Origin of the sequence: Xanthomonas sontii, assembly GCF_040529055.1 — a bacterium.
In the GTDB taxonomy this organism is placed as follows: Bacteria; Pseudomonadota; Gammaproteobacteria; order Xanthomonadales; family Xanthomonadaceae; genus Xanthomonas_A; species Xanthomonas_A sontii.
This window is the reverse complement of record NZ_CP132342.1, coordinates 619,647-950,000: the sequence shown is the minus strand read 5'-3', so window position 1 is coordinate 950,000 and position 330,354 is coordinate 619,647. Positions and strand designations below refer to the sequence as shown.

Here is a 330,354-nt window from a genome sequence, read left to right as displayed (position 1 = left end):
GTAGCGGGCCGCGCAGTTTAATGGCCCCGAAAAAAAGGTCAACCGTTTTTTTGCGCGCCCTTGCAGCGCTGCGTGCTGCCGCGCTCTCCTCTCTATTGGTAAGGGCGCGGCACAGCTGATCGCCGGCGTTTGCCCGAGAATGCAGGTTGCGCTCCACCATGGAACTCCGCATGACCGCTGCTGCCCGCGCGCTCTGGCGCGACGCTTCGCTGCCCGCGCTGATCGCCGGCTTCGTCACCGTGCTGGTCGGCTTCACCAGTTCGGCGGCGATCGTGTTCGAGGCCGCGCGCAGCGTCGGCGCCTCGCAGGCACAGATCGCGTCCTGGATGTGGGCGCTGGGGCTGGGCATGGGCCTGACCTGCATCGGGCTGTCGCTGCGCTACCGGATGCCGGTGGTCACCGCCTGGTCCACGCCCGGTGCAGCCTTGCTGATCGGCAGCGGTGGCGGACTGCCGCTGTCCGATGCCATCGGCGCCTTCGTGGTGGTGGCGGTGTTGTCCACGCTGGCCGGCTTCTCCGGCCTGTTCGAACGCCTGCTGCGGCGCATTCCGCTGTCGCTGGCCTCGGCGATGCTGGCCGGCGTGTTGCTGCGCTTCGGCCTGGACGTGTTCGTGGCGATGCAGCACCAGCTGGCCATGGCGCTGGCGATGTTCGCCACCTATCTGCTCGGGCGCCGCACCTTCCCGCGCTATGCGGTGATCGCCACCCTGCTGGTCGGCATCGCCGTGGCCGCGGGCAGCGGCACGCTGCACCTGGAGGCGGCGCGGTTGCGCCTGGCGCAGCCGGTGCTGGTGTGGCCGACGCTGTCGTGGCAGGCGCTGTTCGGGATCGCGCTGCCGCTGTTCGTGGTGACGATGACCTCGCAGAACCTGCCCGGAGTGGCAGCGATCCGCGCGTCCGGCTATGCGGTGCCGATCTCGCCGACCATCGGCTGGATCGGCGTGGTCAATACGCTGCTGGCGCCGTTCGGCGCCTACGGACTGAACCTGGCGGCGATCACCGCGGCGATCTGCATGGGCCGCGAGGCGCAGGAGGATCCGCAGCGGCGCTACATGGCCGCGGTGTTCGCCGGGGTCTTCTATCTGCTGATCGGCGTGTTCGGCGCCACGGTGGCCGCGCTGTTCGCGGCCTTTCCCAGGGAATTGGTGATGGCGATCGCCGGCATCGCGCTGTTCGGCACCATCGGCAACAGCCTGGCCTCGGCGCTGCGCGAGGAACGCGAGCGCGAGCCGGCGCTGATCGCGTTCCTGGTCACCGCGTCGGGACTGTCGCTGTTCGGTATCGGCGCGGCGCTGTGGGGCCTGCTGGCCGGTGCGGCGACGCTGGCGCTGTGGCGGCGCAGCCGCTGAGGCCGCGCCGCCGCACCGGACTCAGCGTGGGTCGCGCAACTGCAGCAGCCAGTGGCTGGGCACGCCGGAGTGATCGGGCAGCGGTTCGAAATCGAACTGGCGGTGCACGGCCGTGCTGCCGTCCACGCGCAGCGGCAGGGTGACGTAGGCGGCTCGGCCCTGCCGCAGCAGCGTGTCGATGCGCTGGGTCTCCGCCAGCACCGCCTCGCTGGCGTACAGGCGCTCCAGGTCGCAGCCGATCAATTCTGCGACCTCGCGCTCGTACAGGGCGGCGAAGGCCTCGTTGACGAAGGCCAGGCGGCTGCGCCGCGCACCCTCGCCGCGCTCGACGATCGCCACCGGTTCGCGCAGCCGCGACAGCGAGGCCTCCAACAGGGCGAAATCCTGCTGGAAGCGCTTGCGTTCCATCAGCTCGATCAGCACCCGCAGACTGCGCGCCGATTCCAGGCTGATCGGCGACCAGGGCCGTGCGCGGCCACGCACGGTCTCCTGCCACAGGTCGAAGCTCTTGCGCGGCGACAGCCGCGAGCCGGCGATGTCCTGCAGCTTGGCCAACTGCGGATTGCCCGCCCAGTTGACCGTGCGCACCTGTTCGCGACGGGTCCACAGCAGCGCGCTGCGCGCCTGCGGCATCAGCGGCACGAAGATGAAGCCGGCCGCCAGCGGCGCCAGATCGGCCAGCGCCGGGAAGGTCTCGCCGATCTGGTCCGAGTGCAGGGCGCCGACCGCGTCGTGGCGCAGCGCTTCGTGATGGGTGGACTCGATCTGCTCGCGGATCCGCGCCAGGTCCTCGGTGGCCGGCAGCATGCCGTGGCGGGTGACGTGGTCGCCATGGAACACCGCCACGCCGTCGGCATCGACCACGTCGAGCAGGTCCGAGGCCATCTCGTCGAGCATGGACGCGGTCAGCATCTCGGCGTCGTTGAAGTTGGTGATCAGCTTCTCGCGCACGGTCAGCAGCACCGACTCGGTGCGCGCGCGCGCCACCGCGGTGATCGCGCCGATGCGCCCGGCCAATGCACGGCTCAATGCATCGGCGACGTCGCGCATCTCGTGGTTGCAGAAATACGGGCGGTAGTGATGGCAGGCGATCAGCCCCCACAGCGCGTCGTTGACCACGATCGAGGCCACCAGGGTGGCGGTGACGCCCATGTTGGCCAGGTACTCCAGGTGCACCGGCGAGACGCTGCGCAGGCTGACGTCGCTCAGGTCCACCGGCGCGCGCAGGCGCGGATGCAGGGTGGGCTGGATCGGCGACGGCACGTAGCCGACGTTGGCGATCTGGCGCACGCGGTTGCGCAGGTACAGCGCGCGGGCCTGCGCCGGAATGTCGCTGGCCGGATAGTGCAGGCCGAGATACGGCTCCAGTTCCGCCGCGCGCGCCTCGGCGACCACGTCGCCGTTCCAGTCGTCGTCGAAGCGGTAGATCATCACCCGGTCGTAGCCGATCAGGCTGCGCAGGCTCTTGGCGGCGCGCTGGCAGGCCTCCTCGATGCTGTGGTCGGCCTCCAGCCGGCGCAGCACCGGCAGCGCTTCGCGCAGGGTGGCGTCGGCCAGCGGCGCGTCGCGTGGCTCCAGTTCCAGCAGCCACTGCTCCGGATACAGATGCCAGGCGCCGACCCAGCGCTGCGTGGCGGCCGCGTCCTTGAACCCCACTTCGACATAGGCCAGGTCGCTGCGCTCGGCCGCGTCTGGCAGCAGCCGCGTGCGCGGATCCTCCAGCACGAGCAGGGCGTCGTAGCGCTGTCCGAGCAATTCGTCCAGCGGCCGGCCGAACAGGTCGGCGGCACTGGCGCTGGCCTGGACGACGCGCCCGTCCTGCGGCTCGATCACCAGCAGCACGCCGTGCGGCTGCACCGAGCCAGGGATATGGATCGGCTCGCGTGCGCATGCGTCCATGTCCAGGGGCACGACGATGTCGCTCATGCGGCGATCTCCAGGGCGAAGTGGGTGTGGAAGTGCGCGAACATGGCGCGGGCGCCGTCGACCGCGGCCTGCTGCAGCGGCGCGGTCGGCAAGGCCCGCTCCAGGCGCTGCTGGAAGTGTCGCCAGGCGGCCGGGTCGGCATGGCCGAGTTCGAAATAGGACAACGCCGGCGCGGCGCCGGCCAGGGTCTGGCGCAGGTGCCGGGCGATCACCCGCCCGCCCAGGCGCGAGCCCTCGACCACGTAGAGCATGCCCCAACGGGTCCCGGCCTCGGCGGCCGGCGGCAGCGGTTGCGGCGCTGGCGGCGCTGCCCGCAGCGCGTGCAGATCCTGCGCCAGCAGCGGGGTGCGCGGCTGGTACCGCCAGTGCGCGTCGCCGCAGTCGCGCAGCCAGGCCGCTTCGCGCTGTTCCCAGCCGGCCAGCACCGCGTGATGGCGACGCAGCACCTGCACGTAGTCGGCCAGCGACAGCGCCGGGTCCATCAGCGCGCGCATCGCCGGCAGGTCTTCCACCGCCTGGTGCTGCTGCGCAGTGGCCTCGCGCAGCAAGCGCGCAGCGGTCAGCGGCAGGGCGGTTCCGTCGGGAGGAGACATCATGCAGGCGACTGGTACAGCAGCCGGCCGGCCGCGACGAAAGAGAGGACACAGCGTAACAATCGCGACCGCGCGGTGCCAGGCGAGGCCGTGCGGGAGGCGACGGCGTCCATCCCGCAAACTGAGCCGTTCATGCCGGACGCGCCGCCGGACCTGCGCCTCAGCCGCCGGCCGCCGCGGCCTCCGGCACCCGCGCGCGGCGCCAAGCCACGATCCAGCCGCCGCCCAGCAACAGCGCCGCCAGCAGCCACGGCACGCCGGGGAAGTGCAGCAAGGCATGCGGGCCGATGAAGGCGGCGAACACCCATGCGTACAAGAGCGGCCCGATCACCCCGGCCAGGCTGACCAGGCTCATCAGTGCGCCCTGGATGCGGCCCTGCGCGTCGGCGCCGACGTGGCGGGTGACGATCGCCTGCGCCGCCGGCCCGGCCACCGCCCATAGCGCGCTGATCGGCACACCGAGCAGGAACAGCGCGCCGCTGCCGGCCACGCTGTAGATGGCGAAGCCGATCACGCCGCAGCCCAGGCCGAACAACAGCGCGCCGCGCTCGCCGAAGCGGCGCACCACCCGCGCCACCAGCACGGCGTTGACCACGATGCTGCACACGCCGACCAGGGCCAGCACCCAGCTGACCTGTTTCGGTCCCCAACCGAAACGGTAGTCGGCGAACAGGACGAAGATGCTCGGGTAGACGTAGTGCGCCAGGTTGGCCAGGAAGATCACCGCGGCCAGCGCGAACACCTGCGGATAGCGCTGCAGCAGGCGCAGCGCGCCGAACGGATTGGCATGCGCCCAGTCCACGCGCGCGGTGCGCCGTTCCGGCGCCAGCGATTCGGGCAGCACCCACAGGCCGTAGAGGAAGTTGAGCAGAGCCAGCCCGGCGGCGAACCAGAACGGCGCGCGCAGGTGCAGGCTGCCGAGCCAGCCGCCCAGCAGCGGACCGACCACGAAACCGACGCCGAACGCGGCGCCGATGATGCCGTAGGCCTGGGCGCGCTTGTCGGCCGGGGTGATGTCGGCGATGTAGGCGTTGGCCGAGGTGAAGCTGGCCGAGAACACGCCGGAGACCATGCGTGCCAGCAGCAGCACCGGCAGGCTCTGCGCCAGCGCCATCACCATGAAGTCCACGCCCAGCCCCAGGCACGAGGCCAGGATCACCGGGCGCCGGCCGTAGCGGTCGGACAATGCGCCCTGCAGCGGCGAGCTGACGAATTGCAGGGCGGCGAACAGGAAGCCGAACCAGCCGACCCAGCGGGCCGCGGCAGCGAAGTCCCCGCCGGTGAAGCCGCGCACCAGCGTGGGCAGCACCGGAATGATGACGCCGAAGGACAGCACGTCGATCAGCAGGGTGACGAAGATGAAGGCGACCGCGGCGCGGCGTGAGCGGACAGCGGGAGTCGGAGCGTGCACGGCAGGCCTCCTGGCGGACGCGGCAGTGTAATCGGCGTACCTGGCCATCGGCGCACCCGTGGGTGTGGGAGGTGGCCGATTGGAACGAGCGGCGTGCCTGCGACACCGTGGTGGCTCGGCTGGCCGTCGCGGGAGCGCTTGCACCGCGACCGGTGGGGTCATGGCGTCGGAACTGAAGTCCCTCCCGCAGCAGTTTCCAGGCTGGCTGATTGCGACTCGAAGCCCAAGCCCCCTTCCTGCACCAGCGGCGCAGCCAGGCCGCTTGTCGTAGGGGCGGTTTCAACCGCGACCTGAGGGACCGAGGCGTCGGGACTGAAGTCCCTCCCACAGAAGTTTCCGGGCTGGCTGATTGCGACTCGAAGCCCAAGCCCCCTTCCTGCACCAGCGGCGCAGCCAGGCTGCTTGTCGCAGGAGCGGTCTCAACCGCGACCTGAAGGACCGAGGCGTCGGGACTGAAGTCCCTCCCACAACAGGGTCGAGGCTTGGCGGATTGTGCCGGAACCGACGTCCTCTACACCGAGCGACTCCCCTCTCCCGTCGGGAGAGGGGTCGGGGGTGAGGGTCCGGCGGAGGCAGCGGCGCCACTCATGCCACCAAGGCGCGGCGGCGCAGCAGTTAACGCCGGACCGTCACCAATGCCGACTGGCGGGCCGCAGCAGGTGGTGCCGCCGTCCGGCCGCGGTCACTCGGCCGGGGTCACAACGCCGCGACAGAGATCGTCTGCTGCAGCACGTGCTGGGCGCCCGGGGCCAGTTCGATCACCTCGGGTCCGGCGTTGGCCGCTTCCAGGCACACGAACTGGCGCCAGTGCGGTCCGACGTCGGCCATCTTCTGTGCGCCGGCCTCGCCCGGGTTCCAGGCCACCAGCGTGCGGCTGCCGGTGGTGACGATCTCGATGCGGCGCTGCAGGCCCGGGTCCAGCAGGGTGTAGCGGCCGCCGGCGCCGGTGTAGATGCGGTCGCTGCGGCCGGGGTCGCGCGGATCCTGCAGGCTCCAGTCGCCGTGCTGGCGATGCGGTGTGGCGTAGTTCTCGAACTTGTCCAGGTAGTCCAGGCCGTCCAGGCCCTGCACCCGCACCTGGGTGGCGTCGGCGACACGGAAGTAGTTGTGCAGGGCCTGGGTGAAGCGGGCGGGCGCGGTGCCGACGTTGTCGGTGACCAGGCGCTGCTCCAGGGTGGCGCCAATGCGCAACTGCATGCGCAGGCGCAGCGGCAGGTCGTCGAAGTCGGGCGGCGCCAGGGTCAGCACCAGCGTGCCGTCGGCCTCGCGCCGCGCGTCCTTCAGTTGCCAGGGTACGGTGCGCACGAAGCCGTGCGCGGGCACGGCGTCGCTCTGGCCCTGGCGGCCGAAGTACGGCCAGCACACCGGGGTGCCGCCGCGGATCGGGGTCGGCGTGGGCTGCGCGCTCGGCGACAGCCACAGCGCGTCGGTGCCGCCCTTGGGCACGAACGACAGCACCTGGCCGCCGAACAGGCTGATCGCGGCGGTGGACTGCGGGGTCTCCACCAGCAGCGAGGGATAGCCGTGGAAATCGCCTGTGCTCAGGCCGGGGACGTCGGACATGGGGTGGATGCTCCGTGGCGCGGGGGAGTGGGCGAAGGCTGGGTAAGCGGCCGGCAGCCGGAATGCGGTGGGCGGGGTGCCGCCGAACTGCGTCTTTGTAGGTGTAGGTGTAGGTGCTGGCGACGATGCCGGTGCAGGCGATTGCGGCGGCGTGGCCGGTGTCGGCGCGGGTGCCGCAGGCGCGCCGCCGGCCTCGCGGCGCAGCGCATCGAGGATGCGTTGCCCGGCGCGACCGTCCGCCGGCTGCAGGCCCAGGCGTTGCTGCTCGGCCTGGATCGCGCGGCGGGTGGCGGTGCCGATGGCGCCGTCGGCCTGGCCGATGGCGTGGCCGCGCGCCAGCAGCAGGGTCTGCAGTTCGCGCCGTTCGGGGCGGCCCAGGCCCGGATCGTCGGTCGGCCAGGCCGCGACCAGCCCGGGCTTGCCGCGCAGCCGGTCGGACAGCAGCGCGATCGCCAGCGCATAGCTTTCGGCGGCGTTGTAGGCGTAGATCGCGTCGTAGTTGCGGAACACCAGGAACGCCGGGCCATGCACGCCGGCCGGGATCAGCACCGCTGCCGGCGTCTGCGCGGCCAACGCCGGCAGCGCGCCGCCGTCGGCGGCGGTGAGGCCACGCGCGCGCCAGTCCGACAGCGGCCGGCGCTGGGTGCGCCCGGCCAGCGCCGGGTCGAAGCCCGCCGGCAGCTTCACCTCCAGCCCCCACGGCTGGCCGCTCTGCCAGCCGGCGAGCTTGAGATAGTTGGCGGTGGAGGCCAGCGCATCGGGAATGCTGGCGACCAGGTCGCGGCGGCCGTCGCCATCACCGTCCACGGCGACGCGGGCGTAGGTGCTGGGCATGAACTGGGTATGGCCGAAGGCGCCGGCCCAGGACCCGGTCAGGCCCTCGGGGCGCAGGTCGCCGGCCTGCAGCAGCTTCAGCAGCGCGAACAGCTCGCTGCGGAAGAACGGCTGGCGGCGGCCTTCGCAGGACAGGGTCAGCAGCGACACCAGCAGCGGGCGCTTGCCGGAGATGCGGCCGTAGTCGCTCTCCACGCCCCACACCGCGACCACCGTCTCCGGGTCGACACCGTACTGCTGCGCCACCTGCGCGAGCAGGTCGCGATGCGCGGCGAGCATGGCGCGACCATCGTCGATGCGCTGGCTGTCGACCAGGCCGGCCAGGTAGTCCCAGATCGGCGTGGTGAACTCGGGCTGGGCGTCGAGCAGCGGCAGCACGCTCGGGTCCGGCTGCAGACCGGCGGTGAAGCGGTCGAAGGACGCCTCGGCGACGCCCGCCTTCGCCGCAGCCGTGCGCAGGCCGGCCACGCAGCTGGCGAAGGCCGGATCGGGCGTGGACGGCGCCGCCGCGGGTGGGGTCTGCGCGAGCGCGCACGGGGCCGCCAGCAGCAGGATCCAGGCCAAACGCATCATCGCAACATCCTCGCCGACGGCAGGGCCGACATCATAAACAACCGCCGCGTGTGCGCTCCGCTCACGCGACGCGGGCGGCAGGCACGCGACCGGCAGCGCGTTCCGAGCGTGGCCTGGTTGGCGGATCGCGCGGCACGATGTCGCGGCCGCGACACGCATGGCGTTCCGGCCGCTGCGGCATTCCGTCGGAGCGCCAGAGGGCCAACGCTTGCCCCGCCAACGAACGGCGGTGTGCGGGCGTGCGCCCCGCCGGCGCGACGCGCGACGCTCAGTCCAGCGCGTCGAGGTAGTACCAGCGCCCGTCCTCGCGCACGAAGCGGCTGTGCTCGGTCATGCGCACGGCGCTGCCGCCGCCGATGCGATAGCGCGCCAGGAAGGCGACCTCGGCGCTGTCGGCGCCGGTCTGCAGCACCCGCTGCACGGTGAGGCCGAGCCACGCCGTGCGTGGATCGATCTCCACCTGCGGCGGACAGGTCGACGGATGCCAGCTCGCGCGCAGGTAATCGGCGTCCTGGCGCACGTAGGCGCTGTAGCGCGAGCGCATCAAGGATTCGGCATCCGGCGCAGGGGTGCCGGCGTGGTACGGCCCGCAGCACTGCGCGTAGTCGCGCGGACGGCCGCAGGGGCAGGGATCGGCAAGGCGCGGGGCGGACGGAGACATGTGCCGATTGTGCCGGCTGCGGCGACACGGCGCACGCCGCGCACGCGTCGCGGCCGGTGGCGGCTATGCTTGCGGCCCCTTGCGCGGAGCGCCGGCGTGCTCGAGTCGATCCCCACCGAACTGCCCTGGCTGCTGTGCATCGCCTTCGTCGCCGGGCTGGTGGACGCGGCGGTGGGCGGCGGCGGCCTGATCCAGTTGCCCGGACTGTTCGCGACCTTGCCGCAACAGGCGCCCGCCGTGATCCTGGGCACCAACAAGTTCAGTTCCATGGCCGGCACCGGCACCGCCGCCTGGCGCTATGCGCGCCACGTGCGCCTGCCGTGGCGGCCGGTGCTCTATGCGACCGCCGCCGCGTTCGTGTTCGCCTTCCTCGGCGCCACGGCGGTGAGCCTGCTGCCGAAACAGGCGGTGCGCCCGCTGATCCTGGTGCTGCTGATCGCGATGCTGGGCTATACGCTGATCAAGAAGGACTTCGGCGCGTTGCACCGCCCGCGCCACATCGGCCGCCGCGAATTGGCGATCGCGCTGGCGATCGGCGCGGCGATCGGGTTCTACGACGGCTTCTTCGGGCCGGGCACCGGCAGCTTCCTGATCTTCCTGTTCATCCGCTTCTTCGGTCTGGATTTCCTGCGCGCCTCGGCCGCGTCGAAGGTTGTGAACCTGGCCACCAACCTGGCCGCGCTGTGCTTCTTCGTGCCCAGCGGCAAGATCCTGCTGGCCGCGGCGGTGCCGATGGCCGTGGCCAACGTGGCCGGCGCGGTGACCGGCACGCGGCTGGCGCTGCGCGGCGGCACGCCGTTGATCCGGCAGTTGTTCCTGGTGCTGGTGGTGGTGCTGATCGGCAAGATGGGCTGGGATCTGCTGCACTGAGCGTAGTGCGCGGCACCGTGTGGTTGCCGCGTGCCATCCCTCCCAACGATGGTGCAGCGCGCGGCCGATCGGCACGCGCGACCGCAAGTGCCGCTCAGTGGCCGCGGCGCTTGCCGCTCGCAGGCGGCGTCTTGACTGCTGCCGCCTTGGCCGGCTTCGCAGGTTTGCTGCCTGTGCCTGCTTTCACCGGCTTCGCCGACGCCGACCGCGCGGCTGGCCGCGTTGCCGCGGACGCAGCTGCCGCAGCCGCGGTGGACGTGCGTGGCGCCTTCGCCGAGGTGGCCTTGGCCGAGGACGGCGCGGCACGCGTGCCGGCGCGTTTGCCCGGCGCCGCTGGCGACGCCTTGCGCGGGGTCGACTTGGCGCCATTGCCGCGGCCATCGTGCGCCTTGGCGGAGGCACGCGCCGGCATGGCAACGGTGTCTGCCACAGTCGCTGCGCCGGGCTCGGCGATGGTGGCCGCTGCGTCCGCGGCCGGCGGCGGCAGATCGGCGCCAGCCTGATCCATCGCCGCGCGGGATTCCACCGCAGGCGTCGTCGCCTCGTTGCGGCTGCGCTCGGGCAGCTTCAACCGGTGCGCCTGCTCGTCGTATTCGATCAGCAGCACGCCGGAGTTGTGGCGGCCGCTGATCTCGACGAAGCAGGCGCCGCCGATGAACGGCTCCAGCGTCATCACCGACTTCAGCGGCGTGGCCACCACCATCTGGAAACCGAAGTTCTCGAAGATGTTCATCGCCAGCGCGGTGAACTCGTTGTCGGCCTTGTCGAAGGCCTCGTCCAGCACCACCGCGGCGTAGCGCGGCAGTTCGCCGTCCTCGCCGCCGAGCTGGTAGCGCAGCGCCGCGGCCAGGCAGGTGGTGGCCAGCTTCTGCCGCTGGCCGCCGGACTTGCCGGCGCCGCTGCGGTAGATCTCCACCTGCGCACGGCTGTCCGCATCCAGTTCCACGCCGACGAACTCCACATGCTGGCGCACGTCCAGCACCTGCTCGCGCCAGCGCCGCAGCTCCGGCTCCTGCGCACCGAGCCGCTGCACCAGCCCGCGCAGCATGGCGAATTGCGCCTCGGCCAGGGCACGATCCTCGGTCTGCTGATGGCCGAGCACGGCGCGCAACTGCTGCTGGAACTCCTGCACCTCGAGCAGGCGCCGGTCACTGACTTCGATGGTCAGCAGGGTGCCGCGGTTGAACGGCACCTGCTCCAGGCTGGCGTTGACCTCGTCCATGCGCTGCTTGATCGCCTTGTGCGCTTCGGCGGTGTAGCGCTGCAGGGCCAGCAGGTTGTTCTTGCTCTGGGTCTGCAGCAAGTCGAAGAAGCGCCCTTCGTGGCGCGGCAGGCCGTCGCTCTCCAGGCGCTGCAGGCGCGCCAGGAAATCGTCGGCGCTGGCCAGGCTGACGGTGAAGTCGCCGCTGTCCTCCGGCCACTGCTGGCAGTAGCGGCGGAAGCAGTCCAGCACCTGCTGGCTCAGCCGCGCGTCCTGCGCCTGGCTCTGCGCCAGCTGTTCGCCGAGCCCGCGCTCGACGCTGCGCAGATGCGCTTCCAGGTTGTCCAGGCTCAGCGGCGGCAGCGCGGCCAGGCGCGCGTCCAGCCCTGCGACCTGCGCCGGGCCGATCACCGCGGTGGCCACGCGCGCGGCGCAGGTCTCGCGCTGCGCTTCCAGGCGCGCGCGCTCGCGGCTCACCTGCGCGCGCTCCAGGCGCACGTCCTCGTAGGTACGACGCGCTTGGTCGCGGCGCGCGCGGACGGTGGCGATCTGCTCGCCCAGCGCGCGCAGCGCGGTGTCGCCCTCGCGCAGTTGCAGCAGTTGCTCGGCGATGTCGCTCAGGCGCTGCAGCTTGGGCGCCACGTCGATCTCGTCCCACTCGCGCTCGGCCAGGGTGTGCGCGGCCAGTTGCCGGCCCTGGTCCTGTTCGCGCTGCTTGCGCAGGGCGGCGACGTCGGCGTCGCAGGCGGCGATGCGCTGCGCCAGGGTCTGCCCCTCGCGCTCGAAGACCTTGAGCTTGTCGCGGTTGTCGTAGCCGAGCAGCCAGCGCTTGCGGTCGCCGACCGCGTGGCGGTCGTCCTTCTCGTAGCGATCGCCCGGATGCTTGACCTGGCCCTCGCGGGTGATCGCGCGCTCTGCATCGCGCAATTGCGCCACGGTATCGACGCAGGTGTAGTCGAAACGCCGCGCCAGTTCCTGGCGCAGCCACGGCGCATAGGCATGGTCGCGCAGTTCCAGCTTGCGCAGCAGCGACTTCGCATCGGGCTCGCGCTGCTGCAGCGGCGCGTTGTGGCGCACGCGGAAGTACACCAGGCGGGTGCCGAGCTGGGTCTTGTTGACCCAGTCGGCGACGCTGGCGTAGTGGCGTTCGTCGACCAGCAGCGACTGCGCGAAGCCGTGCAGCACGCGCTCGATCGCGCCGCGCCAGGCAGCCTGGTCGGCCTCCACCTGCACCAGCTCGCCGACGAACGGCAGGGCGGCTTCGGACAGGCCGGTCTCGGCGCACAGCCGCGCACGCAGCGCCTGCATCGGCGCGGGAATGCTGGAAGGCGCCTTCAGCAGCGCCTCGATCTCGGTGCGGATGACCGCGAAACGGCGTTCGTCCTCGCGGCGCTCGGCCATGCGCTCGGCGATCGCCTCGTCCAGGCTGCTGGCCTCGCCGGCGACGCCGTCGCGCAACGCGCGCGCCTGCGCCACCTGCTCGGCGAAACCGCTGGCGCTGCTGGCCAGGCCCATGCCGAGCTGGCGGCAGGCCTGTTCGACCTGGCTGCGGCGGCGCATGCGCTCGTCGCGCTCGCGTTCGACGCGGCCGCGTTCGCGCTCCAGCGCCTCGACCTGCTCGCCGCCCTGCGCGCGCTGCTGCGTCTCCAGCTCGGCCAGGGTCTGTTCGTGGTTGTCCAGCGCTTCGCGGCGCTGCCCTTCCTCGCCGGCCAGGCCGCGGTCCTGCGTGTCCAGTTCCTGCAGGCGCGCGTCCAGCAGGGCCAGGCGGCGCTGCTCGCGGTAGCCGTCGATGCCCAGTTGCAGTTCGCGCAGCTCGCCGACGCTGTGGCGCAACGCCAGCAGTTCGGCGTGGTAGTCGCGCGCCGGGGTCAGGGTTTCCACCTGGCGCCGCGCGGTCACCACCGCGTGGTGCGCGCCGTCGAGTTCGGCGAAGTCCTCGACCAGACGGTCGGCGGCCTCGAAGGTGCGCGGCTCGTCGAGCATGAAGCTGCGCAGGAAGGCGTTGAGGTCGCCCAGGTTCTTCGCCGACTGGGTCTTGTGCAGCAGCCGCAGCGCCATCTCGTTGCCGATGCCGAGCAGGTGGCGGAAGCGCTCGGCGTAGCCGGCGAAGCTGTCGAAGTGGTGCACGTCCTCGCCCAGGCGCAGCTTGAGCCGGCGCAGGTCCAGGTCGAAGCCGTCCAGCTCGGCGGCCACGTCGAAGCCGCGCGGCACCACCATGTAGTGCTTGCGCACGTCGGCCGCGGCGGTGCCGCTGCCGGCGATCCAGAACAGCCGCACCAGGCTCACCGCCTGACCCTGCGCGTTGCGGTACTCCAGCGCCAGCGCAGACCAGGTCGCGCCCTTGCGCAGGTACTGGGTGGCGATCTCGCCGGAGGCGCTGTCCTGCTGGTCGGCCCAGGCGCCGCGCACGTAGGACACCAGGCTGCGGTCGCGACCGCTGCGCTCGGCCTCGCGCGCGGCGGCGTTGAAATCGACGATGCTCGGCGGGGTCAGCAGCGCCGACATCGCATCGAGCAGGGTCGACTTGCCCGAACCGGAGCGACCGACGAACAGGAAGCCCTTCTCGGCGATCGGCACGTCGGTCAGGCCGTTGAAGGTGCCCCAGTTGTGCACCTGCAGGCGGCGCATGCGGTACTGCTGCGCGCGCTGCTCGGCCAGGGTCTCGGCGAACAGGGACGGGGCGACGGGGACGGTGGACGATTCGGACAGGGACGTCATCGGGAACTCATCGGAAAACGGGGACGGCCGCCACGGCGGCCGGCGCTCGGGGCAAGACCGGCGCTAGGCGTGCGCGACGTACGGGCGCAGGCCGGTCACGGCGCCGCCTCGGCCACGCCGTCGCGCAGGCCGCGATAGGCCGCCGACAGCGCCTGCACGTCCTCGGCCGAGAACAGCAGCTTCAGCGCGGGCGAGACTTCGTAGCGATCCTCGCTGCCGCGCAGCTTGGACAGCAGGTGGTTGTCGCGCATCTTGGCGATCGCCGCCAGCACGCGCCGGGCGAAGCCGGCGCGGTCGGTGGACACGTTCTTCTCGTACACCGACAGCACTTCCAGCAGCTGCGCCTCATCGACCACCGCGCGCTCGCCACGGGTGTCGGCCTCGGCCAGTTGCTGGCGCAGGAACAGCAGCAGCACCGACTCGATGAAGGTCAGCGGCGCGGTGCGCAGCAACGCCGGGGTCTCCAGCTCGCCGGTATCGGCCTGGCGCGCGAACGCCACACCGCCATCGCGGTCCAGCACCAGTTCCAGGAACAGCTCGCTCAGCACGCGGCGGACCGCGGCCTCGTGGCGCAGCAATGCCTGCCACAGCGGGCCGTGCCGGTAGGCATCGACGCTGGGGCCGGACAGCAACTGGCACAGCGCGCGCCGCGCCTCCAGCGGCAGGCTGCCGCTGTCGCCGGCGAACAGCGCGGTGCCGCCATCGGCCGCCGCGGACGTGGCGGCGGCCGCGGCGATATCGCCGGCATCGGCGTCGTGGCCATGGAATTCGTCAGACCAGTTCATTGCGTTTTTCCTTGGTGAACCACACCAGCGGGATGCGCGCGCGCCGGACCTGGCCGTCGCCGCCTTCCCATTGCACCGCTTCCCATTCGCCGTCGACCACCACGCCATGGCGGGTGCCCAGCGCCAGGTAGCCGATCACGCTGCCCAGGCCCTGCGCCGCCGGGCGCTGCCGCAGCGCCTCGCCGATGCTCAGTTGCGGCTGCCGGCCGAGCAGGTCGTGCAGGTCGTTGCGCAGGCCGCGCAGGTCGATCTCCGACTGCGCCACCAGGTCGCCGACGCTGTCCAGCGAGATCGTCGCCGCCTCGGCCACCTGCACCCGCCCGTCCACCAGCTGGCTGCGCGGGTCGTGCAGGCGCCACTGCGACGGCGAGCGCAGCCGCGCGCTGCTCAGCGGCAGCACGTAGCCGGTGGCCGCGGTGGCATGCAGCTGGTCGCGCAACTGCAGCGCCTCGCCCTGCGCCTGCTTCAGCAACTGGTTGAGCCGGCGCTGTTCCAGGTAGCCGCGGCTCTGCACGAAGCCACGCAGGCTGCGCGCGAAATGCTGCATCACCTCGTGCACCTGACCGCCGCGTTCGAGCAGGGTGCCGGTGAGCCCGCGCAGGAAGGCGCGTTCGTGGCGGTCCAGACGGCGGGCGAAGCCGCGCGCCAGCAGCGCCTCCAGCGCCGCGTCCAGCTGCACGCTCTGCTCGGCGTCGTTGAGCAGGCTCCAGAACGCCTGGAAACTGCGCCCGGCCTCGCTCTCGCCGATCACGTCGATGCCGGCGAACAGCTTCTCCAGCACGTCGCCGCGCGCGCCCTCGTCGTCGATGATGCGCTCGCGGAACTCGCGGTTGAGCCGCTCGAAATCGTCGCGGACCCGGCGGAAATCCTCGGTCAGGTCGTCGGACAGGCGGATGATGTCGCGGGTACGTTCGAGCGCGCGCTTGCCGTCCAGCGCGGCCAGCTTGCCGGCGGCCACGCGCTCGATCTCCGCGTCCAGGCGCTCGCGCTCGGCGCGCAGCGCGGCCAGGCGCGCGTCCGGATCGGTCTCGGTCTGCCCGGCCAGTTGCACCAGCTGCTGGATCACCAGCGACAGCCGGCTCTCGGTGGCCACGCTGGTGCTGTCGCGCACGCCGGCGATGAAGCGGATGGCCTGCGCCGCCTGCCGCGACAGTTCGTATTCTTCCTGCGCGTCGCCTTCGGGCAGGCGCCGCTCCAGCCAGCCCTGCGCCAGCCAGTGCGCCACGTAGGCCTGCGCGGTGCGCGGCAGTTCGCGCGACAGCTCGTCGTCCTTCAGCGCATCGAGCTGGCGCTGCAGGCGCTCGTGCAGCACATCGGCCGGCAACCGCCGCTGGGCGTCGCCAAGCAGGGTCTGCAGCAGGCCGATCAGCTCGGGGGCATGGTCGGCGGCAAGCAGTTTCCACAACGGCTGTTCGCGCAACTGGCGATAGCCGGCGATCCGGACATGCGGCTTCATGCAGGAACCGACCGCCACCGCATCCGCAGACTCAGCGCACGCGCTCGATGAAGCGCAGGAACTCGGCGCGGGTGCGCGCGTCCTCGCGGAAGGTGCCGAGCATCTTCGAGGTGACCATGCTGACGCCGCGCTTGTGGATGCCGCGGGTGGTCATGCACTCGTGCGCGCCTTCCACCACCACGCCCACGCCCAGCGGCTGCAGCACGTCCTGGATGCACTGGGCGATCTGCGCGGTCATCTTTTCCTGCACCTGGAAGCGCCGCGCATAGGCCTCGACCACGCGCGCCAGCTTGCTGATGCCCACCACCTTGCCGCGCGGCAGGTAGCCGACGTGGACCTTGCCGATGATCGGCGCCATGTGGTGTTCGCAGTGGCTTTCGTACTCGATGTCGCGCAGCACGATCAGCTCGTCGTAGCCGGCCACTTCCTCGAAGGTGCGCAGCAGGTATTCGCGCGGGTCGGCGCGGTAGCCGCTGAACCAGTCGCCATAGGCCTCGGCCACGCGCCGCGGGGTGTCCAGCAGGCCCTCGCGGGTCGGGTCTTCGCCGGCCCAGCGCAGCAGGGTGCGCACTGCGTCTTCGGCCTGCGCCTGGGTCACCGGGGGAGTGGAGCTGTTGTCGGAATCGGCCATGGGGGGAACGCCCGTAAGGGGGCTGCATGGTACCCGAGTCGCCTGGCAGCCGCCGCATGCGCGGCCTCCGCGCGGCGGGGCGACCCGGCCGATACCGGGTGCGCCGTTCAGCGTCCATCTGCTCCGCGCCCGGGCGGCACGCACATCGCCCGGGCCAGCGCCGCGCCGGTCAGCGCCGGCGCGCGTGCATCTCGCCCTCGTGGTCGAGCCAGTTGGACCCCTTGTTGGTCAGGAAGAACATGTACACCACCAGCGACACCGCGATCACCGCCGTGGCGTACCAGACGAAGGTGGTGACGTGGCCGGTCTTCAGCGAGGCCTGGTACAGCAACGGCGCGGTGCCGCCGAAGGCCGAATTGGCCAGCGCATAGCCCAGGCCCACGCCCAGCGCGCGGATGTGGGTGGGGAACAGCTCGGCCTTCACCACCGCGTTGATCGAGGTGTAGCCGGTGAGGATGACGAAGCCCGCGGTGAGGATCGCGAACGCGCTCAGCCAGTCGCTCTGCCTGGGCAGCTCCAGCACCAGGAACCAGGTGTAGAGCACGCCGCCGATGCCGAAGAACACCAGCAGGGTCTTGCGCCCGATGATGTCCGACAGCCAGCCGCCCGCCGGCTGCATCAGCATCAGCACGATCAGCGCGGCCAGGTTGATGATGGTGCCGGCCATGACGTCGTCGCCGGCGAAGGCGGTCTGGATCATCTTCGGCCCGGTCACCGAGTAGGTGTAGAACGCCACGGTGCCGCCGGCGGTGATCAGGAAGCACAGCAGCAGCGGGCGCCATTGGTGCACGAACAGCTCGCGCAGCGAGCCGGAGGACCTGTCCTTGCCCTGCTTGGCCGCGGCGATGGACTCGGAGGTCAGCGACTCGTCCATCGTGCGCCGCAGCCAGAACACCACCAGCGCGCCGATGCCGCCCAGGCCGAAGGCCACGCGCCAGCCCCATTCGGAAATCTGGCCCTTGTCGAAGAAGTGCAGCATCCCGAACAGCACCGCCTGCGCCAGCACGTGGCCGCCGACCAGGGTGACGTAGTGGAAGGAGGACAGGAAGCCGCGCCGCCCCGGGATCGCCGCCTCCGACATGTAAGTGGCGCTGGTGCCGTACTCGCCGCCGGTGGCGAAACCCTGCAGCAGGCGCGCCAGCAGCAGCACCACCGCCGCAGCGCCGCCGATGCTGGCCACGGTGGGCGTCACCGCGATCAGGAACGAACAGGCCGCCATCACCGACACCGACACCGTCAACGCCAGGCGGCGGCCGTAGCGGTCGGCGAAACGGCCGAAGTACCAGGCGCCGATCGGACGCATCAGGAAGGTCACCGCGAAGATCGCCCACACATACAGGGTGGCGTTCTTGTCCTCCTTGGAGAAGAACTGCGATTCGAAGTAGGTGGCGAACACCGAGTAGACGTAGACGTCGTACCACTCCACCAGGTTGCCGGCCGAGCCCTTGAGCGTGTTGGACACCGAGCGGCGCAGGCTGCCCGGTGCGGCGGCGGCGGACGAAGAGGTGGATGCACTCATGCGGTGGGCCTCATGGATGGACGTCACGGAGTATAGGCAGGCGCTTGCGAGGATCCTGTCGCGACGGCGGCCACGCCAGGCGTGCGCGCCATGACCTCATTGCGCCTGCGGCGCGGCGAAGGCCTTGCTGTACATGCCCGAGCGATCGAAGCAGCAGACCCGGCGCTTGCCCGCGGCGAGCATGTCGCAAGTGCTGGCGATGCGCTTGACCCGCGTCTGCGCCTGCTTGCCCGCGCCGATCCAGAAGATCCAGTCGCGCCGCGCCACCGTGGTCAGCGTGTCCCAGGCCGCACGCGCAGGCGGATGCGCGACCAGCGCGCGCGCCAGGTCGTCGGGCAGCACGGGTTCCGGTTCCACCGCCGCCGGCGCGATCTCCAGGGTCATCGTGGTGCCGACCTCGACCGCCGCGGCCGCCAGCATCGCCTCCTCGACCTGCAGCCAGTGGCCGCCTTGCCCATCGGGTTGCAGCGTGGCCTGAAACGGATGCCCGGCGAACCGGCCCTCCACGCTGGCCAGGCCACGCGTGGGCAGCGCGGCGCTGGCCGCCGCAGGCAGCAGCAGGAAACACCAGGACGCGTCCGGCGGCGTGGCTGGACGCAGCAGTGTCGCCTGGAAGCGGATCGGGTCGGCGGCGCCGGTCATGCCCGGACCTTAGCACCGGCCGCGCGCGGTGCCATGCTGCACCTGCGCGCGGCGGCGGCGCGACGCGCTCCTGGTCTTGTCGCTCGCCAGGCACTGCGCCCTGCCTGACCTACCCGGCGGCCACCGCCGCGGCAGACCGGCACAACGTCACGTTCCCGATACGGCACAGGGGACGCCCTCGCCCCTTCCCTTCAGTTCGACAGGCCATCGCCGCTATCCATGCGCCGGCCCGGGGGACCCGCGCCATGCGCGCGTCACGCGGGCGCAGGCAACCTGCCTGCCCGTCCGCCGTCACCCACCGTCGATCCCTCTTCCTTCCCCCCATTCCCCCGATCCCATGCACGCCCTTTCCAATCTGCGCATCGGCCAGCGCCTCGCGCTCGGCTTCCTCACGATCATCGTGCTGATGGTCCTGCTCACCGTGGTCGGCATCCAGCGCGTGCACAGCATCGACCAGCGACTCACCGCGATCAACGAAGTCAACAGCGTCAAGCAGCGCTACGCGATCAACTTCCGCGGCAGCGTGCACGACCGCGCCATCGCCCTGCGCGACGTGGTGCTGCTGGACGATCCGGCCGGCCGGCAGGCGACCGAGCAGACCATCGACAAGCTGGCCGGCGACTACGCGCGCGCCGCACAGCCGCTCGATGCCCTGCTCGCCGTCTCCAGCGACGCCCAGGAGAAAACCATCCTGCAGCGCATCCAGGGCATCGAAGCGCGCACCATGCCGCTGATCGCGCAGGTGCGGCAGCTGCGCGATGCCGGCGACACCGTGCAGGCGCAGGCGCTGCTGCTGCAGCAAGCGCGCCCGGCCTTCGTCGACTGGCTGGCCAGCATCAACGCCTTCATCGACCTGCAGGAAGCCAAGAACCGCCAGGCCGCCAAGGAAGCGATGGCCACTGCGCGCGGCTTCGCCCTGCTGATGGTCGGCTGCACCGTGCTGGCGCTGCTGCTGGGCACGCTGATCGCGCTGTTGCTCACCCGCCGCGTGGTGCGGCCGCTGCGGCAGGCGCTGGGCCTGGCCGAGCGCATCGGCGCCGGCGACCTGAGCAGCCCGGACACCGTCACCACCCACGACGAGGCCGGGCAGTTGCTGCGCGCCATGCAGCAGATGCAGCGGCGCCTGCACGAGGTGATTTCCGCACAGCGCGAGATGGCTGCGCGCCACGATGCCGGCGCCATCAGCTACCGCATGGATGCGCAGCGCTTCCCCGGCGAGTACGGGCGCATGGTCGCCGACACCAATGCCCTGGTGGATGCGCACGTGCAGACCCAGTTGCGCATGACCGAGGTGATGGGCCGCTACGCCATCGGCGACCTCAGCCAGGACATCGCCCAGTACCCCGGCGAGAAGGCCGCGATCACCGCTGCGATGCAGCAGGTCAAGCAGAACCTGCACGCGATCAACCTGCAGATCCACACCCTGGCCGAAGCCGCCTGCGCCGGCAACTTCGCCCACCGCGGTCAGCCGGAGCAGTTCGAGCACGCCTTCCGCACCATGGTCGAGAACCTCGACACCATGATGGCCACCGCCGACGCCAACCTGGCCAAGTTCTCCGATCTGCTGCGCTGCATCGCCGACGGCGACCTCACCGTGCGCATGCGCGGCAACTTCCATGGCGTGTTCGCCGCCATGCGCGACGATGCCAACAGCACCGTGCACCGCCTCACCGATATCGTCGCGCACATCCAGCGCACCACCAACAGCATCGGCTTCGCCGCCGAGGACATCGCCAGCGGCAACCAGGAACTGGCCAAGCGCAGCGAGCAGCAGGCGGCCAGCCTCGAAGAGACCGCCGCTTCGATGGAGGAACTGACCTCCACGGTGAAGCAGAACGCCGAGCACGCCCAGCGCGCCAACCAGCTGGCGCTGGGCGCGGCCGGCGTGGCCAGCGAAGGGCGCGACGTGGTCGGCCAGGTGGTGGCGACCATGGACGGCATCCAGGCCGCCTCCAAGCGCATCGCCGACATCATCGCGGTGATCGACGGCATCGCCTTCCAGACCAACATCCTCGCCCTCAACGCCGCGGTGGAAGCCGCACGCGCCGGCGAACAGGGCAAGGGTTTCGCGGTGGTGGCCGCGGAGGTCGGCACGCTCGCGCACCGCTCGGCCGGCGCGGCCAAGGAGATCAAGACCCTGATCGACGACTCGGTGCAGCGCGTCGCCCACGGCGCCACGCTGGTGCACCAGGCCGGCGCCACCATGGACCAGGTGGTGGCCAGCGTGCAGCACGTCACCGACCTGATGGGCCAGATCTCCGCCGCCTCGCACGAGCAGGCCAACGGCATCGCCCAGGTCAACCAGACCATCGCGCGCATGGACGAAACCACCCAGCAGAACGTGGCGCTGGTGGAAGAAGCCAGCACCGCCGCGCGCTCGCTGGAGGAGCAGTCGGCGCAGCTCACCCAGGCGGTGGAAGTGTTCAAGGTCGGCGCCCACGTCTGATCCACGGGCACGGCGGCGGCCGTGCCGCTTCGGTTCGTCCCGCCGGCCGGCGGCGGTGGTCGGCCGGCAGCCCAGCGCGTGAACGCCAGGTGTCGGCCGGTGCCGGCCATCGCATCGGCTGCCATGGCCGTTGCCGGCGCAAGCGGTACGATGGCGGCCTCCCACGTTCGCCCCCTCCCCGGAACCGCATGAAGGCTGGCCTCCCCGACGCCGCCGCGACGGCATGAGCCGCGTGTCGCACCGCGCGCCCGTCGCCGCCGAGACCCGCAGCGAACGCTGGCAGCGCTGGATCGCCTGGCTGCTCAGCGCGCTGCTGCACGTGCTGATGGCGCTCGCCCTGCTGTATGCGGCCAAGCCCACCATGTCCACGCCGCAGGGCGCGGCCGGCGGCAGCCGGATCCGCGTGGACTTCCTCGGCGACAGCGACAAGCCGGTGAAGCCGCTGCCGCCCAAGCCCAGCCCGCCGCCGGCGTCCGCCGCGCCCAAGCGCACGCGTGCCACCACCACCGTGCAATCCACCCTGGTCGCCCAGTCCGACGACCCGGTGCCGCCGCCCGATCGCACCGATACGCCGAAAGCGGCGGACACGCCCGCGCCCGCCCCGGCGCCGCAGCCGCGTCCGGCACCGCCGGCGCCCACCCCGCCCGCGGACGCCCCGGCGCCGAGCCCGGCGCAGACCGCCGACAGCAATCCGCCGCCGCCGACCGAGCGCCGTCCGCAGACCTGGACCGGGCGCCCGCCCGGCGCGCTCGATACCGACACCGCCCCGGACAACAGCGGCCTGGCCGCCGGCCCCGGCAGCCGTGGCAACCGCCACGACATGGACGCGGCCCAGCCCAGCCTGGAGGTCGGCGGCTACCTGGTCTATTACGACCTGGGCAGCGAGAGCCAGCTGCGCACCTGGCAGCAGCAGGGCATGAAAGAGATGTTCATCCTGCTGCCCGGCACCGAGTACCGCATGGTCTGCCCGCTGGAAATCGCCCTGACCCGCGGCTCCGGCAAGTGCCGCGCGTTGCCGCCGGACTCGCCGGAACTGAAGAGCATCGGCGACGCCCGCCAGGTCATCACCATGCTGCAGGTCTACCACCAGGGCGAACTGGTCTGGCGCGGGCCGGGGCCGTATCGCTGAGTTGCTGTGAGCGGGCGATCGGTGCGTCCACCCTCGCTGCGGTCGGGACTGAAGTCCCTCCCACAGGGAGCGGCCGGCCTTGCGGTGGTCAGCATTCGTTGGAGACGCAGGCTTCATCCCTGCGGAGCGGCTTCAGCCGCGACGAGTGAAGCCATCGGCACATGCGGGGTTCCATTGCGATCGGACTGAATCCCTTGCCACGCGATTGCACGCTTTCCGCGCTGGCGGCACGCTGGACAACACAGCGAGCGGCGCCGCTACGGTCGGAGCGGTTCCATCCGCGACCCTGCGGCGACGCGGAGCGCACGCGGCGCAGCGCCCGACGCCCGAAGCGGTTGCCCAGCCAGCGCCCTCACGCCCGCTTTGCATTCGCCGCCGGCACCGTTGCTAGAGTCGGCCCGCGCCGCCGCGGCCGCCTGTCCCCCACTTTGCAGGTCCCGCAAAACCCGGCGTCTTTCCTCCATTGAAGGAGTCTCGACATGCCCTGGAAATTCCCCCTCGCAACACTCGCCCTCGCCGCCGTCGCCCTGCCCGCGCTGGCCCAGTCCGACCGGCAGGTGGTCGAGGACATGCTGACCCGCTCGGCCAACGTCTGCCCGGGCCATAGCACCGACCGCACCTCGCCGGCGGTGAAGGCCGTGCCGGTGGGCGCGCTGCGGGTGATGCTCGACCGCGGCCTGGTGATGTGCCCCGATCGGCGCCTGGACGCCACCGCCCCGGCCGTGTTCTACGGCAGGCTCGGCGTGTTCGCCTGGAACCCCGAGGTTCCCGCCGGCGCGAGCGTGATCGTCAAGCAGATCGATGCGATGACCCGCAAGGACGAATACCCGTCCGACACCCTGGTGTGGGACGCCAAGGGCACGCCGCTGAAACAGCAGACCGTCCCCGCGTTCGAACCCAAGCCCGGCGCCACCGTGCTGTACCAGGTGCGCTGACCCCGTTCCGCTGGCCCGCGCGCGGGCCAGCAACGTCGATCGCAGCCGGCGGCCCGCAAGGTCCGCCGGCTTTTTTATGCCGCGGTGCGAGTTCCATCCCGACGGCGCACGGCGATAGACAAGACACGCCGTGACGCGCACGACGTCGATGATGTCCTGCTTCTGTCCTTGCGCCGCCCACGCGTTTCGTGGCGGCGGACAATATCCGGATCATCTGGCGCGATTATCTATCGCCAACCTCCGATTATCTTGAAATCAAGATTATTGACTTCTGAAAAGTCCGCTTCAGAAACGTAGACAAATTCCCATGACGTGCACGCAGCCAGCCGAAACAGCGGAATTCGGCTGGATTCGCGCGAAACCATGCGGATCTTTCATCCTTTCCTCGTCGCCACTGTGGCGCAGCGCACGCCGCAGCATCGATGGATCTCGGCATTTTCCAACGCGATGTGTCGTGAAATTCCGTCAGGTGCGATGCGAATCAATACCGCAGCTAAATATTATCTCGTCGTGTCGCAAAAATAATGCGGACGACATAGTAGCGTTTGCGCCCTCCCCCACCCCCCGGGCGACCGGGATTCGACACGAGGATGTTTCCATGGCCACACAGCGGAATCGGCTGGCGCTGCGCGCACTTTCCCTCATCGGCATCGCGGGCGCGTTGTTGCCCATCGCCGCCACGGCGGCACCGGCGCGCGGCACCGTGCTCAAGAGCAATGTCCTGACCAGCTACACCCGTCAGGCGATCGCCACGCTGCTGGCCAACGACCAATCCCCCGACCAGGCCAAGTGCGACGTACGCGTGGCCGAGTTCACCTACGCCACCATCGGCGTCGATGGCGAACCCACCACGGCGTCGGCCGCGCTGCTGGTGCCGGGCGGCAGCCAGTGCCCCGGTCCGTTCCCCCTGGTGAGCTACAGCCAGGGCACCGAGTCGCAACGCCGCGCCGAGCAGGCCAAGGAGATCCGCGACGCCAAGGGCGACGACACCATGGTCACCCACCTCGCCACCCAGGGCTATGTGGTGGTGAGCAGCGACTACCTCGGCATCGGCCAGTCCACCTACGCGTTCCACCCCTACCTGCACGCCGCGTCCGAGGCCAGTTCCACCATCGATGCGATGCGCGCCGCGCGCCAGGTGCTGCAACGGCTCAACACCCCGCTGTCGGGCAAGGTCATGCTGACCGGGTTCTCGCAGGGCGGGCATGCCGCCATGGCCACCCAGCGCGAGATCGAAGCGCACCTGTCCAACGAGTTCAACCTGGTCGCCAGCGCGCCGATCTCCGGCCCGTACGCACTCAGCCAGACCTTCCGCGACAGCTGGAGCGGCCGCAACGCCGTGGGCGAGAACACCTTCGGCATCGTCCTGGCCAGCTACGCCATCGTCGGCATGCAGCACACCTACAAGAACCTCTATCTCGACCCGTCGCAGGTGTTCCAGGATCCGTGGGCGAAGAAAGTGGAGAAGCTGTTCCCCGGCAACCAGAGCCTGACCGACCTAGTGCTCGGCGACACCCTGCCGGGCGTGGACAAGATCCGCCAGTACTTCCAGCCCGGCTTCTACAAGGACTTCGCCAGCAACGCCAACGACCCGTTCCTGCGCGACCTGGAGCGCAACGACCTGCTCGACTGGGCGCCGCGCACCCCGACCCTGCTGTGCGGCTCGGACAACGACGCCACCGTGCCGCTGAAGAACGCCACCACCGCCATCGCCGCGTTCAAGGCACGCGGCAGCAAGCAGGCGACCGTGCTCGACCTGGGCACCGGCAAGCCCAGCGACAACAGCGCGCTGGAACACCTGTTCACCGAAGACGCCTGCACCATCGCCGTACGCCAGCAACTGTTCGACACGCTCCGCTGAGGTCGCGGCGGGCGACAACGCAGGCGCACTCCTCCCCCGGCGCCTGCGATCGTCCGTCCCGCTGGCTGCCACGCCTGGGCGCAGGCGTGGCAGTGTTTTCTGTGCGATGAGAGTGGTGCGTGATACGGGCGCCGATGCTGGGCCGACGATGACCGCGCATTGTGCGCAGCTGCGCGACAGCGCGAGCGTTGGCAAATCTGACTCAGGACTGGAATGACGGCAGATCGGCGTGGCGATACCGGCAGTGGCAATCACCGGCTGGCATACGATCCCAATACGCCCGGCCATCACCCCGCGCCGAGGCCGGCACCGCACAGCAGCATCGCCGATTGCTTGCGCCGGCCCCGCGCATCGGCGATCACGCGCCCGACGCCATACACCGACAACGGCACCACCCAACTCGCCCACAGCAGCAGCGCGATCAAGCCCGGCGACGGCGTCAGGCCAAGGCCGATCGCCGACGGCAACGCCACCCGGAACACCACCGGTGCCAGCGTCGCCAGATAGGCCCGCACCATCCAGCGCTGGTGCCGCAGCACCTGCCCGCGCCGGATCGCCACCAGTCCGACCGACCCGGTCACCAACCACGCCAACGCCGTGGCCGCGAACGCCACCCGGATCGACGGCGGCGCCGGCGAGGTCGCGATCAGCCCGACTGCCCCGACCATCGCCACCACCATCCCGGCGAAATACACCCGCCCCACCCAACGATGCAGCCGCGGCCAACGCCGCCACCGCTGCGTCGCGAACTGCAGCGCCCCCAGCAACAGGCCAACCGCCCCGCCACCGAGATGGCACCACAACCAGCCGCGGCGGGCCAGGAACATCGCATAGGCCGGCGATTGCAGCGACGCGTACTTCAGATAGACCGAATGGACGAACTCCACGGCGAGCAGGGCCAGGGCGAGCCAGAGCAGCCACCAGGCCATGCGTACGATTGGCGTGGTGCGTGGTGGCGCCAGTTGGCGGCGCGTCGACTCGCTGCTCATTTCCTGCCCCACAGTGCGCCGGACCGTCGGCAGCGCGACGCTAGCATGGACGTCTCGGCGCCACGGAAGGCGGCGACGGGCGGCGGACAGGCGCGTCCGAGAACGCTGCCGCACACGTCGCTTCGCCGATCGGCACAGGCGATCCGGCTACCGATCGCGACGCCACCACCGAGCCTTTAATGCTACGCGTGTCTCGCTTTGTAGACGACACAGTTAACAGTACAGACATCTGCCGCACACAGGTCTATGGTCGATCCGGGGACGGGGGTCGCATGGGCCGCAGACAGGGGAAAACCGGATTCGACGCGCTGGCGGCGTTGCCGTGGCCAGTGGGAATCATGGCCGGCATCGCCGGCTTCCTCGCCGTGCGCGACGGCATCCCCTGGTGGTTCTCCCGCCACGACGGCGCGCTGTCGCAGGCCATCGCCCAGCAAGCGCAAGGCGCATTCGCTCCGATGGCGTGGATCCTGCTGCTGCTCTGCTGGCTGGCGGCGCTCGCCTCGTTCCTCAAAGCGCGGCATCGCCGCCGCCTGCTGGACACCCGCACCACCCTTGAAAGCCTGGCCGCCGGCGGCTGGCGCCAGTTCGAACTCCTGGTCGGCGAAGCCTTCCGCCGCCAGGGCTACGCGGTAGAAGAAACCGGCCTCGGCGGCGCAGACGGCGGCATCGACCCGGTCCTGCGCAAGGATGGCCGCCGCACGCTGGCGCAATGCAAGCAACGGAAGCGGCAGCAGGTCGGCGTCAGCGTCGTGCGCGAGATGTATGGGTTGCTGGCGCATCACCAGGCCGATGCGGTGAAGATCGTTTGTGTTGGCAGCTATACGGACGATGCGGAACGGTTTGCGCGGGGCAAGCCGATCGAGCTAATCAGTGGCCAGTTATTGCTAGCGATGATCCAGTCGGCGCGACGCGGCGGCGCGACCGAATCCTTTTCCAAGCCGCCCATCGAACCGGCGCTTGTCCTGGTGATCGACGCAAACGCAAATGCATGCCGGCATTGTGGAAGCATGCTGGTGCAGCGGACCAACAGGCGCACGGGCGAATCCCTCCTTGGCTGTAGTCAGTTCCCACGGTGCCGAGGAACTTCATAAGCGTTTTTTCCGATACTCGTCAGTGGCAGGTCGGCGCCAGCGTCCTGCAAGCGATAGGCCTGATAAACGCAGCGCAATACTTCCTTAGGCAAAGATCTATATCGAAAAGCTACACGCCATGAGTAAAGACGAAATTCAACAGCTACACGAAAAAGTCGTCGATCGCCTCGATGCAGCCAATATTAAGTATATTGACTCTTGCGACTTTGACGACATGCTATCTGTAGACCTAACCGTGCAGTTTCCCTGTGGCCGCGCTACACGGAACATATTTATCTGGGACGAAGATGACCTTGAGGATTTTGATAAACTTAAGTTCGAGAGCTTCACTTTACTTGGATCGTTCGCAGCAATAGCCGATCGGAAATCTGGTCAAATTGAAGCAATCCTGACGGCGCCAGGGCAGTCAAAGCCGGTATTTAGAAAGGGCGCGCTATTGAAAGCACTTGGCTTGTCGGAATCAAATGGAAAGCTAAGTTCGCGTATTCTCATTGGTGATGAACTTGAATTGCCCTCAGTTTCTTTTGGTCCAACAACAAAAACTGCAAAACTACTATCGCAGTCGACCGACAACCTTGGTGCTAGCCTTTTTATAAAAACACCAGGACAGATCACTCACGATTCAGCGTTGGATTTACTTGAACGACTATCAAACTCCGTGTTTTTTGGGATTGATGTGGGAACCGGGGCGCACTTCGCGCTTCTTCGTCATGCACCTTCGCGCAGGCGATCCCGCACCAATCAACAAGATGCCCCAATCGAGTATCCAAAACACGAATACGACAAAGCGCCAATGGCACTGTATTGGTACGCTCGCTCTGCAGAGGGCATGCCGCTGCTTCAGTTCCTTGCCTACTATCAAGTCATTGAATACTACTACCCGGTTTACTACAACGCGGATATGAGCCGCAGAATTCGATCGATCCTCAAGCACCCCTCGTTTCGGGTAGACCGTGATGTGGATCTATCAAGAGTAATCGCGGCATTCCGTGGATCACGGCAAGGCCCCGCCTCGGAGCGTGATCAGCTCCGCGCGACTTTAAAGGAATGCCTGTCGCGTGAGGATATCAAAGCCTTCTTGGGTGATGACAAGGAACGAGCAGCACACTTCCTGACTAAGTCCAAGGGCGTCACGGGCTGCCTAATCAACCCAGACAATCGACAAAACGATCTGGCTTACCAAGTAGCTGAACGAATATACGACATACGCTGCAAAATTGTACATACGAAAGGCGATTCGGATGACGGCGATATCGAGTTACTTCTTCCTTATTCGCCCGAGGCTGACCGCATGCACTTCGAAATCGATCTTGCGCGATTCATTGCCCACCACGTACTCATCGCATCGTCTCGACGCCTTGAAATCGCAACCTAATCCTTTCAAGGATTGGGTTGCCAAAATCTTCACTCTTGGGTCGCTCCGTTGAACTTGGGTAGATGTACGGGGCCAGAGTGAATTTACTTCCATAAACCGGTTGGATCATTAGATCTTCTCACAAACTTAGGTACTAGCGAGAGGTAAGTTATGCCCAATGAATTTATCCTTTCAAGGAATGCTCGATTCTATACAGCCGACCAAGTTTCTGAGCAGGATATAGCCGAAATAATTGAGGCGGCGACCAAGAATGCCGTAGAGGTTCTTGACCAGCACAGTGTTTTCCGGCAAGAAGTGGCCGCTTTAAATTTTCGCTATTCGACAGCGCTTTTCTTGGTGGAGCGAGACTTGCATTTTCATTCAGACCCGTTGCTCAAAGACAGAGTTTATGGATATATAGTCATCATCGAAATCGACAACCACCTCGTTATAACGAAGAAGAATTGCTCAGATCTTAACGATCAGTTAGATGATAAATTTGAGAAAATCAGTTACGAAGCCTTAGCAGCAGCAGTGGACACGGATACTGCGGAATTTAGAAAAATAAATGCTCGGAACATGACAGTATCCGAGCGAGCGGTCCGTAACAAATCATACGAAGCAATGAATCTAAATGGTGTCATGTCACTGCACGCTGCAGGCCGATCAATTCCATCTTACTTGCGCGTTCAAGACGGTTCCAGCACCAAATCGGTTACCCTGACTGCTGGCAGACTGGTGGAAATATCAGATCGACAGAGCATTGAGGCCGTCGCAGCTTGGGCTCGATCAGAACTTAAGCGAATGACTAGTACACATAAAAATGATGGCTTCCTAAAGAACTTTGCTCGATCGGTGGATCTGGCCGAGCTAGAAACAAACCCCAATCCGGTAATTCCAAGATCACTTCTCATTGAAACATCCATTCTAACTGAGAAGATCGAATCTGGCAGTATTAAAATTTTCTTTGAAACAAGGGCAGGAACGGCTTTTGAAATCAGAGGCAAAGCCAGGGTGTCCTTGCTAGATGTGATCGGGAAAGTTTACGAATTCGATGACAACGGCGCTGTAATAGGCCACGAAGATAGCGCTTGGCTTAAGGGGAAACCTGGCAGGAAAAGCCTAACTTTTCATTCAAAGGTTTTACAGCGGATAAAAGTTTCTATTGAAGGTGTAGAGACGATGACGCTCCTTAAATTCATACATAAGAACGGCGCGTATTCCATATGTTTTGACGATACGAGATATATGTACTTCGCCAAGAGATGTTTTATAGATGTTTCTGGATCGTCTGAAATCGATGCGTTGCTAGCGCTTTTCTTGGCTGTTCCAGCCCTTAAGTCTGCAACATCAGAAAAGGGCAAATTTCTGCCCACACAGGTCGACTTTGACATAGACACCGTATTTTCTGTCGTGGAGCAGATTCACTGCAATGATGACTTTCTATTTTGTGATGACCTTGGCGATGAATGGGCCGATCATATTTCTTTTAGCAGCAAGGAAAACTGCGTTTTTTTTGTACACTCGAAGCATGGCGAGCCAAGCTCTTCAGCGAGTTCTTTACAGGTAGTTGTAGGCCAGGCAATGAAGAATCTTGGCAATATGTATTTTTCCATCGATCAAATAGTAGCCAAATACGAAAAATCCATCCGTGGCAAAAAGATGACTGGCTCAAATATCGATAGAGTGCGGAAGAGAAATGGTCAGTTTCCCTCATTTCTCAGAAAGTTAGTAGGAAATTATAAATATGAAAGGGTATGCGTTTTGGCATGCTCTTTTGTATCCAAGTCGCAAATGAGCAAGGAATTCAAAAAAATAAAGAGTAATCAAGCCGTGGCAGGAAACATCACGCAGTTCTTCTGGATAGTCTCTTCCTTCGCTCATGCCTGCAAAGAAGCTGGTGTTACACCAAGAATCTACTGCCAACCTTAGTAGCTATGCAGGAAGCGGTTCAGAATGCACATGCACAGACGTCCCGTTACTTTCCAAAACCGAGGGTCAGAGCACGCTTCTCTCCGGTTGTCATTGACGATGCGCGAGAAGTGCTGCAGGGCCGGGATCACGGCCGCACGCAATTCGGCGAGCAGGTCACCGAAGGCCGCAGCGGCATCGGCGTCCAGCAGGAGCGCTTATATCGCGTCGAGGCTCGCGAGGAAGCTCGCCGTCAGTTCGACGCGATGCAATGGTCAACCCCGCTTCTTGACCGCGCGCTTGCCTGGGCTCACCCCGTCAGGTGTCTTGATCGCCGCGCGCCGCTGCTGCAGTTGGCCGATGGCGGCATCGGCATCGACCGTACGGCCGGCGGCGATGTCGGCCAAGCCGCGCTTCGCATCGTCGAGCACCAGGTGGATGCGCTCGCGCTCGAGCCGGTGGTAGTAGTCCAGCCGGTCGGCGTCGATCAGCGCGACGTAGCTCTCGCCGTTCTTGGTGATGATCTTCTCGGCGCCGGCCTTCGCCTGGTCGGCCAGCTCGGAGAGATTGGCGCGCGCCAGGGTGACAGACTCCACGTTGGTGACGGAAAGACCCGTTGGTACCAGCCGCCTGATCCGCTCCGGAAAGTCACCAAGCAAGCGACGCACCTCTTCCAGTTCGTAGTCCGCCTGCAGACTCAGCCAATAGCGTTCGGTCGTGCCCAACGCCGCAGCCAGGCGCACGGCGGTGTCGGCGGTGATGCCTCGCTTGCCCAGCACGATTTCGTTGATCCGGCGCGGCGGCACGCCGGTGACGCGGGCAAGTGCGTTCTGACTGATGCCCAGCGGGACGAGGAACTCGTCGCGCAGCACGTCGCCCGGATGGATGTTGGGCAAGGAGGCCATGACGGGATGCATGAATTGGTGGGTCGGCGATGGCGACCTCATCCAGCGACCATAACGGCACCCGTCATACGACGCAATCCGTTACGGCGCTGCGCAAGGCCCCTCTGCTCAAGTGTTGGAAGCACGCCAATAACGCGACGCGGCGGCGGATTGGGGCGAGCCTGCGCACGATGGGGAACTCCTCCCCATTCTTGACCTCCCATACATCCAACCCATCGCATCCTCGCCCCGATTCCAACACCGGAGGCGGGGACATGACGAAGTGGATGGGAGCGGCGCTGGCCGCGGCGATGCTGGTGACCGGCTGCGCACGGGTGGAGGGCGAGAAGTTCGTCGGCCACTGGGTCAACGTGGAGTCGAAGGACGACACGATCGACATCGAGCGCAACGGGGAGTCGTTCATGGTGCGCAACACCACCCCGCGCTTCTTCACCCGCAAGCCCAAGACCGAGAGCTACCCGGCCATCTACAAGGACGGCGTGCTGCAGGTGACCAACGATGGCGAGACGGTGAACTTCGCCATCGACGAGGCCGATGGGCACCTCAACACCGGCAGCGACGAGTACCAGCGGGTTCCGGCCAAGTGACGATGCTGGGCGTGTGCGCTCTGACCTGAGTGCATGCGCCGCCTCCCGCTCAGGATGGTGCGGCGACATTGCGGCCTCAAGAGCCCGTCAGCGCCTGAACAAGCTCCTCGGATAGAAATTAATTTGCATTTCAGGAAGCGAAATGTAATTTAATTTTCCATGGCCAAGCGAACTCCTCCGACGATGCCGCGAGCCCAGCGCCAGATCCGGGGCCTGGGCGAGCGCCTGCGTGCGGCGCGCATGCGTCGGCAGATGACCCAGGCCGAGTTGGCGGAGCGGGTCGGCGTCAGCGTGCCGACCGTGGGCAAGCTGGAGCGCGGCGATCCAGCGACCAGTCTTGCGACCGTGCTGCGGGTGCTGACCGCGTTGGGCCTGGACAAGGACATCGAGTTGCTGGCCCGCGACGACGACGTGGGTCGTCAGCTGCAGGACAGCCAGTTGCGCCGTCCGGGCGCCCGACGCGGGAGTGCGCCATGAACGGAGCCGACGACGCGGTGCAGGACCTCGCCCAGGCCGAGGTCTGGCTGGACGACGCCGACCTTGGCGATCCCGCGCTGGTCGGGCACCTCATCCGCCGGCCCAGCCGGACCGGCGATACCCTGCATTTTCAGTACGCGGACAGCTGGTTGAACCACGCCGCGCCAAACCACGCCTTTGCACTTGACCCGCAATTACCGTTGCATCGCGGCGCACTGATCGCGCGCGTCGGTGCCAGCGCGCTGACGGGCGCCTTCCTCGATTGCTCGCCTGACCGCTGGGGCAAGCGTCTGATGGATCGGCGTGAGGTCATCGACGCCCGCGAACAGCATCGCAGGGTACGTGCCCTGCGTCCCTGGGATTACCTGCTTGGGGTCAACGACGCGTCCCGCATGGGCGCATTGCGTCTGCGCACTTCCAGGGGCCGCTATCTGGACGACCATGTCCTGACTGCGCCGCCCATGACCGAATTGCGGACACTGGAAGCCATCGCGGTGCGCGTGGAGCGCGGCGACACCGACGACAGCGGCCATGACGTCACCTGGATCAGGCAACTGGTCGCGCCAGGTGCGTCGCTGGGTGGCGCCAGGCCCAAGGCCAGCGTGCGCGACACCGACGGGACGCTGTGGCTGGCCAAGTTCCCCTCCAGCGACGATCGCCACGACGTGGGCCTGTGGGAATACGTGACCTATCGGCTATCGCTGACGGCGGGCATCGCCATGCCCGCGGCGCGCGCGCTGCCGCTGTCGGATCTGGGTACCACCTTTGCGGTGCAACGTTTCGACAGGAACGGCGCGCACCGCCGCGCCTACGCCTCGGCCTTCACGCTGCTCGACGTGGACGACAGCGAGCACAGCAGTTATGCCGAGATCGCGCACGCCATCGAGAACCACGGGGCGGTGGCGGCGATCGCCGACGATCTGCGCCAGTTGTTCCGCCGGGTCGTGTTCAACGTGCTGATCGGCAATCGCGACGACCATCTGCGCAATCACGGGTTCCTGCGCACCGCCGACGGTTGGCGGCTGTCCCCCGCCTTCGACGTGAACCCCAACCCGGACAAGGACGCGCACGTGCTGGGCGTCGGCCTGGACGATCCCACGCCGGATACGCGGCTGCTGCTCGATACGTGCGCGTACTACCGCCTGAGCAAAGTGCAGGCCGGCGAGATCATCGAACAGGTGCGAACCGCCGTGCGCGGCTGGCCGTCGGAAGCCCGGCGCTGCGGCGCGCGCCATGCCGAAATCGCCGCGATGGGCGCCTTCATCGACCCGGAGCGGTGAGATGCCACGCAAGCAGTTGTACTCAACCTCGGTAGGAGTTCGCCGGCAGACTATTCGCCACGGGGTCGTTTGGGCCGCACCGGCTTGCGCCGTTCGCCTTCCAGCGCCTTGAGCTTGCGTGCGGCTTCTTCGAAATCGCGCTCGGCGGGCGATGGCTCAGCCAGTGACCGCTGCTTGTAACGAGCGAACTCGGCCTTGGAAAATTCCAATGCCTGTTCGCGGCCGATGCGGCCGGCATGGGTCAGTAGGTCGCGGTCGCTCAGGCGCAGGAAGTCGTCCAGCTTGGCGATCCATGCGGCCATGGTCATCGGCCTGCGGTTCATGGCCTGCAACTCGGCGAACTCCAGATAGGCGGTGACGATGCGGTTCAGCGCCTCCAGCTCCTCCGCGTTCAAGTAGCTCTTGGCGACGACCGCATCGGACGCGCGCGGCGCGGCGCCCACCCAGTTGGTCATGCCGCTGTGCGGCTTGCTGGCGTCGGCGCGCTCCATGAGCAGTTCGGCGGCGGTGTGGCCATGGGCCGCCCAGTGCATCTTGTTCTGCACGGTGGCGAAGAAACGCTGGCTGGCCTCGGCCGACGGGTCGTAATCCACGCTGGTGGCGTAGATGTCCAGCACCTTGCGCCAGAACAGCTTCTCCGACGAGCGGATGTCGCGGATGCGGCCCAGCAGTTCTTCGAAATAGCCATCGTCCGGCCCGCGCTTGAGCCGTTCGTCGTCCAGCGCAAAGCCCTTGACCAGGTACTCGGACAGCCGCGCCGTCGCCCACTGGCGGAACTGGGTGCCGCGCGCGGAGCGGACCCGGTAGCCGACGGCGAGGATGGCGTCGAGGTTGTAGTGATCGATGTTGCGGCGCACCTGGCGCTCGCCTTCGGCTTGAACTATTCGGAATCTCCGAATAGTTCGTTCATGTTCAAGTTCACCCTCGGAAAAAATGCTGCCGAGATGTTCATTGATCGTTGGGACAGAGACTTGAAACAGTTCTGCGATCTGCCGCTGCGTCAACCACACCGACTCGCCTTCCAGCCGCACCTGGATGCGCGTCTGCGCATCCTCGCTGCGATACAGGATCAATTCCGAGGTGGGGGCGTCCTTGTCGTCGTTACGCATGCCAGCTCCTGACGCGGCTCGTCAAAACAGCGCGCCCTGGATCGGCGTGCTGGGTAGTTCGGGAAGGATATCGGCTGCAGGCGGTGGTGGCTGCCGCTCCGCCCCACCCAACCGCCACGCCAACCCCGAGATCCGCGCCGCGTGCCGGGCCAGGGCGGCGCGCAGCACCGGTTCGCTGGCGGCGATATGCAGCGCGCGGCGGGCGCGGGTGATACCGGTGTAGACCAGTTCGCGGCTGAGCACGCGGGCGTCGCGGGCCGGCAACTGCAGCCAGACTTCCTCGAATTCGCTGCCCTGGGCCTTGTGCACGGTCATGGCGAAGGCGCTTTCGTGCGCGGGCAGTGCGGCCGGGTGGAAGCCGCGGACTTGGCCGTCGCCGGCGCCGTCGAACCAGGCGACCAGGGTGCCCTGGGCATCCTTCAGGCAGATGCCGACGTCGCCGTTGAACAGGCCGTGGCGGTAGCTGTTCTCGGTGATCAGCAGCAGGCGCCCGTGGAACCAGGGCGCGGCGGCGCCGAGGCGGCGTGCGCCGCTGGCGGTCTCGGCAAGCAGTTGTTCGATGCGCGCGTTGAGTCCGCGCGCGCCCTGCGGGCCGGCGCGCACGGCGGTGAGCAGGCGCAGGCGCGCGGCGGCGCGCAGGGCTTGCGCCGGATCGTCGGTGTCGCCGAGGGCACGCCAGTGCGCGAGCAGGGCGTCGCCGCCGGCGGCGAGCGGGTCGTCGACGCCATCGTGGAAGCGCACGCCGGCGAGTTGGCCGTCGCGCAGCAGGCGCAGGGCGCCGTCGGCGTCGCCGCTACGCACCGCGTCGGCCAGCGGCACTAGGGCGAAGTCCTGGGCCTGGCGGTAGCCGCGCAGCAGGTGCACGCGGTGCCCGGCCAGGCCGCCCTGGTCGTGCGCGACCGCGCTGTGGCCGAGCAGTGGCTGCAGCGCCTGCGCATCGTCGGGCTGCAGCGCGTCGCCGGGGCCGGCGGCCTGCAGGATCGCGGCGAGTACATCGCCGGCCTCGACCGAGGGCAATTGGTCGGCGTCGCCGAGCAGGATCAGTTGCGCGCCGTCGGCCACGGCATCGACCAGCTTGCACATCAGCGGCAGGTCGACCATGGAGGCTTCGTCGATCACGATCAGGTCGAACGGCAGCGGGTTGTCGGCGTCGTGGCGGAAGCGCGGCAGGTCGGGGATGACGCCGAGCAGGCGATGCAGGGTGCTGGCGCCGGCCGGCAGCGCTTCGGCCAGGGCCGGGTCGACGCCGTCGGCGAGGGCGCGCGCCACCGCGGCGCGCAGGCTTTCGGCCATGCGTTCGGCGGCGCGGCCGGTGGGCGCGGCCAGGGCGATGCGCGGCGGCGGCAGGCCGGCGGCGCGGGCCTGGGCGATGCGCAGCAGCAACAGGCGGGCGATGGTGGTGGTCTTGCCGGTGCCGGGGCCGCCGGTGACCAGCAGCAGGGCGCGGCGCAGGGCGAGGGCGGCGGCTTGGGCTTGGCGGTCGGATGGGTAGGCGGCGGCCGTACCCTCACCCGCCCTGCGGGCACCCTCTCCCGGGGGGAGAGGGAAGAGCTGGGCGAACAAGGGTGCGAGCGCGGCGAGGTCGTTGTGCGGCAGCGGCTGTGCGGCGAGGCGGCGCAGGCCCAGGGCCAGGCGTCGTTCGTATTCGCGGTAGCGGCGCAGGTAGAGCAGGCCGTGTTCGAGTACGAGTGGGCAGTCGGGGCTGGCCGGGTCTTCGGCAGCGGGCTGTGCGACCCAGCGTGAGGCGGCCAGGGCTCGGGTCCAGTCGTCTGCGGTGGGCAGCGTGGGAGCGGCGCCGTCGCGGCTGTCGAGCAGGAGGCTGGCGCGTGCCGGGTCGAGGCCGGCGTGGCCGCTGGCCACTGCCAGCGAGGCCAGGGCGGCGCCGGCCAGGACCAGGTCGGGGGTGTTCGGGTCGAGGCGGGACAGGCTGTGCGCGAAGGCGTGGTCCAGCGTGCGCAGGGTGCCGGTGCGGTAGAGGGTGGCGAGGAGGTTGGGTTGGCTCACGGGGTGGGGGCTCCGTGAGTGGACGTACCCTCACCCCAACCCCTCTCCCGGGGGGAGAGGGGCTTGAGCGTGCGCAGGGTGCCGCTGCGGTAGAGGGTGGCGAGGAGGTTGGGTTGGCTCACGGGGTGGGGCCTCCGTGAGTGGACGTACCCTCACCCCAACCCCTCTCCCGGGGGGAGAGGGGCTTGAGCGTGCGCAGGGTGCCGGTGCGGCGGAGGGTGGCGAGGAGGTTGGATTGGCTCACGGGGTGGCTCCGTGGGCGGACGTACCCTCACCCCAACCCCTCTCCCGAGGGGAGAGGGGCTCAAGCGGGGCGCCGGCGAAGAGGGTGTCGACGCCATCGATCAGGTCTGGGTCGAAGCGCCAGGCGTGCACGCCTGGCGACGGGTCGCGGGCGGCGTCCAGGCCGCGGCAGAACAGGTAGCGCACGCCGCCGAAGTCGCGGGCGTAGTCGTAGGCACCGCCCAGGCGGAAGCGCAGCCAGCGGTGCAGCGCCACGGTGTAGATCAGCGCCTGCAAGGTGTATTCGCTGTGCGCCATCGCCCGCGCCAGGGCGTCGGGGTCGTAGGCCGGCAGGCGGTTGGACTTGTAGTCGAGCACGTACCAGCGGCCGTCGTGCTGGTAGGTGAGGTCGATCAGGCCGGTCATCAGCCCCTCCAGGCGCTGCCGCGCGCCGAACGCCTGGCGCTCGCCGGCCACGCCGTAGCGGTGCAGCAGCGCCAGCAATGCGTCAACGCGCGTCGGGCGCATGGCGAAGTGGAATTCCATTTCGTTGCGCCGCTGCTCCTCCGGCACCGCAGCCAGGCAGGTATCTTCGGGTAACGCCACGGTGAGGGTGTTGCCGACGAGGGCGGTGAGCATGGCGGTGCCGTCTTCCAGTTCGTCCTCGGCATAGCCGCCGCGTTGCAGCGCTTCGACGATGGCGGTGGCCTGCCCCGCTGGCGCCGGCTGGCCCGGGTGCCAGTCGCGCCAGGCGGCGAAGTCGCAGCGCTCGAACACGTCGTGCATGGCCACGCCGAAGCGGTTGCCGACGAAGCGGCGGTCGACCATGTCCACCTCCACCGCGGCGCTGACCGGCTCGCTGGCGGCGGGTTCGTCGCTGCCGCCGCTGCTGGGCACGGTGCCGCTGGCCATCGGGTCGCTGCCGGCATCGGCATTGGCGAGCTGGGTGAAGCTGTACACCCACCACTCCGGCAGCACGCGCCGCTGCGGCACGCGCGCCGGCGGCACCGGCGGCGCCGGCTCGGGCGGCAGGCGCGGCAACTGCGGCGGCGGCGGGGTGCTGTCGATGGCGATGGCGCCGGGAGCAGCGGCGGCCTGCAAGGCATCGAGATCGCGCAGCATCGGTGCCAACGCGGTGCGCTCGTGCTGCGGAAAGGCGCCGGTGGCGATCCACAGTGCGTGTTCGGCGCGGGTCAGGCCGACGTAGAGCAGGCGCGCGTCCTCGGCGCGCTGTTCCTGTTTCCACGCGGCTTCGGCGGTGTCCCAGGCCGGGTCGGATTCGCCGCCGCTGCGGCCGGTGTTCCACTGCAACTGCCGCCCACCCTGCGGCGCCGGCACCACGCAGTGGCGCCCGGGGCTGCGCTCGCTGCGGCCGATGCCGGCGTACGGCAGGAACACCAGCGGATACTCCAGGCCCTTGCTCTTGTGCAGGGTCACGATCTGCACGCGGCGCGCATCCGATTCCAGCCGCAGTTGCTGCGCCTCGTCGCTGTCGTCGGCATTGGCGATGCGCCGCGCCAGCCAGTCGACCAGGCCATGTGGACCGAGTGCGCGGGTGTCGGCTTCCTGCAACAGTTCGGCGAGCTGCAGATAGTTGGTGAGGCGGCGTTCGCCGTCGACCAATGCCAGCAGGCGCTGCCCGTGTGCGGCGCCGAGGTCGCCGATCAGGGCCAGCGGTCCGCCGCGCTGCCAGCGCTCGCGCCAGTCCAGCGCCTGTTGCTGCCAGCGGCGTTGGCGCTCGCCGTCGTGGTCGAGCGCGGCAATCGCTGCGGCGTCCTCGCCGATCAGCACGGTGGCCAGTGCCGCGCGCAAACGACCGTCGTCGCCGGGATCGAGCAGCGCCTGCAGCAGGGCCAACAGCTCCAGCGCTTCGTCGGTGGCGAACAGGCTGCGGCGACCGGCGGCGACCGCGGGAATGCCGGCGGCGGCAAGCGCCTGCTGGATGCGCGTGGCCTCGCCGTGGCTGCGCACCAGCACGGCGATGTCGCCGGCCTGCACGGGGCGGCCGAGCAAGCTCGCGCGGCCGTCGCGCGCATCGGCCAGCCAGCCGCGGATCGCCGCGACGCAGGCGGCGGTGCACAACTCGCGGGCGCGACCGGCGCTCCACGGCTTGGGCTTGCCCGGCGCCTTGGCGGTGGCCGGTGGCGGCGGCGGTTCCGGTGCGCGCCACACGGTCAGCGCCGGGGCCGGCACGCCGCCGCGTTGCAGGTCGGCATCGACGCGCTTGCTGCCCGGCTGCACCGGGTGGAAGGCGATGCCGTCGGTGAGGAAGGCCTCGGCATAGCCGGCCTGCGCGTACAGCGCGTCGATCGCCGCCAGCAGCGCCGGGCGCGAGCGGAAGTTGTGCGCCAGCGGCGGCGCGCGTTCGGCATCCGCGGCGGCGGCCAGGTAGGTGCGCACGTCGCCGCCGCGGAAGCCGTAGATGGCCTGCTTCGGGTCACCGATCAGGGCGAGCAGCGGCGGCGTGTCGTCCTGCGTGGGCAGCGATGCGATCGTCCCATCGTCTTGCGCCGCAGAGGGATCGGCCGTCGCCGGGGCGAACACCTTGCGGAAGATCGTCCACTGGCGGTCGTCGGTGTCCTGGAATTCGTCGACCAGGGCGACCGCGTACTGCGCGCGCAGCCGCTGCGCCAAGGCGGCGCCGTGCGGGCCTTCCAGCGCGCGCGCCACGCCCTCGACCAGGTCGTCGTAGGTCTGCACGCGGCGCTGCCGCTTGAGATAGGCCAGGCGCTCCGCCGCGTCGGCGCGCAACGCGTGCAGCAGGCAGATGCGGCGTTGCGTTCGCCACTGCGCCAGCTGCGCCAATGCGGCCAGGTAACCGTCGATGGCGTGGCCCAGCGGCGAGGCCGGGGTGCGTTCGGCGTGCTTCTTGTTGGTGCCGGCAGCCAGTTCGGCGGCGGTGAGCTTGACCAGCTTCGGATGCGGCGGCGCGTCCGCGGTCGGTGCCGCGGCGAAGGCGTCCAGCCAGTGCCACAGCGCGGTCAGCCAGTCGGGCTTGTAGCTGACCTTGCTCAGCACGCCGGCATCCATCGCCGCGGCGATCGCCTCGAAACAGGCGGTGCCGTGCGTGCGGAACGCCTCGGCCAGCGCCACGCCGGCGCGCTGCGCGGCCTGCTGCAACACAGCGCCGTCCTCGGCGGAAAAGACCGGCGCGGCCGGCAACAGCGTCGGATGCCGCACCAGTTCGCGCAGATCGATGGCCATGCCGTCCGGCCCGCCCGGCCACAGCGCCACCAGGTCCTCGGCCATCGCCGGATTGGCGGCGCGTTGCCGCCACAGGTCGGCGGCGACGTCGCGCAGCAGTTCGCGGTCGTCGGTGAGCAGTTGCGGCGCGGCGAAGGCCTGGCCGCTTTCCAGCGCGTGCTCGCGCAGCACGCGCGCGCAGAAGCCGTGGATGGTGAAGATGGCGGCGAGGTCGATGTCCTCGGCCGCCTGCTGCAGGCGGCGGCGCAGGGCCGCTGGGGTTTCGGTGCTGGCGGCCAGGTGCGCGGTGAGGATTGCGCGGGTGAGGGCGACGTCGGGCGGGTCTTGTTGCGGGGTTGGGCGCGATGGGTCGTTCGCGGCTAATCCCGAAAAGGGGACAAGAGCCGCTCCTACGAGGTCCGGGGCGGAGTCCGGTACCAGACTGGCCGCCAGCGCCAGGCGCTCGCGGATGCGCCGGCGCAGTTCCTGGGTGGCGGCCTCGGTGAAGGTGACGGCGAGGAGTTGGCCCAGACGCAGGCCGCGTTCGACCACCAGGCGGGTGAATAAGGTGGCCAGGGTGAAGGTCTTGCCGGTGCCGGCGCTGGCCTCGATCAGGCGCACGCCGTGCAGCGGCAGTTGCAGGTAGGGGTCGCGGTCGGGTGCGGCGCTCATTCGGCGTCCTCCTGCGTGCCGCGCCAGCGCTGCCAGCTTTCGCTCAGCCGTTCGGGATCGAGCGCAGGGCCGGCGTCGCCCTGTTCGAGTAGGCCGAACACGCGTTGGCTGGTGGCGGCGAAGTCGGCGAAACGCTGCGCATCGGCGAACGGGTCGCGGCCGCGGCCGACCAGGCGCAGTTCCGGGCTGTCCGCCTCGCTCCAGCCGAAGCTGGCCTGCCATTGCGCGGCGGCGTCCTTGATCGCCTTGTCGAGATCGCCGGTGCGCGCGGCCTGGTAGTACTTCCAGCTGCTGTACGGCGCGAACGCCAGCGGCGCCTGGCGGCCGTGGCGATACAGCTGCAGCAGCTCGGCCAGCGCCTGCTGCGCCTGCGCGGCGGGCAGCGGCTCGCGGTCCATCGGATGCGGACCGAGGCTGTCGTCGTGGTCGAAGAAACGCACGTAGGGCGCGCGTTCGCCGGCGGCGCGCAGCAGCAGCCATTCCAGCCCGTGGCGGATCGCGCTGCGCCCGCTCAAGGCGCCCACCTGCACGCGTGCCACACCGGGCGCGTACCAACCCGGCAGGCGGCCATGCAGCGCGGTGCCGTCGAGGTCCACCTGCAGCCGCGGCGCCAGCGGCGCGGCGTCACCACCGCGCCACTGCCGGAACGCCTCGGCATACGGGCGCAACTGGCGCACGCGCTCGTCGAGCTGGCGCCGGCCCAGCGGCCCCGACGGCAGCAGCGCGCGGGCGCGCAGGCGTTCGTACAGGGCGTCGGTGTCCTCGCGCAGCACCGCCTCGAACACCTGCTGCTGCAGGCCGTACTGATCGAGCCCGCGACTGGGTGCCAGCAGCGGTTCCAGGTCGCTGTCGGCCTGCGCCGGATCGGGCAGGCGCAGGCCCAGGCGCTGACGCAGGAACTGCCCGGCCGGATCGACCAGCAGCCGGCGCAGGTCGTCGATGGACAGCTGCGAAGGCAGCGCGTCGTCGGTCGCGGCCGGCAGATCGTCGATCCACGGCGCCAGCGGCTGGCGCTGGCCGACCAGGCTGTCCACCGCCGGCCGCCATTGCCGGCGGTAGCTGAAACGGCGCGGGTCGGCATCCTCGGCACCGGTGGCGCCGAACGCGGCAGCGGCGAACGGCTGCAGCGGATGCCGCACCACCAGCGCCGCGGCCGCGGCCGGATCGGCGTGGTACTGGGCGGCACAGGCCAGCAGTTCGCCGACCAGCGGCGAGGGTTCGCGCACGCTGCCGTCGCGTGCATCGGCGCCCAGGTAGCTCAGGTAGAACACCTCCTGCGCCGAGGCAAACAGCTGCAGGAACAGGAAGCGGTCGTCCTCGCGCGTCGAACGGTCGCCGTGGCGGCGGCGCGTGGTGCCCAGTTCGGCGGTGAGGCGGTTGAGCCCGGCGGCCGGATCGCGGCGCGGGAAATCGCCGTCGTTCATGCCCAGCAGGCAGATGACCCGGAACGGCAGCAGTCGCATCGGCACCATGCGGCCGAAGCTGATGCCGCCGGTGAGCAGCGGCGCGCGCGTGTCCGATTCGCCCAGCACCGCGGCGAAGTGCGCGCGGACCACCTCGGCCGGCACCGCGTCGGTGTAGTCGGCGCGGGCGGCGTCGCGCGCGAACTGGTCGATCAGCGCGCGCAGCCGCTCCAGCGCGCGCTGCTGGCGCGGCGCCGACGGGCTCTGCGGCAGCAGCGCCTCGAGCAGGCCCAGCAGCACTTCGCGCCACTGCCCAGGCGGCATCGGCTCGGCCAGCGCGGCCTGGTGGCGGTCGAGCACGCGCAGCAGGCGCAGCAGCGTGTCCAGCGCGGCCAGGGCGCTGCCTTCCAGCTGCGGCCACGGCGCCACGCCGTCGATGTCGTCCTCGGCGCCGCTGGCGTGGCCGAGCAGCAGCCGGTCCAGGGCGAAGCGCCAGGTGTAGGCGTCGTCGGCCGGCGCCTGGTGACGCTGCCGGTGCGCCGCGTCCAGGCCCCAGCGCGCGCCGGCAGCGTGCAGCCAACTACGCAGACGCTCCAGTCCGGCCTCGTCCAGGCCGGCGGCCTCGGCGATCGGCGCGCTGGCGATCAGGTCCAGGATCTCGTGCAGGCCGAAGCGCGCGATCGGCAGCCCGAGCAGCGCCAGGAACACCTCGGCCAATGGCTCGCTGGCCAACGGGCTGGCGTCGGCCAGCGCATAGGGCAAGGCGTCGTCGCCGGCGTGGCCGCCGAATACCGCATCCAGGTACGGCACGTAGGGGTCGATGTCCGGCGACAGCACCGCGATCTCGCGCGGCTGCAGCGGCGGCTCGAAACGCGGGTCGTCCAGCAGCGCGCGCAACTGATCGTGCAGCACCTGCAATTCGCGCAGGCGGGTGTGGCAGGCGTGCACCTGCAGGCTGGGATCGTGCGGATCCACCGCGGCCAGCGGCGCCGGCCGCGCCGGCGCGCGGCGATGGAACAGATCGCTCTGCATGCGCCGCAACAGACTGTCGCCGAGGCCGCCCTCGGCCAGCGCGCGCCGGCCCGACTCCAGCGGATCGGCGTAGACCGCGATCTCGGCCAGCGGATGCACCACCTCGTAGTCGCCGATCAGCGCCATGAAGTCGCGCCCGGCCGCGCCCCAGGCCTGCAGCAGCGGGTTCTCCTGCACGTGGTCGGCGAACAGGTCCACCGCCCCACCCTCGCGGCGGCGCTGCCACAGCGTCTGCAGATCGCCCCAGTAGCCCTGCGCGGGGGTCGGCAGGTAGAAGTGCAGCGTGCCGGCGCGCGCCTGCGTGGCCAGCACGCGCAGCACGTCGGGGGAGATGTTGAGCACGGCGAAGGCGAACAGGCGCCGCGGCAGGCCCTGCGGCAGCGGCCCGTCGGGGCGCGCGTAGCGGTCCAGGTATTGGCCGATGCGGCGTGCGCGGTAGGCGCGGCCCGTGGCGATACGCCGCCACAGCCGCGCCTGCGGATCGTCCGGGTCGGCGCCGCCTTCCCAGCGCAGCAGCCAGTCGCGGCGCCAGGCCTGGTACTTCTCGAACACGTTGCTCAGCTCGCCGGCCAGGCTCCACGGCTTGAGCGCATCGCCGTCGGCCAGATAGCCGGCCAGCGGCGCCAGCGCCGCATCGCTGCCCAGGTCGCCCTGCAGCGCCGCGTACAGGCGCCAATGCATGGTCGCCATGTCCAGGTCGTCGGCCGCCGCGCCGAGATTGCGCTCCAGCGCGCGCGCGACGAACTCGCCGGGGGTGAGGAATTCCAGGTTCGCCGCCACTCCGTGCACCGCGGCCAGGGTCGACTGCAGCCAGCGCCGCATCGCCACCTGCGGGATCAGCACCACCTCCGGCGCCAGCAAAGGCTGCCCCGGCGGCGGCCGGCGCAGTTCTTCGGCGAGCAGGGCGGCCAGGGTATCCAGCGCGTTGGACGGATACAGCCGGAAATCGGGCGCGGACGGGGCAGGCATGTGCCGGGCATTGTGCCGGATGCGGGCAGGCGGCGCTTTTGGGCACAGCCATGTGCACCCAAACATCGCGGGTCGCTTCGCGCCGGACCCTCACCCCAACCCCTCTCCCGATGGGAGAGGGGCTAGCTGTGTAAACCCACCACGTTGTTCAGTGGAATTCGGGAGATGGGCGGTTTGTAGCCGAGGCTGGCGTGTGGTCGATGCCAGTTGTAATGATGCAGCCAGCCCGAGAAGGCGTTGGCGCGTTGCGTGGAGTCGATATAGGAGCGCGCATAAGCCCATTCTCGCAGGCTGGTCTGCACCAGCCGCTCGGCCTTGCCATTGGTGCGTGGCGTGTAGGGTCGGGTTCGCAGATGGCGCAGGCCGAGCCGTCGGACAAGGCGTCGAAAGCGGCGTGATTTGTAGCAGGCGCCGTTGTCGGTCAACACGCGCTCCAAGCGCACGCCCAGGCTGCGGTAGTAGCGAACCGCCTGCATCAGGGCCCTGCAGGCACTGAAACCGCGCTCATCGGGCTCGATGGTGCCGAAGGCCACGCGCGAGTGATCGTCGATGGCTAGGTGGACGTACTCCCAGCCAATGCCACGGGAGGTGACCGTCCGATCATCGGTCACGCGGTGGCCGGGCTGGCGGAAACGGGCCAGCTTCTTGATGTCCAGATGCAGCAGTTGGCCGGGTTGGGCGTATTCATAGCGATTGTCCGGCAGCGCCGGTTCCAGCTCGGCCAGCCGGTGCAGGCCGGCGCGGCGCAGCAACCGGGCGATGGTGCTCGGCGCCACAGGCAGCTGCTCGGCGATCTGCCGATACGTGTGGCGTGAACGGCGCAGCGCGATGACCTGATCCACCACGCCCCGAGGCGTGGCATGGGGGCAGTCGTGAGGCCGGGAGGTGCGGTCGCTCAGCCCTTGCGCCCCCTCTTCCTTGAAGCGCTTGAGCCATTTGTAGGCCGTTCGGACGCTCACACCGGCCGCATGCGCCGCTTCTTCCACGCGCAGCCCATGAACAAGGATGCGATCCACCAGCAGGGCTCGACCGCGAGGGCTCAAACGGGCATGTTTATGCAGGTTCATCCGGGGCTCCTGGGGCTGGGTTGGCTTGGTAACCCCCATCTTCCAGAGATGCCCCGGATGAACAACCTACTGAGAGATCACAGCTAGCCGCTCCCTTCTCCCGCCGGGAGAAGGCGGCCCGAAGGGCCGGATGAGGGTACGGGCGCAGCCTCGTGCACCCACACATCGCGAGTCGCTGCGCGTCGGACCCTCACCCCACCCCCTCTCCGGGGGGAGAGGGGCTCAAAGTGTCAGTACTTCTTCTCGACGTTGAACATCCAGGTCTGGTCGCTGCCGCTGTCGCCGTCGGTCACGCCGCGGTACTCCACGCGCGTGGACAGGCCCTGGTCGGTGCTGAACACCACGCCCACGCCCAGCATCAGCCGGTTGCGGTCGTACACGCTCTGCCCGGTGCGGTACAGGGTGCCGCCGACGATGTCGGCATAGCCCAGCGTGGCGTCGCCGCGGCCCTGGAAGTCGTGCTGGTACTCGAGCCGGAACTGCGGCGTCAGCCGTCCCCAGGTCATCTGCCGGCGCCATTCCAGGCGCAGGCCGAGGTTGCCGGTGGTGGTGGCCACGTCCATGTCCTCGTAGCGCAGCGCATACGGCGCCATCGCCGCTTCGCTGTAGGCGTCCAGCGTGGCGCGCGCGGCATCCACCCGCGCATACGGGGTGATCTGCCAATCGCCGCGCTGCAGGTCGGCACCGGCCGACAGCGACGCGATCCACTGGTGGCCGCTGCGGTCGCCTTCGGCCAGGGCGCCGTTGTCGGTGACGTAGCGGCGCAGGTCGTAGGACAGCAGTTGGTAGCCGACCAGGGTGTCGAAGAACAGCGTCTGGCCCGGGTGATAGCTGGCATACAGCGCCAGCGTGTACGCGGTCGACTTGCTGCGGCTGCCGTCGCGGCCGACATCGCTGTCGTCGCGGCCGAAGCCCACGCCCACACCCAATGCGAAGGACGAGGAGACGCGGTAATCGGCGCCCAGGCTCAGGCCATCGGTCTGGAAATCCACGCCGGCACGCTGCGACTGCCTGTCCAGGCTGCCGGAGCGGATCGCACCACCCACCCACAGGCCCAGATCGCCTGCCGCAGTGGCATCGCGTGGTGCCGCCGACGCGTTGTCGGCGCCGCCGTCCATGGCGCCGTCGCGCAGGTCGCGGTTGGCCGGGTCGCACGCTTGCGCGTCCAGGTTGCGATCGCTCTGCAGCGTGCGGTCGCGCTGGCGGCACTGCGAGCTGGCCTGGAAGCTCACGCCGTTGTCGAAGCCGCGCGCACCCCGGTGGGTCGCCTCCAGGCGGCGCTGGAAGTTGTCGATCTGCGCCTTGGCGAAGCGCCGGGTCGACTCGGCCTGCGCGTCGATCAGGCCGCGCACCTGCGCATCCTGGGTCGGATCCGGGCGCGGCGCGATCATGAACACGATATCCGCCTCGGCCGAGGTCGCATACGCATTGGACAGGGTGAAGCGCACCGTGGCGTTGCCGGAGAAGGCCGGATTCGGCACGAAGGTCAGCATGAAGCCCGGGCCGTCGTCCGCGGCCGCGGTCGGCACCCCGGCGGCCTTGGCGGCCGCGCGGGTGATCGTCGCGGTACCGGCGTTGGCCGGCAGCACCGCGACCACGGCGGCCGCCACGAACGGGCCACCGGTGGCGTCGCGGGTGACGTCCAGGGTCTGCGCCTGCCCGGTCACCGCCGGCACCGTCACCGACACCGCGATGGGGCGGGCGTTGACGGTGATGGTGACCACGGCCGGGGCCGAACTGCCGCCGGCGCCGATGGCGGTGTAGTGCACGCTGTCCACGCCCACGTAGCCCGGCGCCGGCGTGTACACCAGGCGCACGCCATCGACGGTCGCAGTGCCGTGGCTGGGCGCGGTGGCGATGGCGATGCTGTCGATGCTGCCGGTGTCGTTGCCGGTGACCGCCAGGGTCAGCGCGGTATCCACGAGGGTGGCGCCGGTGTCGTTCGCCGCCACCGGTGCCGGCACCGCCGAGGCGATGGTCAGGGTGTAGGCCTGCGTGGCCGAGAAGCCGTTGGCGTCGCTCACCTTGATGCTGAAGGCGAAGCTGCCGGCCGCGCTCGGCGTGCCGGACAGCACGCCCGCCGTGGTCAGGCTCAGCCCGGTCGGCAGCGCGCCGCTGACCACGCTGTAGCTGTACGGTGCGGTGCCGCCGCTGGTGCTCAGGGTCTGGTTGTACGCCGTGCCCGCGGTGCCGGCAGGCAAGGTCGGCTGCCCCGGGGTCAGGGTCGGCGCGGCGATGCTCAGCGTGTAGCTGCGGCTGGCCTGGCCGGGGACACCGGCGGTGCTGTCGGTGACGGTGGCGGTGAAGACGAAACTGCCCGCCTGGGTCGGGGTACCGGACAGCACGCCGGCCGCGCTCAGGCTCAGCCCGGCCGGCAACGCGCCGGTGGCGAGGCTGTAGCTGTAGGGCGCGGTCCCGCCGGTGGCGCTGAGCGCCTGGCTGTAGGCGCTGCCCGCGGTGCCGGCCGGCAGCGCCGGCGGCGACAGCGTCAGCGTCGGCGACGCCACCGTCAGGGTGAACGCCTGCGCCGCAGTGAAGGCGTTGGCGTCGGTAACGCCCACGGTGAACGCGAAGTTGCCGGCCGTGGTCGGCGTACCGGACAGCACGCCGCCCGCACTCAGGCTCATCCCGCTCGGCAAGGTGCCGGCATTGAGCACATAGCTGTACGGCGCGGTGCCGCCGCTGGTGCTCAGCGCCTGGCTGTAGCTGGCGTTGATCGCCGCCGCCGGCAACGTCGGCGGGGTGATGGCCAGGGTCGGCGAGGCGATGGACAGGGTGTAGGCGTGCGAGCCACCGAAACTGCCGGCATCGGTGACGCCGACGACGAAGGTGAAACTGCCGGCCACGGTCGGGGTGCCGGATAGGACACCGGCGCTGCTCAGGCTCAGGCCCGCAGGCAGGGCACCGGAGCTGAGCGCGTAGGTGTAGGGCGCCGTCCCACCGCTGGTGCTCAACGTCTGGCTGTAGGCCGTGCCCGCGGTCCCGGACGGCAGGGTGGACGGGGCGACGGTCAAGGTCGGCGCCACGATCGCCAGCGTATAGCTGCGCGACGCCTGGCCCGGCGTTCCGGAGGTGCTGTCGGTCGCGACCAGGGTGAAGCTGAAATTGCCGGTCACGGTGGGCGTGCCGCTGAGCGCACCGGTCGCACTGTTGACGGTCACGCCTGCCGGCAAGGCGCCGGCCGTGACCGCATAGGTGTACGGCGCGATGCCGCCGCTGGCCTGGGTGATCGCCGCGCTGTAGGCCTGGCCGGCGGTGCCGTTGGGCAGGGTCGTCGCCGGCAGCGTCACGGTTGGCGCAGCCACCGTCAACGTATAGGCACGGCTACCGCTGATGGGCGACGCGCCGCTGTCGGTCGCGGACACGGTGAAATTGAAGCTGCCGGTGCCGCTGGGCGTGCCGGACAGCACGCCGGCGGAACTCAGCAGCATCCCCACCGGCAACGTGCCGGTGGTGATCGCGAAGCCATACGGCGCGGTCCCGCCACTGGCGCTCAGGGTCTGGCTGTAGCTGGTGCCGGCGGTGGCCGCCGGCAGCGACGTCGGCGAGATCGTCACCACCGCATCGTCATTGAGGATCGTGCCGGTGGCGGTGGCACGCGCGATGGTGGCGTTGCTGGCGCCGGAGAGATTCACGGTGAAGGTTTCGTCCGGCTCGACGGTGGTATCGCCGTTGATGGTCACCGCCACGTTCTGCGTGGTGATGCCGGGCAAGAAGGTCAGGGTGCCGGAGTGGGCGACATAGTCGCTGCCGGCATTGGCGCTGCCGTCGGTGGTCGCGTAGTTGACCGTGACGGTCTGGCCGCTGGCGGCGCTGAGGGTGACGGGGAATGTGGCCGTGGTGGTGCCGCTGTTGCCTTCAGTGACGCTGACATCGCCGATCGAGAGTGACGGCTGCGCGTCGTCGTTGTTGATCGTGCCCACTCCCTGCCCACCGGTGATCGTGGCGCCATTTGGATTGGTGACGTTGACGTAGAAGGTTTCGTTGGGTTCGTTGAGCGTATCGCCGATTACCTGCACGGTGAAGGTGGCGCTGCTGCTGCCGGCCGGAATGGTCAGCCCGTTCACGCTGGAGGAGATGTAGTCGGTGCCCGCGGTCGCGGTGCCGTTGGCGGTGGCGATGTCGAAGCTGACCCCGCCGCTGCCGGCCGGCTGGCTGAGCGAGACGGTGAAGGTGAACGCGGTGGTGCCGGAATTGCCTTCGTTTTGCGACACGTTATTGATCGACAGGGTCGGCAGATCGTCGTTGAGGATGGTGCCGGTGGCGCTGGACGGCGAGCCGACGGTGTAACCGCTGCCCGCATTGAGGCTGATCACCACGGTCTCGTCCGGTTCCACCGTGGTGTCGGGGGTGGGATCGACGGTGATGGTGCCGCTGGTCTGCCCGGCCGCAATCACCAGCGGCGAGTTGACCGCTGCGTAGTCGGTACCGGACGTCGCGGTGCCGCCCACGCTGAAGCCGATCGAGAGCGCCGACGGCGACGCCTGGCTCAGGGTGACGGTGTAGACGAGGTTGGCGCTGCCATCTTCGGCGACGCTGGCCGGCGACACCGCGATGCTTGCCGAGGGATAGTCGTCGTTGACGATGGTGGCGGTGGCGCTGGAGGGGTTGCCGATCGAGTAACCGGTACCGTTGGCCACCTGGAAGATCACCGTCTCGTCCGGCTCCACCGTGGTGTCGGCGACTGGGGTGACGCTGAAACTGGCGGACGTCGCGTTGGCCGGCACCACGACGCTGGTGACCGCGCCGGTGTAGTCGGTCCCGCTGGTCGCCGTGCCGCTGCGGGTCAGGTTCACCGTGGTCGCCGAACTGTTGGTCGAGCTCAACGTCACCGTGTAGACGAAGGGCGTGCCGCTGTCCTCGTTGGCGCTGGACGGGGAAACCGTGATGCTGGCGCTGCGCGAGGGCGTGATGGTGATATTGACGGTAATGGTGTCGCCAGCGCCGTCTTCTAGCGGAAATGTGTCGCTCGTGGCACTGTCGCCATTGTGCGTGTAGGTGATGATCTGCGTTCCCTGCGCCCCGCTCGGACTGGGAACGACCAACGTGCCGTGGGGAGGCTGCACCCCGTTCCAGCCGACGCCGATGTCGTCAACACCGGTGCCGTCGCAGGTGGTGACGTCGATCTGCACCGAGCCACCCTGGGCGACGGTGGCGTTCAACGTCGGACAATACTGGGAAGACGCTGCCGCGGCCAACCCGGAGTGCAACGTCGTCATCAACAACACGACCAGCAACATCAAACAGCGCAATGCGATGCGCGCGCCACGGCGCAAACCGGTGCAATTCGTAGACATATTTCGATTCCCCAAAACGCGCCACCCCATGGGCGCTGGCAGCCATCCTGGTGCCTCGGACTTCGCGTAACATTGGCCCAGCAAGCATCGGGCATGCGCGTCGCGCGGCCATTGGAACAACAAATCCAACGCCGCGTAAAGCAACAAATGCGTCACGTCTGTCTGGTTCAGCAAAATCGTCGCTTGCAAGTCGCCGAAGTCGTGATTAAGTAGTCTGGCGCCAGACACGAGGTCTGGCGTCATCCACTCCGGGGGGAGATCCGCATGAGCGAGTTCTTCATCGGTCAGATCATGCTGACCGGTTTCGCGTTTGCGCCAAAATATTTTGCGCAGTGCAACGGGCAATTGCTGCCGATCAATCAGAACCAGGCCCTGTTCAGTCTGCTCAGCACCCGCTTCGGCGGCGACGGCAAGACCACGTTCGGCTTGCCGGACATGCGCGGGCGCACGCCGGTAGGCTATGGGCCATCGGCCGACCCGGCGTGGCAGCCGCCTGCGTTGCCGATGGGCCAGGCGGCGGGTGGGGAGACAGTGACGCTGGTGACCGACCAATTGCCGGCCCATCTCCACTTGATGGAATGCGCCAGCGCCGCAGGCAACAGCCGCAACCCGACCGGACGCCTATTCGCGAACAATGGCGCAACTATTGGAGCGGCGACATCGCTGTACGCTGCGCCTGGAAGCATGGTTCCGCTATCGCAAGCCACGGTAAGCACACAGGGTGGCGGCCAGGCGCATCCGAACGTGCAGCCGTACACCACGCTCAATTTCTGCGTCGCGCTGTCCGGCATCTTCCCTTCGCGCAGCTAGGCGCATCCGCATCCGGGCACGCCGCGCACAGTCGTGCGCGTGGCGCCTCATCGACCAGGAAGCATCTCATGGGTACTCCCTTCATCGGCGAAATCCGCATGTTCGGCTTCGGCCGTACGCCCCAGGGCTGGCAGGCGTGCGACGGCTCGCTGCTGCAGATCTCCGAATACGAACCGTTGTACGTCCTGCTCGGCACTGCCTACGGTGGCAACGGCACCAGCACCTTCGCGGTGCCGGATCTGCGCGGTCGGCTGCCGATCCACCAGGGCCAGGGGCCGGGCCTGAGCAACTACGTGCTCGCTCAGCAGGCCGGCACCGAGACGGTGACGTTGACAGACCTGCAAATGCCTGCACATACGCACGTCGCCCAGGCCACCACCGCAGCGGCGACAGCGACGGCGCCCTCAGGCCTGTTGCCAGGCGCGGTGACCGGCGACGTTTTCTATCTCACAAGCACCACTGGCGCAACTGCGCAAGCGATGTCCGGGCAAAGCACTTCGTTCGCCGGCGGCAACCAACCGCATGACAACACCATGCCGACGCTGACGGTGCAGTACTGCATCGCCACCACCGGCATCTTCCCGCAACAGGCCTGACCTCTGCGCCGCGCCGACAAGGCTGCGGCACGCATCCGCTCATCGGAGGAATCCGCTCATGACCGAACCCTATATCGGCGAAATCCAGCTGTTCGGCTTCGACTACAACCCGTACGGCTGGGCGTTGTGCAACGGCGCCACCCTGCCGATCACGCAGAACACCGTACTGTATTCCCTGCTCGGCGTGGCCTACGGCGGCAATGGCACCACCACGTTCCAACTGCCGAATTTCGTCACGCGCGCCGGTTGCCAGCAGGGCGCGGGGCCGGGCCTGACGCCGCACACGCTGGGCAGCAACTTCGGCTCGGCATCGGTCAGCCTGCAGAGCACGCAGATTCCCATGCACCAGCATGGCGTCAACTCATTTTCGTTGTCGGACCAAACAAAGAAGAGTGGCACGCCCGTCAGTGGCGCCGCGCTGTCTTCCCCCGGTAGCAGCAACGCGCGTCCATACAACGCGGTCGCGCCGAACACGCAGTTCTCCCCGACCATGTTGATGCCCACCGGCATCGGCCAGGCGCACGAGAACCGGCAGCCGTATCTGGCGGTGAACTTCTGCATCGCCTTGCAGGGCAACTATCCGGTCTTCAACTGAGGCAGGCGTGATGTCGATCGCCGCCTCGCCCGGCTTTCCGCAACGGGACGCCGGGTGGGCTGCGCCCGCTGCGCTGCAGGCACGCGGCATCGGCGTGCGGCCGGCGCGTTCGGCAGACCTGGACTGGCTGCGCGACCTATACGCCAGTACGCGCCGCGACGAACTGGCCACGGTGCCGTGGCCGGAACAAACCAAGCGCGCCTTTCTCGACCAGCAGTTCGCCTTGCAGCATGCGCACTATCTGCAGCACTTTCCCGGCGCGGACTTCCTGATCGTGGAAGACGCGCACGCGCGGCTGGGCAGGCTGTATCTGGACCGCAGCACGGATCCGCACGTCCTGGTCGATATCAGCCTGCTGCCGGACTGCCGCAGCCACGGCATCGGCGGCGCGCTGATCGCGCAGGCACAGGCGCTCGCGCATGCGGATGGGCGCGCACTGACGCTGCACGTGCTGCATGCCAATCCCGCAGCGCAGCGGCTCTACGCGCGGCTGGGCTTCGTTGCCGGCGAGGCCGGCCAGACCCATCTGGCCATGCGCTGGGATGGCGCTGGCACGAAGCCGGACGCGCGCGTCAGTTGAACACCGCCTGATACAGGAAGCCGTCGCGTTCGCGCGCCACCGGCACCAGGAAGATGCCGATCTCGCCCAGGCGCGGATGGCGCATCTGGTAGGTCTGCTGCGGAAACAGAAACGCCGAGCCGTTGCGGAACAGCAGCGAGAACGGGGCGCGCCGCGCCGCGGGCGGCGTCGGCAGCGGCCGCGCTTCGACCAGCACGAATGCGACCTCGCCTTCGTTCAACTGCGCCGAGAACGTCTCGTTCACGCTTCCAGCGAAGTGTTCCAAGCTCAACAGCTCCATCCTTGACTCCAGGTGTGGTTCGGCACGGGCGCCCTGCCGGCATCGTCGCGTGCCGTCGCGACGCGCACAAGCGCTGTGCGGGCATTTGTCCACACCGCCTTTTGTCCACCCCTCAAGTGCAGCTGCGAGGCGCTGGCGCGGTGGCGGCCATCCCGAGCCGATGCGGCGTCGCCGGCGACCAATGCGCGGCCGTATGACACGCTGTTGCATGAACGGGGCGAAGCGGGCGCGCACACCGGCCCGCGCGGTGCCACAATACTGCACGGGCCAGTTCGGTTAAGTTCAGCCGAACGGATCGATCCTATGTTGTATTTTCGTTAAAGGTCGCGATGGCGTCTTCCGAATCCAATCTGGTGCAGTTGTCGGGCGTGCGCATCGACCGCGGCGGCCGGGCGATCCTGCGCGACGTCTCGCTGAGCGTGCCGCGCGGCAGCATCACCGCGGTGCTCGGCCCCTCCGGCAGCGGCAAGTCCACGCTGCTGGCGGCGCTGACCGGCGAACTGGAGCCGGCCGCGGGGACGCTGCAGGTGTTCGGCAAGCCATTGCCGCGCGGCAGCCGCGCGCTGCGCGAGACCCGCAAGAGCATCGGCGTGCTGCTGCAGGGCAACGGCCTGCTGACCGACCTGAGCGTGGCCGAGAACGTGGCGCTGCCATTGCGCGCCCATACCCGCCTGCCCGAGCCGGTGCTGCAGCGGCTGGTCGCATTGAAGCTGCACGCGGTGGGCCTGCTGGCCGCTGCCGACGCCTGGCCGCGCGAGCTGTCCGGCGGCATGGCGCGGCGCGTGGCGCTGGCGCGGGCACTGGCCCTGGACCCGCCGCTGATGATCTACGACGAACCCCTGACCGGCCTGGACCCGATCGCCTCCGGCGTGATCATGAGCCTGATCCAGCGCCTCAACCACACCCTGGGCCTGACCAGCATCATCGTCAGCCACCACGTCCACGAGACCCTGCCGATCTGCGACCAGGCCGTGGCCATCGCCAACGGCGGCGTGGTCTTCGCCGGCACCCCGCAGGCCTTGCAGGCCAGCACCGATCCGCTGCTGCAGCAGTTCCTGCACGGCCGTCCCGACGGCCCGATCCCATTCGATGCGCCGCAGCGCGCGCGGAGCGCCGCCTGATGGCCATCGTTGCCCCGATCCGTTCCCTGGGCCGCGCCGGGCTGTTCTTCCTGACCGTGCTGCGCGGCTCGCTGCCGACTCGGGACCTGCTGGCCGAGCTGATCCGCGAGATCTACAAGGTCGGCGCGCGTTCGCTGCCGATCATCGCCGTGGGCGGCGCCTTCGTCGGCCTGGTGCTGACCCTGCAGGGCTACCGCACGCTGCAGACCTACGGGGCCTCCGATGCGTTGTCCACGCTGCTCGGCCTGTCGCTGTACCGCGAGCTGGCGCCGGTGCTGACCGCGCTGCTGTTCATCGGCCGCGCCGGCAGTTCCATCGCCGCCGAGCTCGGCCTGATGCGTGCGACCGACCAGATCAAGGCGCTGGAGCTGATGGCGATCGACCCGGTGGCCAAGGCGGTGGCGCCGCGCTTCTGGGCGGCGGTGCTGACCGTGCCGCTGCTGACCGGCATCTTCTGCTCGCTGGCGATCAGCGCGAGCTATTTCGAGGCGGTGGCGGCGCTCGGCCTGGACCGCGGCACGTTCTGGTCGGCGCTGTCGAGCAGCGTGGATTTCTGGGACGACTTCGGCGTGGCGATGCTGAAGTCGGCGGTGTTCGGCGGTACGGCGGCGCTGGTGGCGGCCTATGTCGGCTTCCATGCCGAGCCGACCATCGAGGGCACTTCGGTGGCCACCACCCGCGCCGTGGTCAACGCCTCGCTGCTGGTACTGATGTTCAACTTCGTCATGTCGGCGCTGCTGTTCCGCTGAGCGGCGCCAACGCGGGGCCGGCCGGCGACGGCAGGCTCCGCGGCAACATCCCGGTCGCGGCACTGGCGCCGCGGCCACGCTGAATCAACAAGGTAGACACGTTATGGCTCTCCGTGGTCCCCGTCTCGAGTTCGCCGTCGGCGCCTTCCTGCTGCTGGGCCTGGCCTCGCTGCTGGTGCTGGCGCTGGCTTCCACCAACCGCCAGTGGGGCTTCGGCGGCCACCGCTACGACCTGGTCGCGCGCTTCTCGCAGATCGGCCAGCTGCGTGCGCAGGCGCCGGTGAAGATCGGCGGCGTCATCATCGGCCAGGTCGCCAAGATCGACCTGGACCCGACCAAGTTCGACTCGGTGGTGACCCTGTCCATCGACGACAAGTACAAGGACCTGCCGGCCGACACTTCGGCGGCGATCCTGACCAGTGGCCTGCTGGGCGAGAGCTATGTCGGCCTGCAGCCCGGCGGCGACCCCGACACGCTCAAGCCCGGCCAGGAAATCGCCTTCACCCAGCCGGCGGTGGACCTGATCCAGCTGGTCGGCAAGTACATGTTCGGCGGCGGCAGCGCCGGCGGCGACAAGAACGCAACACCCGCTGCCGCACCCTCTGCCGACCCCACCACGCCCGCAACGGAACCCAAGCCATGACGATCAAACTGCTTTCCGCCGCTCTCGCCGCCGCGCTGGCCGTGGCCGCGCCTTCCGCCGCCCTGGCCCAGGCCGCCGCGCCGGCCGCCGCCGCCACCCAGGCCGGTTCGGCCAGCAAGGTGGTGCTGGAGAACAGCACGCGCATCCTGACCACGCTGGAACAGCGCCGCAGCGAGTTCAAGAGCAACCCGACCGCGCTGCGCCAGTTCATCGACAGCGAGATGAACAAGTCCTTCGACCGCGACTACGCCGCCCGCCTGGTGCTGGGCGTGCACGGCCGCGGCGCCTCCGACGCCGACGTCAAGCTGTTCGGCGACGCGATGGCCGACAACCTGATGCAGCGCTACGGCACCTCGCTGCTGACCTTCGAAGGCAAGCCGCAGGTGCGGGTGAAGTCGGAAACCCCGCTGCCCGGCGGCCGCGGCGTCAAGGTCTCCACCGAGCTGCTGCGCAGCGGCGGCGACCCGGTGCCGGTGGACTACCTGCTGCGCAACACCGGCGCGGGCTGGAAGATCTTCGACGTGATGGTCGAGGGCGTGTCCTACGTGCAGACCTTCCGCAACCAGTTCGACACCCCGCTGCGCAACAAGTCGATCCCCGAGGTTGCGGCCGAGCTGCGCAACGGCACGCTGCAGGCGGCACCGGCGGGCAACAGTGGCAAGTGATGCGCCGCAGCTGCGCCGCGACGGCGACACGCTCGCGCTGAGCGGCGTGCTCGACCGTGCGGCGGCCACCGCGCTGTGGCCGGCAGCGCTGCGCGCGCTGCCGGGCGCACGCGCGCTGGACCTGCAGGCCGTCTCGCGGGTGGACAGCGCCGGCCTGGCGCTGCTCGCCGAACTTGCCGCGCGCCTGCGTGCCCAGGGCCAGGCCGAGGTCGCCATCCATGGCGCCCCGGCCGGCCTGACCGACCTGAGCGCCGCCTACCGGCTGGCCTCGACCCTGGACTTCCACTCTCCCCCTGCGGCGAGCTGACACATGAACGTGCTGCGTATCCTTACCTCCCTGACCCTGGCCGCCGCCCTGGGCGCCTGCGCTGGCGCGCCCAAGCGCACGCCGCCACCGCCGCCGCCGCCGGTGGCACAGACCGCGCCGGCCGCCGGCGACAGCGCCGCGGCTCCCGATGCGCACGCCGCGCTGGCGACCGCGAACAGCGCCACCGGCATGGACACCGGCGCCGCGCCGGCACCGGCAAGCGCGCCTGCGGCGATGCCGCCGGCGAGTGCTGCCCCGAGCGCCGGGGCGGCCAACGGCACGCCGACCTCGGCCGAGGACGACTACGCCGCGCTGTACGGTGGCGACCCGTACAACCCGGTCGCCGATCCGACCCTGCCGGAGGGCGTGCCTGCACCGCAGAGCTACGATCCGTGGGAGAAGTTCAACCGCAAGGTGCATGCCTTCAACAACGTGGTCGACCGCGGCGTGGCGCGGCCGCTGGCACGCGCCTACGTCAACGTGGTGCCGCGGCCGGTGCGGTTGGGCGTGACCAACTTCTTCGACAACCTCAGTTCGCCGCTGACCATGGTCAACCAGCTGCTGCAGGGCCGTCCGCTGCAGGCGGGGCAGACCCTGAGCCGGTTCCTGATCAACAGCACGCTGGGCATCGGCGGCATCTTCGACCCGGCCACCGACGCCAACCTGCCGCGACGCAGCGAGGACTTCGGCCAGACCCTGGGTGTGTGGGGCTGGCGCCGCTCGCGTTACCTGGAACTGCCGTTGTTCGGCCCGCGCACGGTGCGCGATGCGTTCGGCCTGGTCGGCGACGCGCCGCTGTCGCCACTGCAGCAGATCGAGGAAGACCGGGTGCGCATCGGTCTGCAGGGCCTGCAGTTGGTCGACACGCGCGCGCAGTTGCTGTCGCTGGACAGTCTGCGCGACCAGGCGCCGGACGAGTACCAGCTGACCCGCGATGCGTGGCTGCAGCGCCGCAACTATCAGATCGAGAGCGACATGCGCGGGCACAAGCGTCAGGACGACGATCTGCCGGCCTATCTGCGCGAGGAAGAAACCAATCCGACGGTGCCGGTGGATGCGATGCCGGTCCCGGAGTGGCGCGGCGGTCGCTGAGTCGCCTGCACTTAGGCAGCACAGAAAACCCCGGCTTCGGCCGGGTTTTTTGTGCCTGAACTTTTTTGCCATCGCGCACAGTAGTAGCAGCGCAGAGTGGAATGGCTGTTGGGTTGCAGCGGGTGATGCCGTATCCGCAGCGGACGTCGACGTGCCGTCGCTTCGCTCTTGCTCTTGCTCTTGCTCTTGCTCTTGCTTTGGCTGTTGCTGTTGCTGTTGCTTTGGCTGTTGCTGTTGCTTTGGCTGTTGATGTACCGGGGTCCCCTCGGCGCGGCAGCCACGGCGGGGAAAAACCCGAAGGGCGGCGCACAGGGACGTGCGCCGTTCGCGGCAGGGGCAGGATGCCCCTTCCGCGAATCCCCGTCGTGGCTGCGAACCTGGAGCGCGAAGCGCGGAGGGCGCGCTGCGGGGTGTGCTTTCTTTTGGTTACTTTTCTTTGCACAAGCAAAGAAAAGTGACTCGCCGCAAGGCGAAAGCCTTTGCTGTTGCTTTCAAGCTTCCAAACGAAGCAACCACATCAACGACAACAGCAGAAGCAAAGCTTTCGCCCTTGCGGGCGAGTTACTTTTCTTTGCTCGCGCAAAGAAAAGGTAACCAAAAGAAAGCGCGCCCTGCCTCGCGCCCTCCGCGCTGCGCGCTCCGGGTCCGCGTCCAGCCCGGGGATCCGCGGAAGGGGCTTGGCTGCTTCGCAGCCAAGTCCGGGGCAGTCGCCTCACGGCGCCAGCCCGCCCGCCGGGGCGAAGCAGTGCTTCGCCTTTTTCCGGCGAGCCCTGCCCTGCCGCGGACGGCGTACATCCATGTACGCCGCCCTTCGGGTGTTTCCCCGCGATGGCCGCCGCTTCGGAAGGGAACCCGGTAAATCAAAAGCCAGGGCAACAGCCAAAGCCAAAGCCAAGCAACAGCTAATGCCAAGCAACAGCCAAAGCAACAGCAACAGCAACGGCAACGGCAACGGCAACGGCAACGGTTTCGATGCTGCACGCCTTGCGTAGGAGCGGTTCAGCCGCAACAAGCGACGCCGGACAACGAGGACATCGATCACCTCTCCGGCTCGTTCACCAACTACCTAGACGCCGCAACACACCTTCAGCTCGTCCAAGCACAGCCAGATGGCGCAGCGCGCCGTTACGCCAGCGCCGCGTCGATCGCCGCGCGCAGGCGCGGATCCTCGGCGGTAACGTCCGGAGCGAAGCGCGCGCGGACCTGGCCGTCCCGGCCGACCAGGAACTTCTCGAAATTCCACAGCACGCCCGGCGCCGGATTCGGCTCGATGCCGTAGCCGGCAAGCTTCTCGCGCATCGGGCCCTCGCCCTCGGTCTGCGGCTGCGCGGCGATCAGCGCGCGGTACAGCGGATGGGTGTCCTCGCCGGTGACCGCGATCTTGGCGAACATCGGGAAGGTCACGTCGTAGGTGAGCTGGCAGAACTGCTGGATCTCCGCCTCGCTGCCCGGCTCCTGGCCCTTGAAGTCGTTGGCCGGGAAACCGAGCACTTCCAGGCCGGCGGCCTGCTTCTCGCGGTACAGCGCTTCCAGGCCCGCGTACTGCGCGGTGAGGCCGCACTTGGAGGCGACGTTGACGATCAGCAACACCTTGCCCTCGAACGCGGCGAGGGTGGCCGGCTGGCCATCGATGCGGGTCAGCGGAATGGCGGTCAGCGACTCGGACATGGGGCATTACCTCGATCGAAAGGGAGCGCCAGCATAGTCGCTGCCGGCGCAGCATGCGCAGTGCCGTGACCGCGTGACTCAGCGCACCGACAGCTAGCCTGTGCAGGCTCGTAACACCCGCTTTTGCTGCGGATCATGTGATCCCACAGGAGCGGCTTCAGCCGCGACGGCCGTGTCCACAACACCTGCTCGCGACTGCCGCAGAAGGAACAAGAGCCGCCGCTACACATGTGCCTCTCGTCGTGATCGGCAGCGCGCGTATCGGCCAGCGGGCGAGCAGGCGAGCGGCCTGGAGACGACAGCGCATCCGCGATGTCGAATCGCATCGACACTGCAGGCAAGACCAGGACACCCGCATGCTGCGCCATCTGTACAGCGCACGCGTACGAAGCGGCCGCGCTGGCCCGTTCAGGTCGCGTCGCTGCATCCAACATGGCGCGTGCTGGTCGCACGCCATCTCGCGTCGACGTAACCGCCACAGCGCCCTGCCATCCCAACTCGCCGCACCGCCGCCGCGGGCACCGCAAGCCCTCACTCCCGGTCGTCGCCTGCCGCCTCGTCCGCTTCGGCATCCTCCAGCGGCAGCGATAGTTCCAGCAGCGGCGCGGCCTGCGCGTCGGCCAGAGTCTCGACACCGCGCAGGCGGCGTTCGATGGTGCGGGTCTTGCGGCTGGCCTCGCCCAGGCTCTTGCCGACGGTGCTGATCTGCTTCTCGGCCTTTTCCAGGATGCCGGCGAACTTGCCGAACTCGCTCTTCACCGCCGCCAGCACACCCCACACCTCGCTGGAGCGTTTCTCGATGGCCAGGGTACGGAAGCCCATCTGCAGGCTGTTGAGCAGGGCGGTGATCGTGGTCGGCCCGGCGACGACGATGCGGTGCTCGCGCTGCAGCAGGTCGGCCAGGCCGGGGCGGCGCAGGGTCTCGGCGTACAGGCCCTCGGTGGGCAGGAACATCACCGCGAAGTCGGTGGTGTGCGGCGGGGCGATGTACTTGTCGCCGATCGACTTGGCTTGCACCCGGATCGCGCGCTCCAGCTGCGCGCCGGTCGCCTGCACCAGCTCCGGATCGCCCTGCTCCTGCGCGTCGAGCAGGCGCTCGTAGTCTTCGCGCGGGAACTTGGCGTCGATCGGCAGCCACACTGGCGTGTCCTCGTGGCCGCGGCCGGGCAGGCGCACCGCGAAATCGACCATCTCGTTGCGCTCCGGGCGCACCCGCACGCCGCGCGCGTACTGCTCTTGGGTCAGGGTCTGCTCGAGGATGTTCTCCAGCTGCACCTCGCCCCAGCCGCCGCGGTTCTTGACGTTGCTCAGCACGCGCTTGAGGTCGCCGACGCCGGTGGCCAGCTGCTGCATCTCGCCCAGGCCGCGCTGGACCTGCTCGAGCCGCTCGGAGACCAGCTTGAACGAGGCATCCAGGCGCGTGTTGAGGGTGGTCTGCAGCTTCTCGTCGACGGTGCCGCGCATCTGCTCGAGCTTGGCCGCGTTGTCGGCCTGCAGTTCCTTCAGCCGCTCCTCCAGGGTGCCGCGCATCTCGCCCATCCGCTGCTCGTTGCGCTGGACCAGATCGCCCAGGCGCTGGCCGAGCGTGTCGGCGAAGCGCTGCTGCGCGTCCGCGCCTTCCTGGCGGCCCTTGCGCGCGTCCTCGAGCAAGGCCTCGCGCAACGCGCCCAACTGCGCGTCGATGCGCGCGATCAGCTCGGCCTGCTGCTGGCCGAACTGGGCCATGCGCGCGTCCTGCTGCTGGCCGAAGGCGTCGAGCTGGCCGCGGATTTCGACCAGGCGCTGGCTCAGCAGCTCGGCCATGCGCTGTTGCGCGGCGCCGGCCTCGGCCCTGCCGCGCCGCGCGTCCTCGGTCAGCGCCTCGCGCAGCAGGTCCAGGCGCTGGTCGGTGCGGGTGGACAGATCCGCCAGGTGGCGGGCGAAGCCTTCGCTGCGTGCGTCCTGCTGCCGCGCCAGGCTGTCGAGCTGCTCACGCAGTTCGCCGCGACCGCTGCGTTGCTCCTCGCGCAGGGCCGCCTCCAGCGCGGCGTGGTTGCCCCGCCGCAGCAACACGGCCAGCAACAGGGCGATGACGGCACACAACAGGCCGGCGAGGATCAGGAAATGGGCATCGTTCTGCATGCGGCCAGTGTAGCCGGCCGCGTCTCAATCGCTGCGCCACGCGCCGGCAGGCGGACCAGACCGGATATACCTTGGTATCGCCGTCATGGCCTCATGCAGGCTGGTGCACGCCTGGGCCGCATGCCAAGCTTTGCGCCACCCGCTCCTGGCCCGGCCAGTGGGCGGTACCGCGGCATCCGACCGCGCCAGACCATCGCGCTCCGCGCGATCCGTTCCCCTGATACCGGAGGCGAGCATGGACCCCGATCCGCATCGACGCGGCATCAGCGCCGCATTCCCCCGCCGTTCCCCTCGCCTGGTCGCTGCCCGGCGCTGAGCCGGAAGACGCACGCCGCGCACACGCTGCGACGTCCTCCGGCCACGCGCCGCAAGGAGGTCGTCATGTTCCTGTTCTCGCTGTTCTCCCGCCGGTTCCGCCTGCAGCGCGGCCTGCAGCGCGCACTGCGCGCCGCGGTCGCCATGCGCCGTACCGAGGCGCTGCGCCATCTGCTCGCCGCCCACGGCGCCCGCGCCTTCGCCCTGGCCCTGTCCGCGCAGTCGCCGCGGGTGATGGCCGATGCGCTGTCGCTGCTGTCCGTCGCCGACCGCATCCGGGTCCGCGCGCGCTTGCCGCATGCGGCGCAGCGGCGCCTGCACGACGCCGGGGCGAACGCCCCGGCCGCGCACTGGCTGCATGCCGCGCTGGCGTGGTGGCCCGGGGTGCGCTGAGCCGCATCTGTCCGTCGCCACGATGCGCGCTGCCATCTCGCCGCGGCATCATCGGCCCCCGTCCCCGCCCACTACCTTCCCCGGAGCCGCCATGCTCGCTCCCCTCACCTACCGGAACGCGCCCTGATGGAAGCACTGCGTCTGTTCAATCTCGGCTCGCTGCTCGACACCCTGGTGAGCCTCACCGCCGCCTTCGTGCTCGGCGCGATCATCGGCTTCGAACGCCAGGTGCGCCAGCGCACCGCCGGGCTGCGCACCAACACCCTGGTCGCGGTCGGCGCGGCGATCTTCGTCTCGCTCGGCGACCGCCTGTTCGAGATCCACGGCGGCACCCAGGGCGCGGTGCAGGTGGTGGCCTACGTGGTCTCGGGCATCGGCTTCCTCGGCGCCGGCGCGATCATGAAGGAAGGCGCCAACGTCACCGGGCTCAACACCGCGGCGACGTTGTGGGGGTCGGGCGCGGTCGGCGCCTGCGCCGGTGCCGGGCTGGTCGCCGAGGCGGTGCTGGCGGCCATGTTCGTGCTGCTCAGCAATACCCTGCTGCGGCCGATGGTGAACCGGATCAACCGGCATCCGCTGAAGGAGTCCTCGCTGGAAGCCACCTACATGTTCTATGCGATCTGCGCGCGCGAGGTGCACGGCGAGGTGCGCGAGCGGCTGATCGAACTGCTGGAGGAGGCGCACTACCCGGCGCGCGAGGTCGAGCAGCATCCGTTCGGGCAGAAGGACGTGGAGATCGCCGCCACCCTGTATGCCACCGCGGTGCGTGCCGAGGAACTGGATGCGGTGGTGCAGCGCCTGGAGGGCGAACCGGGTGTACAACAGGCGTTCTGGAACGCCGGCGCCGAAGCCTGAGCCAGCCATGCCCATCCCCGTCACCCCCACGCCACACCGCCGATGATCGCTTGGTTCAAGCCGCTGCCGCCGCACCGCCGCCTGCTCGGCCTCGCCGCGCTGGGCCTGGCGCTGGGTGCGATCTTCGTCGCCGACACGGTCACCGACTATGCGGTGGCGGCGGCGCTGTTCTACACCGTGGCGATCCTCGGCGCGGTGCGCTTGCTGGCGCCGGCCGGGCTGGGCGTGCTGGCGGGCATCTGCGTGGTGCTGGTCGTGCTCAGCTTCCATCTCACCCACGCCGGCGCCTACCACGTCGGCGTGATCAACTCGGCGATCAGCATCGTGGTGGTGGCGGTCACCGCCTCCATCGCGGTGCGCATGGAGCGCGCCAAGGCCGCCGCGCACGCGGCGCAGGCGCAGTTGCTGCGGCTGGCGCGGGTGCGCAGCCTGGGCAGCCTGACCGCGTCGATCGCGCACGAGGTCAACCAGCCGCTGGCGGCCATCGTCACCAGCGGCAACGCCTGCCAGCGCTGGCTCGACCAGCAGCCGCCGAACCTGGACAAGGCGCGCGCGGCGCTGGCGCGCATCCTCGCCGACGCCGAGCGTGCCGGCGAGGTGATCGCGCGGGTGCGCAGCCTGACCCGGGGCGAGGCGCCGCAGCAGCGCGCCTTCGACCTCAACGCCGCGGTGGCCGAGGTACTGGCGCTGTCGCAGGGCGAACTGGAACGCAGCGCGGTCAGCGTGCACACCGAACTGTCGGCGCTGCTGCCGCCGGTGTCGGCCGACCCGGTGCAGATCCAGCAGGTGATCGGCAACCTGCTGCTCAACGCGATCGAGGCGATGGCCGCCACGCCGCCGGCGCAGCGTGCGCTGCGCATCGTCACCGAGCGCGAGGACGCGCGTTCGGTGCGGCTGAGCGTGGCCGACAGCGGCGAAGGCCTGTCCGCGCAGGCACAGGCGCATCTGTTCGATGCGTTCTGGACCACCAAGCAGGGCGGCATCGGCATCGGCCTGAGCATCAGCCGCAGCATCGTCGAGGCCGGCGGCGGGCGCATCTGGGCCGAACCCGGGCGGCCGCGCGGCGCGGTGTTCTGCGTGTGCCTGCCCACCGCCGGTGGAGCCACGCCATGAATGACGCGACCGTACGCCCGGTGGTGTACCTGATCGACGACGACGCCTCGATCCGCGCCGCGCTGGAAGACCTGTTCGCCTCGGTGGACCTTCAGGTGCACGCCTTCGCCTCGACCCGCGACTTCCTGGCGCATCCGCGCGCCGACGCGCCGAGCTGCCTGGTGCTGGACATCCGCATGCCCGGGCAGAGCGGCATGGATTTCCACCGCAACATGCACGAGGCCGGGCTGGCGCTGCCGACCATCTTCATCACCGGCCACGGCGACATCCCTATGAGCGTGGAAGCGATGAAGAACGGCGCGATCGAGTTCCTGACCAAGCCGTTCCGCGACCAGGACCTGCTCGACGCGATCGGCCAGGGCATCGCCCGCGACCGCGCGCGCCGCGCCGCCGATGCGGCGCAGGCGGAACTGCAGGCGCGCTGGGCGCGGCTCAGCGCCGGCGAACGCGAGGTGGTGGAGCTGGTGGTGCAGGGCCTGTTGAACAAGCAGGTGGCGGCGCGGCTGCAGCTCAGCGAGATCACGGTGAAGGTGCGCCGCGGCAATGCGATGCGCAAGCTGGAGGTCGGTTCGCTGGCCGAGCTGGTGCGGCTGGCGGAGCGGCTGGGGCGGTAGGTCGGTTGCGAGAACCCACGATTGCCGGGCGCGGCGGAACAGGTCCTGACGCACCGGTATTCCGTAGAAGCGGCTTCAGCCGCGACGGGCTTTCCCGATGACGTCCGTCGCGGCTGACGCCGCTGCTACGAGACAGAGAGCGAGCGGTCTCCGCTCGATAAGGCCGGACTTGCGCTTCGCATCGACCTCCACAAGCGCCGTGCCATACCGCGCCGCAGGCATAGCTTTGCTGCACCGCATTCGGCGACACTGCCGGGCTTGTCACTTCCGCACCCCGAGGCCCGCATGTCGTTCCTGTTCCGGCGCAAGTCGCTCGACCTGGTCACCGTCCACGAGGCCGGCCGCCGGCTGGTGCCCTCGCTGAGCTGGCCGCATCTGGTGGCGCTGGGCATCGGCGCGATCGTCGGCACCGGCATCTACACCTTGATCGGCGTCGGCGCGCAGCTGGCCGGGCCGGCGGTGCTGGTGTCGTTCGCGGTGGCCGGGGCGATCTGCGCCTGCGCCGCGCTGGCCTATGCGGAGATGGCGACGATGATGCCGGCCGCCGGCAGCGCCTACACCTACAGTTACGTCGCGCTGGGCGAAGCGATCGCCTGGGTGGTGGGCTGGAGCCTGATCCTGGAGTACTCGCTGGTGGTCAGCACGGTGGCGGTGGGCTGGTCCGGCTACTTCGTCGGCTTCCTGCACTGGGCCAGTGCGCAGACCGGCATGGACCTGAACCTGCCGGCGGCGCTGACCGCGGGGCCGCATGCCGGCGGCATCGTCAACCTGCCGGCGGTGCTGATCACCTTCGCCGTGGCCGGCCTGCTGATGGCCGGCACCAAGGAGAGCGCCACGCTCAACGCGGTGCTGGTGGTGCTGAAGCTGATCGCCCTGGGCATCTTCGTGGCGGTGGCGCTGCCGGCGTTCCAGAGCGCCAATCTGCACCCGTTCATGCCCTACGGTTTCCCCAAGACGGTCGGCGCCGACGGCGTCGCGCACGGGGTCATGGCGGCGGCGGCGATCATCTTCTTCGCCTTCTACGGCTTCGATGCGATCTCCACCGCCGCCGAGGAAACCAAGAACCCCAAGCGCGACCTGGCGATCGGCATCGTCGGCTCGATGATCGGCTGCACCCTGATCTACATCCTGGTGGCGCTGGCCGCGGTCGGCGCGATGCGCTACGACGTGTTCGGCGCCAGCGCCGAGCCGCTGGCGCTGATCCTGCGCGAACTCGGCCACGGCAAGGCGGCGGCGGCGATCGGCGTGGTCGCGGTGATCGCGCTGCCCACCGTGCTGCTGGCGTTCCTGTACGGACAGAGCCGGATCTTCTTCGTGATGTCGCGCGACGGCCTGCTGCCGCGCGGGCTGTCCAAGGTCAACGCGCGTACCGGCACGCCAGTGGCGACCACGCTGTTCACCGCGGTGCTGGTGGCGGCGCTGGCCGGCGTGGCGAGGCTGGACGAGATCGCCGCGCTGGCCAATGCCGGCACCCTGGCCGCCTTCATCGCCGTGGCCGCGTGCATGCTGGTCCTGCGCCGCCGCGAACCCGGCCGCGCCCGCACCTTCCGCACGCCACTGGCATGGGTGGTCGGGCCGCTGGCGATCGGTGGCTGCCTGTACCTGTTCTGGAGCCTGCCGCATACCACGCAGATCTGGTTCGGGCTGTGGAACGCGCTGGGCGTGCTCGCCTACCTGCTGTACGGCCGCCGCAACAGCCTGCTGCAGCGCGCGCCGCAGACGCCGCGATGAGCCCGGCGTTCCAGGCAGCGCTGGCACGGCACATCGGCAACGCCTACGCCCGGCAGTTGGCGCTGGCGGACGTGCTGGACGGACGCGACTGGCGCGTGGACCTGGGCGCGGGCCAGGTGTACTTCGGCGAGGACCTGCAGTTCCCGATTCAATTGCTGGGCACCGCCGCAGAAGCCAGCGCCAGCTGGCTGTGGGCCTGGGCCAACACCGCCAGCAACCTGCCACCGGCCCTGCTGGCCGATGCCAATGCGCTACGTGCGCACGGCGAGCGCGAGGGCATCGCCGAACTGGCCGCGCCGTCTTCGGCGCTGGGCGAGGACGGCGGCCACCAGATCGCCCTGCTCGCCGGTGCCCTGCGCGGGCGCTGCTACTACCGCGCGCCGTACGACGGCGGCGCGCTGTTCTTCCTGCTCGAGGACGTACCGGCCGCGGTCTTCGCGCCGTGCGACGACGCCCGCGTGCTGCGCCTGCTCGGCGAATTGCCGATGCAGTTCGAACTCGACCACCGGGCCATGACCGACGGCTTCCTGGCCGATCAGGGCTATGCCCTGCAGCGCGACGCCGCGCAGACCGTGGCGACGCGCGGCAACACCCGCATCGTCCTGGCATTCGATGCGCAGGCGCGGCTGACCGGCATTCAGGGCCAGCTGGCCCCGGCGCAGGCCGCGGCGGTCACGCCGAAGCCGGCACCGGCCTGGCAGTTCTGGAAGCGCAAGCGCTGAGCGCGGGGGCGGCGTGTCGCACCTGCGCGCCGCCGTGCCCGACGCTTACCACCAACGCACGCCTTCGAACGGGTTCCAGCTGACGCTGCCCTTGCGCTGGTCCAGGTAGTAGGCGTAGTTGGCGGCCATGCCGACCAGCAGCGAGTAGGCGATGCCCAGGCCGCGGCCGATCGCCTCGGGGAGGAACGCCGCGACCACAGCCAGCGCCAGCCAGATGCCGATCAGCCCCAGCGCCTTGCGCCACATGCCGAGGATGAAGAAGTAGATGAAGCCGAAGAACAGGGCGAAGAAGTTCATGTTGATCTTCAACCGTTCCATGAACGGCAGTGCCTTGAACGCGGCCTTGTACTCGGGCGTGGACGGGGCACCGTAACGGTCGAAGAAGTCGAAGCGGAACTGCCACTTCGGGCTGAGCGGCGCACGTTGCGGGAGATTGGGGGTTTCCATGGCGTTAGAATCCGTGTTGTAAACGTTTTCAGTCTACCTGAACGGGGCAGCGCGCGCCAAATGGGCGCGGCTCCCGCACCAGTTTGGTGCGGTCCCTGGGGGGTTGGGATTGGGGATTCGGGATTGGTCGCAGCGGGCGCGCGCCGACGTCAGGCCTGGCTTGGGGACAGGCTTCCCTGCCAGCATTGCGGCAGCCGACAGTCGTCGCGTCGGGACTGAAGTCCCTCCCACAGGGCTTGCCTGCGCGTGCACGTGGCGCATCCGCTGGCGACATACGCACGTGTGGGAGCGGCTTCAGCCGCGACACGCGGGGCAGCCTCGCGGGGTCCTGCGGTAACCACCGGTCACCGCGTCGGGACTGAAGTCCCTCCCACAAGGCTTGCCTGCACGTGGCGCATCCGCTGGCGACATACCCACGCGTGGGAGCGGCTTCAGCCGCGACGCACGGGGCAGCCGCCTCGCGGGGTCCTGCGGTAACTACCGGTCATCGCGTCGGGACTGAAGTCCCCCCCACAAGGCTTGCCTGCGCGTGGCGCATCCGCTGGCGACATACCCACATGTGGGAGCGGCTTCAGCCGCGACGCGCGGGGCAGCCGCCTCGCGGGGCCCTGCGGTAACCACCGGTCATCGGGTCCGGACTGAAATCCCTCCCACAAGGCATGCCTGCACGTGGCGCATCCGCTGGCGACATGCCCACATGTGGGAGCGGCTTCAGCCGCGACGCGCGGGGCAACGGCCTCGCGGGGCCCTGCGGCAATCACCAGTCACCGCGTCGGGACTGAAGTCCCTCCCACACGGGATTCCCAACGCCGCGGCTGCAGCGCGCCGCCCAAGCCGAGCGCCGCTATTGCGCCCGGGAGCCGCCGAGGCGCTGGCCCAGGGCGATCGCCGCGGCCACGTTGCGCGCGGCCTGGCGCAGGGCGTCGGCGGCGTCGGCCAGCGCGGCCTCGCGCGTGGACACGCGTTGCACCGCGCCGAACAGCGCGTCGATCCCCTGCGCCTGCAGATCCGCCGCGCCCTCGCCCAGGCCGCCGGCGATGGCCAGCACCGGCACACCGTGGCGTCGGGCGATGCGGGCGAGGCCGACCGGCACCTTGCCCTGCGCGCTCTGCCCGTCCAGGCGGCCTTCGCCGGTGACCAGCAGATCGGCGCCGGCCAGGTGCGCTTCCAGCCCCAGCGCCTGCGCGACGATCTCCACGCCCGGGCGCAGCCGCGCGCCGAGGAAGGCGAGCAGGGCCGCGCCGATGCCGCCGCCCGCGCCGGCGCCGGGCAGTTGCGCCACCGCCACGCCCAAGGTGCGTTCGATCGCCTCGGCGTAGTGCTGCAACCCGGCATCGAGCTGCGCGACCATCGCCGGCGTGGCGCCTTTCTGCGGCCCGAACACCGCCGAGGCGCCGCTCGGCCCGATCAGCGGGTTGTCGACATCGCAGGCGACCTCAATGGTGCAGTCGCGCAGTCGCGGGTCCAGGCCGTCCGGTTCGATGCGCGCCAGCGCGCCCAGCGCCGCGCCGCCGGCGGCCAGGTCGCGGCCGTGCGCGTCCAGCAGGCGCACGCCCAGGGCCTGCGCCATGCCGGCGCCGCCGTCGTTGCTGGCGCTGCCGCCGATGCCGATCAGCAGCCGGCGCGCGCCGGCATCCAGCGCGGCCAGGATCAGTTCGCCGACGCCGCGGGTGCCGGTCAGGCATGGATCGCGCTGTTGCGGCGGCACCAGCATCAGCCCGCTGGCCGCGGCCATCTCGATCAGGGCGGTGCCGCCGTCCTCGCTCAGGCCGAACTGCGCGGCGACCGGCGCGCCCAGCGGCCCGGTCACCGTGCAGGCGACCCGGCGCCCACCGCCAGCGGCGACCAGCGCGTCCACCGTGCCCTCGCCGCCGTCGGCGAACGGCAGCAGCACGTACTGCGCCTCCGGGAACACGCTGCGGAAGCCGGCCGCAATCTGCGCGGCCGCCTCCGCCGCGGACAGGCTTTCCTTGAACGCGTCCGGGGCGATGACGATCTTCATGCAGCGAGTGCGGCGACCGACCACACCCTCGCACCGGGCGAGGCGGGCTGCTTCATGCGTGCGTTCGAGAGAACCATCGGCCGATCTTAGTCGCGGCCGGCGCGATGGCGCACTCCGCACGCTCAGGCGGGCGCCAGGTGCCGCATCACCTGCAGTTCGGCGATGGCCGCGGCATAGGGCGCGAAGCGGGCATCGCCGCTGGCGAAGGCCTCGGCAGCCGCCTGCGCGCTGGCCAGGTCGCGCCAATATGCGATGTCGACGAACTGGTCGTCGCCATCCAGCGGCGCATACGCACGGTAATCGAGCAGGCCGGGAAAATCGGCGAGCACCGCGCGCAGCTGCTGGCGCAGCGCCGGCATGCGCTCGCGCGCAGCGGGCTTGACGGTGAACACGGCCAGTTCGAGGACGCAGTTGGGGTGGGACATGCGGGCATTCCGGAGTGAAGGAGCCGGCAGTCTGCGGCGGCCCTGCTGACACCGGGGTGTCAGTGCCCGCGCTGCGCCCAGGCTGCGCGTTGGTGCTGGAGATACGCGTCCAGCGCCACGTGTGCCGGGACCGGAAGCGGCGCCGCGCAGGCCTGCACCGCCTCGATCCGATCCAGGCGGAAATCGCGATACGCGGCGCGCAACCCGCACCAGCCGCCCAGCGTCCAGTGCTGTCCCCAGTGGAACAGCCCCAGCGGCAGCACCGCGCGCTCGCTGGTTTCGCCCTGCAGGCTGCGATAGCGCAGGCGCACGCTCCGGCGCTGCGCGATGGCGGCGTGCAGCGCCTGCCAGCACGGCAAGGCCACCGGCTCGGCGCGCAACGCACGCGCCACCCGCGGCGTGGGCGCCGGCGCGGGCATGGCGGCCTGCAGCTTGTGCAACAAGGCGCGCGCGGCCGGCTGCAGATGACCGCCGCCGCTGCAGGCGAGCATCTCAACCGCCAGGTGCAAGGCCTCGACCTCCTCGCGCGACAGCGCCAGCGGCGGCAACGCGAACTGCGGATCCAGGCGATAGCCGACGCCCGCCTCGCCGTAGACCGGAATGCCGCCGAGCGAGAGATCGTCGAGGTAGCGGTAGATGCTGCGCACCGACAGGCCCAGCTCGGCGGCGAGCACGGCGGCCGTCACCGGCTGGCGCACCCGGATCAGGTTGACCAGCTGGAACAGACGCTCGGCCTTGCGCATGCGCGGTGCGCTAGTCCAGCACGCGGCAGAACACCGCCTTGAGGTAGCGCGATTCCTGCACGTGGGCCATGAACGGGTGGTCGGCGCCGGCGCCGGCCACCTTCAGGATCTGGATGGTGCGGCCGGAGAAATAAGCGGCGCGGCGCAGCATGTCCAGGAACTCGTGCTCGGCGACCAGGCCGGTGCAGGAGAAGGTGGCGAACAGGCCGCCCGGGGCGACCACGCCCAGCGCCAGCTTGTTCATGTCCAGGTACTTCTTCAGCGCCGGGATCACCTGGTCGCGGTCGCGGGTCATCTTGGCCGGGTCCAGGATCACCACGTCGTACTGGTCGCCGCGGGCGGCGGCATCGCGCAGGTACGGGAAGATGTCGGCCTGCACGAACTTGGGGCGCACGTCGTTGAGGCGGGCGTTGCCCTTGGCGATCTCGATCACGTCCTCGTCGATGTCCACACCGACCACCTCGCTGGCGCCGCGGACCTTGGCGTACACCGCGAAGCCGCCGGTGTTGCAGCACAGGTCGAGCACGCGCTTGCCCTCCACCTGCTGGCTCAGCCACTGGCGGTTCTCGCGCTGGTCGGCGAAGAAGCCGGTCTTGTGCGCGCCGGCCGGATCGGCGCGGAAGCGCACGCCGTACTCGCTGATGATCGCCGGCTCCGGGCGCTCGCCGCTGCTGGACACCGGCCGGTAGTCGAAGCTCTCCTGCTTCTGCACGTGCTCTTCGGCGAAGCTGTAGAAGCGCGCGCCGGGGAACTGCGCGCGCAGCGCGGCGTAGATCCACTCGCGGTGGCGGAACATGCCGGCGCTGAAGAATTCCACCACCAGCAGGTCGCCGTAGCGGTCCACCACCAGGCCGGACAGGCCGTCGCCCTCGGCATGCACCACGCGCCAGGCATCGCTGATCGCGTCCAGCTTGAGCACGTCACGGCGCAGCGACACCGCCTCGGCGATCTTGCGCGCGAACCAGGACTCGTCGACCGCGATGTCGGGGTGGGTCTCGAGGATGCGCACGGCGATGCGCGAGTGGCCGTTGTAGAAGCCGCGGCCGATCCAGTCGCCGTCCACCCCGACCACGTCCACCAGCGCGCCCGGCTTGGGCTTGGCGGCGGGTTTTTCGACCAGTTTCTGGAAGATCCAAGGATGGCTGGAGCGCCAGGCGTTCTTGAGGCGGACTACGGGCAGGGGACTATTCATGAACGCCATTGTAGCCGCCCCGATTGACGGCACCGCCGGCAGCCGCAAGAATGCGCGAAGAAGGGGAGTAGCTCCCGACGTTGTCGCCGTCAATTCGAGCCCGCGGGCTCCGGTGCAACGGCAGCCGGTGCATCGGCTGCGAGCGAGACCTTCGCCGCAGTGGCGAAGGCACCCTCTGGACGACATCCGTCGTCTCCGTCCGGAACGCCTCCGCCACCGCGGCCCCGAGGTTCCCTGTTCACTGACGGAAAATTCCCAATGGAAACGATAGGCAACGTGTGGTTGTGGGGCGGTTTCGCGATCGTGGTGGTCGTGGCGCTGCTGGCGGACCTGGTGCTGATGCGCCACGGCGGTCCGCACAAGGTCACCTTCAAGGAAGCGCTGTGGTGGAGCATCGGCTGGATCGCGCTGGCGCTGGCGTTCAACGCCGGCCTGTGGTGGTACCTGCGCGAGACCATCGACGTGGCCACCGGCAACCGCCTGGGCCTTGAGTTCCTGACCGGCTACCTGGTCGAGAAGTCGCTGGCGGTCGACAACATCTTCGTGTTCCTGATGATCATGAGCTACTTCGCGGTGCCGGAGGAGCAGCGCCAGCGCGTGCTGGTGATCGGCGTGCTCGGCGCGATCGTGCTGCGCGCGGTGATGATCTTCGCCGGCTCGGTGCTGCTGACCAAGTTCCACTGGCTGCTGTACGTGTTCGGCGCGTTCCTGCTGCTGACCGGCATCAAGATGTGGTTCTCGGCGGGCAAGGAGCCGGACCTGGAGGCCAACCCGGTGCTGCGCTTCATGCGCAAGCATCTGCGCCTGACCCCGCAGTACCACGGCAACGCGCTGAGCGTGACCCAGGAAGGCAAGCGCTGGTTCACCCCGCTGTTCGCGGTGCTGATGCTGATCGCGATCACCGACGTGATCTTCGCGGTGGACAGCATCCCGGCGATCTTCGCGATCACCACCGACCCGTTCATCGTGCTGACCTCCAACGTGTTCGCGGTGCTGGGCCTGCGCGCGATGTTCTTCCTGCTGGCGGGCATGGCCGACCGCTTCCACCTGCTGCCCTACGGCCTGGCGATCGTGCTGGTGTTCATCGGCACCAAGATGCTGATCATCGACCTGTACAAGATCCCGGTGCTGGTGTCGCTGCTGGCGGTGGCGGTGGTGATCGGCGCCACCGTGGTGCTGAGCCTGCTGCGCCCGGCCAAGCCGGCGCACTGACCCGGCGCGGGCGCCGCGGCCGCGGATTGTCCCGCGGCCGCGGCCAGTCCCTCCCATCGGCAGCGCCTTGCCTTGGACGCCCGGCGCCGCCATCCAGGGAGCATGGACACCTCTTCGCTCCCCTCGCCCACGCCCGAACCCGATGCGCAGGGCCGCTTCGACCGCGCGCGGATCCTGCGCGCGTTCAATGTCAGCCTGGCCTTCGTGGCGGTGCTGGTGGCGGTATTCGCCAGCCAGGGCCTGTTCGACTGGCGGCCCTGGGCGGTCGCGCCGCACACGGCCGCCGGCCTGCTCGGCGTGCTGACCGCACCGCTGCTGCACGGCTCGCTGGAGCATCTGGGGGCCAATGCCGGCGCCCTGCTGATCCTGGGCACCCTGGCCGGCAGCGTGTATCCGCGCGCCACCCTGGCCGGGCTGCCCTTGCTGTGGCTGGGCTCGGGCCTGGGCGCCTGGTGGCTCGGCGATCCCGGCAGCCATCACCTGGGCGCCAGCGGCGTCGCTCACGGCCTGCTGTTCCTGGTGTTCGTGCTGGCCTTGCTGCGCCGCGACCGCGCCGCGATCGCCGCCAGCATGATCGCCTTCCTGTTCTACGGCGGCATGCTGGTGACGGTGCTGCCGCACGAGGACGGGGTGTCCTGGCAATCGCACCTGGGCGGCGCGGTGGGCGGCGTGGTCGCCGCGCTGCTGCTGCGCCATCGCGATCCGCTGCCACCGCGCAAGCGCTACAGCTGGGAGGACGAGGAGGACACCGACGAGATCCTCGCCGCCGACGACGAACTGGAACCGCCGCCGCCGACCCAGGTGCCGGTGCTGTGGCAGCCACCGCCGGCGCCGCCGCGCGGGGTCGTGCTGCGCTTCCCGCCGCGCGAGGAGCGTGACGGGGGCTGAGGCGGGAACGGTGCTTCCAGAAATACGCAAACCTGCTTCCGTGGGAGCGGCTTCAGCCGCGACGGGCCTTCCCGGTCACGCCCGTCGCGGCTGAAGCCGCTCCTCTCCGCAGTCGCGCGCCGCGGCATGCCGCCTCGGGCGACCCGTCCCTGCATCGCGCCGTACACTGACCGATCCGCCGTCGCTGTCCGAGTCCGCATGCCCGTGTCGCCCGCCTGTCGTGTCCGTTCCGTCGCCGTGGTGCTGGCGCTCGCCCTGGCCGCCTGCAGCGGTCCCGCGCTGCGTGCACCGGCGCCTGCGCCTGCGCCGGCCAAGGCGGTGGGCTATCTGCCGGCCGCGGCGGTGCCGGACAGCCTGCAGCTGCTGCCGGCGCCGCCGGCAGCCGACTCGCCGGGTGAGGCGTTGGACCTGGCGATCAACCGCGAGGCGCTGGCCCTGCGCGGCAGCGCGCGCTGGCAACAGGCCGCGCGCGATGCCGACCTGAGCTTCCCGAACGGCGCCGGCCAGTTCGCCTGCGCGCTGGGCGTGGCGATCGATGCGCAGCACACCCCGCATCTGTACACCTTGCTGGAGCGCAGCCGCATCGACGCCAGTGCCGCCACCAAGGCGGCCAAGCGCCGGTACCAGCGCGCGCGGCCGTTCCTGCGCAACGCGCAGGCGGTGTGCACCCCGGGCGATCTCGACGACCTGCGCCAGAGCGGCTCCTATCCGTCAGGACACAGCGCCATCGGCTGGGCCTGGGCGCTGATCCTGAGCGAGATCGCGCCCGAGCGCGCCACTGCGCTGATCGCGCGTGGTCGCAACTACGGCGAGAGCCGGCTGGTGTGCAACGTGCACTGGCAGAGCGACGTGCTCGCCGGCCGCTTCATGGGCGCGGCCACGGTGGCGCGGCTGCACGACGACCCGACCTTCAACGCCGACCTGGCCGCGGCGCGCGGCGAGATCGCCGCCGCCCGCGCGATCGGGCGGATGCCGGCAGGCGACTGCGCCGCGGAGAACGCGGTTCTGCAGGTGCGCCCGGCCAGCGCGCTGTAAGGCGACCGCCGCGCGCGGCCACACGACGGCCACGCGCACGGCGGCCGACACCTCACGCGTCGAGCGCGTCCTCCACCGCCACGGCCGGCGACGACGCCGCGGTGTCTTCCGCAAGCCGCGACACCTGCGCCGGTCTGGCTGCGGGCGCCGGCGCGGCCAGGCGGAACAGCGCGACCGACTGGCTCAGTTGCCCGGCCTCCTCTTCCATGGCGCGCGCAGAGGCCGTGGCTTCTTCGACCAGCGCCGCGTTCTGCTGGGTGGCCTGGTCCATCTGCGCCACGGTGGTGTTGACCTGTTCGATGCCGGCCGACTGCTCGCGCGAGGCCGCCGAGATCTCGCCCATGATGTCAGTGACGCGCTGCACCGAGGCCACGATCTCCTGCATGGTGGTGCCGGCCTGGCCGACCAGGGCCGAGCCGTCGGCCACGCGCTCCACCGACTCGTCGATCAGCCCCTTGATCTCCTTGGCCGCATTGGCCGAGCGCTGGGCCAGCGTCCGCACCTCGCTGGCGACGACCGCGAAGCCGCGGCCCTGTTCGCCGGCACGCGCGGCTTCCACCGCGGCGTTGAGCGCAAGGATATTGGTCTGGAAGGCGATGCCGTCGATCACGCCGATGATGTCGCCGATGCGCCGCGACGAGGACGCGATGCCCTCCATCGTGCTCACCACCTGGCCGACCACGTTGCCGCCCTGCACGGCGACCGCGGCCGCGCCGGCGGCCAGGCGGTTGGCCTGCTGCGCGTACTCGGCGTTCTGCTTGACCGTGGAGGTCAGTTCTTCCATCGACGCGGCGGTTTCTTCCAGGCTTGCCGCCTGCTGCTCGGTGCGCCGCGACAGGTCGTCGTTGCCGGCGGCGATCTCGGCGGCGGCCGCATCGATCGCGGCCGACGAGTGCTGGATGCGACCGACGATCTCGGTCAGACGCGCGACGGTGGCATTGGCATCGTCGCGCATCCGCGCGAACACGCCTTCGAACTCGCCGTGCATGCGCCCGGTCAGGTCGCCGCTGGCCACCGCCTGCAGCAGCGAGGAAAGCGCGTTGAGATTGCGGTCGGCCGTGCTCATCAGCTGATTGAGGTCGACCAGGATCTGCCGGAAGTCGAAGTCGAAGGCGGCCTCGTCGCTGCGCGCGGTGAAGTCGCCGGCGGCCGCCGCCGCGGCCATCCGCTTGATTTCGCCATTGATCCGCAGCAGGTTGCGGCGCACGTCGTTGAGCGACTGGGTGATGACCGCGCGTTCGCCCGGCAACGCTTCCAGTTCCTGCGACAGGTCGCCGCGCGCATAGCGCTTGATCAGCTCGACCACGCGCAGGGTCACCGCGATGTGCCCCTCGACCAGCGCGTTGCCGGCCTGGACCATGCTGCCGAACTCGCCGGGGAACTCGCTGGCGACGATGCGGTGGCTGGTGACGCCGGCCTCGTGCTGCGCGCCCATCTCGGTCTGTGCCTGGATCACGCGGCGCAACTGGCGCTGCATGCTGTCCATGGCCTGCAGCAACTGGCCGACCTCATCGCCGCTGTCGATGGCGATGGGGTTGTCCAGCTTGCCCTGCGACACCGCATGCGCGGTGCGGATGGCACGCCGCAACGGACGGGTGATGGCGCGCGCGACGATCCAGCCGAAGGCGATGCAGGCCAGCGCGCCGAGCACGCCGACGATCAGGCCGCCGACGCTGGCGGCGATCGAACTGTCCACGGCGTTCTGCACGGTGGCGCGGAAGCGCGCGTCGGCGCTGTGGTGCATCGCGTTGAGATGGGTGCGGTAGCGCTCCAGCGACGGTGCCATCGCCTCCATCTGCGCCGCATCCGGTTCGCGCTGCTGCGCGAAGGCCGCGGCCACCGCCGCCGCATGCGCGTAGTACTCGTCGAACTCCTTGCCCAGCCGCGCCAGTTCCCGGGCATTGCCCGGGTCGGTCTGCTGCAGCTTCTGGTAGGACGCGTGGATCTGCGACGCGATCGGCGCGGTCGCCTTGAGCATGTCCATGTCGCCGGCCGCCGCCGCGCCGTTCAGTCCATTGATGATCTTGTCCAGCGCGGCGACGTTGCGCGTCATGGTGTCCAGCACCGGGAAGTGCACGTCGCGGATCGCCTCCAGATGCCCGTTGTTGCGCTGGAACACCACGGTGCTGAAGCCGATGTAGCCCAGCAGGCACAGGATCGATACCGCCGCCGGCAGCAGGATCTTCCAGAACAACGGCAGGGAAAGCAGACGTCTCATCATGGAGGCTCTCCGGAGGCAATTAGGGCTTGAAGACGACCTTGACGCTCGCATCCTGCGTGCCGGCATCGATGTAGCCGATCGCGCCAGGCGAGGCGGCGACCGCCTTCTTGACCGCATCGTCGCCGGCCACGTGCTTGGGACGCTGCGCCTTGCCGGTGAACATCAGCTGCGACCAGTACGACTTCAGCTGCGCGGCATCGCGGCCGGTGACCTTCTTGTAGAACTCCTCGCGCGCCTTGGCGCCCTCGTCCTGGTCGATCGGCGTGGCCTGCGCGCCGCCCGGCAGGCTGTTGGACTTGGCCAGGAAGATCTGCGACACCTGGTCCTTGCTCAGGCTGTCCACCGGGCTCTTGGACGACATCACCACCACCACCTCGGCCTGCGCGGCGGTGCAGAACAGGGCCAGCGCTGCAGCGCCGGCAATCTTGTAAGCATTCATGGTGTCGTCCTCAGAACACGAAATCGAAGGAGGCCGACAGCAGGTTGTAGCTGCCGCCAGGACGGAAAACCGGCTGGATGTTGCCGAGGCTGCCGTACGAGCCGGCGTTGTTGACGATGTGGCTGGCCTGGAACTTGAAGGCCACGTTCTCGTACACGTCCCAGCGCAGCGAGGCGGTGTAGCTGTGGCGGCCGTTCTCGGCGAGCGCGACGGCGCGGGTCATCAGCCCCAGCGGATCGGCGCCCGGCGCGATCACCGGTGCCTTCTTGTCGACGTTGGCGTAGGTCAGCGACGGGGTCAGCGCGCCGAAGCGCGCACCGGCGCTCACGTAGCCGGAGGTGGTCTTGCCGTTGAGCGAAGGCGAGTAGTCGGCGCGGATGACTTCGGCGCGCGCGAACCACGGACCCGGATCGTAGCTGTAGCCGGCGCTGGCGAAGCTGCCGGCGACGCCGACGGTGTCCAGGCGTTCGGCCAGAGCCGGGTTGATCCGGCGGTACAGACCGAACAGGCGGTCCAGATCGTCAGTGCGGTAGTCGGCATTGCCCTTGATGTAGGCCACGCGGTAGGTGGAAGCGCCCTGGTCCAGCACCAGCGACAGGCCACGCATCGCGTGCACTTCGGCCTTCTTGGAATCGATGCGGCCGTAGAAGCCCTGCACGCTGAGCACGCTCTGGCCGACATTGCGCGTGTACACGCCTTCCACGCCGTCCATCGCCATCAGGTAGTTGTAGACCTCGTAGGGCGGACGCACCCACGGCGTGGCGTAGCCGACACGCTGGTACTCGGACAGCATGTACAGCGGCGCGGTGATCCGGCCGACACGCACCGCGAAGTCCGGCGCGAACTGGTACTTGACGTGGGCCAGGGTGACCTTCGGCGCATACGAGGCGCGCTCGGCGTACTCGCTGGTGACCTGCAGCACGCCGCTGAACTTGTCGGTAAAGGTGGCGTTGACCTGCCCGGCGATGCGCGAGTCCGGACGCGGCGAGGTCCGCTGGCTGGCGCCGGCGCCTTCGGTGGTCTGCAGGTCCGGCGTGAAGTCGGCACGGTCCTCGGTGGAGTGCACCAGGCCCAGGGTGCCGAAGCCGCTGAAGGACAGCTCGGGGCCGTCCTGGGCCTGGACATTGCCGGCAGAGGCGAGTGCCAGCGCACCGCTCAACAGTAAAACCTTGAATTTCATTGAATTTCCCCAGATGCATGGCGGGTTGGCGATGGCCGACGATCCGACCGCATCCCTATCCCCGTGGATGCGACCCGTGACGGCAGTGAGCCGATAAGGCGTTCGCGGCGCGTTCTTGAGCGCTGTCATGGTTTTTACGACGAACGGTTCTCAGAACCCGGGCCGCGGTGTGTCCTGACGGCCGGCCAGCGGTGGCAGCCGCCACCCTGCCGTTGGACAGATGTCGGCCGCCGCGGCAGCCCGCTAGACTCGCCGCCACGACCCGCCAAGGACCTGCACCCATGACCCAGTGGTACTTTCTGACCGGCAGCGAACAGACCCGCTCCGGCCCGTTCGACGATGCCGATGCAGTCACCTTCGCCCGCAACAACCCCACGGCACTGGCCTGGAGCCAGGGCCAGAACGGCTGGCTGCCGGTGGCGCAGATCGCGGCCCTGCAGGGCGGCGCGACGTTCCTGCCGCCGGGCCTGCCGCCGCCGCCGGCCGCAGGCGGCCGTGCCGACGAGATCGACTTCCGCATCGTCGGCCACGAAATGCAGTTCGTGGAGATCGAGCTGGACCCCGGCGAGAGCGCGGTGGCCGAGGCCGGCGCCCTGATGTTCAAGGACGCGGCGGTGCAGATGGACACCGTGTTCGGCGACGGTTCCGGCGGCAACCAGGGCGGGCTGATGGGCAAGCTGCTGTCGGCCGGCAAGCGCCTGGTCACCGGCGAGAGCCTGTTCACCACGGTGTTCACCCACCAGGGCCAGGGCAAGGCCAAGGTCGCCTTCGCCGCGCCCTACCCCGGCACGGTGCTGGCGATGAAGCTGGACCAGCACGGCGGCCGCCTGATCTGCCAGAAGGACAGCTTCCTGGCCGGCGCACGCGGCGTGTCGCTGGGGATCCATTTCCAGCGCAAGATCATGACCGGCCTGTTCGGCGGCGAAGGTTTCATCATGCAGAAGCTGGAGGGCGACGGCTGGGTGTTCGTGCATGCCGGCGGCTGCGTGATCGAGCGCGAGCTGGCCGCCGGCGAGCGGCTGGACGTGGACACCGGCTGCGTGGTCGCCTTCCACGCCTCGGTGGACATGGACGTGCGCCCGGTCAGCGGCATCAAGAGCATGTTCTTCGGCGGCGAAGGCATGTTCCTGGCCACCCTCACCGGACCCGGCAAGGTCTGGCTGCAGTCGCTGCCGTTCTCGCGCTTGGCCGGACGTATGTTCGCCGCCGCGCCGCAGGGCGGCGGGCAGAACCGCGGCGAAGGCTCGGTGCTGGGCGGCTTCGGCCGCATCCTCGACGGCGACAACAACTTCTAAAGCAGCGCATTCGCCCCTCTCCCCCGGGAGAGGGGTTGGGGTGAGGGTACGGCGCGCAGCGTCTCGCAGAATGCGTAGTACAAGCCTCCACACCCTCACCCAAGCACCCGCACACTCCACCCCATGACCTCCAGTCGTGGGCGGTGCAGGAGGATGCGGCTATCCTCGCGCCGGCTCCTCCCTTCTTCTTCCTTCCGCGACGCATCCATGACCGTGTTCCGTTCCCCGCGCCTGCTGCTGTCCCTGTCCCTGTTCGGCCTGCTTGCCGCCTGTGGCGGCGAACCCAAGCCGGCGCCGCCGGCCCCGGTGGTGAGCGGACCGGCACCGCTGCCCACGCCGGCCGCCCAGCCGCTGCGCATCGGCATCGCCCTGGGCGGCGGTGCGGCCAAGGGCTTCGCCCACATCGGCGTGATCAAGATGCTGCAGGCCAATGGCCTGGAGCCGACGGTGGTGTCCGGCACCAGCGCCGGCAGCGTGGTCGGCGCGCTGTACGCCAGCGGCATGGACGCGTTCCAGATGCAGCAGGCGGCGGTGGCGCTGGACGAGAGCAGCATCCGCGACATGCGCCTGTTCTCCGGCGGCCTGGTGCAGGGCCAGGCGCTGCAGGACTACGTCAACGCCCAGCTCAAGGGCAAGCCGATCGAGAAGCTGGCCAAGCCGTTCGCCGCGGTCGCCACCCGGCTGGAAGACGGCGAGCGCACCGTGTTCGTGCGCGGCAATGCCGGCCAGGCGGTGCGCGCGTCCAGCAGCATCCCCGGCGTGTTCGAGCCGGTGACCATCGGCAAGTTCCATTACGTGGACGGCGGCGTGGTCAGCCCGGTGCCGGTGGACGCGGCGCGCCAGCTCGGCGCCGACTTCGTCATCGCCGTGGACATCTCCAGCAAGGCCAGCGGCAAGAACCCGGGCAGCATGCTCGGCACCGTCAACCAGTCGATCGCGATCATGGGCCAGCGCCTGGGCCAGCAGGAACTGGGCCGCGCCGACATCGTGATCCGGCCCAAGGTCAACGACATCGGCGCGGCCGACTTCGCCCAGCGCAACGCCGCGATCCTGGAAGGCGAAAAGGCCGCGCTGGCAGCGATGCCGCAGATCAAGGCCAAGCTGGCGCAACTGCAGCAGCAGCGCGCGGCCGCCGCAGCCGCGGCGGCAAAGGCCGCGCAACCGGCGCCGCCGCCGTGCGAGCCGCAGTCGCGACTGGGCCGCCTGCTGCGCCGCGACGATCCCTGCAAGCCGAAAGACTGAGCATTCGCTCCCCTCTCCCCCGGGAGAGGGGCCGGGGGTGAGGGTAAGCACTCCAGTCACATTTGCAGAACCGCGCGCGCCGCTGTGACGCCTGGCGTGGGACGCACAGCAGGCGCATCCAGCATGCGCACTGCGGACATGACCACAGGTCCCGCAGGCGTCGCGTCACTCAGATCCGCGGCACCGCACTCTGCCGCTGCGCGTCCTGCTGGTGGACATCCTGATGCAGGGCGACCTGCTGCGCCTGGACCAACGCCTGCTGCCGATCGAACTCGGCAAGCCGCTCGAAGGACTGCGCTACCGGCGTGCGGATCGCCTCTTCGGTGGACATGTGCGCGCGCAGGTGCGCCGGATCCTTCGGATCGCCCTGCACGACGAACACCAGTTCGCCCGGCTGCGCCGTGCGCCCGCGCTCGCTCAACAGCACGTGATCCACTCGCTGCAGACCGTTGCGTGCGGCCAGGTCGGTGACGCTGGCCGCCATGCAGGCGCTGTCCGCATCGGGGCTGCGCCCCAACTGCCGATCCAGCGCCTGGGTGCCGGCGGCGCACTGCTGGTACAGCGCATGACGCCGATGGCCTGGCTCGCTGGGATCGGACGTGCGCGCGGCCTGCGCGACCGCCGGTCCCGCCTGGACCGGATCGGCTTCGGCCAGCGTCTGCGGGCTGCGCAGGATCGGCTGGTGGCGGTACGGATCCTCGGGATGGAACTGCTCGCGTAACTGCTGGCGCTCCAGTCGCAGTGCACGCGTATCGTCAAGCTCGCGCAGCTGCTGCGGGTCGCGCACCGGCTGGGCGATGGTCTGCTCGCCGCCATCGACCCAGTTGGTCCATTTGCCGGTCCGCGCATCGCGCTCGTAGTAGACGCTCCGATCGCCGATCCGCTCCGGATCGGCGATCGGCCGCGCTTCGTGCGCGAGCGCCCGCGCAGCGGTCATGCGCCCGATATAGGACATCGCATCCAGCTGCGCGTCGTCGTACTTGCGCACGTCGTTCATGGTGAAACCGGCGCGGCTCAAGCCGAGTGCGGAATTGTCGAGCATCATCGACCAGACCTTCTCCGCTTCGGGCTCGCCACCATGGCGGCGCGCGGCGTCGAGCAGTTCGCGCGGCGTCCAGCCATTGGGGTTGATGTGATGCTTCTGGAAGGTCGCGTCATGGACGGCTTCGACGTCCTTGACTGGAAGATTCAGAGCCTGCGCGGGTTGACCATTGTCGAAGTAGCTTCGCCGACTCTCGAAGTCGCTCTTCATCAAATCAATGCCGAATTTGTTCCACTGCCGTTCGCTCATCGCGACGCCGTCACGACGGGCCTGGCTCTCGGCGAACGCGTTTGCCGTGGCACCTGGTGCGTTATCGTTGCGGACGACACCGAGCGCGAGCAACCCGTAGCCGTCGTTGCCTTGCTTGTTTGCGAGGTAGTTCCAATAAAGCTCTCGATTTCCCTGTTCGGCGTAGTAACCGAGAACTGCGATATCGCCCTTGTCCAGACCACTCATTCCCAGAGCTCCTTTGCCGTTTGCCTACAGAACTACCTGTTCTGCGCCCGATTCCCTTTCACCATGAACTTCTCCAGATAGCTACGCGCTGCATCCTCGATTCTTTTCCAGTCCGGCAATGCAGCGCGCACGTAGCGCACCTCCACGAGCGTACTGACGTCGGGAAGCACCAAGATATGACGGCACTCTGGAAGTTCGGCGTCTTGGCTACGCACCAGCTTTCCTTTCTGGTACTCCACACCGGTTTCCGCCACTACATGCGAGGTGCACTTGATGAAGGTGCGAATTTCGCCATGTGCATCCCGTTCGACGTACCAATCATCGTGCTCCTCCGCGTTGAACACAGGCGCCGACGCCCGGTATCCCTTTGCCTTGTAGTAGGCAAACACTTTCGGAAGATCCGGATAGTAGGGCGTCAGCCCATATACCGGACTTTGCCTGAGACGGCTCTGCAGATGCTCTGCCGGATTCTCCTTGTCCGCGGAATAGCCGGTGTAGCGCCTGCGTAGCGCCTCATGCACGTCCACCCCATCCAAATAGTGGTACCCGATATCGACCGTCCGCGTCGACACATCCAGGCTCAGATGCGCGCGTTCGCCCGGTGCGAACGGCTGCAGCGACGGGTATTCCAGGTACAGGCCGAAACTGTCGTCGAAGTTCGGCCCCATCTGGTCGCCGAAGTAGTTGGCCGGAATGCGTAGCTTGTACGGACCCAGGCATGCCTCCATCAATGGCGGCGGCGTCTTGAACGGATCCTGTGGGCCGAGCTGGCGCTGTCTCACGCAGCCCTGGGCATTGGTGGAGGTAGCCGCCGGCGTGTCGGCAGAGCCGGACTGTGCGCACCCTGCCAGGGGCAGGATGCCGGCAAGCAACAAGCACTGGGCCAAGCGCGTGACGGGTCGCATCTGCATCCTCCGATGATGGCGGCGGCAGTATAGACGCGCAGTGCCGGCCATCGGCACGCATCGCCACGGCGACCACCATCGCAGCAATGCCGGGCTGCGCGACGGGCGTCCTTGCCTGTCATGCGCCGTCGCTCAGTACCGCCAGCGCAGGGTAAAGCTGACGAACCGCGGCTCGCCGTAGTTCTGGTAATCCAGGTTGGCCCAGTACTTCTTGTTCAATGCATTGGTCACCGCCAGGGTCGCGGTCCACTGCGTGCTGAGCTGGTAGTTGGCATTGAAATGCACCAGCGCGTACGGGTCCTGCACCACGGTGACCGGGCGCGTGGCGGCGCTGCCGTCGCCGACCGGGCGCTGGATGTTGTAGCCGCGCACCGCGCTCTGCCAGCTCACGCCGCCGCCCAGGCTCAGGCGCTGCCAGGCGCCGGGCAGGCGCACCTGGGTGGACAGCTGCAGGTAGTCCTCCGGCAGGTTGGCGTAGATCGCGTCGGTGGGCGCGCGGGTGACCTTGGCGTGGGTGTAGCCGGCATTGAGCGTCCAGCCCGGGCGCAGTTCGCCGTTGTATTCCAGTTCCCAGCCGCGGCTCTTGGTGCCGTCGACGCCGATGTAGGCCGAGCTGCCGTCGGGCAGCGAGGCTTCGGGCTGGGTCATGTCGCGCACCGCGTAGTTGTCCTGCCTGGCCTCGAACACCGCCGCGCTGAGCAGCGCGCGGCCGTCGGCCAACTGCGCCTTGATGCCCGCTTCCAGGTTGGAGCCCTGCACCGGCGCCAGCAGGTTGTTGTCCTTGTCCTTGTAGTTCTGCGGATTGAAGATCTCGGTGTAGCTGGCGTAGGTGGAGATGGCCGGGGTGAGGTCGTAGACCAGGCCGACGTAGGGCGTGACCTCGTCGCTGACCCGGTAGCGGCCGCTGGTGCCGGTGTAGCTGCCGTCGGCGGCGAAGGCCTGGGTGCGGGTCTGCCAGGAACTCAGACGTGCGCCGGCAATCAGCGACAGCGGTTCGGCCAGGCGCAGCCGGGTGGAGGCGTACACGCCGCGCTGGGTGGTGCGTGCCTCGCGCCGCGCGCCGGTACGCGCGGTGGTGATCTGGCCCACGTCGCCGTGCCAGTCGTAGACGTTGGGGATGTAGTAGCAGCGTTCGCGGCCGCAGGTGGTCCAGTCGCCCGGATAGCGCAGCGCCAGGGTCGGCGTGTTCGACTGCAGGTCCTGCCAGCTGCCGCCGAGGACCAGGTCGTGGTCGCGGCCGAACAGCGGGAAGCTGCCGGACAGGTACACGTCCAGGCCGTCGCGGGTGTCGGTGGTCTGCCCGGCGGCGGCGCGCAGGTAGATGCCGCTGCCGTCGCGCTTGGGATAGCCGCTGCCGTAGACGCGCAGGTTTTCGACCTCGCCCTCGGTGCGCGCCAGGTTGACCTTCAGCAGCCAGTTGTCGCCGAAGCGCTGTTCCAGGTTGGCGAAGGTGGTGCGGGTGTTGCGCTGCCAGCGCGCCCACTTCGGCGCCAGGTTGGTGGACGTGGGCAGGTCGGCGTACGCGCCGTCGGCGAAGAAGTACGGCACCGTGCCCCAGGTCGAGCCGACCGGGTCGTTGTCCTGGCGCTGGTAGCCGACGGTGACCGTGGTGGTGTCGGTCAGGTCGCCTTCCAGCACCGCCATGCCCGACATCTTCTGCTCGGTGTAGTGGTCGTAGTAGTAGCCGCGGTCCTGCCAGGCGGCGACGAAACGGCTGCGGAAGCGGCCGTCGGCGGTCAGCGGCGCGGTGACGTCGGCCTGGGTGCGGCGGAAGTCCCAGGTGCCGAGCGAGGCCGCGAACGACGCATCGAAGCTCTTGCCGGGGCGCTTGCGCAGCAGGTTGACCGTGGCCGAGGGAATGCCGGCGCCGCTGAGCAGGCCGTTGGCGCCGCGGATCACCTCGACGCGGTCGTAGAAGACCATGTCGTATTCCTGGTTGGTCGAACCGCTGTAGGTGGGCAGGCCGTCGACCTGGAAGTCGGTGATCTGGAAGCCGCGCGCGAAGTACAGCGGGCGCTGGGTGTCGTAGAAGGACACGTTGACGCCGGTGACGTTGCGCATGACGTCGTTGACGCTGAACAGCGATTCCTCTTCCAGCCGCTGCTGGCCCAGCACGCTCACCGACTGCGGCGTCTCCTGCAGCGTCAGCGGCAGGCGGGTGGTGGTGGACGGCTGCGCGCGCGACGGGCTGCCGCTGACCTCGACCTTGTCCAGCGTGGTCGGCTGCACGTCGGCCGCGGCCTCGGCTTCTGCGGCGAGCAGCGGTGCCGAGGCGGCGGAGAGCGCGGACAGCACGGCGAGGGACAGCAGACGGCGTGGAGCGGAGGAAAGCATGAATCGATCTCGCGAAGTTTGGGCACGGGGCGACACGGTCGCGCCGCGGGTGGCAGGAAAAGGACAGGCGCAGCCGCACTCCACGGCGGAAACCGGCGTGGCTGGCCCGGCAGGGCTGGCGGAGGGGCTGTGGCCGTGGATGGCCGTCGCAGAACGCAAATGTAAATCGTTAGCAAAAACTTAACAAGGGCGGCCACGCGCCGACACGCTGCGACACATCCGCAGCGTTCCCGCTAGCCGCGCGGCAACGGCAGGCCGGCGAAGTCCTTGACCGTGCGCAGCACGAAGCTGGAATTGACGTCGGCGACGCCGGCGGCGTTGAGCAACTTGTCCAGCAGAAACGCGGAGAAGTGCGCCAGATCGCGGACGTAGACGTGCAACAGGTAGTCCATGTCGCCGGTCAGCGCATGGCAGGCGACCACCTCGTCCCAGCCTTGCACGCTGTCGGCGAAATGGGCGATGCCGCTCTGGCCGTGCTTCTCCAGCTGCACGCGCACGAAGGCCTGCAGGCCCAGGCCGATCGCCGCCGGCACCAGCCGCGCGGCGTAGCCGGCGACCACGCCCTCGGCCTCCAGCCGCTGCACCCGGCGCAGGCAAGCCGAGGGCGACAGGTTCACCTGCGCGGCCAGTTCGGCATTGCTGGCGCGGCCTTCCCGCTGCAGCAGGGCGAGCAGGCGCAGGTCGGTGCGGTCGAAGGTCGGCGATCCGGTCATTTATTGCTCTGCAACATGGCTTCTACGCAATAATCTTGCGCGCAGCGCGCCGATCCGTGCAACTTCGCAAGCCCATTGCGCGCCCGCGCGCCTACCATCGTGGCTATTCCTTTCCGGAGCGTCGACCATGGACACCGCACCGCGCCGCGTCGAACACCAGCAGACCGACAAGGGCTACGTGCCGGTCTACACCACGGCCGTAGTGACCCAGCCGTGGGACAGCTACAGCGCCGACGACCACGCCACCTGGGGCACGCTGTACACGCGCCAGCGCGAGCTGCTGGTCGGCCGCGCCTGCGCCGAGTTCCTGCAGGCGCAGGACGCGATGGGCATGAGTTCGCAGGCGATCCCGCGCTTCGACGAGCTCAACGCGGTGCTGCAGGCGACCACCGGCTGGACCCTGGTCGGCGTCGAAGGGTTGCTGCCGGAGCTGGACTTCTTCGACCACCTGGCCAACCGCCGCTTCCCGGTGACCTGGTGGATCCGCCGTCCCGAACAGATCGACTACATCGCCGAGCCGGACCTGTTCCACGACCTGTTCGGCCACGTGCCGCTGCTGATGAACCCGCTGTTCGCCGACTACATGCAGGCCTACGGCCGCGGCGGGGTGAAGGCGCACGCGATCGGCCCGGACGCGCTGCAGAACCTGACCCGGCTGTACTGGTACACGGTGGAGTTCGGCCTGATCGACACCCCCGACGGCCTGCGCATCTACGGCGCCGGCATCGTCTCGTCGAAGGGCGAATCGCTCTACTCGCTGGAGTCGGGCGCACCCAACCGCATCGGCTTCGACCTGCAGCGGATCATGCGCACCCGCTACCGCATCGACACCTACCAGAAGACCTACTTCGTCATCGACAGCTTCGAACAGCTGATGCAGGCGACCTCGCCGGATTTCACCCCGATCTATGCGGCACTGGCCGACCAGGCGCATCTGCCGGCTGGCCAGGTGCAGGCGCAGGACCGCGTGTTCCATGCCGGCAGCGGCGAAGGCTGGGCGGACGGCGGCGACGTGTGAATCGCGGCATTACCCGTCTCCGCCAAACCTGACGGAGACGGGGCAGGGCGCCGGGTCAGTCGGTGCCGTACTTCGGGTTGTAGGGCCCGTACAACAAGCCGCCAGGGTGGCCGGCGGACAGCAGACGCTGGCTGGCCACGTTCCCCATCTGATGCCCTTGGTCGGTGACCTGGTTGACGACCTGATTGATCGCAGCCGTCACCAGCATTCCGACCAGGCCGCCCCCGGCGTTGTTCTGATTTTCGCCGCTCGACGCCTGTGCCTGGCCCTGCCACAGCACCGTCCCGGTGCGCAGATCCACCAGCTTGGCGTTGGCCGAGACCACGACCACGCTGTTGATGATCTGGTAGACGGCACCGTACTTTTCCACGGTGATGTACAGCGCGGCGTCGGCGCCGAAGATTTCCCGCAACTTCTCCGGAGACACCGCCTGTGCTTCATCCGCCACGGTGATGCCGTTCTGCTTGAAGGTCTCGTAGACCGGCGCCACCGGCATCACGTAGTAGCCCGCTTCGGCCAGCGGCAACGTGGTGACCGACAGCACGCTCAGGCTGGCGTTGACGTCCGGTGCGTGGCTGACCGGCGGCAAGACCAGGATCGACCGCGGCTTGCTGGCCTTGTACGCGCTGTAATCGCGCGACATCGGCTGCGTCGCGCAGGCGCTCAGCAGCAGACCGAGCACGGCCACGCAGGCCATTCTTGCGACGTTCTTCATTGCGCGCTCCTCGCGTTGCTGGCGTTCTTCAACAACAGATCGATGTAGGTGCCGGACTCGGGATACTGCGTCTTCTCGGCGAGGAGTTCCTGCTGCGCTTTGGCATCGTTGCCGGTTTCGGCGTACAGCATGCCCAGATGCGCCTGCAGTCCCGGCGGCGGCCTGCGGTTGGCGGCCTGCATCACCTGCAGGTCCTTTTCCAGCGCCTGGATCTGCTGTTCCGGGCTACCTCCCTTAAAGTGGCTGTAGACCTGATCCTGGTAGCTGCCCCACTGGTAGAGCGAGGCGCTCTGGTGTGCGCAGCCGACCAGCGCGAGCATGGCGCAGGCGCCAAGCCAGAACCGCGTGCGGACATTGAGGGTATTCATGTGCAAGGGTCCGTTGCGGGTCACTTGACCGGCTTCCAGGCGCCGGAGTCGATCGCGGCGGTGAGATTGTTGACAGCCTCGCGGATCGCCAGATCCAGGACTTTGCCGTTGAGCGTGGAGTCGTAGCTGGAGGTCCCGCCGAAGCCGACGACCTCGCGGTTGGACAAGGTGTACTCGCCGCCGCCCTGCACCGAATACACCACTTCGGATGTCGCGCTATCGACCACGTTCAGGCTGACCTTGGCATAGGCCTGCTGCTGCTTGCCGCGGCCGAGAATGCCGAACAGCTGCGTATCGCCGGTCTCCTTGCGGCCGAACTCGGTCACGTCGCCAGTCACGACGTAGTCGGCGCCCTTGAGTTGCTGCGCCTGGCCCTTGATCTGCGCTTCCTGCTTGATCTCGCCCATGTTGTCGCGATCCAGCACACGGAAACGATTGGTCTGCTGCAGATGGGTGATCAGGATGGTCTTGGCTTGGCTGCCCAGGCGATCCGCACCATCGGAAAACAGGCCGCGCATGAAGGACGAACGGTTGTCGAACTTGCCCACCGCGATCGGCGCGCGTGCGCCGGCGTAAGGCACGCTGGCCGCCGAAACTGTCTGCGGTTTGACGCTCTGATGGGTTTCGGTCGCGCAGGCCGCCAAGCCCAACGCAAGCGTCAACCCCATGGCCCCCTTGATCACACTGTTCTTCATCGATTGCCCCTTGTTGATACAGCTACGAAAAAACGCATCGCCATCGGCTCTGTCCTTGCCCAGCGTCGCCGCATGCGACAGGCATGCACGATCGCGTGCGGACGGCGCGATCCGGGCCATCGGCGAAAGCAGGGAAACAGGCGCTGCAGAAGAGTGATGTCGCTCCATGACCATCCTGCGCAGGGCAGGGAAAGAAAAATCCATGTCGTCCCGCGACGCAGCGGGACCCAGCTAGGTGATGTGTATCGGCGGCGCTAGGTGGAACTTTAGAAATTTTTGCGGAGCCGTCGCAATGCGGGCGTGCACGGGCCGTGTTGCTCGGTCGCCGGACCTGGATGCTGCGCCATCGCGTTGCGGCACACTGCATCGCGCCAGAGATCGGCCAATCCACAGCGGAGAATCGGCAATGCGCCGATCCCGGGCCACCGACGGCGACCCTACGCTGCGCAGCGAGCGAGATCGGTGCGCCACGACGCGGCCACCCCGGATTCCCGGATGCTCCCGCCCAACGCATGTTGGCGGTCCTGTGCGTCGGGAGAATCCTCATGCTCATTTATGTCGGCCTGGACGGCGATCAGGCGGATCAGCGCGGCGCCAAACTGAAAGCCTTGCAATCCCACTTCGGCGAAAACCAATCGCATGCGCTGACCCTGCTCGACGCGGCCTCGCTATCGCCCAGCAACAAGACGCGCGGCAAGCGCTTGGTGATCAATTCGCACGGCAACGTCAACGTCTTCGCCGGGCTTGCACCGGAGGCATTCCTGCAGCAACTGCTGGCCAAGGGACTGGGTAAGGAGTCGTTCGAGGAGATCGTGCTGATGGCCTGCCAGGTCGGCGCGCAGAGCCAAACCAACTCCATCGCCAACAACTTCGCCAAGGACCTGAAGCGCTTGCTGGTCGGCCACGGCATCCTCGCCAAGCTGTACGCGCCGCGCGGCACGCTGACCTACCTCGTGCACACCGAGCAGAAGCTGGGCCAGACGTTCTACGTGGTGGACAGCATGCATATTGCCTGCCCGGAGCGGAACTATCCGCTGGCGGAAGGCCTGCTGCTGGTGCAGTAAGTTCGCATGCCAACGCCCCGCAGATGCGGGGCGTTTGGCGAACACGCTACCGGACACACCCGCCTGGGCGGGCGCGATATCAGGCCGCGGCGGCGTCGGCCTTGCCCAGCACGCCGGCGACGAAGGCGCGCAGGTCGGCGTCCTTGGCGTTGTCGAAGAAGCACTGCTGGAAGCGCGGGCCGCCCACGGCCTGCTTGACCAGTTCCGGATCCAGCGCGCGCAGGCCATCCAGGTAGGACTTGGCCAGGGCCTGCTTGACCTGGGTCAGGATGCCGGCATTGGCCTGCTGCGATTCGCGGCGCTCGGCCGGGTAGCCCATGCCGCGCTCGCCGCTGAAGGCCTTCTCGAAGATGTAGCGCACGTTGATCTCCGCGCCCCAGCCGTAGCCCTTGGCGAAGGCCAGCGCCAGCGCGTTGCCGTTGTTGACCTGGGCGAACAGGTAGGCGTCGGTCGGCTCGATGCAGTAGCCGCAGAACACGCCCGGGTGCGCGTTGAGCGACATCATCGCGCCCTGGCCGGTGCCGCAGCCGGCGACCACGAAGTCCACCGCGCCGGCATTGAGCAGCAGGCCGGCGCAGATGCCGAGGTGGATGTAGGTCAGGCGGTGGTCGGCGTCGCCGTCCATGCCGACGTTGAACACGCTGTGGCCCTGTGCGGCGGCAACGTCGTTGAGCTGCTGCAGGATCACCGGGTTCTTGGCGGCCTGGCTGAACTCGTTCATTAGGGCGATTTTCATGGGGGGTCCTTTGGGGTGGGGGATTGGTTGGTGGGGGCAGGTTGGGCGGAACATGGGTCGGCGGCTGACGTACCCTCATCCGCCCTGACGGGCACCTTCCCCCAAAAAGGGGGCCGAGGTCCCGAAGGGAGAAGGGACGGCAGTTAGCGGGCGAGCCAGCCGCCGTCGACCGGGATCACCGTGCCGTTGACGTAGTCCGAGGCGCTGCTGGCCAGGAACACCGCGGTGCCGCCCAGGTCTTCCGGTACGCCCCAGCGGCCGGCCGGGATGCGGTCCAGGATCGCCTGGTTGCGTGCGGCGTCGGCGCGCAACTGCGCGGTGTTGTCGGTGGCCATGTAGCCGGGGGCGATGGCGTTGATGTTGACGCCCTTGGCGCCCCACTCGTTGGCCAGCAGACGCGTGATGCCGGCGATGCCGGACTTGCTGGCGGTGTACGAGGGCACGCGGATGCCGCCCTGGAACGACAGCATCGAGGCGATGTTGATGATCTTGCCGCTGCCCTGGGCGATGAAGTGGCGGCCGGCGGCCTGGCACATGAAGAACGCGGACTTGATGTTGACGTTCATGACGTCGTCCCAGTCCTGCTCGCTGAAGTCCACCGCATCGGCACGGCGGATCAGCCCGGCGTTGTTGACCAGGATGTCGAGACGGCCGAGCCCGGCCAGGGTCTCGTCGAGGATGCGCTGCACCGGCTCGATGCTGATCAGGTTGGCCTCGATGGCGACGAAGCGCCGGCCCAGCGCGGTGACCTTGGCCTCGGTCTCGGTGGGCGCGGCGATGCCGGCGGCGGCGATGTCGGCGCCGGCCTGCGCCAGCGCCACGGCGATGCCTTGGCCGAGGCCGGTGTTGGCGCCGGTGACCAGGGCGACCTTGCCTTCGAGACTGAACGGGTGGGTCATTGCGTGGACTCCTTGAGGGAATGCGGACGACGGGAATGGGAGCGGCGCGCGCGACGGCGGCCTACTTGAGCTGGCAGATGTCCAGCACGTGCATGTCGGTGTAGTCGAGGTTCTCGCCGCCCATCGCCCAGATGAAGGCGTAGTTGGCGGTGCCGGCGCCCATGTGGATCGACCACGGCGGCGACACCACGGCCTCGTTGTTCTGCACCACGATGTGGCGCTGCGCGTCCGGCTCGCCCATGAAGTGGTAGACGCGGTCGTTGACGCCGAGGTCGAAGTAGAAATAGACCTCGCTGCGGCGGTCGTGCAGGTGCGGCGGCATGGTGTTCCAGACGCTGCCCGGCTTGAGCACGGTCAGGCCCAGCAGCAGCTGCGAGGACTGGCAGGTGGCCGGCACGATGTACTGGTAGATGGTGCGTTCGTTGCTGGTCTCCAGCGCGCCGCGGTCCAGCGCCACCGCCTCGGCGATCGACAGGCGCTTGGTGGCGAAGCGCGCGTGCGCCGGCGTGGAGGCCAGATAGAACTGCGCCGGGTTGGCCGCGTCGTCGGAGGCGAACACCACCTCGGCGCTGCCCATCGCCACGTACAGGCCGTCCTTCGGGCCCAGCGGATACGCGGTGCCGTCGACGGTGACGGTGCCGCTGCCGGCGCCGACATTGATCACGCCCAGCTCGCGCCGCTCCAGGAACGGGTGGCCGGCGGCCGAGGCCGGCTCGGTCTGCGCCGGCAGCGTCAGCGCCCGCGTGCGCGGGGCGGCGCCGCCGAGCACGAAGCGCTCGTAGTGGGTGTACTTCAGGGTCACCGCGTCGTCCACGAACAGGCCATCGAGCAGGTACAGGTCGCGCAGCTGGTCGTTGCTGGCGCCCTTGATCGCGTCGGGATGGGTCGCGTAGTGGGTCTTGCAGTACAGGGACATGGGGCGCTCCAAGGCAGGCGACGGCATGTGTCAGCCCGCCACGGAGGACAGTCTAGCGGGTCTGGTAAACCGGTGTCATTCCGCAGTGCACGAAGGGCCGGGATTGGGGAGTCGGGATTCGGGATAAGAGCGCTGCGGCGCTCGCTGATGGCGTGCTAGCCGGGCGGCAGCGGCTGGCCGACGTCGATGCGGTTGCCGTCGGGGTCGGCGAAGACGAAGCAGCGCAGGCCGAAGTCGGCATCGCGGATCGCCTTGATGATGCGCACGCCCTGCGCCTGCAGGCCGTCGTACAGGGCCGCGGCGTCGTCGACGATCAGGTGGGCGACGTTGCTGGTGCTGCCGCGGTGGTCGGGACGCAGGGTCAGGTGCAATTCGGCGGCGTCCTTCTTCAGGATCACGAAACCGACCGGATTGCCGTTCTGGAACACGCTGCGAAAGCCCAGGCGCTCGGTGTAGAAGGCGACGGCGCGGGCGATCTCGGCGACGGGCACGGTCGGCGCCAGGCGGCCGAAACGGACCGCGACGGGGGCGGGGATGGGGGACGACATGGCGAAGGCTCCTCGCAGGAAGGCCGCGCGGTCCGCCCGGGCGGTGCCGGAACGGAGCGGGCCTTCGATGGGCGGAGCGGTGTCCGCACGGTCGGCGGCAGTGTAGACCGTTTGCGGCGAGTCGGGAGGCGGTGGGGGACACGTGCCCCGGCCGACATGTGGGTGCGACGCATGGATGGCGTTGAAACGCACACGCCCCGCGGTCAGCGGGTGCTTCACTGCTGCCTGGGAACGGCTCCCGGCCTCCTGGAAATCGTTCGCCGCGGCAGTTCGGTTCGTGCGCGTCGCGGCTGAAGCCGCTCCCACAGGAATGCGCCGGGCCTCCCTGTGGGAGGGACTTCAGTCCCGACGACGGAGGCTGTCAGTCGGCTTTCGGCTTCGCTTGTCGCGTCTGCACGACCGTCAACTCCCCACAAAGCGCCTGACACCCGCATTGCAGGTCGCTGACGCCGCATCCCGCAGCGGCGGATGCGCATGCGGCGGAGCCAGGCGAACTGCCGGGGCGCGAATCACGCATCTCGCCGTGTCGCGAGCGCCTGGCAGACCGCAAGCTTTCGTCTGCCACCGCTCGCTGCGGCAGCTCGCCGCGCTGCCGCGCTCAGTCTTCCGGCGGCTGGCAGGAGTCGCGCACGATCAGGTGCGGGCGCACGCTGGCCACCGCAAGCGACGGCGTGCCCTCGGGCTGGATCAGCATGGCCGCGGCGGTGCGGCCGGTGTCGCGGGTATGCCGGCGCACCGAGGTCAGCGAGGGCCACAGCCGCGAAGCCAGCGGGCTGTCGTCGTAGCCGATGATCGACAGCTGGCGCGGGATGTTGATGTTGGCGCGCAGCGCGACCTTGTACACGCCGGCGGCCATCTCGTCGTTGCCGGTGAAGATCGCGCTGGGGCGCTGCTTGCCCAGCAGCAGCTTTTCCGCCGCGGCCACGCCCGATTCGAAGGTGTAGCCGGCTTCGACGATGCGCGCCGGCGGCAGTTCGATGCCGCGCCGGGTCAGCGCGTCGATGAAGCCGGCGGTGCGCTCGTGCGCGGAGCGGTAGGCGCTGGGGCCGGTGATCAGGGCGATGTCGCGGTGGCCCAGCGACAGCAGGTAGTCGGCGGCCTCGGCGGCGCCGTCGCGGTCGTGGGTGACCACCATCTGCGAGGTGTCGTCCAGCGGCAGCGAGGCGATGCGGGTGTAGCGCACGCCGATGCCGGCGAGCATGTCCGCCAGCGCCTGGTCCTCGGAGGCGCGCGGCACCAGGATCACCCCGTGCAGCTTCTGCTGCTGCACGAAGCGGCGCACGCCCTCGATGTAGCCGGGACTGCGGCTGTCGCAAGGATGCACCACCAGCTCGAAGCTGGAGCCGCGCAGTGCGTCCAGCGCGCCGTACTGCATGTCCACGATGTACTGCGCGGTGGGGTTGTCGTAGACCATGCCGATCAGGAACGAGCGACGGAACGCCAGCCCGCGCGCCAGCGGGTCCGGCGCGTAGCCGACCTCGCGCATCAGCGCCTCGACCTTCTCGCGGGTGTCTTTGCGCACCAGCGGCGAGTTGTTGATGATCCGCGACACGGTCTTCTTCGACACCCCGGACAGGCGCGCGATGTCGTTGATCGTCGCGGCCTTGCCGTGGGCGGAAGCGGGAGCATCGACGGAACGGGGCTTGTTCGGCGCCATGGACGGAAAACCGGGCGAAAGAAAGGGGATTCTACTGGGTGTCATGTTCGCTCCAGCGCACGGTCACGGAAGCGGTGTAGGCGCACCGCCCCGGTGACCGGCCGCGGCGCTGCCAAGACAGGCAGCGGCGATCGGCGCGAACGGCCCGCGGTCACCCGCCTGGCGCGAGCCGGCGCCGCCGGGCCGGCTCAGGCGCGCAGCGCGCGCGGCAGCCACAGCGACAGCTCCGGGAAGAACGCCACGATCAGCAGCACGCACAGCGCCGCCAGCCAGAACGGCCAGATGGTGCGCATGCTCTGGGCCACGGTGATCTGCCCGATCGAGGTGCCGATGAACAGCACCGAGCCCACCGGCGGGGTGATCAGGCCGATGCCGCCGGCCAGCACCATCACCAGGCCGAAATGGATCGGGTCGATGCCGTAGGCCTTGGCTACGGGCAGGAAGATCGGCGTGCAGATCAGGATCTTCGGCGCCAGGTCCATGAACATGCCCAGCAGCAGCAGCATCACCACGATCATCAGCAGCACCGTGTGCTGGCTGTGGGCGATGGACTGCAGGAAGTGCACCGCCGCCGCCGGTACCTGCAGGTAGGCCAGCAGCCAGCCGAACACCGCCGCGGTGGCGATCACGAACAGGATCACCCCGGTGGTGCGCGCGGCATGCGTCACCGCACCGAAGAACTCCGCCCAGCGCAGCTGCCGGTACAGCAACGCGGTGACCAGCAGCGCGTACACCACCGCGATCGCCGCGCTCTCCACCGCGGTGAAGATGCCGGCGCGGATGCCGACGAAGATCAGCGCGACCAGGCCCAGGCCCGGCAGCGCGCCGACCAGACGCAGCGCCACCGCGCGCCAGCCCGGGAACGCCTCGGTGCCGTAGCCGCGCGAGCGCGCCACCGCGTAGCCGGTGAGCATCATCGCCGCGGTCATCAACAGCGCCGGGACGATGCCGGCGGCGAACAGGTCGGCGATCGACAGGCCGCCACCGGCCGCGGCCGAGAACAGGATCAGGTTGTGCGAGGGCGGCACCAGCAGCGCCACCAGCGCCGCGGTCATGCTGACGTTGACCGCATAGTCGCGGTCGTAGCCGCGGTTGATCATCTGCGGAATCATGGTGCCGCCGACCGCCGAGACGTCGGCGATGGCCGAGCCGGACACGCCGCCGAAGAACAGCGAGGACAGCACGCTGACCTGGCCCAGGCCGCCACGCATGCGCCCGACCAGCGAGGACGCCAGCGCGATCAGGCGGTCGGAGATGCCGCCGCGCAGCATCAGTTCGCCGGCGAAGATGAACAGCGGGATCGCGATCAGCGACGCCGAGCCGCTGCCGGCGGAGATCTGCTGCACCAGCACCACCGCCGGCAGGTCCAGATACAGCAGCGTGGCCAGCGCGGCCGTGCCCAGCGCGTATGCCACCGGCACGCCGATCAGCAGCAGCACCACGAACAATCCCAACAGGATGGCGATGGCCATGCTCAGTTCCTCCCCATGGTGGTGCCCGGGCGCAGCACCCGCCAGGCCTGGTACAGCGCGAACACGCTCATCAGCGCGCCGCCGATCGACAGCGGCAGGTAGTTGATGCTCTGCGGCATCTGCGCGCCGGCCATCTTGATGTCCAGCCCGTCCAGCAGCAGCACCGCGCCCCACCACGCGATCACCGCACCGATGGCGGCCACCAGCAGCGGGCGCACCAGGTCGATGACGCGGCGCAGGCTGGCGTGCAGCGTCTCGGCCAGCAGGAAGAAGCCGAAGTGGCGGCGTGTGTGCACGCCGGCGGCGGCACCCAGGCTCATCGCCGTGCTCAGCAGCAGCAGCGTCACCGGCTCGGTCCAGCTCGGCGAGTCATTGAGCACGTAGCGGGTGAACACCTGCCAGCCCTGCACCACCACCAGCCCGAGCAGGGCGGCGGCGGCGGTGCCGATGGCGAGGTTGGCGATCCGGTCCAGCAGCCGCTGCAGCGGCGGCACCGGGAGGGCGGGGGCGTGGTCGGTCATCGGCATGGGCTCAGGCGAAATCGCGAATGCGGCGGTAGAGGGCTTCGATCTCCGGCTGCTGCCGGTACTCGGCCAGCAGCGGCGCGGCGGCCTTGCGGAAGGCCGGCATGTCCACCTCGTTGATGGCCACGCCGTAGTCGATCACCTGCTGCCGCGCCTGCGCCTCGGAGGCATCCCACAGCCGGCGCATCACCGTCACCGACTGCCGCGCCGTCTCCAGCACCAGCGCGCGCTGGTCCGGCGTCAGCGTCTCGAAGCTGCGCCGGGACATCACCAGCACGTCCGGCGCGTACGAGTGATCGCTCTGCGACCAGTAGTGGGCGGCCTCGAAGTGGCGGCTGGACTGGAAGCTGCGCATGTTGTTCTCGGCGCCGTCGATCATGTGCGTTTCCATCGCCGAGAAGGTCTCGCCCAGCGACATCGGCGTGGGGTTGGCGCCGAGCATGCGCATCAGCTTGAGGAAGATGTCCGAGTTCGCCACGCGCAGCTTGAGCCCGTGCAGGTCCTTGGGCTGCCGCAGCGGATGCTTGGTGTTGTAGAAGCAGCGCGCGCCGGAGTCGTAGATCGCCAGCCCGACCAGGTCGCGCTGTTCGAAGCTGCGCAGGATGCTGTCGCCGACGTGGCCGTCGATCGCGCGGCGCAGGTGCGCCACCGAGTCGAACACGTACGGCAGGCACAGCGCCTGGGTCAGCGGGAAGGCGTTGTTCAGCGCGCCGGAATACACGCGGGTGATGTCGATGGCGCCGAAGCGCGCCATGTCGATCGCCTCCGCCTCGCGACCGAGCTGGCCGGAGTGATACTCGCGCAGGCGCAGGCGTCCGCCGGTCTTCTGCTCCAGGATCTGCCCGAACCAGCGCACCGCCTCCACGGTGGGGTAGTCGGCCACGTGCACGTCGGTGGCGGTGAGCAGGCGCGTACCGCTACCGCCGGCCTGCGCCAGCGCACCCAGCGGCACGCCGGCCGCGGCCGCCGCGGTCAGGCCCGCGCCCAGGAATCGTCTACGAGTGATCATGCTGCGCCCTCCCGCGCGTCATTGCCGTCGCCAGCCTAGGCCGCGACTGCCTTGCAGTGAAGTTCGCCGTAGCCGTCGAAGCGGATCGTCGCCTGCTGGCCGATGGCGATGTCGTGGATACCGGTGGCGTTGCCGGTGGCGATCAGCTCGCCGCGGCGCAGCGGCCGGCCACGCCTGGCCGAGCGCGCCAGCGCGAACGCGAACGCCGCACGCAGCCCGCCCGGCAACAGCGTGGCGCCGCCGGTGCCCACGCACTGGCCCTCGATCCAGGTCTCGGCGCGCAGCGCGGTCTCGTCCAGCGCGGTCCAGTCCGGCACCTGCGGCCCCAGCAGCAGGCCGTTGTTGTTGCCGAAATCGGAGATCACCACGCGCGGCCCCAGCTGGTTGATCGTGGCCAGCGGGCTGCTCGCCACCTCGACGCCGACGAACAGCGTCGCCGGCACCTGCGCGGCCTGCTGTGGAGTCCAGTGCAACTGGTCGGCCGGCACGTCCGCGTCCAGGCGCAGTACGTACTCGGCCTCGACCGCGCCGAAGCCGCCGTCGAACACCGGGATGTCCGTTGTTCCACCGGTAGCATTCCACAGCGCAGCCGCGAAGATCGGGCCCAGCAGGCGCTCGTCCCCGGAGTGGTCGCGACGCTCGGGTGCGATGTAGCCGACCTTCCAGCCGACCACGCGGTCCGGCCATTGCGCGATCGCCAGGTCCTGCACGCGGTAGGCGGTCTCCAGATCGTCGGGGATGACACCGGGGAAATCGGGCAACGAGCGGCCCTGGCGACGGGCCTGGACGAAGCGGGCCGCGATGTCGGCCAACGCGGGCGGTGGCGTCTGCGACGGGCCGGAAGGAAGGCTCAAGGGCATCTCCGCAAGGAATGTGGGGGATCGGAATTGCTGCGCCGCGCATCGACAGCGCGTTGCGCCGTTGTATATGGTAAACCGGTGTCATTGGCAATGTGCGGTGCGGCAAAAGGCCCGGAATCGGGAATCGGGAATCGGGAATCGGGAATCGGGAATCGGGAATCGGGAATCGGGAAAGGCAAAGGCAAAGGCAACAGCAACAGCAACAGCAACAGCGATACAGCGCCATGCGGTGGCGCAGGCGGCGCGCACACTGGGGCCATCGTGCCCTCGGCCACGCGCCGCAGGTTTCTTCCATCCACGACGAGATCTCGATGATGCCAGCCCGACTCCTCGCCACCCGCCTACGTCCCGCCGAACCACTGTCCCCATCCTGCGGCAGGCACAGCCCCCGCTCCGGCATCGCCCTGCTGGCGGCGCTGTGCCTATCGCTGGGCGCCCTCGGCCCGGCGGCAGCGGCCGAGCGGCCGGCCAGCGAGAGCGCCGCCGAGGCGGCGGCTCGGCTGCCGCTATGGCCCGGTCCGGCGCCGGGGTCGACGGCCGGCTCCGAGCACGCGCGCCTGGTCGAGCGCAGCGACGACCCGGCCCTGCCCGATCGCGCGCTCAGCGGCCGCTATCAGCCGTATCTGGTGGTGTACCGGCCGAAGACGCCGAACGGCAGCGCGCTGCTGGTCGCGCCCGGCGGCGGCTATGCGCGCGTGGTGCTGGACAAGGAAGGCACGGCCTTGGTGCCGATCTTCGCCGAACAAGCCGGCATCACCCTGTTCGTGCTGCGGTATCGGTTGCCTGATGCGGCCGTCGACGGCGCCACGTCGCGCGACCAGCCGCTGGCCGATGCGCAGCGCGCGCTGCGCCTGATCCGCGCGCGTGCCGCCGATTACGGCGTGGATCCGCAGCGCATCGGCGCGATCGGCTTCTCCGCCGGCGGCCACGTCGCCGCCAGCCTCGGCACCCGCTACGACGACGTGGTGTATCCGGCGCGCGACGCGATCGACCGGGTCAGCGCGCGGCCGGATTTCCTATTGCTGCTGTACCCGGTCATCGACATGGGCAGCGGCACCGCGGCGCACACCGGCTCACGGCTGCGGCTGCTGGGCCGCCATCCGGACGCGGCGACCATGGCCGCCTACTCGCTGCAGAACCGGGTGCATGCCGGCATGCCGCCGACCTTCCTGGTGCACGCGCAGGACGATCCGGTAGTGCCGGAAGAGAACAGCCTGCTGTTCTACCAGGCGCTGCGCCAGGCCGGGGTGCCGGCCGAGCTGCACCTGTTCGCCCATGGCGGACATGGCTTCGGCACCCGCGGCATCGCTGGCCTGCCGCTGGCGGCATGGCCGCAGCTGGCGCTGGGCTGGATGCGCAGCGTGCAGGACGATCCCCGCGCCCGCGCGCCGATCCCGCCACCGGCGGGCACGCCGTGAGCCTGCCCATGAACGGTCTCTCCACCACGCGGCGGCGCCCGCCTCGCCCGTCCCACGCACGCGGCCGGACCGCCGGCCGTCGCAAACGCGGCCACGCCGCCACACCTCTCGCGTCCCCGATCGCCTAGCCAGGACACCGTCCACGCATGACCGCCCGCCCTCGCTTGCCTGCCCCGCTCCTCACCGTGCCCGACGCAGCCGCCCCCGACGACCACGGCCGCCGCCGCTTCCTGCGCGACGGTGCGCTCGGCGCGCTGGCCTTGAGCGGCGCGCTGCCCGGTCTGGCGACCGCCTCGGCGCCGACGCCGGCGGCGCCGCTGGCGCGCACCCGCAGCGGCCGCATCCGTGGCGTGCGCGAGCAGGGCGTGTGCGTGTTCAAGGGCATTCCCTACGGCGCCGACACCGCGCCGCGGCGCTTTCAGCCGGCGCTGCAGGAACGGCCCTGGCATGGTGTGCGCGACTGCAGCGCCTATGGTGCGTCGGCGCCGCAGCGCGGGTCCGAGCCAGTCAGCGAGGACTGCCTGTTCCTCAACGTCTGGACCCCGGGCCTGCGCGACGGTGCGAAGCGTCCGATCCTGTTCTACATCCACGGCGGCGCCTACAACAACGGCTCCGGCAGCGACCCGCTGTACGACGGCGTGCGCCTGTGCCAGCGCGGCGACGTGGTGGTGGTCAGCGTCAATCACCGCCTCAATGCGTTCGGCTATCTGTACCTGGCGCCGTTCGGGGGCGACGCCTATGCCGCCTCCGGCAACGTCGGCCAGCTCGACCTGGTGCAGGCGCTGCAGTGGGTGCGCGCGCACGCGGCCGAGTTCGGCGGCGATGCCGGCAACGTCACCGTGTTCGGCCAGTCCGGCGGCGGCGCCAAGATCGCCACGCTGATGGCGATGCCGGCCGCGCAGGGGCTGTTCCACCGCGCCTGGACCATGAGCGGGCAACAGGTCACCGCCGCCGGGCCACGTGCCGCCGGCCAGCGCGCGCAGTTGCTGCTGCAGGCCCTGCAGCTGGAGCCAGCGCAACTGGACGCGCTGCGCACGCTGCCGCTGCAGCGCGTGCTCGAGGCCACGCGCATCCGCGATCCATCGCGCGCGGAGGACACCGCGCTGTACCTGGGCCCGGTGCTGGATGCGCAAGTGCTGCACCGGCATCCGTTCTGGCCGGACGCGCCGCCGCAGTCGGCGCGCATCCCGATGGTGATCGGCAACACCCACGACGAGACCCGCGCCTTCCTCGGCCACGATCCGGCCAACTTCGCGCTGACCTGGGACGCGCTGCCGGCCAAGCTGGCGCAGGAGCAATACGTGGACCTGTCGCCGCAGGTGGTGATCGCCGAGTACCGACGGCTGTATCCGCACTACACACCGAGCGAGGTGTTCTTCGCCGCCACCACCGCCGGCCGCTCCTGGCGCGGCGCGGTCGAGGAAGCCGAGGCGCGCGCGCGGCAGGGCGCGCCGACCTGGGTCTACCAACTGGACTGGGGTTCGCCACTGGACGGCGGCAAGTTCGGCGCCTTCCACACCCTGGACATCCCGCTGGTGTTCGACAACATCCGCCAGCCCGGATCGCGCACCGGCGATGGCGCCGACGCGCAACGCATGGCCGATGCGATGAGCGCGGCGCTGCTGGCCTTCGCCCGCCACGGCGATCCCAACCACGCCGGCCTGCCGCGCTGGGCACCGTATTCGCTGGCCCAGCGCGAAACCCTGCTGTTCGACACCGACAGCCGCCTGGCGCACGACCCGCGCGGCGGCGAGCGCCGGCTCTATGCGCAGGTGCCGTTCGTGCAGCGGGGGACGTTGTGAGGCGGTGCCACGATCGCCGCGCGCGGCGCGCGTGGCCGTGACGAAACACCCGTGTGCGCCTGTCGAAAGCAGAGGCGCGCTTCCCGGGTCGGTGGGTGTGCTGCGTCGGGACTGAAGTTCCTCCCACAGTGGCGGCGGCTGCGGCGGCGTCGGTCGCGAGGGCTGGTGCGCCGGATCACTGCGCTACCAGCCCGTGTCCTCGGCCAGCACCACGCGGTTGCCGACGGCGCGCGCGGCGTCCAGCAGCGCCTCGGCGCGCTGCATCAGCGTGGCTGGCGTGTCCTCCGGCGTGGCCAGCAGCGCACCGACGCTGACCGTCAGCGCCTGCGCGTCCGCCGCATCCTGCGCGATCGCCATCACCTCGACCATGTCGCGCAGCGCCGGCGCCACCTGGCGCAGGTGCGCGCCGCTGGCGTCGTACAGCACCAGCGCGAAGCGGTCGGCGCCGATGCGCATGGCCACATCCAGCGGTCGCAGCAGGCATTGCGTGGCCTCGGCCACCTCCAGCACCGCGCGGTCGGCGGCCCCGGCGCCGCTGCGCTGGTTCAGCGCGGCGAAGCCGTCGAGTTCGACCAGGATCAGCGCCAGCCCGCGCTGCAGGCGCCCGCGCTCGGCCAGCGCCACCGCCAGGTGTTCGTCGAAGCGGCGGCGGTCGCCCAGGCCGGTGAGCGCGTCGCGCAAGGCCTCGTCGTCGCGTACCCGCCGCTGCAGGAAGCCTTCGCGGCGCGAGTGTTCGCGCAGGTAGCCGCCGGCCGCACCGACCGGCACCGCGGTCCACAGCAGCCACTGCAGGCGCAGATAGGCATCGTGCGCCGCGCCCTCCAGCAGCAGATGGCCGGCCACGGCGCTGATCGCGCACAGCAGCAGCGCCACCCCCACGCTCTGCCACAACGCCATGCCCAACGGGAAGAAGCCGGCCACGATCACCAGGGTCATCACCGCCGCCGCATAGCGCAGTTCCTGCGGCGGGTAGCCGATGCTCGACAGCACCAGCCCGGTGCCGCCGACCAGCAGCAACAGCGCGGCACGGCCGGGGCCGTGCGTGTCGGCGCGATGGATCGCCACCGCCACCCACAGCAACGCCAGCAGGGTCGCCACGCGCACCGCCACCGCATAGCCGAGCAGGCCGCCGCCGCGCCAGCCGAAATGCACCGCGTCCCAGCCCAGCAGCAGCAGCGCGATCAACACGCCCAGCGAGGCCGCCACGCGCTGCGCGAAGCCCAGCGTGGCGGCGGTGTAGTGGCGGTACGCCCGTTCCAGCGGAGGATCGAAACGCAGCGCGGCGAATCCCTTGCGCAATTGCGCCGCGTAGGCCTCGCCCGGCGGTGCGTCGTGTGGCTCCTGGTAACGCTCGTGCATGCAGTCCCCTGTCGACGGCAACGCGGCGCGAAGTGCGGATCAGGTCACGTCAGATCGTGTCACCCGATTCGGTTTCGCGCGGACGCTGCGGTGCCCACGTCGAGACCATGAAAAAGCACCGGCGCGTGATTGTCCACTTTTGGGACGATCGGTTGCGTGACAGCAGCGCCCTGCCGCGCCGCCTTGGCACGGCAGGGCGAGCGTCAGCGCGGCGGCGGGAACGCCCACACGCTGTGTGGATCGCCGCCCTGCCCGCGGCGATACGCGGCGCACGCCATCTGCCAGTAGGCCCAGGCCAGCGCCAGCGCGCAGGCGTCGATGGCCAGCAGCGTCCCGCTGCTCCACGGCGCCACCCAGCCGGCGGCGCCGCGCAACCCGGCCAGCGGCACCAGCGCGGTCAGCACCGCACAGGCCAGCAGCAGTTCGTAGGCGCCGCGCGCGGTCGGCCGCAGCAGCGACCAGGCCACGCCGAGCGCGAACACGGCGTAGTACGCCCCGCGCTCCATCCCCGGCGGCAATAGGCGCGCGGCCACGAACAGCGCCGACACCCCGGCCACGCAGCCCAGGCAGACGCCGGCGGTCAGCCGCGCCATGACGTGGGTGCGCAACGGCTGCGCGACCTGGCGGCGCTTCCGCCGCGCTTCCACCCACAGCAGGTTGCCGCTGTAGAACAGGAAGGCGCCGCCGAGCCCGAGCAGGAAGTACAGCCACTGCAGCGGCCAGCGCCCGTAGTCGCCGAAGTGCAGGGTCTGCAGGCCGCGCAGCGCGGCCACGCCCGGCGACATGGTCTGCGGCGACAGCACCCGCAACACCTGGCCGTCGGCCGCGCGCAGCGCCACGCCGCCGAGCGTGTTGAGCCGGCGCTGCTCCTGGTGGCCGTACAGCTCCACCTGCGCGTTGGCGTCGCCGGCATCGTGGAAGGACAGGCTCTCCGGCACGAAGCCGGGATTGGCCGCGCGCGCCCGTGCCACCAGCTCGGCCACCGGCAGCATCGGCGCAGGCACGTGCGCGGGCTGCACGTGCGGCGCCAGTTCGAAGTCCGGCTGCAGCACCTGCATCAGCTTGCCGTCGAACACCAGGTACTGGAACGGCGCCAGCAGCAGCACGCCCAGGGTCAGCACCGCGCCGGACCAGGCGAAGATCACGTGGAACGGCAGCGACAGCATGCCGATGGCGTTGTGCGCGTCCTGCCACAGGCGCTTGACGTTGCGGCCGCGGCGCAGCGCGAACAGGTCCTTGAGCAGCACCGGCGCGTACAGCACCACGCCGCTGACCAGGGCCACTCCGTACAGCAGGCAGACCACGCCGAACAGGTAGGTGCCGAAGGTGCGCGGCAGCCCGGCAGTGAAGTGCAGGTCGTACAGGAACGCGACGAAGCCGCTGCGCTGCGGCAGCTGCACCGGCTGCCCGTCGGCACCGGGCTGGAACTGCACCATGCCGCCGAAGGCCTGCTGCGCGGCCGGCCCGAACGCGAACAACTGCGGCTGCGTGCGGCCCTCGCCGGGCAGCATCAGCGTGTACGACTCGGCCAGCGCCGGATGCCGCGCCAGCACCGCATCGGCCAGCGCCTGCGCGGCCTGCTCCGGCGGCAACGCCGGGGCCTGCACCGCGGCCGGGCGCGGCCACTGCTCCAGGTCGTGGGTGAACACGTTGATGGCCCCGGCGTAGAAGGCGATGAACAAGGCCATGCCGGCGAGCAGGCCCATCCAGCTGTGCGCCGACAGGAACTGGCGCAGGGTCGCGGCCTTCATGCGCTCACCTGCACGAGGTGGGTGGCCTTGAGCAGGTAAAGCGCCACGTAGCACAGTGCGGTCGCAGCGCCCAGCCACAGCCACGCGCGCGCGCCGCTACGGAACACGAAGGCCAGCGACATCGCGCCGACCCACAGCGGGAACACCAGCAACAGCCAGGGCAACGTATGCACCTGCAGGTCGCCCGGCCACAGCAGCACGCACAAGCCGATGACGCCCACCGCCAGCGGCAGGCCCAGCACGATCGCCGCCAGCCACCTAGCCCACATCGCCAGCCCCTTGGTGCAATTGCCGCCACGCATCCAGGTACGGCAGGGCCACCGCCGCCAGCATCGTCGCGCTCAACGCGGCGAAGACGCCGGCCCACACGCCCAGCGCGGCGATCGCCGCGCCCAGTGCCACTGCGCACAGCAGCGTGCCGGCCACGCGCAGCGCGCGCGCGTGCCGGCGCCAGGCTGGGCGCAGCCGCTGGTGCGCGGTGGCCAGGTAGAACGCCAGCGCCGCCAGCGCGGCGGCCAGCAGATAGCCGGCGGTGGCAAAGGCGAGCATCACCAGCGCGCCTCGAAACCGATGCCGACCACGCGCGGCGCGCCCAGGATCGCGACCGGATCGGTGGCCCAACGGTACTGCACGTAGTCGCGGTCGAGCAGGTTGTTGGCGAAGATCCACGCGCTCCAGTCCAGGTTCTCGTAGCCGAACTTGGCGTTGACCACGGTGCGCGAAGCCAGTTGCACAGCGCCGGCGCCGATGTCGGTGTAGACGCGGTCGCGGAAGCTGGCGTTGAGGTTGGCCAGCCAGCCCTCGGCGAAGCGCCAGTTGGCGCCTAGCGCCGCGGTCCAGTGCGGCGCGTAGGCGAATTCACGGCCGGCGTAGTCGATGACCGAGGCGCCGGCGATGGTGGCGAAGCTGTCGTAGCGGGTGCGCGCATAGCCCAGCGAGCCGTACCAGTCGAAGGCTTCGCTGGGGCGGTGGCTGGCCTCCAGCTCGGCGCCGTACAGATGCGCGCGGCCGGCGTTGACGGTGTTGTAGTCGAAGCTGTTGAGGCCGAAGTAGGCGGTGGTCTGCTTGTCCTTCCAGTCGATGTAGTAGGCGTTGGCATTGAGGGTCAGGCGCCGGTCCAGCCACTGCGAGCGCAACGCGGCCTCGTAGTTCCAGGTGTATTCCGGGTCGTAGGGGAAGGCCTGGCTGCGCGCCGAGTTGAAGCTGGAGCCGCCGGAGCGGTAGCCGCGCTGCACCACAAGGCTGGTCGACAGGTCCGGGTTCCAGTCGTAGCGCATGCCGAGCTTGGGCAGCAGCGCATCGAAGTCGCGCGTGTTCCAGGCCACCTCGCCGTTGGCCGAGCGCACGATGCCCGCCACGCCCTGGTTGATCGCGACGATGGCCCGATACAGCGCGGTGCCGCTGGCGGCGAAGGCGGCCGGGTCGGGATAGCGGCCGGCGAAGGCCGCGGTGGTGTCGGAGGCCATGGCGTAGCGCTGGTGGTCGTAGCGCAACCCGCCGAGCAGCGAGAACCCGCTGCCCACCTGCCACTGGCCGTCGGCGAACAGCGCACGGTTGCTGGAGCGGGTCGGGCTGGCGCTGACGTAGTCGACCGGAATCACCGGCAGCGCCTGCGCGTAGCGGGTGGCGATCGCGCTGGCTGTGGCGGCCGGGAAGCCGGCGCTGCGCAGCAGCCCGGCGATGGTGGTGGTCGGCGTGGCGACGTTGTTCAGCAGTTGCGCGTCGTTGTCTTCCACGTGCCGCGCCCAGTACGCGCCGATCAGGCCCTGCACCGCGGTGCCGGCGTAGTGCAGGCGCAATTCCTGCGAGGCGGTGGTGTCGTCGAGCTGGCGCCGCGCGTAGCCGGCATTGTCCGGGCCATGGTCCATGTCCCACAGGCTGGACGAGGTGACCTTGTTCCAGGCGCTGACCGAGGACAGCGACCAGGCGTCGGAGAGCGCGTAGTCGGCCTGCAGGGTGACGATGTCGCTGTCGCTGCGGGTGCGGTCCGGGGTGTTGTTGGTGGTGTAGCGGTGCGCGAAATAGTCGGGCAAATCGGTGCGCACGTAGCTGTACATGTATGGCCCGGTGCGGTGCGAGCGGGTGTAGCCGAGCTGCACCTTCAGCCCGGCGATCGCCGACGGCGTCCACAGCAGCTTGCCGCGGTAGATCGCCGAGACCTGCGCGTCGTCGGCGGCCTGGCGGGTGAGGTTCCAGGTGTAGCCGTCGAAGCTGCGCTGCTCCACCGAGGCGCGGAACGCCAGTTCGTCGGCGACGATCGGGCCGCCGACCGCGCCGGCCAGGCTGCGGTCGGAGGGATCGGAGGCCAGTACCCGCAGCTTGCCCTGCCAGTCCATGGTCGGCTCGGCGGTGCGCAGGACGATCGCGCCGGCCAGGGCGTTCTCGCCCTGCAGGGTGGACTGCGGGCCGCGCAGGATTTCCACCTGCTGCAGGTCCCACAGGCTCAGCGGCGCCCAGCTGATCGCCTTCCACGGCAGGGCGGCGCCGTCCAGGTAGATGGTAGCCAGCGGCGCATCGCTGCCGCCGTCGATGTTGCGGATGCCGCGGATGCTGAAGCCGGCATCGCCGTAGGTCTGGGCCATGTTGGCGGTGCGGTTGAACACCTCGTAGGCGTTCTGCAGGTTCTCCTGCTCGATGCGCGCTTCGGTGGTGACGGCGACCGAGCTGGTGGTGTCCTGCACGCTGCGGCCGCTCTTCTCGCCGGTGACGACGATCTGGTCGAGGGTGGTGGGATCAGGAGGCGGCGCGGCATCGGCGCCGGCAGCGCGCGTTGGCGGCGCCCAGCTCAGCAAGACGGATACCACGCATAAGGACAACACGGACCGCGCGACGCGCATACACCACTTCCCCCGAAAGACTCACGGTTGAAGGCATGGCGGCGGCTGTGCCTGGCTGCCGGACGCGGCAGCGCTGGGCGCGGACTTTAGCAGAGCCGGGGCGGGGCTGCCATGGGATTTGGGATGGGTGGCAGGTTTGCTCAGGGGTCTTGGGAGCGTAGGAGTTGCTTCAGCCGCGACGGGTTTTGCCGGGAACGCCCGTCGCGGCTGAAGCCGCTACTGCAGCTCACTTCATCTGATACATCAGTCAAGAGCAAAGGCTTTCGCCCTTGCGGGCGAGTTACTTTTCTTTGCTTGTGCAAAGAAAAGTAACCAAAAGAAAGCACACCCTGCCTACGCGCCCTCCGCGCTGCGCGCTCCGGGTCCGCGTCCATCACGGGGATCCGCGGAAGGGGCATCCTGCCCCTGCCGCGGACGGCGTACATCCATGTACGCCGCCCTTCGGGTGTTTCCCCCTGATGGCCGCCGCTTCGGAAGGGAACCCGGTAGATCAAAAGCAACAGCCAAAGCCGCAAGCAAAGAGCAAAGAGCAAAGAGCAAAAAGGCTATGGCTACAGTTACCGGCTATTTACTGCTGCGAAAACGCAAACGGGCGGGAGGACTGTCGCCCTCCCGCCCGCTGGTGCCGGCAGGTGCTGCCGGCGTGGTGCTACGACGTGCTGCGATCAGTGCCAGTGCAGGTTGAAGGAGACGCCGACGATGCGCGGTTCGTTGTACACCGCCGCCATGTAGTTCTCGATCACGCCCTTGAGGTTCTTCTCGTTGGTGATGTTGCGGGCGAACGCGGCCACTTCCCATGCGCCGTAGTCGCCGGTGTAGCCCAGCTTGAGGCCGCCCTCGAAGTTGCCGTTGGAGGTGAACTCGGTGGAGTCGTACAGCACGAAGCTGGTGTAGCCCTGCTTGTTCCAGTCGGTGGCGACGAAGAAGGCGCCGCCGTCGTTGACCGGGATGTCGTAGCGCGCGGCCAGGTTGACGTTGTACTTGGGCGCGTTCGGCAGCGGGTTGCCGTCGATCTGGGCGAAGGTGTTGTTGCCGATGCGGATGGTCGGGTCCTTCACCGTGCACACCACCACGCCGTTCAGGCCGCACACCTGCGCATACACGCGCTTGTCCTGGATCTCGCTGTGCAGCAGGCTCAGGCCCGCGGTCAGCGACAGATTGGGGATCGGGCGCCAGTCCAGGTCCGCCTCCATGCCGTAGGCCTTGGCCTTGTCGGCGTTGAACAGCACGCCGTTGCCGTTGGAGTCGTTGCCGTTGAGCTGGATGTCGTCGACGGTGTAGGTGAAGCCGGTGACGTTCAGGCGCAGGCGGTTGTCGAACAGGTTGCTCTTGATGCCGGCTTCCCACGACAGGATGGTTTCCGAGTCGGCGGTGGTGAAGTCGGAGTTGAACACCGCCGAACGGCCCTGGATGGTCGGGCCGCGGAAGCCGCGGGCGACCTTCGCGTACACGTTGACGTTCGGGTTGATCGCGTACATCGCGCTCAGGTCCCAGCTCGGCTGGGTGTCGGCCAGGCGCACGTCGCGGCGGCCCTTGTAGGTGACCACGCCGGCCGCGGTGTCGGCGGTCTTGAGCAGCTTGGTCTCCTTGCTGTCGCGGGTCTGGCGCACGCCGGCGGTCAGGGTCAGTGCGTCGGTGACCTTGTAGGTCAGCTGGCCGAAGCCGGCCCAGGAGGTGTTGCTGTTGTGCAGGCGCACCCAGTTGTTGGGATTGCGCGCGGCGGTCTGCAGGAAGTAGGCGCGCTGGTAGAAGTCGGTGGTGTCCTTGCCGTCGAAGTAGAACGCGCCGGCCTGCCACTGCAGCGGGGCGTCGCCTTCGCTGGCCAGGCGCAGTTCCTGGGTGTACTGGTCCAGGTCGCGCACCTGGCCCATCGACTGGCCGTAGCCGTTGGGCACGCCGTTGACCGGGAAGTTGGCCGCGGCGCCGCCGTCGGTATCGCCGCGGCTGTAGCCGGAGGTGGTCTCGTAGGCGCTGATCGAGGTCAGCGAGACGCCGCCGAAGTCGTAGATCGCCTTCAGCGAGGCGCCGTGGGTCTTGTACGCCTGCGGGTTGTCGTGGGCCTCGTCGTAGGCCACCTGGTCGCGCGGCACGTCGACCTTGTTCGAGCCCTTGTGCAGGGCGCCGCGCAGGAACAGCGTGGAGGTGCCGTCGTAGTCGCGGGTGTGGAACGAGCCGAGCAGCGAGAAGTTCTCGCTCGGCTTCAGCAGCAGCTGCAGGCGCGCGTTGCGGTCGTCGTAGCCGCCCATCGCGTCCTTCTTCGGGGTGACCGTGCCGTCGGCGCTGGGGCCGGTGTAGGTGTTGTCCACCCAGTCGTCGCGGTGCTGATACAGGGTGGACACGCGGAACGACAGCACGTCGTTGATCGGGCCGCCGATGCCGCCGTCGACCGAGACGGTGTTGTAGCTGCCGTAGCTGGCGGTGACGCGGCCGGTGTAGTCGTCGCTGGGCTTGATGCTGTCGAACTTGACGATGCCGGCGGTGGTGTTGCGGCCGAACAGCGAGCCTTGCGGGCCGCGCAGCACTTCCACCTGGTCCACGTCGTAGACTGGGTTGGACTTCAGCACCACGTGCTCCAGCACCACGTCGTCCTGGATGATCGACACCGGCTGCGAGGCCCCGAGGTAGAAGTCGATGTTGCCCAGGCCGCGGATGTAGAAGCGCGGGAAGATACGGCCGGTGGTGGTCTCGGCGTAGAAGCTGGGCACGCGGCCGGACAGCGCCAGCAGCGTGTCGTCGCCGCCGGCGGTGAAGTCGCGCATCGCCTCGCCCTGCACCACGCCCACCGACACCGGCACCTCCTGCAGGTTCTGCTCGCGGTGCTCGGCGGTGACGATGATGGTGTCCAGCGAGGTCGCCGCGTCGCCAGTACCGGCGGCGTTGGCCGGGCGGGTCTCGCTGCCGGCCAGCGACGGCGCGCTGTCCTGCGCGGCGGCGGCGGCGGCGACCGAGGCCAGCACCAGGGCGGCGCAAGCCTGCGCCAGGCGGGTACGGGCCGGCGCGGCGCGCGCGGTCATCGGCCGCGGGGAGAGAGAGGAGAGCAGCATGTCGGATCCTTGTGAGCGCGCAGAATCGAGTCCGTTCGGCTTGCGCAGCAGCCCGCGACGGCATGCGCCATACGGTGGCGCAGCGCGGCACGATATGTCGTCTGTGTTGCACCGCCATTGCAATGACGGCGCGGCGGCCACGGCGCGACGATGCGTGACCGCATACCGTCACGCCACGCCGTCGCAGCGGACATCTACGGACCTCATGCATCGCGACGGCGAACTGCAGCCGGACCTGCAGGCCCGCCGCGACGCCATCGCCCCGCACCGCAGCGCCGAACTGCGCGCCGACCGCCAGGACCTGACGCCACTGGCCAAGCCACAGCAGGGCGTGCACCTGCTGCGCGAGGCGTTTCCCTCGGCGACGCCGATTCCCGGGGTGGTGGACGCGGGCACGGGGGAACGATAGGACCCAGGATGCCACGCGCCAGCGGCGTGATTCAGGCCGAAGCGTCCGGTTCTGCGCGACGGTATGCCACGTGCTGCAGGGGCTGCAGCGGCTCCGGCATCGGCACGGCGACATGCACTTCTTCGAGGTCCCAGCTCGCCGGAAAGTCCGCGATCACCTCGGTGGCGGCGCACGAGCAGCTTTCGCGAGGCGCTTCCATCGGCGGGCCGTCGTATTCGAAGCGCAACCGGACCACGCGGCGCGCCTGGTCGGCCTCGATCGAGGCCTGCCGCAGCTGCGGGTGCACCTCACCGAGCAAGGCGCGCTGCAGGCTCAGCAATAGCGCGGTACGACTGCCGACGTCATCCATCGCGCTTCCCTCGTCTACGCCGGCGACGTCATTGCGTGCAGCGCTGCGCGGCAAAGTCGGCCAGGCGCTGGGTGAGCGTGCCTTCCTGCCACACGATGTCGAGGATCACCCAGCGACCGTCCTGGCGGCCGAGCACCAACGTATCCGTCCACTGCTGGTCATCGATGGCCAGACGGGCGCGCACCTGCGCGGCGGCGCCGGTGACTTGCGCGGTCGTCGAGACCAGCGCCGTCGGTTGGTCCGGCCACAGGAAGAAGGGGCTCTGGTCGAGCATGTGCGGCTTGACGTCTGCAGGCACAAGTTTGGCGCAGGCTGCCTCGTAGGCGCGCTGCGCCTCCAGCGCCGCGAACAGTTCCCGCCCAAGCAGATGCCGCATCTGCGCAACGTCGCCATCGGCGTGCTTGGGCGCGATCGCCCAGGCATAGAACGTCTGGACCGTGCGCGCCGGCGACTCGCCCGCGATGGCGGCGAACGCGCTCAGCCACAGACTTATCGCACACAGAACGCGCATTCCTCTCATGGATCGTTGCCACCTCGGGCCGCCAGGTGCGGCATGGCGATCCTCGACCAGTGGCTGCGCGGCGTCAATGCGAGCGCTGCCTCGTGCGCCAGCGGCCGGCGTGACCGCAGCAACCAGATGCCTAGGTAACAGGAGACATCCGATTTCACCGGAACTGCAACCACGTAGAGCGGCTTCAGCCGCGACAGGCTTTCCCGGGAATGCCCGTTGCGGCTGAAACCGCTCCTACAAGGCCACGACACATGCCGCTACATCGCAGCGAAAGCGCGTCACCAGGGCATCCTTCAGTCGCTGTCCACCCCGAGCACGCTCAAGCGCAGCGGCGGTGCATCCGGCCCGATCGGCGCATGCGCCAGGGTTCCGGTCACCCTCACCACCTGGCCGACACCTTCTTCGCGCAGGTGTGCGGCCTGGTCCGCGGTGACCGCCAGCCGCAGCTGGCGCACCTGCTCGTGCCGCGGCTGGCGCCCATCCGCCGACGCCGCCACGCACAGCGGCTGCGGCAGGATCAGTACCTCTTCCTGGGTCGCTGCCGCAGCGGCAGCGGCGTCCGGATGCGCATGCGTGTGCGGGACAGTAGGCGGGGCGGCGTCGGTGGGCGACGGCGCCAGAATACCGGACAGGGTGACCTGAGTCGGGCCATACGGCAGACAATGCCTGGGCGCCGCCATCAGCTCGGGCGAGGTGCCGATCAGCAGCAACGGGAACAGCGACAGGGTACGGATCGGCATGGTGGCACGCGGATGGAGAGGGACCGCCGAGCATACCCAAGCGCGATGGCGCGTGTGCTGCAGTCCGCGCCATCGCGTCGCGCAGCCCTACCGGCGGTCAGGGTTCGCGTTCCACCACCACGTCGGTGAACCGCGGTTCCGCCGCGATCAGCGCATGCAGCCGCGCAAAGCACGGATCGTCGTCGCGCATCGCATGGCGGCCGAGCAGCCGCTCCCAGAACGAACGCTCCTTCTCGATCTGCAACATCCAGGTATGGTTGCCATCGACCTCTTCCTCGGCGTAGGCGCCGACCAGGTAGGTGCGCCCCTGGCATTCCGCTTCGGAGGCCCAGCCCCAGTCCTCCGGGTCCGGCTCGGACAGGACCATGGCGTCGCCCACACGCACGCGCAGCCAGTCCAGCAGCGAGCTGCCGCGGATCGGATTGATCGGATTCTCCGGCTCGGCGCTCACCTCGAGCAGACGGGAGCGGAAATGGATGACAGGATGCATGCGGCAGCTTGACTCTCGAACGATCGGGGGGGCGGACGCGCGCGTCGGCGCGGCTGCGTCATGGCGCGCAAGCGCGGATGGGCGGTCCCGGAGGGTAACGCACGCGCGGCGGTCCAGGTGGACAGCGGTGCGGCACGTCATGTAGCTCGCGTGGCCTACGCAGGCGCCTGCGGCACGCAGAGACGGCACTCGCAGCAGCCAGCGACCAACGCCGGACACCATGGTGCCGCAACCGGCCAGATCCATTGCAGCATGCCTGCATGACAACTCATCGCATCCGCCGTAGACAGCACGCGCGCCCAGAGACGCCCTGAGACCGATCGCAGCGCCACGCCATCCACAGGGCGGGCGGCGGTTGTCGCGGTTGCACTGAAACGGCCGCGACGCGGCGGCGGCACCGCGTCATGGTGTTGGCTCCGGCTCTGGCTCCAGATCCGGCTCGAACGGACGATCGGGCAGGCGCTGCCCGCACCACGGACAGAACTGCACACAGATCGCGTCATTGAGGTACCAGGTCGGATCCTCGCCACGGAACAACTCGAACCCGATCCGCACCACCCTGTCCGGCTTGGTCACTGCCTCGAACATGCTGAAGCAGCAGTAGCGAGCGACGCGCTCGCGCCACGCCCCGCTCTCGGGAAACTGCGCCTCCAGCCAGAGCGCGCTCCAGGCCTGGCATGCCGTGCATTGCGCCAGATGCGACAGCGCAGCGTAGATCGGTGGATCAGGAAAGTGCTCCTCTTCCACCTCGATCAAGCCTTCGAGCGCCATCACCAGTTCGGGCCTTTGGTGAATCTGATCGCGCAGCGCCGACAGCGTGTGTCGCGTGATGAAGCAGGTGCCGGAATATGGCATCGGTGCAATCCTTTGCAGTCCAAGGCCAGGGAGCGTAGCGCGGTGCAGCCGCTTCGAGGTTAAGCGCCCGCCGCGCTCCACAGCGCATAGCCCAACAGCCCAAAGCCTACCAGGGCAAACCCACCCCAGAAGGCCGCCGTGTCGGCCGAGACCACGCGTGGGGCCAGATACGCGCTGCGCTTGCCGGATTTGCTGCGCCGTTTGCTGCTCCACGGTTCGACACTGTAGTAACCGAACGAGAACATGGGTACCACGAGCATGCCGACGACATAGCACAGACCGTAGAGGACGATCTCGACCAGCGGGCGCAGGACGACCTCAGTCAACAGGCTTGCGGGCATGGTGTCACCTGATCCAGACAGAAATGATGTGCGGCGTTGGCCACGCCCCTGCGCCGAGGCTGCATGCGATGCTCGCCGAGCGGGCACTGGCCGTCAACGGCCGGCGCCCCCGATCACCGGCTGTCGCTCAGCAGCCGCTGCACCAGCTCGAATCCGAGCACCGACATCGACGGATAGCGCGCGTACTCATCCACCGACAGCATCCGCACGAAGCTGTCGCCTTCGTGCAGGGCGCCGGCGATGTGGAAGGTCAGCAACTCCCTGGCGTCTTGGGGCAGCGGCGCGTGGCCGACGATCTGCCATTCGCCGCTCCTGAGTTTCTGGGTGCCGGTGAACAGCAATCGGATGTCCTTGTCGCCATCGCGCACCGGCAGCGGCCGGCTCGGCGACGCGCCAAGCGTCGGTTCCGATGCCTGCTGTTCCAGCACACAGAAGCCGATCACCTTGCGATAGTCGCCCTGTGGCGCCCACAGCACTTGGCAGAGCGCGTACGTTCCCGCATCCGACGGGATCGCGAAGACATCGCCCGCCCGTTACTTCACTGCCATTCCACCACCCTCTGAAATCTGGACCGCGGCAAGGGTATCCCCGCGGCGTGCTTGATGGCAGCCAACTTACAGGTCGAGGTGTTCCTCGGCGTCGATGTCCTCACCTGCCAATTCGCTCGCCACCGGTTCACCCGGCATGCACCACACTATTGCCCCACCTCTGGAGCGACTGTGATGCACAAGACTTGGCTGCTCGCCTTGTTGGCGGTTCCCGCACTGGCCTACGCGGCGCCGGACGAGGACACCGCGATGTGCCGCAACGGCGGCTTCCCCATGAGCACGGCCGGGTTCTCGCTCGCCAAGGTCGCTGTGCCGCGCCTGTACCTGCTCAACGACGACGACGGTTGCCCGGCCAAGGGCGAGGCCGCGTGCCGGCAGCGCGCCTATGTGGTCAAGGACGACACCGTGATCCTGGCGCAGCGCCAGGGCGGCTTCGTCTGCGCGTTCTACCCCAACAAGGTCGGCGGCAGCGCCGGCTGGGTGGCGGCGTCCAGCGTGCAGCCACTGCCGGCGACGACCGCACCGAAGCCGCAGGCCTGGGTCGGCCAGTGGCACGACGGCGACAACGAACTGCAACTGATCGCCAACGGCGACGGCACCATCACCGCCAACGGCGATGCCTACTGGCCCAGCGCCAACCCGACCCCAGATCAAGCGCCTGGTGGGCCGCACCTTGGCGCCGTGACTGCGCGCGGCTTTCCGGAAGGCAATCGGCTGGAACTCAGCCAGGACGACTGCAAGGTCCGCCTGCAGCTGGTCGGCGATCTGCTGGTGGCCTCGGACAACCTGGAGTGCGGTGGCGCCAACGTCAGCTTCAATGGTGTGTACCGGCGCAAGGCGGCGAAGCGCTGAGGCGCGGCCTCTGCGGTGCTGGCGTTGCGTTTGATCCAGGCGGCGATCCAGTGCTGCCTGGGTTGTCGCTTGGAAGATCGCCTCCCGCGGCTTCATTCCAGTTTGCGTCACAACCCCACGCTTTGCGCGACCAGGTCCGCAAAGACCCATACATCCCCCTTGTCGTACGTCTCGGGCGCTTCCGTGCCGCCCAGCGTCGGATACGGCTGCGGAATGTAGATCTGCCCGGGCTTCAACGGGCCAAGACGCGCCGCGATAGCCCGTACATGGTCGCCGCGCAACACATACGCCTCGAAGCCCGGATCGCGCAAGATAGCCGCCTCGAACGCCGCGGTGGAGGCATGCGCGCCATACGACTTGCCGGCAGCCTTGAACGGATGCAGCACCGCGTACTCGTGGCTGGCCGGATCATGCAGAAAGAAGTGGCCGAGACTCGAGTAGCCAACCACGACGGTGTATGCCGGGAACGCGTCCGCCCACGGGCCGAGCATCTCGTGCGATTCCGGCGCGATCAAGTGGTACAGCGGGGCGTTCGTCGTGTCAGCGCGCTCTTTACTCTGGCTCATTGGGGGCCTTGCAGCGATGGCGCGCCAGGATACCAAGCCAGGCGCATCCACCTGCTGTCAGCGTGTTCACCTAGACCTTGGCAGTGGCTCCGTAGCACTTGGCCGATCCATCCAGGAAGAACTGCAAGTCGCGCTCGTCGCACCAGGCTTCCAGCTCGGCCTTGAACACCGGCCACAGGTCGCGCGCCCATGCAGGTGCACTCTGCGCCCAGGCATGCTCGGTGGGCACGTAGACCGTCGGCACGCCCATCGGGAAATCCAGAACGAATTCGCCGCCCGGGCCGGTGCAGACGAGTTCTTCCTTCCAGCGTGGTTGGAATTGGAATGTGGTCATGCGTCCGTTAGCGGCAGATTGATGCGATCTCGCACGAACAAGGCACTGCGCCTATCTTCCGCCATGCTCAAGCAGCAGTTGCAGGATGGCCGGAGAAGCCATGCCGCGTGCAATTCCCGTTGGGGTCACCGACTCTCCTTCCGGAAGATTAGGATCTGCCCCATATTTCAGTAGCAAGCGAACGAGGTCGGCGTTGCCATTCCTCACTGCCAGTGCGAGTGGGGAGCTGAACTCGCCTGGAAGGCGAACGCACTCCGTGATCTGCGCATAGCCACGGCCGTTTGGGTCTGCGCCTCCTTCAAGCAAAATTTCTACCCCTGTCCAATCCTCGAACGCCACGGCCCTATTGAGGAAGTGATACTCGTACGCGGCCTTGCAGCGATCTTTGGCGAAGAGGTCTTTGGCGTCGACGGCGGGTGGCAACACGCTGAGCGCCAACACGGCGAGTAGAGAGACCCTTTTCATGTTGCAAGTTGCCTCTTTTGAGTCGATCCGCGTGAATTGTCGTTGGGTTGGATAAATTCCAGTCTATAGGGAGGAACCACGTGACTCCAATCCATACTCTTCACTACGGCTTCTCCAAACAACCGCCCAGTGCACACAGGCCGCCAACAGGTTCCTGGTTCCGTAGAGGCCCCAGTCCCAGCCTTCAGCTCAGCGGCACAGCGCTGGTTGACGACCAGGGGGTCGCAGATAGCTAACCACGCCCCGCAACTTAGTTTGCCCTTGTACGTCTTGCCACGCACCGTCAAGGTCATGTCCGGCCCTGCTCCCCTTAGCCTGAAGCTCGGTGGAAGCGAGTGATCGCCTGGATTGGCGTAGGTCAGGTCGATCCTGCTAGCGCTGTGATCCAACGCAACGACTTTGTAGGAACCTTGCGGAAGACTGCGTGGCCCATTCTTGTCTTGAATGAGGATCCCACCAATCTTGTCGTAGCCGAGAAATTCCAGATCCGGCACTGGCGCGCCGGGTGGCGCATAGAACTCACACATCGTGCTACTGGCCACGGCCGAGGAAGTGGACAGGAACAGGGCAGTAACGAGGATGAATCGCATACGGGGCTCCTGAAGGCTCGTGGTCGACAAGCAAGAAGCGCCTGGGTATGGGACGGATATGGCATGTTCTTGAGCCAAGCGTGACCACATGATGCCCGCCTTGCGTACCATCGAGATCACACTTATCACAAGGCCAATCCAATACGTCATGGGATCAGCCGCGATCATCGCCATGTGACCGTGGATTGTCGGATCGCTAGTCGACCGAAGGAATGATATGACCGGATGCCACCTTGGCAACCGCGCGATCAAGCGCGACGCGCACATGAAACGCAAGGCAGCGTGCCTCTTTGCAGAATGCGATGATGCGCTCACATAGCGGGGAGAGCGTTCCCTCACCACTACGCCGGTAAGCGTTGTGGACGTGATGCTGGATCTCATTCAGCCACTTCAGCGCCTCCAGCTTGCTCGATTGGTCGAGCTGAGCGTCGCTCCAGATGGCGCGTCCCGCAATGGTGAGCTCGTACCACAAATGGAGACAAAAGTCCTGTTGCTCTCTTTCGGAATAGAACCTGATATTGCTTCGGTCCATGGCAATTCACCCTCGCTGATGGCCTCGGTGGCAGTTCGAGGTCGCCGTCATGCATTCAGTTGATCCTTCAAAGCATCCAGTGACATCACCCTCTGTCTCAGCACATCGAGCCGCATGGACGCGTGTTCCTCGTACATGATTTCCGACCCATCTTCGAGCGACTCGTAGATCGGCAGGAGTTGCGTGACACCTTCGAAGACCCACTGGACAGGCACCCCGTCGGGACCGCCCTTGTAGGGCTCGGTTGTCGTCTCGGCCACGGCAACAACCTTCCTGTAGGCCTCGTCAAAATCGGGCGCGCTGACGATGATCGTGTTCTCCCATACGAGAAATTCCTCTTGCGGATCGTCGTTACCGAGAACATCGAGCTCGACGAAGCGAATCACGTAGCTACCGACATACCAGCCGACGGGAGAAAGGCCTTTTGGGTGGGTGGTCATGAGCGGATATCCATGTTTGAGTGCGTCGCCTTGTTAGCCAGCATTGGCCCAATGTCGGGGCGTACTCCAGCTACAAAGACCATGTCCATGTCTGCTCAAGCGCCGAGCACATCGGGTGAGACTTGCTTGAAGAAGTCGCTGAAGACCTCTCCGTTCATCAGCGTTTCCCGCTTCTCGACGTAACTGAAGACAGGAACAGAAATCTTGGCAGGGTTCGCGTCCAGCCGACCCATCGAGAAGAAAGTCCCGTAGCTGTCGCGGACCATGCACCAACGCAGGGTGGTGCGTTGCTGCAACAACTTGCCAAAGGCGAAACCAAGCCCCTCGACCAACATCGTGTGTTCGGGACGGTCGGTCGCTTCATCCAGCAGCCATGACGTGCGAACCACATCGAGATACTCGGCGTCCGGCAGGTGGCCTTGCGAAAGATCCACGTCTGGCGTGTACCGCAGGTTGAGCATCCGCAGCGAGGGCGCACACTCTGCCTCAAGTGCAGCGACTTCGCAGTCGGACAGAAAATGCTCTATTTCGAAGGTGTACTTACTCATGGGTTTCAAACCGGTGTCCGATCACCTGGGCAAAGCGTGCCGCGATCCTTGCCGAGTGGAGGACCACAGTCAATCCGTCCTTGACTCGCCGCCGCCATCCTGAAAGTTGCTTCCGGATCGGCAACGATGCCAGCCCGGCCAGGAACCGTGCGATCCACATGCGCCGGTCGGCGCACGTCATGGCCTCGTGTAGGTGCCTCGACCTTGGCAAGCGTCTTGTGGAACCCGAGCCCAAACGTCGATCAGGCCCGGTCATATTGCCTCGTTGGCTAGCTGCCTGCCCGGAGAAGATCCGCACGCCACAAACCGAACCGTTGCAGGCCCCAATGTGTTGGAAGGCTGGTCTTGATGAGCTTGAGCCCAGGCGAACAGCCATTCCTGCCGAATTCGGCGTATGGCGGGCAAGAGACGAGTAGGAAGGAAGCGGCCTTTCCCGAGGCAAACGTCACCTCGACCGCGTCGTTTCGGTAGATCCAGTGCCCCTTCAGACTGGAGCGAACGTCAGCCGCCGAGTGATCGGCTTCCCACACGTGGCGCTTGATGCGCGCAGTTCCGGAGCTTTCAAGGATCAGCTCCAGTTCGTACTCCGTCTCTGTTACCGCCACATAGCGACCCGCAGGCTGTGCGGGAGCGACGGTGGGTGCCAACGCTAGTAGCAGAAACCATATATTCATGGAAACGATCCTGGCCGGCAGGCCTCGAGTTCAAGTGACATCAAGAGAGCGTAGCGGCTGTTGCCAGCTATCAGGCACGGCACGGAAAGCGACTGCGTTGGCCACGATTTCGATCAAGCCGCGAACCAGGTAGAGATGACTGACGCCGGGCTGCTCGCCAGTGACGAACTGACTGATGTTGCCGGGTCCGGCGTGCTGCTGCAACGCGTCCAGGTCCGTGATCTGATTGAGGCGCGCCACTCCGCGAAAGCAAAGGATGCCCAATACCCGCTCGCGCGATTGGCTCGATGGATAGTAGGCGAGTCGTATCTCGGCAGCGCGCTCGACCGTGTCGAGGGAAACGCCCAATAGCACCGCGTCGTGAAATTCCAATTGGGACAGATCCATAAGTGCGCCTGATGTGCTAAGTGATGAGTCGACGTCAACAACGGGTTAGACGGGTCAAGCCTGTGGTGTGCCGGCATGCTGCCAGCATAGAAGCCTTCAAACACCAACTGGAATCGGTCGCGCAGATCGTGAACATCTTCGTCGGAGGCGCCCTTGATCGCAAAGAAGTCGATCGGATTGAAGTGGCAACCAAGGAGCATCAGCACGAAGCTGAAGATGCGGAACAGAGGCCATGCCGTCTCGCGCTCAAGCTCGCCATCGGTCGCCAGGTCGTACAGTGCCTTCTCCAGAAGCCAGTACTCGTCCCCGTCCCAGCGCATCTCTTCATGGAGACGACCGACGAACGAGCAGTCGTCGTATGCAGCGTATTGGGCGAAGTTGCGGGCAACAACGTTGGTGGAGTTCAAAGCGATGTCCGCTTGCATTGCGTCGCTCCACTGAGCGCAGTAGGTCCGATTGAGTCAGCGAGGTTTTTTGTCATGCCTGCCTCGCGTGCCAAGCACTAGGGTAATGAGAGAGCCGGTGGTGAAGAACCCTACGCCCAAGAGGAGTGGATCAAGCAGCCTTACGACCACATAGGTGCCGCCGCCGATGAAGTATTGAAGCAGGGAGATGAAGACGCATAGCACCACCAGAACCATCAAGAGGATGCCGACAGCGCCAAACATCACGCCAAGTGTCTTCATCCTCCCAGGCAGGCCACCGGCCATCCGGAGAGCGGAATAGTTCACCGAAGCACATGTGACAAAGACAAGGGCCACAATTCCTAACCGAATCGCTGTACCGTCCATCTGCGGCCCGTTTGTTCCTGGTTCCGCAGAAGCGCGGCGTGGCGCGATCCTCGCCGAGCCAGTGATTGCGGTCAATGGCTACCAATCACTGGAACGGCGGGGTGTCTACGGCGGAGTGTCGGTGCGCGTCGTTGGGTTGACTGAGGTAGACGTCCCGCACGTTCATCTACCCCCTGATCAGTGAGGCCGACACATTAGACTTCTCCAGTTGGGGGACTGCGGCAGGACCAGCGCCGATCTCGTCCTGGCGACGCATTTCCTGCAGGTGATCATCGTGACCAACGGCGACCAGCTGGCCCCGGTAGAGACGCAGTGTGGGCACGAAATCCTTGGCGGCAGTTGGCTCGGTGAGCACTCCGCCGTGCTCATCAAGGCCGGACAGGATCTGCTGCTTGATGTCGTCCTCGACGCCCGGCAGATTTTCAAGCACGCGCTTGAGCGCCTAACCCGACTTTTCGTCCGTGACGAGTTCGGCGCTGCCTGCCGGGTACGTTGCGAGACTTGCGGCTAGCGCCACGCCGAGTAGGTCGTTACGTGGGTGCGTTCGAGCCTTCCCTTCGCGTCCGTTTCCATCTCGATCACGTAGCCCGACTTTCGCAGCAGCGACTCTTCGGTGGCGATGATGCATCGCCGCCGCCGGGGTGCCGTTTCCTGGCAGGCGTCGAAGAAGTAGTCGCTCGAACCTGTCACAGTCGATCCTGCAAGATGGCGGTCGAGGCCACGTTGCAGCTGCTCCGCGTCATAGGTCCGATAGGGACGGTCAGACGGCAAGCCGGACGCGGCATACACCAGCTGCCATGGCGTCTCGCAGGCACACGGCATCGGCGAATAGCCGACGAGCATGAAGCCGGCGACACACGCCACGATGGTCGCGGCTCCCAGGGCCTGGATACGTCGATGCATGCTGTGGGGGTGCCTAGATCGGTCCGCGATGGAGTAGGAGTTGGCTCGCCTCGCCGACCATGATTCAAGACGGGCGAACTAGATGCGTCAATGGTCCAGTTGATCCCGTCAGAGATGTCTCATTGCATCAGCATGTCTTGCCGAGTGTGACCAACAGGTGCGCTGCCCTGTCAGGGGGCGCATCATCCTGCGGTCGCGCAATCGGACTGCTGGTGCCGGCGGCGACGATGGTCTTGATCTGACAGGCGGGAATGCCCTGCTCCAGCAGATAGTCATAGACCAGTTCGGCGCGACGTGCCGACAACATCATGCACGATGCAGGGCTGCACTCAGTTGCGTTCGCCCTCCCCATCAAGTCATAAGCGACGTTCGGATACTCCTTCATGATTGAGACATTCACCTGTAGATTCTCGAGTTGAAGTCCACTCGCGTTATCCATCGAGTCCTCAAGGCTCTCCCCTACAAGCGGATGTCCTTGTTTGAAGTAGACCGGCCGCCAGTCAAGCGACATCGACTGTGCCGGACCTGCCAGCAGTACGGCGGCGAAGAGCGTCAAGATCTTCAGCGCGGTAAAGCGGATTATTTGCATCTGTCATTCCCTGATTGAATCGCTGCGTGAAGCGATCGGCTTCGCGACTCAGCACCTTTGGTACGGCGAGCTAGTCGCCACGCTTCACCCCGAGCGCATGTCGCCGAGTACGGTGCGTTCTCCACGTTTCCTGCGCCTCCATCGATAGACCAGATGGGCCGAACCGTTGAGGAGCACCCAGCACAACGCCGGAAGCCAGGCACTGTCGGCGACACGTAAGGCCGCCTCCATTCCCTGCGATGTGATCGCGTCCGGTCCCAATCCATCCCGCAGGAACCAGTCGACGCAAATTAGACAGAGGAGGGTCATGGTCGACGTAAACAGGAACAGCCACAACGCCAGGCGGGATGGGAAGACGACCACCACGACGAAGGCCGCTCCGGCACACGCAACCAGCGCCAGGAATCCGATCACAAGTGCCTGCACGACATGCATCGCACCGCTCACCACTTCCCAAAGTAGGACGAAATGTCGAAATAGACCTCGCGCTCCTCGCCGGAGGGCAGCACGATCGTGATGAGGTCCATGGCCGACGGCTCGAACAACAGCGACTGCGATTTGATGCGCGCGCCGGGGTAGTGCTGATCGAGCCATGTGCGTTGCGCGGCGATGCCCGCGCCTTCGCTATGCGCCGCAGAAAGATCGACGGGACGGTCCGGCGATGCGCCATCCCCATGTGCGACGGCCGGCCGCGGCGACGGCGCGGAGTGACATGCCACAAGGCCCGCCAGCAGGATCAACGACAGCAGTCCACACTTCATATCACACCCCCTAATGTGATCGACCAGACAGCTGGATCAGAGTAGACCTGTCGGCGCACTGCGCACAATAGCGCGCAGTCTGGCTAGGACTTCGCTTGATGCATCACTCGATCAACTGCGCACCTGGTCTCGCAGCCTTCTCCACCGGACGCCGCTAGTAGCATTGCCACGCAAGCGCCCACTCGTCTTCTTTTCTTGGTGCTGTTCCGCGGCCGAAGTAGCCGACGCCGCCGTCGCCCCACATCCAGTGCCCCTTGTCCGTGGAGTCGATCTGGAAGACGAACTCCGGCGACGCGGGATGGCGCTTGAACGGCGCCCAGAAGATCTCGGCCTGGATCAGCGTCGGCCATCCTCCCAGCTTGAAGCCGTCCAGGTTCCGGAAGAGATCGTGGTAGCGCGCTTCGATGTCTGCCGGCAGATCCATCGGCGCATCCTCCCAGCACGGGTAGTCGTCATGAAAGACATGCGGCCGCATCGGAAATGCGCTGATGGGCGAATCGGTGTGACGTGGCGCCAGCGGGACCAGTCCATCGAGCCGCTTTTAGGCTCGCAGACACCACCCTTCCCCGTTGGGCGTATCGACCGGAAGCGTATCGGGACCGATGAACACCGCAATCAGTGCGATATCCGCGAGGCGGGCCGGCCGCAGCGGCAGTTCGCTGACGTTGATCTGACAGAGCGCATGCATCGGCCGTCCCGCCGTCTCCGGCCATGCCTCGCCCGGCGCGCAGACGTTCACGCGGCCGAACCAACTCGCCAGGGGATCGTCGGGCGGCCGGAGTCCCCCGATCTCCAGGATGACACCCGGGCGGGCGAGTTGAGCTTTGAGGTCGTCAGCTGTCGTCGTCACGTGTGCGTCTTCCGCGCTTCATCCAGGCGGGGCTCGTGTTTACTGGCTTTGCGTTCAATAGAACAGGGATCAGTGGGCATTTCCAAGACAAGTGCGCTCCGATCCCGTTTCCGTGGTGCGTCTGGGTTGAGCGCATTGTCAGGCCGCACACCGTAGGCATGCGTCCCATGCACTTCAATCATCAGACGCGTCATAGATATCCAGGCTGAGCGAGATGCCGCGGCGCGAAAGTGCTCCGAGCACCTCCGAGCACCTCCGGGCAGAACTCCAGTCCATCGTTGGAGGAGCCCATGAACACGCCGCAGAAAAAGTCCATTGCGAAGCGTGACCGAAGCGAGGCCCAAACGGCCGGATCTTCTGTCAGCTTGCCCAGTATCTTGGAGATTTGGGCCGGAATGTCCTCGGGGTAACTGTCTTCAGCCGCCAAGCTCCATCGTCCGATCTTCTCTGCGTAGCGGTTGCCGGTCTTGGCCCCTACACGGATATCACCCTTGGCAAACGCCCTGGTTGGCTCACAGCCCAGCAGGTCCGTGATCTCTGATGGCACGAGGTCATCTCCAAAGATTCGGAAGGAAATGATCGATTGGTCTGCAATTCTCATGGCGCGCCAACATACGAGTTAAGCCGCGCCGCGAGGTGGCGTCAGCTTGAATGAATGACTAGTCGGTAGGGGCCGTGTTCCCCAACACTGCCGCCGAGAGCCGAGCATGCCACAACGTGTGGCCTTGGTGCTTGCTCGATTGCTGGCTGCTACTTCGCTGGAATAGAAGGCAAGGAGCGCGGCTGGGCAATAAGCTGGGAGGCGAAGCGGAGGGCGGTTCGAAGATGGAACCAAGAATGAAACTGGGAAAAAGCCGATCTTTCAGGGGTATCGCACCTGGCGGCGCACTCTTGCTTCTACTTTTGCTCACAGCCGTCGAAGACGGGCTCAACACCAGCCTGTCGCGCCAATAGCAGTTGCTCCGGCGTGGGTCGATATGTGGCGGGCCAAGGTGGCCCAAGCGCGACGGGTGGACAGAACAGTGAGAGCGGAACTCCGGCGCTCACCAAGGCATCCTGAAACAGCTGCGCCCGCTTGAGTGCCAGGGCGCTGCATTGCGCATCCGCACATTCGCTTGGGTCGGCTCTGCCAACAACCTGATACCGAACCTCATCGACACGCAACATGATCTGCGAATCGTGCTCCACGACGCGCCTAAGCCACTCTGCAGAGTCGACAGATGTGGTCAGATCATTGTCAACAGAAGGCTGACCAGATTTGAAGGAAATGCTGAATAGCTCAGGACCAGACGCGCTTAGCGTCAGTGGCAATGCTAGGAACGTGAGCAATACGGGAGCAAAGAAAGTTTTCATGGGCAGTCAAGGCTTGAACCAAGCAGCGGGCCAAGCGCGAAGCGATTGGGACGTCCGCTCGAGCGAATACTTAGGTGGCATCATGCCGGCGGATTAATTGCCGCCATCGCACTTGTGCCACAGTTTTTGCAACAGAGCCCAGGGTCGCCAAGCGTATTGCAGGTAATGCCAGCCACCGGAAGACGGCAACGAACGCAGTGAAACACCGCCTCTGAGACTTGGCCCATACGCGGGACATCCCGAACCCCCAACTCATCGAACTCAACTACCCACCAACGGCGCTTCGGGTCGTACTGCGCCGTTCCATGCCCCTCAAGATCCTCGGACTCATCCGACTCATCGTAGGCTATAAGCGGAAGGCCAGGCGACAGCACAACCCCAGCGTTTGATCTACCGAATGTGTCGAGAACCACAGCGGTACGTTCTGGACTGATGACGCCACGCACCAGACCGTTGAAGTCTGCATAGATCCGAATTCGCGGAGGATTGCCGATTGTCACTAGCACCACAGTTAAACCGCGCCACGATCTGGAGGCGGTTTGAATCAACTGTCAGGGCTCATCCTCCGGCGTCCAGTTTGTCACCGCGATGAACTGCTCCGACTCCGGGAGCTTTTCAAATGCGCTGCCTTCCGGGGCGTCCAGAAACGGAATAATGCTCGGGTCGTAGTTGGCGATCGTGTTGACGTCATAGACGGCATGGTTGGCTGGGTTGTCCATGTACGCATCGTCTTCGGAGCCTGACATGAAGCGCCAACCGCTATCGATGTCGTTGTCCGGCGCTTCGCGGTACATGAAGCGCACGGAATCACCGTCGACGGTGATCCTGTCGGTGGCAATACAGCCGCCGTAGCCTTCGGCCATTGGCTCGATCTGATCTTGCGAGAGTCGGAACTGCTTGGTCATGCGTCCTGACACCTGGATTGGGCGACACCGCGAAGCAGGGCCGGTTGAATGAATAGTTGGACGGTGGTGCCAGAGGTGGTGAAGCATCGACTGCGCTTCACCAGCACTGCCGCATGGGCGCGAGCATGCCATAGATCTCTGTCTTGGATCTTGCTGGCGTCGCTGGTCTCTGGGTGTCACCAAGACCGGTCGTCAGGCCTCAAGCCTCCGGGCTTGGTGTGCCCACTGCTACACGCCGCCGCCCAGAAACGGCAGCACGATGAAACAGGTAATCAGGAGACTACCGACGGCGACGACCGACAGGTAAGGCGCCGAGCGAGCTGAGCGATCCGTGGCCACGGAGTACCACGCTGCCGGAACAGAGATCAGAAGCGCCAGGAACGAGCCAACGCCAAGCACGGCGAAAGCAACAGGCGCCACCGGTACATCGCGCAGCAGAAGGCCTGCCACCGCAGAAGTGACCAGACTTGCTTCAAGAACCAGCAGAGCAAGTACGGAAATCTTCGCCGGCTGCATGGACATGTTCTCGGGGCCTGCCACCTGAATTGAACCGCACCGCGCGGCGGCTTCGGGTTGCATCATCGTTAGGCGTTGGTGCCAAGGAAGGGGTGAAGCATGGACCGCGCTCCCCAGTACTGCTGCCAGTAGCCGAGCATGCCACAGATCGCGATCATGAGGATTTGTCCAAAGTGGACGCCGCACCGCGCGTCCATCACTAGACTAATGCATGAAGTAGGCGGAACCACGACACGCATTCGTCTCGTGTGGATTGTTGTACCCAGCATGTCTACTCCAGAACTGGCGTCAGAGCTAACTTTAAATGGCCTTGCATACAAGAAAAATGCACTCTGACCCCTGTTTCTAAGCGTCCAGCGCGCTGCCATGCAAGGGGGCGCCGCCCACGCTGGCCAGCACTTCAGGCGGCCATATGGGCTTGCTCTTGATGTGGAAACTGGCCCAGCGGATCAGGCCGTAGAGCAGGGTCAGCGGAAAGAGCGGGAGGGCGATGACCTGCCAGAGGATGGCGCCCAGGTCGGAGTGCTTCCAATGCTCCGCACTGCCCGGGCCGATGAAGGGCTGGCCGAGGAAGATGCAGCGCGCCAAGCGCATCTCGAACAAGGCCTCATTGGGTCCGTCGCCTTCCACGAACAGCGGCCCTTCGTGCTCCATGAAGCGGCGGATGTGCTCCCAGGTATCGAGCAGGGGCTGCACCGCGATGGCGCTACTGGTCAGGCCCAGGCCGAACTGGCCGACCACGCGGGTGTCGCCGGGCGCAGCCAGCACGATCATCTGCAGAGCCGCGTTGTCCTGTGCGACGGTGCCGGTGAAGGTCTTGAAGCGGACGACCTGGGCGCGCACGCAGGCCCAGTCATAGCTGAGGATCTCGTGCTGGCCGCCCCCGCCCCAGAGCGGCCACCCGCTGAAGAGACGCGTGTTGTCCTTGAAGACATGGACCTTGCCGGCGTTGCGGTCGAACAGGGTGGGTGCGTAGCGGTAGCCGATGAGGTCGAAGCGGAGCATGAAGTAGACGAACACCGATAGGACTGAAGTGCCGACCAAGGCAGGAGTGAAGGCATTGGCATCACCAAGTGCGCTTGCAAGCATCATGGTCAATGGCAAACCTATAGCGACGGCGCCAAAGCCAAGAAACCCCACAAGCAAAGTCATCATGCTTCCGTACACTAGCCCATGCGGAAACGCCTCGATGACCGCGCCTCCGCTGCTGGGCGATCGGCTGGCCGGTACGCTGTGCGGCGGCAAGAGCACCGCCCCGGCGCCGATGCCCCTGAACACTTCGTTGTCGTGCAGCTTGAAGAACTCGTCGCAGGCCGCCTGGCCGAGCCACTCGAGATCGGCCATGCCCAGTGGCCGGCCAGATGCCGATGGCTTGGGTCCGGAGACAGGGTACTTGTCGTTCTTGGTTCGGGCCATGGCCAGGGTTTATTCACGATGAGCATGTCGAGCCCGCGGCTGACGCACTCGAAGGCAGCGACGCAGCGGTCTATGCTACGCGGTCCGGCACCATATGACGCCAAACAGAACTGGGGGCAGAGCTAACTTTAAATTGCCATGCATACAATAAAATCGCACTCTGACCCCTGTTTAGCACTAAGCCGGGCCGATTGAATGAATAGTTGAACGGTGGTGCCAGGAGGTGATGAAGCATCGACTGCGCTTCCCCAGCACTGCCGCATGGGCGCGAGCATGCCATAGATCTCTGTCTTGGATCTTGCTGGCGTCGCTGGTCTCTGGGTGTCACAAAGATCGGTCGTCAAGGCCCAAGCCTCCGGGCTTGGTGTGCGCACTGCTACACGCCGCCGCCCAGAAACGGCAGCACGATGAAACAGGTAATCAGGAGACTACCGACGGCGACGGCCGACAGGTAAGGCGCCGAGCGAGCTGAGCGATCCGTGGCCACGGAGTACCACGCTGCCGGAACCGAGATCAGAAGCGCCAGGAACGAGCCAACCCCAAGCACGGCGAACGCAACAGGCACCACAGGGACACCGCGTAACAGGAGGGACGCCACCGTTGAAATGACCAGACTTGCTTCAAGAACCAGCAGAGCAAGTATGGAAATCTTCGCCGGCTGCATAGACATGTTCTCGGGGCCTGCCAACTGAATTGAACCGCACCGCGCGGCGGCTTCGGGTTGCATCATCGTTAGGCGTTGGTGACAAGGAGGTCGTGAAGCATGGACCGTGACCCCCAGTACTGCCGCCAAAAGCCGAGCATGCCACAGGCCGCGATCATGAGGAATTGCCCAAGGTGCTGTCGCTGGATGTGTCCGGTCGGACGAGTTCCAAAATATGCGTCCTCGAAAGTCATCGCGTCAGCGCTGCGAATTCTTAGAATCCAACCTTCGAGAGAGGGGCATGTGGCAGTGGGTTGTTCTAACCCGTGAATTTAGCCAACTCGGAAGTGGCCTCGTCTTGAATGAATTGTTAGGGCGCAGTGCCACGGAGCTTCCGGCGCAAAAGTACGCCAGTGATAAGCATGGCGCCCCCTACAAGGAGGAACAGGTAAGGCAAATAGCCTGGCCAGGGTAACTCCATAGGAACCGCCCGAAGGTACAGATGGGGAGACTGCCCATGGTTTGGCAACATCAAGGAGATTGGAAGCTGATGCAGTAGTAGCGGCGTACCGAGCAGCCCAGTCACAGCGACCAGTGCGCCGATCGCTATGACTAGATTTGCGAGGACCCTCTTCATACGGCGTTCGCTCGAGTTAAGCAGGCCAGCGGAGCCAGCTCGGCTTGAATGGATTGTCACGTCCCATTGCCGGCGCTGACGTAGTTGTAAAAGCCGACGGCAACAAGCACTACCGTCAGCGCAATGAGACCGACGCCCTCCATATCTAAGTTCGACCGAAGAAGCTTGCGACGCCAAGACGGGACGAGCAGGCACGGCGACACTACCAGCAGCCCAGCGCCGAGGCTAGCCAAGCCGAGCCCGAGGTTGAACTGCCATGATTCCCAAATCTGGCTAAGCATCTGATGTGGCACCTAGCGCTTGAACTAAGCGGACCCACGCAGCGACTTCGGCGTCGGCTTGAGTGAACTGTTGGGGGCCACTGTTCGGCTCCAGCGACGATGATGCATCAAGGTATTCCTGCGGCGGAGACTCAAGCTGAGGATTGGCAAGCCAGTAAGCTTCTCCGTGGATGCGAAGCATGGCCCAGTGCCACGCGTGCACTCTGCCCGCTCCACTTCGCTTGTCATTTCGTATCCACTCGATTCAAAGCCGACTTCAGTGCAGTCCAGTACCAAACCGAGTTGTCTATTCTCACTGCACATCCCGGGTTCTCAAGTAGTCGAATACTCGTAGTAACTCCTTCTTTATGCAAGATCGCCTTGGCGTCGCTAAGCAAGCGCTTCTCACCTGTGAGCCAACAATTGAACTCGGGGGATACGAGTTGCATTGCTCTCTGGAGCGAGCACTCCAGTTTTTGTCGCAGGCGAATCACGCCCGCCTTGTCGCTTTTGTCGAAGTCCGGACCTAGCACGTAGTGATTGGTACCAGCCCTTGCAGCATCACATTTATCTTGAAGGTACTCATCAACACTCTGACCACTACCGACGATTTCAATCTCGCCCGATGCAGTACTGACAAGATGAGCATTTACGCCAACATAGCATCGCCCTTGAATACCTCGCAGGACAAAATCTTCGCTGTTTGCACGAATGATCCAGTAGTCACCACACTCAGAAAGCGCGCAGAATTGAATAACAAAGCGATCTTTTCCTTCGCGAGAAGCTTCGCAGCAACGAAGGACTAAAGCTTTGGCTTGATCTGCTTCGATCATTAGATCGCCTAACGCCTGAGTTAAGCCGCCTCGCGGAGCGGCATAGGCTTGAACGAACGGTTAGCGGTAATGAAGCATGGTCCGTGCTCCGGAGCATTGCCGCCGAGAGCCGAGCATGCCACAGATCCCGGTTTGGTGCTTGCCAGAGGTGGTGGCCGATGGATGTGTGACCCCGGCCGAAGACAATCAGCGAGGTAGGGCAACGAAGCCGGAAGACGAAGCTGATGGCTATTCGATGGCGCAAGGCGAGAGGACTCCCCAGAGGTAGAATTGCGGTCAGAGCCGACTTTCAAAGGTATCGAACAAGAAAGAGCACTCCGACCCCTGTTGTTGTCAAGAAAATAGCACTCTGACCCCTGTTTCCCCCGGCTACTCCCATCCACGCGGAGTGCAGTTCAAGGTCATCGCCCTGCGTCCTTAGCAGCCCTCTCAACCCATGCACCTAGATTGGTTCTGCCCTCGTCCCGGTTCCAGCGATAATTCGTATAGCCTGGGATTGTCATTCCACACCAATTGGTTGTGTTGCCGCGAAGATCCGCGATCTTGCTTACATCAATGGTGATTATTCCGTTCTTCCGCTCGATGCTCTGTTCAATCTCGTACCGAACCCAACGGCTTTTGTTCGTGTTGGCCCCGACCAACACCACGGTTACTGTTGTTCCAACTAGCTGACCGTCAATCCACGTCTTGATCGCGCCATCCCCGCTGCGCTCTACTGCTTCGAAGTCGGCTTTATCGATGAATCCAGACTTCAAGGCCCCTGTGATCACATTGCTATTTCGCACGTTCATCGCACGCTGAACGTCATCGTACTTGAAGCTAAAGAAAACCTTCCTTGCCATCTTTGTCCCCTAGGTCAGTTTAATCAGTTTAAGAATGTTTTCCCTTGCGTCTTCGAGACTACTTGAAGGCTCACCCAACGCGATGAGCAGCTCCCTTGCCTCTGCAGAAACAAAGATCTCACCCGAATCGATCAGATTAATCGTCTCGGCCCATAGCTCCCGCGCCATCCCTCCCGTAATGCCTACGGGTATGACGAAAACCTTGTTCTCGCGAGCGATATCATATTCAGCGCGCATTCCATCGGAGAGTACATCGTCATCCACACGTTTGTTGCCGAACACAAATATTGCAATACCGGATCTCTTTAGCGTGTCCTGCCGGTAGATCCTCCAGAGTTCAGACAGCGGAACGTCGCCAGCGCGAGACTGTGGGAAGGGGCGCACCAGCAATCGGTCTTCGTCCAAGGCCCTGCCACCCATCGCCGTCGCCTCAACAACACCTGAGATGACGGCACTGCCTATGCCGAGACCGAATCCGGAGAGGACTCGGTACTCCTGCTTGCTTATGCTTTTCGCCAAATCGAAAACAAAGCGCACACCGTCCTTCTCAGTGAACGGCGCATAATCGTGTGCTGCACCAGAGATGAAGATTGACCGACGTCGATGCTTAGTCTCAATGGCACTCAAGATCTCGGTGATCTCGACGAAATCGCTGACGTAAGTGGTCTTGATGCCGAACCGAAGAAGCTCTTGCTCGAATAGATGTTGCTTTCGCTTCCTGTACTCGTAGTCCGCCTCGTGCTCACCCTCATCTCGAGCTACAGCCCGCTGAATGCAGTAGCTTTGGCGTTGGTTTCGCTCGTAGGCGATTCGAACCCGACTCAGAATGTAGTCAAGGTTTGGATCGGTGAAGGAGAAGCCCAGGAACAAAAACGTCTTGCTAACTAGGTCACCCTTAAGGGCATCAATGAATGGCGCCATCTTCAGGTGGTATCGCTCGTAGTCGTCCCTGGTCAGGATCGCTTCGTCAGGGTGCTCAACATCACCGTGCATCTTGTAGACCACTGCGTCTCGCTTAGGGACAGTGATCGGTAGTTGCGAAACACGATATTTCGTGTCAGGTATCTTTCCTACATCCTTCAATGATTGTTCAATGAGACGATCATAGTTCGTAGTCCAGTACGTCGAAATTGGAAGCCTGGCGAGAATTTGATGATTCTCAGTAGGCTTTCCTTCGCGCGCGAACTCATTGACGAGAACTTGATTCAATCTGTTGCGGTTGGCTGCGTTTGAATTGGAGTGATACTGCGCAAGAGCAACCAGATCGATCTCTCGATCCACGTCCAGGTCGATCTCAGCTGCAATGGGGCGTAGTAGTTCTTTCCAGTCTACGAAGCCTGCCGGCCGAGAGAATCCGGCCCCGGCGAAGACTGCAAGATTCCCGGCCTCTAGCTCCGTGGATAATGCTTCAACCAGCTTCTTCTGTTCCTTGTTCATTAGAATCCTAGGCAGATGAGCGGACAGAATCTGGGTGAAGGGATGTCCTTGCCCCTTCACCAGGGGCGGCAGCGCCAACTAGCCCTTCTTGGGCCCGGGTGCCGGGTGCTCCCGATAGAGTTCGTCCAGCGCTTCAAAGCGCTGGAGCGACTTAAGACGAAGGTTCTCCAGGCTCTGGAACGTGAGCTCCGCGAGGTGATCCATTGGCGCTCGGTACTCCACTCGTACGGGCGTCGGCTGAACTGCCTCGGCAAGCACTCGGGCGTCTTCGATACCAAAGCCCTTAGTGACGCGATCACCGTGCCTTCTACGGGCAATCAGCTGCGTGGTGATTAGCTCGTGGTAGATCCATGGCGAAGCAGTGACTGCTTTGTTTGGCTCCTTGGAGTCTCTTACTTGGATGGATCGTGGGGTGTTCAGGAACAGAACGCACTCGCACTGATCGATAGACTCGGCCAACGCCGAGGCGAGCATCATGTGAACGTGGCTCGTCGAGTAGTTGCGCTTGTTGTAGTCGAACGTCTTCGGATCATCATCGGACCGGCAGAAGCGCTGATCGATGGACTCAAGCAAAGTGACAGAGTCATGCCACACCAATGAATCAACGAAAGGGCGTAGTCCGAGATTTGCTAGGTAACCAGCTAGACCAACCGCCATCGCCTCATCATTGTGGGAGTGGGATATGAAGACATCGGCGTTGAGCTTCGAGAACCAATGTTCCCTGATTCCATCACCATCAATCACGGCCTCCTCGACATAGCTATCGAACGCTCGCTCTGATTTCGGCCACCTTCCCTCGATGAATGCCTTTCCATTTTGATGCCAGCTTGCGAAGGGATTTCCCTCGCGGATGTCTAAGCTAAATGCTCGAAACATCTTACCGTCCTTGAACTCTCTAGTCGCGATTGAACGCGCCAGCGCACGTTGGCGCTGGCCACCAGTTTTAATTCCATTGTTCCCTGGAGCAGGCGATGCATATCACCTTGAGTATGTCCACTACACAACTCCCAGGGGGACCGAGTCTAAATCGCAGCGGCGGCCAGCGCTCCCGCCAACTATTTGACTGGCTACGACTCGTTGTTGGAGCAGTAGCCGCCCTAGGGATACCAACGGATCAGGGTGAATTTCAGGGTGACGGACACGGAGAAAATACTTTTAGCTTCAATGACTCTACTCAACTGATCTCTTTTCCGTTAATCTCTTAGCTTAGAAACTAGGTCTTGTGCCGACGGTATTGATTTTTGGTGCTTGGACTACGGTAGCTACCACCCTTATGCGAAGAGCCGTGGCCCGACGTGTAGTGACCGCCGTGACTCGTCGTGTGGTGTGAACCAGATGCGCGCACACGTGCGTCCGCAGATGCGGCAGCCAAGCACATGGCGAACCCAGCCAGCGCCGCGATGATCGAGACTTTGGTAAACATCGATTTCCCCTGAGAAAATGTGGCGTCCTAGCGTTCTCATTACACATGGACGCTCTGCGCCGCGTATCCCCAGGCGCAACCGTCCGATCAGGTCCTATGGAAGTCCGTTCTCCCCCACAGACGATCCTGTTGTAGCACGGCGTCACACTTTTTGGGGAGACAAATTCGTCCGCCGACCCGCAACATCCCAGGCGAAGACGCTTTGCTAGGCAAGGTTGTGTCGTCGAAGGGCGCTCTGATTAATTCAGGGCACATCCACTAGATTGTTCCGTTGGGTCAGTTCCGACACGTCGCCCTCGGTGACGACACGCACCCGCCCTCCCTTGGCGCTCTTTCCACCCGGCACCACCAACCGCACCAGAGCCGTCTTAGGCTCCAGATCCCGCGGCGCCGCCAACGTCGGAAATCCCGCCCGCGCCAATTCCCGACCCCGCGCATCCTCCAGCACCACGAACCCAGCCGGCGCATCCACATGCCCCAGGCTATGCACGGTGACTTCGATGGCATCGGCCGTCACCCGCACATCCCCACGCCCGATCCCCAGATCCGGCCGTAGCTCGACCGGCACCGCGGCCGGCGCGACCAGCTCGAACTCCATCACCACCGTCTGCCCGGCCGGGAACTCCACGTCCACCGCCCCGCTCTTCTCGAACGCGAACTCACGGGTGGCGGCCTTGCCATCGATCTTCCCATCGCCATCGCGATCCACGCCCGCCCGCATCCGCCACTGCCCGGCCGCGACATTCCACCCGGTCATCTGCGCCCGCTGCGTCTTGCCGCTGGTGTTGTAGCCGATGACGGTGAAGCGGTCCTGCCGCGGCTTCGGCAGCAGCAGCGCCACCTGCACCGCGCCTTCGGGATCGGCGAAGCGCCAGCTGACGGTGTGGCCGGGGTAGGTCTGGTTGCGCTTGAGGGCGACGCCGCCGAGGCGGGCGCGCTGCAGGTTCACTGTGGGCGATTCGACGCGGTCGCTCCACCAGTGGCCTTCGGTGTTCATGTAGAAGGTCTGCAGTTTGTCGCGGGTCTCGGCGCGGTACAGGGTTTCCAGCCAACGCGGGTCGCCAGTCTGCTCCCAGGCGACGTGGTGGGCGAAGTCCGGGGCGTCGTCGGCCTCGGCGTCGGCTGCCGCCTTGGCCAGGCTGGCGCCCCAGCTGTCGCGCTTGCCGAGCACGTCGAGGAAGTTCTCGTTGAGCAGGGACAGGCCGCCGGGGCCGGCCTTGGCGACGCGGTAGTCGATGGGCTGGAGGTAGCGCGCATCGCCGGTCCAGCGGTACGCCGCCCAGAAGGTGTGCAGGGTGTCGGGGCCGCCGCTGCCGTCGAACAGGCTGCCGCCGCGGGTCTTGCCGGTGGCCCAGTTGATCTCGTTGGGCAGCGCCCACTGGCCCTTGGCGTCGGTGTAGGCATGGGCCAGGTAGCCGTCGGCCAGGCCGGTGACGATGCGGCGGCTGTTGGGGTCGGCGTTGTAGCCGCCCAGCAGCAGCGCCGGGTGCAGGATCGGGAACGAGTAGGGTTTTTGCCACTGCCAGTTCGGTTCGCGGTAGACCTTGCGCCCGCCGAACCAGTTGCTGGCGAACAGCAGGTGGCCCCGCGGGTTGACCTGGATGATGCGGTCGAACGCCTTCACCGTGCGCATCAGCCGCTCCACCGTCAGCGGGTCGCCCCAGTTGAGGTAGAGCATCTCGCTGTTGATGTTGATGCCGTCCTCGTAGGAATGCAGTTCGTCGGTCTCGATGGTGGAGAGGCCGTCGGTGAACATGCCGTTGCGGTAATTGGCGTCGGACAGGGCGGTGAGCGAGGCGGTGAGCTTGTCCGGATCCACGCCCATCAGGGCGACGCCGGGCCATTGCTGGGTGAGGTCGGAATCGTCGGAGATGCCGCCGCCGAAATCGCCGTAATCCACCTGGCGTTCGTCGATCCACCAGTTGATGTAGCGGCGCGTGGCCTTGAGGTCTTCCAGCTGCCAGAACGCCCAGCCCGGCACGCCCTTGGGCGGCTGCGGCAACTGCACCGGCAGCGGACCCTGGTTGCCGTAGCTGATGTCCGCCCAGTACTGGCGGCCCAGCGCGTTGTCCGGGTCCACCCGCAGCAGGTCGTGGATGTCGGCATCCAGGCGCGCGTACAGGCGCTGGCGCTTGGAGCTGGTGTGCTCCTCGACCAGGAAGCCCCAGTTGTCCTTGACCTGGTTGAAGCGGTCGGCGATGTGCTCGACCTTGGCCTGCTCGCGCGGCTTGAACAGCAGGCGGATCTGCGCGCCGTCCAGCGCGCGCGCGTCGAAGCCGGGCGCGGCCGAGGCGATGCTGAGCATCAGGCTGTCGTCGGTCAGGATGCGGTCGCGCAGGTCCAGCCACAGCGTGCGCGCCTGCCCGGGCGCGACCGAGACCGACACGTCGAGCATGTCGCGGCCGGGCCAGATCGGATCCTTGACGCGGATGTTGAGCGGGATCAGGCCATTGTGCGTGGCCGGCAGTTGCAGCGCCGGCAGGTCGATGGCGATGCCGTCCAGGCCGTCGTGCATGTTCTCCCAGCCGTAGGACCAGCTGCGCATCAGCGGCTGCGCGGCCGGGGCGTCGCCGAGGTTGGACGGGATGAGCACGTGGACGATGGGCAGCGGCGGCACCGCGGTCTTGTCGTCGGCGCGCTTGCGCGACGGCGCCTTGGTCGGCAGCGCGACCACGGTGCTGCGCTCGTCCGGCGGGTAGCGCCCGGCGATGTAGGCGCGCAGCGCGGCGAGGTTGGCGTAGTCCGGGGCGATGTCGCTGCGCACGGTGTAGCGCAGCGTGGCGCTGGGGTTGGCCGGCTCGGCGCCGGCGCCCACGTCGTAGGCCCAGATCTCCTGGATCGGGGTTTCCTGGGCGACGTTGGTGAAACGCAGGTGGCCGCCGCGGCGGCGCTCGAATTGGTCGACGCTGCGCACCGTGCCCTGGGCGCGCGAGAACAGCGGCGCAGGCGTGGCGCCAGCGGCGGCATAGGTGGCCTGGCCGTAGGCGGCGCCGCGCAGTTCGATGCGGTTGAACGGTTCGTCGGGCAGGGCCAGGTCCAGCGCCTTACCGCCTTCGACGTAGACGTTCCAGTCGGGCAATTGGAAGTAGTCGTTGCGGCCGGGCAGGCGCGAGCGGTTGTACACGCCGGGCCAGGTGGTCTCGGCGATGCCGTCGGTCGCCTTCCACATCCATTCCTTGAGGTCCTTGGCGTCGGCGAACTCGACCTTGCGGATGCGCGTGGAAGGAGCATCCAGCACCGGTGGTGCGCGGCCGTGGTCCCAGCCGAAGCGGTGCAGCCAGGCGTTGCGCGCGGCGTTGTCGGGCACGGCCTCGGCGCTGCGCGGTTCCTGTTGCTTGGCGAGGGCAGCGACGCCGGCGGCGTCGAGCATGCGGTCGTAGACGCGGATCTCGTCGAAGTCGCTGCCGCGCAGGAAGTTGTAGCGGCTCTGCACCTGGTGCGGCGCGAGTACGCGTGCGGCCAGGCCGAGCTGGTCGAGCGCGGCGTCGAAGTCGAGCGAGCCGCCGTCGGCGCAGGCCTGCGTGCAGTCCACGCGTGCGGCTTCCTTGCCGTCCACGTACAGGCGCACGCCGCGGGTCTCGTCCCAGGCGAAGGCCAGGTGGGTCCAGGCGCTGGGTGCGGGGAACTTGTCCAGCTTGAAGGAGACGCGGGTGCGGGCCAGGTTGGCGTCGGTCACGAAGGCATCGAAGCCGTGGCCGTTCCAGTCGATGCGCAGCCAGGCCATGTCCCAGCTGGTGTGGTCGGCGTAGCCGACGCGGAAGATCACGAACGGCGCTTCGCCCACCGGGTAGCGCGAGCGCCAGAAGAACGACAGCGTGCCGCGCTGGGTGTAGAGGTTGCCGGGAGCGTTCCAGGACAGCACACCGTCGTCGGCCCATTCGATGGCCTGCCCGGAGACGCCGGTCGGTACCAGGGCGATCTTGTCGCGGAAGTTGGGTTGGGGGTCGCCATGGGCGACGTCGGCGTCCAGGCCTTTGTCGGCGGAGACGCGGAACAGCAGTTCGGGAGTGGCGGCTGCGGCGATCGCTGGCAACGCGAGGGCACAGAGCAGGGCGAGGCGGTGTGAGATGCGACCTGGGCTCTGCGATTTGGCGGCGTATGCAGTAGAGCCTTGCTTTGCCGAAGTGGGTAGGAACAGCGCGTCGCGGCTGAAGCCGCTCCCACATGTGCGGTACTGCACTGTGGGAGCGGCTTCAGCCGCGACGCGCGATGCCGGCACATCCTGTGGCAATCGCGGAGAGCCGGTGGACGCAAGCAGGTGCACCGCCTTGGCCTTCAGGCGACGCCACACCCCAGGACCGATCGCCGACACACCACCGCCGGCGCCCACCGCGCTGCCGCACATTGCCTGTTTCATCTCGCTCCTTTGCGATCGGCGCGCACCGTGGCGGCGCGCGTCGATCTCCCTCCCCGGCCCGCGAGTATGCGGGCAGCGGGGCGTTGCCGATACCGCAGCGCGGCATCGGCGAACGCAGTCTTCAGAACTTGTAACGCACCCCGATCGCGTACTGCCGGCCGGTCTCGCTGTAGGTCAGCGGCAGCTGCGCGCCGGTGGCGCTGGTCTGCACCCACTCGTAGTACGGCACGTTGGTCAGGTTCGACCCTTCCAGGCTGATGTCGATCTTCTCGTCGATCTTGTAGGTCAGCTTGGCGTCCACGACATTGGTGCCGCGCATGCCGTGCATGTCGAAGCCGGTTTCCGTGGCCGGCACCTGGGTCAGGTAGCCGTCGCGGTGGGTCAGCGACACGCGGCCGCTGAAGCGCTCGCCTTCGTAGAACAGCGTGGCGTTGTACGAGTTCTTGGACAGGCCGGTGAGGTCGGTGTTGAACGACAGCGCGCCGGTGCCGGTGACGTACTGGATCTTGGACTGCACGTAGGTGTAGTTCAGCTGGGTGCCGAAGTTGGCCCACTTGCCCGGCAGGAAGCTGAAGGGCTGGATGTAGTTGAACTCCGCGCCCTTCAGCTTGCCGCCCGGGGTGTTGAGCGGCACGCTGAAGACGAAGTCGTCGGTGGCCGCCGCGCCGGTGCCGTCGAGCAGGCTGACCGGCAGGCCGCTGCTGGAGTACGGGGCGATGGTGCGCGCGGTCTGCACGAAGCTGTCGATGTCCTTGTAGAACAGCGCCAGGCCGAGCATCGCGCCTTCCTGCAGGTACCACTCGAAGCCGAGGTCGGCGGTCTTGGCACGGATCGGATCCAGGTTCGGATTGCCGCCGCTGACCGTGCGTGCGCCGCCGGCGACGGCGACGGTCACGCCCGGGGTCAGGCTGCCCAGGCCCGGCCGCGTCATCACCTTGGCGGCGCCGAAGCGGATCAGGAAGTCCGGGGTGATCTCGGCGACCAGGTTCAGCGACGGCAGGGTGTCGTGGTAATCGCGCTCGACCGTGGTGTTGATCAGGTTCGAGCCGACCAGGGCGTAGCCGGTGGACGACTGGTTGGTCTTCACGTAGCGCACGCCGATGTTGCCGGAGAACGGGATCGCGCCGATGTCGAAGGCGAAGTCGCCCATCAACCAGGCGCCGCGGTCCTTCTCTTCCACGCTGCGGGTGTTGACCGCGCGCTCGGTCAGCGTCCAGGTGCCGGTGCCGCTGTAGATGCCCAGCGCATCGGCGATGCCGTTGAGGTCGGGCACCGCCCAGTTCGACGGCGTGCCCTCGATGCCCTTGAGCCCGGCCAGCGTCACCAGGTTGACCGGCACGATGCGGTTGCCGGTGGCGAAGGTCGGCACGCTGGTCTCGGACGCGCGGCGGAACTCCTTGGTATCGAAGCCGTAGTTCTTGGCCAGCACGCCGCCCTTGAGGGTGAAGTTGGTGCCCAGGTTCCACTCGAAGTTCAGTGAGCCGGTGTCGAAGCTGTTGTTGGCCGACTGCGGACGCATGCGCACTTCGGCCAGGGTCCAGCCGTTGGCGGCGGTCGGGTCGATGCCGTAGTTGAACACCGGCGAGGTGTAGCTGTTGCGGTAGTCGTAGCTGTAACCGGCGACGTTGTTCTTGTCCATGATCACCGTGGTCTGGATCGGGTTCCGGTGCTTGGAACTGGAGGTGCCGATCTCGCCGGTGATCTTGAAGGTGTCGCTGAAACGGTGCTCGCCGTTGAGGGTGAGCTGCTTGAAGACCGTGTTCCACTCGTCGTGGCGGTTCTCCGAGCGGATGTCGGTGTTGTCGAAGCGACCGTACAGCAGCGCACCGGAGGCCGGGTCGACGTAGCCGTCGCGCACGATCATGTCCGGCTTGCCGTTCTGCGAACGGCCGCGGCTGAAGCTGATCGCCTCGATGTAGTGCTCGTCGCGCTTGGCATCGATCTTCGAGTACAGGCCGTCCAGCGAGAACTCGGTGCTGTCGTTGGGCTTCCACTGCAGCGAGCCGGTCACGCCCAGGCGGTTCTGCTCGTGCTCCATCTGCGTGTAGCGCGGGATGCGCGGGCTGAACACATTGGCGCTGTTGGCTGCGGCGAACGGCGAGGTGGGGCTGTAGCCGTTGTTGCTCGGGCCGTTGGCCCAGCGCGTGGTGCCGCTGCCTTCCTCGAGCACCTGGCGCTCGGAGTAGGCCACCGACATCAGCGCGCCGAAGGTGCCGTCGGCCCAGGTGTTGGCGACCAGCGCGGCGATGCGCGGATCGGCCTTCTGCGACATGCCGTTGTAGGTGGCCTGGCCGTTGGCGGCGAAGGTGAAGCCGTCGTAGTCGAACGGCCGCGCGGTGCGCAGGTCGACCGTGGCGCCCAGCGAGCCTTCCTCGACGTCGGCCGAGGCGGTCTTGCGCACCACCATCTGGGTGAACAGGTCCGAGGCGAACACGTTGAAGTCGAAGCCGCGGCCGCGGTTGGTGCCGCCGCTCTGGTCGCTGGCGCCGACCGTGGTCAGCGCTTCCATGCCATTGATGCGCACGCGGGTGAAGTCCGGGCCGAGGCCGCGCACGGAGATGTTGCGGCCTTCGCCGGCGTCGCGGGTGATGACCACGCCGGGGATGCGCTGCAGCGATTCGGCCAGGTTGGTGTCCGGGAACTTGCCCACATCCTCGGCGACGATGGCGTCGACCATGCCCTTTTCGGCGCGCTTGATGTCCAGCGCCTTCTCCACGCTGGCGCGGTAACCGGTGACGACGACGGTGTCGAGCTCGGTGGTGGCATCGGCCGAGGCCGCGGCGGGCGGCGCGGCCGCCGGCGCTTCCTGTGCCTGCAGGGCACCGGCCTGCAGGGCCAGGCCGATCGACAGCGCGAGCAAGGTAACCGGTGTCTTCCGGCGTTCGGTACGTGATTGCATGTCCTCCCCTCCCAAGGGTTACATGACGGCGTGGAACTGCGGGCGTTGTCGCGAATGACACCGCTGGTCAAAACCAACGTTAACAGTTGCGAAACATCCCGGCATCTTGCAGCGCAACAGAGTGCCCGGCGACCCAAGGGTCTTTGCAGTCAATGAGATAGCGCAGGATCGCAACGTCGGCCAGTGCCGAAGCGCCTGCTGCCGCACAAAAATGACACCGCTAGTCACTTTTTCTGGTCGGCGTTTGCATTTCGCGGCATGCTTGGCGTCCCTTCGGCTGCCGGACCCGCTTGCCATGACCGTTTCCCGCATCGTCTGCTTCGGCGAACTGTTGCTGCGCCTGGGCGCGCCAGGCCACGAACGGCTGCTGCAGACGCCGCGGCTGGCGGTGCAGGTGGGCGGTGCCGAGGCCAACGTGGGCGTGGCGCTGGCGCATTTCGGCCACGCCGTCTCGGTGGTCAGCGTGCTGCCGGACAACCCGCTGGGCCAGGCCGCGGCCGGCGAACTGCGCCGGCATGGCGTGGACACCAGCGGGGTGCGCTTCGTACCCGGGCGCATGGGCCTGTACTTCCTCAGCACCGGCGCCGGGCACCGCCCCAGCGAGGTCACCTACGATCGCGCCGGCTCTGCCTTCGCGCTGGATGCGGGCGACCGGCACGACTGGCCGGCGCTGCTGCGGGGCGCGCAGTGGCTGCACCTGTCCGGGGTGACCCCGGCGCTGGGCGAACGCGGCGCGGCCGCGGCGCTGGCCGCCGCGCAGGCGGCACGCGCGGCCGGGGTGCGGGTGTCGTTCGACAGCAACTACCGCCCCAAGCTATGGGAGGCCTGGAACGGCGATGCGCCGGGCATCCTGCGCCAGCTGCTGGCGCAGGCGGACGTGCTGTTCGCCGACTACCGCGACCTGGAGGTGGTGCTGGGTCAGCGCTACCCGCAGGACAGCGTGCAGGCGCGGGTGGAAGCGGGCGCGCGCGACGCCTTCGCCGCATTCCCGCAGTTGCAGGCGATGGCCTGCACCCAGCGCGTGGCGCACAGCGTGGACCGGCACAGCCTGGGCGCGATGCTGCTGCGCCGCGACGGCAGCGTCGCGCAGGCGCCAGCCGAGGAGCTGAGCGGCATCGTCGACCGCATCGGCGGCGGCGACGCCTTCGCCGCCGGCGTGCTGCACGGGCTGAGCCGTGGCTGGGACGACACCGCCACGATCCGCTTCGGCCTGGCCGCCGGCTGCCTCAAGCACACGCTGCCGGGCGACGTGCTGGCGCTGAGCGAGGCCGAGGTGCAGGCGTGCGTGGGGGCGACGCGGTTCGATGTGAGGCGGTGAAGCCGGGAGTGGGGAATGGGGAGTGGGGAATCGTAAAAGCGCTGGCGCTGCGGGGTTTGCGTGCGGATTGGCGTTGCGGTGTGGCGGGGTTTTAGTCGTGGGGGTGTGCTGGCAATTCCAGCACCGCGGCTTCGGTTTTCGCGGCTGAAGCCCCTCCTACAGCAGATGCCGCGGGGATGGATGAGGTCTTTGTGGGAGGGACTTCAGTCCCGACGCGATTCGGTCGACGTGCCGCCACCGCTGCCTCGCCGTCACCGCAAAAGAAAACGGCCGACATCGCTGCCGGCCGCATGCTCTGTCCGGGATCCGGGATCAACACGACGCCCGAATCCCCACTCCCGAATCCCCGCTCCTCAGAGCTCCACGCAATCGAACTTGACGTCCGGGTCGACCTCGGCGTCGTAGTCCACGTCCTTGCGCTCGAAGCCGAACAGCTTGAGGAACTCGTGCTTGTAGCCGGCGTAGTCGGTGAGCTGGAACAGGTTCTCGGTGGTGACCTGCGGCCACAGCGCCTTGCAGGCGTCCTGTACGTCGTCGCGCAGTTCCCAGTCGTCCAGACGCAGGCGGTTCTCGTCGTCGGTGGCGGCGGGCTGGCCGTCTTCGCGGTACAGGCGTTCGCGGAACAGACGGTCGGCCTGTTCGATGGTGCCTTCGTGCAGGCCCTTTTCCTTCATGATCTTGTAGACCATGGAGATGTACAACGGCATCACCGGGATCGCCGCGCTGGCCTGGGTCACCACCGATTTCAGCACCGCCACGTTGGCCGCGCCACCGTGAGCCTGCAGGCGCGCGTGCAGGCGCTGCGCGGTCTGGTCGAGGTCGACCTTGGCCTTGCCCAGCGCGCCGTGCCAGTAGATCGGCCAGGTGATCTCGGTGCCGATGTAGCTGAAGGCGACAGTGCGCGCGCCCGGGGCGAGCACGCCGGCGGCGTCCAGCGCATCGATCCACAGTTCCCAGTCCTGGCCGCCCATCACGGTGACGGTGTCCTCGATCTCCTGCTCGGTGGCCGGCTCGATCGAGGCCTCGATGATCGCGTCCTTGTTGGTGTCGATGGCGGTGGCGGTGTAGGTCTGGCCGATCGGCTTGAGCGCCGAGCGCTTCACTTCGCCGGTGCCCGGCAGCTTGCGCACCGGCGAGGCCAGCGAATACACCACCAGGTCGACCTGGCCGCCCATGTCCTGCTTGATCAGTTCGATGACCTTGGCGCGCGCCTCGTCGGAGAACGCGTCGCCGTTGATCGACTTGCTGTACAGGCCGGCGGCCTTGGCCTGCGTGTCGAAGGCGGCGGCGTTGTACCAGCCGGCGGTGCCGGCCTTCTTCTCGCTGCCGGGCTTTTCGAAGAACACGCCGAGGGTGGCGGCGCCGAAGCCGAACGCGGCGGTGATGCGCGAGGCCAGGCCGTAGCCGCTGGACGCGCCGATCACCAGCACGTTCTTTGGCCCGTCGTGGCGCACGCCGCGCGCGCGCGTGGCGGCGATCTGCTCGAGCACGTTGCGCTCGCAGCCGAGCGGATGCGTGGTGGTGCAGATGAAACCGCGGACTTTCGGATGGATGATCAACGTGAATTCCTCGTCGGCACAATGCCCGCGGCATCTTAATGTCTGCGGCGGGTGTGCAGAAGTCCCGGTGGCAGCACACGGCGGGGTATGGAGCGTACTGCGGGCGTGCGCGCGCGTTCGGATGGGTCGCGTCGCGACTGAAGTCGCTCCCACAGGGGCGGCGTCGCGGCGGCGGATGTCGTGCTGGCTGGAGGGAAACAGCTGATCGGCGAGCCGCAATCGCGCCATCGGTTGTCGCGGCTGAAGCCGCTCCTGCGGCAGGCCGCGGCACGGCACGGTCGCACCGTTGTGGGAGGGACTTCAGTCCCGACGCGCTGCCGGTGGACGTCGCAGCGCCACCGCTGGTGCACGCATCAGATGATGCGCAGGGTGATCGCCTTGAGCACCGCGCGGGTGCGGTCGCGGGTGCCGAGCTTGTCGAGGATGGTGGAGACGTAGTTCTTCACCGTGCCCTCGGCCAGGAACAGGCTGCGCGCGATCTCCTTGTTGGAGTAGCCGCCGGCGAGCAGGCGCAGGATCGCCACTTCGCGTTCGTTGAAGGTGTCGCGCGGGGCGTCCTCGTCGCGGTAGCGGTAGCGCGCACGCACCGGGTCGGTGCTGACCGGCTGCAGCAGGGTCTCGCCGGCGGCCACGCGCGCGATCGCCTCGCGCAGGTCCTCCGGTGCGGCGTCCTTGAGCAAGAAGCCCTGCGCGCCGGCGGCGGTGGCGCGCAGCAGCAGATCGGATTCGTCGAAGGTGGTGAGCAGCAGCACCGGCGTGCGGTCGCCGCGCGCGCGCAACTGCTGCAGCGCCTGGATGCCATCCATGCCGGGCATGCGGATGTCGCTGAGCACCACGTCCACCGGCGTGGCCGCCACCACGTCGAGCAAGGCCTGGCCGTCGTCGGCCTCGCAGGCGACGACGATGCCCTGGGTCTGCAACAGCGCGCGCAGGCCGGCGCGCACCAGCACCTGGTCGTCGGCCAGGGCGATCCGCAGCGCGCTCACAGCGGCAGCCTCGCGCTCAGCTGCATGCCGCCGAGCGGCGTGCGGCCCAGTTCCAGGCGCCCGTGCAGCGCGGCCAGACGCTCGCGCATGCCGGCGATACCGTTGCCCTCGCGGATGCGCTCGGCGCGGTGGCCATCGTCCTCGATGTCCAGGCACAGCTGCTGCCGATCCTGGCCCAGGCGCACCCGCACATGTGCCGCGTCGGCGTGCCGGGCAGCGTTGGTCAGCGCTTCCTGCACCAGCCGCAGCAGGGTCTCGGCCAGGTGCGGATCGGTGATGCGCAGCGCCGGATCGATCTGCAACTGCAGTTGCGGCCGCGGGAACGGCGCGGCCAGGGCACACAGCGCGGTCTCCAGGTCCACGCCGCGGTCGTCGCGCAGCGACTGCACCACCGCGCGGATGTCGGCCAGCAGTTCGCCGGACAGTCGCTCCACCGTCGCCACCTCCGTGCGTTGCGCCAGCGCCGGATCGGCCAGCAGCAGGCGCAACTGGATGCGCAGGGCGGTGAGCTTGTGTCCGGCCACGTCGTGCAGTTCGCGCGCCAGGCGCAGGCGCTCGGCATCGCGGGTGCTGTCGGCGAGCAGCGCGCGGGTAGCCAGCAGGTCGGCGTTGACCCGCGCCAACGCCTCGCGCGCCAGCTCGGCGGTGCGCGCGTAGTGCGCGCTGAGGCCGGCGAAAGCATGGAAGCCGGCGTAGATCAGCGTGGTCAGCAGCGGATGCCTGATGCCGGCGGCGGACAGCGCCAGGAAGGTGCCCAGGTTGGCCAGCAGCGCCAGCGCCAGCACCGGCCGCGGCGGCCATTGCAGCGCCACCTGCGCGACCACCACCACCAGCAACACCGGCGCGGTGCCGACGTGCGGCTCCAGCCAGACCAGGGCCATCGCCGCGGCTGCCTCGACCCACAGCGCGACATCGCGCCAGCGCCCGGGCAGGTAGTGCGCGCCGAGCAGCGGCAGCAGGAACAGCGCCGCCGCAGTCCAGCGCCAGGCCACCAGCGCATGCGGCGCGAACTGGAACGACCACAGCACGGTGGCCACGGTCAGCAACCCGGCCAGGCGCTTGGGTTCGATCAGATCGCGCAGGAATCGAGTCATGCGACGGATGCTGACCGCGGGCCGACGCCGCGGCAATGGGGCGGGCGCAGAAAGTGACTTCCGGCAGGCGGACGGCATGACCAGCGGCCACTGCCGCGCCACCCCGATGGCGCCACACTGCGTCCATGCCCTGCCGGGTGCCGGACGATCGGCACGCAGGATGGGCCCGGTTCATCCACCCTGCCACGCAATGCGTGGTGCACGCCGCCACGAGGAACACCGTCATGCTCCTGACCCTGCGCCATCCGGATCTGCTGTTCATGCTGCTCGGCCTGGGCTGGGGCGCGTACGAGATGCTGCTCAGCCGCCGCCGTCGCGCCGCCGACGGCGGTGCGCGCGACCAGGGCACGCTGCGCCTGCTGTGGCGCGTGCTGTACGGCGCGGTGGCGCTGGGCGTGCTGCTGTCGCTGCTCGGCGTGTGGCGCTATGCGCCGCACCTGCGCGAACCGCTGCGCTGGTTGGCCTGCGCGCTGCTGGCCGGCGGGCTGGCGCTGCGGCTGTGGTCGATCCGGGTGCTGGCGCGCTGGTTCACCGTCGACGTGACCATCCAGGAAGGCCACCGCCTGGTCCGCCACGGGCCGTACCGCTATCTGCGGCATCCCTCGTACACCGGCGCGTTGCTGGCGTTCTACGGGCTGGCGCTGGGCATGGGCAACGTGCTGTCGCTGCTGGCGATCGTGCTGCCGGTGACCTGGGCGTTCCTGCGCCGCATCCGGGTCGAGGAAGCGATGCTGACCCAGGCCTTCCCCGAGGAGTATCCCGACTACGCCGCGCGCAGCTGGCGGCTGCTGCCGTGGGTGTGGTGAGGCCGCGCCGATGGGCACTGTCGACCTGCTGCTGGCCGCCCTGCACCACCTGGCGATGCTGCTGCTGATCGCCGCACTGGTGGCGGAATGGATCCTGCTGCGTGCGCCGCTGGACCACCGCCAACTGGCGCGGCTGGTCCGCGTCGACGCGCTGTACGGGCTGGCCGCGCTGCTGATCCTGGCGATCGGTGCCCTGCGCGTGCGCTACGGGCTCAAAGGCGCGGACTACTACCTGCACAACCCCTGGTTCTGGGCCAAGCTCGGCGCCTTCGCGACGATCGGCCTGCTCTCGCTGGTGCCGACGCTGCGCCTGCTGCGCTGGCGCCGGCAGGCGCGGCTGCAGCCGACGTGGGCGCCGGACACGGCACAGGTGCGCACGCTGCAGCGGTTGATCGGGGTGGAACTGGGCCTGTTGGCGGTGCTGGTGGTACTGGCTGCGGCGATGGCACGTTACGGTATACTCTGATTGGTATTACCAATTTTGGTGGCGCGCATCGCTGCAACCATTGACGTGGTGCGATACCAGGCGCCTAATGGCCACACCATTCGCGCTCCGCCAGTTTATTGGTATGACCACTAGTCTTAAAACTGCCGCCACCGCTGCAGCCGGCCAGTCCCCTGCCCGGCTCAGCGACCGGGTCGCCGCGCAGTTGCGCACGCTGATCGCGCAACGCGGCCTGGCGGTCGACGCGCGCCTGCCCGCCGAGCGGACCCTGGCCGCGGAACTGGGCGTCTCGCGCCCGGTGCTGCGCGAGGCCATCGCGCAACTCGCCAGCCAGGGGCTGCTGCGGGCCCGGGTGGGCGGCGGCACCTACGTGCAACGGCCACCGACCCCGGAGGACCAGGTGGTGGCGCCGCTGCAGCCGTTCCTGCCGTTGCTGCATGCCGACCCGGAGTACCGCTTCGACGTGCTGGAAGCGCGCCATGCGCTGGAAGGCGCCACCGCCTGGCATGCGGCGCTGCGCGCCACCGACGACGACCGCGCGCGCATCGAGGCGGCCTACGAGGCGCTGCTGCAGACCCATGCGCAGGCCGATGCGGCGGCGCAGGCGCACGCCGACGCCGATTTCCACCTGGCCATCGCCGAGGCCACCCACAACCGCGTGCTGCTGCAGGTGATGCGCGGGCTGTTCGACCTGCTGCAGGCCAACATCTCGCAGAGCCGGCAACAGCTGTTCGAATCGCCGCGCATCTTCTCCGCCCTGCTCGCCCAGCACCGCGCCCTGCGCGACGCGATCCTGGCCGGCGACCCCGAACGCGCCCGCGCCGCCGCGCACGCCCACCTGGAATTCGTGCACAGCGCGCTGCGCACCCTCGACGAGGACGATGCGCGCCGCGCCCGTGCCTCGCGCCTCCCCTCCTCTCCCTGACCGCCCTGCCCCCATGATCATTTCCGCCTCCACCGACTACCGTGCCGCCGCGCAGCGCCAGCTGCCGCCGTTCCTGTTCCACTACATCGACGGCGGCGCCTATGCCGAGCACACCCTGCGCCGCAACGTGTCCGACCTGAGCGACATCGCCCTGCGCCAGCGCGTGCTGCGCGACATGTCGGCGCTGGACCTGCACACCGAGCTGTTCGGCGAACGCCTGGCCTTGCCGGTGGCGCTGGGGCCGGTGGGCCTGACCGGCATGTACGCGCGCCGCGGCGAGGTGCAGGCGGCCAGGGCGGCGGCGGCCAAGGGCGTGCCGTTCACCCTGTCCACGGTGTCGGTGTGCCCGATCGAGGAAGTGGCGCCGGCGATCGACCGGCCGATGTGGTTCCAGCTGTACGTGCTCAAGGACCGCGGCTTCATGCGCAACGCGCTGGAGCGGGCAAAGGCCGCGGGCGTCACCACCCTGGTGTTCACCGTGGACATGCCGGTGCCGGGCGCGCGCTACCGCGACGCGCATTCGGGCATGAGCGGCCCCAACGCGCCGCTGCGGCGCATGCTGCAGGCCGTCACCCATCCGCGCTGGGCCTGGGACGTGGGCCTGCGTGGGCGCCCGCACGACCTGGGTAACATCTCCACGTACCGCGGCCATCCCACCGGGCTGGCCGACTACATCGGCTGGCTCGGCGCCAACTTCGATCCGTCGATTTCGTGGAAGGACCTGGAGTGGATCCGCGAGTTCTGGACCGGGCCGATGGTGATCAAGGGCATCCTCGATCCGGACGATGCGCGCGATGCGGTGCGGTTCGGCGCCGACGGCATCGTCGTTTCCAACCATGGCGGGCGCCAGCTCGACGGCGTGCTGTCCAGCGCGCGGGCGTTGCCGGCGATCGCCGATGCGGTGAAGGGCGAGCTGAAGATCCTGGCCGACTCCGGCGTGCGCAACGGCCTGGACGTGGTGCGCATGCTGGCGCTGGGCGCCGACACCGTGCTGCTCGGCCGCGCCTTCGTCTACGCGCTGGCCGCCGCCGGCCAGGCCGGCGTGGAGCATCTGCTGAGCCTGATCGAGAAGGAGATGCAGGTGGCGATGACCCTGACCGGCGCCAAATCGATCGCGGCGATTTCGCGCGAGTCGCTGGCACAGGTGATGCGCGAGGGGATGGTCTCGGCGTAAAGCGGTTGCGGCAGCCCTGGCACCGCCGCGACCGACCTGCCCTAGCCGGCCTTGCGTCGTGCCGGGGCCTTGCGCGCAGCCGGCTTGGCCTTCTTGGCCGCCGCCGGTTTGGCGCGCGTCGCCTTCTTGGCCTTGCCGGCCGCGCTCTTGGCCGGCTTGTCGCTCTTCTTCGCCGCGGTCTTGCGTACCGGCACGCGCTCGTCCTGTCTGGCCGGCGTGCGCTTCTTGGCCTCCAGGCTCTTCTGCAGCAGCGACATGAAGTCGACCACGTTGGTGGTGGCGTCCTCGCGCTGCGGCGCCTCGGCATCCTCGTCGACCTGGGTGGTGCCCTCCTGCGCCTTGATCCGCTTCTGGATCACCGCATGCAGCCGCTCGCGGAATTCGTCGTGGTAGGCGTCGGGGTCCCAGCGCCCGGACATCGAGTCGATCAGTTGCGCCGCCATCTCGGTTTCCTTGGCGCTGATCCGGTAGTCGGCGGCCTTGCCGCTGGGCAGGGTGTAGTCGTCCAGGTCGACCAGTTCCTGCGGGTAGCGCAGCAGGATCAGCACCAGCGCATCCTGCAGCGGCATCACCGCCGACAGATACTCGCGGGTGCGGATCACCACCCGCGCGATGCCGACCTTACCGGTGTTGCGCAGGGTCTCGCGCAGCAACACGTAGCCCTTCTCGGCCTTTTTGCCCGGCACCAGCACGTAGGGTTTCTCGAAATAGCGCAGGTCGATCTCGGCGGCGTCGACGAAGGCCTCCACTTCCACCGTCTCGTGGCTTTCCGGTGCGGCCGAGGCGATGTCCTGCTGCTCGACCACCACGTAGTTGCCCTTGCTGTACTCGTAGGCCTTGACGATGTCCTTCCACGGCACTTCCTCGCCGGTGTCGGCGTTGACCCGCTCGAAGCGGATCGGGCGCTTGTCGCGCGCATCGAGCATGCGGAAGTGCAGGTCGATCCGACGTTCGCCGGACATCAGCGACACCGGCACGTTGAGCAGGCCGAAGGACAGCGTGCCGGTCCAGATCGGGCGCGGCATCAGTGCGGCTCCACGCCGGCGGCCTGCGCCGGCAGATGATCCAGCGCCTGCCAGGCATCCTCGATCACCTGCCGCGCCTGGGTCCAGTCCAGCCGCGAGTCGCCACGCATCAGATCCCAGTGCGCGGCCAGTTCGTCTTCGGTCTCGGCACCCGCTCCGCGCGGCCAGCCGCGGGCATGGGTCTGCAGGGCGAAGGCATAGGCCGGGCACAGGTCGCGCCACGGCGTGCGGTGGCGGGCGCGGCGCTGGCGGTAGTCGGCCAGGCTGTAGCGGCGGTAGTCCGGTGCGTCGTGCGGGCGCGGTGCCGCACCACGGCGGCGCGGCGGCGAAGCGCTCGGCAAGGGATCCAGATGGGCGTTGAACAGCAGCGGGTCGGGGCGGTCGCTGGGGCGCATGGCAGGGCTCCGGGCGGCAACGGCGGCGGGGGGACGCGCAGCAGTAGCGCTGCGGCCGTTAGCGACCCGTGACCGATCCGTGGAGGATGCGCGATTCGCAATGGCTTCACCGCGCCGGCGGTGAACTGGACCTCCGCCATTCCCTGGAGGAACCGGACATGTCCACGCCTACCGATCCGTTGCGTCAGGCCGCGCCCATTCCCGGCGAACAGCGCGGCAAGCGCCAGACGCAGGACCGCGAAGACCGCGGCGCCGGCGACCGCCCCGAGACCATCGTCGAACACGAACCGCGCACCGGCGAGAACCGCCCTGCCCCGCAGGACACGCCGGCGCACTCCACGCCGGACACCGCGCACGGACGGCATGCCGACGCCAACCAGGACGAAGCCCTGGAAGAGACCTTCCCCGCCAGCGATCCGGTGTCGCCGTTCGTGCCGGCGAAGGCGCCGAAGGCGTCGTAGCGCATCGAAGTCTGGCGTCCTACCAGCATCGGTGTGGGAGTGACTTCAGGGCACCTCAAAAATCTCGACTGCAACATCAGCCGCGATGAGCGACATCATCGGCGCGTCCGACTGCACTGCAGTCGGGACTGAAGTCCCTCCCACAAGGAGGGGCGGAGGGCAGCGCTTCCATCGACACGATCGGAAACACGGTGCAGAGAAACGCGCTTCACCGCGTGCCTTCCGCCACTACACCTTCCCCGCCGCCTCCAGCGCGGCGTACTCGCTGTCGCTGAACAGCCGCGAGCGCACCAGGAAGCGCACGCCCTCGCCGTTCTCCAGGGAAAACATGCCGCCACGCCCGGGCACGACGTCGATGATCAGCTGGGTGTGCTTCCAGTAGGCGAACTGCGACGGGCTGATGTAGAACGGCGCCTGCCCGATCTCGCCCAGCAGCACGTCGCGGTCGCCGACGATGAAGTCGTCCTGCGGGTAGCACATCGGCGAGGAACCATCGCAGCAGCCGCCCGACTGATGGAACAGCAGCGCGCCGTGCCGCGCCCGCAGCTTGGCGATCAGCTGCAGGGCCGGCAGCGTCGCCAGCACCTGCGGCGGCAGCGCGTCAGCGGGCGCGGACGCGTCCATCAGGCGGCCATGTCCAGCACGATGCGGCCTTCGATCTTGCCGGCGTGCATGCGCGCGAACACGTCGTTGACGTTGTCCAGGGTGTCGGTGGCCACGGTCGCGGCGACCTTGCCCTGCTCGGCGAATTCCAGCGATTCCTGCAGGTCCAGGCGCGTGCCGACGATCGAGCCGCGCACGGTCACGCCGTTGAGCACCATGCCGAAGATGTCCAGCGGGAACTGGCCCGGCGGCAACCCGTTGAGCGAGACGGTGCCGCCGCGGCGGACCATGCCGATGGCCTGCTCGAACGCCTTCGGCGACACCGCGGTGACCAGCGCACCGTGCGCGCCACCGATTTCCTTCTTTAGGTACGCCACCGGATCGGTGGTGCGCGCGTTCACCGTCACCGTCGCGCCCAGGCGCGTGGCCAGCGCCAGCTTGGCGTCGTCCACGTCGACCGCGGCCACGTTCAGGCCCATCGCCTTGGCGTACTGCACGGCCATGTGGCCGAGACCGCCGATGCCGGAGATCACCACCCAGTTGCCGGGCTTGGTGTCGGTGACCTTCAGGCCCTTGTACACGGTGACGCCGGCGCACAGGATCGGCGCGACCTCGACGAAGCCGATGTTCTTCGGCAGGTGGCCGACGTAGTTGGCATTGGCCAGGGCATATTCGGCGAAGCCGCCGTTGACCGAGTAGCCGGTGTTCTGCTGCGCCTCGCACAGGGTTTCCCAGCCTCCCAGGCAATGCTCGCAATGGCCGCAGGCCGAGTACAGCCACGGAATGCCGACGCGATCGCCTTCCCTGACGTGGTCCACGCCGGCGCCGACTGCCACCACATGGCCCACGCCCTCGTGGCCGGGGATGAACGGCGGGTTCGGCTTCACCGGCCAGTCGCCCTCGGCCGCATGCAGGTCGGTATGGCACACGCCGCAGGCTTCGATCTTGACCAGGATGTCGCCGGCCTGCGGCCGCGGCACTGTCACTTCCTCGATCACCAATGGCTTGCCGAACTCACGCACCACGGCGGCTTTCATCGTCTTGTCCATCGCAACGCTCCTGAGAAAAACGGGTCCTGTCACCATCGCGCGACCGGCGACGGAGTGCCTTGATCCAGATCAGTTCGCAGGCGGACGACGGCACGCCGGCAGCGTGCCGCCGCCCTGCCCGGCGGGTCAGAAGAAGCCCAACGCCTTCGGCGAGTAGCTGACCAGCAGGTTCTTGGTCTGCTGGTAGTGGTCGAGCATCATCTTGTGGTTCTCGCGGCCGATGCCCGACTGCTTGTAGCCGCCGAACGCGGCATGCGCCGGATAGGCGTGGTAGCAGTTGGTCCACACCCGCCCGGCCTGGATCGCGCGGCCCATGCGGTACAGCCGCGCGGCATCGCGGCTCCACACGCCGGCACCCAGGCCATACAGCGTGTCGTTGGCGATCGCCAGCGCGTCCGCCTCGTCCTTGAAGGTGGTCACCGACACCACCGGGCCGAAGATCTCCTCCTGGAACACGCGCATCTTGTTATGCCCCTTGAACACCGTCGGCTTGACGTAGAAGCCGCCGGCCAGCTCGCCATCCAGCGCGTTGCGTTCGCCGCCGATCAGCACCTCGGCGCCTTCCTGCTTGCCGATGTCGATGTAGGACAGGATCTTCTCCAACTGCTCGCTGGAGGCCTGCGCGCCGACCATGGTATTGGGATCGAGCGGATTGCCCTGCTTGATCGCCGCCACCCGCTTGAGCACCTTCTCCATGAAGCGCTCGTAGATCGATTCCTGGATCAGCGCGCGCGACGGGCAGGTGCACACCTCGCCCTGATTGAAGGCGAACAGCACGAAGCCTTCCACCGCCTTGTCGAGGAAGTCGTCGTCCTCGGCCATCACGTCGGCGAAGAAGATGTTGGGCGACTTGCCGCCCAGCTCCAGCGTCACCGGGATCAGGTTTTGGCTGGCGTACTGCATGATCAGCCGGCCGGTGGTGGTCTCGCCGGTGAAGGCGATCTTGGCGATGCGCGGGTTGCTGGCCAGCGGCTTGCCCGCTTCCAGGCCGAAGCCGTTGACCACGTTGAGCACGCCCGGCGGCAGCAGATCGCCGATCACCTCCATCAGCACCAGGATCGAGGCCGGGGTCTGCTCGGCCGGCTTCATCACCACGCAGTTGCCCGCGGCCAGCGCCGGCGCCAGCTTCCAGCACGCCATCAACAGCGGGAAGTTCCACGGGATGATCTGGCCGACCACGCCGAGCGGTTCGTGGAAGTGGTAGGCGATGGTGTCGTGATCGATCTCGGAGATGCCGCCTTCCTGGGCGCGCACCGCGCCGGCGAAGTAGCGGAAGTGGTCCACGCACAGCGGCACGTCGGCGTTGAGCGTCTCGCGCACCGGCTTGCCGTTGTCCCAGGTCTCGGCATAGGCCAGCAGTTCCAGGTTCTGCTCGATACGGTCGGCGATCTTCAGCAGCACGTTGCTGCGCTCGGTGCTGGAGCTCTTGCCCCAGGCGTCCTTGGCGGCGTGCGCGGCGTCCAGCGCCGCCTCGATGTCCTCGGCGTTGGAGCGCGCCACCGAAGTGAACACCTTGCCGGTGATCGGCGTGCTGTTGTCGAAGTACTGCCCGCTCTTCGGCTCCACCCACTTGCCGCCGATGAAGTTGCCGTAGCGCGACTTGAAGATGGACTGTGGATCGGTGGCATGCGGCTTGGCGGTGCTGACGGCGTTCATGATGTTCTCCTTCGGCGGTCGGAAAGGACGGGCGGGGCCGTCCGGTAGCGGCATGTGCGCAAGTCCGATGCCAGGTTTTGCGTGCTGCGCCGCGTCACGCGGTCGCACCGCGACACACCGACGCACCCCCTGCGGTTTTGCTGCGTCGCGTCACGTCTGTCGATTGCGCTGCGTCGGCGGATGTGCTGTTTATCGGAACACCCGTATCACCAGGTGTCGCAATCTGCGACAGCGGAGCCGGACATGGCGCAGCACCCCTCGCAACACCAACTCGGCCAGGCCCGGCGGGCCTTCTTCGAACGCGGCGGCGCGCCGGTCGGGCAGGTGCCCGACACCATCCTGCAGTCGTGGCAGCGCTGCCAGCGCCTGGGCCTGGCCGCGGACGCGAAGCCCGCGATCGAACCACTGGAAGCCTCGCGCCTGCGCGCCCTGCGCGAGGCGCACGAGCGGCTGTGGCGGCTGGCACGCGCCGAACTGGAAGGCCTGGCCGGCGACGCCGCGGCCACCGGCAGCATCGTGCTGCTCACCGACGAGGCCGGCTGGATCCTCGACGCCGAAGGCAGCCCGCGCTTCCTCGACAAGGCGGGCAGGGTGGCGCTGATGCCCGGCGCATGCTGGAGCGAACCCCAGGTCGGCACCAACGCCATCGGCACCGCCATCGTCGAAAGCCGTTCGGTGGAAGTGCGTGGCGGCGAGCACTATTTCGCCCCGCACCAGATCCTCAGTTGCGCGGCGGTGCCGATCTTCGATCCGTACGGCACCCTGGCCGGCGTGCTCGACATCTCCGGCGACGCCAGCGTGCAGCACATGCATGCGCTGGCACTGGCGCGGATGGCGGTGGCCAACATCGAGCACCGCTACTTCGACGACGGCATCCCCGGCTGCGAACTGCTGCGCGTGCACCACGACCCGGCGCTGCTCGGCACGGCGCGCGAAGCGCTGCTGGCGTTCCGCAACGGCCGCCTGGTGGCGGCCAACCAGGCCGGGTTGCGGCTGTTCGGGCTGGAGCGCCACGAACTCGGCCGCGCGCCCTACGAAGCGCTGTTCGAAGAGCCGCTGTCGCGGCTGCGCCAGCAGGGCAGCGTGTTCGACCTGCAGGGGCGGGCGCTGCACGGACGCATCGACAGCCCGGCCGACGACCGTCCGCGGCGACGCCCGCAGCAGGCGCCGATCACCGTGACCGCGTCGTCGCGGCCTTCGGCGGCGGCGGCGTCCGACGCGCCGCTGTTCGACGCGGCGCAGGAACTGGCGCTGGAACGCGCGCGGCGCGTGCTCGATGCGCAACTGCCGGTGCTGGTGCAGGGCGAGACCGGCACCGGCAAGGAAGTGTTCGCGCGCGAATTGCATCGGCGCAGCGCCCGCGCCGGGCGCCCGTTCGTGGCGGTCAACTGCGCGGCGCTGCCGGAAGGGCTGATCGAAGCGGAACTGTTCGGCTACGAGGATGGCGCCTTCACCGGCGCGCGCAAGCACGGCAACCCGGGCCTGCTGCGCCAGGCCGACGGCGGCGTGCTGTTCTTGGACGAGATCGGCGACATGCCGCTGGCCTTGCAGCCGCGGCTGCTGCGCGTGCTGCAGGAACGCGAGTTGCTGCCGCTGGGCGGCGGCAAGCCGGTGAAGCTGGATTTCGCGCTGGTCTGCGCCACCCACCGCGACCTGGACGCGGCGATGGCCGAGCAGCGCTTCCGGCCCGATCTGTACTACCGCATCGCCCACCACTGCGTGCAGATTCCGGCACTGCGTGCGCATCCGGACCGACGCGCGCTCGTCGCCGAGCTGTGGACACGGCTTGGCCAGGGCAGGCGCCTGACCGAGGCGGCCCTGGCGACGCTGAGCGCCTACGCGTGGCCGGGCAATCTGCGCCAGCTGGTGGCGTGCCTGCGCACCCTGGTGGCGTTGAGCGAAGCGGATGCGCTGGTCGATGCCGATGCATTGCCGGCCTATCTGCCCGGCGTGCGCGCGGGAGAGCAGGGCAGCAACGGCGGCACCGCGATGCCGTTGCCCGATGCCGACCTCGACAGTCTCGCGCTCGGCGCCATGCGCCAGGCCCTGGATGCCTGCAACGGCAACGTCTCGCAGGCCGCACGCCGGCTCGGCATCAGCCGCAGCACGCTGTACCGACGGCTGCAGTTGGGGACGCACTGAGGCGGCATATCGCCGGCTGCGCCTTGCGCGGTCGTCGACGTCGCACGTCTCGTAGGAGCGGCTGCAGCCGCGACACGGCGTTATCGGTCATGTCAGTCGCGGCTGACGCTGCTCCTACAGCGCAGCGCGGTTTCCACCGAACCGCAGCAACGCGCGTGGCTGGAGCGCCCTTTCGCCGCGACAGCCCTCCCACAGACCCCTCGTCGGTTGGAAACCGCTCTCGCATCCATGACCTCTTTCTGACCGAACACATCGCCCACGACTGCCGCGTCCGAACACGGCGAGCAGCGCGCGGTGCTGCCGGCGATGCTCCAGGCTCCTTCGTAACCATGGAGCTTCACATGCAACGCTTGCACGGCAAGATCGCGCTCATTACCGGCGCCAGTTCCGGCATCGGCCACGCCGCCGCGCACCTGTTCGCGCGGGAAGGCGCCTGCGTAGTACTGGGCGCGCGCCGCGGTGCGCTGCTGCAGACGCTCGCCGCGGAGATCGAGGACGCCGGCGGCCAGGCCGCGTGGCTGGCCGGCGACGTCCGCGAGGAGGCCTATGCGCAGGCGTTGGTGGCGCTGGCGAACACGCGCTTCGGCGGGCTGGACATCGGCTTCAACAACGCCGGCACCCTGGGCACGCTGGTGCCGACCACGCAACTGCAGGCGCAGGCCTGGCGCGACGCGCTCGATACCAATCTCAGCGGCGCATTCTTCGGCGCCAAGCATCAGATTCCGGCGATGCTGGCACGCGGCGGCGGGTCGCTGATCTTCACCTCGACCTTCGTCGGCCACACCGTCGGCTTCCCGTGCACCGCCGCCTATGCCGCCAGCAAGGCCGGCCTGATCGGCCTGACCCAGGCGCTGGCAGCGGAGTTCGGACCGCAGGCGATCCGGGTCAACGCCTTGCTGCCGGGCGGCACGCACACGCCGATGGCGGAGGCGATGAACGGCACGCCGGAAGCGCTGGCGCAGGTCGCGCAGTTGCATGCGCTCAAACGCCTGGCGCAGCCGGACGAACTGGCACGGGCCGCGCTGTTCCTGGCCTCGGACGAAGCCGCGTTCGTGACCGGCAGCGCGATGCTGGTCGACGGCGGGGTATCGATCATGCGCAGTTGACGCGGACGGCGGTCGCGATGTCGCCGCGCACGCTCGCCACCGCGGGCAATGCCCTGCCGCTGCCGACGTCGCGACAGCAGCGGCCGGGCATGCGATCGCTCAGTCGTAGCTGTTGTTCATGCACGGTGAGCTGACCGGCGTCAGCACACTGAAGCTGCTGGCGTACAGCGCGATGATGCAGGTCCCCGGCGCATCGCTCTGCACGTAGTTGCATTGCTTGCTGTTGCGGCTACGCGAGCTGCCGTCGCTCATCTGGAACGACAGGTTCCAGTAGTCGTTGGAGCCGGTCTGCGCCCGCAGCGGCACGGAGGCGATCGTGCCGCCCGGCGGCAGCGACGCCGAAGCGGCCGGATCCATGTAGTTGCCGCAGGTGTGCTTGACGCTGACGTTGTTGATCGTCTGGCCGGTGCAATTGACCACCGTGAAGGTGCCTTGGTACGGCGTGGCGCTGACGCCTTCGGCCAACGCGGGTTTGCTCTTGGTGCCGGCGTTGTCGCGGCTGTCGTCGGATGTGCTCATGGTGCGTCTCCTGGAGAGGCGTGGCGGTATGCGGGGGTGGCATTACGCTAGCGCCGCCGCGAAGAACGCCGCCAGCGTCCGCCGCCGGTTCGCGTAGACAGGTGCAGTGCGTTTGGTAGACGACTTGCAGGCGCGGCGCAGCGCGTAGACGCGCGGCACCTGGCGTTCGCTCATGCCAGGCGCGGCATCGCCTCCGCTGATTCATACGCGGCTGCCAGACGCCTTCTTCCGCAGTGCCGCTATCGCGTTCGCCTCGCGCTGCATCTGCGCCTCGCACTTGCTGTCGTTCGACAGGTGCAGATGCTGATGAACGCATCGACCGTCATCGGCGAACAGCTGCGGCAGGCCATCGCCGAGTGGTCGCCAGAACCAAGCAGGTGCGCAGCCGCCTCGCCACGCAGCCGCGAGCGAAAGCCTAGCCAGACCGGCAGGCGTTCGCGGCTAGTTGTGTAAACCCACCACGTTGTTCAGTGGAATTCGGGAGATGGGCGGTTTGTAGCCGAGGCTGGCGTGTGGTCGATGCCAGTTGTAATGATGCAGCCAGCCCGAGAAGGCGTTGGCGCGTTGCGTGGAGTCGATATAGGAGCGCGCATAAGCCCATTCTCGCAGGCTGGTCTGCACCAGCCGCTCGGCCTTGCCATTGGTGCGTGGCGTGTAGGGTCGGGTTCGCAGATGGCGCAGGCCGAGCCGTCGGACAAGGCGTCGAAAGCGGCGTGATTTGTAGCAGGCGCCGTTGTCGGTCAACACGCGCTCCAAGCGCACGCCCAGGCTGCGGTAGTAGCGAACCGCCTGCATCAGGGCCCTGCAGGCACTGAAACCGCGCTCATCGGGCTCGATGGTGCCGAAGGCCACGCGCGAGTGATCGTCGATGGCTAGGTGGACGTACTCCCAGCCAATGCCACGGGAGGTGACCGTCCGATCATCGGTCACGCGGTGGCCGGGCTGGCGGAAACGGGCCAGCTTCTTGATGTCCAGATGCAGCAGTTGGCCGGGTTGGGCGTATTCATAGCGATTGTCCGGCAGCGCCGGTTCCAGCTCGGCCAGCCGGTGCAGGCCGGCGCGGCGCAGCAACCGGGCGATGGTGCTCGGCGCCACAGGCAGCTGCTCGGCGATCTGCCGATACGTGTGGCGTGAACGGCGCAGCGCGATGACCTGATCCACCACGCCCCGAGGCGTGGCATGGGGGCAGTCGTGAGGCCGGGAGGTGCGGTCGCTCAGCCCTTGCGCCCCCTCTTCCTTGAAGCGCTTGAGCCATTTGTAGGCCGTTCGGACGCTCACACCGGCCGCATGCGCCGCTTCTTCCACGCGCAGCCCATGAACAAGGATGCGATCCACCAGCAGGGCTCGACCGCGAGGGCTCAAACGGGCATGTTTATGCAGGTTCATCCGGGGCTCCTGGGGCTGGGTTGGCTTGGTAACCCCCATCTTCCAGAGATGCCCCGGATGAACAACCTACTGAGAGATCACAGCTAGTGCGGCAAGTCCCACTGCAAGCCGACCGTGTAGCTGCGGTCGGGGCCCGGCTCGTAGTAACGCCCGTTGCCGTCGTTGACGATGACCGAGCCGATGTAGCGGCGATCGAACGCGTTGTCGATGCGCGCGAAGGTGCGCAGGGTGCCGTGCGCGGTGGTCCAGCGCCGCGCCGCTTCCAGGTTGAGCAGGGCGTAGCCGGGCGCGGCCTCGCTGGCCAGGTCGTTGACCACGGTGTCGCCGGCGGCCACGCCCTCCACCGCGAATTGCCAGGCGCGCGGCTGCCACTGCCAGCGCGCGAACAGTTGCTGCTGCGGCACGCCGGGCAGGCGCGTGCCGGCGGCCACCACCGCCGTCGGCGTCGCGCAGCCGCTGCTGGCGCAGGTCAGGTAGGCCTGGCGCACCGTCGCCTGCAGCCAGGTGTAGGCCACCTGCAGTTGCGCGCTGGCGCCCAGCGGCAGGGTCAGGCTGGTCTCGGCGCCCTGGCGGCGGGTGCGGCCGATGTTGCGGTAGGTGCTGCGGCCGTTGGTGTTGCTGGCCACCGCCAGCTCGTCCTCGGTGGTGGCGCGGAACAGCGCCGCGTCCCAACGGGCGCCGGCGGCGTTGCGCCACTTCGCGCCCAGTTCCAGGTTCTGGCTGCGCGCGGCGTCCAGGTCCAGCGCCAGGCCGGCGCCGCCGTCGCGGCGGTAGCCCAGCTCGTTGAAGGTCGGGGTCTCGAACCCGCGCCCGGCCGAGGCGTAGAGCCGCAGGTCGTCGGTGACGCGGAACACCAGCCCGGCCACCGGCGTGGTCGCGGCATAGTCGGTGCGGCCGCTGTCGTCGGGATTGCGGCCGACGATGTAGGCGTCGTTCGAGCGGAAACGCACCTGGCTGTGGCGCAGCCCGGCCAGCAGCGACCAGCGCTCGGCGAACTGCCACCAGGCCTGGGCGAACTGGTCCACGTTCTCCACCCGGTCCTGCTGGTCGCGGCGCAGCCGGCCCTTCACCCCGAGCGTGCTGCCGACGAAGTTCTCGTAGCCGGTGCGGTGCTGTTGCTGGCGGTCGGCATTGGTGCCGACGGTGAACTGGAACGGGCGGCCGCCCAGTTCGCCCTGCCAGGCCCAGCGCGCGTCGAGGCCGCCATAGTCGCCGTCCAGGTCGATCACACCGCCGGCATTGAGCGGGTTGCTCTGCGCGCCCACCGGGACCGAGAGGTATTGGGTGACGTCGCGGCGCCCGGCGTAGCCCATCAGCCGCCAGGTCTGCTGGTCCACCTGCTGGGTGAAGATCGCGCCGGCCTGCACCTGGCGGGTGGACTTGCGGGTGTCGAACTGGCCGGCGGCGGCGGTGGCCTGGCGCGGGTCGGCGGCGACCTGAGCGCGGCTCAGGCCCAGCGGATCCTGCGCATCGGGCGCCTCCAGCGCGTTGAGCAGCAGGTCCAGGCGCCGCCCGGGCGCCAGGTCGATGCCGATCTTGGCGTTGAAGGTGGTGCGCTGGGCGTGGCTGTGGTCGCGGTAACCGTCGGTGCTGAAATGGGTGGCCGCCAGGTTGTAGTGGACGTCCCCCTGCTGCCCCAGCGCCTGCGCGCTGAGGGCGGCGGTGCCGTGGCTGCCGATCGCACTGCGCAGCCGCCACGGATCGTCCGGCTGGCCGTCGGCGCTCCACAGCTGCACCACGCCGCCGGAAGAGTTGCCGTACAGCGCCGAGAACGGCCCGCGCAGCACCTCGACGCGCTCGCTGCCGAACAGGTTGAAGTTGGATAGCTGGCCCTGGCCGTCCGGCATCGTCGCCGGGATGCCGTCCAGCAGCAGGCGAACGCCGCGTACGCCGAACGCCGAGCGCGCGCCGAAGCCGCGGATCGACAGCTGGGTGTCCTGCGCATAGTTCTGGCGATCGCGCGCGAGCAGGCCGGGCACCCCGACCAGCGCCTCGGACGCCTGTATGCCGAGGCGGTCGCTGTCGCCCAGGCCGGTCGTGGTCAGCGACGCCGGCAGGTCGAAATCGGCCACGCCGCCGACGCGGGCGGCCTGGACCTGGAGCACTGGCAAGGTGGTGGCCGGATCCTCGCCGGGAGCGGCGTGGACCAGGGGCGACAGCGCCAGGGCGCAGGCCCCGCAGAGCAGGGCGGAGGGCAGGGAAGATGACATGGCCCATCATCGCCCAACTGCCGCCCGGCCGCACCCGGCCAAGCGCGGCAGCGTTTGTTAGGATGAGGTGTTTGACCGCGCCGGCTCCGGTCCTTCCGGCCCCCACCTCCGCCACCGAACGAGTACCGCCGTGTCCTTCTTTGCAAACGTGGAACAGGTCCCAGGCGACCCGATCCTGGGCCTGACCGAGGCCTACAACGCCGACTCCCGCCCGACCAAGGTCAACCTGGGCGTGGGCATCTACTACGACGAAAACGGCCGCATCCCGCTGCTGCGCGCGGTGCAGCAGATCGAGCAGCAGCTGGCGCAGGACGCCAGGCCGCGCGGCTACCTGCCGATCGACGGCCTGCCCGCCTACGACCTGGCCACGCAGAAACTGCTGTTCGGCGCCGAGTCGCCGCTGCTGGCCGCCGGCCGCGTCGCCACCTCGCAGACCGTCGGCGGCAGCGGTGCGCTGCGCGTGGGCGCGGACCTGCTGAAGAAGCTGCTGTCCACCTCGACCATCGCCATCAGCAACCCGAGCTGGGAGAACCACCGCGCCGTGTTCGGTGCCGCCGGCTTCGACGTGGTCGAGTACACCTATTTCGATCCGGCCAGCCACGGCCTGAATTTCGACGGCATGCTCGCCGACCTGCGCCAGCTCGCCCCCGGCAGCGTGGTGCTGCTGCACGCGTGCTGCCACAACCCGACCGGCGCCGACCTGAGCCAGGCGCAGTGGCGCACCGTGGCCGAGCTGCTGAAGGAACGCAACCTGTTCCCGTTCGTGGACATCGCCTACCAGGGCTTCGACAAGGGCATCGACGCCGACGCCTACGCGGTGCGCCTGCTGGCCGAGGTCGGCATCGACAACTACGTGGTCGCCAGTTCCTACTCCAAGTCGTTCTCGCTGTACGGCGAGCGCGTCGGCGCGCTGTCGGTGGTCTCGGCGAATGCTGCCGAGAGCAAGGCGGTGCAGTCGCAGGTCAAGCGCATCATCCGCACCATCTACTCCAGCCCGTCCACGCACGGCGCCGCGCTGGTCGCCGGGGTGCTCAACAGCCCGGAACTGCGCGCGATGTGGGAGCAGGAACTGACCGAGATGCGCGAGCGCATCCACGCCCTGCGCGCCGGCATGGTGCAGAAGCTGGCCGCCCTCGGCGCGCCGGAGTTCGGCTTCATCCAGCAGCAGGCCGGCATGTTCTCCTACTCGGGCCTGAGCAAGGCGCAGGTGGACCGGCTGCGCGAGGAGTTCGGCATCTACGCGGTCGGCACCGGCCGCATCTGCGTGGCCGCGCTGAGCCAGAAGAACCTGGACTACGTGACCCAGGCCGTGGCGACCGTGCACAAGGGCTGAGCCCTGCGGTCCCGCACCGAGCCGGAAGCGCCTGCGCTTCCGGCTTTTTTGTGCCTGCATGGGGGCCGTGTCGGCCCGCGCCGGCATGGTCGCGGAACACCGTTGATCGAAATCTGCGGCGCAACCCGCGACAATGGCGGCCCCCTTCTCACGCAAGGCCGTCCTGCCCATGTCGCGAACGTCGCTGACCCGCTTCCTGATCGAAGAACAGCATGCCGGGCGTATCGGCCCGGAGCTGCGCCAGCTCATCACGATCGTGTCCCGCGCCTGCAAGCGCATCTCCATCGCGGTCAGCAAGGGCGCCCTCGGCGGCGTGCTCGGCGATGCCGGCACCGGCAACGTGCAGGGCGAAGCGCAGAAGAAGCTGGACGTGCTCAGCAACGACATCCTGCTCGAAGCCAACGCCTGGGGCGGCCACCTCGCCGCCTGCGCCTCCGAAGAGATGGACCACTGCCAGCCGGTGCCCGACAAATACCCCAGCGGCGATTTCCTGCTGCTGTTCGATCCGCTGGACGGCAGCTCCAATATCGACGTCAACGTCTCGGTCGGCACCATCTTCTCGGTGCTGCGCGCGCCCCCAGGCACCGACAAGCCCGGCGACGAGCACTTCCTGCAGCCGGGCACCGCGCAGGTCGCCGCCGGCTACTGCATCTACGGCCCCAGCACGATGCTGGTGCTGACCCTGGGCCACGGCACCCACGCCTTCACCCTGGAGCGCGAGGAAGGCAGCTTCCTGCTGACCCAGGCCGACATGCGCATCCCCGAGGACACCGCCGAGTTCGCGATCAACATGTCCAACCAGCGCCATTGGGAAGCGCCGATGCAGCAGTACGTGGCCGACCTGCTGGCCGGCAGCGAGGGCGTGCGCGGCAAGAACTTCAACATGCGCTGGATCGCCAGCATGGTCGCCGACGTGCACCGCATCCTCACCCGCGGCGGCATCTTCATCTATCCCTGGGACAAGAAGGACCCGGGCAAGGCCGGCAAGCTGCGGCTGATGTACGAAGCCAACCCGATGGGCATGCTGGTGGAGCAGGCCGGCGGCGCCGCCAGCACCGGCCGCGCACGCATCCTCGGCCTGCAACCGGAGCAACTGCACCAGCGCGTGCCGGTGTTCCTGGGCTCGAAGAACGAAGTGGCCGAGGCGGTGCGGTATCACCTGGAGCACGACGCGGCAAATGGCTGAGCGGCGCCGCGGTCGGTGGCGCGGGCAGGACGTTGCCCCGTCTTCGCTCTCATCCGGCCGCTGTCTGCCGCGCAAGGCATCGCATAGGCGTTTTGCCTGATGCGAGGTGACGCCGTGGTACTTCAGGCGAGGAGCGAGCGGATCGGCGGCGTCGATGCCAATCGATTCCTCCAGATCTGTGAGACGCTGGGCTAGCCAGTCGCTGCGTGCACGCTGCCACGCAGCGCACATTGCAGCCACTCAGGTGTCAGGAGACCTAACATGCTCAAACGATGGCTTGCCGCCCTGCTAGCACTATTTGCCGCCGCTTCCCCGGCGGCAGCCGACTCGTGGCGGGAGGGAGGCCTCTACGCGACCAGTCGGCAGGAGGGTGGCTACGTATTGCTCAAGATCCTCAAGCTGGACGCGGATGGCGTACATGTGCGCGTCTACAGCAACGTCTACCCAGTGCCGCCCAAAGCGGTCGACACGTCCACCCTATATCTCGCTGGGGACAATCGACACGATGATGAACCCTTGGGCATGGGCCACCTCCCGATCTCCAGAGCCTCTTTCGCTGGCTGGGATCTTCATTTTGTCCAGCAGTCCTCGGTAACCGAGGAAGAACTCGAGGGTTACCGAATCTGGCAGGAAGCGCAGGGCGGCTATTTCTAGCACGGCCGCATGCGCTCCGCGTTGCGCCGGCAGTGGCGAACGACTCGGATGGAAATCGAACGGATCAGGCCGGCGGACACTGCACGATGGCTCGACTGCGGTAGGGTAGCGGCGTCCGGCGACAGCAGAGCGCGTTGATCGCCGGCGTTCGTTGCGTGCACCTGGTCGTCCCGGGCGGGAGGAACCCCATGAACCAGACCCTCGTCGTGTTGTTCTTCTTCGCCACCGCACCGGTCGCGCTGATGCCCACCGTCATCGCGCTGTTCACCCGCCACCGCTGGCGGCGGCGGATCGTGCTGGTCAACCTGGCGCTGTGGACGCTGCTGTTCTTCGCCGCCCGCAGCTTCACCCTGTACAACTCCAGCCGCTTCGAGCTGCCGACCCTGCTGGCGCTGGCGGTGTGGCTGGCGCTGCTGGGCATCGCGATCCGCGGCACGCCCGGGTCATCCAAGCGCTCCTAGCCACCGACAACGCCCGCACGCCTGTTCGGTGCGCGATGGGCGATCGCGGCGGCAGACCGCGCTCGGTGCACGTTTGCGGTGCCGCAGCGCTCACGACCCTTGCACGCCATCGCGACGTCAGGCCCATCGCGCCCGATCCACAGTGGCGTTTTACTGACGGAGTCGGACCATGTCCCTGCGCGCCTTCGGCCTGAACTGCTCGCTCAAGCGCGGCACTGCGCCCTCGTCCACCCAACGCCTGCTGGATCAGATCCTGCAGGCACTGGCCGCGCATGGCGTGCAGGGCGATTCGGCGCGTGTGGCCGACTTCGACGTGCGCCCCGGCGTACGTGCCGACGAAGGCGACGGCGATGCCTGGCCGCAGCTGCGCCAGCGCGTGCTGGACGCAGACATCGTCGTGCTGGCCACGCCGATCTGGGTCGGTCATCCCTCGAGCCTGGCGCAGCGCGTGCTGGAGCGCATGGATGCGTTCCTCGGCGAAATCGGCGACGACGGCGTCTATCCGACCTTCAACCGCGTGGCCATGGTCGCGGTGGTGGGCAACGAGGATGGCGCGCACAAGGTCAGTGCCGATCTCTACCAAGGGCTCACCGACTTCGGTTTCAGCGTCGCCGCCGGCAGCCCGCCGTACTGGGTCGGCGAGGCGATGGGCAGCACCGACTACCAGGACCTGAAGCAGACGCCGAAGGTGCTGGCCGACACCATCAAGACCGCCGCCAGCAACGCCGCGCACCTGGCGCGCCTGCTCAAGGCCAATCCGTACCCGCCGCCGCTGGCCTGAGCGTTCCGCCGCGTCCGAGCGCCAGTGGCACGGAGCCGCTGCGCTGCGGCTGCAACCCTGCGAAATCGCTGGTAAGGTCGCGCGATGTCCGACCTGCATCCCGATTTCATCGAAGTGTTCGATGGCGCCATGTCCCGCGAGGACTGCGCCGCCATCCTGCGCCGCCTGCGCGGCAGCACCCAGTTGCGGCCCGGCGAGGTCGGCAGCGGCGTGTTCCCCGAGCTCAAGCGCAGCCGCGACCTGCGCATCAGCGGCCTGGAACCGTGGCGCGACGTAGAACAGCGGCTGCAGCAGGCCGTGTTCGGCGGGCTACTCGGCTACCTGCGCAAGTACCCGCAGACCCTGATCTCGCCGCTGATGCTGCAGGTGCCCGGCGCCGACGGCCAGCCGCACCGGCTCGGCGCCGACGACTTCGCCCTGCTCGACGACGCCGCGCTGTCCAACCTGGCGCGCACCTGCCTGCGCCCGGGCGCGATCAACCTGCAGTGGTACGAAGCGGGCGAGGGCGGCTACCCGTACTGGCACTGCGAACTGTACCCGCGCGATCCGAGTGCCGAGACCCTGCACCGGCACCTGCTGTGGACCCTGTACCTCAACGACGATTTCGACGAGGGCGAGACCGAGTTCCTGTTCCAGCAGCGCAAGATCGTCCCGCGCGCCGGCAGCCTGCTGATCGCCCCGACCGCCTTCACCCACACCCACCGCGGCAACCGCCCGCAGCGCGGCGACAAGTTCATCGCGACGAGCTGGATCCTGTTCCAGTCGGCCCAGGCGCTTTACGGCAGGGAATAGGGAATGGGGAATAGGGAATGGGGATTGGTAAAAGCTGCTTTCTTGGTGGCTGAATTGCAGTGGCTGCGTCGGGCCGCCGCGACGCGCCGCTCTTGCTAATCCCCAATCCCGAATTCCGAATCCCTGCCCCATTACGAATCCCCAATCCCCAATCCCCGCTCAAAACAACACGCCCTGCGGCGACGGCGGGCGCGGCGGCAACGGTTTGACGAAGTGGCTGCAGTCCAGGCGGCGGCGCGGGGACTCGGCATAGCCCAGGCGCTTGTGCGCCAGGGCGAAGCGCCGCGCCAGCAGGTCGGCGTAGACCCCTTCGCCGCGCATGCGCTTGCCGAAGGTGCTGTCGTAGTCCTTGCCGCCGCGCAGTTGCTGCACCGTGCTCATCACGTGCGCGGCGCGATCGGGGTGGTGCGCCTGCAGCCAATCGCGGAACAGCGGCGCCACTTCGTGCGGCAGGCGCAGCAGCACGTAGCCGGCGGACTCGGCGCCGGCCTCGCGGGCCGCCTCCAGCACCGCTTCGAGGGCGTGATCGTTGATCCACGGGATCACCGGCGCCACCATCACCCCGACCGGCACGCCGGCCTCATGCAAGCTACGCATCGCCCGCAGCCGCGCGTGCGGCGCCGAGGCGCGCGGCTCCAGCTTGGCCGACAGCCGCGGGTCCAGCGAGGTCACCGAGAAGTGCACGCTGACCAGGTTGTCGCGGGCCAGCGGCGCCAGCAGGTCCAGGTCGCGCTCGACCAGCGCGTTCTTGGTGATCAGCGAGAACGGGTGGCGAGTCTCGGCGAAGACCTCGATCAGGCGCCGGGTCAGCTGTAGCTTGCGCTCGATCGGCTGGTAGGCGTCGGTGTTGATGCCCAGCGCGATCGGGCTGGGCACGTAGCCGGGCTTGGCCAGCTCCCGGCGCAGCAGCTCCGGGGCATTGGTCTTGGCGAACAGCCGCGTCTCGAAGTCCAGCCCCGGCGACAGGTTCAGATAGGCGTGGCTGGGGCGGGCGAAGCAGTAGCTGCAGCCGTGCTCGCAGCCGCGGTACGGGTTCACCGACTGCGCGAACCCCACGTCCGGCGACTGGTTGCGGCTGATGATGCTGCGCGCGGTCTCCTCGCTCACCTGGGTGCGCAGGCGCGGGGCGGCGAATTCCTCGCTGTCGTCGGGGTGCCAGCCGTCGTCCTCGGCCTGGCTGACGGTCCGTTCGAAGCGGCCCGGCAAATGGCTGCCGGCGCCGCGGCCCTTGATGGCGGTGCTCATCGGCATAGGCTACGCGCCGACCGTCTCGGCGGATGCGACGGCACCGACGGCGGCGCTGAATCTTTCAGGCCACGCAGTCAGCGTGGCTCGCCTCCGCCCGTTGCGCACGGCGGCGCAGCAGATCGACGTTCCACGGCGGGCCGGCGGCCTGTCGCTCTTCGGCGATGACGCTGCCATTCGCCGAACCGGGGCCTCGTCGCGGGCGCCCGCGAACGCCGTCGCCTTGGCGTCACTCGGTTGCCGCGAACGCCTGCTGTCATGCACCCGCAGTGCAGCGCAGGGTCGCAGAGCGGATGGCTGCCAGCGCGCCAGACAGCAAACCCACGCGATCCGGGCGGTCGCCGTGGTGCCGGGCCTGCATCGCTTTCGCCGCAACCTCCGCGCCACCCTCTAGAATCCGCCGATGCTCGTGATCGCGACTCTGCAGAACACCTGGGACCGGCTGACCGGCATCCCGCACATCGGCGCCTATCTGACCGTCGCCTACCTGCTGTACATCCTGTGGCTGAGCGGCTGGATCGTGCTGCAGAAGCGCGAGCCGGCGGCCACGCTGAGCTGGGTGCTGTCGCTGGGCGCCCTGCCCTACCTGGGCTTCGTCATCTACTACCTGCTGGGCCCGCAGAAGGTGAAGCGGCAGCGCCTGCGCCGCGGCCGCTCGCGCTCGGGCATGGAGCACTACAGCAGCGTGTGCCCACCCGACGCCGACTGCACCGAGCTGGCCAAGATCGCCCAGGCCACCACCGGCCTGGCGCCGAGTTCGGCCACCGCGGTGCAGTGGCTGGTCGACGGCGCCGCTACCTACGAGGCGATCCTGCGCGACATCGGCGCCGCGCAGCACCATGTGCACCTGGAGTACTACATCTTCAATCCCGACCGCACCGGCACGCGCATCCGCGACGCGCTGGTCGAGCGCGCCCGCGCCGGGGTGCGGGTGCGGCTGCTGCTGGATGCGGTCGGCTCCTCGCAGGTGCGCAAGCGCTTCCTGCGGCCGCTGCTGGAGGCCGGCGCCGAGGTCGCCTGGTTCCATCCCACCCAGTTGCTGCGGCCGTTCAAGTTCAAGCGGCCCTGGGTCAATCTGCGCACCCACCGCAAGATCGTGGTGATCGACGGCCGCATCGCCTTCACTGGGGGCATCAACGTCACCGACGAAGAGAACGAGGCGCTGCGCGCCGACGCCTACCGCGACCTGCACCTGCGCTGCGAGGGCCACGTGGTGCGCAGCCTGCAGCTGGTGTTCGTGGAGGACTGGCTGTACGCCACCCGCCAGGGCCGCGACGCCTTCGACATGGCGCGGATCTGGCCCAGCGACATGCCCAGCCGCGACGCCGGCAGCATCCAGGCACAGGTGCTGGTGTCGGGGCCGGATTCGTCGTGGGAAAGCATCCATCGCCTGCAGGTGGCGGCGATCCATGAGGCGCAGCGGCGGGTGTGGCTGGTCACGCCGTATTTCGTGCCGGGCGAGGCCGCGCGCATGGCGCTGACCTCGGCGGCGCTGGGCGGGCTGGACGTGCGCCTGCTGGTGCCCAAGCGCAGCGACTCGCGGCTGGTGACACTGGCGGCGCGCTCGTACTTCGACGAGCTGCTGCAGGCCGGCGTGCGTATCTACGAGTACGGCCCGCGCATGCTGCATACCAAGGCGCTGATCACCGACGAGGACCTGTGCCTGGTCGGCAGCGCCAACTTCGACAACCGCAGTTTCCGGCTCAATTTCGAGGTCGCCACGCTGTTCCGCGACCGTGGGCTGACCCGGCAGCTGGCCGAGCTGCTGGAAGGCGAGATGGCCGACGCGGTGCGCGTGCGCGACGACCGCAAGCGCTCGCTGTGGCGCTACCGGCTGCCGGAGGCGGTGGCGCGGCTGACCTCGCCGCTGCTGTAAGCGCGGCGCCCCGGCGCCGGGAGCGGCGCGCGCCGGCCGCCACGCCACGTGGAACCGGCACACCCGGCGGCGCTACACTGCGCCATCCTTGGGGAGATCGTCATGTACTGGCTCTTTCTGCCGCTCGCGCTGGGTGCTTTCGTTCTGGCGTTCACGACGCCGCACATGTGGTTGCTGGTGGTGAGCCTGCTGGCCGCGCTGGCCTTTCTGCTGGCCTGGGCGCGCGGCTGGTACGTGGCCAAGATCGGCGACGCCAGCCAGCGCGACGCGATGCCGATGATCGACCCGGCAGAACTGCGCCGCCTGCGCGAGCAGGCCGAGGCGCGCCGCGCCGCGGCCGCCGCCAGCGACGACGCCGCGGCACCGTAAGCGGTTCGCCGGCGATGACCAAGCTGAGCGTCAACGTCAACAAGATCGCGGTGCTGCGCAATTCGCGCGGCGGCGACCTGCCCAGCGTGCTCGACGCCGCGCGTGCCTGCCTGGACGCCGGCGCGCACGGCATCACCGTGCACCCGCGCCCGGACCGGCGCCACATCCATGCCGAGGACGTGCTGGCGCTGGCCGAGCTGACCCGCGAGCGCGGCGTCGAATTCAACATCGAGGGCAACCCGTTCGCGCCGCCGCGTCCCGGCTATCCGGGACTGATCGCGCTGTGCGCGCAGACGCGTCCGGCGCAGGCCACCCTGGTGCCCGACGGCGACGGCCAACTCACCTCCGACCACGGTTTCGACTTCGGCCGCGACAGCGACCGCCTGCGCCCTCTGATCGCTGAACTGAAGGCCCTGGGCTGCCGGGTCAGCCTGTTCGTCGATGCCGACAACCCGGATCTGGCGGTGGCGGCCGAACTGGGCGCCGACCGCATCGAGTTGTACACCGGTCCCTATGCCGCCGCGTGGGAGCAGGGCGACAGCGCCGCGGCCGCGCCGTTCGCTGATGCCGCACGCCGCGCGCAGGCGGCCGGGCTCGGCGTCAACGCGGGCCACGATCTGGCCCAGGCCAATCTCGGCGCGTTCCTGGCGACGGTCCCGGACGTGCTGGAAGTGTCGATCGGCCACGCGCTGATCGGCGAGGCGCTCTACGCCGGGCTCGACGCCACGGTGAAGGCCTATCTGGCGGTGCTGGCCGGGGCACGCTGAGCGAGGCGGCAGCGCGGCCTGGCTCCCTGGAACTTGCGGGCGTCGCGGGCGCAGCGATCGCGTGCAGCAAGGTTGTCGCGATCGGCGCAATCCGATCAACCTGGGCGTTCGCTGCCTCCCGCAAGCGGAAAGGCGCGAGTTCCCGACGCACGCGACGCCACCGGCAATGGTGGCGTCGCACCACAGACCGCCTGTTACTGCACGAAACCGATGCGCTGGACGTCGGCGTTCTTGGCCGCCGCCAGCACCTTGGCCATGGCCTCGTAGTCGGCGTCCGGGCTGGCATTGATGCGCAGTTCGGGCGGATTGCCGGCCGCCTGCGCCATCGCCTCCTGCAGCCGCGGCTGTAGATCGCGCAAGGCCAGCGGCGCGGCATTCCAGAACAACTGGCCACTGGCGTCCAGGCGCAACTGGATCGGGTCCGGTGGCGGCAAGGGCCTGGAAAGTGCCGGCGTCCGCTGCGGCAGGTCCATGGCGATCGTCCGCGTCAGCATCGGCGCGGTGACGATGAAGATGATCAACAGCACCAGCATCACATCGACCAGCGGGGTGACATTGATCTCCGCCAGCGGTCCCCGATTCCCTGCAGCACTGAACGCCATGGCCAGCCTCCTGTGGGTGTTGTGGTGTCGCGCCACCAGCCTACACCCGCGGCGCGGCGGTGTGCGAGGGGCGGCGACAGGCGGGCAGGCTCGGAGTGGTCCCGCATCGGACTGCTCAGGCCGAGAGGCGAGCAGGCGAGCGCGAAGCACGCCCGGCCAGGCGGACGACGCGACGCGCGACACGCAGGACCGCAGGCCGGCATCGTCGCAACGGGCAGGGCAGCCAACCATGCACGCATAAAAAAACGCCACCGTTGCCGGTGGCGTTTGCAGTCGCGTCATGACTGAGGTGTTGCGGTGAAACGGATTACGGTGAAACTTATTGCTGCACGAAGCCGATCTTCTTCATGTCCGAGTTCTTGGCGGCGGCCAGCACCTTGGCCATCACTTCGTACTCGGAATCCGGATTGGCATCGATTCGCAGTTCCGGCTGGTTGGTCGGATCGCGCTGGACTTCGTTTTCCATCATCTGCGGGAGCGCACTCACCGCCACCGGGCTGTTGTTCCAGAACACCTGGTTCGACGCATCGATCCGCAGATCGATCGGCGGCGGCGGATCGCGCAACTGCGGCGGCGGGTTGATGACTCGCTGCGGCAGATCCACGTCGATCGGGTACGTCATGATCGGCGCGGTCACGATGAAGATGATCAACAGCACCAGCATCACGTCGACCAGCGGCGTGACGTTGATGTCGGCCATGGGACCACGGCCGCCTCCTGAGCTGAACGCCATGGCTCAGTTCCCCTTCTCTTTGGTCGCAACGAAGCCGACGTCCAGCATGCCCTGACTCTGCGCGATCTTGGTGATCTCGTTGATCGTGCGCATCTTGGTGGTGCGGTCGCCACGCAGGTTGAGCGGCGGCTGCGGGGTCTGCTGTGCAGCGGTCGAGAAGCGCGATTCCAGGGCTTCCTTGGAAATCGGCTCATCGTTCCAGTACAGCGACCCGTCCTCCTTGACCGCCAGGGTGATCGGATTCGAACGCTTGTCGTCCTTGTCCGGATCCTGCTTCAAGTTGGCTTGGGGCAGTTCCACCTTGACCTTGTGGGACATCAGCGGTGCCGTGATGATGAAGATGATCAGCAGCACCAGCATCACGTCCACGAGGGGCGTGACGTTGATGTCGGCCATGGGGCCGCCGCTGTTACCACTACTGAAAGCCATAACGGGCTCCGTTAACGTTGCGTGGACGACTTAGCCGGGATCAGCGAACGCGCGAACCGGTGGCGAAGAAGTCGTGCAGGTCGTGAGCGAAGGTGTCGAACTTGGCGATCACCGAGCTGTTGACCTTGCTGAAGAAGTTGAAGGCGAACACGGCCGGGATCGCGACGAACAGACCGATCGCGGTCATGATCAGCGCTTCACCGACCGGGCCGGCCACGGCGTCGATCGAGGCGGAGCCGGTGGCACCGATCTTGATCAGCGCACCGTAGATGCCCCACACCGTACCCAGCAGACCGACGAACGGCGCGGTCGCACCGACGGTCGCCAGCAGGGTCATGCCCGACTGCAGCTTGGTGCTTTCGCGGGTCACGGCCTGACGCAGGGCGCGGTCGACGAACTCCGAACGGCTCAGGGTCTCGCCCAGGCCCGTGCCGGTGCCGGCTTCGGCGCGCTGGTGGTGCGCGGCGGCCTGCGCGGCGTCCAGGGCGATCTTCGAGAACGGCTCGGAGGCCGGCTGCTCTTCCATCGCACGGATGGCGTCCTGGGCGTTCGGGGTGTCCCAGAACAGGCTGGTGACGCGGTCGGCCTGGCTCTTCAGACGGGTGGCGCGGAAGATGTTGATGATCGTCCAGTACCAGGACGAGGCGGACATGATGATCAGGGTGATGAGCACCACCCAGGAGACGGCGAAGTCACCCGGCTTGGAGGTCATTTCGGTGATCAGGTGCTCGAAGCCCATCTGCGACAGGGCGTTCGATGCGTTGTTGCCCCCCGCAGCAGCGGCGATGAAAATTTCCTGCAGCATGACGCTTACCTTTGTTGTGTGTGGTGGTGATGAGGGTGGTGCAAAGAGTAGACAGGGTCTGCGGACCGGCGGTGCGCCGGTCCGCGCAACCTTTGTATCAGTTCAGCGCGAAGTTGACCGGGACGCGGACGCGGCCGGCGGTCTTCTGTCCATTGACGACAGCGGCATTGAACCGCCACTTGCGCGCTGCTTCCATGGCGGCGCGGTCCAGGTCGCGGTTGCGGCTGGATTTCTCGACGGCAACGTTCGTGACGTTACCACTGGCATCGACATCGATGATCAGGATCACCTCGCCCTGCGCGCCCGACCGGAATGCAGCCGGCGGGTACTTCGGCGGGTTCATGTTCTTCGACGAGATATCGACGCTAGCGCTGATGTCCGAGGGTGCGGCCGGCGGCGCGGGCGGCGACGGCGGCGTGGCCACGTCGTTCGGGCGCGGCTCCGGCACGTCGATCACCGGGGCTTCCGGCGGCGGCGGCAGCGGGGTCGGCTTCGGCGGCGCGAGGTTCTTCACCGGCGGCGGCGGAGTTTCCGGCGGCTTCGGCGGCGGCGGCGGCGGCGGGGGAGGCGGCGGCGGTGCGTCCACCAGGGTGACCATGATGTTGCGTTCCTTCTCCGCCACCGCCTTGGGCGCAACGGCCGGAATCAGCAGCAACATCAGCGCCGCAAGATGCAGCGCGATTACGAAGGCAATACCGATGATGCGCGGCCAGCTGAGGCCGGAGGCGTCATCTTTGTCGTACTGCCGATGGATGACCAGTTGTTCCGTCATGCGCCAATGACTCAATTAAAGGGGGGCGGATTCCGCGGTGGAGCGGAACCCAAGTTCACGCGGCAATGACACCGCAGGAACCTCCAAGCTTATACCAATCCCTGTTACCTGCACTACTTTCAGCACTGGTCTTCGGGGGCTTTTTTTGCGTGCTACTTCAGGTTGATGATCTTCTTGGCGTCTTCCGGCTTTTTGACGCCCTTGGCCAGTGCCTGCTGCGCGGCCTGCTTGGCCTCGGCAACGCGGCCTTCCGAATGCAGCACCTTGGCCAGGTTGAGATAGGTTTCGCCATCCTTGGACAGCGGCGCCGCCTTCTGCCAGTTCTCGATCGCCTGCGGCAGCTGGTCGGTGTAGTAGTACGACTGCGCCAACGCCAGGTAGGTCTGGTAGTCCGGCTTCAGAATGCCCTTCTGCATGCCTTCGTTGATGACCGCGATGACGTCCTTTTCGTGGCCGTCGGTGTTGGCGTAGATCGAGTACAGCTGCTTGTATTCCTTCTCGTCGGTCAGCTGACCGGCGGCACGCAGCTTGTCCATCACCGCCGCGGCCTTGTCCATCTGGTCGGCCTGCATGTACATGCTGGCCAGGTTGAGCTGGGCCTTCTTGTCGTTGGGCGACTTGGCGGCCAGCGCCTCGGCGGCCTTGACCGCTTCACCGGTCTGGCCGGCTTCGGCGTAGGACGCCATCAGCAGCTGGTTCCAGCTGTCCTTCGGCTCCGGCGACGCGGCGATCGCCTGCTTCAGCGCCGGGATCGCTTCCTGGTAGCGCTGCGCCTGGTACAGCGCCTGGCCCTTGAGGATCAGGTCTTCCGGGCGGGTCGACTTGGTTTCGGCGAGGAACTTGTCGAGGGTGGCCAGGCCTTCGGCGGTCTGCTCGTCCTGCAGCTGCAGCTGCGCCAGCATCAGCATCGACTGGTAGTGGCCGTTGTTGTCCAGGCCGTTGAACTGGATCGCCTGCTTCAGGTACGCCTGCGCGGCCTTGCTGTCGTCGAGGTTGTAGGCGGCCTGGGCGGCCAGCTGCGCGGCGACCGACTTGTCGTACTCGTTGGCGCCGCTGTTGGCCAGGATCTCATCGGCCTGGGCGCGCACCGCCGCGTAGTCCTCGCCCTTGTTGTAGGTGTCGATCAGTTTCTGCAGCTTGCTGCCGAGCTTGGACGACGGCTTGCCGGTCGGCTCCTTGCGCTCGGCATTGGGGAACAGCACCGCCGCCTTCTCGTTCTTCGCATTGCGCGAGGAGCGGTGGTCGGTGCGATCGCTCTGCGCAGCGGCATCGGTCACCACCGCGCCACCGAGGGCGGCGGCGATCACCAGGGACAACAACGCTTGCTTGCGAATGCGGAATTTCATGGGTCACCTCGGTGGAAACCGCCCGGAGCGGCACGGAAGACGGAGCGGCCATTCCTCGGCCGAGCCAGCAAACCTATCAGAAACCTGTACGCCGTGAAAACGTTTTTGGATGCGTTTTCTGTGACAGTGCCGGCGACGGACACGGGGACGACGGACGACTCAGCCGCACTTGGGCGTCCTGCCGGCGCTGCGCGCCTGCGCATACACCGGTTCCAGCGCGGCGACGTCGCGCTGCAGCTCGCCGATGCGGGCACTCGGATCGGGGTGGGTGGACAGCCACTGCGGCGGACGTGCGCCGCCGGCGGCCATCATGTTCTTCCACAGATCCACCGCCTGCGCGGGGTCGAATCCGGCCTGCGCCATCAGGCGCTGGCCGACGACATCCGCTTCGGTTTCCTGCTGGCGCGAACCGGGCAGCAGGAACAGGGTCTGCGCGGTCATGCCGCCGACCTGGCCGACGGTGTCGGCCGCGCCCTGACCGTAGCGGGCACCGGCCAACGCGCCAATCACGCTCAGGCCTGCCTGCGCACCGAGCTGGCGGGTGATGCGTTCTTCGTGATGACGCGAGATGACGTGGCCGATCTCGTGGCCGAGCACGGCGGCGAGCTGGTCCTGGTTCTTGGCCACGCTGAAGATGCCGCTGTTGACCCCGACCTTGCCGCCGGGCAGGGCGAACGCGTTGGGTTCCTTGTCGTTGAACAGCGCGGTTTCCCAGCCGGTGCCGCGCCATTGCTCTGGCAACTGCGCGACCAGGGTGTTGACCACGCAGCGCACGTAGGCGTTGCGCTTGGGATCGGTGTCCAGCTGTTCCTTGGCCTTGGCTTCGGCGAACGCCTGCGCGCCCATCTGGTCGAGTTGTTGTTGCGAGATGCCGCCCACGACCTGGGTGCGCCCGGTTGGCGATGTCGTCGTCGCACACGCTGCCAGCAGCATCGCCAGCGATGCGCCAAGTACCACTTGCTTCATACGGTCCCCCCTCCTAACACGCGTCGCAGTGTGGGGGGCCGCGTCTTAACATTTCGTCAAACAAACCTTCAGGTTGCGCCAAACCAGTAGAGTCCGGCGACCGCGATTGCGTTGTTGAGGCCATGCGCGGCGATCGACGCCCACAAGGTGCCGGTACGCTTGTACAGCCAGGCGAACGCCGCGCCCATGCCGCCGTAGACCAGCCACAGTTGCGCGGTGGCGGCCAGGCTGTTGCCGGTGGTCCCCGGTACTTCGTGCACCAGGGCGAAGGCGGCGCCGCTGAGCAGCATGCCCAACTGCGGCCGGCCTGCGTCCCACAGCCGCCCGAACAGCACGCGGCGGAACAGCAGTTCCTCGTAGGCCGGGGCGATCACGATCGCGAACACGCACAGGAACAGCGGCATCTGCGCCATTGCGTCCTGCATCAACGGCAGGTTGGTCGGCACCGGCTTGATGCCGATCTGCGCCGCCAGCGCGGAGATCGTCGCGCTGCCGACGAACACCCCGACCGCGACCAGTAGCACCCAGCCCCAGGTCGCGGGTGCGCGCGCCGCGTGCCAGGAGGCGCGGCGCTCGGCGGCACTGGCCGGACGCCGCAGGAAGTACAGCAGCAGCGCCGCGGACAGGGTGCTGACCAAAGCGATCAGCAACTGCGCCAGCGCCCCCGGCTGGCCGACCTGCTGCGCGACCAGCGCGGCCAGGCGATCGGCAGGCACGCCCTGCGCCTTCAGTTCCATCGCCAGCTGGAAGCCGCGGATCACGCCCCAGACCAGGCCGCACAGCACGCTCACCGCCAGCAGCACCACCGCCGCCAGCAGCACGTCGAGGAAGAAACCGAGGATCGGCCGGCGCGGGCGGGCCGGCGGCGCGGAAGGCAACGGCAGCGGGGTGGCGGGCAACGGCGGTGCGGTCATCGCGATCCTGTGCGGAAGCGGGCGGAAGGCACAGCGGGACGCCCGCCCTGGCGCACGCCAGGGCGGGGACCGCCAGGGTCAGATATCGAGGTTGGCGACCTTCAGCGCGTTTTCTTCGATGAAGTCGCGGCGCGGTTCGACCACGTCGCCCATCAGCGTGCTGAAGATCTGGTCGGCGGCGACCGCGTCCTCGATGCGCACCTGCAGCAGGCGACGCGTATCCGGGTTCACCGTGGTCTCCCACAGCTGCTCGGCGTTCATTTCGCCCAGGCCCTTGAAGCGCTGGATCTGGCGGCCCTTCTTGGCCTCCTCGAACAGCCAGGCGTAGGCCTGGGCGAAGCTGGTGATGGCCTGGGTCTTGTTGCCGCGCACGATCTGCGCGCCCTCGCGCACCAGCCCATGCAACTCCCGCGCGATCTCGCGCAGCGGCCGCAGCTCGCCGCTCTCGAACACCGCCATCGGCACCACATAGGTGGTCTCCTCGCCCATGTGCCGGCGCTCCACCAGCAGGGTGGCCGGGCGCTGCGCGTTGGACGCCTGGAAACGCAGGCTGTAGCGCGCCGAGCCCAGGCTGCCGCGGTTGAGCACCGCCTGCAGCGCGTCCAGGCTCGGATGCGTCTCGCCCTCGCTCTCGAGCTGGGCCACGTCCAGCGGCGGCAGGTCGATCAGCGCGCTCAGCAGCGCCGGGTCGTAGCGGTGCGCATTGCGCGCCACCGCCTCGTTGGCGCTGGCGAACAGCAGCAGCAGCTTCTCCAGCGCCGCACCGGTGATCGGTGGCTCGTTGCTGGCCGGAACCAGCGCCGCGCCTTCGACCGCGCTGCTGGCCAGGTAGGCGTTGAGCGCGTTGTCGTCCTTCAGGTACAGCTCCTGCTTGCCCTGCTTGAGCCGGTACAGCGGCGGCAGGCCGATGTAGACGTAGCCGCGCTCGATCAACTCCGGCATCTGCCGGTAGAAGAAGGTCAGCAGCAGGGTACGGATGTGCGCGCCGTCGACGTCGGCGTCGGTCATGATGATGATGCGGTGGTAGCGCAGCTTGTCCGGGTTGTACTCGTCGCGGCCGATGCCGGTGCCCAGCGCGGTGATCAGCGTGCCGACCTGGTCGGAGGACAGCATGCGGTCGAAGCGCGCGCGCTCGACGTTGAGGATCTTGCCGCGCAGCGGCAGCACCGCCTGGTTCTTGCGGTTGCGGCCCTGCTTGGCCGAGCCGCCTGCCGAGTCGCCCTCGACGATGAACAGCTCCGACAGCGCCGGATCCTTTTCCTGGCAGTCGGCCAGCTTGCCGGGCAGGCCGGCGATGTCCAGCGCGCCCTTGCGACGGGTGAGGTCTCTTGCCTTGCGCGCGGCCTCACGGGCGCGGGCGGCATCGACGATCTTGCCGGCGATGGCCTTGGCCTCGTTGGGGTTCTCCTGCAGGAACTCCTCCAGGCGCGCGCCGAAGGCGTTTTCCACGGCCGGGCGCACGTCGGAGCTGACCAGCTTCTCCTTGGTCTGGCTGGAGAAGCTCGGGTCGGGCACCTTCACCGACAGCACCGCGATCATGCCTTCGCGCATGTCGTCGCCGGTCAGGTTGATCTTGGCCTGCTTGGCGATGCCGTTCTGCTCGATGTAGGTATTGAGCACGCGGGTCAACGCGCCGCGGAAGCCGGCCAGGTGGGTGCCGCCGTCCTTCTGCGGGATGTTGTTGGTGAAGCAGTACATCGTCTCCTGGTAGGAGTCGGTCCACTGCAGCGCCACGTCCACGGTGATGCCGTTGTGCTCGCCGGTGACCGAGATCACATTCGGGTGCAGCGGGGTCTTCAGCTGCGCGAGGTGCTCGACGAAGCTGCGGATGCCGCCCTCGTAGTGGAAGTCGTCGCGACGCCCCTCGCCGCGCTCGTCGGCGAGCACGATCTTGACCCCGGAATTGAGGAAGGACAGCTCGCGCAGGCGCCGGGCCAGGATGTCGTAGTGGAACTCCACGTTGTTGTGGAAGGCCACCACCGATGGCCAGAAGCGCACGGTGGTGCCGCGCTGGGTGGTCTCGCCAAGCTTGACCAGCGGCGCGACGGCCGCGCCGTTGCTGAATTCCTGCTGGTAGTGCGAGCCGCCCTGGAACACGTCCAGCAGCAGCTTCTCCGACAGCGCGTTGACCACGCTGACGCCCACGCCGTGCAGGCCGCCGGACACCTTGTAGCTGTTGTCGTCGAACTTGCCGCCGGCGTGCAGGACGGTCATCACCACTTCGGCGGCGGAGACCTCGCGGCCGAGCTTGGCGCTCATCTGCGCGTGCTTGCCGACCGGGATGCCGCGGCCGTTGTCCGACACCGAGACCGAACCATCGGCGTGGATCGTCACCGCGACGTGGTCGGCATGCCCGGCCAGGGCTTCGTCGATGGAGTTGTCGACGACCTCGAACACCATGTGATGCAGACCGGTGCCGTCATGGACGTCGCCGATGTACATGCCGGGCCGCTTGCGGACCGCCTCCAGGCCTTCCAGGGCGGTGATGCTGTTGGCGTCGTAGTTGCCGTTGCTGGGCGGGGTGTTCTGTTCGTCGGTCATGCGGGTGCCGTAGGCTCCACGAGGCGGCGAAGACAGGCCGGGGCCGGTTCGCGCCGCTGGATAGGGGATTGGCGGAAATTATAGCAGCCCGGGCCGCCGGACCCGCGGCGGCCTAGGAAACGGCCAGGATCTGGCCATGTTCCACGTGGAACCGGGCGATCGGCAGGCTGACGTCGGCCAGCGCCTGCGGGGTCTCGGTGGCAGTGACGAAGACCTGCGCCGGCCCGCCACGCAGGCGCTCCAGCACCCGGGCCTGGTGGTGGCGGTCCAGCTCCGAGCCCAGATCGTCCAAGGCGATCACCGGCCATTCGCCGCGCTGCTCGGCGTAGTCCTCGGCCTGCGCCAGCAGGCAGGCCAGGGCGGTGAGCTTGGCCTGGCCGCGGGAGAGCGCATCACGGCCGGGAATCTCGGCAAAGCTGAGGCTCCAGTCGGCCCGGTGCGGACCGGCAGAGGTATAGCCGAGCTGACGGTCGCGTTCGCGGTTGAGCAGTAGCGCGTCGGCCAGCGACACCTCCTGGCGGCGCCAGCCGGGCGCGAACTGCAGATGTGAGATACCCAGCGCCGGCGCCAGATCCGGGGCGAGGGCAAGCAGGCGCTGGAGCAACCTGTCCAGGTAGTCCTGGCGGCGCGAGGTCAACGGCTCGCCAGACTCGGAGAGCTCGTGATCCCAGGCATCGAGCGCCGCGCCGCTGCCGCCGCTCTTGAGCAACGCATTGCGCTGCTTGAGCGCGCGAGCATAGCGTCGCCACAGGGACAGGAAGTCAGGTTCCACGTGGAACAAGCCCCAATCGACGAAGCGACGCCGTGGCTCGCCGCCGCCGCTGACCAGCAGGTGGCTGCCCGGCTCGAAGGTCACCACCGCCAGCGCCGCACACAGGGTGCCGAGATGGGCGACGTCCTCGCCGTCGAGGCGGCCACGCCATTCCTGACCGCTGTGGCGCAGTCCGGCGCGGCGCCGGCGTGTCGCGCCGGCTTCAGCCGACTGCTCCTGCCATTCGACGAACACGTCCAGTGCGTCCTGGCCCTGGCTGACCAGCCCATCGCGCACGCGACCACGGAAGCTGCGGCCATACGCCATCAGGTGCATCGCCTCGAGCACCGTGGTCTTGCCGGCGCCGTTGTCGCCGGTGATCAGGTTCAGTCCAGGCGCGGGCGCCAGCTCGAGCGCCGCGAACCGGCGCAGGTGGTGGAAGTCGAGACGGGAGACGTGCATGCGGGGATAGAGGCGAAGGCGCTCGCACCGGGCGCACGCAGATCGGGGCTTGGGGTAGGGCGGCAGCATACCCAAAACGGCTGATGGGCGCTGTCAGGACGGCCGCGCTCGGGAAACTGGCAGCGCTGCCTGCCAGCAACCTCTGCATGATTGGGAGGACGGACTCCCGCGGGACGGTGGAGGCGTGGGTAAGAGGGTCGGCCAGGCGATCACAGGCACGTTGTCTTGCCGCACGGCCTCCTGGCGCTTCGATAATGGTGTGATCCCGCCGAGGTGCCGGAGCCCGTCTCTTTGCAGACACAGTCACGGCCGATGCGTCTTGGCCGGGTAATGCAAGGGTGCAAGCTGCGCGGGCCTCCCGTGGCAACGGATCCCTCTCAGTGCGGGAGCGTTGATCTTGGAGCCCAACAAAAAGAAAACCCGGCACGAAGGCCGGGTCGCTTTCGCACGTGTTCCACGTGGAACACGAACGGGAACCGTCAGAGACGCAGCGGCATCACCACGTGACGCGAGCGGGCGCTGCTGGCTTCCCGGACCAGCGCCGACGAGTTGGCGTCGCGCAGCTGGATCACCACGAACTCCTCGCGCAGCGCGGACAGCGCGTCGAGCAGGTAGTTCACGTTGAAGCCGATCGCCAGGTCGCTGACCTTGGTGTCCGCTTCCACTTCTTCCTGCGCTTCTTCCTGTTCCGGGTTATGCGCGCTGATCTTCAGCTGGCCCGGCGAGACTTCCACGCGCACGCCGCGGTACTTCTCGTTGGACAGGATCGCCGCACGCTGCAGTGCTGCGCGCAGGATCTCGCGATCCAGCTTGACCTCGCGGTCGGCACCGATCGGGATCACCGCTTCGTAATCGGGGAAGCGGCCGTCGATCAGCTTGGAGGTGAAGGTGACATCGTCGCGCTTGACCCGCACGTGCGCACGACCGACTTCCAGCTCGACTTCGCGCTCGCCGCCTTCCAGCAGGCGCTGCAGCTCGGTCACGCCCTTGCGCGGCACGATGATCTGGCGCTTGGCGCCGCCGGCGTTCTCCAGCTCGGTCTCGCACAGCGCCAGGCGATGGCCGTCGGTGGCCACGCAGCGCAGGGTCTGGTCGCGCAGGTCGAACAGCAGGCCGTTGAGGTAGTAGCGCACGTCCTGCTGCGCCATCGCGAACGCGGTGCGCTCGATCAGTTCCTTCAACGCGGCTTCCGGCACCACCACGCGCTCGGTGGCTTCCACTTCGTCGACCGACGGGAAGTCGTTGGCCGGTAGCGTGGCCAGGGTGAAGCGGCTACGCCCGGTCTGTACGGTGATCTTGTCGCCGGACTGCGAGACGGTGACCTTGCTGCCATCGGGCAGGGCGCGCACGATCTCGAACAGCTTGCGCGCCGGGATCGTGGTTTCGCCGTCCTGGGCATCGTCGACCGCAATGCGCGAGACCATTTCCACTTCCAGATCGGTACCGGTCAGCGACAGCTGGCCACCCTGCACCTGCACCAGGAAGTTGGCCAGAACCGGCAAGGTCTGGCGGCGTTCGACCACATTGACGACTTGCGCCAATGGCTTGAGGAAGGCTTCGCGCTGCAGTGTGAAACGCATGTGGTTCCGTGCCCCTATGCTTTAAAAGATGTGGAATAAATCAAAAGCTTGGTGGTGATGGTAGAGCTAAATTCGGTGCAAATGTAGCTCAAACCACTGAAAACAAAAGATTTTTAGCGCCATCAATCCCGTGTACTACTGTCCCGGAACTGGTGGGGAAACCTGTGGATAGTTTTGCCGTCGCCGCCGCGTCGCGCTTTATCCACAGTTTCTCCCGGATTTGTCGCGAAGTCATGCACCGATTTATCCGGCGTCGGCCACCCGGGCCGCCGCACTACTCGCTGAGCTTGCGGATCAGCTTGTCCCAGTCTTCGCGGAGCTTGCCGTCGGTTTCCATCAGGTGCTTGATCTGCCGGCAGGCGTGCAACACGGTGGTGTGGTCGCGCCCGGCGAACGCATCGCCGATCTCCGGCAGGCTGTGTTCGGTCAGTTCCTTGGTCAGCGCCATCGCCACCTGCCGCGGCCGCGCCAGCGAGCGCGTGCGCCGCTTGGACAGCAGATCCTTGATCTGCAGGCCGTAGTAGTCGGCCACGGTCTTCTGGATGTTGGGGATGCCGATCGCCTGCTGCTGCGCACGGAGCAGGTCGCGCAGGGTTTCCTGGGCGAACTCGGTGGTGATCGCGCGGCCGGTGAAGTTGGCGCGCGCCGCCAGCGTGTTGAGCGCGCCTTCCAGGTCGCGCACGTTCGAGCGCATCTTCTTGGCGATCAGGAACGCCACGTCGTCGGGGATCTCCGCGCCGCGCTCGCGCGCCTTGGCCAGCACGATCGCCGCGCGGGTCTCGAAATCGGGTGGATCGATCGCCACCGACAGGCCCCAGGCCAGGCGCGACTTCAGCCGTGGCTCCAGGCCCTCGACCTCGCGCGGGTAGCGGTCGCAGGTCAGGATGATCTGCTGGCGGCCGTCGAACAGCGCGTTGAAGGTGTGGAAGAACTCTTCCTGGGTGCGGTCCTTGCCGGCGAAGAACTGGATGTCGTCGATCAGCAGCGCGTCCACCTGCTGGAACTGGCGCTTGAACTGGTCCATGGTCTTGTCCTGCAGCGCACGGATCATCGCGCTGAAGAACTGTTCCGAGCGCAGGTACATCACCCGCGCGTTCGGATTCTGCTCGCGCATGGCGTTGCCGGCGGCGAACATCAGGTGGGTCTTGCCCAGGCCGGTGCCGCCGTACAGCAGCAGCGGGTTGTGCGCACGGTCGCCGGGCTTCTGCGCGGCCTGCACCGCCGCGGCCAGGCCGAGCTGGTTGCTGCGGCCTTCGACGAAGTTGGCGAAGGTGTAGTGCGAATCGAGGTTGCCGGCGAACGGCTCCAGCAACGGCGGCGCCGGCGTGCGTGCGGCCGCGGTCTCGCTGGGCGGGGCGGCCGCCGGTTCCGGCGCACGCGGGCGCGAGCCGACCTGCAGCAGCACCTCGCCGCTGCCGGCGAAGTAGGTCAGCAGTTCGCGGATGCGCGGCAGGTAGCGCTCGCGCACCTGCTCGACGATGAAGGCGTTCGGGGCGTACAGCACCATGCTGTTGTCATGGCGCTGTTCGGCTTGCAGCGGTTTCAACCAAGTGTGAACGTCCTCGGCTGGAAATTCGGCTTCCAGACGTTCCAGGCAACGGGGCCAAGCATCCATCAGATCTAAATTCGTCGATAGACCGGGCATGAAGGGCGCGCTCGGGCGCGGCGCATTCGGCCGGTGGGAGAGGAAAGCGGATGGATCAGACTACCACCGGCGCGCAGGGTCGGGAATGGTTTTCCCACGGCTATTCACAGATCCATCCACAGGCCTGGCGTGGCCGGCCTGTGCCGTCGTCAATACAGGGAGTTGACCGCGGCGTGAGTGGTCCTATAGAATTTCCGGTTCTTTCCGCCCCATTCAGATCAGAGCGCCCCGATGGCCACCAAGCGCACCTTCCAGCCCAGCAACCTCAAGCGCAAGCGCGACCACGGCTTCCGTGCCCGTATGGCCACCGCCGACGGCCGCAAGATCCTGGCCCGTCGCCGCGCCAAGGGCCGCAAGCGCCTGAGCGCTTGATTGCTTCGCCGCCCCAGGCGGCGCCTGCAATCCGGACCGTGAATCATCCCGACCCGCGTAGGCGATTTCCTCGCTCTGCGCGGGTTCGCACGTCTGCGGAATACCGCGTCGTGTTCGATGCCGCGCGCCGCTGTTCCGAGCCGCTGATGAGCCTGCACTGGCGCAGTGCGCCGCACCCGGCGCGGCTGGGTCTGGCGGTGTCGCGCAAGGTCGACAAGCGCGCGGTCGTGCGCAATCGCATCAAGCGCGTGCTGCGCGACGCCACGCGGCAGTTGTTGCCGTGGCTGAAGCCCGGCGACTACGTGGTGGTGGCGCGCAGCGCCGCCGCCCAGGCCAGCGGCGAGCAGCTGCGCCAGGCCTATCTGCGCCTGCTGCGTCGCGCCGGCGCATTGCCGGCCCCGGCCGCGGACGGCACAATGCCGCCGCCCGATCGTCCTTCTTCCCCCACATCCACGTCAGAACCTGCTTCTGGCTGAGCCGAGCTTGCCTGTCCGATGAACCAGACCCGCCTTTTCCTGATTTTCGCCTGGCTGATGGTCGCGGCGCTGCTGTGGATGGAGTGGAACAAGGAACACGCGCCGAACGCCACCGCGGCGACGGTCGCGGCAGCGACCACGGTGCCGCCGGCGCAGGACGCCGATGCCGGCGCCACGCATGCCCCGGCCGTTCCGCAGGCCACGGTGCCCGGCACCGCGCCGGCCAGCACCACGCCCGAGACCGCCGCGGCCAGCGCCGCGCCGCGGGTCACCGTCACCACCGACGTGCTGCGCCTGACCCTGGACGGTCGCAGCGTGTTCGACGCCGACCTGTTGCTGTTCCCGCAGACCAAGCAGCCGGGCAGCCCGCCGGTGCAGCTGCTGACCGAGGACGCGGCGCATCCGTACACCGCCACCAGCGGCTGGGTCGGCGAGCACAACTCGCCGTCGCCGGGCCCGGGCGGCTTCCGCCCCGAACACCCGGGCCAGGAGTACGTGCTGGCCAAGGGCCAGGACAGCCTGCAGGTGCCGTTCGTGTGGAATGGTCCGGATGGCGTGACCATTCGTCGCGTGTACACCCTGCAGCGCGGCCATTACGCCGTGCAGGTGCGCGACGAGGTCGTCAACCACGGCAGCAAGCCGTGGCAGGGCTACGTGTTCCGCAAGCTGAGCCGGGTGCCGACCATCGTCAGCCGCGGCATGACCAACCCGGATTCCTTCAGCTTCAACGGCGCCACCTGGTTTAGCCCGGCCGACGGCTACCAGCGCCGCGCGTTCAAGGACTATCTGGACGACGGCCCGCTGAACCAGACGGTCAAGGGTGGCTGGATCGCGCTGTTGCAGCACCACTTCTTCACCAGCTGGATTCCGCAGAACGACCAGGATTCCCTGTTCGTGCTGTCCAACGACGGCCCGCGGCATGTGGTCGAAGCGCGCGGCCCCGGTTTCACAGTGGCGCCGGGCGCCAGCGCCAGCACCGAAGCGCGACTGTGGGTGGGCCCGAAGCTGGTCAATCTCATCGCCAAAGAGCAGGTGAAGGGGCTGGATCGCGTGGTCGATTACAGCCGTTACACCTTGCCCGCGCTGCTCGGCCAGGGCCTGTTCTGGATCCTCAGCCACCTGCACAGCCTGCTCGGCAACTGGGGCTGGTCGATCGTCGGCCTGGTGGTGCTGCTGAAGCTGATGCTGTATCCGCTGTCGGCCGCGCAGTACAAGAGCATGGCCAAGATGCGCAAGTTCCAGCCGCGCATCCAGCAGCTCAAGGAGCGCTACGGCGACGACAAGCAGAAGTTCCAGACGGCGATGATGGAGCTGTACAAGAAGGAGAAGATCAACCCGATGGGCGGCTGCCTGCCGGTGCTGATCCAGATGCCGATCTTCTTCGCGCTGTACTGGGTGCTGGTGGAGTCGGTGGAACTGCGCCAGGCGCCGTGGTTCGCCTGGATCCAGGACCTGACCGCGCGCGATCCCTATTTCATCCTGCCGGTGATCAACGTGGCGGTGATGTGGCTGACGCAGAAGCTGACGCCGTCGCCGGGCATGGATCCGGTGCAGGCCAAGATGATGCAGTTCATGCCGCTGGTGTTCGGCGTGATGATGGCCTTCGTGCCGTCCGGTCTGGTGCTGTACTGGGTCACCAACGGTTCGCTGGGCCTGTTGCAGCAGTGGTGGATGACCAAGCGCCACGGCGAACCGGCCACTGCCGGTGGTGGCGGCAGCGGCAAGCCGCCGGCCAAGGCCAAGAAGTAAACCCGACAACGCCCGCCCTCCGGCGGGCGTTGCGCATGCGGCCGGGGAAGGCGCCGGCGTCTGCGCTGTTCCCGTAGCGCCTTGCTCGCGAGTCCGTGGTCATGCGCAAGCGCCATCGTCCGTTGTCGCCGTCCGTCGCCGTGATCGGCCTGCTCGCCTTGGCGCTGGCCGCGTGCCAGCGCACGCCTGCCGACAGCGCGGCGACGCCGTCCAAGCCCGCGACATCGGCGCCGGCGATCGCCATTCCAGGCTCTCCCGCATTGCAGGCCCAGGCGACGACGCTGCTGCAAGGCCTGCAGGCGCAGCTGGCGGCGCAGCGCAAGATCATCGTGTTGCTGGCCGACGAGGCCAAGCAGTCGCCCGCCGACCGACAGACCTCCAGCAGCGTCGGCCAGCAGCTGTTCCACGAGGGCCTGGAGCGCCGCGAGGCGCTGGCCAAGCAGTTCGATGCGCTGCTGGCGCTGCCCGACCCGCAGCGCTTCGCCGCGGTCGGCAGCCTGCTCGACTACGTCGAATCGGCTCCGGACCTGTACGACGCCGACCGCCTGGCATTCCGCGAGATTCTCGCCGACTGGCAGGTGCGCATCGGCAAGGACTCCTCGCTGCCGGCGATCAAGCTGCACCAGCGCATCGGCGAAGACCTGGAAGCGCTCGACGAGATCGAACGCACCTACAACCGCGAGATCACCGCGATCTTCAGCCGCTTCGACCGTACCCGCGCGATCGTGCAGAAGCGCGAGAAGTGGGAGGACTACGTCGCCCACCTGGGCACGCTGTACACGCGCGAGGCGATCCTGCGCGACTACGGCGTGATCACCCCGTACCCGATGTCGATGAAGGACAGCGACCGCGAGGTGTTCGGCCGCGACCTGCCGCCGAAGACCGTGGTGCTGAGTTTCGACGACGGCCCGCATCGCGAGTACACCGACGAGATCGTCGCCATCCTCAAGCGCTACGACGTGCCGGCCACGTTCTTCGAAGTCGGCCGCAACCTGGGCAAGCTGGAGCCGGATGGCAAGGTCGACCTGTCGCCGCTGGCCAGCGTCAGCCGCAGCCTGATGGAGCAGGGCTACACCGTCGGCAACCACAGCCTGACCCACGCGCAACTGTCCAAGGAAACCGGCGCCGCGCTACGCAGCCAGATCCTCGACACCGACCGCATGCTGCGCGCGGTCGACGCCAAGCGTGCGCCGCTGTTCCGCTTCCCATACGGCGCGCGCAACGCCGAGGGCATGCAGATCCTCGGCGAGGCCGGGCTGAAGTCGGTGATGTGGAACGTGGATTCGCTGGACTGGGCCGACCCGGTGCCGGAGTCGATCGTACAGCGCGTGCTCGAGCAGGTCGGCCGCGAGCAACGCGGCATCCTGTTGTTCCACGACATCCACGAACGCACCGTCAAGGCGCTGCCGCAGATCCTGGACCGGCTCAGCGCCGACGGTTACCAGTTCGCCGCCTGGAACGGGCGCGACTTCAGCGTGGCGCGCGCGGCCAGCAATGCCGCCGCACCGCCGGTGACCAGCGGCTACGACAAGTCGTGGGCCATCGTCATCGGCATCGACGACTACGCGCACTGGCCCAAGCTGCAGTACGCGGCCAACGATGCGCAGGCCATCGCGCAGACGCTGACCGGCAGCTTCGGTTTCCCGTCGTCGCAGGTGATCGTGCTGAAGAACCAGGAGGCGACCCGCAACAACATCCTGGCCGCTTTCCACGATCGCCTCGCACACGGCGGCGTCGGCAAGAACGACCGCGTGTTCGTGTTCTTCGCCGGCCACGGTGCGACCCGCAAGCTGGCCTCCGGCCGCGACCTCGGCTACATCGTGCCCGCCGACTCGGATCCGGCGCAGTTCGCCACCGACGCGATTCCGATGACCGAGATCCAGGACATCGCCGAAAGCCTGGAAGCCAAGCACGTGCTGTTCGTGATGGACGCGTGCTACAGCGGCCTGGGCCTGACCCGCGGCGGCGGCACCAGCGCCTACCTGCGCGAGAACGCGCGGCGCATCGCCCGGCAGATGCTCACCGCCGGCGGCGCCGACCAGCAGGTCGCCGACAGCGGCCCCAATGGCCATTCGGTGTTCACCTGGGTGCTGCTGCAGGCGCTGTCGGGCAAGGCCGATCTCAACGGCGACGGCCTGATCACCGGCACCGAGCTGGCCGCCTACGTGGCGCCGGCGGTGTCGAGCATCTCGCAGCAGACGCCCGCGTTCGGCAGCCTGCCCGGTTCGCAGGGCGGTGAGTTCGTGCTGCAGGTACCGGAGGGCGAGGAATTCCTCACCGCCAGCACCCAGCAGCTGTCCTCGGCGGCGATCGCGATGAACGACCGCGTCGATGCGGCGGCGCCGGCATCGACCGCGACCCCGAACGCCGGCGCCAGCAGCGCCGACGCACCGCCCGCTGCGTCCAAGCCGGCGGTGGTGGTCAAGGACCTGCAGGGTGGCGAACGCCCGTTGGCGGTGCCGGCCGCGGCCGGCCCGGTGTCCGACCGCCAGCGTGCGCAGCGCGCCAACGATCGCGGCCTGCAGCTGTACAAGGAGAAGCGCTACGACGAGGCCGAAGCGCAGTTCACCGAGGCGCTGAAGCTGCGCCCGGACTTCGCGCTGGCGGCCAACAACCTGGGCTTCATCTACTATCGTCAGGGCAAGTACGCGCAGGCCGTGCGCTGGCTGGAGAACACGCTGAAGATCGATCCCTCGCGCGCGGTGGCCTACGTCAACCTGGGCGACGCCTACCGCCAGCTCGGCGATGCGGCCAAGGCCAAGCACGCCTTCCAGACCTACCTGGAGCTGCAACCCAACGGAGCGTCGGCCGCCTACGTCCGCGGCCAGCTGCAAACGCTGTGATCCATCGCGCCGCCGAACCTGTCGCCTTCGCCATGCCGTCTTCCGCCACCGAGACCATCGCCGCCATCGCCACCGCTCCCGGCGCCGGTGGCGTCGGCGTGGTCCGCGTGTCCGGTCCGGCGGCGGCGGCCATCGCCGAGGGGCTGGGCCTGGGCACGTTGGTGCCGCGCAGCGCGCGCTACGCGCGTTTTCGCGACGCGCATGGCGAGATCGTGGACGACGGTATCGCGCTCTGGTTTCCGGCACCGCGCAGCTTCACCGGCGAGGACGTGCTGGAACTGCAGGCGCACGGCAGCCCGGTGCTGCTGCGGCACCTGGTGGCACGCTGCTGCGAACTCGGCGCGCGGCCGGCACGCCCGGGCGAGTTCAGCGAGCGCGCCTTCCTCAACCGCAAGCTGGACCTGGCCCAGGCCGAGGCGATCGCCGACCTGATCGCCGCCGGCGACCTGCGCGCGGCACGCGCGGCACGGCGCTCGCTGGACGGGGTGTTTTCGCGTCGCGTCGACGACCTGGCCGAACAGCTGATCCGACTGCGCATCCACATCGAAGCGGCGATCGATTTCGCCGACGAGGCGCTGGACACGCTGGGCGGCGAGCAGGTCCGCGCCGGCCTGGCGCAGGCGCGCACCGACCTGGCGCAGTTGCGTGCCGACGCCGAACGCGGCCGGCGCCTGCGCGATGGCCTGCACGCGGTGCTGGTCGGCCCACCGAATGCCGGCAAGAGTTCGCTGCTCAACGCGCTGGCCGGCAGCGACCGCGCCATCGTCACCGACATCGCCGGCACCACCCGCGACACCTTGCACGAGACCGTGCGCCTGGACGGCGTGGAACTGACCCTGGTCGACACCGCCGGCCTGCGCGAGGGTGGCGATGCGATCGAGCGCGAGGGCATGCGCCGCGCGCGCCAGGAACTGCAGCGCGCCGACCTGGCGCTGATCGTGCTGGATGCGCGCGACGCCGAGGCCGGCCAGGCCGCGATCGCCGATGCCATCGCCGATGTGCCGCAGCGCCTGTGGATCCACAACAAGAGCGACCTGCTCGCCGCCGTGCCCGCGGCCAGCGCCGAGCGCGTCTACGTTTCTGCGGCTACCGGCAGCGGGCTGGAGCAGTTGCACGCGCAGTTGCGCGCGATCGCCGGTGCCGCGGCCGGCGAGGGTAGCGACGGCGAGTTCTCCGCGCGCGCCCGCCACGTCGACGCGCTGCAGCGCGCCGCGACGCATGCCGACGCGGCGGCGGTCGAACTGCAGTACGAACGCCTGGAACTGGCCGCCGAAGAGTTGCGCCTGGCCCATGCCGCGCTCGGCGAGATCGTCGGCACGCTCAGTGCCGACGACCTGCTCGGGCGGATCTTCTCCAGCTTCTGCATCGGGAAGTGAGGTGGCGTACAGGGACATCCACTGATGTCTGCTGATGTAGCGCTAAGCTGCGTAAATAGAGGGATTTTTTTCTACTGAGTGGTTCGGTGATACAGTCAAAGCCATCCATTTTCATGTCCAAGTTTGGTTCCAAGTCGCTGGGTTCTTGCTTCTCCTCCCTCTACTTGACGAGGCAGTCCACCAGGTGGCGATTGGGGAGTCGCCAGCAAAAGAAACAGCAGGAGAACGTGGCCGGCGCGGAAGACGCCACCATGGCCGATTTCGCTGACCGCTTCTTCAAGGCACTCAAACCACTCGCTGCTAGCAGCTGCGTCTGGGTGTAGCCAGACCGTGGCACCCTGGCCAAACCATTCGCCAACAATGCGTAGCCAGGCGCTGAAGGTGCCCTAGCATGGGCAGGAGATTCCCGCCTTCACCATCCATGCCCTGCGGCGCACGCCGTCGGGGTAATGATCAACAACTGGTTGACAACTGCCTTGCATGCTCGAGTTAGCCGTGCTCGTTGCGCAAAGCACGCATGGCCTGCTCTGCGCTCAGGAAGCGGATTGTCAAACGCGATTTAATAGGGCATTTACCCTACTAAGTACCTTTTTAAAGGGTACAATTGCCATATTTTTCCAGCCTGGGCCTGTCGCCCCATGCGCTCGCTTACTGCCGAGTACCTTGCTGCGCTTCGCTTCGACGGCACCCAGGCGACCACACTGCGTGCATTGGGCGAGTATCAGGGCAAACAAAAACTTTACGCTGCCCAATCTCCGGAAGCCCTCAAAGGCCTGCGCCAGATCGCGATGATCGAATTCACCGAATCATCCAACCGATTGGAAGGCGTTGTCGTGGCTCCCTCACGGCTGAGGTCACTGGTCATCCGAAATGCGGCGCCGAAGAGCCGCTTCGAACAGGAGATCGCTGGCTACCGCGATGCCTTGGCGTTGATCCATGAATCGGCCGCGCACATGCCCTTCAACGAAGGTGTGGTGCTGCAATTGCACACCGCGCTGTACCGCTACATGCCGCAGGAGGACGGGCGTTTGACGGCCACCAACAACGACACTATCGAGCGCCACACGGATGGCACGTTGCGGGGGCGCTTCCAGCCGGTCGCTGCGCACTTGGCGCCGATTGCCTTGGCCGACCTGACAGGGCGCTACGCTAACGCATTGGACCAGCACCTGGCCGACCCACTGGTGCTGGTGCCACTGGCAGTGCTCGACTTTCTGTGCATCCATCCTTTCACCCATGGCAATGGCCGCATGTCCCGCCTACTGACCGGGCTACTGCTCTACCACTTCGACTATGCGGTGGGCCGCTACATCAGCTTGGAACGCATCTTCGACGACACCAAGGAACGCTACGAAGAGATGCTGGAAGCCAGCTCGCTGGCTTGGCACCGGGGGCGGCACGACGTCAAACCGTGGCTCGACTACTTTTGGGGGGAATTGCTGCGGGCGTATTGTGAGTTCGAGGAACGCGTCGGCACCATCGACCATGGGCGTGGTAGCAAGGGCGATCGGGTGCGGGCGGAAGTGCTTGGACGCAGCCTGCCGTTCTCGATTTCGGAGATCGACGAGGCTTGCCCGGGCGTAAGCCGGGACATGGTGCGGCTGGTGTTGAGGGTGATGAAATCGGAGGCGTTGATCGAATCGACTGGCAAGGGGCGAGGTGCGAAATGGGCCAAGCGGGTGTAAGGGGAGCACGATGGAACTGATCGACAACATCAGCCGCTTGCTGGGTGATGATCTCAAGCAAGCCATTCGGCCAGGGGCGCGGCTGAAGATCGCGGCCTCGTGCTTTTCAATGTATGCCTACGAGGCCTTGAAGTCCGAACTGGAAAAGATCGATGAACTGAACTTCATCTTCACCTCTCCCACTTTTGTGGCCGACGAAGTCACAGACAAGATCCGCAAGGAACGCCGCGGGTTCCACATCCCCAAGCTGGAGCGGGAGCGCAGCCTGTACGGTAGCGAATTCGAAATCCAGTTGCGCAACCAACTCACCCAAAGGGCGGTTGCCCGGGAATGCGCCGACTGGCTACGACGCAAGGCCAAATTCAGAAGCAATCGCAGCAAAGCTCCCATGCAGCAGTTCGCTTGCGTGCAGTCGGGCAGCGCCGACACGGCCTACACGCCTCTACATGGCTTTACCGCCGTCGACCTGGGCTACCAACAGGGCAATGCCGTGTCCAACCTGGTCAACAAGATGGACGAACCCAACTTCACGGCCACCTACCTGAGCCTGTTCGATCAAATCTGGAACGATCCGGAAAAGCTGGAAGACGTCACTGCGCAAATCTGCGACCACGTCGCCTCGGTCTATCAGGAAAACGCGCCCGAGAGCATCTATTTTCTGGTGCTCTACAACATCTTCAACGAGTTCCTTGATGACGTCGACGAAGACGTTCTGCCTAACGACCGCACCGGCTATCAGGACACGCTGATCTGGAACAAGCTCTTCAACTACCAGAAGGACGCGGCCACCGGCATCATCAACAAGCTGGAAACCTACAGCGGCTGCATCCTTGCCGACAGCGTCGGCCTCGGCAAGACCTTCACCGCGCTCGCTGTAGTCAAGTATTACGAACTGCGCAACAAGTCCGTCCTGGTGTTGTGTCCCAAGAAGCTGGCCGACAATTGGCTCAATTACAACCGCAACCTCAAGACCAACCCTTTCGCCAAGGATCGCTTCGGCTACGACGTTCTGGCCCACACCGACCTGAGCCGTACCAGCGGCGAATCGTTCGGCACGCCGCTCAACCGCATCAACTGGGGCAACTACGATCTCGTCGTCATCGACGAGTCGCACAATTTCCGCAACAACGACGCTTACAAGGACAAGGAAACCCGCTACCAGAAGCTCATGAATAAGGTCATCCGCGAAGGCGTGAAGACCAAGGTATTGATGCTCTCTGCGACGCCGGTCAACAACCGCTTCACGGATCTGAGAAACCAGCTCGCGCTCGCCTACGAAGGCGACTCGGAAAACCTCAACAAGAAGCTGCGCACCAGCAAATCGGTGGAAGAGGTTTTCCGCAACGCGCAGAAAGCGTTCAACGCCTGGTCGAAGCTGCCGCCGGAGCAACGCACGCCACGCGCCATTCTGGATGCGCTGGACTTCGACTTCTTTGAGCTGCTGGACAGCGTCACCATCGCGCGCTCACGCAGGCATATCCAGACTTTCTACGACACCAAGGACATTGGCCATTTCCCCGAGCGCCGAAAGCCCTTGTCGTTCCATTGCGCACTGACAACGCGCGATGACGTGATGGGTTTCAACGAGATTTTCGAGCTGCTGACCAAGCTGCTCCTGGCGGTGTACGGGCCGGCCAAATACATCCTTGCCAGTAAGCGCCAGCAATACATCGAACGCTACAACGCCCAATCCGGCGACGAAAAAGGCAACCTGAGCCTCGAAGGCCGGGAAAGCGGCCTGCAACGCTTGATGACGGTCAACCTGCTCAAGCGGCTGGAAAGCTCCGTCCAATCCTTCAGGCTCACGCTGCAATCCCTGCAAGCCAACCACCAGAACACGTTGGCGCAGATCGCGGCCTTTAGGCAGACCGGTAGCGCTGCCAGCGTGGATGACATGGCCAGCGTGCTGGAAGTCCTTGATGCAGAAGAAGATGACTTGCTCGATGAACTCGAACAAGGCAGCGATACCGGTGGCAAGCTCAAGATCAGCTTGGCAGACATGGACTTGCCCTCGTGGGAACATGACCTGAAAGCCGATCTCGCCCACATCGAAGCCCTGTTGACCTCGATGTCGAGGATCACGCCCGAGGACGATGCCAAGCTCCAGCATCTCAAGGGCCATGTGCTGGGCAAGATCACCAACCCCATGAACCCCGGTAACAAGAAGATCCTGATCTTCACCGCCTTCGCCGATACCGCCGACTACCTGTACGCCAATCTGGCTCCCGCATTGCAGGCCCTGCAACTGCATACCGGCAAGGTGACAGGCAGCGATCGCCCCAAGTCCACCTTGCCCAAAGCGTATGACTTCCAGGAACTGCTGACGCTGTTCTCCCCTCGCTCGAAAGAAAAGGCCGTCGTTTTGCCGAATGAGCCTGCGGAAATCGACGTGCTCATCGGCACGGACTGCATCTCCGAAGGCCAGAACCTTCAGGACTGCGACTACCTCATCAACTACGACATCCACTGGAACCCGGTGCGCATCATCCAGCGCTTCGGGCGCGTGGATCGCATCGGCTCACCCAACACCAGCATCCAGTTGGCGAACTACTGGCCGGACATCTCGCTGGACGAATACATCAACCTCAAGGAGCGCGTCGAAAACCGGATGATGATCGTGGATGTCACCGCCACCGGAGACGACAATGTCATCTCCGCGCAAGCCAACGACATGTCCTACCGCAAGGAACAACTGCGCCGCCTGCAGGAAGAAGTCATCGAACTGGAAGACCTGAAAACCGGTGTCTCCATCACCGATCTTGGCCTCAACGATTTCCGCATGGATTTGCTGAACTACGTGAAGGCCCACGGCGACCTGGGCAAGTCACCTAACGGACTGCACGCCGTCGTCCCCGCGAACCCTGAGCTCGGCCTCGCCCCCGGCGTCATCTTCACGCTACGCAACCGCAACGCAGGCGTGAATCCGCCCGCCCACCTGCCACAGCACAACCGGCTGCACCCTTACTACCTCGTTTACATCAACCGCGAGGGTGAGGTTGTTCACGACTACACCGAGGTCAAGCGCCTGCTCGATCTGGTGCGCCTGTGCTGCAAAGGGCGAGCGGCACCGATTGCTGAAGTCTGCCAACGCTTCAACAGAGCCACCGCCGATGGCCGCAAGATGCAGCCGTATTCCGAGCTGCTGAACAAGGCTATCCGTTCGATGATCGAGGTGAAGGAAGAGAAGGACCTCGACAGCCTGTTCACTGGAGGCAAGACCACGGCGCTCACGCACACCATCAACGGGTTGGACGACTTCGAGCTGATCGCCTTTCTTGTGATACAGGAGGCCGGATGAGTCAGCCTAGCCCCGCGCACCAGCATCAGGCCTTCATCGCTTACCCGGCGCAGGCCGCTTTTGGTCGCGCGCTGCCCAAAAGCAAGGTATACGAGCACAGTGGCGCGACAAACCGCCTCAAAGATTTGTTCGTCAAGCACGTCGAGCAGATCGTCTGGGCATTCAAGCTTGCGCCGGAGACGATTCGCCTGCCTGCGCGGCCCGGCGTGCCAGAAATTCAGGTGTTCAATCTTCAGCTCAAGACGCCGGAACTGCATCGTGACGTGCTGCGTTGCATTGACGAGGCCATTCCGTTCCCCATCGTGTTCGAGCTGGCTTTCGATGGCAGGACGCAGATCATCGCCGCCTACAAACGCCGGAATGACGCCGATGCGAGCCGCTGGGTGGTATCGGACTACTTTGCGTCCGACTGGCTGCCGGTCGGCAGCCAGCGGACCGTCATGCCCGTAGCGCTGCATCTGGGCGGCTTGTACGAACAGTTGCTGCAGCGTCTGATCCCTCTATCCTTGCGCCCGCAGGAAACGCTTGCAGAACTAGTGGCGCGCGTGGAGCAGGTGCAGGCCAAGCAACGTGAAGTGGAAAGAACAGCAGCGAGGCTGGCGAAGGAAAAGCAATTCAACCGCAAGGTGGAGATAAACGTCGAATTACGAAGACTGAAAAATGAAGTTGATCGGCTTATGGTGGATAAAAAAAAGATCACTTGACGTGCCAGCGCCCAGAATTCAAAGGAGGTTTCAATGGATATCAGTTTCTTCCGCGAAAATGTGACAGGCGCCTATCTGGAGGCGGAGGTTAACCCCAGCGCGGTTGATAAATTTGAGGCTGCCTACCAGCAAATCACCGGAATGATCCCCGTTGTTGGCGAGGGATATCAGCATCAGCCAAATAAATGGGGGGCTGAGTGTCGTGTTTATTTCAACTGCGACAGTGATCTCAGTGATGAATTCTCTGTTTTAGAAATTGAAGTGGAAGAAGGTGCGCGTCCCTACAAACAAGAATGGCGATTCCGCGTCAACAATAATGAATTCTTCTGGGCATTGATCCGCGCAGGATACAGGCTTGAAAAAAAATAAAGCCTAATAATATTAGAGAGAAAGTTTTATGGATAATCTGAAAATGCACTCGCCAAACATTGCAGAAGAGAACATTGCCCGCCTCCGGAAGATGTTCCCTCATTGCGTGACAGAAACGCGCGACGATACTGGCAACCTAAGAAAATCCATTGATTTCGATAGGCTACGACAAGAGCTCTCTCCCGTTGTCGTAGACGGAGTGCAAGAGCGATATCATTTGAATTGGCCCGGTAAACGTGAGGCGGTGCTGGTCGCAAATGCACCAATAGCAAAGACGTTACGACCTATCCGAGAGGAAAGTGTAGACTTTGACACGACGAGAAACTTATTTATCGAAGGGGACAATCTTGATGCATTGAAATTACTGCAGGAGACTTACCTGGGTCGGATAAAAATGATCTACATCGATCCACCCTATAACACTGGCAGTGATTTCATTTATGAAGATGATTTCGCCCAGGATGCGGAAAAATACCTGCTCTCATCCAATCAGAAAGATGGTGAGGGTAACAGGCTTGGTGTAAATACTTCAACAAACGGCCGATTTCATTCGGATTGGCTGAGCATGATGCTACCGCGCCTTCGGTTGGCGCGACATCTGCTGCATGATGATGGAGTTATCTTCATTTCCATTGACGACTCAGAGGCGGCGAATCTTAAGCTGCTCTGTGACGAGATTTTTGGCGCTCACAATTTCTACTGTAACTTTGTTTGGAAGCGTCGCAGTGGTGCAATGGATTCAGTGGACAACACAAGCGTGGATCACGAATATGTGCTTTGCTACGGAAAAAACAAGGGAAGACTAGCAGGTATAGAGCGAACCTATGCAGGCTACACGAACCCTGACAATGATCCGCGAGGTCCTTGGAAGGCTGACAACCTCAGTGCGGGAAAAGCAGGGGGGGATGTCTACTACGCTATAAAAGACCCCGCCACTGGAAATGAATTCTTGCCGCCTCAAGGCCGTTATTGGCCCTACAGTCGGAAGACTATGGCAGAGAAAATTTCAGAAGGCAGAGTGATATTTCCTGCCGCCTCATCGGGACGCCCTATGCTGAAGCGATTCCAGAATGAGGCAAAATTTGACACAGTCCCTGTATCGACCTGGATGGTTTCGAGGACGGATGACAAAGTTTCAAACTCGTTGATCGCCCCATCTAACACGCAGGCCACCCGGGAGCTTCAAGGTATATTCGATGCAAAAATTTTCCCGCATCCAAAATCTACACAGCTCATTGAATCCTTAGCATCTCAGTGCCTCTCAGGTGACGACGAGATTGTTCTCGATTTTTTTTCAGGTTCCGGAACGACCGCGCATGCAGTCTTGTCTCGAAATGCGGCTTGCAGTACGAACACGAAATTCATCCTCGTGCAGCTACCTGAGGCATGTCCGCCAGAAAGTGTGGCGGCGAATGCAGGATTTACATCCATTGCAGATATCGCAAGAGAGAGAATTCGGCGGGCAGGAGATCAACTCAGGAATTCTAATGTAAGGATAGATGTCGGCTTTCGGAGCCTCAGAGTCGACACATCTAACATGGCTGATGTCTACTACGCGCCCGATGCGCTGGACAAAGCCAACCTCGACCTGTTCGTGGACAACATCAAGCCCGACCGCACGGCGGAAGACCTGCTGTTTCAGGTCATGCTGGACTGGGGCGTTGACCTCGCCCTGCCCATCGAGCAGAAGGCCATCCAGGGCAAGGATGTGTTCTTCGTGGACGGCAATGCGCTTGCCGCCTGCTTCGATGCGCATGGCGGCGTGGACGAAGCCTTCGTCAAGGAACTGGCCACGCACAGGCCCTTGCGCGTGGTGTTCCGCGACGCGGGGTTCAAGAGCAGCGCCGTCAAGATCAATGTGGAGCAGATCTTCAAGCTCTTGTCGCCCTCCACAGAAGTGAAGAGCATCTGAGGGGGCGCAGATGAGTAAAGATGAATTGATGGCCAGCCCCACCGGCTATGCCGACTGGCTGGCTGAGCTCAAGCAGCGCATCCATGCCGCCCAGCAACGCGCCACGCTTGCGGTCAATCGCGAGCTGGTGTTGCTGTACTGGCATATCGGCCAGGACATTCTGGCGCGCCAGGCCAGCCAGGGGTGGGGCAGCAAGGTGGTGGACAGGCTGGCACGCGATCTGTGCAACGCCTTTCCGGACATGAAAGGCTTCTCCCCGCGCAACCTCAAGTACATGCGGGCCTTTGCCGAGGCGTGGCCCGATGGCGAATTTGTGCAAGCGGCGCTTGCACAATTGCCTTGGTATCATCAGTTGGCGCTGCTGGACAAGCTCCAGACCGCCGAGGAGCGGCAATGGTACGCCGCGCAGGCGCTGGAGAACGGCTGGTCGCGCAACGTGCTGGTGATGCAGATCGAATCCGGCTTGCGCCAGCGTACAGGCGCGGCCATCACCAACTTCGGCCAGCGCCTGCCCAGGCCGCAGTCGGATCTGGCCCGCGAGTCACTGAAAGACCCATACCGCCTGGACTTTCTCGGTCTGGGCAAGGAGGCGCAGGAACGTGCCATCGAGGATGCGCTGGTCAAGCACGTCACCCAGTTCCTGATGGAGCTAGGTGCGGGCTTTGCTTTCGTCGGACAGCAGGTGCATGTGGAAGTGGGCGACAAGGATTTCTACATCGACCTGTTGTTCTACCACCTGAAGTTGCGCTGCTATGTGGTGGTGGAACTGAAAGCCGGCGAGTTCCAGCCCGAATACGCAGGCAAGCTCAATTTCTACCTCAGCGCGGTGGACAGCCAGTTCAGGCACCCCAGCGACAACCCCAGCCTGGGCCTGTTGCTATGCAAGAACCGCGACAAGGTGGTGGCAGAGTACGCCTTGCGCGACATGAACAAGCCCATCGGCGTTGCGGAGTATCAACTGGTGCAGGCTTTGCCCAAGGAACTGCAAACAGACTTGCCTCGTATCGAGGATATCGAGAGTGAACTGCGGGATGCAGATGATGCGCCCGGGGAGGCGCAGGCATGAAGCTGAAATTCAAGACCCAGGCCTACCAGACGGCCGCCGTGCAGGCAGTGGTGGATTGCTTCAAGGGGCAGGCGCCGCATCACGGTGGCATTCGCTATCGCCTTGATCCCGGCACCCGCAAGGCGGCACCGGCCAGCCCCCAGGGCGCGCTGGCGCTGGAGGCCGCGCGGGATGCGGCGGCAGAGCAGGAGGCGGCTTTCCGCAACGCCGACCTCACCCTGTCGGAGCTGGCTCTGCTGGACAACATCCACGCCGTGCAGCGGGGGCAGAACCTGCCGTTGTCGGATGCGCTGGTCAAGACCAAGGTGGCCAATATCAATCTCGACATCGAGATGGAAACCGGCACGGGCAAGACCTACTGCTACATCAAGACCATCTTCGAGCTGAACAAGCTATACGGCTGGAGCAAGTTCATCATCGTCGTGCCCAGCATCGCCATCCGCGAGGGCGTGGCCAAGTCGCTGGACATCACCGCCGAGCACTTTCTGGAGACGTATCACAAGAAGGCGCGCTTCTTCATCTACAACTCCAAGCAACTGCATCACCTGGAGAGCTTCTCGTCGGACGCGGGCATCAACGTGATGGTGATCAACGTGCAGGCTTTCGCCTCGCGCGGGGCGGAAAACCGCCGTATCTACGACGTGCTGGACGATTTCCAGTCGCGCAAGCCCATCGACGTGATCAGCGCCAACCGGCCGATCATGATTCTGGATGAGCCGCAGAAGATGGAAGGTGCAGCCACGCTGAAATCGCTGGAAGAATTCAAGGCGCTAGCGGTGCTGCGCTACTCGGCCACCCACAAGACCACCCACAACAAGATTCATCGGCTGGATGCGCTGGACGCCTACAACCAGAAGCTGGTGAAGAAGATCGCTGTGCGCGGCATCGCGGTGAAGGGGCTGGCAGGCACGGCGGGCTATCTGTACCTGCAATCCATCGAGATTTCCAGCAAGAAGCCGCCCGAGGCGCGCGTCGAGTTCGAGCAGAAGCTGGCGGGCGGCAACATCAAGCGCGTGGTGAGAAAACTCGGCAAGGGCGACAACCTGTTCGAGCTGTCGGGTGGACTGGATCAATACCGCGACCACGTGGTCGCGGACATCAACGCCAACACCGACACCCTGAGCTTTACCAATGGCGTGGAGCTGACGGTCGGCGACGCCACCGGCGACGTAACCGAGGCAGCATTGCGCCGTATCCAGATTCGTGAGGCCATCAAGGCGCACTTCGACAAGGAGCAGGCGCTGTTCCATCAGGATGTGAAGGTGCTGACCCTGTTCTTCATCGACGAGGTGGCCAAGTACCGCGACTACGCGCAGGCGGATGAAAAAGGCGAATACGCCCGCATCTTTGAAGAGGAGTACACGCAGTACCTCAATGAGGTGCTCGACCTGGACGAGACGGCCTACGTCAAATACCTGGAGGGCATTGCAACAGAAAAAACCCACAGCGGCTACTTCTCTATCGACAAGAAGAGCAAGCGGCAGGTGGACTCGGCGGTTGCCGCGCGCGGCGAGAATGCGGGGCTGTCCGATGACGTGGATGCCTACGACCTGATCCTGAAGGATAAAGAGCGCCTGCTTTCGCTCGCCGAGCCGGTGCGTTTCATCTTCTCACACTCGGCCTTGCGCGAAGGCTGGGACAACCCGAACGTGTTCGTCATCTGCACGCTCAAGCACAGCGACAACACCATCTCCCGTCGCCAGGAGGTGGGACGCGGCTTGCGGCTGTCGGTCAACCAGAATGGTGACCGGATGGATCAACCGGCCACGGTGCACGATGTGAACGTGCTGACGGTAGTGGCCAGCGAGAGCTACAAGGATTTCGTGACCGCGCTGCAGAAGGACATCAGCGAGTCGCTGTCGGAACGTCCGCGCGTGGCGGATAAGGCATTCTTTACTGGCAAGATGGTGACCACGGCCACCGGCTCAGTGACTGTCACAGAAGATCAAGCGACCGACATCGAGTTCTACCTGATTCAGAACGGCTATGTCGACAAAAAGCGCAACATCACCGAGAAATACCATCAGGCCAAGAAGAACGGCACGCTGGCTGCGCTGCCGGATGAACTCGCTCCCTTGGGCGACCAAGTGTTCACGCTTGTGGATAGCGTCTTCAGCGAAAGTCAGTTGCCCGACATCAGCGACGACCGCCGCCCGAAGAAGAATCCGCTCAACGCCAACTTCGAAAAGCAGGAGTTCAAGGCGCTGTGGAACCGCATCAACCGAAAGGCGGCCTACAGTGTTGATTTCGACTCGGACGAGCTGGTGCAAAAGGCGGTCAAGGAGCTGGACGCGGCCCTGCGCGTAACCCCGCTGCAATACGCCATCCAGGCTGGCGAACAGATCGACCAGGTGACCCGCGAGGCGCTCCAGCGTGGCGATGGTTTCAAGGTTTCCGAAACAAAGACCGAGTACAACAAACAGTCGATCCATTCAGCGGTCAAGTACGACCTGATCGGCAAGCTGGCCGAAGGCACGCAATTGACCCGCCGGACGGTGGCGGAAATCCTCAAGGGCATCAACGTCGCGGTCTTTGCGCAGTTCAAGAGGAACCCAGAGAGCTTCATCGCCGAGGCCACACGGCTCATCAACGAACAGAAGGCGACGGTCATCATCGAGCATCTGGCCTATGACCCGGTCGAGGACAAGTTCGATCTGGACATCTTCACAGCCGGGCAGACCAAGCAGGACTTCAGCAGGGCCGGGCACAAGCTGCAACGGCACATCTACGACTACGTGCTGACCGACTCGAACATCGAGCGCGACTTCGTGAAAGAACTGGATACGGCCAATGAAGTGGTGGTCTATGCCAAGCTGCCGCGCGGCTTCCTGATTCCCACGCCCGTGGGTGACTACAACCCGGACTGGGCGATCAGCTTCAAGGAAGGTACGGTCAAGCACATCTACTTCGTTGCCGAAACCAAAGGCTCTATGTCATCCATGGAACTGCGCGAAATCGAGAAAACCAAGATCAAATGCGCCCGCAAGTTTTTTGATGAGATAAATCGCCGCTATGCCCCGGAGAACGTCAGATATGACGTGGTGGATAGCTTTGGCAAGCTGATGGAAGTCGTGAAGTAGAGGCCGCTGATCTTCCGAGATAGATAGCCGTGACTTGCAGACGTTCGTGCCCAAGTTCTGTACTGATGATTTTTCGTGCTGCGGTATCCTGGGCTCGGTGTGCGTCGATCAGCGCTCTGACGGGAGGTCCACCTGCTGTTGGTGCGGACACTCCGTCAGTGCCTCATACCGCATCTGCGGCATACCGATGCCGCAGCCCGTGCATGTTGCTCAGACCTGCTGCCTTGCATTGCCCATCGTAAACGGGCCGCTGCTGGATGTAGGTCTTGTTCGCGGGGATCAGCGAGCCCAATCCTGCCAGCCGGTGTACTTCGTCCAGCACCGTCCCCTGCTGCGGTGTCATGATCGGTACCGTGCGGCCACGTCCGCCCTTGACCTATGCGCCTTTGATGGCGATGTGATCGCCACGGTCGACATAGTGCGGTTGAAACTTGATGGGCTCTTCACACCGCTCAGGTCGCCCATTGGCACACCACAATTGGTAACGGGAGAGCGAGAAGCGTCCAGGGATGGCCGTCTGCCGCTACCAAGGAACACGCTTGGTTTCTGGGTCCAAGAATAGGACCAAGCGCATTGAGTGGCTTCCAGAACGCTATTGAAAATCGATGGAATGCAGCAGAAACGCTACTTCGCATCGGCAAAGTAGCGTGTCGCTACGCCCTGCTTACGCCGCCAACGCCGCGCGCTGCTCCTGCAGCCACTGTTCGAACGGCAGCGGCGCCTGCCCGGTCAGCGCCTGGTAGTCGCCGGTGACGGTGGCGACGCGGCCGGCGGCGGTGTTGGTGTCGAACGAAGCATAGATGCGCGCGACCGGTTCGGGCAGGCCTGTGCCGACCATGCCCTGCACCAGGCCTTCGACCGGTACTGGCACCACCTGGATCTGCACGTCCAGCACCTGCGCGACCAGCGCGGCGATCTCGGCGGTGGTGTAGGCGCGCGCGCCGCTGAGGGTGAGCGTGCGCTTGCCGTCGCCGCCGGCCAGGGCGACCGCGGCGGCGCGGGCCAGGTCGTCGCGCGCGATATGGGCGATGCCGCCGTCGCCGGCCGCGCTGTACCACTGGCCCGAGGCCAGCACCGACGGCAGGCTCATGAACAGGTTTTCGAAGTACCAGTGGTTGCGCAGCACGGTCCAGGCGGGCAGGGCGCTGGCGGCCAGGCTGTCTTCGGTACCGGCATGGTCGGTGGCCAGCATCAGCGGCGAGTCGTGCGGTTCCGGGCAGGAGGTGTAGACCAGGTGGCCGACGCCGGCACGCTCGGCGGCGGCGATCGCGGCCTGGTGCTGCTGCAGGCGGTGGCCGGGGCGGTCCAGTGCGTCGGTGCTGATCAGCAGCACGCGGCCGGCGCCACGGAACGCAGTGTCGAGCGAGGTGGCGTCGTCGAAATCGCCGTGGCGCACGTCCACGCCACGCGCGGCCCAGGCGGCCAGGCGGTCGGGTTGGCGGGTCATCGCCACCACCCGCGACGTCGCCACCTTGAGGGTGTCGAGCAGGTGCGCGAGCACGCGCTGGCCGAAGTGGCCGCCGGCGCCGGTGACGAGCAGGGAATCGGAAGATGCGGACATGACAGGTCTCCTGAGGAAGGGCGGCGTCGCAGGACGCCATGGTCTGGAAAAGGAACCTGGTCTATCCTAGAGACCCTGGCCGACCTGTAAAGACGGCACTTTTTCCGCCCCTGATTACCCCGAGGTAACCACCATGGACACCGTCGTACCGCCGGTCGCTGCCTGCGACGCGCTGTTGAGCCAGCAGTTGCAGGACTACCAGCGTGCCGGCATGGCCATCGACCAGTGCCCGGTGCGCGACGTGCTGGCGCAGATCGGCGACAAGTGGAGCACCCTGTTCGTGATGCTGCTGGCCGAACGCCCGCACCGCTTCGGCGAACTGCGCCGCGCGGTGCCGGACATCTCCCAGCGCATGCTGACCCAGACCCTGCGCGACCTGCAGCGCGAAGGGCTGGTCGCCCGCGAGGTGCTGCCGACCGTGCCGCCCGGCGTGGAGTACCGGCTCACCCCACTGGGGCAATCGTTGAGCGTGGTGCTGGCGCCGCTGGTGCGCTGGGCCGCCGACCATCATGCGGAGATCCGCAGCGCACGTGCTGCGTTCGAGGCCGATGCACCGGCGCGGGCGGCGGGCGCCGCGTACGGTTGACGCGTCCCGTACGAGCGGCTTCACCGAGAACGCCCGGTCGCGGCGGAAGCCGCTCCTTACGGACATTCCCGCATTACCCGCCACCCCGACGGCCGCAAACGCCCGAATTCGGCAACCGCGGATCAGCTCTCCGCAACCACCCGCGCGCTGTAGCTGTCGCCGTCGCGCTGCACCCGTACCGGTCCGCCGAACACCGCCGACAACGGCGCATCGGCCAGCAGTTCCTCGCGCGCGCCGTCGGCGTACACCTGGCCCTCGCGCAACAGGATCACCCGTGCGATTTCCGGCACGATCTCTTCGATGTGGTGGGTGACCAGCACCAGGGTGATGCCTTGACGGGCGAGGTCGCGCATCGTCGCCAGCAGGTGCTCGCGCGCGACCAGGTCCAGGCCGGTGCTGGGTTCGTCCAGCAGCAGTGCCTGCGGCCGATTGACCAGGGCGCGCGCGATCAGCACGCGCCGGGTCTCGCCGGCCGACAGCTCGGCATAAGGACGCCGCAGCAACGGCAGCGCGTGCGCGGCCTGCAGCGCCTCGCGCGCGCGGTCGCGCATCGCATCGGTCACTTCGCGGTGCGGCGGCACCACGTAGCTGGCGAAGAACCCGGACAGCACCGCGCTTTCCACGTCCAGCCCGGGCATGTCGGCGAGATTGACGCTGAGGTCGCCGGTGACGATGCCCAACTGGCTGCGCAGCCGATCCACCTGCCAGCGGCTCTGGCCGAGCACCCGCACCGCCGGTTCCTCGCCGGCGCGCGCCAGCGGATACAGCTCGCGGGTGATGAGCTTGATGAACGAGGATTTGCCGCAGCCGTTCGGGCCGAGGATCGCGGTGTGCTGGCCAAGCGCGATGCGCAGGCTCAGCGAATGCAGTACGCGGACCTGGCCGCGGACGACGCTGGCGCGATCGAGTTCGATCAACGGCGTGGCCGCTGGCACGGGGGTTGCTTGGGAAGAGGCGGCTGACATGGAACCGAAACCGTTCTGTGATCGGAAGCGCTTGGCGGCTGAATACCATACGCGAGCGCCGGGTGAAGTTTGCGCCCGCAACCCCCATCATGTCGTCATCCCCTCACGCCGTCTTACGCTCTGGAGCTTCTGGCAATGTTCGACGCGATCCTCGACTTCCTCGGCAACGGCCTGCTCGGCGTCGGCTGGTGGGGCATGCTGGCCGTGCTGCTGCTGTTCACCCAGCTCACCATCTTCGCGGTGACGCTGTACCTGCACCGCAGCCAGGCGCACCGCGGCGTGGACTTCCATCCGCTGCTGTCGCACTTCTTCCGCTTCTGGACCTGGTTCACCACCTCGATGATCACCAAGGAGTGGGTGGCGATCCATCGCAAGCACCACGCCAAGGTGGAGACCGAGGAAGACCCGCACAGCCCGCGGACCAAGGGCATCGCCCGTGTGTTCTGGCGCGGCGTGGAGCTGTACCGCGAAGCGCGCACCCAGCGCGGCGACATCGAGCAGTACGGCAAGGGCGCACCGGACGACTGGATCGAGCGGCACCTGTACACCCCGTACGCGAACCTGGGGCCGGTGGCGCTGTTCGTGGTCAACTTCGCACTGTTCGGCCTGCCCGGCATCGCGCTGTGGGCGCTGCAGATGGCCTGGATCCCGTTCTGGGCCGCCGGCGTGATCAACGGCCTGGGCCACTGGTGGGGCTACCGCAACTTCGAGTCCGCCGACACCTCCACCAATCTGACCCCGTGGGCGCTGTGGATCGGTGGCGAAGAACTGCACAACAACCACCATGCCTTCCCGAGCTCGGCGCGTTTCTCGATGCGCCGTTGGGAACTGGACATCGGCTGGATCGCGATCCGCGCGCTGGCCGCGCTGCGCCTGGCCAAGATCCTGCGCGTGGCGCCGACCCTGGACGTGCGCCCGAACATCGCCGTGCCCGACGCCGACACCCTGCGCGCGCTGCTGTCGCATCGCTTCCAGGCGATGACCGATTACCAGCGCAACGTGTTCACGCCCGCGCTCAAGGAAGAAGCTACTCAGGCCGGCGCCAAGCTGCGCAAGCTGCTGCCGCGGCGCCTGCGCAAGGGCCTGGTCGACGATGGCCGCTGGCTCAAGCCCGACGCGCGCGAACAGCTGCAGCACTGGGTGGCGCAGCGGCCGCGCATGCGCACGCTGGTCGAGCATCGCGCCCGCCTGGCGGCCCTGCTGGAAGCGCGCACCCATGACGCCAGCGAACGCCTCAAGCACCTGCAGGCCTGGTGCCATGACGCCGAAGCCAGCGGCATCGCCGCGCTGCAGGCCTACGCCGCGCGGCTGAAGGGCTACGCCCTGGCATGAGCCGCGGCGCACCGCGTCCCCTGCCGCACGAACGCCGCCTTGTGCGGCGTTCGTCGTTGATGGCCGGGCTGACGCTGGGCATCGCGTGCGTCGCGACCGTGGCCGGCATCGGCGATGTGCAGGCGCAGGCGATCGACAGCACCGCCGGCTACCTGCAGCGCATGGACCGAGACGGCGACGGCCGCGTCAGCCTGGACGAATACCTGGCCTGGATGAGCTACGCCTTCGACGCGCGCGACCGCGACCACGACGGCGTCCTCAGCCCCGCCGAACTGCCCGGCGGTCGTGGCCCGCCGATCACCCGCGCACAGCACCTGGCCACCCTGACCGCCCGCTTTCGCAAGCAGGACACCAACGGCGACGGCTACCTCAGCGCGCGGGAGTTGGCGGCGCCGCCGCAGTAGGGGATAGCTCTGATGGTACGGCTTCTATTGCCGAGCTGGTTGCGCAAACCGATGCATCCCATCGATCTGAGCATCGCCATCGTCGATATGCATACATCTCGATGCAGCCTGCCTGGCGGATAGTGATGCCTGTAGGCACGGCTTAGTCACGGCGCCGGCTTAGGAGATTCTGGTTGCAGGCTCCTTTCCCTGACTAGATAACGGCGCTTTGGACCAGCGCTTTCCTGTTCGAGACCACAGGAAGTAAGTCGCCACAATCTCCAACACCTGCCACCACCAATATGCGCCACCCGTATGCGCATTCATCACAGACACCACAAAATGCAAGAAAATCAGCGCCGGCAGGCACAGGAAGACGGCGATAACAAAGTGGGACCATGTCTGCGCCTTACTGAGCGAAAAGGCAAGATAAAAACATAGCGTTATTCCTGGAAAGAAAATCAGGTAGCGAAAATAGTCTCCAATGGGTGCATTATTAAATAAGTGCCTGTTAGCAAAAAAACTATCTAGGCCGATAACAAAAAAAAGCAAGAAAGAAAGAACCACGGGAATCCACTTTAGGATATTCATTAACTACCATCCTGTCTCGCATTCGTTGTCGCGGGAAGCGCCAAAGGGCGTTTTCCCAATAATTTCTTGTAGGATCCCTTCAGATCCATCACCAACCTGCGGAACATAATTTGGATATACTCCTCTTGGCCACAAGGAGCCCCCATAAAAGAGGGGGCTAATTCCCGCCTCCTGAAAAACTTTATAGTGGTATTCATCGATGAAGTTGCCATACGGCTCTCTTACAACACGGCCTTGCTCGTCACGAATTGAATAACGCCTGTCTTCACGAGCTAAGCCATTTCTAATTTTTGTTAATATAACACTTGCTGAGTCGGATGTCCGATTTGTAGCCCATGCATGAATAATGCCAGCTCTTATTGCCTCGTTAATGACTAGGTTTTCACCCTTGCATGTTCTGGCTGCTCGTTTGTAGTAAAGAGATCCAGTTTGTCTATAAAGAGATTCATAGTAGCTGCATATAGATTTATCGCCTGGCCCATCAAAATCCCACTTCTTAAGACCTTTGGGGTCGTAATTATTTAGTGGATATGAATCCACATAAGAAAAAGTCGAAATGCCACCTTCTAGCCCAATCGGATCACTCTGCACATACCGGCCAGTGCCAGGCTCATAGTCGCGGAAATAATTCTGGTTGAGTCCACTCAACGCATCGTAGCGCTGCCCAGGAAAGCGCATGTCGAACACGAAGGCCGTGCCGTCCTTGTCCGGATCCTGGTCCGGCGCGGTGGTGCCGAAGGCTTCGCCCTTCAGATCCCAGCGCCAGATCGCCACGTCGCGAACCGGATCGATCACCGCGCGCGGCGTGCCCAGGTGGTCCGCCTGCACGTAGCGTAGCGTGGTCTTTGCCAGCACGCCGACCGGCAGATCGTCCAGCCAGATCGCCTGCTGCACGACGGCGCCGTTGTTGTCGTAGTCGCCCAGCCAGTGACCGCTCTCGTCGTAGAGGGTGTAGGTATTGGTCTTGCCCACTCGTCGTACCTGCTCGCCACGGCCGTTGTAGGCGTAGTTCGCCACGGTGGTGCCACTGCGCTTGACCTGTGTCAGCCGGCCGTTGGCGCCGTATACGTACTGCACGGCCGTGCCGCCGATCGCGGTGGTGTTGCCGGCCGCGTCATAGTTGCGTGCGGTACCGGCCACGCTGCTCAAACGGTGGCTGGTGGTCGGATAGCTGTAGGTCTGCGTGGCGGTGTTGACCTTGGCACTCAGGCGGTTGCCGGTGGCATCGTAGGTGTAGCCGTCGATCACCGTATCGGTCGGACCATCCTTGAACGCGGTCAGCCGGCCCAGCGGGTCGTAGTCCAGTTTGATCACCGGCGCGGTATTGCCGGGCGCGGTCAGCGCGCTGAGGTTGCCGACCGGGTCGAAGGCGAAGCCCACCGCCAGGCCATCGCTGCGGGTGTCGTTGACCGCCAACGGGCGATAGTCCTGGTCCAGCACGCGCTGCATCGGACGGCCGTTGCCGTAGGTCCACCCGGCCACCGGGCCGAACGGGTAGTAGGTGGCCTGGTTCAGCAGCACCTGGCGGGTGCCGCCAGGCGGGGTCACGCCGACCTCGGTGGTCTGGCCCTGGGCGTTGCGCACGTAGTCCACCACCGCGCCATCCGGGTAAGTGAGGCGGCTCAGCTGCCCGGCCTTGGTGTAGGCGTAGCGGACCACGAACACCTTGCCGTTGGTGGTCTGCACCTTGCGCACCAGATCGCCGAAGCGGTCGTAACAGTAGTCGGTGCTGCCGCTGCCGTCCTGCATCCGGGTCAGGCGGCTGACGCCATATGTCTCGCCGCTGGCGCAGGTGGTCTGGCTGACGCCGTAGGTGTAGCTGACGTTGAGGCTGGTGGTCGGATAGGTGACCTGGGTCAGCCGGTTCAGCGCGTCATAGCCGTAGCTGGTCTTGATGTTGCGCGCATCGGTCTGGGTGGCGCGGTTGCCTGCGCTGTCGTAGGTGTACGTGGTGCTGCCGGTGTCCGGGCTGGTGAGCTTGTTCAGGTCGCCCAGGCCGTTGTAGGCGTAGGTGGTGTCCAGGCCCTTGGGATCGGTGACCTTGGTCAGGTTGTCCAGGGCGTCGTAGCCGAAGGTGGTCTCGGCGGCGATGCCGCCCACGTCCTGCAGCGTGCGCGCCAGGCGGTTGAGCGGGTCGTAGTCGTTCTGGGTGGCATGACCGAGCGCGTCGGTGACGGTCTTGGTGTTGCCGTTGCCGTCGTAGCCAAAGTCGGTCGGATCGCCCTGCGCGGTGGCCTGCGTCGCGAGTTGGCCAAGCTGGTTGTACACCCGCGAGAGGGTGCGCTTGAGCGTGCCCGAGGCGTCCTTGGTGTCCTCCTTGGACCGGTTGCCGGCATTGTCCAGGGTGTAGTGGATGGTGTTGCCGGCGTTGTCGGCGATATCGGTCAGCCGGTGCGCCGCATCGTAGGTGAAGCGGGTGAACGCGCCATCGGGTTGCGTCACCTGCTTGACCAGACCAGTCGGCCAGTAGTCGATGGCGGTGATGCGATCGTCGCTCTCGCTGCTGTCGTCGGCTCCGCGCACCTTGCTGGCGGTCAGCCAGCCGCGCGGGTGATAGGTGTAGTCGGTGACCACGCCATTGGCGTCCTTCGCCGACAACACGCGCCCGGCGCCGTCATAGGCCAGGTACTCGGTGACCTGACCCAGCGCATTGGTCACCTTCCACAGGTCGCCCTTGCGGTGTGGGCAGGTGGTCGGGGAGGTAGCGCAGGTGCTGTCGTCGGTGGCGTAGTAAGTGAAGCGAGTGATGTCGTTGACGTCGGTACGCGCGCCGTCGACCGACTTGGGCAGGCCCAGGATCGGGCAGGTGCTGTCGGTCGCCGCCACGTCCGCCGCTTCGCAATAGCTGTAGGTAACAGTGCGCTGCTTGCCTGAAGCCGTGTCGCTGCTCGTCATCTGCACCGGCTGCAGGCGATCGTTATAGCTGTAGGACACGGTGCGCCCGCCGGTCTGCACCGACAGCAGGCATTTGCTGCCAGCCGCCGTCCGCGTTGTCGTCGTGCGCTCCTGCGGTTGCCCGACCGCCTCGCGTACGGTGTGGATGTTCACCGCGACACCGTTCTCGGTCGCTTCGGCGTAGCTGTGCTGGGTCTGGATACCACGGCGATCGGTGACGCTGCTCAGCCGGCGGCGGAAGTCGCTGGACTGATCGTTGTAGCTGTACTGCAGCGTGCCGTCGGTCCTGGCGACGGTGGCGACCTTCGGCGAGGCACCACCCGCCTCGGTCATCGTGTAATCGTTGACATCGCCCAGCGCATCGGTGACGCGAGTGCCGGCAGCCGAGTAAGCCAGGGTGATGCCGTCGATACCGGCGGCGTGCTGGCTGGAGATCGCACGGCCAACCTCGTCGTAGGCGAAGGTGCTGAAGCGCTGGCCGTCCTCCGTGGTCACACCGGTCAGATGGCGCGGGAACCGCGTGTCCTCATAGTGGTAGATCCGGCTCTTGCCGTCGGCATAGGTGACGCTCGCCAGGCGCTGCTGGTCGTAGCCGTAGCTGGCCAGCTGCACCCCAGCTGAGACGATGCCGGTGATGAGCGCGTCGTCGTTGTCGTCGGCATACACCAGTTCGATGGAGCGCCCCTGCAGCGACGCGATGCTTTGCAAGCGCCCACGTGTGTTGTAGCCGTACACCCACCCGCTGCCATCCTCGGCCATGCGCGAGACCAGCTTGCCTTTGGCATCGAAGGTGTAGATGGCATCCTGGCGATACAGGATCCATTGGTCGCCGTTGGCGACGATGCGCTCGTCCGAGGCGTTGGCCGCGCGATACTCGGCTCCCATCTTGCGGAACGGAACGGCATAGCCGCTACCCTCGATCAGGCCCAGCGTATCGCCCTGGATGGTCAGGTGCAGACTGTGCGAGAAGGTCCAGCCAGGGCCGAAACCACCGGTATTCAGTGCGATACCCGAGTGGTAGTAGCGTGTCAGGGTGATCCAGCCCAGATCCAGGTCGCGCTCGGCCTGGAATTTCTCGCCGGTCTTGACGTCGCAGGGGTTGCCGACCATGCCGGAGTGGCCGCTGCTGTTCTGACCGCTGCCCTGATCTCCACCACACTGAGGCTGAATTGTCGTAATCGTTGCTGTGATAACTTCGTTAACACACGCATTCTGTTCCGGCTCCCAATGCATGTATGGGTTCGGGCAAGTCGATATTTTATAAAGTTGAAAATTCCCTGAATAAGGCGTGCACGACCCATCGCGACCATCAAACGTTGAGCCAGTGTATTGATAGTCACCCAGCTCTAGGGCCTTGTTTTCTGAGGAGTAAGGATACCAGTCGCTCACTCTAACGAAAATGGACGATGCGCAAGGAGGACTATGACCTTGATTTACCGATGCAACCATCTTTTTTACAAGGTCTTCTTCGGTATCGGCGCTCAGCCCATTGATTCCCCAGAACTGGAGCTTCCGTTCTTTTTTGCCCATCCAGTACGTTATAGAAGTCTCACCCTTTTCAGAAAGGGAGGTCGACTTTATTTCTGTCACGTATTGATACGCATCGGGCGCATCAGATGGTCCTGGGATGGTCCGAATAGCCGCTTCCGCCTGAAATTGTGTGTCGTAGGGTCCATATGAATTTCCCGCTGTATCGCGGACCAGGAACTGCTGCTTTTTCCCTTCGGTCGCGGCGAACACCGAGCCCGCAAACAGGGCGAGCAGCGTCAGAACCATCGCAAAGCGTAGAGCGCCAGAAGAGTTGCGAGTGCCGTGAAGCGTGATCATTGTGCGTCCTTGCAAAAAGTTCATCGACTCAGCCGAGTCAGGATCGGGCGGCTGCGCGTCCAGCCAGATGCCGATTGGCACGCAACAGAGCGAAGCCGGCGGCAGCAAAAGGGACGGCGGAAAATATCTGGGAAGTCCTAGGGAGGGGCACCAAGCATCGGGCAGGTTGTCTCATCCCTGAGCGAAGCAATATAGCGAACGGAAACCACACGTTGCGCATACGACAATCCTTGTCATCAAGGTGCGTGATGCTAGACAAGGGCGAGGCAGCCTGCAACCAGCGCCATCGGGGATCCCACACTTTTCCCAAAGGCGCCCCACACCACCGTCATCTTGCCCACCTTGGGCGGCTCGGCGACATGGCCGACAGGGGATAGACGACCCTGGTGCTACAGTTGGCGATCATCTCGTCCGCCGACTGTCCGCGACTGCGTCCATGCCCGAACTCCCCGAAGTCGAAACCACCCGGCGCGGTCTGGAGCCGCATCTGTCTGGGCGGCGCATCCATGGGGTGATCCTGCGGCGGCCGGATCTGCGCTGGCCGATTCCGCCGGAGGTGGCCGAGCAGTTGCCGGGGCAGCGCATCGACGGCATTCGCCGGCGCGCGAAGTACTTGTTGCTGGATACCGCGGTCGGCAGTGCGCTGCTGCATCTGGGCATGTCCGGCAGCTTGCGCGTGCTGCCGGGCGATACGCCGCCGCGGGCGCACGACCACGTCGACATCAGCCTGGAAGACGGCCGGGTGCTCCGCTTCAACGACCCGCGCCGGTTCGGCTGCCTGCTGTGGCAGGCGCCGGGCGAGACCCATCCGCTGCTCGCCGAGTTGGGGCCGGAGCCGCTGTCGGATGCGTTCGACGGCGATCATCTGTTCCGGCTCAGCCGCGGCCGCACTGCGCCGGTCAAGACCTTCCTGATGGATCAGCGCATCGTGGTCGGGGTGGGCAACATCTACGCGGCCGAGAGCCTGTTCCAGGCGGGCATCAGTCCGCTGCGCGAGGCCGGCGACGTCTCGCGTTCCCGTTACGCACGCCTGGCCGAGGCAGCCAAGGCGATCCTGGGCTATGCGATCCAGCGCGGCGGCACGACCTTGCGCGATTTCATCAGCCCGGATGGGGCGCCGGGCTACTTCGAGCAGGAGCTGTCGGTCTACGGCCGCGAGGGCGAGGCCTGCAAGCGTTGCGGACGCACGCTGCGCCACGCCAGCATCGGCCAACGCGCCAGCGTCTGGTGTGGCCACTGCCAGCGCTGAGCAACGAACGCGATCGCGCTGCAAGCACCGGCGAAGGCGGTCCGGCGTCCGCAGGGACACCGGCAGCACCGCGCTTTTTGCAGCGTCTCGGCATGATGGGCCGTCGCGACCGCGAGCGCGATTCAGCCGCGACGGGCCTTGCCGGTAACGGGTCTGCTCAAGCGCACATGTCGCTGGGCTTCTCGGTGGGCCTTGTCGCGTCGTTAGCGGCTCCAGAAGATGCCTTGCCCACTCGGGCATAGCGACGCCGATGTGGTCGGGTCGGCAACTGTCTCGGCCGGGGCCCGCCCGCCCACCTCCAGCACGTCTGCGTCCGGGGCCCGCACCCACGGGCACCATCCATCACCGCCACCTTCGGCGCCGCTTGTCTATGATGGGCGTCCTTTTCCGTTTCGATCCCGGCCATGCAACGACGCGATTTCCTCAAGAACGCCGCCGCCGCCTTCGCCGCCATGGGCTTGCCGGCGATGCCGATGCTCGGCCAGGCGGCCCCTGCGGTGGGCCTGCGCCGCCTGGGCAAGCCGCAGCCGTTCGACTACGCCTGGCTCAAGGGCCACGCGCGGGCCATGGCGGATGCGCCGTACCAGAGCCACAAGCGGGCGCTGCCGGCGCCGGTGGAGGGCTTGACCTGGGACCAGTACCAGTCGATCCGCTACCGCCAGGACCATGCGTTATGGGCGGCCGAGCAGGGCCCGAAATTCCAGGCCAAGTTCTTCCACCTGGGGCTGTACTTCAAGACCCCGGTGCACATGTTCGACCTGGTCGACGGGCAGGCGCAGGAACTGGCCTACGACAGCGCGGCGTTCGATTACGGCAGCAGCGGGCTGAAGGGCAAGCCGCTGCCGAAGGAACTGGGCTTCGCCGGTTTCCGCCTCAACACCAAGCAGGACACCGAGCGCGACTTCGCCGCCTTCCTCGGCGCCAGCTACTTCCGTGCGGTGGGTAAGGAGGGCCAGTACGGTCAGTCGGCGCGCGGGTTGGCGATCGATACCGGCACCGGCGGCCCGGAGGAATTCCCGGACTTCATCGCCTACTGGCTGGAGCAGCCCAAGGCCGGCTCGGACACGGTGGTGGTGTACGCGCTGCTGGATTCGCCCAGCGTGGCCGGTGCCTACCGCTTCGCGATCACCAATGGCGACGTGCTGCTGATGGACATCGACAGCGCGCTGTATCCGCGCAAGACCATCGAGCGCCTGGGCCTGGGGCCGTGCACCAGCATGTACCAGGTGGGCGAGAACGACCGCCGCATGGATTGGGACTGGCGCCCGGAGATCCACGACACCGACGGCCTGGCGATGTGGACCGGCGGCGGCGAGTGGATCTGGCGGCCGCTGTGCAATCCGCCGCACCTGCGCTTCAACATGTTCGTCGACGAGAACCCGCGCGGTTTCGGCCTGCTGCAGCGCGACCGCAACTTCGATCATTACCAGGACGACGGCGTGTTCTACGAGAAGCGCCCGTGCCTGTGGGTGGAGCCGAAGCAGGGCTGGGGCAAGGGCTCGGTGCAACTGGTGGAGATCCCCACCGTCGACGAGACCTTCGACAACATCGTCGCGTTCTGGAATCCGCAGGACAAGCCGCAGCCCGGACAGGAGCTGCTGTTCGGCTACCGCCTGTACTGGGGCGCACAGGCGCCGGCGTCCTCGCCGCTGGCGCACTGCGTGGCCACCCGCACCGGCCTGGGCGGCGTGGTCGGGCAGAAGCGGCATTACTTCTCGTGGCGCTTCGCGGTGGATTTCGTCGGCGGCGAACTGGCCAAGCTGGGCAAGGAGAAGGACGCCAAGGTCGAGGCGGTGCTGCAGCTCAACCGCGGCCGCACCGAGATCGTCTCGGCGCGGCCGTTGCACGAGATCTCCGGCTACCGCGCGATGTTCGACGTGGTGCCGCCGGACGACGGCACCGAGCAGATCGACATCCGCCTGTACCTGCGCAGCGGCGAGCGCCCGCTCACCGAGACCTGGCTGTACCAGTGGACGCCGCCGCCGGCGGCCGAGCGCAAGTTGTATTGAGCGCAACCGCGCGCGCTGCCTGCCGGGCAGCGTGCGTGTGCTTGGATCGGGCATTGCGCTCGCATTTCAGTCCTGGCGCAGCCGGGTGTGCGAGCTTGGTGCGCATCGCGCGTCGCGGCTGAAGTCGCTCTCACAGGAGCGCACAGGCCCGGCACTGAGCTGCTGTGGGAGGGACTTCAGTCCCGACGCGGGAATGGCGCCGCGTTCAGTGCTTGCCCGGCTCCTGCGGCGGCGTTGGCGGTGCGCCTTCCGTGCTGATGTCCTCGACATCGCCGATGTCGACCCGGCCCGGGGTGCGGCCGTCCCACACCTGATCCTGCAGCTTCCAGTACGCGCTCGGCTCCCAGAACTGCTTGGCGTAGAACACTTCCGGATCGATGCTGCCGCCACGCGGGCCGTTGATCGACAGCGGGCCGGCCGCGCCGGAGTGGCCGAGCAGGCCGCCGGTGCTGCGCATCGCTTCGCGCCGCAGGACCGCTTCCTGGCGCGGCTTGGCGACCTGATCGCCGTAGTCGGCGAGCATCGACTTGTCGAGCTTGGCCGCGCGCTTGCGCTCGTCCGGAGTCAGCTGGTTCCAGTACTCCATCTTGCGTGCGCCGAACTGGTCGTAGCCGCGCTCGGCGGCCAGCGCCATCCACAGGAAGCCCATCGTATGGTCGGCGGCGCCGCCCTGGCCCTCCCAGTACATTTCGCCCAGCCGCGCCTGCGACGGCTTGTCGGCATAGCGTGCGGCCAGTTGGTACTGCTTCCTGGCCTCGGCGTACTCGCCCTTCTTGTCGGCGCGGATGCCGGCGCGGCGATAGAACAGGTCCAGGTGCGCCTCGAGGAAGCCGTCGGTGAGCACCTGCGCCGGGATGTCCTGGAAGGTGTGGTCGCCCGGGGCCGCAGCGGCGGGGCCGGGCAGGGCCAGCAGCAGGGCACAGGCCAGTGCGGTGCCGCTGCCGGCAAAAAATCCTTTGAACGAAAGCATGTTCCTCATCCCATGAGTGAGCGATCGGCGCGATTCTAGGCATGCCGCCTGGGCGCGCTCCATAGACTGATGGCATAGGAACAGACGCGTGTACGGCACACGTCAGCCACGGTTCATCGCATCGTGGCGCGACGCACCAGCGCGGTGCGTCAGGGGTGACATCCGGGTTACAGCGGCAGCGCAATCTGCAGCGGATCGATGCGCCCTTCGCCGCGCATGATCTTCTTGAACTCGGGGCGGCTGACCGAAACGTAGCGTTCGTTGCCGCCGATCTCCACCTGCGGGCCGTCCTGTACCGCGTGGCCGTTCTCGTCGACGCGCACGGTCATCGTCGCCTTGCTGCCGGTGTGGCAGATGGTCTTGATCTCCTGCAGTTCGTCGGCCCATGCCAGCAGGTACTGGCTGCCCTCGAACAGCTCGCCGCGGAAATCGGTGCGCAGGCCGTAGCACAGCACCGGGATGCGCAGCCGGTCGACCACTTCGCTGAGTTGCCAGACCTGGGCGCGGCTGAGGAACTGCGCTTCGTCCACCAGCACGCAATGCAGCGGCCCGTGGCTGGCGATGTCGGCCTCGAGGGTGGCCAGCAGATCGGTCTCGGCGACGAAGGGCATGCCGTCGGCGCGCAGGCCGATGCGCGAGGCGACCACGCCGCTGCCGGCGCGATGGTCCAGCCGCGGCGTCAGGATCGCCGTGCGCATGCCGCGCTCGCGGTAGTTGTGCGCCGACTGCAGCAGCGTGGTGGTCTTGCCGGCGTTCATCGCCGAATAGTAGAAATACAGTTTCGCCATGCCGTCGATTCTAGCGCGGCGGCCGCGCGCCCCGGCCGCCGGGCGGTTCGCGAACCGGTTCAGCGCCGGCGCGGCGGTGGGGCGTCGGCGCCGGCCGGTGCCCGTTACAATGCGCGGCCAAGGGAAGTCTTCATGCACGGTCTCAATCCTCCCCAACGCGCCGCGGTCCTGCATTGCGAGGGTCCGTTGCTGGTGCTGGCCGGCGCCGGCAGCGGCAAGACCCGCGTGATCGTGGAAAAGATCGCGCACCTGATCGCCAGCGGCCGTTACCCGGCCAAGCGCATCGCCGCGATCACCTTCACCAACAAGTCGGCCAAGGAAATGCGCGAGCGCGTGGCCAAGCGCATCCGCAGCGAGGCCGCCGACGGCCTGACCATCTGCACCTTCCACGCCCTGGGGCTGAAGTTCCTGCAGATCGAACACGCGGCGGTGGGCCTGAAGCGCGGCTTCTCGATCTTCGACGCCGACGATGCCGCCGCGCAGATCAAGGATCTGATGCCCGGCGCCAAGCCCGATGCCATCGAGGACGCCAAGAACCTGATTTCGCGCGCCAAGAACGCCGGGCTGTCGCCGGAGCAGGCGATGGCGGCGGCCCGCAGCAACCGCGAGCAGGAGGCGGCCAGCCTGTACGAGCGCTACCAGGCGCGGTTGAGCACTTTCAACGCGGTGGACTTCGACGACCTGATCCGCCTGCCGGTGCAGGTGCTGGAGGAGAACGAGGACATCGTGATGGCCTGGCGCGAGCGCATCGGCTATCTGCTGGTGGACGAGAGCCAGGACACCAACGATGCGCAGTACCGGTTGCTGAAGATGCTGGCCGGCCCGCGCGGCAACTTCACCTGCGTGGGCGACGACGACCAGAGCATCTACGCCTGGCGCGGCGCCAATCCGGAGAACCTGATGCAGATGGGCCGCGACTACCCGGCCCTGCAGATCATCAAGCTGGAGCAGAACTACCGCTGCTCCAACCGCGTGCTGCGCGCGGCCAACGCCCTGATCGCGCACAACCCGCACGAGCATCTGAAGACGCTGTGGAGCGATCAGGCCGATGGCGAGCGCATCCGCGTGTGGGAGTGCCGCGACAGCGAGCACGAGGCGGAGAAGGTGGCCGCCGAGATCGCCTACCTGGGCACCGCCAAGCAGGTGCCGTGGAGCGATTTCTGCATCCTGTTCCGCGGCAATTTCCAGTCGCGGCCGTTGGAAAAGGCGCTGCAGATGGCCAGCGTGCCGTATCACATCACCGGCGGCACCGCGTTCCTGGAGCGGCAGGAGGTCAAGGACGTGCTGTCGTGGCTGCGCCTGCTGGTCAATCCCGACGACGACGCGGCGTTCCTGCGCGCGGTGCAGGCGCCCAAGCGCGAGGTCGGCGCGACCTCGCTGGCCAAGCTGGCAGAACTGGCCTCGGCCAAGCACCTGCCGATGTCGCGCGCGGCCGAGTCGGTGGGCGCGCTGCAGCAGTTGCCGCCGCGCGCAGCCAACGGCCTGAGCGACTTCGTCGATATCCTGCACGAACTGCGCACGGCCTCGACCACGCTGTCCTCGGCCGACGTGGTGCGCCAGCTCGCCGAACAATCCGGGCTGATCCGCGAACTGCGCAGCCAGTGCAAGGACGAAGCGAGTTTCCAGCGCCGCCGCGGCAACCTGGAGGAACTGGCCAAGTGGTTCGAGGGCGGACCGCGCGGCGCCACCGTCGGCGACCTGGCCGCGCAACTGGCGCTGCTGTCGCGCAACGACAAGGACGACGGCGGCAACCAGGTGCGGATGATGACCATGCACGCGTCCAAGGGCCTGGAGTTCCGCTACGTGTTCATCGTGGGCTGCGAGGACGGCGTGCTGCCGCACGAGGTCAGCCTGGAAGAGGGCAACCTGCAGGAGGAGCGGCGTCTGCTGTACGTGGGCATCACCCGCGCCAAGGAGCAGCTGTGGATGAGCTACAGCAAGCTCACCCGCAAGTTCGGCGAGCATATCCGGCTCAAGCCCAGCCGCTTCTTCGACGAGATCCCGGCCGAGGAAATGCAGCGCGACGGCGCCGACCCGGTAGCCGACGCAGCGCGCAAGAAGGAGCGCGCGAATGCGGGGTTGGCGGCGATCCAGGCGTTGTTTGATTAGAAGCCGGGAATAGGGATTTGGGAATGGGGATTCGCAACGGCGGTTTTGCGTCGCGCCGCGGGTGATACGCAGGGATACGCCAGCTGTTCCCTTCTCCCCTCGGGATAAGGTGCCCCGAAGGGGCGGATGAGGGTACGGGCGAAGCCTCGTGTGCCCACACTCCGCGAGTCGCTTCGCGCCGCACCCTCACCCCAACCCCTCTCCCGGAGGGAGAGGGGCTAGTCGGCTGTTCCTTCTCCCTTCGGGACCACGGCCCCCTTTTTGGGGGAAGGTGCTCCGCACGGGCGGATGAGGGTCAGGCGCAGCCTCGTGCACTGACACTCCGCAGGTCGTTTCGCGCCGGACCCTCACCCCAACCCCTCTCCCGACGGGAGAGAGGCTTAGCGCGGGCGCGTGCACACGCTTGTTGTGAAGGACGCAAGCAAATGCGCCTGCAGGGGCTTGCGGACAGCAGTGAGCTTGCACTGTGGGAGGGACTTCAGTCCCGACGCATTGCGCTGCGCCGAAGTCATTGGCGCAGCGCATTGCCGCAGGAGCTCCACCCGCAAAACGAGAACGGGCCGCGCAAGGCGGCCCGTCTCCGGTTCGACGCGTCTGCTGCTTACGCCGACAGGTGTTCGATCGCCGCGACGCTGCCGAGGCGGTCGCCCAGGCGCTTGAGCAGGGCCAGGCGGTTGCGGCGCAGCGCCGGGTCGTCGGCGTTGACCATCACGCCATCGAAGAACGCGTCCACCTGCGGGCGCAGCCGCGCCAGGAAGTTCAGCACGGTCACGTAGTCGTGCTGGCGCAGCGCGCCGTCGGTCTCGGCGATCGCCGCTTCCACCGCCTCGGCCAGCGCGCGCTCGGCCGGCTCGCGCAGCAGGCCCGCGTCGACCTGTGCCGGAATCTCGCCCTCGGCCTTGCGCAGGATGTTGCGGATGCGCTTGTTGGCCGCGGCCAGCGCCTCGGCCTCCGGCAACGCGGCAAAGGTGCCGATCGCGTCGATGCGGCGGTCGAAGTCGTACAGCGAGCGAGGTTGTAGCTCTGCTACCGCATTAAAATGAGACGTAGGAACGCCCTTATCGCCGTAATATCCCTTTAGACGATCAAGGATGAACAGGTATAGGTCAGAGATTGTTTGATGCATTTCTCCGTCTTTGTCGTTGGGCTCAATGCCCGCGACTGCTCGAACGATCTCGTCTTGTAAGGCGATTGAAAATCCTTGTTGATGCAACTCCTGCACAGACGAAGCAAACCTAAGTGCGGCAGGCTTGATGTTTTCTAAGCCAATTGCTGCGTAAGCAGCAACCACCGCACGAATCAATAGCATCACTAGACTGATATCGAACCCACTCTCAATCACCGTCCGCGCCAACCCCAGCGCATTGCGCCGCAGCGCGAACGGATCCTTGTTGCCCGTGGGCTTCAACCCCGCGGCAAACCCGCCGGCCAGCGTATCCAGACGTTCGGCGATCGCCAGCACCTTGCCCAGCGGCGACAGCGCGATGTCGTCGCCGGCGAAGCGCGGCTGGTAGGCCTCGTCGATCGCCAGGGCGATCTCGCTGGGCTCGCCGGCGGCGACGGCGTAGTGGCGGCCGGCGATGCCCTGCAGTTCCGGGAATTCGTTGACCATGCGCGACTGCAGGTCGTTCTTGCTCAGTTCGGCGGCGCGGCGCGCCTGTGCCGGGTCCACGCCGACCTGCGCGGCGATCGCCTCGGCCAGCGCGGCCACGCGCTGCACCTTGTCGGCGATGCTGCCGAGCTTGGCCTGGTAGGTGACGCTGACCAGGCCGGCGCCCATCGCCTCCAGGCCCTGCTTGAGGTCTTCGTCGAAGAAGAACTTGGCGTCGGCGAAGCGCGGGCGGATCACCCGCTCGTAGCCCTTGGCCACTTCGGCCACATCGCGCGAGACGATGTTGGCGATGCCGATGAAATGCTCGGTGAGCTTGCCGCCGGTATCGAGCACCGGGAAGAACTTCTGGTTGCTCTCCATGGTCTCGATCAGCGCTTCCTGCGGCACCGCCAGGAACGCCGGCTCGAACCTGCACAGCACCGCCGATGGCCATTCGACCAGGTTCACCACCTGCTCCAGGTTGTCGGCGGCGATGCGCGCGCTGCCGCCGGCTTCGCGCGCGGCCTGCTCGACCTCGGCGACGATGCGCGCGCGGCGCACGTCCGGGTCCACCAGCACCTGCGCAGCCTGCAGCGCGGCCACGTAGTCGCCCGGCTGCGCCAGCGGCACCGGCGCGTCGTGCAGGAAGCGGTGGCCGCGGCTGTCGCGGCCGGCCTCCACGCCGAACAGCGGCATCGGCACCACCTCGCTGCCGAACAGCAGCACCAGCCACTGCACCGGCCGCGCGAAGCCATAGTCGTGATCGCCCCAGCGCATCGGCTTGGGGATTGGCATCGCCGCGATCGCCTCGCGCAGGATCTCCGGCAGCAGCGTGGCGGTGCGCGCGCCCGGGTTCACCGCACGGTGCACGAAGCGCTCGCCCTTGGCGTCGCTGGTGCGCTCCAGCGCGGTCCAGTCGATCCCGGCCTTGGCGGCGAACCCCTGCAGCGCCTTGGTCGGCTGGCCATCCGCGTCCAGCGCGATGTTGAGGTAGGGGCCGAGCACTTCCGCGCGCTGCTCCGGCTGTTCGACGGCCACGCCCGGCAGCAGCACCGCCAGCCGGCGCGGCGTGGACAGCGGCTTGGCGTCGCCGCGCTCGACCGCGATGCCGCGCTTCTCCAGCCCGGCGATCACGCCGTCGAACAGCGCCTGGGCCAGGCCCGGCAATGCCTTGACCGGCAGTTCCTCGGTGCCCAGTTCGATCAGCAGGGGAAGGTGTTGGCTCATGTGTCGGACCTTGCTAGCGGTTTCTCCCTTCTCCCTGCGGGAGAAGGTGCCCCGAAGGGGCGGATTGAGGGTGCGGCGGAGCGTTGCGGCTTTGGGGGCGGTGAGGTTTATCCGCGAGGACGTACCCTCACCCCAACTCCTCTCTCCCGCGGGGACTTCCTTCGGTCGCCGGGGGGAGAGGGGCTTGCATCACTTCTTGACGCCGGGGAAGCCCAGCTTCTCGCGCTGCGCGTAGTAGGCCTTGGCCACCGCCTGCGCCAGCGCACGCACGCGCAGGATGTAGCGCTGGCGCTCGGTCACCGAGATCGCGCGGCGTGCGTCGAGCAGGTTGAAGGCGTGGCTGGCCTTGGTCACCTGCTCGTAGGCCGGCAGCGGCAGGCCGACCTCGACCAGCGCCTGCGCTTCCTGCTCGCACGCGTCGAAACGGTGGAACAGTTCGGCCACGTTGGCGTGCTCGAAGTTGTACGCGCTCTGCTCAACTTCGTTCTGGTGGTAGACGTCGCCGTAGGTGACCGGCGTGCCATCGGGGCCGTAGGTCCACACCAGGTCGTAGACGTTGTCGCAGTTCTGCAGGTACATGCACAGCCGCTCGAGACCGTAGGTGATCTCGCCCAGCACCGGCTTGCACTCCAGGCCGCCGGCCTGCTGGAAGTAGGTGAACTGGGTGACTTCCATGCCGTTGAGCCACACCTCCCAGCCCAGGCCCCAGGCGCCGAGCGTCGGCGATTCCCAGTTGTCCTCGACGAAGCGCAGGTCGTGCACCAGCGGATCGATGCCCAGTGCCTTGAGCGAATCCAGGTACAGCTGCTGGATGTTGTCCGGGTTCGGCTTCATCGCCACCTGGTACTGGTAGTAGCGCTGCAGGCGGTTCGGGTTCTCGCCGTAGCGGCCGTCGGTGGGGCGCCGGCTCGGCTGCACGTAGGCCGCGTTCCACGGCTCCGGCCCGAGCGCGCGCAGGAACGTGGCCGGATGGAAGGTGCCGGCGCCCACTTCCAGGTCCAACGGTTGGATCAGCACGCAGCCGTGCTGCGCCCAGAACTGGTTGAGGGTCTGGATCAGACCCTGGAACGTGATCGGAACGGACCGGGAAACGGACATCTCGCAGGGGGCCGGTTGAGGGGTGCGCTAGTATAGCGACCGACTCGCGGGGACTTCCGCGTACCGGACCTGGACCATGGATTCGCGCCCTGCCGCGCCGCCCGCGTCGTCGCCCGCCGATCCCACCGTGGCGTTGCCGCCGGGCCGGTTGAGCTTCGAGCGCGTGGCCGCCGCATTGCTCGCCGACGGCCTGGTCGCGCCGGCCGAACGCGGCCGCGTGCAGTTCTCGGCGCAGACCGCGCGCACCGCCAGCGACGTGCATCCGCTGGTGCTGCTGTCCAACCTGAAACTGGCCGCCACCCGCCCGCCCGGCAGCGAACTGAGCCTGGAACGGCTGACCGAGTGGCTGGCGCAGCGCTGCGGCCTGCGTTACCTGCGCATCGATCCGACCCGGGTCGACGTGGCCGCGGTCACCGGCGTGGTCTCGCACGCCTATGCGCGCCGCCACCGGATCCTGCCGCTTGCCCTGCAGCCCGAGCGTCTGCTGGTGGCCACCAGCGAACCGCTGGCGCTGGACTGGCTCGGCGACGTGCAGCACCTGGCGCGGCGCCGCATCGAGGTGGTGGTGGTCAACCCGCTGGACCTGCATCGCTACACGATGGAGTTCTTCGGCGTGACCCGCTCGGTGCGCGGCGCCAAGGACGGGCGCACCGAACAGAGCAGCGGCCTGCCCAGCTTCGAGCAGCTGGTGGAACTGGGCCGCGGCGGCGACGTCAACGCCGACGACCACCACATCGTGCACATCGTCGACTGGCTGCTGCAGTACGCCTACGAGCAGCGCGCCAGCGACATCCACCTGGAGCCGCGGCGCGAGGCCGGGCGCATGCGCTTCCGCATCGACGGCGTGCTGCACAAGGTGCTGGAAGTACCGCCGGCGGTGATGACCGCCATCGTCAGCCGCATCAAGGTGCTCGGGCGCATGGACCTGGCCGAGCGGCGGCGCCCGCAGGACGGGCGCATCAAGACCCGTTCGCCGGGCGGGCGCGAGACCGAGATGCGCCTGTCGACCATGCCCACCGCCTTCGGCGAGAAGTGCGTCATGCGCATCTTCGACCCGGATGCCGCGTTCAAGAGCGTGGACCAGCTCGGCTTCAGCCCGCAGGAAGCGGCCGGCTGGAACGCGCTGGTGGAGCGCCCGCACGGCATCGTGCTGGTCACCGGCCCCACCGGCTCGGGCAAGACCACCACGCTGTACTCCACGCTCAAGCGTCTGGCCACGCCGGACGTGAACGTGTGCAGCGTGGAAGATCCGATCGAGATGATCGCCACCGAGTTCAACCAGATGCAGGTGCAGGCCAACATCGACCTGGACTTCGCCAGCGGCGTGCGCACCCTGCTGCGGCAGGACCCGGACATCATCATGATCGGCGAAATCCGCGACCTGGAAACCGCGCAGATGGCGGTGCAGGCCTCGCTGACCGGCCACCTGGTGCTGTCGACCCTGCACACCAACGATGCGCCCTCGGCGATCACCCGCCTGCTCGACCTGGGCGTGCCGCACTACCTGGTCGCCTCCACCCTCAACGGCGTGCTGGCGCAGCGCCTGGTGCGCACCCTGTGCGGCCACTGCAAGCGCCCGCACACGCTGGAAGCGCACGAATGGGACGCGCTGCGCGAACCGGGCGAGGCCTTGTCCGAGGCGCTGCAAGCCTACGCCCCGGTCGGCTGCCTGGAATGCCGTCGCACCGGCTACCTGGGCCGCGTGGGCCTGTACGAACTGCTGCCGGTGACCCCGCGCCTGCGCACCCTGATCCGCGCCGACATGGACCTGGCCGGCTTCAGCCGCGCCGCCCAGGACGAGGGTGTGCGCACGCTGCGCCGCGCCGGCCTGGAAAAGGTGGCCGCCGGGCTGACCACCATCGAGGAAGTGCTGTCGGTGCTGCCGCCGCGCGAGTGAGCGGGCGGGAGGCGTGGTTGGCGTTGGCCTTTTCGTGCGGCGGCTGGCCCACCGATATCGTTTGCGAGGGCGTCTCACCGCAGGCCGGATGCGTTTCTGCCAATCCCCAATCCCGATGCTCCCATCCGGGCTCCATCATCGCGATGGCTGGCGCACTTGTAGGAGCGGCTTCAGCCGCGACGTGGCGTTCCCGGGAACGCCACGTCGCGGCTGAAGCCGCTCCTACATGGCCACGGCGCGTCCCGCCAAGCCACACGACAGGCCATGATGCGCGCCGCCCACGCGCCGGACGATGATGCCGGACGCAGCGCCGCGATCCGTACCGCGGCTATTTCTTCTTTCCGGCGAGCGGTGTGAGGCCGTTGTCGGCGATCGCCTTGGCGGCAGCCGGGGACGCCAGGTAGTCCAGCAGCGCCTGCGCCGCCTGCGGCTGCGTGCTGGCGACGGCGCCGGAGTACAGCGTCATCTGCTGCGCCTGCTTGGGAATCAGGCCAACGATCGTGATGCCGGGGACCGGCTTGAGTTCGCTCAGTTGCTGGAAACCGAGCTGCGCCTGGCCGCGTGCGACCACCGCGTCGACCAGCTCGGCGGGAATCATCCGCGCCTTGGCGGCGAACCCGGCGCCGAGCCGCATCCGCGGAAACAGCGTGCGCGACAGGTAGACGCCACTGGCGCTGTCGGAGTAGGCCACCGACTGGCTGTCCAGCAGGGTCTTGCGGAAGGCCGCCATCGTGGAGATGTCCGGCGTGGGCGCGCCCTGTTTGACCGCCATGGCGATGTAGGACTCGCCCAGGTCCACGCGGCTGGCGGGCCGCGCCTGGCCGCTGGCCACCAGCGTGTCGAGCGCCGCGCCGACCATCAGCAGCACGTCCGCCGGCTCGTGGCGGGCGAGGCGGTTGGGGATCGCCTGCGGGGTGTCGCCCATCGACGGCGCCGCCTCGATGTGTAGCTTTACCCCGGTGGCCCGTTCGTAGTCGGGCGCCACCGCGCGGATCGCGCCCATGATGCCGCCGGAACTGAGCACCTCCCGCGTCGTGGGCGGGGCCGCGCGGTCCGCACCCGGCGCCGTCGCAGCCGATGCGGACGTGGAGGCGAGCAGCAGCGCGGCCAGGGTCAAGGGAATCAGGGAACGGCGCATGGCGAACCTGCCTGGAGGAAAGCGCGATAGCCTGCGTGATCGGCGCTGAAGAGGGCGGGAAGCCGCTGCCGGTGCATCGGAACCTGGCCGCGTGCCGTGCCAGATCGTCAGCGCGATCCACGCAGGGCAATGCGCGGCACCGCCTCGGTCGCACCATTGCCGCCCGTCGTCGTCGGGCCAGGACCAGGAACGCGCGCCGCCATCGCACGCAGTGCGGCGGTCGCGGTGTTCGCCGTCATCGGATTGTTCTAGAGTGCATTCGAACCCTCCGTCCTGTTTGCCGTGGCGTGTACCGCCACGCACGGCGCACCCTGCCGATCGCCTGCATGTCCACCACCACCGCATCTGCCGCCGCCCGCGTCCGCGAGGCCGTCCGTTCCGCCACCACCGGTCTGATCGAGCGCGATCAACTCGCCGAACTGATGGTGCTGGCGGCGATCGCCGAGGAGCATCTGCTGATCGTCGGTCCGCCCGGCACCGCCAAGAGCGCGGTGGTCCGGCGCGTCGCCACCGCGCTCGGCGGTCGCTACTTCGAGTATCTGCTGGGCCGCTTCACCGAGCCGTCGGAACTGTTCGGCCCGGTCGATCTGCGCAAGTTGCGCGAGGGCGTGGTCGAAACCGACGTCGCCGGGATGCTGCCGGAGGCGGACGTCGCGTTTCTCGACGAGGTATTTCTGGGCTCCACGGCCATCCTCAATACCTTGCTGGGGGTGTTGAACGAACGCCGCTTCCGCCGCGGCCATACCGATCTGGCCTGCCCGCTGCGCATCTGCGTGGGCGCGGCCAATGCGCTGCCGGATGACGAGTCGCTGGCGGCGTTCGCCGATCGCTTCCTGCTGCATGTGTTCGTCGACGCGGTGCCGGACCACCAACTGGAAGCGCTGCTGGCCGGCGGTTGGCAGGTCGAGCGCAGCGCGGTAGTGCCGGCGGCCGATCTGGCCGACTTGGACATTCTTGCCGGTCAGGTCCGGCAGGTGCGGATGGACGACGCACGCTGCCTGCTGGCGCAGGCGATCCGGACCCTGCGCGCCGCCGGCCTGGCGCTATCCGACCGCCGCATCGTCAAGACCCAGCGCCTGGTGGCGGCCGCGGCGGTGCTGGCCGGCCGTAGCGTCGCGGCCGAAGCGGACCTGTGGCCGTTGTTCTATGTGATGCCGACGCGGGAATCGCAGGCCGCCGCGCAGGACGCGCTGCGCGAGACCCTTGCGCTGGCCGCCAATCCGACCCTGCGTGCCGCCGCGGAACAGGCGGCACTGCAGCCGCTGTCCCGGGTAGCGCGGCTGCTGGAAGCCGCCCAGCGTTGTCTGGCCGATGCCGGTGCGGTCGATGCGCCCGGCGCCGAAGCGGTGTTGCGCGAGATCGATGCCAACTTCACCGCTGCCTCCTTGCCGGAACTGCTGGCCGTCGAGCGCGCGCGCCTGATCGAGTGGATCGGCGCCAGCGCATGACCTGGGGGTGGCAGGACGATCCTGCACCGCCGCCGCCGCAGGGCGTGGTCGGCGTGGGCAGGCAGCGCGCGCAGCGCCTGCTGGCGTGTGTCGCGCGCAGCGCGCAGCCCGACGTGCTGATGGTGGCGGCGACCGCCGACCTGGTGGTGGTGACCGGTCCGGAGGCGGCGCTGCCGTGGATCGACGAGGGGCAGTACATCGCGCCGCGTCCGGCCGCGCCGGCGCTGTGGCTGCCGACGACGCAGTGCCCGGACATTCCGCTGGATCTGCTAGCCCAGGCCGTGGCGCGGCGTCATCCGGGGGCGCCCTGGTTGCTGCTGCGCACGCCGTCGGTGCTGGTGCCGCTGCAGCGGCTGCTGCCGGCCGGTGCGGCGGTGCTGGAGCAGATCCGCAGGCGCTGGGCCGTATGAATGCGGCATTTCCGCTGCCGCCGGCGCTGCAGCCATGGCATGCGTGGCTGGCGTGGTTCGATGCGGACATCGCGGCGATGGTCGGCGACTGGCTGCTGCGGCTGGATCCGCTGCTCGGTCGCGGCGCGGCGCGCATGCAGCGCGGTGTCGCCGATCCGGACGGGATCGACGATCTGCGCCGCCGCGGTCCCTACGAACGCCTGGTCCTGAGCGAATGGGCGGTGGCCGACCTGCTGCCCGACGAATTCCTGCGCCGCGCCGCGCACTACGAACACCTGTTCCTGGCGCCCAAGCTCGCCCGCCCACGCAGCGACGCGCTGGTCCTGGCGCTGTTCGACGCTGGCCCGGCGCAACGCGGCGCGCCGCGCCTGCTGCATGTGGCGATGTGGATCCTGTTGGCGCGGCGCGCGCAAGCGGCCGGCGCGCGCTTCGCCTGGGGCGTGCTGCAGCGGCCGGGCGAGGTACATGAGGAGGCGAGCGCGGAGGCCTTGCGCGCGCTGCTGCAGGCGCGGACTCACGCGCTGGCGACGCAGACCGAGCACACCGCCTGGCAGCGCCATCTCGCCGGCCATGGCCAAGCGGCCATCGAGTGCTGGTGGATGACCGCCGGCGACGTCGCGCCCGGCCGCGGCGACCATCAGGTCCGAATCCGGCACGGCTTCGACGATCGGCTGTCGGTGTCGGTCAGGACGCCACGGGCGCATCGCCAACTGACGCTCGGCCTGCCCGACGCAGGCCGCGCCTCGCGGCTGCTGCGCGGCGAGTTCCTGCTGGCGCCGGCGCCGCTGGCCATGCCCGGGGCCGTGGTCGCGACCGAATCCCTGAACGGCCGCTTGTCATTGCGGCAACCGCCGCTGTTCAGTATCGATGGCCGGCATCTGGCGCTGCCGCTGGCCGGGACCCATCAGGCGGTGCTGCTCACGCTCCGCGAGGAGGGCAGGCGCAAGAAGGCCAAGCCGCGCTACAGCGCCTGGCCGGCCAGCGGCGAGTTGCTGTGCGGCGTGATCGCCAACAAGGAGCTGGCTGGCGTGGCCGCCGTGCACGACGGGCTGTACTTCTGGAAGATGCCGTGGTTCCAGCCCGTCGCGCGGCCGCCGGCCGATGCGTTCGCCGCTGCGCCCGGCGCCGCGTCCTGGCTGCACTGCGCCTGGCTGCGAGCGAGCAAATCGCAGACGCAGCGTGTGGTGATCCTGGACGCCGCTGGGCGACTGCTGTCCTGGACCAACGCCAGCACGCGCCCCGGACGCGACATGCCCGCGCATGTCCAGGTGGACGATCGGGTACTGGCGATGCAGCAGATCGACGGGCAGCGTCTGTTGTATGCCCGCTGCGAAGACGACCGCCTACGTGTCAACTACCTGCACCGCGAAGGCAATATCGAACTGCTGACCCAGTTGGCGGTGCCGGCGCGTCCGGTCCGGTTGCTGGTCCGCGGACAGGTGCGGGAAGGCCATTGGCGCGGCGCGTTGTGCCTGGAGTACCCCGGTCAGCACGACGATGGCGGTATCTGCCGCCTGTACCAGGGCGGACCCCAGGACGGCTTTTCCGAGTTGGAACTGCGCCTGCCGGCAGGCGCGAAGCTGCTGGGTCCGGTACAGGATCCGCAGCGTCCAGAGCGCAGCCGGCTGTTGCTGCTGCGCCCCGACCGACGCACCGTGATCGCGATCGGCGAACAGGGCCAGGAGATCGTGTACCAGGCATCGAACGACATCAGCGCCGCCTCGGTGGCGCCGGACGGTAGCGGGGTTGCTCTGGTCGATCTGGCTGGGCAACTGCGTGTTTTGGGCGAGGGCGGAGGCAAAGTACTGCTGCAGGCGCAGGGACAGCGCGGGGACGACCGTGATGACTGAGGCGAAGCAGGCCGCGTCCGCCGCCGCCGCGGTACGCGACCCGATGTGGCGCGGATGGCAGGCGCTGGACGCGCTGTGGTGGCCCGCCGACGTGCTGCCGGCGCCGGTGCGAACGGCACGTATGCTGGCCGCCTGGCACCCTGGTTGCCGGGCCTATCGGTTCGCGGCCGGCGACATGCTGTGCTTCGCCCGCGCGCAGCCGCTGCAGTGCGAAACGATGGGCGAGGTACCCATGCGCCGCCTGCACGGGACGTTGTACTCGGCACCGTTGACGGACGAGGAACGGGCCGCGTTGCCGGCCATGGAAATCGGCCTGGTCGCCGGCGCCGCCGTGGTGGGGCTGCGCTTCGCCCAGGGCGAGGTGCTGGACCTGTCCGAGGCGATCGCGTTGGACGCCTACCGGGTACTTGAGCCCTTCAATTGCCACGTCGCGTCGCCGGTGCTGGACGTGGCGCAGTTGCAGGGAAAGGACGTGCGCAGTGTATTGGGTCGGGCCATCCCTCCACGCAGCGCGGAAGGCGAGGCGTTCCTGCGGGCGATGGCCGGTGCGCGTACGGCAGATGCGCTGCGCGACGGCATCGCGGCGGTGCGCGAAGGCATGCTCGGCGCCGTCGTCGCCTTGTTGGCGCGCTGGCTGCCGGGGTCGGGGATCAGGGTGCCGGCGGCGGCCAGTGGCGGTATTCCCGCACGCCAGCGCGCGCAGCGGCGGCCCAGTGCCTGGCGCGATACCCTCGCACGGCTGGCCGCAATCAGCCGAGTAGGCAAGCTGATCGGGTATCGGCATGGTGCCTACCTGCGCCGGATGATGGCGATGTTCGACCGCGGCGACCTGGACGAAGCCTTGCGCAATGCCCTGCCCGTGGATGCGACTGGGCAGTCGCTGGGGCAGGCGTTCGGTACGCCTGAGCGGCGCGAGAGCCTGCAACTCTCGGGACGGATCGGGCAGGGCGCCAGCCTGGACCTGGGCGAAGATCTGACCACGCACCTGCGGCGCATGTACCGTGAGGCGTTCGCCGCGCTGAACCGCAAGGGCCGGATCGACGAAGCGGTGTTCGTCCTGGCCGAACTGCTCAATGCGCGCCAGGAGGCGTTGGATTACCTGGTCGAGCATGGGCGCCACGCGCAGGCGGCCGAGTTGGCCATGGGTTGGGAGATGCCGCCGGCCCTGATCATCCGGCTGCTGATGCTGGGCGGCGATGTCCGCCGTGCGACCCAGGTTGCCCGGCGCGACCGCGCCTTCGCCGACGCAGTCAGCCAGTTGCAGGGCGCCCATCCGGCGCTGGCGGCGCAGTTGCGGCTGGAATGGGGCCACGCCCTGGTCGAGAGCGGCGACTGGCTGGAAGCGGTCGAGGTGGTCTGGCCGCTGCGCGAGGCACGCGATCTCGCGTTGCAATGGTTGCTGGCCGCAGAACAGGCCGGCGCTGCCTTGTCGGCCCGCGCCCTGGTGCAGCGCGCCAGCCTGTTGCCGGACACGCTGCAGCAGTACGCCGACAAGATCGAGGCGTTGGTCGATCCTGCGGCCGACCCGCAGCCGCGCGCGGCGCTGGCGAATGCCTTGCTGGCGATCGGCGGCAACAGCGCCGCATTGCGGCGTCTGGCCGCCTGCGTGCTCCCCGCCGTCGCCGCCGATTGCAGCGCCGGCCGCAACGGTCTGGGGCGCAGCGATCTGGAGCGCCTGCTGAAAATGGCGGCCGATCCTTGCCTGAAGAGCGACATGCCGCCGTGGCGCGTCGCGCAGGCGGGCCAGCCGACGCCCTTCTGGCGCCTGCGCAGCCCCCTGGCGCTGGCGCTGCCTGCCGCCGGCGTGCAGCGAATCCACGACGCCGCAGTCCTGCCCGACCGGCAGTATCTGGTCGCTCTGGGCGAGGCCGGCGCGGCCGTCCTTGATGCCCATGGACGGGTGGTTCAGCACTATGCGGTGCCGGCGTATCGGTTGGTGCTCGCGGCCAGCGGGCAGGTCGCGTTGGCGCTGGCGCCGCGCGAGCGCGTCTCGCGGATCGCGCGGCTCGACCTGACCACCCGCAGCAGCATCGAACTCGGCGCACTGGCCCTGCAGTTCGCCGCGCCTACCCTCATCGGGACTGGCTGGACCGTGGTGGTGGACGGCCGCATTCTGGTCATCGACGTCGGCAAGGGGCTGATGGAGGTACTGTGGCACGTCGGTGACCTGCCAGGTTCGATCGTCGCCGCCGCCTTTTTCGAGGACTGCGAGGTGTTCCTGGTGCGTACCGCCGAGACCTTGCAGGAGTGGACGTACATGCTGCCGCACAGGCGCCTGCGCGGGCGCGATGACATCGTCCTGCAGCCTGATGTGCCGGTCATGCCACATCGCCTGGGCGGGATGCAGCAACCACGTCTGGAGGTGAACGAGGACGGGGCCAATGCCTTCGTATTCCGCAATGGCAACGCCCGGGGCGTGTGCGTGCTGCCGCCGATGCCATCGGAGACGGTCGATGCGCGCTTCGTCGCGCTCGAACACGGGATGCTGGCTGGCGTTCGTCTGGATCAGGCCAGCCGTTACTTCATTGTTCGCTTCTCCGACGGCGATCGCATTGCCGATCTGGCGTTACCGAGCGGGTTGTCCCTGCAGGCGCGCGAGCAGCCGGGGCACCTGTTGCTGTTCACGGAGGACGGCCGCCTGCTGGATATCGACCTGTCGCTGGCGCTGGCGCATGCGCTGTCGCTGCACTAAACCGGCGGCGTTGCGTCTTGTCTCCGGACAGGCCCACATCGCCTCATGATCGCCAGTTATATGGCTATGCCGCCGTCGCCGCGCGGCCTTGAACAATCCACGGCGACGGCGTCTAGAATCCCACCATGCCGTTCGCTTCTCCCGTCCGTCGCCGTGCTGCGCCCTTCCTGATCCTCGAAACCGGTGAGCCGGTGGCGACGATGCGGCGCTACGGACGCTTCCCGCACTGGATCCGCGTCGCCGCCGGCCTGGCCGAGCGCGAGACGGTGGTGACCAACGTCGCCGCCGGCGAGGCGTTGCCGGCAAGGGGCGACTTTGCCGGGGTGATCGTCACCGGCTCGGCGGCGTTCGTCACCGACCGGGCCGAGTGGAGCGAACGCTCGGCGGCCTGGTTGCGCGAAGCCGCCGAGGACGGCACGCCGCTGCTGGGCATCTGCTACGGCCACCAGTTGCTGGCGCACGCGCTGGGCGGGGAGGTCGCCTACAACCCGGCCGGGCGCGAATCGGGCACGGTGGACATCGAACTGCACCCGCCCGCCGCCGAGGATCCGCTGTTCGCCGGCCTGCCGCCTCGCTTCCCCGCGCATGCCACGCATCTGCAGACGGTGCTGCGCGCGCCGTCCGGCGCCACGGTGCTGGCGCACTCGGCGCAGGACCAGTGCCACGCGTTCCGCTGGGGCGAGGCGACCTGGGGCCTGCAGTTCCATCCGGAGTTCGCCACCCACCACATGCGCGGCTACGTGCAGGCGCGTGCCGACTGTCTACGCAGCGCCGGACGCTGTGCCCGTACCATCGCCCGCGAGGTCAGCGCCGCACCGCTGGCACGCAAACTGTTGCGGCGCTTCGTTCAGCACGCACGCGGGCAGCACAGCAGCGGCCAGGCAAAACCGCGATAATCTGTGCAGTCGCCGCCGCTGTACGGCGTCCCCCACTTCGGATTGGCAATGATCGAGATTCGCAAGCTGCCGGCCTCGGCCGGCGCGGAATGGCTGTTGGCCGGCATGTCCCTGCTGCGGCGGGCGCCGTGGGCGTTGGGCCGGCTCGGACTGATCTGGGGCCTGGCGGCGCTGATCGCCCTGTTCCTGGGCGTGCTCAACCCGACCCTGGGCATGCTGGCGCAACTGCTGATGGGGCTGGCCGGGCCATTGCTGTTCGGCGGGCTGGTGTGGGCCGTGCGCGAGGTCGACCAGGGCCGCAGCGCCGAGCCGGCGCACCTGCTGCAGGGCCTGCACGGCGGTCGCACGCCGAACCTGCTGGTGGCGTTGCTGCCGCAGGTGGTGGTCGGGCTGGCGCTGGCGCTGCTGGCGGTGGTGGTGATCGGTCCGGACGGGTGGATGCAGCTGACCACGGTGATGAACAAGCTCAACGAGCTGGGCCAGTCCGGCGCGCAGCCGGATCCGCTGCAGGTGGAGCAACTGGTCGCGACCCTGCCGGCGTTGCGCATCCTGCTGTGGCTGATGCTGGTGGCGGTCGGGTTCGTGGCGGTGGCGCTGACCCTGTTCCTGTTCGCGCCGCAGGTGATGTTCGACGGCCGCAACGGTATCGCCGCCATCGGGCACGGCCTGCGCGCCTGCCTGCACAACCTGCCGGCGATGCTGGTGTTCTTCGTCCTCGCCTTCCTGGCCATGTTCGCGTTCTATTTCGCGCTGACCGTGGTGATGCTGGTGCTGCAGCTCCTCGTCGGCACCGCCGTGGCCGCGCTGGCCGCGCAGTTGCTGCTGATGGCGCTGCTGATGCCGGTCCTGGCCGGGATCGTGTACGCGGCCTGGAAGCAGATGTTCGTGCACGCCGGGGATGCGGCGCCGGCTGTGCCGCCGCCGCCCTCCAACGTCTTTGTGGCGTAGCGCCGGGATTGGGGAATCGGGAGTCGGGAATCGTAAGAGCCACAGCAACAGCAAAACGGCCCCTCGGGGCCGTTTTGCTGTGTGCGGCAGATTGCCGTCAAGCCGCGTGGTAATGGTGGGTATGCAGCGAACCGCTGTTCCGATTCCCTATTCCCGTGCCTCGATTCCCGGCTTCTTGGTCACCGCCGCTGCAGCGATGATGCCCAGCTCGTACAGCAGGCACATCGGGATCGCCAGCATCAGCTGCGAGACCACGTCCGGCGGGGTCAGCACCGCGGCCAGCACGAAGATGCCGACCACCGCGTAGCCGCGGCCCTCGCGCAGTTGCTGCGGGGTCACCCAGCCGAGCAGGGCCAGGATCACCAGCGCCACCGGCAGTTCGAAGCTGGCGCCGAAGGCGAAGAAGATCGCCAGGACGAAGTCCAGGTAGGCGCCGGCATCGGGGGTGAGCTGGATCACGTCCGGCTTGAACGTGGTCAGGAAGTGGAACACCGCCGGCAGCACCAGGAAGTAGGCGAAGCCGCAGCCGAGGTAGAACAGCAGCACTGCCGAGGCCAGCAGCGGCAGCGCCAGGCGCTTCTCGCGTTGGTACAGGCCGGGGGCGACGAAGGCCCAGGCCTGGTACAGCAGCCAGGGGGCGGACACGAACAGGGCCAGGAAGAACGCCAGCTTCAGCGGCGCGATGACCGCGCCGGCCGGGTGCGTGGCGATCACACTCTGGCCCACCGGCAACTGCGCCAGCATCGGCTCGGCCAGCCAGGAGTACAGGCGCTTGGAGAAGGGCAGCAGCGCCACCACCACCACGCCCAGGCCGATCAGCGCGCGCATCAGCCGCGCGCGCAGTTCGATCAGGTGTTCGATCAGGCTGCTCTCGGCTTCCACGTTCATCGCGGCGCCTCCGGATCAATGGAGGGCGGCTGGCCGGTATGCGCCGTGGCGGTGGACGCCGGATGCGGTGCGGCGGCACCGCGCGCGGCGGCCGGCACCACGGAAGCGGCGGGCACCGTCGCGGCAGAGTGCGTGGGCAGGGGCGTGGCCGTCTCGGGAGTGTGCGCAGTCGGGGCGTCGATTGCGGCCGCTGTCGCTGGCGGCACGGTCGACGGCGCGCTGTCGGCAGGCGGCACCGGTGGGTTCGGATCGATCTCGCGGCGCAGCGCCTCGGTCTGCCGCTGCAGCTCCTCGCTGCCATCGCGAAACTGGGTCTCGGCCTGGCGCAGCGAGCTCTGCACGTCGTGCAGGCTGCGCTTGAGTTCCTCGGCTTCCAGTTCGCGTTCCAGTTCCTGCTTCACCGAGTCCCACTGCGCGCGGGCGCGGCGCACCCACAATCCGGCGAAGCGCGCCGCCTTGGGCAGGCGCTCGGGACCGAGCACCACCAGGGCCACCACCGCGATCACCAGCAGTTCGCTGAATCCGATATCGAACACGCCGGCGGGGTCCCGTCAGTGCGCGTCGCGGTCGCGTTCGGCCTGGGTCTGGCGGGACGGCTCGCTGCTGCTGCGCGTCTCGTCGCCGAGCTGGCCGGCGGGCTTGTCGTCGTCGCGCATGCCTTTCTTGAATTCCTTGACCGCGTTGCCCAGATCCTTGGCGCCGCTCGTCAGCCGCTTGGTGCCGAACACCACCAGCACGATCACCAGCACGACCAGCCAGTGCCAGATGCTAAAACTGCCCATGATCCGCTCGCAGAAAAGTCGTGAGGAACCCGCAGGATAACGCACCGCGCCGCGCCGCGTTACCTTTCCCGGACGTGCAGGCATGCCTGCACGACGGGATGGACAGGTGGCGTTGGGAACCGCGCTCAGCGATCGCCGTCGAGCTTCTCGGTGCGGATCTCGCCGTCGGACACCGGCTGGAAGCCCTGCTGCGCCGGTTGCGCCTGGCCCTGCAGGGGGACGGTGCTGGCAGCGGCGTCGGGCGCGGCGGTCGGTTCCGGCGTGGCCTGCGGCGCCGGCATGGCCGCCGGTGCCGGGGCGGCGCCCGGGCTGCCGTTGCTGTCGGTGCCGCGGCTCTGCCGCGCGGCGTAGGTGGCTTCCTCGAGCTTGTCGCGGAAGGCGACGATGTCGTTGGACGGCCGGTTGGTGGTGCGACCCTCGAAGATCATCCGCGGGGTGGTGTTGCTGCCGTAGGCGTTGAGGTCGGCGGCATCGTCGATCTGCAGCGCGGCGCCATCCAGGGCGACGCCGGCGAACAGGCCGCGCGCGCGCGACCACGACCAGATCTCGGCCTTGAGCTGGCCGTCGGTGGCGGCGGCGGCGTTGCGCCCGACCGGGCCGGCGGCGACGCCGGCATCGGCGCCGAGGGTGAACTTGCCGTTGACGATGTTGTCCAGGCTGCGGTCGTTGCGGAACACCAACACCACGTCGGAGGACTGCACGCCGACCTGGAAGCCGATGCTGCCGCCGGTGAGCTTGACGAACACCGGGTTGGACCAGGTGCCGTCGGGGCGCTTGACCGACATCAGGCCGTGGCCGCGGCGCCCGCCGATCACCAGGCCGGCCTTGAGCGTATCCGGGATCACCACGATGGCGCGGCCCTCGTCAAGCAGCTTGTCGGGGATGGCCTGCTCGGGAATCTTCTGGATGTCGGTCAGCACGCGCAGCGCGTTGCGGGCGCGCTCGTCCTCTTCCGGTCCGGCCACGGCGTGGCCGACGAACAACAGGGTGCTCAACAACAGGGCGAGGCGCGGCAGGAGGGGCATGGCGGGCTCCGAAATAGGTCCGCAGCAAGATACTGCAAGTCCTTGAACTTAGTCACAGGGCAATGAATCGGCAATGAGTGGTGCCGGCACCGCATGCAGGCGCCGTCGATCGCCGCGATCGAACGGATCGACACGCCGCAGCGCGCGCGCTCTGCCACAATGCGCGCATGTCCGACGCACCCGAGACCGCCATCCTGGTGGTGAATCTAGGCACGCCCGAGGCGCCGACCGCGCCTGCGGTCGCCCGTTATCTGGCCGAGTTCCTTGGCGACAAGCGCGTGGTCGCGATCCCGCGCCTGTTCTGGTGGCCGCTGCTGCACTGGGTGATCCTGCCGCGGCGTTCGCCGAAATCGGCGGAGAAGTACGCCCAGGTGTGGCTGGCGGACGGCTCGCCGCTAGCGGTGTACACCCGCCGCCTGGCCGAGGGCATGCAGCGCGAGCTGCCCGGGCACCGCGTGGCCTGGGCGATGCGCTACGGCGCGCCGGCCCTGGCGCCGGCCCTGGACGCGCTGCGCGATGCCGGCGTGCGCCGGATCGTGGTGCTGCCGCTGTACCCGCAGTATTCGACCACCACCACCGCCTCGATCGAGGACGTGGTGCAGGCCTGGCAGGCGCGCCATCCGCAGCTGCCGGTGCACCTGATCGAGGACTACCCGACCGATCCGGCCTGGGTCGCGGCGGTGGCCGACAGCGTGCGTGCGCACTGGGCGCAGCATGGCCGCGGCGAGCGGCTGTTCTTCTCCTTCCACGGCCTGCCGCAGCGCGTGGCCAACAACGGCGATCCCTACCCGCAGCGCTGCGAAGCCAGCGCGCAGGCGATCGCCGCTGCGCTGGGCCTGGAGGCCGGGCAGTGGGAGCTCGGCTACCAGTCGCGCTTCGGCGCCGAGCGCTGGCTGCGCCCGTACGCCGAGCCGCGGCTGTGGGAGCTTGCCGGGCAGGGGGTCAAGCAGGTGGACGTACTCTGTCCCGGCTTCGCCACCGACTGCCTGGAAACCCTGGAAGAAGTGGCGATGGGCTTCGTCGAGACCTGCGCCGAACGCGGCATGCAGGTGCGCTACATCCCCTGTCTCAACGACGCCCCGGCGCACGCGCGTGCCCTGGCGCAGCTGGCGGCCCGCGCGGCATGAGTTTGCGTGCTTTTGCCTGCCCGTCGCGGGTGGGCGCGCTGGCCGGACTGCGCAGCGGCGACCCGGAGGGGCCCAAGGCGCTGGCCTTGCACGGCTGGCTCGACAACGCCGCCAGCTTCGTGCCGCTGAGCCGGCACCTGCCGCAGCTGGACCTGGTGATGCTGGACCTGCCCGGCCATGGCCACAGCAGCGACCTGCCCGATGGTGCCGAATACCTGCTGGCCAGCGCCCTGCACCCGGTGCTGGACGCGGCCGATGCGCTGGGCTGGGAGCGCTTCGTGCTGATCGGCCATTCGATGGGCGCGGCCATCGCCAGCCTGCTGGCCGCCGCGGCGCCGCAGCGTATCGAGAAGTTCGTGGCGATCGAGATGCTGGGCGGCCTGGCCGAGAGCGAGGCGGGCGCGGTGGAACGGTTGCGCAACAGCGTCGCCAGCACGCGCCGCGCCAATGCCACGCCATTGCGCGTGTTTCCCGATCTGGCCGCGCCGGTGCGGGCGCGGATGCTGGCCAACCAGCTCAGCGAGCCGGCCGCGCGGCTGCTGGTGGAACGCGGCGTGCGCGCGGTGGATGGCGGCTACGTGTGGCGCAGCGACCGCCGGCTGACCCTGCCCACCGCGATCCGCCCGACCGAGCCGCAGATGCAGGCGCTGCTGGCCGGCATCGAGTGCCCGACCGCGGTGGTGTTCGCCGATCCGGCGCAGGACATCCTGCCCGAGTCGCTGCGCCTGACGCGCGCGGCGTGCCTGCGCGACGGCCGCGTGCTCACGCTGCCCGGCACCCACCATCTGCACATGGAACAACCGGCGGCGGTGGCCGCGTTGCTGCAGGGCTTCCTCTGACGCAGACGCGGCGCTGACCGCGTCGCCGTGCGTCTGCGCCGCCGCGACCATCGCATCCGGGCATCGCGCACGCACACTGCGACGCAGTGGGCGCCGGTGCTGCGCAGGCCGCCGCAATTGTTCCTTTCGCGGCGTCACAGTTCGACATGTTGTCGCCGTGCCGTCGCGGTTCGGAAAACTTCGGCGTACAGCGTAGCGCGCACCTTTCGCCCTGACGCCGCGCTTCCATGATCCGCCTCCTTCGCCGCTACCGGGTCGGCCCACGCCTGACCTTCGCCTTCGCTGCCCTGCTGTTGATCTGCGGCGCCCTGATCGTGGCCAGCCTCGCGTCGATGGCGCTGGCGCGCCAGCAGCTCGACGACATCGCCCTGGACAAGATGGAGAAGATCCGCCTGTCCAACGCCATGGTCGCGGCGCAGGCGCGGCTGGAGATCGGCCTGCTCAACGACGTCATCCTGACCAACCCCGACGAGAAGCAGGCGGTGGTGCGCGCGATCGGCCAGGCCCAGCGCGACTACGCGCAGGCACGGCGCAAGCTGTTCGCGCTGCGCCTGGACCCGGCCGACCGCACCGGCGCGCAGCTGCGCGCGGCGATCGACAAGGCCTATGTGCAGGTGCAGCCGTTCCAGTCGCAGGTGCTGGCGATGGCCGCCGACAACCAGAACCTGGATGCGCAGACCTTGCACCTGTACACCTTGCAGCCGCTGCTGGCGCAGTGGCAGCAGGCGATCCAGCGCAACGCCGCGCACCTGCGCACGCTCAGCGACGGCTCCTATGCGCAGGCGGTGACCACCATGGCCCGCGCGCGCTGGTTGCTGCTGCTCGGCGGCGGTTTGCTGCTGGCGGTCAGTGCGTGGCTGGGCTGGTGCATCACCCAGAGCCTGGTGCGGCCGCTGCGCGAAGGTACTCGCGTGGCCGCGGCGATCGCCGCCGGCCAACTCGACGCGGTGCTGCCGGCACAGGGCAACGACGAGGCCGCCGAGCTGCTGCGCAGCATGCAGACCATGCAGACCCAACTGCGCGCGGTGCTGGCCGAGCAGCGGCGGATGGCGCAACGGCATGCCGACGGCGCCATCGCCTGCCGCGGCGATGCGGCCGCCTTCCCGGGCGACTACGGCCAATTGCTGCGCGACGCCAATGCGCTGGTCGACCTGCACGTGGGCACCGCGCAGTCGATGGTGGCGCTGATGCGGCGCTACGCCATCGGCGATCTCAGCGAGGACATGCCGCGCCTGCCCGGCGAGCAGGCCGCGATCTCCGAGGCGATGGATGCGATCAAGGCCAACCTCGGCACGCTCAGCCGCGACATCTGGCATCTGGCCGAGGCCGCCGCGGCCGGCGACTTCAGCGCGCGTGCCGATCTCGGCGCGCACCAGCACGATTTCCGCATCATGCTCGAGAGCCTCAACCAATTGATGGCGACGGTGGACGGCAACCTGGGCGAGTTGTCCGGGTTGTTGCGCGCCATCGCCAGCGGCGACCTCGGCGTGCGCATGCACGGCGATTTCCATGGCGTGTTCGCCGACATGCGCGACGACGCCAACGCCAGTGCCGACCAGCTCGCAGCGATCGTGGCCGGCATCCAGCACGCGGCCGCAGCGATCGATGCCGAGGCCGGCGCCATTGCCGGCGGCCACCAGGACCTGTCGCAGCGCAGCGCCGAACAGGCCGGCACGCTGGAGCGCACCGCCCGTGCGGCGGCGCGCCTGACCGACACCGTGCGCCAGAACGCCACCCATGCGCACCATGCCAACCAGCTGGCCGACGCCGCGGCGACCGTGGCCGGCCAGGGCGGTGCTTCGATCGATGCGGCGGTCGGTGCGATGCAGGGCGTGGAAGCGGCCTCGCGCAAGATCGGCGAGATCATCGCGGTGATCGACGGCATCGCCTTCCAGACCAACATCCTGGCGCTCAATGCCGCGGTGGAGGCCGCGCGTGCCGGCGAGCAGGGCCGCGGCTTCGCGGTGGTCGCCAGCGAGGTGCGCGCGCTGGCGCAGCGCTCGGCCGATGCGGCCAAGGAGATCAAGCGCCTGATCGAGGCCTCGGTGGACCAGGTCGCGGTGGCCTCGGCGCAGGTGCACGACGCCGGCCGCACCATGGGGCGCGTGCTGGCCTCGGTGGACGAGGTCAATGCACTCATGGCGGGCATTGCGGCGGCCTCGCAGGAGCAGGCCGCCGGCATCGACGAAGTCGGACAGGCGATGGCGCAGATGGACCGCAGCACCCAGCAGAACCTGGCGTTGGTGGAGCAGGCCACGGCCGCATCGCGCGCCTTGGAGCAGCAGGCCGGCAGTCTGAGCGAGGCGGTGGCGGTGTTCCGGCTGGCCGATGCGGCACCGTCGGTCCCGCTGCCGGAGCAGGCGTTGCCGGTGCTGGCGATCCAGCCTGCGCCAGCCGGCTTCGACTATGCGCGCAGCGCCTGATGCGGAAGCGTTCGCAGGGCGGGGCGCCGCGGGCAGTGCGGTTGACGACCGCGACGGCGTCCATCGCCACGCCGAACGCACCCACGTCGGGGGCATGCGGACAGGCCTGTAGGTGTGTTCCCTACACACCCATCGTGAAGCTTGTGTGTAGAAAAATTTTCGCTTAAGTTGCGCCCACGCCTGCCGTCAACAGGCGTAGACGCGATACGTCCTGTGTACGCGGCTCGATCCCGGCGTCCTGACATGCCGGCGTAGTGCCGCACGGACCGTACCGCCTCGCTGGCGCCGGAGGTCGCGCCTGATTCGCGGTAGGCGGGAGGAGAGGGGGCCTGCCGGGCGCTGCATGGAGTTCTGCTTCCGCAGCGCTGGGCCAACACACCGCGATGCGACCGCATCGGCGTGCCCACCCGCCTGCTCATTCCCCCTTGTTCGCATCCCTGTTTGCGCCATGTCGTGCCGCAGCGCAGCATGCGTGCCCGATTCGCCGCCCGAGCGCAGCCTCGCCGCAGCCGTCGATCGCGCCACGATGTTCGGTGTTCAGCCGCGGTCCGGGCGCACCCGCCGCAGCGTCTTCGAGCGCTTCGACGAACGTGCTCTCGCCCAAGCCGATCTGTCGGATGCAGCCTGTCCTTCAGGAGCGGCTTCCGCCGCGATGCGCTTTGCCGAGCGCGCGCATCGCGGCGAAAGCTGCTTCTACCGAGTGTTTCCCACCGTTCGTGGATGGACCCTTCAGTCGCGATCCGGCCGCAGCAGCCAGCGCAGATGCGCCTTGAGCTGGCGACCGTGCTGGTGGAACCAGGTGCGCTCGGCGCGCCAGTCGGGGAAGCGCGCTTCCACTTCGTGCCAGAACGCCGGCGAATGATTGGCCTGGATCAGGTGGCAGAGTTCGTGCACCAGCACGTACTCGAACGCCGAGGGGCGTCCCAGCACCAGCGCCAGGTCCAGCGCCATGCTGCCGTCGGGCGCCAGCGAGCCCCACTGCGAGGACATGACCTTGTAGCGCACCGCACGCGGGGCGCGCGGCAGCGACGGCAGGTACTGCGGCAGCCAGCGGCCGACGTCGGCGCGGGCCTGGGCTTCGTAGAAATCGCGCAGCGCGCGGCGCAGTGCCGCGTCGCCGCCGCGTGGCGGCAGGTGCAGGTGCGCCACGCCGTCGGCGACCTCGATGCGCGCGTAGCGGGCGTCGTGCCAGGCCACCGGTAGCGACTGCCCGCGCAGCGGCAGTTCGCCGGCCTCGCCCGGGCGCAGCGGCGTCAGCGTCTCGGCGGCGACATAGCGCGAGAGCTGCTGCGCCAGCCACTGGCGGTTCTCCAGCAGGAAGCGCTCGCCGGCGATCAGGCTGGCCCGCAGGGGCAGGGTCAGGCGTGCGCCGCGTTCGTCCACGCTGAGCTTGATGCGCCGCGCGCGCGGGTCGCGCACGCGCAGCACCTCGACCTCGCGCTCGTCCAGGCGGAAGCGGACGAGGTCGCGTTCGACGGCCGCCGGGGGCGGCGCGATCAGGCGACGGAGCAGATCGGGCATGGGCACAGCATACCGCCGGCACGGGTGCGCACGGTGACAGCCGCGTGCACCCGCTTGCGCCGCGGCATCAGTCGGCCTTGCTCAGCTTCAGCGCCGCTTCCAGCAACAGGAACAGGCGCCGCACTTCGGCGCTCATCAGCGCGAAGCGCGCGTCCAGTTCGGCGCGCACGCCGTCCTGGTCGGCATGCTCGAGCTGGTCCACCGCACCGTCGAGGAACTTCAGCTTGCGGATCACCAGATCGTCGCCGAGCACGAAGGACACGTGGTCGTCGAGCACCAGCGCCAGCTTGGTGACCTGCTTGCCGGCTTCCAGGTGCTTGTCGATCTCGTCGCAGCGCAGCTCCTGGTGCTGGCACTTGACCACCGCGCCGCCTTCGATCGGATCCTTCATCTCGCATTCTTCGCCCAGGCTCAGGCCTTCGGGCAGCGGCTCGCCGGCGATCCAGCCGGTCAGGATCGAGCGCGGCGCCACTTCGGCATTCAGCGGCAGCGCCGGGAAGCTGCCGAGCAGGCCGCGGATCTCCGACATCACGTTCTCGCCGGTCTTGCGGCTGGAGGTGTCCACGGCGACGTAGCCGTGCTGCAGGTCGAGCATGGCGTCGGTGCGCGAGGACTTGACGAAGGCGCGCGGCAGCAGCTCATGGATCAGGTCGTCCTTGAGCCGCTTGCGCGCGCGGCCGCCGGGGCGCCGGCCTTCCTTCTCCTCGATCTCGGCGACCTTGCGCGCGAGCAGGTCGTTGACCACCGAGCCGGGCAGGATCTTGTCCTCGCCACCGACGGTCAGCCACAGGAAGTCGGCGATGCGGTGCGACAGCGCTTCCTGCTCGTCGCGGCCGAACGGGGAGATGAAGCCACGCGAACTCATTTCCAGCGGGCCGACCGACTTGAGCTGGGCCTCCGGCAGGAGCGTTTCGACCTCGGAGAAATCGAGCGTGGTGGGAAAGCGGAACAGGGTCAGATTGCGAAAGAACATCGAGCATCCAGCGGAAGGAAACGGAACGGTCCGGCGGCGTGCGCCGGGGAGCGGTGGTCATTGTCGCATCGTGCCCGCCCGGGTACCGCATCGGGCGGTTCAGCGAGGTGGGTCAGCCCGGCGCGTCGTCCGCCCAGGCACCGGCCGGCGCCATGGCGGCGCCGCCGAGCGCGGCGAAGTCGAACAGCGCACGGTCGGCCAGTTGCGCCGGATGCACGTTGCCCAGCGCGCGGGCGATCTGCTCCACCCGCCCCGGATGCTCCCGGTCCCACTGCTGCAGCAGTTGCCCGACCTGGCGGCGCTGCAGGGTTTCCTGGCTGCCGCACAGCGTGCAGGGGATCAGCGGGAAGGCCTGCGTCTGTGCGTAGGCGGCGATATCGTCCTCGCGCACGTAGGCCAGCGGCCGGATCACCACGTGGCGGCCATCGTCGCTGCGCAGCACCGGCGCCATCGCCGCCAGCTTGGCGTGGAAGAACAGGTTCATGAAGAACGTGGCGACGATGTCGTCGCGGTGGTGGCCCAGCGCGATCTTGGTGATGCCGTTCTCCGCCGCGTAGCGGTATAGCGCGCCGCGGCGCAGCCGCGAACACAGCGAACACAGGGTCTTGCCTTCCGGCACCACCCGGGTGACTACCGAATAGGTGTCCTGCTCGATCACATGCCAGGGCACGCCACGCTGGCGCAGGTAGGCCGGCAGCACGTCGGCGGGAAAGCCCGGCTGCTTCTGGTCCAGGTTCACCGCCACCAGCTCGAACGGTACCGGCGCCTTGCGCTGCAACTGCAGCAGGATGTCCAGCAGGGTGTAGCTGTCCTTGCCGCCGGACAGGCACACCATGACCTTGTCGCCGGCGCCGATCATGCCGAAATCGGCGATGGCCTGGCCGACCTGCCGGCACAGGCGCTTGCCCAGCGCCGCGGCGTTGCGGGCGGCAGGCGGTGTGGGATCGGCGAGCGGGTGCAGCGGCGGCAGGGGCAGGGGCAGGGGCGAGGTCATCGGCGGTAGTGTAGTCGGCGCGGCTGGCGCAGCAGCGCGCGATCGGCGTTGCCGGTCATTCCAGTTCCGCCACCTCGACCGTCCCGAACGTGCTGGTCAGGCGGGCGATGACGGTGCCGAGGCAGCGCAGTCCCTCGCTGGTGTTCGCGCAAAAGGACAGGCCGTCTGCGGTGCACCAGAACACTGCGTCCGGCATCGGTCGTGCCAGCGCGGCGGCGCCGGCATCGCGCGCGGCCGCCTCTTCCACGCCCGGCAGCTGGCCGATGGCTTGCCGTGTCTTTGCTGGATCGGCGTCGGCAAACGTCAGGCGATACTCATATCCCATGTGCTGCTCCGATTCGGGGTCTTGGGTCAGCGTACCGCCGCGGAGCCGCGCGCGGCTCGGCGCCTCCGCTACACCGGACGGAAACGCGGCCCGCGGCCCACAAACATCCACACCGACGACAGCGTTATGGCGTCGTCCCCTGGTCCGTCGCAACGGAGATGGATGTGTGCGTCATCAGCGCAAACAGTTCGGCCACCCGCTGCTCGGAGATCCCTTCACGCTGTTCGACTGCGAGCGGGTGCGCGGTCGGCTCCAGTTCGATCCATGGGCGAATGCCGTCGTTGCGCAGATGGACCTGCGTCTTGAGACCGGCGGTCTCCGGATACGGCGACAGGCGTGTGTTCAGCCACCCGAAGAACGGCCCCACATGCGCACGCTGCGGCTGATCGAAACAGTTGACCCACTGCAGGTAGCTGGCTTCGCTGAGCGAGACCCACACGCCCCAGGAAAACGGTTCGGCGTGGCCATGCACGGGGATCTCGATGCAGCCGCGGACGAAGAAGTGAGCCTCATCGATCACACAATCGTCCGAGCCCAGCTCGCAGCGAGTGGCGCGCTGCGCCTCCGGAATCAGCGCATAGCTCAGCGGCGCCGCCACGCTGAAGCCGGGCATGCCTTCGTGGACCTGATCGCAGGCGCTGCAGGTGAAGCGGAACGTCATGGCTGGGGGCGAGACGGCAAGAAGGCTGGCCAGTGTAGCCGCCTGCGGCATCGCCAGCCTCGGCGCGCGGCAGGCATCCGGCGCCCCTGTTTTTGTCGTCATGCCGTGCCGGGACCGGCCCGCTACACTCGCCACCGGTCACCGACGCAAGGTCGCCCCATGTTCAAGAACCTCATCCCCAAGATCTTCTACGCGCGCATGCAGGACGGGCTGGATTTCTTCGTCGGCGGCCTGGGATTCCAGGTGCTGTACCAGGACGCCACGATGGCGGTGATCGCACGCGACGGCGCCAAGGCCTATCTGGTGGAGAACGCCGAGTGGGCGGCGAAGGACCGGCCGGAACTGGGCATCGAAACCGACAGCATCGACACGATCTATGCCGAGTTGTCCGCACGTGCGCCGCAGTGGCTGCATCCGAATTGCCGTACCGTCGCGCTCAAGCCCTGGGGCGCACGCGAGTTCGCGATGCTGGACCCAACCACGGTCTGCGTGGTGTTCCGCGAGTGGCCGGCGCAGCCGTAAGCGACAGCGACCCCTGAGCGAACTGCGGATCGCACATGCGCAAGAAACACGATCTGCCGGAGAAGCCCTGCCTTCACTGCGGCCGGCCGTTCCGCTGGCGTAAGAAGTGGGAGAAGGTCTGGGACGAGGTGAAGTATTGTTCCGACCGCTGCCGTGGCGAACGCAAGCGCGTGCGCGCGCCGGAGGCGCCCTGAGCTGCCGGGCCGTGCGCTGGCCCACCGCATGCCAGCAGGCGTGCCGCCCTGCATGAGTCCGGTGCCCTCCACCGCCCACACCCTGCGCCTGGTGCTCGGCGACCAGCTCGATCCCGAGCACGCCTGGTTCGACGTGCGCGATCCCGGCGTGGTCTATGTGCTGATGGAAGTGCGGCAGGAGACCGACTACGTCCTGCACCATGCGCAGAAGATTCTGGCGGTGTTCGCCGCGATGCGCGATTTCGCCCGCCAGCTGCGGGCGACGGGCCATCGCGTGCGCTACGTGGAGATCGATGACGCCAGCAACCGCCAGTCCATCCCCGCCAATCTCGAGGCGCTGATGGCGCACTACGGTGCGCAGCGCCTGCAGTATCAGGATCCGGACGAATGGCGCCTGGACCAGCAGCTGCGGCAGTGGGGGGCGACGCAGGCCTTCGCCACCGAGGCGGTGGACAGCGCGCACTTCTACACGCGCCGCAACGAAGTGGCGGAGTTTTTCCGAGGGCGTGGGCAGTGGCTGATGGAGCATTTCTACCGGCACATGCGCAAGCGCCACCGGATCCTGCTGGCGGATGACGGCACGCCTGAGGGTGGGCAGTGGAACTACGACCACGACAATCGCCAGCCCTGGCCCGGCGATCCACCGCCGCCGCCCGACGCGCGCCCGACCCACGATCACCGCGCGCTGTGGGCCAGCATCCAGGCCGCCGGCGTCGCCAGCTTCGGCCAACCGCAGGCGGAGGCGGTGCGCTGGCCATTGAACCGGGCCGAGGCGCTGGCCTGCCTCGATCGGTTCATCGTCGACGCCCTGCCGCATTTCGGCCGCTACGAGGATGCGATGAGCACGCGCAGTCCGCGCCTGTTCCATTCGCAGCTTTCCTTCGCCCTCAACACCAAGATGCTGCGGCCGCAGGAAGTGGTGCAGCGCGCGCTGGCGGCCTATGGCGCTGGCGCCGCGCCGCTGGCGGCGGTGGAAGGTTTCGTGCGGCAGATCCTGGGCTGGCGCGAGTACGTGCGCGGCATCTACTGGGCGCACATGCCCGGCTATGAAGCGCGCAACGCGCTCGGCCACGACACGCCGCTGCCGGCCTGGTTCTGGACCGGCGACACGCACATGCGCTGCCTGCAGCACGCCATCGGCCAATCGCTGCAGGATGCGTACGCGCACCATATCCAGCGGCTGATGGTGATCGGCAACTTCGCCCTGCTCGCCGGCCTGAATCCGGCGGCGGTGCATCGCTGGTACCTGGGCGTCTACATCGACGCGTTCGAATGGGTCGAACTGCCCAACACCGTGGGCATGAGCCAGTTCGCCGACGGCGGCCTGCTCGCGACCAAGCCCTACGTCAGCAGCGCGGCCTACATCGACCGCATGAGCGACTACTGCCAGGGCTGCCGCTACGACCGCAAGCAGAAGACCGGCGCGCGTGCCTGTCCGTACAACGCGCTGTACTGGGACTTCTTCGCGCGGCACCAGGACACGCTAGGGCGCAATCGTCGCCTGGACATGGTCTACCGCCAGTTGGGCAAGTTGCCGGCCACGCAACTGCAGGCCTTGCGCGCACAGGCGCAGCAGTTGCGCGAAGGTCTGGACACGCTGTAGCGCGGGCCAGGCGACTCGCGCGCATTCGCAGCGGCTGGACGCTATGCAGGAATGTGTCCTGCGACGCACCCAAAGCGTGCCGCATGCTGCGCATCGACACCCTGTCGCATGCGCGGCGCACGCAATCGCGCGATCTGCTACCTGCGTTCTGGCCGATCGACACGCGCTCAAGCACCCTATGCCGCCGGTCGGCGCAGGCCGCCGGTTGCACTCGAGGTGTCAGCGACGTGGATGACAGTTGGATGACTGTCGCACGTCGTGTTGTTCCCCCGCAACCCTATCGAGCATGATCATGACCACGACGCTCTCCCTCACCACCAGCGCACGCGCGCTGGGTGTCCTCGCTCTCATGACCGCCGCCACGGCGATCGCCGCCGTCCCCGCCGCGCCGCAATGCAGCGTGCCGCAGGCCTGGGTGCTGCCGACCGCGACCACCGTGGTCGGCAACGGCACGCAGGCCAGTTGCACCGCCAGTGCGCTGGCCACCGCTGCGGCGCAAGGCGGCTACATCACCTTCAACTGCGGCAGCAAGCCGACCAGCATCGCCGTCGCGCGTTCGATCGTCATCGCGGCGACGACGCCCACGGTGATCGACGGCCAGGGCAGGATCACCCTGGACGGCCGCCAGTCCGCCCGGATCCTGCTGGTCAATGCCGGCAGCGCGCTGTCGGTGCGCAACCTGAAACTGCAGAACGGCAGCTCCGTGCAGCCGGCATCGAATCAGGCTTACGACCCGGGCACCTGGGGCGGCGGCGCGATCAAGGTCGGCTACCGCGGCAAGCTGGAAGTCATCAACAGCCAGTTCCTGGCCAACCGCAGCAGCATCGGCGGCGGCGCCATCTTCGCCGGCAGCGACGCCGAGGTGACCATCGTCCGCAGCGGCTTCTACAAGAACAGTTCCTGGCTCGGCGGCGCGCTGTACACCCAGCTCAGCCGGCTGACCATCGTCGGTTCGGAATTCGCCAACAACCAGGCGATCAATGCGCCGCAGGGCTTCCCCGATGCCGGCAACTTCGGCGGCGGCGGGGCGATCGACACCGACGGCGCATCGCTGGCCGGCTATCTCAAGGGCGGCGTCGGCAGTGGCGGTACGCTGGCGGTGTGCGGCACCGTGGTCCGCAACAACGTCGCCGCCAACGGCTCCGGCGGTGCCACGTTGTGGGCGTACGCGCCGGACACCATCGATGTGAAGTACTCCACCTTCGCCAACAACGTCGCCACCGGCGGCCCCGGCGGCGGCGCGCGCATCAGCATGGGCTTCACCGACACCTCGCATGCCGGCACCGCCATCACCACGCCGGGCACCATCAACGTCGCCGAGACCAGCTTCCTGTCCAACAAGGCCGAACAGGGCAACGCCGGCGCGCTGTACCTGGATTGCTACGGCGCCTGCGACGTCAGCAACAGCACCTTCTACGGCAACTATGCGAAAGGCGTGGGCGCGGCCATCCAGCATGTCGGCTGGCAGCCGGCCAACGGCGACCAAGGCAGCCCCAGCGTGCGCTTCAACAACGTCACCTTCGCCGAGAACACGCCGTGGGTGACGCTGTTCGGCGACAAGTTCGACCTCCGCAACAGCATCCTGTACTCCAAGACCGAGCGCGTGTTCTGCAACAACCAGAGCAACACCGGCAACAACCTCATCGAGTACTCGGCCAAGGGCGCAGTCTGGCCGAACGCCTGTCTGGCCGCGGGCAACGTGAAAGCGGCCGATCCGCTGCTGTCGGCCCCGGCCAGCAACGGCGGGCCGACGCTCACCCAGCTGCCCGCGGCCAACAGCCCGGCGTTGAATGCAGGCAGTGGCTGCGCCGCCATCGACCAGCGCGGCAATCCTCGCAATACCGCGGTGTGCGACCTGGGCGCGGTGGAGGTCAAGTAAGTCGATCTGCCGTCGTAAGTGCACGGCAATGCGCGGTCGCACCGGCTTGGCCGGTGCGACTACGCGATCTGGCGCCCTTCATCCGGATGAGCAGAGCGTGGAGCATGAGAACACCACAACCAGAACGGCAGCCACGGCGACGAGCCATGGCCTGTAGGCTTGCTTCTGGATCAGGCAACGCGCACCACAATATTCAACAAGCTGACACTTGCGACAATCGGCGCGGTCAAGGCGGACCATTCGCCACGGCGATCGTGGGCCAGGTTGATCAGGCCACCACTCGATGCTAAGTCGTTCGGACGGCTCCCAGCATCCAACTGCTGGAAAAGAGCAACAGCCAGCCGACGACGCTCTTCATCAAATGCTGATCCCCGCACCATCCAGCAGCGGCTGACTCTGGCGAACGTCATCGGAAACGTCTGGATCCCAAGGCCAGACTCCTCCAAGTGTCGGATAGACAATCTGCAGGGCAGCATAGTCGGTACCACCATGAAACCAGGTTGCAGACAGCATGTAGGTCTCGCGATGAACCTCCAGGACTTGGCGGAACTGCACCGGAAACCCTTCGAGAAAGCCCGTATACGGGAGACCCGCTACGAAAAGCTCGCCGTTGCGAGCTCGCTCCATGTAACGGTTGATCAAGGCGCTGCCAAGGTCGGAGCGAACCCCGACGACAATGACCTCTGGGATACCGAGGGTTTTTGCCAAACCGATGGAGTAGGAGAAGGGCTGCTGGATCTGACTCGGATCGAAAACGGAGGTGATGTGACAACCGAATTTCTCGACGTTGTTGAGTATCCGCTGCTCCATTCGATTCATGTCGGTGCTGATATTCGAGAGGAGCGCGCCGAGCGGCACGGGTGTGTTGAAAGATCTCGCGTATCAGTCTAATTCCAAAGCCGATAGGAACAACAGGGTCATAGTGGTCGCGGAGGCCGTGGGTGCTGCTTGCGTAGCAGATGCCAGGCGAACTCGCTAGCGCCGGATCCTCAGCAACGCGACTGGAAGGCCCTGCTACAGTGCGCGCGGCTGCGCCGAAGACCACAGGAGCGACCATGAATGAATCCGACGCCTACGTGTACGACGAGATCCGCAAATGGGTGTGGTCCGGGTTCTACTCCCAGGACGAGATCCAGGAGATGATCGAGGACATCCTCGAAGACGACTGCGACGAGGCCATGCTGCGCGCCTCGGTCGCCAGCCAGTGGCAGGCCAAGCAGCAGGCAGAACAGACCTGGCCGACGCAGACCGATTGCGACCGGCTGGATGCGCTGTTCGAGCAACTGCACGCGTCAAGCATCTGCGCCCTGGCCAATGCCGGCTACACGATGTCCGATGGCCACATCGAAGTGAACCAGGCGGTGGCCGACACGCCGGACAGGCGCTACCACGGTTACTGCTTCTATCACGGCCAGGACATGGAGCGCGCGATCGACGGCGGCGGGCTGATGCTGGCCTTCGGCGATCTTGAAGGACGGGAGGACGCAGACCTGGCGGTCGGCCAGCAGGTCGCCGCGGCGTTGCGTGCGGCGGGCTTCACCGTGCACTGGGACGGCACGCCGCGCAAGCGCATCGACCTGCCCGGCTTCGTCTGGCAGCGTCGCGCCGACTGGGAGTGACGTTCCAGCGCGGCGTGGGCAGCGGCAGGCTGCGAGACGTCGACGCGCTGGCTACAATCGCATGCTCATGCCTGACCGCGCCCCGCTGCGCGCGCGGAAGGCGTTTGACGGAGAGGCGTTTCATGGAGCGGATGCTGTATCGCAATCGCCGCGGGTCGCGGCACGTAGCCGGCACGCGCCTGGCGCCGCGCGCGGCCATGCTGCTGGCCACCGCGCTGCTGGCCGCCTGTGCCGGTGCGCAATCTTCTTCCCCCTCGATCACCCCTGCACACACGGAGCGGACCATGTCGGAGATGACGCCAGAGCACCTGGCACAAGGCGTAGTACGGTTGATCCTCGCGATCGGCGGCAGGCAGGACCTGGTCGCCGCCCAGGTCGCGGCGCAGACCGGTCTGCAGGTCGAGGACGAGGGCGGGCATGCGTTCAGCGCGTCCGGCACGCTCGCCGGCGGTGGCGGCTACACGCTGGAATCGGTCGCCGATGCCGACGCTGCGCCGCCGTCGCGGTTGGATCTGCGTTTCACCCCCGCGCCGGGCGCGGCGCCGTCGCAGTGCACGCAATCGTTGGCCGGGTATCGCCAGGCACTGGTCGCTGCCGGCTTCGTGCCGCGCTGGATTGCGCCGCCGCGCCAGGGCAGCGCCGGCCGCTGGCATTTCGAACGCGGCGCGGTCGCCGTGTACGCCTTCGTCGGCAAGGACGCCGGCGAGCACGACGCGCAGGCGTGCGTGGAGATGCTGCAGATCCTGGTCGACGCGTAAGGAGAGCGGAGATGGCACACGACGACGAACGCCTGAAGGGCATGGTCGACACCTTCGCGCAGGCGCATCCGAAGGAAGGCCAGGCGCTGCGGCAGATGCTGGACAACACGCCGGAACTGCGCACGCGCGTGGAGCAGGCGATCGGGCAACAGCAGCTGTCCGGCTTCGCGCCCAGCCCCGAGGCGGGTACCGGGTCGTACAGCCCGCGCACCGGGCAGATCGAGCTGCCGATGGACGTGCTGGCCACGGCGAAGATGAAAGCGCCGCGCGACGATTCGGCCAACACCGCCCGCATCGTGCTGGGCCACGAGATCGGCCATGCCATCAACAAGGCCGCCATCGACCGCAGCGATGCCGCGTTCGCGGCCAAGGTCGACGGCATCGCCGCCTCGCCCTCGCCGCACGACTACACCGCCACGCTCCAGGCCTACGGGCAGGAGCAACGCACCCGTGAGGCCAAGGACGAGATCGCCGGGGTCAACACGCTGGCCGACTATGTCACCCGCACCAATCCCAAGGCCACGCTCAAGGACCTGTACAACGCCAGTAGCGAGATGGCCAGCTATATCGACAAGCAGGGCGTGGGCAGCAAGGCCACCTACACCGCCAAGGATGGGTTGAGCTTCGGCAAGGACCTGAAGATCGACGCCGACAATCCGCGCAACGTGGAGGCGATGGGCAAGCTGTTCTACGACGCGCGCGGCTATCCGCAGAACTATGGCGAGCGCGCGCTGGCGCAGATCGCCGATGCCGAGGACCGGGCGCAGGCGCAGCATCCCGAGCGCACGCCGCCGGCGGTGCATGCCGACCTGAAGGCGGTCGGCATCGATGCCGCGCAGGTGCCGCGCGATGCGCTGCCGGCGGGATTCCGCGATGGCTCCGCACCGGCGCCGACACCCGAGCCGCCTGCGCCGCGCGCCAGCGAGCCGACCGCCGCGCCGGGTGCCGCCGATCGCGCCCTGCACGAGCGGGTCCGCAGCGGCGTGGCCCAGGCCGAACAGGCGATCGGCAAGGGTTGGGACGACAACAGCGAGCGCATGACCGCCAGCCTGACCTTGCTGGCCAGGCAGAACGGCTTCAGCGAGCGCGACCAGCTGGCAGTGGGCTTCAACCGGCCCACCGCCGCGCACCAGGGCGGCGAACTGGCGTTCGTGTACCGCAACGGCGGCGACGTTTCGCCCGATCCCTACGCCAACCGCGCGCACATGCCCACCAGCGAGGCGATCGCGCGGCCGGCGCAGGAGACCTACCAGCAACTGCAGCAACTGGGAGCGCAGCAGGGGCAGGGGCAGGCGCAGCGCCAGGCACAGGAGCAGGAACAGGCGCTGCAGGCTTCGCAACAGGGCCCGACGCGGACCGATCCGCCGCAGGTGCTGAGCCGCTGAGCACAGTGGCCGGCGGGATGCGCCCAGCGCCCGCTGCCCTTGCGTCGCGCCATGGTCGCGGCAGGCCGCGGTCATGGCATGCGCTTCGCGCCGCCTCCGCCGAGGCGGAAGCGCGGCGCCATGGCGCGTGGAGTCGCGCCGGGATTACGGCTGCCAGACCAGGTTCTGGGTCTTCGGATCGGCGGTGACCTTCTCGACCTTGCCGGCGCCGTCGAAGGACACCTGGAACTCGTTGAAGCTGTCGAGCCAGTAGCGCCATAGCGGCGCGTCCAGGCTCGGGTTCTCGCTGGTGATCGGATAGCCCAGCGCCATCAGCACCTGCTCGCGGGTCATGCCCTTGGTCACGCGGTTGGCGGCGATCGCCTCGCGGATCTTCGGCGGGTAGGCCGCCAGCTTCGCCGTGGGATCCTGCGCGACCACGTAGCGCTGGGCGAAGGCGTCGTTGCCCAGGTCGCGGCTGTAGTCGTTGCCGATCGACTGCTTCTTGCCGTCGATCAACACATTGACCCGGTAGCGGCCGTAACCGGTCACCTGCACCGGCGTGCCGGCCGGGATCACCCGCTTGCCGTCTTCGGCGTAGTTGCTGTCGCTGATCCAGCTGCCGTCGCTGCGCATGTTGCAGCACAGGAAGCCGGAGAACTTGGCATCGGCCGCCGCGGCCAGCTGCGGCAGGGCCGCCGCCAGGGCGAGGGCGAGAACAAACGGGGAACGGAACGAACGCATGGCTGACTCCTTTCGGCGCGGCGATCCTGCCGCGGGTGGCACGAGTGTGGGAGGGCACCGCCTCCGCCGCGGCGCCCGCGCGCATTGTGCCGGCTGTCCTGCGTCCGGCATAGCGGCGCGTTGCACGGTGACGGCGGACCGGTGGCCTGTGTATGCTCGAACCTCGTGGACACCCTGACGCCCGCCGAGATCTCCCTGCGCATCGACGCCCTGCGTCGGGAGCACCGCGCGCTCGACGAACAGTTGCAGCGCATCCCGGCCAATCTGGACGACGAGCTGGAAGCCAAGCGGCTGAAGAAGCGCAAGCTGCAACTGAAGGACTGCATCCTGCGCCTGGAGCATCTGCTGATCCCCGACGAACCGGCGTGAGCGCGGCGACCTTCTTCAGCGTCGGCCATTCCACGCGCAGCCTGGAGACCTTCCTGCAGATCCTGCAGGGCGCCGGCGTCACCCGGCTCGCCGACGTGCGCGCTTTTCCGTATTCGCGGCGGTTCCCGCAGTTCGACGGCAGCGCGCTGGCACCGGCGCTGGCCGCGGCAGGCATCGCCTACCGGCACTTCCGCGCCCTGGGCGGGCGCCGCGGCAGGCAGCCGGGGGTCGATCCGCGGCGCAACGGTCACTGGCGCAGCGTCAGCTTCCACAACTACGCCGACTATGCGTTGGGCAGCGAATTCGCCGAGGCGCTGACCGAGTTGCAGGCCTTCGGCGACGACGGCGCCTGCGCGGTGATGTGCGCCGAGGCCTACTGGCGCCAGTGCCACCGCCAGATCATCTGCGACCATCTGCTGCATCACGGCCACCCGGTGGTGCACCTGATCGACGTCGCCCGCCAGGAGCCGGCCACGCTCAACCCGGCTGCGCGCAGCGACGCGCAGGGGCAGTTGGTCTATCCGCCCGATGCGGCGGCTGCGGGGCCGCGCACCGGAGATCTGTTCGACGCCTGAGCGGTGCTTCCATGGTCGCCGCGTCAGGGTGTCCGCCGCGTCGCCACGCGCCGGGATTCCACTGCGGGTCGCGCCACGCGCAGCGGCGTCAGACTCAGTCCTGCGGAACCGACGGCACCGCGATCGCATTGCTGCGCGGCGTATCGTCGGTGCTGACGAGCGTGGTGGTGCCCTGTTCGCTCGCTCCGTCCTGGTTGGCGGCAAGCAGGCGCAGAGGCTGGCCGCGATAGCGGTACTCCAGCGCCTGCTGCAGCTGGTCCAGCCGCGCCACCCGTGTGCACAGCGCCTCGGCCTTGCGCTCGATGCCCTTGCTGCGCGCATCCAGCCGCGCCTCGAGGGCGGCGTCCATGCGGTCGGCGCGTTCGCCGATGGCCTCCCCACGGCCCGTCATGACCTGCCAGAGCACATGACGGGTGATGCTGCCCACGAAGCTTTCCGCCTGCGTCTCGACATAGTCCTCGAACCGGTCGTCGAACGCCTCCTGGTCCCAGCGCCCCTTGCCGAGGGTGCCGTCGACGTAGGCGTTGGCGTGCGTGCGTAGCCGCTCGATCTTGCGCGCGTTGCCGGCACTGCCGGTCAGCATCTCCACAACAGAACCCAGCACGTCGTAGCTGAGATCGACCACCTCGTGCGAAAGGTCGGCCACCTGCGGCATCAGCGCGCGGGTTTCGCGTTCCATCTCCAGCAGCCGCTGCGCATCGGCGTCGCCGATCTGCTGCACCTGGCGATCCACGCTCAATTCGCCCGCATGGAAGAAGATCTCGCGCGGCCCGTCGCCATCGCTGCGGGTCAGCCAGATGCCGCCAGTGTCGGCGAGCACGTTGAACGGCGTGCTCAGGCCGCACTGGCGCGAGGACACCTGCGGCCGGTGGTCGTGCTTGCCAGCGTCGTCGCCCTGGTCGGCCCACGCGGGCCCGCTGGAGGCGGCAAGCAGCAACAGAGCGAAAAGAGGAGCTGTGCGCATCGCCGGAACCCGCAGCAGGGAGTTTGGAGCATGCTCGGGCCGCACAGGCCCACGGTCGCGTGTCGGAAGTCACTGTGCCGCGACGTCAACCGCCGCGCCGCAGTGATACCAGGGCGTCCTTCTGTTTGGCGCGTCGCCACGCGCCAGGATCTCACCGCATCACGACGGCAAGTGCTGCGACTGCCGCCTCAATCCTGCGGAACCGGCGGCTCCTCCACCTTCGCCGCTTCCGGACTGACCCGCTCGATGGTGTGGCGCAGCTCACGGCCGAGGATGAACTTGGCGTCCTTCGCCCACGCATCCAGCCGTTCGTCGAACACCAGCTTGCTGTTCTCGTCGGGCCACACCAGCTTCAGTTCGCGCAGCTTCTGGATGAAGCCGCGGAACAGGGTCTTGTCGAAGAACTCCGGCGCCGCCGGTGCGTACAGCAGGCTCAGGCGTTGCGCGGCCTGCTGGCACAGGCTCTCCAGTTCGCCGGCGCCGAGCTTGCCCGGGCCGTTCTTCACCAGGACCGAGATGGCGATGTAATAGCGCTCGAACGCCTGTTGCAGCGAGTGGCCGATGGCCCGCAGGCGGAACACCTCGTCGGTCTGGCCGGTGTTGCGCGCCAGCACGCTGCCGTCGTCCTCGGCGAGCTGCAGCAGCAGGCCTTCGCGCACGAACACCTCGATGGTGCGTTCGATGCGCTCGGCGAACTGGTCCTCGCTCCACGGCAGGAACAGCTCCGCCTGCAGGAACGGGTACACGGTGCGGCCCAGCCGCAGCAGGCCGGCGCGGCTCATGCGGCGGTTGTTCTGGAAACAGCACGCCACCCACGAGGAGGCGGTGAACAGGTGCAGCACGTTGTTGCGGAAGTAGCTCAGCAGCACCGCGTTGTCGCCGTTGACGCTGAGCACGTCGCCGAGCGGATGCGGCGTGCGGGTGAGCACGTTGATCTCTTCGGCGTGGGCGATGATGCGCTCGGGCGAATGCGGGGTCACCGTGACCCGGTCCGAGTACGGCAGTTCCGCCAGCAGCTTCTTGCACAGTTCGATCTGCGCGATCAGGTCGGCCTCGCCCATGGCGTGCTTGGGCGTGGACAGCAGCGCCAGCGCCAGCAGGTTGACCGGATTGACGTCGGCGGCGGCGTTGATGTGCACCTGGATCTGCTGCGCCAGCGCATCGACGGTGCCGTTCAACCAGGCCGGTTTCTCGTCCTCGCCCAGCGGCTGGCCGTCCCATTCCGGCGCGCGCTGCGCCAGCACCTGGCTCAACGGAATCGGCTCGCCGAAGTTCACCACCACCTGGCCGTAGTTCTGCTTGAGCACCTTGGGGATGCCCCACAGCAGCGCCCAGATCGATTCCTTCTCCTTGGGCCGGCCGCTGAGTTCGTCGAGGTAGCTGTTGCCTTCCATCAGCTTCTCGTAGCCGACGTAGATCGGCTGGAACAGCACCGGCTTGCGCGGCTGGCGCAGGAACGCGCGCAGGGTCATCGCGATCATGCCGCCCTTGGGCTGCAGCAGGCGGCCGGTGCGCGAGCGCCCGCCTTCGACGAAGTACTCGATCGAGTAGCCGCCGGCGACCAGTTGCGCCACGTACTCGCTGAGCACCGCCGAGTACAGCGCGTTGCCCTTGATCGAGCGGCGGATGAAGAACGCGCCGCCCTTGCGCAGCAGGGTGCCGACCACCGGCAGGTTGAGGTTGATGCCGGCCACGATGTGCGGCGGCACGATGCCGCGTTCGTACAGCAGGTAGGACAGCAGCAGGTAGTCCATGTGGCTGCGGTGGCTGGGCACGTAGATCACTTCGTGCCCGGGCGCGGCGTCCTTGAGCTTGTCCAGGTGGTGGACCAGCACGCCGGCGTAGATGCGGTTCCAGACGTGGGTCAGCAGGAAGCTGGCCGAGCGCACCACCGGGCTGGAATAGTCGGCGGCGATTTCCCAGGCGTAGGCGTGCGCCTTGCGCCAGGCGTCCACCGGTTTGCTGTTGTCGCGCTTGGCCTGCGCGGCGATCGCCTCGCGCACCGGCTCGGCGGCCAGCACCTGGTCCACCAGCAGGCGCCGGGTCGACAGGTCGGGGCCGATCACCGCCTCGCGGATGCGCCGGAAGTGGGTGCGCAGCACGCGCTGCAGCTTGCGCACGGTGCGCTCGGGCGGCAGCCCTTCCTCCACCGTCTGCCGCATCGACACCGGCGGGGCGAAGCGCACGATGGTGCTGCGGCCGTTGAGCAGCACGCCGAGCAGGCGCCGAAAGCTGCCCACCAGTGCCCAGTTTTCCGAGAACAGCACGGCGAACCAGCCGCTCTGCTTGTCCGGGGCGCGGCCGACGAAGATCGACACCGGCACCAGGTGGATGTCCAGGTCCGGGCGCTCGCGGTGCGCCTGCAGCAGCTTGGCCAGCGAATCGGAGTGGGTCTTGGCGCCGCGCTGCTCCGGCAGCAGCGCGTGGTTGCTGCTGCGCCGGGACAGCGCCAGGTAGGCGCGCTTGCGGCCCAGCGGGTCGCCGGGCAGCGGCACCAGCGGCGACGGCAGGCCGGATTCGCGGCAGGCCTTGTCCAGGATCAGCGCGTTGGACAGGCCGTAGTCCTCCAGCACGTACACCACCGGGCGGCCGTCGTTGTACTGGCCCGGCTCGGCCGGTTCGATCTTCAGGCCCAGCCAGGGATCGGCCAGGCGGCCGAGCAGGCGCGCCCACAGCGGCCCCTTGGCCTGGCGCGCGGCGGGTGCGGCCACCGGCAGGGTGGAGGGGGCGGCGGTCGAGGAGGGGGACGCGCCGGGGGCGGCCGGGGAGGCGTCGGCGGGCGCACGTGCCGCGTCGGCCGCGCGTGCGGCCGCGGCGTCGTCGGGGAACGGGAGGGGATTCTGTTCTGGCATCTGGGCCATTATCGCTTAGCCGGCGGGACGGGGTCGGCGGCGGGTGCCGCGGCCGCGGCGGCGGTGCCGGCGCTGGCCGCCAGCAGCGCATCCACCTCGCTGAGGGTGTCGCGCAGGTACCAGTGCCCGTCGCGGCGCACCAGCACCGCCGTGGTGTCGATCTGTTCGCCGTCCAGCGGGTACTGGATGCGCACCACCGCCTGGTCGCCCTGCTGGTTGACCAGGCCGGTGCGCAGCGCGCCGGCGCTGGCATCCAGGTCCAGGCCGTAGTCGGCCAGCACCGCCTTGAGGTCGGCCAGGAACGGGCCCAGCCGGCGCAGGCTCTCGTCCATGCCCAGGGTGCGCAGGTCGGCATCGTTGCGCACGCCGGTGCGGCGCGCGCCCGCGCACAGCCGCGCGATCGCCGCCTGGGCGCGTTTGCGCTCGGACAACGGCGCGCGCGCGGCCCAGCCGCTCAGCGCCTGCACCAGTTGCACGTAGTGGCCGCGCTGTTCGGGCGTGTAGTGGCCCTGGTTGCGCAGGAACTGCACGCCGAACAGGCCCAGCGAGTGTGCCGCCTGCTTCAGGCTCGCCGCCTGGCCGCCGAACTGCGCGTCGAAGGCGCGTTGCAGCTGGCGCTCGGCGTCCGGCGCGGCGAGGGTGTCGAGCACCTCGGGCAGGCGTTCGGCCAGCGGCAGCTCGGTCAGCGGCCAGCGGCTGCGGTCCTCGCTCCAGGCCTGTTGCAGGCGCTGGTACTGGGCCGGCGGCACCGCGGCGCGGGCGTAACCGAGCAGGTCGTTGCGTTGCAGCGCGTGCGCCAGCGTGCGCACCGCGGCGGCCGGCTCGGCGCTGGCGCCGGGCAGTTCGGCGGGCGCGCGCTTGCATCCGCCCACGGCCAGGGCGAGCATCGCCAACAGCAGGACGCACAGCGCGCGCGAGGAGATGACCCGGGTCGGGCAGGACGACATACGATGCGGGCTCGTTCCCCAAAACGTCCCGCATCTTGCTGGGCGCGGGCGATTCCGGCAAGCCGGGCGGGGCGGCGGTGCGGGGACGACCGGCAGGCAGCCAGGGGGCTGGGCTTGTCGCGGCGGGACATTTCATGACCCGGTGTTGGGGTGTCGGGACAGGCATGTCGGCAGATGGCCAGATGTGCCAGTGGATTGCGGATGTTGCAACGCATCATGTAACCGCTTGCAGTTGCTGCTAACGTCCGCCCACCTCGATTGAGGCGGTGCTGGCCGGGGGACCCAGTGCGATATTCGTCAGAGATCATCCGAGTGCTCGGTCACGGTGGCGCGCGCCGCTGCGCCTGGGTGTTGTCCGCAGTCCTGTACGGACTTGCGATGACGGCCCCGGTGCAGGCGCAGGACGGCCGCCTGCCGCCGCGTGCGCAATGGCAGGCGTCCAGTTCCTCCAAGCAGGTCAAGGCGCAGGCGATCGGCTATCTGATCGACGGCGACGCCAGCACCCGCACCGCCGGCGCCTTCAGTCCCGGCCACTGGTTCCAGATCGACCTGGGCCGCGCCGCGCAGGTCGGCGGCGTGCGCCTGCAATGGGACACCTCCAATCCGGAAGGCTTCCTGCTGCAGACCTCGCGCGATGGCCAGCGCTGGGACACGGTGTACACGATGGCCGACTCGCTGGGCGGCACCGAGACCGTGTTCTTCGCGCCGCATCTGGCCCGCTACCTGCGCCTGGCTGCGCCCGCGCGCAGCGCCGACTGGGGCGTGTCGATCTACGAAATGGAGCCGCTGGGTGCCGGCGCCGCGCAATTGCGTGGCGTGTCCGCGGCCGACGCCGCGGCGCTGTGGCAGGGCGGTGCCGCGGTGGCGATGCCAGGCACCGGCGTGCAGGCGCGGCAACTGGATATCGCCTTCCCGCGCGCGTTCGACAGCGCCGGCCTGATCGTCGAGTTCGCCGGTGCGCATGGCGCGGCGCAGCTGCAGGCGCAGGACGCCGCGGGCCGCTGGCGCACGCTGGCCGACGATCCGCAGGCCGGCGACAGCGAGAGCGCCTACCTGGCCGGCACCGCGCCGCTGCCGGTGCGCGCGCTGCGCCTGCGCGTCGACGCCGCGCCCGGGGGCGTCGCGCCGACCCTGGCGCGCCTGCGCCTGCTGGGGCCGAAGGCGGTGATGACGCCGATGAAGCGCTACCAGGTCGCCGCGCAGCGCGGCGCCACCCGCGCGTTGTTCCCGGCCTCGCTGCACATGCAGCAGACCTACTGGACCGCGGTCGGCATCCACGCCGGCCGGCAGAAATCGATCTTCGACGAGTACGGCAACCTGGAGGCATGGAAGGGTGCGCCGCTGGTGCAGCCGCTGTGGCGCGACGCCTCCGGTACCGCCGCCGGCGCCGACGGCCATGCGCTGACCCACGCCTTGCGCGACGGTTGGAAGCCGATGCCGTCGGTGCGCTGGTCGCCGCAGCCGGGGCTGGAACTGCGCAGCGAGACCTTCGCGATCGAACGCGACGGCCAGCCGGTGACGCTGCTGCGCCATCGCCTGCGCAACACCGGCACCACCCCGGTCAGCGGCACCCTGTCGCTGCTGGTGCGGCCGATGCAGATGAATCCGCCGTGGCAGAACGGCGGCCTGTCGCCGATCCACGACGTCGCCGTCGACGGCAACGTCGTGCAGGTCAACGGCCGCGCGCTGCTGACCTCGCTGAGCGCGCCCAGCGGTGGCGGCGCCGAGGCGTTCGGCGCGAACGGCGCCACCGAGATCACCCGCCACGTCGCCGCCGGCACGCTGCCGGCGCAGCGCCAGGCCCGCGACGCCGACGGCCTGGCCGCGGCGATGCTGAACTACACGGTGCGCCTGGCGCCGGGTGAGCAACAGGACGTGGTGCTGGCGTTTCCGCTGGGCACCGCCAGCGCCGACGCCCAGGGTCGCCTGCCGCCGGCGCCGCCGCTGGACCGCGACGCGCTGCTCGCCGCCGGCCGCGGCGACGCGGGCCGCAGCTTCGACGCGCTGGCCGAGCAGGTCTCCGCGGACTGGCAGCAGCGCCTGGGCAACGTCGGCCTGCGCCTGCCCGACGCCAGCCTGGTGGACATGCTGCGCGCGCAGGCCGCGTACATGCTGATCAACCAGACCGGCCCGGCGATGCAGCCGGGGCCGCGCAACTACAACCGCTCCTTCATCCGCGACGGCATGGCCACCTCGGCGATCCTGCTGCGCATGGGCCAGGCGCAGGTCGCGCGCGACTACCTGCAGTGGTACAGCGACCACGCGGTGCACCCGAACGGGCTGGTCTCGCCGATCCTCAACGACGACGGCAGCGTCAACGATGGCTTCGGCTCGTACCTGGAGTACGACAGCCAGGGCGAGTACATCACCCTGGTCGCCGACGTCGCGCGGCTGGACGGCGGCCCGGAAAGCGTGCGCGCCTACCTGCCGAAGGTGAAGCAGGCGATGCAGTTCCTGCAGGAACTGCGCGAGCGCACCCTGGTGCCCGGCTACATGGCCGAGCAGCCGGCGCCGGAACGCTTCCGCGGCATCCTCGCCCCGTCGATCAGCCACGAAGGCTATTCCAGCCCCACCCACAGCTACTGGGACGACTACTGGGCGCTGAAGGGCTGGCACGACGGCGCCTGGCTGGCCGACTCGCTGGGCGATGCCGCCACCGCCGCCTGGGCGCGCGAACAGTACGCGGCGCTGCGCAGCTCGCTGGCCGCTTCCATCCGCGCCACCATGGCGTGGAAGGGCGCGGACTACATTCCCGCTGCGGCCGACCTCGGCGACGGCGATCCGACCAGCGTCTCGATCGCGCTGGATCCCACCGGCCAGCAGGACCTGCTGCCGGAGGCGGCGCTGCGCACCACCTTCGCGCGCTATCTGGAAGACGTGCGCCAGCGCAAGCAACCCAATGCGCTGTGGGCCTACACCCCGTACGAGATGCGCAACGTGCTGACCTACGTGCATCTAGACCAGCCGCAGGTGGCCGACGAACTGCTGCAGGACCTGCTGCGCGACCGCCGCCCGTTCGAATGGCAGGTGCTGGCCGAGGTGGTGCAGTCGCGGCTGCGCTTCCCGCGCTACCTGGGCGACATGCCGCATACCTGGATCGGCGCCGAGTACGCGCGCGCCCTGTTCGGCATGCTCATGCACGAGGGCGACGATGCGCTGGTGCTGCTGCCCGGCGTGCCGCCAGCCTGGCTCGCCGACGATGGCCTGGCCGTGCAGCGCCTGCCCACCGCCTACGGCACGCTCGGCCTGCGTGCGCGCCAGCGCGACGGGCGGCTGCGCGTCGAACTCGACAGCGGCCTGCGCGCCGGCACCGCCGTGCGCGTGGTCTGGCCGACGCGCACGCGGCCGACCCAGGTGCGCGTGGACGGCCGCCGGATCGACCACTACGACGCCGGCGGCGTGACCCTGTCCAAGCCGTTCCGGACCCTGGAGGCACGCTGGTGAGTCCGCCCCCCGTGCCGGCGCCGGATGCGCGCGCCAACATCACCATCAAGGACGTGGCGCGCCTGGCCAACGTCTCGGTGGCCACCGTGTCGCGCACCATGAACGGCCATCAGCACGTGGCCGAGTCGGTGCGCGCGCGCGTGCTGGAAGCCGCGCGCACCCTGCACTACGTGCCGCACCACGCCGCGCGCAGCCTGAGCAGCCGCCGCACCCACACCATCGGCGTGGTGCTGCCGGACCTGCACGGCGAGTTCTTCTCCGAACTGATCCGCGGCATCGACACGGTGGCGCGCGAGCGCGGCCTGCACCTGCTGGTGTCCAGCTACCACGGCGAGCCGGAGCAGCAGCGGCTGGCGGTGCGGCGCATGCCCGGGCGCGTCGACGGACTGCTGATCATGTCGCCGTCCCTGGCCAGCGATGCCGAGGACCCGGCCGACATGCTGCCCGGCGCGCTGCCGGCGGTGCTGATGAACTGCGCCGAGCGCATCGGCGAGGCGCAGGTGCTCAACGTCGACAACTACGGCGGCGCGCGCGCCATGACCCGCCACCTGCTGGACGCGGGCCATCGCCGCATCGCCTTCATCGCCGGGCCGGACGACAACTTCGATGCGCGCGAACGCCTGCGCGGCTACCGCGACGAATTGCGCGCGCGCTGCCCGCAGGTGGCACCGCTGGTGCTGCCCGGCGCCTTCGACGAGGCCTCCGGCTACCGCGCCGGCGAAGCCCTGCTGCAGGGCCAGCGCCCGGACGTGGTGTTCGCCGCCAACGACATGATGGCGCTGGGCTGCCTGTTCGCCTTCACCCATGCCGGGCTGCGCGTGCCCGAGGACATCGCCCTGGCCGGCTTCGACGACGTGCCGATGGCACGCTACGTGCATCCGGCCTTGACGACCATGCGCGTGGACATCGCCGGCTTCGGCGCCCGCGCCATGCAACTGCTGCTCGGTGCGCTGGAGCCGCATGCCGCTCCGGCGGCGTCGGCGGCAGCGGCCAATGCGATCGCTCCGCAACTCATCGTTCGTGCTTCCAGTGCCCAGCGAGGGACCGCCATGGACTGACACCGACGCATGCAGCACCGATGTCGTTTTTTGCACCACCTAGAAGAACACAACAATGATCCCGTTGACCGCCCTGGGAGGGCTTTAGTCATGAAGAAATCGCGTTCCGCCTCCAACCTGCCCGCACGCAGCCTGCTGTGCTGCGCGCTGGCCACCTGCCTGTTCGCCACGATGCCGGCGATGGCCCAGTCCAGCACCGCGACCCTGCGCGGCCAGGTCGCCGCCGCCCAGGCCGGCACCGAGGTCACCGTCACCAACATTGCCACCGGTTCGGTGCGCCGCGCGCCCATCGCCGCCAACGGCAACTACACCGTGGTCGGCCTGCCGCCGGGCACCTACAAGGTCGAGGCCAACGGCGTGACCAAGACGGTGACTCTGCAGGTCGCGTCCTCGTCCACCGTCGATCTCGACGCCGGTACCACCGCCGCTGGCGGCAACGCGACCACCCTGGACACCGTCACCGTCAGCGCGCCGCTGCTGAAGGACGTCAAGACCTCGGAAGTGGGCAACGTGGTGTCGCTGCACCAGATCCAGCAGCTGCCGCAGGCCACCCGCAACTTCCTGGAGTTCGCCGACACCGTGCCGGGCATGGTGTTCCAGATCGACGGCAACGGAAACACCAAGCTGCGCGGCGGTGCGTCCAATGCCAGCGCCGGCAACCTGTACATCGACGGCGTCGGCCAGAAGAGCTACGTCAAGGGCGGCGGCATCGCCGGCCAGAGCGACACCCAGGGCAACCCGTTCCCGCAGCTGGCGATCGGCGAGTACAAGGTCATCACCTCCAACTACAAGGCGGAGTACGGCCAGATCAGCGGCGCGGCGATCACCGCGGCCACCAAGTCCGGCACCAACGAGTTCCACGGCGAAGCCTTCTACCGTTACACCGACCAGGATCTGCGCGACAAGCGTCCCGACGAAGCGAACGGCAAGATCGATTCGCAGACCAAGGAATACGGCTTCGCCCTGGGCGGCCCGATCATCCAGGACCGCATGCACTTCTTCGTCGCCTACGAAGGCAAGGAGAACGTGGTGCCGAAGAGCGTGCAGGCGGACAACACGGCGCAGCCGTACGTGGGCCTGCTGCCGTCCAACCTGTCCAGCCAGTTCGGTGCGGCCAACATGCCGTTCACTGAGGACCTGTACTTCGGCAAGATCGATTTCGAACCGACCGATCGCGATCGCATCGAGCTGAGCGGCCAGTACCGCGACGAGACCCAGACCGGCAACGTCGGCGGCACCAGCACGCCGGAACACGGCACCAACAAGATCAACAAGGACAAGCGCGCCAACATCCGTTGGCAACACAGCGCCGACAACTGGTTCAACGAGCTGATCGTCGGTACCGAGGACTCGGAGAACAACCCGAATCCGAAGAGCATCGGCAACGGCATCGTCTACAAGTATCTGGCGCCCCGCGCCGGCTCCACCGATGTGGACGAATACACCTTCCTGGAAACCGGCTCCGCCGGCGGCCTGAACGTGCAGCGCAAGAGCCAGAAGGGCTGGTTCCTGCAGAACGACCTGACCTTCACCAGTTTCCAGTGGCATGGCGAGCACACCATCAAGATGGGCGTCAGCTACAAGGACATCAAGCTGACCTCGCAGGATGCCGCTGCGCTCAACCCGCAGTTCAGCTATGCGGTCAACAACAACGGCGTCGCCGCCACGCCGTATCGCGTGGACTACGTCGCGCCGTACAACACCCCCGGCCAGAAGGCCACGGTGGAGTCGCCGTCCAAGCAGTACGGCATCTACATCCAGGACGACTGGGCGGCGACCGACAAGCTGATGATCAACGTCGGCGTGCGTTGGGACTACGAGGACAGCCCGGCCTACACCGACTTCGTCACCTCGCAGGCCTTCGTCAACGCGCTGTACTCCAATGATCCGGCCAACCCGGGCCAGCCCTGGGCCAACCGCCTGCTGCCCAGCGGCATCAATGTCGCCGACTACATCAGCACCGGTCGCAACCGCAAGAACTTCAAGGATGGCTGGGCACCGCGCCTGGGCTTCTCCTACGACTTCTTCGGCGACGAGAGCTCGGTGCTGCACGGCGGTGCCGGCCGCTCCTACGATCGCAACCTGTTCGAACAGCTGGCGCTGGAAACCAGCAAGGCCGCGCTGTCGCCGGTCGCGGTGTACTTCCAGAACCCGGCTACCGGCCAGTGCTACCGTGGCGACCGCGTCTGCACCGCGTGGGATCCGCGCTACCTCAATGGCGTGGACCAGTTGAACACCATCCCCGGCGTCAGTGGCAGCGCCGAACTGTTCATGTTCAACAATCACCTGAAGACGCCGTACAGCGACCAGTACAGCATCGGCATCACCAACCAGGTCGGCGACTGGCAGACCGACGTGACCTTCCAGCGCGTGCTCAGCTACGACGGCTTCGCGATGTCGCTGATCAACCGCTACCCGGATGGTTCCTACTTCCAGAACGGCAGCGCCCCGTGGGGCCAGCCGGTGCCGGGCTACCAGAACACGATCCTGGGCATGAATGGCCTGGAGCAGCGCAGCAGCCAGGTGCTGCTGTCGGCCGACAAGCCGTACACCAAGGAATCGGGCTGGGGTCTGACCCTGTCGTACACCCACACCAGCGCGCGTCAGAACCGCAACATCGACGAGCCGTACGCGTTCGACAAGGCGACCATCCACGACTATCCGTTCGTGAAGTCCGATGCCGTGTCGGCGCACCGCTTCGTCGCCTCCGGCTCGATCGACGGCCCGTGGGGCCTGACCTTCGGTGCCAAGGTGGTGCTGGCGACGCCGGAGCCGATCAACACCATCGCCTGCTACGGCCACACCGATGCGGACGGCGCGACCTGCCAGCAGGTGGCGGCGGTGCCGCCGGGCAGCGGCAAGTTCCTGGTCGGCGGCAAGATCTGGGGCTACCGCACGGTCGATTTCCAGGCGACCAAGGACTTCACCGTGTACAACGACTTCAAGTTGACCGCGCGCGTGAACCTGCTCAACGCCTTCAACTTCAAGAACTACGCGTCGTACTCGTACAACGATTTCGGCTCCGATGGCCGTTTCGATCCGAACATCACCATCAACAAGACCGGCGACATCATGTACGTGCCGCGGACGGTGACCTTCGAGATCGGCGCCAAGTTCTGATCCACCGCATGGCCCACGCGCGTGCCCGACCGGCGCGCGTGGGGTTTCAACGGACGGGGCCGCGTGGCCCCGTCCGCGTTTGCGGTCGCCTCTTTCCTCGGTACAGGACCCTGCACGCATGATCGCCGCCCCTCTCCGCAACCTGGTCATCGTCGGCGGCGGCACTGCCGGCTGGATGGCCGCTGCCGCGCTGGCGCGTGTGCTGGGCCCCGACTACCGCATCACCTTGATCGAGTCCGAGCAGATCGGCATCGTCGGCGTCGGCGAGGCCACCGTGCCGCACATCAAGGCCTTCAACAACCTGCTCGGCATCAACGAGGCCGAGTTCGTGCGCCACACCCAGGGCAGCTTCAAGCTCGGCATCGAGTTCGCCGACTGGCAGCGCCCCGGCACGTCCTACGTGCACGGCTTCGGCACCGAGATCGGGCATCCGCTCGGGCTGCTGCCGTTCCAGCAGTACTGGTTCAAGCAGGCGCTGGCCGGCAAGGCCAGGCCGCTGGGCGCCTACACGCTCAACACCGTCGCCGCCAAGCGCGACCGGTTCATGACCTCGGCCACCGACGTGCCGCCGAACTCGCCGCTGGCCAACATCGCCTACGCCTACCATTTCGATGCGGCGTTGTACGCGGGCTTCCTGCGCCGCTACGCCGAACAGCGCGGGGTGAACCGGCGCGAGGGCATCGTCGAGGAGGTGCAGCTGCATCCGGAATCGGGCGACGTGCTTTCGGTGCGGCTTGCATCGGGCGAGGCGATCGCCGGCGACCTGTTCATCGATTGCTCCGGCTTCCGCGGCCTGCTGATCGAGCAGGCGCTGCACACCGGCTACCACGATTTCAGCCACTGGCTGCCGTGCGACCGTGCGCTGGCGGTGCCTTGCGCCAAGGTCGGCCCGCCCACGCCGTACACCCGCGCCACCGCGCGCGCGGCCGGCTGGCAGTGGCGTATCCCGCTGCAGCACCGCACCGGCAACGGCTACGTGTACTGCAGTGCGCACATCAGCGACGACGAGGCCGCGGCCACGCTGCTGGCCAACCTCGACGGCCCGGCCCTGGCCGACCCCCGCCCGCTGCGCTTCGTCACCGGCCGCCGCAAGCAGGTGTGGAACCGCAACGTGATCGCGCTGGGCCTGGCCAGCGGCTTCATGGAGCCGCTGGAATCGACCAGCATCCACCTGGTCCAGTCCGGCATCTCCAAGCTGCTGGAGTTGTTCCCGCGCGAGGGCATCAGCCCGGTGCTGGTGCGGCGCTACAACGAGCGCATCGCCTTCGAGTTCGACCGCATCCGCGACTTCCTGCTGTTGCACTACCACGCCACCGAGCGTGACGACAGCGCGTTCTGGCGGCACTGCCGCAGCATGCCGATCACCCCGGAACTGGAGGAGACGCTGGCGCTGTTCCGCGACAGCGGCCGCTTCTACCGCAACGGCGACGAGATGTTCGCCGAGATCAGCTGGGTGCAGGTGATGGTGGGGCAGGGCATCCTGCCGCGCGCCTACCACCCGCTGGTGGACCAGGTGCCGCAGGCCGACCTGGAGCGCTTCATGGCCAGCGTCGAGCAGACGATCGGCCATTGCGCCGACGCGATGCCGCCGCACCAGGCCTTCATCGACCGCTATTGCGCGGCCAGGCCTGTGTGAGCACGGCCGGCGCCGCGCGGGCACAAAAAAAGAGGCCACGCGCACCAGGCGCGGGCCTCTTCAAATCCGACCGAAGCCGGAGAACGGTATGGCACATCTCCGGCAGAGCCGGACGCTGGGCATGCTACCGGCACGCCGAAGCTAAAGCAATGCTTTAGAAGTTGCTTTCTAAGTCATTGATTTTAAATCAACTGACAGCGCCGCCGGCCAATGTCAGCGCAATCTCCCGCTGGATCGCCTCGGCGGCAGCGCGCGGATCGGCCGCCTGGCGGATCGGCCGGCCGACCACGATCGCATCGGCGCCGTCGGCGAAGGCCTGGGCCACGCCGACGGTGCGCTGCTGGTCGTCGCCGACCGGGCCGCCCGGGCGGATGCCGGGGCAGACGATGGAGAAGCCGGCGCCGGTGGCGCGGCGGATCGGTGCCGCTTCCTGGCCGGAGGCGATCACGCCGTCGATGCCGGCCGCCTGCGCGGCCAGTGCGCGCTCCACCACCACGTCTTCCGGCGCGCGGTCGATGCCCATCGATGCCAGGTCGGCGCGGCCCATCGAGGTCAGCACGGTCACCGCCAGCAGGCGCATGTCGCTGCCGTTGGCCTCGGCCGCGGCCTGCATCATCGGCGGGTGCCAGCCGTGGATGGTGCAGTAGTCCACCGGCCACTGCGACAGCCGCCGGATCACCCCGCCCACCGTGGCCGGGATGTCGAAGAACTTCAGGTCCACGAACACCCGCTTGCCGCGCCCGGCCAGCGTGTCCAGCACGTCGAAGTATTCGCCGGAGGCGAGCAGTTCCATGCCGATCTTGTAGAAGGCCACCGCATCGCCGAGCCGCTCGGTCCACTCCAGCGCCTCGCCGCGCCCGGGCACGTCGAGGGCGAAGATCAGGCGCTCGTGCGGCGCCAGCGCCAGCGGCGCGCGACTCACTGCGCCAGCTCCAGCGCCTGCACCTTGGCCTGGTGGCGGGCGGCACGCGACTGGGTGAAGTCGTTGTTGAACAGCGCCGGCTCCCAGGAGCCGTAGCTGGGGTTGGGCAGCATCCACCAGCGCTCGCCGAACCAGTCGTGGTACTGCTGCAGCAACTGCGCGCGGCCTTCCGGGGTGTTGGCCACCACCTGCGCGAAGTCGCCGAGCTGGTCGCCGAACTGCATCAGCACGCGGTACTGCTGGCCGACCAGCTTGCGCCGGCAGTTCTTCTCCGAGCCGTTCTGCTCGCAATCCTTGACCACCGTGCCCAGGCCCAGCAGCACGCTGTTGTCGGCCACCGGCAGGCCGGCGCTGCGCAGGTTGGCCAGGGTCGCGTCGGTCAGGTGCACGGCGCGGTTGGTCACGTACAGCACGGTGACGCCCTTGGCGGTGGCGGCCTTGGCGAAATCGACCACGCCGGGAATCGGCTTGGCCTTCTTCTCGGCGACCCACTGGTCCCAGGTGACCTCGTCGTATTCCTTGCCGTTGCGGATCAGCCGCGCCTGGTACGGCGAGTTGTCCAGTACGGTTTCATCCACGTCCATCACCACCGCCGGCTTCAATCCGGCGGCGGCGTTGCCGCGCTCCTCCGGGACCAGCGCGTCCCAGTTCGGCTCCTTCAGCGCCGCATCCAGGCGGTCGGCGGCGGCGCGATAGGTCTGCTCGGCCAGGGCCTGGTACTCGGCCGAGCGCTGCATCCACAGCACTGCGTTGAGGTTGTCGTCGGCGGCGCCCGGCGTGGCAGCTGCGGGCGTGGCGGCAGCGGCAGGGGCGGCCGGCTTGGCGGTGGGGTCGGCGACCTGCGCCTGCGGCTTGCAGGCGGACAGGGCGAGCACGGCGCAGGCCAGTGCGGTGCGGGCGATCGGCGTCATCGGGCGTGGGAACCTGGGCAAATGAACCGCGGATTTTAGCCGGTTGCGATGACAGGCGCGGCGCGCAGTGGCGCAGGCGGGCTGCCGCGCTCAGGGCGCGAACGTCAGTCCGTGCAGGTCCGGGGCGAGCACCGCCTCGACGGGGCCGGCATCGTCGTGGCCGGCATAGGCGCTGAAGCGGATGCGCAGGCGGCCATCGCGCACGGCGTAGGGCGTCAGGTCCTCGAGGTCGGGCGCGTCCAGGTCGATGTTGTCCAGGCAACTGGACACCGGTATCCGCGCCAGGATCGAAGGCGCCCCGTGCAGGTCGACCACGGTCAGCGCCATCTCCGCCCCGGCGCCGCAGTAGCCATGTCCGTCCCCGGGCGAGGACCGGCGCACCGACAGGTACAGCAGGTGGTCGCGCGCCAGATACGGCTGCAACCGGGTCGGCAGCAGGCGGATGGCGCGTTCGGCGCCGATCCGCTCCGGTGCGTAGGCGCGCGGAATGGTCTCCAGCACGGCGGGTGTGCGTCCGGGCAGCTGGAGCACCACACGGCCCGCGCGATAGGCCAGATGCAGCAGGCCGCGGCGTGGATCGCAGACGTCGGTATCGGACGGCACGGCCGATGCCGCGCGGCAGTCCGTCGGTGTCGGCGTCGCGGCGCTGGGGGCGGGCACGGCGCCGGGCGCAGCGGGCGAGGCCAGGGCCAGCAGGAGGAGGAGCGGCAGCATGCGAGCCCTTCGAGGTGTGAGCCAAGAGTGTGGCAGCCGCCGTGGATCGCGCGCCAGTTGTGACGTAAGTCCTTTGCGAGGGTGATGAAATTCTCGCAAGCGCCTGTTTTGCAGGGAATTTACCGACAGCGTGTCGGGAGCCTCCCGATGCCGCCGCACTGTGGTTTCCACCACACTTCCAAGTATGGAAAACCGTGCGACGCGGCGCCTGGTGCGCTGCGACGCGATCGCGCCTGCACCGCAGGCAAACGCGGGAAGCGTCACAGGGGACGTCGCAGTGGATCGCCGGAGAAAAGGAGCTTCTCGCATTGTGCTGGCTGCGTGCCTGCTTGCCAGCGTGCCCATGGCGCAGGCGCAGGACCCGCCGAGCACGCTCGATCGCCAGGAACAGTTGCGCCAGGCCGAGCAGGTCCAGCGCCAGCAGGAGCAGGACCGGCAGGCGCCGTTCGTGGGCCCGCGCGAGGCCGAAGCGCCGGCGGACATGCGCAGCACCGTCTTGCCGACCGAAGCGCTGTGCTTCCCGATCCAGCACGTCCGCCTCAGCGGCGGCGGTCCCGACGCAGCCCGCTTTTCCTGGCTGTGGCAGTCGCTGCGTCGCTACGAAGGTCGCTGCATCGGCACGGCCGGCATCGACCTGATCCGCCGCCGCGCGCTGGACCAACTGGTCGCGCGCGGCTTCGTCACCACCCGCCTCGGCGTGCCCGCGCAGGACCTGTCCCGCGGTGAGCTGCGCTTCGAACTGCTGCCCGGGCGCCTGCGCCAGGTGCGGGTGCAGTCGGCGGACGGCCGCGTGTTCTGGCGCGGCGCGCTGCCGCTGCGGCCGGGCGACGTGCTCGACCTGCGCGCGATCGAGCAGGGCGTGGAGCAGTTCAAGCGGGTGCCGTCGCAGGACGCCAAGATCGACATCGCCCCGGGCGAGCAGCCCGGCGAGTCGGACCTGCTGATCACCGTGCAGCGCAGTCGGCGCTGGCGCGCGGTGCTCAATGCCGACGATTCGGGCGTGCAGGCGACCGGGCGCTACCAGGGCGGCGTCGATTTCGCCCTGGATGCACCGCTGGGCATCAACGACCTGCTCTCGATCGGCTACAACCACGACCTGGTGGATGATGGCGCCGCGCGCGGCACCCGCGGCAACAGCCTGTCCTACAGCGTGCCCTGGGGCTGGTGGACCCTCTCGCTGTCGCTGTCGTCCTATCGCTACCACCAACAGGTGGAGGGTTTCCGCCAGAGCTTCCAGTCCAGCGGCAGCTCCGACAGCGCGCAACTGGATCTGCAGCGGGTGATCCACCGCACCGGCACCAGCAAGACCACGCTGGGCATGGTGGTGGCCAAGCGCGCGGCGCGCAGCTACCTGGACGGCGTGGAGATCGGCATCCAGCGCCGCCACACCACCAGTGCCGAGTTCTACCTCAGCCATCGCCATTACCTGGGCAAGCTGCAGCTGGACACGCGCGTTGGGCACCGCCGCGGCACCCCGTGGTTCGACGGGCAATGGACCGGCTACGACCCGGCGGTGGGCTTCCCCGGCTACCGCTACGGCGTCACCACCCTGGATGTCAGCGCCGGCCTGCCGTTCGCGCTGGGCCAGGTGGCGATGAGCTGGGACAGCAGCCTGCATGCGCAGACCTCCCCGCAACTGCTGCTGGGTTCGGAATTCATCACCCTGGGCGGGCGCTACAGCGTGCGCGGCTTCGACGGCGAACGCACCCTCGGCGCCGAGCGCGGCGCGTACTGGCGCAACACCCTCAACCTGCCGGTGCAGCGCCTGGGCATCACCCCGTACCTGGGCGTGGATGCCGGCCGCATCGCGGGGCCCAGCGCCGCCGGCCTGGCCGGGCGCAGCCTGGTCGGCGGCTTCGTCGGCGTGCGTGGCGCGCGCGGCGGACTCAGCTGGGATGGCTTCGCCGGCTGGGACCTGCACGCACCGCGCGACTTCCACAGCGCGCAGCCGGCCTACGGCGTGCGCCTGATCTACCAGTTCTGACACGTCCTGCCGCCGGCCGGCGGCAGGCAACGCGATGGGTTTTGCCGCGGTGTGCGGCACGAGAGAGACGACGATGCACATGGACCGTAACGACGACCGCCGCCACCGCCTGCTCGAGCCGCTCAAGCGCGGCCTCGCCGCGCTGTTGTGCTGCACCGTCACCTGGACCTCGCTGCCGCTGTACGCGCAGGTCGCACCGGTCGCCAATCCGGACGGGCGCCAGCCCGGCCAGCAGGCCGCCGCCAACGGCGTGCCGGTGGTCGACATCGTCGCCCCCAACGCGCGCGGCGTCTCGCACAACCGCTATTCGCGCTTCGACGTCGGCAGCAACGGCCTGATCCTCAACAACAGCGCGCAGATCTCCAAGACCGAACTGGGCGGCTACATCGCCGGCAACGACAACCTGAAGAACAGCGGCGCGGCCACGCTGATCCTCAACGAAGTCACCTCCACCACCAGCCGCCTGCAGGGCTATACCGAGATCGCCGGGGCCAAGGCGCAGCTGGTGATCGCCAATCCCAACGGCATCGTCTGCGACGGCTGCGGCTTCCTCAACACCTCGCGCGTCACCCTGGCCACCGGCACGCCGCTGCTCGGCGCCGATGGCGCCTTGAACGGTTTCTCCATCACCGGCGGCGCGCTGAGCGTCGGCAGCAACGGTCTGGACGCGTACAACGTGGACCGCCTGGATCTGCTGTCGCGGCAGTTGAGCGTGGGCGGTTCGGTGTGGGCCAAGGATCTGCTGGCCAGCGCCGGTGCGCAGCGTATCGGCTACGACGGCATGCTGCTGGAGGTGCTGCCGGGCAGCGACGGCGCACCGCCGGCGATCGGCATCGACGTGGCGTACCTGGGCGGCATGTACGCCGACCGCATCCGCCTGATCGCCACCGAAGCCGGTGTGGGCGTGGTCAGCCGAGGCACCCTGTCCGCGCAGAGCGGCAGCCTGCAGATCGACAGCGCCGGCCAGCTGAGCCTGGCCGGCACCGCGGTGGCCCGCGACGACGTCGACCTGCGCTCGGCCGGCGCGCTGAGCCAGCAAGGCGTGCTCGGCTCGCAGCAGGCCGGCGTGCGCCTGCGCGCCGCGCAACTGGCGCTGAGCGGCGACACCATCGCCCATGGCCTGCTCGATGCCGCGGCCAGCGGCACGCTGGCGCACAGCGGGCGCAGCAGCGCCGGCGCCATCACCCTGTTCGGCTCGGAGCTGGACGCCGGCGGCAGCCTCTACAGCGGCGGCGATCTGGCGCTGAGTGCCAGCGGCGAATTGCGCAGCAGCGGTAGCGCCTACGCCGGTGGCGCGGCGCAGCTGCAGGCCGGCGCGGCCTGGCTGCAGCGCGGCGGCACCGTGCAGAGCGCCGGCAGCCTCGCGGTGCAGGCGGCGCGGATCGATGCCGCCGGCGTGCTCGACGCCGGTGCGGGCCTGCGCCTGCGCAGCGACGCCGACATGCGCCTGTCCGGCCTTGCGCAGTCCTGGCAGGACGCCAGCGTGCAGGCCGGCGGCCGCCTGGACACGCTCGGCCAGCTCAGCGCCGGCGGGCGCCTGGACCTGGGCGCGGCAGCGATCGGCAATGCGGCCGGTGCGGTGGTCTCGGCCGGTGGCGACATCGCGCTGGCGACGCCGGGCGCGCTCGACAACGCCGGCACCCTGTATGCCGGACGCGACCTGCGCATCGACGCGGCCAGCGTCGGCAACTCCGGCGGCAGCTACGCCGGGCGCAACGCCACGCTCGCCAGCACTGCGGCGCTGAACAACAGCGGCAGCCTGGTGGCCGGCGCGGCGCTGCGCGTGGACGCCGCGCAACTGCGCAGCAGCGGCGAACTCGGCAGCCAGGGCGGCGACGTCGCCCTGCGCAGCCGCGGCGACCTGGCCCTGGCCGGGCAGGTGGCGGCAAAGGGCGCGCTGACCGCGCAGGCCGGCGGCGCCTTGCTGCAATCGGGCACCCTGGGCGCGGGCAGCGCGCAACTGCAGGCGGTGGGCGACGCCACGCTGGACGGTGTGGTCCGCACCGATGGCGATCTGCAGTTGAGCGCCGATGGCCAGTTGCGCAGCAGCGCCACCCTGGCGGCCGGCGGCAACGCCACGCTGCACGCGCAGGGCGCGTTGCTGCAAAGCGGGCAGGTGCAGAGCGGCGGCGCACTGGCGCTGGACGGCGCCAGCATCGCCCAGGCCGGCGTGCTGGATGCCGGCACGACCCTGGCGCTGCGCAGCGCCGGCGACCTGTCGCTGGCCGGCACCGTGCAGGCGCGTCGCGATCTCGCGCTGAGCAGCGCCGGGGCGCTGCAGAACCAGGCCCAGGTCGTGGCCGGCGGCGCGCTCAGCGCCAACGCCAGCAGCCTCAGCAACGCCGCTGGCGCCAGCCTGTCGGTGGCCGGCGATGTCAGCCTGAGCAGCGCCAGCGCGCTGTCCAACGACGGTCACGTGTATGCGGGCGGCGCGCTCAATTTGCGCGCGGGCAGCCTCGCGCAGACCGGCTCGGCCAATGCCGGCACGACGCTGACGTTGAGCGTCGATGGTGCCGTTGCCAACCAGGGCGACCTGGTCGGCGGCGGCGACGTGCAGCTCGATGCCGGCAGCCTGGCCAGCAGCGGCCAGCTCGGCAGCCAGCGCGGCCAGGTCGTGCTGAACAGCCGCGGCGACGTGCAGCTCGATGGCGTGGTCGTGGCCGCCGGCGCCTTGAACGCGCAGGCGCTCGGCGATCTGCAGCAGCGCGGCAGCCTGCGGGCGGCCGGCGTACAGCTCGCCGCTGCGGCCGACCTGGGCGTGGCCGGCGCCGTGCAGAGCACCGACACCCTGCAACTGCAGGCGCAACGTGCGCTGCGCGTGGACGGCCAGGCCAGCGCGAGCGGCGCGGTCGGCGTCAACGCCGCCAGCGTCGCGTTGGGGAACAGCGCCATCCTGCAGAGCGCCACCGCGCTGCAGGTGGACACCGCCGCGCTGGACAGCCAGGGCGCGTTGGACGCGGGCACCGATCTGCGCCTGCACAGCACGGGCGATATCCACCTGGCCGGCATCGCCCAGGCCGGGCGCGACGTCGCGGTGCTGGCCGGCGGCACCCTCGACAACCAGGCCAAGGTGTTCGCCGGGCGCGCGCTGCAGCTCACCGCCGCCAGCGCCCGCAACCAGGCGCAAGGCCAGTGGCTCGCGCAGGCGGCGCTCGATGCCAGCGTGCAGGGCAACTTCGACAACGCCGGCCTGGTGCAGGCCGGCCAGGCCGCGAAATTGACCGTCGGCAGCCTGCAACAGAGTGGACGCAGCTATGCCGGCGATACGTTGACCGTGCAGGCGGCCACCGCACTGACCAACAGCGGTGACCTGATCGGCAAGCACGACGTGGAGATCAGCGCCGGCAGCGTGACCAGCAGCGGCCAGCTCGGCAGCCAGGATGGACAGCTCGGCGTCGTCAGCGCCGGCGATCTGCAAGTGACCGGCACCCAGATCGCCGGTACAGCGCTGCGCCTGCAGGCGGCGGGCGATCTGCTGCACGCCGGCACCAGCAAGGCGCAGTCCTTGCAACTGGAAGCGGGGCGCGATCTGAGCATGGCCGGCACGGTGCAAAGTGCGTCGACCTTGCAGGCGCAGGCGCTGCGCGCGCTGCAGCTGGACGGGCAGGCGCTGGCCGGCGGCAGCGTGCAGCTGCGCGGCGCCAGCGTCGGCACCGGCAGCGCCGCGGTGCTGCAGAGCACCGCGGGTATCGCCGTGGAAGGTGGCAGCGTCGACAGCCAGGGCGCGCTCGACGCCGGCACCGACCTGACCCTGCACAGCCAGGACGCGTTGCGCCTGGCCGGCATCGCCCAGGGTGGCAACGACGTGCTGCTGACCGCCGCCGGTGCGTTCGACAACAGCGCCCGCGTGGTGGCCGGGCGCGATCTGCAGGTGCAGGCGGGCAGCGCGGTCAACCGCGCCGCCGGCACGCTGGCCGCTGGCCGCGGGCTGGATCTGCACGTCGATGGATTGCTCGACAACGCCGGCCTGCTGCGCGGCGAGCAGGCGCTGACGCTGCAGGTCGGCAGCCTGCAGCACAGCGGCACGCTCTCCACCGGCCAGGCGCTGACGCTGCGCAGCAGCGGCGCGCTGGACAACCGCGGCAACGTGATCGCCGGCGGCGACCTGCTGGTGGACGTGGGTAGCCTCAGCAACAGCGGCCAGCTCGGCAGCCAGAACGGTCAGGTCACGCTCACCAGCCAGGGCGACCTGCAGCTGGGCGGCAGCGTGATCGCCGCGCAGGCCTTGAACGCCACTGCGCTGGGCGACCTGCGCCTGGACGGCGTGGCCAAGGCGCGCGCGATCGCCCTGAGCGGACGCGATGTCGGCGTCGCCGGTGGGTTGCAGAGCGCCACCGGCGCCACGCTGCAGGCGCAACGCGCGCTGCGCATCGACGGCCAGGCCCTGACCACCGGCGATCTGCAACTGCAAGGCGCCAGCGTCGCCACCGGCAACGCGGCGGTGCTGCAGAGCACGGCCGGCGCCATCACCCTGCAAGGCGGCAGCCTCGACAGCCGCGGCATGCTCGACGCCGCCACCGATCTGGCCCTGCGCAGCGATGGCGCCCTGGCCGTGGCCGGCGTCGCCCAGGCCGGGCGCGACGTCGCGCTCACCGCTGGCACCCAGCTGACCAATGCCGCGCAGGTGCTGGCCGGCCGCGACCTCAGCGTCGCTGCCGCCGGCATCGCCAATGTCCAAGGGGGCAGCCTCGCCGCGAAGGGCACGCTGGCCCTGACCACCGCCGGCACCCTCGTCAACGCCGGCATCTTGCAGTCCGGCCAGGCCATGACCCTGCAGGTCGGTGATCTGCAGCACAGCGGCCAGGCCTACGCCGGCGCCACGCTGAGCCTGCGCGCCAGCGGCGCCATCGACAGCCAGGGCGAGCTGATCGCCAAGCGCGACCTGCAGCTCGACGCCGCGCGCATCGCCACTACCGGCCAGCTCGGCAGCCAGAGCGGCCAGGTGGCGCTGACCAGCCAGGGTGATCTGACATTGGGCGGCACTGTCGCCGCCGCCACCGCACTCAGCGCGCAGGCGCAGGGCGATCTGCTGCAGACCGGCACGCTCAGCGCACAGGCGCTGGACCTGCGCGCCGGGCGCGACATGGCGCTGGGCGGCCAGCTCGCCACCACGCAGGGGCTGCAGGCACAGGCGCAGCGCGACCTGCAGGTGAACGGCAGCGTCAGCGCCGGCCAGGGCGCCACCCTGCAGGCCGGCGGCACCCTGCGCAGCGGCAGCCAGAGCGTGCTGCACAGCGCCGGCGCGCTGCAGTTGAGCGGCGCGGCCATCGACAGCCAGGGTACGGTCGACGCCGGTACCACGCTGGCGATGACCAGCACCGGCGACCTCACCCTCGGTGGCCTGGTGCAGTCCGCTTCGACGCTCGACCTGCGCGCCACCGGCGCGCTTGACAACGCCGCCCAGGTCGTCGCCGGTAGCGACCTGACGCTCACCGCCGCCAGCGCCACCAATAGCAGCAGCGGCCTGCTCGCCGCCCTGGGCAACGCCACATTCACCGTGAGCGGCCTGCTCAGCAACGCCGGCGCGCTGCGTGCGCGCCAGCGCCTGCAGCTGGACGTCGGTTCGCTGCAGCAGACCGGGCGCAGCTACGGCGTGCAGCGCCTGGCGCTGACCGCCAACGGTGCGGTCGACAATCGCGGCGACCTGATCGCCGGCAGCGCCCTGCGCGTGCAGGCGGCCAGCGTCGCCAGCAGCGGCCAGCTCGGCAGCGAAACCGGCGACGTGGCCCTGGTCAGCCAGGGCGACCTGAACCTGGGCGGCACCCTGGCCTCGGCCGGCGGGTTCAGCGCGCAGGCCGGCGGCGCGCTGACCCAGAGCGGCGCCTTGAGCGCGGCGACCACGCTGCAACTGCAGGCGCATGGCGATCTGACCGTGGCCGGTACCCTCAACGCCAACCAGGTCGTGCTCGGCAGCGATGCCGCCGTACTCCAGCGCGGCGTCGTCAGCGGTGCGGACATCGCGCTGCAGGGCCAGCGCATCGACAACGCCGGGCAGACCCTGTCCAGCGGCAACCTGCGCCTGAGCGGCGCCGATGTCGCTATCGGCGGCGTTGCCGCGGCCGGTGTGCGCGCCGATGGCAGCCTCGGCAACAGTGGCGCGCTGACCCTGCATGCCGATGGCACGCTCAGCGCCAGCGGCCGCCTGATCGCCGCCGGCAACCTCGCCGCAGACGCCACGCAACTCGCGCTGGCCGGCAGCACCACCCGCGTCGGCGGCAACGCCACGCTGACCGCCAGCGGCGACGTCGACCATCGCGGCGCCGACCTGCTGGCCGGCGGCCTGCTCACCGTGCGCGCCGGTGGCGCGCTGGACAACAGCGCGCTCAACGGCGTCGGCGGCACGCTGCAGGCGGCGGGCCTGGACCTGGGCGCGGCGACGCTGCGCAACGGCAGCGGCAGCCTGGTGCAGAGCGGCAGCGGCACCACCCGCATCGCCGTCACCGGCGCGTTCGACAACGGCGGCGGCCGCCTGGTCAGCAACGGCAGCGACCTGCAACTGGGCGCGGCGTCGATCAACAACGCGCAAGGGCGCATCGAACACGCCGGCAGCGGCACGCTCACGGTCAGCAGCAGCGGCGCCCTCGGCAATGCCGGCGGTCGCATCCTCACCCAGGGCCAGCTGCAGCTCAGCACCGGTAACACGCTCGACAACCAGGGCGGCGTCATCGCCGCCGCCGGCGATGCCAGCGTCACCGCGGCCGGCCTGGGCAACATCGGCGGCAGCGTGTCCGCACGCGGCTTGAATGTGCAACTGGGCAGCGGTGCGCTCGACAATCGTCTTGGCGTGGTGCAAGCCGCCGGCGGCAGCCTGGTGCTGCGCGCCGACAGCCTCGAAAACCGCGGCGGCACCATGCAGGCGCTGAGCAGCGGCGGTGCGGGTGGCGACCTGCGCGTGGATCTGGCGCATACGTTGAACAACGACGCGGGCGTGATCGGCGCCAGTACCGATCTGACCGTGAACGCGGAGAATGCGAGCAACAGCGGCGGTACGTTGCAGGCCGGACGCGACCTGGCGCTGACCGCGCGCGGCCAGCTCGACAACCACCAGAGCGGCCGCATCGGTGCCGCCCGCGACCTCAGCGTCGCCGTCACCGGCGCGCTGCTCAACAGCGGCGGCCAGCTCGACAGCGGCAACGCCATGACCCTGTCCGGCGGCCGCATCGACAACAGCCAGGGCAGCGTCGTCAACAACGGCGGCGGCCTGACCCGGCTCACCACCGGCGGCGAGTTGCGCAACGTCGGCGGCAGCCTGGGCGGGCGCGGCAGCGTCGTGCTCGACGCCGCCAGCATCGCCAACGGCAGCGGGCAACTGGTGGCCGGCGGCGACCTGGTCGCCAACACCAACGCGCTCGACAACCAGGGCGGCAGCGTCTACGCCGGCGCCAGCATGCTGTTGCAGCGGAGCGGCGCCACGCTCGACAACCGCAACGGCAAGATCAAGGCCGAGCAGGCGGTGCGCCTGAATCTGCAGAGCCTGAGCAACAGCGGCGGGCAGATCGGCGCCGGCAGCAGCGCCGGCGGCGCGGGCGACGTGGTGATCGACACCGTCGGCTTCGACGGCGGCGGCAGCATCCTCGGCCAGAACCTGCTCGACCTGACCATCCGCAGCGATTACACCCATCGCGCCGGTGCCGACATCACCAGCAACGGCGACTTCCGCCTTGCGGTGGGCGGCAACTTCGTCAACGCCTCGGCGCTGCAGGCCGGGCGCAGCCTGGGCATCAATGCCAGCAGCATCAACAACGTGGCCGGCGCCAGCATGCGCTCGGGCAACGTGCAGTTGAACACCGGCGGCAGTGTCAGCAACGCCGGCGACCTCTCCGCCAGCGGCAACCTGCAGGTCACTGCCGGGTCGGTGTCCAACACCGGCAGCCTGGTCGGCGGCAACGTGCTGGTGGACACCGGCACCCTGGTCAACGGCGCCGACCTGGGCGGCGCCACCGACAACGCCGCCTATGGCAGCGCGCTGATCGGCGCCACCAGCGGCATGACCCTGCTGGTGCGCGACCAACTGGTCAACCGCGACGCGAAGATCTTCAGCCTCGGCAACATCGCCATCGGCGCCGCGCGCGACGGCAACGGTACCCTCACCGCGCGCACCGGCACGCTGGACAACGTCTCCGGCAGCATCGAGGCCGATGGCAGCATCCTGATCGCGGCCAATCAGATCAACAACCGGCGGCGCGCCATTACTACGGCAACCTCGGCCATGACGGCGGATGAGCGCGCCGCGGCGAACCAAGCGATGCCGGAGCAGGAGCTGCGCAACGACCCGGAACCTGCCGGCCATCGTGGCCACAATCTCGGGTTGTTCCGGACCTTCGACGCGCAGTCGCGCGAACGCGTGACTGCGGCCAGCGCCGAAGGCCGGATCGTGGCGGGGGGCAACATTGCGCTGTCCGGCAGCGTGACCAACACTGCCTCCGCGATCGCCGCGGGCGGCGGTCTGTGGGTCAATCAGCGCGGCGTGTCCGGTCTGTCCGACGGCATGATCGGCGGCAACGAAAACGTGCTCAACCAGGCGCTGGCGCTGAAGCAGACGGTGAACTACACGGACACCGAGTACACCGACAGCCCCCGTTCCGGCGGCTGCACGCCGCCGCCGGGCAAGATGTACTGCAGCATCGACGACTCCGAATCGCAGTCGGGAACCGGCAGCATTGGCGGCACGCGAGCGTCAGTCGTTGGAACCGGCACACTGCAGAACACGTACATCGCCCTCGCCGCCAACATGACCGGCGGCCAGGGCATCGCGATCAACGGCGCCACCATCAGCAACGGCGCGGTCGGCAGCGACGGCCGCAGCATCAGTGGCGCCGCCTTCAATGCTACCCAGGGTGGCGCGCTGAACCGTCGCGGCACGCAGAGCGCTGGCGGCGCCGGCGGCATCGCCGTGCAGGCGCAGACGGCTGCGACGCCCACCAAGGCCAACGTCGGCAACCATATCGCCACCGCCAGCCTCGGTGCCATCCGCATCGACGACGGCCAGGCCACCCTGGTCGGTGGCAGCAGCGCCACTGCGTCCCAGGTCCAGGCCAGCGGCGTGCAGGCCCAGCTCGGCGGCGCCGGCAGCGGCGGCCGCAGCCAGGTCCAGGCCGGCACGGCGCAGGCGGTGCTGACCGCCGGCAGCGTGCCCGGCCAGTACCAGCAGATCGATCCTGGCACCGGCCAGGTGCCGCAGGTGGTCGGCGGCGTCGGCGCGCCGCTGGGCAACATCGTGCTGCCGATGGGCGGGCTGTACCGCCTGGTCGGCAGCAGCGGCGCCAGCGTCAACACGCTGGGTCGCGCCGCCAACGGCCTGGGCGGGGTGAAGGCCAACACCAGCGCCCCCGGCCGCCGCTACCTGATCGAGACCGATCCGCGCTTCGTCGACTACAACAACTTCATCAGCAGCGATTACCTGCTCGACAAGCTCGGCGTGGATCCGCAGTGGACCCAGACCCGCCTGGGCGATGGTTTCTACGAACAGCGGCTGGTGCTGGACCAGATCACCCAGCTCACCGGCCGCCGCTACCTGGGCAACTACGCCGACGGCGTGGCCCAGTACCGCGCATTGCTCGACGGCGGCGTCGCCGAGGCCGGCACGCTGCACCTGAGCGTGGGCGTGGCGCTGACCGCTGACCAGGTCGCCGCGCTGACCCACGACATCGTGTGGATGGTGGAACAGGAGTACCAGGGCCAGAAGGTGCTGGTGCCGGTGGTATACCTGTCGTCGAAGACCGCGCTGACCCTGCGCAGCGACGGCGTACTGCTGGCCGGCGGCGCAGGCGACGCCGTGCTCAACGCTACGGCCAACCTGAGTAACAGCGGCACCATCAGTGGCGCCAACGTCAGCGCCACCGCCGGTAACCTGCTCAACCAGGGCCGTATCGTGTCCGGCGGTACCGTGGCGTTGCAGGCCAAGCAGGACCTGCTCAACCTCGGCGGCCAGATCGCTGGCCGCGACGTGTGGCTCAGCGCTGGCCGTGACCTGACCAGCAGTACCAGCGGCGATGCCATGAACGGGCGCTCCAGCATCGTGGCGCAGGGCAACCTGCTGCTGCAGGCGGGGCGCGACATCAGCCTCACCGGAACCACACTCCAGACAGGCAACAGCGCCGCGCTGCAGGCCGGGCGTGACCTGATTCTGCAACCCACCGCAAGCACAAGCGAGAGGGGGGAGCTGCACGACGGCGCCGGCACCAGCCTGATGGTCGGCAACAACCTGTCCCTGCAGGCCGGCAACGACCTGCAACTGCACGGCGTGGCGATCGCCGCCGGTGGCGACGCCGCCCTGCAGGCTGGGCACGACCTGTCGCTGACCCCGGTCGCCGATGCCAACGGCAAGGCCACGGTGCGCACCAGCATCGCTACCGGCGGCAGCCTGCAACTGTCCGCCGGCAACGACCTCACCATCCGCCAGGCCCAAGTGAAGGCCGATGGCAACCTGATCGCCGCGGCCGGGCACGATCTCAACGTGACCTCGGTGCTGGGCGACAGCCGCACCGTCACCGACCAGAGCCGCCAGGGCAAGACCAGGGTCGTCACCACCACGACCACCCAGGACCTCGACCAGCAGGCACTCACCGCCGGTGGCAACCTGGTGCTCAGCGCCGGCCACGACGTCAACCTGACCGCCGCCAAGCTCGACGCCGGCAACGGCCTGGCCGTGGTCGCCGGCAACGACCTCAACAGCACCACGCTGACCACGGTCGACAGCAGCACCACCCTGGAGACGCGCAAGCGCTTCAAGCAGACCACCAGCACCCGCGACGAGACCGTCCACGGCAGCGAGTTCACCGCCGGCGGCGACATCGCCCTGCAGTCCGGCCACGACGTGAACCTGACTGCGGCCAACCTGTTCACCGACAAGGGCGCGCTGGCGGTGTCCGCCGGCAACGACGTCAACCTGCTCACCGCACAGGAGCAGCACGACGCCGTGCAGGACATGCAGAAGAAGAAAAAGGGCTTCCTGTCCAGCAAGACCACGACGACACATGACGAGTGGCACGACAGCCTGGCCGTCGGCACCTCGCTGGACGCTGGCAGCGTGCAGATCAAGGCAGGCAACGACATCGCCGTGGTCGGCTCGACCGTGCTGGCCCAGCAGGACGCGCGCCTGGTGGCCGGCAACGATGTGGCCATCGTCTCGGCGCAGGACCAGAGCAGCGAGGCGCACAGCAGCGCCCAGAAGAAGTCTGGCTTCAGCGCCAGCTTCTCCGGCGGCGTGGCCAGCCTCGGCTACGGCAAGTCGCGCAGCAGCAGCGACAGCAGCACCGAGAGCACCACCCAGGTGGCCTCGGCGGTCGGTGCCAAGAACGGCAATCTGCTGATCAGTGCCGGCGATCAACTGACCATCGGCGCCTCCGACGTGGCCGCGGGCAAGGACCTGACCCTGGCGGCCAAGGACATCGCGCTGCTCGCGGCACAGGACACGGTGGACAACCAGTCCAACCAGTCGAGCAAGTCCAGCGGCTTCTCCATCGGGGTGACCTACGACCCGGCCGCGGCGTATCGCAGCGCACGAGATTCGGCGACCAGCAACATGCCCGACAGCGGCTCGACCATGGGCAAGCTCAGCCGGCGCGCCGAGGGCGATACGGCCGGCACCGCGGCCGCGCTGACGCCGGTGGTGATCCAGGCCGGTTCGCACCGCTCCAACGCCAACCAGAACGACAGCACCAGCACCGCGCGGGTGAGCCAGGTCAGCGCCGGCGGCAACCTGACCCTGCTCGCCAGCGACGGCTCGATCACCAGCCAGGGCACGCAACTGTCGGCCGAGGGCAACGCGCTGTTGCTGGCGAGCCAGAACATCGACCTGGGCGTGGCGCATACCACCGAGTCCAGCGGCAACGACAGCCGCGGCAAGGGCTGGAGCTTCAACAATGCGGCGGGCCTGCCGTTCGGCAACTACAACCAGAAAGGCAACGGCAACGGCCAGACCGACACCATCACCGGCACGCAACTGTCGGTGGGCGGCAACGCCAGCCTGAGCACGACCAAGGGCGACATCACCCTGACCGCGAGCAACATCGCGGCAAAGGGCGATGTGACCATGCACGCCGCTGGCGACCTGACCATCCAGAGCGGGCAGGACACCGCCGGCAACGCCAACGTCTCGGACAACAAGGCGATCGGCACGGTAGTCATCTCCGACACCGAGCGCTTCTCCGGCTATCACACCGAGAAGCACCGCGACGACAACGCCACGGTGACGCAGGTGGCCAGCAGCGTCGGCAGCCTGGGCGGCAACGTCAACCTGAGCGCGGGCGGCACCTATACGCAGAGCGCCAGCAACGTGGTCGCGGCCAAGGACGTGGACGTGACTGCCGCGTCGATCCAGTTGCTCACCGCCAACGACAGCCACGCCGCGTCCTCGCAGGACGACACGCTCAAGATCGGTGCGTTCGCGCGGGTGAAATCGCCACTGATCGACCTGATCAACAACGTCGATGCGGCGCGCAACTCCGACGGCAGGCTGTCGGCGATGCAGGGCATGGCGGCGCTGGCCAATGGCTACCAGACGGCCAGTGCGATCAGCGGCGTCGCGCAGAAGGGGGGCAGCGGCGTGCTGGTCCAAGCCGAAGCCGGCGTGGGCTACGCCACCAGCACCGAGGCGTACAAGGCCGGCAGCCAGACCGCGCAAGGGTCGACCATCAGCGGCGGCGGCAACGTCAGCCTGACCAGCACCAAGGGCGACCTGCATGTGGTGCAGGGCAACCTGAAGGCGGGCGACACCCTGCGCCTGGATGCGGCACGCGACCTGGTGCTGGAAGCGGGCAACTCCACGGCCACCGAGCAGAGCAAGGGCAGCAACGCCGGCGTGGAAGTGGGTGTGGGTGTGTCGGTGGGTGCGAAGACAGGCTACTACGCCTACCTGCAAGCCAATTTCGGCAGCCATTCCTCCAACGTCGATGGTGCGACGTGGAAGAATACGGAACTGGCGGCGCAGAACATCGCGTTCACCTCCAAGGGCGATACGACGCTGCGCGGCGCCGTGGCCAAGGCCGACCGCATCGATGTGCAGACCGGCGGCGACCTGACCATCGAGTCGTTGCAGGACACGGCCAACGTCCAGTCCAAGGAAAGTGGCTACGGCGGCCGCATCCAGGTGGCCATCGGCAGCGCCTGGGATCTAAGCGGCTACGCCAGCACGGCCAAGGCCAATGGCAACTCCACCGGCGTGACCGAGCAATCGGGCCTGTTCGCCGGCAAGGGCGGCTACCACGTCGACGCGGGCAACGTGAACCTAGTCGGCGGCGCGATCGCCAGCACCAATGCGGGCAACAGTGAACTGACCGCCACCTCGCTGACCTTCAGCGACCTGCAGAACCGGATGGGCTACTCGGCCAGCTCGGGCAGTGTGAGCGGTGGGTTCGGTAGCAGTGGCGATGGAGGCAAGGATGCCAACGGCAACCCGACGTCCACGCCGAGTGCGGGCGATCAGCTCAAGGACATCAAGAACACCGTTGCCACGGGCAACTACGGATCAGTCAACAATGGCGGGTTGGGTGGCGGCTTGCCGATGTCCGAAAGCGGCAAGGACAGCACGACCACGCGCGCCACGCTGACCGAAGGCAAGCTCGTCATCGGCGGCAAGACCACCACTGCGGCGCAGACCGGCATCAACACCGATGCCAGCAAGGCGAACGAGGCGCTGGCGACGCTGCCGGACGTGCGCAAGGTGCTGGCCGAGCAGCAGGCCATGGGCGCGGCCGCCGGGACGGTGCTGGAGACCAGTCGGCAGGTGGCTGGCGACATCGCGGCCAGTGCAGCGAAGAAGACCGCCGAGGCGCGCGATGCCTACCTGAAAGGCCTCAATAGCGATGAGCAAGAGGCATTCGCAAAGCTGGACCCGACGGCGCAGCAGAACGTGCTGCTTAGTCAGAGCACGGCTTACAGCGACGCTTACGCCAAAGAAAAGCAATGGGGCACGGGTGGCGAATATAACCGTGCCTTGCAAGCAGTGACGACCGCACTGGTTGGTGGCGTGTCAGGCCAGGGCGGCACGCAAGTGGCGAGCAATGCGCTGGCGCCGTACGCGGCGCAACTGATCGGGCAGACCTTCGACACCAACCATGGCAGCGATCCGAACAAGTCGCTGCAGTTGCTGTCGCACGCGCTGCTGGGTGCGGTGTTGGCCGAGGCAAATGGAAGTTCCGCCGTAGGCGGTGCACTTACTGGAGCGGGTGGCGAAGCTGCAGCGCAATACCTGACCAAGACGCTCTATGGCGCCGACACCAAGCCGAGCGATCTATCCGAGCAGGACAAGCAGACGATCCTGGCGTTGTCGCAGGCGGTCGGTGCGTTGGTCGGCGGAATGACCGGGGGAAGCTTGAATGACGTAGCGGTCGGCAGCGCGATCGCGCGCAATTCTGTGGAGAACAACTGGCTAAAGGTAGACGAAAATAAGCTTAAAAAAGAAGTTCAGGCCGAATGTGGTCCGCAGAATCCACTTGCGTGCCAACTGCTTGAAGAAATTGTCAAGTTGGATAAGACCCGAGACGAAGGTTATGCCGCTCAGGTCGCGCTGGTGAACGCCCAGATGGACGCGGAAGGAGGTCAGCACTCGCAGGAGCGATTCGACCAACTAATGGCGAGCTACTGGGCTGCCAACGGCGTGGGCGGTCCAGAGGACGCCATCCCTGATAGCACGGTGTCCCGCACATTCCCGACTAATGGGCAGAAACTCTATAGCGCGCTGGACAATATGCCAGGTGGCATGTATGCCCTTGTCCCTGGGGCAGCGCTCTTGCCGGGTGTCCTAAAAGGGGCCGGTGATACTGTCGCCGGATGGCAGGACGTCTTTAATAGCGGACTCGCCACCAACTATTTCACTGGCGAGTCAGTGTCGGGCACGGCTGCCTTCGATGCACGTTTCATGTCAGTAGTCACTCTTACGGAAATGGCCTTGACATGGGGTGGGAGCACCGCGGCAAGAACGGGACTTAGAGAGGTTGCCGAGGCGGCTGGTAACGCGGGGGAAAGATCTTCTGGCGATAGCCTAGGAACAGCATTAACTCCAATTTTTAGGGATTCGGAAAATGGACTTAATGCGATCAATCCCGTCCAATCAATAAATCGTGGCCGTATTCTAGAGCTTGCCAGAGATCCAGATAAGGCGAAATTGGCATTGCACGAGGGAGAGGCTGCAGTTCAACTTGAGAATACATTTGGCGGCACATTAACCCGAGTAGAGCCAACTCTCGGGGAAAAAAATCCTGACTTTGTTTTTACAAGCGGGCCTTATAGCGGCAAGACGGTTGATTTTATGTGGACGGATTCCAGTAGGTCCGGGAAAATCAATCAATTTTTTGAAAAAAACTATAAGGCAAATTATGAGCAGCTCGTAGACCACTTAGAAAAAGCGGACATCGTGCCTCTTGACTATAGGAATTTAACCCCAAAAAATCAGGAAATAGTCAATGCATGGATAGAAAAATTTAGCCAAAGCCAGAAAGATAGAATTCTTATAATAAGGTAAAGGTGAGAATATGGGAATGTATATATCGATTAACCAAGGCAATGGCTGGGGAACTAGTGGTGGTGTTTTTGACTGTATAGTTGAGTCGACCAGGGAAATGTTCCCAGCCAGTCAATTAGACTGTATGAAAGAAATTTATAATTCCCTTGATGAAGAGGGGCAGAGTTTTATTGTTCTCGGAGACGTTGGGGCAAGTTGCTTTAATGTTTTTTATGCACATTGCAAAAAAGCCATGGAACAATTTCCCGAATCCGAGCGTGGAAGAAGTGTGCCTTTTAGCCATATTCCAGGGATACTCTGGAATTGGTCGGAAGTTCTAAGACTTATGCGTGAAGATCCACGTTATTCGGAAAAATCTTTAGGGAATATTTGAGAAGCCACTGCATCGAAATTTAGAGCCAATGGAAACAGGCGCTTATTAGTAGTTCCAAAATCTCGGATTGTTTAGGCTTCCCTACACAATCCGTGTATTCTTTGTTGTTGAAAAATTTACTTTAATAAATGTTTTAAATTAACTTTATTGATGCACCTTAAATTCAGCAGATCTACCCAGGTGCCGGCCAGGTGCCGCAGGTAGTATCGTTGATATAAGAGTTCCCGCTGGACGTGGGGTTAGAATTGATAGTAATGGAAAACTTATTGGACTGCTGGAGCCTAATGAATGACTATTAGTGTAGAGATCGCTAGTGTTCTGGATCGTGAGAATTTGATCGTAGAACTATGGCGTGACAACTATTTATTGGCAGAAGTTTCCATGTGTTCAATTCGAAAAGAATGTGTGGTGGAAATTTATTCTTCAAAAGAGGATGGGAGGATAACTGTAGATCTTGATATTTTTATTTCAGCGTTAAACAAAGCAAAAATAATTTTAACTGATATTAATGATGGTTCTATCAGATAGAATTTTTTTCCGTGGTTTTATGTGCCTGCCAACCCAACTATGCAGCGGGTGTTCATGGCGCACTCATTGGTGCGCGGTCTTCGTCGAATATCAGTTGTAAGTTTTGTCGAGCTGTTCCGAGTGATGGATCGGTGTTCAGTTCTTCCGCGCTCACACCACCACGCTAGCGCTGACATCACCAGCAACTGCGACTTCCGCCGAGTGTTGGGCGGCACCTTCGTCTCGGCAGCGACAGCCGCAGCAACGGCGGCGTCACCTCCAACGCCACCAAGGGCGCGGCGCTGCCCATCCCGCAGCGCGCAGGCCGCTGGCACCACGGTTGGCAATCGCATCGCCACCCGATGGCAGCAGCGCCACTGCGTCCCAGATCCAGGCCGGCACCGCGCAGGCGGTGCTGACCGCCGGCAGCGTGCCGACTCAGTACCAGCAGATCGATCCGGGCACCGGCCACGTGCCGCAGGTGGTCGGCGGCGTCGGCGCGCCGCTGGGCAACATCGTGCTGCCGATGGGCGGGCTGTACCGCCTGGTCGGCAGCAACGGCGCCAGCGTCAACACGCTGGGTCGTGCCGCCAACGGCCTGGGCGGGGTCAAGGCCAACAACAGCGCGCCCGGCCGTCGCTACCTGATCGAGACCGATCCGCGCTTCGTCGACTACAACAACTTCATCAGCAGCGATTACCTGCTCGACAAGCTCGGCGTGGATCCGCAGTGGACCCAGACCCGCCTGGGCGATGGTTTCTACGAACAGCGGCTGGTGCTGGACCAGATCACCCAGCTCACCGGCCGCCGCTACCTGGGCAACTATGCCGACGGCGTGGCCCAGTACCGCGCATTGCTCGATGGCGGCGTCGCCGAGGCCGGCACCCTGCATCTGAGCGTGGGCGTGGCGCTGACCGCCGACCAGGTCGCCGCGCTGACCCACGACATCGTGTGGATGGTGGAACAGGAGTACCAGGGCCAGAAGGTGCTGGTGCCGGTGGTGTACCTGGCGTCGAAGACCGCGCTGACCCTGCGCAGCGACGGCGCGCTGCTGGCCAGCGACAACGGCGACGTCTCGCTCAACGCCACGGCCGGCCTGAGCAACACCGGCACCATCGGCGGCGCCAATGTCAGCGCCAACGTCGGCAACCTGCTCAACCAGGGCCGCATCGTGTCCAGCGGCACCGTGCAGTTGCAGGCCAATCAGGACCTGCTCAACCTCGGCGGCCAGATCGCTGGCCGCGACGTGCTGCTCAGCGCCGGTCGCGACCTCACCAGCACCACCCGCGACGCCCTCGCCGGCGGCGACCTGCGTTCGGGCATCACTGCCGGCAACAACCTGCTGCTGCAGGCCGGCCGTGACCTCAGCCTCACCGGCACCACCGTGCAGGCCGGCAACAATGCCGCGTTGCAAGCAGGCAACAACCTGCTGCTGCAACCCACAGCGCTGCGTGACGAATCCGGCTTGATGCGCGGTGGCGATACATCCAGCCTGACGGTCGGCGGCAATCTGCAACTGGCCGCCGGCAACGATCTGATCATCCGCCAGGCGCAGGTGAAGGCCGGCGGCGACCTGATGGCCGCAGCTGGACACGACCTCGACGTGACCTCGGTGCTGGGAGACAGCCACACCACCACCGACGAGACTCGCCAAGGCAAGACCAAGGTCGTCACGGCCAGCAACATCCAAGTCATCGACCAGCAAGCTCTCACGGCCGGCGGCAACCTGGTGCTCAGCGCCGGCCACGACGTCAATCTGACCGCGGCCAAGCTCGATGCCGGTAAGGGTTTGGCGGTGGTCGCAGGCAACGACCTCAACAGCACCACCCTGACCACGGTCGATACAAGTACCACCGTAGAAACGCGCAATCGCTTCAAGCAGACCACCCGCACCCGCGACGAGACCGTCCACGGCACCGAGTTCACCGCTGGCGGCGACATCGCCCTGCAGTCCGGCCACGACGTGAACCTGACCGCGGCCAAGGCGTTCACCGAGACCGGTGCGCTGGCCGTGTCCGCCGGCAACGACGTCAACCTGCTCGCCGCGAAGGAACAGCACGACGCCGTGCAGGACATGCAGAAGAAGAAAACCGGCTTCCTGTCCAGCAAGACCACCACCACGCATGACGAGTGGCACGACAGCACCGCGGTGGCAACTACGCTCAGTGGCGACACCGTGCAGATCGCCGCCGGCCACGACCTGCTCTCGCAAGGCGCGCAGGTTGCCGGCACCGGCAATGTGGTCGTTGCTGCGGGCAACGACCTGACGCTGGAGACGGCGCAGAACACGCATAGCGAGGAGCACGAGAAGAAAACGAAGAAGTCCGGCATGTTCGGCAGCGGCGGGATCGGCGTGACATTCGGCACGCAGAAGATCCAGAACAATGCCGACACCTCCGATGTCACGCATGTGGGCAGCACGGTCGGCAGCGTGGCGGGCGACGTCACGCTGGTCGCGGGCAATCGTTACGCGCAGACTGGCAGCGACGTGCTGGCCAATGCCGGCGACATCACGGTGAAGGCAAAGGACATCGCCATCACCGAGGTCCACGACACAACCGATGCCGAGCAGCGCAGCAAGTTCAGCCAAGGCGGCCTGTCGATCACGCTCAGTTCCGCAGCACTGAACCTGGCCCAGTCCGCTTACGACACGGCCAAGGCAGGCTCCAAAGTCAGTGGCGATGCGCGCATGCAGGCGCTGGCGGCGGGGTCCGCGGCCTACAGCGCCTATGGCGCCGCCAGCTCGCTGAGTCAGACCGGAAGCGCACTGGCCAGCGGCAGCGCCGCAAGCGCTGCGCAAGGCGCGAACATCAGCATCGCCGTGACGGTGGGTGGCAGCAAGAGCGAGAGCAAGAGTACGCAGTCGGCCGACCAGGCCAAGGGTTCCAAGCTACAGGCAGGCGGCGACGTCAATCTGATCGCTACTGGCGGCGGCGATGCGAGCAACCTGCTGGTACGCGGCAGCGACGTCACCGCTGGTCACGACCTGCTGCTGGCCGCCGATCACGATGTCACCATCGAGGCGGCGAAGAACACCGCGGAGCAGCACAGCACCAGCAAGAGCAGCAGCGCTGCGGTCGGCGTTGCGATCACCTATGGCACTGATGGGCTCGCGGCGGGCGTGACGTTGAGCGCCAGCGGAGCGCGTGGCAAGGCCAATGGCGAGGATGTCAGCTACACCAACAGCCATGTGGCTGCGGGCAACAACGCCACGATCATCAGCGGCAACGACACCACGCTCAAGGGCGGGCAGGTCTCCGCGGACAAGGTGATCGCCGATGTCGGCGGCAACCTCAACATCGAGAGCCTGCAGGACAGCAGCAGCTACGCCAGCAAGGACAAGTCGATCGGTGGCAACGTCACGTTCGGCATCGGGTTCAGTGCCAGCGCCAGCTACAGCAGCAACAAGGTCAATGGCGACTACGCCAGCGTCACCGAGCAGAGCGGCATCCAGGCCGGCAAGGGCGGGTTCGACATCACCGTGGGCGGCAACACCGACCTGAAGGGCGCGGTGATCGCCAGCAGCCAGGATGCGATCGACCAAGGCAAGAACCGCCTGAGCACCGGCACGCTGACGTACAGCGACATCGCCAACAACAGCAGCTATGACGCCAAGGGCATCAGCCTGTCGGGCGGCTACAGCGTCGGCACCGACGACGATAAGGCCAAGGCCATTGAGAGCCAGACACCTTCCACCACCAACAATGGCAGCAAGTGGTCCTGGCAGAACTACAACACCGGGGCCAACGGCAGTGCGGCCGGCTATGGCCATGAGAGTGGGAACTCGCAATCCACCACGCACAGCGGCATCAGTGGCGGGGCGCTGGTCATCACCGACGAAGCGGGGCAGCAAGCCAAGACCGGCAAGAGCGTGGCCGACACGCTGGCGGGCCTGAAGCGGGATGTCGTCACCGGCGATGGCGCCGATGGCCTGACCAAACAATGGGACGGGCAGAAGCTGCAGGAGCAGGTGGCGGCGCAGGCGCAGATCACGGCGACGTTTGGGCAGCAGGCAGGGCAGTTCGTCGGTGAGTACGCGACTAAGAAAGCCGAGGAGTTGCGCCTTGCTGGTCGAGAGGACGAGGCAGCCAAATGGGATGAGGGCGGAGCCTATCGTGTTGCTGCTCACACAGTTGTGGGATTACTTGGCGGCCAAGCGGAAGGCGCGGTAGGCGCTGCAGGAGCGGCAATTGCAGCGCCGGCACTCAACAAACTGACAGCAGATCTTCCTGACGGCGTTAGAGAAGCCGTCGGCTTGGCAGTTGCTGCCGGTATTGGCTCAGTTGCAGGGGAGGGGGGCGTCGCAGCTGCGATCAATGAGGATGCTAATAATCGTTTGCTGCATCCGGCGGAAGCGAAGACGATCGCGGACTATTCGGAGGCCTTCGCGCGCTACCTGAATGATGGGAAAGATCCTTCGCCGGAGCAGGTCGAGGAAGCGAAACGGCGCTTGACGGAACGTGCGCTGTATCAAATCGACAGCGGCTTTGCCGACAATGCCTCTGCAAAAAGCGACATCCAGGCCGCGAGTTTCATCAATACGCTCTCGAAGCGACTGGGGGCGAATGTCGGGGATGTGGGCGGCGGCGTGCTGTTCGATGCGCGTGGCACTGACGCATTTGAAAATCACATCATCAATAGTGCCTACATCGTAGACAATATTTCTCTCTATAACGGAATTAATACTGAAAATTTAGGAAAGAAATATTTGCCAGGGTATTCAGGTGCGTATTTGGCGTATGCCAATGCTGTGACTGATCGGAGATGGGCGGAAGATGGAACGACGCTTCAGCAGGCTGCACAACTTGTAAATCAAGGAAACTTCTTGAAGCACTTTGCTACCAATGGCGTAGAGGCGCCTATGGTAGGAAGTCTGAATGGAATTTTGTTCAGTAACTTGGAACATGCGGGAAAGCTAGATCCACTAGATGGAAAGAGCGTTCTTGAAAATTGGGTTATTACGCAGACAATTGTTGATGCTCTTGAAGGCCCAGTGGGAGTCGGGGAAGTAGGCGGTCGTGGAAGGTCGAGTAGGGAACCGGAAAGCCCGAAAGATCTTACAGACAGTGCTTTTGTTGGAATTTCGTTAGGTAAGAATGCAGAAAATCCACTAAATGAGCCGCAAATTTTAACAAATCAAAAGATTGGATCTGAATTTGAGCGGCAAATAATTGATGCGTTTAGCCATGTTGATGGGATAAAAAACATGGATACAATTACTGTTACGCTACCAAACGGCAAGCAGGTGACGACAATTCCAGACATGTGGGGGCGGAATGTCGGCGGCAAAATTGAAGTCAAGAATGTAATAAAGCTTGACATGTCTGACCAGTTGCGGGCACAACTACAGCATTCGAAGGTAACTGGTGAGCCAATGAACATTATAGTTAGTGATCGAACAAAAAGAATATCGAAGATTCTTCAAAAGGAAGTAAGGGGTACTGGCGGAGACATCTATGTATATGATCCAAAAACTGGAAATCTGACGAAGTTCTAATCCATACAGCCATGAAGCCATTCATAAGGATTGCAATAAGTACTAAGGCCGACACGACTTCTTGGTCTGTTGGTGACGCGCTTATTAAGTTGTTTACCGAAAACAGTTTAACTTTTCCTGAATTTGTGTCTCATAATCCGGACAAGTTTTCTCAAATTTTTCCTGGGAAAGATAGCTGCAAAGACCTATGGGCAAGCGTCGCTCAAATTCGTGCCAATGGTTCAACGTCGGAATTTCATCAAGACTTCTGTTTGAGGCGGAAAAAGGCCGTTAAGTATCGTAGTTCCCTTAGCCATAGGATGATAAACATTAGATCGCAAGTCGTTCCCGCTAGCTTTGATTTAAGTGCGGATTGGAGCGACAAAATTGAATGGCATTCATTGTTTAGATCGTTATGTAAGGTCTTGAAGCCGCAGCTTGCTATGCTACATTTATTTACGAAATCAGAATTGTGTTTGATCGGCGAAAACCATAACTTCGCCATTGGCTCTTTTGGCGCTGCCCTCGACCCTAAAGTTTATGGTGTAGGTTGGGCAATGTTCTATGGCGATGAATTCCAAAAATTCGATTTGAAATCTATTGACTCCTGGGGTTTTGAGTATGAGAAAATAGGCGATGGATACATGGTTATGGCTACAGAAAAAATAGGAGATATTTTAGATGATTATTATAAATTTGATGCGCGGCGAAACGAATTGAAGAGGCATTTCCCTCCTGGATTTTTTGTGGAGAATTTTTAGTCGATTTATAAAGCAGCATGTTGTCTGCAAGTTTTAATTATTTAAATTAAGCATCTAGAGTCCGTCCTTAGATTCCGAACATGAGGATGGTGAAGGTAACGAAGTGCAGGTCTGCCAGGGTTTACGCTAGATGCCCCGTAGTCAAGGGGACGCCACGCTCCGCGACCAAGCGGAGCAGCAGCTGCATAAAGCTATTCTTGGACTTTGGCAGCGTCACCGGTTTCTGTTTCATGCTTTCCTCCTGCGCAGCTTCGGCCGGGCTTTCGTCCGCGTGGCCTTGATCCACTAAGCCAGTTTCACCGTGCCGCCCTGCAAGCCGGCCACGCCCTGTCGCTGACCCCGGTCACCGATGCCAACGGCAAGGCCACGGTGCGCACCAGCATCGCCACCGGCGGCAGCCTGCAACTGGCCGCCGGCAACGACCTCACCATCCGCCAGGCCCAAGTGAAGGCCGACGGCAACCTGATCGCCGCGGCCGGGCACGATCTCAACGTCACGTCGGTGCTGGGCGACAGCCGCACCGTCACCGACCAGACCCGCCAGGGCAAGACCAGGGTCGTCACCACCACGACCACCCAGGACCTCGACCAGCAGGCACTCACCGCCGGCGGCAACCTGATGCTCAGCGCCGGCCACGACGTCAACCTGACCGCCGCCAAGCTCGACGCCGGCAACGGCCTGGCCGTGGTCGCCGGCAACGACCTCAACAGCACCACGCTGACCACGGTCGACAGCAGCACCACCCTGGAGACGCGCAAGCGCTTCAAGCAGACCACCAGCACCCGCGACGAGACCGTCCACGGCAGCGAGTTCACCGCCGGCGGCGACATCGCCCTGCAGTCCGGCCACGACGTGAACCTGGCCGCGGCCAAGGCGTTTACCGAAGCCGGCGCGCTGGCCGTGTCCGCCGGCAACGACGTCAACCTGCTCGCCGCGCAGGAGCAGCACGACGCCGTGCAGGACATGCAGAAGAAGAAAAAGGGCTTCCTGTCCAGCAAGACCACGACGACGCATGACGAGTGGCACGACAGCCTGGCCGTCGGCACCTCGCTGGACGCTGGCAGCGTGCAGATCAAGGCAGGCAACGACATCGCCGTGGTCGGCTCGACCGTGCTGGCCCAGCAGGACGCGCGTCTGGTGGCCGGCAACGATGTGGCTATCGTCTCGGCGCAGGACCAGAGCAGCGAGGCGCACAGCAGCGCCCAGAAGAAATCCGGCTTCAGCGCCAGCTTCTCCGGCGGCGTGGCCAGCCTCGGCTACGGCAAGTCGCGCAGCAGCAGCGACAGCAGCACCGAGAGCACCACCCAGGTGGCCTCGGCGGTCGGTGCCAAGAACGGCAATCTGCTGATCAGTGCCGGCGATCAACTGACCATCGGTGCCTCCGACGTCGCCGCTGGCAAGGACCTGACCCTGGCGGCCAAGGACATCGCGCTGCTCGCGGCACAGGACACGGTGGACAACCAGTCCAATCAGTCGAGCAAGTCCAGCGGCTTCTCCATCGGCGTGACCTACGACCCGGCCGCGGCGTATCGCAGCGCACGCGATTCGGCGACCAGCAACATGCCCGACAGCGGCTCGACCATGGGCAAGCTCAGCCGGCGCGCCGAGGGCGATACGGCCGGCACCGCGGCCGCGCTCACGCCGGTGGTGATCCAGGCCGGATCGCACAGTTCCACTGCGGGTCAGAACGACAGCACCAGCACCGCGCGGGTGAGCCAGGTCAGCGCCGGCGGCAACCTGACCCTGCTCGCCAGCGACGGCTCGATCACCAGCCAGGGCACGCAACTGTCGGCCGAGGGCAACGCGCTGTTGCTGGCGAGCCAGAACATCGACCTGGGCGTGGCGCATACCACCGAGTCCAGCGGCAACGACAGCCGCGGCAAGGGCTGGAGCTTCAACAATGCGGCGGGCCTGCCGTTCGGCAACTACAACCAGAAGGGCAACGGCAACGGCCAGACCGACACCATCACCGGCACGCAACTGTCGGTGGGCGGCAACGCCAACCTGAGCACGACCCAGGGCGACATCACCCTGACCGCCAGCAACATCGCGGCACAGGGCGATGTGACCATGCACGCCGCCGGCGACCTGACCATCCAGAGCGGGCAGGACACCGCCGGCAACGCCAACGTCTCGGACAACAAGGCGATCGGCACGGTGGTCATCTCCGACACCGAGCGCTTCTCCGGTTATCACACCGAGAAGCACCGCGACGACAACGCCACGGTGACGCAGGTGGCCAGCAGCGTCGGCAGCCTGGGCGGCAACGTCAATCTGAGTGCGGGCGGCACCTACACGCAGAGTGCCAGCAACGTGGTGGCAGCCAAGGACGTGGACATCACCGCGGCCACGATCCAGTTGCTCACGGCCAACGACAGCCACGCGGCCTCCTCGCAGGACGACACACTCAAGATCGGCGCCTTCGCGCGGGTGAAATCGCCGCTGATCGACCTGATCAACAACGTCGATGCGGCGCGCAACTCCGATGGCAGGCTGTCGGCGATGCAGGGCATGGCGGCGCTGGCCAATGGCTACCAGACCGCCAGTGCGATCAGCGGCGTCGCGCAGAAGGGGGGCAGCGGCGTGCTGGTCCAAGCCGAAGCCGGCGTGGGCTACGCCACCAGCACCGAGGCGTACAAGGCCGGCAGCCAGACCGCGCAAGCGTCGACCATCAGCGGCGGCGGCAACGTCAGCCTGACCAGCACCAAGGGCGACCTGCATGTGGTGCAGGGCAACCTGAAGGCGGGCGACACCCTGCGCCTGGATGCGGCACGCGACCTGGTGCTGGAAGCGGGCAACTCCACGGCCACCGAGCAGAGCAAGGGCAGCAACGCCGGCGTGGAAGTGGGTGTGGGTGTGTCGGTGGGTGCGAAGACAGGCTACTACGCCTACCTGCAAGCCAATTTCGGCAGCCATTCCTCCAACGTCGATGGTGCGACGTGGAAGAATACGGAACTGGCGGCGCAGAACATCTCCCTCACCTCGAAGGGCGATACCACGCTGCGCGGTGCGGTGGCCAAGGCCGACCGCATCGACGTGCAGACCGGCGGCGACCTGACCATCGAGTCGCTGCAGGACACCTCGAACATCCAGTCCAAGGAGAGCGGCTATGGCGGCCGCATCCAGGTGTCCTTCGGCACCGCGTGGGATGCCAGCGGCTACGCCAGCACGGCCAAGGCCAATGGCACCTCCACCGGCGTGACCGAACAGTCGGGCCTGTTCGCGGGTAAAGGCGGCTACCACGTCGACGCGGGCAACGTGAACCTGATCGGCGGCGCGATCGCCAGCACCAATGCGGACAACAGCGACCTGACTGCCAACTCGCTGACCTTCAGCGACCTGCAGAACCGGATGGGCTACTCGGCCAGCTCCGGCAGTCTCGCCGGCGGGTTCGGTAGCAGCGGCACGCCGGCCACCGATGCCAATGGCAACCCGGTGGCAGTGAGCGCGGGCGACCAGGCCAAGAACATCGGCAGCAACATCGCCAATGGGAACTATGGCGCAGCCAACAGCGGCGGGCTGGGCGGCGGGCTGCCGATGTCCCAGAGCGGCAACGACAGCACGACCACGCGCGCCACGTTGACCGAAGGCAACATCACGATCGGCGGCAAGCGCACCACGGCAGCGGAGACTGGCATCAACACCGATGCCAGCAAGGCGAACGAGGCACTGGCGACGCTGCCGGATGTGCGCAAGGTGCTGGCCGAGCAGCAGGCCATGGGCGCGGCAGCTGGGACGGTGCTGGAGACCAGCCGCCAGGTAGCGGGCGACATCGCCGCCAATGCGGCGAAGAAGACCGCCGAGGCGCGCGATGCCTACCTGAAAGGGCTGAATGGCGATCAGCAAGCGGCGTTCGCGAAACTGGATCCAACTCAGCAACAGGATCTGTTGCTGAGCCAGAGTGCAGCCTACCGAGATGCCTATACCAGCCAAACCCAATGGGGTACCGGCGGTGAGTACAGCCGTGCGTTGCAGGCGGTGACCACTGCGCTAGTGGGTGGTGTGTCCGGGCAGAGCGGCACACAGGTGGCGAGCAACGCGCTGGCACCGTATGCGGCGCAACTGATCGGGCGGACCTTCGATGGCGACCACGGCAGCGACCCGAACGCGGCCGCGCAACTGCTCTCGCATGCGCTGCTGGGTGCTGTGCTGGCCGAGGCCAATGGCAGTTCGGCCGCAAGCGGTGCACTGGTCGGCGCCGGTGGTGAGCTGGCGGCCCAGTACCTGACAAAGACGCTCTACGGCGCCGACGCCAAGCCCAGCGATCTATCCGAGCAAGACAAGCAGACGATCCTGGCGCTGTCGCAAGCGGTCGGCGCGCTGGTGGGTGGGATCACAGGCGGCAGTCTGACCGACGTCGCCGTCGGCAGTGCGATCGCGCGCAATGCAGTCGAAAACAACCGCATGCTGACGGATACAGAAATCAACCGGATCAAAGAACTAAGCAAGGGCGATGTCCAGCTGCAGGCGGGCCTCACTGCTGCTGCGTGCGCACTAGTGAAATGCTCAGCACAATTTGCGGATGGAACTCCAGAAAAAGCATTCTGGGGTGCACTCGAAGCGAAGGGAGCGGGCGATGAGTACAAGCAGCTAGGCGACTTGCTCGCGGAGCAAATTTACCAAGACTACAGTTCCTATACTGCCGCGAAAACAGGGATTCCATCTGAAAAACAGCTTTTTGATTACGACTTAGGGGATGCCGCAAAGGATGGTGTAATCAAATGGGATAACAGTAATGGGCATCCCTTGGCTCGCTTGGGCGGTGTGCTGCAAGCAGGAACGGGCATGGCAGCCATGTCCGCAGGGGCTGGAGGGTGTGCAGAGACTGGCATTTCCTGTGTGCTGCTACCCTGGGGTGCAGATCAGACTGCCGCCGGCATTAAAACGGCAGCGACGGGGGAGCCGGCATCCACGATAGGTGGCATGCTGCTAAGCAAAACGGGGCTGCCCACGCCTTATGCAGAAGCACTCTATTCTCTGATTGGATTTGTTCCATCCGGTGCTGTTCCCGGTCTGGGCAGGTCAGCCACGACGTTGCCTATCACTACCCTTGAGCCGGTAAATGCCTTGAAACCGGTGGGTGAGGTTACTGAAACGGCGGGTAGCAACGGGGGGAGAACGGTTCTTCGCTTGGGCGACGATATTCCTGCTTCGAACGTCGCAGCTGATGTGCCAAAAGGCAACGCGATTGACACGTCTTCTTTGAATGGCTTATCTGATGTGCCAGTTGTAAGAGTAAATGCTAGAAACGCTATAAAGGGTTCTCCTGAGTATGAGTTGCTTAACAATCCTAGCGCTCGAGCACCAAATACACGATATGAACTTGATAATGGTTCTTCTTTCACAACAAATAGTGCGGGTCAGGTGGAGGAGCTAACGTTCACACCAGTTGACACGAAGGTGCCGCGAGATGCGAGACAAACAGAAGCAGGAAGACAAGGACGCAGTACAGACGTTGGTGGGCATGCTCAAGCATGCAGTCAGGGCGGTACATGCGATGGTTACAATTTGTTTGCTCAGGATAAAAATTTCAACAATTCCGCTTATAAAGTTTTTTATGAGAACGAAATCAAGCGTGCGCTAAATGATCCGACAGCTACCGTTGGCCCGACTACCATAAGATTCAATAGGTCCGTTCCTGATTCGCCAAGGCCGGACACGTTAGTTGTGACGTATACTATCAATGGAAAAACAAGCACTGTGGTTTTTGAAAACGAAGCCAATAAAATTCCTTGGAAGAAGAAATGATCATTGAAGATTTGAATACAATTAAAGAAATTTTCGCACTTCTGGACTCTGGTGTAGTCGATGGGTATGATAGTTTCACTTTTGAGGTTGAAGTGGGAGCTGGTTATATCAACACAGTGTTGACAGTTGAGAAAGATGGAATAACATCTACCAATGTCAAGACGGATATAAACTATGCAATACTGTACGCGCTAGTAAAAAACCTTAGGGAAAACGCTGTGCAACGTGGTGAGGGCTGGACTTCCTTTGTTCTCTCATACAAATTGGGTGGACAAGTAAAAACAAATTTTAAATATAATAAATAATTGCAGCTACACAGGGATGTGAGCCGTTTGCGTCGCCCGCGACACAGTGCTCAACGTCGCGGCCTTAACCTCATTTTCACCTGCACCACCTTGCAGGCCGGCAACAGCGCCGCACTGCTGGCGGGCAACAACCCTACGCTGCAACCGACCGCCCTGCGCAACGAGTTCGGCCTGACCCGCGGCGGCGATGGCACCAGCCTGACCGTCGGCAACAACCTGTCCCTGCAGGCAGGCCACGACCTGTCGCTGACCCCGGTCACCGACGCCAACGACAAGGCCACGGTGCGCACCAGCATCGCCACCGGCGGCAGCCTGCAATTGGCCGCCGGCAACGATCTCACCATCCGCCAGGCGCAGGTCAGCGTTGACGGCAACCTGATCGCCGCGGCCGGGCACGATCTCAATGTCACGTCGGTGCTGCGCGATAGCCGCACCGTCACCGACCAGACCCGCCAGGGCAAGACCAAGGTCGTCATCACCACGACCACCCAGGACATCGACCAGCAAGCACTCACCGCCGGTGGCAACCTGGTGCTCAGCGCCGGCCACGACGTCAACCTGACCGCCGCCAAGCTCGACGCCGGCAACGGCCTGGCCGTGGTCGCCGGCAACGACCTCAACAGCACCACGCTGACCACGGTCGACAGCAGCACCATCCTGGAGACGCGCAAGCGCTTCAAGCAGACCACCAGCACCCGCGACGAGACCGTCCACGGCAGCGAGTTCACCGCTGGCGGCGACATCGCCCTGCAGTCCGGCCACGACGTGAACCTGACCGCGGCCAACCTGTTCACCGACAAGGGCGCGCTGGCGGTGTCCGCCGGCAACGACGTCAACCTGCTCACCGAGCAGGAGCAGCACGACGCCGTGCAGGACATGCAGAAGAAGAAAACCGGCTTCCTGTCCAGCAAGACCACGACGACACATGACGAGTGGCACGACAGCACCGCCGTGGCAACCACGCTCAGTGGCGACACCGTGCAGATCGCGGCCGGCCACGACCTGCACCAGCTTCAGCGCTTCCGATAAATTCAACAGATGGTGTCTCAATCACAGTATTGGAAAAGCAGTTCGGCACAAAATTTGTGTCGGTCCCATCTGCTGAAAGTATCTATCAGAAGATGATTGACATAGGCGCTGGTGCGCGTGGAATTGTATACGGCTCATATGGTCCTGGTCAGCCTGGGCATGTGTTTAATGTTGTAAACCAAAATGGGGCCATTAGATTTTTGGATGGGCAAACAGGGAAGGCGGCTGACCTTGATAAATTCAAGTCGTTTAAATTTTTGAGGACAAATCAATGATAGATTTTGAGGAGGCTTTGAAGGTGGTCGTTGGTCACCTGAGTAAGTCCTCAGCGCAGTTGGTGATAACTCACTCTGAAGAGTTTCCTGAAGGGTGGTTGTTTTGCTTCGATTCTAAAGAATATGTTGAAACGGGTGATTTCTCTTTCCATCTCGTTGGAAATGGTCCTATTTTGATTGATAAGGACACCGGCGAATTGCAAGTTTTTGGTACGGCATTTCCGCCAAAGGAATATGTTGAAGAATACTCTTTGAGGAAGAGAGGCAAGTAGCAAGATAAATAGTCGGTGCAAAAGTATCTGGTGGGGCGGGCGGTTTCAATTTGCAAGCGCAACATGTGGTTTGAAGCGCGGCATCTGCATCTCATGTTCAGAGCGGCGTACAGGCGGTACTGACCGCCGGCAGCGTGCCCGGCCGGTACCAGCAGATCGATCCAGGTACCGGCCAGGTGCCGCAGATTGAAATTAAAAACACAAAAGTAAAGGTGTTCAAGTCATGAATGAGATGAGCACTATCTTGGCAAAAATAGTTATAGACGCTTGTTTGTTTTTTGAGTTTTCGGGTTCAAGTGTTATAGATCGTGACGCTGCAATTAAAATGATGGAGCAAATTGCATCTGAACTACAGGGTCTCTCAGAGAGTCAGAAAGAAAGTGTTTGTGAAATTTTTAACGAAATAGCGAGTAATTACGATGAGGAGTTTTCATCTTTTATATTGAGCTTGCCTGAAAATCTTGGGCTGATAGATTAGCCATGAATATCGCGAAACTTATTTTCCTGATGAATCAGGCACGGTTGAATTATGGCTATATGCCGGTGCAAAAGCTCCATTTGGAGGCAAATTTTTGAAAAATCAGGTCATTCTTAGATGAGTACTCTTCTTTTTGATGTCGCAAAATCTTTTGCGCTAGGTCGAATGGATGCGCGCGTTTTTTCTGAGGCTTATATGGAGATTTGGAAAATAGAGCGCGACAGAGGAGTTTTACGGGAAGATGCGGCTTCGTTAAGTGAGTGTTTGTCTAGTATTTTTTGTTTCGCTGATATGTATAGTGAAGATGCCGACGCAAGGCAATATTTCGAATTGGATGAGGCGGGGTTACTTAGCAAAGTATGCGATGAAATAAATAGGTTTGAAAAAGCCAATGTCTGACCATTTTTAATACTGCCTGATGGTGCAGGCATCAGCCTAACCGTCGACAACACAATAGTCTTTACAGGCCGGCCACGTCCTGTCGCTGACCCCGGTCACCGACGCCAACGACAAGGCCACGGTGCGCACAGCATCGCCACAGGCGGACGGCGACTTGATCGCCGTGGCCGGCTACGACCTTGACGTGACCTCGGTGCTGTACGGCAGCCGCACCGTCACCGACCAGAGCCGTCAGGGCAAGACCAGGGTCGTCACCGCCACGACCACCCAGGACCTCGACCAGCAGGCACTCACCGCCGGCCACGACGTCAACCTGACCGCCGCCAAGCTCGACGCCGGCAACGGCCTGGCCGTGGTCGCCGGCAACGACCTCAACAGCAGCACCCTGACCATGGTCGACAGCAGCACCAACCTGCAGACGCGCAAGCATTTCAATGACACGGCACCAAGATCGGTACGGCAGCAGCCCGCAGAGCCGAAACTCTCAAGCAGTATGCTTCGCCCCTGACCAGTAAGAAGCCAATACCATGACCGACACCGCCGCCGTTCCCGTTCTCTCCGCCATCGAAGCCCGCGCCCTCGGCTGCCTGATCGAGAAAGAGGCGACCACGCCGGATGCGTATCCGCTCACGGTCAATGCGACGGTGGTGGCGGCCAATCAGAAGACCTCGCGCGAGCCGGTGATGTCGTTGAGTCCGGGCGATGTCCAGCATGCGCTGCGGCAACTGGAGGGGCGCGGGTTGGTGCGGCAGCAGTTCTCTTCGCGCGCCGAGCGCTATGAGCATCGGTTGGCGTCGGCGCTGGATCTGACCCAGCAACAGGTGGCCTTGCTCGGCCTGCTGCTGTTGCGCGGCCCGCAGACGGTCAATGAGTTGCTGACGCGCGCCGAGCGCATGGCGCGCTTCGCCGATGCGGACGATGTCCGCCATCAGTTGGAACGGCTGGCGCAGCGTCAGTTGGCGGTGCAGTTGCCGCGTGCCAGCGGGCAGCGCGAGGACCGTTACATGCACTTGCTCGCTGGTCCGGTGGATGCGGAGGCGCTGGCGGCCACGTTCAAGGCGCGGCCGACCGCCTCGGGCAACGATGAGTTGGAAGGGCGGGTGCAGGCGTTGGAGGCCCAGGTGGCGGAGCTGCGCGAGATCGTGGCGCAGTTGCAGGCGCAGCTCGCGCACGAGTGACGCTGCGTGGATGGGCTTCTAAACGAAGCCTCTGGTTAACCAAAGAACGCTCACTTGTAGGAGCGGCGGCAGACCCCCCCAAAAAAAACCGCGGCAAGGCGCGTTACTACAGGTGCCCTAAACATCAAGGCACGCACCAAGCGCAGCGCCCCGGGATCGCAGGATCACCCCATCTCCACCTGCGGAATCACCGCCAGCATGTCGGTGACACCGACATCGGCACCCGCCTGGCTCAGCAGGGTGGTGGCCTGGCCACGATGGTGGGTCTGGTGGTTGAAGAAGTGCAGCAGCAGGTCGCCGAAGCGCCGGCCGTGCGATTCGCCTCGGGTGTTGCGATAGCGCAGCGCCACGTCGAGGTCGTCGGCATGCAGTTGCGACATCCACTCGGCGATCGTCGCATCCAGGGACTCGCGTTGCGTCCGCAGGTCCGCCAGGCAGTCGGCCTGCGGCGCATCCAGGGCGGTGGGGACCGGCGTGGCGGCGATGGCCTGCAGCGCCGGGTGCCGTGCCGGATGCTGGGCGAAGCGCTGCAGCCAGATCGTATCGGCCACCACCAAGTGGTTGAGCGTGCCCAGCAGCGACCCGAAGAAGGCGCCGCGCGGCTCGGTGATCGCGGCGTCCGGCAGGGTCGCGGCCGCGGCGTAGAGACGCTGGTTCATCCATTGGCTGTAGTTGGCGAACAGCCGCAGTGTGTGCAAGGTGTCCATGCTCAGGCGTGCTCCTCGGGTGCATCCAGCTCGCAATGATACAGTTCGACCTCGGTTGCCTCCGGACTCAGGCGCACCCGCCCCTGGGCGACGAAGCCCAGCGCGGCGAGCAGCCGCAGCGAGCGCGCATTGCCCGGAGCCACGATGGCGTAGACGCGCGGCAGCGCGAGCACGGTGCGCGCGTAATCCAGCACCGCGCACGCCGCCTCTCTGGCGTAGCCCTGGCCCGCATAGGGTTGCAGCAGGGCATAGCCCAGATCAGGGGCGGGCAGGGTCGGTCGCAGCACCAGCCCCGCCACACCAAGCCAGGCGCCGTCGTCGCGACGCTCCACCGCATACAGGCCGAAGCCGTGCTCGGCGTAGCTGCGCACCGAGCCATCGGCGAGATAGCGGCTGGCCTGCGTTTCGTCGCGCACGCCGCGGTCGCCGATGTGCGCCAGGAAGCCGGGGTCGTTGAGCAGGGCCAGCATCGGCGCGGCGTCGCGCGCGGGGTCCAGTCGGCGCAGTACGAGGCGCGCGGTGGCGATCACGGTGGACATGCGGCGTTCCTGCGGGTCGGGGCGCCAGCGTGGCGCCGTCGCCACGGCTTGGCAAGGCGCAGGCGCAGCGCGGTTCCCGGCGTAGACGCTCCGAATGCCGTGCGTCCGGAAAGCACGAATGCCCCTGCGCAAATGCCTTACACCCGACATCCCGGTCGCATGTAACAAACGTCTAGTTAACAGCTTCACATGGGGTGCCGGTATTCTGACGCCCATGCGACCCATCCCCCGTCTCGCCACCTTCCTGTCCCTGCTCTCCCTGGCCGGCCTCGCCGAGGCCCGTGGCGTCATCGAAAAGGTGCAGATCCAGGGCCTGAACAAGGACGAGGACGCGGCGATGATCGAGAACATCCAGGTCTCGCTGTCGCTGTACGACGCCATCGGCAAGGACCAGGGCGAGTCGCGCCTGGAGTACCTGCTGAGCCAGGCCGAACGGCAGACCCGGCAGGCGCTGGAGCCGTTCGGCTACTTCACTCCCAAGATCACCGTCGACGCGCCACGCCAGGACGACAAGCTGACCGTGGTGGTGCACGTGGACAAGGGCGAGCCGGTGCGGGTGCGCAATTTCCAGGTGGGCATCACCGGCCCGGCAGAGGACGACCGCTACCTGGGCGAGGACCTGAAGAACTTCCGGCCGCGCAAGGGCGACATCTTCGTCAGCAGCGTCTACGAGACCAGCAAGGTCACCATCACCCGGCGCCTGGCCGAGCGCGGCTACTTCGATGCCGACTTCACCCAGCGCAAGGTCGAGGTGACCCGCGCCGACCACGCCGCCGACATCGACCTGAGCTGGGACAGCGGCCGCCGCTACAACATGGGTCCGATCCGCTTCCACCAGGACTACTTCAACCAGAAGCTGTTCGATCCGCTGGTGTACTGGAAGGAAGGCAGCTACTACCACGAGGGCAAGCTCGACCGCCTGCGCGAGTCGCTGGTCAAACTCGACTACTTCAGCGTCATCGACATCCAGCCCAAGCCGGAAGAGGCCGACGCCAACGGCGACGTGCCGGTGGACGTCAACCTCACCCGCGCCAAGCGCAGCATCTACACCGCCGGCCTCAGCTACGGCAGCGAGAGCGGCGCCGGCGTGCGCCTGGGCGTGGACCGCCGCTACGTCAACGCGCGCGGGCACAAGCTCAGCACGCAGCTGGACTACGCGCAGAAGCGCAAGAGTTTCATCACCAGCTACCGGATCCCGGCGTTCCGCTGGCTCGACGGCTGGTACACCACCTCGCTGCGCGTCTACGACGAGCAGACCGACTACATCGACCTGCGCAACGTCAAGCTCACCGGCAGTCGCAGCGGCCAGATCAACGAGCACTGGACCGCCATCGCCTCGATCAACGCGCTGCGCGAACGCTGGCGCTACGCCACCGACGAGGTCTTCGACGGCGCGCTGTACCAGACCTCGACGCTGTTCTATCCGCAGATCGAGGCCGACTACGTCGGTGTCGACGACAAGGTGTTCCCGCGCAAGGGCTTCAGCGGCAACATCAGCCTGCGCGGCGGCGCCGAGGGTGTGGGCTCGGATGCCAGCTTCGTGCAGGCGCACATGCGGGTGAACTGGTTCCACGGCATCGGCGACAACGACCGCCTGATCCTGCGCGGCGAAGCCGGCAGTACCTGGACCGACGCGCTGGTGGCGATGCCGCCAAGCCTGCGGTTCTTCGCCGGCGGCGACAACAGCATCCGCGGCTATGCGTTCCGAGAAGTCGGCCCGCGCACGCCGCGGCCGGACCGTTTCGCGCTCGGCGCCAAGCACATTCTCACCGGTAGCGCCGAGTACGAGCATTACTTCAAGGGCGGCCCGTGGGGTGGTGCGGTGTTCGTCGACAGCGGCAGCGCCTTCGACGACACGCCGGACTGGCACACCGGCGTCGGCTTCGGCCTGCGCTGGCGCTCGCCGGTCGGCCCGGTGCGGGTGGACATCGCCCATGGCTTGAACGATCCCGACTCGCAGTTCCAGCTCTATCTCAACATCGGAGCCAACCTGTGAGCGCGCCGATCGAGCCGACGTCGCCCACCGCACCGCCGCCGCGGCGCCCGCGCTTCTATCGGCGCAAGCGCTTCTGGTGGGGCTCGGCGCTGACCATTGCCGGCCTGGTGCTGCTGGCGGCGATCGCGCTGTACTGGCTACTGCAGACCGTGGCCGGGCGCGACGTGCTGCTGGCGCAGGTGGTGGCGCGGCTGCCGGCCGGTTCGACGCTCACCTGGGAACGCGCCGAAGGGCCGCTGGCCGGTCCGCTGACCCTGCACAACCTGGACTTCCGCTACAACGAGATCCACTTCACCGCCGAGCGCGCCTATCTGGAGCCGGACATCCGCCCGCTGCTCGGGCGCAAGCTGCAACTGGATGCGCTGGAGCTGACCAACGCCACGCTCAACCTGGCCAAGAGCGACGAACCGTTCGAACTGCCGCGTTGGCCGCAGTCGCTGCCGCAGATCGAGGTGCCGCTGGCGCTGCAGGCCGACCGCATCGCCATCGATGGCCTGCGCATCACCCAGGCGCAGCAGCCGATGATCGACATCCGCACGCTGCGCGGCGGCGTGGAAGTGGCCAACGGCGAGTTCCACGCCACCCAGGTGGTGGTGAACAGCGACCGCGGCGATTTCCGCGTCAATGGCGATTACCTGCCGGGCCAGGACTACAAGGCCGACCTCACCGCCAGCGCGGTGCTGCCGGCCGCGCGCGGGCGCACCCCGGCGCGCCTGGGCCTGGTCGCGCGCGGCGACCTGGACAAGATGGAAGTGGCCATCGCCGGCAACGCACCGGCGCCGCTGCGCGCCACCCTGGTGTTCACCGGCCGCACCGATCCGGTGTGGGAATTCGCCGCCAGCAGCAAGGCACTGGATCCGTCGCTGCTGGTGCCGCCGGCCGACGATGCGCCGGCGTCCGTGCCGCTGGCCTTCGACCTGCGCGCCAAGGGCAAGGGCGGTAACGCCGATCTGCAGGGCGAACTGTCGCGCGACGGGCAGAAAATTGTTCTTGATCCCTCGCACCTGAGCCTGGACAACCAGGTGCTCACCGTCGCGCCGCTGCAGCTGCGCGCCTTCGACGGGCAACTGCGCCTGCGCGGCACCGCCGATCTGCGCGACCCGGACAATGCGCAGCTGCGCTTTGCGGTCAACGCCAGCGGCATGAGCTTCGCCACCGCGCCGGATCCGTCCACCCCGGACGCGCCGGCGGTGCCGATCAAGCTGGTCGAGGCCAACCTGGGCGTGGCCGGCACGCTGAAGCAATGGGCCACCTACGGCGAGGCCACCGTTGCCCGCGGCAAGGACAGCGCCAACCTGCAACTGGACGTGCGCGGCGACGATCGCCAGGCGCAGCTGAAGCAGGTGCGCGCGACCATGCCCAGCGGCACCCTCGACCTGGGCGGCAACGTGGCCTGGGTGCCGGAGTTGAACTGGGACGTGCAAGGCACGCTGGCCGGGTTCGACCCGGGCTATTTCGCACCGGGCTGGGACGGCAAGCTGTCGGGCACCTTCGCCTCGCAGGGCAAGCAGTTGCCGGCGCGACCGGACGGCAGCGCCGCCGGCTATCAGGCCACGCTCGACATCCCGCGCTTGAACGGACGCCTGCGCAGCCGCCCGCTCGACGCCAACGCCAAGCTCGCCCTGCAGGGCAGCCAGGGCGAGGGAAAGCTGCAACTGAGCCTGGGCGACAGCCGCCTGCAGGCGCAGGGCAAGGTCGGCGACCAGCTCGACGTGGACGCGCAACTGCAACCGCTGCAACTGGCCGACTTGCTGCCTGGCGGCGCCGGCAGCCTGCGCGGCAGCGTGCAGGTCAAGGGCCGCCGCGACGCGCCCGATCTCACCGCCGACCTCACCGGCAACGGCCTGAAGTGGGACAGCTACAGTGCCGACAGCCTCAGCCTGCGCGGTCGCCTGCCCTGGCGCGGCAATGGCGGCGAACTGGCCCTGCGCGGCAGTGCGATCAATGCCGGCGTGCTGCTGCAGACGCTGAGCGTGGATGCGCGCGGCGCGGTCGAGAATCTGCAACTCGATGCCAAGACCGAGAACGACATGGGCGCATTGGCCCTGGCCGGGCAGGTGCGCCGCGATGGCGCGCGCTGGCAGGGCGCTTTGAACACGCTGCGTATCGCCCCGGCCAAGGGCGAACCGTGGCAGCTGCGGCAGCCGGCCAATTTCAGCGTCGCCGGCAGCGCCTTCAGCCTGTCCGAGAGCTGCCTGGCTCCGGGCAGCGGCGGCGCACTGTGCGTGTCCGCCGACTGGCCGAAGCAGGGCCTGACCCTGCGTGGCGATGCCTTGCCGCTGGCGCTGGTGCAGCCGTGGCTGCCGCCCAACAGCGGCCGCAAGATGTACCTGCGCGGCGACCTGTCCATCGACGGCAGCTTCAAGCCGGCGGGCAACGCCTGGCAGGGTTCGCTGCGCCTGGCCTCGCGCGAAGGCGGCCTGCGCCTGGGCGACAACGCCCGCGGCGAACTGCTGCGCTACGACCAGTTCAGTTTCGTCACCGATTTCAGCGCCCAGCACATCCATTCCAAGCTCGGCATCGGCTTCCAGGGCGACGGCTTCGTCGACGCCACCGTCGACACCGGCTGGGACGCGTACGCGCCGCTGACCGGCGAGATCTACATGAACATGGCGCGGCTGTACTGGCTGGAGCTGTTCTCGCCGGATCTGGTCCGGCCCAAGGGCCTGATCGAAGGCCACGTCAGCCTGCGCGGCACCCGCTCGCAGCCGGCGATGGGCGGCGACGCCACGCTCAGCAACTTCACCGGCGAACTGCCGGCGCTGGGCCTGACCCTGAGCGAAGGCAAGGGCCGCTTCGACGCGCAGCCGGACGGCTCGGCGCGCATCGTCGCCTCGGTGAAGTCCGGCGAAGGCACGCTGAATGTCGATGGCGGCCTGTCCTGGTACGGCGACCGCACGCCGCTACAGTTGAACATCCGCGGCACCAACGTGCTGGTGTCCAACACCGCCGAACTGCGCGCGGTGGCCAACCCCGACCTGCAGTTCGGCATCGCCAACAAGACCATGATGCTGAGCGGCCAGGTCACCGTGCCCTCGGCCGACATCGACCTGGAGCGGCTGGATCGCGGCACCTCGCTGTCCGAGGACGTGGTGGTGCTGGACCCGGCCGACCCCGAGGCCACGCCGACCTCGCCACTGGAGATGGACCTGCGCGTGACGTTGGGCGACCAGGTCAAGATGGCCGGCTTCGGCCTCAAGGGCGCACTGACCGGTGCCATGCAGGTGCGCTCGCGGCCGGGCCGCGAAACCACCGCCACCGGCGGGCTGGACGTCAGCGGTAAGTACAAGGCGTACGGGCAGGATCTGACCATCACCCGCGGCCAGCTCACCTGGAGCAACAACATCGTCTCCGACCCGCGCATCAACATCCGCGCGCAGCGCCAGGTCGGCGACGTCACCGCCGGCATCGACGTCACCGGCCGCGCCACCGCCCCGCATGCGGACGTGTGGTCGGACCCGTCGATGTCGCAATCGGAGGCGATGTCCTACCTGGTGCTGGGCCGCAGCCTCAGCAACACCAGCAGCGCCGAGGCCGACCAGGTCACTGCCGCGGCCAGCGCCCTGTCGGCCGGCAGCGGCCTGCTCGCCTCGCAACTCGGCGCCAAGCTCGGCTTCGACGACGCCGGCGTCAGCCAGTCGCGCACCCTCGGCGGCTCGGTGGTGGGCTTCGGCAAATACCTCTCGCCGAAACTCTACGTCAGCTACGGCGTGTCGTTGATCGGCAGCGGCTCGGTCCTGACGCTGAAATATCTGCTGGGCCGCGGCTTCGACGCCGAGGTGGAATCGAGCACGGTGGAGAACCGTGGGTCGGTGAATTGGCGGAAGGAGAAGTAGTGCGCGGCCCTGAGACGATGAAACTGCCTTGACAAATTCCGGCGGTACTGTGTAATTGACAGTGCTGCCAGCGTCGCGTTGGCACGTCTACAGGGGCAATCAATGTTCACTCAGCGGCAGGGATGGCGTATCGTCGTCCTATTCGTGTGTCTGTTCGTATCTGGTCTGCAGAACGCTCTGGCGGTTACGCCGGAGGACGAGTTTGATAAGCGGATTAAGACGGCGCAGAAAGTGCAGCCACTTAGTGGCAATCTATTTGGCGAAAATATCAGCCTATATAACGGAACGATTAAATTCCAGCACATAGACGTTGAGCAGGCCGGAGTTGGGCTGCCTATCCAGTTGGTGCGTTCTTTTGCGATCGAGACTCAACAGGAGACAGGTTGGCATGCGTTCGGTGACTGGCGGCTTGAAGTGCCAAGCATCCAGACAATTGCATCCAAAAATCCTGCAACATTTACTGGAGAGCGATGCAGCCAATTTAACAAACCAAATAGTCCTGATTATCCAGTAAATGGAAGACCGCCAACAAGCTTTCTTCCGTATTGGTGGGGGGGCTACAAATTATTAATTCCTGGCATGGATGACCAGGATTTACTAAAGCGTGATCCATCTAACGATCTCTCTCCTCAAATGATCGGCTCTAATGGCGAAAAAACGGACTTTCCTATCGTCACAAAAAAACACTGGAATGTTGCCTGCCTACAAAAAACTTCAAATGGTGAGGAGGGACAGGGATTCTTGGTGGTCTCCCCAGAAGGAACTAAGTACTGGATGGACTGGCTTATTTACCGTGACTGTCTAGACATGGTATTTGGTGAAACGGACGGCATTGTTGTGGGGCGGCGTCTGGCGATAATGATGGTGTCGCGAGTTGAAGATCGCTTTGGAAATAGCCTTTCTTATGAATATAATGCGTCCGGAAATCTAATTAAGATTACGTCCAGTGATGGCAGATCGCTATCGTTGAGTTATGAGAAGTGGCAGTATAAATCTAACTCCGATCCAGAAGAAAGGGTCACCTCTGTGACGCTAGCCGCGTCTGATGCAGAACCTAGAACCTGGAGTTATTCATATAGCAATGTTTCGGGTTCCAATGGTTTGCTGAATGTTGTTACTCTGCCAGACGGCAGTTCTTGGAAAATGGATTTTTCTGAGCTTTATACAAACTTTGTTGTTGGAAAGAGTTTATCGGTAGTTGATTACCATAACTGCATTAGTTCAGTTCGTGAGGGTTCTGGCGGCGTTAATATTAAGATTGGTCATCCATCAGGATTACAAGGAGTTTTTAATATAGCAAGTCGAGTTAGGGGGCGGTCGTATGTGCCTTTTTTTTGCGACATAAGTAGTTCTAGTGGTAGGACCGTTAGAATTCCAAGTCTATATGTTGTTTTTAATGTGCTATCAGAGCGGATATCCGGTGCCGGAATCAGTGAGCGTACTTGGAATTATAGTTACTCAGCCCCTAACAATAGCTGGAATAAAGATTGTGATGCAGGTTGCGCAGCTACCGTATGGACTGATGTGGAAGAGCCGAATGGCGCAGTTACACGATATACCTTTAGTAATCGCTTCGACTTTACGGAAAGCCAACTACTGAAGTCGGAAAAATATTCTGGTTCCGTGGGTTCCACCCTGATGCGCACGGAGAGCTACACTTATGCTACGCCAACCACTGGGCCTTGGCCTAGCGTGGTAGGTGATCCTTTAAGTGAGGGTGTTAATAATGCGCAGGTCAGCTCGCTATTTCCAATATCCAGTAAAGTCATATTTCAAGAAGGCACAGCCTATGAGTATAGCGTAAAAAACTTTGACAAATTTGCCCGAGCTATCTCGGTTACCCGCTCTAATCCTTGGTACAGCAGTAGTGATGCTATTGATTATTACGATAACACTTCGAAGTGGGTGTTGGGCCAAGTTAGTCAGCGGAAAAATTCAAATACTGGACTAGTGGAATCGAGAGTCGAATACGACTCAAATAGTTTATTGCCAGGAAAAATATACGATTTCGGTAAGCTGCAGCAAACTTTGACGTACCATCCTGATGGCACAGTAGCAACCGTAGCCGACGGGAATAATAGAGTTACTGAGTTTAACGATTGGAAGCGTGGTATGCCGCGTTCGATGCGTTTCGCAGACGGTTCTGTGGTCTCCGCTAATGTTAACGATTATGGGTTGATTACCGCTATTACGGATGCCAACGGGTACGCCACCACTTATAGTTATGACAGGATGGGGCGGATGACCGGAATCATTTATCCTGCAAACGATAGTGTCGCCTGGAGTGCCACGACGCGGACATTTGAGCAAGTTAATACCAATGAATATGGCTTGCTAGGCGTGCATTGGAGGCAAATTGAGGCAACAGGAAATGCGCGTAAATTAACCTACTTCGATGCCCTATGGCAGCCAATACTTACCCGGCAGTATGATGTCGGCAATGAGGGCGAGACGCAGCGCTTTCAACGATTTGCCTATGACTATGCTGGCCATCTCATCTTTTCCTCTTATGTTGATAGTAATTACTCTATTAATAGGGGTGCCTGGAATATTTATGACGCATTGGGCCGCAAGACCTCCGTTTCCCAGGACAGTGAGTTGTCAACGTCGACAAAACTGACGACGCTGACAGAATACTTGCCGGGCAACCAAACGCGCGTCACGGATCCGCGGGGCAACCAGACGCTATCCGGCTATCAGGTCTTCGATCGCCCAGGCTACGACGCACCGGTCTGGATACAGCACCCGGAAGGCGCCACCACCGAGATCAACCGCGACATCTTCGGCAAGCCGCTGTCCATCCGCCGCCACGACGCCAACGGCACCGTGTCGGTGACTCGCAGCTACGTCTACGACACCTACCAGCAGCTGTGCAAGACGGTGGAACCGGAAACCGGTGCCACCGCCAACGGCTACGACGCTGCCGGCAATTTGGTGTGGAGTGCGGCGGGCCTGTCGCTGCCCAGCACTACATCGTGCGATGCGGATTCCGCCTTCGCCTCCGGCCGCCGGGTCGATCGCAGCTACGACGTGCGCAACCGGATCAAGGCGCTGAGCTTCCCGGACGGCAACGGCAACCTGGCCTGGAGCTACTGGCCGGATGGGGCGGTCAAGCAGATCACCACCACCAACAACGGCGTCGCCACCTACAACAGCTACGCCTACAACAAGCGCCGCCTGTTGATCGCGGAGAGCCAGGGCCAGGCCGATGGCGAGACCTGGGCGCTGGGCTACGCCTACGATGCCAACGGCCACCTCGCCGCGCATCGCTATCCGTCGGGACAGACGGTGGACTACGCGCCCAATGCCCTGGGTCAACCGACCCAGGCGGGCAGCTATGCCACCGGCGTGAGCTACTACCCGAATGGCGCGATCAAGCAGTTCACCTACGGCAACGGCATCGTCCACACCATGACGCAGAACGCGCGTCAGTTGCCGGATACCAGCCAGGATGCCTACGGCGGCACGGCGTTCCTCAGCGATGGCTACGACTACGACGCCAATGGCAATGTTGCAGGTATCAGCGACGGCGCCACCGGCCGCAACCAGCGCGGCAACCGCACGATGACCTACGACGGCATGGACCGGCTGATCAAGGCCGAGTCGCCGATGTTCGGCACTGCCACCTACAGCTACGACGTCCTCGACAACCTGACCCATGTCGTTGCGCCGGGTCGCGACCACTATTACTGCTACGACGCCAACTGGCAGCTTACCAACGTCAAGACCGGCGGTTGCGGCGGTAGCACGGTCATCGGCATGAGCTACGACCCGCAGGGCAACCTCAGCAACAAGAACGGCCAGGCTTTCGTGTTCGACTACGGCAACCGCCTGCGCCAGGCGACCGGCAAAGAGACCTACCGCTACGACGGCAACGGCCGCCGCACGCTGGCGCTGCAGAGCGCCGGCAATATCGGCTCGCTATACGATCAGTCAGGGGCGTTGCGCTTCCAGAAGAACCAGCGCCAGTCCAAGTCCACCGACTACATCCTGCTGGGCGGCAGCTTGGTTGCCGAAGCAGACTGGCCGTTGGGGCAGATGCTTTCGGTCAAGGACTATGTCAACTGGAACCCGGTCTCCGGCGCGACCCGCTATGTGGTGGAAGAGAGCGTGGACGGCGTCACCTGGACCTCCGTGTACGACGGCAGCCAGGGCAACTGGACCTCGTTGGCCAGGCCGGCAGGGACCTATTCGTACCGGGTGACTGCATGCACGGCGGACGGCAACTGTACCGCGGCCTCGAACGTGACGCATGACCAGCGGCCTGCGGTGGATATCGTGCCGTTGCTGTATCAGCTGCTGTTGAATAGCTAAGGTGCATCTGAACTGCGATGTGCCAGCCATTGTGACCGAAACTGATTGAATGCGAGAAATCTTGTGAAACTACAGGTGCATGGAACTCTTCTGGCATTCTTGGCGCTGACCTTTTGCCAGCAGGCACAAGGAGCCGTACAGGCGATAGCTGCGGGGAAAATCATCTATGTCGAAAATGGCTGGTATGGAGAAGGGCTTGCGCTCCACACCTCCAACGACGGCCCCTCTGGATGTCCAGGGCCGCTCAATAATTTCGCGATAGACAAGAATCATCCGTCATATAAGGAGCTAACCGCGATAGTGCTGGCGGCGTATACCACCAACGCGAATGTGGAGTTCGTAGTTGACTCTGGCTCATGCCCATTCGGGAATAGCACAAAAGTGCTCTCAATAAGGTTGATAAAGTGATATCTGATCGGGTCTGCAGCCGGCGCGGTTGTAGTAGACGTTGGCATCGCCGGTTTGCCTGATCTAGTGGCTCAAAGCGAGCTGCATCGAAAACGCAAATTTATAAAACAACAGAAGTTATTGTTCGGGAGCTACTTTATGCGTTATATCCTAGCTTGGGGACTCGCACTACTCTGGATCTTTCAAAGTGATTCAGCCAATGCTCTGCAGATGATTACAGGCAAGGTGACGCAGATCGAGGCGACCTACATGCCCACACAGATTCCGTTCCTTCTTAGTGAGGGGAACCCAACTTGCCCCGCCGGAAAGCCGGTTTATTGGGCAAAGGATCAGGAGAACAACAAGGCAATCTATGCGATGTTGATGTCGGCATTCGTTAGTGGGAAACGCGTAACCTTTATCATGGACGACAACGATACATCATGTGCCGGAAAGTTCATCTATATGGTCGATTGAATTGGGTAAGGCGCAAGCCAGCCAAGGATTTGGAAAGCACGTCCATTAACGAAATAGAAGAAAGAGTCATGAGAACTACTTGGGTTGCGTTGTTGCTGTTTGTCAGTCTGGGCGGGTCAGCGTCAGCGAACGAATCGATGCAAAACGTCGACGTCGTGCAGGTGGGTACCTATCAGGCCCATGCCGACCATTTTGTCTGGCTGTCAGATACGCCAGCGGAATGCAAGGCCACATCCGGAAACCACGTCCTGCATTTTCAAGAAGACCAACCCGGCGGTAAGGCGCTGCTGGCGGTCTTGATGACGGCATTGGTGAACAAGCGCAAGATCGATGTGCAGACCAATGGCTGCGACATCGTCGAGATCTACTTGAAGTAAGCCTGCTCTGGCGGAGTCTGAATCGAGATTTCGCTGGGACGTTGCACCGTAATGTTGCTAGGGGAAGCGTTGTCGATTCGACACCCGTGAGAAAAGTCGACTCTACATCGCGTATCTATGGTTCCAACTCGCAAGGACGAGTGATGTCAAATTTCCAGGGGATTCGTGTGGCACTGCGCCTGTTGGCTGCAACCGCCCTTTCATTGTTCGTTGCCTTTGGCGCCTCGGCGCAGACGGTCCGCTATATCCATACGGATGGGTTGGGGTCTGTTGTGCTGGTGACCGACAAAGATCGGAACATTGTCGAGCGTAGTGAGTATGAGCCGTATGGAAGTCTCTTGAATCGTCCGACCACGGATGGGCCAGGCTACACTGGGCACATCATGGACGCATCGACTGGATTAGCTTACATGCAACAGCGATACTATGATCCCTCCCTAGGAAGGTTTTTGAGCTCAGATCCCGACTTGGCCTCGAAAACTCCCGGTCAGAATTTCAATCGATATTGGTATGCAAATAGCAATCCATTTAAGTTCACCGATCCGGATGGAAGGCGATCGGAAACTGAAGATCAGCGTGATCTGGACGTTCTAATCACGGGCATTGATTCGAAAAATACTCCAGCAACCATGAGTGATGGCGAGAGACTCGTGGCTGCGGCGTTTGGAGGGGTTGATTTGGTGTATGGATCGAGCGCAATGGTCGATCACGCGGTAGGTGGTTTGGTTAGTGCGGCGAATCCGTTGGATGGCCCTATCTTGGATGTTGCTGCCGGTGCTAGTATTCTAAAGGACGCAGTGCAGACTCTTGATGGTTTGAGGAGCGTTTTGAGTGCGCTCGACGGTAAAGAGCGGCCTACTACTCTAGAGCAAGCTGGTGGGATGTTTGGCGGCGAACAGGGAGCCAAGGCAGGGAAAATACTTAATACAGTTATAACCTTCCATGGAGGTGCGAAAGCCTTTGCTAATCCTGAAGGGACAGTTAGGGATATAGCCGATGTTATGAAGCCAATTTTTGAAAAAAATCCTGATTCCGATAATTAGAAGGGTGCCATGACTAAGTTGCAATGGATCAAAAACATAACTGCCGCAGTTGCATGGGTTCTTCTATTATTTTATTCTATCTATGTCCTTGCTCACAGAATTTATAATAACCTGCCATACTCAATTATAAACTTTATAATACCTGCTGTTATGCTATTCGTCGCGACCAGGGCAGTACTGAGGATAGTGAGGATGAGATCTAAGGTTTGATTTTTGCTCCCTTGGAGAAATTTTGAAAAGAGGATGCTGCGAATCAGCAGATCTCTTACATCTGTTGCCTCACTCAGCACCTCCAAGCTAAGGTCTTGCCCCACTCGCTCCACAGCGAGAACAGGGGTCAGAGTGCACTTTTCTTGCGGGGTAACGCCGTCAGGTTCACTTATTCAATAGCAGGCATCTGTATATAGGGTCGTAAAAAGTGAGCTGACCGTGCGCTCGTTTTTGTTGGGAGCATTCTGGATATTTCTTGGTAAAGATCACATTCATCGACGACTGGATCGGCGTCTTGGTTGCTGCCACCGCATCGGCCGGCTAAGGTCGTGGTTACGTTCTTTGCTTCGACTTCCGCATGCCCGTGCCCAAATCCCTTGCCGCCTCTCTCGCCCTAAGCCTCGCCCTCATCGCCACCGCCCACGCCGACGAAGGCATGTGGATGCCATCGCAGATGCCGGAGTTGGCCAAGCCGCTGCACGAGGCGGGCTTCCAGGGTGATCCGCAGACGCTGGCGGAGGTGACCCAGCCGCCGTTGAGTGCGGTGGTGAAGGTCGGGGGTGGGACCGGGGCGTTCGTGTCCGGGGATGGGTTGCTGTTGACCAATCACCATGTTGCCTATGGGGTGATCCAGTACAACACCTCGGCAAAGGAGAACCTGATCGAGAACGGGTTCATCGCGCGGGACCGCGCCGACGAGCGCGCGGCCAATCCGGATTTCCGGGTGCTGGTGACGGTGGGCTTCGACAAGGTCACCGATCAGGTGCTGGGGCCGGCCAAGGGCAAGACCGGGCGCGCCTACTACGATGCGGTGGATGCGGCGAGCAAGCGCATCGTCGCCGACTGCGAGCGCGAGGCCGGGGTGCGCTGCAGCGTGGCCAACATGTATTACGGCACCGATTTCTACCGGATCCGCCAGCTGGAACTGCGCGACGTGCGCCTGGTCTACGCGCCGCCGCGGGCGATCGGCAACTACGGCGACGAGATCGACAACTTCATGTGGCCGCGGCACAGCGGCGATTTCACCTTGCTGCGCGCCTACGTGGGCAAGGACGGCAAGCCGGCGGACTATAGCGCCGACAACGTGCCCTACCAGCCGCCGGCGCATCTGCAGATCGCCACCGATGGGCCGAAGGCCGGCGACTTCGCGATGCTGGCCGGTTACCCGGGCATCACCTACCGCCATCGCACGGCGGCCGAGTTCGCCGAGCAGGTGGAGGCGACGCTGCCGCAGCGGGTGGCGGTGCTGGACCAGTTGATCGGGGTGATCGAAGCATCGGGCAAGGCCGACGCGGAAGCGCGCACGCGCTACGCGTCGCAGCTGCAGTCGCTGAAGAACAACCGCAAGCGGGCGGCCGGTGAACTGGAAGGGCTGCAGCGCAGCGATGCGGTGCGGCTGCGCGCGGAGGACGAGCGCGGCATGCTCGCGGCCACGCATGGCACCGACGCGCGCGACATCGCGGCGCTGCAGAAGCTGCTCGGCCAGGCCTCGGCGCTGCGCGAGCGCGATCTGCTGCTGGGGTTGATCGCCACGCAGACCCAGGCGCTGCGTTCGGCGCTGACCCTGGAACGGCTGCGGCTGGAAGCGGCCAAGCCGGACGATCGGCGCGAGAGCGGCTACCAGCAGCGCGACCTGGCGCTGATCGAGGGCATGCTCAAGCAGGTGCAGCGGCGCTATTCGCCGACCGTGGAGAAGGCGCTGCTGACCACGCTGCTGACGCGCTACCAGCAGTTGCCGGATGCGCAGCGGGTGCCGGAGTTCGATGCGGCGTTCGGGCGGACCCCGGCGCAATTGCAGGCGGCGCTGGACAAGGCCTATGCCGGCACGGTGCTGGGCACCGAGGCCGAGCGCCTGTCGCGCTTCGCCGCTGCGCGCGAGGGCAAGGCACCCGCGGCCGATCCGTTGCTGGCGCTGGCCGCCACGCTGGTGCCGGCGCAGCTGCGGCTGGACGACGAGCGCAAGGCGCGCGAGGGCGAGCAGTTGCGGTTGCGCCCGGCCTACATGCGTACGCTGTTCGCCTGGCGAAAGCAGCAGGGCCGTGCGGTCTATCCGGACGCCAACAGCACGCTGCGGATCAGCTATGGTCGTGTGGAGCCGCTGGCGCCGCGCGATGCGGTCAGCTTTGCGCCGCTCACCACGGTGGCCGGCATCGTCGAGAAGAACACCGGCAAGGAACCGTTCGATGCGCCCAAGCCGCTGCTGGCGGCGATCGCCAAGGGCGATTTCGGCAGCACCGCCGATCCGCAGTCGAAGACGCAGCCGGTGAACTTCCTGACCAACCTGGACACCACCGGTGGCAACTCCGGCTCGCCGGTGCTCAATGCGCGCGGCGAATTGATCGGGCTGAACTTCGACAGTAACTGGGAAGCGGTCAGCGCCAGCTGGTGGTACGACCCGCGCTACAAGCGCGCGATCCATGTGGACATGCGCTATCTGCGCTGGTTGATGGCCAAGGTGTATCCGGCGCCGCAATTGCTGAAGGAGTTGAACGTTCCGCAGGAGTGAGTGGGGCAGGTTGGAGAGGCGGGCGTCGTTTGGCGTTGCTTCGAGCAGAATAGGGTAGGGCATGTGATGTGCCCTGTGCCCTGATGCGGCTGCGGCATGGCCTGGTCGCCGTTACAGCGACGAACATGCTTTGTACCCGCGCTGATGCCTCGATACAGGACCGCCGCCGTTCACCGTGATGCGCTGCCGCGATCGGGGGACCAGGACAATGATCCTGGTCCTGGAGACTCCATGCGTCGGGACTGAAGTCCCTCCCACAAGCTGCAGCATGCGGTACGGTCGGCGAGATGGCGTGTTCGATTGAGACCGTGGAGATGCGGATGCACCGGTGGTGGCTCACGACGCGACCTCGCTGCAGGGCTTAGACTGACCGCATGGAGTTGCTTGTCGCCAAGCCCTTGCCGCGTGCGTTCTATGCGCGCGATGCCCGCGTGGTGGCGCCGGAGCTGTTGAACAAGCTGCTCATCGCTGCGGACGGTCGTTGCGGTCGCATCGTCGAGGTGGAGGCCTACTGCGGTGCAGAGGATCCGGCGGCGCATTCGTTCCGCGGCATGACGCCGCGCACGCGGGTGATGTTCGGCCCGCCCGGACATCTGTACGTGTACTTCATCTACGGCATGCATTGGGCGCTCAATGCGGTATGCGGTGGCGCGCCGGGGCATGCGGTGCTGATCCGCGCCTTGGCGCCTGTGGCCGGGATCGAGGCGATGCAGTCGGCACGCGGTGCCGCGCGCGCCGCCGATCTCACCCGTGGGCCGGGGCGCCTGGCCAAGGCGCTGGGTGTTACGGGTGCGGATAACGGGCTGGACCTGACCACGCGGCAGTCGCGCCTGTGGCTAGGGCAGGACGGGACGCCGCCGCCTGCCGCGCCAGTCGTCACCGCACGGATCGGCATCAGCAAGGCGATGGACGCGCCGTGGCGCTGGCATGTGCCCGACGAGCCGAACGTGTCGCGCTTTGTGGTGAGTCGGGCGAAGCGCCGCGGGTAGCGTGGCGCTTGTAGGCATCGTCGCACTACACGCTGCAAGAGGGTCGATGCCTTGTCCGCCGTCACGAGTGAAAGGCCGCAATGCGGTGGTGACGGAAGGCGCTTTGGCCCCGAGACGAACGCATTTCCTCAGGGACCTTCGCTTCGTTCGTCGCGGCTGACGCCGTTCCTACGCTGGGCAACCTGCGTCACCAACGCCACAAACGGGCGCATGGCTGAGGGCATGCCGACAAGGCACAGCTAGGCGATCGCGGCGCTCGCATCCAGTTGCGCGATGGCATCGGCCACGACCGTGGCGAACGGTGCGTCCACGTCCACCGAGATCACGTCGGCCTCGTCCAGTGGCAGTTCCAGCGTGTCGAGCTGGCTTTGCAGCAGGGCTGGTGGCATGAAGTGGCCGTGGCGCGCGGCCAGGCGTTCGGCGATGACATGCGCGGCCGCGTGCAGGAACACGAAGCGCATCGGCACGCCGGTGTCCCGTAGCTGCTGCCGGTGCGCCTTGCGCAGGCCGGAGAAGGCCAGCACGACGCTCTGCCCGGCATCGACCGATGCGCGCAGGCGCTGCGCCAGGGCCGCGACCCAGGGCGCGCGCTGCGCGTCGCTGAGCGGGATGCCGTGCGCCATCTGCGCCTTGGCGGCGGCGCTGTGGAAGTCGTCGGCGTCCAGGAAGGTGAGTCCGTAGTGGGCCGCCAGTGCCTGGGCGACACTGGTCTTGCCGCTACCGGACACGCCCATCACGACGATGGCTTCGGCGCGTGGCGGCGGGGATGAGGGGATGTGAGTCACGTGCTGCGGTCCCGTGGGGTCGCCCGCATGATGCCAGCGTGGACGTTGTGTGGACGTCAGCGCTTCTGTACTGGGTCTTGCGCTGTTGTTGAGATGTGCGCCGTGGCAACTGGGTTCTGTGTGGATCCTGGCGTCGGGGCTGAAGCCCCTCCCACAGGGACTCCAGCCGGCACTCCTGGTTCCGCACCCCGTGCTTGGCTCTTCCCGCGAGGTGTTTACATCGTCACGTTCGCCGTCTCGACCAGATCGTCCCACTGCAGTCGCGTGCCGGACGCATCGTCGCTGTGCTGCAAGGTGCGGCGAACGGCGCGACGCATCGCGCGGCTGATCCAGTTGTGCAGGTCGCGGCCGGAGTGGCCTTCGCTGCGCTCGGCGACCCAGGCCGCCGCAGCGTCGGCATCGAGGTCCAGCGGCTTGCCGCGCAGCAGGCGCGTGACGATGGCGACGCGCGCCGCGTGGTCGGGCAGGGCGATGACGATCTGCCGATCCAGCCGCGACAGCAATGCCGGGTCGATCGCGGCGGCATGGTTGCTGGCGGCCAGCAGGAACACCTGGCCCGCGTGGCTGGCGACGCCGTCCAGTTCCTGCAGCAGCTGGCCGACGATCTCGCGGGTGAAGGCGTCGTCGCCGTCGGCACCGCGCGCCGGCGCGACGATGTCCAATTCGTCGACGAACACGATGCACGGCGCCTGCGCCCGCGCGCGCTCGAACGCCGCCTGCACGCGCTGGCCGGACTGACCGAGGTAGCCGGCCTTGAGGTCAGCGCTGCTCAGCGCGATGAAGGCCAGCCCGGACTGGCTGGCGAGGATCCGTGCGACCTGGGTCTTGCCGGTGCCCGGCGGGCCGACCATCAGGATCCCGCGCGGCACCGGCACGCCGAGCGTGGCCAGGGTCTCGGCATTGCGCAACTCCTTGCCCAGGCCGACGAACTCCTCGACCGTGGCCGCCGGCAGCACGATGTCGTCCCAGCCGAGCGTGGCGACGGCAGTGGAACCTTTGCCACGCAGCGCGCGCAGGTGCGCGAGCAGGGTGGCGTTGTCCAGCGTGCCGTCCACGCACTCGGCGGCGACGCGCGCGACCAGCGTGTGCAGGTCGCGACCGGACAGGCCGGTGCTGTCGGCGATCGCCTGCGCGTCCGGCTCCAGCGCGAAACCGGCACCCCGCAGTTCGGCGCCGAGAATGCGCGCGCGCGCCGCGGCATCGGGCAGGCCGACGGCGATGCTGGCGGTGAAGCGCGACAGGATCGCGTCGTCCAGCAGCGCCGGGCGATTGGTCGCGCCGATCACCAGCACCTGGCCGTGCGCGGCATGGAAGCCGTCCCACTCGGCGAGAAAGGTCTGCACCAGTTCGGCGCCGAAGCTGTCGCTGTCGGCGCCGCCGCGGCGCGCGAACACGCTCTCGCATTCGTCGATGAACAGGATCGCCGGCGCGCGCTCGCGGCATCGCTGCCAGATCGCCTGCACCTTGGGGCCGGTGTGGCCGACGTGCGCGGCCTTCAGGTCGGCCACGCCCAGCGCCTCGAAATGGCAGCCGGCATGACGCGCGAGCTTGCGCGCGATCAGGGTCTTGCCGGTGCCCGGCGGCCCGTGCAGGAGCATGCCCTTCGGCGCCGGCTGGCGCCCGGACACGAACAGGTCCACCAGTTTCAGGATCTGGTCGAGTGTGGCGTCGGGCAGGGCGACGTCGGCCCAGTGCCGTTGCACCGCATCCAGGCTCTGCAGCCGCTGCTGCAGCGCGCGTTGCTGGCCGCGCGCGACCTCCCAGGCCTGCACGTGGTCGTGCAGCGCAGCGATC

General features: G+C 67.1%; 263 protein-coding genes and 3 pseudogenes (1 of these 266 cut by a window edge). 123 read left to right on the top strand and 143 right to left on the bottom strand.

Features of this window, described 5'->3' with window-relative positions:
• The first annotated feature begins 170 nt into the window (after positions 1-170).
• Positions 171-1,349: a benzoate/H(+) symporter BenE family transporter gene (locus RAB70_RS04060; protein ID WP_148827718.1), complete on the top strand. Its 1,179-nt coding sequence runs from the start codon at positions 171-173 to the stop codon at positions 1,347-1,349.
• Positions 1,350-1,370: 21 nt separating this feature from the next.
• Here RAB70_RS04060 and bphP read toward each other — a convergent pair whose 3' ends face one another.
• From bphP to RAB70_RS04035, 5 genes are all read right to left on the bottom strand, one after another.
• Entirely contained in the window at positions 1,371-3,275 is a 1,905-nt protein-coding gene (gene bphP, locus RAB70_RS04055; RefSeq protein WP_148827719.1) for a bacteriophytochrome BphP, read from the bottom strand.
• The gene (locus tag RAB70_RS04050) at positions 3,272-3,871 is read right to left on the bottom strand and encodes a biliverdin-producing heme oxygenase (protein ID WP_148827720.1); all 600 of its coding nucleotides are present in this window, start codon (positions 3,869-3,871) and stop codon (positions 3,272-3,274) included. The genes bphP and RAB70_RS04050 overlap by 4 nt, the downstream gene beginning before the upstream one ends.
• A gap of 157 nt (positions 3,872-4,028) precedes the next feature.
• Positions 4,029-5,279 (bottom strand): TCR/Tet family MFS transporter, encoded by a 1,251-nt coding sequence (locus RAB70_RS04045; protein ID WP_148827721.1) that lies wholly within the window; start codon positions 5,277-5,279, stop codon positions 4,029-4,031.
• Between the two features lie 696 nt (positions 5,280-5,975).
• Positions 5,976-8,246, bottom strand: a complete 2,271-nt coding sequence (locus RAB70_RS04040; protein ID WP_148827743.1) for a lytic murein transglycosylase — start codon at positions 8,244-8,246, stop codon at positions 5,976-5,978.
• Between the two features lie 271 nt (positions 8,247-8,517).
• On the bottom strand, positions 8,518-8,910 hold the full coding sequence (locus RAB70_RS04035; protein ID WP_148827722.1) for a YchJ family metal-binding protein: 393 nt from the start codon (positions 8,908-8,910) through the stop codon (positions 8,518-8,520).
• Positions 8,911-9,006: 96 nt separating this feature from the next.
• On the opposite strand from RAB70_RS04035, the gene RAB70_RS04030 reads away from it, so the two are divergent.
• Complete coding sequence (locus RAB70_RS04030) at positions 9,007-9,780, top strand: TSUP family transporter (RefSeq protein WP_148827723.1); 774 nt, start codon at positions 9,007-9,009, stop codon at positions 9,778-9,780.
• A 94-nt stretch (positions 9,781-9,874) separates the two neighbouring features.
• Here the strand turns inward: RAB70_RS04030 and RAB70_RS04025 are convergent, their stop codons facing one another.
• The 6 genes from RAB70_RS04025 to RAB70_RS04000 all read right to left on the bottom strand — a co-directional run bounded on the left by RAB70_RS04025 (position 9,875) and on the right by RAB70_RS04000 (position 18,732).
• Positions 9,875-13,699, bottom strand: coding sequence for an ATP-binding protein (locus tag RAB70_RS04025; RefSeq protein ID WP_148827724.1), 3,825 nt, complete (start codon positions 13,697-13,699; stop codon positions 9,875-9,877).
• Between the two features lie 95 nt (positions 13,700-13,794).
• Entirely contained in the window at positions 13,795-14,484 is a 690-nt protein-coding gene (locus RAB70_RS04020) for a DUF4194 domain-containing protein (RefSeq protein ID WP_148827725.1), read from the bottom strand.
• Positions 14,471-15,940 (bottom strand): DUF3375 domain-containing protein, encoded by a 1,470-nt coding sequence (locus tag RAB70_RS04015; protein ID WP_148827726.1) that lies wholly within the window; start codon positions 15,938-15,940, stop codon positions 14,471-14,473. The genes RAB70_RS04020 and RAB70_RS04015 overlap by 14 nt, the downstream gene beginning before the upstream one ends.
• Before the next feature lie 31 nt (positions 15,941-15,971).
• Positions 15,972-16,571 (bottom strand): GTP cyclohydrolase I FolE, encoded by a 600-nt coding sequence (folE, locus tag RAB70_RS04010; protein WP_017909619.1) that lies wholly within the window; start codon positions 16,569-16,571, stop codon positions 15,972-15,974.
• A gap of 169 nt (positions 16,572-16,740) precedes the next feature.
• The gene (locus tag RAB70_RS04005; protein WP_148827727.1) at positions 16,741-18,090 is read right to left on the bottom strand and encodes an MFS transporter; all 1,350 of its coding nucleotides are present in this window, start codon (positions 18,088-18,090) and stop codon (positions 16,741-16,743) included.
• A 96-nt stretch (positions 18,091-18,186) separates the two neighbouring features.
• The gene (locus RAB70_RS04000) at positions 18,187-18,732 is read right to left on the bottom strand and encodes a YdeI/OmpD-associated family protein (protein ID WP_148827728.1); all 546 of its coding nucleotides are present in this window, start codon (positions 18,730-18,732) and stop codon (positions 18,187-18,189) included.
• Between the two features lie 337 nt (positions 18,733-19,069).
• On the opposite strand from RAB70_RS04000, the gene RAB70_RS03995 reads away from it, so the two are divergent.
• The 5 genes from RAB70_RS03995 to RAB70_RS03975 all read left to right on the top strand — a co-directional run bounded on the left by RAB70_RS03995 (position 19,070) and on the right by RAB70_RS03975 (position 25,103).
• Entirely contained in the window at positions 19,070-21,178 is a 2,109-nt protein-coding gene (locus RAB70_RS03995; RefSeq protein ID WP_148827729.1) for a methyl-accepting chemotaxis protein, read from the top strand.
• A gap of 223 nt (positions 21,179-21,401) precedes the next feature.
• The gene (locus RAB70_RS03990) at positions 21,402-22,307 is read left to right on the top strand and encodes a type II toxin-antitoxin system RelE/ParE family toxin (protein ID WP_148827730.1); all 906 of its coding nucleotides are present in this window, start codon (positions 21,402-21,404) and stop codon (positions 22,305-22,307) included.
• A gap of 479 nt (positions 22,308-22,786) precedes the next feature.
• Entirely contained in the window at positions 22,787-23,242 is a 456-nt protein-coding gene (locus RAB70_RS03985; RefSeq protein ID WP_148827731.1) for a hypothetical protein, read from the top strand.
• 312 nt (positions 23,243-23,554) lie between these two features.
• The gene (locus tag RAB70_RS03980) at positions 23,555-23,767 is read left to right on the top strand and encodes a hypothetical protein (RefSeq protein ID WP_148827732.1); all 213 of its coding nucleotides are present in this window, start codon (positions 23,555-23,557) and stop codon (positions 23,765-23,767) included.
• A 73-nt stretch (positions 23,768-23,840) separates the two neighbouring features.
• Positions 23,841-25,103 (top strand): lipase family protein, encoded by a 1,263-nt coding sequence (locus RAB70_RS03975; protein WP_148827733.1) that lies wholly within the window; start codon positions 23,841-23,843, stop codon positions 25,101-25,103.
• A 287-nt stretch (positions 25,104-25,390) separates the two neighbouring features.
• On the opposite strand, the gene RAB70_RS03970 is transcribed toward RAB70_RS03975, so the two are convergent.
• Positions 25,391-26,032: a DUF2306 domain-containing protein gene (locus tag RAB70_RS03970; protein WP_225851531.1), complete on the bottom strand. Its 642-nt coding sequence runs from the start codon at positions 26,030-26,032 to the stop codon at positions 25,391-25,393.
• Between the two features lie 332 nt (positions 26,033-26,364).
• Between RAB70_RS03970 and RAB70_RS03965 the strand changes: the two genes are divergently transcribed.
• The 3 genes from RAB70_RS03965 (at position 26,365) to RAB70_RS03955 (ending at position 30,469) form a co-directional block, all read left to right on the top strand.
• Entirely contained in the window at positions 26,365-27,183 is an 819-nt protein-coding gene (locus RAB70_RS03965; RefSeq protein ID WP_148827735.1) for a restriction endonuclease, read from the top strand.
• A gap of 118 nt (positions 27,184-27,301) precedes the next feature.
• Positions 27,302-28,558, top strand: a complete 1,257-nt coding sequence (locus RAB70_RS03960) for a hypothetical protein (protein WP_148827736.1) — start codon at positions 27,302-27,304, stop codon at positions 28,556-28,558.
• 150 nt (positions 28,559-28,708) lie between these two features.
• On the top strand, positions 28,709-30,469 hold the full coding sequence (locus RAB70_RS03955; protein WP_148827737.1) for a hypothetical protein: 1,761 nt from the start codon (positions 28,709-28,711) through the stop codon (positions 30,467-30,469).
• A 602-nt stretch (positions 30,470-31,071) separates the two neighbouring features.
• Here RAB70_RS03955 and RAB70_RS03945 read toward each other — a convergent pair.
• Positions 31,072-31,353: pseudogene (locus RAB70_RS03945) on the bottom strand (HigA family addiction module antitoxin); the annotation flags it as partial.
• 254 nt (positions 31,354-31,607) lie between these two features.
• Between RAB70_RS03945 and RAB70_RS03940 the strand changes: the two are divergent.
• The 3 genes from RAB70_RS03940 to RAB70_RS03930 all read left to right on the top strand — a co-directional run bounded on the left by RAB70_RS03940 (position 31,608) and on the right by RAB70_RS03930 (position 33,697).
• Positions 31,608-31,940 carry a hypothetical protein gene (locus tag RAB70_RS03940; RefSeq protein ID WP_010341478.1) on the top strand — a complete coding sequence of 111 codons (333 nt, stop codon included), beginning with the start codon at positions 31,608-31,610 and terminating at the stop codon, positions 31,938-31,940.
• Positions 31,941-32,123: 183 nt separating this feature from the next.
• Positions 32,124-32,417 carry a helix-turn-helix domain-containing protein gene (locus RAB70_RS03935; RefSeq protein ID WP_148827738.1) on the top strand — a complete coding sequence of 98 codons (294 nt, stop codon included), beginning with the start codon at positions 32,124-32,126 and terminating at the stop codon, positions 32,415-32,417.
• Positions 32,414-33,697: a type II toxin-antitoxin system HipA family toxin gene (locus tag RAB70_RS03930; RefSeq protein WP_148827739.1), complete on the top strand. Its 1,284-nt coding sequence runs from the start codon at positions 32,414-32,416 to the stop codon at positions 33,695-33,697. Before RAB70_RS03935 ends, RAB70_RS03930 begins: the two co-directional genes overlap by 4 nt.
• A 50-nt stretch (positions 33,698-33,747) precedes the next feature.
• On the opposite strand, the gene RAB70_RS03925 is transcribed toward RAB70_RS03930, so the two are convergent.
• From RAB70_RS03925 to RAB70_RS03900, 6 genes are all read right to left on the bottom strand, one after another.
• Positions 33,748-34,806 (bottom strand): virulence RhuM family protein, encoded by a 1,059-nt coding sequence (locus tag RAB70_RS03925; RefSeq protein ID WP_225851532.1) that lies wholly within the window; start codon positions 34,804-34,806, stop codon positions 33,748-33,750.
• Between the two features lie 21 nt (positions 34,807-34,827).
• Positions 34,828-36,810: an exodeoxyribonuclease V subunit alpha gene (gene recD / locus RAB70_RS03920; protein ID WP_148827740.1), complete on the bottom strand. Its 1,983-nt coding sequence runs from the start codon at positions 36,808-36,810 to the stop codon at positions 34,828-34,830.
• Between the two features lie 240 nt (positions 36,811-37,050).
• The gene (gene recB, locus RAB70_RS03915) at positions 37,051-40,887 is read right to left on the bottom strand and encodes an exodeoxyribonuclease V subunit beta (RefSeq protein WP_148827741.1); all 3,837 of its coding nucleotides are present in this window, start codon (positions 40,885-40,887) and stop codon (positions 37,051-37,053) included.
• Positions 40,884-44,291, bottom strand: coding sequence for an exodeoxyribonuclease V subunit gamma (gene recC / locus RAB70_RS03910; protein WP_148827742.1), 3,408 nt, complete (start codon positions 44,289-44,291; stop codon positions 40,884-40,886). The genes recB and recC overlap by 4 nt, the downstream gene beginning before the upstream one ends.
• 122 nt (positions 44,292-44,413) lie before the next feature.
• The gene (locus RAB70_RS03905; protein ID WP_265529716.1) at positions 44,414-45,358 is read right to left on the bottom strand and encodes an IS481 family transposase; all 945 of its coding nucleotides are present in this window, start codon (positions 45,356-45,358) and stop codon (positions 44,414-44,416) included.
• A 230-nt stretch (positions 45,359-45,588) separates the two neighbouring features.
• Entirely contained in the window at positions 45,589-50,598 is a 5,010-nt protein-coding gene (locus RAB70_RS03900; RefSeq protein WP_408068853.1) for a putative Ig domain-containing protein, read from the bottom strand.
• Positions 50,599-50,919: 321 nt separating this feature from the next.
• Between RAB70_RS03900 and RAB70_RS03895 the strand changes: the two genes are divergently transcribed.
• The 4 genes from RAB70_RS03895 to RAB70_RS03880 all read left to right on the top strand — a co-directional run bounded on the left by RAB70_RS03895 (position 50,920) and on the right by RAB70_RS03880 (position 53,236).
• Positions 50,920-51,465: a phage tail protein gene (locus tag RAB70_RS03895; RefSeq protein WP_148829785.1), complete on the top strand. Its 546-nt coding sequence runs from the start codon at positions 50,920-50,922 to the stop codon at positions 51,463-51,465.
• A 68-nt stretch (positions 51,466-51,533) separates the two neighbouring features.
• Positions 51,534-52,061 carry a phage tail protein gene (locus RAB70_RS03890; protein WP_148829784.1) on the top strand — a complete coding sequence of 176 codons (528 nt, stop codon included), beginning with the start codon at positions 51,534-51,536 and terminating at the stop codon, positions 52,059-52,061.
• A gap of 58 nt (positions 52,062-52,119) precedes the next feature.
• The gene (locus tag RAB70_RS03885; RefSeq protein ID WP_148829783.1) at positions 52,120-52,656 is read left to right on the top strand and encodes a phage tail protein; all 537 of its coding nucleotides are present in this window, start codon (positions 52,120-52,122) and stop codon (positions 52,654-52,656) included.
• A 10-nt stretch (positions 52,657-52,666) separates the two neighbouring features.
• Positions 52,667-53,236, top strand: coding sequence for a GNAT family N-acetyltransferase (locus tag RAB70_RS03880; RefSeq protein WP_148829782.1), 570 nt, complete (start codon positions 52,667-52,669; stop codon positions 53,234-53,236).
• Here RAB70_RS03880 and RAB70_RS03875 read toward each other — a convergent pair.
• Positions 53,229-53,516 carry a DUF6916 family protein gene (locus RAB70_RS03875; protein WP_017909947.1) on the bottom strand — a complete coding sequence of 96 codons (288 nt, stop codon included), beginning with the start codon at positions 53,514-53,516 and terminating at the stop codon, positions 53,229-53,231. The two genes, RAB70_RS03880 and RAB70_RS03875, sit on opposite strands and share 8 nt — an antisense overlap.
• A gap of 329 nt (positions 53,517-53,845) precedes the next feature.
• Between RAB70_RS03875 and RAB70_RS03870 the strand changes: the two genes are divergently transcribed.
• The 7 genes from RAB70_RS03870 to RAB70_RS03840 all read left to right on the top strand — a co-directional run bounded on the left by RAB70_RS03870 (position 53,846) and on the right by RAB70_RS03840 (position 59,085).
• Positions 53,846-54,637, top strand: coding sequence for an ABC transporter ATP-binding protein (locus RAB70_RS03870; RefSeq protein WP_017909946.1), 792 nt, complete (start codon positions 53,846-53,848; stop codon positions 54,635-54,637).
• Positions 54,637-55,386, top strand: a complete 750-nt coding sequence (locus RAB70_RS03865; RefSeq protein ID WP_017909945.1) for an MlaE family lipid ABC transporter permease subunit — start codon at positions 54,637-54,639, stop codon at positions 55,384-55,386. Before RAB70_RS03870 ends, RAB70_RS03865 begins: the two co-directional genes overlap by 1 nt.
• Positions 55,387-55,489: 103 nt before the next feature.
• On the top strand, positions 55,490-56,029 hold the full coding sequence (mlaD, locus tag RAB70_RS03860; RefSeq protein ID WP_017909944.1) for an outer membrane lipid asymmetry maintenance protein MlaD: 540 nt from the start codon (positions 55,490-55,492) through the stop codon (positions 56,027-56,029).
• Positions 56,026-56,694, top strand: coding sequence for a phospholipid-binding protein MlaC (locus RAB70_RS03855; RefSeq protein WP_017909943.1), 669 nt, complete (start codon positions 56,026-56,028; stop codon positions 56,692-56,694). The genes mlaD and RAB70_RS03855 overlap by 4 nt, the downstream gene beginning before the upstream one ends.
• On the top strand, positions 56,684-57,001 hold the full coding sequence (locus RAB70_RS03850; protein WP_043093981.1) for a lipid asymmetry maintenance protein MlaB: 318 nt from the start codon (positions 56,684-56,686) through the stop codon (positions 56,999-57,001). The genes RAB70_RS03855 and RAB70_RS03850 overlap by 11 nt, the downstream gene beginning before the upstream one ends.
• Positions 57,002-57,004: 3 nt before the next feature.
• Positions 57,005-58,093, top strand: coding sequence for a VacJ family lipoprotein (locus tag RAB70_RS03845; RefSeq protein ID WP_148829781.1), 1,089 nt, complete (start codon positions 57,005-57,007; stop codon positions 58,091-58,093).
• Positions 58,094-58,890: 797 nt separating this feature from the next.
• A complete protein-coding gene (locus RAB70_RS03840) occupies positions 58,891-59,085 on the top strand; it encodes a hypothetical protein (RefSeq protein WP_148827358.1) in 195 nt (64 codons plus the stop codon).
• A 133-nt stretch (positions 59,086-59,218) separates the two neighbouring features.
• Here RAB70_RS03840 and RAB70_RS03835 read toward each other — a convergent pair whose 3' ends face one another.
• Entirely contained in the window at positions 59,219-59,761 is a 543-nt protein-coding gene (locus RAB70_RS03835) for a glutathione peroxidase (protein ID WP_148827361.1), read from the bottom strand.
• Between the two features lie 531 nt (positions 59,762-60,292).
• Entirely contained in the window at positions 60,293-61,882 is a 1,590-nt protein-coding gene (gene rmuC, locus RAB70_RS03830; RefSeq protein WP_148827363.1) for a DNA recombination protein RmuC, read from the bottom strand.
• Between the two features lie 381 nt (positions 61,883-62,263).
• Here rmuC and RAB70_RS03825 point away from each other — a divergent pair, with 381 nt between their 5' ends.
• The 6 genes from RAB70_RS03825 (at position 62,264) to RAB70_RS03800 (ending at position 67,625) form a co-directional block, all read left to right on the top strand.
• A complete protein-coding gene (locus RAB70_RS03825; protein WP_148827365.1) occupies positions 62,264-62,590 on the top strand; it encodes a hypothetical protein in 327 nt (108 codons plus the stop codon).
• Positions 62,591-62,716: 126 nt separating this feature from the next.
• The gene (locus RAB70_RS03820) at positions 62,717-63,445 is read left to right on the top strand and encodes an MgtC/SapB family protein (RefSeq protein ID WP_148827367.1); all 729 of its coding nucleotides are present in this window, start codon (positions 62,717-62,719) and stop codon (positions 63,443-63,445) included.
• A 42-nt stretch (positions 63,446-63,487) separates the two neighbouring features.
• Positions 63,488-64,558: a sensor histidine kinase gene (locus RAB70_RS03815; protein ID WP_148827369.1), complete on the top strand. Its 1,071-nt coding sequence runs from the start codon at positions 63,488-63,490 to the stop codon at positions 64,556-64,558.
• A complete protein-coding gene (locus RAB70_RS03810) occupies positions 64,555-65,172 on the top strand; it encodes a response regulator transcription factor (protein WP_148827371.1) in 618 nt (205 codons plus the stop codon). Before RAB70_RS03815 ends, RAB70_RS03810 begins: the two co-directional genes overlap by 4 nt.
• Before the next feature lie 285 nt (positions 65,173-65,457).
• On the top strand, positions 65,458-66,903 hold the full coding sequence (locus tag RAB70_RS03805; protein WP_148827373.1) for an amino acid permease: 1,446 nt from the start codon (positions 65,458-65,460) through the stop codon (positions 66,901-66,903).
• Positions 66,900-67,625: a DUF6882 domain-containing protein gene (locus RAB70_RS03800; protein ID WP_148827374.1), complete on the top strand. Its 726-nt coding sequence runs from the start codon at positions 66,900-66,902 to the stop codon at positions 67,623-67,625. Before RAB70_RS03805 ends, RAB70_RS03800 begins: the two co-directional genes overlap by 4 nt.
• A 45-nt stretch (positions 67,626-67,670) precedes the next feature.
• Here the strand turns inward: RAB70_RS03800 and RAB70_RS03795 are convergent, their stop codons facing one another.
• The 5 genes from RAB70_RS03795 to RAB70_RS03775 form a co-directional block, all read right to left on the bottom strand.
• Positions 67,671-68,072, bottom strand: a complete 402-nt coding sequence (locus RAB70_RS03795) for a DUF2628 domain-containing protein (RefSeq protein WP_148827376.1) — start codon at positions 68,070-68,072, stop codon at positions 67,671-67,673.
• A gap of 844 nt (positions 68,073-68,916) precedes the next feature.
• Entirely contained in the window at positions 68,917-70,074 is a 1,158-nt protein-coding gene (locus RAB70_RS03790; protein WP_148827378.1) for a glycerate kinase, read from the bottom strand.
• A gap of 122 nt (positions 70,075-70,196) precedes the next feature.
• Positions 70,197-70,499: an antibiotic biosynthesis monooxygenase gene (locus RAB70_RS03785; RefSeq protein ID WP_017917639.1), complete on the bottom strand. Its 303-nt coding sequence runs from the start codon at positions 70,497-70,499 to the stop codon at positions 70,197-70,199.
• Positions 70,500-70,558: 59 nt separating this feature from the next.
• On the bottom strand, positions 70,559-71,242 hold the full coding sequence (locus RAB70_RS03780; protein WP_148827379.1) for a YafY family protein: 684 nt from the start codon (positions 71,240-71,242) through the stop codon (positions 70,559-70,561).
• 10 nt (positions 71,243-71,252) lie between these two features.
• A complete protein-coding gene (locus RAB70_RS03775; RefSeq protein WP_148827381.1) occupies positions 71,253-72,434 on the bottom strand; it encodes a class I SAM-dependent rRNA methyltransferase in 1,182 nt (393 codons plus the stop codon).
• Between the two features lie 258 nt (positions 72,435-72,692).
• Here RAB70_RS03775 and RAB70_RS03770 point away from each other — a divergent pair, with 258 nt between their 5' ends.
• The 3 genes from RAB70_RS03770 (at position 72,693) to RAB70_RS03760 (ending at position 75,569) form a co-directional block, all read left to right on the top strand.
• Positions 72,693-73,646 (top strand): TerC family protein, encoded by a 954-nt coding sequence (locus RAB70_RS03770; RefSeq protein WP_010343036.1) that lies wholly within the window; start codon positions 72,693-72,695, stop codon positions 73,644-73,646.
• A gap of 102 nt (positions 73,647-73,748) precedes the next feature.
• A complete protein-coding gene (locus tag RAB70_RS03765; protein WP_017917642.1) occupies positions 73,749-74,534 on the top strand; it encodes a rhomboid family intramembrane serine protease in 786 nt (261 codons plus the stop codon).
• Positions 74,535-74,732: 198 nt separating this feature from the next.
• Positions 74,733-75,569, top strand: a complete 837-nt coding sequence (locus RAB70_RS03760) for a phosphatase PAP2 family protein (RefSeq protein ID WP_148827384.1) — start codon at positions 74,733-74,735, stop codon at positions 75,567-75,569.
• A gap of 52 nt (positions 75,570-75,621) precedes the next feature.
• Here the strand turns inward: RAB70_RS03760 and RAB70_RS03755 are convergent, their stop codons facing one another.
• The 3 genes from RAB70_RS03755 to RAB70_RS03745 are packed head-to-tail and all read right to left on the bottom strand — an operon-like array spanning position 75,622 to position 79,409.
• Complete coding sequence (locus RAB70_RS03755) at positions 75,622-77,790, bottom strand: methyl-accepting chemotaxis protein (RefSeq protein ID WP_148827386.1); 2,169 nt, start codon at positions 77,788-77,790, stop codon at positions 75,622-75,624.
• Between the two features lie 19 nt (positions 77,791-77,809).
• Positions 77,810-78,229 carry a hypothetical protein gene (locus RAB70_RS03750; protein WP_017917181.1) on the bottom strand — a complete coding sequence of 140 codons (420 nt, stop codon included), beginning with the start codon at positions 78,227-78,229 and terminating at the stop codon, positions 77,810-77,812.
• 10 nt (positions 78,230-78,239) lie between these two features.
• A complete protein-coding gene (locus RAB70_RS03745) occupies positions 78,240-79,409 on the bottom strand; it encodes a hypothetical protein (RefSeq protein WP_148827388.1) in 1,170 nt (389 codons plus the stop codon).
• 281 nt (positions 79,410-79,690) lie between these two features.
• Between RAB70_RS03745 and RAB70_RS03740 the strand changes: the two genes are divergently transcribed.
• Both RAB70_RS03740 and RAB70_RS03735 read left to right on the top strand, forming a co-directional pair.
• A complete protein-coding gene (locus RAB70_RS03740; protein ID WP_017917182.1) occupies positions 79,691-80,704 on the top strand; it encodes a TIGR00266 family protein in 1,014 nt (337 codons plus the stop codon).
• 207 nt (positions 80,705-80,911) lie between these two features.
• Positions 80,912-81,946, top strand: coding sequence for a patatin-like phospholipase family protein (locus RAB70_RS03735; RefSeq protein ID WP_148827390.1), 1,035 nt, complete (start codon positions 80,912-80,914; stop codon positions 81,944-81,946).
• 169 nt (positions 81,947-82,115) lie between these two features.
• On the opposite strand, the gene RAB70_RS03730 is transcribed toward RAB70_RS03735, so the two are convergent.
• The 4 genes from RAB70_RS03730 to RAB70_RS03715 all read right to left on the bottom strand — a co-directional run bounded on the left by RAB70_RS03730 (position 82,116) and on the right by RAB70_RS03715 (position 87,396).
• On the bottom strand, positions 82,116-83,444 hold the full coding sequence (locus tag RAB70_RS03730) for an XVIPCD domain-containing protein (RefSeq protein ID WP_043082768.1): 1,329 nt from the start codon (positions 83,442-83,444) through the stop codon (positions 82,116-82,118).
• A gap of 32 nt (positions 83,445-83,476) precedes the next feature.
• A complete protein-coding gene (locus tag RAB70_RS03725; RefSeq protein ID WP_170268208.1) occupies positions 83,477-84,349 on the bottom strand; it encodes a hypothetical protein in 873 nt (290 codons plus the stop codon).
• A gap of 132 nt (positions 84,350-84,481) precedes the next feature.
• A complete protein-coding gene (locus RAB70_RS03720; protein WP_148827394.1) occupies positions 84,482-86,683 on the bottom strand; it encodes a TonB-dependent siderophore receptor in 2,202 nt (733 codons plus the stop codon).
• A 233-nt stretch (positions 86,684-86,916) separates the two neighbouring features.
• Positions 86,917-87,396: an Lrp/AsnC family transcriptional regulator gene (locus RAB70_RS03715; protein WP_010343045.1), complete on the bottom strand. Its 480-nt coding sequence runs from the start codon at positions 87,394-87,396 to the stop codon at positions 86,917-86,919.
• A 127-nt stretch (positions 87,397-87,523) separates the two neighbouring features.
• Between RAB70_RS03715 and phhA the strand changes: the two genes are divergently transcribed.
• Positions 87,524-88,414 carry a phenylalanine 4-monooxygenase gene (gene phhA / locus RAB70_RS03710; RefSeq protein ID WP_148827396.1) on the top strand — a complete coding sequence of 297 codons (891 nt, stop codon included), beginning with the start codon at positions 87,524-87,526 and terminating at the stop codon, positions 88,412-88,414.
• A 55-nt stretch (positions 88,415-88,469) separates the two neighbouring features.
• Here phhA and RAB70_RS03705 read toward each other — a convergent pair whose 3' ends face one another.
• From RAB70_RS03705 to RAB70_RS03695, 3 genes are read right to left on the bottom strand one after another with little or no spacing between them, the layout of a single operon-like run.
• The gene (locus RAB70_RS03705; protein ID WP_167522045.1) at positions 88,470-89,129 is read right to left on the bottom strand and encodes a DUF799 domain-containing protein; all 660 of its coding nucleotides are present in this window, start codon (positions 89,127-89,129) and stop codon (positions 88,470-88,472) included.
• A complete protein-coding gene (locus RAB70_RS03700; RefSeq protein ID WP_017914534.1) occupies positions 89,126-89,497 on the bottom strand; it encodes a DUF4810 domain-containing protein in 372 nt (123 codons plus the stop codon). The genes RAB70_RS03705 and RAB70_RS03700 overlap by 4 nt, the downstream gene beginning before the upstream one ends.
• A 20-nt stretch (positions 89,498-89,517) precedes the next feature.
• Entirely contained in the window at positions 89,518-90,396 is an 879-nt protein-coding gene (locus RAB70_RS03695; protein ID WP_225851490.1) for a CsgG/HfaB family protein, read from the bottom strand.
• Between the two features lie 131 nt (positions 90,397-90,527).
• On the opposite strand from RAB70_RS03695, the gene RAB70_RS03690 reads away from it, so the two are divergent.
• Positions 90,528-91,256: a hypothetical protein gene (locus RAB70_RS03690; RefSeq protein ID WP_265531065.1), complete on the top strand. Its 729-nt coding sequence runs from the start codon at positions 90,528-90,530 to the stop codon at positions 91,254-91,256.
• Positions 91,257-91,335: 79 nt separating this feature from the next.
• Here the strand turns inward: RAB70_RS03690 and RAB70_RS03685 are convergent, their stop codons facing one another.
• The 9 genes from RAB70_RS03685 to RAB70_RS03645 form a co-directional block, all read right to left on the bottom strand.
• Positions 91,336-91,992 carry an RpiB/LacA/LacB family sugar-phosphate isomerase gene (locus tag RAB70_RS03685; RefSeq protein WP_026144165.1) on the bottom strand — a complete coding sequence of 219 codons (657 nt, stop codon included), beginning with the start codon at positions 91,990-91,992 and terminating at the stop codon, positions 91,336-91,338.
• A 143-nt stretch (positions 91,993-92,135) separates the two neighbouring features.
• Positions 92,136-92,891: a 2-dehydro-3-deoxy-D-gluconate 5-dehydrogenase KduD gene (gene kduD, locus RAB70_RS03680; protein WP_010343054.1), complete on the bottom strand. Its 756-nt coding sequence runs from the start codon at positions 92,889-92,891 to the stop codon at positions 92,136-92,138.
• Positions 92,892-92,952: 61 nt separating this feature from the next.
• On the bottom strand, positions 92,953-93,807 hold the full coding sequence (gene kduI / locus RAB70_RS03675; RefSeq protein WP_148828277.1) for a 5-dehydro-4-deoxy-D-glucuronate isomerase: 855 nt from the start codon (positions 93,805-93,807) through the stop codon (positions 92,953-92,955).
• A 155-nt stretch (positions 93,808-93,962) separates the two neighbouring features.
• Entirely contained in the window at positions 93,963-94,355 is a 393-nt protein-coding gene (locus RAB70_RS03670; RefSeq protein WP_148828276.1) for a VOC family protein, read from the bottom strand.
• 598 nt (positions 94,356-94,953) lie between these two features.
• Entirely contained in the window at positions 94,954-96,012 is a 1,059-nt protein-coding gene (locus tag RAB70_RS03665; protein WP_017907811.1) for a LacI family DNA-binding transcriptional regulator, read from the bottom strand.
• A gap of 188 nt (positions 96,013-96,200) precedes the next feature.
• Positions 96,201-97,484 carry a TRAP transporter large permease gene (locus RAB70_RS03660; RefSeq protein WP_017907812.1) on the bottom strand — a complete coding sequence of 428 codons (1,284 nt, stop codon included), beginning with the start codon at positions 97,482-97,484 and terminating at the stop codon, positions 96,201-96,203.
• Positions 97,485-97,486: 2 nt separating this feature from the next.
• Complete coding sequence (locus RAB70_RS03655) at positions 97,487-98,005, bottom strand: TRAP transporter small permease (protein WP_167522044.1); 519 nt, start codon at positions 98,003-98,005, stop codon at positions 97,487-97,489.
• Between the two features lie 10 nt (positions 98,006-98,015).
• The gene (locus RAB70_RS03650) at positions 98,016-99,017 is read right to left on the bottom strand and encodes a TRAP transporter substrate-binding protein (protein WP_017914540.1); all 1,002 of its coding nucleotides are present in this window, start codon (positions 99,015-99,017) and stop codon (positions 98,016-98,018) included.
• 35 nt (positions 99,018-99,052) lie between these two features.
• Positions 99,053-99,877, bottom strand: coding sequence for a 2-keto-4-pentenoate hydratase (locus RAB70_RS03645; protein WP_170268128.1), 825 nt, complete (start codon positions 99,875-99,877; stop codon positions 99,053-99,055).
• Between the two features lie 314 nt (positions 99,878-100,191).
• On the opposite strand from RAB70_RS03645, the gene RAB70_RS03640 reads away from it, so the two are divergent.
• Together RAB70_RS03640 and RAB70_RS03635 are read left to right on the top strand one after the other, a co-directional pair.
• Entirely contained in the window at positions 100,192-101,295 is a 1,104-nt protein-coding gene (locus tag RAB70_RS03640) for an alpha/beta hydrolase (protein ID WP_225851580.1), read from the top strand.
• Between the two features lie 146 nt (positions 101,296-101,441).
• Positions 101,442-103,097 carry a carboxylesterase/lipase family protein gene (locus RAB70_RS03635; protein ID WP_148828275.1) on the top strand — a complete coding sequence of 552 codons (1,656 nt, stop codon included), beginning with the start codon at positions 101,442-101,444 and terminating at the stop codon, positions 103,095-103,097.
• Positions 103,098-103,280: 183 nt separating this feature from the next.
• Here the strand turns inward: RAB70_RS03635 and RAB70_RS03630 are convergent, their stop codons facing one another.
• The 6 genes from RAB70_RS03630 to RAB70_RS03605 form a co-directional block, all read right to left on the bottom strand.
• Positions 103,281-104,456: a diguanylate cyclase gene (locus RAB70_RS03630; RefSeq protein WP_148828274.1), complete on the bottom strand. Its 1,176-nt coding sequence runs from the start codon at positions 104,454-104,456 to the stop codon at positions 103,281-103,283.
• A 203-nt stretch (positions 104,457-104,659) separates the two neighbouring features.
• The gene (locus RAB70_RS03625; protein WP_148828273.1) at positions 104,660-106,207 is read right to left on the bottom strand and encodes a PepSY domain-containing protein; all 1,548 of its coding nucleotides are present in this window, start codon (positions 106,205-106,207) and stop codon (positions 104,660-104,662) included.
• A complete protein-coding gene (locus tag RAB70_RS03620) occupies positions 106,204-106,476 on the bottom strand; it encodes a hypothetical protein (protein ID WP_017916978.1) in 273 nt (90 codons plus the stop codon). Before RAB70_RS03620 ends, RAB70_RS03625 begins: the two co-directional genes overlap by 4 nt.
• The gene (locus tag RAB70_RS03615) at positions 106,466-106,756 is read right to left on the bottom strand and encodes a hypothetical protein (protein ID WP_148828272.1); all 291 of its coding nucleotides are present in this window, start codon (positions 106,754-106,756) and stop codon (positions 106,466-106,468) included. Before RAB70_RS03615 ends, RAB70_RS03620 begins: the two co-directional genes overlap by 11 nt.
• Complete coding sequence (locus RAB70_RS03610; protein WP_225851579.1) at positions 106,756-109,011, bottom strand: TonB-dependent receptor; 2,256 nt, start codon at positions 109,009-109,011, stop codon at positions 106,756-106,758. The genes RAB70_RS03615 and RAB70_RS03610 overlap by 1 nt, the downstream gene beginning before the upstream one ends.
• Before the next feature lie 698 nt (positions 109,012-109,709).
• A complete protein-coding gene (locus RAB70_RS03605; protein WP_148828270.1) occupies positions 109,710-112,088 on the bottom strand; it encodes a TonB-dependent receptor in 2,379 nt (792 codons plus the stop codon).
• Positions 112,089-112,296: 208 nt separating this feature from the next.
• Here RAB70_RS03605 and RAB70_RS03600 point away from each other — a divergent pair.
• Positions 112,297-112,497 (top strand): annotated as a pseudogene (locus RAB70_RS03600) (DUF1264 domain-containing protein); the annotation flags it as partial.
• 31 nt (positions 112,498-112,528) lie between these two features.
• Here RAB70_RS03600 and RAB70_RS03595 read toward each other — a convergent pair.
• The 7 genes from RAB70_RS03595 to RAB70_RS03565 all read right to left on the bottom strand — a co-directional run bounded on the left by RAB70_RS03595 (position 112,529) and on the right by RAB70_RS03565 (position 116,259).
• A complete protein-coding gene (locus RAB70_RS03595; protein WP_223875635.1) occupies positions 112,529-112,846 on the bottom strand; it encodes a hypothetical protein in 318 nt (105 codons plus the stop codon).
• 28 nt (positions 112,847-112,874) lie between these two features.
• Positions 112,875-113,357, bottom strand: coding sequence for a DUF3828 domain-containing protein (locus RAB70_RS03590; RefSeq protein WP_148828269.1), 483 nt, complete (start codon positions 113,355-113,357; stop codon positions 112,875-112,877).
• A 293-nt stretch (positions 113,358-113,650) separates the two neighbouring features.
• On the bottom strand, positions 113,651-114,097 hold the full coding sequence (locus RAB70_RS03585; RefSeq protein WP_148828268.1) for a hypothetical protein: 447 nt from the start codon (positions 114,095-114,097) through the stop codon (positions 113,651-113,653).
• 97 nt (positions 114,098-114,194) lie between these two features.
• Positions 114,195-114,587: a hypothetical protein gene (locus RAB70_RS03580; protein WP_148828267.1), complete on the bottom strand. Its 393-nt coding sequence runs from the start codon at positions 114,585-114,587 to the stop codon at positions 114,195-114,197.
• A gap of 402 nt (positions 114,588-114,989) precedes the next feature.
• Positions 114,990-115,442 (bottom strand): hypothetical protein, encoded by a 453-nt coding sequence (locus RAB70_RS03575; protein ID WP_148828266.1) that lies wholly within the window; start codon positions 115,440-115,442, stop codon positions 114,990-114,992.
• Positions 115,443-115,501: 59 nt separating this feature from the next.
• A complete protein-coding gene (locus RAB70_RS03570) occupies positions 115,502-115,783 on the bottom strand; it encodes a hypothetical protein (protein WP_148828265.1) in 282 nt (93 codons plus the stop codon).
• Between the two features lie 113 nt (positions 115,784-115,896).
• The gene (locus tag RAB70_RS03565) at positions 115,897-116,259 is read right to left on the bottom strand and encodes a hypothetical protein (RefSeq protein ID WP_223875636.1); all 363 of its coding nucleotides are present in this window, start codon (positions 116,257-116,259) and stop codon (positions 115,897-115,899) included.
• Between the two features lie 246 nt (positions 116,260-116,505).
• Between RAB70_RS03565 and RAB70_RS03560 the strand changes: the two genes are divergently transcribed.
• Positions 116,506-117,183 carry a hypothetical protein gene (locus RAB70_RS03560; protein WP_148828263.1) on the top strand — a complete coding sequence of 226 codons (678 nt, stop codon included), beginning with the start codon at positions 116,506-116,508 and terminating at the stop codon, positions 117,181-117,183.
• A gap of 107 nt (positions 117,184-117,290) precedes the next feature.
• On the opposite strand, the gene RAB70_RS03555 is transcribed toward RAB70_RS03560, so the two are convergent.
• The 29 genes from RAB70_RS03555 to RAB70_RS03420 form a co-directional block, all read right to left on the bottom strand.
• On the bottom strand, positions 117,291-117,749 hold the full coding sequence (locus RAB70_RS03555; RefSeq protein WP_225851578.1) for a T6SS immunity protein Tdi1 domain-containing protein: 459 nt from the start codon (positions 117,747-117,749) through the stop codon (positions 117,291-117,293).
• A gap of 70 nt (positions 117,750-117,819) precedes the next feature.
• A complete protein-coding gene (locus tag RAB70_RS03550) occupies positions 117,820-118,083 on the bottom strand; it encodes a hypothetical protein (RefSeq protein ID WP_148828262.1) in 264 nt (87 codons plus the stop codon).
• A 51-nt stretch (positions 118,084-118,134) separates the two neighbouring features.
• Entirely contained in the window at positions 118,135-118,548 is a 414-nt protein-coding gene (locus RAB70_RS03545) for an ankyrin repeat domain-containing protein (protein ID WP_081616361.1), read from the bottom strand.
• Between the two features lie 786 nt (positions 118,549-119,334).
• Positions 119,335-119,670, bottom strand: a complete 336-nt coding sequence (locus RAB70_RS03540) for a hypothetical protein (protein ID WP_148828261.1) — start codon at positions 119,668-119,670, stop codon at positions 119,335-119,337.
• A gap of 47 nt (positions 119,671-119,717) precedes the next feature.
• Entirely contained in the window at positions 119,718-120,110 is a 393-nt protein-coding gene (locus tag RAB70_RS03535) for a DUF4288 domain-containing protein (RefSeq protein WP_148828260.1), read from the bottom strand.
• A gap of 95 nt (positions 120,111-120,205) precedes the next feature.
• Positions 120,206-120,658, bottom strand: a complete 453-nt coding sequence (locus RAB70_RS03530) for a DUF3806 domain-containing protein (protein ID WP_148828259.1) — start codon at positions 120,656-120,658, stop codon at positions 120,206-120,208.
• A 269-nt stretch (positions 120,659-120,927) separates the two neighbouring features.
• Entirely contained in the window at positions 120,928-121,332 is a 405-nt protein-coding gene (locus RAB70_RS03525) for a hypothetical protein (protein ID WP_148828258.1), read from the bottom strand.
• Between the two features lie 113 nt (positions 121,333-121,445).
• A complete protein-coding gene (locus RAB70_RS03520; RefSeq protein WP_148828257.1) occupies positions 121,446-122,144 on the bottom strand; it encodes an Imm41 family immunity protein in 699 nt (232 codons plus the stop codon).
• Between the two features lie 36 nt (positions 122,145-122,180).
• Positions 122,181-122,450, bottom strand: a complete 270-nt coding sequence (locus tag RAB70_RS03515) for a hypothetical protein (protein ID WP_148828256.1) — start codon at positions 122,448-122,450, stop codon at positions 122,181-122,183.
• A 226-nt stretch (positions 122,451-122,676) separates the two neighbouring features.
• On the bottom strand, positions 122,677-122,940 hold the full coding sequence (locus RAB70_RS03510) for a hypothetical protein (protein ID WP_148828255.1): 264 nt from the start codon (positions 122,938-122,940) through the stop codon (positions 122,677-122,679).
• Between the two features lie 77 nt (positions 122,941-123,017).
• A complete protein-coding gene (locus tag RAB70_RS03505) occupies positions 123,018-123,413 on the bottom strand; it encodes a hypothetical protein (protein WP_148828254.1) in 396 nt (131 codons plus the stop codon).
• Positions 123,414-123,540: 127 nt separating this feature from the next.
• Positions 123,541-124,002 carry an OmpA family protein gene (locus tag RAB70_RS03500; protein WP_148828253.1) on the bottom strand — a complete coding sequence of 154 codons (462 nt, stop codon included), beginning with the start codon at positions 124,000-124,002 and terminating at the stop codon, positions 123,541-123,543.
• 84 nt (positions 124,003-124,086) lie between these two features.
• A complete protein-coding gene (locus RAB70_RS03495) occupies positions 124,087-124,437 on the bottom strand; it encodes a hypothetical protein (protein ID WP_148828252.1) in 351 nt (116 codons plus the stop codon).
• An 8-nt stretch (positions 124,438-124,445) separates the two neighbouring features.
• Positions 124,446-124,742, bottom strand: coding sequence for a hypothetical protein (locus tag RAB70_RS03490; RefSeq protein ID WP_148828251.1), 297 nt, complete (start codon positions 124,740-124,742; stop codon positions 124,446-124,448).
• A 175-nt stretch (positions 124,743-124,917) separates the two neighbouring features.
• The gene (locus RAB70_RS03485) at positions 124,918-125,187 is read right to left on the bottom strand and encodes a DUF1963 domain-containing protein (protein ID WP_225851577.1); all 270 of its coding nucleotides are present in this window, start codon (positions 125,185-125,187) and stop codon (positions 124,918-124,920) included.
• Positions 125,188-125,304: 117 nt separating this feature from the next.
• Positions 125,305-125,613 (bottom strand): DUF1963 domain-containing protein, encoded by a 309-nt coding sequence (locus tag RAB70_RS03480; protein WP_225851576.1) that lies wholly within the window; start codon positions 125,611-125,613, stop codon positions 125,305-125,307.
• A 190-nt stretch (positions 125,614-125,803) separates the two neighbouring features.
• Entirely contained in the window at positions 125,804-126,214 is a 411-nt protein-coding gene (locus tag RAB70_RS03475; protein ID WP_225851575.1) for a DUF4279 domain-containing protein, read from the bottom strand.
• A gap of 1,303 nt (positions 126,215-127,517) precedes the next feature.
• Positions 127,518-127,871, bottom strand: coding sequence for a DUF2185 domain-containing protein (locus RAB70_RS03470; protein WP_148828250.1), 354 nt, complete (start codon positions 127,869-127,871; stop codon positions 127,518-127,520).
• Positions 127,872-128,099: 228 nt separating this feature from the next.
• A complete protein-coding gene (locus tag RAB70_RS03465) occupies positions 128,100-128,453 on the bottom strand; it encodes a hypothetical protein (protein WP_225851574.1) in 354 nt (117 codons plus the stop codon).
• A gap of 279 nt (positions 128,454-128,732) precedes the next feature.
• Positions 128,733-129,731: a DUF6708 domain-containing protein gene (locus RAB70_RS03460; protein ID WP_148828249.1), complete on the bottom strand. Its 999-nt coding sequence runs from the start codon at positions 129,729-129,731 to the stop codon at positions 128,733-128,735.
• A 448-nt stretch (positions 129,732-130,179) separates the two neighbouring features.
• A complete protein-coding gene (locus RAB70_RS03455; protein WP_148828248.1) occupies positions 130,180-130,533 on the bottom strand; it encodes a hypothetical protein in 354 nt (117 codons plus the stop codon).
• Between the two features lie 606 nt (positions 130,534-131,139).
• Complete coding sequence (locus RAB70_RS03450; protein WP_148828247.1) at positions 131,140-131,364, bottom strand: hypothetical protein; 225 nt, start codon at positions 131,362-131,364, stop codon at positions 131,140-131,142.
• A 224-nt stretch (positions 131,365-131,588) separates the two neighbouring features.
• Positions 131,589-132,176: a hypothetical protein gene (locus tag RAB70_RS03445; RefSeq protein WP_148828246.1), complete on the bottom strand. Its 588-nt coding sequence runs from the start codon at positions 132,174-132,176 to the stop codon at positions 131,589-131,591.
• 401 nt (positions 132,177-132,577) lie between these two features.
• Positions 132,578-133,018, bottom strand: coding sequence for a TIR domain-containing protein (locus tag RAB70_RS03440; protein ID WP_148828245.1), 441 nt, complete (start codon positions 133,016-133,018; stop codon positions 132,578-132,580).
• A 9-nt stretch (positions 133,019-133,027) separates the two neighbouring features.
• Complete coding sequence (locus RAB70_RS03435; RefSeq protein WP_148828244.1) at positions 133,028-134,455, bottom strand: SIR2 family protein; 1,428 nt, start codon at positions 134,453-134,455, stop codon at positions 133,028-133,030.
• 78 nt (positions 134,456-134,533) lie between these two features.
• On the bottom strand, positions 134,534-135,331 hold the full coding sequence (locus RAB70_RS03430) for a toll/interleukin-1 receptor domain-containing protein (RefSeq protein WP_148828243.1): 798 nt from the start codon (positions 135,329-135,331) through the stop codon (positions 134,534-134,536).
• A gap of 337 nt (positions 135,332-135,668) precedes the next feature.
• On the bottom strand, positions 135,669-135,878 hold the full coding sequence (locus tag RAB70_RS21315) for a hypothetical protein (protein WP_148828242.1): 210 nt from the start codon (positions 135,876-135,878) through the stop codon (positions 135,669-135,671).
• A 244-nt stretch (positions 135,879-136,122) separates the two neighbouring features.
• Positions 136,123-139,911: a LamG-like jellyroll fold domain-containing protein gene (locus RAB70_RS03425; RefSeq protein ID WP_148828241.1), complete on the bottom strand. Its 3,789-nt coding sequence runs from the start codon at positions 139,909-139,911 to the stop codon at positions 136,123-136,125.
• A gap of 445 nt (positions 139,912-140,356) precedes the next feature.
• The gene (locus RAB70_RS03420; protein WP_170268175.1) at positions 140,357-143,134 is read right to left on the bottom strand and encodes a TonB-dependent receptor; all 2,778 of its coding nucleotides are present in this window, start codon (positions 143,132-143,134) and stop codon (positions 140,357-140,359) included.
• 295 nt (positions 143,135-143,429) lie between these two features.
• Between RAB70_RS03420 and RAB70_RS03415 the strand changes: the two genes are divergently transcribed.
• Entirely contained in the window at positions 143,430-144,452 is a 1,023-nt protein-coding gene (locus RAB70_RS03415; RefSeq protein WP_148828240.1) for a sugar kinase, read from the top strand.
• Positions 144,453-144,805: 353 nt separating this feature from the next.
• Here RAB70_RS03415 and fabV read toward each other — a convergent pair whose 3' ends face one another.
• The 3 genes from fabV to RAB70_RS03400 all read right to left on the bottom strand — a co-directional run bounded on the left by fabV (position 144,806) and on the right by RAB70_RS03400 (position 148,091).
• Positions 144,806-146,011 carry an enoyl-ACP reductase FabV gene (gene fabV, locus RAB70_RS03410; protein ID WP_148828239.1) on the bottom strand — a complete coding sequence of 402 codons (1,206 nt, stop codon included), beginning with the start codon at positions 146,009-146,011 and terminating at the stop codon, positions 144,806-144,808.
• 353 nt (positions 146,012-146,364) lie between these two features.
• Positions 146,365-146,997: a response regulator transcription factor gene (locus RAB70_RS03405; RefSeq protein ID WP_017910062.1), complete on the bottom strand. Its 633-nt coding sequence runs from the start codon at positions 146,995-146,997 to the stop codon at positions 146,365-146,367.
• The gene (locus RAB70_RS03400; RefSeq protein WP_148828238.1) at positions 146,994-148,091 is read right to left on the bottom strand and encodes a sensor histidine kinase; all 1,098 of its coding nucleotides are present in this window, start codon (positions 148,089-148,091) and stop codon (positions 146,994-146,996) included. The genes RAB70_RS03405 and RAB70_RS03400 overlap by 4 nt, the downstream gene beginning before the upstream one ends.
• Before the next feature lie 224 nt (positions 148,092-148,315).
• Between RAB70_RS03400 and RAB70_RS03395 the strand changes: the two genes are divergently transcribed.
• From RAB70_RS03395 to lldD, 4 genes are all read left to right on the top strand, one after another.
• The gene (locus RAB70_RS03395) at positions 148,316-148,897 is read left to right on the top strand and encodes an isoprenylcysteine carboxylmethyltransferase family protein (protein ID WP_148828237.1); all 582 of its coding nucleotides are present in this window, start codon (positions 148,316-148,318) and stop codon (positions 148,895-148,897) included.
• A 10-nt stretch (positions 148,898-148,907) separates the two neighbouring features.
• Entirely contained in the window at positions 148,908-149,363 is a 456-nt protein-coding gene (locus RAB70_RS03390) for a DUF2214 family protein (RefSeq protein ID WP_148828236.1), read from the top strand.
• A 103-nt stretch (positions 149,364-149,466) separates the two neighbouring features.
• Positions 149,467-150,267, top strand: a complete 801-nt coding sequence (lldR, locus tag RAB70_RS03385; RefSeq protein WP_148828235.1) for a transcriptional regulator LldR — start codon at positions 149,467-149,469, stop codon at positions 150,265-150,267.
• A 13-nt stretch (positions 150,268-150,280) separates the two neighbouring features.
• Positions 150,281-151,441, top strand: coding sequence for an FMN-dependent L-lactate dehydrogenase LldD (gene lldD, locus RAB70_RS03380; protein ID WP_148828234.1), 1,161 nt, complete (start codon positions 150,281-150,283; stop codon positions 151,439-151,441).
• A 41-nt stretch (positions 151,442-151,482) separates the two neighbouring features.
• On the opposite strand, the gene RAB70_RS03375 is transcribed toward lldD, so the two are convergent.
• Entirely contained in the window at positions 151,483-152,466 is a 984-nt protein-coding gene (locus RAB70_RS03375) for a Ku protein (protein ID WP_148828233.1), read from the bottom strand.
• Positions 152,466-152,861: a hypothetical protein gene (locus RAB70_RS03370; RefSeq protein ID WP_017911809.1), complete on the bottom strand. Its 396-nt coding sequence runs from the start codon at positions 152,859-152,861 to the stop codon at positions 152,466-152,468. Before RAB70_RS03370 ends, RAB70_RS03375 begins: the two co-directional genes overlap by 1 nt.
• Positions 152,862-153,019: 158 nt before the next feature.
• On the opposite strand from RAB70_RS03370, the gene RAB70_RS03365 reads away from it, so the two are divergent.
• On the top strand, positions 153,020-153,322 hold the full coding sequence (locus tag RAB70_RS03365; RefSeq protein WP_170268176.1) for a hypothetical protein: 303 nt from the start codon (positions 153,020-153,022) through the stop codon (positions 153,320-153,322).
• 228 nt (positions 153,323-153,550) lie between these two features.
• On the opposite strand, the gene RAB70_RS03360 is transcribed toward RAB70_RS03365, so the two are convergent.
• From RAB70_RS03360 to adh, 3 genes are all read right to left on the bottom strand, one after another.
• Positions 153,551-153,946 carry a DUF779 domain-containing protein gene (locus RAB70_RS03360; protein ID WP_017910071.1) on the bottom strand — a complete coding sequence of 132 codons (396 nt, stop codon included), beginning with the start codon at positions 153,944-153,946 and terminating at the stop codon, positions 153,551-153,553.
• On the bottom strand, positions 153,946-154,974 hold the full coding sequence (adhP, locus tag RAB70_RS03355) for an alcohol dehydrogenase AdhP (protein ID WP_148828231.1): 1,029 nt from the start codon (positions 154,972-154,974) through the stop codon (positions 153,946-153,948). The genes RAB70_RS03360 and adhP overlap by 1 nt, the downstream gene beginning before the upstream one ends.
• A 126-nt stretch (positions 154,975-155,100) precedes the next feature.
• Complete coding sequence (adh, locus tag RAB70_RS03350; RefSeq protein WP_148828230.1) at positions 155,101-156,630, bottom strand: aldehyde dehydrogenase; 1,530 nt, start codon at positions 156,628-156,630, stop codon at positions 155,101-155,103.
• 243 nt (positions 156,631-156,873) lie between these two features.
• Between adh and RAB70_RS03345 the strand changes: the two genes are divergently transcribed.
• Both RAB70_RS03345 and RAB70_RS03340 read left to right on the top strand, forming a co-directional pair.
• Positions 156,874-158,772 carry a sigma-54-dependent Fis family transcriptional regulator gene (locus RAB70_RS03345; protein WP_148828229.1) on the top strand — a complete coding sequence of 633 codons (1,899 nt, stop codon included), beginning with the start codon at positions 156,874-156,876 and terminating at the stop codon, positions 158,770-158,772.
• 341 nt (positions 158,773-159,113) lie between these two features.
• Entirely contained in the window at positions 159,114-159,878 is a 765-nt protein-coding gene (locus RAB70_RS03340; protein ID WP_148828228.1) for an SDR family oxidoreductase, read from the top strand.
• 99 nt (positions 159,879-159,977) lie between these two features.
• Here the strand turns inward: RAB70_RS03340 and RAB70_RS03335 are convergent, their stop codons facing one another.
• The 3 genes from RAB70_RS03335 to RAB70_RS03325 form a co-directional block, all read right to left on the bottom strand.
• Positions 159,978-160,397 (bottom strand): hypothetical protein, encoded by a 420-nt coding sequence (locus RAB70_RS03335; protein ID WP_017910076.1) that lies wholly within the window; start codon positions 160,395-160,397, stop codon positions 159,978-159,980.
• A 441-nt stretch (positions 160,398-160,838) separates the two neighbouring features.
• Positions 160,839-161,783 (bottom strand): IS481 family transposase, encoded by a 945-nt coding sequence (locus RAB70_RS03330; protein ID WP_265531044.1) that lies wholly within the window; start codon positions 161,781-161,783, stop codon positions 160,839-160,841.
• A gap of 83 nt (positions 161,784-161,866) precedes the next feature.
• On the bottom strand, positions 161,867-163,993 hold the full coding sequence (locus tag RAB70_RS03325; RefSeq protein ID WP_192578904.1) for a TonB-dependent receptor: 2,127 nt from the start codon (positions 163,991-163,993) through the stop codon (positions 161,867-161,869).
• 130 nt (positions 163,994-164,123) lie between these two features.
• On the opposite strand from RAB70_RS03325, the gene RAB70_RS03320 reads away from it, so the two are divergent.
• From RAB70_RS03320 to RAB70_RS03295, 6 genes are all read left to right on the top strand, one after another.
• Positions 164,124-165,326, top strand: coding sequence for an amino acid aminotransferase (locus RAB70_RS03320; protein WP_026143214.1), 1,203 nt, complete (start codon positions 164,124-164,126; stop codon positions 165,324-165,326).
• 169 nt (positions 165,327-165,495) lie between these two features.
• Complete coding sequence (locus RAB70_RS03315) at positions 165,496-166,512, top strand: class 1 fructose-bisphosphatase (RefSeq protein ID WP_148827833.1); 1,017 nt, start codon at positions 165,496-165,498, stop codon at positions 166,510-166,512.
• A gap of 261 nt (positions 166,513-166,773) precedes the next feature.
• The gene (locus tag RAB70_RS03310) at positions 166,774-167,166 is read left to right on the top strand and encodes a hypothetical protein (RefSeq protein WP_148827834.1); all 393 of its coding nucleotides are present in this window, start codon (positions 166,774-166,776) and stop codon (positions 167,164-167,166) included.
• Positions 167,167-167,354: 188 nt separating this feature from the next.
• Entirely contained in the window at positions 167,355-167,627 is a 273-nt protein-coding gene (locus RAB70_RS03305) for a hypothetical protein (protein WP_017910082.1), read from the top strand.
• 169 nt (positions 167,628-167,796) lie between these two features.
• A complete protein-coding gene (locus RAB70_RS03300; protein ID WP_017910083.1) occupies positions 167,797-168,408 on the top strand; it encodes a flavodoxin family protein in 612 nt (203 codons plus the stop codon).
• 84 nt (positions 168,409-168,492) lie between these two features.
• Positions 168,493-169,200, top strand: a complete 708-nt coding sequence (locus tag RAB70_RS03295; RefSeq protein WP_017911286.1) for a 2OG-Fe(II) oxygenase — start codon at positions 168,493-168,495, stop codon at positions 169,198-169,200.
• Positions 169,201-169,359: 159 nt separating this feature from the next.
• Here the strand turns inward: RAB70_RS03295 and RAB70_RS03290 are convergent, their stop codons facing one another.
• The gene (locus RAB70_RS03290; protein WP_148827835.1) at positions 169,360-170,445 is read right to left on the bottom strand and encodes a PA0069 family radical SAM protein; all 1,086 of its coding nucleotides are present in this window, start codon (positions 170,443-170,445) and stop codon (positions 169,360-169,362) included.
• On the opposite strand from RAB70_RS03290, the gene RAB70_RS03285 reads away from it, so the two are divergent.
• The 4 genes from RAB70_RS03285 to RAB70_RS03270 all read left to right on the top strand — a co-directional run bounded on the left by RAB70_RS03285 (position 170,432) and on the right by RAB70_RS03270 (position 173,457).
• Complete coding sequence (locus RAB70_RS03285; protein WP_148827836.1) at positions 170,432-170,839, top strand: hypothetical protein; 408 nt, start codon at positions 170,432-170,434, stop codon at positions 170,837-170,839. The genes RAB70_RS03290 and RAB70_RS03285 overlap by 14 nt on opposite strands.
• Before the next feature lie 9 nt (positions 170,840-170,848).
• Positions 170,849-172,321 carry a cardiolipin synthase gene (cls, locus tag RAB70_RS03280; RefSeq protein ID WP_148827837.1) on the top strand — a complete coding sequence of 491 codons (1,473 nt, stop codon included), beginning with the start codon at positions 170,849-170,851 and terminating at the stop codon, positions 172,319-172,321.
• Positions 172,322-172,423: 102 nt separating this feature from the next.
• Positions 172,424-172,690, top strand: a complete 267-nt coding sequence (locus RAB70_RS03275) for a hypothetical protein (RefSeq protein WP_010340662.1) — start codon at positions 172,424-172,426, stop codon at positions 172,688-172,690.
• Positions 172,691-172,704: 14 nt separating this feature from the next.
• Positions 172,705-173,457 (top strand): pyridoxine 5'-phosphate synthase, encoded by a 753-nt coding sequence (locus RAB70_RS03270; RefSeq protein ID WP_148827838.1) that lies wholly within the window; start codon positions 172,705-172,707, stop codon positions 173,455-173,457.
• A 194-nt stretch (positions 173,458-173,651) separates the two neighbouring features.
• Here RAB70_RS03270 and RAB70_RS03265 read toward each other — a convergent pair whose 3' ends face one another.
• The 12 genes from RAB70_RS03265 to dnaA form a co-directional block, all read right to left on the bottom strand.
• On the bottom strand, positions 173,652-174,059 hold the full coding sequence (locus RAB70_RS03265; protein ID WP_148827839.1) for a biopolymer transporter ExbD: 408 nt from the start codon (positions 174,057-174,059) through the stop codon (positions 173,652-173,654).
• A 319-nt stretch (positions 174,060-174,378) separates the two neighbouring features.
• Complete coding sequence (locus tag RAB70_RS03260; RefSeq protein ID WP_010340665.1) at positions 174,379-174,792, bottom strand: biopolymer transporter ExbD; 414 nt, start codon at positions 174,790-174,792, stop codon at positions 174,379-174,381.
• A gap of 3 nt (positions 174,793-174,795) precedes the next feature.
• Positions 174,796-175,221 (bottom strand): biopolymer transporter ExbD, encoded by a 426-nt coding sequence (locus tag RAB70_RS03255; RefSeq protein WP_010340666.1) that lies wholly within the window; start codon positions 175,219-175,221, stop codon positions 174,796-174,798.
• Positions 175,222-175,261: 40 nt separating this feature from the next.
• Positions 175,262-176,026: a TonB-system energizer ExbB gene (gene exbB, locus RAB70_RS03250; RefSeq protein WP_010340667.1), complete on the bottom strand. Its 765-nt coding sequence runs from the start codon at positions 176,024-176,026 to the stop codon at positions 175,262-175,264.
• Positions 176,027-176,123: 97 nt separating this feature from the next.
• Positions 176,124-176,798 (bottom strand): energy transducer TonB, encoded by a 675-nt coding sequence (locus tag RAB70_RS03245; RefSeq protein ID WP_242082628.1) that lies wholly within the window; start codon positions 176,796-176,798, stop codon positions 176,124-176,126.
• A gap of 152 nt (positions 176,799-176,950) precedes the next feature.
• Positions 176,951-178,144 carry a lipopolysaccharide assembly protein LapB gene (locus RAB70_RS03240; RefSeq protein ID WP_148827841.1) on the bottom strand — a complete coding sequence of 398 codons (1,194 nt, stop codon included), beginning with the start codon at positions 178,142-178,144 and terminating at the stop codon, positions 176,951-176,953.
• Positions 178,145-178,303: 159 nt separating this feature from the next.
• A complete protein-coding gene (locus RAB70_RS03235) occupies positions 178,304-179,110 on the bottom strand; it encodes a M48 family metallopeptidase (RefSeq protein WP_026143554.1) in 807 nt (268 codons plus the stop codon).
• A 68-nt stretch (positions 179,111-179,178) separates the two neighbouring features.
• The gene (locus RAB70_RS03230; RefSeq protein ID WP_148827842.1) at positions 179,179-180,024 is read right to left on the bottom strand and encodes a CPBP family intramembrane glutamic endopeptidase; all 846 of its coding nucleotides are present in this window, start codon (positions 180,022-180,024) and stop codon (positions 179,179-179,181) included.
• Positions 180,025-180,102: 78 nt separating this feature from the next.
• The gene (gene gyrB, locus RAB70_RS03225; RefSeq protein WP_017915838.1) at positions 180,103-182,565 is read right to left on the bottom strand and encodes a DNA topoisomerase (ATP-hydrolyzing) subunit B; all 2,463 of its coding nucleotides are present in this window, start codon (positions 182,563-182,565) and stop codon (positions 180,103-180,105) included.
• A gap of 112 nt (positions 182,566-182,677) precedes the next feature.
• Positions 182,678-183,778, bottom strand: coding sequence for a DNA replication/repair protein RecF (recF, locus tag RAB70_RS03220; RefSeq protein WP_148827843.1), 1,101 nt, complete (start codon positions 183,776-183,778; stop codon positions 182,678-182,680).
• Between the two features lie 479 nt (positions 183,779-184,257).
• A complete protein-coding gene (dnaN, locus tag RAB70_RS03215; RefSeq protein ID WP_148827844.1) occupies positions 184,258-185,358 on the bottom strand; it encodes a DNA polymerase III subunit beta in 1,101 nt (366 codons plus the stop codon).
• 274 nt (positions 185,359-185,632) lie between these two features.
• On the bottom strand, positions 185,633-186,973 hold the full coding sequence (gene dnaA, locus RAB70_RS03210; protein ID WP_026144198.1) for a chromosomal replication initiator protein DnaA: 1,341 nt from the start codon (positions 186,971-186,973) through the stop codon (positions 185,633-185,635).
• Positions 186,974-187,234: 261 nt separating this feature from the next.
• On the opposite strand from dnaA, the gene rpmH reads away from it, so the two are divergent.
• The 12 genes from rpmH to RAB70_RS03150 all read left to right on the top strand — a co-directional run bounded on the left by rpmH (position 187,235) and on the right by RAB70_RS03150 (position 205,933).
• A complete protein-coding gene (gene rpmH / locus RAB70_RS03205; protein WP_003469983.1) occupies positions 187,235-187,375 on the top strand; it encodes a 50S ribosomal protein L34 in 141 nt (46 codons plus the stop codon).
• A gap of 38 nt (positions 187,376-187,413) precedes the next feature.
• On the top strand, positions 187,414-187,851 hold the full coding sequence (gene rnpA / locus RAB70_RS03200) for a ribonuclease P protein component (protein ID WP_026144197.1): 438 nt from the start codon (positions 187,414-187,416) through the stop codon (positions 187,849-187,851).
• A gap of 18 nt (positions 187,852-187,869) precedes the next feature.
• Positions 187,870-189,600, top strand: coding sequence for a membrane protein insertase YidC (yidC, locus tag RAB70_RS03195; RefSeq protein ID WP_148827845.1), 1,731 nt, complete (start codon positions 187,870-187,872; stop codon positions 189,598-189,600).
• Positions 189,601-189,701: 101 nt separating this feature from the next.
• A complete protein-coding gene (locus RAB70_RS03190) occupies positions 189,702-192,443 on the top strand; it encodes a tetratricopeptide repeat protein (protein WP_148827846.1) in 2,742 nt (913 codons plus the stop codon).
• A 32-nt stretch (positions 192,444-192,475) separates the two neighbouring features.
• On the top strand, positions 192,476-193,819 hold the full coding sequence (gene mnmE / locus RAB70_RS03185; protein WP_148827847.1) for a tRNA uridine-5-carboxymethylaminomethyl(34) synthesis GTPase MnmE: 1,344 nt from the start codon (positions 192,476-192,478) through the stop codon (positions 193,817-193,819).
• Between the two features lie 638 nt (positions 193,820-194,457).
• The gene (locus tag RAB70_RS03180) at positions 194,458-195,504 is read left to right on the top strand and encodes a Fic family protein (RefSeq protein WP_148827848.1); all 1,047 of its coding nucleotides are present in this window, start codon (positions 194,458-194,460) and stop codon (positions 195,502-195,504) included.
• Positions 195,505-195,514: 10 nt separating this feature from the next.
• Positions 195,515-198,802, top strand: a complete 3,288-nt coding sequence (locus RAB70_RS03175; RefSeq protein WP_148827849.1) for a helicase-related protein — start codon at positions 195,515-195,517, stop codon at positions 198,800-198,802.
• Positions 198,799-199,506 carry a DUF4391 domain-containing protein gene (locus RAB70_RS03170; RefSeq protein WP_148827850.1) on the top strand — a complete coding sequence of 236 codons (708 nt, stop codon included), beginning with the start codon at positions 198,799-198,801 and terminating at the stop codon, positions 199,504-199,506. The genes RAB70_RS03175 and RAB70_RS03170 overlap by 4 nt, the downstream gene beginning before the upstream one ends.
• Positions 199,507-199,539: 33 nt before the next feature.
• Entirely contained in the window at positions 199,540-199,875 is a 336-nt protein-coding gene (locus RAB70_RS03165; RefSeq protein WP_148827851.1) for a hypothetical protein, read from the top strand.
• A gap of 28 nt (positions 199,876-199,903) precedes the next feature.
• The gene (locus RAB70_RS03160) at positions 199,904-201,787 is read left to right on the top strand and encodes a site-specific DNA-methyltransferase (protein WP_148827852.1); all 1,884 of its coding nucleotides are present in this window, start codon (positions 199,904-199,906) and stop codon (positions 201,785-201,787) included.
• Between the two features lie 28 nt (positions 201,788-201,815).
• The gene (locus tag RAB70_RS03155; protein ID WP_265531018.1) at positions 201,816-202,853 is read left to right on the top strand and encodes a PDDEXK nuclease domain-containing protein; all 1,038 of its coding nucleotides are present in this window, start codon (positions 201,816-201,818) and stop codon (positions 202,851-202,853) included.
• Positions 202,850-205,933 (top strand): type III restriction-modification system endonuclease, encoded by a 3,084-nt coding sequence (locus tag RAB70_RS03150; RefSeq protein ID WP_148827854.1) that lies wholly within the window; start codon positions 202,850-202,852, stop codon positions 205,931-205,933. Before RAB70_RS03155 ends, RAB70_RS03150 begins: the two co-directional genes overlap by 4 nt.
• A gap of 163 nt (positions 205,934-206,096) precedes the next feature.
• Here the strand turns inward: RAB70_RS03150 and RAB70_RS03145 are convergent, their stop codons facing one another.
• Positions 206,097-206,276 carry a hypothetical protein gene (locus tag RAB70_RS03145; RefSeq protein ID WP_230979381.1) on the bottom strand — a complete coding sequence of 60 codons (180 nt, stop codon included), beginning with the start codon at positions 206,274-206,276 and terminating at the stop codon, positions 206,097-206,099.
• 321 nt (positions 206,277-206,597) lie between these two features.
• A complete protein-coding gene (locus RAB70_RS03140) occupies positions 206,598-207,494 on the bottom strand; it encodes an NAD(P)H-binding protein (protein ID WP_148827855.1) in 897 nt (298 codons plus the stop codon).
• A gap of 133 nt (positions 207,495-207,627) precedes the next feature.
• Here RAB70_RS03140 and RAB70_RS03135 point away from each other — a divergent pair, with 133 nt between their 5' ends.
• Positions 207,628-208,080: a helix-turn-helix domain-containing protein gene (locus tag RAB70_RS03135; RefSeq protein ID WP_148827856.1), complete on the top strand. Its 453-nt coding sequence runs from the start codon at positions 207,628-207,630 to the stop codon at positions 208,078-208,080.
• Positions 208,081-208,202: 122 nt separating this feature from the next.
• On the opposite strand, the gene RAB70_RS03130 is transcribed toward RAB70_RS03135, so the two are convergent.
• On the bottom strand, positions 208,203-209,045 hold the full coding sequence (locus RAB70_RS03130; RefSeq protein ID WP_148827857.1) for an ABC transporter ATP-binding protein: 843 nt from the start codon (positions 209,043-209,045) through the stop codon (positions 208,203-208,205).
• A gap of 135 nt (positions 209,046-209,180) precedes the next feature.
• Here RAB70_RS03130 and RAB70_RS03125 point away from each other — a divergent pair, with 135 nt between their 5' ends.
• Positions 209,181-210,377: an acyl-CoA desaturase gene (locus RAB70_RS03125; RefSeq protein WP_148827858.1), complete on the top strand. Its 1,197-nt coding sequence runs from the start codon at positions 209,181-209,183 to the stop codon at positions 210,375-210,377.
• 59 nt (positions 210,378-210,436) lie between these two features.
• Positions 210,437-210,781: an EF-hand domain-containing protein gene (locus RAB70_RS03120; RefSeq protein WP_017911767.1), complete on the top strand. Its 345-nt coding sequence runs from the start codon at positions 210,437-210,439 to the stop codon at positions 210,779-210,781.
• 159 nt (positions 210,782-210,940) lie between these two features.
• Here the strand turns inward: RAB70_RS03120 and RAB70_RS03115 are convergent, their stop codons facing one another.
• Complete coding sequence (locus tag RAB70_RS03115; RefSeq protein WP_148827859.1) at positions 210,941-211,351, bottom strand: hypothetical protein; 411 nt, start codon at positions 211,349-211,351, stop codon at positions 210,941-210,943.
• Positions 211,352-211,354: 3 nt separating this feature from the next.
• Positions 211,355-215,356 (bottom strand): RHS repeat-associated core domain-containing protein, encoded by a 4,002-nt coding sequence (locus RAB70_RS03110; RefSeq protein WP_265531016.1) that lies wholly within the window; start codon positions 215,354-215,356, stop codon positions 211,355-211,357.
• Positions 215,357-216,509: 1,153 nt separating this feature from the next.
• Between RAB70_RS03110 and mutM the strand changes: the two genes are divergently transcribed.
• Positions 216,510-217,322, top strand: a complete 813-nt coding sequence (gene mutM / locus RAB70_RS03105) for a bifunctional DNA-formamidopyrimidine glycosylase/DNA-(apurinic or apyrimidinic site) lyase (RefSeq protein ID WP_148830090.1) — start codon at positions 216,510-216,512, stop codon at positions 217,320-217,322.
• A 404-nt stretch (positions 217,323-217,726) separates the two neighbouring features.
• Positions 217,727-219,331, top strand: coding sequence for a glucan biosynthesis protein (locus tag RAB70_RS03100; protein ID WP_039726155.1), 1,605 nt, complete (start codon positions 217,727-217,729; stop codon positions 219,329-219,331).
• Between the two features lie 205 nt (positions 219,332-219,536).
• Here RAB70_RS03100 and RAB70_RS03095 read toward each other — a convergent pair whose 3' ends face one another.
• Together RAB70_RS03095 and RAB70_RS03090 are read right to left on the bottom strand one after the other, a co-directional pair.
• A complete protein-coding gene (locus tag RAB70_RS03095) occupies positions 219,537-220,301 on the bottom strand; it encodes a sel1 repeat family protein (protein ID WP_017912190.1) in 765 nt (254 codons plus the stop codon).
• A gap of 167 nt (positions 220,302-220,468) precedes the next feature.
• A complete protein-coding gene (locus tag RAB70_RS03090) occupies positions 220,469-221,089 on the bottom strand; it encodes a thymidine kinase (RefSeq protein ID WP_017912189.1) in 621 nt (206 codons plus the stop codon).
• A gap of 132 nt (positions 221,090-221,221) precedes the next feature.
• Here RAB70_RS03090 and rep point away from each other — a divergent pair, with 132 nt between their 5' ends.
• Positions 221,222-223,198, top strand: a complete 1,977-nt coding sequence (gene rep, locus RAB70_RS03085) for a DNA helicase Rep (RefSeq protein ID WP_026144192.1) — start codon at positions 221,222-221,224, stop codon at positions 223,196-223,198.
• A 601-nt stretch (positions 223,199-223,799) separates the two neighbouring features.
• Here the strand turns inward: rep and glyS are convergent.
• Both glyS and glyQ read right to left on the bottom strand, forming a co-directional pair.
• Complete coding sequence (glyS, locus tag RAB70_RS03080) at positions 223,800-226,016, bottom strand: glycine--tRNA ligase subunit beta (protein ID WP_148828603.1); 2,217 nt, start codon at positions 226,014-226,016, stop codon at positions 223,800-223,802.
• Between the two features lie 189 nt (positions 226,017-226,205).
• Positions 226,206-227,114 (bottom strand): glycine--tRNA ligase subunit alpha, encoded by a 909-nt coding sequence (glyQ, locus tag RAB70_RS03075; RefSeq protein WP_010340858.1) that lies wholly within the window; start codon positions 227,112-227,114, stop codon positions 226,206-226,208.
• A gap of 76 nt (positions 227,115-227,190) precedes the next feature.
• Between glyQ and RAB70_RS03070 the strand changes: the two genes are divergently transcribed.
• Positions 227,191-229,011: a GspE/PulE family protein gene (locus RAB70_RS03070; protein WP_148828604.1), complete on the top strand. Its 1,821-nt coding sequence runs from the start codon at positions 227,191-227,193 to the stop codon at positions 229,009-229,011.
• Between the two features lie 328 nt (positions 229,012-229,339).
• On the opposite strand, the gene RAB70_RS03065 is transcribed toward RAB70_RS03070, so the two are convergent.
• A complete protein-coding gene (locus RAB70_RS03065; RefSeq protein WP_148828605.1) occupies positions 229,340-230,149 on the bottom strand; it encodes a substrate-binding domain-containing protein in 810 nt (269 codons plus the stop codon).
• A gap of 326 nt (positions 230,150-230,475) precedes the next feature.
• Between RAB70_RS03065 and RAB70_RS03060 the strand changes: the two genes are divergently transcribed.
• The 6 genes from RAB70_RS03060 (at position 230,476) to RAB70_RS03035 (ending at position 238,393) form a co-directional block, all read left to right on the top strand.
• On the top strand, positions 230,476-231,597 hold the full coding sequence (locus tag RAB70_RS03060) for an AAA family ATPase (protein ID WP_026143883.1): 1,122 nt from the start codon (positions 230,476-230,478) through the stop codon (positions 231,595-231,597).
• Positions 231,594-232,007, top strand: a complete 414-nt coding sequence (locus tag RAB70_RS03055) for a hypothetical protein (RefSeq protein ID WP_017917094.1) — start codon at positions 231,594-231,596, stop codon at positions 232,005-232,007. Before RAB70_RS03060 ends, RAB70_RS03055 begins: the two co-directional genes overlap by 4 nt.
• Entirely contained in the window at positions 232,004-233,857 is a 1,854-nt protein-coding gene (locus RAB70_RS03050) for a hypothetical protein (protein WP_017917093.1), read from the top strand. Before RAB70_RS03055 ends, RAB70_RS03050 begins: the two co-directional genes overlap by 4 nt.
• Positions 233,850-236,549 (top strand): bpX6 domain-containing protein, encoded by a 2,700-nt coding sequence (locus tag RAB70_RS03045; RefSeq protein ID WP_148828606.1) that lies wholly within the window; start codon positions 233,850-233,852, stop codon positions 236,547-236,549. The genes RAB70_RS03050 and RAB70_RS03045 overlap by 8 nt, the downstream gene beginning before the upstream one ends.
• Positions 236,550-236,674: 125 nt before the next feature.
• Positions 236,675-237,445, top strand: a complete 771-nt coding sequence (locus tag RAB70_RS03040) for a glutamine amidotransferase (protein WP_081613595.1) — start codon at positions 236,675-236,677, stop codon at positions 237,443-237,445.
• A 48-nt stretch (positions 237,446-237,493) separates the two neighbouring features.
• Positions 237,494-238,393, top strand: coding sequence for a BPSS1780 family membrane protein (locus tag RAB70_RS03035; RefSeq protein WP_148828607.1), 900 nt, complete (start codon positions 237,494-237,496; stop codon positions 238,391-238,393).
• A 147-nt stretch (positions 238,394-238,540) separates the two neighbouring features.
• Here RAB70_RS03035 and tatC read toward each other — a convergent pair whose 3' ends face one another.
• The 4 genes from tatC to RAB70_RS03015 all read right to left on the bottom strand — a co-directional run bounded on the left by tatC (position 238,541) and on the right by RAB70_RS03015 (position 241,088).
• Entirely contained in the window at positions 238,541-239,281 is a 741-nt protein-coding gene (tatC, locus tag RAB70_RS03030) for a twin-arginine translocase subunit TatC (protein ID WP_017907961.1), read from the bottom strand.
• Positions 239,278-239,817, bottom strand: coding sequence for a Sec-independent protein translocase protein TatB (gene tatB, locus RAB70_RS03025; protein WP_043093764.1), 540 nt, complete (start codon positions 239,815-239,817; stop codon positions 239,278-239,280). Before tatB ends, tatC begins: the two co-directional genes overlap by 4 nt.
• Before the next feature lie 15 nt (positions 239,818-239,832).
• Positions 239,833-240,063 (bottom strand): Sec-independent protein translocase subunit TatA, encoded by a 231-nt coding sequence (tatA, locus tag RAB70_RS03020; protein ID WP_017907959.1) that lies wholly within the window; start codon positions 240,061-240,063, stop codon positions 239,833-239,835.
• A 125-nt stretch (positions 240,064-240,188) separates the two neighbouring features.
• Positions 240,189-241,088, bottom strand: coding sequence for a YSC84-related protein (locus RAB70_RS03015; protein WP_148828608.1), 900 nt, complete (start codon positions 241,086-241,088; stop codon positions 240,189-240,191).
• A gap of 167 nt (positions 241,089-241,255) precedes the next feature.
• On the opposite strand from RAB70_RS03015, the gene hemH reads away from it, so the two are divergent.
• From hemH to RAB70_RS03000, 3 genes are all read left to right on the top strand, one after another.
• Entirely contained in the window at positions 241,256-242,215 is a 960-nt protein-coding gene (gene hemH, locus RAB70_RS03010; RefSeq protein ID WP_017917087.1) for a ferrochelatase, read from the top strand.
• On the top strand, positions 242,212-243,054 hold the full coding sequence (locus tag RAB70_RS03005) for an alpha/beta fold hydrolase (RefSeq protein ID WP_148828609.1): 843 nt from the start codon (positions 242,212-242,214) through the stop codon (positions 243,052-243,054). Before hemH ends, RAB70_RS03005 begins: the two co-directional genes overlap by 4 nt.
• Positions 243,055-243,281: 227 nt before the next feature.
• The gene (locus tag RAB70_RS03000) at positions 243,282-245,477 is read left to right on the top strand and encodes a methyl-accepting chemotaxis protein (RefSeq protein WP_017907955.1); all 2,196 of its coding nucleotides are present in this window, start codon (positions 243,282-243,284) and stop codon (positions 245,475-245,477) included.
• Between the two features lie 729 nt (positions 245,478-246,206).
• Here RAB70_RS03000 and RAB70_RS02995 read toward each other — a convergent pair.
• The 5 genes from RAB70_RS02995 to RAB70_RS02975 all read right to left on the bottom strand — a co-directional run bounded on the left by RAB70_RS02995 (position 246,207) and on the right by RAB70_RS02975 (position 250,053).
• Positions 246,207-246,998 (bottom strand): M48 family metallopeptidase, encoded by a 792-nt coding sequence (locus tag RAB70_RS02995; protein ID WP_148828610.1) that lies wholly within the window; start codon positions 246,996-246,998, stop codon positions 246,207-246,209.
• A 67-nt stretch (positions 246,999-247,065) separates the two neighbouring features.
• Positions 247,066-247,971, bottom strand: coding sequence for a recombination-associated protein RdgC (locus RAB70_RS02990; protein WP_148828611.1), 906 nt, complete (start codon positions 247,969-247,971; stop codon positions 247,066-247,068).
• A gap of 112 nt (positions 247,972-248,083) precedes the next feature.
• Positions 248,084-248,965, bottom strand: a complete 882-nt coding sequence (gene ttcA, locus RAB70_RS02985; protein ID WP_148828612.1) for a tRNA 2-thiocytidine(32) synthetase TtcA — start codon at positions 248,963-248,965, stop codon at positions 248,084-248,086.
• A gap of 55 nt (positions 248,966-249,020) precedes the next feature.
• Positions 249,021-249,290: a hypothetical protein gene (locus RAB70_RS02980; protein ID WP_225851603.1), complete on the bottom strand. Its 270-nt coding sequence runs from the start codon at positions 249,288-249,290 to the stop codon at positions 249,021-249,023.
• A gap of 124 nt (positions 249,291-249,414) precedes the next feature.
• A complete protein-coding gene (locus RAB70_RS02975) occupies positions 249,415-250,053 on the bottom strand; it encodes a DUF2199 domain-containing protein (RefSeq protein ID WP_225851604.1) in 639 nt (212 codons plus the stop codon).
• Between the two features lie 57 nt (positions 250,054-250,110).
• On the opposite strand from RAB70_RS02975, the gene RAB70_RS02970 reads away from it, so the two are divergent.
• From RAB70_RS02970 to RAB70_RS02955, 4 genes are all read left to right on the top strand, one after another.
• Positions 250,111-250,473 (top strand): hypothetical protein, encoded by a 363-nt coding sequence (locus RAB70_RS02970; RefSeq protein WP_017916661.1) that lies wholly within the window; start codon positions 250,111-250,113, stop codon positions 250,471-250,473.
• 35 nt (positions 250,474-250,508) lie between these two features.
• Positions 250,509-250,667 carry a DUF2256 domain-containing protein gene (locus RAB70_RS02965; protein WP_017907947.1) on the top strand — a complete coding sequence of 53 codons (159 nt, stop codon included), beginning with the start codon at positions 250,509-250,511 and terminating at the stop codon, positions 250,665-250,667.
• Positions 250,668-250,719: 52 nt separating this feature from the next.
• Positions 250,720-252,270: a cryptochrome/photolyase family protein gene (locus RAB70_RS02960; protein WP_148828613.1), complete on the top strand. Its 1,551-nt coding sequence runs from the start codon at positions 250,720-250,722 to the stop codon at positions 252,268-252,270.
• 292 nt (positions 252,271-252,562) lie between these two features.
• Entirely contained in the window at positions 252,563-254,149 is a 1,587-nt protein-coding gene (locus RAB70_RS02955) for a choice-of-anchor Q domain-containing protein (protein ID WP_408068852.1), read from the top strand.
• A gap of 357 nt (positions 254,150-254,506) precedes the next feature.
• Here the strand turns inward: RAB70_RS02955 and RAB70_RS02950 are convergent, their stop codons facing one another.
• Positions 254,507-254,968: a DUF4262 domain-containing protein gene (locus RAB70_RS02950; protein WP_265531002.1), complete on the bottom strand. Its 462-nt coding sequence runs from the start codon at positions 254,966-254,968 to the stop codon at positions 254,507-254,509.
• Between the two features lie 236 nt (positions 254,969-255,204).
• On the opposite strand from RAB70_RS02950, the gene RAB70_RS02945 reads away from it, so the two are divergent.
• The 3 genes from RAB70_RS02945 to RAB70_RS02935 all read left to right on the top strand — a co-directional run bounded on the left by RAB70_RS02945 (position 255,205) and on the right by RAB70_RS02935 (position 257,911).
• Complete coding sequence (locus RAB70_RS02945; RefSeq protein ID WP_148828615.1) at positions 255,205-255,768, top strand: DUF6891 domain-containing protein; 564 nt, start codon at positions 255,205-255,207, stop codon at positions 255,766-255,768.
• Positions 255,769-255,890: 122 nt separating this feature from the next.
• The gene (locus tag RAB70_RS02940) at positions 255,891-256,526 is read left to right on the top strand and encodes a hypothetical protein (protein WP_148828621.1); all 636 of its coding nucleotides are present in this window, start codon (positions 255,891-255,893) and stop codon (positions 256,524-256,526) included.
• Positions 256,527-256,537: 11 nt separating this feature from the next.
• Positions 256,538-257,911: an XVIPCD domain-containing protein gene (locus RAB70_RS02935; RefSeq protein WP_148828616.1), complete on the top strand. Its 1,374-nt coding sequence runs from the start codon at positions 256,538-256,540 to the stop codon at positions 257,909-257,911.
• A gap of 144 nt (positions 257,912-258,055) precedes the next feature.
• Here RAB70_RS02935 and bamE read toward each other — a convergent pair whose 3' ends face one another.
• Entirely contained in the window at positions 258,056-258,634 is a 579-nt protein-coding gene (gene bamE, locus RAB70_RS02930; RefSeq protein ID WP_148828617.1) for an outer membrane protein assembly factor BamE, read from the bottom strand.
• A gap of 165 nt (positions 258,635-258,799) precedes the next feature.
• On the opposite strand from bamE, the gene RAB70_RS02925 reads away from it, so the two are divergent.
• Positions 258,800-259,003: a YdcH family protein gene (locus tag RAB70_RS02925; protein ID WP_017908896.1), complete on the top strand. Its 204-nt coding sequence runs from the start codon at positions 258,800-258,802 to the stop codon at positions 259,001-259,003.
• Positions 259,000-259,578, top strand: coding sequence for a DUF488 family protein (locus tag RAB70_RS02920; protein WP_148828618.1), 579 nt, complete (start codon positions 259,000-259,002; stop codon positions 259,576-259,578). Before RAB70_RS02925 ends, RAB70_RS02920 begins: the two co-directional genes overlap by 4 nt.
• A 94-nt stretch (positions 259,579-259,672) precedes the next feature.
• Here the strand turns inward: RAB70_RS02920 and RAB70_RS02915 are convergent, their stop codons facing one another.
• The 3 genes from RAB70_RS02915 to RAB70_RS02905 all read right to left on the bottom strand — a co-directional run bounded on the left by RAB70_RS02915 (position 259,673) and on the right by RAB70_RS02905 (position 264,341).
• A complete protein-coding gene (locus RAB70_RS02915) occupies positions 259,673-260,515 on the bottom strand; it encodes a DUF2884 family protein (RefSeq protein WP_148828622.1) in 843 nt (280 codons plus the stop codon).
• 215 nt (positions 260,516-260,730) lie between these two features.
• Positions 260,731-263,403 (bottom strand): glycerol-3-phosphate 1-O-acyltransferase PlsB, encoded by a 2,673-nt coding sequence (plsB, locus tag RAB70_RS02910; RefSeq protein ID WP_309252732.1) that lies wholly within the window; start codon positions 263,401-263,403, stop codon positions 260,731-260,733.
• Positions 263,403-264,341, bottom strand: coding sequence for a hypothetical protein (locus tag RAB70_RS02905; RefSeq protein WP_265530997.1), 939 nt, complete (start codon positions 264,339-264,341; stop codon positions 263,403-263,405). Before RAB70_RS02905 ends, plsB begins: the two co-directional genes overlap by 1 nt.
• 378 nt (positions 264,342-264,719) lie before the next feature.
• Here RAB70_RS02905 and RAB70_RS02900 point away from each other — a divergent pair, with 378 nt between their 5' ends.
• From RAB70_RS02900 to RAB70_RS02885, 4 genes are all read left to right on the top strand, one after another.
• Positions 264,720-267,785 carry a discoidin domain-containing protein gene (locus tag RAB70_RS02900; RefSeq protein ID WP_148828879.1) on the top strand — a complete coding sequence of 1,022 codons (3,066 nt, stop codon included), beginning with the start codon at positions 264,720-264,722 and terminating at the stop codon, positions 267,783-267,785.
• 11 nt (positions 267,786-267,796) lie between these two features.
• Positions 267,797-268,843 carry a LacI family DNA-binding transcriptional regulator gene (locus tag RAB70_RS02895; RefSeq protein ID WP_148828882.1) on the top strand — a complete coding sequence of 349 codons (1,047 nt, stop codon included), beginning with the start codon at positions 267,797-267,799 and terminating at the stop codon, positions 268,841-268,843.
• Between the two features lie 90 nt (positions 268,844-268,933).
• Positions 268,934-271,963, top strand: coding sequence for a TonB-dependent receptor domain-containing protein (locus RAB70_RS02890; RefSeq protein ID WP_148828878.1), 3,030 nt, complete (start codon positions 268,934-268,936; stop codon positions 271,961-271,963).
• A 118-nt stretch (positions 271,964-272,081) separates the two neighbouring features.
• Entirely contained in the window at positions 272,082-273,599 is a 1,518-nt protein-coding gene (locus tag RAB70_RS02885) for a tryptophan halogenase family protein (protein WP_148828877.1), read from the top strand.
• A gap of 187 nt (positions 273,600-273,786) precedes the next feature.
• Here RAB70_RS02885 and pyrF read toward each other — a convergent pair whose 3' ends face one another.
• The 3 genes from pyrF to RAB70_RS02870 form a co-directional block, all read right to left on the bottom strand.
• The gene (pyrF, locus tag RAB70_RS02880; RefSeq protein ID WP_148828876.1) at positions 273,787-274,521 is read right to left on the bottom strand and encodes an orotidine-5'-phosphate decarboxylase; all 735 of its coding nucleotides are present in this window, start codon (positions 274,519-274,521) and stop codon (positions 273,787-273,789) included.
• Positions 274,518-275,432, bottom strand: coding sequence for a 5'-nucleotidase, lipoprotein e(P4) family (locus RAB70_RS02875; RefSeq protein ID WP_148828875.1), 915 nt, complete (start codon positions 275,430-275,432; stop codon positions 274,518-274,520). Before RAB70_RS02875 ends, pyrF begins: the two co-directional genes overlap by 4 nt.
• Before the next feature lie 90 nt (positions 275,433-275,522).
• The gene (locus RAB70_RS02870) at positions 275,523-276,146 is read right to left on the bottom strand and encodes a hypothetical protein (protein ID WP_148828874.1); all 624 of its coding nucleotides are present in this window, start codon (positions 276,144-276,146) and stop codon (positions 275,523-275,525) included.
• 343 nt (positions 276,147-276,489) lie between these two features.
• On the opposite strand from RAB70_RS02870, the gene RAB70_RS02865 reads away from it, so the two are divergent.
• From RAB70_RS02865 to RAB70_RS02795, 15 genes and pseudogenes are all read left to right on the top strand, one after another.
• A complete protein-coding gene (locus tag RAB70_RS02865) occupies positions 276,490-278,130 on the top strand; it encodes a ShlB/FhaC/HecB family hemolysin secretion/activation protein (protein ID WP_192578938.1) in 1,641 nt (546 codons plus the stop codon).
• A 79-nt stretch (positions 278,131-278,209) separates the two neighbouring features.
• A complete protein-coding gene (locus RAB70_RS02860; protein ID WP_148828872.1) occupies positions 278,210-293,593 on the top strand; it encodes a hemagglutinin repeat-containing protein in 15,384 nt (5,127 codons plus the stop codon).
• Positions 293,594-293,609: 16 nt separating this feature from the next.
• Positions 293,610-293,966 (top strand): hypothetical protein, encoded by a 357-nt coding sequence (locus tag RAB70_RS02855; RefSeq protein ID WP_148828871.1) that lies wholly within the window; start codon positions 293,610-293,612, stop codon positions 293,964-293,966.
• A 288-nt stretch (positions 293,967-294,254) separates the two neighbouring features.
• Complete coding sequence (locus RAB70_RS02850) at positions 294,255-294,494, top strand: hypothetical protein (RefSeq protein WP_148828870.1); 240 nt, start codon at positions 294,255-294,257, stop codon at positions 294,492-294,494.
• Positions 294,495-294,813: 319 nt separating this feature from the next.
• The gene (locus RAB70_RS02845; RefSeq protein WP_148828869.1) at positions 294,814-299,970 is read left to right on the top strand and encodes a hemagglutinin repeat-containing protein; all 5,157 of its coding nucleotides are present in this window, start codon (positions 294,814-294,816) and stop codon (positions 299,968-299,970) included.
• Positions 299,971-299,981: 11 nt separating this feature from the next.
• Positions 299,982-300,710 (top strand): hypothetical protein, encoded by a 729-nt coding sequence (locus RAB70_RS02840; RefSeq protein WP_148828868.1) that lies wholly within the window; start codon positions 299,982-299,984, stop codon positions 300,708-300,710.
• Between the two features lie 369 nt (positions 300,711-301,079).
• Positions 301,080-306,458: a hemagglutinin repeat-containing protein gene (locus tag RAB70_RS02835; protein ID WP_230979389.1), complete on the top strand. Its 5,379-nt coding sequence runs from the start codon at positions 301,080-301,082 to the stop codon at positions 306,456-306,458.
• Entirely contained in the window at positions 306,455-306,763 is a 309-nt protein-coding gene (locus RAB70_RS02830; RefSeq protein WP_148828866.1) for a hypothetical protein, read from the top strand. The genes RAB70_RS02835 and RAB70_RS02830 overlap by 4 nt, the downstream gene beginning before the upstream one ends.
• 60 nt (positions 306,764-306,823) lie before the next feature.
• A pseudogene (locus RAB70_RS02825) lies at positions 306,824-307,768 on the top strand (hemagglutinin repeat-containing protein); the annotation flags it as partial.
• Positions 307,696-308,067 (top strand): toxin glutamine deamidase domain-containing protein, encoded by a 372-nt coding sequence (locus RAB70_RS02820; protein ID WP_148828865.1) that lies wholly within the window; start codon positions 307,696-307,698, stop codon positions 308,065-308,067. The pseudogene RAB70_RS02825 and the gene RAB70_RS02820, both read left to right, overlap by 73 nt.
• Positions 308,064-308,339 (top strand): YrhB domain-containing protein, encoded by a 276-nt coding sequence (locus RAB70_RS02815; protein ID WP_148828864.1) that lies wholly within the window; start codon positions 308,064-308,066, stop codon positions 308,337-308,339. The genes RAB70_RS02820 and RAB70_RS02815 overlap by 4 nt, the downstream gene beginning before the upstream one ends.
• A gap of 223 nt (positions 308,340-308,562) precedes the next feature.
• On the top strand, positions 308,563-308,817 hold the full coding sequence (locus RAB70_RS02810) for a hypothetical protein (RefSeq protein ID WP_148828863.1): 255 nt from the start codon (positions 308,563-308,565) through the stop codon (positions 308,815-308,817).
• 117 nt (positions 308,818-308,934) lie between these two features.
• Positions 308,935-309,216 (top strand): colicin immunity domain-containing protein, encoded by a 282-nt coding sequence (locus tag RAB70_RS02805; RefSeq protein ID WP_148828862.1) that lies wholly within the window; start codon positions 308,935-308,937, stop codon positions 309,214-309,216.
• A 121-nt stretch (positions 309,217-309,337) separates the two neighbouring features.
• Complete coding sequence (locus tag RAB70_RS02800; RefSeq protein WP_192578937.1) at positions 309,338-309,724, top strand: hypothetical protein; 387 nt, start codon at positions 309,338-309,340, stop codon at positions 309,722-309,724.
• Between the two features lie 19 nt (positions 309,725-309,743).
• On the top strand, positions 309,744-310,394 hold the full coding sequence (locus RAB70_RS02795; RefSeq protein ID WP_148828861.1) for a YceH family protein: 651 nt from the start codon (positions 309,744-309,746) through the stop codon (positions 310,392-310,394).
• 164 nt (positions 310,395-310,558) lie between these two features.
• On the opposite strand, the gene RAB70_RS02790 is transcribed toward RAB70_RS02795, so the two are convergent.
• Positions 310,559-311,101: a DinB family protein gene (locus RAB70_RS02790; RefSeq protein ID WP_017908590.1), complete on the bottom strand. Its 543-nt coding sequence runs from the start codon at positions 311,099-311,101 to the stop codon at positions 310,559-310,561.
• A gap of 2 nt (positions 311,102-311,103) precedes the next feature.
• A complete protein-coding gene (locus RAB70_RS02785; protein WP_148828860.1) occupies positions 311,104-311,640 on the bottom strand; it encodes a GNAT family N-acetyltransferase in 537 nt (178 codons plus the stop codon).
• Positions 311,641-311,854: 214 nt separating this feature from the next.
• On the opposite strand from RAB70_RS02785, the gene RAB70_RS02780 reads away from it, so the two are divergent.
• The 8 genes from RAB70_RS02780 (at position 311,855) to RAB70_RS02745 (ending at position 327,775) form a co-directional block, all read left to right on the top strand.
• Complete coding sequence (locus RAB70_RS02780; RefSeq protein WP_148828859.1) at positions 311,855-313,636, top strand: autotransporter assembly complex family protein; 1,782 nt, start codon at positions 311,855-311,857, stop codon at positions 313,634-313,636.
• A complete protein-coding gene (locus RAB70_RS02775; protein ID WP_148828858.1) occupies positions 313,633-317,472 on the top strand; it encodes a translocation/assembly module TamB domain-containing protein in 3,840 nt (1,279 codons plus the stop codon). Before RAB70_RS02780 ends, RAB70_RS02775 begins: the two co-directional genes overlap by 4 nt.
• Before the next feature lie 102 nt (positions 317,473-317,574).
• On the top strand, positions 317,575-321,786 hold the full coding sequence (locus RAB70_RS02770; protein ID WP_148828857.1) for an RHS repeat domain-containing protein: 4,212 nt from the start codon (positions 317,575-317,577) through the stop codon (positions 321,784-321,786).
• A gap of 546 nt (positions 321,787-322,332) precedes the next feature.
• Positions 322,333-322,650: a hypothetical protein gene (locus RAB70_RS02765; RefSeq protein WP_148828856.1), complete on the top strand. Its 318-nt coding sequence runs from the start codon at positions 322,333-322,335 to the stop codon at positions 322,648-322,650.
• Positions 322,651-322,787: 137 nt separating this feature from the next.
• On the top strand, positions 322,788-323,027 hold the full coding sequence (locus RAB70_RS02760; protein ID WP_148828855.1) for a hypothetical protein: 240 nt from the start codon (positions 322,788-322,790) through the stop codon (positions 323,025-323,027).
• A 143-nt stretch (positions 323,028-323,170) separates the two neighbouring features.
• On the top strand, positions 323,171-324,070 hold the full coding sequence (locus tag RAB70_RS02755; protein WP_148828854.1) for an RHS repeat-associated core domain-containing protein: 900 nt from the start codon (positions 323,171-323,173) through the stop codon (positions 324,068-324,070).
• Positions 324,071-324,638: 568 nt separating this feature from the next.
• Positions 324,639-326,786, top strand: coding sequence for a S46 family peptidase (locus RAB70_RS02750; RefSeq protein WP_148828853.1), 2,148 nt, complete (start codon positions 324,639-324,641; stop codon positions 326,784-326,786).
• Positions 326,787-327,160: 374 nt separating this feature from the next.
• The gene (locus RAB70_RS02745; RefSeq protein ID WP_148828852.1) at positions 327,161-327,775 is read left to right on the top strand and encodes a DNA-3-methyladenine glycosylase; all 615 of its coding nucleotides are present in this window, start codon (positions 327,161-327,163) and stop codon (positions 327,773-327,775) included.
• Positions 327,776-328,014: 239 nt separating this feature from the next.
• Here the strand turns inward: RAB70_RS02745 and RAB70_RS02740 are convergent, their stop codons facing one another.
• Complete coding sequence (locus tag RAB70_RS02740; RefSeq protein ID WP_148828880.1) at positions 328,015-328,509, bottom strand: gluconokinase; 495 nt, start codon at positions 328,507-328,509, stop codon at positions 328,015-328,017.
• Positions 328,510-328,775: 266 nt separating this feature from the next.
• Positions 328,776-330,354, bottom strand: the 3' portion of a protein-coding gene (locus tag RAB70_RS02735; RefSeq protein ID WP_148828851.1) for an AAA family ATPase. 848 nt of this gene lie beyond the right edge of the window; the window shows 1,579 of its 2,427 coding nt (coding positions 849-2,427); its start codon lies off the right edge, out of view; the stop codon is at positions 328,776-328,778.

Coding starts and splice junctions, on each gene's coding strand:
- RAB70_RS02840 (WP_148828868.1), top strand. CDS start 299,982: ATGAAGCCATTCATAAGGATTGCAATAAGTACTAAGGCCGACACGACT.
- RAB70_RS03045 (WP_148828606.1), top strand. CDS start 233,850: ATGACTGAGGCGAAGCAGGCCGCGTCCGCCGCCGCCGCGGTACGCGAC.
- RAB70_RS03975 (WP_148827733.1), top strand. CDS start 23,841: ATGGCCACACAGCGGAATCGGCTGGCGCTGCGCGCACTTTCCCTCATC.
- plsB (WP_309252732.1), bottom strand. CDS start 263,403: ATGGCCCAGATGCCAGAACAGAATCCCCTCCCGTTCCCCGACGACGCC.
- RAB70_RS02785 (WP_148828860.1), bottom strand. CDS start 311,640: ATGTCCACCGTGATCGCCACCGCGCGCCTCGTACTGCGCCGACTGGAC.
- RAB70_RS03670 (WP_148828276.1), bottom strand. CDS start 94,355: ATGTCGTCCCCCATCCCCGCCCCCGTCGCGGTCCGTTTCGGCCGCCTG.
- RAB70_RS03840 (WP_148827358.1), top strand. CDS start 58,891: ATGTACGCCGCCCTTCGGGTGTTTCCCCGCGATGGCCGCCGCTTCGGA.
- RAB70_RS03690 (WP_265531065.1), top strand. CDS start 90,528: ATGCTGCGCCATCGCGTTGCGGCACACTGCATCGCGCCAGAGATCGGC.
- RAB70_RS03930 (WP_148827739.1), top strand. CDS start 32,414: ATGAACGGAGCCGACGACGCGGTGCAGGACCTCGCCCAGGCCGAGGTC.
- RAB70_RS03845 (WP_148829781.1), top strand. CDS start 57,005: ATGAACGTGCTGCGTATCCTTACCTCCCTGACCCTGGCCGCCGCCCTG.
- RAB70_RS02905 (WP_265530997.1), bottom strand. CDS start 264,341: ATGTCGTCCTGCCCGACCCGGGTCATCTCCTCGCGCGCGCTGTGCGTC.
- RAB70_RS03715 (WP_010343045.1), bottom strand. CDS start 87,396: ATGACCGGATCGCCGACCTTCGACCGCACCGACCTGCGCCTGCTCGCC.
- RAB70_RS03465 (WP_225851574.1), bottom strand. CDS start 128,453: ATGATGCAACCCGAAGCCGCCGCGCGGTGCGGTTCAATTCAGGTGGCA.
- RAB70_RS03555 (WP_225851578.1), bottom strand. CDS start 117,749: ATGAGCCAGAGTAAAGAGCGCGCTGACACGACGAACGCCCCGCTGTAC.
- RAB70_RS03495 (WP_148828252.1), bottom strand. CDS start 124,437: ATGCATGTCGTGCAGGCACTTGTGATCGGATTCCTGGCGCTGGTTGCG.
- RAB70_RS02980 (WP_225851603.1), bottom strand. CDS start 249,290: ATGGGATATGAGTATCGCCTGACGTTTGCCGACGCCGATCCAGCAAAG.
- RAB70_RS03780 (WP_148827379.1), bottom strand. CDS start 71,242: ATGCGCAAGGCCGAGCGTCTGTTCCAGCTGGTCAACCTGATCCGGGTG.
- RAB70_RS02790 (WP_017908590.1), bottom strand. CDS start 311,101: ATGGACACCTTGCACACACTGCGGCTGTTCGCCAACTACAGCCAATGG.
- RAB70_RS02810 (WP_148828863.1), top strand. CDS start 308,563: ATGAATGAGATGAGCACTATCTTGGCAAAAATAGTTATAGACGCTTGT.
- RAB70_RS03605 (WP_148828270.1), bottom strand. CDS start 112,088: ATGCTGCTCTCCTCTCTCTCCCCGCGGCCGATGACCGCGCGCGCCGCG.
- RAB70_RS03420 (WP_170268175.1), bottom strand. CDS start 143,134: ATGCAATCACGTACCGAACGCCGGAAGACACCGGTTACCTTGCTCGCG.
- RAB70_RS03805 (WP_148827373.1), top strand. CDS start 65,458: ATGTCGTTCCTGTTCCGGCGCAAGTCGCTCGACCTGGTCACCGTCCAC.
- RAB70_RS03470 (WP_148828250.1), bottom strand. CDS start 127,871: ATGACCAAGCAGTTCCGACTCTCGCAAGATCAGATCGAGCCAATGGCC.
- RAB70_RS03785 (WP_017917639.1), bottom strand. CDS start 70,499: ATGTCCCACCCCAACTGCGTCCTCGAACTGGCCGTGTTCACCGTCAAG.
- RAB70_RS03275 (WP_010340662.1), top strand. CDS start 172,424: ATGTACTGGCTCTTTCTGCCGCTCGCGCTGGGTGCTTTCGTTCTGGCG.
- RAB70_RS03315 (WP_148827833.1), top strand. CDS start 165,496: ATGTCGCGAACGTCGCTGACCCGCTTCCTGATCGAAGAACAGCATGCC.
- RAB70_RS02850 (WP_148828870.1), top strand. CDS start 294,255: ATGACTATTAGTGTAGAGATCGCTAGTGTTCTGGATCGTGAGAATTTG.
- RAB70_RS02900 (WP_148828879.1), top strand. CDS start 264,720: ATGACGGCCCCGGTGCAGGCGCAGGACGGCCGCCTGCCGCCGCGTGCG.
- RAB70_RS03340 (WP_148828228.1), top strand. CDS start 159,114: ATGCAACGCTTGCACGGCAAGATCGCGCTCATTACCGGCGCCAGTTCC.
- RAB70_RS03175 (WP_148827849.1), top strand. CDS start 195,515: ATGGAACTGATCGACAACATCAGCCGCTTGCTGGGTGATGATCTCAAG.
- RAB70_RS03370 (WP_017911809.1), bottom strand. CDS start 152,861: ATGCGCCCCAGCGACCGCCCCGACCCGCTGCTGTTCAACGCCCATCTG.
- cls (WP_148827837.1), top strand. CDS start 170,849: ATGCTCGTGATCGCGACTCTGCAGAACACCTGGGACCGGCTGACCGGC.
- RAB70_RS04060 (WP_148827718.1), top strand. CDS start 171: ATGACCGCTGCTGCCCGCGCGCTCTGGCGCGACGCTTCGCTGCCCGCG.
- RAB70_RS03820 (WP_148827367.1), top strand. CDS start 62,717: ATGGAAGCACTGCGTCTGTTCAATCTCGGCTCGCTGCTCGACACCCTG.
- RAB70_RS03450 (WP_148828247.1), bottom strand. CDS start 131,364: ATGCTTAGCCAGATTTGGGAATCATGGCAGTTCAACCTCGGGCTCGGC.
- glyS (WP_148828603.1), bottom strand. CDS start 226,016: ATGAGCCAACACCTTCCCCTGCTGATCGAACTGGGCACCGAGGAACTG.
- RAB70_RS03365 (WP_170268176.1), top strand. CDS start 153,020: ATGTCCACGCCTACCGATCCGTTGCGTCAGGCCGCGCCCATTCCCGGC.
- RAB70_RS02760 (WP_148828855.1), top strand. CDS start 322,788: ATGCAAAACGTCGACGTCGTGCAGGTGGGTACCTATCAGGCCCATGCC.
- RAB70_RS03040 (WP_081613595.1), top strand. CDS start 236,675: ATGCCGTTCGCTTCTCCCGTCCGTCGCCGTGCTGCGCCCTTCCTGATC.
- RAB70_RS03885 (WP_148829783.1), top strand. CDS start 52,120: ATGACCGAACCCTATATCGGCGAAATCCAGCTGTTCGGCTTCGACTAC.
- RAB70_RS03550 (WP_148828262.1), bottom strand. CDS start 118,083: ATGACCACATTCCAATTCCAACCACGCTGGAAGGAAGAACTCGTCTGC.
- RAB70_RS03310 (WP_148827834.1), top strand. CDS start 166,774: ATGCTCAAACGATGGCTTGCCGCCCTGCTAGCACTATTTGCCGCCGCT.
- RAB70_RS03390 (WP_148828236.1), top strand. CDS start 148,908: ATGGGCACTGTCGACCTGCTGCTGGCCGCCCTGCACCACCTGGCGATG.
- RAB70_RS03585 (WP_148828268.1), bottom strand. CDS start 114,097: ATGCCGATCCGTACCCTGTCGCTGTTCCCGTTGCTGCTGATCGGCACC.
- RAB70_RS02755 (WP_148828854.1), top strand. CDS start 323,171: ATGTCAAATTTCCAGGGGATTCGTGTGGCACTGCGCCTGTTGGCTGCA.
- kduI (WP_148828277.1), bottom strand. CDS start 93,807: ATGTCCCTGTACTGCAAGACCCACTACGCGACCCATCCCGACGCGATC.
- RAB70_RS03150 (WP_148827854.1), top strand. CDS start 202,850: ATGAAGCTGAAATTCAAGACCCAGGCCTACCAGACGGCCGCCGTGCAG.
- RAB70_RS03560 (WP_148828263.1), top strand. CDS start 116,506: ATGCACAAGACTTGGCTGCTCGCCTTGTTGGCGGTTCCCGCACTGGCC.
- RAB70_RS02940 (WP_148828621.1), top strand. CDS start 255,891: ATGGAGCGGATGCTGTATCGCAATCGCCGCGGGTCGCGGCACGTAGCC.
- RAB70_RS03575 (WP_148828266.1), bottom strand. CDS start 115,442: ATGCCATATTCCGGCACCTGCTTCATCACGCGACACACGCTGTCGGCG.
- RAB70_RS03325 (WP_192578904.1), bottom strand. CDS start 163,993: ATGTCATCTTCCCTGCCCTCCGCCCTGCTCTGCGGGGCCTGCGCCCTG.
- RAB70_RS03740 (WP_017917182.1), top strand. CDS start 79,691: ATGACCCAGTGGTACTTTCTGACCGGCAGCGAACAGACCCGCTCCGGC.
- RAB70_RS03745 (WP_148827388.1), bottom strand. CDS start 79,409: ATGAAATTCAAGGTTTTACTGTTGAGCGGTGCGCTGGCACTCGCCTCT.
- RAB70_RS03245 (WP_242082628.1), bottom strand. CDS start 176,798: ATGACGGAACAACTGGTCATCCATCGGCAGTACGACAAAGATGACGCC.
- RAB70_RS03540 (WP_148828261.1), bottom strand. CDS start 119,670: ATGGACCGAAGCAATATCAGGTTCTATTCCGAAAGAGAGCAACAGGAC.
- RAB70_RS03435 (WP_148828244.1), bottom strand. CDS start 134,455: ATGAACAAGGAACAGAAGAAGCTGGTTGAAGCATTATCCACGGAGCTA.
- hemH (WP_017917087.1), top strand. CDS start 241,256: ATGTCCGACGCACCCGAGACCGCCATCCTGGTGGTGAATCTAGGCACG.
- RAB70_RS03145 (WP_230979381.1), bottom strand. CDS start 206,276: ATGACACCGCAGCAGGGGACGGTGCTGGACGAAGTACACCGGCTGGCA.
- RAB70_RS03795 (WP_148827376.1), bottom strand. CDS start 68,072: ATGGAAACCCCCAATCTCCCGCAACGTGCGCCGCTCAGCCCGAAGTGG.
- RAB70_RS03890 (WP_148829784.1), top strand. CDS start 51,534: ATGGGTACTCCCTTCATCGGCGAAATCCGCATGTTCGGCTTCGGCCGT.
- adhP (WP_148828231.1), bottom strand. CDS start 154,974: ATGGACAAGACGATGAAAGCCGCCGTGGTGCGTGAGTTCGGCAAGCCA.
- RAB70_RS02795 (WP_148828861.1), top strand. CDS start 309,744: ATGACCGACACCGCCGCCGTTCCCGTTCTCTCCGCCATCGAAGCCCGC.
- RAB70_RS03855 (WP_017909943.1), top strand. CDS start 56,026: ATGACGATCAAACTGCTTTCCGCCGCTCTCGCCGCCGCGCTGGCCGTG.
- RAB70_RS03705 (WP_167522045.1), bottom strand. CDS start 89,129: ATGAAGAACGTCGCAAGAATGGCCTGCGTGGCCGTGCTCGGTCTGCTG.
- RAB70_RS04000 (WP_148827728.1), bottom strand. CDS start 18,732: ATGACCGGCGCCGCCGACCCGATCCGCTTCCAGGCGACACTGCTGCGT.
- RAB70_RS03800 (WP_148827374.1), top strand. CDS start 66,900: ATGAGCCCGGCGTTCCAGGCAGCGCTGGCACGGCACATCGGCAACGCC.
- RAB70_RS03300 (WP_017910083.1), top strand. CDS start 167,797: ATGTCCCTGCGCGCCTTCGGCCTGAACTGCTCGCTCAAGCGCGGCACT.
- RAB70_RS03345 (WP_148828229.1), top strand. CDS start 156,874: ATGGCGCAGCACCCCTCGCAACACCAACTCGGCCAGGCCCGGCGGGCC.
- bamE (WP_148828617.1), bottom strand. CDS start 258,634: ATGCGTTCGTTCCGTTCCCCGTTTGTTCTCGCCCTCGCCCTGGCGGCG.
- RAB70_RS03255 (WP_010340666.1), bottom strand. CDS start 175,221: ATGGCTTTCAGTAGTGGTAACAGCGGCGGCCCCATGGCCGACATCAAC.
- RAB70_RS03750 (WP_017917181.1), bottom strand. CDS start 78,229: ATGAATGCTTACAAGATTGCCGGCGCTGCAGCGCTGGCCCTGTTCTGC.
- gyrB (WP_017915838.1), bottom strand. CDS start 182,565: ATGACCGACGAACAGAACACCCCGCCCAGCAACGGCAACTACGACGCC.
- RAB70_RS03090 (WP_017912189.1), bottom strand. CDS start 221,089: ATGGCGAAACTGTATTTCTACTATTCGGCGATGAACGCCGGCAAGACC.
- RAB70_RS03940 (WP_010341478.1), top strand. CDS start 31,608: ATGACGAAGTGGATGGGAGCGGCGCTGGCCGCGGCGATGCTGGTGACC.
- RAB70_RS03615 (WP_148828272.1), bottom strand. CDS start 106,756: ATGCTCGCCTTTGCCACCGCCGGCTATCTGCTGGCCGCCGCGCTGGCG.
- rep (WP_026144192.1), top strand. CDS start 221,222: ATGCACGGTCTCAATCCTCCCCAACGCGCCGCGGTCCTGCATTGCGAG.
- RAB70_RS03065 (WP_148828605.1), bottom strand. CDS start 230,149: ATGCGCCGTTCCCTGATTCCCTTGACCCTGGCCGCGCTGCTGCTCGCC.
- RAB70_RS02995 (WP_148828610.1), bottom strand. CDS start 246,998: ATGCCCGATCTGCTCCGTCGCCTGATCGCGCCGCCCCCGGCGGCCGTC.
- RAB70_RS02890 (WP_148828878.1), top strand. CDS start 268,934: ATGAAGAAATCGCGTTCCGCCTCCAACCTGCCCGCACGCAGCCTGCTG.
- RAB70_RS03445 (WP_148828246.1), bottom strand. CDS start 132,176: ATGATCGAAGCAGATCAAGCCAAAGCTTTAGTCCTTCGTTGCTGCGAA.
- RAB70_RS03660 (WP_017907812.1), bottom strand. CDS start 97,484: ATGGCCATCGCCATCCTGTTGGGATTGTTCGTGGTGCTGCTGCTGATC.
- RAB70_RS03825 (WP_148827365.1), top strand. CDS start 62,264: ATGTTCCTGTTCTCGCTGTTCTCCCGCCGGTTCCGCCTGCAGCGCGGC.
- RAB70_RS03530 (WP_148828259.1), bottom strand. CDS start 120,658: ATGAGTAAGTACACCTTCGAAATAGAGCATTTTCTGTCCGACTGCGAA.
- RAB70_RS02750 (WP_148828853.1), top strand. CDS start 324,639: ATGCCCGTGCCCAAATCCCTTGCCGCCTCTCTCGCCCTAAGCCTCGCC.
- RAB70_RS21315 (WP_148828242.1), bottom strand. CDS start 135,878: ATGTTTACCAAAGTCTCGATCATCGCGGCGCTGGCTGGGTTCGCCATG.
- RAB70_RS02855 (WP_148828871.1), top strand. CDS start 293,610: ATGTATATATCGATTAACCAAGGCAATGGCTGGGGAACTAGTGGTGGT.
- RAB70_RS03870 (WP_017909946.1), top strand. CDS start 53,846: ATGGCGTCTTCCGAATCCAATCTGGTGCAGTTGTCGGGCGTGCGCATC.
- RAB70_RS03770 (WP_010343036.1), top strand. CDS start 72,693: ATGGAAACGATAGGCAACGTGTGGTTGTGGGGCGGTTTCGCGATCGTG.
- phhA (WP_148827396.1), top strand. CDS start 87,524: ATGGACACCGCACCGCGCCGCGTCGAACACCAGCAGACCGACAAGGGC.
- RAB70_RS03900 (WP_408068853.1), bottom strand. CDS start 50,598: ATGTTGCTGGTCGTGTTGTTGATGACGACGTTGCACTCCGGGTTGGCC.
- RAB70_RS03000 (WP_017907955.1), top strand. CDS start 243,282: ATGATCCGCCTCCTTCGCCGCTACCGGGTCGGCCCACGCCTGACCTTC.
- RAB70_RS03665 (WP_017907811.1), bottom strand. CDS start 96,012: ATGGCGCCGAACAAGCCCCGTTCCGTCGATGCTCCCGCTTCCGCCCAC.
- RAB70_RS03810 (WP_148827371.1), top strand. CDS start 64,555: ATGAATGACGCGACCGTACGCCCGGTGGTGTACCTGATCGACGACGAC.
- RAB70_RS03240 (WP_148827841.1), bottom strand. CDS start 178,144: ATGAAATTCCGCATTCGCAAGCAAGCGTTGTTGTCCCTGGTGATCGCC.
- RAB70_RS03655 (WP_167522044.1), bottom strand. CDS start 98,005: ATGACCGACCACGCCCCCGCCCTCCCGGTGCCGCCGCTGCAGCGGCTG.
- mutM (WP_148830090.1), top strand. CDS start 216,510: ATGCCCGAACTCCCCGAAGTCGAAACCACCCGGCGCGGTCTGGAGCCG.
- RAB70_RS03505 (WP_148828254.1), bottom strand. CDS start 123,413: ATGCATCGACGTATCCAGGCCCTGGGAGCCGCGACCATCGTGGCGTGT.
- RAB70_RS03685 (WP_026144165.1), bottom strand. CDS start 91,992: ATGAAAATCGCCCTAATGAACGAGTTCAGCCAGGCCGCCAAGAACCCG.
- RAB70_RS02770 (WP_148828857.1), top strand. CDS start 317,575: ATGTTCACTCAGCGGCAGGGATGGCGTATCGTCGTCCTATTCGTGTGT.
- RAB70_RS02935 (WP_148828616.1), top strand. CDS start 256,538: ATGGCACACGACGACGAACGCCTGAAGGGCATGGTCGACACCTTCGCG.
- RAB70_RS03125 (WP_148827858.1), top strand. CDS start 209,181: ATGTTCGACGCGATCCTCGACTTCCTCGGCAACGGCCTGCTCGGCGTC.
- RAB70_RS03015 (WP_148828608.1), bottom strand. CDS start 241,088: ATGCCCCTCCTGCCGCGCCTCGCCCTGTTGTTGAGCACCCTGTTGTTC.
- RAB70_RS02860 (WP_148828872.1), top strand. CDS start 278,210: ATGGACCGTAACGACGACCGCCGCCACCGCCTGCTCGAGCCGCTCAAG.
- dnaN (WP_148827844.1), bottom strand. CDS start 185,358: ATGCGTTTCACACTGCAGCGCGAAGCCTTCCTCAAGCCATTGGCGCAA.
- kduD (WP_010343054.1), bottom strand. CDS start 92,891: ATGACCCACCCGTTCAGTCTCGAAGGCAAGGTCGCCCTGGTCACCGGC.
- RAB70_RS03050 (WP_017917093.1), top strand. CDS start 232,004: ATGAATGCGGCATTTCCGCTGCCGCCGGCGCTGCAGCCATGGCATGCG.
- RAB70_RS03635 (WP_148828275.1), top strand. CDS start 101,442: ATGACCGCCCGCCCTCGCTTGCCTGCCCCGCTCCTCACCGTGCCCGAC.
- adh (WP_148828230.1), bottom strand. CDS start 156,630: ATGAACGCCGTCAGCACCGCCAAGCCGCATGCCACCGATCCACAGTCC.
- RAB70_RS04050 (WP_148827720.1), bottom strand. CDS start 3,871: ATGATGTCTCCTCCCGACGGAACCGCCCTGCCGCTGACCGCTGCGCGC.
- RAB70_RS04025 (WP_148827724.1), bottom strand. CDS start 13,699: ATGACGTCCCTGTCCGAATCGTCCACCGTCCCCGTCGCCCCGTCCCTG.
- RAB70_RS03695 (WP_225851490.1), bottom strand. CDS start 90,396: ATGGATTTTTCTTTCCCTGCCCTGCGCAGGATGGTCATGGAGCGACAT.
- RAB70_RS03460 (WP_148828249.1), bottom strand. CDS start 129,731: ATGGCCGATCTCGAGTGGCTCGGCCAGGCGGCCTGCGACGAGTTCTTC.
- RAB70_RS03625 (WP_148828273.1), bottom strand. CDS start 106,207: ATGAAGGCCGCGACCCTGCGCCAGTTCCTGTCGGCGCACAGCTGGATG.
- RAB70_RS02945 (WP_148828615.1), top strand. CDS start 255,205: ATGAATGAATCCGACGCCTACGTGTACGACGAGATCCGCAAATGGGTG.
- RAB70_RS03360 (WP_017910071.1), bottom strand. CDS start 153,946: ATGGACGCGTCCGCGCCCGCTGACGCGCTGCCGCCGCAGGTGCTGGCG.
- RAB70_RS03305 (WP_017910082.1), top strand. CDS start 167,355: ATGAACCAGACCCTCGTCGTGTTGTTCTTCTTCGCCACCGCACCGGTC.
- RAB70_RS03455 (WP_148828248.1), bottom strand. CDS start 130,533: ATGATGCAACCCGAAGCCGCCGCGCGGTGCGGTTCAATTCAGTTGGCA.
- RAB70_RS03595 (WP_223875635.1), bottom strand. CDS start 112,846: ATGGATGACGTCGGCAGTCGTACCGCGCTATTGCTGAGCCTGCAGCGC.
- lldD (WP_148828234.1), top strand. CDS start 150,281: ATGATCATTTCCGCCTCCACCGACTACCGTGCCGCCGCGCAGCGCCAG.
- RAB70_RS03230 (WP_148827842.1), bottom strand. CDS start 180,024: ATGACCGCACCGCCGTTGCCCGCCACCCCGCTGCCGTTGCCTTCCGCG.
- RAB70_RS03985 (WP_148827731.1), top strand. CDS start 22,787: ATGCCCTGGAAATTCCCCCTCGCAACACTCGCCCTCGCCGCCGTCGCC.
- RAB70_RS03375 (WP_148828233.1), bottom strand. CDS start 152,466: ATGCCGCGCCCGATCTGGACCGGCACGCTGTCCTTCGGCCTGCTCAAC.
- RAB70_RS02970 (WP_017916661.1), top strand. CDS start 250,111: ATGTTCAAGAACCTCATCCCCAAGATCTTCTACGCGCGCATGCAGGAC.
- RAB70_RS03035 (WP_148828607.1), top strand. CDS start 237,494: ATGATCGAGATTCGCAAGCTGCCGGCCTCGGCCGGCGCGGAATGGCTG.
- tatC (WP_017907961.1), bottom strand. CDS start 239,281: ATGAACGTGGAAGCCGAGAGCAGCCTGATCGAACACCTGATCGAACTG.
- glyQ (WP_010340858.1), bottom strand. CDS start 227,114: ATGTCCGTTTCCCGGTCCGTTCCGATCACGTTCCAGGGTCTGATCCAG.
- exbB (WP_010340667.1), bottom strand. CDS start 176,026: ATGCTGCAGGAAATTTTCATCGCCGCTGCTGCGGGGGGCAACAACGCA.
- RAB70_RS03100 (WP_039726155.1), top strand. CDS start 217,727: ATGCAACGACGCGATTTCCTCAAGAACGCCGCCGCCGCCTTCGCCGCC.
- RAB70_RS03055 (WP_017917094.1), top strand. CDS start 231,594: ATGACCTGGGGGTGGCAGGACGATCCTGCACCGCCGCCGCCGCAGGGC.
- RAB70_RS03650 (WP_017914540.1), bottom strand. CDS start 99,017: ATGATCACTCGTAGACGATTCCTGGGCGCGGGCCTGACCGCGGCGGCC.
- RAB70_RS02975 (WP_225851604.1), bottom strand. CDS start 250,053: ATGACGACAAAAACAGGGGCGCCGGATGCCTGCCGCGCGCCGAGGCTG.
- RAB70_RS03815 (WP_148827369.1), top strand. CDS start 63,488: ATGATCGCTTGGTTCAAGCCGCTGCCGCCGCACCGCCGCCTGCTCGGC.
- RAB70_RS03895 (WP_148829785.1), top strand. CDS start 50,920: ATGAGCGAGTTCTTCATCGGTCAGATCATGCTGACCGGTTTCGCGTTT.
- RAB70_RS03875 (WP_017909947.1), bottom strand. CDS start 53,516: ATGGAGCTGTTGAGCTTGGAACACTTCGCTGGAAGCGTGAACGAGACG.
- RAB70_RS02805 (WP_148828862.1), top strand. CDS start 308,935: ATGAGTACTCTTCTTTTTGATGTCGCAAAATCTTTTGCGCTAGGTCGA.
- RAB70_RS04040 (WP_148827743.1), bottom strand. CDS start 8,246: ATGCGTTTGGCCTGGATCCTGCTGCTGGCGGCCCCGTGCGCGCTCGCG.
- RAB70_RS03965 (WP_148827735.1), top strand. CDS start 26,365: ATGGGCCGCAGACAGGGGAAAACCGGATTCGACGCGCTGGCGGCGTTG.
- RAB70_RS03285 (WP_148827836.1), top strand. CDS start 170,432: ATGGCGGTGCTCATCGGCATAGGCTACGCGCCGACCGTCTCGGCGGAT.
- RAB70_RS03835 (WP_148827361.1), bottom strand. CDS start 59,761: ATGTCCGAGTCGCTGACCGCCATTCCGCTGACCCGCATCGATGGCCAG.
- RAB70_RS03725 (WP_170268208.1), bottom strand. CDS start 84,349: ATGCGACCCGTCACGCGCTTGGCCCAGTGCTTGTTGCTTGCCGGCATC.
- RAB70_RS03140 (WP_148827855.1), bottom strand. CDS start 207,494: ATGTCCGCATCTTCCGATTCCCTGCTCGTCACCGGCGCCGGCGGCCAC.
- RAB70_RS03955 (WP_148827737.1), top strand. CDS start 28,709: ATGCCCAATGAATTTATCCTTTCAAGGAATGCTCGATTCTATACAGCC.
- RAB70_RS03580 (WP_148828267.1), bottom strand. CDS start 114,587: ATGCATCCTGTCATCCATTTCCGCTCCCGTCTGCTCGAGGTGAGCGCC.
- RAB70_RS03130 (WP_148827857.1), bottom strand. CDS start 209,045: ATGTCAGCCGCCTCTTCCCAAGCAACCCCCGTGCCAGCGGCCACGCCG.
- RAB70_RS03155 (WP_265531018.1), top strand. CDS start 201,816: ATGGCCAGCCCCACCGGCTATGCCGACTGGCTGGCTGAGCTCAAGCAG.
- RAB70_RS03290 (WP_148827835.1), bottom strand. CDS start 170,445: ATGAGCACCGCCATCAAGGGCCGCGGCGCCGGCAGCCATTTGCCGGGC.
- RAB70_RS03645 (WP_170268128.1), bottom strand. CDS start 99,877: ATGCCCTTGAGCCTTCCTTCCGGCCCGTCGCAGACGCCACCGCCCGCG.
- RAB70_RS03590 (WP_148828269.1), bottom strand. CDS start 113,357: ATGCGCGTTCTGTGTGCGATAAGTCTGTGGCTGAGCGCGTTCGCCGCC.
- recC (WP_148827742.1), bottom strand. CDS start 44,291: ATGCCTGCCCCGTCCGCGCCCGATTTCCGGCTGTATCCGTCCAACGCG.
- RAB70_RS03545 (WP_081616361.1), bottom strand. CDS start 118,548: ATGAAAAGGGTCTCTCTACTCGCCGTGTTGGCGCTCAGCGTGTTGCCA.
- RAB70_RS04035 (WP_148827722.1), bottom strand. CDS start 8,910: ATGTCTCCGTCCGCCCCGCGCCTTGCCGATCCCTGCCCCTGCGGCCGT.
- RAB70_RS03485 (WP_225851577.1), bottom strand. CDS start 125,187: ATGGATCTGCCGGCAGACATCGAAGCGCGCTACCACGATCTCTTCCGG.
- RAB70_RS03735 (WP_148827390.1), top strand. CDS start 80,912: ATGACCGTGTTCCGTTCCCCGCGCCTGCTGCTGTCCCTGTCCCTGTTC.
- RAB70_RS03190 (WP_148827846.1), top strand. CDS start 189,702: ATGCGCAAGCGCCATCGTCCGTTGTCGCCGTCCGTCGCCGTGATCGGC.
- RAB70_RS03970 (WP_225851531.1), bottom strand. CDS start 26,032: ATGGCCTGGTGGCTGCTCTGGCTCGCCCTGGCCCTGCTCGCCGTGGAG.
- RAB70_RS02830 (WP_148828866.1), top strand. CDS start 306,455: ATGATCATTGAAGATTTGAATACAATTAAAGAAATTTTCGCACTTCTG.
- RAB70_RS03295 (WP_017911286.1), top strand. CDS start 168,493: ATGTCCGACCTGCATCCCGATTTCATCGAAGTGTTCGATGGCGCCATG.
- RAB70_RS03765 (WP_017917642.1), top strand. CDS start 73,749: ATGGACACCTCTTCGCTCCCCTCGCCCACGCCCGAACCCGATGCGCAG.
- RAB70_RS03760 (WP_148827384.1), top strand. CDS start 74,733: ATGCCCGTGTCGCCCGCCTGTCGTGTCCGTTCCGTCGCCGTGGTGCTG.
- RAB70_RS02885 (WP_148828877.1), top strand. CDS start 272,082: ATGATCGCCGCCCCTCTCCGCAACCTGGTCATCGTCGGCGGCGGCACT.
- RAB70_RS03070 (WP_148828604.1), top strand. CDS start 227,191: ATGGATTCGCGCCCTGCCGCGCCGCCCGCGTCGTCGCCCGCCGATCCC.
- RAB70_RS03630 (WP_148828274.1), bottom strand. CDS start 104,456: ATGCACGAGCGTTACCAGGAGCCACACGACGCACCGCCGGGCGAGGCC.
- RAB70_RS02865 (WP_192578938.1), top strand. CDS start 276,490: ATGGCGCAGGCGCAGGACCCGCCGAGCACGCTCGATCGCCAGGAACAG.
- rmuC (WP_148827363.1), bottom strand. CDS start 61,882: ATGCAGAACGATGCCCATTTCCTGATCCTCGCCGGCCTGTTGTGTGCC.
- RAB70_RS03430 (WP_148828243.1), bottom strand. CDS start 135,331: ATGTTTCGAGCATTTAGCTTAGACATCCGCGAGGGAAATCCCTTCGCA.
- RAB70_RS03755 (WP_148827386.1), bottom strand. CDS start 77,790: ATGATGAGACGTCTGCTTTCCCTGCCGTTGTTCTGGAAGATCCTGCTG.
- RAB70_RS02990 (WP_148828611.1), bottom strand. CDS start 247,971: ATGTTCTTTCGCAATCTGACCCTGTTCCGCTTTCCCACCACGCTCGAT.
- RAB70_RS03330 (WP_265531044.1), bottom strand. CDS start 161,783: ATGAACCTGCATAAACATGCCCGTTTGAGCCCTCGCGGTCGAGCCCTG.
- RAB70_RS03265 (WP_148827839.1), bottom strand. CDS start 174,059: ATGGCGTTCAGTGCTGCAGGGAATCGGGGACCGCTGGCGGAGATCAAT.
- RAB70_RS02955 (WP_408068852.1), top strand. CDS start 252,563: ATGACCACGACGCTCTCCCTCACCACCAGCGCACGCGCGCTGGGTGTC.
- bphP (WP_148827719.1), bottom strand. CDS start 3,275: ATGAGCGACATCGTCGTGCCCCTGGACATGGACGCATGCGCACGCGAG.
- RAB70_RS02965 (WP_017907947.1), top strand. CDS start 250,509: ATGCGCAAGAAACACGATCTGCCGGAGAAGCCCTGCCTTCACTGCGGC.
- RAB70_RS03775 (WP_148827381.1), bottom strand. CDS start 72,434: ATGAATAGTCCCCTGCCCGTAGTCCGCCTCAAGAACGCCTGGCGCTCC.
- dnaA (WP_026144198.1), bottom strand. CDS start 186,973: ATGGATGCTTGGCCCCGTTGCCTGGAACGTCTGGAAGCCGAATTTCCA.
- RAB70_RS03165 (WP_148827851.1), top strand. CDS start 199,540: ATGGATATCAGTTTCTTCCGCGAAAATGTGACAGGCGCCTATCTGGAG.
- RAB70_RS03865 (WP_017909945.1), top strand. CDS start 54,637: ATGGCCATCGTTGCCCCGATCCGTTCCCTGGGCCGCGCCGGGCTGTTC.
- RAB70_RS03400 (WP_148828238.1), bottom strand. CDS start 148,091: ATGACTCGATTCCTGCGCGATCTGATCGAACCCAAGCGCCTGGCCGGG.
- RAB70_RS03520 (WP_148828257.1), bottom strand. CDS start 122,144: ATGCAAGCGGACATCGCTTTGAACTCCACCAACGTTGTTGCCCGCAAC.
- RAB70_RS03180 (WP_148827848.1), top strand. CDS start 194,458: ATGCGCTCGCTTACTGCCGAGTACCTTGCTGCGCTTCGCTTCGACGGC.
- RAB70_RS03525 (WP_148828258.1), bottom strand. CDS start 121,332: ATGAATATATGGTTTCTGCTACTAGCGTTGGCACCCACCGTCGCTCCC.
- RAB70_RS03270 (WP_148827838.1), top strand. CDS start 172,705: ATGACCAAGCTGAGCGTCAACGTCAACAAGATCGCGGTGCTGCGCAAT.
- RAB70_RS03005 (WP_148828609.1), top strand. CDS start 242,212: ATGAGTTTGCGTGCTTTTGCCTGCCCGTCGCGGGTGGGCGCGCTGGCC.
- RAB70_RS03570 (WP_148828265.1), bottom strand. CDS start 115,783: ATGCCCGCAAGCCTGTTGACTGAGGTCGTCCTGCGCCCGCTGGTCGAG.
- folE (WP_017909619.1), bottom strand. CDS start 16,571: ATGGCCGATTCCGACAACAGCTCCACTCCCCCGGTGACCCAGGCGCAG.
- RAB70_RS04020 (WP_148827725.1), bottom strand. CDS start 14,484: ATGAACTGGTCTGACGAATTCCATGGCCACGACGCCGATGCCGGCGAT.
- rpmH (WP_003469983.1), top strand. CDS start 187,235: ATGGCCACCAAGCGCACCTTCCAGCCCAGCAACCTCAAGCGCAAGCGC.
- RAB70_RS03160 (WP_148827852.1), top strand. CDS start 199,904: ATGGATAATCTGAAAATGCACTCGCCAAACATTGCAGAAGAGAACATT.
- RAB70_RS03935 (WP_148827738.1), top strand. CDS start 32,124: ATGCCGCGAGCCCAGCGCCAGATCCGGGGCCTGGGCGAGCGCCTGCGT.
- RAB70_RS03475 (WP_225851575.1), bottom strand. CDS start 126,214: ATGAGAATTGCAGACCAATCGATCATTTCCTTCCGAATCTTTGGAGAT.
- RAB70_RS02960 (WP_148828613.1), top strand. CDS start 250,720: ATGAGTCCGGTGCCCTCCACCGCCCACACCCTGCGCCTGGTGCTCGGC.
- RAB70_RS02875 (WP_148828875.1), bottom strand. CDS start 275,432: ATGACGCCGATCGCCCGCACCGCACTGGCCTGCGCCGTGCTCGCCCTG.
- RAB70_RS03880 (WP_148829782.1), top strand. CDS start 52,667: ATGTCGATCGCCGCCTCGCCCGGCTTTCCGCAACGGGACGCCGGGTGG.
- RAB70_RS02815 (WP_148828864.1), top strand. CDS start 308,064: ATGATAGATTTTGAGGAGGCTTTGAAGGTGGTCGTTGGTCACCTGAGT.
- RAB70_RS02765 (WP_148828856.1), top strand. CDS start 322,333: ATGCGTTATATCCTAGCTTGGGGACTCGCACTACTCTGGATCTTTCAA.
- RAB70_RS03720 (WP_148827394.1), bottom strand. CDS start 86,683: ATGCTTTCCTCCGCTCCACGCCGTCTGCTGTCCCTCGCCGTGCTGTCC.
- RAB70_RS03995 (WP_148827729.1), top strand. CDS start 19,070: ATGCACGCCCTTTCCAATCTGCGCATCGGCCAGCGCCTCGCGCTCGGC.
- lldR (WP_148828235.1), top strand. CDS start 149,467: ATGACCACTAGTCTTAAAACTGCCGCCACCGCTGCAGCCGGCCAGTCC.
- RAB70_RS03925 (WP_225851532.1), bottom strand. CDS start 34,806: ATGCGTAACGACGACAAGGACGCCCCCACCTCGGAATTGATCCTGTAT.
- RAB70_RS03135 (WP_148827856.1), top strand. CDS start 207,628: ATGGACACCGTCGTACCGCCGGTCGCTGCCTGCGACGCGCTGTTGAGC.
- RAB70_RS03990 (WP_148827730.1), top strand. CDS start 21,402: ATGAGCCGCGTGTCGCACCGCGCGCCCGTCGCCGCCGAGACCCGCAGC.
- RAB70_RS03335 (WP_017910076.1), bottom strand. CDS start 160,397: ATGAGCACATCCGACGACAGCCGCGACAACGCCGGCACCAAGAGCAAA.
- RAB70_RS03095 (WP_017912190.1), bottom strand. CDS start 220,301: ATGCTTTCGTTCAAAGGATTTTTTGCCGGCAGCGGCACCGCACTGGCC.
- RAB70_RS03905 (WP_265529716.1), bottom strand. CDS start 45,358: ATGAACCTGCATAAACATGCCCGTTTGAGCCCTCGCGGTCGAGCCCTG.
- RAB70_RS03060 (WP_026143883.1), top strand. CDS start 230,476: ATGTCCACCACCACCGCATCTGCCGCCGCCCGCGTCCGCGAGGCCGTC.
- RAB70_RS03640 (WP_225851580.1), top strand. CDS start 100,192: ATGCCAGCCCGACTCCTCGCCACCCGCCTACGTCCCGCCGAACCACTG.
- RAB70_RS03620 (WP_017916978.1), bottom strand. CDS start 106,476: ATGTGGGCTAGGTGGCTGGCGGCGATCGTGCTGGGCCTGCCGCTGGCG.
- RAB70_RS02740 (WP_148828880.1), bottom strand. CDS start 328,509: ATGGGCGTGTCCGGTAGCGGCAAGACCAGTGTCGCCCAGGCACTGGCG.
- RAB70_RS03790 (WP_148827378.1), bottom strand. CDS start 70,074: ATGAAGATCGTCATCGCCCCGGACGCGTTCAAGGAAAGCCTGTCCGCG.
- yidC (WP_148827845.1), top strand. CDS start 187,870: ATGAACCAGACCCGCCTTTTCCTGATTTTCGCCTGGCTGATGGTCGCG.
- RAB70_RS02745 (WP_148828852.1), top strand. CDS start 327,161: ATGGAGTTGCTTGTCGCCAAGCCCTTGCCGCGTGCGTTCTATGCGCGC.
- RAB70_RS03960 (WP_148827736.1), top strand. CDS start 27,302: ATGAGTAAAGACGAAATTCAACAGCTACACGAAAAAGTCGTCGATCGC.
- RAB70_RS03535 (WP_148828260.1), bottom strand. CDS start 120,110: ATGACCACCCACCCAAAAGGCCTTTCTCCCGTCGGCTGGTATGTCGGT.
- RAB70_RS03110 (WP_265531016.1), bottom strand. CDS start 215,356: ATGGTCGGCAACCCCTGCGACGTCAAGACCGGCGAGAAATTCCAGGCC.
- RAB70_RS02780 (WP_148828859.1), top strand. CDS start 311,855: ATGCGACCCATCCCCCGTCTCGCCACCTTCCTGTCCCTGCTCTCCCTG.
- RAB70_RS03500 (WP_148828253.1), bottom strand. CDS start 124,002: ATGCAAATAATCCGCTTTACCGCGCTGAAGATCTTGACGCTCTTCGCC.
- RAB70_RS03170 (WP_148827850.1), top strand. CDS start 198,799: ATGAGTCAGCCTAGCCCCGCGCACCAGCATCAGGCCTTCATCGCTTAC.
- RAB70_RS03120 (WP_017911767.1), top strand. CDS start 210,437: ATGGCCGGGCTGACGCTGGGCATCGCGTGCGTCGCGACCGTGGCCGGC.
- mlaD (WP_017909944.1), top strand. CDS start 55,490: ATGGCTCTCCGTGGTCCCCGTCTCGAGTTCGCCGTCGGCGCCTTCCTG.
- ttcA (WP_148828612.1), bottom strand. CDS start 248,965: ATGACCTCGCCCCTGCCCCTGCCCCTGCCGCCGCTGCACCCGCTCGCC.
- RAB70_RS03235 (WP_026143554.1), bottom strand. CDS start 179,110: ATGAAGCAAGTGGTACTTGGCGCATCGCTGGCGATGCTGCTGGCAGCG.
- recF (WP_148827843.1), bottom strand. CDS start 183,778: ATGCACGTCTCCCGTCTCGACTTCCACCACCTGCGCCGGTTCGCGGCG.
- tatA (WP_017907959.1), bottom strand. CDS start 240,063: ATGGGCAGTTTTAGCATCTGGCACTGGCTGGTCGTGCTGGTGATCGTG.
- RAB70_RS04005 (WP_148827727.1), bottom strand. CDS start 18,090: ATGAGTGCATCCACCTCTTCGTCCGCCGCCGCCGCACCGGGCAGCCTG.
- RAB70_RS03415 (WP_148828240.1), top strand. CDS start 143,430: ATGACCGTTTCCCGCATCGTCTGCTTCGGCGAACTGTTGCTGCGCCTG.
- RAB70_RS03115 (WP_148827859.1), bottom strand. CDS start 211,351: ATGAATATCCTAAAGTGGATTCCCGTGGTTCTTTCTTTCTTGCTTTTT.
- RAB70_RS03440 (WP_148828245.1), bottom strand. CDS start 133,018: ATGGCAAGGAAGGTTTTCTTTAGCTTCAAGTACGATGACGTTCAGCGT.
- RAB70_RS03700 (WP_017914534.1), bottom strand. CDS start 89,497: ATGAATACCCTCAATGTCCGCACGCGGTTCTGGCTTGGCGCCTGCGCC.
- RAB70_RS03730 (WP_043082768.1), bottom strand. CDS start 83,444: ATGAGTGGTCTGGACAAGGGCGATATCGCAGTTCTCGGTTACTACGCC.
- RAB70_RS03260 (WP_010340665.1), bottom strand. CDS start 174,792: ATGGCGTTCAGCTCAGGAGGCGGCCGTGGTCCCATGGCCGACATCAAC.
- RAB70_RS02950 (WP_265531002.1), bottom strand. CDS start 254,968: ATGAATCGAATGGAGCAGCGGATACTCAACAACGTCGAGAAATTCGGT.
- RAB70_RS03395 (WP_148828237.1), top strand. CDS start 148,316: ATGCTCCTGACCCTGCGCCATCCGGATCTGCTGTTCATGCTGCTCGGC.
- mnmE (WP_148827847.1), top strand. CDS start 192,476: ATGCCGTCTTCCGCCACCGAGACCATCGCCGCCATCGCCACCGCTCCC.
- RAB70_RS02870 (WP_148828874.1), bottom strand. CDS start 276,146: ATGCTGCCGCTCCTCCTCCTGCTGGCCCTGGCCTCGCCCGCTGCGCCC.
- recB (WP_148827741.1), bottom strand. CDS start 40,887: ATGAGCGCCGCACCCGACCGCGACCCCTACCTGCAACTGCCGCTGCAC.
- RAB70_RS04015 (WP_148827726.1), bottom strand. CDS start 15,940: ATGAAGCCGCATGTCCGGATCGCCGGCTATCGCCAGTTGCGCGAACAG.